General features: G+C 40.9%; 407 protein-coding genes, 2 tRNA genes and 8 pseudogenes (2 of these 417 only partly in view). 332 read left to right on the top strand and 85 right to left on the bottom strand.

The features are described from left to right. From EUBREC_RS18395 to EUBREC_RS13690, 10 genes and pseudogenes are all read left to right on the top strand, one after another. Positions 1-39 (top strand): annotated as a pseudogene (locus tag EUBREC_RS18395) (hypothetical protein) (its annotated part extends 12 nt beyond the left edge of the window); the annotation flags it as partial. Positions 40-91: 52 nt separating this feature from the next. Next, complete coding sequence (locus EUBREC_RS13735; RefSeq protein WP_012743814.1) at positions 92-304, top strand: 6TM ABC transporter family protein; 213 nt, start codon at positions 92-94, stop codon at positions 302-304. A gap of 77 nt (positions 305-381) precedes the next feature. Next, entirely contained in the window at positions 382-525 is a 144-nt protein-coding gene (locus tag EUBREC_RS17790) for a hypothetical protein (RefSeq protein ID WP_167527330.1), read from the top strand. Between the two features lie 941 nt (positions 526-1466). Beyond that, entirely contained in the window at positions 1467-1967 is a 501-nt protein-coding gene (locus EUBREC_RS13720) for a hypothetical protein (protein ID WP_012743809.1), read from the top strand. A gap of 91 nt (positions 1968-2058) precedes the next feature. After that, the gene (locus EUBREC_RS13715) at positions 2059-2616 is read left to right on the top strand and encodes a hypothetical protein (RefSeq protein ID WP_148207812.1); all 558 of its coding nucleotides are present in this window, start codon (positions 2059-2061) and stop codon (positions 2614-2616) included. Beyond that, the gene (locus tag EUBREC_RS13710; protein ID WP_012743807.1) at positions 2613-3074 is read left to right on the top strand and encodes a hypothetical protein; all 462 of its coding nucleotides are present in this window, start codon (positions 2613-2615) and stop codon (positions 3072-3074) included. Before EUBREC_RS13715 ends, EUBREC_RS13710 begins: the two co-directional genes overlap by 4 nt. Positions 3075-3184: 110 nt before the next feature. Further along, positions 3185-3496: a nitroreductase family protein gene (locus EUBREC_RS13705; RefSeq protein ID WP_012743806.1), complete on the top strand. Its 312-nt coding sequence runs from the start codon at positions 3185-3187 to the stop codon at positions 3494-3496. Between the two features lie 229 nt (positions 3497-3725). After that, the gene (locus EUBREC_RS13700; protein ID WP_012743804.1) at positions 3726-4544 is read left to right on the top strand and encodes an AAA family ATPase; all 819 of its coding nucleotides are present in this window, start codon (positions 3726-3728) and stop codon (positions 4542-4544) included. A 38-nt stretch (positions 4545-4582) separates the two neighbouring features. After that, the gene (gene bilS, locus EUBREC_RS13695; protein WP_015515974.1) at positions 4583-5083 is read left to right on the top strand and encodes a flavodoxin family protein BilS; all 501 of its coding nucleotides are present in this window, start codon (positions 4583-4585) and stop codon (positions 5081-5083) included. Between the two features lie 15 nt (positions 5084-5098). Continuing rightward, positions 5099-6256 (top strand): iron-containing alcohol dehydrogenase, encoded by a 1158-nt coding sequence (locus EUBREC_RS13690; RefSeq protein WP_012743802.1) that lies wholly within the window; start codon positions 5099-5101, stop codon positions 6254-6256. 134 nt (positions 6257-6390) lie between these two features. On the opposite strand, the gene EUBREC_RS13685 is transcribed toward EUBREC_RS13690, so the two are convergent. Then, positions 6391-6813 carry a type II toxin-antitoxin system HicB family antitoxin gene (locus EUBREC_RS13685; protein ID WP_012743801.1) on the bottom strand — a complete coding sequence of 141 codons (423 nt, stop codon included), beginning with the start codon at positions 6811-6813 and terminating at the stop codon, positions 6391-6393. Between the two features lie 158 nt (positions 6814-6971). Between EUBREC_RS13685 and EUBREC_RS13680 the strand changes: the two genes are divergently transcribed. The 6 genes from EUBREC_RS13680 to EUBREC_RS13655 all read left to right on the top strand — a co-directional run bounded on the left by EUBREC_RS13680 (position 6972) and on the right by EUBREC_RS13655 (position 12056). Beyond that, positions 6972-7598: a TetR/AcrR family transcriptional regulator gene (locus EUBREC_RS13680; protein WP_012743800.1), complete on the top strand. Its 627-nt coding sequence runs from the start codon at positions 6972-6974 to the stop codon at positions 7596-7598. A 73-nt stretch (positions 7599-7671) separates the two neighbouring features. Next, positions 7672-8403, top strand: a complete 732-nt coding sequence (locus EUBREC_RS13675; protein WP_012743799.1) for an ABC transporter ATP-binding protein — start codon at positions 7672-7674, stop codon at positions 8401-8403. A 4-nt stretch (positions 8404-8407) separates the two neighbouring features. Continuing rightward, on the top strand, positions 8408-9121 hold the full coding sequence (locus EUBREC_RS13670; protein ID WP_012743798.1) for an ABC transporter permease: 714 nt from the start codon (positions 8408-8410) through the stop codon (positions 9119-9121). Between the two features lie 254 nt (positions 9122-9375). Then, positions 9376-10302: an ABC transporter ATP-binding protein gene (locus EUBREC_RS13665; protein WP_012743796.1), complete on the top strand. Its 927-nt coding sequence runs from the start codon at positions 9376-9378 to the stop codon at positions 10300-10302. Continuing rightward, a complete protein-coding gene (locus EUBREC_RS13660) occupies positions 10292-11056 on the top strand; it encodes an ABC transporter permease (RefSeq protein WP_012743795.1) in 765 nt (254 codons plus the stop codon). The genes EUBREC_RS13665 and EUBREC_RS13660 overlap by 11 nt, the downstream gene beginning before the upstream one ends. A 109-nt stretch (positions 11057-11165) precedes the next feature. Next, on the top strand, positions 11166-12056 hold the full coding sequence (locus EUBREC_RS13655; protein ID WP_012743794.1) for a CPBP family intramembrane glutamic endopeptidase: 891 nt from the start codon (positions 11166-11168) through the stop codon (positions 12054-12056). A 771-nt stretch (positions 12057-12827) separates the two neighbouring features. On the opposite strand, the gene EUBREC_RS13650 is transcribed toward EUBREC_RS13655, so the two are convergent. Beyond that, complete coding sequence (locus tag EUBREC_RS13650; RefSeq protein WP_012743791.1) at positions 12828-13988, bottom strand: serine/threonine-protein kinase; 1161 nt, start codon at positions 13986-13988, stop codon at positions 12828-12830. Positions 13989-14065: 77 nt separating this feature from the next. On the opposite strand from EUBREC_RS13650, the gene EUBREC_RS13645 reads away from it, so the two are divergent. From EUBREC_RS13645 to rlmD (EUBREC_RS13610), 8 genes are all read left to right on the top strand, one after another. Next, positions 14066-14527: a hypothetical protein gene (locus EUBREC_RS13645; protein WP_012743790.1), complete on the top strand. Its 462-nt coding sequence runs from the start codon at positions 14066-14068 to the stop codon at positions 14525-14527. A 93-nt stretch (positions 14528-14620) separates the two neighbouring features. Next, positions 14621-15547 (top strand): hypothetical protein, encoded by a 927-nt coding sequence (locus EUBREC_RS13640; RefSeq protein ID WP_012743789.1) that lies wholly within the window; start codon positions 14621-14623, stop codon positions 15545-15547. 79 nt (positions 15548-15626) lie between these two features. Beyond that, positions 15627-15983, top strand: a complete 357-nt coding sequence (locus tag EUBREC_RS13635) for a hypothetical protein (protein ID WP_012743788.1) — start codon at positions 15627-15629, stop codon at positions 15981-15983. Between the two features lie 228 nt (positions 15984-16211). Further along, a complete protein-coding gene (locus tag EUBREC_RS13630) occupies positions 16212-16766 on the top strand; it encodes an RNA polymerase sigma factor (protein WP_012743787.1) in 555 nt (184 codons plus the stop codon). Then, complete coding sequence (locus tag EUBREC_RS13625) at positions 16763-18676, top strand: beta-propeller domain-containing protein (RefSeq protein ID WP_012743786.1); 1914 nt, start codon at positions 16763-16765, stop codon at positions 18674-18676. The genes EUBREC_RS13630 and EUBREC_RS13625 overlap by 4 nt, the downstream gene beginning before the upstream one ends. A 185-nt stretch (positions 18677-18861) precedes the next feature. Beyond that, complete coding sequence (locus tag EUBREC_RS13620) at positions 18862-19794, top strand: DMT family transporter (RefSeq protein WP_012743785.1); 933 nt, start codon at positions 18862-18864, stop codon at positions 19792-19794. Between the two features lie 89 nt (positions 19795-19883). Beyond that, a complete protein-coding gene (locus EUBREC_RS13615; RefSeq protein ID WP_012743784.1) occupies positions 19884-20987 on the top strand; it encodes a D-alanyl-D-alanine carboxypeptidase family protein in 1104 nt (367 codons plus the stop codon). A gap of 30 nt (positions 20988-21017) precedes the next feature. Beyond that, positions 21018-22274: a 23S rRNA (uracil(1939)-C(5))-methyltransferase RlmD gene (gene rlmD, locus EUBREC_RS13610; RefSeq protein WP_012743783.1), complete on the top strand. Its 1257-nt coding sequence runs from the start codon at positions 21018-21020 to the stop codon at positions 22272-22274. Between the two features lie 609 nt (positions 22275-22883). On the opposite strand, the gene EUBREC_RS13600 is transcribed toward rlmD (EUBREC_RS13610), so the two are convergent. After that, positions 22884-23174: a hypothetical protein gene (locus tag EUBREC_RS13600; protein ID WP_041254247.1), complete on the bottom strand. Its 291-nt coding sequence runs from the start codon at positions 23172-23174 to the stop codon at positions 22884-22886. A 164-nt stretch (positions 23175-23338) separates the two neighbouring features. On the opposite strand from EUBREC_RS13600, the gene EUBREC_RS13595 reads away from it, so the two are divergent. From EUBREC_RS13595 to EUBREC_RS13520, 16 genes are all read left to right on the top strand, one after another. Continuing rightward, entirely contained in the window at positions 23339-23623 is a 285-nt protein-coding gene (locus EUBREC_RS13595; RefSeq protein ID WP_012743779.1) for a transposase, read from the top strand. 77 nt (positions 23624-23700) lie between these two features. Continuing rightward, positions 23701-24744, top strand: coding sequence for an ORF6N domain-containing protein (locus EUBREC_RS13590; RefSeq protein ID WP_012743778.1), 1044 nt, complete (start codon positions 23701-23703; stop codon positions 24742-24744). 164 nt (positions 24745-24908) lie between these two features. Next, positions 24909-25121, top strand: coding sequence for a hypothetical protein (locus tag EUBREC_RS13585; RefSeq protein WP_041254244.1), 213 nt, complete (start codon positions 24909-24911; stop codon positions 25119-25121). A gap of 160 nt (positions 25122-25281) precedes the next feature. Continuing rightward, positions 25282-25776 (top strand): NUDIX hydrolase, encoded by a 495-nt coding sequence (locus EUBREC_RS13580; RefSeq protein ID WP_012743776.1) that lies wholly within the window; start codon positions 25282-25284, stop codon positions 25774-25776. Between the two features lie 52 nt (positions 25777-25828). Beyond that, the gene (locus EUBREC_RS13575; RefSeq protein ID WP_012743775.1) at positions 25829-26782 is read left to right on the top strand and encodes an SseB family protein; all 954 of its coding nucleotides are present in this window, start codon (positions 25829-25831) and stop codon (positions 26780-26782) included. A 39-nt stretch (positions 26783-26821) separates the two neighbouring features. Beyond that, positions 26822-27412: an HdeD family acid-resistance protein gene (locus EUBREC_RS13570; protein ID WP_012743774.1), complete on the top strand. Its 591-nt coding sequence runs from the start codon at positions 26822-26824 to the stop codon at positions 27410-27412. Between the two features lie 22 nt (positions 27413-27434). Further along, positions 27435-27665, top strand: coding sequence for a hypothetical protein (locus tag EUBREC_RS13565; RefSeq protein WP_022292855.1), 231 nt, complete (start codon positions 27435-27437; stop codon positions 27663-27665). After that, positions 27665-28234 (top strand): TetR/AcrR family transcriptional regulator C-terminal domain-containing protein, encoded by a 570-nt coding sequence (locus tag EUBREC_RS13560; protein ID WP_012743772.1) that lies wholly within the window; start codon positions 27665-27667, stop codon positions 28232-28234. Before EUBREC_RS13565 ends, EUBREC_RS13560 begins: the two co-directional genes overlap by 1 nt. A 256-nt stretch (positions 28235-28490) precedes the next feature. Further along, entirely contained in the window at positions 28491-30575 is a 2085-nt protein-coding gene (locus EUBREC_RS13555) for an efflux RND transporter permease subunit (protein ID WP_041254243.1), read from the top strand. 93 nt (positions 30576-30668) lie between these two features. After that, entirely contained in the window at positions 30669-33263 is a 2595-nt protein-coding gene (locus EUBREC_RS13550) for a YhgE/Pip domain-containing protein (RefSeq protein WP_012743769.1), read from the top strand. Between the two features lie 37 nt (positions 33264-33300). Further along, a complete protein-coding gene (locus EUBREC_RS13545; RefSeq protein ID WP_012743768.1) occupies positions 33301-33882 on the top strand; it encodes a manganese efflux pump in 582 nt (193 codons plus the stop codon). 135 nt (positions 33883-34017) lie between these two features. Further along, positions 34018-35133 (top strand): CPBP family intramembrane glutamic endopeptidase, encoded by a 1116-nt coding sequence (locus tag EUBREC_RS13540; RefSeq protein ID WP_041254241.1) that lies wholly within the window; start codon positions 34018-34020, stop codon positions 35131-35133. A gap of 71 nt (positions 35134-35204) precedes the next feature. Beyond that, entirely contained in the window at positions 35205-35555 is a 351-nt protein-coding gene (locus EUBREC_RS13535; RefSeq protein ID WP_012743766.1) for a type II toxin-antitoxin system RelE/ParE family toxin, read from the top strand. Next, entirely contained in the window at positions 35545-35847 is a 303-nt protein-coding gene (locus tag EUBREC_RS13530) for a helix-turn-helix domain-containing protein (protein WP_012743765.1), read from the top strand. The genes EUBREC_RS13535 and EUBREC_RS13530 overlap by 11 nt, the downstream gene beginning before the upstream one ends. Positions 35848-35934: 87 nt before the next feature. Beyond that, positions 35935-37830: a B12-binding domain-containing radical SAM protein gene (locus tag EUBREC_RS13525; RefSeq protein ID WP_012743764.1), complete on the top strand. Its 1896-nt coding sequence runs from the start codon at positions 35935-35937 to the stop codon at positions 37828-37830. Positions 37831-37835: 5 nt separating this feature from the next. Further along, complete coding sequence (locus tag EUBREC_RS13520) at positions 37836-38573, top strand: 3'-5' exonuclease (protein ID WP_012743763.1); 738 nt, start codon at positions 37836-37838, stop codon at positions 38571-38573. A gap of 58 nt (positions 38574-38631) precedes the next feature. Here the strand turns inward: EUBREC_RS13520 and EUBREC_RS13515 are convergent, their stop codons facing one another. Continuing rightward, positions 38632-39228 carry a hypothetical protein gene (locus EUBREC_RS13515; RefSeq protein ID WP_012743762.1) on the bottom strand — a complete coding sequence of 199 codons (597 nt, stop codon included), beginning with the start codon at positions 39226-39228 and terminating at the stop codon, positions 38632-38634. Positions 39229-39502: 274 nt separating this feature from the next. On the opposite strand from EUBREC_RS13515, the gene EUBREC_RS13510 reads away from it, so the two are divergent. The 15 genes from EUBREC_RS13510 to trxA all read left to right on the top strand — a co-directional run bounded on the left by EUBREC_RS13510 (position 39503) and on the right by trxA (position 54095). Continuing rightward, complete coding sequence (locus tag EUBREC_RS13510; protein WP_012743761.1) at positions 39503-41140, top strand: VanW family protein; 1638 nt, start codon at positions 39503-39505, stop codon at positions 41138-41140. A 98-nt stretch (positions 41141-41238) separates the two neighbouring features. Then, positions 41239-42240, top strand: a complete 1002-nt coding sequence (locus tag EUBREC_RS13505; protein ID WP_012743760.1) for an AIR synthase related protein — start codon at positions 41239-41241, stop codon at positions 42238-42240. A 27-nt stretch (positions 42241-42267) separates the two neighbouring features. Next, the gene (locus EUBREC_RS13500) at positions 42268-42750 is read left to right on the top strand and encodes an Lrp/AsnC family transcriptional regulator (RefSeq protein WP_012743759.1); all 483 of its coding nucleotides are present in this window, start codon (positions 42268-42270) and stop codon (positions 42748-42750) included. Further along, the gene (locus tag EUBREC_RS13495) at positions 42750-43928 is read left to right on the top strand and encodes an aminotransferase class I/II-fold pyridoxal phosphate-dependent enzyme (RefSeq protein WP_012743758.1); all 1179 of its coding nucleotides are present in this window, start codon (positions 42750-42752) and stop codon (positions 43926-43928) included. The genes EUBREC_RS13500 and EUBREC_RS13495 overlap by 1 nt, the downstream gene beginning before the upstream one ends. A gap of 21 nt (positions 43929-43949) precedes the next feature. Continuing rightward, on the top strand, positions 43950-44453 hold the full coding sequence (locus tag EUBREC_RS13490) for a tRNA (cytidine(34)-2'-O)-methyltransferase (RefSeq protein WP_012743757.1): 504 nt from the start codon (positions 43950-43952) through the stop codon (positions 44451-44453). Positions 44454-44542: 89 nt separating this feature from the next. Then, on the top strand, positions 44543-45400 hold the full coding sequence (locus EUBREC_RS13485; RefSeq protein ID WP_012743756.1) for an energy-coupling factor transporter ATPase: 858 nt from the start codon (positions 44543-44545) through the stop codon (positions 45398-45400). A 12-nt stretch (positions 45401-45412) separates the two neighbouring features. Then, the gene (locus tag EUBREC_RS13480; RefSeq protein ID WP_012743755.1) at positions 45413-46258 is read left to right on the top strand and encodes an energy-coupling factor transporter ATPase; all 846 of its coding nucleotides are present in this window, start codon (positions 45413-45415) and stop codon (positions 46256-46258) included. A 49-nt stretch (positions 46259-46307) separates the two neighbouring features. After that, positions 46308-47141 (top strand): energy-coupling factor transporter transmembrane component T family protein, encoded by an 834-nt coding sequence (locus EUBREC_RS13475; RefSeq protein WP_012743754.1) that lies wholly within the window; start codon positions 46308-46310, stop codon positions 47139-47141. A gap of 35 nt (positions 47142-47176) precedes the next feature. Then, a complete protein-coding gene (truA, locus tag EUBREC_RS13470; RefSeq protein WP_041254239.1) occupies positions 47177-47911 on the top strand; it encodes a tRNA pseudouridine(38-40) synthase TruA in 735 nt (244 codons plus the stop codon). Positions 47912-48038: 127 nt separating this feature from the next. Further along, complete coding sequence (locus EUBREC_RS13465) at positions 48039-49274, top strand: hypothetical protein (RefSeq protein WP_041254675.1); 1236 nt, start codon at positions 48039-48041, stop codon at positions 49272-49274. 93 nt (positions 49275-49367) lie between these two features. Next, a complete protein-coding gene (locus EUBREC_RS13460) occupies positions 49368-50942 on the top strand; it encodes an MBOAT family O-acyltransferase (protein ID WP_041254237.1) in 1575 nt (524 codons plus the stop codon). Positions 50943-51256: 314 nt separating this feature from the next. Continuing rightward, complete coding sequence (gene rplM, locus EUBREC_RS13455; RefSeq protein WP_012743749.1) at positions 51257-51685, top strand: 50S ribosomal protein L13; 429 nt, start codon at positions 51257-51259, stop codon at positions 51683-51685. Between the two features lie 16 nt (positions 51686-51701). Further along, positions 51702-52094 carry a 30S ribosomal protein S9 gene (gene rpsI, locus EUBREC_RS13450; protein ID WP_012743748.1) on the top strand — a complete coding sequence of 131 codons (393 nt, stop codon included), beginning with the start codon at positions 51702-51704 and terminating at the stop codon, positions 52092-52094. A 232-nt stretch (positions 52095-52326) separates the two neighbouring features. After that, the gene (locus tag EUBREC_RS13445) at positions 52327-53580 is read left to right on the top strand and encodes an aminopeptidase P N-terminal domain-containing protein (protein ID WP_012743747.1); all 1254 of its coding nucleotides are present in this window, start codon (positions 52327-52329) and stop codon (positions 53578-53580) included. Positions 53581-53786: 206 nt separating this feature from the next. Next, complete coding sequence (gene trxA, locus EUBREC_RS13440; RefSeq protein WP_041254235.1) at positions 53787-54095, top strand: thioredoxin; 309 nt, start codon at positions 53787-53789, stop codon at positions 54093-54095. Positions 54096-54249: 154 nt separating this feature from the next. On the opposite strand, the gene EUBREC_RS13435 is transcribed toward trxA, so the two are convergent. Next, positions 54250-54714, bottom strand: coding sequence for a DUF2798 domain-containing protein (locus EUBREC_RS13435; protein WP_012743745.1), 465 nt, complete (start codon positions 54712-54714; stop codon positions 54250-54252). A 248-nt stretch (positions 54715-54962) separates the two neighbouring features. On the opposite strand from EUBREC_RS13435, the gene EUBREC_RS13430 reads away from it, so the two are divergent. From EUBREC_RS13430 to glgX, 23 genes are all read left to right on the top strand, one after another. Continuing rightward, complete coding sequence (locus tag EUBREC_RS13430) at positions 54963-55520, top strand: GNAT family N-acetyltransferase (RefSeq protein ID WP_012743744.1); 558 nt, start codon at positions 54963-54965, stop codon at positions 55518-55520. 201 nt (positions 55521-55721) lie between these two features. Further along, positions 55722-56456 (top strand): ABC transporter ATP-binding protein, encoded by a 735-nt coding sequence (locus EUBREC_RS13425; RefSeq protein WP_041254674.1) that lies wholly within the window; start codon positions 55722-55724, stop codon positions 56454-56456. A 1-nt stretch (position 56457) separates the two neighbouring features. Beyond that, positions 56458-57384: a SufB/SufD family protein gene (locus EUBREC_RS13420; RefSeq protein WP_012743742.1), complete on the top strand. Its 927-nt coding sequence runs from the start codon at positions 56458-56460 to the stop codon at positions 57382-57384. Between the two features lie 306 nt (positions 57385-57690). Continuing rightward, on the top strand, positions 57691-58722 hold the full coding sequence (locus EUBREC_RS13415) for an ATP-binding protein (RefSeq protein ID WP_012743740.1): 1032 nt from the start codon (positions 57691-57693) through the stop codon (positions 58720-58722). Between the two features lie 39 nt (positions 58723-58761). Further along, positions 58762-59673: a C2H2-type zinc finger protein gene (locus EUBREC_RS13410; protein ID WP_012743739.1), complete on the top strand. Its 912-nt coding sequence runs from the start codon at positions 58762-58764 to the stop codon at positions 59671-59673. Positions 59674-59721: 48 nt separating this feature from the next. Further along, positions 59722-60195, top strand: a complete 474-nt coding sequence (locus EUBREC_RS13405; protein WP_012743738.1) for a GNAT family N-acetyltransferase — start codon at positions 59722-59724, stop codon at positions 60193-60195. A gap of 591 nt (positions 60196-60786) precedes the next feature. After that, positions 60787-62253: an anthranilate synthase component I gene (trpE, locus tag EUBREC_RS13400; RefSeq protein ID WP_041254233.1), complete on the top strand. Its 1467-nt coding sequence runs from the start codon at positions 60787-60789 to the stop codon at positions 62251-62253. Beyond that, positions 62250-62816, top strand: coding sequence for an anthranilate synthase component II (locus EUBREC_RS13395; protein ID WP_012743734.1), 567 nt, complete (start codon positions 62250-62252; stop codon positions 62814-62816). The genes trpE and EUBREC_RS13395 overlap by 4 nt, the downstream gene beginning before the upstream one ends. Before the next feature lie 120 nt (positions 62817-62936). Further along, the gene (gene trpD, locus EUBREC_RS13390) at positions 62937-63953 is read left to right on the top strand and encodes an anthranilate phosphoribosyltransferase (RefSeq protein ID WP_012743733.1); all 1017 of its coding nucleotides are present in this window, start codon (positions 62937-62939) and stop codon (positions 63951-63953) included. Between the two features lie 26 nt (positions 63954-63979). Then, on the top strand, positions 63980-64768 hold the full coding sequence (gene trpC / locus EUBREC_RS13385) for an indole-3-glycerol phosphate synthase TrpC (RefSeq protein ID WP_012743732.1): 789 nt from the start codon (positions 63980-63982) through the stop codon (positions 64766-64768). A 98-nt stretch (positions 64769-64866) separates the two neighbouring features. Then, the gene (gene trpB / locus EUBREC_RS13380; RefSeq protein WP_012743731.1) at positions 64867-66057 is read left to right on the top strand and encodes a tryptophan synthase subunit beta; all 1191 of its coding nucleotides are present in this window, start codon (positions 64867-64869) and stop codon (positions 66055-66057) included. Further along, entirely contained in the window at positions 66050-66817 is a 768-nt protein-coding gene (trpA, locus tag EUBREC_RS13375; RefSeq protein ID WP_012743730.1) for a tryptophan synthase subunit alpha, read from the top strand. Before trpB ends, trpA begins: the two co-directional genes overlap by 8 nt. A 195-nt stretch (positions 66818-67012) precedes the next feature. Continuing rightward, positions 67013-68221, top strand: coding sequence for an AAA family ATPase (locus EUBREC_RS13370; RefSeq protein ID WP_012743729.1), 1209 nt, complete (start codon positions 67013-67015; stop codon positions 68219-68221). Beyond that, on the top strand, positions 68218-68367 hold the full coding sequence (locus EUBREC_RS17540; RefSeq protein WP_015568449.1) for a hypothetical protein: 150 nt from the start codon (positions 68218-68220) through the stop codon (positions 68365-68367). The genes EUBREC_RS13370 and EUBREC_RS17540 overlap by 4 nt, the downstream gene beginning before the upstream one ends. Positions 68368-68390: 23 nt before the next feature. Next, a complete protein-coding gene (locus tag EUBREC_RS13365) occupies positions 68391-69053 on the top strand; it encodes an HD domain-containing protein (protein ID WP_012743727.1) in 663 nt (220 codons plus the stop codon). A gap of 197 nt (positions 69054-69250) precedes the next feature. Beyond that, complete coding sequence (gene thrH, locus EUBREC_RS13360) at positions 69251-69850, top strand: bifunctional phosphoserine phosphatase/homoserine phosphotransferase ThrH (protein ID WP_012743726.1); 600 nt, start codon at positions 69251-69253, stop codon at positions 69848-69850. A gap of 123 nt (positions 69851-69973) precedes the next feature. Then, entirely contained in the window at positions 69974-70171 is a 198-nt protein-coding gene (locus tag EUBREC_RS13355) for a hypothetical protein (RefSeq protein WP_022292971.1), read from the top strand. A gap of 184 nt (positions 70172-70355) precedes the next feature. Continuing rightward, entirely contained in the window at positions 70356-70574 is a 219-nt protein-coding gene (locus EUBREC_RS13350; RefSeq protein WP_012743724.1) for a cation transporter, read from the top strand. Between the two features lie 96 nt (positions 70575-70670). Next, a complete protein-coding gene (locus EUBREC_RS13345; RefSeq protein WP_172622361.1) occupies positions 70671-72554 on the top strand; it encodes a heavy metal translocating P-type ATPase in 1884 nt (627 codons plus the stop codon). Between the two features lie 566 nt (positions 72555-73120). Next, positions 73121-73489 (top strand): ArsR/SmtB family transcription factor, encoded by a 369-nt coding sequence (locus tag EUBREC_RS13340; protein WP_012743722.1) that lies wholly within the window; start codon positions 73121-73123, stop codon positions 73487-73489. A 17-nt stretch (positions 73490-73506) separates the two neighbouring features. Further along, complete coding sequence (locus EUBREC_RS13335; protein ID WP_012743721.1) at positions 73507-74319, top strand: class I SAM-dependent methyltransferase; 813 nt, start codon at positions 73507-73509, stop codon at positions 74317-74319. A gap of 47 nt (positions 74320-74366) precedes the next feature. Beyond that, complete coding sequence (locus tag EUBREC_RS13330) at positions 74367-75581, top strand: CapA family protein (RefSeq protein ID WP_012743720.1); 1215 nt, start codon at positions 74367-74369, stop codon at positions 75579-75581. A 143-nt stretch (positions 75582-75724) separates the two neighbouring features. Continuing rightward, entirely contained in the window at positions 75725-77857 is a 2133-nt protein-coding gene (gene glgX / locus EUBREC_RS13325) for a glycogen debranching protein GlgX (RefSeq protein ID WP_012743719.1), read from the top strand. Positions 77858-78378: 521 nt separating this feature from the next. Here glgX and ymfI read toward each other — a convergent pair. Continuing rightward, positions 78379-79149: an elongation factor P 5-aminopentanone reductase gene (gene ymfI, locus EUBREC_RS13320; RefSeq protein WP_012743717.1), complete on the bottom strand. Its 771-nt coding sequence runs from the start codon at positions 79147-79149 to the stop codon at positions 78379-78381. Positions 79150-79408: 259 nt separating this feature from the next. Here ymfI and EUBREC_RS13315 point away from each other — a divergent pair. From EUBREC_RS13315 to EUBREC_RS13275, 9 genes are all read left to right on the top strand, one after another. Next, positions 79409-79482: transfer RNA gene (locus tag EUBREC_RS13315), tRNA-Pro, on the top strand. Positions 79483-79691: 209 nt separating this feature from the next. Further along, positions 79692-81581, top strand: a complete 1890-nt coding sequence (locus EUBREC_RS13310) for an EAL domain-containing protein (protein WP_012743716.1) — start codon at positions 79692-79694, stop codon at positions 81579-81581. Between the two features lie 488 nt (positions 81582-82069). Further along, positions 82070-82795, top strand: coding sequence for a PDDEXK family nuclease (locus EUBREC_RS16725; RefSeq protein ID WP_012743715.1), 726 nt, complete (start codon positions 82070-82072; stop codon positions 82793-82795). A 121-nt stretch (positions 82796-82916) separates the two neighbouring features. Next, the gene (locus tag EUBREC_RS13300; protein ID WP_012743714.1) at positions 82917-83153 is read left to right on the top strand and encodes a hypothetical protein; all 237 of its coding nucleotides are present in this window, start codon (positions 82917-82919) and stop codon (positions 83151-83153) included. Positions 83154-83242: 89 nt separating this feature from the next. Next, positions 83243-84124: a phosphate ABC transporter substrate-binding protein gene (locus tag EUBREC_RS13295; RefSeq protein WP_041254229.1), complete on the top strand. Its 882-nt coding sequence runs from the start codon at positions 83243-83245 to the stop codon at positions 84122-84124. Positions 84125-84318: 194 nt separating this feature from the next. Beyond that, positions 84319-85221 (top strand): phosphate ABC transporter permease subunit PstC, encoded by a 903-nt coding sequence (gene pstC, locus EUBREC_RS13290; protein ID WP_012743712.1) that lies wholly within the window; start codon positions 84319-84321, stop codon positions 85219-85221. Next, positions 85214-86077 carry a phosphate ABC transporter permease PstA gene (pstA, locus tag EUBREC_RS13285; RefSeq protein WP_012743711.1) on the top strand — a complete coding sequence of 288 codons (864 nt, stop codon included), beginning with the start codon at positions 85214-85216 and terminating at the stop codon, positions 86075-86077. Before pstC ends, pstA begins: the two co-directional genes overlap by 8 nt. Before the next feature lie 262 nt (positions 86078-86339). Next, positions 86340-87029, top strand: coding sequence for a response regulator transcription factor (locus tag EUBREC_RS13280; protein WP_012743710.1), 690 nt, complete (start codon positions 86340-86342; stop codon positions 87027-87029). Between the two features lie 56 nt (positions 87030-87085). Then, complete coding sequence (locus tag EUBREC_RS13275) at positions 87086-89509, top strand: sensor histidine kinase (RefSeq protein ID WP_012743709.1); 2424 nt, start codon at positions 87086-87088, stop codon at positions 89507-89509. Between the two features lie 243 nt (positions 89510-89752). Here the strand turns inward: EUBREC_RS13275 and pdxT are convergent, their stop codons facing one another. Together pdxT and pdxS are read right to left on the bottom strand one after the other, a co-directional pair. Next, positions 89753-90343, bottom strand: coding sequence for a pyridoxal 5'-phosphate synthase glutaminase subunit PdxT (pdxT, locus tag EUBREC_RS13270; RefSeq protein ID WP_012743708.1), 591 nt, complete (start codon positions 90341-90343; stop codon positions 89753-89755). Between the two features lies 1 nt (position 90344). Further along, a complete protein-coding gene (gene pdxS / locus EUBREC_RS13265; protein ID WP_012743707.1) occupies positions 90345-91229 on the bottom strand; it encodes a pyridoxal 5'-phosphate synthase lyase subunit PdxS in 885 nt (294 codons plus the stop codon). Between the two features lie 488 nt (positions 91230-91717). Here pdxS and pdxR point away from each other — a divergent pair, with 488 nt between their 5' ends. From pdxR to EUBREC_RS13120, 27 genes are all read left to right on the top strand, one after another. Further along, positions 91718-93115: a MocR-like pyridoxine biosynthesis transcription factor PdxR gene (pdxR, locus tag EUBREC_RS13255; protein ID WP_012743705.1), complete on the top strand. Its 1398-nt coding sequence runs from the start codon at positions 91718-91720 to the stop codon at positions 93113-93115. A gap of 197 nt (positions 93116-93312) precedes the next feature. Next, the gene (pstB, locus tag EUBREC_RS13250; protein WP_015516042.1) at positions 93313-94074 is read left to right on the top strand and encodes a phosphate ABC transporter ATP-binding protein PstB; all 762 of its coding nucleotides are present in this window, start codon (positions 93313-93315) and stop codon (positions 94072-94074) included. Further along, on the top strand, positions 94074-94724 hold the full coding sequence (phoU, locus tag EUBREC_RS13245) for a phosphate signaling complex protein PhoU (RefSeq protein WP_012743703.1): 651 nt from the start codon (positions 94074-94076) through the stop codon (positions 94722-94724). Before pstB ends, phoU begins: the two co-directional genes overlap by 1 nt. 176 nt (positions 94725-94900) lie before the next feature. After that, entirely contained in the window at positions 94901-95569 is a 669-nt protein-coding gene (locus EUBREC_RS13240) for a response regulator transcription factor (protein ID WP_041254226.1), read from the top strand. A 45-nt stretch (positions 95570-95614) separates the two neighbouring features. Further along, positions 95615-96937, top strand: coding sequence for an ATP-binding protein (locus EUBREC_RS13235; RefSeq protein ID WP_012743701.1), 1323 nt, complete (start codon positions 95615-95617; stop codon positions 96935-96937). Between the two features lie 118 nt (positions 96938-97055). Further along, the gene (locus EUBREC_RS13230) at positions 97056-98360 is read left to right on the top strand and encodes an ATP-binding protein (RefSeq protein ID WP_012743700.1); all 1305 of its coding nucleotides are present in this window, start codon (positions 97056-97058) and stop codon (positions 98358-98360) included. A gap of 30 nt (positions 98361-98390) precedes the next feature. After that, entirely contained in the window at positions 98391-100439 is a 2049-nt protein-coding gene (locus EUBREC_RS13225) for an ABC-F family ATP-binding cassette domain-containing protein (RefSeq protein ID WP_012743699.1), read from the top strand. 283 nt (positions 100440-100722) lie between these two features. After that, positions 100723-101250, top strand: a complete 528-nt coding sequence (gene hpf / locus EUBREC_RS13220) for a ribosome hibernation-promoting factor, HPF/YfiA family (protein ID WP_012743698.1) — start codon at positions 100723-100725, stop codon at positions 101248-101250. A 760-nt stretch (positions 101251-102010) separates the two neighbouring features. Beyond that, positions 102011-102424, top strand: coding sequence for a transposase (locus tag EUBREC_RS13215; RefSeq protein WP_012743696.1), 414 nt, complete (start codon positions 102011-102013; stop codon positions 102422-102424). Between the two features lie 222 nt (positions 102425-102646). Beyond that, entirely contained in the window at positions 102647-102913 is a 267-nt protein-coding gene (locus EUBREC_RS13210; protein ID WP_012743695.1) for a hypothetical protein, read from the top strand. 172 nt (positions 102914-103085) lie between these two features. Beyond that, the gene (locus EUBREC_RS13205; protein WP_015516048.1) at positions 103086-104141 is read left to right on the top strand and encodes a D-alanine--D-alanine ligase family protein; all 1056 of its coding nucleotides are present in this window, start codon (positions 103086-103088) and stop codon (positions 104139-104141) included. Position 104142: 1 nt separating this feature from the next. Continuing rightward, positions 104143-105537: a UDP-N-acetylmuramoyl-tripeptide--D-alanyl-D-alanine ligase gene (locus EUBREC_RS13200; RefSeq protein ID WP_012743692.1), complete on the top strand. Its 1395-nt coding sequence runs from the start codon at positions 104143-104145 to the stop codon at positions 105535-105537. 105 nt (positions 105538-105642) lie between these two features. After that, the gene (locus tag EUBREC_RS13195; protein ID WP_012743691.1) at positions 105643-106164 is read left to right on the top strand and encodes a peptidylprolyl isomerase; all 522 of its coding nucleotides are present in this window, start codon (positions 105643-105645) and stop codon (positions 106162-106164) included. After that, entirely contained in the window at positions 106164-107114 is a 951-nt protein-coding gene (locus EUBREC_RS16720) for a GNAT family N-acetyltransferase (RefSeq protein ID WP_012743690.1), read from the top strand. The genes EUBREC_RS13195 and EUBREC_RS16720 overlap by 1 nt, the downstream gene beginning before the upstream one ends. Positions 107115-107216: 102 nt before the next feature. Further along, positions 107217-108530, top strand: a complete 1314-nt coding sequence (locus EUBREC_RS13185) for a glycosyltransferase family 2 protein (protein ID WP_012743689.1) — start codon at positions 107217-107219, stop codon at positions 108528-108530. An 80-nt stretch (positions 108531-108610) separates the two neighbouring features. Then, positions 108611-109555, top strand: a complete 945-nt coding sequence (locus EUBREC_RS13180; protein WP_012743688.1) for an ROK family glucokinase — start codon at positions 108611-108613, stop codon at positions 109553-109555. 75 nt (positions 109556-109630) lie between these two features. Continuing rightward, complete coding sequence (locus EUBREC_RS13175; protein ID WP_041254225.1) at positions 109631-111982, top strand: RelA/SpoT family protein; 2352 nt, start codon at positions 109631-109633, stop codon at positions 111980-111982. A 55-nt stretch (positions 111983-112037) separates the two neighbouring features. Beyond that, positions 112038-112667 (top strand): MBL fold metallo-hydrolase, encoded by a 630-nt coding sequence (locus tag EUBREC_RS13170; protein WP_012743686.1) that lies wholly within the window; start codon positions 112038-112040, stop codon positions 112665-112667. Continuing rightward, the gene (gene hemZ / locus EUBREC_RS13165) at positions 112664-114256 is read left to right on the top strand and encodes a coproporphyrinogen dehydrogenase HemZ (protein ID WP_012743685.1); all 1593 of its coding nucleotides are present in this window, start codon (positions 112664-112666) and stop codon (positions 114254-114256) included. Before EUBREC_RS13170 ends, hemZ begins: the two co-directional genes overlap by 4 nt. Positions 114257-114958: 702 nt before the next feature. Beyond that, positions 114959-115684: a glucosamine-6-phosphate deaminase gene (gene nagB / locus EUBREC_RS13155; RefSeq protein WP_041254667.1), complete on the top strand. Its 726-nt coding sequence runs from the start codon at positions 114959-114961 to the stop codon at positions 115682-115684. 29 nt (positions 115685-115713) lie between these two features. After that, entirely contained in the window at positions 115714-116868 is a 1155-nt protein-coding gene (gene nagA / locus EUBREC_RS13150; RefSeq protein WP_041254224.1) for an N-acetylglucosamine-6-phosphate deacetylase, read from the top strand. Next, positions 116862-117341: a PTS sugar transporter subunit IIA gene (locus EUBREC_RS13145; RefSeq protein ID WP_012743681.1), complete on the top strand. Its 480-nt coding sequence runs from the start codon at positions 116862-116864 to the stop codon at positions 117339-117341. Before nagA ends, EUBREC_RS13145 begins: the two co-directional genes overlap by 7 nt. Before the next feature lie 83 nt (positions 117342-117424). After that, on the top strand, positions 117425-118894 hold the full coding sequence (locus EUBREC_RS13140) for a PTS transporter subunit EIIC (protein ID WP_041254222.1): 1470 nt from the start codon (positions 117425-117427) through the stop codon (positions 118892-118894). 953 nt (positions 118895-119847) lie between these two features. Then, the gene (locus EUBREC_RS13135) at positions 119848-120981 is read left to right on the top strand and encodes a DNA/RNA non-specific endonuclease (protein ID WP_012743678.1); all 1134 of its coding nucleotides are present in this window, start codon (positions 119848-119850) and stop codon (positions 120979-120981) included. A 647-nt stretch (positions 120982-121628) separates the two neighbouring features. Continuing rightward, the gene (gene hisS / locus EUBREC_RS13130; RefSeq protein WP_012743677.1) at positions 121629-122888 is read left to right on the top strand and encodes a histidine--tRNA ligase; all 1260 of its coding nucleotides are present in this window, start codon (positions 121629-121631) and stop codon (positions 122886-122888) included. Positions 122889-122976: 88 nt separating this feature from the next. After that, on the top strand, positions 122977-124773 hold the full coding sequence (gene aspS / locus EUBREC_RS13125) for an aspartate--tRNA ligase (protein WP_012743676.1): 1797 nt from the start codon (positions 122977-122979) through the stop codon (positions 124771-124773). A 9-nt stretch (positions 124774-124782) separates the two neighbouring features. Further along, positions 124783-125823 carry a hypothetical protein gene (locus tag EUBREC_RS13120; protein WP_012743675.1) on the top strand — a complete coding sequence of 347 codons (1041 nt, stop codon included), beginning with the start codon at positions 124783-124785 and terminating at the stop codon, positions 125821-125823. A gap of 450 nt (positions 125824-126273) precedes the next feature. Here the strand turns inward: EUBREC_RS13120 and EUBREC_RS13115 are convergent, their stop codons facing one another. Genes EUBREC_RS13115 through EUBREC_RS13105 form a run of 3 tightly spaced genes read right to left on the bottom strand, consistent with a single transcriptional unit; the run spans position 126274 to position 130848 of the window. Next, positions 126274-127713: a HAMP domain-containing sensor histidine kinase gene (locus EUBREC_RS13115; protein ID WP_012743673.1), complete on the bottom strand. Its 1440-nt coding sequence runs from the start codon at positions 127711-127713 to the stop codon at positions 126274-126276. 3 nt (positions 127714-127716) lie between these two features. Continuing rightward, complete coding sequence (locus EUBREC_RS13110) at positions 127717-128418, bottom strand: response regulator transcription factor (protein WP_012743672.1); 702 nt, start codon at positions 128416-128418, stop codon at positions 127717-127719. Between the two features lie 51 nt (positions 128419-128469). Continuing rightward, on the bottom strand, positions 128470-130848 hold the full coding sequence (locus EUBREC_RS13105) for an endonuclease MutS2 (RefSeq protein WP_012743671.1): 2379 nt from the start codon (positions 130846-130848) through the stop codon (positions 128470-128472). 546 nt (positions 130849-131394) lie between these two features. On the opposite strand from EUBREC_RS13105, the gene EUBREC_RS13100 reads away from it, so the two are divergent. From EUBREC_RS13100 to EUBREC_RS13085, 4 genes are all read left to right on the top strand, one after another. Next, positions 131395-132663 (top strand): S1C family serine protease, encoded by a 1269-nt coding sequence (locus EUBREC_RS13100; protein ID WP_012743670.1) that lies wholly within the window; start codon positions 131395-131397, stop codon positions 132661-132663. An 18-nt stretch (positions 132664-132681) separates the two neighbouring features. Beyond that, entirely contained in the window at positions 132682-133626 is a 945-nt protein-coding gene (locus tag EUBREC_RS13095) for a 3'-5' exoribonuclease YhaM family protein (protein WP_012743669.1), read from the top strand. A gap of 112 nt (positions 133627-133738) precedes the next feature. Further along, a complete protein-coding gene (rlmD, locus tag EUBREC_RS13090) occupies positions 133739-135220 on the top strand; it encodes a 23S rRNA (uracil(1939)-C(5))-methyltransferase RlmD (RefSeq protein WP_012743668.1) in 1482 nt (493 codons plus the stop codon). 107 nt (positions 135221-135327) lie between these two features. Further along, the gene (locus tag EUBREC_RS13085; protein WP_012743667.1) at positions 135328-137106 is read left to right on the top strand and encodes a diguanylate cyclase domain-containing protein; all 1779 of its coding nucleotides are present in this window, start codon (positions 135328-135330) and stop codon (positions 137104-137106) included. 61 nt (positions 137107-137167) lie between these two features. On the opposite strand, the gene EUBREC_RS13080 is transcribed toward EUBREC_RS13085, so the two are convergent. Further along, complete coding sequence (locus EUBREC_RS13080) at positions 137168-138451, bottom strand: dihydroorotase (protein WP_012743666.1); 1284 nt, start codon at positions 138449-138451, stop codon at positions 137168-137170. A 568-nt stretch (positions 138452-139019) separates the two neighbouring features. Here EUBREC_RS13080 and EUBREC_RS13075 point away from each other — a divergent pair. The 29 genes from EUBREC_RS13075 (at position 139020) to EUBREC_RS12940 (ending at position 168542) form a co-directional block, all read left to right on the top strand. Continuing rightward, the gene (locus tag EUBREC_RS13075) at positions 139020-139403 is read left to right on the top strand and encodes a VOC family protein (protein WP_012743664.1); all 384 of its coding nucleotides are present in this window, start codon (positions 139020-139022) and stop codon (positions 139401-139403) included. A 36-nt stretch (positions 139404-139439) separates the two neighbouring features. Next, entirely contained in the window at positions 139440-140693 is a 1254-nt protein-coding gene (locus tag EUBREC_RS13070; RefSeq protein ID WP_012743663.1) for a Wadjet anti-phage system protein JetD domain-containing protein, read from the top strand. Positions 140694-140811: 118 nt separating this feature from the next. After that, positions 140812-141456 (top strand): hypothetical protein, encoded by a 645-nt coding sequence (locus EUBREC_RS18215; protein ID WP_012743662.1) that lies wholly within the window; start codon positions 140812-140814, stop codon positions 141454-141456. A gap of 39 nt (positions 141457-141495) precedes the next feature. Further along, the gene (locus tag EUBREC_RS18210; protein ID WP_330367707.1) at positions 141496-142068 is read left to right on the top strand and encodes a hypothetical protein; all 573 of its coding nucleotides are present in this window, start codon (positions 141496-141498) and stop codon (positions 142066-142068) included. A gap of 488 nt (positions 142069-142556) precedes the next feature. Next, positions 142557-143336 carry a ZIP family metal transporter gene (locus EUBREC_RS13060; protein WP_012743660.1) on the top strand — a complete coding sequence of 260 codons (780 nt, stop codon included), beginning with the start codon at positions 142557-142559 and terminating at the stop codon, positions 143334-143336. Between the two features lie 868 nt (positions 143337-144204). After that, the gene (locus tag EUBREC_RS13055; RefSeq protein WP_012743659.1) at positions 144205-144891 is read left to right on the top strand and encodes a F0F1 ATP synthase subunit A; all 687 of its coding nucleotides are present in this window, start codon (positions 144205-144207) and stop codon (positions 144889-144891) included. Positions 144892-145028: 137 nt separating this feature from the next. Continuing rightward, entirely contained in the window at positions 145029-145259 is a 231-nt protein-coding gene (atpE, locus tag EUBREC_RS13050; protein ID WP_012743658.1) for an ATP synthase F0 subunit C, read from the top strand. Positions 145260-145314: 55 nt separating this feature from the next. Continuing rightward, complete coding sequence (atpF, locus tag EUBREC_RS13045; RefSeq protein ID WP_012743657.1) at positions 145315-145767, top strand: F0F1 ATP synthase subunit B; 453 nt, start codon at positions 145315-145317, stop codon at positions 145765-145767. After that, positions 145745-146263: an ATP synthase F1 subunit delta gene (atpH, locus tag EUBREC_RS13040; protein ID WP_012743656.1), complete on the top strand. Its 519-nt coding sequence runs from the start codon at positions 145745-145747 to the stop codon at positions 146261-146263. The genes atpF and atpH overlap by 23 nt, the downstream gene beginning before the upstream one ends. Next, on the top strand, positions 146260-147768 hold the full coding sequence (gene atpA, locus EUBREC_RS13035) for a F0F1 ATP synthase subunit alpha (protein WP_012743655.1): 1509 nt from the start codon (positions 146260-146262) through the stop codon (positions 147766-147768). The genes atpH and atpA overlap by 4 nt, the downstream gene beginning before the upstream one ends. Before the next feature lie 11 nt (positions 147769-147779). Further along, positions 147780-148670, top strand: a complete 891-nt coding sequence (gene atpG, locus EUBREC_RS13030; RefSeq protein ID WP_012743654.1) for an ATP synthase F1 subunit gamma — start codon at positions 147780-147782, stop codon at positions 148668-148670. Positions 148671-148678: 8 nt separating this feature from the next. Continuing rightward, entirely contained in the window at positions 148679-150070 is a 1392-nt protein-coding gene (atpD, locus tag EUBREC_RS13025) for a F0F1 ATP synthase subunit beta (RefSeq protein WP_012743653.1), read from the top strand. A gap of 23 nt (positions 150071-150093) precedes the next feature. Beyond that, on the top strand, positions 150094-150507 hold the full coding sequence (gene atpC, locus EUBREC_RS13020) for an ATP synthase F1 subunit epsilon (protein WP_012743652.1): 414 nt from the start codon (positions 150094-150096) through the stop codon (positions 150505-150507). Positions 150508-150630: 123 nt separating this feature from the next. Continuing rightward, positions 150631-152907 carry a GGDEF and EAL domain-containing protein gene (locus EUBREC_RS13015; RefSeq protein ID WP_012743651.1) on the top strand — a complete coding sequence of 759 codons (2277 nt, stop codon included), beginning with the start codon at positions 150631-150633 and terminating at the stop codon, positions 152905-152907. A gap of 207 nt (positions 152908-153114) precedes the next feature. Beyond that, the gene (locus EUBREC_RS13010) at positions 153115-153786 is read left to right on the top strand and encodes a YoaK family protein (RefSeq protein WP_022293271.1); all 672 of its coding nucleotides are present in this window, start codon (positions 153115-153117) and stop codon (positions 153784-153786) included. 48 nt (positions 153787-153834) lie between these two features. Then, on the top strand, positions 153835-154212 hold the full coding sequence (locus tag EUBREC_RS13005) for a CidA/LrgA family protein (RefSeq protein ID WP_012743649.1): 378 nt from the start codon (positions 153835-153837) through the stop codon (positions 154210-154212). 17 nt (positions 154213-154229) lie between these two features. Further along, entirely contained in the window at positions 154230-154922 is a 693-nt protein-coding gene (locus EUBREC_RS13000) for an LrgB family protein (protein ID WP_012743648.1), read from the top strand. A 55-nt stretch (positions 154923-154977) separates the two neighbouring features. Further along, positions 154978-155565 carry a cytidylate kinase-like family protein gene (locus EUBREC_RS12995; protein ID WP_041254218.1) on the top strand — a complete coding sequence of 196 codons (588 nt, stop codon included), beginning with the start codon at positions 154978-154980 and terminating at the stop codon, positions 155563-155565. Between the two features lie 204 nt (positions 155566-155769). Continuing rightward, the gene (locus EUBREC_RS12990; RefSeq protein WP_012743645.1) at positions 155770-156399 is read left to right on the top strand and encodes a hypothetical protein; all 630 of its coding nucleotides are present in this window, start codon (positions 155770-155772) and stop codon (positions 156397-156399) included. A 12-nt stretch (positions 156400-156411) separates the two neighbouring features. Then, the gene (locus EUBREC_RS12985; protein WP_012743644.1) at positions 156412-157563 is read left to right on the top strand and encodes a sensor histidine kinase; all 1152 of its coding nucleotides are present in this window, start codon (positions 156412-156414) and stop codon (positions 157561-157563) included. Further along, a complete protein-coding gene (locus tag EUBREC_RS12980) occupies positions 157560-158570 on the top strand; it encodes a response regulator transcription factor (protein WP_012743643.1) in 1011 nt (336 codons plus the stop codon). Before EUBREC_RS12985 ends, EUBREC_RS12980 begins: the two co-directional genes overlap by 4 nt. A 111-nt stretch (positions 158571-158681) precedes the next feature. Then, the gene (locus EUBREC_RS12975; RefSeq protein WP_012743642.1) at positions 158682-159572 is read left to right on the top strand and encodes an ABC transporter permease; all 891 of its coding nucleotides are present in this window, start codon (positions 158682-158684) and stop codon (positions 159570-159572) included. A gap of 13 nt (positions 159573-159585) precedes the next feature. Beyond that, positions 159586-160470: a carbohydrate ABC transporter permease gene (locus tag EUBREC_RS12970; protein WP_012743641.1), complete on the top strand. Its 885-nt coding sequence runs from the start codon at positions 159586-159588 to the stop codon at positions 160468-160470. Between the two features lie 14 nt (positions 160471-160484). Continuing rightward, on the top strand, positions 160485-162191 hold the full coding sequence (locus EUBREC_RS12965; RefSeq protein ID WP_012743640.1) for an extracellular solute-binding protein: 1707 nt from the start codon (positions 160485-160487) through the stop codon (positions 162189-162191). A gap of 56 nt (positions 162192-162247) precedes the next feature. Continuing rightward, positions 162248-163312, top strand: a complete 1065-nt coding sequence (locus EUBREC_RS12960; RefSeq protein WP_012743639.1) for a Gfo/Idh/MocA family protein — start codon at positions 162248-162250, stop codon at positions 163310-163312. A 92-nt stretch (positions 163313-163404) separates the two neighbouring features. Next, complete coding sequence (locus tag EUBREC_RS12955; protein ID WP_041254216.1) at positions 163405-164283, top strand: sugar phosphate isomerase/epimerase family protein; 879 nt, start codon at positions 163405-163407, stop codon at positions 164281-164283. 41 nt (positions 164284-164324) lie between these two features. Continuing rightward, positions 164325-165245, top strand: a complete 921-nt coding sequence (locus tag EUBREC_RS12950; protein WP_012743637.1) for a sugar phosphate isomerase/epimerase family protein — start codon at positions 164325-164327, stop codon at positions 165243-165245. 16 nt (positions 165246-165261) lie between these two features. Beyond that, on the top strand, positions 165262-166338 hold the full coding sequence (locus EUBREC_RS12945; RefSeq protein ID WP_012743636.1) for a Gfo/Idh/MocA family protein: 1077 nt from the start codon (positions 165262-165264) through the stop codon (positions 166336-166338). A gap of 50 nt (positions 166339-166388) precedes the next feature. Next, complete coding sequence (locus EUBREC_RS12940; protein ID WP_012743635.1) at positions 166389-168542, top strand: glycoside hydrolase family 3 N-terminal domain-containing protein; 2154 nt, start codon at positions 166389-166391, stop codon at positions 168540-168542. A gap of 90 nt (positions 168543-168632) precedes the next feature. Here the strand turns inward: EUBREC_RS12940 and EUBREC_RS12935 are convergent, their stop codons facing one another. Then, positions 168633-170213 carry an AAA family ATPase gene (locus EUBREC_RS12935; RefSeq protein ID WP_012743634.1) on the bottom strand — a complete coding sequence of 527 codons (1581 nt, stop codon included), beginning with the start codon at positions 170211-170213 and terminating at the stop codon, positions 168633-168635. A 315-nt stretch (positions 170214-170528) separates the two neighbouring features. Here EUBREC_RS12935 and EUBREC_RS12930 point away from each other — a divergent pair, with 315 nt between their 5' ends. The 3 genes from EUBREC_RS12930 to EUBREC_RS12920 are packed head-to-tail and all read left to right on the top strand — an operon-like array spanning position 170529 to position 171942. Next, complete coding sequence (locus EUBREC_RS12930) at positions 170529-170771, top strand: type II toxin-antitoxin system Phd/YefM family antitoxin (protein WP_012743632.1); 243 nt, start codon at positions 170529-170531, stop codon at positions 170769-170771. After that, on the top strand, positions 170755-171162 hold the full coding sequence (locus tag EUBREC_RS12925; RefSeq protein WP_012743631.1) for a PIN domain-containing protein: 408 nt from the start codon (positions 170755-170757) through the stop codon (positions 171160-171162). The genes EUBREC_RS12930 and EUBREC_RS12925 overlap by 17 nt, the downstream gene beginning before the upstream one ends. Before the next feature lie 60 nt (positions 171163-171222). Then, complete coding sequence (locus tag EUBREC_RS12920) at positions 171223-171942, top strand: hypothetical protein (RefSeq protein WP_012743630.1); 720 nt, start codon at positions 171223-171225, stop codon at positions 171940-171942. Positions 171943-171954: 12 nt separating this feature from the next. Here the strand turns inward: EUBREC_RS12920 and EUBREC_RS18050 are convergent, their stop codons facing one another. Both EUBREC_RS18050 and EUBREC_RS12910 read right to left on the bottom strand, forming a co-directional pair. Next, positions 171955-172728, bottom strand: coding sequence for a sensor histidine kinase (locus EUBREC_RS18050; RefSeq protein ID WP_306718522.1), 774 nt, complete (start codon positions 172726-172728; stop codon positions 171955-171957). Positions 172729-173264: 536 nt separating this feature from the next. After that, on the bottom strand, positions 173265-173972 hold the full coding sequence (locus tag EUBREC_RS12910) for a LytR/AlgR family response regulator transcription factor (RefSeq protein WP_012743628.1): 708 nt from the start codon (positions 173970-173972) through the stop codon (positions 173265-173267). 232 nt (positions 173973-174204) lie between these two features. On the opposite strand from EUBREC_RS12910, the gene EUBREC_RS12905 reads away from it, so the two are divergent. The 19 genes from EUBREC_RS12905 (at position 174205) to EUBREC_RS12815 (ending at position 190679) form a co-directional block, all read left to right on the top strand. Next, the gene (locus EUBREC_RS12905; RefSeq protein WP_012743627.1) at positions 174205-174726 is read left to right on the top strand and encodes a hypothetical protein; all 522 of its coding nucleotides are present in this window, start codon (positions 174205-174207) and stop codon (positions 174724-174726) included. A 308-nt stretch (positions 174727-175034) separates the two neighbouring features. Beyond that, complete coding sequence (locus tag EUBREC_RS12900; protein ID WP_012743626.1) at positions 175035-175370, top strand: hypothetical protein; 336 nt, start codon at positions 175035-175037, stop codon at positions 175368-175370. A 29-nt stretch (positions 175371-175399) separates the two neighbouring features. Next, positions 175400-176545, top strand: a complete 1146-nt coding sequence (locus EUBREC_RS12895; RefSeq protein WP_012743625.1) for a hypothetical protein — start codon at positions 175400-175402, stop codon at positions 176543-176545. Continuing rightward, positions 176542-177297: an ABC transporter permease gene (locus EUBREC_RS12890; protein WP_012743624.1), complete on the top strand. Its 756-nt coding sequence runs from the start codon at positions 176542-176544 to the stop codon at positions 177295-177297. The genes EUBREC_RS12895 and EUBREC_RS12890 overlap by 4 nt, the downstream gene beginning before the upstream one ends. Next, the gene (locus tag EUBREC_RS12885; protein WP_012743623.1) at positions 177290-178108 is read left to right on the top strand and encodes a hypothetical protein; all 819 of its coding nucleotides are present in this window, start codon (positions 177290-177292) and stop codon (positions 178106-178108) included. The genes EUBREC_RS12890 and EUBREC_RS12885 overlap by 8 nt, the downstream gene beginning before the upstream one ends. Next, a complete protein-coding gene (locus EUBREC_RS12880) occupies positions 178108-178749 on the top strand; it encodes an ABC transporter ATP-binding protein (protein ID WP_012743622.1) in 642 nt (213 codons plus the stop codon). Before EUBREC_RS12885 ends, EUBREC_RS12880 begins: the two co-directional genes overlap by 1 nt. 208 nt (positions 178750-178957) lie before the next feature. Continuing rightward, complete coding sequence (locus tag EUBREC_RS12875; protein ID WP_022292923.1) at positions 178958-180676, top strand: AAA family ATPase; 1719 nt, start codon at positions 178958-178960, stop codon at positions 180674-180676. A gap of 173 nt (positions 180677-180849) precedes the next feature. Then, positions 180850-181563, top strand: a complete 714-nt coding sequence (locus EUBREC_RS12870; protein ID WP_012743620.1) for a hypothetical protein — start codon at positions 180850-180852, stop codon at positions 181561-181563. A 2-nt stretch (positions 181564-181565) separates the two neighbouring features. After that, positions 181566-182378 (top strand): hypothetical protein, encoded by an 813-nt coding sequence (locus tag EUBREC_RS12865; RefSeq protein WP_012743619.1) that lies wholly within the window; start codon positions 181566-181568, stop codon positions 182376-182378. Continuing rightward, on the top strand, positions 182371-183183 hold the full coding sequence (locus EUBREC_RS12860) for a hypothetical protein (RefSeq protein ID WP_012743618.1): 813 nt from the start codon (positions 182371-182373) through the stop codon (positions 183181-183183). The genes EUBREC_RS12865 and EUBREC_RS12860 overlap by 8 nt, the downstream gene beginning before the upstream one ends. Positions 183184-183191: 8 nt before the next feature. Beyond that, positions 183192-183818, top strand: a complete 627-nt coding sequence (locus tag EUBREC_RS12855) for an ABC transporter ATP-binding protein (protein WP_012743617.1) — start codon at positions 183192-183194, stop codon at positions 183816-183818. Between the two features lie 15 nt (positions 183819-183833). Continuing rightward, positions 183834-184418, top strand: coding sequence for a hypothetical protein (locus tag EUBREC_RS12850; RefSeq protein WP_012743616.1), 585 nt, complete (start codon positions 183834-183836; stop codon positions 184416-184418). A 299-nt stretch (positions 184419-184717) separates the two neighbouring features. Continuing rightward, the gene (locus tag EUBREC_RS18045; RefSeq protein WP_306718521.1) at positions 184718-186007 is read left to right on the top strand and encodes a hypothetical protein; all 1290 of its coding nucleotides are present in this window, start codon (positions 184718-184720) and stop codon (positions 186005-186007) included. Between the two features lies 1 nt (position 186008). Continuing rightward, positions 186009-186827: a hypothetical protein gene (locus EUBREC_RS12840; RefSeq protein WP_012743614.1), complete on the top strand. Its 819-nt coding sequence runs from the start codon at positions 186009-186011 to the stop codon at positions 186825-186827. Beyond that, positions 186820-187674 carry a hypothetical protein gene (locus EUBREC_RS12835; RefSeq protein ID WP_012743613.1) on the top strand — a complete coding sequence of 285 codons (855 nt, stop codon included), beginning with the start codon at positions 186820-186822 and terminating at the stop codon, positions 187672-187674. Before EUBREC_RS12840 ends, EUBREC_RS12835 begins: the two co-directional genes overlap by 8 nt. Before the next feature lie 11 nt (positions 187675-187685). Then, a complete protein-coding gene (locus tag EUBREC_RS12830) occupies positions 187686-188318 on the top strand; it encodes an ABC transporter ATP-binding protein (RefSeq protein ID WP_012743612.1) in 633 nt (210 codons plus the stop codon). A 129-nt stretch (positions 188319-188447) separates the two neighbouring features. Then, complete coding sequence (locus tag EUBREC_RS12825; protein ID WP_012743611.1) at positions 188448-188921, top strand: Hsp20/alpha crystallin family protein; 474 nt, start codon at positions 188448-188450, stop codon at positions 188919-188921. Between the two features lie 121 nt (positions 188922-189042). Then, positions 189043-190113 (top strand): DnaJ C-terminal domain-containing protein, encoded by a 1071-nt coding sequence (locus EUBREC_RS12820; protein WP_012743610.1) that lies wholly within the window; start codon positions 189043-189045, stop codon positions 190111-190113. A 104-nt stretch (positions 190114-190217) separates the two neighbouring features. Next, complete coding sequence (locus EUBREC_RS12815; protein WP_012743609.1) at positions 190218-190679, top strand: NUDIX hydrolase; 462 nt, start codon at positions 190218-190220, stop codon at positions 190677-190679. Between the two features lie 42 nt (positions 190680-190721). On the opposite strand, the gene EUBREC_RS12810 is transcribed toward EUBREC_RS12815, so the two are convergent. Continuing rightward, the gene (locus EUBREC_RS12810; RefSeq protein ID WP_012743608.1) at positions 190722-191027 is read right to left on the bottom strand and encodes a DUF2442 domain-containing protein; all 306 of its coding nucleotides are present in this window, start codon (positions 191025-191027) and stop codon (positions 190722-190724) included. Positions 191028-191038: 11 nt separating this feature from the next. Beyond that, positions 191039-191302, bottom strand: a complete 264-nt coding sequence (locus EUBREC_RS12805) for a DUF4160 domain-containing protein (RefSeq protein ID WP_012743607.1) — start codon at positions 191300-191302, stop codon at positions 191039-191041. Between the two features lie 171 nt (positions 191303-191473). Between EUBREC_RS12805 and aroE the strand changes: the two genes are divergently transcribed. Beyond that, positions 191474-192343 (top strand): shikimate dehydrogenase, encoded by an 870-nt coding sequence (gene aroE / locus EUBREC_RS12800; protein WP_012743606.1) that lies wholly within the window; start codon positions 191474-191476, stop codon positions 192341-192343. A 543-nt stretch (positions 192344-192886) separates the two neighbouring features. Then, complete coding sequence (ltrA, locus tag EUBREC_RS12790) at positions 192887-194281, top strand: group II intron reverse transcriptase/maturase (RefSeq protein ID WP_012743605.1); 1395 nt, start codon at positions 192887-192889, stop codon at positions 194279-194281. 100 nt (positions 194282-194381) lie between these two features. Here ltrA (EUBREC_RS12790) and EUBREC_RS12785 read toward each other — a convergent pair whose 3' ends face one another. Then, positions 194382-196382, bottom strand: a complete 2001-nt coding sequence (locus EUBREC_RS12785) for an NAD(P)/FAD-dependent oxidoreductase (protein ID WP_012743604.1) — start codon at positions 196380-196382, stop codon at positions 194382-194384. A gap of 588 nt (positions 196383-196970) precedes the next feature. Here EUBREC_RS12785 and EUBREC_RS12780 point away from each other — a divergent pair. Continuing rightward, complete coding sequence (locus EUBREC_RS12780; RefSeq protein WP_012743602.1) at positions 196971-197852, top strand: LysR family transcriptional regulator; 882 nt, start codon at positions 196971-196973, stop codon at positions 197850-197852. Here EUBREC_RS12780 and EUBREC_RS12775 read toward each other — a convergent pair. Continuing rightward, entirely contained in the window at positions 197849-198730 is an 882-nt protein-coding gene (locus EUBREC_RS12775) for a LysR family transcriptional regulator (protein WP_012743601.1), read from the bottom strand. The genes EUBREC_RS12780 and EUBREC_RS12775 overlap by 4 nt on opposite strands. A 261-nt stretch (positions 198731-198991) precedes the next feature. On the opposite strand from EUBREC_RS12775, the gene EUBREC_RS12770 reads away from it, so the two are divergent. The 20 genes from EUBREC_RS12770 (at position 198992) to EUBREC_RS12665 (ending at position 223667) form a co-directional block, all read left to right on the top strand. Next, positions 198992-199870 carry a shikimate dehydrogenase gene (locus tag EUBREC_RS12770; RefSeq protein ID WP_012743600.1) on the top strand — a complete coding sequence of 293 codons (879 nt, stop codon included), beginning with the start codon at positions 198992-198994 and terminating at the stop codon, positions 199868-199870. A gap of 58 nt (positions 199871-199928) precedes the next feature. Beyond that, complete coding sequence (locus EUBREC_RS12765; RefSeq protein WP_012743599.1) at positions 199929-201140, top strand: MFS transporter; 1212 nt, start codon at positions 199929-199931, stop codon at positions 201138-201140. Between the two features lie 61 nt (positions 201141-201201). Beyond that, a complete protein-coding gene (gene aroD / locus EUBREC_RS12760) occupies positions 201202-201963 on the top strand; it encodes a type I 3-dehydroquinate dehydratase (protein WP_012743598.1) in 762 nt (253 codons plus the stop codon). Positions 201964-202639: 676 nt separating this feature from the next. After that, the gene (locus EUBREC_RS12750; protein WP_012743596.1) at positions 202640-203257 is read left to right on the top strand and encodes a TRAP transporter small permease; all 618 of its coding nucleotides are present in this window, start codon (positions 202640-202642) and stop codon (positions 203255-203257) included. Further along, the gene (locus EUBREC_RS12745; RefSeq protein WP_012743595.1) at positions 203258-204547 is read left to right on the top strand and encodes a TRAP transporter large permease; all 1290 of its coding nucleotides are present in this window, start codon (positions 203258-203260) and stop codon (positions 204545-204547) included. It begins immediately after the preceding gene. 205 nt (positions 204548-204752) lie between these two features. Next, positions 204753-205754 (top strand): TRAP transporter substrate-binding protein, encoded by a 1002-nt coding sequence (locus EUBREC_RS12740; RefSeq protein ID WP_041254211.1) that lies wholly within the window; start codon positions 204753-204755, stop codon positions 205752-205754. A 188-nt stretch (positions 205755-205942) separates the two neighbouring features. Further along, positions 205943-206746 carry a shikimate kinase gene (locus EUBREC_RS12735; protein WP_012743593.1) on the top strand — a complete coding sequence of 268 codons (804 nt, stop codon included), beginning with the start codon at positions 205943-205945 and terminating at the stop codon, positions 206744-206746. A gap of 175 nt (positions 206747-206921) precedes the next feature. Then, a complete protein-coding gene (gene bsh / locus EUBREC_RS12730; RefSeq protein ID WP_012743592.1) occupies positions 206922-207929 on the top strand; it encodes a choloylglycine hydrolase in 1008 nt (335 codons plus the stop codon). After that, positions 207917-208657, top strand: coding sequence for a DNA alkylation repair protein (locus tag EUBREC_RS12725; RefSeq protein WP_012743591.1), 741 nt, complete (start codon positions 207917-207919; stop codon positions 208655-208657). The genes bsh and EUBREC_RS12725 overlap by 13 nt, the downstream gene beginning before the upstream one ends. Positions 208658-208676: 19 nt before the next feature. After that, on the top strand, positions 208677-209339 hold the full coding sequence (locus EUBREC_RS12720; RefSeq protein ID WP_012743590.1) for an NUDIX hydrolase: 663 nt from the start codon (positions 208677-208679) through the stop codon (positions 209337-209339). A gap of 295 nt (positions 209340-209634) precedes the next feature. Next, entirely contained in the window at positions 209635-211464 is a 1830-nt protein-coding gene (locus EUBREC_RS12715; protein ID WP_041254209.1) for an ABC transporter ATP-binding protein, read from the top strand. 69 nt (positions 211465-211533) lie between these two features. After that, positions 211534-213294: an ABC transporter ATP-binding protein gene (locus EUBREC_RS12710; protein WP_012743588.1), complete on the top strand. Its 1761-nt coding sequence runs from the start codon at positions 211534-211536 to the stop codon at positions 213292-213294. Between the two features lie 103 nt (positions 213295-213397). Then, entirely contained in the window at positions 213398-214027 is a 630-nt protein-coding gene (locus EUBREC_RS12705; RefSeq protein ID WP_012743587.1) for a 4'-phosphopantetheinyl transferase family protein, read from the top strand. A gap of 718 nt (positions 214028-214745) precedes the next feature. Beyond that, positions 214746-215660 (top strand): hypothetical protein, encoded by a 915-nt coding sequence (locus tag EUBREC_RS12695; RefSeq protein WP_041254662.1) that lies wholly within the window; start codon positions 214746-214748, stop codon positions 215658-215660. Next, on the top strand, positions 215661-216140 hold the full coding sequence (locus tag EUBREC_RS12690; protein WP_012743583.1) for a DUF2975 domain-containing protein: 480 nt from the start codon (positions 215661-215663) through the stop codon (positions 216138-216140). A 37-nt stretch (positions 216141-216177) separates the two neighbouring features. Then, on the top strand, positions 216178-216420 hold the full coding sequence (locus EUBREC_RS12685) for a helix-turn-helix domain-containing protein (protein WP_012743582.1): 243 nt from the start codon (positions 216178-216180) through the stop codon (positions 216418-216420). A gap of 62 nt (positions 216421-216482) precedes the next feature. Further along, positions 216483-217916, top strand: coding sequence for an NAD(P)/FAD-dependent oxidoreductase (locus EUBREC_RS12680; RefSeq protein WP_012743581.1), 1434 nt, complete (start codon positions 216483-216485; stop codon positions 217914-217916). A 326-nt stretch (positions 217917-218242) separates the two neighbouring features. After that, on the top strand, positions 218243-219544 hold the full coding sequence (gene eno / locus EUBREC_RS12675; RefSeq protein WP_015568345.1) for a phosphopyruvate hydratase: 1302 nt from the start codon (positions 218243-218245) through the stop codon (positions 219542-219544). Positions 219545-219881: 337 nt separating this feature from the next. Then, the gene (locus tag EUBREC_RS12670; protein WP_012743579.1) at positions 219882-221960 is read left to right on the top strand and encodes a DUF4153 domain-containing protein; all 2079 of its coding nucleotides are present in this window, start codon (positions 219882-219884) and stop codon (positions 221958-221960) included. A 111-nt stretch (positions 221961-222071) separates the two neighbouring features. Further along, on the top strand, positions 222072-223667 hold the full coding sequence (locus EUBREC_RS12665) for an AAA family ATPase (RefSeq protein WP_012743578.1): 1596 nt from the start codon (positions 222072-222074) through the stop codon (positions 223665-223667). Between the two features lie 124 nt (positions 223668-223791). On the opposite strand, the gene EUBREC_RS12660 is transcribed toward EUBREC_RS12665, so the two are convergent. Continuing rightward, positions 223792-226236: a beta-glucosidase gene (locus tag EUBREC_RS12660; protein WP_012743577.1), complete on the bottom strand. Its 2445-nt coding sequence runs from the start codon at positions 226234-226236 to the stop codon at positions 223792-223794. Positions 226237-226549: 313 nt separating this feature from the next. Here EUBREC_RS12660 and EUBREC_RS12655 point away from each other — a divergent pair, with 313 nt between their 5' ends. From EUBREC_RS12655 to EUBREC_RS12640, 4 genes are all read left to right on the top strand, one after another. After that, on the top strand, positions 226550-227380 hold the full coding sequence (locus tag EUBREC_RS12655; RefSeq protein ID WP_012743576.1) for an AraC family transcriptional regulator: 831 nt from the start codon (positions 226550-226552) through the stop codon (positions 227378-227380). Between the two features lie 152 nt (positions 227381-227532). Beyond that, positions 227533-227808 (top strand): glycoside hydrolase family 16 protein, encoded by a 276-nt coding sequence (locus tag EUBREC_RS18040; RefSeq protein WP_012743575.1) that lies wholly within the window; start codon positions 227533-227535, stop codon positions 227806-227808. A gap of 322 nt (positions 227809-228130) precedes the next feature. Beyond that, on the top strand, positions 228131-230542 hold the full coding sequence (locus EUBREC_RS12645) for a glycoside hydrolase family 94 protein (protein ID WP_041254661.1): 2412 nt from the start codon (positions 228131-228133) through the stop codon (positions 230540-230542). 90 nt (positions 230543-230632) lie between these two features. After that, complete coding sequence (locus EUBREC_RS12640) at positions 230633-233335, top strand: GH36-type glycosyl hydrolase domain-containing protein (RefSeq protein ID WP_012743573.1); 2703 nt, start codon at positions 230633-230635, stop codon at positions 233333-233335. Between the two features lie 116 nt (positions 233336-233451). Here the strand turns inward: EUBREC_RS12640 and EUBREC_RS12635 are convergent, their stop codons facing one another. Continuing rightward, the gene (locus EUBREC_RS12635) at positions 233452-234192 is read right to left on the bottom strand and encodes an AraC family transcriptional regulator (RefSeq protein WP_012743572.1); all 741 of its coding nucleotides are present in this window, start codon (positions 234190-234192) and stop codon (positions 233452-233454) included. 70 nt (positions 234193-234262) lie between these two features. Here EUBREC_RS12635 and EUBREC_RS12630 point away from each other — a divergent pair. The 7 genes and pseudogenes from EUBREC_RS12630 to EUBREC_RS12595 all read left to right on the top strand — a co-directional run. After that, positions 234263-234562, top strand: a pseudogene (locus tag EUBREC_RS12630) (carbohydrate ABC transporter permease); the annotation flags it as partial. 571 nt (positions 234563-235133) lie between these two features. Next, the gene (locus tag EUBREC_RS12620) at positions 235134-235367 is read left to right on the top strand and encodes a hypothetical protein (protein ID WP_012743569.1); all 234 of its coding nucleotides are present in this window, start codon (positions 235134-235136) and stop codon (positions 235365-235367) included. Between the two features lie 2 nt (positions 235368-235369). Next, positions 235370-235684: a hypothetical protein gene (locus EUBREC_RS12615; RefSeq protein ID WP_012743568.1), complete on the top strand. Its 315-nt coding sequence runs from the start codon at positions 235370-235372 to the stop codon at positions 235682-235684. Positions 235685-235895: 211 nt separating this feature from the next. Beyond that, positions 235896-236120, top strand: coding sequence for a hypothetical protein (locus tag EUBREC_RS12610; RefSeq protein WP_012743567.1), 225 nt, complete (start codon positions 235896-235898; stop codon positions 236118-236120). A 2-nt stretch (positions 236121-236122) separates the two neighbouring features. Then, positions 236123-238024, top strand: coding sequence for a ribosomal protection-like ABC-F family protein (gene abc-f / locus EUBREC_RS12605; protein WP_012743566.1), 1902 nt, complete (start codon positions 236123-236125; stop codon positions 238022-238024). Between the two features lie 69 nt (positions 238025-238093). Further along, positions 238094-238957 carry a putative ABC transporter permease gene (locus EUBREC_RS12600; protein WP_041254657.1) on the top strand — a complete coding sequence of 288 codons (864 nt, stop codon included), beginning with the start codon at positions 238094-238096 and terminating at the stop codon, positions 238955-238957. Between the two features lie 76 nt (positions 238958-239033). Next, positions 239034-239105, top strand: a tRNA-Glu gene (locus tag EUBREC_RS12595). A gap of 154 nt (positions 239106-239259) precedes the next feature. On the opposite strand, the gene EUBREC_RS12590 is transcribed toward EUBREC_RS12595, so the two are convergent. The 5 genes from EUBREC_RS12590 to trkA form a co-directional block, all read right to left on the bottom strand. Beyond that, entirely contained in the window at positions 239260-240357 is a 1098-nt protein-coding gene (locus EUBREC_RS12590) for an HD-GYP domain-containing protein (RefSeq protein ID WP_012743564.1), read from the bottom strand. 179 nt (positions 240358-240536) lie between these two features. Beyond that, positions 240537-241340 carry a TPM domain-containing protein gene (locus EUBREC_RS12585; protein WP_306718520.1) on the bottom strand — a complete coding sequence of 268 codons (804 nt, stop codon included), beginning with the start codon at positions 241338-241340 and terminating at the stop codon, positions 240537-240539. 52 nt (positions 241341-241392) lie between these two features. Beyond that, the gene (locus EUBREC_RS12580) at positions 241393-243033 is read right to left on the bottom strand and encodes a hypothetical protein (protein ID WP_012743562.1); all 1641 of its coding nucleotides are present in this window, start codon (positions 243031-243033) and stop codon (positions 241393-241395) included. Beyond that, complete coding sequence (locus EUBREC_RS12575; protein WP_012743561.1) at positions 243020-244519, bottom strand: TrkH family potassium uptake protein; 1500 nt, start codon at positions 244517-244519, stop codon at positions 243020-243022. Before EUBREC_RS12575 ends, EUBREC_RS12580 begins: the two co-directional genes overlap by 14 nt. A gap of 12 nt (positions 244520-244531) precedes the next feature. Beyond that, on the bottom strand, positions 244532-245920 hold the full coding sequence (trkA, locus tag EUBREC_RS12570; RefSeq protein WP_015568312.1) for a Trk system potassium transporter TrkA: 1389 nt from the start codon (positions 245918-245920) through the stop codon (positions 244532-244534). A gap of 263 nt (positions 245921-246183) precedes the next feature. Here trkA and EUBREC_RS12565 point away from each other — a divergent pair, with 263 nt between their 5' ends. The 55 genes from EUBREC_RS12565 to EUBREC_RS12300 all read left to right on the top strand — a co-directional run bounded on the left by EUBREC_RS12565 (position 246184) and on the right by EUBREC_RS12300 (position 318468). After that, positions 246184-246954, top strand: coding sequence for a histidinol-phosphatase (locus EUBREC_RS12565; RefSeq protein WP_012743559.1), 771 nt, complete (start codon positions 246184-246186; stop codon positions 246952-246954). A 39-nt stretch (positions 246955-246993) separates the two neighbouring features. Beyond that, positions 246994-247941: an alpha/beta fold hydrolase gene (locus tag EUBREC_RS12560; RefSeq protein WP_012743558.1), complete on the top strand. Its 948-nt coding sequence runs from the start codon at positions 246994-246996 to the stop codon at positions 247939-247941. Positions 247942-248181: 240 nt separating this feature from the next. Then, the gene (locus tag EUBREC_RS17780; RefSeq protein WP_012743557.1) at positions 248182-248358 is read left to right on the top strand and encodes a hypothetical protein; all 177 of its coding nucleotides are present in this window, start codon (positions 248182-248184) and stop codon (positions 248356-248358) included. Positions 248359-248600: 242 nt separating this feature from the next. Further along, a complete protein-coding gene (locus EUBREC_RS12555) occupies positions 248601-249086 on the top strand; it encodes a metallophosphoesterase family protein (RefSeq protein ID WP_041254204.1) in 486 nt (161 codons plus the stop codon). Positions 249087-249160: 74 nt separating this feature from the next. Continuing rightward, positions 249161-250480 (top strand): aspartate kinase, encoded by a 1320-nt coding sequence (locus EUBREC_RS12550; RefSeq protein ID WP_012743554.1) that lies wholly within the window; start codon positions 249161-249163, stop codon positions 250478-250480. A 231-nt stretch (positions 250481-250711) separates the two neighbouring features. Beyond that, positions 250712-251518 carry an NAD(P)-dependent oxidoreductase gene (locus tag EUBREC_RS12545; RefSeq protein ID WP_012743552.1) on the top strand — a complete coding sequence of 269 codons (807 nt, stop codon included), beginning with the start codon at positions 250712-250714 and terminating at the stop codon, positions 251516-251518. Continuing rightward, positions 251494-252072 carry a dipicolinate synthase subunit B gene (locus tag EUBREC_RS12540; protein WP_015568308.1) on the top strand — a complete coding sequence of 193 codons (579 nt, stop codon included), beginning with the start codon at positions 251494-251496 and terminating at the stop codon, positions 252070-252072. The genes EUBREC_RS12545 and EUBREC_RS12540 overlap by 25 nt, the downstream gene beginning before the upstream one ends. Before the next feature lie 500 nt (positions 252073-252572). Further along, complete coding sequence (locus EUBREC_RS12535; protein WP_012743549.1) at positions 252573-252827, top strand: TIGR03905 family TSCPD domain-containing protein; 255 nt, start codon at positions 252573-252575, stop codon at positions 252825-252827. A gap of 510 nt (positions 252828-253337) precedes the next feature. Further along, the gene (gene secA, locus EUBREC_RS12530; RefSeq protein ID WP_012743547.1) at positions 253338-255908 is read left to right on the top strand and encodes a preprotein translocase subunit SecA; all 2571 of its coding nucleotides are present in this window, start codon (positions 253338-253340) and stop codon (positions 255906-255908) included. A 213-nt stretch (positions 255909-256121) separates the two neighbouring features. Beyond that, positions 256122-258104 carry an excinuclease ABC subunit UvrB gene (gene uvrB, locus EUBREC_RS12525; RefSeq protein ID WP_012743546.1) on the top strand — a complete coding sequence of 661 codons (1983 nt, stop codon included), beginning with the start codon at positions 256122-256124 and terminating at the stop codon, positions 258102-258104. Positions 258105-258145: 41 nt separating this feature from the next. Further along, complete coding sequence (gene uvrA, locus EUBREC_RS12520; protein ID WP_012743545.1) at positions 258146-260998, top strand: excinuclease ABC subunit UvrA; 2853 nt, start codon at positions 258146-258148, stop codon at positions 260996-260998. Positions 260999-261113: 115 nt separating this feature from the next. Continuing rightward, a complete protein-coding gene (gene mreB / locus EUBREC_RS12515; RefSeq protein WP_012743544.1) occupies positions 261114-262112 on the top strand; it encodes a rod shape-determining protein in 999 nt (332 codons plus the stop codon). A 119-nt stretch (positions 262113-262231) separates the two neighbouring features. Beyond that, a complete protein-coding gene (locus EUBREC_RS12510; protein WP_022293039.1) occupies positions 262232-262984 on the top strand; it encodes a ComF family protein in 753 nt (250 codons plus the stop codon). 14 nt (positions 262985-262998) lie between these two features. Then, the gene (locus EUBREC_RS12505; RefSeq protein ID WP_015517210.1) at positions 262999-263403 is read left to right on the top strand and encodes a hypothetical protein; all 405 of its coding nucleotides are present in this window, start codon (positions 262999-263001) and stop codon (positions 263401-263403) included. A gap of 18 nt (positions 263404-263421) precedes the next feature. Then, on the top strand, positions 263422-263832 hold the full coding sequence (locus EUBREC_RS12500) for a hypothetical protein (protein WP_012743541.1): 411 nt from the start codon (positions 263422-263424) through the stop codon (positions 263830-263832). A 9-nt stretch (positions 263833-263841) separates the two neighbouring features. Further along, on the top strand, positions 263842-264879 hold the full coding sequence (locus tag EUBREC_RS12495; RefSeq protein ID WP_012743540.1) for a hypothetical protein: 1038 nt from the start codon (positions 263842-263844) through the stop codon (positions 264877-264879). Between the two features lie 29 nt (positions 264880-264908). Beyond that, the gene (gene cdaA / locus EUBREC_RS12490) at positions 264909-265814 is read left to right on the top strand and encodes a diadenylate cyclase CdaA (protein ID WP_012743539.1); all 906 of its coding nucleotides are present in this window, start codon (positions 264909-264911) and stop codon (positions 265812-265814) included. Beyond that, positions 265780-267213, top strand: coding sequence for a CdaR family protein (locus EUBREC_RS12485; RefSeq protein ID WP_012743538.1), 1434 nt, complete (start codon positions 265780-265782; stop codon positions 267211-267213). Before cdaA ends, EUBREC_RS12485 begins: the two co-directional genes overlap by 35 nt. Positions 267214-267243: 30 nt before the next feature. Beyond that, on the top strand, positions 267244-267510 hold the full coding sequence (locus EUBREC_RS12480; RefSeq protein WP_012743537.1) for an HPr family phosphocarrier protein: 267 nt from the start codon (positions 267244-267246) through the stop codon (positions 267508-267510). Between the two features lie 34 nt (positions 267511-267544). After that, the gene (locus tag EUBREC_RS12475) at positions 267545-268540 is read left to right on the top strand and encodes a glycosyltransferase family 2 protein (RefSeq protein WP_012743536.1); all 996 of its coding nucleotides are present in this window, start codon (positions 267545-267547) and stop codon (positions 268538-268540) included. Positions 268541-268612: 72 nt separating this feature from the next. Further along, positions 268613-269785 carry a glycosyltransferase family 2 protein gene (locus EUBREC_RS12470; protein ID WP_012743535.1) on the top strand — a complete coding sequence of 391 codons (1173 nt, stop codon included), beginning with the start codon at positions 268613-268615 and terminating at the stop codon, positions 269783-269785. Between the two features lie 2 nt (positions 269786-269787). Then, positions 269788-270867, top strand: coding sequence for a glycosyltransferase family 2 protein (locus tag EUBREC_RS12465; RefSeq protein ID WP_049757241.1), 1080 nt, complete (start codon positions 269788-269790; stop codon positions 270865-270867). Between the two features lie 56 nt (positions 270868-270923). Next, positions 270924-273056 carry a L,D-transpeptidase gene (locus EUBREC_RS12460; RefSeq protein WP_080515344.1) on the top strand — a complete coding sequence of 711 codons (2133 nt, stop codon included), beginning with the start codon at positions 270924-270926 and terminating at the stop codon, positions 273054-273056. A gap of 5 nt (positions 273057-273061) precedes the next feature. Next, positions 273062-274141: an LCP family protein gene (locus EUBREC_RS12455; RefSeq protein ID WP_041254201.1), complete on the top strand. Its 1080-nt coding sequence runs from the start codon at positions 273062-273064 to the stop codon at positions 274139-274141. A 64-nt stretch (positions 274142-274205) separates the two neighbouring features. Continuing rightward, positions 274206-274754: a VanZ family protein gene (locus tag EUBREC_RS16715; protein ID WP_012743531.1), complete on the top strand. Its 549-nt coding sequence runs from the start codon at positions 274206-274208 to the stop codon at positions 274752-274754. A gap of 32 nt (positions 274755-274786) precedes the next feature. Then, positions 274787-276154 (top strand): phosphoglucosamine mutase, encoded by a 1368-nt coding sequence (gene glmM / locus EUBREC_RS12445; protein WP_012743530.1) that lies wholly within the window; start codon positions 274787-274789, stop codon positions 276152-276154. A 298-nt stretch (positions 276155-276452) separates the two neighbouring features. Continuing rightward, positions 276453-277256, top strand: a complete 804-nt coding sequence (locus EUBREC_RS12440; RefSeq protein WP_012743529.1) for an SH3 domain-containing protein — start codon at positions 276453-276455, stop codon at positions 277254-277256. A gap of 5 nt (positions 277257-277261) precedes the next feature. After that, positions 277262-278362, top strand: coding sequence for a glycosyltransferase family 4 protein (locus EUBREC_RS12435; protein ID WP_012743528.1), 1101 nt, complete (start codon positions 277262-277264; stop codon positions 278360-278362). Further along, positions 278359-279225: a glycosyltransferase family 2 protein gene (locus tag EUBREC_RS12430; protein ID WP_012743527.1), complete on the top strand. Its 867-nt coding sequence runs from the start codon at positions 278359-278361 to the stop codon at positions 279223-279225. Before EUBREC_RS12435 ends, EUBREC_RS12430 begins: the two co-directional genes overlap by 4 nt. Continuing rightward, entirely contained in the window at positions 279180-280493 is a 1314-nt protein-coding gene (locus EUBREC_RS12425) for a hypothetical protein (protein WP_012743526.1), read from the top strand. Before EUBREC_RS12430 ends, EUBREC_RS12425 begins: the two co-directional genes overlap by 46 nt. Continuing rightward, entirely contained in the window at positions 280490-282403 is a 1914-nt protein-coding gene (locus EUBREC_RS18035) for an ABC transporter ATP-binding protein (RefSeq protein ID WP_012743525.1), read from the top strand. Before EUBREC_RS12425 ends, EUBREC_RS18035 begins: the two co-directional genes overlap by 4 nt. Continuing rightward, complete coding sequence (locus tag EUBREC_RS12415; RefSeq protein ID WP_012743524.1) at positions 282396-283178, top strand: ABC transporter permease; 783 nt, start codon at positions 282396-282398, stop codon at positions 283176-283178. The genes EUBREC_RS18035 and EUBREC_RS12415 overlap by 8 nt, the downstream gene beginning before the upstream one ends. A 2-nt stretch (positions 283179-283180) precedes the next feature. Continuing rightward, complete coding sequence (locus EUBREC_RS12410; RefSeq protein ID WP_012743523.1) at positions 283181-283969, top strand: ABC transporter permease; 789 nt, start codon at positions 283181-283183, stop codon at positions 283967-283969. Between the two features lie 24 nt (positions 283970-283993). After that, positions 283994-286639: a glycosyltransferase gene (locus EUBREC_RS16710; RefSeq protein WP_012743522.1), complete on the top strand. Its 2646-nt coding sequence runs from the start codon at positions 283994-283996 to the stop codon at positions 286637-286639. Between the two features lie 413 nt (positions 286640-287052). Next, positions 287053-290208, top strand: coding sequence for a polysaccharide pyruvyl transferase family protein (locus EUBREC_RS12400; protein ID WP_041254199.1), 3156 nt, complete (start codon positions 287053-287055; stop codon positions 290206-290208). A gap of 26 nt (positions 290209-290234) precedes the next feature. Further along, positions 290235-292553: a fibronectin type III domain-containing protein gene (locus tag EUBREC_RS12395; RefSeq protein WP_012743520.1), complete on the top strand. Its 2319-nt coding sequence runs from the start codon at positions 290235-290237 to the stop codon at positions 292551-292553. A gap of 16 nt (positions 292554-292569) precedes the next feature. Next, positions 292570-293685, top strand: coding sequence for a UDP-galactopyranose mutase (gene glf, locus EUBREC_RS12390; RefSeq protein WP_012743519.1), 1116 nt, complete (start codon positions 292570-292572; stop codon positions 293683-293685). 9 nt (positions 293686-293694) lie between these two features. Then, positions 293695-294708, top strand: a complete 1014-nt coding sequence (locus EUBREC_RS12385) for a glycosyltransferase family 2 protein (RefSeq protein WP_012743518.1) — start codon at positions 293695-293697, stop codon at positions 294706-294708. Beyond that, positions 294698-295984 (top strand): sugar transferase, encoded by a 1287-nt coding sequence (locus tag EUBREC_RS16705; RefSeq protein WP_012743517.1) that lies wholly within the window; start codon positions 294698-294700, stop codon positions 295982-295984. The genes EUBREC_RS12385 and EUBREC_RS16705 overlap by 11 nt, the downstream gene beginning before the upstream one ends. Then, on the top strand, positions 295981-298002 hold the full coding sequence (locus tag EUBREC_RS12375; RefSeq protein WP_012743516.1) for an HAD family hydrolase: 2022 nt from the start codon (positions 295981-295983) through the stop codon (positions 298000-298002). The genes EUBREC_RS16705 and EUBREC_RS12375 overlap by 4 nt, the downstream gene beginning before the upstream one ends. A gap of 11 nt (positions 298003-298013) precedes the next feature. Further along, positions 298014-299483: an LCP family protein gene (locus EUBREC_RS12370; RefSeq protein ID WP_012743515.1), complete on the top strand. Its 1470-nt coding sequence runs from the start codon at positions 298014-298016 to the stop codon at positions 299481-299483. Between the two features lie 44 nt (positions 299484-299527). Continuing rightward, positions 299528-301906, top strand: a complete 2379-nt coding sequence (locus tag EUBREC_RS16700; RefSeq protein ID WP_012743514.1) for a fibronectin type III domain-containing protein — start codon at positions 299528-299530, stop codon at positions 301904-301906. Between the two features lie 146 nt (positions 301907-302052). Continuing rightward, a complete protein-coding gene (locus EUBREC_RS16695; protein WP_012743513.1) occupies positions 302053-304437 on the top strand; it encodes a glycoside hydrolase family protein in 2385 nt (794 codons plus the stop codon). Positions 304438-304454: 17 nt separating this feature from the next. Beyond that, a complete protein-coding gene (locus EUBREC_RS12355) occupies positions 304455-306959 on the top strand; it encodes a fibronectin type III domain-containing protein (protein ID WP_041254197.1) in 2505 nt (834 codons plus the stop codon). Positions 306960-307011: 52 nt separating this feature from the next. Beyond that, entirely contained in the window at positions 307012-308250 is a 1239-nt protein-coding gene (locus EUBREC_RS12350) for a fibronectin type III domain-containing protein (protein WP_041254196.1), read from the top strand. Positions 308251-308469: 219 nt separating this feature from the next. Further along, positions 308470-308919, top strand: a complete 450-nt coding sequence (locus EUBREC_RS12345) for a hypothetical protein (RefSeq protein ID WP_012743510.1) — start codon at positions 308470-308472, stop codon at positions 308917-308919. Positions 308920-309181: 262 nt separating this feature from the next. Then, the gene (locus tag EUBREC_RS12340; RefSeq protein ID WP_012743509.1) at positions 309182-311695 is read left to right on the top strand and encodes a C1 family peptidase; all 2514 of its coding nucleotides are present in this window, start codon (positions 309182-309184) and stop codon (positions 311693-311695) included. Between the two features lie 240 nt (positions 311696-311935). Next, on the top strand, positions 311936-312859 hold the full coding sequence (locus tag EUBREC_RS12335; RefSeq protein WP_012743508.1) for an HAD family hydrolase: 924 nt from the start codon (positions 311936-311938) through the stop codon (positions 312857-312859). Between the two features lie 94 nt (positions 312860-312953). Continuing rightward, positions 312954-313844: a radical SAM protein gene (locus EUBREC_RS12330; protein WP_012743507.1), complete on the top strand. Its 891-nt coding sequence runs from the start codon at positions 312954-312956 to the stop codon at positions 313842-313844. Next, positions 313845-314201 (top strand): hypothetical protein, encoded by a 357-nt coding sequence (locus tag EUBREC_RS12325; RefSeq protein ID WP_012743506.1) that lies wholly within the window; start codon positions 313845-313847, stop codon positions 314199-314201. It begins immediately after the preceding gene. A gap of 11 nt (positions 314202-314212) precedes the next feature. Next, complete coding sequence (locus EUBREC_RS12320) at positions 314213-316060, top strand: caspase family protein (protein WP_012743505.1); 1848 nt, start codon at positions 314213-314215, stop codon at positions 316058-316060. A 37-nt stretch (positions 316061-316097) separates the two neighbouring features. Then, positions 316098-316472: a hypothetical protein gene (locus EUBREC_RS12315; RefSeq protein ID WP_012743504.1), complete on the top strand. Its 375-nt coding sequence runs from the start codon at positions 316098-316100 to the stop codon at positions 316470-316472. Positions 316473-316489: 17 nt separating this feature from the next. After that, a complete protein-coding gene (locus EUBREC_RS12310) occupies positions 316490-317011 on the top strand; it encodes a hypothetical protein (RefSeq protein ID WP_012743503.1) in 522 nt (173 codons plus the stop codon). 75 nt (positions 317012-317086) lie between these two features. Beyond that, complete coding sequence (locus tag EUBREC_RS17775; RefSeq protein WP_041254193.1) at positions 317087-317650, top strand: helix-turn-helix domain-containing protein; 564 nt, start codon at positions 317087-317089, stop codon at positions 317648-317650. Beyond that, the gene (locus tag EUBREC_RS12300) at positions 317581-318468 is read left to right on the top strand and encodes an IS3 family transposase (protein ID WP_080515343.1); all 888 of its coding nucleotides are present in this window, start codon (positions 317581-317583) and stop codon (positions 318466-318468) included. The genes EUBREC_RS17775 and EUBREC_RS12300 overlap by 70 nt, the downstream gene beginning before the upstream one ends. A 58-nt stretch (positions 318469-318526) precedes the next feature. On the opposite strand, the gene EUBREC_RS12295 is transcribed toward EUBREC_RS12300, so the two are convergent. Both EUBREC_RS12295 and EUBREC_RS12290 read right to left on the bottom strand, forming a co-directional pair. Further along, positions 318527-319636 carry an acyltransferase gene (locus tag EUBREC_RS12295; protein WP_012743500.1) on the bottom strand — a complete coding sequence of 370 codons (1110 nt, stop codon included), beginning with the start codon at positions 319634-319636 and terminating at the stop codon, positions 318527-318529. Positions 319637-320133: 497 nt separating this feature from the next. Beyond that, positions 320134-321447: an IS30 family transposase gene (locus EUBREC_RS12290; RefSeq protein ID WP_022293574.1), complete on the bottom strand. Its 1314-nt coding sequence runs from the start codon at positions 321445-321447 to the stop codon at positions 320134-320136. Positions 321448-321719: 272 nt separating this feature from the next. Here EUBREC_RS12290 and EUBREC_RS18205 point away from each other — a divergent pair. Further along, positions 321720-322289 (top strand): annotated as a pseudogene (locus EUBREC_RS18205) (P-loop domain-containing protein); the annotation flags it as partial. Between the two features lie 561 nt (positions 322290-322850). On the opposite strand, the gene EUBREC_RS12285 reads toward EUBREC_RS18205, so the two are convergent. From EUBREC_RS12285 to EUBREC_RS12245, 10 genes are all read right to left on the bottom strand, one after another. Then, on the bottom strand, positions 322851-324359 hold the full coding sequence (locus EUBREC_RS12285; protein WP_041253887.1) for a recombinase family protein: 1509 nt from the start codon (positions 324357-324359) through the stop codon (positions 322851-322853). Between the two features lie 89 nt (positions 324360-324448). Continuing rightward, positions 324449-324625, bottom strand: coding sequence for a hypothetical protein (locus EUBREC_RS17770; RefSeq protein WP_165483719.1), 177 nt, complete (start codon positions 324623-324625; stop codon positions 324449-324451). Between the two features lie 133 nt (positions 324626-324758). Further along, positions 324759-324962: a hypothetical protein gene (locus EUBREC_RS12280; RefSeq protein WP_118709570.1), complete on the bottom strand. Its 204-nt coding sequence runs from the start codon at positions 324960-324962 to the stop codon at positions 324759-324761. Positions 324963-325469: 507 nt separating this feature from the next. Continuing rightward, positions 325470-325892: an RNA polymerase sigma factor gene (locus EUBREC_RS12275; protein ID WP_172622356.1), complete on the bottom strand. Its 423-nt coding sequence runs from the start codon at positions 325890-325892 to the stop codon at positions 325470-325472. Positions 325893-326366: 474 nt separating this feature from the next. Further along, the gene (locus EUBREC_RS12270) at positions 326367-327233 is read right to left on the bottom strand and encodes a metallophosphoesterase (RefSeq protein WP_012741662.1); all 867 of its coding nucleotides are present in this window, start codon (positions 327231-327233) and stop codon (positions 326367-326369) included. Positions 327234-327355: 122 nt separating this feature from the next. After that, positions 327356-329716 (bottom strand): ABC transporter permease, encoded by a 2361-nt coding sequence (locus EUBREC_RS12265; protein WP_012741664.1) that lies wholly within the window; start codon positions 329714-329716, stop codon positions 327356-327358. Continuing rightward, complete coding sequence (locus EUBREC_RS12260; protein ID WP_041254460.1) at positions 329700-330395, bottom strand: ABC transporter ATP-binding protein; 696 nt, start codon at positions 330393-330395, stop codon at positions 329700-329702. Before EUBREC_RS12260 ends, EUBREC_RS12265 begins: the two co-directional genes overlap by 17 nt. A 64-nt stretch (positions 330396-330459) precedes the next feature. Continuing rightward, entirely contained in the window at positions 330460-331689 is a 1230-nt protein-coding gene (locus tag EUBREC_RS12255) for a sensor histidine kinase (protein WP_041253889.1), read from the bottom strand. After that, a complete protein-coding gene (locus EUBREC_RS12250; RefSeq protein WP_012741667.1) occupies positions 331686-332384 on the bottom strand; it encodes a response regulator transcription factor in 699 nt (232 codons plus the stop codon). The genes EUBREC_RS12255 and EUBREC_RS12250 overlap by 4 nt, the downstream gene beginning before the upstream one ends. Then, positions 332377-332565, bottom strand: a complete 189-nt coding sequence (locus EUBREC_RS12245; protein WP_012741668.1) for a helix-turn-helix domain-containing protein — start codon at positions 332563-332565, stop codon at positions 332377-332379. The genes EUBREC_RS12250 and EUBREC_RS12245 overlap by 8 nt, the downstream gene beginning before the upstream one ends. 281 nt (positions 332566-332846) lie before the next feature. On the opposite strand from EUBREC_RS12245, the gene EUBREC_RS12240 reads away from it, so the two are divergent. Next, positions 332847-333206, top strand: coding sequence for a helix-turn-helix transcriptional regulator (locus EUBREC_RS12240; protein ID WP_036626676.1), 360 nt, complete (start codon positions 332847-332849; stop codon positions 333204-333206). 169 nt (positions 333207-333375) lie between these two features. On the opposite strand, the gene EUBREC_RS12235 is transcribed toward EUBREC_RS12240, so the two are convergent. The 18 genes and pseudogenes from EUBREC_RS12235 to EUBREC_RS12155 form a co-directional block, all read right to left on the bottom strand. Beyond that, positions 333376-334791, bottom strand: a complete 1416-nt coding sequence (locus EUBREC_RS12235; RefSeq protein ID WP_012741670.1) for a relaxase/mobilization nuclease domain-containing protein — start codon at positions 334789-334791, stop codon at positions 333376-333378. Positions 334792-334870: 79 nt separating this feature from the next. Then, positions 334871-335161 carry a CD1845 family protein gene (locus EUBREC_RS12230; protein ID WP_041253892.1) on the bottom strand — a complete coding sequence of 97 codons (291 nt, stop codon included), beginning with the start codon at positions 335159-335161 and terminating at the stop codon, positions 334871-334873. A 175-nt stretch (positions 335162-335336) separates the two neighbouring features. Then, positions 335337-335678, bottom strand: coding sequence for a plasmid mobilization protein (locus EUBREC_RS12225; protein WP_012741672.1), 342 nt, complete (start codon positions 335676-335678; stop codon positions 335337-335339). Continuing rightward, positions 335678-335860 carry a DUF4316 domain-containing protein gene (locus tag EUBREC_RS12220; RefSeq protein ID WP_003500078.1) on the bottom strand — a complete coding sequence of 61 codons (183 nt, stop codon included), beginning with the start codon at positions 335858-335860 and terminating at the stop codon, positions 335678-335680. Before EUBREC_RS12220 ends, EUBREC_RS12225 begins: the two co-directional genes overlap by 1 nt. Positions 335861-335872: 12 nt before the next feature. Further along, positions 335873-336463 (bottom strand): defense against restriction DarA-related protein, encoded by a 591-nt coding sequence (locus tag EUBREC_RS12215; RefSeq protein ID WP_306718519.1) that lies wholly within the window; start codon positions 336461-336463, stop codon positions 335873-335875. 132 nt (positions 336464-336595) lie between these two features. Next, the gene (locus EUBREC_RS12210) at positions 336596-336997 is read right to left on the bottom strand and encodes a cysteine-rich VLP protein (protein ID WP_012741674.1); all 402 of its coding nucleotides are present in this window, start codon (positions 336995-336997) and stop codon (positions 336596-336598) included. After that, positions 336998-337216, bottom strand: coding sequence for a hypothetical protein (locus EUBREC_RS12205; protein ID WP_330367705.1), 219 nt, complete (start codon positions 337214-337216; stop codon positions 336998-337000). Continuing rightward, entirely contained in the window at positions 337192-337839 is a 648-nt protein-coding gene (locus EUBREC_RS12200; protein WP_012741676.1) for a DUF4366 domain-containing protein, read from the bottom strand. Before EUBREC_RS12200 ends, EUBREC_RS12205 begins: the two co-directional genes overlap by 25 nt. Beyond that, positions 337826-338092 carry a DUF4315 family protein gene (locus tag EUBREC_RS12195; RefSeq protein ID WP_005927622.1) on the bottom strand — a complete coding sequence of 89 codons (267 nt, stop codon included), beginning with the start codon at positions 338090-338092 and terminating at the stop codon, positions 337826-337828. Before EUBREC_RS12195 ends, EUBREC_RS12200 begins: the two co-directional genes overlap by 14 nt. A 22-nt stretch (positions 338093-338114) precedes the next feature. Continuing rightward, entirely contained in the window at positions 338115-339782 is a 1668-nt protein-coding gene (locus EUBREC_RS12190; protein WP_012741677.1) for a C40 family peptidase, read from the bottom strand. Positions 339783-340061: 279 nt separating this feature from the next. Beyond that, positions 340062-342491, bottom strand: coding sequence for a VirB4-like conjugal transfer ATPase, CD1110 family (locus EUBREC_RS12185; protein WP_370866625.1), 2430 nt, complete (start codon positions 342489-342491; stop codon positions 340062-340064). Next, the gene (locus EUBREC_RS12180; protein ID WP_003500106.1) at positions 342409-342795 is read right to left on the bottom strand and encodes a PrgI family protein; all 387 of its coding nucleotides are present in this window, start codon (positions 342793-342795) and stop codon (positions 342409-342411) included. The genes EUBREC_RS12185 and EUBREC_RS12180 overlap by 83 nt, the downstream gene beginning before the upstream one ends. A gap of 44 nt (positions 342796-342839) precedes the next feature. After that, the gene (locus EUBREC_RS12175) at positions 342840-343493 is read right to left on the bottom strand and encodes a DUF7007 domain-containing protein (protein WP_012743496.1); all 654 of its coding nucleotides are present in this window, start codon (positions 343491-343493) and stop codon (positions 342840-342842) included. Positions 343494-343502: 9 nt separating this feature from the next. Continuing rightward, complete coding sequence (locus tag EUBREC_RS12170) at positions 343503-344144, bottom strand: septation protein SpoVG family protein (protein ID WP_012741680.1); 642 nt, start codon at positions 344142-344144, stop codon at positions 343503-343505. A gap of 42 nt (positions 344145-344186) precedes the next feature. Beyond that, positions 344187-345053 (bottom strand): VirB6/TrbL-like conjugal transfer protein, CD1112 family, encoded by an 867-nt coding sequence (locus EUBREC_RS12165; RefSeq protein ID WP_005927637.1) that lies wholly within the window; start codon positions 345051-345053, stop codon positions 344187-344189. Positions 345054-345093: 40 nt separating this feature from the next. After that, positions 345094-345177: pseudogene (locus EUBREC_RS17075) on the bottom strand (Maff2 family mobile element protein); the annotation flags it as partial. Between the two features lie 90 nt (positions 345178-345267). Beyond that, the gene (locus tag EUBREC_RS12160; protein WP_012741681.1) at positions 345268-346938 is read right to left on the bottom strand and encodes a recombinase family protein; all 1671 of its coding nucleotides are present in this window, start codon (positions 346936-346938) and stop codon (positions 345268-345270) included. Beyond that, the gene (locus EUBREC_RS12155) at positions 346939-347136 is read right to left on the bottom strand and encodes a hypothetical protein (protein WP_006873181.1); all 198 of its coding nucleotides are present in this window, start codon (positions 347134-347136) and stop codon (positions 346939-346941) included. Between EUBREC_RS12155 and EUBREC_RS17070 the strand changes: the two genes are divergently transcribed. Continuing rightward, complete coding sequence (locus EUBREC_RS17070) at positions 347110-347349, top strand: hypothetical protein (protein WP_004612762.1); 240 nt, start codon at positions 347110-347112, stop codon at positions 347347-347349. The two genes, EUBREC_RS12155 and EUBREC_RS17070, sit on opposite strands and share 27 nt — an antisense overlap. A 28-nt stretch (positions 347350-347377) precedes the next feature. Here the strand turns inward: EUBREC_RS17070 and EUBREC_RS12150 are convergent, their stop codons facing one another. The 7 genes from EUBREC_RS12150 to EUBREC_RS17065 all read right to left on the bottom strand — a co-directional run bounded on the left by EUBREC_RS12150 (position 347378) and on the right by EUBREC_RS17065 (position 352842). After that, positions 347378-348715: a virulence-associated E family protein gene (locus EUBREC_RS12150; protein WP_041253900.1), complete on the bottom strand. Its 1338-nt coding sequence runs from the start codon at positions 348713-348715 to the stop codon at positions 347378-347380. Then, positions 348684-349328 carry a CHC2 zinc finger domain-containing protein gene (locus EUBREC_RS12145; RefSeq protein WP_012741683.1) on the bottom strand — a complete coding sequence of 215 codons (645 nt, stop codon included), beginning with the start codon at positions 349326-349328 and terminating at the stop codon, positions 348684-348686. Before EUBREC_RS12145 ends, EUBREC_RS12150 begins: the two co-directional genes overlap by 32 nt. A 63-nt stretch (positions 349329-349391) precedes the next feature. Next, positions 349392-350972, bottom strand: a complete 1581-nt coding sequence (mobQ, locus tag EUBREC_RS12140; protein ID WP_012741684.1) for a MobQ family relaxase — start codon at positions 350970-350972, stop codon at positions 349392-349394. Positions 350973-351158: 186 nt separating this feature from the next. Then, positions 351159-351497: a helix-turn-helix domain-containing protein gene (locus EUBREC_RS12135; RefSeq protein ID WP_003509323.1), complete on the bottom strand. Its 339-nt coding sequence runs from the start codon at positions 351495-351497 to the stop codon at positions 351159-351161. 529 nt (positions 351498-352026) lie between these two features. After that, the gene (locus tag EUBREC_RS12130) at positions 352027-352323 is read right to left on the bottom strand and encodes a DUF3847 domain-containing protein (RefSeq protein WP_012741687.1); all 297 of its coding nucleotides are present in this window, start codon (positions 352321-352323) and stop codon (positions 352027-352029) included. Next, positions 352316-352657, bottom strand: a complete 342-nt coding sequence (locus tag EUBREC_RS12125; RefSeq protein WP_012741688.1) for a DeoR family transcriptional regulator — start codon at positions 352655-352657, stop codon at positions 352316-352318. Before EUBREC_RS12125 ends, EUBREC_RS12130 begins: the two co-directional genes overlap by 8 nt. After that, positions 352654-352842: a hypothetical protein gene (locus tag EUBREC_RS17065; protein ID WP_002592123.1), complete on the bottom strand. Its 189-nt coding sequence runs from the start codon at positions 352840-352842 to the stop codon at positions 352654-352656. The genes EUBREC_RS12125 and EUBREC_RS17065 overlap by 4 nt, the downstream gene beginning before the upstream one ends. Positions 352843-353324: 482 nt before the next feature. On the opposite strand from EUBREC_RS17065, the gene EUBREC_RS12120 reads away from it, so the two are divergent. Beyond that, the gene (locus EUBREC_RS12120; protein ID WP_041253903.1) at positions 353325-354131 is read left to right on the top strand and encodes a helix-turn-helix transcriptional regulator; all 807 of its coding nucleotides are present in this window, start codon (positions 353325-353327) and stop codon (positions 354129-354131) included. 97 nt (positions 354132-354228) lie between these two features. On the opposite strand, the gene EUBREC_RS12115 is transcribed toward EUBREC_RS12120, so the two are convergent. The 13 genes and pseudogenes from EUBREC_RS12115 to EUBREC_RS12055 all read right to left on the bottom strand — a co-directional run bounded on the left by EUBREC_RS12115 (position 354229) and on the right by EUBREC_RS12055 (position 365477). Continuing rightward, positions 354229-354753: a hypothetical protein gene (locus tag EUBREC_RS12115; protein ID WP_040647981.1), complete on the bottom strand. Its 525-nt coding sequence runs from the start codon at positions 354751-354753 to the stop codon at positions 354229-354231. A 54-nt stretch (positions 354754-354807) separates the two neighbouring features. After that, positions 354808-355185 carry a TnpV protein gene (locus EUBREC_RS12110; protein ID WP_012741693.1) on the bottom strand — a complete coding sequence of 126 codons (378 nt, stop codon included), beginning with the start codon at positions 355183-355185 and terminating at the stop codon, positions 354808-354810. Next, a complete protein-coding gene (locus tag EUBREC_RS12105) occupies positions 355145-355417 on the bottom strand; it encodes a helix-turn-helix domain-containing protein (protein WP_002592127.1) in 273 nt (90 codons plus the stop codon). Before EUBREC_RS12105 ends, EUBREC_RS12110 begins: the two co-directional genes overlap by 41 nt. Before the next feature lie 154 nt (positions 355418-355571). Continuing rightward, positions 355572-355730, bottom strand: a complete 159-nt coding sequence (locus tag EUBREC_RS17060; RefSeq protein WP_003500126.1) for a Maff2 family mobile element protein — start codon at positions 355728-355730, stop codon at positions 355572-355574. An 89-nt stretch (positions 355731-355819) separates the two neighbouring features. Then, positions 355820-357010 (bottom strand): annotated as a pseudogene (locus EUBREC_RS12095) (VirD4-like conjugal transfer protein, CD1115 family); the annotation flags it as partial. A gap of 113 nt (positions 357011-357123) precedes the next feature. Continuing rightward, a complete protein-coding gene (gene ltrA / locus EUBREC_RS12090; protein ID WP_012741696.1) occupies positions 357124-358788 on the bottom strand; it encodes a group II intron reverse transcriptase/maturase in 1665 nt (554 codons plus the stop codon). A gap of 592 nt (positions 358789-359380) precedes the next feature. Continuing rightward, a pseudogene (locus EUBREC_RS12085) lies at positions 359381-360025 on the bottom strand (type IV secretory system conjugative DNA transfer family protein); the annotation flags it as partial. Next, complete coding sequence (locus EUBREC_RS12080; RefSeq protein ID WP_012741698.1) at positions 360022-360492, bottom strand: PcfB family protein; 471 nt, start codon at positions 360490-360492, stop codon at positions 360022-360024. The gene EUBREC_RS12080 and the pseudogene EUBREC_RS12085, both read right to left, overlap by 4 nt. Before the next feature lie 91 nt (positions 360493-360583). Next, positions 360584-361633 (bottom strand): hypothetical protein, encoded by a 1050-nt coding sequence (locus EUBREC_RS12075; protein ID WP_012741699.1) that lies wholly within the window; start codon positions 361631-361633, stop codon positions 360584-360586. Positions 361634-361647: 14 nt separating this feature from the next. Further along, the gene (locus EUBREC_RS12070; protein ID WP_005927704.1) at positions 361648-362361 is read right to left on the bottom strand and encodes an antirestriction protein ArdA; all 714 of its coding nucleotides are present in this window, start codon (positions 362359-362361) and stop codon (positions 361648-361650) included. A gap of 4 nt (positions 362362-362365) precedes the next feature. Continuing rightward, positions 362366-363451 carry a DNA cytosine methyltransferase gene (locus tag EUBREC_RS12065; protein WP_012741700.1) on the bottom strand — a complete coding sequence of 362 codons (1086 nt, stop codon included), beginning with the start codon at positions 363449-363451 and terminating at the stop codon, positions 362366-362368. Continuing rightward, entirely contained in the window at positions 363438-363794 is a 357-nt protein-coding gene (locus EUBREC_RS12060; protein WP_003500157.1) for a DUF7768 domain-containing protein, read from the bottom strand. Before EUBREC_RS12060 ends, EUBREC_RS12065 begins: the two co-directional genes overlap by 14 nt. A gap of 309 nt (positions 363795-364103) precedes the next feature. Next, positions 364104-365477: a ParB/RepB/Spo0J family partition protein gene (locus EUBREC_RS12055; protein ID WP_306542055.1), complete on the bottom strand. Its 1374-nt coding sequence runs from the start codon at positions 365475-365477 to the stop codon at positions 364104-364106. Positions 365478-365605: 128 nt separating this feature from the next. On the opposite strand from EUBREC_RS12055, the gene EUBREC_RS12050 reads away from it, so the two are divergent. Next, a complete protein-coding gene (locus tag EUBREC_RS12050) occupies positions 365606-367024 on the top strand; it encodes a tetratricopeptide repeat protein (protein WP_148207811.1) in 1419 nt (472 codons plus the stop codon). Between the two features lies 1 nt (position 367025). On the opposite strand, the gene EUBREC_RS12045 is transcribed toward EUBREC_RS12050, so the two are convergent. Both EUBREC_RS12045 and EUBREC_RS12040 read right to left on the bottom strand, forming a co-directional pair. Beyond that, positions 367026-368024, bottom strand: a complete 999-nt coding sequence (locus tag EUBREC_RS12045) for a D-alanine--D-alanine ligase family protein (protein ID WP_012743494.1) — start codon at positions 368022-368024, stop codon at positions 367026-367028. Between the two features lie 114 nt (positions 368025-368138). Next, positions 368139-369059 (bottom strand): tyrosine-type recombinase/integrase, encoded by a 921-nt coding sequence (locus tag EUBREC_RS12040; protein ID WP_012743493.1) that lies wholly within the window; start codon positions 369057-369059, stop codon positions 368139-368141. A 163-nt stretch (positions 369060-369222) separates the two neighbouring features. Here EUBREC_RS12040 and EUBREC_RS12035 point away from each other — a divergent pair, with 163 nt between their 5' ends. Beyond that, positions 369223-372177 carry a nitrilase-related carbon-nitrogen hydrolase gene (locus tag EUBREC_RS12035; protein WP_041254189.1) on the top strand — a complete coding sequence of 985 codons (2955 nt, stop codon included), beginning with the start codon at positions 369223-369225 and terminating at the stop codon, positions 372175-372177. A gap of 17 nt (positions 372178-372194) precedes the next feature. Here the strand turns inward: EUBREC_RS12035 and EUBREC_RS12030 are convergent, their stop codons facing one another. Next, on the bottom strand, positions 372195-373694 hold the full coding sequence (locus EUBREC_RS12030) for an ATP-binding protein (RefSeq protein ID WP_041254187.1): 1500 nt from the start codon (positions 373692-373694) through the stop codon (positions 372195-372197). Between the two features lie 156 nt (positions 373695-373850). Continuing rightward, entirely contained in the window at positions 373851-374639 is a 789-nt protein-coding gene (locus tag EUBREC_RS12025) for a response regulator (RefSeq protein WP_012743490.1), read from the bottom strand. 257 nt (positions 374640-374896) lie between these two features. Between EUBREC_RS12025 and EUBREC_RS12020 the strand changes: the two genes are divergently transcribed. From EUBREC_RS12020 to EUBREC_RS12010, 3 genes are all read left to right on the top strand, one after another. Then, on the top strand, positions 374897-375343 hold the full coding sequence (locus EUBREC_RS12020) for a hypothetical protein (protein ID WP_012743489.1): 447 nt from the start codon (positions 374897-374899) through the stop codon (positions 375341-375343). 21 nt (positions 375344-375364) lie between these two features. Then, positions 375365-376228 (top strand): toll/interleukin-1 receptor domain-containing protein, encoded by an 864-nt coding sequence (locus EUBREC_RS12015; protein WP_012743488.1) that lies wholly within the window; start codon positions 375365-375367, stop codon positions 376226-376228. A gap of 184 nt (positions 376229-376412) precedes the next feature. Beyond that, positions 376413-377081 (top strand): NUDIX hydrolase, encoded by a 669-nt coding sequence (locus tag EUBREC_RS12010; protein WP_012743487.1) that lies wholly within the window; start codon positions 376413-376415, stop codon positions 377079-377081. Here the strand turns inward: EUBREC_RS12010 and EUBREC_RS12005 are convergent. Next, positions 377045-378478 carry a hypothetical protein gene (locus EUBREC_RS12005; protein ID WP_012743486.1) on the bottom strand — a complete coding sequence of 478 codons (1434 nt, stop codon included), beginning with the start codon at positions 378476-378478 and terminating at the stop codon, positions 377045-377047. The two genes, EUBREC_RS12010 and EUBREC_RS12005, sit on opposite strands and share 37 nt — an antisense overlap. Before the next feature lie 149 nt (positions 378479-378627). Here EUBREC_RS12005 and EUBREC_RS12000 point away from each other — a divergent pair, with 149 nt between their 5' ends. From EUBREC_RS12000 to EUBREC_RS11890, 23 genes and pseudogenes are all read left to right on the top strand, one after another. After that, on the top strand, positions 378628-380064 hold the full coding sequence (locus tag EUBREC_RS12000) for a DUF1015 domain-containing protein (protein WP_012743485.1): 1437 nt from the start codon (positions 378628-378630) through the stop codon (positions 380062-380064). A gap of 117 nt (positions 380065-380181) precedes the next feature. After that, positions 380182-381150, top strand: a complete 969-nt coding sequence (locus EUBREC_RS11995; protein WP_012743484.1) for a glycosyltransferase family 2 protein — start codon at positions 380182-380184, stop codon at positions 381148-381150. Positions 381151-381255: 105 nt separating this feature from the next. Beyond that, complete coding sequence (locus tag EUBREC_RS11990) at positions 381256-382902, top strand: AMP-binding protein (protein WP_012743482.1); 1647 nt, start codon at positions 381256-381258, stop codon at positions 382900-382902. A gap of 1 nt (position 382903) precedes the next feature. After that, positions 382904-383134, top strand: a complete 231-nt coding sequence (locus tag EUBREC_RS11985) for an acyl carrier protein (RefSeq protein WP_012743481.1) — start codon at positions 382904-382906, stop codon at positions 383132-383134. Between the two features lie 5 nt (positions 383135-383139). Continuing rightward, positions 383140-384429: a type III PLP-dependent enzyme domain-containing protein gene (locus EUBREC_RS11980; protein WP_012743480.1), complete on the top strand. Its 1290-nt coding sequence runs from the start codon at positions 383140-383142 to the stop codon at positions 384427-384429. Between the two features lie 162 nt (positions 384430-384591). Next, positions 384592-386037, top strand: a complete 1446-nt coding sequence (locus EUBREC_RS11975) for a sugar transferase (RefSeq protein WP_012743479.1) — start codon at positions 384592-384594, stop codon at positions 386035-386037. Positions 386038-386124: 87 nt separating this feature from the next. Further along, on the top strand, positions 386125-387420 hold the full coding sequence (locus EUBREC_RS11970; protein WP_041254185.1) for a hypothetical protein: 1296 nt from the start codon (positions 386125-386127) through the stop codon (positions 387418-387420). After that, a complete protein-coding gene (pssD, locus tag EUBREC_RS11965) occupies positions 387421-387879 on the top strand; it encodes a PssD/Cps14F family polysaccharide biosynthesis glycosyltransferase (RefSeq protein ID WP_012743477.1) in 459 nt (152 codons plus the stop codon). 11 nt (positions 387880-387890) lie between these two features. Further along, positions 387891-388382 carry a glycosyltransferase gene (locus EUBREC_RS11960; protein ID WP_012743476.1) on the top strand — a complete coding sequence of 164 codons (492 nt, stop codon included), beginning with the start codon at positions 387891-387893 and terminating at the stop codon, positions 388380-388382. Beyond that, positions 388382-389461 (top strand): glycosyltransferase family 1 protein, encoded by a 1080-nt coding sequence (locus tag EUBREC_RS11955; protein ID WP_012743475.1) that lies wholly within the window; start codon positions 388382-388384, stop codon positions 389459-389461. The genes EUBREC_RS11960 and EUBREC_RS11955 overlap by 1 nt, the downstream gene beginning before the upstream one ends. 38 nt (positions 389462-389499) lie before the next feature. Further along, positions 389500-390603 carry a glycosyltransferase family 4 protein gene (locus EUBREC_RS11950; RefSeq protein WP_012743474.1) on the top strand — a complete coding sequence of 368 codons (1104 nt, stop codon included), beginning with the start codon at positions 389500-389502 and terminating at the stop codon, positions 390601-390603. A 1-nt stretch (position 390604) separates the two neighbouring features. Further along, positions 390605-391168 carry a serine O-acetyltransferase gene (locus EUBREC_RS11945; RefSeq protein ID WP_012743473.1) on the top strand — a complete coding sequence of 188 codons (564 nt, stop codon included), beginning with the start codon at positions 390605-390607 and terminating at the stop codon, positions 391166-391168. Between the two features lie 92 nt (positions 391169-391260). Next, a complete protein-coding gene (locus tag EUBREC_RS11940; protein WP_148207810.1) occupies positions 391261-392376 on the top strand; it encodes an O-antigen ligase family protein in 1116 nt (371 codons plus the stop codon). Next, positions 392366-393214 carry a LicD family protein gene (locus tag EUBREC_RS11935; RefSeq protein WP_012743471.1) on the top strand — a complete coding sequence of 283 codons (849 nt, stop codon included), beginning with the start codon at positions 392366-392368 and terminating at the stop codon, positions 393212-393214. The genes EUBREC_RS11940 and EUBREC_RS11935 overlap by 11 nt, the downstream gene beginning before the upstream one ends. Further along, on the top strand, positions 393198-393701 hold the full coding sequence (locus EUBREC_RS11930; protein ID WP_012743470.1) for an acyltransferase: 504 nt from the start codon (positions 393198-393200) through the stop codon (positions 393699-393701). Before EUBREC_RS11935 ends, EUBREC_RS11930 begins: the two co-directional genes overlap by 17 nt. Positions 393702-393716: 15 nt before the next feature. Then, positions 393717-395177, top strand: a complete 1461-nt coding sequence (locus EUBREC_RS11925) for a lipopolysaccharide biosynthesis protein (RefSeq protein ID WP_012743469.1) — start codon at positions 393717-393719, stop codon at positions 395175-395177. Between the two features lie 3 nt (positions 395178-395180). After that, on the top strand, positions 395181-396386 hold the full coding sequence (locus EUBREC_RS11920) for a CDP-glycerol glycerophosphotransferase family protein (RefSeq protein WP_012743468.1): 1206 nt from the start codon (positions 395181-395183) through the stop codon (positions 396384-396386). A gap of 15 nt (positions 396387-396401) precedes the next feature. Further along, on the top strand, positions 396402-397475 hold the full coding sequence (locus EUBREC_RS11915; RefSeq protein ID WP_012743467.1) for a pyridoxal-phosphate-dependent aminotransferase family protein: 1074 nt from the start codon (positions 396402-396404) through the stop codon (positions 397473-397475). A gap of 21 nt (positions 397476-397496) precedes the next feature. Continuing rightward, positions 397497-398765, top strand: a complete 1269-nt coding sequence (locus tag EUBREC_RS11910) for an adenylyltransferase/cytidyltransferase family protein (RefSeq protein ID WP_012743466.1) — start codon at positions 397497-397499, stop codon at positions 398763-398765. 5 nt (positions 398766-398770) lie between these two features. Next, complete coding sequence (locus EUBREC_RS11905; protein ID WP_012743465.1) at positions 398771-399631, top strand: LicD family protein; 861 nt, start codon at positions 398771-398773, stop codon at positions 399629-399631. Continuing rightward, the gene (locus tag EUBREC_RS16690; RefSeq protein ID WP_012743464.1) at positions 399628-400047 is read left to right on the top strand and encodes a GNAT family N-acetyltransferase; all 420 of its coding nucleotides are present in this window, start codon (positions 399628-399630) and stop codon (positions 400045-400047) included. Before EUBREC_RS11905 ends, EUBREC_RS16690 begins: the two co-directional genes overlap by 4 nt. 101 nt (positions 400048-400148) lie before the next feature. After that, a pseudogene (locus tag EUBREC_RS17050) lies at positions 400149-400673 on the top strand (IS66 family transposase); the annotation flags it as partial. 151 nt (positions 400674-400824) lie between these two features. Next, on the top strand, positions 400825-401862 hold the full coding sequence (locus EUBREC_RS11890; protein WP_012743460.1) for an acyltransferase: 1038 nt from the start codon (positions 400825-400827) through the stop codon (positions 401860-401862). A 656-nt stretch (positions 401863-402518) separates the two neighbouring features. Here EUBREC_RS11890 and EUBREC_RS11885 read toward each other — a convergent pair. Next, positions 402519-403832: an IS30 family transposase gene (locus tag EUBREC_RS11885; protein WP_041253786.1), complete on the bottom strand. Its 1314-nt coding sequence runs from the start codon at positions 403830-403832 to the stop codon at positions 402519-402521. A gap of 218 nt (positions 403833-404050) precedes the next feature. Here EUBREC_RS11885 and tnpC point away from each other — a divergent pair. From tnpC to EUBREC_RS11845, 7 genes and pseudogenes are all read left to right on the top strand, one after another. Next, positions 404051-405180: pseudogene (gene tnpC, locus EUBREC_RS17045) on the top strand (IS66 family transposase); the annotation flags it as partial. A 316-nt stretch (positions 405181-405496) separates the two neighbouring features. After that, entirely contained in the window at positions 405497-406558 is a 1062-nt protein-coding gene (locus EUBREC_RS11875; protein WP_012743454.1) for an acyltransferase, read from the top strand. A 304-nt stretch (positions 406559-406862) separates the two neighbouring features. Further along, positions 406863-408521: a GH25 family lysozyme gene (locus EUBREC_RS11870; RefSeq protein WP_012743453.1), complete on the top strand. Its 1659-nt coding sequence runs from the start codon at positions 406863-406865 to the stop codon at positions 408519-408521. A 43-nt stretch (positions 408522-408564) separates the two neighbouring features. After that, complete coding sequence (locus EUBREC_RS11865) at positions 408565-409878, top strand: L,D-transpeptidase family protein (RefSeq protein WP_049757239.1); 1314 nt, start codon at positions 408565-408567, stop codon at positions 409876-409878. A 496-nt stretch (positions 409879-410374) separates the two neighbouring features. Next, positions 410375-411769 (top strand): group II intron reverse transcriptase/maturase, encoded by a 1395-nt coding sequence (gene ltrA, locus EUBREC_RS11855; protein ID WP_012743451.1) that lies wholly within the window; start codon positions 410375-410377, stop codon positions 411767-411769. Positions 411770-411875: 106 nt separating this feature from the next. After that, positions 411876-412916 (top strand): acyltransferase, encoded by a 1041-nt coding sequence (locus EUBREC_RS11850; protein WP_012743450.1) that lies wholly within the window; start codon positions 411876-411878, stop codon positions 412914-412916. Positions 412917-412946: 30 nt separating this feature from the next. After that, positions 412947-414098 (top strand): hypothetical protein, encoded by a 1152-nt coding sequence (locus tag EUBREC_RS11845; RefSeq protein ID WP_012743449.1) that lies wholly within the window; start codon positions 412947-412949, stop codon positions 414096-414098. Here the strand turns inward: EUBREC_RS11845 and EUBREC_RS11840 are convergent. Next, positions 414095-415546: a flippase gene (locus EUBREC_RS11840; RefSeq protein WP_041254183.1), complete on the bottom strand. Its 1452-nt coding sequence runs from the start codon at positions 415544-415546 to the stop codon at positions 414095-414097. The genes EUBREC_RS11845 and EUBREC_RS11840 overlap by 4 nt on opposite strands. Before the next feature lie 121 nt (positions 415547-415667). Between EUBREC_RS11840 and EUBREC_RS11835 the strand changes: the two genes are divergently transcribed. The 8 genes from EUBREC_RS11835 to EUBREC_RS11800 all read left to right on the top strand — a co-directional run bounded on the left by EUBREC_RS11835 (position 415668) and on the right by EUBREC_RS11800 (position 424568). Beyond that, positions 415668-416477, top strand: coding sequence for a DUF4422 domain-containing protein (locus EUBREC_RS11835; protein WP_012743447.1), 810 nt, complete (start codon positions 415668-415670; stop codon positions 416475-416477). Further along, a complete protein-coding gene (locus EUBREC_RS11830) occupies positions 416477-417226 on the top strand; it encodes a DUF4422 domain-containing protein (RefSeq protein WP_012743446.1) in 750 nt (249 codons plus the stop codon). Before EUBREC_RS11835 ends, EUBREC_RS11830 begins: the two co-directional genes overlap by 1 nt. Before the next feature lie 8 nt (positions 417227-417234). Continuing rightward, the gene (locus EUBREC_RS11825; protein WP_148207808.1) at positions 417235-418413 is read left to right on the top strand and encodes a hypothetical protein; all 1179 of its coding nucleotides are present in this window, start codon (positions 417235-417237) and stop codon (positions 418411-418413) included. Continuing rightward, complete coding sequence (locus tag EUBREC_RS11820) at positions 418385-419404, top strand: glycosyltransferase family 2 protein (RefSeq protein WP_012743444.1); 1020 nt, start codon at positions 418385-418387, stop codon at positions 419402-419404. The genes EUBREC_RS11825 and EUBREC_RS11820 overlap by 29 nt, the downstream gene beginning before the upstream one ends. Next, entirely contained in the window at positions 419397-420521 is a 1125-nt protein-coding gene (locus EUBREC_RS11815) for a glycosyltransferase family 1 protein (protein ID WP_041254635.1), read from the top strand. Before EUBREC_RS11820 ends, EUBREC_RS11815 begins: the two co-directional genes overlap by 8 nt. Then, positions 420502-421830 carry a hypothetical protein gene (locus tag EUBREC_RS11810; protein ID WP_012743442.1) on the top strand — a complete coding sequence of 443 codons (1329 nt, stop codon included), beginning with the start codon at positions 420502-420504 and terminating at the stop codon, positions 421828-421830. The genes EUBREC_RS11815 and EUBREC_RS11810 overlap by 20 nt, the downstream gene beginning before the upstream one ends. Positions 421831-421948: 118 nt before the next feature. Beyond that, positions 421949-423487, top strand: coding sequence for an MBOAT family O-acyltransferase (locus EUBREC_RS11805; RefSeq protein WP_012743441.1), 1539 nt, complete (start codon positions 421949-421951; stop codon positions 423485-423487). Further along, positions 423474-424568: a hypothetical protein gene (locus EUBREC_RS11800; RefSeq protein ID WP_012743440.1), complete on the top strand. Its 1095-nt coding sequence runs from the start codon at positions 423474-423476 to the stop codon at positions 424566-424568. Before EUBREC_RS11805 ends, EUBREC_RS11800 begins: the two co-directional genes overlap by 14 nt. Here EUBREC_RS11800 and EUBREC_RS11795 read toward each other — a convergent pair. After that, positions 424558-425991: a flippase gene (locus EUBREC_RS11795; protein ID WP_012743439.1), complete on the bottom strand. Its 1434-nt coding sequence runs from the start codon at positions 425989-425991 to the stop codon at positions 424558-424560. The two genes, EUBREC_RS11800 and EUBREC_RS11795, sit on opposite strands and share 11 nt — an antisense overlap. Before the next feature lie 131 nt (positions 425992-426122). Here EUBREC_RS11795 and EUBREC_RS11790 point away from each other — a divergent pair, with 131 nt between their 5' ends. The 12 genes from EUBREC_RS11790 to EUBREC_RS11735 all read left to right on the top strand — a co-directional run bounded on the left by EUBREC_RS11790 (position 426123) and on the right by EUBREC_RS11735 (position 440466). Beyond that, positions 426123-426542, top strand: coding sequence for a GtrA family protein (locus EUBREC_RS11790; protein ID WP_012743438.1), 420 nt, complete (start codon positions 426123-426125; stop codon positions 426540-426542). Between the two features lie 288 nt (positions 426543-426830). Then, positions 426831-428690: a polysaccharide biosynthesis protein gene (locus EUBREC_RS11785; protein WP_041254634.1), complete on the top strand. Its 1860-nt coding sequence runs from the start codon at positions 426831-426833 to the stop codon at positions 428688-428690. A 79-nt stretch (positions 428691-428769) separates the two neighbouring features. Continuing rightward, the gene (locus EUBREC_RS11780; protein WP_041254180.1) at positions 428770-429987 is read left to right on the top strand and encodes a DegT/DnrJ/EryC1/StrS family aminotransferase; all 1218 of its coding nucleotides are present in this window, start codon (positions 428770-428772) and stop codon (positions 429985-429987) included. Then, complete coding sequence (locus tag EUBREC_RS11775; protein WP_012743435.1) at positions 429980-430669, top strand: sugar transferase; 690 nt, start codon at positions 429980-429982, stop codon at positions 430667-430669. The genes EUBREC_RS11780 and EUBREC_RS11775 overlap by 8 nt, the downstream gene beginning before the upstream one ends. Positions 430670-430695: 26 nt before the next feature. Continuing rightward, complete coding sequence (locus EUBREC_RS11770) at positions 430696-431523, top strand: glycosyltransferase (protein ID WP_041254178.1); 828 nt, start codon at positions 430696-430698, stop codon at positions 431521-431523. An 87-nt stretch (positions 431524-431610) separates the two neighbouring features. Beyond that, complete coding sequence (locus tag EUBREC_RS11765; RefSeq protein WP_012743433.1) at positions 431611-433341, top strand: phospho-sugar mutase; 1731 nt, start codon at positions 431611-431613, stop codon at positions 433339-433341. Between the two features lie 5 nt (positions 433342-433346). Further along, a complete protein-coding gene (locus tag EUBREC_RS11760; protein WP_012743432.1) occupies positions 433347-433547 on the top strand; it encodes a hypothetical protein in 201 nt (66 codons plus the stop codon). Position 433548: 1 nt separating this feature from the next. Continuing rightward, the gene (locus tag EUBREC_RS11755; RefSeq protein WP_012743431.1) at positions 433549-434769 is read left to right on the top strand and encodes an LCP family protein; all 1221 of its coding nucleotides are present in this window, start codon (positions 433549-433551) and stop codon (positions 434767-434769) included. Between the two features lie 30 nt (positions 434770-434799). Then, entirely contained in the window at positions 434800-436008 is a 1209-nt protein-coding gene (locus EUBREC_RS11750) for a UTP--glucose-1-phosphate uridylyltransferase (protein ID WP_012743430.1), read from the top strand. Between the two features lie 215 nt (positions 436009-436223). Further along, positions 436224-437819, top strand: a complete 1596-nt coding sequence (locus tag EUBREC_RS11745) for a S1C family serine protease (RefSeq protein WP_012743428.1) — start codon at positions 436224-436226, stop codon at positions 437817-437819. A 140-nt stretch (positions 437820-437959) separates the two neighbouring features. Further along, positions 437960-439729 carry an NTP transferase domain-containing protein gene (locus EUBREC_RS11740; RefSeq protein ID WP_012743427.1) on the top strand — a complete coding sequence of 590 codons (1770 nt, stop codon included), beginning with the start codon at positions 437960-437962 and terminating at the stop codon, positions 439727-439729. A 2-nt stretch (positions 439730-439731) separates the two neighbouring features. Further along, positions 439732-440466, top strand: a complete 735-nt coding sequence (locus EUBREC_RS11735) for an NTP transferase domain-containing protein (RefSeq protein ID WP_012743426.1) — start codon at positions 439732-439734, stop codon at positions 440464-440466. A gap of 79 nt (positions 440467-440545) precedes the next feature. Here the strand turns inward: EUBREC_RS11735 and EUBREC_RS11730 are convergent, their stop codons facing one another. Further along, complete coding sequence (locus EUBREC_RS11730) at positions 440546-441832, bottom strand: IS110 family RNA-guided transposase (protein ID WP_012741003.1); 1287 nt, start codon at positions 441830-441832, stop codon at positions 440546-440548. A 416-nt stretch (positions 441833-442248) separates the two neighbouring features. Between EUBREC_RS11730 and EUBREC_RS11725 the strand changes: the two genes are divergently transcribed. The 15 genes from EUBREC_RS11725 to EUBREC_RS11660 all read left to right on the top strand — a co-directional run. Beyond that, positions 442249-443772 carry a BCCT family transporter gene (locus tag EUBREC_RS11725; RefSeq protein ID WP_012743425.1) on the top strand — a complete coding sequence of 508 codons (1524 nt, stop codon included), beginning with the start codon at positions 442249-442251 and terminating at the stop codon, positions 443770-443772. Between the two features lie 283 nt (positions 443773-444055). Beyond that, positions 444056-444988, top strand: a complete 933-nt coding sequence (gene arcC / locus EUBREC_RS11720; RefSeq protein ID WP_012743424.1) for a carbamate kinase — start codon at positions 444056-444058, stop codon at positions 444986-444988. A 105-nt stretch (positions 444989-445093) separates the two neighbouring features. Continuing rightward, on the top strand, positions 445094-446899 hold the full coding sequence (pepF, locus tag EUBREC_RS11715) for an oligoendopeptidase F (RefSeq protein ID WP_012743423.1): 1806 nt from the start codon (positions 445094-445096) through the stop codon (positions 446897-446899). A 14-nt stretch (positions 446900-446913) separates the two neighbouring features. Continuing rightward, positions 446914-447372: an S-ribosylhomocysteine lyase gene (locus tag EUBREC_RS11710; protein WP_012743422.1), complete on the top strand. Its 459-nt coding sequence runs from the start codon at positions 446914-446916 to the stop codon at positions 447370-447372. Between the two features lie 48 nt (positions 447373-447420). Further along, positions 447421-448116 (top strand): 5'-methylthioadenosine/adenosylhomocysteine nucleosidase, encoded by a 696-nt coding sequence (locus EUBREC_RS11705; protein WP_012743421.1) that lies wholly within the window; start codon positions 447421-447423, stop codon positions 448114-448116. 48 nt (positions 448117-448164) lie between these two features. Continuing rightward, positions 448165-449016 carry a polysaccharide deacetylase family protein gene (locus EUBREC_RS11700; RefSeq protein ID WP_012743420.1) on the top strand — a complete coding sequence of 284 codons (852 nt, stop codon included), beginning with the start codon at positions 448165-448167 and terminating at the stop codon, positions 449014-449016. A gap of 126 nt (positions 449017-449142) precedes the next feature. Further along, positions 449143-449289, top strand: a complete 147-nt coding sequence (locus EUBREC_RS17765) for a hypothetical protein (protein ID WP_015568255.1) — start codon at positions 449143-449145, stop codon at positions 449287-449289. 243 nt (positions 449290-449532) lie between these two features. Next, on the top strand, positions 449533-453300 hold the full coding sequence (locus tag EUBREC_RS11695; protein WP_012743418.1) for an efflux RND transporter permease subunit: 3768 nt from the start codon (positions 449533-449535) through the stop codon (positions 453298-453300). 334 nt (positions 453301-453634) lie between these two features. Further along, positions 453635-454321 (top strand): transaldolase family protein, encoded by a 687-nt coding sequence (locus tag EUBREC_RS11690; RefSeq protein WP_012743416.1) that lies wholly within the window; start codon positions 453635-453637, stop codon positions 454319-454321. A gap of 26 nt (positions 454322-454347) precedes the next feature. Continuing rightward, complete coding sequence (locus EUBREC_RS11685; protein ID WP_012743415.1) at positions 454348-455211, top strand: NAD(P)-dependent oxidoreductase; 864 nt, start codon at positions 454348-454350, stop codon at positions 455209-455211. Between the two features lie 11 nt (positions 455212-455222). After that, the gene (locus EUBREC_RS11680; RefSeq protein ID WP_012743414.1) at positions 455223-455894 is read left to right on the top strand and encodes a DUF4867 family protein; all 672 of its coding nucleotides are present in this window, start codon (positions 455223-455225) and stop codon (positions 455892-455894) included. A 160-nt stretch (positions 455895-456054) separates the two neighbouring features. Next, on the top strand, positions 456055-457800 hold the full coding sequence (locus EUBREC_RS11675) for a solute:sodium symporter family transporter (protein ID WP_041254176.1): 1746 nt from the start codon (positions 456055-456057) through the stop codon (positions 457798-457800). Positions 457801-457812: 12 nt separating this feature from the next. After that, positions 457813-459819, top strand: a complete 2007-nt coding sequence (locus EUBREC_RS11670; RefSeq protein ID WP_012743412.1) for an alpha-glucosidase — start codon at positions 457813-457815, stop codon at positions 459817-459819. After that, positions 459820-460554 carry a sulfite exporter TauE/SafE family protein gene (locus EUBREC_RS11665; RefSeq protein WP_012743411.1) on the top strand — a complete coding sequence of 245 codons (735 nt, stop codon included), beginning with the start codon at positions 459820-459822 and terminating at the stop codon, positions 460552-460554. A gap of 30 nt (positions 460555-460584) precedes the next feature. Then, positions 460585-461373, top strand: partial view of a fucose isomerase gene (locus EUBREC_RS11660; RefSeq protein ID WP_012743410.1) — the 5' portion only. It continues 552 nt past the right edge of the window; 789 of the gene's 1341 nt are visible here — the first part of the coding sequence; the start codon lies at positions 460585-460587; its stop codon lies off the right edge, out of view.

The following is a 461373-nucleotide window of genomic DNA, read 5'->3' as shown; positions in this document are numbered from 1 at the left end:
AAATGTGCAGAGCAGCTTGGATTTAACTGCCAGGCGGTTAAGGTTGACAGGGAAGGCTTCCTTAGCAGATATACACTTCCGGCGATTTTAAATGTTTACAAATATAGCATTATTGCTTATCATGGATATATCAATGGCTCTTATCACAGGTGTGATACTGTTTCAGATGAACCCAAAGCTTTTTGCGGTAATTGTAATGATGACAATCATAAGTATAGTGCTGGTATTTATATTTAAACATCCTTATAAGAAGATAAATGAGGAGCAGATGCAGCAGGGAAATTTGATTAATTTTTGTATGTAAAAGCTTTACATAGAGTCAGGACTGTCTGCAGACGGGAATGGCAAAAATAAAACAAAGAGAAGAGGAGGTACACATATATGGATATGTGTTATGATGGAGCACTGTCAACTGCTTTTGGGTTATCTAGCTGGCTTTTTACTGAAGGTGAAAAACACGGTGGAATGTATATTGGATTTGATTCAAAAAAGAAAAAAATGGTTTGGGGATATGGTAGATATTAGGGGTAAAAATGTATAAAGTATTATATATAGGATTTCTGACTTTTCAGTTAATATCTGTTTTTTGTAATTTGAAAAGTTCAAAAAAAGACATATTGGAAGCTCATAATAGCAGGAAATTTAATATTATAGGAATAGTATGTCAGATCATAGCTGTAATATTTATTATGATCATTCTAAAAATGCAGGGGTGAAGAGTGAAAAAATATATCGTACATTTTATTATATGGGGACTAGGTATAATTAGTTATTATATATTAGACAAGACAACGGCCGGAGATGAGTTTCAGAATATTAGCGTATTATTAATCGGATGTTTGATGTTTTATGCAGTGTATTATATTTCTATGATATCAGAAATCAAGAAAATTGAATGTGAATTGAATGAATCGGGAATATTTGGCGGACGTGGCATGGGGATTTTAATAAACATGTTTAGCTTGCAGTATATATTTGAACTTTATAAGAAACCATTAGTTTGCATTGTTCTTATAGTAGTTTCTGTTATTGTGCTGATACTATCACGTAAATATATAAAATCTTTTTGGACAAAAATATATGGAGTAAACAATTTTTACTTATTTTTATTGCATTTAATGTATTGACGAGTTCTATAGGCAGTGTTCTTGGTTATAAGTGGGATGATATTTTGTTGGTTAATGTAAAAAATGTATCAAACGTAACAAAATTAATTCTTATAATATTTTATATTGTCATTTTTAAAAATACAGAGTTGCCAAACAGTTTTTTTATAAGACTTGCTTCTAAAAATGAGGCTTTGTTAGACAGAAGAAATTAGAAAATAAGCTTTTAATATATAGCATACGAAAGGGAAACAATGCGATACACATTTATAAAGCAGCATGATGCAACAGACTGTGCAGCGGCCATGCATCGATGATACCTTTTGACCATTTAATCATCTTATATAAGAGGTAAGTGATATGGAATACTTGAATTTCGAAAAGTCAGGACTTATTACGATCCTGATTCCCCTTAATTTTTTAATTGGAGAATATACATTGTTTTTTCGCTTGAATGGATGGAGCCGGAAAATAATTCACTTAATCACAGGTGTGATTGATCTATTTTTTGTGGTGGCAACAATTGCTAGTGGAGAGCATCCATATTATCCATTTGTGATTTTCGGTGGAATGTTAATTGGAATCATTCAAAGTGAATGGCGTTATAGAGAATTCAGTGAAGAAACAAATTATTGGGACAAAATAGATATATTGTTTAAAAAGGGGAGAATTTTGTTGGGAGCGATATTAATTATTATTGAAATAGTGGTTAGAATGTTGTATCCGTCAATGTTTATGGGATTGCCATTAATAACACGTATCTTTTCGTATATCATTTTAGCGGTGTTACCTATTGAAATAATAGTTTTTAACAGTTTTCTTGTAAAAAAACATAATGGTATGGCAATTGAATATTTTTAAAAAGCAAGGTAAAAACATGCCGTTCATGACAAGAAAGTGTCGTTCGTGACCTACTTTATTAATTTTAAAGTGCATGAAGGGAGTAATGAATTTGAATAAAGAGATTGTTGAAGGAATGTACATAGCTCTTATTTTTATTGCGGGATACTATTTAGTAAAGACGAAAAGAATTAATATTTTGTGGAAGATATTGGCAGCTGTGAATATACTTTCATGGGCGTGTTTATTAGTAATATTAGCACTAGATATAAATGTAAGTGCTGATTTTATATCCTTAAATTTAGCAGCATGTATGTTGTTGGCTATTTTTACACCAATAATATGGTTTTCTGATAGAAAAAATATGGATATCTACAGTTTATTTGGAAATATAGGATTTGTATTAGTGCTTAACAAGGAAGTAAATCAAATAAAAAATAGTGCCAGACTAAAAGAAAACCTTCAGAAAATTCTAGGTCTTGATTGTTATCATAAGACATGGATCACAATATCGAAATCAAAAGATGAAGAAATTACATTGACTATGTTATTTTTCAGTAAAAAGGAATTTGCCTGCTTTGAACGAAAAATTGATAAGAAGTATATAGTAGAAAAGGAAAATGGATTTGGAACATTGGTTACTATGCAAATACGAGGAGGTATTATATGAAAACGATAAAAATACAGCACTTATTTGGTAGATTTTCTATATTTTTCTTGGTGTTAATTGTGGTAGTATTTGCTGAGGAATATTCAATTAATAGGTTGTTCTTGAATATAAATGGATTTCCATTTATTTTTATGAATGCACTTATGATTGTAGGAATAGCATATATTTATCAAAAAGCAACAAGGAAATTATTCATAAAGGAATTTGAGTATGAGATATATGAAGATTTCTTCTATATTAATGGGAATAAATATGAATATCAAGATGTAATAAAGTGTGAAATTCATTATTTCGATTATTTTTTTATAAATGTATTGTGTTTACATATAGACATGAAAAACACTTCTAAAAGCCCCCTTTTGTTATATTCAGAAGACTTGGATGAAGGAATAGACTATAAAGACATTCCATTGTTTAAGTTTTATGAATCAGTTAGCGAACATTTGAGAATCAGCTAACTATTGACAGATAGGGGTGAAAGAAAATATAGCCTTTCTTTTTTCGGCAATCGTAAGCGGTATCTTTCTTTGCTTGTAATCGTTTCAAAAGAATTATATAATAGGCATATATGATTTTAGGAGAAGAAAGTGGACTAGAAGATACGGTTGAGGCAGCGCTCAGACAAATTGATGAGAAACGAATCGTTGAAATTTGTGATTCACTGTCCATAGGTGCGGCAATTGAAAATATGATTCTCACGGCAACGGGATATGGATTAGGTACCTTATGGATTGCCAATACTTGCTTTGCCTACAATGAGTTGATGGATTTTATCGGAACAGCCAGCCAGTTGACAGGAATTGTTGCTGTTGGCTTTGCCTATGAAGCTCCGGCTAAAAGACCAAGGAAACCATTGGAAGAAATCGTTGAGTATAGATAGGAAAATCGGATTGATCAAAATCTTTAATATAATGTGTTTGTCATTTGAAAATAAGGAAATACTTAAAAATTAGTTATATAAATACTGCACAAGATTTTGGAAAAAGTGTGACAGTGTCTCACCAATTCATAACTAAACCAGATGTATTAGTGAATAATCCTTCATTTTCACATATTCGAGAAATAATGGTGTTGGAGCTCTTTTATCAGGAAAGGGATAATGAAAAGATATGATATATTTAAGTAGTTTTAGATTAAGTAAAAGAAAAGTGAATAATCCTAATATTTATCCCTACAATGTATTCCGGGATAAGTATATTGAACCATTTGTTTTTAGACCTATCACTGTACTTTATGGGAACAATGGCTCAGGTAAATCAACACTTTTAAATATTATAGCCAATTGCTTACAACTAAAAGGGAAAGAATATGCAACGAGCAATTCATTTGGAAGCGTTGATTACTGTGGTTCGTTTTCCAGAGAATGTTTCTATACTTTGGGGGAAGATGATTATGGAAATACAATAAATAAATTACCGGAAAACAGCCGATATATTAAAAGTGAAGATATATTGTATGAGATTAAGAAGATACAACAAAAGCAGATATTATCAGATGGCATGGAGTATGATTACGTTAAGAGAGGTATGTCTTTACTTGAAGCAAAAAAATTTTTAGCATCTAAAGAAGGGTGTAAGCAGGAAGAATATATAAAATTTGCACAGGAAAAATATTCTAACGGAGAGACATCAATGCAATATTTTGAGGAGTATTTACAACCAGATGCATTATATTTGTTGGATGAACCGGAAGTTTCGCTTTCACCTGCGAATCAGGTTATGTTAGCAGAGGAAATTAATAAAATGGCAAGGTTGTTAGAATGCCAGTTTATTATTGCAACGCATTCACCATTTATGCTTGGAACATTAAATGCTAAAATATACAATCTTGATACGAAAGAGTATGATGTTACAAAATGGAGTGATTTGGATAATGTACGATATTTTTATAATTTCTTCAAAAAACATGAAGATGAATTTAAAGTCTAAATACCTAAATATTAGTTCAATTTAAAGGAGGATATTACATGCACAACGAAAATTATTCAATAATATTCAGTAGTATGACCGGCAACACACGTAAGCTGGCTGATAAAATTCATGAAATACTACCAAAGGAGAGCTGTGATTATTTTGGCACGGCTGATGCCAGTGGGATAGAATCCGAATTGCTATACATTGGATTTTGGACGGACAAGGGAAACGCGGATAGCGATACATTAGATTTCTTATCTAAATTGAAAAATAAAAAGATATTTCTGTTCGGAACAGCCGGTTTTGGAGGAAGTGATGCATATTTTCAAAGGATTCTTGGCAATGTTAAAAGCACCATTGATTCAAGCAACACCATTGTAGGAGAGTATATGTGTCAGGGCAAAATGCCACAGTCTGTGCGGGAGCGCTATGTGAAAATGAAAGAAAACCCGGAGCATCCGGATAATATTGATGCGCTGATTGAAAATTTTGACAAGGCTTTATCACATCCTGATTCAGATGATTTGGAGAGATTAAAAAATATTATTATTTAGCAGGAGGTATTATGTATGTACAATTTTACATTCAACATTCCAACAAAGATTCATTTCGGAAAGGATACCATTTCGAGCTTATCAGAGCTCAAGGCATATGGCAGCAAGGTGCTTTTGGTGTACGGAGGCGGCTCTATAAAGAAAAACGGTCTCTACGATACCGCAATGAAAATCCTTAAGGATGCGGGGCTGACCGTGTTTGAGCTTAGCGGAGTGGAGCCAAACCCAAAGATTGAGACAGTCAGAAAGGGTGTTGAAATCTGTAAAAATGAGGGTATCGACATGGTGCTTGCAATAGGTGGCGGCAGTACAATCGATTGCTCAAAGGTTGTTGCAGCAGGTGCAAAGTATGATGGTGATGCATGGGATTTGGTGCTTGATGGCTCGAAGGTCAAGGCGGCACTTCCGATATTTGATGTGCTTACTCTTTCCGCAACCGGAACAGAGATGGATCCTTTTGCTGTTATCTCTGATATGTCTAAAAATGAAAAGTGGGGAACAGGATCGCCGTATATGGTGCCAACTATGTCAATATTAAATCCTGAATATACTTTTTCGGTATCAAAAAAACAGACTGCAGCAGGAACCGCAGATATGATGAGCCATACAATGGAGAATTATTTTTCTATGGAGAATGCTGACTGCCAGAAATTTATGGCAGAGGGATTGTTACGTACAATGATTAAAAATGGACCGGTTGCCCTCGCACAGCCTGACAACTACGAGGCCAGAGCCAACCTGATGTGGGCAGGCACCCATGCAATCAACGGTGTTGTGGGTGACGGCTGTTCACCGGCATGGTGCGTACATCCTATGGAGCATGAGCTGAGCGCTTTCTATGATATTACCCACGGAGAGGGACTTGCAATACTCACACCGGCGTGGATGGAGCACATACTAAATGACGACACACTTCCGATGTTTGTGGAGTTTGCAAAAAATGTCTGGGGACTTTCCGGTGATGATGACTATGCACTTGCACACGCAGGCATTGATGCACTGAAGAAATTCTTCTTTGAGACAATGGGCATTCCGGCAAATCTAAGAGCTGTGGGAATCACAGACGACAGGAACTTTGAGGTGATGGCAAAGAAGGCCTGCGAGGGTTCAAAGGGATCGTTTGTACCGCTTAGCAAGGACGATATTGTGGAGATTTACAGAGCAGCATTCTAATCAATCGTTCATGCAAATACCTTGATTAATAATTTGACTGAAATTCTCTTTGATGTATGAGAACAAAATAAGAGTGTAGGCTATCCAATAAATAACCTGCACTCTTTTTAGTTTGATTTGGCTTTTAAATTTATTTATCTTGATACACCTAGCTTTACCATGAGAGCCTCCTGCAAAACGCGAGATACGTTGATATGGGATTTCTCAGCTTCCTGATTAAGCCAATTAGGGAGAGTGACATTTCTTCGTACCGTTTTATTGTCGGTCTTGCGGCGGTATTCATCAAAATCTATATCCACAAATGAAACATGACTAATACCATCTTTGTCAAAAGTACCATTTTTGATGTCAATATCTGAAATATCACTTGGAACCGGAATTTCCCTGCCTAGATCCTGTAATGTGATTCCATTTGCCCCAATGGCATCGCGAGCCATCTCTATAGCGTCTGACAGACCGAAGCCCTCTGTTAATATACCCATATCAGGAACATTAATAAGCACGGTGTCTTTCTTATCCTTTAATTGTGTAAATATAACTGGATATACCTGTTTCATATATAATATCCCCACTCAATGTATATATAATATATACATTGAGTGGGGATAAGTCAACAGCTTTTATAAATCAAAGAATAAGAAAAGACTTGACATGATTAAGAAAGAATGATATAAATACATACATAACGAATGTATTTATTGCAGGTGAAGATAATATGGCAAGAAATAAGTATCCAGAATTAACAGTGGAGAAGATTTTGGAAGTATCACAAAGACTTTTCTTAGAGAAAGGATACGAGCAAACAACAATTCAAGATATTGTTGATAATTTAGGAGGACTAACCAAAGGAGCAGTGTATCATCATTTTAAATCCAAAGAGGAGATTATAAATGCTTTGGGTGATAAGATGTTTTTGAGTAATAATCCTTTCAATGTGGTCAAAGAACAGAATGAATTAAATGGATTGCAGAAAATTCAGAAAGCTATGATGTTAAATCAGGAAGATTCAGAACGAGCCACATTGTCAAAAAATATGATTCCACTATTGGAGAATCCTCGTATATTGGCTGGAATGATAGAATCACAAAGAAAATACCTGTCACCAAAGTTTTATGAACTGATTGAAGAAGGCATTGAAGATGGTTCTATTAGTACGGAGTATCCGAAAGAATTGGCAGAAATCCTGCCATTGTTGGAATTGTGGCTAATGCCATCTGTATTTCCAGCATCAGAAGAAGAAATGCAACATAAAGTGATGTTTGTAAAAGAGATGTTTGAGCGTATGGGTGTGCCATTATTCAACGACCAAATATTATCGATGATTGATGTAAAAATAAAATAAAATTGTATTATGCAATTTTATTTTATTTTTACATCAATACATACATTCGGAATGTATGAAAAAGGAGGATTAAATGGAACTTAAAGATGTATATATTGTAAAAACAAATAATTTATCGAAGTCTTATAATAAAAAAACGGTTATAAATAGCTGCAATATGAGTGTAAAAAAAGGAAGGATATATTGTTTGGTTGGACAAAATGGTGCGGGAAAGACAACACTATTTAAGATATTGCTGGGATTAACATCAGCCACGCAGGGAACGGCAACAGTTCTGGGAATGGACTGTAAAAATGAAAGCTTGGAAATTCTTGCCAGAACAGGAAGTCTAATAGAAACTCCGGTTTTTTATGAACACATTTCAGCAAGAAAGAATTTAAAAATACATTTAGAGTATATGGACTGCAAAGATGCTGACAAAAAAATTGAAAGTATATTGGAAAAAGTCGGGTTGAAGGATTCGGCAGATCAGCATGTATCTACTTTTTCGCTGGGAATGCGTCAGAGACTTGCTATTGCGAGAGCACTTGTACATGAACCAAGTTTACTAATTCTTGATGAACCAATAAATGGAATGGATCCAGTTGGAATAAGAGATATGAGAGAGTTATTTCGTAATCTTTCAGAACAGGGAGTCACAATTTTGATGTCCAGTCATTTTCTATCTGAGGTAGAATTGGTTGCAGATGATATAGGTTTTTTGGTTAATGGAACAATCGTGCGTGAGGTTCAGTCACAGGATATATCACAACAAAATGCCGGTGGACTGGAAGATTATTTTATGAAAGCGATTCAAGGAGAGTGAGTATATGAAAATAAACAGATTATTTTCTCTGGAATTGGAAAGAAATAGCTTACGACCATATCAAATTGCTGTTGAGGTAGGCACTGTTTTTATACTGGGCTTTATATATTTAATGGCAGCAATACCCAAAATTGATCCAGGGGATAGCGATGCAGAATTATTTAGTTCTTACAATTTTGTAATAGGACTGACATTGGTGGTCATGATGGGAATTTTTTCTGTAATCTCGGCAACGATGTCATCAAAGTTTATTGTGGATGAGTATCGAGGGAAAAAAGCAATTTTACTATTTTCATATCCAATCAGTCGAAAAAAAATAATGGAAACCAAGATACTATTAGTATTTTTATTTACATTTGGTTCGATGTTGATAAGTGGAGCAATAGTACTCGCAGTTTTCATGATAACAGAAAGCTTAGTTCCAATTGGCAATGACATTGCAAGTTTAGGACTTATGTTAACAAGTATTATATATTTAGTATGTTATGCTCTGATTGCTGCATTTTGTGGTATTGCTTCGAGTTGGATTGGGTTCAGAAAGCAGTCTGTTATTGCAACAATAGTTGCATCCTGCATTATTATGGTTACAATGTGTCAGATAGTAGCTATGACATTTTTTTCTGGAGTGGCGATGATATTGCTTTTGGCTGGTATGGGAATTATTACATTTTTAGCCGTTGAGAGCATGTTAAGTCAGGCAAGAAAAATGGAAATTTAATTAAGTGTATCACATTCTTTTGTATACTCTTAAATAGGGACAGAGGAATGTATACATATAAAGAATGTTACCAGTAGTGGGGCATTCAGTATGACTGATTTTACTTATGAAAAGGATGTCTTGATATGGAAAGTGTTTCAGGTAATTGGAGTGCTTGTCGAGATAGCAGTAGTTGTCTTTTGGGGTATCCCGTTTGTATTGAGCATATACACTAACCTGTTCGTTTAATTTTAAGAAGAAAGAAAAGGTAATTTATGAAAGCAAATAATTTAATTATTGATTCAATCAGTAAAACATATAAAAAAGGGAAGATAAGAGCCAATGATAATATTTCATTAGAACTGTATCCTTCTGAAATCACTGCACTTATCGGACATAATGGCGCGGGGAAAACGACTCTGCTGAATCAGATTATAGGTAATGCCAAACCTGACAGTGGAGATATTACTTATAAGGGAATATCATTGGTAAAAAATTCAAAAGTAGCCAGAGAACTGGTATCCATAATGCCCCAGTTTCATGCTCCGCTTGAAGGAGTAACACTAAGGCAGTCCATAGAATCTATTTTGAGAATCAAAGGAGTATCTGAAAAGCAGGTGCATTTATGCACAAAACAAGTGTTAAAGGATTTGGATATTGAGCAGTGGGCTGACCAGGCAGGAAATAAATTATCCGGTGGTTTACAGAGACTGACCTCTTTTGCAATGGCAGTGGCATACCCATCAGACATAATTCTGCTTGACGAGCCCACAAATGATGTTGATCCAATAAGACGTAAGTTGACATGGCAGTATATGAGAAAACTAGCAAAAGAGGGGCATATGATTTTTGTTGTCACCCATAATCTACTTGAAGTTGAACAGTATACAGACAGATATATTTTACTGAATAAAGGTCGTATAATTCGTGACGATTCTACGGCTGTTATTAGTAATGACTACGTTTCAAATGTAATGATAGTATCCCTGCATGATACGGACGAGTTGCACGATCTACCGGAAGCCGAAACCAGTGAATATAAAGAAGATGAAATGCAGTTGGTTCTTACCTTGTCTGAAAATCAGGTTTCAAATGCTGTTAATTGGCTGATGGAGCTTATAAGACAGGGAAAAGTTTTGAATTATAAGTTTACATCTGCAACATTGGATATGCAATATGGAGGTATGATAGATGGAGAATAAAGAAACATTATCAAACCCGCAGGCATCTTATTTGACAAAACTTAAAGGAGTGATATTTTGGAGCTTGATAAGACACAAATATCTGGTGCCGGTATTCAGTGTGGCACAGGCTGCATTTGCGATTGCAATAATATGTGGAATGGCACTATTTCTTCCACAGCTTGATGATACATCGGTTGTTTATTTATCGTCCGGGGCATTGACTTTAGGCATGATTGCGGTCGGATGTGTTTTAGCACCACAGATTGTAAGTGAGGCAAAACAAAATGGGATATTTGAATATCAAAGAACGCTTCCAGTTTCAAGAAGCATTATTTTGTTAGCAGATATTATCATATGGGGAATTGCATCAGTTCCGGGCGTGATTATGGGTTGTATTGCTTCGGTACTGCGTTTTGATATAAATCTAAATATAACGGGACAAAGTTGCCTGATTATATTGCTTACACAGTTTACATTGATTTGTATCGGATTTTGTATTGCCTACTGGCTTCCACCTAGTGCAATGGCATTGGCAACACAGGTAATTATGATAGGTGGACTGCTTTTTTCACCGATAACATATCCAGCGGAAAGACTCCCGGAGTGGTCTATGTATATTTATAATGTGCTGCCATTTGTTCCTATAAGTAATTTAATAAGGTCTGCGTTATTTTTGGCGAAGTCTATAAGTCTGTCAGATTTGATAGTAGTTGTTTTTTGGGCTGTCGTTGCATTTATTCTTTCTCTTTGTGCATTGTCAAAAAAAGAATGATAAAGTATTTCGGCGGAAATAATATAACGAATATGCGAATGTCGGGATATGAAAATGATATATTACTGGGTTCTGTGACTTTTTTATATCAGAATAAAAGGAAAAAGTTATGTTATATAAACAGGAAAATATTACATTGGTTGATGAGGTAAGAAAAACAGGAAGAGGAAATAGGGTTTGGATTGAAATATTGAAATTCTTGGCTGTTCTTACACCTATAAATTTGATAATGGTATTTGCGGGGGAGGCAATAAAAGCTGCATTATTTCAGAAGTCGGTGATTAACGAAGAGATATCCATGATTATTCAATTATATGAATGTGCTTTGGGAATTGGTTTGGTTGTATTGTATTGTTGCTGCATTGAAAAAAGAACTTTTATGAGTATGGGTTTTATGAAAAGACATGTATGCAAGCAGTATATAAAAGGTGCGTGTGTAGGTGCCATGCTGATATCAGCCTTAGTATGGATGGGAGTTCTTTTCAATACTTTTATTTTTAATGGATTCAATGTGAATTTGGATAAAAAAAGTATATTCTTATTTCTTGGCGGATTTTTGTTGCAGGGATTTTACGAAGAGTTAGTATTTCGTGGATTTTTCATGATATCTATAATCAGAAAAAATACCATATTTGTAGCGGTGATGGTTAATTCTATTTTATTTGGATTAACACATGGTTTCAATAATGGATTTCAAGTACTTGCTTTATTAAATTTGATATTATTTGGAATATTCGAGTCAATCTATTTATTGAAAACTGGAAATATTTGGGGCATTAGTGCAATACATAGCATGTGGAATTTTATACAAGGAAATATTTATGGTTTTAATGTATCGGGAATGGCACAATCACAAAGCATATTTATATTTAAAATCAGCAATTGTGAAATATTTAGTGGAGGAACATTCGGACTGGAAGGAAGTTTACTTACAACTATAGTATTATTAAGTGCAATCAATATGGTTATATTATATAACACAGCTTTACAGCTTCAATAATAATCTCTTACCAAAAAACTGCTTGTTTTATAGAATTTATGATAGATGCCGATTTTATTGAGATGTTGGCATTTTGCACGAAAGCGGTAAAAATACATGACTGTGAATTTCTTAAATGAACGTAAAATGGAATTTATGAATGCCTTTATTTTGGCAGGCTATATTTTTTTATCCATGTATGGAAGAGGTTTCATTGCTGAATAGCTGATATTAATAAGGATGAATAACATTTCAATACTCTTAAATATATGTTACATCTAGCTTCACAATGACCATAAGGTATTTTGTTTATAGTAGCTCATTTCAACATTTTATCTGAATGAATATATAAAAAGATATATACTGAAACCAATCAATGCTAGTCCTATTTAATGGTGATTTTTTGCCATGAGCTTTTTACTTCTAAGCAAATTTGTAAAGAAATTGCGCACGCTTATATAATAATCACCGATTTTTATCGTAAAGAGTAAAGTCATTATTTATTGATAGTAGTTTTGGAGATTTCATAGTTGTATACACAGCATAAGGCTTACAAAACAGTGGCCATTAAAATAATAGTAGTTGATGTGGAAAATTATGAAATTGGTGATATAGTGGACGCTGGAATTATTCAGATAAAACTAAGTAATTAATGAGACTTATGATTATGAGTGGACAGATGAACAAAAAGAAAAGATATTAACAAAATCAACTGAAAAAATAATATATAAGCCATGTTACCACCACAGCGGTGAGAACATGGCTTATTTTTATGTGCTATGATATAAAAAATCATTTTATAGGGAATGCAACAGACTCTATAATGAACATAATCACAAATAGAGCAAAAATCACTGCCACATCAAGCAGTATTATGCCGACATAGTGCATGAAGCGGTTTTTGCTCTTGCAAAGCGGCAGTATATTCTGTACATTGAGATAGTTAAAGCCACAGAAAATCGCAAATATGAACATACCGAGGCAGAAAATTCTTTCAAGCCACAGCTTTGCTCCGTAAGTATTTTCTAATTCCAATGACAGGCAAAGCCATATTATGAACAGATATGCGACTGAGGATAGCAGCATTTTCCATGGAGTTCTCGTGCGAAATCCGGGTGGGAGAAAACGGGAAGCACTGTCGTGGATAGCTCGTTTAGCAGTATCGGCATTGGCATTGGTTGCATTGTTTGCATTATCATGGTTATGGTGTGCATATTGACTTGAATTACCGGCAGCAGAAGTGCTGTGCTGCGCAGGATAATATGACTGCGATACGGCATTTTTTAACTCTGCCACAGACTGGTATCTTGCGGCTGGTGTCATCTGAGTACATCTTTCTGCAATCAGGTTAAGCTGGTGCAAAATTGGAGCAATGTCGGGAACCGGAGTGATGCTGCCAAGCATTTCGCGCAGTACTATACCGAGAGAATATATGTCTGTTTTCGGAGATGAAGAGCCAAAGCCATACTGCTCGGGAGCTGCATATCCGGGAGTGCCGATAAGCACGGTATCAGACTCGTTTTGTCCGGAAAATTGTTTTGCGGCATTGAAATCTAAAAGCATTGCATAGTTATAACTGGTGATTATGATATTTGACGGCTTTATATCGCGGTGGATTATAGGCGGAGTCATCGAGTGCAGAGCTTCAAGTATATTGCAGAGCATAATCATGTAGCTTCTGATATCGGAAACACTAAGGTCAGAGTTGTCTATTTTTTCCTGCAGGGAGGTTCCGCTTATATACTCCTCGATTACGATAAGCTGGTTGCCATCTTCATAGTAATTGATAAGGCGCGGAATACCGGCCACAGGATTGCGATAAAGGTATTCGTACACGCGCATATTGTATACATCAAGGATTTTCTGGACATAAAGATTGCCGGAAAGCACAGATTGAACCAGATAAACCTTGTGTTCTTCATTTAAGGCTGAGATTATTTTGTAATCGCTCATGGTGCATGTATCCTTTCAGGTATCGCTAATGAGGTAGGAATAGTTACAAGTACAAGTATAACAGATAGGAGAAATTTATGAAGCAAAAAAATACAAAAGAATTGGATGATATCCTTGGAAAAACTCATATATCTGATTTTGATAAATTTTGTGTTGAGCAGAAAGGCAGCATGGATCCAGAGCAAAATGCGTTTTCAGAGTACATAAAGGATTTGCTTAAGGAAAAGAAAATAACACAGCAGATGGTGTTTTTGAAGGCTGATATTCCGGAAAAATACGGCTACAAGCTTCTGTCAGGCGAAAAACATACCAGGCAGAGGGATATTATCCTGAGGATATGTTATGCTGCAGAGCTTACATTAGAGCAGACCCAGAGAGCCTTGAGAAAATACGAGATGCCACAGCTCTATGCAAAAATCCCGAGAGATGCTCTTCTTATGCTTATTTTTAAGGACCGTCCGGGCGGAATCATAGAGGTGAACGAATTACTCAGCAAAAAAGGCATGGAAATGCTCAGGACAAGTGGAGTGCAGGAGTAAGTTTAGGATATAATTTTACCACCGCTGCGGGGAGAACGGTATTCATACTGTGATGGTATAATAGTCCTACAATTTACAGAGGAGGACTTAACCATGAAAAAAAGAACTAATTTACTGGCTCTTGTACTGAGCATCACAGCAATCACTTTTACATTATTTGGATGCAGTTCGGACACAGGGCAAAAAAAGAGCATAGCTGCACCGGGAAGCGCAACAGAGACCGGTGGAGGCGCAGAGAGCAGCGGAACTAATGGAGGCGGTGCAGATCAGGCATCAGCAGATGAGAGCATCAATGAGCAGGTGCTTGTAGACCAGGATGGCATCAAAATAACTGCGACTGAATACGTGACGGACAGCATATGGGGAGATGGAATTAAGCTTCTGGTTGAAAATAATTCGGCCAAGGACTATACAATAGGCTGTGATGCATTAATCGTGAACGATTATATGATCACAGATCTGTTCAGCGCGGATGTTGCGGCAGGAAAAAAGTCGAATGAGGTTATGTATTTATCGTCAACAGAGCTTAAAGCAGCCGGAATAGATACAGTAGGACAAATTGAGATGTATTTCCACGCATACGATTCAAACTGGGATAATCTTTTCAAGAATGTATATTCAAAGCTTGAGACTTCTGAATTTGCAAACATGGATACGACACCAAACGATGAGGGACAGGAGCTTTACAATGCAAATGGGGTAAGGATTGTTGGAAAAACAGTTGATGAAAATTCCTTCTGGGGAACAGCAATTTTACTTTACATCGAAAACACCTCAGGTCAGAATGTAGGAATAAACGTGGACAACATGTCTATCAATGGATATATGATGACACCGCTGTTTTCAACCACAGTCTATGACGGAAAGAAGTCGATAGATGATATAACCATTATGTCAAGTGATCTTGAGGCAAACGGAATCACGTCGGTTGATCAGGTGGAGCTTAAATTCCATATATACAATGCTGAGAGCTATGATACAATAGCGGATTCAGATGCGATAACATTTACGGCACAGTAAATAATTTAAACATCATATGAAAGTATGATTATTAAACAGTAGAGCTACGCAATATTTAAATAGATAGGAGAAATTCATCATGAAGGTTTGGAAATTAGTTTCAGGTATTTTATCAATAATTTTATTTGTTTTTGTATCATTTCAGTCATGCGCTGCAGGAGTATCTAATGCATTGGAGGCCAATGGTGAGGCATCAGGAAGTGCAGGAATAATTGTGGCAATTCTTATGCTTGCAGGTGGAATTGTTTCAATCGCTACGAGAAAATCGTTAGGCAAGGGTGGGAATATCGCACTCATAGTACTCTTTGGATTGGCAGCAATTATCGGATTTGCGGGTTATGGAAGTTTTTCAGATCTGGCTATATGGGCAGGCTGGTGTCTGATAAATGCAGTTCTTGCGGTAGTTGCACTGGTTATGGCAAAGAAGAACAATTAAATATTACTATTTGAATTCATATGAGGAAGATTCTAAGGAGAATCTTCCTTTTTTGATATTTAAACTAAGACTAAATATGATACAATTCAATTATTCAGCACTATAAGCTTTATTTCCTAGAGGCTAGGCTTAAAGTTTACATAAGGGAAATTTTAAAGAATTTATGATGAGATGTAACCCCCACCAAACAAAATCCTACATAATAGATAGAAGGGAGGTTTGTGGAAAATGTACACACAGGAACAGATACTTGATATGTATTTTGATCGCAACCAGCAGGCTGTCAGTGCGACCTCGCAGATGTACGGAGCGAAGCTTACCCGGTTTGCAGACACGATGATAGCACATGAGGATGCACTGGAATGCGTAAATGACACATACATAGCAGCATGGAACAAGATACCGCCGGAGCGCCCTATGCGTTTCCTTTCCTGGCTTTACAGGGTATGCCGCAATATCGTCTGCGACAGGATTGACTGGAATAATGCTTCAAAGAGAAATTCCAACATGAACTGTATGCTTGATGAGCTTGAGGAGTGCCTTGCAGACAGCAATGCAAAATACGAGGGCGAGCTGTCGGACATTGGAAGGTGTTTATCGGATTTTCTGAACGGACTGGAGACGGAAAAGAGAGTGCTTTTCGTGAGACGCTACTGGTATGGCATGACGATTGATGAGCTGGCAGATATGAGCGGCAGGAGCAAGAGCAGCGTAAAGACCACATTGTTCAGGATAAGGGCAGAGCTTAAAAAATATCTGGATGAGGAGGGCGTATATCTATGACGAAAAAGGATTTATTTGATGGTTTAAATTACATCGATGACCAAATAATTGAAGAAGCGCAGCCGACCGGAGAATCGGCCGGGTACAGTGATGAAATTTATGTAAAAAATCATGAAACCCATCACGGCGGAAAAGAAGACAAAAACAGGAAAAAGCACAAAAAATTTGCACGGGCAGCAAAAGCGCTTGCCACAGTGGCGGCAGTCCTTGTTGTTGCAGTCTTAGGCACGGAGGTTGTGTGGCTTAATAACCGTATAGATGAGCTGGAAACAAAAACTGCAAATGTGATTTCACAGAATAATGCACAGAATAATGTCTATGCGGGGATAAAGAGCGGCGCAAAGCTTGGGGATTATGAAGCGGCCTCTGATTACGGGAAATTGTATGATGTGGTAAAAAAAGCAGAGGCTTCCATAAGGGATACCGCATTTGGAGAGCTGTTGGAGGGTGCGGATGTAACAGGCATTATGTCTGATGCATCGTCTACAAATAAACAGGAGTCGGCAGCCAATACAGAGTATTCAACAACCAACGTGATGACAGAGGGCGTTGATGAGAGTGATGTGGTAAAGACGGACGGAAAATACATTTACATGGTCGAGGATGGTCAGATATCCATTACGGATATTTCAAAGGGAAAGCCTGGGGAAGAGACGCTGTTTCGTCCTGATTTTGAGGTACCGTCAGATACTGTAGAGGAGCTTTATATCAGTGACGGAAAAATGCTTATTATATCAAACCACACAGGCGATAAGGATGAGACTATATGCTATAGCTATGATATAGCTGACCCGACGAAACCGGTGCTTATAGGTAAAGCGCGTCAGGATGGATTTTACAATACATCGCGCAAAATCGGCAATACGGTATATGTTTTTTCAGACACATATATAAAGACCTCCGATATGAATAAAAATGTGGCACTGCAGGAGGATAATCTGGAGAAATGGGTGCCTCAGGTAAATGGCAAAGTGATAAGCTATGACTGCTTCTATATAGGAGAGGATACATACTCAGGCACAGTTATTTCGAGCTTTGATGTGGATAAACCTGATAAGACGATAGATGCAAAATGCATTATGAATAATAGCGGAGAGGTGTACGTTTCTGGCAATGCTATGTATCTGTATCATTCCGATTGGGGTGCAAGCCGTGAGCTTACCAAAATCAGCAAACTTTCGTTTGAGGATGGAGTGATGAAGACCGGGGAGACGACTTCAGTGAATGGTTATCTTAACGATAAATTTGCAATAAATGAGCAGGGAGGTTATCTGTATGTGCTTCCAACCTCAAATACCGGCAGCCAGCCTGTCAATTCGCTTCATGTGCTGGATAAGGATATGAATGAGGTCGGTGTGATAAATGAGATTGCGCGTGGGGAGAGCATCTATGCAGCCCGTTTCGTCGGAAAATATGTATATTTCATCACATACAGGCAGACAGATCCTCTTTTTGTGGCAGATATATCCGACCCGACAGCGCCAAAGCTTTTGGGAGAGCTTGAGGTGAGTGGATTTTCTGAATATCTGCATATGTGGGATGATACGCACGTACTTGGAATAGGCTATGGTGATTCGCAGCAGAGTAAGATAAAGCTTACTATGTTTGATGTGAGCGATCCGACAAAGCCGGTTGAGGTGAACCAGAAGCTTATCGACAGTTCTGAGAGCTGGAGTAATGAGTTTGTATACAACTACAAGGCTATTCTTGCTGACCCGGAGAAAAATATGATAGGATTTACTGCGAATGACTACTATCTGTATTCGTATGACAGTGAAAACGGCTTTAGTCTTTTGGAGCAGCAGGCACTGACCTATAAAAATACAGAAGGCTACAGAGGCATTTACAAGGATAATGATTTCTATGTGGCAGGAAACGGAGAGATAAAGCATTTTAAGCTGGCAGAATAGCGTAAATAATAGTGTTACGCAATAAGATATAAAGACAGGCGGCGAATACCCAAAGAGGGTGTTTGCCGCCTGTTTTTTGTATAATTTCATATACAAACGATATGTAACAGCATATTTAAGTATGCAATTTAAGGCAGTCGGTGATATAATATCTCTGATTTTAATAACACGGAGGAACTATTATAATGAATACAGCCTCAAAGACAAGACATGTCTTTATTTTGTTTTTGGCAGATATAGTCTGGGGAATAGCCTTTGTAGCGCAGTCAAAGGGAGGGGATGCAGTTGGAGCATTTTCATTCAACGGCATCCGCTTCCTTATTGGTGCGCTCTGCCTTCTGCCGGTCATAAAAATACTGGATAAGAAAGAGCTGACGGTAAACAGACCTGAAAGCAAAAAGCAAAAGAAAGAGCTTTGGATAGCCGGAAGCTGTTGTGGAATAGCACTTTTCTTTGCGAGCAACCTGCAGCAGCTTGGAATCAGCATGGGCGCAGAATCCGGCAAGGCAGGATTTCTTACAGCTACATATATACTTATGGTGCCTATACTAGGGATTTTCCTTAAAAGAAAATGCGGAGTCAAAATATGGATAGGTGTATTTATTGCACTGATAGGCATGTATTTTCTGTGTATGAATGGGACATTTTCACTTAGTGGCTCGGATTTGCTCCTGTTGGCAGGGGCATTGTGCTTTGCGATACAGATACTTGTGATTGACCATTTCGTGTCACATGTAGATGCGGTCAGACTCTCATGTATTGAGTTTTTTGTCACCGGACTTGGCTCATGTATAGTGATGATTTTTACAGATATGGGACCGTCTGCCGGCGGCTTAGCACAGTGGGCACAGTCGCTTTGCACATGGGATGCATGGATTCCGATTCTCTATGCCGGTATTTTCTCAAGCGGAGTGGGCTATACGCTGCAGATTGTCGGACAAAAGGGCTTAAACCCGGCGGTGGCATCGGTGGCGATGAGTCTTGAGTCGGTGGTTTCTGTGATTGCAGGATGGATTCTGCTGGGCCAGATGCTAGGTGGCAGAGAAATTTTTGGATGTGTGCTCATGTTTATTGCGATAATTATTGCACAGCTTCCGGATAGGGAGTATACTAAATAGGTTACAGTATAAAAATGAAATGTGATTATTCAAGTGTGGTTTTGCGAATGTGCGTGGGATGAATAGTTACAACGAGACAGGGATTGGATATGAGAAATAATAGCAGAAAAAATTACAGACGCCGCAGACAAAATACAAGAGCTTCACAGATTAAGCTTGTAGGAATAGTGGCTGTGATAGTCGTTATAGCGATTATAATAGTTATATCGTGCTTTAATAAAACAAAAAAAGACAGTAATAAGGCAAAAGACACAGGAACGGCCACAGAAAATGTGACCGGTGTGACTGAGCAGGTAAGTGAGACAGAGGAAGCAAAGGAGCTCTTTGCACCAAAGGAGTCTGATGCTACAGCAGCAATCGGAGATGAGCTTGAGAGCTCTTATGCCGTAGTGATTGATGAGCAGGACGGCACAGTTGTTGCGGGAAAAAATGCTCATGAGAAAATGTATCCGGCTTCCATGACAAAGGTTATGACAGTGCTTGTAGCAGCAGAGCAGGCTGAGAAAAATGCAATTGCTGCAGCGGAGAATGAAAACACCGAAATAGACAGGCAGGCTGTGATAGAAAACAAGCTCAACGAGGTTGTTACAATTACAAGAGAAGCCACAGATTATTCATATGTGCATGATTGCAGTACAACAGGCTTTTTAGACGGTGAGCAGGTGCCTCTTCGCGATGTGTTTAACGGAACCATCCTGCCATCAGGTGGAGAATCGGCATATCAGCTTGCGGTTTATACAGCAGGCTCCATGGAAGCATTTGTCGATATGATGAACCAGAAGGCAGCAGAGCTTGGTATAGGCCAGACCACACATTTTGCAAACCCTGTCGGCATATATGATGAGAACAATTACAGCACAGCCTATGATATGGCGGTCATCATGCAGGCAGCGATGCAGGACGACATTTGTAAAACAGTACTTTCAAATCATACATATAGCACGGCTGCAACACCGCAGCATCCGGAGAACCTGAACATATCAAATCTGTTCCTGCGCCGAATAGAGGACAGGATGACAAGTGGCGAGGTAATCGGTGCAAAGACAGGCTTTGTAAATCAGTCCGGCAACTGTGCGGTCAGCTATGAGAAGGCAGCAAGCGGAAAGACATATATATGTGTGACAGCAGGCGCTTCAAGCGGATGGCACTGTATAGATAATCATGTGTATTTATATAATACATACGGCAAGTAATCAGCACAGCTGATTTTAAGGAGCGCAGATATGGCGGGAAATCAAGGCAATTACAGGGAAAACCCCACGCGTAATGAGAAGAAATACAAAAAAGCCAACGGACAGCCGAGACTAAAGGAGAAAAGCAGCCGGGCAAAGAGCGATAACGTATGTCCGTATGCGAAGAAATGTGGCGGATGCGACTATCAGGGCGTAGAATATAAGGAACAGTTAAAAACCAAGCAGGCATACATGAAAAAGCTGCTAAAGCCTTTTTGCTTTGTGGAGCCGATTGTCGGCATGAAAAATCCGCTCTATTATCGTCACAAGGTTCATGCAGCCTTTGACTGTACGAGGCGCGGTCAGATTGTGGCGGGAGCCTACAGGAAAAACACACATGATGTGGTGGATATAGAAAGCTGCATGATAGAGGAGCAGGAGTCAGATGAGATAATAAGGGACATAAAGGATATGCTCCGCTCATTCAGGATAAAGACCTATGATGAGGACACCGGCTATGGGCTTCTCAGACATGTGCTTGTAAGAAAGGGTTATGCAACAGGGCAGATAATGGTAGTGCTTGTCCTGGCATCGCCGATACTTCCATCGAAGAATAATTTCGTAAAAGCACTCAGGAAAAAGCATCCCAATATCACGACAGTGGTGCTCAACGTGAATGATAAAAAGACAAGCATGGTGCTCGGAGACAGAAACATCACGCTTTATGGCAAGGGCTTCATAGAGGATAAGCTGTGCGGCTGCACCTTTCGCATCTCACCAGGCTCGTTTTATCAGGTGAATCCGGTACAGACGGAGCTTTTATACGAAAAAGCCATTCATGAGGCACACCTCACCGGCAAGGAGCGCATAATCGATGCATACTGCGGCACCGGAACAATAGGCATCATAGCAGCGAAAAATGCAGGTGAAGTCATCGGGGTCGAGCTAAACCGTGATGCAATCCGCGATGCAGTCATCAATGCAAAGCGAAACGACATCAGAAATATCCGCTTCTACAATGACGATGCCGGAAAATTCATGGTTGAGATGGCACAAAAGGGTGAGAAAGCGGATGTTGTCATAATGGATCCTCCAAGAACCGGCAGCGACGAGGCATTTTTATCATCGGTTGTCAAGCTGTCACCGGAGAGAGTGGTGTATGTGTCATGTGGTCCGGAAACACTGGCGAGGGATTTAAAGTATCTCACAAAGCATGGATATACAGTGAAGCGTGCAACACCATATGACTGTTTTCCATTTACAAGCCACATTGAAACGGTTTGTTGTCTTACTTTCCAAGGGCGCTAAAGGTCCGGTGGACCTTTGCTCAGCGCGGACCGAAGTGGAACGGAGACTGGTCGACAGTAGAAAAGTGAACGTTGACTTCTCTTAAGAGAATATAGATTTATCAGAGTTCAAAGGAAAGGCAACGTATAATCAGATAAAGGCTTATGTGTTGGAACAGACTGGACTTAAGGTTTCTTCGCGGTATATTGCACAGATTAAAAAGAAATGCGGACTGGATGTTGGAGAGAATTTTAATTTACCTAAATCAAAAAATGCGAGACAGCCACAATGCACACCGGAGAAGAAAGAAGCGTAAAAAGGACATTCCTGAACCGTAATTATTACGGGTCAAGGGATGTCCTTTTTGGTCGCCTTGGAGTGTTCAAAGGACAAGGTAATGAAGTATTTAGACTGATAAGAATAATATCTATCTTATCTAATCTAGAGATAAGGATGGAGAAATCAAAACAGCCGGAACGGACATAGATAAACTTATGCCACCGATTTCACGTTTTGGTGGTGACAATAGGGCTAAGAAGAAACAGGGAGTAATTTGATTTTACAATTTTGGATTCCTCCGTCTCAACTTCCGATGCTCCTTTGCCGGTTTGGAACGGGAAAATATTTCTTTTAATCAATGATATTTTTGACCATGCTTTGATAGTCAATGTCGCTGGCGGTATTGCTATCTTTCATATGAATATTTCGCAGGTCAGAGACAATCGGTTTCAAATCTTCTGACAGAATATTCATATAATATTGTTCTGCTTCAATGTGTGAATTATCAAATATGCTTGCAAATGCATCAGTAGAATCGGCACCAAGCTCTGTTAATTTGCATCTCATTACATCAAGAAAAGCATTTGCTATCTGAATTCCCTTATCGTTAAATTCATCAATATAGATTTCTAGATAATTCAAATTGGCTGCCAAAACAAATTATGTACGGAAAGTGGAGCAGAAATGAGAAAGAAGTATTATGAATATGAAAAGTGTTCCTGTATGACAAAATCAAATTGACTAATACTGATTAGCAATATATAATATAGACAAAACGAAAATGACATGAACGGAGGGACAAAGAAGTGGAGAAGGTAATAACACTTGAGAAAGCATTAAAAAGAATTGAAGAATTAGAAAATGAAAACGCCGAGCTGCGCGAAGAACTGGAATATTATAAAAATCGTAAATTAAGCGGAAGGCAGAAGCATAATGCAAAATGGATGGCAATCTACAATGATTTTGTTGCCGGTTATGAAAGTGGAATGACTATGATAGAGATTGCAAGAAGGAATAATGTCAGTGAGAGAACGATTTACAGGTATAAAGCGTATTATGACAAGATGAGGAAAGTGGAAGTTGATGAGTAGATCATTTTTATTGCGTAAAATGGTTGTATGGATTTTGTGGTCACAAATTGTGACCGCAAGACAAGGAAGGAAATCTTATGGCAGAAGAGAAGAAAGAAGAGATTGCAGTAATTGAAATTACAGAAGAGTATATGAAAGAAAGAATTTATGAAATCAGAGGTCAAAGAGTAATCTTAGACTCAGATCTTTCTGAAATATATGGTTATACCACAAAAGCATTCAACCAACAGGTAAAAAATAATATTGAGAAATTTGATGAAGATTTTATGTTTGAATTAACGGATGATGAGGTAGAAGATTTGCGGTCAAATTTTTTGACCGCAAATCTTAACAGTAAGAGTAGATATAATCCTCATGTATTTACAGAGCAAGGACTATATATGCTGATGACTGTTTTAAAAGGGCCATTGGCTGTTAAACAGAGTAAGGCATTAATAAGAACCTTCAAAAGAATGAAAGATTACATATTAGAAAATCGTGATTTAATCGGTCAGAGAGAATTACTTCAGTTAAGTATGGAGACTGCAAATAACAGAATTGAAATCAGCAAAATCAATTCTGATATGATATCTCTTGAAAAACAGATTTCTGATGTTGCAGAAGGATTGAAGGATGTAGTGACGAAATCTGAACTTGCGGATATGATGAACAGTTTTATTTCAGATGATGATGAAAAATGGCTTATGTTTAATGCAAAATTTAGTAGTGCGGATGAGGTTTACGAGTCTATTTACAGGCAGGCAAAGTCATCAATATATGTGGTTGATAATTACATTGGTTTAAGAACGCTGGTACATCTTAAGAATTCTCCAACAGGAGTAAATATTATTTTATTTAGCGATAATGTTGGGAATAATAAACTTCACAACATAGAATATACGGATTTCCGTAAGGAATATCCAACTGTAAAACTGTCAATGAAGAAGACTGGTGGCATATTCCATGATCGGTTTATCGTGCTGGATTATGGAACGGCGGATGAGAGAGTCTTTCTGTGTGGTGCTTCTTCCAAGGATGCCGGGGCTAGAATAACAAGCATTGTTGAGGATTACGGAATAGCCAAATACAACTCTGTTATTGCAGGATTATTGAAAAATTCGGCATTAGTATTACCGAAATAGGAGTGTGAGATTATTGAAGAAGAAAACAAGATGTTACATATATACTCGTGTATGGATAATCTGGATGCTACAGATATTCATTACGATAAAAAATTTCAGATTTACAGAGACGATTAGATACCCAATATGATAAAATAGATGAAGTGGAAGAGGCAATCGCAGATTTGAAGTCTCGGGTATATGAACTTAAGAAAAATCAGATTGATGCTGAAAAGAAACAGTTTATGCAGGCATTTATTGAGCGTATTGATATATTTCCAGAAAGACGAGAAGATGGTAATTGGATTAGGAATATCAAGTTTCAATTTACGATACCGGTTCTTAGAGATGGCAAGGAAGTAGTTCGAATTGATGGTATTTCTTTGGATAAAGAGTAGTCTGATGAGCATACTGTTACCTTGGAAAAGTTTCCGACACTTGAAACGGTTTGTTTGTTGTCGCGAGTGTAAGCGTAAAATCAACGGTATTAATGAAGAAAAACATATTCCATCTTACGTGCAAATGGTGTAGAATAATACCAATACACGGAGGACAAACATGAGAACGCTATATACATTTGACAAACACAATTATTCCGATGATATGGAGGTATTTGAGCGCTTCGCGGTGCGCGCGGTTATTATCAGAGACGGAAAGCTTGCCATGCAGCAGGCCGGTGAGGGCTACTACAAGATACTGGGCGGCGGCATCGATGCAGGCGAGAGCAACGAGGTGGCGCTGGCACGGGAGGTGCGCGAGGAGGCAGGGCTTCTTGTCGTGCCGGAAAGCATCAGGGAGTGCGGAAAGGTCATAGAAAAGAGGCGCGATATATTTGAGGCTGACAAGATATATTACTGTCACACCTACGTGTATTTCTGTGATGTGAAGGACGAGCATGTGGCAGCACAGATGACAGACAGCGAGATAAGGCTTGAGTATCATCTGTCATGGGCTACGCCGGATGAGATAATAAAGGCCAACAGCGCTTTTCTTGATAAAGAATGGATAGCAAGAGACACTAAGATTGTTGAGTTGATAAAAGAAATGTGTTAAAATAATGCCTGGATGTAAATCCGGGCATTTAATATAAGGAGAAGCAGTATAAATGGATAAAAATAAAATCAAAAATAAATTAAAGGATGATCCGGCCTTCACTCTTGAGGTGCAAAACCCGGAGGTTGAGGCGCTGATGACACAGTATTCAAGCGACAAAAAGGCGGAGACGCTCAATAAGCTCATTGAAAAATGCACTAAGAGCAGATTCCTGGTACCTGCAAATGTCGGAGAGAACAACAAGCCGATTCCGCTATTTATTAAAAACGGTGAGGGAGAGGCTTTCATGCCGATTTATACCTCAAAGGCACAGCTTTCTAAGGATCATCCGTCACCATGCATTGTAAATATGCCGTTTCTTGCAGTCAACAATATGGTGGCAAATAAAGAGTCAAAGATTAATGGTATCGCATTCAACCCGTTCACTCACAATCTGATTTTCAAAAAGCCTCTTGTAGAAAAGATTGAGGCAGTGGAAAAGGCCAGAAGAGAGGGACATCCTACATCACCGACAAAGGGCAAGACTGTACAGATGACAGCAGAGCAGTATGTCATCTTTGAGCGTATGCAGTATGAGCATATTTTCCTGCCGGCAAAGATGTTTGAGGGCGGCAAAGAGTTCATGGACCGACTTGCCGATGAGAAGGAAAAGCTAATAGATGAGCTGTACGAGGAGGCATATCAGCAGAAGCGTATGTATCCATATATGGAGGAGGATTTCTCTGTTATGTCTATGCAGATTTCTGATACGCTTAATGTCACCAGAGTCGATTTCCCGACAAGAGATATGGCTCCAAACTGCGCAATCCGTGCTTATCTCGTGTGGGATGATGCTGCGTCACAGGGCAGATATTTTGTAATTGATGCGAAGGGCGATAAAACTACTGAGCTGGCTGAGATTACAGAGGATTACAAGCGTCTTGGATATGGAGCTGCACCGGTTGAGGGTGCTGAGCTTCAGACTGTTCTTGACCTGGTTAAGAAAAGTGCAGAGGAACAGAATTAGAAAAGTAATGTAGGGCAGGATATATAAAGGAGGTCGTGTATGAAGGAGTTTTTAGGCAGAATAAAGGCTGATTTTCTACTGTCATCAGTGCTTTGCATAGCGCTGGGACTGGTGTTTATCATATGGAGAGCTTCGGTGCTCACGATTGTGGCCAATGTGCTTGCGGTAGTGCTTATCATCATCGGAGTGGTCTATATGTGCAGCTATTTTTTGAATATAGTTACGAATGGTTTTTCAGCGATGCTGGGGCTTGTGGTTTTGGCAGTGGGTATATGGTTTCTGGTACAGCCAAAGGTTGTGGTGAGCCTGATACCTATAGTCATCGGTCTGGTGCTCATTTTTCACAGCATCAGGAGCATTATTGAGGCAGTGGATGCCAGAAAATACGGTTACGGAGGCTGGAGTGTCGGCCTGATTTTTTCAATAATCAGTCTGATTTTTGGAATAATCTGTGTGACAAATGCATTTGATGTAATGAAGACAGCCACTGTTGTTGTCGGTATCATACTGATTTTCAACGGAGTATCCAATATCTGGATTACAAGCCGTGCCACAAAGGCTGAGAGCGCCTACAACAAGCAAAAGGAGTTTGAGGCAACGTTTGTTGAGGACAGAAAAGAGGACAATTAAGCAGTAACAGAAAGGCGGCAGAATGCGTCGGATGGAGTTTAAGATGGAGAGACCCGGACTTACCAAGGTCGGTGACCATCTGAAGGTAACAGAGAGCAAGCTTCCTACTTCATATTATTATACGATAGAGCATGCGATTGCCATGTCGGGAAACTACGTGGTCAGCGAGAGGCTCAAAAGCCGTGAGGGCGATGTCGTGGATGTGAGGGAGACTGAGAAGGGCTACTTTGTCACGATGGAGTTTGATGAGTAATGACACAGCAAGGTAAGAATGCAATAGATCTGGTGCTCGCTGAGAGCCTTATAGAGCTTTCGGCGAAAAAGCCAATCGATAAGATTACAATTAAAGAGATAACGGACAAGGCCGGAGTTATCCGCCCTACGTTTTACAATCATTTTCAGGACAAGTACGAGCTGATAGAGTGGATTATCAAAAGCGAGCTGCTTGAGCCCATCAAGCCACTGCTCAATGCCGGAATGATTTTTGAAGCGATTGTGCTGATGCTCAATAATATCTCGGCAAACAGTGTTTTTTACAAGAAAGCACTAAAGCTGGAGGGTGCAGTGACGTTTAATCAGATTGCCATGAAGTGCGTCTACGAGATGTTTATGAATATCATAAACGAAAAGAGTACAGGAAAGAAATCCAAATACCGCTGGCTCACACCGGAGGTGATTTCTACATATTATGCGCAGTCGTTGTGCTTTATCACGGAGGGCTGGATAGCCCAGGGCATGGATGATATTGAGCCGAAGGAGATGGCTGAGGCGTACATGTATCTGATTACGCGCTCAATGGATGATATACTAAGTGAGCTGTAGAGGACAATTGCCATGGAAAATGACGGCTTAAGCAAGCTCATAAAGCAGAATCATAAAGAGGCATGTGTTCATATAAATATGAAAATGCTGTGAAAAAGTGTCAGAAATCAAATACAATATCATATATGTGTCATATCGGATATACAAATTGATGGATTTGTATATCTCACATGACAAATCGAAGAGATTGAATATTTATTTATTCGGTCTTTTTTTTTATACTTCAATACGAATAAAAGAAAGAGTGGTGAATCTAATGATTAAATTTGGAAAAGGAGTCGTAAAACATCGTGTGCTGATACTGATAGTTGCATTTGCACTGCTTATACCGTCGGGCATCAGCTTTATCAACACGAGAATCAACTTTGATATCCTTTCTTATCTGCCAAGCCAGATAGAGACTATGAAGGGTCAGGATATCATGGTAGATGAGTTTGGAACCGGAGCGTTGTCATTTGTGATCTTAGAGGATATGAAGGATCAGGACATAGAGACTCTGGCAGATGACATAGAGGACCTTAAGGGTGTAAATGATGTCATCTGGTACGGAACAATCGCTGATTCCACATTGCCAAGAGAGGCAATTCCGGATGAGGTGTATGATGCATTCAACAACAAGGATGCAAACAGCCAGCTCATGCTCGTCACCTACAGTGACACAATGGGTTCGGATGAGACAATGGAAGCCGTCAACAAGATGGATAAGATGGTGAAAAACCACTGCTTCGTAGCAGGAATGGCAGCGGTCAACGCAGATACAAAGACACTTGTTATGCAGCAGGCTCCTATATATGTCATCATAGCAGCATTGCTTTCAATGCTTGTCATGGGAATTACAATGGATTCAATAATTGTTCCGATGTTATTCCTCCTAAGCATAGGAATGGCTATTATCTATAACCTGGGAACAAACTTTATACAGGGACAGATTTCATACCTGACACTGGCACTGACAGCAGTATTGCAGCTCGCCGTAACAATGGATTATTCGATTTTCCTGTGGCACAGCTATCAGGAGCAGATAGACAGATATGACGGAGACAAGAAGCGAGCCATGGCACATGCCATTTCCCACACAATTGTCTCAGTAACAGGAAGCTCAATCACAACAATCGCAGGCTTCGTAGCTCTCTGCTTCATGAGCTTTACACTTGGACTTGACCTGGGAATCGTAATGGCAAAGGGTGTTGTATTCGGAGTTATCGGATGTGTAACAATTCTCCCTGCACTGATTCTTGCATGTGATAAGGTAATCGAGAAGACAAAGCACAAGATTCTCATGCCTGATGTTTCCAGGATTGCAAGCTGGGTAACAAATCATTATAAGATACTTGCAGTGATTTTCATCGTAGTGCTCATCCCGGCAATATACGGATACACTCATGATCAGGTCTACTATGACCTTGCAGGAACCATGCCTGACAGTGCATACAGTAAGCAGGCCAATGAAAGACTCGACAAGGAGTATGCTATGGGTGCCACACATATCATCATCGCGCCGAGCGATATGTCAAAGGCAGACAGCATAAGCATGATAGATGATATAAAGAAGGTCGATGGAGTAAAGCTTGCGGTATCGCTTGACTCAATACTCGGACCTACCATACCGGATGATATGGTGCCGGATGAGGCAAAGGAGATATTCAAAAACGGTGATTACCAGATGATGCTTGTTTCATCAAAATATGAGACAGCATCTGATGAGGTAAACAACCAGATTACAGAGATTAAAAAGATAGTAAAGAATTACAGCAAGGACGCAATGCTTATCGGTGAGGCACCTTGTACCAAGGATCTTATCACTATCACAGATACAGACTTTAAGCGTGTAAGTGCAGTATCAATCGTATTGATATTCCTTATCATCCTGATTGTATTCAAATCGGTATCGCTTCCAATCATACTTGTAGCGGTCATCGAGTTTGCAATCTTTGTAAACATGGGAATTCCGGGATTTACAGGAACAAAGCTTCCGTTTATCGCGAGCATCGTAATCGGAACCATACAGCTTGGTGCAACGGTTGACTATGCGATACTTATGACCACAAAGTACAGAAAGAACAGATACACCGGAATGGACAAAAAGCCGGCAATCACAAAGGCACTTGCAGATTCGACAAACTCAGTTATAGTCAGTGCACTCTGTTTCTTCGCCGCAACCTTTGGTGTAGGACTTTATTCAAACATTGATATGATCAGTTCTATCTGTATACTGCTTGCACGAGGCGCAATCATCAGTATGTTTGTAGTAGTATTTATACTTCCGTCAATGTTTATGATTTTTGACAAAGTAATATGTGCCACAAGCGCAGGCTTTAAAAATAAGAACCTGACAGCTTAGTAATCTGATTAATCATAAATGAGGGATAAAATACTTTTTGACCCTCATAACATAAAAATATGACCTCAAAAATAAAATCAGGAGGAATAAGACATGAAATTACCAGAATTGAAAGAAAAGTTAAAAAGTAAATATATTGTCCGTGTTGTAGCCGGAGTCCTCACAATAGCACTTGTAGGTACAGGAATCGGAGCAACAGCGGTTTTTGCAGAGAAGAACAGCACCGCAGTCACAGCCGAGGCAGACAGCACAACAGGAAGCAGCAAGGATGCTGATGACATAGCAGATAAGCTCATGGACAGCGTATCATTGAAGGATAACGATGCAGACAAGGACGAGAGCGTATATCTCATCTCAGATGCAAACGGCAACGTAAACAAAACAATCGTAGTAGATCACCTTAAAAATAAAGACAAAAAGGATACCTTGGAGGATGCTTCAAACCTTTCAGATATCGAGAACGTAAAGGGCAAGGAAAAATTCACACAAAGCGGTGACAAGCTCACCTGGCAGGCCGGTGGCAAGGACATTTACTATCAGGGCACAGCAACAGAGGAGCCACCTGTAACACAGAAGGTTACATATTACCTCGATGGAAAAGAAATCTCACCTGAGGATCTTGCAGGAAAATCAGGAAAGGTCAAAATCCGTTTTGACTACACAAATACCACATCATATACAGAGACAGTAAACGGCGAGAAGCAGACAGTTTCCGTACCATTTGCAGCAGTAACAGGACTTGTACTCGGTGATGGCTTCGAGAATATCGAAGTGACAAACGGCAAGGCTGAGGTAAGTGATTCATCAAGCGTAGTGCTCGGCTATGCACTTCCGGGCTTAAAGGACAGCCTCGGAATCAAGGACAAAGACCTCGATGGCGATGTAAATATCCCTGAATACATGGAAATGACAGCAGATGTAGAGAATTTCTCAATGCCTGCAGCCATGACCTTCGTGGTAAACGCATCTGATTATGTAAGCACAGACGGAATTGACACATCAGACATCGATGACATGATAAATGACTTAAAGGATGCCTCAACACAGCTTCAGGATGGTTCAAAGACACTGGCAGAGGGTACGGACACACTTTCTGACGGACTTTCAACACTGCAGAGCAAGCTCGGCACATTCGCATCAGGAGTTGGCACACTGAAGAGTGGACTTAAGACATATACTGATGGTGTTAGTACATTAAGTGGTGGATTGAATAAACTGAATTCAAATGTGCCTACTTTATCTAATGGCATAACAACATTAAACTCTAGTGCAAAATCACTGAATGATGGAGTGGCTTTGCTTAATGCAACTGTTTCAGCAAAATTTACTGATTCAGAAAAGAAGACTCTTTTAGATCAGGTACACAGCACATTGGAGTCTCAAAAATCTGAAATAGAAAAACAGGCACAGACAACAGTTGCGTCACAGAAAACAGCCATTCAAAAGCAGGCACAGAGTGCTGTTGACTTACAAAAAACAGATATACAGAAACAGGCACAGAGTACAGTAGCTGATCAGAAAGAAGATATTGAGAAAAAGGCTCAGGCCGCAGTAGACGATCAGAAGGAGCAGATTAAGTCAGTAGCAGCTGAGACAGTAAAACAACAGGAAACTGAAATAAAGAATCAGGCAGCAAGTGCTGTTGAACAGGAATTTACATCCGGAAAAACTGACTATATAACAAATGAAGCAAAGAAACAATTAGAAAGTATTAAGCCGGTAATTGAGAGTGGTGTGAAAGCACAGTTTGTACAGAAGATGGCTGAAAAAAATCCTGCAATCACAGATTATGATTCAGCAAAGACTTTTTTTGACCAGAATGTTGGAATGAAAGACGGAGCGGCTGAAGCATGTGTCAATGAACAGATTGATACAATAATAAATAACTTAGCTGGAAGTGTAGCATCAACAGCCAAGGATGCTTCTAAGATTGCAGCGGGAGAAGCAGCATATACAGCAGCAAGTCAGACAGCAGGAGAAGCAGCTTATACAGGAGCAAGCTTAGCAGCAGGAACAGCAGCATATACAGCAGCAAGACAGACGGCAGGAGAAGCAGCATATGCGGGAGCAAGTTTAGCAGCAACAACAGCAGCCTATACAGGAGCAAGTCAGGCAGCAACAACAGCAGCCTATACAGGAGCAGTTTCAGGAGCTGAGCAGGCTACTATAACGTCTGCAGAGCAGACAAAAGCGACTGTAGCAGCCTCTATTAATCAAAAGCAGGCAAATGGATACAGTCTTGTAACAGGAATGAAGGCACTTGCAGATGGAACACAGACATTGTATAACTCAGTACCAACTCTCACAAGCGGTATCAAGCAGCTTGTAGACGGTTCAAACACACTTGTAGCAAACAATGCACAGCTCAACAGCGGAGCATCACAGCTTGCAGATGGAACAAATCAGATAGTCTCAGGTGTAGACCAGCTCACAACAGGCTCTAAGACACTTTCAGAGGGTGCACACACACTTGCAGATGGTATGGTACAGTTTAATGAGGAAGGAATCAACAAGATTCTCGACGCATACAACGGTGACTTAAAGCCATTCACCGACAAGCTTCAGGCAGTAATTGATGCAGGTGAGGAATATCAGACATACTCAGCAATCGCTGATGGACAGACGGGCAGCGTTAAGTTCATATATAAATTAGCTTCAATAGATGCTAAAGCAGATAGCGACAAATAATTAATTAAAGGATGTTTAAAGATTATGGGAGGCAAAAATGGGCTGGATAGAATATCTGTTAATCGTGGCGGGAAGCTCACTGGAGATTTTCGTTGCGATGGAATGTCAGGGATCCCTGATCCAGAAAGTAAATAAGAAACAGCTTACAGCCATTTGCTTCATAGTTGCAGTTTGCCAGTTGTTAGCAATGTATATCGGGTATTTTCTGTCAAGCTTTCTTAATGGGAAATACTCGGTGAAGGATGAAGCACTTTTAGGAGAGATAATTTCTATCGGAATACTGATAGGACTGGGGATCAGGCTTATAGGAAAGGCTATAAGAAACGAAAGGATTGAGGAGCATTGTCAGGCGCAGCTTGACATGAAAAGAGTGCTAAGAATAGCAGGAATCACCGCATTTTATACGGTTCTTGCAGGAATAGCATTCGGCTTCCTCGGTACCGGACTTTTCACCATTATGATAATGGTGGCGCTGCTCACTGTCATCTGCATAGTGGCAGGCATTTACACAGGATATCATTTCGGTTTTGAGCAGAAGACAAAGGTATATATCGTGGGGGCGATACTCTTTTGGGCGGCTGGAATTGATGTGATAGTAAGGCTTGTAAGTGCAAAATAATGCATAGGGCTCTGTTCGTAGGAACAGGGCTTTTTTGCTGTCCATTGAAGTATGAAATCCTTTGCTTGCAATGTCAAAGTAAATGCTATAGAATATTTTCATATCAATTAAAAGCAAATGAGGAGATTTAAAGTTATGAAACAGAAATTGAGAAACCTTTCGGCACCGGCCAATATAATATTTGCCATTCTTGCAGTTTTTATTTTCATTGCACCCTTGCAGTGGAGCGGAAAAGTTCTGGGACTGATTCCGGGCATGGAAAAGGCGGATGATTATCTGCTGCAGGCTATTGTGGAGACAGTTGTTTTAGTTATTTTTCTTGGCATCACATATATATTTGGGCTGTGGGATATTTTTAAGGAAAATGCAGCAGGATGGACAAGAAGCTTATACACAGGCGGTTTTTTCATAGTGTACTGTTTGTATGCTGTTGTTTCAGGCATTTATTTGTGCTTTTTGGGTGAGCATGGTGATGTGAAGGCATTTTACAACATCATCTTTTTCTTTATTGCGGTCTGCCTTGTAGGGCTCGTTGAGGAGCTGGTGTTCAGAGGAGTGGTGTTTAATCTGCTGCTGAGAGCTTTTCCAAAGACGAAAGGTGGAATCACAGGAGCCGTAGTTTTGGGAGGCGTACTGTTTGGATTGATGCATTTTTCCAATATGGGCGCAGGGGTTAAGTTCAGCAGTTGTCTGATACAGGTTATTTCAGCAGGACTCATGGGCGTGTTGTTTTGTATGATATACGCTTCTACACGCAATTTCTGGATGCTTGCCATTTTCCATACTGTTGTAGATATGGGCGGACTTTTATCATCAGGAATATTTGAGGGAGGCGGAGCTGCTGACAGGATTAATGAGTTTTCAGCAGTGAACTGTGTCGCATTTGTCGTGCTCGGTATTCCTATGTTTGTTATGCTGCGTAAATCAAGGCGTATCCGTCTTGAGATGCTCTACAACAATGAGACCATCATAGATGACGAGAGGGAGGGCGCTAAGCTTGCAGTGGTTTCACTGGTGCTTGGCATTTGCAGTATTATTTTCTCGTTTTTTGGCTATCTGATGGGGCTTGGAATTGTCGGCATGCTTGCTTCCAAAATGTCAAAAAGGGCAAAGCAGTATAACAATGCAATAGCAACTGCCGGTATGATTACATCGATAATAGGATTTGTACTGTCGGTAATCTGCACGATTGGCATGATGGTGCTGTTTGCAAGTGGCATTTATGACAGACTTGTTAATATGACTATGTAAATTAAAGTAACTGATTTGACAATATGGTAAAAATACCATATAATATTTTGTGAAGATAGTGGGGAAGAGTTATGGGTGGATTTATTGCTGAATTTTATGAGAATGGGGACGAAATTCCGGTAAAAGATTTTTTAGATAGTTTAAATGTTAAGATGCGAGCTAAGCTATTGATGGAAATTAAACTATTGGAAGAAAAAGGTACGTTGCTGAGAGAACCATACAGCAAGCCGCTCGGTGATGGGATTTTTGAATTGAGAGCTAAGGTAGGAACAGATATTTCGAGAGTATTATATTTTTTCTATTATGAAGGAAGAATAGTATTGACACATGGATTCATTAAAAAAACTCAGAGGACACCGGCTGGTGAAATTGAAAAGGCTAAGAAATATAGAAGAGATTATATAGAAAGGCATGGTAAATAATATGAGATATGACGATTATTTACAGGAGCAGCTTAAAAATCCTGACGTAAAAAAAGAGTGGGACGATCTCCAGCCTGAGATGGATGTCATAAGGGCTATGATAGATGCGCGCATTAAAAATAATTTGACTCAAAAGGAGCTTGCAGCACGTACAGGCATTGATCAGGCGGATATTAGTAAGCTTGAAAATGGAACGAGAAATCCATCTTTGAAACTTTTAAAGAGGCTTGCGCATGGAATGGGGATGCAGTTGAAAATTGAATTTGTACCAATGCAGCCGTTAAAAAAATAAAATTGAACGGATGCTGCAATAATACGAAGCAGACCTTTGAATGTGGTATAAAGTCTACATTCAAGGGTCATTTTTTAAGGAGAAACCATGAACATTTTACTGACAGCAATAAATGCAAAATACATACATTCAAACCTTGCAGTTTACTCACTGCGCGCCTGTGCCGGGGAGTACAGGGATGCTGTGGAGCTTGCGGAATACACGATAAACAATCAGAAGGATTACATTCTTGAGGAGCTTTATAAGAGGAAGCCCGACGTACTTTGTTTTTCGTGCTATATATGGAATATTGATTATGTGACTGATATTGCACGCGAGTATAAAAAGCTTTGTCCGTCAGTGCCGATATGGGTTGGAGGCCCTGAGGTGTCTTACGAGGTGGAGGCATTTCTGCGGGAAAATCCATACATAGACGGTGTGATGATAGGCGAGGGTGAGGATACCTTTAGAGAGCTGTGTGGTTACTATGCGCATAAAAGAAAGCTGAGTGATATTGCAGGCATTGCTTTCAGAAAAAACAGCACAGGTAATAGTACAAGTAATAGAACAAGTGTGAACAACGCAGGCTGCAAAGCGGATGAAATAGTATTTACAAGTCCACGCCCAATCAAAAACATGAGTGAAATCCCATTCTGCTATGATACGCTTGATGATTTTTCAAACCGCATCATCTACTACGAGAGCAGCAGGGGATGCCCGTTTTCGTGCAGCTATTGCCTGTCATCGGTGGATAAGACACTGCGTTTCAGGGATACTGAGATTGTCAAAAGGGAGCTTAAGTTTTTCATAGACCAGAAGGTGCCTCAGATTAAGTTTGTGGACAGAACCTTCAACTGCAATCATGCTCATGCCATGGAGCTGTGGCGCTTTATAAAGGCGAATGACAATGGTGTGACAAACTTTCACTTTGAGATATCGGCGGATCTGCTGAATCAGGAGGAGATTGAGCTGATTTCTGATATGAGGCCGGGGCTGATACAGCTTGAAATCGGTGTGCAGTCCACTAATGAGGTCACGATTAAGGAGATTCACAGGACTATGAAGCTTGAGAGGCTTAAGGAGGTTGTGAGGCTCATTCAAAGCGGCAACAATATCCACGAGCATCTGGATCTGATTGCAGGGCTGCCATACGAGGACTATGATAGCTTTGGGCGTTCTTTTGATGAGATTTATGAGCTTAAGCCAAACCAGCTGCAGCTGGGATTTTTAAAGGTGCTCAAGGGCTCGTATATGTTTGAGCATGCCGCGGAATATGGTATTGTCTACCATGACAAGCCACCGTATGAGGTTATGTCCACAAAATGGCTTTCGTTTGATGATGTGATAAAGATTAAGCGCGTCGAGGATATGCTTGAGGTGTATTACAACAGCGGACAGTTTGAGATTACGATGAAGCTCATGGAGTGTATCTTTGACAGTGCGTTTGAGTTTTTTCAGGAGCTTGGAGATTTTTATGAGGCAAACGGCTATTTTGGAATGAGCCATTCGCGCATCAGAAGGTGTGAGATACTGCTTGAGTTTCTGGCTTTATACCTGCATGGCTGTGACCGCGATGCTATAACTTCTGTGGTATTATCAGAAAATGCCGGAGATAGAGATAATACTGATTTTGACGAAAATGCCATAGATAGAGATAGTACTGATTTTGATGAAAATGCGCAGATTTACAACATGATTCAGGAGTCACTCATCTTTGATTTGTACTATCGTGAAAACTGCAAGAGCCGCCCGAGGTGGGCCACAGATATAGGCAAATTCAAGCATATGACACATGCATACTGTAAGAATGGAAAGCTATCGCATGTGGAGCCGTTCCACTATATTTTTCCTGACAAGCACATGCGCAAGCTGGATGAACTGCCAAAGTATCATAAGGAGCCGGTGTGGGCGCTTTTCCACTACGACATGAGAGACCCGCTTGACCACCAGGCGCTGGTGGAGTATGTAGATAACAGTAAAAAGCCGGGAAGGTTTACGGACTAAGAAAAATGAGCAACATAGACAATATAAAAAATTACACGGTGATTGACCTTGAAATGACAGGTCTTTCAGCTAAAAACGACAAGATAATAGAGATAGGTGCGGCACGTGTGAGGGGCGGCGAGATAGTGGATACGATATCCACACTGGTAAATCCGAAGCAGCATATTCCACAGCGTGTGCAGGAATTAACGGGAATTACCGACAGTGATGTGGAAAACGCGGCAGATATGGACGAGGCTGTGGATAACCTGCTTAATTTTATCGGTGATGATATCATACTCGGGCAGAATGTGACCTTTGATTACAGCTTTTTAAAGCAGTGGGCGGTAAATCACAAGAGAACCCTCTCGCTGAATGCATATGATACTCTGAAAATAGCCAGAAAATGTCTGCCTGCTGAGCAGTCAAAGAAGCTGGAGGATTTGTGCGAGTATTTTGGTGTAAGTAGGAAAAATGCCCACAGGGCGCTCGATGATGCGATAGAGACAAAGCAGATATTTGAAAAGCTGCTTGCACTGATGGATGAAAAGGGTGAGCCGGTGGAGTCAAAGCCGCTTGTATACAAGGCAAAAAAACAGACACCAGCCACGGCACATCAGGTCAGACAGCTAAGGGAGCTGATGGCTGAGTATGGGATAGCAGATATCATATCGTGGGACAACCTGACCAGAAGTCAGGCCTCAAGGCTGTACGATGAATATCGCAGTAAGTACATTAATAGGTGTGTGGATGGCTCGGAATAACTTTCAATACAATAAGTTATAATACAATAAGCTATAATACAATAAGCTATAACGTAATTTAATTACCGGCCGAGGCGGTATCAGCCTGTAGGCTCTCAAGCATAGAAACGATTCCATCCCTTGAAAGAGAATTGAGCTGCTTTGCTTTCTCAATAAGCGCTGCAAGCCGGTCGGTTTTTGACATGCTGATGTAGGCGTTGGCTAACAGACTGTATACGTTCTTTGAATCGGCACCCTGCTCCACTGCAAAATCAAGCAGTTCATTGCCCAGCGATTCATAGCCTGCTTCCTTAAGCCTATTGTAATAGTCCGGCAGCATTGAAACAAATTTCGTGAAGTTATCATCATATTCAGACAGCTTTTTAAAATTGAGAATGCCATATTTAAGCTTTAAATCAGTGTTTGTCATTCCGGTGAGATTGACAAGGGTTTTATCCCTTAAATCATTTATTTTATCATTATTTAATGGAAAAAACTTTTCCGGTATGGTAATATAACACAGGTCAGTGGTATCTCCGCGGAGGGTTGAGTTGGCCTTACGCTCCTTTTCCCAGAACTCCTCGGTGACCTTTGCCTGGGCAGAATCAGCTCTCTTTATGGCAAAAGTAATCACTGCAATAAATAAAATGAATAAAATTAGACAAATTGGAATCATATGTTGGAAAATCCTTTCTCATATATGAAAATAGTATAACTCATTTTTGAACAGAGGTGAATAGTATGTACGATTTTAATAAAAAAAGAAATCAGAAGGTGGTTGCTATAGTGATAATAGTGGTTATAGCAGCGATGCTTGTGACAACATTTGTGTCAAGTCTTGTATAGCTTTTCTTGAAATATGGAAAAAATATGATAATATGATATAAAATGCAGTTCAGTTAAGCGGATGACAGGGGCGCTTTTAACAGCCTCAGGAAAAGGAATCGGAAATGAAGATTAATAAAAAAGCATTATTACTGGGTACAATGGCATTTGTGCTTGTGGCAGCATCAGGCATGGTAAGTGCATATGCAAGCGGTTCGTCAGGCACAAAGAAGGCAAAGGTACAGACAATTACAGAGGGTGTGTGCATTGGCAGTGTGGATGTAGGCGGTATGACAAAGGAAGAAGCAAAAAAAGCAGTTGATGCCTATGTTGACAGCATAAAGGATACATCCTTTTCATTAAAGGGCGCCAATGGTTCCTTTGATGCAACAGCACAGGAAATGTCTGTTTCGGCGGACAGTGATGCAGCGGTGGATGAGGCTCTTTCAGTGTGCCATGAGGGCAGCCTGATTGACAGATTTGTGGAGTCAGAGGAGCTCAAAAAGGGCAATGTTGCCGTCAAGATGTATCTGTCGGTTGATAAACAAAAGACTGCAAATATGATTTATGATAAGAGCGACGAGCTCAATATAAAGGCAGTTGACAATTCGCTGCAGAGAAACGGCGACAGCTTCGATTTTGTTCCGGGACAGGAAGGCAAAGAGGTCGATGTGGTAAAATCAGTCTATGCTATAAATGACTTTTTGCAGAATAGCTGGGATGGCTCGGCGAATGAGATAGAGCTGGTCACAAATACGGTTCAGCCGAGGGGTTCAAAGGAAGAGCTCTCAAAGATTAAGGATAATCTGGGAGGCTTTTCTACCGATTTCAGCAGCTCGGCAGCAGGGCGTGCAACCAATGTAAAGAACGCATGCAGCCTGATAAACGGCAGTGTCATATATCCGGGGGAGCAGTTCTCGGTTTACGAGGCTATCAGCCCTATCACAACTGACAACGGCTATCAGATAGCAGGCGCATACGAGAACGGTCAGGTAGTTGACTCGGTAGGTGGAGGTGTGTGTCAGGTTGCGACCACTCTCTACAATGCGGTTATAAGGGCTGAGCTTGAGATAGTGCAGCGCTACAACCATTCCATGATAGTAAGCTACGTAAAGCCATCTGACGATGCGGCAATCGCAGGTACCTACAAGGATCTTAAGTTTAAAAATAATCTGGACAATCCGGTGTATATAGAGGGCTATTGCAGTGGAGGAATTATTACCTTCAATGTGTACGGAGTGGAGACGAGACCCGCAAACAGGGAAATTTCCTTCAGGAGTGAGACACTTTCCGAGGAGGATCCGGTCACGCAGTTTAATTTTGATGCAGGTCAGCCGGTCGGTTATTTCAACACCGAGCAGTCTGCACACAAGGGAGTGACCGCAAGGCTATGGAAGACGGTCACAGTTGATGGAACAGTGCAGAGCGATGAGGTATTCAACAACAGCAAGTACAAGTCATCACCGAAAATCGTGACGGTTGGTACAGCAGGAGCATCAGCGGAGGTTGTTGCGCAGCTTCAGGCGGCGGCAGCGGCTAATGATGAGGGCTCGGTTAAATCCATTGCTGCGTCTGCGGCAGCAGCGGCTCAGGCAGCACAGGCTCAGGCAACCCAGACACAGGATCCAAACGCGGCAGCTCAGACACAGAGCGCGCAGACACAGACTACAGATCCGAATGCAGCAGGGCAGACACAAGGTGCTCAGACACAGCTGACAGACCAGAATGCGGCAGGACAGGCACAGGGAGCACAGACGCAGTAAATGCCCGCAGGTAGTTGTTTCTGATGTAGTTATTTGCAATCAATGCACCGGGCTGCAACAGTATACAAAACATATTATTATTAGGAACAGGAAAACACATGAAAAACGGTAAAATATCAGAGTCGGTTTTAAAGCGCTCTGTCTTAAAACAACTTCATACCAAAAGCGACAGAATACTTTTTAAACCGGCAGTAGGTGAGGACTGTGCGGTGATTTCCATGCAGGCAGGCGGCAAAACCAAGTTAGTTACTGCTACTCAGACGTTCACACTTGATGTATCGGATAAGCATGTGCGTGCTAACTGCGCAGTTTATGATGCATTGAACAATATTTATGCCATGGGGGCAGACCCTGTTGGGATAGAGCTGGCACTGCTTGTACCTACCACAGAAAACGAAGCCGTGCTTCGCGAGACGGTGAGAGCGATTGATGCTGTATGTGAGAAAGCAGGCATTGTGGTGCTTGGCGGACATACACAGGTGAGCCGTGCGGTGAAGAATATCGTGGTGACAGTTACAGCAATAGGTGAGGCCTATGAGCAGGCGCTTACACCATCATCGGCAGCAGCACCGGGCATGGACGTAATAGTGACAGGCTATGTGGGGCTTGAGGGCACCGCAATTCTTGCAAATGAGAAAAGAACCGAGCTTGAAACGAGATTTTCCAAGGCATTTATAGATAAATCAGCAGCATATATAGACCATATTTCCACAGCAATGGAGGCTGCATCCGCGATTGGCGCCGGTGTGGCGGCAATCCATGACGCTTCGCAGGGAGGCATCTTTGGAGCACTCTGGGATATGGCAGAGGCTTCGGGAATTGGTCTTGACATCGATTTAAAGAAGCTCCCTATCAGGCAGGATACGATTGAAATAAGTGAATTTTTTGACATAAACCCGTATAAGCTTTTGTCAGGAGGAAGTCTGATAATCATAGCTGCAGATGGTACACGCGTGGTCAGAGAGCTTGAGAAAACAGGACAAAATGCTGTTATAGTCGGTGCTACAACCGATTCAAACGACAGAGTGCTGATTTCCGGCGAGGAGAGACGATTTTTGGAGACTGCCCAGACTGACGAGATATACAAGGTTTTCAACTAATATATTTGAATCAGGAGAATATATATCATGAGAGAAAAGATATTAACATTTATAGAGAAAAACAGCAGGATAAACCTGAAGGAGCTTGCAATCATGCTTGGTGTGGATGAGGCAAGTGTGGCAAACGAGATTGCTGCTATGGAGCAGGAGAATGTCATCTGCGGATATCACACACTGATTGACTGGGACAAGGCAGGCCTTGAGAAGGTCACAGCCATGATAGAGGTCAGAGTGACACCACAGCGCGGCATGGGCTTCGACAAGATTGCCGAGCGTATATACAACTATCCTGAGGTGAAGTCTGTATACCTTATCTCAGGCGGCTTCGACCTCATGGTCACACTCGAGGGCAAGACTCTGCGCGAGGTATCACAGTTTGTGACAGATAAGCTTTCTACACTGGATCAGGTGCTTTCGACAAAGACAAACTTTATTCTGAAGAAATACAAGGATCATGGAACTATCATGGCGGCACCTGTCAAATCCGATGAAAGGGGAATTATGTCATAATGAGAGACCCTTTATCCAGTACCATAAAGACTATCCAGCCATCGGGCATCCGTAAGTTTTTTGATATAGTGAGCGAGATGAAGGATGCGATATCGCTCGGAGTAGGTGAGCCTGATTTTGACACACCGTGGCATATCAGGGATGAGGGCATATATTCCCTTGAAAAGGGACGCACCTTCTACACCTCAAATGCCGGACTCAAGGAGTTAAAGATTGAGATTGCAAAATATCTCGACAGAAGATACGGCATGACATATGATTACAACAAAGAGATCATGGTAACTGTCGGCGGCAGCGAGGCTATAGATATCGCACTGCGCGCCATGCTCGATGCGGGAGATGAGGTGATTATCCCGCAGCCAAGCTATGTTTCATATGTGCCATGTACTGTGCTGGCAGGTGGCACACCTGTGATTGTGGAGCTCAAGGAGGAAAATGATTTCAGGCTGACAGCCGAGGAGCTTGAGGCTGTTATCACTCCAAAGACAAAGATACTTATCATGCCTTTCCCTAATAACCCTACAGGCGCTATCATGGAAAAAGCAGACCTTGAAGCAATTGTTCAGGTGGTTAAGGAGCATGATCTGTTTGTGATAAGTGACGAGATTTATTCGGAGCTTACATATGTGGATAAGCATGTGTCTATAGCATCGTTTCCGGGAATGAAGGAGCGCACAGTGCTCATAAACGGTTTTTCCAAGGCATATGCCATGACAGGTTGGAGGCTTGGATATGCATGTGCACCTGAGACCATTTTAAAGCAGATGCTAAAGATTCATCAGTTTGCAATCATGTGTGCGCCGACCACGAGCCAGTATGCGGCTGTCGAGGCTATGAAAAACGGTGATGAGGATGTTGCACAGATGAGGGAGGAATACAACGGCCGCAGACGCTATGTGCTTCACCGCTTTAAGGAGATGGGGCTTAAGTGCTTTGAGCCTTTCGGAGCTTTTTATGCGTTCCCAAGCATCAAGGAGTTTGGCATGAACTCCGATGAGTTTGCCACAAAGCTTCTAAATAGCAAGAAGATTGCCGTGGTTCCGGGAACTGCATTCGGAGAGTGCGGTGAGGGCTTTTTACGTATATCATATGCATATTCGCTTGATGATTTAAAGGAGGCGCTCGGCCGCATTGAGGAGTTTGTCACAGAGCTTCGCGCCGGGATGGATAATAAATAGTTTAAATTGACAGGAGACAAAATGGCAAAGCTGAACATAGTGTTACATGAGCCGGAAATTCCGGCAAATACGGGAAATATCGGAAGAACCTGCGTCGCGACAGGCACGAGGCTTCATCTTATAGAGCCGCTTGGATTCTCACTTTCAGAGAAGGCACTAAAGAGAGCCGGAATGGATTACTGGAAGGACCTCGACGTCACCACATATGTGGACTGGGAGGATTTCCTTGAGAGAAATCCGGGCGCAAAGATATATTATGCGACAACAAAGGGCAGACATGTGTACTCTGATGCTCATTTTGAGCCAGACTGCTATATTATGTTTGGCAAGGAAAGCGCAGGCATTCCGGAGGAGATACTAAAGGAGCATCCGGATGAGTGCATCAGGATACCGATGATAGGTGAGACAAGGTCACTTAATTTGTCAAATTCAGTAGCTATCGTGCTCTACGAGGCATTGAGACAGAATAATTTTGATCATATGAGGCTTGAGGGAGAGCTTCATCACCTGAGCTGGGATGACTAAATCAAGCGGCAAAGTGCATATTTTTGGCAGCTATTTTGGCTTTAACAGCTATGATAATTGTAAATACGGTAGATTTTTAGGAAAAAGAAATGGGCATAATTAAAACAAGCAAATTAGTACATGAATTTATACGAAGAGACGAGGAAGGCAATGTAGAGTCAATCACTACAGCACTCGACAACGTAAACCTCGACATAAAAGAGGGACAGTTTATTGCAATCCTCGGTCACAATGGTTCAGGAAAATCAACTCTTGCAAAGCATATCAATGCACTTCTTGCGCCGAGCGACGGCACCATATGGGTGGATGGCATGGATGTGTCAAAGGAAGAGAATGTCATACCTGTCAGGAAAAGTGCAGGTATGGTTTTCCAGAATCCCGACAATCAGATTATCGCCAATGTCGTGGAGGAGGATGTGGGCTTTGGACCTGAGAATATCGGTGTGCCGACAGATGAAATCTGGCAGCGCGTGGACTATGCACTAAGGGCTGTCGGTATGACAAAGTACCGCACACATTCACCGAACAAGCTCTCCGGAGGACAGAAGCAGCGTGTGGCAATCGCGGGAGTTGTGGCAATGGAGCCAAAATGCATAGTATTTGACGAGCCTACAGCCATGCTTGACCCAAACGGCCGCAAGGAGGTCATAGCCACAGCACATGAGCTCAATAAGAAAAAGGGCGTGACCATCATTCTCATCACCCATTACATGGAGGAGGTGGTCGGCGCAGACCATGTCTATGTCATGGAAAAGGGTAAGGTGGTCATGGACGGCACACCGCGTGAGATTTTTTCAAGGGTGGACGAGCTGAAGGAACACAGGCTTGATGTGCCGCAGGTGACACTGGTAGCTGATGAGCTCAAAAAGGCAGGGCTTGATATCCCTGATGGAATCCTGACGAGAGAAGAACTTGTAAATGCGCTTGTTGCGCTGAAAAACAGATAGGCGGGAGAAAATATGTCAATAATTCTAGATCACATAAACTATTGCTACAGTGCCGACTCAGCCTACAAGGTGCAGGCACTTAAGGATGTAAGCCTTGAGATAAATGATGGAGAGTTTATTGGAATAATCGGTCACACCGGTTCGGGAAAATCCACACTTATCCAGCATATGAACGGCCTTTTGAAGGCGACAAGCGGTCATATATACTACAATGGACAGGATATATATGATAATGATTATGATTTAAGCAAGCTGCGTCACAAGGTGGGGATGGTGTTCCAGTATCCGGAGCATCAGCTTTTTGAGACAACCAACTTTGAGGATGTATGCTTTGGACCGAAAAATCAGGGGCTCGATAGAAAAACAGTGGAGCTAAGAGCCTATGAGGCACTGCAGAATGTACATTTTCCGGAGGATCTCTACTATCAGCCGCCATTTGATTTGTCCGGAGGACAAAAAAGGCGTGTAGCCATAGCAGGAGTACTTGCAATGCACCCTGACGTACTCATACTCGATGAGCCGACAGCGGGACTGGATCCTGCGGGCAGAGATGAGATACTGGGACTGCTTTTACAGATGAAAAAGGATCTAGGTATTACAATCATACTCGTATCACACAGCATGGAGGATGTTGCGGAGTATGTGGATCGCATCATTGTTATGAATTCAGGAGAGGTGATGTTTGACGGAGTGCCGAAGGAGGTATTCTCACACTACAAGGAGCTCGAGGCAGTCGGACTTGCAGCACCGCAGGTCACATATCTGATGCATGATCTGGCGGAAAAGGGTATACCGGTTGACCTTTCGGCAACGACAGTTGCGGAGGCGAGGGACTCAATACTAAAAGCCTTTAAATAGCTCACCAATGCTGACATTTTGATACAAATTATGAGGAAGGAATACAAAAATGATTCGTGATATTACCATAGGCCAGTATTATCCGGCTCAGTCGCCAATACATAAACTGGACCCAAGAGTAAAGCTTTTCGCAACACTTATATATATTATTGCGCTGTTTTCCTACAAGGGAATAGCCGGTGTGCTGTTTATAGTTGCCGCGCTTGCCGCAGTTATAAAGATTTCGAAGGTGCCCTTTAAGTTCATGGTAAAGGGACTCAAATCCATTATAATACTGCTGCTTTTTACAGCATGCTTCAGCGTGTTTTTCACACAGGGAGAGTACACAATCTGGGAGTACGGTATACTGCACATTTCTGACACCGGACTGATAAATGCAGCAACCATGATGATACGACTTGTGCTGCTCATTATAGGAACCTCGCTCATGACACTCACCACCACACCAAACCAGCTCACGGACGGTCTTGAGAAATCACTGGGCTTTTTAAACAAAATACATGTTCCGGTGCATGCGATAGCCATGATGATGTCGATAGCGCTTCGTTTTATTCCAATCCTTATTGAGGAGACGGACAAAATAATGAAAGCACAGATGGCAAGAGGAGCTGATTTTGAGCATGGAAATATCATAAAAAGAGCAAAGAGCATGGTGCCTCTTTTAGTGCCTCTTTTCGTATCGGCATTCAGGCGTGCGGATGACCTCGCAATGGCCATGGAGGCCAGATGCTACAATGGTGGAGAGGGCAGGACAAAGATGAAGCCGCTCGTATATGAAAAGGACGATAAAATAGCATATCTTTTCATATTTGCTTTTTTAGCGGTTGTGATAGTGCTTAGAATCCTTCTGCCGGTGAATCTGGGCAATCTTATTTTCAGATAGTGAAATAGATAGTGCAGGCAAAACAGGAGAGATATATGCGTGTAAAAATGATTGTAGCCTACGATGGCACAAATTACTGCGGCTGGCAGATACAGCCAAACGGCATAACAATTGAGCAGGTATTAAACGAGCACCTGAGCCGCCTGTTAAAGGAGGATATAAAGGTGACAGGAGCAAGCCGCACCGATGCGGGAGTGCATTCACTTGGAAATGTGTGTATGTTTGACACCAATACCCGCATGCCGGCGGAAAAGATATCGTATGCACTGAATCAGAAGCTGCCGGAGGATATAGTGGTGGTCGATTCCTGTGAGGTAAGCGATGATTTTCATCCACGCTTCTCAAAGAGCCGTAAAACCTATGAATACCGCATATTAAATGCGAGGTTCAGAAATCCGACACGCAGGCTTGACACATATTTCTATCATTATCCGCTTGACACAGAAAAGATGAGTGAGGCTGCAAAATATCTTATAGGAGAGCATGATTTTGCAAGCTTCTGCTCGGCAAACTCGCAGGCACAGACCACAGTCCGCACGATATATGACTGTACGGTGTCAAAGGCCGGTGACATCATCACAATACGTGTGACAGGAAACGGCTTTTTATACAATATGGTGCGCATAATCGCAGGAACACTTGTGAAGATAGGTGGAAGCGATATGCCGGCCGATGCGATGAAGGACATAATAGCCACAACAGACAGGGCAGCAGCAGGTCCTACAGCCCCGGCACATGGGCTTACAATGATAGGACTCAAGTACGAGTAACAGCTTTAGATTTTTAATATTATATTAAGATTTTTGGAATATCAGTTTTTAGCTTCAATAATAGGCTATAATGTTGTTACTGTTAATACACGGTACGGTAAAAAGAAGCTTGGAGATGAAGACGGTTATGAGAATTACAAAAGCAAAAGAGAAAATTATAAAAAACAAAGCCATAAACAGCACAGACGAAGGAAAAGGCAGACACCGTAAGGTAATCCGTACAGGAGCGTTTGCTTTGGTATTTGTCGTGCTGTTTTCGTTTGTCTCGACATTTTTTAAGATGACGGATGCTGTCAATATTGCGACTATAGAGGGCTTTTATAAGGAGCCGAAGAACACAATTGATGTGATGATGATAGGAGCCAGCGAGGTATACGCTGATTACAGTGCAACCGAGGCTTGGAAGAATTATGGATACACATCATACTCGCTTGGGGTATCAGGAGTGCCCGGCAGCCTGTACAAATCAATGCTCAGAGAAGCTCTCACCAGACAGCATCCGAAGGTTGTGGTTTTTGAAGTGAATGGCTTTTTACAAAATGACAGCTATTACGACAGGACGGTAAAGCTGCATAGCTGGATAGACAATATCCACAATAAGGAAAACAGGCTTGATACAATAAAAGAGATTGTGCCAAAGGATGAGCAGGATAACTTTAGAAACCCTTTAAAGCTATATCACAGCAATTGGAAGGATATTGACAAATGTGCACACACCTTTGCCACAAGAGTTGGAATGTATTTTGCAAAAACATCATGCATGAAGGGATTTTCATCTATTGCAAAATATTCCGATTGTCCATCAGGCAAGCAGAAAAAGCTCTACTTTACCGACAAGAGCAGAGCGTATATGACTGATCTGCTTGAGTATTGTAAAGCACAGGGGGTGGAAAAGGTGCTTTTTGCGAGGTTCCCTCATGAGAAGGAGATAAAGAATCCGCAGGTGCTTTGTGACGTGAAGGAGCTGGTGGAGTCTTATGGCTATGACTTTGCGAGCTTTGAAGGCGATAAGGAATTTATCGGAATCAATGAGAGGGATGATTTCTACAATTCAGAGCACCTGAATATAAATGGAAGCCGCAAATTCACTGCATTTATGGGAAAATATCTGTCTGATAATTACAGGCTTAATGCAGACCACTCACCGGAGCTTCAGAGTGCATGGGGCGAGTGCGCAAGGCGCGCTGACAAGGTGATAAGTGCCTGCGCAAAGGATACGGATCTGAGTCTGGGCAATCATTATTTTGAGATGTCCGTTTATCTGCCTTATAATTTTTCATCAAGCCTTGCGACAAATAAGGTGGCAGATACGAACAACGATGCAAAGCCTGTAAATGAGTTAAATACCCCGGTTAAAAAATAGCATGATAGTGTATGGACTTTAAAATAAATACTGCCTGTTAATTAAAGTATGTCTGGCAGTATTACTTTAGAAAATAGATTTGGAGTAAATAAAATGGAACTCATTTCATTAAAATATGCGATATTTGTAATAGCATTGCTTGTACTATATTATTGCTTTCCGAAGAAATACCGCTGGTATGTGCTTCTGGCGGGAAGCATGGCATACTATGTGATTATATGTAAGTGGTATGTGCTTTTTATCATTTTCACAATATGCACCACCTATGGCTCAACAATATGGATTGACAAGCTGTTAAAGAAGCAGAATGCCATCGTAAAAAGCCACAAGGAGGACTGGGACAGGCAGACCAGAAAGGAATACAAGGAAAAGGGCAGAAAAAAGAGAGTGGCAGTCATGCTTTTTGCGCTGCTTTGCAATTTCGGCATTCTGGCATTCCTTAAATATATACCATATGCGGGGGAGCTTGGACTTTTGCTTCCACTTGGCATATCCTTCTACACCTTCCAGTCCATGGGCTATGTGATGGATGTATACAGGGAAATTGTCGAGCCTGAAAAGAATTTCCTTAAGGTAGCGCTGTTTGTATCATTTTTCCCTCAGATAATACAGGGACCGATTGCGATATATGATAAACTTGCGGGACAGCTTTACGAGGGACATTCCCTGAGACTTGAAAATCTGCAAAAGGGTGCGCTTCTGGTGCTCTGGGGAGTAATGAAAAAGCTTGTGATAGCAGACCGCGCGGTAAATATCATCAATTTTGTGATGGATAAGCCGATGGATTTTTCGGGCACCTATGTATTTTTTGCGGCAGTAGTGTATGCGCTGCAGCTATATGCGGATTTCTCGGGAGGAATCGATATAGTGCGCGGTATTGCGGAGATGTTTGGCATAACAATGTCAACAAACTTCAATCATCCGTATTTTTCGCGCTCACTCACAGAGTACTGGCACCGCTGGCATATGACTCTTGGAGACTGGTGCAGAAACTATATCTTCTACCCACTTTCAATCTCAAAGCGTTTCCTGAACTTTGGCAAATGGCTAAAGCCGAGATTTGGTGCGCATATCAGTAAGGTGCTTCCGGGCTGCATCGCGAGTGTCATCACATTTATCGTCATCGGAGTATGGCACGGTGCCAATATGAAATACCTGTATTTCGGACTTTGGAACGGCATTGTAATCATGCTTGCAGAGCTTTTTGCTCCGGTAAACAAAAAGGTGGCAGGCGGCTTTTTTAAGCTGACCGGCCTCAGGGAAAAGGGTATATTTGCAACGATTGTATCAGTGCTTTGGACCTTTATGCTCATACTGGTAGGCTACTATTTTGATATAGCTGCAAATGCGTCGACTGCATTTCACATGCTTTTTAAATCAGTCACGGATTTCCATATCAGCGAGCTTGGAATAAACAACATCATTTTAAATCTCGGAGCATGCGGACTGGACGAGTACGATATACTTTTACTTATAATATGTACTCTGCTGTGGTTCTTTATCAGCTTCGTTGAGGAAAATAAAAAGCTCGATATGCGCGATTTCATACTTTCAAGAAAGCTGCCGCTTCGCTGGGCGATAATATATCTTGGCATCTTTATAGTAATAATATTCGGTTACTACGGACCGGGAGTGAATCCGGCTGATTTTGTATATATGCAGTTTTAAAAAAAGTATAAACATAAAGAAAAACTTAAAGGAAAAGTTTCAAGAAATAGCTTAAAGAAAAAGCTTAAAGAAAAAGCCGAAAATAAGGGTAAAAAACACTTGACAACAGCCGGTTACGCAAGTATAATATCTAGGTCTGTGAAAGTAGATAAATGGAAGCCAAAGCCCCGGCAACCATTTAGTATAGATAATGATAGTCATCTGAGATGGAACAGAGGACTATAAGATGTCAAAAAGGAAGTGGCGTCCGGACATACGCGATTTCAAGAGGCATCGGCATTAAAAGTAATCGAATCATTTAAGGAGGAAAACCGATGAAAACATTTATGGCTAGTCCTGCTACAATCGACAGAAAATGGTACGTAGTAGACGCTGAAGGTAAGACATTAGGACGTTTAGCATCAGAAGTTGCTAAAGTATTAAGAGGAAAGAATAAAGCAATCTTTACACCACACATTGACACAGGTGATTATGTAATCGTTGTCAATGCTGACAAGGTTAAGGTTACTGGTAAGAAATTAGACCAGAAGATTTACTATCATCACTCAGATTATATCGGTGGTATGAAAGAGACAACATTAAGAGAGATGATGAACAAGCACCCAGAGCGCGTTATCGAGTACGCTGTAAAGGGAATGCTTCCAAAGGGACCTCTTGGACGTCAGATGTATACAAAGTTATTCGTATACGCTGGACCAGATCACAAACATGCAGCTCAGAAGCCTGAGACATTAGAGTTTTAATAGGAGGTAAAGTAAATTGGCTACTACAAAGTATTACGGAACAGGAAGAAGAAAATCATCTGTTGCTAGAGTATATTTAGTACCTGGAACAGGAAAGATTACAATCAATAAAAGAGATATCGATGAGTACCTTGGTCTTGAGACATTAAAGGTAGTTGTTCGCCAGCCATTAGTTGCAACTGAGACAGTTGACAAGTTCGACGTTTTAGTTAACGTTCGTGGTGGTGGATACACAGGACAGGCCGGAGCAATCCGTCATGGAATCGCTCGTGCACTCCTTCAGGTAGATTCAGAGTACAGACCGGTTCTTAAGTCTGCTGGATTCTTAACACGTGATCCACGTATGAAAGAGCGTAAGAAATACGGTCTCAAAGCAGCTCGTAGAGCTCCACAGTTCTCTAAGAGATAATTCAACCGAATATCAAAAGAACATCAAAACCCTTGGAAATCCAGTATTTTCAAGGGTTTCTTTATGTCTGAATTTGGAGAAAGAAAATATATAAATATAGAAAACCTTTGATTCCTGCATTAGCGGGTACAAATGGCTTGTAAAAATACATATATTGTGATAACGTAAGGGCGTATGAATGTCAGCGATTTTTGAAGACAGGCATTACAAATAATGAATAAGAGGCAGCAAAATGGATTTTGAAAGCAGAAGACAAAGAATTTTAGACAAGATGGAGGACAATTCTATAGCAATATTGTACTCAGGCATCGAGCACCATGTGAGTGCAGATGAGTATGATTTATTTACAGCACAGGCTAACCGTAATTTCTTCTATCTGACCGGACTTAGACGTGACAACATGGTCCTTGTCCTGGATAAATGTGTAGAGCCTGCTAAGACGATGCTCTTCATAGAGGAGGCAGACCCTACGATGGAGCGCTGGTACGGCAGAAAGGTGACTATGGAGGAAGCCGAGGAAATATCAGGAATTGATGAGATAGAATATATTTATGAGCTTGAGAGCACACTGGACAGGATAATGACGCGTGAGGATGTATACACAGCATATTTCGACACGTATCGTCATCAGAAAGTGGATTTGCCGGATTACAATGTGGTAAAAGCCAATGAATTTCGGACAGATTATCCGGGAGTTGCTGTGAAGAATCTTTTCCCGCTTGTGGCAGAGGAGCGTATGCAGAAGGATGAGGATGAGATTGAGCTGACCAAAAAGGCAATCGCTCTCACAAAGGACGGACTCTGCAATGTGATGGCTAATTTAAAGCCGGGCATGAAGGAATATCAGGCACAGGCAGATTTTGAATATATCATAAGACGCGGTGGGGCAGAGTGGACAGCTTTTCCTACAATTGCCGGAAGCGGAATGAATGGAACGATGCTTCACTATGACACAAATCGTGAGACGATGGAGGATGGAACACTGGTGCTTCTTGACCTTGGAGCCAGAATAGATGGCTACAATTCGGATATTACGAGAACATATCCGGTAAATGGCAGGTTCACCGAGCGCCAGAAACAGGTATATGATATTGTGCTTGCCGCAAACCGAAAGATTGTCGAGGTTGCAAAGCCGGGAATGACTACAAAGGAATTAAATGAAGTATGTAAGGATGTGCTTGCAGACGGGCTTATGAAGCTTGGACTGATAAAGAATTCGGTAGAGATTTCTAAGTATTACATGCATGGCGTGTCACACCATCTGGGAATTGATGTGCATGACGTGACAGTTGACTCAAACAGCAGGCTTCGTCCGGGGGCAATCATCAGTGATGAGCCGGGGCTGTATATAGATGAATGGGAAATTGGTATCAGGATTGAGGATGATGTACTTATCACCGAGGATGGTGCAGTGTGTCTGTCGGAGGATATCATCAGAACCACAGAGGATATAGAGGCCTACATGGCAGAGCACAAAAAGAATTAATCGTGATAAATGATAAATTTTGCGGTTTATAATATTTTTATGTGACATAATCTGATTTATGTATTATAGTAGTGCTAGTACATCGAATAATAAGTTTCTGATGCATTGTTATTTCTTATTTGGTGTACTATAGTATAGCAGTTATTTTTTATTGCTGTATGGGTGCAACGAAAATAATTCGTTCGACAGATGGAAGGAGAACAACTATGGTAAAGAAGATTAATAGCAGTGAATTTGAACAGGTTAAAAATAATAAGGCTATCATTGTTGATTTTTCGGCAGAGTGGTGCGGTCCATGCAAGATGCTTGCGCCGGTAATGGAGCAGCTTTCTGATGAAATCACAGATGTGGAGTTTTACAATATTGATGTGGACGAGAATCCTGATCTGGCAAGAGAGTATCGTATAATGAATATTCCGGCAGTTATTGCAATCAAGGGCGGTCAGGTTGCCGGTCAGCAGATTGGTCTTGTGTCTAAGGATGATATGAAAGGCTTTATAGAGGGAGTATTCTAAGAAGGAGTATTCAAAGAAGGAAATTCTTAAGAAGCGAGAATACACCTGCAGTGAGCTTTTGGGTGAATATGCATGGTGTGATTCTTAACAGTTACGATGAACAGTGAAAACCGGGCAGGATATCGTGCCCGGTTTTACATTTTTTACATTTAAATTAGTTCTCTCGGAAGATTTTTCCAAAGATGAATCTAACAAGTGGTCCGGCAACAAAGAGCTGCCAGAAGAAGGCCATTGGAAAGTTTCTTACGACGAGCTCACAGAATGTTGCAAATATCTGTGAACTAAAACCACCATTGAAAAGGATGGTAGCGATAAAGCTCATCATAGGACACATAAACCAGATTGAGAAGACTGAAATTGCAAGGATTATAGCAATAGGTCTGTCCTTTCCCGGTGTGACTATTTTGAAAGTGCATTTTTTGGCAAGTGGTCCGGTAATGAATGTATCGAGAATAAAACCGGCAACAATCATGATAGGAAATTCGCCTAATGCGGCCTTAAAAACAAAGTTCTTCATACCACCTGTTTCAAGGGCAATATTGTAGCATATCATGGCATAAACCATGACAAGCACCATCATGATGGTAAAAACTGTTTCCTGTAATCTGTTCTTTGGCATTTTTCTTAAATCCTCCTGTTATGTAAAATAAATATAGCTGTAACGAGTAGTTACAATAGGCTCTTGATAGCTGCGATAATTGAAAAAGACTTGAAGTGCATACAAGTTTTCATGCACGTAAAAGCGCAAAAAAATAGACAGAGGGAAACTTTCGTCTCGCTCTGTCTAAGCTGCAACTACCATTAATTGTCGATAGTTTATCACAGATAGAATACAAAAATCAATAGGAAGTTGGTACTATAGAAAATATGATAATAAAAGATATCGAATTTAAATTAAAAGACGGCAGAACTGCCATTTTGCGAAGTGCAAATGAAAAGGATGCCAAAGCTCTTATAGAGTACATGAAAAAGTCAACCGGTGAAACGGATTTCTTACTGAGGACACCGGAAGAATGTGAGACCCGGACCATCGAGCAGGAGATTGATTTCATAAATAGCTGCAATTTGTCGGATACACATACGCTGCTGGTTTGTGAAGCAGATGGAAAAATTGCCGGAAATTGCATGGTCTGGTGGAATAAACGCGCGAAAACCGGACACAGGGCAAATGTGGCAATCGGTTTGCTGAGCGAATTCTGGAATCAGGGGATCGGAACGAGAATGTTCCGGGAAATGATAAAAATAGCAGAAAGCAATCCGAATATATTGCAGATGGAATTGGATTTTATTGAGGGCAATAGCAGGGCGAGAGCACTTTATGAGAAGATGGGCTTCAGGATAACTGGCATCAAATTTAATTCTATCAGACAAAATGACGGAACCTTGTGCAATGAGTATTCAATGATAAGGGAAATTAGTAGATAAACAAACTTTTTATAAAAAGCCACAATATGTATTTTAGCGAGTACCAGAGAGTTTATACCTTGTAAACGTTTACTATTATGTTATACTGTAATCATTGCCGGGCATACTAATGTGTGAATGTGAACGGTAAACGGAAAAAGTAATAAGAACAGCAGGAGAAGGATTTTATGCTGTATCATAAATAAAAATGAGGTGAAAATCGTGCTTAAAGCAGAAAATTTAACTTTAAACGTAGATGATGAGGGCGGAAAGAAATGCCTTCTGAACAATATATCATTTCAGGTAGAGGACGGAGAAATGCTTGTCATCACCGGACCAAACGGAGGTGGAAAATCCACTCTGGCAAAGACCCTGATAGGTATTCAGACACCGGACAGCGGAAAGATTATACTTGACGGACAGGATATCACAGAGCTTGACATCAATCACAGGGCAAATGCGGGAATAGGCTTTGCATTCCAGCAGCCACCGAGATTTAAGGGAATGACAGTCATGAAGCTGCTCAAGCTCGCAGCAAAGGATGAGCTTTCAGACAAGGAGTGCTGCGACCTTCTCACCGCGGTAGGACTCTGTGCAAAGGATTACATTTACCGCCAGATTGACGGCACACTCTCAGGTGGAGAGATGAAGAGAATTGAGATTGCATCAGTGCTTGCCAAGGAGCATTCGCTTTGCATATTTGACGAGCCGGAGGCGGGAATCGATCTGTGGAGCTTTTCAATGCTCATACAGAAATTTGAGGAAATCCATACTGAGAAAAAGCAGAGCCTCATAGTGATTTCACATCAGGAGAAAATCATAAATATGGCAGACCGCATCATGATAATTGATGGCGGAGAAATCAAGAAAATCGGCACAAAGGACGAGGTGCTGCCTTATCTCAATGGTGTACAGAAATGTCACAAATGCGTAGAGAGACTGGAGGGAAGAGCATAATATGGTAAAGCTTGACAACGTAACAGAGGGCGTATTGGACGTCATAAATGATAATAAATTCAGTCAGACCGGTGCCTTTAATCTGCGTGAAAACGGCACATCAATCTGCCACGGAGACAGCGAGCACATCAAGATAAAGAAAAAGACGGACAAGCCCGGCATTGATATTTATATTGATGGAAAGACGGACGGAGAGGCTGTCTATATCCCTGTAGTACTCAGCAAATCAGGTATGACAGACCTTGTATACAATGATTTCTATGTGGAGGATGGCGCAGATGTAAGGATTGTGGCAGGCTGCGGAATCCACAACAGCGGCTGCAACGAGAGCAGACACGACGGCATCCATACCTTCCATGTAGGCAAAAATGCGAATGTACGATATGAGGAAAAGCACTACGGCGAGGGAAACGGAACAGGTGCGAGAGTGCTCAACCCTGTAACAAATATATTTGTGGGTGAGAATTCTGTTTTCACTCTCGATACAGCACAGATAAAGGGTGTTGATTCTACAGTCCGTGAGACCAATGTGGAGCTTGGAAAGGACGCAAAGCTCTATGTCACAGAGCGTCTCATGACAGATGGAGAGCAGAAGGCGGAGTCAAATATCGAGGTGCAGTTAAACGGAGAGGACAGCTCTGCACAGATTGTTTCCAGATCCGTAGGAAAAGGTAACTCAGTCCAGACCTTCCATCCGAATGCCATCGGCAACAGCAAATGCCAGGCTCATATCCAGTGTGATTCTATCATCATGGATCATGCAGAGGTCGGTTCAATCCCTGAAATCAGGGCAAAAAATATCGATGCGGCTATCATACATGAGGCAGCAATCGGCAGGATAAATGACGAGCAGCTTCTCAAGCTCCGTACACTCGGACTTACAGAGGAAGAGGCAGAGGAAGTTATCATACAGAATTTCTTAAACTAAATCAGGCGTAAATAGAAACCCCGGAGCGAGATATTGATATGCTATCAAAGCATACAATACGCTCCGGGGTTTATTTTATGTTACTGTTCATGCCTGACAGTGTGACCAGTAACTATTTTACAACGGCAACCGGTTACTACAAAAATGCAAATCAGCATAAATGGTTTATATGATACGAATTATTATTAACTGTAATCTTGACATAAACAGTAAACAACAGTAAAATGAAACCAAAACAGTAAACAACAGTAAAAGACAGTAAAACAAATTCAAAACAGTAAACAACAGTAAAAATGGGAGGCTGATATGCAAAATCCATTCACGCTTACATTTGGAAGAAGTCCACTAGAGTCGGTAGACCGTCCGGTACAGATTAATGAGATAATTGAGAATTTTACAGCGGATACAATAAATCAGCAGATGTTTATAATTACCGGTGTGCGAGGTTCAGGAAAAACAGTAATGATGACAGAAATTTCGCATAGGCTAAGAGAAAATGATGACTGGGTGGTTATAGAACTCAATCCGGCAACAGAGCTGCTGCCTGCAATGCTTTCAAAATTGAATAGTGATAATATATGTGCGGGACTTATAAAATCGGCAAAGCTCGATCTATCATTTTTCGGTTTTGGAGTATCTATAGAGGGGACACAGCCGATTACAGATGCAGAGACAGCTATTATAAAGATTTTGGAAAGGCTTAAAAAGAGTGGTAAGAGACTGCTTATTACGATAGATGAGATGACAAATAGTGAGTACATGAAGGTTTTTGCCGGAGCCTTTCAGATATTTGTAAGACAGGAGCTGCCTGTATTTCTATTAGGAACAGGATTGTATGAAAATATTGAGGAGCTTCAGAATGAGAAGAGTCTTACATTTTTGTACAGAGCACCTAAAATCCAGCTCAAACCATTAAATAACGCAGCAATAATCAATAAGTATAAAACTATTTTTAACATATCTCCAGAGAAAGCAGCACAGATGGCGGGGCTGACCAAAGGATATCCTTTTGCATTTCAGGTTTTAGGATATCTGACGTGGAACAATGGTGGCGATTACAATGGCATTTTGGGCGAGTATGAACAGTATCTGAGCGAATTTGTATATGACAAAATCTGGTCGGAGCTTTCTCAGAAGGATCGCATGGTTGCAAAGGGGATTGCAGATGTACAAAGCGGAAAAATAAAAGAAATCAGGGATGCAATTGGGATGGAGACAAACGAATTCAATCCGTATCGTAAGCGCCTTATAAAAAAGGGAATTGTATCGGGAGAGATACGGGGATATGTGTATTTTACGCTGCCGCTTTTTGAGGAATATGTGATTGAAAATTATTAAAATGAGCACAGGTTCAGCAGATTAAAATAAGGAGTCAAAATGAAAGCGTATTATCATCTACCGGGATTGTTTGAATTTTATGAATTATACAAAGAATTTCTCCCACTGTACCGCAAGCACCGGGAATATTTCTATGACTGGTGCGACATAGGCTCAATATACGGTGCACCGGCAGACTGCATATGGGGCGGAGGCCGCGTCGGTTTTGGTGAGCACGATTTGAAGGAAGTGCTTAAGCTGATGCAGGAATATGGGATATCCGCGAGACTTACCTTTAGCAATTCATTGCTTACTAAGGAGCATCTTCCTGACAAAAAATGTAACGAACTGTGCAGGATATTTGATATAGGCAGAGATAATGAGCGAAGCAGGGGCTTTGGAAACGGCATAATCATCTACTCAGATATTCTGCTTGATTACATAAAAGAAAACTACCCTGACTTTTATTTTGTGTCTTCAACCACAAAGGTTCTGACGGATTTCAGTGAATTTAAAAATGAGCTAAACAGAGAGGAATTTCGCTATGTAGTACCGGATTTCAGGTTGAACAAATCATTTGACAATCTGAAAGCACTATCACAGCATCAAAAGGAAAAAGTAGAATTTTTGTGCAATGAGTGCTGCTGGTTTGGCTGCACGGACAGGAAGAAATGCTACGAGACGGTTAGCCGCAAAAATCTGGGAGTGGATTGCCCGGAGCATTATTGCGTGGCGCCTGATTCGGGGCAGGGATATCTTTTTTCGAAGGCGATGGAAAATCCGGGATTTATAGGAGTATATGATATAAAGAACACTTATCTGCCGATGGGCTTTAGCAATTTTAAAATAGAGGGCAGAGGGCTTGGAAGTGCCATGATACTTGAATTTCTGCTTTATTATATGACGAAGCCACAGTATCAGATACATGTCAGAGAGCACATTTATCTCGATAATATGCTGGATTTATTTTGAAATATAAAAACTATACATTAACGACAACAGGAAGGATGATTCTCAAAAATGAATATTAGAAGAGCACACGAAAAAGACATACCAAGACTTATAGAATTGTTAGAGCAGGTGCTTCAGATCCATGCCGATATCAGACCGGATATTTTTATCCCGGGAACGACAAAATATACAAATGAAGAGCTTGCAGAAATGATAAAGGACGATACAAAGCCGATATATGTTGCGGCAGATGATGATGATATCTGCATGGGATATGCATTCTGCCAGATAAGACAGCAGCCGTTTTCCAACAATATGGTACCGTTTACATCGCTTTTCATAGATGATCTGTGTGTAGATGCAAAGACCAGAGGACAGCATATCGGAGAGCAGCTTTTTGAATATGTCAAGAATGAGGCAAAGCATCTCGGCTGCTACGAGGTCACGCTCAATGTATGGAGCGGAAACACATCTGCTGAGAAATTTTATGAGAAGATGGGGCTTAAGACAAAGGAACGCCAGATGGAGTATATTTTAATGTAAAATGTATGTTGACAAACACAAAAAGGAGTGATAAACTCTAAACAAATTTAGCGAGATAAAGTATTAAATCGTTAAAGAAGTGAAAACAGTTTAAACTGTTTCGACAATTAAATAAATTGTAAACCGTTGAAGCGGAGATAACGGCAATGATGCCTTTACAGAGAGCCTGTGGTGCTGAGAATCAGGTGTGAAACAAGTTGTCAAATGGACCGCTGAGGGCGCAGTCAAATGGATTTATCATTCATCCAGAGTATTCTGCGACGTGTGGGCATACGTCATTTGCCCGGGATATGTTGGTATCCTGCCAAGCGCACGAGCTTTATCGTGAATTCAAGGTGGCACCGCGGATAGTTAAGATTATTCGTCCTTGACAGAACTAAAATTCTGTCAAGGGCGTTTTTTAGTGAACAAAGAGGGACAATGGAGTTTGCAAGTCTGCATGCTCGCATGCAAGCTTGCGAACGAACATTGGACTGCACAACATAAAGCGAGAATTGTAGCAGCGCAAGCTGCGGAGAAGCCTTGAAAAGGCGAATTCGAGCTGTATGTTGGGCATTTGTTCACACAAACACAAAATTTGGAGGTAAGCATATGAAAATTTCACCTACACTGACCGAAGTTAAAGAAATAGCAAAAACCGGGAAGTATGACATTCTCCCTGTAAGCTGTGAGATATTATCAGATTTTATCACACCTATAGAGGCTATGAGGATTCTGCAGAATGTTTCAACACATTGTTATCTGCTTGAATCAGCACAAGCCAATGAAGCCTGGGGAAGATATACATTTTTGGGATATGATCCAAAGCTTGAGATTAACTGTATAGATGGTCACATGAAGCTTGGAAAGCTTTCGGTGGAGACGGAAAATCCTTCAGAGTACATCAGACAGATTCTTTCAGAGTACAAGAGTCCGAAATTTGATTATCTGCCTTCTTTTACAGGTGGCCTTGTGGGTTATTTTTCGTATGATTATCTGGGCTACAAGGAGAAAAGCATCAGAGGAAAAGCAAGGGACACGGAGGATTTCAAGGATGTTGATCTGATGCTTTTTGATAAGGTAATAGCATTTGACAATCTGTGCCAAAAGATAATACTAATCGCAAATATGTCACTTGATGCTCCGGAAACAGGCTACAACAAAGCGATTGTTGAGCTAAAGCAGCTTAGGGAGCTTCTGATGCACGGAGAGAAAAAACAGAATATGGGTGGCAAGCTGCTGGGTGAGGTCACACCGCTTTTTGATAAGGAGCAGTATTGTGAGATGGTCGAGAAGGCAAAGCACCATATCAAAGAGGGGGATATTTTCCAGATAGTTTTATCCAACAGATTGAGCGCACCGTTTGAGGGAAGCCTTTTTGATACCTACCGCGTGCTTCGAACGATAAATCCTTCGCCGTACATGTTTTATTTTTCGGGAACCGATGTGGAGGTTGCGGGAGCATCTCCGGAGACACTTGTGAAGCTTGAAAATGGAGTGCTTCACACATTCCCGCTGGCAGGCACGAGGCCGAGAGGTGCCACAGCAGAGGAGGACAAAAAGCTTGAGGAAGGGCTGCTTAAGGACGAAAAAGAGCTCGCAGAGCACAATATGCTCGTGGACCTAGGAAGAAATGACCTCGGAAAGGTAAGTAAATTCGGAACTGTAAAAGTAGAAAAGCTTCATTCCATAGAGAGATATTCACATGTGATGCATATAGGCTCGACAGTGCGTGGAGAGATAAGAGAAGAGTACGACGCACTCGATGCAATAGAGGCAGTGCTCCCGGCAGGAACACTTTCAGGAGCACCAAAGATCAGAGCGTGCCAGCTTATCGGAGAGCTTGAGGACAACAAGCGAGGCATTTACGGAGGGGCGATCGGATATATAGATTTTACAGGAAACATGGACACATGTATTGCAATCCGCATTGCCTACAAGAAAAACGGCAAGGTTTTCGTGAGAAGCGGAGCGGGAATAGTTGCGGATTCAGATCCTGAGAAGGAATTTCAGGAGTGCATAAACAAGGCAAAGGCTTCTCTTAAGGCACTGGAAGTCTCACAGGAGGTGGAAGAATGATTTTACTGATTGATAACTACGACAGCTTTTCCTACAATCTGTATCAGCTAATCGGCGAGATAGAGCCTGATATCAGAGTAATCAGAAATGATGAGATGACAGTTGAAGAGATTAGGGCTTTAAAGCCTGATCGCATCATATTATCACCGGGACCGGGAAGGCCTGAGGATGCGGGCGTGATAATAGCTGTGGCAAAGGAGCTTGGAAAGGAAATCCCAATCCTTGGTGTGTGCCTCGGACATCAGGCGATATGCGCAGCATATGGTGCGACAGTCACATATGCAAAGGAGCTCATGCACGGAAAGCAATCGGATGTATCGTTTGACACAGAAAGCCTTTTATTCAAGGGTTGCCCGAAAAAAGCAAAGGTAGCACGTTACCATTCACTTGCTGCAGATGCGGACACGATGCCTGATTGCCTAAAGATTACAGCCACTACAGATGATGGTGAGATCATGGCTGTTGAGCACAAGGAATATCCGATATACGGAGTGCAGTTTCACCCGGAGTCAATCATGACACCGGACGGAAAGCAGATGCTTAGTAATTTTATCAAAGCTTAATTGAAAATTGCAGCGTTTAATGAATTTATATATTAGTTGTTGAATTGAAAACAAATAGCAGAACAAAATCATAAACAAAATTATAAACGAAATATCATCGGAATACAGGAGGACATAATCATGATCAAAGAAGCCATAGTAAAAATCGTAAACAAAGAAGACCTCACATATGATGAGGCATATGCAGTGATGAATGAGATCATGGGCGGTGAGACAACATCAACCCAGAATGCAGCGTTTCTTGCAGCTCTTTCAACAAAGAGTGCAAAGGCTGAGACAACAGACGAAATCGCAGGCTGTGCAGCGGCCATGAGAGAGCATGCGGTACAGGTGAAAACAGGTATGGATGTGTTCGAAATCGTAGGAACAGGCGGAGACAATGCACAGAGCTTCAACATTTCAACAACCTCAGCACTTGTTGCAGCAGCAGGCGGCATGAAGGTGGCAAAGCACGGAAACAGGGCAGCCTCTTCATTATGCGGCACAGCAGACTGCCTTGAGGCGCTCGGTGTCAACATAGACCAGAGCCCTGAGAAATGTGTAGAGCTTTTAAATAAAGTCGGCATGTGCTTCTTCTTTGCACAGAAATATCACACATCAATGAAATATGTCGGACCTATCAGAAAAGAGCTTGGTTTTAGAACCGTATTCAATATTTTAGGACCGCTCACAAATCCGGGTTCACCGGCCATGCAGCTTCTCGGAGTGTATGATGAGTACCTTGTAGAGCCGCTTGCACAGGTGCTTGTAAGCCTCGGAGTAAAGCGTGGAATGGTAGTATATGGCATGGATAAGCTCGATGAGATTTCCATGAGCGCATCGACCAAGATATGCGAGATAAAGGACGGATGGTTCAGAACCACAGTAATTTCACCGGAGGATTTCGGCTTTGAGCGCTGTACAAAGGAGGATTTAAAAGGCGGTACACCTGAGGAAAATGCGAAAATTGTACGTGATATCTTAGGCGGACAGAAGGGACATAAGAGAAATGCAGTACTCATGAACGCAGGCGCATCACTTTATATAGGAGGAAAGGCCGACAGCATGAAAGAGGGTATCGAGCTAGCAGCTGAAATCATTGATTCAGGAAAAGCACTTGAAACACTCGATAAGCTCATTGATGTAAGCAACAGCTAAGCACACAAAACAGGAAAGGAAAAGCGATGAATATTTTAGATCAGCTAGCAGAATATTCAAGGCTTCGCGTGGCAGAGGACAAGAAAAAAATAAGCCTTGAGGAAATGAAAAATATCGCGATTCAGATGAAAAACGAAAAGCTTTGTGATTTTGCATTTGAAAAAACACTCAAAAAGGATGGCTTGAGCTTCATATGCGAGTGCAAGAAGGCTTCACCGTCAAAGGGGCTTATAGAGCCGGATTTCAGATATCTTGAAATTGCAAGGGAATACGAGGCGGCAGGTGCGGATTGCATCTCGGTACTGACAGAGCCGAAGTGGTTTTTAGGCTCGGATGAGTATCTTAAGGAGATTGCAAAAACGGTTTCGATTCCGTGCATCCGAAAAGATTTTACGGTTAATGAATATCAGATATATCAGGCAAAGACACTCGGTGCCGCTGCGGTGCTTTTAATCTGCTCCATACTGTCAGAGGAACAGCTTGGTGAATATATAAAAATCTGTGACAGTCTTGGCATAAGCGCCCTTGTGGAGATACACGATGAAAAAGAGGCAGGGATGGCGGTAAGAGCCGGTGCCAGAATAATAGGTGTCAACAACCGCAATCTGAAGGATTTTACAGTTGATACAGCTAACAGCAGAAAGCTTCGTGACCTGATTCCCGATGACATCATATTTGTATCGGAAAGCGGTGTAAAGAGCACAGACGATATCAGGGCAATACGTGAAATCGGAGCTGACGCAGTGCTTATCGGAGAGACGCTGATGAGAGCGGACGACAAAAAGGCTAAGCTTGATGAATTGCGATTAAGCTAATAGAGATATATAAGTATCTTCATGGTTTTAAGAATATCTGTAACTATTCAGTACAGAAAACAAAATATTTACAAATATACATCAGAAGGGAAAACATCATGACAAATCCAAACGGAAGATTTGGTATTCACGGAGGACAGTACATTCCTGAAACCCTCATGAATGCCGTTAAAGAATTAGAAGAAGCATACAATTATTACAAAAACGATCCTGAATTTAACAGAGAGCTCACAGAGCTTCTCAACGATTATGCAGGAAGACCATCGAGACTGTACTACGCAGAAAAGATGACAAAGGATCTCGGTGGAGCAAAAATATACCTTAAAAGAGAGGATTTAAACCATACAGGAGCCCACAAGATCAACAACGTATTAGGTCAGGCACTTCTTGCAAAGAAAATGGGCAAAACCCGCCTGATAGCTGAGACCGGAGCCGGTCAGCACGGTGTGGCAACAGCAACGGCCGCAGCCCTTATGGGTATGGAATGCGTTGTATTCATGGGCGAGGAGGACACAAAGCGTCAGGCGCTCAATGTATACCGCATGCGTCTGCTCGGAGCAGAGGTTATCCCGGTTACATCAGGTACAGCCACATTAAAGGATGCCGTATCGGAGGCAATGAGAGAGTGGACCAAGAGAATTTCGGACACACATTACTGCCTGGGCTCAGTTATGGGACCACATCCGTTCCCTACCATCGTAAGAGATTTCCAGGCGGTCATCTCAAAGGAAATCAAGGAGCAGATGCTTGAAAAGGAGCACAGACTGCCTGATGCGGTTATCGCATGTGTGGGCGGCGGCTCAAATGCCATTGGAAGCTTTTACAACTTCATAGAGGATGAGGGAGTTGAGCTCATCGGCTGCGAGGCAGCAGGAAGGGGAATAGATACATTTGAGACTGCAGCCACAGTAAATACAGGCCGTCTTGGTATCTTCCACGGCATGAAGTCATATTTCTGTCAGGATAAATATGGACAGATTGCTCCGGTTTATTCAATTTCTGCAGGACTTGACTATCCGGGAGTCGGACCGGAGCACGCATATCTGCACGATATCGGAAGAGCAAAATATGTACCGGTAACAGATGATGAAGCGGTAAATGCTTTTGAATACCTCGCAAAGACAGAGGGAATCATCCCTGCAATCGAGTCCTCACATGCAGTGGCATATGCCATGAAGCTGGCGCCTACAATGGACAAGGACAAGATAATCGTTGTTACTGTTTCAGGCAGAGGCGACAAGGACTGCGCGGCAATAGCAAGATACAGAGGGGAGAATATTTATGAATAAGATAAGAAGTGCGTTTGAAAACGGCAAGGCGTTTATACCATTTATCACCTGTGGTGATCCAAATTTAGAGACAACTGAAAAAATCGTAAGAGAAGCAGTTGCAAACGGAGCAGACCTTATAGAGCTGGGAATTCCATTCTCTGATCCTACAGCAGAGGGACCTGTAATCCAGGGCGCCAACATAAAGGCACTTGCAGCCGGAGTTACAACAGACAAGGTTTTTGACCTTGTGAGAGATCTGAGAAAAGATGTCACAATTCCTATGGTTTTCATGACATATGCAAACGTGGTTTACTCTTACGGCGCAGAAAAGTTTATCAGTACATGTAAGGAAATAGGCATTGACGGACTCATTCTGCCGGATATCCCATATGAGGAAAAGGAAGAGTTTTTACCACTCTGCGAGAAATATGATGTGGACCTTATTTCATTTATCGCACCTACATCAAAGGATCGCATTGCGATGATAGCAAAGGAGGCAACCGGCTTCATCTATGTGATTTCAAGCCTCGGAGTCACCGGTACAAGAAGCGAGATTAAGACAGATCTGGCTTCAATAGTCAAGGTAATCAGAGAAAACACAGATGTGCCATGTGCTATCGGTTTTGGCATTTCAACACCCAAGCAGGCAAAGAAGATGGCAGATATCTCGGATGGTGCCATTGTGGGCTCTGCCATCATCAAGATAATCGATGAGTATGGTGAGGCTTCACCAAAGTATGTCGGTGAGTATGTTAAAGCAATGAAGGATGCACTGTAGAGGCATTGTATTTTTATGTATGTAAAGGAGATTTTCTAAGGAAATTTAAAATAATATTATAAAATCAGAAAAAATGACTTTTATACCCATATTTCAAAAATAAAATTTATGAAATATGGGTATAAAACTTGAAAAACGAATATATTAATTATATAATAAGTGCAAATAAGACAGTTCAGAGGGAGGAATATCAGGATGCTGTGTCAATTTTCTTTTAAAAACTTTAAATCATATAAAGAAACAACAACATTCGATTTTCAGGCAACATCTATTCCGGAATTTTCAGAATCGTTGTTAAAAAGCGAGAAAGCAGATGCACTTCTTCCCGTAGGGGTTATATATGGTCCGAATGGTGGGGGAAAAACCAATCTGTTACTAGCTCTTTCATGTTTGATTTCTACAGTGGTTAAGCCGATATATGAATTGGAGAAGGCAAGAGAAAAGATTATTATTCAGCAGAAGATAAGTGCGGCACCATTCTATTTTAATGAAATATCTAGGAAAATGCCGACAGAATTTGAAGTGTATTTCCGACAGGGAAAAAATGAATACAGGTACAACTTATCAATATGCGGGGATGACATTGTTGAAGAATCTCTGTATTGGAAAGCCATTGGTGGAAAGAGAACGGGTATGGTTTTTGATAGGGAAGGTGCTGAAATTACATTGGGTGCAAGCATCAATAAAGCGAGTATTAACCGCTCGGTAAACCCCAAGATGCCATATTTATCTTTTCTGGCAATCAACTATGATATACCGGTAATTGTGGAAGTTCAGAAGTGGTTTGAATCATGCATTGTCAAAAACTATGCAAATCCGATTGCAGACAGACAAATAATGTTTTCTGATGATGAATCATATCGAAAGAGAATTGTTCGTGCACTAAATGATGTTGATATTGATGTATCAGGTTATCGGTATGATGAAGAAAATCATGAACTGTATACGCAGCGTATGATAGAGGGAAAGATTTATGAATTAAGTTTTAATGATGAGTCAGATGGAACAAAGAAAATGATCGCGGCATTACCTGTGATTTTGTTAGCACTGCAAGAAGGTCGGCTGGTGATTATTGATGAATTGGATGCAAAATTGCATCCTAAACTGCTTCGTTATGTAATTTCATTGTTTAAGAATAAGAATGTAAACAAAAAGGGAGCGCAGTTACTCTTTACTTCCCATGATATGACAACAATGAAAAATACAGTTTTCAGACGGGATGAAATATGGTTTGCGGCAGAAAATGAAAGGCACGAAAGTGAAATATATTCCCTATATGAAATCAGAAGAGAAAACAATGAACGAGTAAATAGTACTGCAGCCTATGATAAACAATATCTGGAAGGGCGTTATGGTGCAGATCCATATCTGACAAATATGCTGGCAGGAGGAGAATGGCTATGAGTTTAAAACCTTTCATGGATTTTGCAATAACAAATGCTGAACGCTTGGATGCAATGAATGAAGGAAAAACTCCTGCAAGTTCAGCTCCAGGCACAAAAGTACATGAATTGATTAAACACTTGAGACCATATTTAAAAATCGGATAGGATAGGAAGAAGGAACCAGTAAAATGATGCAGGAAAACGAAAGATTAGAAAAACAGCTTGATTTCATCAGAGAAATCGACAAGGAAAAGGAGATATTCCGCCAGACTTATTTAGCTGATGCCAGCCGCAAGGAAAATGATGCGGAGCATGCCTGGCATATGGCTATCATGACCATGCTCTTGAGTGAGTATGCCAATGAGAAGATAGACGTGCTAAAGACAGTAGGAATGCTTTTGATACACGACATAGTAGAGATTGACGCAGGAGACACATATGCCTATGATGAGGCAGGCAAGGCCACACAGCATGAGCGTGAGCAGAAGGCGGCGGAGCGTATATACGGACTCTTGCCAAAGGAACAGGGCGAGCCGCTTTTAGAGCTGTGGGAGGAATTTGAGGCGCAGCAGACACCGGAAGCCAGATTTGCCCGCACCATGGACAATATTCAGCCAATGCTCCTAAACGATGCATCGGACGGGCTTTCATGGCGTGAGCACAGTGTAAAGCTGTCGCAGATACTCGGCAGAAATAAGCGCACAGCACTTGGCTCAGAGAAAATATGGGATTATGCGTTTAACAATATACTGAAAAAGCATGTTGAGAGCGGAAATATCATAGACGATGAGGGCGTCTTCTCTGCGGAAGCCGGTGCGTGTGTAAAAGCCAGCGAGCGTAATGGACGGTAATAATGATTTACTGAAAAATCCTTTGAAAAATCACGTATAATTCTATTGTAGACAGTCGTCTTGTATGATATACTTTACTGGATTAAATCGGTGAACTATAAATGAAATGTAATTATTCAAGGCTGCTTAAATAGTTACCTGACAAGTATATTGAGCTTCATCGAAATCCACAGAATAAAACACACGGAGGAATCAAAATGAATATTGTATGCTTAGACCTTGAGGGAGTATTGGTACCTGAAATCTGGATTGCATTTGCAAAGGAGACAGGCATTCCTGAGCTTGAGAAGACAACAAGAGATGAGCCGGATTATGATAAGCTCATGAACTATAGAATAAATATTTTAAAGGAGCACGGACTCGGATTAAAAGAAATCCAGGAGACAATCGCAAAGATAGATCCAATGCCTGGCGCAAAGGAATTCTTGGATGAGCTTCGTTCAATCACACAGGTAATCATCATCAGTGATACATTTTCACAGTTTGCAGGCCCGCTCATGAAGAAGCTCGGCTGGCCGACAATCTTTTGTAACGAGCTTGAGGTTGCTGAAGATGGCGAGATTACAGGCTTTAGAATGAGATGTGAGCAGTCAAAGCTTACAACTGTAAAGGCATTGCAGTCTATCGGATACGATACCATCGCAAGCGGTGACAGCCACAATGATTTAGGCATGATACAGGCCAGCAAGGCAGGTTTCCTTTTCAGAAGCACAGATGCCATCAAGAAGGACTACCCTGAGCTTCCTGCATATGAGACATATGATGAGCTGCTTGCGGCGATTAAAGCAGCATTATAATCATAAATATAGTTGAAAAAAGCTTCCCACATGATATTTTAGAGTGGACACATCCACCTGTACATGTGGGAAGTTTCTATATATTTATGTCATGCAAAATCATATGAAAGAAGGTAGATGCAGATGTATACGGTAACACACATATATGAGGCTGATTTTGGCTGTGAGGAAAGAGCAGACGGCGCAAAAGCAAAATGCGTGGTTTATCTCGAGGATGAAAACGGCAGACAGCGTCATGTAGAGGTTGAGGATGAATGGCTTACGGCAAATGGGATAAAAGAGGGAAGCAGCTGGAAAGAAAATATCACAGATGAAGCCTGAATCATAAACTATGAGATTAATTATGTGATTAGAGTATGTGAATAAATTTTGTGTAGATGCACATTGTGTATTGACAACAGTACAAAAGGTGCTATAATAAAATCAACATATGAACAATCATTCATATGTTCAATAAAAACGTACAGTAAAACAAATAATTCATGAAAATAAGGAGAACACCACTATGAAGAAGACTTACAAAATCGATGTAGACTGCGCTAACTGCGCCAACAAGATGGAGGATGCCGCAAAGAATACAGCAGGTGTAAAGGATGCTACAGTCAATTTCATGACACTCAAGATGAGCGTTGAGTTTGAAGAGGGACAGGATGCAAAGGCGGTTATGCAGGAGGTTCTTAAGAACTGTAAAAAGGTAGAGGACGACTGCGAGATTTTCTTATAAATTGCCGGGCGCAGGAATGACAAACGATATTATTTCAATGCCTGCGCTATAGTAAGGGTGATTATCAAGAGATTATAATGAATGGAGCTATGGCGTATGAATAAAAAGCAGAAAAAAGTACTTGCGCGTATCATAATCGCAGCGGTACTCATGATTATATTACATTTCATACCGGTTAAGGGAATTATCAGGTTCCTGCTTTACATGGTGCCTTATCTGGTTATAGGATACGATATCCTGAAAAAAGCATTTAAGGGAATCAAAAACAAGCAGGTATTTGATGAAAACTTCCTGATGGCGGTTGCCACTGTAGGTGCGATAGCGGTTGCACTTTATGAGAATGGTGACTATACAGAGGCTATAGCCGTTATGCTCTTCTACCAGATAGGAGAGCTGTTTCAGAGCTATGCAGTCGGAAAGAGCCGTAAGAATATCAGCGAGCTCATGGACATCAAACCCGACTATGCCAATATCGAGGTGGACGGAAAGCTCACCCAGGTTGATCCTGATGAGGTTGCTATCGGCTCAGTAATCGTGGTACAGCCCGGTGAAAAGGTCCCTATCGACGGTGTGATAGTTGAGGGCTCATCTACATTAAACACCAGCGCACTTACAGGTGAGAGCGTGCCGAGGAATGCAAAATGCGGTGATGAGATAATCAGCGGATGCATCAATATGTCAGGTGTTTTAAAGATTAAAACGACCAAAGAGTTTGGCGAATCAACGGTTTCAAAGATACTTGACCTCGTTGAAAATTCAAGCTCAAAGAAATCAAAATCAGAAAACTTCATATCAAAATTTGCCAAGTATTACACTCCGGCAGTCTGCTACAGTGCACTTGCACTTGCGATACTGCCACCGATTGTCAGAATACTTTTCATGTCAGCCGCACCACAGTGGGGCATATGGATATACAGGGCACTTACCTTCCTTGTAATAAGCTGTCCGTGCGCGCTGGTCATCAGTATTCCGCTCAGCTTTTTTGCAGGAATCGGAGGCGCCAGCCGCGAGGGTGTTCTTGTAAAGGGCTCAAACTATCTTGAGACCTTATCACAGACCAGATACGTTGTATTTGACAAGACCGGCACCATGACAGAGGGCGTTTTCGAGGTGGCAGGAGTCTACGACAATACGCTCGATAGAGAAAAGGTGCTCGAGTACGCAGCACTTGCAGAGAGCAGCTCATCGCATCCAATCAGCAGAAGTTTACAGAAGGCGTATGGAAAGGAAATCGACAGAAACCGCGTGACAGACATTGAGGAAATCAGCGGCCATGGAATCACCGCAAAGGTAGATGGCATATCTGTAGCGGCAGGAAACTATAAGCTTATGAAAAAGCTGGGCTTAAGCTACAGTGAAACTGACAAGGTCGGCACCATAGTTCATATCGCAATAGACGGCAGATATGAGGGCTATATCCTTATCTCAGATAAGATAAAGCCAACCTCAGCGGCAGCAATAAAGGCATTGAAAAAAGCCGGAATAAAATGTACAATAATGCTTACAGGCGATTCGAGGACAGTAGCCGACTCAGTAGCGGCCGAGCTGGGAATTGATGAAGTATACAGTGAGCTTTTACCGGGTGATAAAGTAGCAAAGGTAGAAGAACTGCTCGCAAGAAAGGGCAGTAAAGAAAAGCTAGCCTTCGTCGGAGACGGAATCAACGATGCACCGGTGCTCTCAAGAGCCGATATAGGAATTGCAATGGGCGCCATGGGCTCAGATGCAGCAATCGAAGCCGCAGATATCGTCCTCATGGATGATGACCCGCTAAAGATAGCAAAAGCAATAAAAATATCGCGCAAATGCCTGCGAATAGTATATGAAAACACATACTTCGCAATAGGTATCAAGCTGATCTGCCTCGTGCTCGGAGCAGTCGGAATAGCCAATATGTGGCTCGCAATATTTGCAGACGTAGGAGTAATGGTGATAGCAGTGCTAAATGCAATCCGCGCATTATTCGTACACAAGCTCTAAATGCATAGAGCCCAAAAAGCAGATATCAAAGCATGATGAAACTACTATATAAAAAATACCAGACAGAATGCACCCAAGAGGTGCACTCTGTCTTTCGCGTATAAAGAAGTTACTGTTCACACGAAAGTGTGACAGTAACAAAAGACAATTAAACGGCAATAGCTAATAAACAAAAGCTAAGTAAATTCCTGCAGTGCCCTTACACGCATCCGGACCAGCCCCGTAACTGCGAAGGCACTGAGCAGTTACGCTCCCGCCAATACGACGCGTCAATACCTTAAATGAGCCAAAAACTAAGGGTGCTTGTAGAAATTGCATGAGACATCGCGAATATGGAGATATTTAGAGTCTGTTGGAATTATGTCACAACACAGCAATGTCCGTGCATGGACGCACGGACGGCGCTAAAAGCCGGTTGCGTCCTATAGCCAAAACCTAAATCATAATTCCTACAGAGTCTTAATATCGAAATACTGAGCGAAGGCACATGCAATTTATGCGGAGCACCCGCCCCATAGCCAAAAAGTAAATATAACGCAAAAATAGCGCAGAAAGGACACCACACCATGAGCGAAAACATAAATGAACAGATAGAATGCTGCGACTGCAACGAAATCCACGAAGATCTTCTGAAAATAGTAAATGATACAATGCCGGAGGAAACCGAGCTCTACGACCTTGCAGAGCTTTTTAAGGTATTTGGCGACTCCACCAGAATCAGAATCCTCTTTGTGTTGTTTGAAGCGGAGGTATGCGTCTGCGACCTTGCAAAGGTGCTCAACATGACACAGTCCGCCATATCACACCAGCTTAGAATATTAAAGGCAAACAAGCTCGTAAACAGCAGACGTGAGGGAAAATCAGTGTTTTATTCACTTGCCGACGGACATGTGCGCACAATCATTGCGCAGGGACGTGAGCATATCGAAGAATAATACAGGGAGGAATATACGTGACAGAATTAGAAGAATACTATAACAAATTTAACGAGGAAAAGCGCCTGAACAGCCGCCACGGCAGGGTAGAGTTTATCACCTCCATGAAGTATATACACGATTGTCTTGGCAGCTTGATGAATGAGAAGCAGCTTGATCTTCGCTCACAGATTAAAATCCTGGATGTCGGTGCGGGAACAGGCAGATATTCAGTGCCTCTTGCCGAGGAGGGCTATGATGTGACAGCACTCGAGTTAGTTAAGCATAACCTCGGCAGACTGAAGCAAAAGAGCGATAAAGTAAAGGCATACCAGGGCAATGCCACAAAGCTTAAAAAGTTTGGAAACGATGAATTTGACCTCACACTCGTATTCGGACCTATGTATCATCTGAAGTCGGCAGAGGAAAAGCTTGCCGCATTAAATGAGGCAAAAAGGGTGACAAAACCGGGTGGTTACATACTTGTAGCATACATTATGAATGAGTACAGCGTGATAACCTATGCCATAAAGGAGAAGCATATAAAAGAGGGAATAGATGGCGGAATGCTCGATGAGAGCTTCCATTGTACAGAAAAAGCTAATGATTTGTACAGTTTTGTCCGATTAGAAGATATAGAGGCATTAAACGCACAGGCAGCCCTTACACGCGAAAAGATAATAGCAGCCGATGGCGCGGCAAATTATATCAGGCCATATTTGAATGCTCTTGACGAGGAAGAGTTTGATATGTTTGTACAGTATCATCTTTCAACATGTGAGAGAGCAGACCTGATGGGAGCAAGTGCGCACACGGTTGATATTTTAAGGGTGTGTGGTGATTCTGAATAAAGCCTTTTCAAATATAACACAGTATAAGATTACATATGAGGAGAACTATGAAAAACAAGGGATTAAAAATTCTATTATGTGTGCTTTTGGTTTTATGCATCATTATGGCGGGAGCACTCATAGGAAAAGAATATATTGGAGATAATATAAAGGAAGCCGCTAACCGGAATGGTGTGGATGTAGTTAAAGACACATCGGATACCGAAAAAGAAGACGATAACGCAGTTGACAGTACAGCACAAGGCACAGGGAGTACACAGTCTGATGCAACCAAAGCTGATGCAACAGAAGCGGATACACAGCAGCCACAGATGTCAACCATAGTGATTACGGCTACAGGAGACTGTACACTCGGCAACAATCAGGAGCAAAGCTATGACGGAAGCTTTAATTCTTATTATGACTCAAAGGGACAGGACTACTTTTTCGGCGGTGTGAGAGATATTTTTGAGGCTGACGATATGACACTCATCAATCTGGAGTGTGTGCTATCGGATGCGACGGATCGCGTAGAAAAGCGCTGGAACCTTAAAGGAAAGCCTGGCTTCATCGGAATTATGACGGGCAGCTCCATCGAGGCCTGCAGTCTTGGAAATAATCACACATACGACTATGGACAGCAGGGACTTGACGATACGAGAAATGTGCTCGACAATGCCGGGATAGTGTATGGCTTCAATGATCATACCGGTATTTACGAGACGGCTGATGGGACAAGGATTGGAATAGTGTCGGTCAGCCTTTTGTCACAAAACGGTGACCGAGAGGCATATATCCAAAACGGTATAGCGCAGCTTCGTGAACAGGGAGCGGCGATAGTTATCGCATGCTGCCACTGGGGCATAGAGGGTGACCATTACCCTAATGACTATCAGCAGGCGGCAGCACATCGTATCATCGACTGGGGAGCAGACCTGGTAGTCGGAAACCACCCTCATGTACTGCAGGGGATGGAGGTCTATAACGGCAAAATGATATGCTACAGTCTTGGAAATTTCTGCTTCGGAGGCAATAAAAATCCGGCAGACAAGAACACGGCGATTTATCAGCAGGCATTTACTCTGATAAATGGTGAATTGCAGCCGGGCATAGATGCTCAGATTATTCCATGCACCTTAAGCAGCGTAAGCTCATACAATGATTTCAGGCCGACAGTGGCTTCGGGCGAAAAAGCTCAGGAGATATGCAATTTAATGAACACATATTCACAAAATTATAGTAAAATAGAAATTGATGGGCTTGGAAAGCTGCATGTAAATTAACAGTAGGTAACTATTCAGAACCACTGAGAAAAAGAAGGGCTGAATAGTTACAATATCATTTTTTTACGAATTAAGATAAAAAGCAGTCATGCAACAAAAGGCATGTACCATCATACAAATATAGTAAGGGAGCAAAGAGCAATATGTATATGTGGAGAGAGCGCAGTAAAGAAGAAAAGCATGAGGATGTAGTAAATACAGGCCTGCTGCCGCTTGATGTGGTAGAGGGATTTAAGATACGTCCGGGCTTTTTCAGAATGTACGGAGCGTGCGTGGCATCGAACGGAGTGAGCTTTACCATCAATTCCCATGGAGCAACAAGGTGTACTCTTTTATTGTTCAAGCCACAGGCACCAAAACCGTATGCGAGGATTCCGTTTCCTGATTCATATAGGATAGGAGATACCTACTCCATGCTTGTTTTTGATATAAAGCCGGATGAATTTGAGTATGCATTTTCGTTTGACGGACCATATGAGCCGGCAAAGGGACTTTTGTTTAACGAGGAAAATGTCCTTTTAGACCCATATTCCAGAGCGGTCACTGGACAGCGAAAATGGGGAGAAAAGCCGGAGGGTGGCAAGGATTTTGAGTACAGAGCCAGAGTTGTAAAAAGCAGCTTTGACTGGGGCAACATAAAGCAGCTTGAGCAACCCTTTGAGGACCTTGTGATTTATGAGACACATGTGAGGGGCTATACAAAGGATAAGTCATCTGGAGTCAGCGCACCGGGTACATTTGCCGGTTTGAAGGATAAGATTCCGTATCTTAAGGACCTTGGAATAAATGCAGTGGAGCTCATGCCGATTTTTGAGTTCGATGAGATGGAGAGCGCGAGAGTGGTCGATGGTGTGCAGCTTTACAATTACTGGGGCTACAACACAGTATCATTTTTTGCACCGAATACCAGCTATGCCTTCAACGAGGAGCACAACCACGAGGGAGACGAGCTGAAATCGCTGATAAAGGCTTTAAAGGAAAATGGCATAGAGGTCATTCTTGATGTGGTGTTCAACCATACCGCTGAGGGAAATGAGATGGGACCGTGCTTCTCCTTCAAGGGAATAGACAATAACGTGTACTATATGCTTACACCGGATGCACACTACTACAATTTCAGTGGCTGTGGAAACGTTATGAACTGTAATCATCCTGTTGTGCGCAGCTTTATCATAGACTGTCTGAGACACTGGGCCATTGAGTACAGAGTGGATGGCTTCAGATTTGACCTGGCTTCCATTCTCGGAAGAGACCAAAACGGTGCACCTATGGCCAATCCGCCGATTCTTGAGTCGCTGGCATTCGACCCGGTACTTGGCAAGATGAAGCTCATCGCAGAGGCCTGGGATGCAGGCGGACTGTATCAGGTGGGAAGCTTCCCGTCATGGAACAGATGGGCTGAGTGGAACGGCAGATACAGGGATGACATGAGAAGCTTTTTAAAGGGCGATGACGGTATGGCGGGAAATGCCATCACACGTATCACCGGCTCACGCGACCTTTACAGCCCGGAGAGCAGAGGACACAAGGCATCAGTCAATTTCCTGACCTGTCATGATGGCTTTACACTGTATGACCTTTACTCATACAATGAAAAGCACAATGAGAAAAACGGCTGGAATAACACAGACGGAGACAACAACGGACATAGCTGGAACTGTGGCGCAGAGGGCGAGACAGACGATCCAAATGTAAACGGACTTAGAAGGCGCCTTATAAAGAATGCATTTGCAGCGCTTTTGTGCAGCCGTGGCCCGGCGATGTTTTTTGCGGGCGATGAGTTCTGTAACACCCAGTTTGGAAACAACAACGCGTATTGTCAGGACAATATCATCTCATGGCTCGACTGGAGCAGGCTTGAGGAATTCAAGGAAATCCATGATTTCGTGCGTCATATGATTCAGTTCAGGAAAGAGCATCCTATACTCAGAAAGATGACAAAGCCTTCATCCTGCCAGTTCCCGGAAATCAGTGTGCACAACGGTACACCGTTCAATGCCTCAACGGATTACAAGACAAAGCTTATCGGCATCATGTATGCCGGAAGAAATGAGGAGGACACGGAGGATGATATTGTATTCTATTGCATGAATGCATATTGGGAGCCGCTTGTAATGCAGCTTCCGGTGCTTCCGAACGGAAAACACTGGCATGTGGACACCAACACCAATGCAGAGTATTTTGACGGAGAGGACTTCACGGCAAAGACAGAGCTTTTGGGTGTCAACACCATAAGAGTTCCTGCAAGGACCACGATAATACTTGTGGCAGAATAACAAAAAAACAGCCCGGAACACATTGTGATATGTGCACCGGGCTGTTTTTTGTTACGGTTTTGGCTTAGACTGTAACATTTCCCCCTTTCATTTTTCAATATATTTTATGTGACATTTGCATCAGTAGCCTGTGATGGTTATGAAGTGATACCGGAAGGCATTGTATATATCACATAATCAGTTGTGAGTTGGACAAATTTCGTCTGTGAATCCAAGAAAATAATTGGGTGTGACACCAAAAATTGTACTTAAATGGCAAATGACAAAAATGTCAGGCACTCTACGGCCTGTCCTGTAGCCTGAAATAGTTGATTCTGCACAGCACATGATTTCAGAAAGAGCAATGTTGGTCAAGTTGTGGAGCCTCATCAGATAATCAAGCCTGTCAGGCACAGTTGTACTAATGGTTGATAGTTGCTTTTCTAATAGAAAGTTATTTATACTATTCATAAGTGAATTGTAACACAATAATTACAAAAATCAACAAATATCTAAAAAATACGAAAATTAAAATTACAATTTTAAATCCAGCCACCATCAAAAGTGATTATCTGTCCTGTGAGGTAATCAGGTGCAGTGATGACGGAGTAAGCCATATCTGCGACCTCACAGGCTGTGGCAAAGCGTCCGGCAGGGATTTCATCGGCCAGCTCAGCGCGTTCTGTCTCATCAAAGCAGCGGTTCATATCGGTATCTATGACACCGCAGGCTATGGCATTTACCGGAATATGCGATGGCGCAAGCTCCTTGCCGAGTGCCTTGGTAAATGCATTTATACCGCCCTTGCAGGCTGAGTATGCCACCTCACAGGAGGCTCCGACATTGCCCCAGACAGATGAAATCTGTAGTATGCGGCCACATTTATCGGCAACCATATAAGGGGTGACGAGCTTTGTAAAGTTGAAAACACCGGTCAGATTTATCGCCACGATATTGTTCCATTCCTCCGGTGTCATGTCGCTCAGTAGCCCGATATGCGATATGCCGGCATTGTTAATGAGCACATCTATATGGCCAAAATGGGAAATGGTATTCGTAACCATATCCTTGGCAAAGAAAAAGTCTCCTACATTTCCGGTGTAGCATAGCACCTCAATTCCGTATGCACAGTGAAGCTCATCAGCCAGTGCCTTTAGCCTGTCAGATGAATTGCGGCAGCAAAGTGAGAGGTTATAGCCACAGGAAGCCAGCTTTTTGGCAATGGCGGCACCGATACCGCGTGAAGCTCCGGTTATTATAGCTGTTTTATTTATGTGATTTATGTGATTGGTGTGATTTGTCTGATTTGTCATGATATTCTCCTTATAATTTATATACCGTGGTGCTAAGCCGATCGCTGCGCTGTCGGGCCGGCTTCATAGTATAAAGAAAATAATTACGTGATTAAATTACAGTTCTGCCATGGGTATGATACCTCGCTGTGAGGCTGGGCACAATAGTGTAAATTTTTATCATCTTATACAGCATAAATCATACCATAAATATATATTATGGGGTAGACAAAATTTATACATTGTGATATTATTTAATAGTTGCAAAACGAATTGCAGACGGCGTGTGGCTCAGTTTGGTAGAGCGCTACGTTCGGGACGTAGAGGTCGCAAGTTCGAATCTTGTCACGCCGATTTATTTATGTATGTATCTGAATAGTTATCGACTGTATTATTTTGGAGCACGCGCATAGCGTGTTTTTTTGTTACTGTTCAGTGTGAATAGTAACTTTTTTATTTAGTTCTTTGTAAATCAAAACAATATATTGCTTTATTGGTAAAATAACGGTAAAATAGTACTAGGGTATTGGTTTGGTTTAGGAAAGGTTCAGGAAATAGGGGATATGAATATTGTTTCACAAATGTGTGCCATTGCGGTGATGTTCGTAATAATGTATTTTTATATTTCGCAGAAAAAGATTATATTACATACATCGAAGGCTTTTGTTGAGGTATGGATTGCAGGCTTGCTGTCACTTTTCTCTGATATTTTCGCACTTGTTGCAATTGAAAAAAGAAGCGGATATCCTCATACTGCTACCAATATTATCTGCAAATTATATCTCTGGACGGTTACATGGGTTGCCATGGTGGCCTTCTGGTATATATGCGTGGATATTTTCAGGAAAAAAGAGCTTGAGCGCAAGTGGAGAAAGCGGCTGTGGATATTTGGAATCTTAACTGATATTCTGATAATGGTCGTACCGATTAAAATTTATGATTCGGATAATATAGTTTATACATATGGTCCGGCTGTTATTATAACATATGCAGTAACTGTAATTCTGCTGGCGCTTATTCTAATGCTGACAAAAAAATACAGTCAGGCTATAAATCCGAGAAGAAGAAAGAGCATGCAGGTCTGGGTGGCTCTTATGTTTATATCGGCGGTTATTCAGTTTATAGATAAAAAAATATTGATTGTCAGCTTTGCGAGTGTGATAGGTGTGCTTATCCTTTTTATTATGCTTGAAAATCCAATGGCAAATATTGACAGGGATACAGGATTTTTCAACCTCAATGCCCTTTTTGAATACATGAAGGAGGCATATGGACAGGGGAATGATGTATCGATAGTGTGTATTCGCTATGGAAGCAATGAAAATGATTTTTTCACCCGCGAGATGGAAAAAAGTATTTTTTATGAGGTGGTTTCTTTTATAAATAAGCTGCCTGATAATTATGTTTTTAGAAGCTCGGCAAACGAGTATCTGCTGGTTTTTGAGAATACTGATTGTGCAGAAAAAACAATCGGAATATTGGAACGCAGGTTCGACAAGCCATGGGGCGGTGACAATATGACGATGCTGTTTGGGGAAATATATTATCTAAGGTCTACTGAGCTTGTGCGGAGACCATCGGATATACTGGGGCTTTTTCAATATGCCAAGCGTAACAGAGCTGAGTTTACGGGGCGCGGCGTGATGCTCATAAATAATGAAGTCATTGAGCACATATATGATGAAAATTCGGTTGAGAATGAGATAATAGAGGCATTGCGCGATAACCGTGTTGAGGTATTTTACCAGCCTATTTATAACACTAAAACGCATAAATTCACCTCTGCGGAGGCGCTTGTCAGAATAAGGTCGCGCGAGGGAAATATCATACCTCCGGGCAGGTTTATTGCTGTAGCTGAGAAGCGGGGACTCATTTTAAGGCTTGGAGAGCGCGTGTTTGAGATAGTGTGCAGATTTATTGTACAGCATGATATACATGCGATGGGAATTGAGTATATTGAATGCAACCTGTCAGTGGTGCAGTGTGCTTATGACCATTTAGCGCAGGATTTTATTGCAATTATGGAGAAATATCATGTGGATGCAAATGATATTGTGCTTGAGATTACAGAGTCTGCATCTATCACTGAAAAAAAGATACTGCTTGATAATATGAATGCCCTGCGTAAGGTGGGAGTGAGGTTTGCGCTGGATGATTTTGGCACAGGTCAGTCAAATTTAAGCTATATTGTTGATATGCCGATTGACATTGTGAAATTTGACAGAGGCATGACAAATGCATATTTTGACAACGGAAAGGGCAAGCCGGTTATGGATGCCGCAATGGGCATGATTCAAAAGCTTAAGCTTGAGATTGTTTCTGAGGGAATTGAGGAGAAGGAGCAGTTGGCAAAGCTGGATGAGCTTGGAATAGATTACATTCAGGGCTACTATTTCTCAAAACCGAGAAATGCTGCTGAGTTTATTTCATTCATAGAAAGCAATAATACATAGTTTATTTCATTCATAGAAAGCAATAATGCATAGTTTATTTCATTCATAGAAAGCAATAATGCATAGTTTATTTTATTCATACAAGATAATAATGATATGAGGGGCAAAAGGTATTTTGCCCCTCATTTATGATTAATCAGATTGCTACATGCTACGCATTCCCGTAATCTGACTACACCTCGAAATCCGCTAATTTTCTGCGTCCCCGCAGCAAATTGCTACTTTCTCGGTGTAGTGCGGGTCACTAAGGTATACATCGAATTGCATGCAAGCGTGCATCGATGATACCTTTTGAACCTTTAATCATAATATTTGGGTAGAAATGTTTCCATATGGCAGGGGCACCTATGAATCTTGAGCAATAATTATTTTTATTTTTTCTGAAAATTCACTTTTTTTGTCTTTTTATTTAGAAAATACTGGCATCACATGATGCAAAGAGTTAGGAGGAAAATAAAATAAGTTCAATAGATAATAGAATCCAATGGTTGGAAGGTGAGATATCAGGGATTCAACAAAGACTGGAGACCATCACTGAGGAAGGAACAATCTATCCAACACAAAAGGATGGAAATGTTAAATGGTATGTTTGGAAAAATGGCAGAAGAGAGTATTTATCAAAGAAAAATGATAAAGAAATCAGAAATCTTGTCAATAAAAAATATCTGGAGCTTTATTTGAAGGATACAATAAATGAGCTCAGACTACTCGAGACAAACAGGAAGGCCCGGAAAAAATATAAAACCGATTATGCCCAGAAAATGTTGAAGCAAAAACATTATAGAAGTATACTTTTAGCAGTTGATAAGAAGGACAATGAAGAGACAAATGAAAAGACACAGGTTCCTAACCCTGAAGCACTCAAGTTTTATACTAAAATGGGAATTATAGTGCGGTCAAAATCAGAAGTAATTATTGCGACAGCCTTGTATGATAATAATATAAAGTTTGAGTACGAGAAGGCGATTAAAATCTCAGATGGTATTTATTATCCCGATTTTACGGTTGAGAAGAAAAATGGCGATATAATTCTGTGGGAGCATCTTGGCTTGATAGACAATCCTGATTATCGAAATAAAGCTTATCGAAAGATATTGAAATATAACGAAAATGGATATTATCAGGGGAAAAATCTTATATTGACATATGAAACAGCGGAAAGTCCATTGGACCCAATGGATGTAGAACATGAAATAGAAAAAATGTGCAGGTGATAAAATGCTCAAAAAATTACGAAGAAAATTTATAGCCATAGCAATGTTATGAGTTTCAATTGTTCTTATTGCAATTGTAGGCACGATAAACATCGCAAACTATATAAGTATAAACGAGGCATTGGATGCGCGCCTTAAGCTGATTGACGGAAACGGAGGAACATTCCCGGATCTTTTAGATACAGAAAACGCAAACACAGATACATTCGGCAATACAGCAGATGAAAGTACAAATAAAGAGACTCCCACGCTCAAAGAGCCACCATCCGGCAGGACAGATGTACAGCCACCGGAGGATATGAATTTACAATCGTACAGTAAATTAAAAATATTTTTTTACATGCATTTTACACACTAATGATTTTGCATTTTACATTTCCCTATTACTATATCAGTTGTAACGAACAAAGAAACAAATTCAAGAAAGAAATGAAAGAGGAAATTAAAATGAAAAATCGTATGAAAAAACTTTTAGTTTTAGCAACTGCTGCAACAATGATGACAGCAGCATTTACAGGATGTGGCTCAGGCTCAGACGGAGCAGACAACAATGCAGATACAAGCGCAGATGAAGGTACATCAAATGAGAACTTAAGCGGTTCACTTTCACTTGCGGGAAGTACTTCAATGGAGAAGCTTTGTGAGGCGCTCAAGGAGTCATTCATGGAGAAAAACCCTGGAGTAACAGTAACAGTAGAGTATACAGGCTCTGGTTCAGGAATCGAGTCAGTGACAGCAGGAAGCGTAGATATCGGAGATTCATCAAGAGCACTTACAGATGATGAGAAAGCAAACGGCGTTGAGGAAAACATCGTAGCAATTGACGGAATCGCAGTAATCACAGACAAGGACAACTCAGTAACAGAGCTTACATCAGATGACTTAAAGAAAATCTACACAGGTGAGATTTCAAACTGGAAAGACCTTGGTGGAAAAGATGAGGCAATCGTAGCAATCGGCCGTGAGGCAGCTTCTGGTACAAGAGGAGCCTTCGAGGAGCTTCTTGATGTAAAGGATCAGTGCAAATATGCACAGGAGCTTGACTCAACAGGAGCAGTTCTTGCAAAGGTAGGCTCAACACCGGGAGCAATCGGATATGTTTCACTTGACGTGCTTGATGATACAGTAACAGCAATGAAAATTGACGGAGTAGAGGCAACAGAGGAAAACATTGTAGCAGGCAAATATCTCCTTTCTCGTCCATTCGTAATGGCTACAAAGGGCAAGATTGACGAGCAGAACGATATTGTTAAAGCTTGGTTTGACTATGTAAACTCTGATGAGGGACAGGCAGTTATCAAGAAGGTGGGCCTTATCCTCCCTCAGTAGAAATTATCGGGCATATTAATGATACGAAATACAGACATCGATGCGAGACATCACTAGTAAGTATAAGTATAAAAAATAATGCAAAATACAGACATCGATATTAGACATCAGTATTAATACATATCGATAAGATACAGGGTTTCCTCAGGAAATGGCAGGTTTCCTGGGGAACTTTTTGAAACAAGGAGTATCAAATGAAACATAAATCCATAGTAGAGAATGTTGCCAAAATAATATTCACGGTATGTGCGGTTGTGGCAATATTCGCAGTATTATCAATAACAATTTATATGTTCCTTAAAGGCGCACCGGCATTTTTCAAGGTCGGAGTGTTAAACCTCTTATTCGGAACAAAATGGGCGCCGACAGCGGCAGACCCAAGCTACGGAATATTGTACATAATCCTCACATCCATCATAGGAACAGCAGTATCTATACTCATAGGAGTACCGATTGCTCTTCTTACGGCAGTATTTCTCACGGAGGTGTCAAACAAAAAGCTCTCAGCGGTAGTGCAGCCGGCAGTAGAGCTGCTTGCAGCCATTCCATCAGTAATCTATGGACTTTTAGGACTTATGATACTTAATCCGGTATTATACAAGCTGGAGAAACATATTTTTGCAAACTCAGCAACACATCAGTTTACCGGCGGATCAAATCTGCTTGCAGCAATCATAGTGCTTGCAATCATGATTCTTCCTACGGTAATAAACATGAGCGTATCATCAATACAGGCAGTACCACAGCAGATGAGAGCGGCATCCCTTGCTCTTGGAGCAACAAAGATACAGACAATATTTAAAGTGACGGTTCCTGCAGCAAAGTCAGGAATCATGACAGGAATTGTGCTCGGAATAGGTCGTGCGCTCGGAGAAGCGATGGCTATCAACATGGTAGCCGGTGGAACGGTAAGCTTTCCACTTCCGTTCAACTCAGTGCGTTTCCTTACCACACAGCTCGTCAGCGAGATGGGATACGCCAGCGGACTTCACAGACAGGTGCTTTTCTCAGTAGGTCTTGTGCTTTTTGTGTTTATTATGATAATCAACCTCACCCTTATGAAACTCAAAAAGAAAGGAGCTGTGGAAAATGACTAGTATAAATGGAAAACGTCGCAGAATAGGCGATGATGTAGTATATTTTTTCATATATCTGTGCGCAGCATTATCGGTAGTGCTGCTTGCGGGAATCATCATATATGTATTTGTCAGGGGAATCGGCCAGGTCAACTGGCAGTTTATGACCAGCGAGACATCTGTATTAAGAGGCACCGTAGGAATAGCGGGCAACCTGCTCAATACACTTTACATCATAATTATCACCATGCTCATAGCAACTCCCGTAGGAGTGGGAGCAGCCGTGTACTTGAATGAGTATGCAAAGCCGGGTAAGCTCGTATCCACAATAGAGTTTGCCACAGAGACACTTGCAGGAATACCGTCAATCATCTTTGGCCTCTTCGGAATGATGTTTTTCGGACAGACAATAGGCTTTGGCTACAGTATCCTGACAGGCTCACTGACACTGACACTCATGGTGCTGCCTCTCATCACAAGAAATACACAGGAGGCGCTTAAAACTGTACCGGACAGCTACAGACACGGAGCAGTCGGACTTGGAGCCGGAAAATGGCACACCATCCGCACCATCCTGTTGCCATCAGCCATGCCGGGAATCATCACAGGTGTTATCCTTGCAATCGGCCGAATAGTAGGTGAGTCAGCAGCACTTCTCTTTACGGCAGGAAGTGCAGGAATGCTTCCAAAGGTTGCCAGCGGTTATTTCTCAAAGATAATGCAGTCAGGTGGAACACTTACCATCAAGCTCTACCTTGCAGCGACAAGTGAAGGAAAATTCGACCAGGCATTTGGAATTGCGGTTGTGCTTCTCGTAATCGTATTCTTAATCAACATCCTGACAAAGGTGCTGGCAAAGAAATTCCAGGCGAAGTAAGCAAATCAACCGGTTATTATAATGATATGAGGGTCAAAAGGTATTTTACCCCTTTAATCATAATAATAAATTAACGAATATAGTAAATAACAAATATAATAAACTGACTAAGAAAAGAAGCTTCGATTTGATATCAGTAAATCGGAGCTTCTTTTGAGTTTCATTAAGATTATTTCTTAAACAAATCTTAATGTGTTACATAATTGGATTTTAATGTTACAATTGATACAATAAGACCAACATAAAACTTCCGGAGGCAATTATGTATAAAGTATTAGTATGTGATGATGAAAAAGACATTGTATCGGCAATCAGCATTTATTTGACAAGCGATGGCTACGAGGTAATCCCGGCGCGAAACGGGCTGGAGGCGCTCGATATAGTAAAACACAATGATGTGCATCTTGTCCTGATGGATATCATGATGCCTGTCATGGACGGAATAGAGGCGATGGTGGAAATCAGAAAAATCTCTAATGTGCCGGTCATACTGCTCACTGCCAAAAGTGAGGACACTGACAAGGTACTCGGGCTCACGGTCGGAGCAGACGACTATGTGACGAAACCGTTTAACCCGGTAGAGCTGCAGGCGAGGGTGAAGTCGCAGATCAGGAGGTACATGCTTCTTGGCGCAGGCAATACAAGCGCAGGAAAGCTGGTAATCGGCGGCATTGAGCTGGATGACAAATCAAAGACAGTGACAGTTGATGGCGAGGCAGCAAATCTTACACGTACAGAGTACGATATTTTGAAGCTTCTCATGGAGCATCCGGGCGAGGTGTATTCGCCAAATCAGATATATGCAAAGGTCTGGAAGGATGAGCCGTATGGGACAGAAAACACGGTGGCGGTACATATCCGCCATCTCAGAGAAAAGGTTGAGATAAATCCGGCTGAGCCAAGATACTTAAAGGTCATCTGGGGTCGCGGATACAAAATTGACGCTGAATAGGTGCATGCTTGATAAAGTTTGTCAAGTGAAGCACTATAAAATGGAAGGTGAATGATATGAAAAAAATATCAAGGAATCTGTGGCTTAAGCTTGCGGCATTTATAGTGTGCTCGGTCATGGCGGCAGGGCTTGTTGTAACAACGATAGTTGCAGTGTATACAAACAATTATGAAAGTACAGCACAGCTAAGGGATGAAATTCATGCGAATATTGCAGGAGCCTATAGCAGACAGATGGTGTACAATTATGAATCCGGTGATGACAATGCATTTTCGCAGATGATGGACGATACCAATCTGCAGGCCGCAGTGGTAAAGAGTAATGAAACATCAGAGGACAAGGTAGATGTAAAATCTGATGCAGCAAAGGTGTATTCAAGTGTGGATGAAATATCAAATCCGGATTATATTTTTAGCTACAAGGCAAAGAACTTAAAGTGGAACAGGCTATCATATCTGTGGGATGCAATGAGCGGCCGCTATGAAGAGTCAGACGATGCATCAAACAATATGAACAGTGAGAGAATCAGCTCAATCATGTATTCCAAGACAAATGGGCTCTTTTATCTGTGCCTGAATGATGGTACCGCTTATGTCATTCCAAAGGTGAGGGTGATGACAGGCTCTAACGATAACAGCTCGCTTGGCTTATATAAGGCAGTTGAGAAAACCGATGAGAATGGAAATAATTACTTTGCCTACGAGGAGATGTTTACAGGCCAGTCACTCGATATTACAGGCTTTGCCGAGTGGAAAAATGTAAAGTGCTATGATGAAAAAGGAAATCATATAAAGTGTGGCATGAATCTGAGTGATGACGGCGATTCGCGCTTTGATAGTGACGGCTCTTACTACGATTATGATGAGGATATTTATTATGACAGCTACGAAATCATAAAAGTGGTGGAGCAGGTGAATGAGAGCTATGAGCTTTTACCGGATACCTTTAATATATCGGATACCGGAATTGTGTACTATCCATACACCCAAACGGAAGATAAGCCTGAGTACTATTATGTGTATGCAAAGCTTCCCCAGCAGCTTCAGGAAAAGGGCGATTACTTCAATCAGGCAGACAGCTTACTTGACGTCATGGAATTTACAGAGGCTCATTTGAGTGTATTGTTTGTCATATTTATACTTGGTTTTGTGATTACAGCGGGGTATCTGCTGACAGTTGCCGGAAAACGTGAGGATTCGGAAGAAATTAAATTACGATTATATGACAGGCTGTCGTATGAGGTGATGCTTGGAGTGACAATGTTTGCAGACTTTATGGTATTTCCGGCAGGCTTTTTACTTACAAAGCAGCTTCCGGTGGTGGCACTCATTTGTCTGGCGGCAACCATGGTTTCGCTTGAAGCAATCCTGTCAACATACGTAAGAATCAGGGCACATGAGTTCTGGAAGCATACACTGTGCTACTATGTTGTGAGATTTTTCTTAAAGCCTGTCAAAAAGCTATGCAGGATGGTATTTGCTCCAATCAGATACGGCTTTTCATGGATAGAAAGAAATGTACCGCTGTTTTTGATCAGTATGCTGGCATTCGGCCTTTTATGTCTGCTTGAGCTTATAGGCTTTGGCATGGAGCTTATTGGCTTTGTATTTATTATAAAGCTTATAGAGCTTGCGCTGCTTATCACATTCATCATGCAGTATGACAGGATAAGATGCGCCGCAAAGGCAATAGCAAACGGTGATTTTTCACAGCCGGTTGATACATCAAGACTCATGCTGTTTTTCAGAAAGCATGGCGAGGATTTGAATAATGTGAGCAATGGAATAGAGGCGGCGGTCTCTGAAAAAATGAAGAGCGAGCGCTTCAGGACGGAGCTCATCACAAATGTGTCGCATGATATCAAGACACCGCTCACCTCGATTATCAATTATGTGGACCTGTTGCAGAAGGAGGACATAGATAACGAGAAGGTACGCGAATATCTTGACGTTCTCGACAGACAGTCATCACGTTTGAAAAAATTAATTCAGGATTTACTCGAAGCGTCAAAGGCATCTACCGGCAGCATAAATGTAGAACTTGAGGAACTGGATGCGGCTGTTATGCTGTCACAGGTAGCCGGAGAATACAAAGAAAAATTCGAGAAAAATAATCTTGATTTAATTATCAAAAATGACGTTACACCTGTCATGATTCAGGCAGACGGACGACATCTGTGGAGAGTGTTTGATAACCTGATGAACAATATCAACAAATACGCCCAGCCGGGTACGAGAGTGTATATTGACATCATTCCAAAGGACAGCGGAGCCATCATAACCTTCAAGAATGTATCAGCTACACCGCTTAATATCTCAAGCGATGAGCTCAAGGAGCGTTTTGTCAGAGGAGACAGCTCGCGAAATACCGAGGGCAGCGGACTTGGACTGTCTATTGCAGAAAGTCTCATGAAGCTCATGAATGGTACTTTGGAGCTGACTGTGGACGGTGATCTGTTTAAGGTGACTCTGGAGTTTTGAGCTTTTTAAAACTATATTATATATTGAACTTATACGACATAAGAAACAACAAAAGCCGGGGCAGATGCCCCGGTCTTTACACGCAAACATTTCAATTGTGTAAGCGTAATATTATTATGCTTTCCATCTATGCTCTATATCACATGTTTCAGATTAGATGTGTAATATCACATATAGCCATTCAATAATATGATATGAGGGTCAAAAGATATTTTGACCCTTTAATCATAATATAGACGTGATTTAATTTGCAGATATCATCTCCAAAAACCTCTCATGAATCCGTGTATCATCATCAAGCTCCGGATGGAAAGCCAGCCCAATCTGGTTCTTATACTGCACGCCGACAATTTTGCCGTCATACTCGGCGAGCACATGTACATCATTTTTGGCGGAGTCGTCAATAGCTTCCACGTAAGGCGCCCTGATAAATGTCATGGTAAAGTCAAAGCTATTGTCAAACCTTGCTGTAGCCTCAAAGCTTCCAAGCTGTCTGCCGTAGGCATTTCTTTTAACAGTGACAGGCAAAGTGCCGAAATATACGTTGTCATCGTTGCTGATATGAGAAGCTAAAAGGATAAGACCGGCGCAGGTTGCAAGCACCGGAAGTCCGTTTGCGATTCTTTCCTTAAGCTCATCAAACATATCAAGCTCACGGAGCAGCTTGCCTTGCACAGTGCTCTCACCTCCAGGCAGCACGAGTCCGTCTAAGTCACAGATATCTGATTTCCGGCGCAGCTCTACACATTCGCACCCAAGAGACTCAAGCATGCGCTTGTGCTCAATAAACGCTCCCTGAACGGCTAAAACACCAATCTTAAGTCCTGATTTCATTTTATTTGCCTCTTTCTTCCATGATGATTTTAATCTCGCTCTCGTTGATTCCGACCATAGCCTCACCGAGATCCTCAGAAAGCTCTGCGATGAGCTTTGCATCAGTAAAGTTTGTCACAGCTTTTACGATAGCGGCAGCTCTCTTGGCAGGATCGCCTGATTTGAAGATACCTGAACCGACGAACACACCCTCAGCACCGAGCTGCATCATAAGAGCCGCGTCAGCCGGAGTAGCCACACCACCGGCCGCAAAGTTTACAACCGGGAGCTTGCCGTTATCGTGAACGAATTTGACCAGCTCGAAAGGCACCTGAAGATTTTTAGCTGCCTCGAAAAGCTCATCTTCACGCATGGAAGTTAGTTTTGCAATCTCAGAATTCATCTTTCTCATATGTCTGACCGCCTGCACGATATCACCGGTACCGGGCTCACCCTTTGTACGGATCATGGAAGCTCCCTCGTTGATACGGCGGAGAGCCTCACCGAGATCTCTTGCACCACATACGAAAGGCACCTTGAAATCTCTCTTATTGATATGGTACACATCATCAGCAGGTGAAAGCACCTCAGATTCATCAATGTAGTCAATCTCGATAGCCTCAAGTATCTGAGCCTCCACGAAGTGACCGATACGGCACTTTGCCATGACGGGGATGCTGACAGCCTCCTGAATGCCCTTAATCATCTTAGGATCGCTCATTCTTGAAACACCGCCTGCGGCTCTGATATCAGCAGGGATTCTTTCAAGCGCCATGACAGCACATGCACCGGCAGCCTCGGCAATCCTGGCCTGCTCCGGAGTCGTGACATCCATGATGACACCGCCCTTTAGCATCTGCGCGAGTCCTTTGTTGAGTTCGTATTGAGTATTCTTATTATTTTTCATTTGTTAAATCTCCTTTTGGTTTTTGCATTTGTATTTTTGCATCAATTTATATGATATGAGGGTCAAAAGGTATTTTGCCCCTTTAATCATTTATATGACGAAAGTAGTTAGGCGTGAGCAAATATGTTTAGGTGGCGCAGGCGGCGAGTACACTCTCGTGGGAGCGCATAGCGGAGCTGCTTAGATACTGTTGAATTATGCCCAAGAGAACCAGAAATGCACCGGCATGGAAGCCGGGGCAAGGAGCTATCGAGCCATGGAAGGCGAGTAGCGACGGTTTCGTCTGGCATAGAAAACCTATAAGGCATAATTCTTACAGTATCTTGGCTGCAAAGCGTAGCGAACACGAGAGTGTACTCGTCGCCTGCGCCGCTGGGCTGTATTTGCTCACACCAGCCGCATATCATGGTTGCAATAATACGCCACATCTGGTAATATTAAAATATTCAAAATAAGGAAAATAAAAATGCCAGAAAGCGGTGAATCAAATGCTGACCTACGACCTCACAAAAACAGACGGACCACTCTACAAATGCCTTTATGAGTGCATCAAAAACGATATATCACAGGGAAAATTAAGCTCCGGGGAGAAAATGCCATCAAAACGTACCCTCGCCAAGAATCTGGGAGTTAGTACCATTACGGTTGAAAATGCATATGACCAGTTGATAGGCGAGGGCTATATGTTTGCAAGGCCCAAGAAGGGCTATTTCATAGCCGATGTGTCAGATATCAGAGTAATCAAGGCACCGGTGCAGAAGGAGCTTAGCATAAAGCTGCCGCCTGAGCAGGATGAAAGTATATTTGACTTCTCATCAAACAGGACAGACTCGGGTAACTTTCCGTTTTCTATATGGGCAAAGCTCATGCGAGAGACGATTTCCCTTAGGGAGCAGGAGCTTTTGTCGGTGTCGCCGTGTGGCGGAGTGAGAGAGCTTCGGGAAGCGATAGCAAGCCATCTGTCATCGTTTCGCGGTATGAATGTGGACCCGGACCAGATAATAGTCGGAGCGGGAACAGAGTATCTGTACGGACTGCTTGTGAAGCTTTTGGGTACGGACAAGGTATACTGCGTGGAGGATCCGGGCTATAAGAAAATCAGCCAGATATATGAGTGCAACAATGCAAAATGTCTGCCGGTGCAGATGGATGAGCAGGGCATCAGCGTGGAGCTTATAAAGAAAGCGAACGCGCAGATAGCACATATCAGCCCGACACACCATTTTCCGACAGGAATCACCATGCCTGTGAACCGCCGCTATGAGCTTTTGGCATGGGCCAACGAGAGCAGCGACAGATACATCATAGAGGATGATTATGACAGTGAGTTTCGCATGAACGGACACCCGATACCGCCCATCCTCTCGATAGATGCGTGTGAAAAGGTCATCTATATAAATACATTTTCAAAGTCTCTCACATCCACCATCCGAATCAGCTACATGGTGCTGCCGGAGCATCTGGCAAATGAGTTTTACAGGAGGCTTTCATTTTACTCATGTACGGTATCCACCTTCGAGCAGTACACGCTGGCACGATTTATCAGCGAGGGCTATTTTGAAAAGCACATAAACAGGATGAGACTGCACTACGGCAGAAAGCGCCAGAGCGTGCTTTCGTCCATAAAAGGCTGCTTCACTGAAAAGGAATGCAGGGTGATAGAAAATGACTCCGGACTGCATTTTATCATACAGTTTGACACGAACCTTCCGGACAAAACAGTTGAAGAAAGGCTTTTGAAAAAAGGTATAAAGCTTCAGGCGATTACCCATTTCAACCTGATCAAGCCAAAGGAGGACAGGCATCAGTTTATTATCAATTACTCAAATATTGATGCAGACAGGATAATGGATGAGCTTTTAATTATTAAAGATACAATACTTTAACCAGACAGTACTTTAATAAAGCCGACTATAAAGCATATAAATAGTGTATACAAATAATAAATTCAAACAGTGCGAATAATTTATGTGTGTAAAAATTTGACATAGATTTTACATACATCTGATAGAGCATTTTACAAAGCATCCATATAATGTATTCTCGAAGACAAGAAATTTATTACATGTTGCAGGAGATACAAATGGAGAAAAAAATCAAAATTCAGGTTCGCGACCTGAATCTGTATTATGGCCAGAATCATGCACTGCATGGTGTCAATATGGACATAAAAGAAAACAGCGTGACAGCGCTGATCGGACCGTCAGGATGTGGTAAGTCTACATTTTTAAAGTGTATCAACAGAATGAATGATCTGGTTGACAACGTCAGAATCGAGGGAAGCATAGAGATAGATGGTGAGAATATATATGCACCATCAGTCGATACAACCGTACTTCGCAAAAAGGTCGGCATGGTTTTCCAGCAGCCAAATCCGTTCCCGATGAGCATATATGACAATATCGCATATGGCCCGAGAGTGCATGGCATCAAGGATAAAAAGATACTCGACCAGATAGTTGAGGAAAGTCTTCAAGGTGCTGCGATATTCAATGAAGTTAAAGATAGATTAAAGAAATCTGCTATGGGACTTTCGGGTGGACAGCAGCAGAGACTGTGTATTGCGAGAGCGCTTGCCGTACAGCCGGAGGTGCTTTTGATGGATGAGCCAACATCAGCGCTTGACCCTATCTCTACTTCAAAGATAGAGGAGCTCATGGAGGATTTAAAGAAAAAGTACACAGTTGTGGTTGTAACACATAACATGCAGCAGGCAGTGCGTGTGTCAGACGATACAGCCTTCTTCCTTGTGGGAGATATGGTTGAGTTTGGTGACACAAAGACAATTTTCTCATATCCACAGGACAAGAGAACAGAGGATTACATCACAGGGAGGTTTGGTTAATGAGATCGAAATTCGACGAGCAGCTTAAGAAGCTGAATGAAGAAATGATGCACATGGGAAGCATGATTGAGGAGTCAATCCAGAAAGCAATCGAGGCATTTATACATCAGGATGCCGATAGCGCCAAAGCCATCATGGAGGGCGATTCAGAGATAGACAGAGAGCAGAAAAAGATAGAGAGCCTGTGCTTTGATCTGCTCATGCAGCAGCAGCCTGTAGCAAGAGACCTTAGAACAATTTCTGCAGCGATGAAGATGGTTACTGATATGGAGCGTATAGGAGACCACGCAGCCGATATCAGCGAGATGACCATTTTGATGAGCAGTGATAAGCCATACAGGGTCAATATAGAGCATGTCAAGAGCATGGCTTCAGAGACAATGCTTATGCTTATCAGGGCAATCGAGGCATATGTTGAGAAGAACAATGACAAGGCTCACATAGTGATGAAGCAGGATGATGTGGTTGATGATCTTTTTGATAAGGTAAAGGCTGAGCTTATTGATTTCATCAGGGAACATCCGGAGGATGGTGAGCAGGCAGAGGATCTTCTCATGGTTGCAAAATACTTTGAGCGTATTGGAGACCATGCGACAAATATTGCTGAGTGGGTTGAGTTTGCGCTTGATGATAAGGTTCGCAAATCATGATTTAATCTTTATGCTGAAAAATTAAATCATAGTTATATACAAACAAAATTGATACAGACGATGGATTTTACATAAATTTTACATAAAACCATCGTCTGTTTTACATTAGTAATGTATAATCGAAAGTAAAAAGCAGGTAAAAATTTTACATAAGATTTTTTGAAATGGAGAAAGCTATGGCACTTATTTATATTGTAGAGGACGACGAGAGCATACGTGAGATAGAGAGTATTGCTTTAAAAAACAGTAATTACATAGTCAGTGCATTTGAAAATGCAAAGGAATTTTACAAGAAGCTGGATGAACTCGTACCGGACCTTATACTGCTTGATGTGATGCTTCCGGATGAGAGCGGCTACGATATCGTGAGAAAGCTCAGAAAACGTCCGGCCACACAGGATATTCCTATTATAATGGTCACAGCCAAGACAACAGAGATGGATATGATAAAAGGGTTTGACGGAGGCGCAGATGATTACATCAAAAAGCCTTTCTCAATCATGGAGCTTATCACAAGAGTAAAGGCACTGCTCAGGAGAACAGCGAAGGAGGAGCCGAAGCTTTTAAAGCTGGATGATCTGGTGATTGACCATGAGCGCCATGTGGTTACAGTGAACAATGAGCCGGTTGACCTTACATACAAGGAGTACGAGCTTTTAAGGCTTCTGATGGGCAGTCAGGGAATAGTCATGACCAGGGAGGTCATCATGAGAAGCGTCTGGGATACTGACTTTGAGGGCGAGACACGTACAGTGGACATGCACATAAAGACACTCCGCCATAAGCTGGGTGACTATGGCAGCAGGATAAAGACAGTCAGAAATGTGGGCTATGTTATAGAATAATAGCTGTTATAATGATTTCTAATATACATAAGCGGAGCGTACAGCATGAAAAAGAAGATTAATTACTATCTGGTAGCAACAGCACTTTTTGTAGCAATTGCCACTATGGTTTCCATGACAGTAATCAACTATTACCTCTTTCAGAAGCAGGTAAAGGAAGACCTGCAGGTCATGGCAGAGACAATAGAAAGCACCGGAATACTAAAACAGGATATAAATGAAATCCCGCAGATTGACGTGGAGGGTATTCGTGTCACCTGGGTTGACAAGGACGGCACAGTGCTGTATGACAATCAAAATGATGTGAAAAAACTTGAAAATCATGGCGATAGACCGGAAGTTGAATCAGCATTTGATAAAGGTACGGGAGACAGCGTGAGAACATCAGCCACCATGAACAGCAATACCTTCTATCATGCCATAAAGCTCAATGATGGAACTGTACTGCGTGTCTCCATTGCAGCAAGAAGTATCTGGAACATGTTTGCAAGCAGTATACCTGCCATGCTTATAGTGACGGTTATCATAGTTGGAATATGTGTGGTTCTCGCCAAGAGTCTGACCAGAAAGCTCATGAAGCCAATCGAGACACTCGCAGGCAACCTGGAGCAGGCCTCTGTCATCCAGAAAAAGACAGAGTACAAGGAGCTCGTGCCGTTCATGAATGCGATAAGGATACAGCATGAGGGCGTTCTTGCCGCGGCAAAGAGCAGACAGGACTTCACAGCCAATGTGTCACACGAGCTAAAGACTCCGCTCACAGCCATCTCCGGCTATGCAGAGCTCATAGAAAACGGCATGGTCGAAAAGGAGCAGCAGATTCATTTTGCCACTGAAATCAGAAGAAATGCACAGCGCCTGCTTTCCTTAATCAATGATATCATAAAGCTCTCGGAGCTTGATTCCAGCGAGGCGCAGCAGGGCTTTGAGCAGCTTGATCTGTACGGTCTGGTCAAGGACTGCATAGAAAATCTACAGGTGAATGCCGAGCAGAGAAAAGTAGCACTCAATTTTGACGGCACTGACTGCATGGTACGAGGCAACAGGCAGCTTCTCACGGAGCTCGTTGAGAATCTCTGCCAGAATGCTATCCGCTACAACAATGAGGGCGGCACCGTAAATGTGACGGTACACAAGCTCGGTGGCAAGACAGTTCTTACGGTCGAGGACAACGGCATAGGCATCCCAAAGGACCAGCAGGAGCGCGTTTTTGAGCGCTTCTACAGAGTAGACAAGAGCCGCTCGAAGGAGACTGGCGGCACGGGCCTTGGGCTTGCGATAGTAAAGCATATAGTGGAGCTGCATGATGCAGGGCTTACACTCGACAGCGAGGTGGGACGTGGCACAACAATAAAGGTGGAGTTTTAGCTCCGCCTTTTTGCGTCTCCTGCGCCATACCGGGCACACAAGCTCTTGCAAAATCGAGGCGCAGTGTTTATAATCATATGTTAGCAGCGGAAACAAGGCAAAACCAGGAGGAACAGCCATGTATCAGGAAATATCAAAATTACTTATGTACGGAGATTTACCTCAGGACGAGATACTTTATAAATTGGGACAGCTCTTTGAGCAGTTTGAGGTGGGCGAGTACAACAAGACAGAGCTTGTGCGTGACATCAATACACAGGTCAAGAGAATCTTAAAGGTAGCGACAGACTATGGTTTTGATGACAATTTGTGGCACAACTATCTCACTTTCTTCCTTATGATGAGTGAGAATCCGTTTTCCATCACCTGTGAGAAGGTCGGAGCCAGCGATGGCAGCGTAAATGGGCTTGTGGCAAACGATTTCAGGATTTTTAAGAAGCTTTTCGATTATGATTTCAAGCCAATCGAGTCAGCACTCGGAATCGACTGCTTCACACAGATCAGCAATTATAAGGCCATTGTGAAAAAGGACCTTATGTACAATCACAATGTCAGCGAGAAGGTAAGGGCGCTTAGCAAGAAGCTTGAGGCAGCTAAGGATGAGCAGGAGTTCTTTGATGTGGTAACAGGCTTTTACAAGGCATACGGAGTCGGCATGTTTGGTCTAAACAAGGCATTCAGGATTGAGGAGCATCTGGACGGTGGCTTTTCCTTCATGCCAATCAACAATATGGATGCGGTCATGCTCGATGACCTGATCGGCTATGAAATCCAGAAGAAAAAGCTCACAGACAATACAGAAGCGTTTGTGCAGGGCAAAAAGGCCAACAATGTGCTGCTTTTCGGAGACAGCGGAACCGGAAAATCAACAAGTATCAAGGCCATTGTCAATCAGTATTATGATGACGGACTGCGCATGATTGAGATATACAAGCATCAGTTTAAATATCTGTCAAAGATTATCGCAGCAATCAAAAACAGAAACTACAGATTTATCATATATATGGATGATCTCTCATTCGAGGAGCATGAGATTGAGTACAAGTTCCTAAAGGCAGTTATCGAGGGCGGTGTGGAGACAAAGCCTGACAACATACTGATTTATGCAACCTCTAACCGCCGTCACCTGATCAAGGAGACATGGAATGACCGCAATGACCAGGACAACAGCAATGACAAGCATCACTCAGATACAGTTGAGGAGAAGCTGTCACTTGTAAACCGTTTTGGTGTGACGATCAGCTACTCAAAGCCATCGCAGAAGGAGTTCTTCAATATCGTAACAGAGCTTGCGAGAAAGAGCGGCTGCACACTTTCAGACGAGGAGCTGTGCAGGGAGGCAAACAAGTGGGAGCTCAGCCATGGTGGTATTTCGGGACGTACTGCAACACAGTTTGTCAACTACATTATGGCTAACAATTAAGCAGCAGGCATAAGCATGAAAGGATAGTATATGCTCTACCAGATAAGTAATGGCGCTGTCGCATTTGGCGACGACGTCATTTTGCATAGTATAGATTTTGAAATCAGAAACACAGAAAAGATAGCGATAGTCGGCAGAAACGGCTGTGGCAAGACAACACTTTTAAAGCTCATTTCAGGCGAGGTTGAGATGGAAAAGCTCGACAGCGATGAGAGCGCCTTTATTGCAAAGGCAGGAAACCCCGAGATAGGGTATCTGAAGCAGATTGCGTTTGATGATCCTGATGTGACACTCGAGCAGGAGGTGCGCAAATGCTTCGTGAAAATGGACGAGCGAAAGGCAGAGCTTGCGCGCGCGGCGGCAGAGCTCGAGCATGATTATTCCGATGAAAAGGTAGCCAGATATACCGCGATGGAGGAGGCCTTCAAGGATGATGGTGGCTACTATTATGAGAAGGAATATGAGGTCATGATCCGCAAGTTCGGCTTCTCAGATGATGAGCGCAAAAAGCCAATCCGTGACTTTTCCGGAGGTCAGCAGACCAAGATAGCATTCATAAAGCTGCTTTTGTCAAAGCCTGACATACTGCTTCTCGACGAGCCGACCAACCACCTCGATGTCACGACGATTGAGTGGCTTGAGGGCTATCTGAAGTCGTACCCGAAGGCAGTGGTTGTCGTATCCCATGACCGTATGTTTCTCGACAATGTGGTAGATGTGGTATACGAGATAGAGTACGGCACAGCAAGGCGCTATCCGGGTAATTATACCAATTTTATCGCCCGCAAAAAGGAAAACTACGACAAGCAGATGAAGGATCACATCGCCCAGCAGAAGGAGATAGAGCGTTTACAGCGTATGGTTACGCGATTCAAGGGCAAGCCGACCAAGACAGCCATGGCACAGTCAAAGCAGAAGGCTATCGACCGCATGGTGATTATCGAGGCACCGGACAAGTACGACAACAAGACCTTCCATGCCAATTTCCAGCCCGAAAAGGAGACCGGAAACGATGTGCTTTATACATCAGAGCTTGCAATCGGCTATGACCATCCGCTCTCCGTAGTGTCGCTTGATTTGAAAAGAGGCGAAAAGCTTGGCATACTCGGCGGAAACGGACTTGGAAAATCGACATTTTTAAAGACTATCGTGGGTAAGATCCCTGCACTTTCAGGCGAGTACCGCTTCGGAACCAACGTGCAGATAGGATATTTCGACCAGCAGATGGCCATGTATACAAGCAGCAAGACTGTGCTCGATGATTTTTGGGATGAGTATCCGAATCTCACGGAAACCGAGGCCAGAAATGCACTCGGAGCCTTCCTTTTTTCAGGGGAGGACGTGTTCAAGAACGTAAATATGCTATCTGGAGGAGAAAAGGTCAGACTGGCGCTTTGCAAGATTTTAAAGACCAGACCGAACGTGCTCGTGCTCGATGAGCCAACTAACCATATGGATATCGTAGGCAAGGAAACGCTGGAGAGCATGCTTAAGGACTACAAGGGCACACTGATTTTTGTATCACACGACAGATATTTTGTGAAAAAGGTAGCCACACAGCTGCTTGTGTTCGAGGATGGCACGACCAATCTCTATCAGTTTGGCTATGAGCAGTATCAGGAAAAGCTCGATCGTGAGGCTGAGGAAAGCAAAAATGTATACAGAGGCAATGCAATATTTGGCGGCGCGATAAGCCAGAACGTCAGCAGTCAGACAGGCAGTGATGCAAACCGGAGCACGTCACAAACCGTTGCAGCAGGTAATGTGGGCGAAAGCACCAATGCAAATAGCGCAGCCCAGGCTGGCGGCATGGCTGTCTCATCAACCGGCAAGGCATACTACAACCCGGGCAAGGAGCGCTCAAAGATACAAAAAAAGGTCAAAAAGGCCGAGGAGGACCTGGCGGTCAAGGAAGCAAAGCTGGATGAGCTCAAGGCCGAGCTCATGAAGCCGGAGTATCAGTCAAGCTACTCAAAGCTCACGGAAATCCAGAACGAAATAGACTCTCTCGAGGAAGAAATCCTTATTGATATGGAGGCGTGGGAGGAGCTTTCCTCTCAGCTTGAGGCACTGGGATAGGTTAGATGCGCTGTGGTAGCTTAGAAACGTTGTGATAGCTTAGATGTGCTGTTGTAGTTGAGAAATGTTGCGATAGTGTATAAAAAATCACTCGACTTGATGTTTTTTATTCTGATGAAATCCCTAATCATAGCGAAATCAAGCGATTTCGCGAAAAACCGTAAATAAACCCTTGATTATTTATATAAATTGCATAAAAATGATTGATGAAAACGAAATTTATGGTATAATATTTACATGATACAGACAACGTATCAAATAAACGATAAAGGGGTTGGACATCATGAGAATAACAATTTCAGGAAAAAACATCGAATTAACAGAGGGGCTTAAGCAGGCAGTAGAGGAGAAGCTGTCAAAGCTGGAGAAGTTTTTTAAACCGGACACAGACGTATACGTTACACTCAGCGTAGAAAAGGATAGACAGAAAATCGAGGTTACTATCCCGGCAAAGGGACATGTTATCCGTTCAGAGCAGGTCAGCAATGATATGTACGTATCAATTGACCTCGTAGAGGAAGTAATCGAGAGACAGCTTCGCAAATACAGAACCAAGATTTCCGCAAAGAAGTATGCACCGGCGATATTCCAGGATGATTTCGTGGAGGCAGACGATGCAGAGGACGAGGAAATCAAGATTGTCCGTACAAAGAGATTTGGTATGAAGCCTATGTATCCTGAGGATGCATGCATCCAGATGGAGCTCTCAGGCCACGATTTCTTCGTATTCAGAAATGCAGAGAATGACGAAGTAAATGTAGTCTACAAGAGAAAAGGACATACATACGGACTTATCGAACCGGAATGTTAGACTCTTGTTTTTCATCATAATTTAACCTTTCTTTCATCGAAAACCGGCAGCCGTTGGCTGCCGGTTTTTATGTCTGTTTAACCTCATTTGGTCTTGGATATGCGATTGGTTCCAATGGCAGTAAGACCACAAAAAAATAACCGCCCCAGCCTGGAAACTGAACGGTTATTTTAACTAAGTAAATGATCAGGCGAACCGTTGTTATAGGTAGCACCTTTTTGTTAACTATATTTTAACATTCATTTCTAATCATGTCAAAATTATTTCAAAAAATGAAATAATTGAGAGAATTACATAATTCATAGTCATTGATTTTACTGATGTTTAAGGACATATAAAAAACAATATATTTTTTAGTTTTTAGTTTTCAAAAGAAGCTTGCACAGAAATGTGGAGGCTCTTTTTATGTGAAATAATTAGAGGCTTCCACTATTATGCCAGAAGCCTCTAATTTTTAAGCTGTTTTGGAGATTTTTGCGGTTTCAGCTACTTTTTTTTGGAATTTTTTCGGCTTATGGACTGGTTTTGGGAGCTGTTTTGGGAATTTTTGCGGTTTCAGCTACTTTTTCACGCGATTTTTTCCGGCTTATGGGCTGAGTTTGAGAGCTGTTTTGGAGATTTTTGCGGTTTCAGCTACTTTTCTCGTATTTTTTCCGCCTTATGGGCTGAATTTTGGGAGCTGTTTTAAAAGTTTTATGGATTATAGCTCCTCAAGACCTGCCCACTATGCTATCAACCTAGGGCTATTGTACATTATGCTATGCAAATAGAGCAATTATCAGATATAAAGGCATTGGTTATGCGTCTCAAATCTGACCCGGTTACCGGTTCTAAGACGCAGTCTTGGTTACGATTATGTCGAAAAATCAAAGATAATTCAAGGTTTATTACAGCACCATTCAGAGAAACAAAAGCATTTGAAAAACTATATAATCAACGAACCAGCGTAGAGCGTACGTTCGGAGATTTAAAAGATAATTACAACCTTGATAACATCCGGGTTGCAAAAATGGCAAGGGCAAAAGTCTTTATGGATTTATCTTGTATTGCCCTTATTGCATCAAGACTACCAGATGCAGCCAGCAAGGAAAAAACCACAAAAATAGTACAAATTTATCATTACAAAAATTCTGATATAAAAAGAGCAATATTAAACAAAAACCAACTAAATTAAACCTAAAACCATGTCGTATTTTGTCGAAAACTGCTAATCACATATCAATATTGAAGCTTCTAATAGAAATCTTCAAAATACAAGCGCGTAACGCGCCTAGAATATTGATATATTATATGGAAAAATGAATCCACCAACAAAGAGTGAAATTTCGCAAAAGCGACAAAATTTCAAAAGAAAGACAAAAAAAGAAGTTCTACGAAAAATACAATCGATGGAGGGATGAAATATTTGGGAAGAATTTATTATGAACAGAAAGGACTTATTAACCTCGATGATATCGTAGATATATTTATTGAGGTGGGAAATATACACAATTACCTGGAAAATGCAGCCTTGCGGATTTTGCTTTTTGGCAATCCTGAGCTGAATTTTTATCAGTGCCGATTATTAGTATTGAAGTACGGAGAATCACTTTCACAGGATGATTTGCACGGGCGGATGGTATTTATGAGAATGATACAGCTGCTGGAAGCCAACATAGTTTAAAATAAAATGAGAATTTCTTTTTTGACCGGGCAACCGGTCTTTCTTTTTTGCACAAATGGTGTTATAATTTTGGAAAAATTATGTTGATTACTCATAGCTTTAAAAAAGAAGTATTGCATTGTGTTTAATTAAACCAAAGCATGATAATTCAATCAAAGAAAAGAGGACAAAAATGAACATCGTAGTACTTGCCGGAGGGCTCAGCACAGAGAGAGATGTTTCCTTCAAGACAGGAAGCATGGTAGCTAAGGCGCTCAAAGAGAACGGCCACAAAGTTATATTATTGGATGTATTTATGGGATATAGTGACAGGGAGGAGGACCTGACAGGTATATTTGACCGCGCGGACGAGATAAGCGTGCAGGTCAGCGATATTCCGACAGAGGCACCTGACCTCGCAAAGGTAAAGGCTTCCAGAAAGGACCAGTCACCTTGCTTCTTCGGACCAAATGTCATCAAGATGTGTCAGATGGCAGACATTGTTTTCATGGCACTCCACGGAGAAAACGGAGAGAACGGAAAGATACAGGCAGCATTTGACCTCTTCGGTGTCAAATATACAGGCAGCGATTATTTAAGCTCAGCCATCGCCATGAACAAGGAGACATCAAAGCAGTTCTTCCTTGCAAACGGTATCCCTACTCCAAAGGGCATTTCCATGACCAGAGCGACCAGACAGGACGATATCACAAAGCTTGACCTGACACTTCCATGCGTGGTAAAGCCATGCTGCGGCGGTTCAAGCATCGGTGTCACTATCGTTAGGGATGCGGCAGAGTTCAAGGCGGCACTTGACGATGCCTTCAAGTGGGAAAATGAGCTGGTTATCGAGGAATTTGTACAGGGCAGGGAGTTCTCTGTCGGCGTTATCGAGGGAAAGGCTCTTCCTATTATAGAGATTGCACCGAAGGAGGGCTTCTACGATTATAAGAATAAATACAAGGCGGGCAGTACAGTAGAGACATGTCCGGCCGAGCTTCCTGAGCAGGTGACAAAGGATATGCAGCACTATGCAGAGGAGGTTGCGCGTGTTATCGGGCTTGACACATATTCACGCTCAGACTTTTTGCTCAACGACAAAAATGAGATGTTCTGCCTCGAGGCAAACACACTGCCGGGCATGACTCCGACCAGTCTTCTGCCACAGGAGGCAGCGGTTATCGGTATGAGCTTTAATCAGCTCTGTGAGCATCTGATTGACATATCTTTGAAAAAATATGAGGTGTAGCATGTCGGATAAGTACATGAAGAATCTTACATTTGCAAATATTGCAAAGGCCTGTGAGGGCACATACATAGGCGATGAGACACTGCTTGATACGACAATCACCGGCGCCGTCATAGACAGCAGACAGGTGAAGGAGGGCTATCTTTTTATCCCGATAAAGGGAGAAAGGGTGGACGGACACAAATTCATTCCGACTGTGTTTGAGCAGGGGGCGGCAATTGTGCTCTCTGAGCATGAGCTGACGGATCCGGCAGGCCCATATGTGCTTGTTGAATCAACCACCGATGCCATGAAAAAGCTCGCGGCATTTTACAGAAAAAGCCTAGATATCAAGGTGGTGGGCATCACCGGAAGTGTCGGCAAGACCAGCACCAAGGAGATGATATCATCAGTTCTTGAGCAGAAATACAGCGTCCACAAGACCGCAGGCAATTTCAACAACGAGATAGGCCTGCCACTCACTATTTTCGGAATCAGGGAAAGTCATCAGGTAGCGGTGCTTGAGATGGGCATATCTGATTTTGGCGAGATGCACAGACTTTCTACTATGTCGTGCCCGGATGTTATGGTCATCACCAATATCGGCTACTGCCATCTGGAGTTTTTGGGCGACAGGGACGGTGTGCTTAAAGCCAAGACAGAGTGCTTTGAGCATATGATGCCGGATGCGGTCGCAGTGCTGAATGCAGATGACGACAAGCTCGCCACAGTGCAGACGGTAAATGGAAAGCCTGCCATATACTATGGCAAGGAATCGGCTTCAGGCGTTCATAAATCAGTATATACCACAAATATTGAAAACCTGGGATTTGACGGCATGAAGGCTCATTTTGTCACTCCGGAGGGTGAGTTCGATGCACACATCCACATCCCGGGTGAGCACAATGTATACAATGCCATGGCGGCAGCGGCTGTCGGATTGCAGCTTGGCCTCACAATAGCTGAGATAAAATCAGGAATTGAGAAAGCAGAGACAATCGCAGGCCGTACCAATTTTATCAAAACACACGGCATGACAGTGATAGATGACTGCTACAATGCAAACCCTGTATCCATGAAATCCTCTATCGAGGTGCTTTCACATGCAAAGGGCAGGACAATAGCAGTGCTTGGCGACATGGGCGAGCTGGGAAGCGATGAGAAAAAGTTGCACCATGAGGTAGGCGAAGCAGTTGGAGAGAATCATATCCACACTCTTTTTGCCGCAGGAGAGCTTGCAAAGGAATATGCAGCCGGGGCAGCGGAGAAATCATCCGATGTAGACATCCACTATTTCGAGGATAGGGAGACCATGACACAGGAGCTTCTTTCATATGTGAAGGAGGGCGACACCATACTGGTGAAGGCATCACACTTCATGGAGTTTCCGAAGGTGGTAGAGGCTCTGAGTAAGTAAAATTAGGTAAAATCAATCGGGTAGAAATTAATTCGATATTTAATTATTGCGAGGAATGGATATTCTCCAAGCCTCATAATATTATAAAAGAAAGAGAGAAAAATAATGGCACAGAATCCAATCGTAACAATCACAATGGAAAACGGCGATGTAATCAAGGCGGAGCTTTATCCGGAAATCGCACCAAACACAGTAAACAACTTTATCAGCTTAATCAATCACAACTTCTATGACGGAGTATGCTTCCACCGTGTAATCAAGGGCTTCATGCTCCAGGGCGGAGATCCGGACGGAAACGGCACAGGCGGTCCTGGCTATGAAATCAAGGGCGAGTTCACACACAACGGCTTCAAAAATGACTTAAAGCACACAGCCGGTGTACTTTCAATGGCACGTACCATGATACCTGACTCAGCAGGCAGCCAGTTCTTCATCATGCATCAGGATGCACCACATCTCGACGGTGAGTATGCGGCATTCGGCAAAGTAATCGAGGGCATGGATGTGGTAAACAAGATCGCAGAGGTGCGCACAGACTACATGGACAAACCACTTGAGGCTCAGGTCATGAAGACAGTTACAGTTGAGACCTTCGGAGTGGACTATCCGGAGCCGGAGACAGTTTAATGATAATAATTATTGATGAGGCAAGCGCAAAACTTGCCTCTTTTTACTATCATGACGAGATATTCAAGCCACAGTGGAAGTGCGCAGCCGATATGTCATCTGCGTCAGACGAGTTGCATGATGAATTTCAGGAAAAACTGCAAGAAAAACTGCCTGATGAGCTGCGGGAAAAACTGTATGTTGTGCTACCGGCAGATGAATCAATTAATGACTTCCAAAAAACAACGATACAAGAATCTGCAGATAACACAGCGAAAGCTAATACGGGAAATCTAAGAATACCGAAAGCTCCCACCGACTGCATCTGGATAGTATCCGACAGGCAGCAGAAGCAAATAGCTGACTCACTCGGCATAGCATCGGTAGGAGAACCGCAGTGTGGCACGCGCTATGCAGTGGAAAGCCTTGCAGAGCTTGATATTGAGTATCTTGAGCGGGTGCGCAGGCGGTATAATCATATCCCATGGGATATTGGCGAGACAGACAGATGCCTGATACGTGAGCTTTCACTGGCAGACCTTCCGGCGCTCTATGAGCTTTATGACAAGCCCGGCATGACAGACTTTGTGGAACCGCTTTACGACTACGAGACAGAGCTTGAATACCAGAAAGCATACATAGAGAACATGTATGACTTTTACGAGTATGGTATGTGGCTTGTGTTTTCAAAGGAAACAGGGAAGCTGATAGGACGGGCGGGACTTGAGCACAATGAAATGGGTTATATGATAGCACCGGAATTTCAGAACCTGGGCTATGCCACGGAGGTGTGCCGCTTTATCGTAGACTATGCGCGGAAAAACACAGACTTTGAGGAGCTCTACTGCCGGATAGATGAGAAAAATGTGGCATCGGTGCGTCTTGCAAAAAGACTTGGATTTGTCAGAAACGGACAAATCGGGAATGAGAGAAATACCGGTGGATTAGATAGGTATGTTCTTTCAATCTGACAGTTCATTATATATTTTATATGTTCAGCAGGAACAGCTCGGCAGGATTCATTCAGATATAAGAACTGAATAATTGCCTGATAGAAAGGAATGTGCATAAATATGGCGAAAATAGGAATTGTTATATGTAACTATAATAAACAAAATGATGTTATTGACTGTATACAGTCAGTTCTTGAATCAAAATATGAGGATTATCACATCTATGTTGTGGATAACGCATCGACAGACGAGTCGGTGAGGTTGATAAGAGAGTGTTACGGAAGCTGCGACAGGCTCACACTTATCGAAAACAGTGAAAATCTTGGAGGCTCTGGTGGCTTTAATACAGGGCTTCGCGTGGCGATGGCTGAGGGACACATGTATCTGATGTGCGTAGACAATGACGCACTGCTTGACGAAAACTGTATAGGAACACTTTCGGATTTCCTTGATTCACATGAGAAGGCAGGCATAGCGGCTGCAAAGATTTATCATACCGGGCAGGAAAATTATGTGCAGCAGTATGGCTCGTTCATAGATTATGATAATTACAGCGTGGACTCGACGTATCTAAATCATATAGAGGATGGTTCAATGCCTGATGTGGTATATTCTGATGCAGTCCCGGCATGCGCGCTCATGATAAGACGTACAGTTGTAGAACAGATTGGCGTCATGCCTGAGGAGAATTTCCTCTATTGGGATGACACCGAGTGGTGTGTCAGGTGCAGGGAGGCAGGCTACGAGGTTGCATCTGTAGGTGCAGCAGCGGCAAGTCATGCGATGGGGGCAAAAAAGGAGGATATTAATACATTTCCAACCTACTATGCATGGCGGAACTGGATCAAGTTCTTTTTAGACCATATTGATGAGGAAAGACTTTCAGATATGGCAGAGACATTTCTTGGCTCGATATTTGAGATAAACTACACAGATCTATATCGCGGGGAAGAAAACCGCTCAAAAACAGTTATGGCGGCATTAGATGATGCACTTCACAAAGTTATGGGAAAAGCGAAGGAGGACAGGATATTTAATCTGGAATTGACTTATGACGGGCTTGAGAGGGCGATAGGCGATAAGTCGGATATAGCTATAATGGCAGGTGAATTTCCGTTATATGCAGATGCACTTAAAGAAAAAATAAAAGTCATGTGGCCTGATAAAAGGGTTTACATTGTTGGTTTGCAGGATATTGACGAAGCATATGGTACAGCACATTTTCAACCGGATGCCACAATCACCATCTGTGAGAGTATTTTCAGGCAGGATGACCTCAGCCTTTCCACATATGTGATGGACCTGGATGGAAATGTACTGGTCGATGAGGATGACGTGCTCATGGTCATAAACTATAACTTCAGCCGCAGAAGTTTTATCTTTTCTATGAAGCCACTTTTTATGAGGCTTTCAAGGCAAAATTACGGATTTTAAAAAAATAGTAAAAAACATTGAAAAATATACAATTAGGCAATAAAATATAAACATAGTTTAACGATTTGGAGGACGAAAAAATGAAGAAATATGCATACGGAGTAGATATAGGTGGAACAACTGTAAAGATAGGCTTTTTCGAGACCACAGGAAAGCTTGTCGATACATGGGAGATTCCTACACGCACAGAGAATTCAGGCGAGCTCATCCTGCCTGATATCGCAGCATCCATCAAGGAGAATAACGAGAAGCATGGCATAGAGATGGGTGACATCGAGGGCGTAGGCATGGGAGTGCCGGGACCTATAAAGGATGACGGAACAGTATTGAAGTGTGTCAACCTCGGCTGGGGCGTGTTCAACGTGGCACAGTCACTCTCAGTACTGTGCGGCGGCATCAAGGTAAAGGCCGGAAACGATGCCAACGTAGCTGCACTCGGTGAGATGTGGCAGGGTGGCGGAAAGGGTCATCAGGATGTAGTCATGATCACACTCGGCACAGGCGTAGGCGGAGGAATCATCCGCGAGGGCAGAATCGTAGCCGGAGTAAACGGAGCAGGCGGAGAGATAGGACATATGCCTATGGTAGATGATGAGTCAGAGTGCTGTGGCTGCGGCAAGAAGGGCTGCTTAGAGCAGTATGCATCAGCAAACGGTCTTGTAAGAGTGGCAGAGAGATACATTGCAGCACACAGGGATGTGGCAACAAAGCTTGATTTAAATGCAGGCTTCACAGCCAAGGATGTATGCGATGCGGCAAAGGCAGGAGATGCAGCGGGCATTGCAGCAGTAGAGCAGTCTATGAAGCTTCTCGGCAAGGCAATGGCAGCAGTAGCATGCGTCATGGACCCTGAGGTATTTGTTGTAGGCGGAGGCCTCTCAAAGGCAGGAAGCATCATCATCGATACAGCAGCAAAGTACTATAAAGAGTATGCTTTCCATGCAAGCCGTGAGACAGAGATCAAGCTCGCCACACTCGGCAACTCAGCCGGCATGTATGGCGGAGTAAAGATGGTTATCGGCTAACAACATAAGATTGCAATTTTTAAAGAAATAAAATATAATGGCTACTAAAGATACACTACAATCGAGGTGAGACTATTGGCAGATTACTCAACAGAAGAATTAGAAAAAATAGCGGACAAATTTCGCTCAGATACCAGCGGTATAAGGGGAACAAAGGATTTTACGAGCCCGGAGGAGCTTTACGATGAGCTGAAAAAGGAAATCAAAAAGTACCATCCGTCGGATGATACGAGCCTTGTGGACAAAGCCTACAGGGTAGCTTATGATGCTCATAAGGGTCAGGCACGTAAGTCAGGAGAGCCTTATATCATACATCCGCTTTGTGTTGCCATAATACTCGCCGAGCTCGAGCTGGATAAGGAAACAATTGCAGCAGGTCTGCTCCATGATGTGCTGGAGGACACTATCATGACCATGGATGAGATGCGTGCAGAATTTGGAGACGATGTCGCACATCTGGTGGATGGTGTCACGAAGTTAAAGCACCTGCATCTGACAGACAGCACCAAGGATCCGAAGGATAAGAATGCGGACAGGCTTGAGATGCAGGCTGAGAATCTGCGCAAGATGTTTCTCGCCATGGCAAAGGATATCAGGGTCATCCTCATAAAGCTGGCAGACAGACTGCACAATATGCGTACACTCAAGTACCAGTCCAAGGAGGCACAGCAGCGTATCGCCAGAGAGACACAGGATATCTACTGCCCTATCGCACAGCGACTTGGTATCAGCAAGATAAAGATAGAGCTCGAGGACCTTTGTATGAAGTACCTCTATCCGGATGCCTACTACGATCTGGTAGAGAAAGTAGCCCTCAGAAAGACAGAACGTGACACCTACATCCAGGGCCTGGTAAACGATGTCAAGAAGTATGTTTCGGATGCCGGCATCAAGGCTGAGATATACGGCAGGGCAAAGCATTTCTTCAGTATATATAAGAAGATGGTCAATCAGGACAAGACTATAGACCAGATATATGATCTATTTGCCATCAGGATTCTGGTGGATACAATACCGGACTGCTACGCAGTGCTTGGTATCATACATGAGAAGTATAAGCCTATACCGGGTCGTTTCAAGGACTATATCGCCATGCCGAAGCAGAACATGTACCAGTCGCTTCACACGACACTCATAGGCCCGAGCGGACAGCCGTTTGAGATACAGATTCGTACCTACGAGATGCATCGTACTGCTGAGTACGGTATCGCAGCGCACTGGAAGTACAAGGAAACAAACAACGGCAATGCCACTACCACCACTGTCACAGAGGAGGAGAAGCTCAGCTGGCTGCGCCAGATACTCGAGTGGCAGCAGGATATGTCGGATAATAAGGAGTTTATGACTTTATTAAAGAGTGATTTAAATTTATTCTCCGACAATGTATTTGCATTCACTCCATCCGGCGATGTAAAGAACCTGCCAAAGGGCTCCACACCTATAGACTTTGCCTACAGCATACATTCTGCGGTCGGCAACAAGATGGTCGGTGCCAAGGTAAACGGCAAGCTGGTGCCGATAGACTATGTCATCAAAAACGGTGACCAGATAGAGATAATCACCTCACAGAACTCCAAGGGACCAAGCCGTGACTGGCTCAAGGTCGTAAAGAGCACACAGGCTAAGAACAAGATCAACCAGTGGTTCAGAAGTGAGCTCAAGGAGGAGAATATACAGCACGGCAAGGATCTGATAGCAGCCTATGCCAAGGCAAAGGGCATCAACTTTGCTGAGATAAACAAGCCTGAGTATCAGGAGAAAATACGCCGCAAATACGGTTTCCACGACTGGAACTCATGCCTTGCAACCGTCGGCCACGGCGGACTCAAGGAGAGCCAGATAGTCAACAGGATGTACGATGAGTACAAGAAGGATCATGTGGTGCCGGTGACAGATGCAGATGTGCTTGGCAGCATCGCAGAAAAGCAGCAGGCGGCAGCAGGCACACAGCCCGAGCACAAGTCAAAGAGCGGTATTGTGGTACACGGACTCTATGACGTGGCTGTGCACTTCTCGAAGTGCTGCAATCCTGTTCCGGGAGATGAAATCGTGGGCTTTGTCACAAGAGGCCGAGGCATCTCCATCCACAGGACAGACTGCGTGAATATCATCAATCTGTCCAAGATAGAAAAGGACAGGCTCATAGAAGCAGAGTGGCAGGATACAGCCCTCATGGACAACGGTGCCGAGTATCAGGCAGACTTAAAGATATTCTGTCATGACAGGCCGGGACTGCTCGTAGATATCACAAAGATATTTACCGAGAAGGAAATCAATATCAGTGGTATACAGTCCAAGACCAGCAAGCAGGGTATCGCTACAATCGAGGTATTTTTTAATATCAAAGGCAGGGACCAGATAAAGGTTCTCGTGGAGAAGCTCAGACAGATAGAAAGTGTAATAGACGTAGAGAGGACCACCGGCTAAATCCCGGTGGTTCTTGCGTGAAGCATAACATATAACAGACAAGGAGTACACTCATATGGTAAATATGAAGATAGACCACTTCGTAGTGGGACCGGTGCAGACCAACTGCTATTTTGTCACCAATATAAAGACAAAGGAAATGATAATAATAGACCCGGGCGCGTGTGCTAATCAGCTCGCCAAAAAGGTGGACGAGTCAGGCGCAAAGCCTGTAGCAATACTGCTCACACACGGACACTTTGACCATGCCACTGATGCAAAGCCGCTCGCAGACCGCTACGGCATCAAGATATATATCCATGAGGCAGACAAAGCCACACTCGATGACCCGCAGCTCAATGTCAGCTACATGATGGGCCAGTCAAAGACCTTTTATGCAGATGTATTTTTGAAGGATAAGCAGGAGCTTGACATCGCAGGCTTTCACATAGTAGTGCTTCACACACCGGGGCATACACCGGGTGGCTGCTGCTATTATTTCCCGTATGAGGACGTAATCTTTACAGGCGATTCGCTGTTTTGCGGCTCAATCGGACGTACGGATTTCAAGGGAGGCAGCATGTCAGACCTTGTGCGCACGGTGAAGGAAAAAATCATGACACTGCCTGAGCATACAGAGGTGTACCCGGGCCACAACGACACAACAACCATAGAAAACGAGAGGATGTATAACCCTTACTTATGATAGTAGTAGTATTTAATAAACCGGATTTTGAATATGATGTGCACTCACTGCTCAAGGAGTTCTTCCCTCAGGAGGATGTGCAGATGTACTATAGCTGCCCACCGGATGAGGTGGAGGGGAAAAACTTAGCCTGCACACACCACGAGATGACAGATGATGGCGTAAAGGAATTTGCGGATGCCTCACAGGTATTTAAGATAGACTATGTGGGCGATGAAATTGCAGTGGAGTGGACGCTGAATAGAGCCGGCGGAAATAATTCCATGACAGGTGAGATGCAGCAAACCGACGAAAGTGACATTAAAACAGCCGGAGAAAGTATCTGCACAAAAATATCCGTAGACAGCGCAGAACGCAAGGAGACCAAAAACCGCCTCAAGCTCGCCCTGTATTCCATGATAGAAAAGGGCACAGGAAAGAGCCTTCCGTGGGGCACACTCTCAGGCATCAGACCGACCAAGATAGCCATGAAGTGCATAGAGGACGGCATGAGCGATAAGGAAACCTACGACTATCTGAAGGAAACCTACCTCGCAAGCGATGAGAAAATCGACCTCTCAATAGGCATAGCAAAGCGTGAGAAGGCACTGCTCGACAAGGTGGACTATGACAACGGCTACAGCCTGTACATAGGCATACCATTCTGCCCGAGCACCTGTGCATACTGCTCGTTTACCTCATACCCGCTGGGTGTGTGGAAAAACCGCGTAGACGATTACCTCGATGCACTCGAGAAGGAGATAGACTACACAGCACAGAAGTTCTACCACAAAAAGCTAAACTCCATCTACATAGGAGGCGGTACACCGACCACACTAAGCCCTGCACAGCTTGACAGGCTTATCAGAAAAATCAAATGCAGCTTTGATTTAAAGGACTGCCTGGAATTTACCGTGGAGGCAGGCAGACCGGACTCCATCACGAGAGAAAAACTCCTGGCACTAAAGAAAAACGGCATCAGCCGTATATCAGTCAATCCGCAGACCATGAAGCAGCAGACGCTTGATATAATAGGAAGACACCACACAGTAGACGATACGATACAAAGCTTCAAGCTCGCGCGTGAGCTGGGCTTTGACAACATAAATATGGACCTCATCATAGGCCTTCCCGAGGAAACACTCGATGATGTAAGGCACACAATGGAGCTGGTGAAGGATATGGCACCTGACAACGTCACTATCCACTCACTCGCAGTAAAGCGAGCTGCACGACTCACCATCTTCAAGGACCGCTACAGCGATATGCAGATGGTCAACACTCAGGAGCATATGGATCTCTGCGCAGCCTACTGTAAGCAGATGGGGCTTGAGCCATACTACCTCTACAGGCAGAAGGGCATGGCAGGCAATATGGAAAACGTGGGCTATGCGGCAAAGGGCAAGGCCGGCGTATACAACATACTGATCATGGAGGAAAAACAGACTATTGTAGCCTGCGGAGCTGGAGCAAGCACCAAGCGTGTCTGGCCCGTACCGAATCCGGATGGCACACACCGCATCGACAGATGCGAGAATGTCAAGGATGTAGGGCAGTATATCACAAGGATTGATGAGATGATAGAGAGAAAGCAGAGGCTGTTTGACTAAAAGTTGATGGTAAAAATTAATGGAAAATCAAAAATTAGATACAATTATATTCCGGAAAACGGCATTATCAAAGGATGAGTTGAATCGTATATATAAATATAGAAACAATAAGATTATACAATGGGTTTTCCTATTAGCGGTAGTCTTATTGCTGTTAGTAATAATGATATTTTATTTGACAAAAGAGTTTATGAATAGTCTTTCTATAGATATAATTTGGGATATGTTATTTGTAGTATTATTTATATATATAGCCATACTTTGTATGAAAAATATCAGAAAATTGAGAAATATTAAAATTGATTCGCTTAGTGTACGAAGAGCCGTAATTACAGAAAAGCAGTCGGTGAAAAGCAAGGATTTAATCAATAGGTCAAGAAATAGATTTGTGGCTGCAAAAATTGATGATACTATAAGGGTTATTGTTCTGTAATGTGATTAATCTTAACTTTGAACTATAACTAAGAAAAGCAAGCAATATTCATACACGGTGAAAGAGCTCTCTTGAAGCGAATTTTTATGCAATTTTACCACTTCACCGCATTAAAATTTAATGTTTTTTTTATAAAATATGCAAAATATGACAAAAAGTACTGGACAAAATGTCCTATACGAGGTAAAATGCATATATGCAATCAAGCAGCACATTTGAAGGTTGTGCAGATAGTATTGGGTATATTTTACGAATTGGGGGGATTTTTCATGAGAATATATCAGGCTAAGGATTATGCAGATATGAGCAGAAAGGCTGCAAATATCGTATCGGCACAGGTGATTATGAAGCCTAATTGTGTATTGGGACTGGCTACAGGCTCTACACCTATCGGCTTGTATAAGCAGCTCGTTGAGTGGTTCAAGAAGGGGGATTTGGACTTCTCAGAGGTTATGACGGTGAACCTTGATGAGTACAAGGGATTAAGCCGTGAGAATGACCAGAGCTACTATTATTTTATGCATCAGAATTTGTTTGATCATGTGAATATTCCAGTTGAGAATACTCACCTGCCAAACGGCATGGAGCCGGATTCACAGAAGGAGTGCAAGCGCTACACAGAGCTGATTCAGTCTCTTGGCGGTGTTGATTTACAGCTTCTTGGTATCGGGCACAATGGTCATATCGGTTTTAATGAGCCGGGCGAGTCTTTTGACAAGCAGGTACACTGTGTGAATCTTACAGAGTCTACTATTGAAGCTAATAAGCGCTTCTTTGCATCGGCTGATGATGTTCCGAAGCAGGCTTATACAATGGGCATCAAGACCATCATGCAGGCTAAGAAGATTCTTATTGTTGCAAGTGGTGAGGATAAGGCAGAGATTGTGCACAAGGCTTTCTTTGGACCGATTACACCACAGGTGCCGGCTTCTGTATTGCAGCTGCACAATGATGTTACGCTTGTAGCGGATGAGGCTGCACTGAGTTATTTGTAGATGTTTTTTAGTTGAGAAGGTACATGTATATGATAATAAAAAATGCAAGGGTATTTACAGAGGATGGCAGCTTTATGCAAGGCGATGTTGTCGTTAAGGATGGCCGTTTTGACAGTGTTTTGGAGAGAACAGCTGACACGGACGCGGCTAATGACAGCGAATCGCAGGAGATTATAGATGCATCAGGTCTTATCATGATACCGGGTCTTGTGGATATTCATTTTCATGGATGCAAGGGAGCTGATATGTGTGACGGTACCACAGAGGCACTTGATGTGATTACAGCATACGAGGCTTCTGTCGGAGTGACGAGCGTGTGTCCAGCTACTATGACCATTCAAAGGGATGAGCTTTTGAGTGTCATGAAAAATGCCGGTGATTATAATTATCATGGTGGTGCACATCTTGTAGGTATCAATATGGAGGGACCTTTTATCAGTCCTTCTAAAAAGGGCGCACAGGCGGCAGAGAATATCATGCGATGTGATTATGATTATTTCTGTGAGCTTCAGGATGCGGCCCATGGCTTGATAAAGCTTGTAGATATCGCTCCGGAGGAGCCGGGCGCGATTGATTTTATAGACAGGGTAAGAGGAAGTGTTGTGGTTTCAATAGCACACACAGCGGCTGATTATGACACCGCAGTAGAGGCTATTGAGCATGGTGCAAGCCATGCTACACATTTGTATAATGCGATGCCACCGCTTCATCACAGGAATCCGGGAGTTATCGGGGCTGTGAGAGATTCAAAAAAGTGTCATGCAGAGCTCATTTGTGACGGTGTGCATATTCATCCGTCGGTTATCAGGGCGACATTTGCCATGTTTGGGGCTGAGCGCATGATTTTAATAAGTGACAGCATGAGAGCCACAGGGCTTGAGGATGGCGAGTATACACTCGGTGGACAGGCAGTGACAGTCAGAGGTCCGCTTGCCACACTCCATGATGGGACAATTGCCGGTTCGGCAACCAATCTGATGGATTGTATGCGTTTCACAGTAAGGCAGGCAGGTATTCCGCTTGAGGAGGCAATTATGTGTGCTACAGCCAATCCGGCTAAGGAGATTGGCATCTATGATGAAGCAGGCAGCATTTCTGCAGGAAAGAGAGCAGATTTTGTGCTTCTCAATGATGATTTGGATATTGTGAGTGTGTATATCGACGGAAAGGAGATATCATGTTAGGTTTTTTCAAGAATAAGTCAAAGGGAAAGGTGATCTGTTCTCCGTGCAACGGTAGAGTGGTTCCTATTACAGAGGTTCCGGATCCTACTTTTTCTGAGAAGATATTGGGAGACGGCGTGGCCGTGATTCCTTCTGAGGGCAGGTTTTACGCTCCGGCGGATGGTGAGGTGACAGCTGTATTTGATACGCTGCATGCTTTTACCATGACGACCACTCAGGGAGTCGAGCTGCTTTTGCACATTGGTCTGGATACAGTGATACTAAAGGGTGCTCCTTTTACATCGCATATTTCTGTTGGTGATCAGGTGAAGAAGGGCGACCTTTTGATGGAGGCTGACCTGGAGCAGATTAAGGCAGCAGATCTTAATGTCATTACTCCGGTCTTAATTGGCAACACTGCTGATTATAGTGAGATAAAGATGCTCAAAGAGGGGGATGTATCCGCCGGTGAAGAGATTTTAAGTCTCGCGTAGATTTGAATATAATTATATAATAATAACGAACTTTATTGGAGTATCTCCAGTTTAGTATACATAATGTAAAGGAGGGGAAATTTATGAAATTTCTTCAAAAACTGGGTAAAGCTTTAATGCTTCCCGTAGCAGTACTTCCTATCTGTGGTATCCTCATGGGTATTGGATATTTTTTATGTCCTGCAACCATGCAGGGTGGTGACATCGAGGGAGTGCGTAATTTAATAGGTCTGTTTTTAGTTAAAGCAGGGGGCGCTTTGATTGACAACATGGCCATCCTTTTTGTAATCGGCGTTGGTGTCGGTATGTCGGAAAAGAACGACGGTACCGGCGGTATTGCAGCTTTAGCTTCATGGCTGATGATGACAACACTCCTGTCTACAGGCTTTGTTACCACAATCATGCCATCTATCGCTGACAGCGCTACAAAGACACTTGCATTCGACAAGATTGAAAACCCATTTATCGGTATCTTAGCCGGTATTATTGGTGCTTTGTGTTACAACAGATTTAAGGATACAAAGCTTCCTGACTGGCTGTCATTCTTCAGTGGCAAGCGTTGCGTAGCAATTATCGCAGGTGTTGTTTCAATCCTTGCATCTGTAGTATTACTGTTTGTATGGCCATTACTTTTCGGTGCTCTTGTATCTATCGGTAAAGCAATCGTTGGTCTTGATGTAGTCGGCGCAGGTATCTATGCATTCCTGAACCGTCTGTTAATCCCTACAGGATTACACCACGCATTAAACAATGTATTCTGGTTCGATACTATCGGACTTGGAGACCTCAAACATTTCTGGGCAGGCGAGACATCAAAGGATGTTTCATGGAGCCTCGGAATGTACATGTCAGGTTTCTTCCCATGTATGATGTTTGGTATTCCTGGTGCTGCACTTGCCATGGTTAAGTGTGCAAAGACTGCTAAGAAAAAGGCTGCCATCGGTATCCTTGCTTCTGCAGCTATCTGTGCATTCATCTGTGGTGTTACAGAGCCTTTCGAGTTTGCATTTATGTTCCTTGCTCCTGTTCTCTATGTGATTTATGCTTTACTTTATGGTATTTTCACAATGATTACAGTAGCTCTTGGATTTAGAGCAGGCTTCTCATTCTCAGCCGGTGCGATGGATTTATTATTCTCATCTTCACTTCCGGCTGCAGCAAAGACATGGCTCATCATTCCTCTTGGAATCGCAGCTTTTATCGTATTCTACATTGTATTCTATTTCGCTATCAAGAAATGGGATCTTAAGACCCCTGGTAGAGAGGACGATGATGTCGAGGCAGAGAAGAAGGCAGTGCTTTCTAACAATGACTACACAGCAGTAGCAAAGACTATTCTTGAGGGATGCGGTGGCAAAGAAAATATTGCAAGCATTGACAACTGCATCACAAGACTCAGACTTGAGGTTAAGGATATCACTCAGGTTGATGACAAGAAGATTAAATCTGCAGGTGTTGCAGGCGTTATGAAGCCTGGCAAGAATTCTGTTCAGGTTATTATCGGAACCAAGGTTCAGTTTGTTGCGGATGAGTTTTCTAAGCTTTGCGAGTAGATTTGGTCTGCAATATAGCAGTGTTGATTCACATTAGGTGATTCACATAATTTCATAATACATGATTAAAAGCCACACCGGGTGTTATGCCTGGGGTGGCTTTTTTGAGTTCGGGCCGTAAGCCCCGCCCGGTCGTGGTGCACACGGACTCTCGTTTTCGCTACGCTGCGCTGTTAAGATACTGTACGGATTATGCTTTTGGGTTTTCAATGCTCGACGAAACCGGCTTTTATGCGCCGTCCGTGGCGCATAACGCCTTCCCCAGCCGTCCATGGCTGCGGATTTCTGTGCTTCATGGGCATAATCCTACAGTATCTAAACAGCTTCGCTATGCGCTCTCACGAGAGTCCGTGTGCACCACGCCGGGCGGGGCTTACGGCCCTTACGCTGTGGTGGAATCCACCTAAGAGCGTCGCTGGTCATACTGTTAGGTGTGAACAGTAACTTCAAAAATATTTGTGGAAACTTTAAAAGTGCTATTGCATAAAAGTTTTCATTATGGCATAATATTACAGAATTGCGGCGGACGTCTGCGGACTATGCCTAAGAGAGTTGGATGCGTCTGGCTTCTTTTTTATTTTTTAGAAAATATACATATAGGTTTTGATTGTGTGTATATTTTCTAAAAAGAAGTTCAAGAGTTGTTAGTATCATCGAGCAATCTTAAATGATAGTTTAATAAGCTGGTATTTATAAGGATTCGAGTATTTGCTCGAAACCTTTTTTTAGTTTACGCGACATAGGCGCGTACTATCGGGGAAAGTCGCTAACATACCCCAATAGTGTGAAATGCATAGCTTTACAGCAAGGGTTGAAAAACAAACAAATGTTTGCTATAATAAATAAAGTGAGGAAATAAAAGTATATTAGGTTTAGTAATTTAAGTATTTATTTAATTTATTGTAATTAGGGAAAATCCAATATCAATCGATTGATAGAAAGAGTGATTTTATATGAACATATGGCTAAAGTTAAGGAAAACAGCTGCAATTACACTATGTGAATTACTTGCAATTGCTACAATTTTTACAGGCTGTGCCTCCGCTGATTTATCCGGCACTGAAGGTGCCGGGCATGCCGCAGGAGCTGTAGTGGCAGGTGAGGATTCTTCCGGTGCTTTAGGCAGCAAGGATAACGCGGATGGGCCACAGGAGGATCTTGTAAACAACAATTCCTACGTTTCCATCGATGCTATTCCGGCATATGATGGCAAGGCATATGTGGCTGTCAACAATAATGAGCCTTTTTTTACGGACAGCGATATGACTACCACTGCTTTTGAAAATTACAGTGATTTGGATTCACTTGGCAGATGCGGTGTGGCTTATGCCAATATCTGCAGAGATATCATGCCGACTGAGGAGCGTGGCAAGATAGGCATGATAAAGCCATCAGGCTGGCATACGGTGAAGTATGATGTGATAAAGGACAGGTATTTATATAATCGCTGTCATCTTATTGGCTATCAGCTTGCCGGCGAGAATGCCAATCCGAAGAATCTTATTACCGGTACGAGATACCTGAATGTGGAGGGCATGCTGCCGTTTGAGAATCTGGTAGCGGATTATGTAAACAATACAGGAAATCATGTGCTTTACAGAGTGACTCCGATGTTCTCGGGCAGCAATCTAGTTGCAAACGGCGTTCTCATAGAGGCAAAGTCGGTTGAGGATAACGGTGGCGGCATACTTTTTAATGTATATTGCTATAATGTGCAGCCCGGAGTCGGAATAAACTATGAGAATGGTGACAGCTGGCTGGATGGCACCACTCCGCAGAAGCAGAGCGCTCAGACGGATACACCGCAGAATGAAGGTTCGCAGAGCAGCGCTGGAAGCGGGGCAGGAGAATCCGGCTCTTCAGGCAGTACAACAGGAAGTGCATCATCAGGTTCAGACAGCTCAGCAGCAGAAAATAGCGCTGCAGATTCCTCAAACAGCGAGACTATGGTTCATATCACAGCAACCGGCAAGAAATATCACCGTGCGGGCTGTCGGACCTTGAAAAAGAGTGACACAGAGGTAACGCTTGATGAAGCAAAATCCATGGGCTTGTCACCGTGCGGCATCTGCAATCCGCCACAGTAGATGTGCATTAGCATTTGCAATCCGCCACAGTAGATGTGCATTAGCATTTGTAATTCACCGCAGTAGATGTGCATTAGCATTTGCAATCCACCTCAGTAGAAGCACATTAACATCTGAAATTTTCCACAGTAGACGAACATTAGCATTTGTAACCTTTCACAGCAGATGTACGTTATTTCAGCAGTGCACAAGGTTTATTGAAGTAACTTGAAAGTAACCCGGTATATGAAAATACTGTCACAGAGTAAGGGCTGCAAGTCACGGCACCGTTAGGGCATACGCATATGCATTTGATTGAGCGAATAGCGAAGCCGCTTAGATACTGTAGGATTATGCACATGAAGCACAGAAATGACTTGCCATGGAGGGCAAGTCAAGGAGAACCGCGCCACGGAGGGCGCGTTTCGACGGTTTCGTCAAGCATAGAAGCGCAAAAAGCATAATCCGTACAGTATCTTAGCGGCAAAGCGTAGCGAAAGCAAAGCATATGCGTGTGCCCTAGCGGTGCCGTGGCTTACAGTCCGTCCTGTAGTACATCCTATAGCACATACAGCAAAATCCCCTGTAACCCTTGACGATTGCAAAACCGAAAAGTATAATAGAATAGCTAATGAATTCAATATTTTAATATAGATGGAGGAAACCAAATGGCACTGAGCAAAAAGCCGGTCAACGGCATGAAGGATATACTACCTGCAGAGATGGAAATCCGTGATTATGTGACAAGCGTGATCAAGGATACATATAGAAGCTTCGGATTTACACCGATAGAGACACCATGCATGGAGAATATAGCAAATCTCACAAGCAAGCAGGGCGGAGAAAATGAGAAGCTGATCTTCAAGGTAATGAAGAGAGGCGAGAAGCTGAATCTGGAGACAGCAAAGGAAGAGTCGGATGTAGTAGACTTTGGAATGCGCTATGACCTTACAGTGCCACTTTCAAGATATTATTCAAACAATGCCAACAACCTGCCATCGCCGTTTAAGGCACTTCAGATGGGCAGTGTGTGGAGAGCAGACAGACCTCAGAGAGGCCGCTACAGACAGTTTACACAGTGTGATATAGATATACTCGGAGAGCCAAGCAATCTGGCAGAGATAGAGCTGATTACAGCAACCACTACCACAATCGGAAGACTCGGTTTCGAGAACTTTGAGATAAGAATCAACGAGAGAAGAATCCTAAAGGCAATGGCTGCTTACAGTGGTTTCGCTGAGGAGGACTACGACAGCGTATTTATCACACTCGATAAGATGGACAAGATAGGAGTGGAAGGTGTTGCAAGTGAGCTTGCACAGGATGGCTACCCACAGGAAAATATAGACAAATATCTTGATCTGTTCAAGCTTTTGGAGCAGACAAGGGATGTCACTGAGGGTGTAAATATACTTTCAGAAAAGCTCGGTGAATATTTAGACGAAGAAGTGGTTACAAATATGACAGAGATAGCTACTGCTGTTAATGCCACAAAGGGAGCAAAGTTTGAGCTCGTATTTGACCCTACACTTGTTCGTGGAATGAGCTACTACACAGGAACTATTTTTGAGATATCAATGCCTGAGCTTGGCGCAGCCTGTGGCGGTGGCGGACGATATGACAAGATGATTGGAAAGTTCACCGGAAATGATGTACCGGCCTGTGGTTTTTCAATCGGTTTTGAGAGAATTATCCTGCTTCTCATGGAGAGTGGCTTCAAGATTCCTGAGAGTCCAAAGAAGGTGGCTTATCTGGTTGAGAAGAAATATCCGGCAGACAAGCTTGTTGATGTCATGAACCAGGCAAAAGACGCAAGAGCAAACGGACAGCAGGTGCTTGTTGTGCGCATGAACAAGAACAAGAAATTCCAGAAGGAGCAGCTTATGAAAGAGGGCTACGAGGAGTTTGTTGAGTTCTTTAACAGATAGGAATCTGATAAGCAGCAGTTTAGCTGTGTAGCAGTGGTACCAAACAGTTATTAGAATAAATATATAGTAGAAATATAAGGAGTATAAAATGGCAGAATCAATGCAGGGCTTACATAGAAGCCATAGATGTACAGAGGTATCAAATGCCAATATCGGTGAGAAGGTCACCGTCATGGGCTGGGTACAGAAGAGAAGAAATTTAGGAAGTCTCATTTTCGTAGATTTAAGAGACAGAAGCGGAATACTTCAGATAGTATTCGGTGAGGAAAATGTAGGTGCAGAGGGCTTTGAAAAGGCAGGCACCTTAAGAAGTGAGTTCGTCATCGCAGTTGAGGGAACTGTTCAGAAGAGAACAGCTGCTGTCAATGAGAGCTTAAAGACAGGTGATATCGAGGTTATCGCTACATCAATCAGAGTGCTTTCAGAGGCACAGACACCTCCATTCCATATTGAGGAGAATTCAAAGACCAGCGAGGACATCAGACTTAAATACCGTTATCTGGATCTTCGCCGTCCTGATATCCAGAGAAATCTCATGCTCAGAAGCAATGTGCTTCGCGTGATGCGTGACTTTATGGCAAACGAGGGATTTTTGGAGATAGAGACACCAATCCTTTGCAAGTCTACACCGGAGGGCGCCAGAGACTATCTCGTGCCAAGCCGTATACACCACGGACATTTTTATGCACTTCCTCAGTCACCACAGCTCTTTAAGCAGCTTCTGATGGCTTCAGGTTATGACAGATATTTCCAGATTGCACGATGCTTCCGTGACGAGGATCTGCGTGCAGACAGACAGCCTGAGTTTACACAGGCCGATATGGAGCTTTCATTTGTAGATATCGATGATGTAATCGAGGTAAATGAGAGACTGTTAAAGCACCTTTTTAAAGAGGTCATAAATGTGGATGTTGAGATTCCGTTTAAGCGTATGCCTTGGCAGGAGGCTATGGACAGATTTGGTTCTGACAAGCCTGATACACGCTTTGGTATGGAGCTTTGCGATGTTTCGGAAGTGGTAAAGGACTGTGGCTTTGGAGTATTCACAGGAGCTCTTGAAAACGGTGGCTCTGTCCGTGGTATCAATGTAGAGGGACAGGCAAAGATGCCTCGTAAGAAGATTGACAAGCTTGTAGAGCATGCAAAGGGCTGTGGAGCAAAGGGACTTGCTTATCTGTGCATCAATGAGGATGGCACATACAAGTCATCATTTGCCAAGTTTATGACAGAAGCTGAGCTTGATGCACTTGTTGCAAAGATGAACGGAAAGCCGGGAGATTTACTCCTTTTCGCAGCAGACAAGAATAAAATCGTATGGAATGTACTTGGAGCGCTTCGTCTCATGCTCGGAGCTGAGCTTGGACTGATTGATGAGAACAAGTACAATTTCCTCTGGGTAACTGAGTTCCCACTCCTTGAGTGGTCTGATGAGGAAAACAGATTTATGGCAATGCATCATCCATTCACCATGCCTATGGAGGAGGATTGGGACAAGATAGACTCAGATCCGGGCGCAGTTCGTGCAAAGGCATATGATATCGTACTCAATGGTACAGAGCTCGGTGGAGGCTCAGTGCGTATCCATCAGGATGACATCCAGGAGAAGATGTTTGAGGTGCTTGGTTTCACAAAGGAGCGTGCACATGAGCAGTTTGGATTCCTGCTTGATGCATTCTCATATGGTGTACCGCCACATGCAGGACTTGCCTTCGGTGTTGACCGTATCTGCATGCATATGCTGCATACAGACAATATCAAGGAGGTTATTGCATTCCCTAAGGTAAAGGACGCTTCGGACCTCATGTCAGAGGCACCCGGAACTGTAGATCCAAAGCAGCTTGAGGAGCTTGGAATAGCTGTAGCTGCAGAGGAAGATGAGGAATAACACTATAATATGAATTTGAAAAAAAATATTTTCAATGCGATTACCATAATACTGCTCGCCGCACTTATTGCGGGGGCAGTATTGCTTAATAACAGGATAAAAAAGCTCGAGACACAGATGTCATACACCTCAGACAACACATCGGTGATACTTTCTGATGTGCAGACCATGCAGGATGATATCAAGTCCACTCTTGAGGAGGAGGCCAGCCTCATAACAGACTGGGATATTTCCTTAAAAAGTGCAGATTTTACCGATATGACATACACAGTCTCTGTCTCGGTGGTGCCAAAGGAGTACACAGAGGATACAAAAACCAGTGTATTTTTCGGTACAAACGAGATACCGCTCGAGCTAAACGGCATCAAGTATACGGGTGAGGCCACACTTCCGCTGTCTGAGGACTATGCGGGCAATGTGACATTTCTGTTTGTTGACGGAAATAAGAGAAGCACAGAGGTGCTCGATGAGTTTGAAGGTGTGACATCAGTGTTCAAAAATGTAGCATCAGGCATACTTGCCGATAAACCAACCTTTGACAATGGCAGCATAAAGCTTGGCACAGATGTAGATGTAGCGGTCATGGGAAATGATTACTTTGACTTTAACAGTGTGCAGCTCGTGGTTGCAAGCTCAGATACAGAGCTAAAGACATACGATATCCGACAGCTGTTGGCAGAAAACGGCACAGACAGTGCAGACTCTGCAGACATAGACTCCATCACATCCGCCTTAAGTCGGAAGGATGATGCCAAAAAAGATGGCTCAAAGAATGACACGGAAAATGATACCTCTGATGCCTCAAAAGAGGACGACGGTAAGCTCCATAGCCTCGAAGGCACAGTCAAAATCGAAGACTTAATCCCTGTCACAGCTGCAAGCAATATCAAAATATATGTCAAAGCAGTATCGGCACAGGGCTACACCTTCACATATGACCTGTTCGATGGTACCGTAAATCAGGACATCACGGACTTTGAAACCATAGCCGACATATCCGGCGGCGACTACACAGTAGCCGACCCGGCTGGCAGCAAATACGAGCCATAAAAATGTGATATAAGTGTAATTATTTAAAATCGGTTTTTCTTGTGTTTTCAAGGCGGCTCAGAATATTTATAAACAGTCTATAACTATTTAATAAAGCTCATTTCGCATAAGTGAAATGAGCTTTAAATTTAAAAAGCAAAAAGTGCCGGACAAAATTTCACGCCAGTGAAATAAGTCCGGCACTGCCAAAATGCAAGGCAGCAAAGCGCCTCGCTCGTAAACCTGAATTAGCCGGAGAGCATACAGTGTGTTCCGAAGAAAAATGTGAACTGCCGCGGAGTTCCATAAAGTAAAAAAGAAAGAAAACATAAATAAAATCGTAACCTGTCCGGATAAAGAACCGCGGCTGACTTCACATTTTTCTGAGGAATATACTGTGTGCTATGCCGGCAACCTCACAACCTAAAAAGCGAGGCGCCCACCACCACCAATCATTTGATGAGCTGCGCCTCACCCTTCTTTTTTGCTGAGCGGCAGCGTAAATATAAACTCAGTTCCCACACCCTCAGTACTTATCACATTTATATTCTCACCATGCGCCTGCACGATTTCTTTAACTATAGACAGGCCAAGTCCCGTACCGCGCTTATCCTTTCCGCGGGATAAATCACTCTTGTAGAAGCGCTCCCAGATCTTTGAAAGGCTGTCCTTTGGTATACCGATACCGTGATCCTTTACTGATATAAACACCTTTTCATTTCTGATACTCGTCTCAATCTTGATACTCGAATCATTATTTGAAAACTTCACAGCGTTGTCTATCAGGTTGTAAAGAATCTGCTGGATTTTGACCATATCACCGCGCACGAAAAGCTCTTTTCCGGTGAGCAGCAGGTCAAAGCTTAAGCCCTTTTCACTGCATTTACCCTCGAAGGTGAGGATTGTCGTGCGGATCATTGTATTGATGTCAAAATCAGCAATATCCAGGTGTATGCCGTGATGACCGAACTGGTTCAGATCAATAAGACTCTTGGTGAGCTTATTAAGCCTCTCGGTTTCAAAAAGTATGATATTTAAATACTTATCCTGCATCTCAACAGGGATGGTTCCGTCCAGCATGGCCTCCACGTAGCCCTTTATCGAGGTAAGAGGGGAGCGGAAGTCGTGTGACACGTTGGAAACAAACTTGCGCTGATCCTCCTCAAGCGTATCAAGCTCAGTTGCCATGTAGTTTAGTGTGTTTGCCAGATAGCCGATTTCGTCATTGGAATGTACATCAATCTGGGCAGTGAAATCACCCTTTGCATACTTCTTTGCGGTCTTTGTGATTTTGGAGATAGGACGGTAAATGGAGCGGCTCATCATGAAAAGCAGAACAAATGCAAAGGCAAAAATGAGCGCTACAGTGTAAAAGGAGATATTCATAAAACCGTTTACACCTGCCGTGATATGGCTCATTGTCTTGTGAATGACTATGTAGCCGATATTCTGGTACGAGACATTTACCGGGGAAAATACGGACAGCATCTTATGCTTGAAGGAGCCATAAAAATCTCCAATCATATAGTTGTTGCTGCCAAAATCGGTGACATCAAAGCCATTTATCACTACAGGCTTAGAACTGTCATTTTGGATATCAATGCCTATTGACGGATCATCTGAGTCCATGAGCAGCTCACCGTCAGGGCTGACCACCCATACCTTGGCATCCATATAGTCGGCTACGATTTTCATGTGATTCTGGAAATCGCTAAGCGACATGGATGAGTCAAAGTATTCGGCGGCGTAATCACCTGCAATGATGGAGGCTTCCCTGTAGAGATTGGATGCCTCCTGCTTTTCAATATAGTCTGTGGTGAGATGCTGTGTAAATGTGCATATAATGAAAAAAGCGATGACACCGTAAATCAGGTAGCTGATTAACAGCTTAGTGTAGATGGTATGTTTCATTATTTATTTTACCTCAAACTTGTATCCGATGCCCCAGACAGTTGCGATGCGCCAGGTTGGCTTGTCCTTGATTTTCTCGCGGAGACGCTTTACATGCACATCGACAGTGCGGGTGTCGCCGACATATTCATAGCCCCATATGTTGTCCAGAAGCTGCTCCCTTGTAAACACCTGATTTGGAGATGAGGCAAGAAAATATAAAAGCTCAAGCTCCTTTGGCGGCATATCAATCTGCTGTCCGTCATAAGTGACAGAGTAGTTGGACAGATTTACAATAAGCCCCGGGTACTCCACACACTTGATATCTACGGAAGCATAGGCCTCCGGCTTTGCAGGCTGGAAGCGTCTGAGCACGGCCTTGACTCTTGCCACAAGCTCCTTTGAGTCAAAGGGCTTGAGTATATAGTCGTCGGCGCCAAGCTCCAGGCCTAAAACCTTGTCAAATACCTCGCCCTTTGCGGAGAGCATGATAATCGGCACATCGGACTTTGCACGTATCTCACGGCATACCTGATAGCCGTCTATGCCCGGAAGCATGAGGTCCAAAAGAAGCATGTTTGGCTTGTAGTGCTCAAATGCGATAAGCGCCTGCTCACCGTCATTTACGATTTTGGTGTCATAGCATTCCTTGGTCAGATATAGAGATATAAGCTCTGCTATATTGTTGTCGTCGTCTACTATCAGTATTTTCTGTTTAACAGCCATTTCTAATCTCCTTCTTAAAAATTATTTATATTCCGTAAAAGTAAATTGTCGTTATTTAAAGGTTGCGATGGTTACTCCGGCATCGCCCTCACCAAACTCACCGAGATGGTATTCCGCAATAGTTTTTGTCCTCTTAAGGAGTCCATGCACAGCCTTTCGCAGAGCACCGGTGCCTTTTCCGTGGACAATGCGCACTGATGAAAGATGAGCGATATATGCGTCGTCTAAGTATTTATCTAAGAGAGCAAGCGCCTCATCCGTAGTCTTTCCTATCAGGTTGATTTCGGATGAAACTGACAGCGATTTGCTCATCTTTATCTTGCTTCCGCTGCCGCCGTACTTCTTGGCAGGAGAGACATCGTCGTTTAAGAGCACGAGGTCATTAATATTAACCAGCGAGCGCAGTATACCCATCTGCACATACAAATCGCCCTTGGCGTTTGGCAGAGTGTGGACAGTTCCCTTCAGATTGAGGGAGAGCACAAGCACAGAATCACCGATGCGCAGCTTCTTAGGCGCCTTGTGATTTGCCTTGGCAGTGTTTTTCTTGATGTCTGACAGCTTCTTTTCCTTGTCATTCATCTTGTCACGAAGGGCAGAGCGCTCCTTTTCCATCTGGCTCATAGGAGCCTGTCCCTGTCCGTATTTGTTGAAATTGCGGATGGTTTTGTCGGCAAGTTCCTTTGCATCCTGCAGTATCTTGTAGGCTTCCTCATTTGCCTCGCGTAAAATCTTGTCTTTGCTCTTGTCTATACGCTCGTTTTTCTCTTCGAGCTGTTTCTTGAGCTTTTCAATCTCGGCCTTGTAGCTGTTGATTTCAAGCTGTTCCTTTTCGATGGTTTGTCGCTGTGACTCGAGGCTTGCAATCAGATCTTCAAAATCAAGGTCGTTATCATTAATTCTGCTTTTTGCATCCTCGATGATGTTTTCGTCCAGACCAAGCTTTGATGAGATTGCAAATGCGTTACTCTTTCCAGGAATACCGATTAACAGGCGGTAGGTAGGGCTTAAAGTCTCCACATTGAACTCACAGCAGGCATTTTCCACACCGTCTGTGGAAAGCGCATATACCTTCAGCTCACTGTAGTGTGTGGTGGCCATGGTGATGGCACCATACTGGTGCAGTCTGTTTAAAATTGAGATGGCAAGTGCCGCACCCTCTGTCGGGTCGGTTCCCGAGCAGAGCTCATCGAACAGGCAAAGGCTTCTGTCATCGGCTTTTTCAAGAATTTTTACGATATTGGTCATGTGAGACGAGAAGGTACTGAGACTTTGTTCAATACTCTGCTCATCGCCTATATCCGCAAAGACATCTTCAAAGATGGCGAGCTTTGACCTGTCAGCCGCAGGAATGTGAAGACCTGCCTGACCCATGAGAGTCAAAAGTCCGACAGTCTTTAGTGAAACCGTCTTACCACCGGTATTTGGTCCGGTGATGATGAGCTGCTTATAGTCCTCGCCGAGCCGTACATCTATAGGGACCACCTTTTTAGCATCCAAAAGCGGATGACGGCCCTTTCTGATATTGATATGCCCATCGGTGTTGAAATCCGGTGCCACACCGTTATATGATTTAGCCAGATTTGCCTTTGCAAAAATGAAGTCAAGCTCTGAAAGAATCTCATAGTCCTGCTCCAAGGCAGCCGCATTCATGGCAACCTTGTCGCTGAGCGCTGCAAGGATTTTTTCAATCTCCTCCTGCTCCTTTATGAAAAGCTCCTTGAGCTCATTATTCAAATTGACGACAGCCATCGGCTCGATAAAAAGGGTAGAGCCGGTAGATGACTGGTCGTGCATCATGCCGGGTACATTGCCCTTTGCCTCAGCCTTTACAGGCAGACAATATCTGCCGTCACGCATGGTCACAACCGCATCCTGCAGATATGTCCTCGTTGTGCTGTTGTTCATGAGCTTGGTGAGCTGCGCATGGATTCTGTCGTTCATGCCGCGTATGCTCTTTCTTATCTTAAAAAGCTCAGGACTCGCATCATCGGCAATCTCTTCCTCAGATAAAATGCACCTCTTAATCTCATCGCAGAGCGCAGAAACCGGTTCAATCCCTGCAAACAGACCGGAGAGAGAATCCTGCTTCTCATTGTCCATGGCGCTTCTGCCATAAGCCTTCACGCGCTTTGCAACCTCCAAAAGACTGCAGATGCGAAGAAGCTCGGTCGTATTCAGTGCACCACCGATATCAAGCCTCTTTAGAGAAGCATGTACATTGTGTATGCCAACGAAGGACACTCCGCTGTCCTTGTACAGGCGGCTTAGTGCATCGGCAGTGGTGGTCTGCAGATGTCTGATTTCGTATAAATCGGTGATAGGCTCAAGCGAAAGACACCGCTTCTTTGTCTCATCACATGCTGCGTAGCTGCTTAGCATGGTGAGGATTTTGTTATATTCCAATGTTTTGTAAACTTTTTTATTCATTTCTATATCCTTATATTTCGGTAGTTGAATATTAAATTCATATTTACTGTATAGCTTATCATATTATAGCTGAAAATCTTCAAAAAAACCATAATAAATATGTATTAAATGATAATTACAAGATGATAACATAAAGTTTAATACATAACAAACCAGTTTGTTAAACGAGCCAAAAAGTAAGGGCTTGCGACATGTACCCGCCGGACTGCTGCACTGCTCCCAACGGCGCGAATAGCGCAGTGGCTTAGATACTGTAGGATTATGCTCATAACACAGAAATGCCACGGCATGGATGCCGTGGCAAGGAGCTATCGAGCCATGGAAGGCGAGTAGCGACGGTTTCGTCATGTATAGAAAAAGTAAATGCATAATCCATACAGAATCTTAGTCACGCAGCGTAGCACCGTTGGGAGCAGTGCAGCAGTCCGGCGGGTACATGCCACAAGAGCGTACTCAAAGGCGTACTCAAAAAATATGGTTGCAACGCAATATAATTCAGAATATAATGTAAGATAGTAACTAAAGACATCTAATCAGGGTGACAATATGGAGCAATTTATCAGAGAAAAGATAAAGGATAAACCGCTGAATAAAAAAAGACTTGCAAAAAAAGCTGGCACAGCAGCACTCTGCGGAGTGGCATTTGCAGTGGCTGCAAGCATTGTTTTTGCTATATTTCTGCCGGTTATCAACAGACAATCAAAAAAAGCTTCAGATGGAAAAAATAATAATGATGTGCAGACAGCCACACAGCAGCCGGGCATAGATGACAGCAGTGATGCATATAGTGAAAATGGTACACAAAGCACAGAGTCCGGCACTTCTTCGGAGTCGTCTTCGCAGACCTATCAGCCTACACTCGCAGATTATCAGGCAGTGCAGAACCAGCTCTACAGAGTGGGCACTTCGGCCACGAAATTTGTAGTAGGAGTCACGGGTGTGACAGATGCCACTGATATTTTCAATAATTCCTATGAGACCGAGGGTCAGGGAGTGGGAGTGATACTGAGGGACAATGGAAAGCAGCTAATCATTCTGACAGAGAAAAATGTAGTGGATAAGGCGGATAAGCTTAGTGTAACCTTTGTAAACGACATGATGGCTGATGCTGCGCTGGTCAAGTATGACAGCAATACAGGTATAGCAATCATTTCCGTGGATAAGTCGCTTCTGGACGACGCCACAATAAGGGCTATAGCGGTTGCGGAGCTTGGTAATTCAAATATTGTTTCAAGAGGAGCATCTGTCATTGCACTTGAGGCAAACTATGCCATTCTCACAGGTCTTGTAACGTCAACAACCAACGAGCTGTCGGCGCAGGACAACAATTACTCGGTGCTCACCACAGATATCGCAAGCAACAAGTTACAGAGCGGTATACTGATTAATACAGATGGTCAGGTCATAGGGCTTTCGCTGCAGGATTTCAATCCGGCGGAGGAAAACAATACGCTCACGGCTGTCAGCATAAGCGACCTGTCACCTGTCATTGAAAAGATCGAGAGCGGCGCGGATGTGCCGTACATAGGCATCACCTGTACTACAGTTACAGAAAAAATAGCAAACAGATATAACATCCCAAAGGGTGTTTATATAAAGCAGGTTACCATGGATTCACCGGCATTTGTTTCTGGGCTTCAAAGCGGAGATGTGATAGTTGCGGTAAACAATACAGAGGTGTCGAATGTGTCCGCGTACAACACACAGCTTATGAAGCAAAAGCCTGAGGATACCTGCAATCTGAAAGTAAAGAGAAAAGGAAGCAACGGCTACACGGAGATTACCTGTCAGGTGAAAATCGGAGTGATGAATTAGCCGAAATTAGGAGGATATATGAAGTATATTTCAACTCTCCGCGAGGGAGAGAGAATCAATGAGATTTTTTTATGCAAGAGCAAGCAGACAGCCATGACCAAAAGCGGAAAGCCTTATGACAATGTTATCCTGCAGGATAAGACAGGTACGCTGGATGCCAAGATATGGGATGTGGGCTCAGTAGGCATTGAGGAATTTGATGCAATGGATTACATAGCCATAACCGGTGATATCACAAGCTTTCAGGGCAATTTGCAGTGTTCCATAAAGCGTGCGAGAAAGGTAAACGAGGGAGAATATGACCCTGCGGATTATCTGCCGGTCAGCGATAAGGATGTCGAGGTCATGTATAAGGAACTCATGGGCTTTATCGGTTCTGTAAAGAATCAGTACCTGTCACAGCTCTTACATAGCTTTTTTGACAATAAGGAGTTTGAGCGCCGTTTCAAGTTCCATTCAGCAGCAAAGAGCGTGCACCACGGCTTTGTAGGAGGTCTTTTGGAGCATACACTCGGTGTGACGAAGAACTGTGATTATTTTGCAAAAATGTATCCGGTTTTAAACCGTGACCTGCTTCTTACAGCAGCTATTTTCCATGATATCGGAAAATTAAAGGAGCTTTCTACTTTCCCGGAAAATGACTATACAGACGCTGGTCAGCTCCTCGGACATATCATGATCGGTGCAGAGTGGGTAGGCGATGCGATTAAGAGCATCGACGGCTTCCCGGTAGTGCTCGCAAACGAGCTGAAGCACTGTATACTTGCCCACCACGGCGAGCTTGAGTTTGGCTCTCCGAAAAAGCCGGCACTTGTCGAGGCACTTGCACTTAGCTTTGCAGACAACATAGATGCCAAGATGGAGACCTTCAGGGAGCTGCTTGTAAATGTGCCTGAAAACGATACAAAGTGGCAGGGCTACAACAGATTTATGGAGACAAATTTCCGCAGAACAAGTGTGTAAAAAGGCGGACGATATTAAATATAGCTATGGTGTGATTTTTGGTGTGAAAGCTTGCGCCGGATACAAACATTATAAAGAGTAATTATATATATAAAATAAAGAAGAGAAAAGCATGAAAAAAAATGACATATTTGAACTTGAAATAACAGATATGGGAACAGATGGCGAGGGTATCGGACATTATGATGGCATGACCTTTTTCGTAAAGGATGCACTGATTGGTGACGTCATAACAGCCCGCGCAACAAAATTAAAGAAAAACTATGGCTACGCAAGAGTGGAAGAGATTAAGACCCCTTCCACTTTTCGCGTTGAGCCGCAATGTGAGCTGCACAAGAGGTGTGGCGGCTGCCAGATACAGGCGCTCTCTTATGAAAAGCAGCTTGAATTTAAAAATAATAAGGTGCGCAACAATCTCATGCGTATAGGTGGATTTTCCGAGGCAAAGCTGGACAGTAAAATGCAGCCGCCTGTTGGCACAGACAATCCATATCGCTACCGCAACAAGGCACAGTTTCCGGTGGGATATGACAGGGATGGCAATATAGTGACAGGCTTTTATGCATCGCGAAGCCACAATATCATCCCAGTTGAGGACTGCAGGCTTGGGGTGCCGCAAAACAAAGAGATACTGGATATCATAAAGGAATGGATGAATGAGTGTGGCATCACGCCGTATGACGAGAACACACACAAAGGGCTCGTGCGCCATGTGCTTATCAGATATGGATTTACATCAAAGCAGATTATGGTGTGTCTTGTGATAAATGGGGACAGTCTTGAAGCAAAACGCCGAGCCGGGAATGCAGCAGATATACTGTGCGAAAGACTCTCAAAAATCGATGGAATGACTTCGATTTCTTACAATATCAACAAGGAAAACACAAATGTCATCCTCGGCAAAAAGACAGTCTGCATATGGGGCAGACCATATATTGAGGACACCATCCATCTGCTTTCTTACCCTGATTTCACACCACAGGGGACAGGCATCACATATCAGATTTCGCCACAGTCGTTCTATCAGGTAAACCCGAAGCAGACAGAAAAGCTTTACAGCACGGCACTTGCATTTGCAGGGCTCACAGGAAATGAAAATGTCTGGGATCTCTACTGTGGTATCGGTACCATATCGCTCTTTTTGTCACAGAAGGCAAAGCAGGTGTACGGAGTGGAAATAGTGCCTCAGGCAATCGAGGATGCCAAAAACAATGCGAAGCTCAATGGCATCACAAATGCACAGTTTTTCGTAGGAAAGGCTGAGGATGTGCTGCCACAGTTTTATGAGAATGCAAAGAAAAAAGAGAATATCACTGATGATACAGCATCCACCGGACATACAGATATGCTTCGCCCGGATGTGATAGTCGTTGACCCGCCAAGAAAGGGCTGTGATGAGAAGTGCCTGGACACAATGCTTGCGATGTCACCGGAGAGGATTGTATATGTGAGCTGCGATTCGGCAACATTGGCAAGGGATTTGAAGATACTCTGTGAAGAGAAGTATGAACTCATGAAGTGGCAGGCATTTGATCAGTTTTCTCATACGACGCATGTAGAAAGTATTTGCCTCCTCGAGCGGGTGAGCAACTGAAAAATATTGATATGAACTAAGTAAATTTATAGACATTTTCTTATCGTAAAGCTATAATATTAAAATCATATAGAACAGATAGACATTGATTTTAGAAAGTGATACAAATGAAAAAGCTAAAAAAGAGATTCATTATTCCGGCAGTGGTATTTATATTGGGCATGTGTGCGTTAATCGGCGCTATATATGTAGTCGGCAAGAGTCAGGAACAGCAGAACAGGACAAATGCAAAGCTCAATGCGATGACATATACGGAGCGTATATATGGCGAGCTTATGGAGGGAATAGGAGTTACCGATAGCTTAAAGCAGGTTGTCATAAGTGGTGATGGAAATATAAATAGGTTTTATGATATTGCAGCAAATATGATGGACGATTCGATTCAGAGTATACAGATAGCACCGAATGGAGTTGTGACTGAAATATATCCGGAGGAGAGTAATGAATCCAGTAAGATTGATCTGATAAATGATAGTGACAGGGGAGAGATTTCGCGCTATGCGAGGGATAATGACACTGTAATTATGCAGGGACCATTGGAGCTGAAGCAGGGCGGATATGGTATAGCAGTGCGCAATCCGGTTTATTTGGAGAATGAAAATGGTCAGAAGAGCTTTTGGGGCTTCACAATTGTTATACTGAAAGTTCCGGAAATTTTTTCTGAATCTGTAGAGGCTCTTTCCAGTTTTGGATATAAGTACAGTCTGCAGAAGTTTGCTTCGCCGTGGGATGATACGTATGAGTGGGTTTACGGTTCAAAGGAAGAGTTGAACAATCCGGTGATATATGACTTTAACGTGTATGGATACAAGTGGAGGCTTGAGATTTTACCCAAGAGTGGGTTTTACAATAACAGATATCTGCTATATCTGTTCATCGGAGGTGGAGTTATTGTCCTGCTTTTGGCAGGGCTTACAGCAGCGTTGATTTCAATCAATGAGAACAGGAAGAATTTCAAGAGACTGGCTGTGACCGATGCACTGACCGGTATCTACAACAGGCACGGTTTTGATGAGCAGGTTGAGCAATATATGAGACAGAATCCGCAAAAGCATTGTGTTGTGGCAATGCTTGATATTGACGATTTCAAGCTGGTCAACGATGTGTATGGACATGCGGCAGGTGATGGTGCACTGCAGAAGCTTGCAGAGAGCATGAAGCAATATTTTTCAAAGGATGTTATACTAGGCAGAAACGGAGGCGATGAGTTTAGCATTTTTATGCCGGATTGCACGGTAGAGGAGGTTAAGCCTTTTCTTAAGAAGTTTACAGGAGAAACCAAGAAATTTTATTGTAAAGGTGAAGAACATACATTTACCATTTCACTGGGCTTTGCGGAGTATCCTGTTTTGGCTGATGACCGTTCACAGCTCATGCGGTGTGCGGATATGGCACTTTATGAGGTGAAAATGCGTGGGAAGAACGGCTGCATGGCATACCGTGAGGGGGAGCGTATAAAGAGCCGTGCGAAGCTTGGATTTGCCGTGAAAGATATTATTGACAATATGCCGGGTGCTTTCATTGTTTACAGGGCAGATAAAGAAAATGATGAGATTCTGCTTGCAAACAGCGAGCTGCTTCGGCTTACAGGCTGTAAAAACATGGATGAGCTGCTTGCATATACAGGTAAGAGCTTCTGCAATCTGATACGCCCGGATGAACAGGAAAGCTGTCAAAAAAGCATATGGTCGCAGATTAACGGAGGACACTCAAATGATTATATTTTCTTTCATATGCGAAAAGCAGACGGCACATATATTTCAGTGCTCAATCACGGCAGGATAGTGGATTCAGTGCATAATGGCAGAGTATTTTATGTGATGATTATGGACTTAAAGTCACTGCAGAGGCACTATGGAGACTGCCTGGAGCTGGTGGAGAAGTAGAAATAAGCAGATTGTGGACATATGAGTTCACAATCTGCTTTTTTAATAGTGCATACACAATTTATTTATCCGAATAAATCACATTTCCACCGCATACGGTGTATTTAACCTTTCCGGTCAGTTCCATGCCGGTGAAAGGTGTGTTTGATGATTTTGATGCATATTCGCATGGTACCCATTTTTCGTCAGGATCAAAGATGACAAAATCTGCAGCAGCACCCTCTGAGATAGTACCGTAAGGCATGTGGTACAGCCTGGCAGGATTGATAGTCATCTTTTCCAAAAGCTCAAGCATGCTCAGATGGCCCGGTTTGACAAGGCTTGTGATACCAAGAGCAAGAGATGTCTCAAGACCGATGATACCGCTTGGAGCTTCGGTTACAGGCTTTGATTTTTCCTCAGTGCTGTGAGGCGCATGATCTGTTGCGATAAGGTCTATTGTGCCATCGATAAGTCCCTCTATAATCTTTTGACGGTCTGCTTCAGTGCGCAGAGGCGGATTCATCTTGGCAAGGGTGCCGTGCTCTAAGACAGCATCCTCAGTCAGCGTGAAGTGATGTGGAGTGGCCTCGGCATGGAGCCTTGCACCAAGCTTTTTGTAGGTGCGGACTATATCAACAGATACACCGGAGCTGATGTGCTGTATTACAACATCAGCACCACTGCGCAGCGCAAGCAGACAGTCTCTTGCGACAAGGGCTTCCTCAGCGATGGATGGTGAGCCGTAGATACCGAGAGCGTCAGATATTTTTCCATGGTTGATGCCGTTGTTTTTGATAAATGCAGGGTCCTCCTCATGGAGACTTATCGGCATATCCAGCTTTGCAGCATTTTGCATGGCTCTGTAGCAGAAAGCGGCATTTGTAAGCGGGATGCCGTCATCGGTAAAGCCACATGCTCCGGCTTCCTTTAAAGCTGCCATGTCAACCTCATCCTGTCCTTTGAGGGAGTGCGATATTGCAGCGGCCTGATACATACGGATTTTTTCCTGCTTTCCACGTGTGAGGTTGTCCTTTAGAGTATCCACATTGTCCACTGTAGGCTTTGTGTTTGCCATGCATACAACAGTTGTGAAGCCACCCTTTGCGGCAGCCAGGGAACCGGTGTGGATATCCTCCTTGTATGTGAAGCCCGGATCACGGAAATGCACATGTGTGTCGATAAGTCCCGGTCCGACAATCATTCCGGATGCATCTATTATTTCTTCTTTTTCAGTTGCAGCAGCGTCTGACGCACATGAGATGTCAGGTGATATTTTTACTATTTTCCCATCTTTTACAAGTATATCCATATGTTCGTAGAGACCTGAAGCAGGGTCTGCTATAATGCCGTTTTTTATTATCATGATAATCCTCCTGTAGATTGTACTTATTTTCTGATACTATGAGTATATAGTATAATGAAGCGTACGAATTTGCAAATAAATTTCGTAATTGTTCAGTGCCTTCATAGCTGCGTGGCCGCAATCATAATCGTCTGTATATATGGACAATAGAAAATTTTATAGATATAATATGATTTAAGGGATCCTGAATTGGATACCTTTTGACTCTCACATCATTTTACTAAGTAGGACTAAATTGACATAATGTACAATAGCCATAGGTTGATAGCATAGTAGGCAGGCACTGGGGAGCTGTAATTCCTAAAACTTTTAAAACAGCATCCAAAATTCAGCCCAAAGGCCGGAAAAATTGCGAGAAAAGTAGCTGAAACTGCAGAAATCTCCAAAACAGCTCCTAAAATTCAGCCCAAAAGCCGGAAAAATAGCGAGAAAAGTAGCTGAAACCGCAGAAATCTCCAAAACAGCTCCTAAAATTCAGCCCAAAAGCCGGAAAAATAGCGGGAAAAAGTAGCTGAAATCACTATAAATCACAAAACAGCTCCAAATAATTGATAAAGGGAGAAAAACAATGAGCTTAATAAAAGGTATACATCACGTATCAATGAAGTGCAGCAGCACAGAGGAATATGAAAAGACAATAGATTTCTACAAAAACATTCTGGGAATCCCGGTCGCAAGGGAATGGCAGGCAGGAATCATGCTTGATACCGGAAACGGAATTGTTGAGATTTTTAACGATGGAGATGATGCACCGGGCAAAGGTGTGATTCGTCATTTCGCATTCGCAACAGATGATGTGGATGCGTGTGTAGAGGCTGTAAAAGCAGCAGGATACGAGGTATTTATTGAGCCGAAGGATATAGAAATCGCATCAACACCGGTATTTCCGGCGCGCATAGCATTCTGCAAAGGACCACTTGGCGAGGAAATCGAGCTGTTTGAGGAAAAGTGATAGGACGTATTAATTGTTTTACAGGGGTATTATGCTATGGGAAAAACTCCAATTAAGCACACGCTTGCAGGCTATATTATAAAAAAAACAGACACCGAAGGATACCGGTCAGGAAAACTAACCGGAGAAAAACATTTTAACAAAATAACAGAAATGATGGAATTTGTTGGTGGACGCCGGAAACTAATCGATCAGGCAAGGTTCATAGAGAATAATACACAAGCAGGCCACGATGGGAAGATAAGAATTAGTTGGATTCAGGTCAACAGCGATATTAAAAAAATTGATTGTGATGTCAGCAGCATACCGGAGCTGTGTCGGATTGAGGGTGTTGAGGATTCAAGAGCAAAACAGCTAAGATTGATAGAGTCTGTAAAGCAGTGGAAATCAGAGGTTGGTGACTGCGATTGGATATGCAGATATTATGATGATATTTTGGGGCGTCTGGAAGCCGGAAAGAGTGTCACAGAGGCTGAGGAGGATATGCGTTTTAAGTGTATCAATGCTATAACAAGAATAAAGGAACCTGTGTGGGAGCGTGTTTTTAGTGCAAATGTTTTTAAAGATTCAAAGAAATTTGAAAAATGCTATCGACAAAAGATGGTATCAATTCTGACTAAATATTCTCCATATTATGAGAAGGATATGGAGGATTATGATACAGAGGGAGAGGAAGATGATGCCAAAGAGGATAAAAAGAAGTCGGGGCTTGAAATTTTGAAGATGCATGGCATTATGTCATATGCACAGACAATGGAATGGAAGGGACCATTGTCATATAGAATTGATGATACATGTGTTATTGATACGTCAAAGCAGATTTATGGAACCATTATTAATACGCAGACACTTGAGCATGCAAGTCCGGTTTCGCTTGCAGGATGCAAAAGAATTATGACCATAGAAAATAAGGCTAACTATGAAAGTATGCAATATGATGAGAATACCTTGTATGTTTTTTGTCATGGTTATTTTACTCCTAAGGAAGTGTATTTTCTAAAGAAATTAAGCCTTATTGTATCTAAGGAATGTGAGTTCCTCCATTGGGGAGATATGGATTTTGGCGGGATAAGCATATTCTTGTTTATTAAGGATAGAATTTTTGAAAAACTAATGCCTTATAGAATGGGGGTAGCGGATTTTGAGGAAGCATTAAAAAAAGACGCTGGAATACCACTTAAGGCTTCAACTAGGGAAAAACTGCAAAAAAAGGATGCAGGATTGCTTGCTGAATTAAAAGAAGCAATTCTTGAATCGGATAAAACAATAGAGCAGGAAAGGCTCTTATGAGGCTGATTCGGAAAACTCTAAATACACATATATATTTGACAAATTATTAGAATGTGATTCATTCGCACAGCATACCTCCTTCGTGCATACAATAGCATGAAGGAGGTATGTTTGTATTATGAATCCATTTAAAATGAGGCCGGAGAGAACCGGCGATTTATTTGTTGACTGGGAGAAATTCTGGGTAAAACCATATAACAAAAATGAGGTAAATCCGTATACAAGGACGAGAATCATATTGATGAATGGTACAGAATTTGAAAACGTGTGGTTTTCACATCAGTTTTCAAGAAGCGTAGGTGATGATGAGCTTAGACGAAAGCTTGCATACATCAGGAAAAGTGAGCAACAGCAGCAGAAAATACTAACACATCTAAAGCCAGCAGATGAGTCGGCATTGGAGCACACCATAGGCTACGAGCAGCTTGCGGTTGATCTGACTGCGCATCTTGCAAAACGAGTAAATGACAAAAATATTAAGTCGGCGCTCGATTTTGCGTTACTTGAGGACTTTGATCATTTGTACCGCTATGCAGATTATCTTGATTTTACAACAGGTGAGCACGCAGAGAAGCTTGTCGGAGGCTATACGGAAATCACACCGGGCAGACCGACTATTTCACACCACAGGCATCCATATGATTCAATACGATATCCGATGACGGATAAATGCCCTGCGACAATGGATGTGCTGGCTGCAAACGTAATCACAGCAGCAGAACAGCAGACTATGAACTACTATATGAACACAGCGGCACTTTGACCGGATGAGATGGGACGCAGGCTATATCAGGAAATCGGAATGGTCGAGGAACAGCATGTCACACAGTATGGCAGCCTGTTGAAGCCATGCATGAGCCGCCTTGAAAATCTCCTTGTGCATCAGTATGTCGAGTGCTGGCTGTATTGGAGCTGTTATGAAACGGAGACGGATACAAGAATACGTGGCATATGGCAGTTTATGTTTGAACAGGAGCTTAAGCATCTGCATATTGCACTTGAGCTGCTAAGACAGTACGAGAAAAAGGATTGGCAGGAGGTTATCCCTGACGCTGAGTTCCCGGCTCCTCTTGTGCTGGAGAGCAATATTGAGTATGTCAGGTGTGTGCTTGGCAGTACGGTAAACGACACAGCATGTCGTGAAAGGTATGTGGATGTAAGAAACAATGCTCCTGAAACATTTATCAGATATCAGCGCATGGTCAATGACCCGGTAAGAAATGTAATGAGCCATACCTTTATTGAGGATTATATCCGCAAAAACGGGGAGGATTATCGCTTTGAGGTGGCGCCAAATCCGGTGCCGGAGCTTCGTGACCGTACAAAGGATAATATATGTGTGGGAAGACAGCCTCTTTGCAGGAATCGGTATTAGAAGCCATTTTATATGCCATCTGTGGCATGTGATACCCGGCCCTGACGTTTTGTCAGGGCATTGCTGTGCAAAGAAGTATAACTCGACTGTATCTAAGCTATGGAGCAGCTTGTAATCGTTGCCGGTCACACTGTTAGGTGTGAACAGTAACGAGTAAGGCTCACAGAAGCCGGTTGACGAAATTATATAGGTGTATTAAACTGTAATCGAGTTAGAGAAGACTAATTACTTGCAGCTGTTTTACATTAAGTGGTTTTGAATATTCAGTTACTGCAAAAGGATATACGAAACGATATAAGAAATAATATGTTGAATAATAAAATATTCAAACTTCCCATATTTTATTTTGTGATACCGGCCTAGCATACAGTGTATTCCTCATATTTTTTTCTTCGGAACAACTGTATACTCTCCGGTAAATATAGTTTTATATATGGGAAGTTTGTGTAAAATAGAAAAACCGCAGAACAGCAGAATAGGAGGCAACCATGATTACATCAACCATATTAGGTTTATTAATACCATTTATAGGCACGTCGCTCGGTGCGGCATGTGTACTTTTTATGAAAAATGAGCTTTCCGTAAAGACCACAAAAATGCTCAGTGGCTTTGCAGCAGGCGTAATGATTGCGGCATCAGTCTGGAGTCTTCTGATTCCGGCACTTGAGCAGTCACAGAGCCTTGGAAAAATGCAGTTCGTCCCGGCAGTAGCAGGCTTTATGCTTGGAATGTTTTTCCTATTGATACTGGATACAATCACACCACATATGCATCTCGATAATTCAGTTGAGGGTCCAAAGAGCAATTTAAGCAGACAGACAATGATGGTGCTTGCAGTTACATTACATAATATACCGGAGGGCATGGCAGTCGGAGTGCTCTACGCAAGCTGGATATCAGGAAACACCACCATCACGAGGGCAGCAGCTCTTTCACTGGCAATCGGAATAGCTATACAGAATTTCCCGGAGGGCGCAATCATATCCATGCCATTACATAGCACAGGAAGCTCAAAGCTAAGAGCCTTTGTATACGGAGTACTGTCGGGAATAGTCGAGCCGATAGCGGGAATACTTACGATACTTGCCATCGGAATAATAGAGCCGGTGATGCCGTACCTGCTAAGCTTCGCCGCCGGAGCCATGATATATGTAGTCATAGAAGAACTCGTGCCGGAAATGTCAGAAGGAGGTCACTCAAACCGCGCCACCATAGCATTTATGGTGGGCTTTTGCCTCATGATGACGCTCGATGTGATGCTGGGCTAGGCCAGAGCAAACCCTCGCAAAGAGCAAGAAAATCCAAGCGATCCCGCGGCAACAGCCGAGGGGAAAGCGTAAAAGAATAACAAACACGCACAGAGCGAGCCCGCGGCAGCAGCCGAGGGGAAGCGTAAAAGAATAACAAACATGCACAGAGCGAGCCCGCGGCAATAGCCGTGGGCAAAGCGACAAAAAGGTAAATAGAGCCATAGCGTGAGGAACCCGGGCGGCAGGCACACACAGGCTCGGGAGGGCGAATAGCGAAGCTGCCTAGATACTGTAGAAATTATGCCCACGAAGCACAGAAATGCCCAGCCAAGGACGGCTGGGCAAGGCGTTATGCGCCATGGACGGCGCATAAAAGCCGGTTTCGTCAAGCAAAGAAACCCTGCAAGCATAATTTCGTACAGAATCTTGGCAGCGTAGCGTAGCCCACCCGAGCCTGTGTGTGCCTGCCGCCCGGGTTCCGTCCCATAGCCACAACCCCGCAAGTCAAATGAATTGTGAAAAACTGTGAAAAAAAGGGAAATTCTTCCCAAATTATTTGGAAATTTTTAATAAAACGCAAATAAAAATAAAATAAATCTAAACGTCCCCAAAACGCAATAGAAAAACTGCACAAAAATAAAAACATAAATTGTTGAAAATGTATAAAAAGCTAACTAAAAAATGTGAAACTTTGCCAGCCAAACAATATAAAAACGAAACGTTGACTTTATAAAACGATGTGACTAAAATCAAGTACAACGATAGTTGCTTCTTATTAAATCAAGATCAAACAAACATCAAAGGTCAGACAAAACACATCTTGAGTTATTAAGAAACAATTTGCGTATCAAATTTCATATAGCAAAAAAGAAAGGAGGTAACGCAGATGGATGCTCTGGTAGATGGACTGTTAGAGGAACTCAATTGTGACGTGGTATTCAAGATACCGATATTCGGAGGCATACCCATATACGAGTCGGTAGTAGTCACATGGATAATAATGGCAGCGGTATTTTTACTGTGCTTTTTTCTCGGCAGAAATCTTTCAGTTGAAAATCCCGGACGCAGACAGGTAGCCGTAGAGGCAGGAGTCAAATTCCTTAATGATTTCTTCAGTGAGACACTCGGAGAAAAAGGAAAGGATTACATACCATATCTGGCAACAGTAATCATCTATATAGGAATAGCAAACCTGATAGGATTACTTGGCTTCAAACCGCCGACAAAGGATATGAACGTCACCGCAGCACTCGCTGTAATGAGCATAGTTCTTATCGAGGTGGCAGGAATCAGGGCAAAGGGCACCAAAAGGTGGCTTAAAAGCTTTGCAGAGCCAATGCCGGTAATACTACCTATCAATATCCTTGAGATCTTTATCAAACCATTATCGCTGTGTATGCGATTATTTGGAAACGTCCTTGGTTCATTCGTAATCATGGAGCTTTTAAAGATGGTCGTACCGGCAATCGTCCCGGCAGTATTCAGTTGTTATTTTGATATCTTTGATGGACTTATACAGGCATATGTATTTGTATTCCTGACAGGACTTTTCATCAAGGAGGCAACCGAGTAAGAAGACCTGATGAGGCATGAAACACCACATCATTTAATTTCACATCGTAAGCATGGAAAATGTAACCTCGCTTACAAAAGAAACAAAATAATTGCTAACCAAAAGAAAGCATATAAGCAAGAAAAGGAGAACACATTATGTCATCAACATTATTAGTAGCAATCGGAGCTGGAATCGCAGTATTAACAGGAATCGGAGCCGGACTTGGAATCGGTAAGGCAACAAGCAGCGCAGTAGACGCAATCGCAAGACAGCCGGAGGCTGAGAGCAAAATCTCTAAATCACTTCTTTTAGGATGTGCCCTTGCAGAGGCAACAGCTATTTACGGTTTCGTTATCGCATTACTTATCATCCTCTTCCTTAAATAATCAGGCAGCGTAACTGACAGTTACAACCAGGTGAAACAGAAAGGAAGGTAGAGCAATGTTAAAAATTGATCCATGGAACATAATATGGACAGTAGTCAATCTGCTTTTCCTGTACTGGATATTTAAGAAATTCCTCTTTGACCGCGTGATGGGTGTGATCAATCAGAGAGACGAAATGATTCAGAAGCAGTTCTCGGAAGCAAAGAAGAGTCAGGACGATGCAGAAAGCTTAAAGAGCGACTATAAAAAGAAGCTCGAGAGTGCAAAGACTCAGGCAGACCAGATAATCCTCGATGCCAGGGCAAGAGCCGAGGCAGAGCAGGAGAAGGCTCTTGAGAGAACCAGACAGGAAGCAGACAGTATGCTTGAAAAAGCAAAAGCGGACATTGCTAGCGAGCAGGATAAGGCAACAAAGGCCGCTGAGGCTGAAATTGCAAAACTTGCCATCTTAGCAGCGAGAAAGATTGTAAAGACAGGTGAAGCTAATGACACAGGCAGCAGTAAATAATGCAATAGTTTTGTACAGGCTGGCTGTAGAGCGTCGTGATGTGGAGGAAGCACAGAGAGTATACTTTGTGACAGAAAAGCTTGCACAGACGCTCGCAAATCCACTTATACCGCTGACCAAAAAGTATGACATCATAGAAAAGGTATACGGATTTGAGAGTGAGCCAAAGCTTATCACAAGCTTCATAAAGGAAATGGTAAAGCTTGGATATGCCGCTGAAATGAATGAAATCTTTGAGGCATATTACAGATACTGGGATGAGAAAAACCATATCATAAGAGCTGAGCTTATCAGTGCAGAGGCCGCAACCGACGAGGAAGCAAATGACGCCAAGGCGCTGCTACAAAGCAAATATCCGGAATATGAAATATCCCTTACACAGAAAGTGGACGAAACACTTTTAGGTGGATATGTGATTAAGACTCTTAATACAGAGTATGACAGAAGCTACGAAGGAAAGCTTCGTGAGCTTGAAAGAAAATTGACCAGGAGGTGACCCCTGTGGGCGCAATCAGTGCAACAGACATAATCTCCATTATCCAGAGCGAGATAGAGAATTTCGACTTCGATACCGAGAGCCGTGAGACCGGCGAGGTAATCTACGTCGGCGACGGAATCGCCACAATATACGGCATCGACCATGCCATGTACGGTGAGATCGTAGTATTCGATAATGGAGTAAAAGGAATGGTTCAGGATATCCGTCAGAATGAAATCGGAGTAATCCTTTTCGGAAGAGACCACGGAATTCATGAAGGAACCAAAGTAGTAAGAACAAAGAAAAAAGCCGGAATCCCTGTAGGCGAAGGCTTTATCGGCCGAATCATCAATGCTTTAGGTGAGCCTATTGATGGAAAGGGCGATATCAAAGAGGAAGATTACAGACCAATCGAGAATGAGGCACCGGGTATCGTGGACAGAAAGTCAGTAGATACTCCACTTGAGACAGGAATCCTCTCAATCGATTCAATGTTCCCAATCGGACGTGGACAGCGAGAGCTTATCATCGGTGACCGTCAGACAGGAAAGACATCAATTGCCACAGATACCATCATCAACCAGAAGGGCAAGGATGTTATCTGTATATATGTAGCAATTGGCCAGAAAGCATCAACAGTAGCAAAAATTGTGTCAACTCTGACAAAACACGGCGCAATGGATTACTCAATCGTGCTTTCATCAACAGCCAGCGATCCTGCATCACTGCAGTATATCGCACCATACGCAGGAACAGCCATGGCAGAGCATTTCATGCATCAGGGCAAGGATGTACTTATCGTATATGATGACCTTTCAAAGCATGCGGTAGCATACAGAGCACTTTCACTGCTGCTCGAGAGATCACCGGGACGTGAGGCATATCCTGGAGACGTATTCTATCTCCACTCAAGACTGCTCGAGAGATCAAGCCGTCTGAGCGATGAGCTTGGCGGAGGTTCAATCACAGCACTCCCAATCATCGAGACACAGGCAGGAGACGTATCAGCATATATCCCTACCAACGTAATATCTATCACAGATGGACAGATATTCCTAGAGAGCAACCTCTTCAACGCAGGTATGAGACCGGCCGTAAACGTAGGTCTTTCAGTATCCCGAGTTGGTGGAGCTGCCCAGACAAAGGCCATGAAGAAGGCATCAGGAAGCATCCGTATCGACCTGGCACAGTACAGGGAGATGGAGGTCTTCACACAGTTTGCATCAGACCTTGACGATGCCACAAAAGCACAGCTTGCACATGGAAAAGCACTTATGGAGCTTTTAAAACAGCCGCTTTGTCATCCGCTGTCACTGCATGAGCAGGTAATGACACTTATAATGGCAAACAATGGTGTGTTTGACACAATTGAGACAAAAGAGGTCAAGAAATATCAGGGCGATATCCTCTCATACATGGATCTTTCTTATCCGGAAATCGGACAGAAAATCGAAGAGAACAGAGCCATTGATGAAGAGCTCGTAAATAAAATCATGGATGCAGTAAAAGAGTATAAAGGGTAACAGGTAGTATTATGGCAAACACGAAGGAAATACAGGATCGAATAAAAAGTATCAATGATACGCTTAAAATCACAAATGCCATGTATATGATTTCTTCTTCGAAGCTGAAAAAGTCCAAAAAGATGCTGGCAGATACAGAGCCGTATTTCTTCACACTGCAATCAGAGATGAGCCGAATACTCAGGCATCTGCCTGATATGGAGGACATCTATTTCAAGACCAACGAGGATAAGCTGCCTGAGGACAGAAAGGTCGGATATATCGTAATCACAGCCGATAAAGGACTTGCGGGCTCATACAACCACAATATCCTGAAAATGGCTGAGGAGCACTTAAAGAATCATCCGAACCATTCACTTTTCGTACTCGGAGAGCTGGGACGTCATTATTTTGAACAGCGTGGAATTGAGATTGAAAAACAGTTCCACTACACAGTTCAGAATCCGACACTCAACCGTGCCAGAAATATTGCAGAAGAAATTTTGGAGCTATATCTACATAACGAGCTGGACGAAGTTTATATTATCTATACCAGCATGATAAATGCGATTCAGGAGGAAACACAGATGTCACAGCTTCTGCCACTGAAAAAGGCAGACTTCACTGTGCAGATTCCTATAGACATACCGAGGGAGGAGCTGGCACTCAAGCCATCGCCTGAGGCAGTCATGGATCGTATCGTACCAAACTACGTTGTTGGATTTGTCTACGGTGCTCTTGTAGAGTCATTTTCATGTGAGCAGAACGCCAGAATGATGGCGATGCAGTCCGCATCAAACAGTGCGAGGGACATGCTTGCAGAGCTTGACATTCTTTACAACCGTGCCAGACAGGCAGCGATTACACAGGAGATTACAGAGGTAATAGCCGGTGCTAAATCGCAGAAGAAAAAGAGAAAGTAGGCTTTTTGATGAAAACAGGAAAAATTATCCAGGTTATGGGTCCTGTTGTCGATGTAGAGTTCGAGGATGAGAACCTGCCGGCAATCAGAGACGCACTAGAAGTTTTAAATGGTGACAAAAAAAGTGTGATGGAAGTCGCACAGCATATTGGAAATAATACAGTACGCTGTATCATGCTTGCTTCCAGTGAGGGACTTCACAGAGATATGGAAGTAACAGCCACAGGCGCCGGCATCAAGACACCTGTCGGAGAGCAGACTCTCGGCAGACTGTTCAACGTGCTCGGTGAAGCTATCGATGGCGGAGCACAGCCTGATACAGAAGAAAAATGGGAAATCCACAGAGAACCACCAACATTTGAGGAGCAGAACCCTGCAGAGGAAATCCTCGAGACAGGTATCAAGGTTATCGACCTCCTTGCCCCATATGCAAAGGGTGGAAAAATCGGACTCTTCGGAGGAGCCGGAGTAGGAAAAACAGTCCTCATCCAGGAGCTCATCAGCAATATCGCAACAGAGCACGGCGGCTACTCAATCTTTACAGGAGTCGGAGAGCGTTCCAGAGAGGGAAATGATCTCTGGACAGAAATGAAGGAATCAGGAGTTCTGGAAAAAACAGCCTTAGTGTTCGGACAGATGAACGAGCCACCAGGAGCACGTATGCGTGTAGCTGAGACAGGACTTACAATGGCAGAGTATTTCAGGGATGAGAAGCACCAGAACGTGCTGCTTTTCATCGACAATATATTCCGTTTCACACAGGCAGGTTCAGAGGTTTCAGCACTTTTAGGACGTATGCCTTCAGCCGTAGGTTATCAGCCTACACTGGCTACTGAGATGGGTGAGCTGCAGGAGAGAATCGCATCTACAAAGAACGGTTCGGTAACATCGGTACAGGCCGTATACGTACCAGCCGATGACCTCACAGACCCGGCTCCGGCTACAACTTTCGCACATCTGGATGCCACAACAGTTCTTTCAAGAAAGATTGTTGAACAGGGTATTTACCCGGCAGTAGACCCGCTTGAGTCTACATCACGTATCCTCGAGCCTGATATCGTAGGCGAGGAGCATTACCAGGTAGCACGAAAGGTACAGGAGATTCTCCAGAAGTACAAGGAGCTGCAGGATATCATCGCAATCCTCGGTATGGAGGAGCTGGCAGATGAGGACAAGGTACTTGTATACAGAGCAAGAAAAATCCAGAAGTTCCTCTCACAGCCATTCCACGTAGCTGAGAACTTCACAGGTATCCAGGGTGTCTATGTGCCTGTAGAGGAGACTATCAAGGGCTTCAAGGCCATCATAGATGGTGAGATGGACGAGTATCCTGAGAACGCATTTTTCAATGTCGGAACAATCGAGGACGTCAAGGAAAAAGCAAAGACTATGCAGCAGTAAAAGCATAAGGAAGGACAAATCGTATGGCAACAAATACATTTTATCTAAAGGTAATAGCTGCTAACAGAGTGTTTTACTCAGGAAGATGTCGTTCCATAATAGTCCCTGAGTTCGATGGCCAGAAGGAAATCCTCGCCCACCACGAGGATATGGTCATAGCCGTCGATGAGGGTGAGATGAGATTCCAGCCGGAGGGCAGTGACAACTGGGAGTACGCGGTAGTGGGAATGGGCTTCGTAGAGATAGTCAACAACCGTGTGACACTGCTTGTCGAGACAGCCGAGCATCCGGAGGAAATCGATATAGCAAGGGCAAGAGAGGCAAAGGAGAGAGCCGAGGAGCAGCTTCGACAGAAGCAGAGTATCCAGGAGTACTATCACTCAAGAGCTTCGCTGGCCCGTGCCATGACACGACTGAAAGCAACTTCAGGAAAATAATAAATGTTAATAAATTACAAAAAAGAGGTTGTGACAACCTCTTTTTTGTTTACATTACACATGAAATGAGTTACAATGGCTATATATAGGTTAGTAATATGGTAATAGAAGACAGGTGGGAATATGAGGATAGTATATGGACTGGGAGTATTGCTGGAAGCAATACTGATTGCACATTGCGCAATCGGTTCCTTTAAAAAACATGACAGACTCGGTAAAAGTGTGTGTATATATGAGACGTTGACATTTGCCTGCGCTATAGTCTTTTTTGTTTTTACATTTGTGCCGGGGCACACTGTTACAGTACTTGCGAAAGGGCTTACTATGGCTCTGTTTGACTGGATGCTCATCGCTCTTATGTTTTATACACAGTATTATACAGGTGCTGTAAAGACCTTCAAGGGAGTGCAGGCTGCTTCCATGATATTTGCGGTGCTGGACACATATATGCTTATAGAGAACACCTGGACTAATAAGATTTTTGATATAGAATCCATAAAAGCTGAGAATATTAAGGTGGTATTCAATAATGACAGCCTATGGTACAGGCTGCATTTTATATTCACATATGCGTTTGTGATTCTGATTATTTTTACATATCTGTATATGATTATCAAATCATCGCGCATGTACAGGGAGGCATATGGGGCTATAGCGGTAGTTATCTTTATCGGCTTTTCGTTTGACATTGCTACTATAGGTTCGGACTCCATATATGACCTCACCATGATTATATATGGTGCTATAGCTATTATCATATATTACCTGACATACAGATATGTGCCGAATGAGCTTATAGAAAATATGCTCTCTCTTGTGGTCCGCGATATGAACAATGGTATCATCTGCTATGACAGAAAGGGCAGGTGCATATATTACAATGACCTGATGGAGGCTATTTACAGGCATGGCGGCAATATGTCTGTTTATGAAAGTAAATATAGTCAGTGGATTGAAAAGCTGGGAGATGACAGAAGGGACAGTATGACCTTCCAGACAACAGATATTGAAATAAACGGTGAAAAGCACTACTTTGAGATTGCCTACAAGCGCATATATGATGAGAGCAATCGCGTTATATGTGATTATTTTGTATACAATGACCGTACACAGATGTATGAGTCGTGGGAGCAGGAAAAGTACAAGGCATCGCATGACAGTCTGACCGGACTTTTGAACCGTGACCAGTTCTATGAGGATGTGCACGATATGGTGAACAAGTATCATGACACAACCTTCTACCTGATTTGCAGCAATATAAAGGATTTCAAATTCATCAATGAGATATTTGGAATGGAGAAGGGCAATCAGGTGCTCTTAAAGCAGGCGAAGCTCATGTCATCAAATCCATCAGAGAGAACTATTTGTGCAAGGCTTATGAATGACCGCTTTGCGCTGTGTCTGCCAAGAGAAGAGTTTGATGAAAAAAGAGTGGCAGATTCAATAAAAGAGCTGCAGCGTGAGTTTTCGGGCAATTCTTTCCATCTGCATACATACATGGGTGTGTATGAGATAAGAGACAGGGATGAGGCTGTCAGCATTATGGTAGACAAGGCTAATATAGCGGCAGACACCATAAAGAATAATTACGACTGCTGTGTGGCATACTATGATGAGCATCTGCTTGAGATATCAATAGAGCAGAGACGTCTGCTCGGTGAATTTGAGCCGGCATTGCAAAATGATGAGTTTGTCATGTACTTACAGCCACAGGTGAAACGTGATGGTGCTGCAAAGGGCGCAGAAGCGCTGGTGCGCTGGGTTCATCCATCAAGAGGCATCCTGACACCGTATGCTTTTATTGATATTTTAGAGAACGCAGGTCTCATTTACAAGCTTGACCTCTATATATGGGAGAAGGCGGCACAAAAGCTTGCAGAGTGGAAGGAAAAAGGCTATGGAAGCTATCATATATCTGTAAATATATCTACAAAGGACTTTTACATCATAGATATATATGAGACCTTTACAGGGCTGATTAATAAATATGGCATAGCAGCGTCCAATCTGCATCTGGAGATTACAGAGACAACGCTGATGACCGATTTTGAGAAGAATATGAATATTATCCACAAGCTTCAGGACGTAGGCTTCAGGGTGGAGATTGATGATTTCGGAAGCGGTTACTCATCACTCAACATGCTAAAGGACATCAGTGCCGATGTGCTGAAAATCGATATGGGCTTCCTTCGCAAATCTGAGAACGAGGTCAAGGGACAGGATATATTAGAGAGTATCATCACGCTTGCAGGCAAGATAGGCATGGACGTCATCACAGAGGGTGTGGAGACGAAAAAGCAGCTGGATATGCTTACAATGATGGGATGTCATGAGTTCCAGGGATATTATTTCTCAAAACCGGTACCGGTATCTGAGTTTGAAGAAAAGTATCTGGTATAGCTATCATGTATATCTATTATGTATATCCAATATATATTTTAGGTATTGTGCAAAATTTAATACACTGTATATTTGGGGCGGGTATTGAAATATCCGCCCTTTTTTTCTATAATAATAAACCGTGTGGATTGCTGTAAATATGTAATTGCTGTGGGGCACACGAGGGTGTGGCAGCTAACAGCGAATATGAGAAAAAGAGGCGAAAAAATGACTGAAAAAGAAAAAATAAGGATTCAGACATCAGAGACCTTTTTGCTGAGTGCGATTCTGGCACTTTCCGGAGGCTTTCAGGATGCCTACACCTACAATGTGAGAAATGAGGTGTTCTCGAATGCGCAGACAGGAAACGTAGTGCTGATGAGCCAGCATCTGATGATGGGTGAATGGATGAAGGGACTATCGTATCTTTTCCCAATCCTTTCATTTGCACTCGGTGTGCTTGTGGCAGAGAGAATCGGGCATAGATATAAGAAGGCAAAGCGCATCCACTGGCGTCAGATAGTAGTGGCGATAGAGATAATCATACTGTTTGTGGTCGGCTTCATACCACACAGGTACGATATGATAGCGACCATGCTTGTATCATTCAGCTGTTCTATGCAGGTGCAGTCCTTCAGAAAGGTAAACGGCTACGGCTATGCCAGCACCATGTGCATCGGCAACTTAAGAAGCGGCACAGAGAGTCTGTCAATATATCTGCGTGACAGAAATATCGGGGCACTGAAAAAGACCGCGCACTACTATGGAATTATTCTGATATTTGCAATAGGAGCAGGTATAGGCGGAGTGTGCTCACTGCACATAGGAATACGCGCTATATGGGCTTCAAGCGTGCTGCTTGCCATTGTATGTACAATGATGGTCAGGGAACACAGATAAACGGTTACAAATAGTCACGAAATATATATAACGGAGATACAATATAAAATGAAATTATTAAAGCAATTTCTCATCATACTTGCGATTTCGTTTGTAGGTGAGATACTCAAATATTTACTGCCATTGCCTGTTCCGGCGAGCATATATGGCATGGTTATACTTTTCATAGGTCTGCTGACAGGCCTGATACCGCTTAACTCTGTAAGGAGTGCAGGCAAATTCATGATAGAGATAATGCCTGTCATGTTTATCCCTGCGGGAGTGGGACTTATGTCATCCTGGGGCAATCTTAAGCCGGTGCTCGTACCGGTGATTGTAATCACGGTTGTGGCACTTCTTACTGTAATGATTGCTACAGGACATGTTTCACAGCTCGTAATCCGTATGCAGAAGCGCAAGAGGGCTGATGCTGGAGAAAATAAATAAGATAGAGGATAATCATAATGGATAATTTGTTTCAGACATCGCTTTTTGCCGGTGTCACAGTAAGTCTGGTTGCATATCTGCTAGGTATGCTTTTAAAGAAAAAGTTTAAGCTTGCAATACTCAATCCGCTTCTCATTTCAATAGTACTGACCATCATAGTGCTTGTTGTGGCAGATGTGGATTATGACACATACAATAAGGGGGCATCGTACCTTAGCTGGTTTCTGACACCGGCCACGGTATGCCTTGCGATACCGCTCTATGAGCAGTGGACACTGCTCAAGAAAAATATAGCAGCAGTCGCGCTCGGACTCACGGCAGGAGTCATAACAAGCCTTGTGACAGTGCTTGTGCTGTCAGTGCTTATGGGGCTTTCACACGAGGACTATGTCACACTGCTTCCAAAGTCCATCACGACAGCTATCGGTATGGGTGTATCAGAGGAGCTCGGAGGATATGTGACCATCACTGTCGCAGTTATCGTCGTGACAGGTGTGCTTGGAAATATACTCGGAGAGTTTGTTTGCAAAATATTCAGAATCACTGAGCCTATATCGAAGGGACTGGCGCTTGGTGCGTCATCACATGCCATCGGAACAGCGAAGGCTATCGAGATTGGCGAGATAGAGGGCGCCATGAGCTCTCTTGCTATCGCGGTGGCAGGAATACTTACGGTGGTGTTTGCATCGGTGTTTGCAAACTTTTATTGATTTGTCTGAGCGCTTCATGCGCGTTGGCTTTTTTACAGAAAGGAGCTATATTTATATGATAATTACAATTGCTAGAAAGTGCGGTTGCGATGCAGATACTATCGGTAGAGCAGTCGCTGAGAAATATCATTTACATTTCATGGACAGAGAGGCTATTGCGGCCGGTGCCAAAGAGGCAGGCTGCTACGATGAGTATGAGGAGTTTTACAGTGAGAGACCGGTTAATTCCCTGCTTTACTCTATTGTGATGGAGACGGAGGAGGATAATGTGCTGCATGATACTCCGGCGAGGGCTCTTACATTTATAGACAGGCTGCCGCTTGAGGACGGCTGTGAGGGATATGTGATTCAGGGACGATGTGCAAACTTTGCCTTTCAGGGAAGAGATGATGTTGTCTCAGTTTTCCTGACAGCGAATGATGCTTTCTGCGTTGATACTGTGGCTGATACACATGGAGTCTCAGCGAGAAAGGCAAAGACTGTTGTGCGTGAGACAAATGACAACAGAAAGACCTATCACAAATACTATACCGGACAGGAGTGGGGGCAGGCAGAAAACTATGACCTGTGCCTGAATGTGGCAAAGCTCGGTGTAGATGGTGTGATTGCGATGATTGACAGCTTCATACAAAATAGAAAATAGAAGTGCATATACAAAAGCCGAATCCGTGGGAGTGTGGATTCGGCTTTTTGAAAATAAAAATTCATCGTTGGAAAAATCATATTTTATCATTGGTTGACTTTCAGAAAAAATTTATCTATTATTAAAATAAGATAAAATTGTTAACTGTTCAGTATAACTTTACAGTGGCGTGGAAAGAGGTAAAACAGGAGTAGGGAAACTGGTATGAGAAGGAAAAACAGAGGGAAACAAACGCTTAAAAAGAAGATGCTGAGTATTCTTCTGCTCAGTGCAATGTCAAGTATTCTTGCAGTAGTAATCGTGTCGTATATGACGATCCGAATGATACAGAATGACGGTATCAAGGAGAGTATGCAGATATATCTGGAGCAGATTACACGAGAGATGGACAGTGATTACTATGACATGATCGGTATTGTCAATCAGATGAGTCCCGATGGACTTATTGGAAGTGCGACAGAAAGATATTTGAGTTCAAATGATAACTATGATCGATATTTGGAGCAGAAATTTCTCAGAGAAGAACTGATAAAGCTTGGATATGTGAATACAAAGCTTCTTGGCATCACTTATTACGATCCGAAAGAGCAAAAAGAATTGATCGGAAATTTTAACGTCAGGGTGCTGGACCCGACATATCAGACAATCTCTAAAGTGGTAGTAGGTGCCGATAATACCATTCAGGCCATGCATGATTCCTATCTGGGAATTAAGGAGACACCGGTAGTATCCGTGATGCGAAGAGTTTCTTTTGGTAACCAAAAGATGCTGGATATTTATGCAGAAATTGAGCCTGATATGAGTGTTTCAGATCAGCTTAATAAAGAAAAATGACCATATACCTATATGGAGATGGATGAAAATGGCATTGTGCAGTACAGCAATAATCCGGTGATTGTCCGGGGCCAAAAGATTTTGTCGGAATTACCGAAAAAAGAAGGATATGCTGTAACAAATCAGGAAGGATATAAAATCATGGTGTATCGCAGTACCATTGGATATGCCAATGCCATTGCACTGCCGGAAAATATCTATCAGAAAGAAATGAATATGTGGAGATTGAAGCTGGTGGTTATCATTCTGTCAGCATTCGGTATTTTTTCCTGTTCTGTTATTTACCTGTACAGGTTGATATGCAAACCACTTAATCAGTTACAAAAACAGATTATCCAGGTAGGAAATGGGGCATTACATGGAGAAAGGCAGGAATATGAGATCAAGGAATTTGATGACTTGATGCACGAAGTGGAGCAGATGAAGGAACAAATCAGAAATCTGATTGATGATGTTGTGGAAAAAGAAAAAAATATTCAGCGGACGGAATATGAGAAGCTTCTGTATCAGATCAATCCTCATTTTCTGCTCAATACACTAAATTCTGTTCAGTGGATGGCCAGAATGAGCAAACAGAATAATATTATGGAATTTGTGCAGCGATTAAAAAGACTGTTGTCCTACAATCTGGGAAAAGAGGGAATGCAGACGACACTTCGAACAGAAATCGATATTGTGAAAGATTATATAGCATTGGAACAGATGCGTTACGATTTTGTGATTGAGATGAATGTGGAAGAGGGGCGTTATCTGGAACAGCCGACGGTAAGGATGCTGCTGCAGCCACTGGTAGAAAATGCCATACGATATGGACTTGGAAATGATGAAAAGATCACAATTCAGGTCTTTGAGGATAATATCAGGGGACTGGCGGGCATCACCATATTAGACAGCGGTAATGGTCTGACCCAGGAGGAAATTTATCAGATCAATGAACCATTTGACTACGATGTAAAAAAAATGCAACATGGAAACAGAGGAATCGGTCTGCGATATGTAAAAGCAATGTTGGACTCTTTTTATGAAGGAGAAACGACTCTGTTTGTAAATTGCAAAAAAGGATATGGAACCAAAATTACAATTTTGATTCCGATTCAGGAAGAACTTCGGAACAAAATAAAAATTACAGGAGTTGAGACAGAAAAAGAAGGTAAGGAGAAATGAAAGTATTAGTTGTTGACGATGATAAACTGGCAAGAAAAGGTTTGATCTCCATAATGGATTGGAAGAAATACGGATTTGAAGTTGTGGGGGATGTTCAGAACGGTCGTAAAGCGCTGGAATTTCTGAAGGATAATGAAGTGGATATTGTATTCACGGATATAGACATGCCGGAGATCGATGGAATTGAATTGATGAAAATGTGTAAAAAGGAATATCCGGAGGTGAAATTTGTAGTCTTTTCCATGTATGAAGATTTCCGTTATGCGCAGAGTGCTCTGAGACTGGGAGCTTTGGACTATATATCCAAGATAAGTTTTGAAGGGGATGAGTGTGACCGGATACTGGAACTTGTGGAAAGAAAATATAAGGAAAATCATTCCCAAAAAGAAACCAGGAATGAGGATTCCGAACTCATAAAAAGGTTGGAAAAAGCGTGGATGAACACCAGATGGATCTTCAATGACAGCGAGTTCAACAGACTGTATGAGTTAACCAGGGGAGTGGAGTTACGGACTGCTGAAAGGGTTTTCATAAAAAGCTTCCACAGCCTCCAGAAACTCACAGGAGAAGAACTGGAATTTCCATCCTTATCTTCCGTGGATTCCATGCTGGAATGGGTGAAACAATGGAAAGAAAACCTGTATCAGACATGTCTGCAGACAGATAAAACAAAGGATATCTATATGTTTGCAAGAGTGATCCTGTATACAGATGAACATATAGAAGAAAATCTGAAGTCGGAAGAGGCAGCAGCACAGATCGGAATGAGCAGAAGTTATTTCAGTACGAGATTTAAGGAGATGACCGGTGATACCTTTCATAATTATGTGATCAGCAGAAAAATGTATGCAGCTGCCCAAAAGATGGCAAAAGGAACAGAAAATATAACACAGATTGCCTCGAATCTGGGCTATGACAATTTTTATTATTTTACAAAGGTATTTTCGAAGGAATACGGATGCATGCCAACAGAATATGTAGGAAGAATAAAAAAATGTTCGATTTAATTCGGACATTTTTTTTGAATTAAAAAAAAAGCTGTGAAATCAGGAACAATATCGTCTAGTGAAAAATATGGTTACAGGATAAACTATCTATAAAAGAAGGGAGGTTTACTCATGTACATAAAAAGATTTGTGAAACACTATTACATCATGCTAATCCCCGCATTGCTGTGGCTGTTCTTTTTCAGCATTGTTCCAATGTTTGGAATTGTTATGGCTTTTCAGGATTACAATCCGGGACAGGGCATTCTCCACTCAAAGTTTGTTGGTCTGGCTAATTTTGAGTACATGTTTCAGATGAGTGACATTAAACAGGTTCTACGGAACACAGTTGTTATTGCCGTTGGCAAGATCATTGGAAATATTATTATTCCACTGGTGTTTGCTTTGTTGTTAAATGAACTGGCACTGAAGAAACTGAAGCGTCCAATCCAGACAATCGTATATTTACCGTATTTTCTGTCATGGGTTATTCTTGCGAAGATTGTGCTGAATATTTTCGGTTATACGGGACCGGTGAACCAAATCATAGAATTTTTTGGAGGCGAAGCGGTCAACTTTTTTGGAGAAGCAAAGATATTCCAGCCTCTGGTGATTGGTACGGATATCTGGAAAGGATTCGGCTACAATACAGTCGTTTATCTTGCAGCAATCCTGGGAGTGGATGGATCATTGTATGAAGCTGCAGCAGTAGACGGTTGCGGACGATTCAAAAGAATCTGGCATGTGACTTTACCGGGCATCAAGACAACAGTAGCACTTCTTGCTATCCTGTCGCTTGGAAACATCCTGAATGCAGGATTTGACCAGGTTTACAACCTGTATAACCCATTGGTTTACTCAACAGGTGATATTATTGACACTTGGGTATACAGAGCCGGTTTGCAAAATCTCCAGTATTCTCTGGCAACGGCCGTTGGTTTATTCAAATCTGTAATCAGTCTTGTATTGATTACGGTTGGCTACTGGCTGGCAGATAAATTTACCGGTTATAAACTGTTTTAGGAGGTGACAAACTATGATTGAGAATAAAAGCCTGAGATCAAAGATTTTTGATATTTTAAATATTGTGATTCTCATTGCGATTACTTTAATCTGTATTGTGCCGGTATGGTACGTTCTCTGCGTGTCATTGAGCAGCAGGGAAGCAGTCAATGCGGGAAAAGTTGCACTTTGGCCGGTTGGCTTCAACCTGCTCTCCTATAAAAAAATCATGGGAGAGACCGCATTTTTCGGTTCGTTTTTGGTATCTATTAAGAGAGTTTTGCTGGGAACCGGAATCAGTATGGTATGTATCCTTATGGCAGCATATCCATTATCCAGAACAAAAAAACAGTTCCCGAAAAGAGATATCTTTATGTGGATATTCGTGTTCTGCATGTTATTTAACGGAGGAACGGTTCCGTGGTATATCACCATGAAAAATTATCATCTGATGGATAACATTTTTGGACTGGTACTGGGAACAGGCCTTCAGGTATTTAATGTGATACTTGCAGTGAATTTCTTTAAAAATCTTCCAACAGAACTGGAAGAGGCGTGTTTTGTCGATGGCGGCGGACCTTGGAGAACTCTGATATCTATCTACATACCATTGGCAAAACCTATGGTCGCAACAGTTGCACTGTTCACCATGGTTATGTACTGGAATGAATTCTTCCAGGGAATGGTTTTAAGTACAAGACAGAGCAGTTATCCACTGCAGACCTACATCCAGCAGATGGTAGTAACCCTGGATTATTCTACAATGAATGTGGATCAGATTGCGCAGGCGATGAAATTAAACAATCTTTCATTAGATTCTGCGAAAATATTTATAGCTATGATACCGATACTGATTGTTTACCCATTCCTGCAAAGATTTTTTGTAGAAGGTATTACACTGGGATCAGTAAAAGGATAAAGGAGGAAGAAAATATGAAGAAAAAACAGTGGATTGCATTTGCATGTGCGATGGCATTAGGTGTGACATCACTGGCAGGATGCGGAAAATCAGAAGAGAACACACAGAAAAAGGCAGTAGGGGAGGCAGAAGGAACAGCAAAAGAAGATCTCCCGCTGTCAAAATATCCGGAAACCGTAACGGTTCATCTGGGCGGTTCAATGAATTCAAATGCCAAGATTCCTGACGGAATGAGCTATGATGACAATTCCTATACACGACTTTTGAAAGAAGACCTTAATATTGAGGTTGCATACGACTGGGTCGCATCATCTACAGACTATGATGAAAAAATGAATTTGTGTATCGGAAGTAACACAATTCCGGAATTGATGAACGTAAATGCAACACAGTACAGGGCACTTCTGAAATATGATATGATCCAGCCGCTTGATCAGTATTTTGATGACTATGCTTCTGATGCACTGAAAGCATATGTGGAATCAGGTGGAGAAGAGCTGAAAAAATGTATCTCAAATGATAAGGGAGAGATAATGGCAATCCCGGCTCCAAGTATGATGGGAGGAGAAGTGAACGAAATGTGGATCCGTCAGGACTGGCTGGATAATCTTGGACTGGAGGTTCCAAGAACCTGGGATGAAATGGCAGCAGTAGCAGAGGCATTCGTAACCCAGGATCCGGATGGTAACGGAGAAGCTGATACCATTGGAATTCTTGGACCGAGCAATTCAGATCACATGAATGCAATTGGAGCAAACCAGTTTGGACTGGATCCATTGTTTAGCAGCTTCCAGTCTTATCCACAGTACTGGCTGCAGGATGAGGATGGAACTGTAGAATATGGTTCTATTCAGCCGGAAACCAGAGAGGCACTTGAAAAAATCTCAAAACTGTATACAAATAAGCTGATCGATCCGGAAATGCTTGTAAGAAGCGACAGCAAGGAACCTCTTTTGTCCGGAAAAGTTGGTATCTTCTTTGGACCATGGTGGTCTGGTTATACGGTGTCAGATACTACACTTGCAGGCGAAGCGGATTGGAGAGCATATTTTACACCACTGTCTGAGGACGGGAATTACTACGCTCATATGCCAAATCCTACAAGTAAATATGTAGTAGCAAGCAAAAGCTGCAAGAACCCGGAGGCTGCATTTAAGATTGTTAACTATCTGATCAAAAATGAGCAGCAGTGGGTAGTAGATGGTATTACCTCCACAGAAATGGGTACTGCGGATTTTTATCCTTTGTATAATGGCTACGATAATGCAGATGAGATTGAAGTATCCACTGAGACTCTGGAAAAATATCTTGCAGGTGAGATTACAATGGATGATGTTGATTTCTCAAAACATAAACTGTTAAAGAATGATATGGAAGCAGTTAAGGAACTGAAAAAAGAACCTTATGATGATTTCAGCCTGGACAAATGGAATCTGGACAGTGACATTGCCAAAACTAATCTTCCAAGACTTGTGTCACTTTTGGTTGGTGGATCTCCGTTAGTAAATGATAAATATGTACCGGTTTACAATGCATATAACGGTCAGACAAAAACCATGGAGGCCAAATGGGCAAACCTTAAAAAAATGGAAGAAGAAACATTCTCAAAGATCATTATGGGAAAAGCAGATATCAGCGAATTCGATACTTTCGTTGAAAACTGGAAGAATCAGGGTGGCGACCAGATTCTCAAAGAAATCAACGATGAATTAAGTAAGTAAAAAAGACAGCGGCTGATGGTGTTCTTCAGCCGCTGTTTTTACGATGGAGGTATAAAATGAGAGAAAACAAAGTAGTTTACGGACTAATCGGATATGGCGGTATGGGCAGATGGCATACCGAGATTCTTTCAAATGTTCCAGAAGCTGTAATTGGTGGTATCTATGACATCAAGGAAGAAAAGAGAGAAGAAGCGAAAGCGAAGGGGTTTTCTGTATATGAAACAGAAGAAGCCATGCTGGCAGATTCGGACATCGATGTGGTTCTGATTGCCACTCCAAATGACTGCCACAAGCCTATCGCTATCCGTGCAATGCATGCAGGAAAAAACGTGATATCGGAAAAACCGGTGACATTATCTTCCGCTGACCTGCTGGAAATGGAAAAGGTAGCCAAAGAGACAGGAAAACTTTTCACCGTGCACCAGAATAGACGTTGGGATGATGATTTCCTGATCATCAAAAAACTGGTAGAGGAGCAGAAACTGGGGCATGTTTTCCGGATCGAGAGCCGTGTCCATGGTTCAAGAGGAATCCCTGGGGACTGGAGAAAAGAAAAGGTACATGGGGGCGGAATGGTCCTGGACTGGGGTGTACACCTGCTGGATCAGATTTTATATATGTACGGAGATAGAAAGATCGAGACGGTATACGCGTCACTTACCAATATCACAAACCAGGAAGTGGACGATGGGTTCACTGCTATTCTGACCTTTGAAGGCGGAACAGAAGTCCTGGTGGAAGTCGGCACCAACAATTATATATCACTGCCAAGATGGTATGTACTGGGTAAAGACGGTACCGCAGTAATCAGGGACTGGCAGTTAACCGGTGAGATTATACGTAAGACCGGTAAGACAGAAGAGACGGTAATACCGGTTAAGACAGCAGCTGGCCTGACAAAGACCATGGCACCGAGACGGGAAGATACTATTGTAAAAGAGGATTTACCAAAGGTGTCCGGAGATATCGCTGATTTCCACAGAAATGTGGTTGCAGTAATCCGAGATGGAGCAGAGCCGGAGATCAAGCTGTTCCAGGTGATGCGTGTCATGAAGTTGATGGAGGCAATCTTCCAGGCGGCAGAGACAAAACAGGTAATCGAATTTCAGGACCAGGTGTAACAGGAAAGGCATTGAGTAGTTATAACATAAAAATAAAAGACAGTTGTACATGTTCTTTGAGAGTGCATGTAACAGAACAGGAGGAAATAAGTATGAAACAGATCAAAATCGGAACCTGCGTACCAGGCCCCGTAGCAGAAGAATGGTTGAAAGGATTTGTTGGAAAAGGTTTCGAAACATTTTCCCTCAATTTCCATATGTCACTGGAAGGAACAGATCTTGATAAACTGGCCCTGAGCACAGAACAGATTCTTGCCGGTACAGATTCAAAGATCACTACACTCGGATACTACTGTAATCCAATCCAGTATCCAGAGCACAGAAAGACATTGGAAAAGGTAATTTGCACTGCTGAAAAATTCGGAGCTACCCATGTAAGCACCTTTGCAGGAGCCTGGGAAGGAAAACCGGTAGAATCCGCATACGAAGAGTTCGGAAAAGTGTTCCGTGAACTGGCAGAACTTGCAGAAGAAAAGGGCGTAAAGCTGGGTATCGAAAACTGTCTTATGGATGGAACCTGGGAACATGCCACCTGCAACATCGGTTTCAACCCGAAAGCCTGGGAAGTCATGTTTGAGGAAGTAAAGAATGATAACTTCGGACTTGAATGGGAGCCGACCCACCAGATGGTACAGTTGATCGATCCTGTGACAGAGCTGAGAAAATGGTGCAAAAAGATAGTCCATGTACATGGAAAAGATGCGACCATTGACTGGGATGCAGTAAGGCACGGCGGTATCTCCGGAGCAGTTCCTTTTGTATGGCATCGTATGCCGGGATTTGGTGACACAAACTGGAGAGATATCATTTCTATCTTAAGAAGCAACGGATATGAGGACGATATCTGTATCGAAGGATATCACGATCCGGTATACCGGGGAGAACTGGAGATGACAGGACAGCTTCACGCACTGAACTATCTGAAATGGTGCAGAGGCGGAGAGTTCACACCAACTCCATGGGAGAAATAACAAAGATATAACAGAGACAGAAGAAACAGGAGGGTATTTCTATGAAACTTGGGTTTATCACATCCATCCTTGACAGCTGGACCTATGAAGAAATGATGGACTTTGCATCCGGACAGGGATTTGAATGTGTGGAAGTGGCATGCTGGCCACAGGAAAAAGCAGAAAGAAGATATGCAGGGGTAAGCCATATTGATGCAGAACGGGTTAACCAGGATGACGCATATGCAGAGCATATTGTAGAATATGCTAAAAAATCAGGAGTGGAGATATCGGCACTGGCCTATTATCCAAACGTGATGGTGGCAGATAAAGAGAAAAGCGCAACCGCTGTGGAACACCTGAAACAGGTGATTCTTGCAAGTAAAAAATTAGGTGTGGGCATGGTCACGACATTTATCGGAAGGGACCAGACCAAAAATATACAGGAAAATCTGGAACTGGTAAAAGAGATATGGCCACCTATCATAAAACTGGCAGAGGAATGTGACGTGAAGATCGCCATCGAGAACTGTCCGATGCTTTTTGGCAAGGAACAGTGGCCGGGAGGACAGAACCTGATGACAACACCGCCAATCTGGAGAGAAGTATTCCGGATCCTGGACAGTGACCATCTGGGCATCAACTATGATCCATCCCACTTTATCTGGCAGATGATCGATTATATCCGCCCGCTTTACGAATTCAAGGATAAGATCTTCCATGTCCATTACAAGGATATAAAGATATATAAAGACAAGCTGGAATCCTGCGGCATCATGGCATATCCTCTGGAATATATGTCACCGAAAATCCCTGGACTTGGAGATGTGGACTGGGGAAAATATGTGTCAGCGCTTACAGACATCGGATATGATGGCTATACCTGTATCGAGATCGAGGATAAGGCTTTTGAGGATTTCAAGGAGAAGGTTGAGAATTCCTTGATCATCAGCAAGAGATATCTGGAACAGTACGTGATTTAGTAAAGGAGATAATACCATGAGAAAATTAAAAGCAGGAATCGTAGGATGCGGAGGAATCGCCAACGGAAAACACCTTCCAGCTATGAAAAAAAGTGGTCTTTATGAGATTGTAGCTTTCTGTGACATCGTCAGGGAACGTGCAGAGAAAGCAAAGGAAGAATATGGCACAGAAGATGCAAAAGTATTCGAAGACTATAAGGTGCTTATCAAAGAGGACCTGGATGTTGTATATGTAACTACACCGAACCGCTCCCATGCAGAAATCTCTATCGCAGCCATGGAAGCAGGAAAAGATGTTATGTGTGAAAAGCCAATGGCAAAGAATTATGCTGAGGCACAGAAAATGGTGGAGACTGCAGAGAAAACAGGTAGAGTCCTGAACATCGGATATCAGAACCGTTATCGTTCAGATTCCCTGTACCTGAAAGAAATGTGCAAGGCGGATGAACTGGGAGAAATCTATTTTGCGAAAGCTCACGCACTCAGAAGAAGAGCAGTTCCTACCTGGGGTGTATTCTTAAATGAGGAAGAACAGGGAGGCGGTCCACTGATCGATATCGGAACCCATGCATTGGATCTGACATTATGGATGATGGACAATTATGAAGTAGAGTCTGTAACAGGACAAACATTCCGCAAACTGGCTGATCAGACCAACCAGGGAAATGCTTTTGGCAACTGGGATCCTGAGGAGTTTTGCGTAGAAGATTCCGCTTTCGGATTCATCCGTATGAAAAACGGTGCAGTGATTGAACTCGAAGCTGCCTGGGCACTGAACACACTGGAGGTTGATGAGGCCAAGACAAGTCTGTGCGGAACAAAAGCCGGAGCAGATATGAAAGATGGCCTGCGAATCAACTACATCCATCACAATAAACAGGTAGTAGAGAAGCCAGCATTATCCGGTGAAGGAGTAGCATTCTTCTCAGGAGAAGAAAAACCAGCAGGGGATTATGAACAGGAACTGTTCTACCATATCGTTGCTGACGGAGCTGAGCAGATAGTAAAACCTGCACAGGCTGCAGTTGTTACCCGTGTACTGGAAGCAATCTATGAGTCTGCAAAAAGTGGTAAGACAATTTATTTTGATTAAAAGGCGATTTGACCTATACAGTTACAACAGTTCAAACATAAGGAGTAATCATGGAAATAAATAAATTACAGCAATTGCTGTCAGAAATGTCTTTGCAGGAAAAAATAGGACAGATGGTACAGCTTACCGGTGTATATTTTGACAAAGAGGCAGTGCTTACAGGTGTTGTTGACGAACAATTACCGCCGGAATGGATCATTCAGTATTCAGGTTCCGTGCTGGGAGTGATTGGTAAAGAAAAAATATGTGATATTCAGAGTAAATATATGGAACAGCATCCTCATCATATCCCACTACTCTTTATGGCAGATGTGATCCATGGATGTAGGACAATTTTTCCAATTCCACTGGGACAGGCTTGTTCATTTAATCCGGAACTGGTGTCTGAGGCAGCGTCAATAGCTGCCTCAGAGGCCTCATCCGAAGGACTTAAGGCAACATTTTCTCCTATGATTGATGTTTCAAGGGATCCCCGGTGGGGCAGGATAATGGAGTCTTTTGGCGAAGACCCATATGTGAATGGAGTCATGGGGGAGGCCATGGTAGATGGCTATCAGCAGAAAAACGATGAAGGAATCGCAGCATGTCTGAAACATTTTGCAGGTTACGGGGCGGTCAATGCAGGCAGGGAATACAACGATGTTGAAATATCTCAACGGACATTTCTGGAACAGTATGTAAAACCTTTCCGCATGGCGTTGAAGGCAAAGCCTGCTATGGTTATGACCGCATTTAATGCAATAGACCGAAAACCAATCAGCGGAAATAAAGAACTTCTCAGAGATCTATTGCGGGATAAAGAAGGCTTTGATGGTACAGTGATCTCAGATTGGGGCTCTATTGGGCAGCTGAAGGAACAGGGTGTGGCAGCCAATATGGATGAAGCGGCGTCTCAGGCGATAGAAGCGGGAGTGGACATAGATATGATGAGTCCTGCTTATATGTTTCGTTTAGAAGAACTGGTGAAAAACGGGCAGATTCCGGAGTCTTTTATCGATGAAAGTGCATTCAGGGTTTTGATGATGAAGAATCAGCTGGGGCTTTTTGAAAATCCTTTTGCAGGAATTGGAAAGAGTGGAAACCTCACTCAGTATAACCGGACAAAGGCATATCAGATGGCCAGCGAAAGCTACGTCCTTTTGAAAAATGAAAAAATTCTGCCTTTGAGCCAGAAACAGAAAGTTATCTGGGCAGGACCTTATGTGACATCAAAGGAATTCCTGAGCCGTTGGGCAATCTTTGGTGGGCATGAGCCTGTTGAGACAATCGAAGATATTCTTCAAGATAAGAAGATTAATGGGGTATGTATTCCTGGATGCAGAATGCTTTCTGAGGAAGAATGCAGGATCTGGCAAGTGAAACCGGTTGATTCGGATGAAGAAATAGATGAGCAGTGGCTGGAAACGATAAACCGGGAAGATACGGTTGTATGTGTACTTGGAGAACATGAATCTCAGTCCGGAGAGGCTGCCAGCAGAGCATTTCTGACTTTACCGGAAGAGCAGCAGAGGCTTTTTGAAAAAATAGTAAAACGCACGGATAATATCGTGACAGTGATAATCTCAGGAAGACCACTGGATCTGCGAAGAATCTCAGAAAAATCCAAAGCCGTCATCATGGCATGGAGACCCGGAACCATGGGGGCAGAGGGAATAGTAGATCTTGTATATGGCATGATCAATCCTTCCGGAAAGCTGGCTGTAAGTATTCCATGGTGCGTTGGACAGGTGCCGATAAGTTACTGGGATATAAAAACCGGACATGTGCTTACAGAGGATAATCTAGAGAACCGTTTCACAAGCAGATATATGGATATTCCTAATTCACCATTATATCCTTTTGGTTTTGGATTGTCCTATACAGAATTTGATATTTCGGATGTTGAAGTCAAGATAGGACAGGACAAAAGAGTGCATGTCCATTGTAATGTAAGTAACACAGGTAAAGTTACAGGGGCAGAGGTTGTTCAGTGCTATTATGAAACATTACAAACATCTGTGGTACGACCGAAGAAGGAACTTGTCCGTTTTCAGAAGGTTTTTCTGGATCCGGGAGAAGCTAAGAGTGTGGATTTCTCTATTGATTCAGAAGAGTTTTCTTACTTTGATAAAAATATGGAAATCGTTAGTAGCGGAATGCAACTTCGAATCAGTGTAGGAAACAGTAGTGACCATGAATGCGGAAGTAGTGAGATATATATTTAGGCATAAGTAGAAATAGATTTCTATTGAAGGATAATTATTACACTAAAGCAAGCGGGCTGCTTCGTCAGTCCGCTTGTGTTATTCTTTATGTTAATCGAGGTTATTAATACTTTCAATTATACATGTATGCTTTTTATTATCAGATGTGTTGCTGTAGTTAATTCCGACAAGTAAGATCTGATTGCTGTATCCTGATAAGGCTCCGTGATATCTGCGGTTTTTAATCTGTGATATGGCAGAATCAGCGGAAGCATTGTACTTAAGTTCAATTACTATTGCAGGTCTGCCACAGGCATTCGCTCTTGGAATAAAAACAAGATCAGCAAAACCTTTGCCGGCTGGAAATTCTCTGACAATATTGTAATATGCATTTGCAGTAAAATATGCCATTGTGAGAGCACAGCTTAAAGAATTTTCGTCGTTGTATTTAAGAACGGATGTATATGTTTCATGTGCAATTTCTACCAATTCAGCGACTTTATCAGCATCTTCATTTAGGGTAGCATCTAATAATTCATCACATTTTGAAATGGAGTTGGCTACTTCACTCCATGAACCGGTCTGTAATGCAAGATCATATGCAGCAGCAACTTCATAATTAGGTATATATGCCATTTTCCTATTGGCATCATAAGCCAGATAACCTAAATGAATTAAAGCTGTAAGTGCATCATCCTTTGAAGCAACTGTAGTAAGGTCATTTTGGAAGGTATTTACATTAACTCTGATTTTATCGCCGGAAAGCATGGCGAGCACATCATCCTTTAAACCGGCGTAGTTCATGGTGATAAATGTGTTGATTGATTCAAACGAGGATGTATTTTTCCAGTAAAAATCATAGTCATGATCTAGCATAGCCTGAACAACGGAATTAGGGTTATACATATGAAGCCCGTCTATCAGATATCCGTTATACCATGCTTTTATTGATTCAAAATCCATATCATATGTGATGCACAGCTTTTTAACTTCATCCTCTGTAAAACCAAAATATCTGGTCAATTGTTTCGATTTCAACATTGTAAACTCACGGAAGTTGTTCAGAGCTGATTCATCTTTAATTTTTTTGATTGGCAGAATACCGGTGATATATGCCAAAGCTAAAAAGGTTTTTGACTCTTCGCTCTTAAATAACAAATGAAGAAACTGAAGATAGCTGTGAACCAGTGTTTTATTTCCACCATTTCGGATTACACAATCCCATTCATCAATTATTATAACAAATGGAATATCGGAAATGTTGTAGACGGACATGAGTACAGCACTGATCATCTTGGTATAATCTATCTGATCGCCATATACCTGTTTAAGCTCGTCATAAATATATTCCTGAATTTTTTCTATCACATTATCTTTGTAAGCATCCCAAAATGATGATACATCAATGTGTATGACATTGTATTTATTCAAATGTGCTGAATAGCTGTCCTTGGCTGCAATTTCAGAATCTGCAAAAAGCTCTGATGAATCGCAGCCTCTGCTGTAGTATGCATCGATCATTCCAGCAGCATGGGATTTACCGAACCTTCTGGCATGGCTGACACTTATGCAGTTGGCATTTGTACAGATAACTCTATTCAAATATTCAATCAGACCGGTTTTGTCAATATATAGCTGACTGTTTTTGTCTTTTGTAAAGCTGCCATTTCCCGGATTAAAATAAATACCCATTGTCCCATCTCCAATTCATTTTTATATAATCAGTATAACAGATTTGGAAGAGTGATGGAAGTGGGCAACATGAGATTATGTGCACTGTCTACGGACAGTGTTTTTGTAATATTTTTGGATTTTTGAAAATAAAAATTCATCGTTGGAAAAATGTACGGAATTATGTTACAAACACAGCAAAAAACATCAAGAATAATGTTACAAATACATAGAAAACATCAAGAATAATGTTACAACGGGGATATATCTTGAAAAAATAGCTAATTAACGTTATAATATAATTAGCTAAAAAAGAAATGGATAGGAGGAAGGCATATGAATACAGCAACAGCAACTGCAACAGAAATGCAGAACAATTTTGGGAGATATTTGAATCTTGTTATGTCAGGACATGAAATCATTGTTACAAAGAATGGTCATGAAGTGGGAAGATTTATTCCTAAGGATGCCGCAGTATCATATTTGACGGATTCTCTAACAGGAATACTTCAGGATAATGGTAATTTAGATGAGATAAAAACCGAAAGTATGAGGGAAAAATATGGTTTTGTTGATTGATACTAACATTATACTTGATGTTTTACTAAGTCGCTCAGATTTTGTGAAGGAATCATCTATAATTTGGAAACTTTGTGAAACTGAACAGGCAAAGGGATATATATCTACATTAACTTATGCAAATATGATGTATATCATGAGAAAACAAATGACTCCAGAGCAGATAGAAGATGTATTCCGCAAGTTAAAACTTATTTTTGAGTTTGCTGATTTTAGTTCAGTTGTGCTTGAGATGGCTGTAAATATGAAGTGGAAAGATTTTGAAGATGCCATACAAAGTGCAACTGCTGAATATGTTCATGCAGACTATATTATTACGCGCAACATCAAAGACTTCACGCAAAGTAAGGTTATGGCACTTACACCTGCGGAACTTTTGGCAAGAATTTAATTGCAATGAATCAAATAATTAAAAGTGTAATATTATTGGTAAAACAGATAGGAGGAATATATGTTAAACGGTGTGGGAACAAATATTTCAATGGCATATACTTCAAATTATAATAAGAAGTCAACAGGCGATAAAATGGATATAGAGTTCGAAATAGGAAATAGTGAGCAAAACTCCATAAATAAATGTGGGGAGAGGCAGAGTGAACTTACTGAAATATACATGAATATGTTGTCGGAAAATAACAGTTCTCTTTACAATAAATTGGTAAATAATAAAAATGAAGTTGAACAGGTGGCACCGGATAAGGAAATTCCAAATGATAAGCTGAAAAATATCGGAATGACAAGTTTTGGACTGTCTGATACAGAAAGCCAGATAGTTTTAGCTTCATATGTGAAAACATCAAAGGAGGATGATCCTGTTGTTCAAGTGGCATATGGACATGGTGATAACAGAAAAGTATATCATGTGCATGTAAATGATGTTGATACATCGAATGCATCGGATCTGGAAATGTTCGCGTTTATGTCATATGAGGGTTATAAAGGAAGAACTGCGCCTGATTCGATAAATAATTATTCTGCCTATAAAACAATGAAAGCAGATGCCGGTTATGGAATGGCTTCTACTGATGAAAATAGCTTTGTAAACAAAAAAGTGAATGCTGATTATTTATTGGAGCAAATATATGATTCATTAAAGAAGCGGGAAACAGAACAAGAAGCAAAGAGCTTTGATGTCTGTGAATATTTGCTCCAGATGATAAAAAATCGTTAAAAGAAACAGCTTTCAGTGCCGAAGCATAATAATCGTATGGAATGTCTTGGTAGGATCATCAAAGTAAAAAGTCATTTCACCATTATACTTCTTAACAATATTTTCTATACTACGCATACCGAATCCATGAAACTGTGGATTCGGTTTTTTAGTTGGTAAAAGGTTGCCATTTTTATCAATAGGATTTACGCGGCAGGAATCAATGAGCGTGATAATGGTCATGTTATTGTTCTCTTTATGAAAAACATTGAGTTCTATAAAAGGATTAACTGTTTTTTCGGCTGATTCTACAGCATTATCCATGAGATTACCGAAAAGTACACTGAGATCATCATATGTCACGAAATCAATACACTTACTTCTTATATCAATATGCAGCGCAATCTTTTTCGTAAGACATATTTTCTGGTAACGGCAGAGCAGTGCGTTTAAAAGGTCATTATCGCATACCCGCACGGAGTGCTTTAACTCAGAAGAACCGAGTACGTGGGTAAGGTATGCTGCGATTTTTTCAGAATCGTGCTGTTCGTTCAGCGAGGCTATGGCATTGAGATGCTTTTTGATGTCATGAATGAGAACTTTTTGTTTCTCATCCTGTGACACGAGGGCTTTGTAGTATTCTACAGAGTCGGCATCACGCTGGTTCTGAAGTGTGAGCTCTGCTATTTCGGAATTTTTTTGCTTAATATGTTCAAACAGACCAAAGATGAGTATGTTTATAAGCAGCATGAAAAAGCTGCTAAGGATGAGCAGATAGTTGAGTGGAGATTTTATTTCATAATTCATAAGAAAATATATCATTGTGTAGATTACAAATACGGAAATAACAGGTATTATAGCCAATGTAGTGATTTCATAGATGGAAAATCGTATATTGGATCTGGTGCTGGATAGCTTATGTGATATGAAATATATGATTACAAAGTAAAGTAATTTGCTTAAAAAACTAACTGAATAAAGCAAAACGGTATCATTCATGTTAGAATAAAAATGATATGAAAACTTTGAGAAAACTCCCATAGAAGCAAGCTCACACAAAGTCATAATTACAATCATAACGGCAGAATGGAAAAAGAGAGTTGCACTATTTTCCATGGTTGAAATTTTTAAAAAAACATAAGTAGCAACAAAAAATAAAGCAGTATTTAATAAACCGATATGAGCGAATGAAATAAAATATATTGGGATAAATAGTACTGTAAGTAATATATATCGTTTTATCGAAGAAATTTTGTATTCAAAAACATTAGATGAATATTGCAACAGTATTAACGCCTCAGCAAAATATACTAAAAAATAACAAACAGCAGCACTCATAAGTATTACCTCTTACTTTCCATAAACATCAAATATGCTCTCTTAAATTCGGTGAATTTTCTTCTTGTTAAATATGCGGTGAACTGACCATCACAAAGGTATATCAGCTCGTGATCAAAGCTTGTTACCATAGCCATATTTACGATATAGCTACGGTGTGACTGAAAAAAGGTAGCCTGCGGCAGATGCTCTATCCAAAATTGAAGTGTCTGAGTGGAGTCCAAATCAGCCGTGGCAGTATGTACTATAACCTTTCTCCCCTTTGCCTCCACATATACGATATCGCAAGTCAAAACAGACGTAACACCATATTTTGTTTCAACTGCGATTTTTTGATTGATAGAATAGTATAGCTCAAGTGCATCATCTAAATTTTGGAATAACCGTTGTTTATCTATTGGCTTAGATAAGTATCTGAATACATGGAATCTCATGGCGGCATCCAGATATTCGAGGTAAGATGTCACTATAAAAATAATAACGGAGTCATTCTGCTTTTTTAGTTCATTTCCCACATAGATGCCGTCAAAACCGGGCATTTCTATATCCAAAAAGATGATATCTTTTTGGGATTTATCAGAAAGAAGGCTGTCCCCATCATTAAAGGTTACAATATCGAGATTATTTACTTTCTTTTTGTTGAAATATGTTTTGATTATCAGGGATAGTGACTGCGTGATAGATGAATCATCGTCACAAATAAGTATTTTCATTGAAGATCTCCTATAAAATCTAATTAAAATTATTATAGAGAAGTACGCAGAGTAAGGCAAGAAAAAGACGTGAAAAGACAAAAAACGGGTGGTTTTGGATATCATAAATTGACCAAAAGTGCCCGAAAAATGTTGTTCTATTCCAAATCGTGGATTTGCAATATATTAGGATGTATTCTTATTACAAGAAAAGTATGGCAGATAAAAGTGGCTGAAAGATAAGGATATTATTATGAAAATGAGACATTGTGGAAGTAGAAATATAATATTAATTTGGAATATTTATTTAACGATACTTATTCCGTTTGTAGTTCTTTTATCGGGAATATGGCATTTGGAATCAGGTGTCAGACATGGAAAGGCGGCAGGATTACCGATAGCTGTAATCTTAGCTTTTTTACCTTTGGTACTGTTTGGTTTGAAGTGGAAAATGGATAGTACATTTACAATTATTGCATCTTGTGTATGGTTTATATTTATGTGGAAAATGGCATATTACTTCTTTTATGATAAGACAAACTCACCGATTGTTTATTATAGTTCAGTGGTAGTCAATATTACTGCGTTGATGTGGAGCATAATAGTAAAAGAATACAAACCTTTGGAGGAACATATTTTGAAATATCGGCAAGATCAATGGCTGGTTCCATGTTCGGAGAATTATAAAGAAAACAAAGTACTAAGAAGTATATGGTTGGTTTGTTTTATAGGAACAGTAGTATTTTCATTCGTTTGTCAGTGGGGGGTAAAATAACGACAAAAATCTGTTGCAATAATTAAAATTGTAAAGAGGTTATTTTGGGCAGTGAAATCGACCAAAAAGGACATAAAAATGTTGCTTCGTGTAAATAGTATTGAAAAAATAACGAAAATGATGATAATAGAAATTGTCATTGACTTCAAGCAACAATAATTATTGTTATGTAACTTGTAAACTTGAAACACTTAAATTTCTAATTACAAAAAATCTATTTAGATATGGGAATTTTGAGTAATTAATATCAAAAGGAGAAAATCAATGAGAAAATTAAAAACTTTTTTTCAACACTAGCAATAGGTACTATGTTTTCTGTTACAGTTGTTATGGCTCAATCTTACAATTTTTCGCTTATGACGGAAAATGTAAAAAACACTAGTTATGTACGAAAAAATGGAGATAGTGCATATGCTGGGGTAAATGTAACATCTTTATCTTATCCTTCGGCAACAATAAAATTTAAAGCCTATAAGCAGGGAAAAGGCTTTGTTTCTAATTATAATTCAGTGAGAGGAATTGGGGGTACACAGGTTATATATACATCTACTGTATATAAGGATGATAGGATTAAGCTATATGGATATAATCCATCTTCTAATGGTGGCGTGACCGTTACAGTCTCAGGTTACTGGAATCCGTAAAATGTATTAACATTCAATGGGGTGATTTAATGAAGAAAATCTGCTATATAATACTTATACTATGTTTTTCACTTGTTAGTTGTGCACCAACTGAAAACGTAATAGATGATGGTACACAAGCTAATACCACAGACTTAAATGATTATGAAAATGTGCTAAATTCTTTGGACGAAGAACAGATAGGAAAACTTCCACAAAATATAAAATGCGTTGTAAATGATAAGCTGAACATTGATTCAGAAATTAATATCTGGGATGCAACAAGTTATTACGTTAAAAGTGGAAAAGTTAAGGCTATTAATTTTTCGGAAAATAAGGATAAATGCTATGATCTGATGGAAAAATTAGCAAAAGCGATTAATCTAAATAAGGATGTATGTGTACAAAGCCACAGATCGGAGAATGGTAATGAGATTTATTTATGGGATAACAATTATACTCAGGATAGCATAGCAATCAGAAATGATTCAGCTTTAGCCGAGACGCATGACGGAAAGCTTGCTGTTAGTGCGTCTAAATTTGGCACATATTACTCACCGTTTAATGATAAAGATAAGTTTAGAACTGACAAACAACTAATGTTTATGTCTGCCGAAGAGGCGGAAGAATTAGCGGTTAAAACAGCGAAAGAACTTGAAATTAATGTTTGTGAAAAAAATGAATTATACGTTCTTGATGACAAAAATACATTAATATTTCCAGAGGATGATACAGATAAACAAAATGATACATATGTATTTTTTATGTTTCCGGACGTGTATGGTATTCCATATAGCAGATGCCCTGAAAATGAAGCGTTAACGGGTTATGCAAATCAAGAAAATCATTTGGTAATAGCTATGGATGAAAAGGGAATTTCGTTTTTAGATATTCCACCATTGTATGATTGGGTCGAGACAACTGAGACTGGTGAGATATTACATCCATCGTCTATACTTTCAAAAGAGGTTGATAAACTAAAAAAATACGTAACATCCGGGGATATTGAGGTAAGCGAAATATCATTAGAATATATGTTGTTTGCAGATAAAAATGAAACTTATGATATTAAGCCTGTTTGGGTGGTTTACTACTATCAAAACCAATTGGTGACAGGAGAAAACAGTTATACGCAAAAAATGGCTCTTTATGATGTATATGACGCATATACAGGGGAGGAATATAGAATACAATGATAATAGATTTGAAAATGTGCATGTCTAGAAGTTTTCACAGCAAAAAATCATATTTATGCATTATTGGAATGATTGCAGCTTTATATATAAATGGGCTGGGAGCAATCATACAACAGAAAGAGAGCGCATCATTTAATGATATAGTAGCTGTTAGCATCTCATCAGGCTTTATTATTTTGTATTATATTTTAAGTGTATTTGGCGGAGGACTAAACCTGTGCCAGGATTTGCAAAGCGGATATATAAAATTCATAATTGCAAAGACGAAAAAAAAAGACTATATAAAAGCAGAGTTGATTTCGGCATTTATTTGGGGAAGTATTAGTGCTTTGCTATCAATTATAGTTTTTGGAGTGTTAATTATATTTTCACTTATTATACTTGGTTATATGCCACGAAATGGTATTATTGGAGATTGGGCATATTTTACAGAAAATGTTTGGACAGGATTAATCTTTTCATTGTTATGTGGAACTTTATCCTGTCTTGCGGTTACAGTTACAATTTTTATTCCTAATATATTTGTCGGGACGGCAGCTCCGATTTTGATTTTGTATATGGTTATGACTCTGTTGAATAAATGGTGTAGTAATATATATTTATTACCATCCTGTGTGTATTTCGCATTTACACATATATTTGATAATATGTTATATCATTGGCTTTACGCGATATGCTATTCTGGTTGCATTGTTTTTATTATGTATAAATTGTGTTATTGGAAGATGAAAAGGAGAATACAAAATGTTTAGAAGTATGTGGTGTAATATTAGAAAATGGCGCAATAATTACAGGGTATATATTGCGTTTTTGGCTGTAGCAGTTTTTACGTACATAAGAAGTGATAGTATAAAAAACTATGCAGCGTTAAAAGGACTCTCAGTTACACCATTTTTTTTTACATTTCAAATGGATGATTCAATAACACGAATGTTATTTTATTTTGGGATAATCCTTTTGTTATGTAATGCACCATTTATTGATGAACACCAATTATTTACACTTTCCAGATTAGGCAGAAAAAAATGGTTTTGTGGTCAAATATTATATATTTTGTTAGCAAATGTCATATATTTTGCATGGATGTTTTTTGTAAGCATTATTGTATTTATTCCATGGGTTGCGCCCTCGGCAAAATGGGGAGATATTTGGATTAATCTATCTCATAATCCTGCACTTGCAGGTGTTGTATTGCATGAAGAAGCGGTTATATATTTTTCACCAATAATAGCATGTTTAATAACATTTTTATTAAATGTATCAGCCGGTTTTATTGTTGGGCTAATAATTTTTGCTGCAAATTTGGGAAATAATAGAATATTTGGGGCTTCTATAGCGGCAGCGATGATTGTATTTTCGAATCTTATAGACGTGTTCTGGCTTTATAAGTTTCAGTATATGTCTGTAATTCATTGGACAAATATATTCATATTTATGAGGAAAAGTAATCCGATATCAATTATATATATTGTTACGGTTGAAATACTTGTAATTATTATATTAATTACATATATTTTGAAAAAAGGTAAAAAGTGTACATTGAATGTATTGGAGATGATTTGATGAATGAATTGGTAATATCTATAAAAAATGCTTATAAAAAATTTGGTGAGCAGGTTGTACTGAATGATGTTTCACTTGAAATATATAAAGGAAGAATATATGGAATAATAGGTAGAAATGGCAGTGGAAAAACAGTCTTATTTAAAAGCATATGTGGATTCATATTATTAGATTCGGGAGAAATAACAGTTTTAGATAAAGTAATTGGCAAAGATGTGGACATGCCTAAAAATGTAGGATTGATAATTGAAACACCTGGATTCCTAAAAGACTATTCGGCATATTGGAATTTGAAATTTCTTGCTGATTTAAATAAAAAAATCACAAATGATGATATAAAGAATGCTATAAGACGAGTAGGGTTAAATCCAGAGGACAAAAAAGCTGTCGGAAAGTATTCACTTGGAATGAGACAACGACTTGGGATTGCGCAGGCAATAATGGAAAATCCTGATATTTTAGTTTTAGATGAACCTTTTAATGGGTTGGACAAAAAAGGTGTTACTGAAATGCGCAGTTTATTATTACAGATGAAAGATGAAGGTAAAACCATTATTATGGCATCTCATTCTTCTGAGGATATAGATATTTTATGCGATGAGGTATATGAGATGGAGGCTGGAAAGATAGTGAGAGAATGAATAAAATACTAGAAGGAAAACTTATTCTTCTTGCAAGTCATAATCCATTAGATATAGATTTATTATGTGATTGCGTCTATGAATTAGATGCAGAGACAATTGTTAGCCAAAGAAGTAAATTATCCCAATAACACAATTATTGTATTTTATAAAATAATCCGCTATACTATGATTAACAGTTATAGCGGATTTTTTTATGGAGGCTTTGATGGATAGAACATTAAAATTACCGGTTGGAATAGATAATTTTGAAAAAATACGAAAATCGGGCTTTTATTATATAGATAAAACGAGGCTTATAGAGCAGCTCCTGCAAAATTGGGGAGAAGTAAATCTTTTTACCCGTCCGCGTCGTTTCGGTAAGACTCTTAATATGAGTATGTTTAAGAGTTTTTTTGAAATAGGTACGGATAAATCTATATTTGATGGCTTGTATATTTCACAAAATACAGCTTTATGCAATGAATACATGGGGAAATATCCGGTTGTGTTTATATCATTTAAAGATGTTAACGGGTTAACGTTTGACAGGGCATATGATGCACTTGTCCAGATAATAGGTGAAATAGCAAATGGATTTTCGTTCCTAATGAATAGTGATAAGCTCAGTAAAAATGAAAAAGAGCAGTATCAGGGAATTATACAGATTAAAGATGGAAAATATCATATGAGTGATGGTGTGGTTATTTCATCATTAAAAGTGTTATCTCAGCTTTTGACTAAACACTATGGCAAGAATACTATTTTTATAATAGACGAATATGATGTACCGCTGGATAAAGCATTCCAGCACGGTTACTACGATGAAATGGTCGAGCTTATCAGAGGTATTTTGGGAAAAGTTTTAAAAACAAATGATTATTTACAATTTGCAATTCTTACAGGGTGTCTTCGTATCTCGAAAGAAAGCATTTTTACCGGAATAAATAATTTTAAAGTTTTATCGATTCTTGATGCCAGATTTGACGAGCAGTTTGGATTTTCGGATGATGAGGTGAAAAATCTTCTTGCAGACTATGGACTGGCATCACATTTTGAAGAGGCAAAGGAGTGGTATGATGGTTATCATTTTGGTAATGTGGATGTATACTGTCCTTGGGATGTTATAAATTATGTGGACAATCTTGTTGCCAATCCAACTGCCAGACCACAGACTTACTGGATAAACAGTAGCGGAAACAGCCTTGTAAGACGCCTTATAAATATAGCTGATTCGACAACCAAGGATGAGGTTGAGCGCTTAATTGCCGGAGAGTCTATTGAAAAAGTGGTTCATCTTGAACTTACGTACAATGAAATAGACAAAAATATAGATAATATATGGAGTGTACTTTTTACTACAGGATACCTGACAAAAGTAGGTGAAGTGAAATTGCCGGATAGTGAGAATTATGCACTTAAACTTGTTATCCCAAACAAAGAGGTCAGAGAAGTTTTTATTCTGCAGATACAGGAATGGTTCAAGGAAGTTGTAGCAAAGGACAATGATGAGATCAGAGTGCTGTCAAAGGCTATTCTTGAGGCTGACACTGAAAAGATTCAGAGACAGCTCAATATAATCATGGATCGTATGATAAGTATTCTGGACACTAAGGCTCGCGATAGACAGAAAGAAAATTTCTACCATGGTCTTTTGCTTGGCCTTTTGAGAGGAAGCAATCCGAACTGGCTGATCAAATCGAACAGGGAATCAGGGGATGGATTCAGTGACATTATCATAAAACCGGAGGATCCTGATTCGGGAATTATCATAGAGGTCAAATATGCAACGTCTTTTCAAGGATTGGATAAATCTTGTGAAGATGCAATGAATCAGATAAATACACGCAGATATGATGCTGTACTTCGTGAAGAGGGCAGATGCAATATCATAAAATACGGAATTGCATTTCATAAGAAGCGCTGTAAGGTGGTATCGGATAAGTAAATAGACTTAATAAAAAGATATTCTGATAAATAGGTTGATAGTAAAGTCGTGACAAAAATCCATTGCAATAATTAAAATTGCAATGGATTTTTTTATTTTACAACTATGACACATCACAGGTTTATAATTATCATAACAATTAAACATCAGCAATCAATCAAGGAGAAGAAACTATGAAGAAAAAGAAAATTACAGCAATAATGGCAGTGATTATGATGGCAGCGGGGCTTTCAGCCTGCTCACAATCAAATGCCAAGCTAGAGGGAAAATCCGGTATTGTAAAGGATGAGGCTTCAAAGACAGAAGGTGACACCGGTGTAGTAGACCAGGCTCCGGCTACGTATGTGCAGGATGCGGAGTATGTTAACAAAGACGATATCGTGTCAGTTGATGATACAATTGAGATAAATGGAATTACTTATAAAATTGAAAAGTACGAGCATACAACGGAGTTTGGAAACAGAAATAAGGATACTGTTGCAGATTTTTTGAAAGATAGCTGTGAAGGAAATATAGATGAAAATTATAACCTGAGCAATGGCTATAGTTATCTTTTTATAACGTTGACAATCACTTATAAGGATGGAGATGATAAGCAGATTGAAGGTAATAGAAATGTGGGTGTTCTGTATGCCATCAAGGATGATATGGAGAGAATACAGGAAAACTCAGATTGTGTATATATAGACAACTATTGGCTTGGAGGAGATGAAAGTGATGTATATCATTATGTTTTAGGCAAAGGCGAGTGTATTACATCAGAGCTTGGATATATTATTCAGGATGAATGGATGTCAGAAGACTCTAAGTATATTTATTATTGTATAGAGGGTATAGATTCAAAAACCAATGATAAGGTACAAAAATATTTTAAACTGGAGCTGTAGTTATGAATAGAATATTTAAACTCGAAATAAAACGTGCTTTTAGAAATAGATTATTTGCTGCCACATTGTGTGTTGCGTTTGCAATATGTGTATGGCATTTTATGGAAAATGTGTGGATATGGAGGATGTATGTTTACTACGACACGTATCCATTGTCTGCATATGAGAAATGGATAGGTGCGGATAATGCAAGTGTGCAGCCGTTGCTGCTTTATCTGATAATGCCTGCTTTGTGTGCCATACCGTATGGCAGAAGCTTTTATTTTGATGTTAAATCAGGGTATGCTGCCCAGATCATATCAAGAGGAAAGAAGAGCGATTATATAAGAGCAAAATATGGAGCTGCATTTGTAAGCGGTGCGCTTATTGGAATGATACCACTGGTGTTTGACTTTATGCTTACTGCAATGGTATTTCCGATGGTAATACCACAGGTAGGAACAGGCACATTCCCGGTAGCGGCAATGGATATCATGTCAGGGGTATTTTATACACATCCACTTGTATACAATCTGATTTTTGTGCTGATTGATGGCTGCTTCTGGGGACTTTTAAACTGTGCGGTGTTGTGGGCTGTTAATTTTGTAAGAAGCCGGTTCTGGATCCTGCTGACACCGTTTATCATATACATATTTGTGTTCTGCATGGTTCATTTTGTAAACAGGGTGAGTTTATCACCGGTAATGTTTCTTAGACCAAGTGCACCGTTTAGAAATGATATCCGGGTTGTGATCTGTGCGTTTATTATCCTTATAGTGGTAAATATTATATTTTACATACATGCGGTAAAGAAAGAGCTTGTTGCTTATGAATAGGAGAATTTTTGCAAATCTGATCTTATATGATATCAGAAAAGGATTTAGGGAAAACAAGATAAAATGGATAGTCGGAGTATTCATATTTGTATTTTTTTCATTTATCACCGTCAGTGATTTTAGTGTAAATTCACCGGAGCTTGGATTTTTGGCATACTTTACAAATATACTTCAGGGTATGCCGCCATACATAAAGACAGATGACAGCGTATTTACCATTCCGGTGTCGTGGTTTTTGTTTTATGCGTTTTTATTTTTTATGGTAGGATTTTATCCATTGTCAGATCTGTATGGTGCAGGCAAAAAGACACTGATATTGTCTGGCAGCAGGTTTAAGTGGTTATGGAGTAAGTACATATGGACGCTCATAAATGTGATTATGTATTATGCTGCAATGATACTTGTTCTTGCGGCTGTGACATGTGCAATCGGGAAGTGGAGCACAAAGCCTGATGATATGCTCATGGAAATGGGAATAGATATGCAGCGGTTTTCGACCGGAAATGAAGTGATTGTATGGCTGATACTGCCAATGTTATGCGCCTGTACAATTGCGGTGGTGCAGCTTACTATCAGTATTTTTGCCGGTGCGATCGCTGGATATATTGTTTCAATAGTTTATCTTGTGGTGTCTGTTTACTGGGTGAGTCCGTTTCTTATGGGCAATTATCTTATGATCATCAGAAACAACAGGCTCTGTGCGGGCGGAATGGATGCGGCTGCCGGAATAATAAGCTGCATTATTGTGATGGTGGTTTCTATTGTGTCCGGAAGTGTGTATTTTAACAGAAAGAATATTTTGTGAGGTATTTTATGAAGATAGAGATAGAACATGTTTCTAAAAAGATAAAGGATGCTCTGGTACTCGATGATGTATGCATGACACTGGAAAGTGGTAATATATATGGATTTAAGGGCGTAAACGGCTCCGGCAAGACAATGCTGATGAGAGCGGTAAGCGGACTTATGTATCCTACAAGCGGTACCATCAGTATCGACGGCAAGGTGCTTGGAAAAAATATGGCTTTTCCGGAAAGGATAGGAATGCTTATTGAGAATCCTGCCTTTATAGATAGTTATACAGGCTATGACAATCTAAAAATGCTTGCATCAATAAATAAAGGTGAAGTTGATATAAGCAGGGCACTTGAAACGGTTGGACTGAACCCACACGATAAGAGAAAGTATAGAAAATATTCTCTTGGAATGAAGCAGAGACTGGGTATTGCCTGTGCCATTATGGAGGAACCAAAGCTTCTTTTGCTGGATGAACCTTTTAACGCCCTGGACAAGGAGGGGCAGGAAAAACTGTCAGAAATCATAAGGGATATGCGTGATAAAGGAAGTCTTATACTGCTTAGCTCTCACGATAAGGATGAGCTTGAAAATCTATCAGATGTAATCTATCTGGTGGACAGCGGAAGGTTTAAATTGAAGTGACGAGGAGAATTTATTATGAAGCAAAGAAAATCAAAACAAGTAAGGCTTTTTTCGGGAATGCTCATAGGAATTGTGATGATTGCTGTTTTGGCAAGGATTGTTTATCTGAATCATTGCTATCCATCCCCAAAGGTCATCACATATACAGACAATGACACTATAAAGCTTGGAAATTATGAGATAAAGCAGACCGGATGGGAGTGGGGCGATGGCAGTCTCCTAAAAGAAAAATGTCCTGATTATGCATATGATCAGACGGATGATGGTTCAGAATATCCTTTCGACAGTGTGCGTGTGGGTTTTATAACCTTGTCAGTTACCAAAGTAAAGGACGATACAACATCACTTGATCTTACAAGCCTTGCATTTGAAATGGGAACCAATGGTGATCAGTATGACATGGAACTGTTTTTTGCATTAAATCCTACTTTGGAAGCTTTGGAGATAAAGCTTAATGCCGGTGAGGATGTATCTTTTGTGATACCGTATATAATGGATGAGCAGCAGGTATCAAAGAAAGACTGGAGCAGGGTAGATAAGATGAAGCTGTATATGGTGCTGCAGTATTATCCGCAGAAGATAAGGTTGTGTTGTAACTGATTTTTAATTTTTAATTGATCTATATAAAATGTACCAAAAGTGAATAAAAAATGTCATCTCATGTAAATTGTATTGAAAAAAATGGGAAAATGAATATAATTGAAATTGTAATCGATTTCTAATAACAATAATTATTGTTATTAAGTAACTTAAAACATAGTATAGTAAAGGAGAAGTCTATGGGGAAAAGATGCAATGCAAAAGGTACGATTTATAAAGTAGTATAAAAAAGATAAAAATATGTTAGCCGGTATGTTTCCCATACCGGCTAATTGTGTTACAAAATGGGGGAATTATATATGAACAAACATCACAAAACAGTACTAATACCAGCCCTTTGCATTGCAGCATTTTTTACCATGTCTGCATGTGCAGACAGCAAAACGGCAGATACGCAGCAGAAGAATACAGCGGATAAATCATACACGCAGCAGGGGATTGATATAGCTGCGTATGAGAAAAAGCTTGCCGATAACAGGGAGAATTATAAGCTAGGCTGTGAACAGTATAGCACAGATACCGATGCGGTAAAAAACAAGGATTACAGGAATTTATCGTTTACAAATTGTACTTTTAAAGATATGCCGGAAACGAATGAGTTGTATGTCATGGAGGGGGGAGTACACGGCATTACTACACAGGAGAGCTGGGATACAATAAAGGACTGGCTTGAATCAATCGGTAAGCTCGATACAACTGATATGGATTCGGAGGTAAGGATCATAAACAGTGACCTTGGAATGGATGATACAAAGGAAACACCATACAGTTATCCGGCTCTTAAGGATCATATGGATCTTGCATCAGGAGTAGGAGCACTTGTAAATACGAATGAGTGTCATATACAGATAGCGGATAATGGCATATATTCAATGAGTGATGGAAAGATAGGAGCATATCTGAATACGGATGCGCATGCGAGCAGTGACGCTCTTGGAACATACACAGATGATGTTGTAAAATCGGGGACAATAGACGAGCTTGGAAAAGAAAGCTATCAGCTTATAAATGGTGAATTGACCATTGAACAGGGGGCAGAGCTTACAGGGGAATATTTTGAAAACGGTACTCCGTTTGTACCCACAGATGGCATTACATTGTCAGTTCCGGAGGTTCGCGTGTTCAAGCTCGGACAGGTGTACGGATATGATTATATGGTTCAAAGGCAGTACCATGGTGTTCCAATAGCATATCATGATTATGGAAATTATCAGATATATGGAAATGAGTATAATTTTGAAGAGGATATCAAACATGCATATGTAGTGGATTCTGATGGAGTCAGTGCTTATGCGGGAGTTAACGATTCGGAACCGCTGGAAAATTTGTATTCGTCGGATGGGATATTGGGAATAAAGGATGCCGCAGATATTTTAAGCGGGAAGATGGCAAAGTTTTTAAATGTTGATGTACAAAGTGTATGTCTTACATATGTACCGCTTAATTTTGGAGATGGTTCTGAGTGCAAAATATATCTTCCGGCATGGCAGTTTGACGGAATAAACAGGACTAAGGACGAAAATATCAGGATGTATCTTGATGCATTTACAGGAGAGGTCTATTACTATACCTATGGGGAGGCGGCTTAGTATGATAAGGGCGGAAATGAAAAAATATCTGTATTTTCCGTATCTGCTTCTTGCGGTCATAGGATGTGTTGTACTTGCTTTTAGCGCAAATGCGGATTATGATCCGTCAGGCAGTGCCGTATCGGTATTTAGGCTTGCCATAACCGGCATTGCACATAAAAGTGAGCAGCCGATAGAATACAGCGCACTTTTTATGTGGATAAAAGGGATGAACGGTTGGCTTCCGCTTATACTGCCGCTTTTAATGTCATTTGGATATATCGCAGTGCTTTCCGCGGAACGGCACAACGGCATGACAGGTTTTTTGCTCATAAGGTCGCAAAATGCAAAGTATTGTGCCACAAAGGTGACAGCAGGAGTGCTTACAGGTGGAATTCTTTTCATCACAGCGAACATTGTTTTCGGACTTATGATGCTTATTGCATTTCCGGCATATATATCATTTTCCGTGAATGAGCAGATGATGTATGCAGACTGGTACGGAACAGGCAGTATGGTGCTCATATATGTGGTAAAACGGCTTATAGGTTCTTTCTTATATGGTATGGCGGCAAGTATGTTTGGAATAGGAGCAGCAATATTTTTTAGGGATCGGTATATGCTGCTGTGCCTTCCGTTTCTACTTAATTACATATACACGCAGATTCTGCAGAGACTTACACTTGAAAACCCGGCAGTGGAGAGGTTTAACTCATCAAATCTGATGAATGTGTCGGGTGAGAGCGGCTGGGTATGGACGGTAGGACTTACTATAGTTTGTTATGTGATACTTGTTCTGCTGTATTATGCACAGGTGAAAAGGAGGCATTGCGATGGATAGATTTTCGTTTCGGGCAGCAGTGCACATTGCGCAAGCTGAATTCAGGCAGTGGCTGCGCAGCAGCAGGATAATCATACTGTTTGTCATGCTCGTATTTGTGAATGTGCAGGTGATCGGGCCGCTTCGACAGTGCAAAATGCTTATGGGAGAAATGCTTTCTATACCTGAGGCTTTTGTGGCTTTGGGAAATTCGGGAGTTATCCTTCTTATAATACCTATACTTTTTCTTGTGCTGATGGCTGATTTTCCACAGAGGACGGGAATTGACAGGTTTTATCAGATGCGCTGTACAAAGAGGACATGGATATTTGGACAGGCAGTTTTTGCGGCAGCGGCATCCTGTTTTGTGCTTTTATTCCTTTTGGTGTCATCGTGCGTTCTTATGATAGGGACAGGCAGATGGAGTCTTTCATTTTCTGATGCGGTCACACATTTTACATCAGTTTATCCGGATAGGACGGGAGATTATGTGGTGCAGCTTCTTCCTGGAAATCTGTATCAGCAGATGACACTTGAACAGGCACTTATACACACATTCTGTCTGCTGCTTTTATATTTTCTGCTCATATCATATGTGCTGCTTTTTTCGGCTGTCAGCAATCACAGATATGTGGGGATACTCGTAAATGGCTTTGCAATCATACTCGGAGCAGTCACCTGTGAGGTCAGAATGAAGCAGATGTGGATACTTCCGATGGCGCATACGATACCGTGGCTGCACTATGATGAATATCTTGACAGGATGAATTTTCCGATGTGGGGATCATATCTTTATCTGGGAGCCATAAGTGCGCTGCTTCTTGTGCTTTGCTTTGCAAGGGCAGGACATTATCAGGTAAAGGAATAGGGGGACCGAGCATGATAGAAATAAGAAATGTATCACTAAGACTGGATGGCAAATCAATTTTAAATAATATTTCGCTGACACTTGAACCGGGGAAAATCTATGGACTTGTTGGCAGCAACGGAAGCGGCAAAACAATGCTGATGAAATGCATCTGCGGATTTGTGCATCCGACAGAGGGAGAGATAAAAACAGACGGTAGGCGTGTGGGAAAAGATGTGGATTATTTGCCAAATGCAGGAATAATCATTGAAACACCGGGATTTATACCATATTACAGCGGGCTGCAAAATCTACGGCTGCTTGCCGGAATACGCAGAAAGGTTACGGATGATCAGATACGTAAGGCTCTTAAGATAACAGGACTTGATCCGGACAGCAGACTTTGGGTGCGCAAGTACAGTCTTGGAATGAGGCAGCGCCTTGGGATTGCACAGGCAATCATGGAGCAGCCGGACATACTGATACTGGATGAGCCGATGAACGGACTCGATAAACACGGTGTGGCTGATATACGTGAGCTTTTGATGGAGCTTAAAAAGCAGGGAAAGCTCATACTTCTGGCAAGCCACAATCCCGCAGATATCGAGCTGCTTTGTGATGAAGTATATGAAATGGAGCTGGGAAACATAAGAAATTTCAGTTAATAAAAAATTTATAATTTTTATTAGCACTCGCTATTGACGAGTGCTAATAATGGTGCTATAACATACTTGTAAACAAAAGAAAGCAAATTTCCAAAAGGAAAGTTACAGGTATATAAGGAGGTATGACCTATGTTATTAACAACTACAAACAACAACTTATTTGATACATTTTTCAGTGATCCATGGTTCAATGATCCTTGGTTTGATGACAGGGACGTACAGAAGGCACAGAAGAAATTATACGGACACAACGGAAAGAGAATGATGCTCACCGATATCAAGGAAAGCGATAAAGGCTATGAGCTTGAGATGGATCTTCCGGGATTCAAAAAGGATGAGATTAAGGCTTCTTTAGAGAATGGTTATCTGACCATTACAGCAGAGAAAGGCTTAGAGAAAGATCAGAAAGAGGAAGAGGGCAAGAAGTATATCTGCAGAGAGCGCTACTCAGGAAGCTGTCAGAGAACCTTCTATGTGGGTGACGAGATTGAGCAGGATGACATAAAGGCATCCTTCAAGCATGGAATCCTTCGCCTGGATATTCCAAAGAAGCAGCCTAAACCACAGGTTGAGGAAAAGAAATGTATCTCCATCGAGGGATAATCAGATATTGCAAATGATAAGCGGGCTGCCTGTGCAGTCCGCTTATACTATATGGTGTAATGTATATTGTTTAATTATGATGATAAATTGTTACAGGTAAATAGAAAGGCAGGTGAGTATAATGGCAGCAAAGAGAGATTATTATGAGACTCTCGGAGTGAACAAGAGTGCGGATAAAGAGGCAATAAAGAGGGCGTATCGTAAGCTGGCAAAGAAGTATCATCCTGATACAAATGCAGGCAATCCGCACGCTGAGGAGATGTTTAAGGATGTCACGGAGGCATACAATGTATTAAGTGATGAGAAAAAACGTAAGCTTTATGATGAGTTTGGCTTTGCTGGTCTGCAGGAGGGCTTTTCCGAGGAGGCTGCAAGGCAGGCTGCGCAGGGCGGCTTCGGTGGATTTGGTGGCTTTGGCGGCAATGGCTCTTTCAGTGGCTCATACAGCTCAAATGGCGGACCATTTACACATCAGGAATTTCATTTTGAGAACGGCTCCGGGGATATGGATGATATTTTCTCAATGTTCGGAGATATGTTTTCACATGGTGGCAGCTCCGGAAGTCGTGGCTCGTACAGCACAGGTGGTGCAGGGGGCTTCGGTGGAAACAGTGCAGATTGGAGCAACTTCACAGGTGGTTCAGCGCGGGGACGTTCATCGAGCCACAAGGGTTCTGATGTTATGGCTGACCTTACGATTTCATTTGACGAGGCTGTTTTCGGATGCGAGAAATCTATTTCGTTACAGGATCCGACCACAGGCAAGGTTTCCAATCTGTCCATCCATATTCCGGCAGGAATCGAGTCTGGCAAGACAGTCAGACTTAAAGGACAGGGAAATCCGGGCAGAAACGGTGGTGCAGCCGGAGATGTGCTTCTCAACGTAAATGTGACACCGAGCAGGGAGTTTGAGCGTAAGGGACAGAATGTATACAGTACAATCCGTGTTCCGTTTACGACAGCGGCTCTCGGTGGTAAGGCGAGGGTGCATACTCTTTATGGAGATGTGGAGTGCAGCATCAAGGCAGGTACACAGGGCGGCAGCAAGATACGTCTCAAGGGCAAGGGTATTTCGAGCATGAAGAATCCTTCAGTAAAGGGAGACCAGTATGTGACTGTTGAGATTTCGGTTCCACGCAGGCTTACGCCAAGGGCTAAGGAAGCGCTTGAGGAATACAGGGCTGTGAGCTGATGAATTTTATGTAGTTTATATATGGAAAACAAATTTGAAATCCGCTATACTATAGGTATTATAGTACAGCGGATTTTTTGTGGCAAAATAAGAAAGGACACAACATGAGCAATTATATAATGGATCTTAGAAAGGTGGTCGGACATGCCCCTTTACTGCAGGCGGGAGCGAGCATCATCGTTGAAAATGAAAACGGACAGGTGCTTCTCGAAAAGCGCACAGACAATCACCAGTGGGGATATGCAGGCGGTTCTATAGAGCTTGGAGAGACTGTCGAGGAGGCTGCAAAAAGAGAACTCTTTGAGGAGATGGGGCTTGTTGCAGACGAGATGGAGCTGTTTTATATCAATTCAGGCGAGGAAACACACTACATCTATCCGAACGGCGATGAAGTCTATAATGTGGAGATCATATACATATGCCGCAAATATCACGGCACTATAAAGCGCCAGGAGGAGGAAGTCGAGGAGCTTAAGTTTTTTGATGTGGATGATATTCCGGAGGATATTTCTGATCCAATCAGACCGGTTTTCAGAGAATATATAAAGATGAGGAAAAGAGAGTAGCGATACTCTATTTTCCTCATATGACATGTGAAATATCGAAGCTTACATGGCAATAGGAGAAGTATTATCCTCATATTCGAAGCTATGCTCATAGATATATTCTGGAGCACAATCTATTTCATCATTCATCCATGTAATGACGCCATGCATAATTTTAAAATTTGAAAATATAGCATCATCTTCAAGTGGTTTAAATGCACTACCTGTTAAAACGGATGCATCAAACACTCTTTTTTCACCGCCTGAAAATGTCACAATCATCATTAAATGATCTGTAACTTTTGCATCTGTTATAGAAATCTTATTTGATTTTTCACTTGCGTAAGCTATACCATTGACTTCAAACATTGTAATTCTCCTTATAATGGATTAATCTTATCGAAGTGTTCTCCTCGTACGGCATTATTCCAGGCTTTGTATACTTCCTCTTCATGAATTGCCAACCAGCCGATTATTATTTTTAATTGTTTTGCTGGAATTGAGCCTGCGAGAAGGTCTCCGTCAACTGCCACAACTGCTTCGTAGTCACCATAAAATGCATGAATATGTGGCTTGTGATGCTGTTGTGTATCATTAAAATACATTTTAATAATAATACCATAAAATCTGCTTAATTCTGGCATAAATCCCCCTTTTATAAATACATTTTGATAATTCAATCATATCAAAATTTTATAAAAATTACAATTAGAAATAAACTTTAACACTTTAAACCTTTAAATGAAAAAAGTGCTTGCGCATGTCTTATAAAAGAGTTATCATAATACAAAACGAAACACTTAGGAGGATTTACAATGGAAAAGCGTATTTCAGGTCACACAGGCTTATTAGCACTCATAGGATCACCTGTCGGTCATTCGGGTTCACCGGCTATGTACAATTACAGTTTTGAAAAACTCGGTCTGGACTATGCATACGTTGCATTTGATATAAAAGAAGACAAGGTTAAGGATGCTATTGCAGCAATGAAGACCTTCAACATGCGTGGATGTAATGTGACCATGCCTGATAAGGTAGAGGCTGCAAAGTACATGGACGAGCTTTCACCGGCAGCCCAGATTATCGGAGCCATAAACACTATAGTAAATGACAACGGCAAGCTTACAGGACACATCACAGATGGTGAGGGATTCGTACACAACTTAAAGGATCACGGAATTGACATCAAAGGAAAGAAAATCACAGTTGCCGGAGGCGGCGGAGCCGCTACAGCTATCCAGGTGCAGTGCGCATTGGACGGAGCTCGTGAGATTACTATTTTCAACAAAAATGATGCTTTCTTTGAGCGTACACTACAGACTGCAGAGAAGATCAAAAAAGCAGTTCCTGAATGTGTTGTAAATGTATACGATATTGATGATACAGCCAAGATGACAGAGGAAATCCAGTCAAGCGATATCTTTGCAAATGCAACAATCGTTGGCATGAAGCCTCTGGATGATCAGAGCGTGGTAAAAGATCTTTCAGCTTTCAGACCGGGGCTTGTAGTTGCAGATGCAGTTTACAATCCGGAGGAGACAAAGCTTCTTCGCGAAGCAAAAGAGGCAGGCTGCACATGCGTAGGCGGAAAGGGAATGCTCTTATGGCAGGGCGTCGCCGCATTCAAGCTTTACACAGGACAGGATATGCCGGTTGATGATGTGAAGAAACTGTTCTTCAGTTAGATTTAAGTTCTTATTACAATATCATTAGATAGCTTCCTGTTATACAGGAATATGATAAAACAACAGCTCGCGGTTTCCCGCGAGCTGTTGTTTTTTAGGAGTTGTGCGCCTAGCGGCGCACGTTTCTAACGGGTTAAAGTCCCGAATCCGCCAGGTAGTGGGAAGGATATAGCCGAAGGCAAGGGTGTCCATCGTGAGATGGAATCTGAAGGAAGCTGGATGTGAGGAATATACCAACTCACGGGCAAATCTCTGGTCTGACGAACAGAAATCTCATATGAGGTCATGCATGTGGGTAAGACAGCAACCCATGTTAAAGCCCAATAACTACACGGAATCATGCATGATAAATGAGGCAGATGGATGGAGAGGAAGAAACGTGTGGTACCTAGGGAGGTCTGTGCGGTATGCCTTGAAAGAGGTAACCATTGCATAAAGCAATGCTGAACGCATAGAAGTCAGCAGAGGTCATAGTAGCCGAGAGGTGAAGGACCGAATCAGTAGGAGTCTTGAGTATGACCGAGAAAGGAGGAATGACCGTCTATGGCAGAAAACATTGAAAACAATGGCTGTTCGCAAAGAGATAATGCGGAACATGAAGGGTATGTGAAAGCGTCTAGGTCATTCAATCGGATATGGAAAGAAAGAGACAGTGCACAGCCGAGACTTTTGGAAACGATACTGTATAAAGACAACTTTAACAGAGCGTATAAGAGAGTTAAGGCAAACAAGGGAGCGCCGGGAATTGATGGCATGACCATTGAAGAGGCTCTTCCATATCTAAAGGAACATCAACAAGAGATAACTGACCGCATTTATCGTGGAAAGTATACTCCGTCTCCAGTAAGACGAGTTGAAATTCCCAAACCAGATGGTGGTGTGCGAAAGCTTGGCATACCAACAGTGATAGACCGTACACTTCAACAGGCAATAACCCAACAGTTAGTGCCAATCTATGAACCGCTGTTTGCAGATGGTAGCTATGGCTATCGTCCGAACAGAAGTGCAAAAGATGCAATACTTAAGGTTAAGGAGTATGCAGAACAAGGCTATACATTCGCTGTAGTCCTTGACTTGTCAAAGTACTTCGATACTCTTAATCACGAAATTCTCATCAATCTTCTACGAAAGAATGTAAAAGATGAACGTGTAGTACAGTTGATAAAGCGCTATCTGAAAAGCGGTGTAATGGAAAACGGAGTGGTCATTGACACAGAGGAAGGCTCACCACAAGGTGGAAATCTATCACCATTGCTGGCAAACATCTACCTCAATGAGTTCGACCAGGAATACCTGAAAAGAGGTGTTCCATGCATAAGATATGCAGATGACATCGTGCTTCTTGCAAAGAGCAAGCGGGCATCAGAGAGACTCTTGGAAAGCAGTACAAAATATCTTGAGGAGAGGCTGAAACTTACAGTCAACCGGGAAAAGAGCCGTACAGTCAGCGTGTTTGCAATCCGAAATTTTAAATTCCTTGGCTTTGCATTGGGAAGGAACGGAAAAGGCATATATGTCCGAGTTCATCCGAAGTCATGGAAGAAGTTTAAGTCCAGACTGAAGGAGTTATCTTCCCGTAAGCGATGTCAGTCAATCAAGCCAAGCCTTGAGAAAATCAAAGTATATGCAAGAGGATGGCTTAACTACTACGGAATTGCAAGCATGAAGAACAACATAGATGATATCAACGGATGGCTCTATCACAGAATACGCATGTGCATATGGAAACAGTGGAAGAAACCTAGAACGAAATATAAAAATCTAGTCAAGCTGGGAATCCCAGAACACTATGCGGCAACAATAGCAAACAGTCGCAGAAAGTATTGGTATATCAGCAATAACAAAGCTGTGATTTGGGCGCTGAATAAAGAAAGACTGATAAACAGTGGCTTTTACGATTTAGCCACAGCCTATCAGTCTGTGCACGTCAACTATTGAAAGCGCCGTATACCGAACGGTACGTACGGTGCTGTGAGAGGACGGCGGTTAGTCACCGCCTCCTACTCGATTTTATAGGTTTATTATTTTAAAGGAGAATTTATAAATAATCGTGACGGGCAAGCACGTTTAAGATATTTCTACCTTCCTCTGTACCCTCAATGATTCTGCGGGCACGCTTGCTGTCTCCGATATTTACGATTTCAACATTGGTATTACTGAAGGCCTCATCAATCTCTGAAAGAACAGGTGTGTTGGCTCTCATACCAAGGCAGATGAATCCGTAATCAAATGGGATTTCCTCAATCTCACCCTCTGGATTCTTTACGATGAAACGGTCATTCTTAACCTCCTGCAGGGCAGTGTTGGTCATCTGTTTTACACCGTATTTTGCCATTTTTGCGTTTGTGTCACACTTTGTGACAGGGTCAAGTCCGTTTCCAATCATTGGAAGCATCTCAACCATTGTTACCTCTGCGCCTCTTTCTGTGAAGAATTCCATCACGTCAAGACCTACGGCACCACCGCCGATGATGGCGATTTTCTGTCCCTTCATATCCTCAGGATACTCATTGATGCGCTCAATCATCTTAAGGACTGTTGCAACATTTGTGCCATCCTTGTCAACGAGATCGTGAAGACCTGTGATAGGTGGGAGAGTAGGTACAGAGCCTGTTGCGTTTACTATGATATCAGGGTTTAAGGCCTTTACCATATCAACTGTTGCTGATGTATTTTTGAAAACAAACAGGTTGTGAAGCTTGCTTGCACGGTGAATCATGTAGTTAGGGAAGTCTGCAAGACGCTTCTTGTCAGGAATCTTGGAGATAACTGATGCAAGTCCGCCAAGCTCTGCCTTCTTCTCAATGAGGAAGGTTGTACATCCAACCTCTGCTGCTGTGCAGGCTGCCTCAAGACCGGCAGTACCACCACCGATTACAACCACGTTGCAAGGCTTATTTACCTTTGTCTTCATGTAATCCTCACCGCTGTTTACGGCAGGGTTTACTGTACAGCGGATTGGCTGGTTGAGACCGATTCTGTGTCCGGCGCATCCGATGTTACATGAGATACATTTTCTGATATCGCACACATTTCCGAACTCTACCTTATTAACCCACTCAGGGTCAGCGATAAGTCCACGGCCCATACCGATGAAATCAGCATCGCCTCCTGCAAGGATATCTTCGGCTACCTGTGGGTCACGGATATTTCCTACTGTGATACATGGCTTGTTGTATTTCTCTTTTACAGCCTTTGCCATGAATGAGCGCCATCCGTCAGGTAAGTAGTTTGCATCAATCTGGTACTGGATAGATCCGTTGAGACCACATGATACGTCGAATACATCTACTTCCTTCTCAAAATACTTTAAGTACTCAAGTGTATCCTCAAGTGTGTTTCCACCCTCCATGAGCTCGTCTGCACTGATACGGACGAAAATAGGGAAGAAAGGTCCAACCTGCTTACGAACCTCCTCGATAACCAGCTTTGCAAATCTTGCACGGTTCTCTGCAGAGCCACCGAACTCGTCAGTTCTCTTGTTTGTGATAGGTGAAAGGAACTGACTGATAAGATAAGAGTGTCCTGCGTGGATTTCAACAGCGTCGAAGCCACAGATCTGGGCACGCTTGGCTGCCTCACCGTATTTCTTTACGATATGCATGATTTCATCCTTCTCGAGAGGTCTTGGGATTTCTCCGCCTGCCTTTGAAGGTACGTCTGATGCTGATACAGGCTGCATTCCGATACGTGAGCTCATTGCAGAAGCACCGGCATGATTTAACTGTATCGCGATACATGCACCATGCTTGTGAACACTCTCGCAGAGCTTGAAAAGTCTTGGGATGTAATTGTCCAAATCAATACGAAGCTGTGTTGTTCCGTTTGAACCCTGCGGAGAGTCAACACTAGCATTCTCAACGATGATGAGACCAGTGCCGCCCTTTGCTCTCTGCTCATAGTAGTTGATGTGGAGAAAGCTCATTTCTCCGTTCTGCTCACCGTAGTTAGTTCCCATTGGAGTCATGACGATACGGTTCTTTACTGTCATTCTTCGTACTGTAATTGGCTCAAAAATATGTGGATATTTGTTTTTCATAGTATTTTTCTCCTTAAACTGCTAACCGGGTGGGCACACGGTAGTGTAAATTGCTCTCATTACATTATAGTTTTGTTTCATTAAACTGATTGTCAATATTTATTATCAAAGGCTGTGATATACAAAGTATGTGATTTTTTTAACAATCAAAAAGTGCAATGCACTCTTGTTACATTCAAGGTACAGCAAAAATGTATAAATGTCCAATGCATCTTTTATACGAAATCTATAGTTTTTGTCTATCAAATGGTGTATATTATTTCTAGACTTTGTTGTGAGCATTCGCCGGAGGTCCGCTTGCCCTGCGCTGCACACCGGTGGTATATGCTCTCATAATTCCTTAGTCTAGTGGGAGTAAATGCCGCCTCAAACAGAGTTTATTAGGCGCGAAAAATCAAACGCGCTTTTTACTTTATTGGTATACTAAAGGCTGTGTTGCTTGAACGAGTATTTTCCGCGCCACTTTTGCTTGAGGCGGCATATAACTCCCACACGACACGTCATAAATCGAGCATATACCACCGGTGTGCAGCGCAGGGCAAGCGGACCTCCGGCGAATAAATATATTAAATACATAGGGGGTGTACTATGAATCTGAGTCAATTGCAGTACTTCAAGGTACTGGCGCAGGAAGAACATTATACGAGGGCGGCACAGATGCTGTCGATTACGCAGCCGTCTTTAAGCCATGCAATCTCACAGCTGGAGCAGGAGCTTGGCACGCGTTTGTTTGAGAAAAAGGGAAGAAATGTCGTGCTGACCAGATATGGGAAGATGTTTCTGCCGTATGTTGAGGAATCATTAAAGGTGCTTAATGAGGGTGTGCAGCGCATTCAGGAGGTCAATGGCAGCAGGCATGGAATTATACATCTGGCATATATATATACGATGGGAAGTGAGTTCGCGCCAAAGCTGGTGCGTAAATTTCTCGATGCATACCCGGATTATGATATAGAATTTCATTTTACGGTTGGAACAACCGGAGAGATTATAGATGGACTAAAGGATGACAAATATGACATAGTTTTCTCTTCTTATAAGGATGGGGAACAGGATATAGATTTTAAGAAGATCGCGAATCAGAAGCTTGTGCTTGCAGTGCCCATGGACCATCCGCTTTCCATAAAGGACAGTGTGGATTTGCGCGATACAATAGAGTATCCGCAGATTTATTTTGAGAAGGGCAGCGGTCTGCGTCCGGTCATTGATCAGATGTTTGAGGAGATAGGACAGTTTCCGAAGGTAGCCTTCGAGATGGAGGAGGATTCGAGTATGGCGGGTCTCGTGGCGCAGGGCTTTGGAATAGCTGTGATGCCTGATATTCCAATACTTCGGTCACTTTCTGTAAAGACGCTTGATATATACAATCCTCCTTATGAGAGAGCGGTGTATCTGGCAACGCTTAAGCAGAGATATTTATCACCGGTTGCGAAGGCATTTATCAGGTTTGTGATCGAGGAGACTGCCTAGCTGCAGCTTTCCCGCACAAACTCTATGAAGCGCTTGATAGCCGGAAGCTGGTATTTGCCTGTCATGTAGCCCATGTATACAGTGTGTGAGAATGACTCATGCGAAACGAGGTGGCGTATGCAGATGTCATCGCGGTGAATTGCATCGACATCTGCGACAAGCGCAATGCCAAAGCCCTGCGCCACGAGGGAGGCGATGCCGTTCTCATCGGGTGACTCACATATGAAGTTTGGCGATACATCATGCTTCTTGAAAAAGCTTCTGGTGTACTTGCCAAGGCCTGAGTGTCTGGCATAGCCGAGCACAGGATAGTCAGCGAAATCAGTGGCTTCCATGGTATCCTTAAGTGTCAGTGGGTGGCCGGGAGGCAGTATGGCAACTATTTCCTGCCTTATAATAGGAACAAAATCAATACCATTTTCATCTGGCGAGTATGAACCGAAAATTATGTCATACCTGCCTTTTTTTAATCCCTCAATATTCACAGAGGTGATGTCCTGAAAGAAATTGAACGTGATATTTTTATTTTCCTTTTCGGTGAGGAAAGAGCGCACGATAGTTGGGATAAACACCTTTGCAAGAGGTGATACGTAGGCGATATCGATGTGACCGCCGTCGGTTGCAATCTGGTGCATTTTGCTCTCGGCTCTCTTTACATCGTCCAGAATAGTAGACACGTGTTCTAAAAAAATCTCCCCGGCCTTGGTCAGTATTACATTCCTGCCTCTCTTTTCAAATAAAGTGACGCCAAGCTCGTCCTCTAAAGCAGCTATCGAACGGCTGAGGCTTGGCTCTGTGATATTCATTTTTTCGGCAGCCTGATTGAAGTGTTCCAGAACTGCCGCTTGGTAAAAATAACTTAATTGATTGAGTGTCATGTATAAATCTCCGTAAAATAATAGATACAGTCTATGAATTACAAATATTATAGCCTAAATTTGTGCATATTATAACATGATTAGTACAGTAATGCTATTAAAAAATAACAAAATAAGCATTGGAAGTACCAAAAATAATGCGTTATAATATCATTATCAAAGGTTGTTAAGTTTTTAACGAAGTGGGCATCGTTGAAAACATAGCTAAGTAAAATACGAATAATCAATATTATCACATTTAAAAATGAAGGAGATTTAATCATGGCAGAGAGAATCACAGGACACACAGAACTCATCGGACTTATGGCTTACCCAATCAGACATTCAAGCTCACCGGCAATGCACAATGAGGCATTTGCATATCTTGGACTTGACTACGCTTATCTGGCATTTGAGGTTGATAACAACACTCTCGAGGATGCGGTTAAGGGAATCAGAGCATTAAAGCTTGTAGGCTCTAATGTATCAATGCCAAACAAGACAGTTGTAGGACAGTACTTAGACAAGCTTTCACCTGCAGCAGAGCTTTGCGGAGCTGTAAATACAATAGTAAACGAGAACGGAGTACTCACAGGACACATCACAGACGGTATCGGCTTCATGCAGGCGCTCAAGGATAACGACATCGATGTTATCGGAAAGAAGATGACAATCGCAGGAGCAGGCGGAGCTGCTACAGCTATCGAGATTCAGGCAGCACTTGACGGTGTCAAGGAAATCTCAATCTTCAATATCCATGACAAGTTCTGGGCAAACGCTGAAGAGACAGTTAGAAAGATCAACGAGAAGACAGACTGCAAGGCTACTCTTTACGACCTTGATGACAAGGAGAAGTTAAGAGAAGAGATGGCTGATTCCTACATCTTCGTAAACGGAACAGGTGTTGGCATGAAGCCACTCGAGGGAATGTCTGTAGTACCTGACAAATCATTCTTCCGTCCTGAGCTTATCGTAATTGACGTACCTTACTCTCCACTTGAGACAAAGATGCGTTCTATGGCAAAAGAGGTGGGCTGCAAGACAATGAACGGTCTTGGAATGATGCTTTTCCAGGGAGCAGCAGCCTTCAAGCTCTGGACAGGAAAAGATATGCCAATCGAGCATATGAAGGAAGTATTAAACATCAGATATGATGATTAATCAGACACAGAAATTAAATCACATTGAATTATTTTGACAGAAATTAAGGAGAACACTGATGAATAAAAAATATTTACCTAGCGCATTAATCCTTTACTTAAACTACTTTATACACGGAGTGGGCTGCTCTATCCTCGGACAGGCAGTCATCAAGGAGGCTCTCGCGGCTTCATGGGGAGTGCAGGTTATGGCTATTACAGCTATTTCAGCAGCCCTGGGACTTGGACGTCTTATCGCACTTCCGTTTGCAGGACCTTTATCAGATAAGCTCGGACGCCGTATCTCAACAGCAATCGGAAGCGGCTCTTATGCTATCTACCTGATCGGACTTGCCCTTGCATTCAATGCAGGAACACATGGTGGATACCAGATTGCTTATATCTGTGCTATCATTGGCGGTATTGCGAACTCATTCCTTGATACAGGAATTTACCCTGCAGTATCAGAAATCATCTACAAAGCACCGGGTGTTGCGACAATGGGAATCAAATTCTTCATCGCTATCGCACAGATGCTTTTACCATTCGTACTTGGTATGACAGTTGCTACAACAGCAGCAGGACTTACATCATACAACACACTGTTCTTCGGATGTGGAATCATCTACATTGTACTTTTAGTATTAGTAATGATCTTCCCGCTTCCTGATAGCGATGCAAAGGCAGAGGGAAAGAAAGAAGGACTTATCGCAAGCTTAAAGCACACACATTTTTCTGTTGAGTCAATCGCAATGATTATCATTGGATTTACATGTACAGGAACCTTCCAGTTATGGCTCAACTGTGCACAGAACTTTGCAAAAGAGAACGTAGGCTGGGCTGATCCGTCAGTTATGCAGTCATACTACTCAGCAGGAACCATGATAGCTCTTATCGTAACTGCACTTTTAACAAGAAAAATCAAGGACGTCAGATTTATCCTTGTTTACCCTGTAATCTGCCTTGCAACAATGGTAGTAGTGTTAGTCGGACAGACAAAGCCACTCATGATCGCAGGTGCATTCATCATCGGATGGGCAGGAGCAGGCGGACTTTTACAGATCGTAACATCTGTATGCAACATGCTCTTCCCTAAGATCAAGGGAACAGTAACAGCGCTTGTAATGATCGCTTCATCACTTTGTAACTACACAATCCTTACAGCAGCATCAAAGATGCAGCCATCACAGGTTATGGTAATGAACATCGTGCTCACAGCAATCGGCGTGGTACTTGGATTATTCGTAAACCTGCGCTATACTAAGATGGTAGAGCTGTCTAAAGAGGATTAATACGTTACATTATACTGGGGAGTATAATTATCATACAGTTAAAGTAAGAAAGGAAAAAATCATGAACACCATTAAGGTTAGAGATATTGAAATCGGTGCAGGCGCACCTAAAATCATCGTTCCTATCGTAGGCGTTACAAAAGACGACATCATCGCAGAGGCAAAGACATTTGACTCTATCCCTGTTGATATGGTTGAGTGGCGTGTTGACTGGTTCGAGAATGTATTCGAGTTTGACAAGGTTGAGGAGGTATTAAAGGAGCTTCGTGATGCTCTCGGAAATATTCCAATCCTTATGACATTCCGTACTTCAAAAGAGGGCGGAGAGAAAGCAATCGAGCCTGAGGCTTATGCCAGGCTTAATGTCAAGGCTGCACAGACAGGATACGTTGATTTTGTAGATGTAGAGATTTTTACAGGCGATGAGATTGTAAAGAAAATCATCGACGGCGTACATGCTGCAGGTGCAAGAGTTATCGCTTCAAACCATGATTTCTTCAAGACTCCTGCACAGTCTGATATTGTTTACAGACTTCGCAAGATGCAGGATATGGGAGCTGATATCCCTAAGATTGCAGTTATGCCACAGAATAAGCGAGACGTACTCACACTTCTTTCAGCTACAGAGGAAATGGTTACAGATTACGCTGACAGACCAATCATCACAATGTCAATGGCAGGCACAGGTGTTATAAGCCGTCTCTGCGGTGAGGTATTCGGATCTTCAATGACATTCGGTGCCGCAAAGAAAGCATCTGCACCCGGACAGATGGGAGTAGAGGATCTGTCTACGGTACTTGGATTACTTCATAAGAGCATGTAATTGATTGTGCATTAAGTAAAAGCCTGTTGCATGTAAAAAGTGCAATAGGCTTTTTATTAAAATATCTAAAATTTACATATTCTTGTAGGAAAATTAATTTGAGTTTTACACCATTATATTATACTTAGCATGTATTATAATCTGAAAACGTATATGGAAGATTAGATATGCACAGATAGCAGAGATGGGAAGTAGATAGTAATGATTGTTATAACTCTTCAGCAGTTTTTTGTATTATTATGGATTTTTTGCATAACTAAAGTTATATTACATGGTTTTAGAATCAATATTATAGGAATATCCATAAATAGATATTTTTATGAGTATAACTTAGATGATAAAAATGTGATTAAAGAATATCATAGAGGAAGGTGTGTCAGATCCCTTATTATTTTAATTCTTGATACAATAACATTGGTAATATCACATAAGTATAGTATAGAGCTGGCTACTGGATTTATGATAATATCAATTATAACATCTATAATAATTAAATATATTAAAGATAAAGAATAGTATTTCTAAGATTATAATACAGATATTTGTACACCTTAATAGATAGTATGGTTAAGGTGTTTTATATAGGAAAGATTAAAGAATTTTGGTATATAATAAGTAGAAAAACGTAAATAGTTTGCTAAAATAAAAACATATTTCCGAAGGAAGGGTATATTACATGAAGAAGATTTTACATTATCTGGATGAATATCTTGAAGAATTTTTAATGGTCATTTTCCTGATTGCGATGACTCTTATCATGGGTATTCAGGTGTTTTCAAGATATATTCTTGGCATGTCGCTTTCATGGTCTGAGGAAATCACAAGATACCTGTTTATCTGGTCGGCATTTTTGAGTGTCAGCCTTTGTACACGTAAATGCATATCCATAAAGATAGACCAGTTTATACAGCTTTTTCCACGAAGAGGAAAATCAATCTGGAAGGTATTAAATCTGACAGTTGAGTTTGTGTTTTTCGTATATCTGATACCGTATTCATTCATATATCTGAAAAATACAATAGAAAGCGGTCAGGTAAGTCCTGCCTGCGGTATCCCTATGTACTATGTGCAGGCTGCACCGTTTGTATGTTTTATAATCACGGCTTTCCGCATCGCGCAGAGATGGTTTGGCGAGTGGAAAATTGTCCTGAAAAAAGATGAAAAGCCTCTTGAGGAGGGCAGTATTGCCTCGGTTATAGAGGAAGCCGTTGTCGAAGATACTTACCGCGAGAAAGAGCTTGTGGAGGATATTGAAGCAATTCATAGTAAAGCTGAAAAGAGAAAGGAGAAATAGATGTCAGCAGCAGTAGTTTTTATATTATTTGTGATATGTCTGGTCATTGCTATTCCGGTATCTATTTCCCTGGGAATAGTGGCAGTGCTGCCGGGCGCGTTTGACTCATCTTTTACAGCCAGTGCCAGCTATGTTATCCGCTCTATGCTCGGTGGTATAGACAGCTTCCCGCTTTTAGCGGTGCCTATGTTTGTGCTTGCGGGAATCGTCATGGCACACGGCAAAATCTCACAAAAATTGTTTGATGTTTTTGTGTATTTTATAGGAAAAAGAACCGCAGGAATCCCATGTGCGGTTATCATCACCTGCTTGTTCTATGGAGCGATTTCCGGCTCTGCGCCTGCAACTGTTGCGGCTGTCGGAAGTATGACCATTCCGCTTCTTATGGAGCTGGGCTACAAAAAGGATTTTTCAACGGCAATTGTTGCGGTTGCGGGAGGACTCGGAGTCATCATACCGCCAAGCATACCTTTTATCATGTATGCGATGGCAACCGGTGAGTCGGTCAGTGATCTCTTTCTTGCAGGAATCATTCCGGGACTTTTGATAGGGGCGCTTCTTATGTTTTATGCATATTATCACTGTAAGCGCTATGGAGAGGACAAGGAAAAGATAAATGCAAAGGTCTCTGAGCTTAGAAGTAAGGGGCTTTTTAGCATATTGAAGGACAGTATATGGGCACTTTTAAGTCCGGTTATAGTACTTGGATGCATTTACGCCGGTATAGCTTCGCCTACAGAGGCTGCGGTGATTTCAGTATTTTATGCGCTTTTTGTAAGTCTTTTTATTTACAAATCCATAAAGGTAAAAGAGATATGGGGCATCATGGTGGAGGCGATGAAGACATACGCACCTATATTGTTTATACTTGCCGCATCGACCGCGTTTTCACGCGTGCTCACACTCATGCAGGTGCCACAGACAGTCAGCGCATGGATACTAGCACATTTTGCAAATGAGATAGTGCTTCTTATTGTGATAAATGTGTTCCTGCTCATTGTTGGAATGGTTATGGATACCACACCGGCTATACTTATTTTAAGCCCAATTCTGCTTCCTATCGTGCAGAGCATCGGAATGAACCCGATCCACTTTGGTGTGGTCATGATCGTAAACCTTGCAATCGGATTTGTTACACCGCCTATAGGAGTAAATCTGTTTGTGGCAAGCTCACTGACGGATGTTCCGGTCATGCGGATAGCAAAGAAGGCGGCGCCTATGATAGGATATTTCCTGCTGGCACTTCTGCTGCTTACATTTATTCCGGTAATCAGTCTGTGCTTATTATAGAGAAATATTAACTATTCGGTACAGAAATATGTAATAACAGGTATAAGCAGATTTAATGATGATTGTAGGATATTTAGGCACACAGTTGTAATTGGAGAAAAATATGAGTAGATTTGGCTTGTTTTTATGTAAAAAAGCTGGTAAATATAATAAACCGCGTAAATCGTATAGCAAATATAGATTGTGGCGAAGAGCAGCCGCCGTCATGATGATACTTTCGCTTACAGCAGGACTTGCCGCGTGCGGTGGCTCTGCTGGTGAAGGCTCGCAGGCTGCAGCTAAGGCTGCCGGGGTACAGCGTTACGCATGGCCTCTCGGCAGTTCAAGTCCTGAGGACACCGTGACACAGATATATGCAGAGAAATTTGCCGATGAAGTGGACAGATTAAGCGATGGCAAGATGAAAATCAGTGTGTATCCAAACAGTGTACTGGGCGGAGACAGAGAGCTTCTCGAGTCATGCAAGGATGGAGATATACCTTTTGTAGTGCAGAACACTGCGCCCCAGGTAACTTTCATGAAGGATACTGCAGTATTTGATATGCCGGCACTCTTTGACAGCATTGATGAGGTGCGTGAGCATGTGGACAATCCAAGGTTTATGAAGCTCATGCAGCAGGTCTACAATGACGGCGGCTACGAGCTTTTGGGATATGCAGACCAGGGATTCCGTGTTATGACAACAAACAAAAAGATAGAAAGCCTTGCTGATTTTAAGGGTCAGAAAATCCGTACAATGGAAAACTCTTATCATATGGCATACTGGAAGGCGCTCGGAGCAAGCCCGACACCTATGACTTTCTCGGAGGTGTATATCGGCTTACAGCAGGGCACCATAGATGCGCAGGAAAACCCATACGAGGTAATCGTATCCAATAAGCTCTATGAGCAGCAGGATTATGTAGTGGAGACAAATCATCTGCCACATCTGATATCGCTCATAGTAAGCGAGGAGTTCATGAAAGGACTGACAGATGAGCAGCAGCAGATTATCCGTGAGGCAGCCGAGACAGCGAAACAGTACGCCAGAGAGCAGTCTGACGAGCGTATTGCCTCAAAGATAAAGACTATCGAGGACAGTGGCACACAAATCATCACTTTAAGCGATGAAGTGCATGAGCAGATTCGCAAGGAGTGTCAGCCGATATATGAATCGATTGAGAAAAATGTGTCGTCTGATATTGTGGATGCATATCTGACACAATAACACTTTAAAGCATTAAAATATTTTGCTTGATAAATTGGTAAAGTCTTGTTATACTATGACTAAGAAATTTGTGGTTATCAAAAATGCGAAATACTATAACGTGAAGTTATAATAATTATAATTTGACGATATTTAGATTAAATATCAAAATCCAATATGAAAACCACACATAAGTAAGGAGACACACCATGGACAAAATCGAGGAAATCCGCGCAAAGATTGGAGAATGTGACGATATAATAATTAAGCAGCTTGCGGTCAGAATGTCACACATTCAGGAGATTATATCATATAAGAAGGCAACAGGAATCCCAATCTTACAGCCGGAGCAGGAGAAAAAGCAGACAGATGCACTTGCGGCAAAGCTTGGCGACAATGAATTTGAGGAAGAGATACTTGATATTTTCAAGTATATCATGAAGAACAGCCGTCGTATCCAGGCAAAGAGCCTTTTCGATTACAATATCTTCCTGATCGGTTTCATGGGGGCAGGAAAAAGCACTGTAGCAGGAGAATTAAAGGATAAGCTCGAGATGGACCGTGTCGAGATGGATCAGATGATTGTTGAGAATCGTGGCATGTCAATCTCAGAAATATTTGATGAGTTCGGTGAGGCATATTTCAGAAACTTAGAGAGCAACACACTTATAGAGCTTCAGAAGAGAAAGCAGACCATCGTTTCCTGTGGTGGTGGTGTTGTCATGAGAGAGGAAAACGCAGATCATATGAAGAAAAACGGCCGTGTAGTTCTTCTTACAGCAAAGCCTGAGACTATCTACGAGCGAGTAAAGGATAGTGACGAGCGCCCTATACTAAACGGCAACATGAATGTTGAGTATATCAGTGGCCTTATGGAAAAGCGAAAGGAGCGCTATGAGGCAGTGGCAGATGTAACAGTTGCTACAGATGGCAAGAATGTTACACAGATATGCGAGGAAATCATTGCAAAGCTTATCGCACTTGATAATGAGCAGGACAATAAACAGGCATAATACAGGAATAGCACAGCACTTATTAAGGCAGCAGCCGGATATCAGACCGGCTGTTGCTTTTTGTTCAAATACTTCAGGGGCGTGTGGCTTGAAATAATTGCAAATATGATGTATAGTACTCTACAATTTAAGGGATACTGATTAAGTATGGCAGCATAACAAGGAGGTCATAATTATGTGTACAGCAGCAGTTTATAAAACAAAGGATTTCTATTTTGGAAGAACACTCGACTACGAATTTTCATATGGAGATGAGATTGCGGTAACACCGCGAAACTATGTGTTTAATTTCAGGCATTCGGGAAAGCTTGAAAACCATTATGCAATCATTGGAATGGCACATGTGGCAGGTGACTATCCTCTTTACTATGATGCTATAAATGAAAAGGGGCTCGGTATGGCAGGACTGAATTTCGTGGGAAATGCAGCGTATGCGGCAGCAGACGAAAACAGCTCATGCGAGAATGGCACATGCGGCATTGCAAAGACAAAGGTGGCACAGTTTGAGTTTATACCGTGGATACTGTCACTATGCGCTACGGTAGCGGATGCAAAGGAAAAATTAAATCGTATTTTACTGGTAGATACACCATTTAGCAGTCAGCTTCCGGTTGCACAGCTTCACTGGATTATAGCCGACAAAAATGAGTGCATTGTGGTGGAGTCGATGGCAGACGGTATGCATGTTTACGACAATCCGGTAGGTGTGCTCACAAACAATCCGCCATTCCCATATCAGATGGCTGCACTCAATAATTACAGAGGCTTATCTACAAAGCAGCCTGAAAATACATTTGCACCGGGAGTGGAGCTTAGTGCATACAGCCGCGGAATGGGAGGACTGGGACTGCCGGGTGATTTATCATCGCAGTCACGCTTTGTACGTGTGGCATTCACAAAGCAAAACTCCAAATCGGATGACAGTGAGAATGCAAGTGTGAGCCAGTTCTTCCACATATTAGGCTCTGTGGACCAGCAGAGAGGTCTGTGCGAGGTGACAGAGGGCAAATATGAGATTACGCTCTACACCTCATGCTGCAACTGCGACAAGGGAATCTACTATTACACCACATATGACAATAGCCAGATCACAGCGGTAGACATGAACAGGGAGAATCTTGATGAGAAGCTGCTTATCAGATATCCTGTTATTACGGAGGGAAAGATTTGTTGGCAGAATTAGAGAATCTGTTTGCGTTGCAGGATAAAAATTACAGGGAATTTCATGCGAGGCTTATGCCCAATATTGAAAAAGAACGCATAATAGGAATAAGAGTCCCGGTGCTTAGAAAGTACGCAAAGGAGCTTGCTCATGGCAGCAGGCTCTTTTTGTCGGTTCAAAAAGAAAAACGGGTCTGTAATACAGTGAAGGAAAATGACTGTGACAATGTGGAAAAGTTTCTAAACACTCTGCCACATTACTACTATGAGGAAAATAACCTGCATATGTTTCTGATTATGCAGATGAGGGATTATGATACAGCATTGGCTTATCTGGAAGCATTTCTGCCATACATAGACAACTGGGCGACCTGCGACAGTGGTGTGCCGGCTGTGTTCAAAAAGCACAAAAATGAGCTTCTTTTGCATGTATATGAGTGGCTGGATTCGGATAAGCCCTACACCGTCAGGTATGGCATTGGCACTTTGATGCGCCTATATCTCGATGAGGATTTTGATATAAAATATGCTTTAGATGTGGCAAAAATCCGTTCCAAGGAGTATTATGTAAACATGATGAAGGCGTGGTATATCGCTACGGCACTTGCAAAGCAGTATGATGCAGTGCTGCCGATACTGAAGGAAAGGCTTATGGATAGCTGGAGTCACAACAAGGCGATACAAAAGGCGCGTGAGAGCTATCGCATCACGCCACAGCAGAAGGAGTATCTGAGCACATTAAAGGTTTAATGAAAAGAGACAAAAATTTATGAAAATAAAAAGCTTATTTGAATCGAAATTTATAAAGGTGTTTGACCTTCAGTACCAAGAGGGCAGGCATTATTATAATGCCACAAGGAGAGATGAAGAAGACCTTGTAGCCGCCAAATCCACAGAGGAGTTCAAGAAAATGCTTCCGGATGCGGTGAGCTGCGTGGTGATATGGAATCCGTCAGGTGATGACGAGAAATCAGGTCATGAGCCATGTCTGTTAATGAATCGCGAGTTCCGATATCCGACAGGCCAGTACCTGCTAAGCGTACCTGCAGGACTTATTGATCCGGAGGATTGCACCGGGGATAATGATAATACAGCGTCACTTATAAAAACCGCCATGCGTGAGCTTCATGAGGAAACAGGACTTAAAGTGACAGAAGAAGATGAGGTTTCGATAATCAATCCATGTCTTTTCAGTACACCGGGCATGACAGATGAAAGTAACGCCCTTGTAAAGATTGTACTTAACCGCGATAGCCTTAATGGAATGTCGCAGGATGGCGCAGTGGGTGGCGAGCTCTTTGACGGATTCGACCTTCTGACTAAGGCGCAGGCGAAGAAGATACTTGAGGATGGAGTGGACGAGCACGGCATATACTATTCTGTGTATACATGGGCGGCACTCACGTATTTCGTAGCAGACTTGTGGAGGTAGATAGAGAATGTAGCGTGGTTAGCCAGGAAGGCGGCCATATGCTCTCGTAGAGCGACTAGCGAAGCTGTTTAGAGTCTGTAGAATTATGCCCTGGTAACCAGAAATGCACCGGCATGGACGCCGGGGCAAGGCGTTATGTGCCATGGACGGCACATAAAAGCCGGTTTAGTCGAGCATAGAAAAACTATGAGCATAATTCGTACAGCCTCTTAACAGCGTAGCGTTAGCTCCTAGAGAGCATATGGCCGCATGCCGGGTTAACCACGCAGTGGCATTTAAAATACGGAGGAATAACATGAACGATAAAAAATACTCGCTGCGCCCATATCTGCTTGCATACAAATGGCACTATGCGATAGGCATTTTTGTGCTTCTTGCAGTAGACCTTGCAAATCTGTACATTCCGCAGTTTATTGGGGAGATAATCGACGGAATCACTGCAGGAAAGCTTGATATGGCGGGCGTGGGCGGCATTATATTTAAGATACTGATAACAGGCCTGATAATCATGGCGGGGCGCTTTGGATGGAGATATTTCATCATAGGAGCATCAAGAGGAATAGAATACAGACTGCGCGATGATATGTTTTCGCATATGGAGACACTCTCGGCGCGCTATTACAACAGCCACAAGACAGGAGATCTTATGGCATATTTCACTAACGATTTACAGGCTGTCAGGATGGGAACCGGGATGGCTGTCATCACCGTGTTTGACGCGGTAATCATGACGGTGATGGTGCTTGTCAAAATGGTTGTATACGTGGATTTTAAGCTGACATTATTTGCTTTTATTCCACTTATTTTCATTGCAATCGGCTGCTATTTTTATGGAATAGAGTCAAAGAAACGTCAGGTGAAAAGGCAGGATGCTTTCTCCTATCTTTCTGACAAGGTGCAGGAGAGCATTGCCGGTATCCGCGTGGTCAAGGCATTTGCGCAGGAGGAAGAGGACTTTAAGCAGTTTGAAAAGGCTTGCGAGAACAGCAGGGAGAAAAATCTTGCTGTGGTAAAGCTTCGCGCTGTCTTTGGCCCGACGCTGGATGCCGTAATCGGAATAAGCGTGATAGTGACACTCCTTGCAGGTGGCAGGATGGTGCTTGACGGACAGGTTTCGATAGGCCAGTTCGTGGCATTCAATTCATACATCGATATGCTTGTGTGGCCTATGATTGCGGCAGGCGACTGTATCAACACATTTTCCCAGGCGGCTGCGGCATGGGGCAGAATCCAGACTATTTTCGAGGAAAAGCCTGATATTGTCGATATGGTGCCACCGGAAAATGTAATAGAAAATGATGGCATGGCAGGCAGAAATGCAGATAATTTAGCTGAGGGTATTTATGATAAAATACAAATACATGGTGATATACAGCTTAGCCACCTCACTTTCGCATACCCTGACGGCACCAAGCCGGTGCTTTCAGACGTGAGTATACATGTGAAGCAGGGCGAGATGCTTGGTATCTTAGGACGTACCGGAAGCGGAAAATCATCACTTGCCGACCTTTTGCTTAGAGTCTATGATTGTGAAAACGGCATGATACTTTTGGATGGCCGCCCGATAACGGACTATCCGCTGGCGGTTTTACACCGTGATATCTCATATGTGCCACAGGAGAATTTCCTGTTTTCCGACACACTCGAGGAGAATATAGCATTTGGTCTTGAGGACAGGATTGCCGACAACCCGGCAATTCTTGATGCGGTAAAACAGGCTGCAAAGGATGCGTGTATACACGATAATATCATGGGCTTTCCGGATGAGTACAAGACCATGGTTGGAGAGCGCGGAGTGACACTTTCGGGAGGCCAGAAGCAGCGAAGCTCGATAGCCAGAGCACTTTTAAAGGATTCTGCAATCCTTATACTGGATGATTCACTTTCTGCTGTCGATACCGATACAGAGGAGCAGATACTTGAAAACCTCATGGAAACCAGACAGGGCAAGACAACCATAGTGATTGCCCACAGGATTTCCACACTGCAGAAGGCTGACCATGTGGCAGTGCTTTCTGACGGAAAACTGACAGAGTATGGCACTCCTGAAGAGCTGCTTGAGCTTGGCGGTTTTTACGCTGATATCAGCCATAAGCAGCAACTTGAGAGTGAGCTTGGCAGTTAAAGTGCTTGAAAAGAGTTGCTATGCAGATTTGACGATGAATAGTTACGAAATAACAGAGAAGATTATAGTATGAATTCGAGTGAAAATATAAATAAAAACGAAATGAATAAAAAAAGCTCCACAATGCGCCTCATAGCCTACATGAAGCCGTATGCCCACTGGGTGATTTTTGCCCTTCTGCTGGTGCTGGGACTGACAGCCTTTGACCTTTACAGGCCGATGCTGGTGGGAGATGCAATTGATACTTTTGGAGCAAATGGGGATTATGATGTAATAATTGCCACAGCTATCAAATATGCGGTTGTACTTGCCTTAAGCTTTGCATTCAACATCGCTCAGACCTGGATACTGCAGAAAACAGGCCAGAATATCATTCTTCAGATGAGAAAAGACCTCTACAGACATATCCAGTCTCTTGGCAGCAGGTATTTTGATATCACGCCGGTTGGAAAGCTTGTAACCCGTGTGACAAATGATGTTGAGGCTCTCAATGAGATGTATTCGGGCATTCTCGTACAGCTTTTCAGAAATATTGTAAAAATAGTGGGACTTGCAGGCGTTATGCTCGTGCTTGATGTTAGGCTTGCTGCAATATCATTTGTGCTGATGCCGCTTGTAATTGGGCTTACGGTGCTGTGCCAGAAAATTGCCAGAAATATTTACAGGCTTTACCGTACGCGCCTGACGGACATCAATACATTTTTGTCCGAGCATCTTTCGGGGATGAAAATTATACAGATATTTGGCAGGCAGGAGCGCAAGTTTGAGGAATTTCATGATAAAAATACAAAGCTCTACAAGGCTTTTTACAGGGAGATGCTCATGTATGCGGTATTCCGTCCGCTTATCTATATTCTGAGCATTTTGTCACTGATGATAGTGCTGTGGTTCGGAAGCAGAAATGTGTTTGATGAGATTATTTCGGTTGGCACTTTGTATATTTTCTCGAATTACATCAGGTCATTTTTTGACCCGATACAGGAGCTTGCAGAGCAGTTTTCAACACTGCAGTCATCAATTGCATCAGCAGAGAAGATATTTACGGTTATGGATGAGGATGAATTTATTCCTGAGGTCGAAAATCCAAAGCAGCCGGATAAAATCACCGGAAAAATTGAATTTGACCATGTCTGGTTTGCCTACGACGGCGAAAACTATGTGCTTAAGGATGTCTCATTTGTCATAAATCCGGGCGAGAAGGTGGCCTTTGTCGGTGCAACCGGAGCCGGAAAATCATCTATTTTAAATCTTATAGGCAGGTATTATGATATACAAAAGGGACATATCTACATTGATGGCATCGATATCAGACAGCTTAGCAAAAAGCAGCTTCGCAGTGCAATCGGTCAGATGCAGCAGGATGTGTTTATATTCGAGGGGGATGTGGCGTACAATATCCGCCTGAATGATGACGATATCACGGATGCGCAGGTGAAGGCGGCAGCAGAATATGTAAATGCCTCACACTTTATCGAAAAGCTCCCACAGGGCTATCACGAGCCGGTTACGGAGCGTGGTGCAACCTTCTCGGCAGGAGAGCGTCAGCTATTGTCCTTTGCAAGGACACTCGCCCACAATCCGAGCATACTGGTCATGGACGAGGCAACCGCCAACATAGATACAGAGACAGAAATTCTCATACAGGAGGCGCTTGAAAAGCTCATGGACGGCAGGACAACAATCATGGTTGCGCACCGTCTCTCCACTATCCAACATGCCGACTGCATCATGGTCATGCACAAGGGACGTATATGTGAGCGCGGTACGCACAGGGAGCTTCTGGAACAGGATGGCATATACAGGAAGCTGTATGAGCTGCAGATATCGTAGGGATAATTAGCATAAGCTGCAGATATTATATGGGTAATTTATAATACTGGTTGTATTTTGATGAAGGCAGGGGAAGGTTGGAGTTATAGAAAGGTGACTTGGGATGGTATGGAAAATAAACAATAACTGTCAGATTTTTATAGAAAAAACGGATTCCATCGCAGGCCGGCAGAAGGAGATAATTCCACATGTGTCTGCCTATTATGTGGATAAATACACAACTATTTCAGAAAAAGGTGTAAAAACAGGCAGCAACAGGTTGTGTGGCACAGCAAATCAGGAGCTTTTGGCGGGATACATGATCTTCAAATATCTGGGGATATCATCGGATGAACAGCTTGTCAGAAATGAGCATGGTAAGCCGGAAATAGCAGCAGGATATAAGAATGAGAGCGCAGCTTTTTTTAATCTGGCACACAGCGGTCCATATGTGGTGCTTGTAATATCAGACAGACCTGTTGGCGTGGACATAGAGCATACAAAGCGCATGAGCTACAAAGTGGCAAAGCGTATAATGCGAAAGGCGCAGCTTGACAGACTCGAAGGCTTTGAGAATGAATCTGATGCATTTCAGATTGAGCTTGCAAAATACTGGACACAGTATGAGGCTATAATGAAGCTTGTCGGTACAGGCTTTTCGGGGGAGCTGGATGATAGGACGATGGAGGCTTATGAAAAAAGGGTAGTGTTTCGTGAGCTAGAGGATTATGTTATTGCAGTGGTGACAAAGTAGGGATTGAAAAAATTCTTGGTTTTTGTTAGTATATAAGCATGGATTGCGTCTATATAAGTGAAGGAAACTATTTATGGAAGCACAATGATGCAGTTATATATTTTAAGGGGGATTTGCCATGAAGAAGATTCAATTATTTTTAAAGTACTTAGTTTTAATGCTATTTTTAATAGTATGGATTATTATAATGTTTTTCACTGATTGTATGAATTCGCAGTCGTTTAAGCTATATTGCATGTTTGTAGTGGGGTGTGGATGTGCATACTCAATCTGGCAGAAAACCTATGTACCGGATGCAAGGTCATATATTGCAGAAAAAGCATTAGCATTAATACTTATAGTAGTTGCTTTCATCAGATTATTATGTTTTTAATAAAAAAAGTCAAAATACGTAACAGACTTTTCTGTTGCGTATTTTTTTGTTGTTTTTTTATCCACATATGTTAGAATATAATCAAAGCAGTTTTTCTATAGCAACCTGTGCGGTCGTTGGCACATTTATTACAGATATGACTATATGTTCTGTAGATATGTGAGGCATAATAAGATGTCGTCCGGCGATAAGGGCGTGCAGGGTCTTCAATACCTTAATTATTTTTCATATTCCCTGAAATTCTTGCTTTTAAATGTTTCATTATTTTATTTAAAGCAGGATAAGAGGGCTTTTACCACACAGATATTTCCTGCTTTAGTGTTTTCAAATGAAGGAGGATTTTATATGAGTGGTAACAGAGAGTACAAAAGTGATGTTTTCAGTATGCTGATGCAGGATAAGGAAAGAGCCTTACAGCTGTATAACGCAATGAATGGGTCTAGCTATGACAATCCGGAGGATGTTGAGATGGTGATTCACGATGGCGGCATTTCACTTTCGGTCAGAAATGATGCATCGTTTATTGTGGATGCGAGATTGAGCATATATGAGCATCAGTCCACAGTTTGTCCGAATATGCCGGTGAGAAGTCTTATTTATTTCAGTGTGATATTGTCAGATATGCTCAGCGACAAGAAAAAAGGAACAAAAAAGGGCAAGAACATCTATGGCAGAAGACTGGTAAAGATACCGACACCACATTTTGTGGTATTTTACAATGGTGAGGAGGAACAGCCGGAGGTTCAGGAGCTTAAGCTGTCCGATGCGTTTGAGAAGCCGACCGATGAGCCGAATCTTGAGCTTAAATGTAAGGTGTACAATATAAACGACGGAAAGAACAAGGCTATTATGGAGTCCTGTGGCTGGCTGAATGATTATATGACATTTGTAAATAAGGTCAGAGAGTATCATGCAGACGGGGCATTTGATGATCTTGCTATAGATATTGAGAAGGCTATAGACTATTGTATTGACAATGATATTCTGAAGGAGTTTCTAAAGACTTACAGAAGTGAGGTGACGAAGAGTATGCAGTTAAATTACGAATTTGACAGGCAGCTTGAGCTTGAAAGAGCTGATGCTATCGAGGAAGGATTAGAACAAGGATTAGAACAAGGAATAGAATTGATTAACCAGCTAAATCAGATTTTATTGTCCGAAGGCAAATATGATGAATTGCAGAAAGCTTCAAAGGATAAGGAGTATCAAAAAAAGCTTCTTGCAGAGTATGGACTTCTCAATGAGAAGCAAGGTGAATAAATGAGACAAAAAGAACTCGAAAAATGGTTAAAGATAGTAATAATAGCAGTAGCACTTTGCGGATTAGTGGTTTGTGCGGTCGCCATACCATGGATAGGGCATGTGCTTATTGCGTCTGATCCACAGCTTTCTGATATGTATATACCATGGCTTGTGCTGTTTATCATCAGTGCAATTCCGTGTTATGTTATATTGTATCTGGGCTGGAGGGTAGCTGTAAATATCGGAAAAGACAGGTCGTTTTCATTAGAGAATGCAAGACATATAAAGCTGGCATCGAAAATAATTCTGTTTGATGCATTGTATTTTTTTGTTGTGAATGTCTGCATGTGGAGGATATATGTGAATCATCCGGGGGTGATACTGGCTCTTGTGTTCATAGTGTTTGCCTGTGTTGTGGCATCGGTCGTGGCGGCGGTTTTGTCACATCTTGTGGTAAAGGCCGCAGATCTGCAGGAGCAGAGTGATTTGACAATATAGCGTGTGCGCTACAGTTTTATTTGAGCGGGAGAGATACATGGAAGGCGAGATTATTTTTAACATAGACGTAATGCTTGCAAAGAGAAAGATGAGTGTTACGGAGCTGTCGCAGCGTGTGGGAATCACCATGGCAAATATATCAATTTTAAAAAACGGCAAGGCAAAGGCAATCAAGGTATCCACGCTTGCAAAGCTATGTGAAGCACTTGACTGTCAGCCGGGAGATTTGCTGGAATATAGAGATTGCTCTTGCGATAATGGAGAAAATATAGTATCATAAGTGATTGGCGTGCGCCACATTGGGCGTACAAACAGCAACGTATTATGGGAGGCGATTGATAGATGAATAATTATGATGTGATAATCATTGGAGCGGGACCGGGAGGTATCTTCGGAGCATATGAGCTTATCGAGAAGAATCCTGACTGCAAAATAGCGGTTTTTGAGGCAGGACATGAGCTTGCTAAGAGAAAATGTCCTATCGACGGAAAGAAAATAAAGAGCTGTATTTCCTGCAAGAGCTGTTCTATTATGAGCGGTTTTGGCGGAGCAGGTGCTTTTTCAGACGGAAAATATAATATCACAAATGATTTTGGCGGTACATTGTACGAGCATATCGGCAAGCAGCCGGCCATTGATCTGATGGAATATGTTGACGAGATTAATATGAAGTACGGCGGCGAGGGCACAAAGCTTTATTCTACAGCCGGCACAAAGCTCAAAAAGGTCTGCATGCAGAACAAGCTCAAGCTTTTGGATGCATCGGTCAGACATCTCGGAACTGACATAAACTATGTTGTTCTGGAAAATATGTATGCACATCTGAAGGATAAGGTGGATTTTTATTTTGATACACCTGTTGAGTCGGTAGAGGTGCTGTATGATGAGAATAAGGCAGGTGCTGATGCTTGCAGTTTACAAGAGACTCACACAGACAATGTATCCGGATATGCAGTAAAAACAGCGGATAGCACATATGAGAGCAGATACTGTATCATCTCAGTTGGAAGAAGCGGAAGCAAGTGGATGGAGAAGGTCTGCAATGACCTTGATATCCCAACCAAGTCAAACCGTGTGGATATCGGTGTGCGTGTTGAGCTTCCGGCCCTGATTTTCTCACATCTGACAGATGAGCTGTATGAGAGCAAGATTGTATACAGAACGCAGCTTTTTGAGGATAATGTGCGTACCTTCTGCATGAATCCGCATGGCATCGTGGTAAATGAAAATACAAACGGCATAGTAACAGTAAACGGACACAGCTACGAGGGAGCAGACAAGCAGACTGAAAACACGAACTTTGCTCTCCTTGTCGCGAAGCATTTTTCAGAGCCATTCAAGGATAGCAACGGATATGGTGAGAGCATCGCGCGCCTTTCAAATATGCTTGGTGGCGGTGTAATTGTACAGCGTTTTGGTGATCTTGTGAGAGGGCGTCGAAGCAATGAGAAGCGTATTGAGGAAGGACTCGTTACTCCTACACTTTCAGCTACACCGGGAGACTTAAGCCTGGTGCTTCCAAAGAGAATCCTGGACGGAATCATTGAGATGATTTACGCGCTCGACAAGATAGCACCGGGAACTGCAAATGACGATACCTTGCTTTACGGCGTAGAGGTCAAGTTCTACAACATGGAGGTAGAGCTTAACGATAAGCTTGAGAGCAAATATAAGGGACTTTACATCATCGGAGACGGAAGCGGTGTGACACATTCACTTTCACATGCGTCGGCAAGCGGCGTGTATGTTGCGCGTGAGATTGAGGCAGAGAGATAGTTGCTGTTAAAGAGGTAATATATATAAGCAATGATTGAGAATGTATAGATTTAAAATGATATGTTAGAACATAATATTTCTATAATTGGGAAATATTATCATTATGAACTATTGAAATGCTACATTAGTTAGATTAAACTAACTGTGTAGCATTTTTCTTTATTTATAAATATATGCATATGCGGCAGGCTTTCACATATGTATTTTTATGATTAAAGGGTCAAAAGGTATCATCGATGCATGCTTGCATTCAATCCTACAATCATGACATAGAGAAACTGTATTGTAGGATAAAATTGAATCAGAAAAACATAAGGAGGTTCATAATGAATTATTTAGAAATCGAAAAGGTAGTGGGTAGAGAAATACTTGATTCCAGAGGAAATCCTACAGTTGAGGCAGAGGTTTATCTGGTTGACGGAACTGTTGCAAGAGGCACAGCACCATCAGGAGCTTCAACAGGAGAGTTCGAGGCGCTTGAGCTTCGTGACGGAGACAAGAGCAGATATCTGGGCAAGGGTGTTACCGGGGCAGTAGAAAATATAAATACTGTAATCAACGACACATTGACAGGTATGGACGCAAGTGATATCTATGCAATAGATGCGGCTATGATAGAGGCAGATGGCACAAAGGACAAGTCTAAGCTTGGAGCTAATGCCATTCTTGCTGTATCAATTGCGTGTGCGAGGGCGGCAGCTGTATCACTTGATATTCCTCTCTATAGATTTTTAGGTGGTATCTCGGGAAACAGACTTCCTGTACCTATGATGAACATTGTAAACGGTGGCTGTCATGCACTCTCATCAGGACTTGACGTGCAGGAGTTTATGATTATGCCGGTAGGTGCGCCTTCCTTCAAGGAGTGTCTCAGATGGTGTGCGGAGGTATTTCATGCACTTGCAGCCATATTAAAGGAGCGCGGTCTTGCCACGTCAGTAGGTGACGAGGGTGGATTTGCACCGGCACTCAAATCTGACGAGGAGGCTATCGAGACAATTCTTGAAGCTGTAAAGAAGGCAGGCTATGAGCCGGGCAAGGATTTCAAGATTGCCATGGATGCCGCATCATCAGAGTGGAAGAGTGAAAAGGGCAAGGGCTTTTACAAGCTGCCAAAGGCCGGCACAGAGTACACCTCAGAGGAGCTTATAGAGCACTGGGCAAAGCTTTGTGACAAATATCCTATTATATCAATCGAGGATGGTCTTGATGAGGAGGACTGGGAAGGCTGGCAGAAGCTTACTGCGCGTCTTGGCGATAGGGTACAGCTTGTGGGAGATGACCTGTTCGTAACAAACACTGAGAGACTTGCAAAGGGAATAAGCCTTGGAGCAGGAAATGCAATCCTGATTAAATTAAACCAGATCGGTTCAGTATCAGAGACTCTTGAGGCTATCAAGATGGCACACAAGGCAGGCTATACAGCAATCAGCTCACACCGCTCAGGGGAGACTGCCGACACAACAATTGCAGACCTTGCGGTGGCACTCAACACATGCCAGATAAAGACAGGTGCACCTTCGCGCTCAGAGCGTGTTGCAAAGTATAACCAGCTTTTAAGAATTGAAGAGGAACTGGGAAAGAGCGCAGTTTATCCGGGAATTAAAGCGTTTAATGTGCAGCAGTAGTTTAAAATAAAACTCTATGACTGTATTCAGTCATTATCCATTGGAGTGTCTTTAGGAGAAAATAAGATAAGTAAAGTCGCAGATATCATAATATGGTATCTGCGATTTTTTGTTTTATCAGTAAGCCTTAACATTTTCAAACAACTTTTTTTACACGTCTCAGGTTACTATTTCCTCATTTTTAATGTGACATTTACCCCTTAATTGTAGCAATTAAAAGCGATTTATCGCAACACGATAAAAAAATATTGCAAAACTAAAAACTGTGTAGTACAATTAGCTTGCCGGTAAGTAAAAAATATGAGAAAATAACTACATAGATAGTAAGGAGGTAGCTATGGACAATAATAATATCGGGGGCATGAATCCCCAACAGTTTTCACAGAACACGCCACAGACTTCACAGCCACATATGGGGGTGTCGGGTATTGAACTGCAGAAGATGCAGCAGGAGGCGGAGCAAAGACGGCGTGAACAAAGCAGGAGAAACGCGGATTTCTTTGGCAGGCTATGTATACCTACGATAATATATGCGCTGCTGTACACCATTTTCCTGTATGAGAATACAGGTGGAATACTTGTTACGTTGTTTGCAATCGTCACAGGAGTATACAGCCTGTATTGTATGAAGATACTTCATATAGAGGCAAAGCCACTCACTATATGGTACAGTGTGATGATGATACTCACAGGCCTATCATCAGGCTTGACCGGTAATAAAATTATACAAGGATTTAATTTTTGTTGGATACTTGTGTTTCTTGTTTTTATGCTACTTCACAATTTCTGCAATGACAGACAGTGGGGGCTCATAAAGTATATCGCTGCGGCATTTCAGGCAGTGTTTGGAGCGATTGGATGTATAGCTGAGCCGTTTATGGATATTGCTGACTATATGAGAAATGAGCGCATGGATAGTGACAATATGGGCAGTGACAGTATGGTCGGTGACAGTGCAAATGCAACTGCCGGAGAGCGGCATGTGAAAAAACACAGAATGCTTTATGTGTTTATCGGAATAGCAATTGCATTTCCTCTGGTTGTGCTGATAGTGGTGCTGCTGTGCTCTGCTGATGCGGTTTTTGCCTCAGTAATAAAGAAAATATTTGCTGATATCAATTTCTTTACAGTGAGCAAGGTTGTATTTCTTTTTGTATTTGCGCTTTTCTCATCGTACTGTGGTATAAAGTATCTGAGCAAGAAGCGTATATCGGATGCACCGGTTGAGACTCCGGCATTTCCGGCTGCAATCGGTATCACTGTAGCTGCAACTATATCAGTGGTATATGTATTTTTCTGTTTTATACAGATTGTGTATCTGTTCGGGGGACTTATGCAGCTTCCAAGTGGCTATACCTACGCCAGGTATGCGAGAGAAGGCTTTTTCCAGCTGCTTTTCGTGTGTATACTTAATGTAATTATCGTATTGCTTGGAAGTGAATTGTTCAGAAAGAATAAAATATTAAATGCGTTTTTAATTTTAATAACTTTATGCACATATATCATGATTGCATCAAGTACATACCGTATGGGACTGTATGTGTCAGAGTACGGGCTGACAGCCACCAGGCTTTGTGTGTTCTGGGCACTTGGAGTGATAGCACTATTTATGCTCGGAGTGATTTTATCTATATGTAGGCCTGCTTTTTCGCTATTTCGGTACGGAATAATAGTAATCGGGGTATGTTATCTTGTGCTTGCATTTGCAAGGCCTGATTATCTGGTTGCAAGGTACAATACAGTATGTATGGAGGATACAGACTACAAATATCTGATGTCACTTTCCACGGATGCATCTCCGGCGCTTGCGGCAGATGCGGACTTTATGGAAAATAAGGGTATGGTCACCATGTATGCAAGACAGCTGGCAGGTGAGACAAATGACAGCTTAAGACAGCTCAATGTGTCTCATATAAAGGCTGCACATTTATTCAGAGATAGCATAGATGAGGTAAAGAGCTCACAGCTTATCCTTTTATATGTATATTCGCCTTACGATTCGGGCAGCTATAACAACAATGATACCGGTCTTGATGGCGTGGACAGCATACAGATGGGCTATCATGTGTTAAATGATACAGAAGATAATGACACAGCCTACTATGATTACGACAGTTATAGCATGGATGATACAAGAGTGGCAGCACCAGTATTTTTCAAATGGGTGGATGCAGTCGAGGTGAAGAAGATTTCCGACAGTGAGCGTATCTTCCTTGCAAAGATTCCAAGAAAGGCATTAAAAGGCAAAGATGGAGTGAATATTGAATACAGATTTAATAAAAATGGAGATGTTATATATTCATCCCAGTACAATGTGATTCTTGACAAGAAAAAAGGACTCAACGAGGTGGAGCTGTCATACTATGCCGGAACAGATGGCGTGGATGAGCCTGAGTACAATATTTATGGAAAGTAATAGTTTAAATTGTATATAATTCAAAGTTGATATGGTGAAGTTGATTAAAAACTGCTATACTTAATATGTAGTATAGGTTGTTAAATTATTTCATTTAAGGTAGGAAAATTCATGGGAAGATTTTTAAATCCGGGAAATAAAGCTTTTCAAAAGGCATTGAAATCGGAAATATATGTGGATAAAACCATGCTTTTGGCATACACCAATAAGGTTATAGGTTCTGATATGGCATGCATATGCAATAGCAGACCGAGGCGCTTTGGAAAGTCCATCACGGCGAATATGCTTGCTGCTTATTATAGCAGAGGATGTGATTCCTTTGATATGTTTTCCGCTCTAAAGGTAGGCAGGCTTGATTCCTTTGAGACAAACCTTAATAAATATGATGTTATTCATATTGATGTCCAGTGGTGCATGATGGATGCGGGCGAAGTGCAAAACACCGTGAAATACATCAATAACGGTATTCTTGATGAGCTTATAATAGCATATGGTGATGTGATACCGGACACTGTTAAAACAGCCTATGGAGCCATGTCTTATATAAACGCAGCCACAGGAAATACGTTTGTTATAATAATAGATGAGTGGGATGTGTTGATAAGAGATGAGGCTGATAATAAGGAACTGCAGGAGGAATATATTAATTTCCTTAGGGGAATGTTTAAAGGGACAGAGCCGACAAAGTATATTGCGTTAGCTTATCTTACCGGCATACTTCCTATTAAAAAGCTAAAAACTCAGTCAGCACTTAACAATTTTGAAGAGTTCACAATGCTTGATGCAGGAGCGCTTGCATCATATATTGGCTTTACAGATGATGAGGTTAAGCAGTTATGCAAAAAGTATGACAGGGATTATGAAGCAGTAAAAAACTGGTATGATGGCTATATGCTTTCGGGTAAACATGTGTATAATCCAAAAGCGGTAGTGAGCGTGATGATGAGAGGCAGCTTCCAAAGCTATTGGTCACAGACCGGCACATATGAATCTCTGATTCCGCTTATTGACATGGATTTTGATGGATTAAGAGCCGCTATTATTTCAATGATTTCAGGAAATGAGATAAAAGTTAGAACAACCACGTTTCAGAATGATATGGTATCATTTAAAAACAAAGATGATGTGCTGACATTGCTTATACATCTTGGATATCTGGCTTTTAACCAGAAAAATCAGATGGCATATATTCCGAATGAAGAGCTTCGCAATGAGCTTATGGATGCGGTTGAGGAAAACAAATGGGATGAAATCATGCAGTTTGAGAGACAGTCAATAGATTTGTTTAATGCAACAATAAACAAAGATGTAAATACTGTGGCAGCAAAAATTGAGCAGATTCATATGGAGTATACCTCGGTGATTCAATATAATGACGAGAATTCCCTTAGCAGTGTTTTGGCCATTGCTTATCTTGGAACAATGAACTATTATTTTAAGCCGGTCAGGGAATTACCGACAGGGCGTGACTTTGCTGATTTTGTTTATATTCCGAAGCCTGAGTATATAAATGATTATCCGGCGCTTGTTGTGGAGCTGAAATGGAATAAGAATGCGGATACAGCCATGCAGCAGATTCGTGAGAGACAGTATCCGAATTCATTATTGCAATATACGGGAAACATCCTGCTTGTTGCAATCAACTATGATGAAAAAACAAAAGAGCATGTATGTAAAATTGAGGAATATGCTAAAATACAGAATTAATGATTGAGATATACAAAAACAAATACAAAAACGGACATGGCAGTTTTGCATGTCCGTTTTTGTTTTTGTATAATAAGTATCGGGTATTATGAACTGGGTAGGTTTACAAAAAGCAGAGTAAAATTTAATCAAGCTTTAATATTAATCCTAATATACGCTTTACAGAGGTCTCCATTTCACTATGAGAGATGGCACCCTTATCATAAGCCTTCTTTACACGATCAGGATATCCACTTCCCATCTTAAGATCATTTCCGGCTTTTGTCTCTTTGTAATGCTCGCCACAGGTCCACCAGTCGGTTGTGACCATTCCTTCATAGCCCCATTCATCACGCAGTATTCCTGTCAAAAGATCCTCGCTTTCAGAGGCTCTGTAGCCGTTTATCATATTGTAAGAGGACATAATAGCCCATGGATTTTCATCCTTTACAATCATCTCAAATGCCTTCAGATAGATTTCTCTGGCAGCTCTTTCTGAAACGCGTGAATCGCTGTTTTTGCGGTTGGTTTCCTTGTTGTTCAAGGCAAAGTGCTTGAGTGTGGCACCGACATTGTTGGACTGGATTCCGCGTACCATGGCACCTGCGAGCTTTCCTGTGACGAATGGATCCTCTGAGTAGTACTCGAAGTTACGTCCGCAGAGAGGACTTCTGTGAATACAGATGGCAGGGGTGAGCCACAGTGCAAGGTTGTTTTCCTTTAATTCTTCACCGCCGGCGCGTCCTACAGCCTCTAAAACATCCGGGTTCCATGTGCATGCGAGCAGTGTGGAGCATGGAAACGCAGTGGTGCATATACCGACCTCAGGTGCTATGCGCACTCCTGCAGGACCATCTGCTGTCATGACAGAAGGAATACCGTATTCAGGCATATTTCCGATACCGAAGGTATTTGCAACACCGGTATTTGGCTGTCCGCCGAGCAGATGAATGAGATCATCGATGGAAAGCTCTGATACAAATTCATCAAGCGTGATACGTCCTTCCACAACATCCATGATGTCGTGACTGCCGTTTTTAGCCATGCCATCGGCAAAGCGGAAGTATGGGATGGCTCTCTGACCGGGAGCAACACCCTCTGTCAGGGAAGGGTCAATGTTGCCAATAGCTGAGTAGTCGGTGTCCACAGGCTCACTTTGAGGCAGAGCTTCATAGCTTCCGTCAGCTAGCATTCTCTTTGGCAGACTTGTAGGAACCAGCTTTGCTGAAAGCTGCTCAGTAATTACATCACGATTTAATATATATGAGTAATCAGCTTTCGTCACGTCACGGACGCTCGTTCCAACGTATATATCATATGAACCGGCTTCAAGTACATATGCAGATTTTTTAACCTTTCCAAGGTCATCATATGATGCCATATCGTTTATTTCCCATGTGAGGATCATAAGCTGTGATTCACCCGGCTGCAGTTCTCTTGTCTTTTCAAAGGCTGCGAGCTCCTTTGCAGGCTTGCCAAGCTTTCCTTGTGGTTTAGCAATGTATACCTGAACAACCTCTTTTCCGGAGAATTTACCTGTATTTGTCACACGGACTTTTGCATAAAGCTTATTGGCCTCAGACGTACAGTTGGAATTCACAACGCCGGCAGAAACAGTCTCCACATCAAATGTGGTGTATGAGAGTCCATAGCCAAATGGGTATACAACCTTCTCGGCAGCTCCCGGAATTGTCTCAAAATAGCGGTATCCGACATATATATCATCGGTATAGTTCACATAGTCTCTTGACTCGTGGAAATTGTAAGTAGACGGATAGTCGTCGAGTGATTTGGCAAATGTATCGACAGTTTTTCCGGAAGGATTGCCATCTCCTACGAGAAGCTCAGCGGCAGCAAGCCCGCCTTCAATACCACCCTGTAAGGCAAGCAGTGCTGATTGAATCTGATCATCATAAGCAAACCAAGATGTATCAACCATTCCGCCGACATTTAAAATCACGATTACATTTTTGAAACTGGCTTTTACAGTGTCAATCATCTCCTTTTCTTTTACGGAGAGACAGAAATCACCATCCTTAAAAAGCTCTGCCGACTTTTCGGTCATCTCGCGTTCGTAGTCCCAGAGAGCCTTGTTGTTTGGGTCAATAACACTCTTTCTGTCCCAGCCTTCTCCGGAGTAGCGGCAGATTGAGATGATAGCAGTGTCGGTATATGCCTGAGCCTTGCTTAAAAGCTCAGCCGGTACATCCGGCTCTATAGTCATGCCGGGTACAGCACCGGCTGCATACTGCTTTTTAATGTCGTTGCGGTAGTAATCACACAGCTCCTCAAATATGCTTATTTTCTCTTTTTGAAGCTTAAGTCCTTCGTAGAGATTGCGGATATATGCAACGGTTACATCACCGCTTCCGCCACCGCCCTTTACATAGTCGAAAGTACCCTTTCCAAACAGGGCTACCTTAGAACCCGCTGCAAGAGGGAGTACGTTGTTTTCGTTTTTGAGAAGTACCATGCCTTCCTTGGCAGCTTCCTTTGAAAGCTCTATGTGAGCCTTGCTTCCTGTAACTCTTTCACCATTTGCCCCAAGTGGAAGATTAGGAGTGAATTTGAATCGTGACCATTTGTTCATAGCAGATTACCTTTCTTATATTTTTATTATTTAATGAGCTTCCCATACATTAATATGTCGGGAGCTTGTTCTTTTCGTACAAGATGATTGTAAATTATAAAAGCGATATATACAATTGTGATACTGACATTATTTTAGGTCGATATTGACTTTTTGCGTGAGAGGAGTATATTTTGAAGGTAGAATTTCAAACTATGAATATTTTTTTTTCGGAACAATTGGATATGCTCAGGCTAATATAGCATGATTAAAGGGTCAAAAGGTATCATAGCATTAAATACGAAGTTTGATTTAGTAAGTCAGGGAGAAAATTATGCAGCAATACACACACGAAAACGTCAGATCAATACCACATCTTCCAATCTACTGCGACAGATACGAGGACTACAGGCAGTTTTCACCGAGGCACTGGCATGACCATATAGAGATAATCTATGTAGTTTCCGGCTCACTGCAGGTTGTCTGTGGTGAAAATGAATATACATTGAAAGAAAATGAATTTTTTGTCATAAATTCAAATAAGATACATGGCACGCAAAGCTATGAAAGAGTCAGGGTGCTTCTGGTGCAGATACCGTATGCATATCTGGACAGCTACATAGACGATTACGGACAAATAAGGTTTAGAGAGTGCTATGAGACCGAGAATGGCAGCAGAAAATATGAGCAGATGAAGTCTCTTCTTAAGTCGATAGCGCATATATACCGGAAAAAGGGCAAGGGCTATGAGCTTCGGCTTATGGCAAAAGTGAACGAATTCCTATATATTTTGTTTACAAATTATTCGTACAAAGAGATGAATGCGGGAAAAGAATCCAGACAGATAGCGCGCCTTAAGGATGTCCTTAGATATGTGGCGAAAAACTATCAGGAGCCAATAGCATTAAAGGAGGCGGCAGACATAGCTTCGCTCAATCAGGATTATTTCTGCCGTATGTTCAAAAAATGCATGGGAGTTACATTTCTTGAGTATGTCAATCAGGTAAGAATCAATCACATACATGAGGAGCTTCTGGCAACTGAGGATTCCATCACGGACATACTGGAGCACAATGGATTTACGAATTATAAGGTGTTCAGCCGGATGTTTAAGGCGCAGTTTGGCATGACACCGAGGGAATTGCGGAAATTACAGGAAAATTAAAATGCAATGAATTTGATGTTTTTGTGCTTTTTTTTGTATATTTTAAGGGTACTTAATCGTTATAGTAATGCTGTGGTTACGTGTTACACTGAAAGGTGTGGACAGTAACATGATGCGAGATAGCAAATAACTATAAATGAAAGGGGTACTTTATGAAAAAAAGAGTATTATCAGCCATGCCGTCACAGACGTTTGAAGAGGGAGCGTTGGATGAGGCGCAGCAGACAGGCAAACTAAGCTATGATGGCTACAAAAAGGTGTGGAGCGATGAGTTTAATGGTGATACCGGCTCAACAAAAGAAGCAGCTTCCTATACATCAGGAAGAGTTTCAACACAGAATAAGCAGACCTTCACATATGGACGATTTGAATGCCGTGCAAAGGTTCCAAAGGGACATGGATACCTTCCTGCATTTACATTATCTTAAATCTTGCTGTTGGTGGAAGCTGGGTTGGAAATCCAAACGATGAGACAAGCTTTGAGAATAATCCATATGTGATCGATTATGTCCGTGTATACCGGAAGGATAGCTACGATGAAGATGTTAAACGTCCCGGTAAAGGAAGTTACATTTATATTGTGAGATAAGTTTAGTTATGTCATGAATCTGATATTTTAAGAAATAATTTTGTATAATACACTGCTGCAAAAATGTATATTATATTACGAAAATGGATCACTGCTGAATATACGTTGGAGGCAGTTATAACCGTAGATCACATAATTAAGTAGAGAATGGAGTAATGAATATGAAATACGGATATTTTGATGAATCAAAAAAAGAATATGTTATTACAAGACCTGACACACCGGCACCATGGGTAAACTATCTTGGATCGCCGGAGTATGGAGCAATTGTTTCCAATAATGCAGGTGGATACAGCTTTGCAAAGTCAGGTGCAAACGGAAGACTTTTGAGATATGTGTTTAATCAGTTCGATGAGCCTGGCAGATATATTTATATCAGAGACAACGACAGCAAGGATTACTGGTCAGCTTCGTGGCAGCCTGTAGGAAAGGATTTGAATGAATACAAGAGTGAGTGTCATCATGGAACAGCATACACAAAGATGATGGCTGATTACAGCGGTATTCATTCAGAAGTAAGATACTACGTTCCGCTGAACAAGACATACGAAGTGTGGAATTTGAGCGTGACGAATAATTCTGATAAGGCAAGAAGCCTTAATATTACAGGCTACGCTGAGTTTACAAACAACAGCAACTATGAGCAGGATCAGGTGAATCTGCAGTATTCACAGTATATTACAAAGACAGTATTTGTGGAGAACAGAGTGCGTCAGATGATCCATGCCAATCTTGACCGCATCGAGGATGGCAAGGAAATTGACAACAAGGATGTGGTAAACAGATTTATCGGACTTGCAGGAGCACCTGTTGACAGCTGGTGCGGTGACAGGGGAGAATTTCTCGGAGAATATCACAGATATGGCAATCCTGTCGGAGTAGAGAGCGGAAAGCTTAACAACCACGGCAACTACAACGAGAATAGCTGTGGAGCAATCACAACAGTATTGGAGCTGGCACCGGGCGAGACAAAGACAATAGCATTCTTAGTTGGAATGATAGATAATGAGACAGCAGGAAAGATTGTTGCTTCTTACACGGATACAAAAGCTGTCTGCGACAAAGAACTTGAGGAGCTTATCGCATACTGGCATGGACAGTTATCACATTTCCAGATTAATACACCAAGTGATGAGTTCAACACAATGATCAATACATGGAACGCATATAACTGTTTCATGACATTTATTTGGTCAAGGGCTGCATCATTTACATACTGTGGACTCAGAAACGGATACGGATACCGTGATACAGTCCAGGATATTCAGGGTGTTATACACCTTGCACCAGAGATGGCTGTTGAAAAGATCAGATTCATGCTCTCAGCACAGGTTGATAACGGTGGAGGACTTCCGCTTGTCAAGTTTACACACAATCCGGGACATGAGGATACTCCTGACGACGCTTCCTATGTACAGGAGACAGGACATCCGGCTTACAGAGCTGATGATGCATTATGGCTTTTCCCAACTGTATACAAATATGTATCAGAGACAGGAAATGTAGCATTTATAGATGAGGTCATTCCATTCGCCAACAAGGATGAGGGAACGGTTTACGAGCATTTAAAGAGAGCAATTGATTTTTCGATGAACCACCTCGGAAAACATGGAATGCCTGCAGGACTTTACGCAGACTGGAATGACTGCCTGAGGCTTGGTGCAGATGGAGAGTCAACCTTCGTAGCACTTCAGTTCTACTATGCAATGACTATATTAAAAGAGTTTGCAGCCTATAAGAAAGATGATGAATATATCACATATCTTGATGAGAGCCAGGAAAAACTCGGAAAGGTCATTCAGGAGCTTTGCTGGAACGAGGACAGATTTATCCGTGGATTTACAGGGGATGGACAGGTTATCGGAAAGCGTGATGATCCTGAGGCAAATATGTGGCTCAACCCACAGAGCTGGGCTGTTATAAGTGGATTTGCAAGTGATGAGCAGGCTGATAAGGCTCTTGAAATGGTATATGAAAGACTCAATACCGAGTATGGCGCCATTCTTATGGATCCTCCATATCATGCACACGCATTCGACGGAGCACTCGCAGTGATATACAATGCGGGAACTAAAGAGAATGCAGGAATATTCTCACAGTCACAGGGCTGGATAATTCTTGCTGAGGCACTTAAAGGACATGGAGACAGAGCTTTTAAGTATTTTATTGAAAATGCTCCTGCCGCACAGAATGACAGAGCAGAGATAAGAAGACTTGAGCCGTACTGCTATGGACAGTTTACTGAAGGAAAAGCAAGTCCAAACTTTGGACGTTCACATGTACACTGGCTCACAGGAACTGCTTCAACAGTCATGGTTGGATGTGTAGAGGGAATACTTGGTATGCGTCCTGATTTCTATGGACTTCATATTGCTCCGTCTATTCCAAAAGCCTGGGATGGATTTGAGATAGAGAAGGATTTCAGGGGATGCCATCTTCATATAGTTGTAAAAAATCCTGATCATGTTGAGAGCGGATGCAAGAGCCTTCTTGTAAACGGACAGGCGGTTGAGGGAGACTATATTCCAAAAGAGCTTCTTAGCGAGCAGACAGAGATTGAGCTTACCATGTAAATCTTCCGTAGGTGGGATAATGACTGCTATAGGATTGTATATGGTGTGTGAAAATTTGATTTGTAATTGTATAGAGGATTGATTGAAAATATGAAAAATATAGATTTTATAGACAAATACGGAACCTTCAGGATCAAAAATCCCGAAAACTACAGTGGACTGTATCTGCCGCTTGCAGGGGAAAAAGGGCTTAAATCAAGCATTACACCAACTCTCGGCGGAGACAGTAAAACAAGCCAGAATACCTTTCTTCTGGAACCTGTTAGTATAGAAAATCTCCACAACAATAAAGGCACCAGAAATTTCTGGTGTCGGATTGTGGGGAAGGGCTTCTGGTCAGTATGCGGATCATCTGCACAGCAGGAGGCCGACAGATTTACAGGTAATCAGGATGAAAGTGAGCTTGAGGCAGGTTTAATGTGGCAGAAGCTGCACCGTGCTTCAAAGATATATGGGTTAGAGGCCGACACGACATCATTTGTCACACTTGATGGAAGCATGGAAGTAATGCTTGTGGAGATCACTAACAAGACAGATGAGGCTATGGAGATAGTCCCAATCGGGGCAATCCCAATCTATGGCAGAAGTGCTGACAATATCAGGGATCACAGACATGTGACATCACTTTTGCACAGAATAGAAACCACACAATACGGCATTGAGGTTACACCTGTCCTCTCATTTGATGAGCGTGGACACCGGAAAAATGATATAAGCTACTTCGTATATGGATCATCCGGAAACGGAGAAAGTCCTGAGAGTTTCTATCCTACCGTTGAGCAGTTTATAGGAGAGGGAGGCTCTTTCCTTATTCCTGAGGCAGTCAGAACTGAAAAAGCAGGTGCAAAGGCCGGAGAAAAATTTCAGGGAAAAGAAGCAGTCGGAGCAATAAAATTTGCAAACCGTATTATAAAACCGCTGGAGACGGTAAGCTATATCATGCTTGCGGGTCTTACGGAAAAAGAAAATGACGTAAATGCCATTACCGGACGGTACCGCAGTGTACTTGAAGTAAAAGAAGAACTAAACACCGTCAAGAAACACTGGATAGACAAGGTAAATATTGATTTTGAGACAGGAAATGCCGAGGAGGACAATTATCTTAAATGGATATGTTTTCAACCTATCTTACGAAGAATATACGGCTGTTCATTCCTTCCACATCATGATTATGGAAAAGGTGGAAGAGGCTGGAGAGATCTATGGCAGGACTGTCTTGCACTTTTACTGATGGAACCTTCGGATGTCCGCAGGATGATTGTAAACAATTATGGCGGTGTGAGAATTGATGGAACCAATGCGACCATTATAGGAAACGAGCCTGGCGAGTTTATTGCTGACAGAAATAACATCACACGTGTATGGATGGATCACGCATTCTGGCCATTTGTAACCACAAAGCTTTATATTGACCAGACCGGTGATACAGATGTACTGTTTGAGCATACGACGTACTTTAAGGATTACCAGTCCATGAGAGGCACAAGCCATGATGAAGCATGGAATACTACATATGGTAACAAACAAAGGACGGCAGGCGGTCAGATATATTTTGGAACGGTTTTAGAGCATATTCTGATTCAAAATCTGTGTGCTTTCTATGATGTTGGGGAGCACAACGAGATGAAGCTGCACGGTGCAGACTGGAACGATGCGCTCGATATGGCATGGGACAAAGGCGAAAGTGTTGCATTTACATGTGCATATGCCGGAAATCTGCTTGATATAGCAAAGTGTTTAAGAAATGTGGAAAAAATAAGTGGAATAAACAGGATTGAGGTGTTAGATGAGCTTAAGCTGCTGCTTGCTGATGACGAAATACTTTACAACTGCCATGACAAAAAGCAGGATCTTCTCATGAGCTATGCAAAGGCATGTGAGAACTGCACAAGCGGAGGCACTGCTCTTATCCCAATAGCTGCGATTTGCGAAAACCTGGAGCATAAGGCTGAGTGGATGATGAAAAACATCCGCGAAAACGAATGGATATCAGATGGCACGGATGGAGGCTGGTTCAACGGATATTATGACAATAACGGCAGACCGGTGGAAAGATGTGAGAGTGGAGATGTACGCATGATGCTTACAGGACAGGTATTTGCCATCATGAGTGGAACCGCAAAAAAAGAACAGATCAAGGCAATCTGTAATAGTGCAGACAAATATCTGTTTGATCAAAAAGCCGGTGGCTACAGACTAAACACTGATTTTAAGGAAGAAAAGTTTGATCTTGGAAGAATGTTTGGATTTGCATATGGTGAAAAAGAAAATGGTGCTGTATTCTCACATATGGCTGTAATGTATGCCAATGCGCTCTATAAACAGGGCTTTATAAAAGAGGGCTACAAGGTATTAAAGACGCTTCTTGATACTGCGATGGACTTTGACAGAAGCAGGATGTATCCGGGAGTACCGGAGTATTTTGATAATGATGGAAGAGGTCTGTATTCATACCTTACAGGTGCCGCAAGCTGGTATATGCTTACTATGATAACATCTGTATACGGAGTCCATGGAGAGCTTGGAGATTTTGTTATTGAGCCTGCACTCATGCCACAGCAGTATAACGAAAAAGGTGATGCAAAAGTTTCGTTAGAATTTGCAGGTCATGGATTTGATATTTTAGTTCACAATCCTGATAAGCTCGAACCTGGGGAGGCGCACGTCAAAAGAGCACTCTGTGATGATGTAAAAGTGGAAAATGTTACAGGAAACAGCGTGCGTATTCCAAAGCAAGCTATTGAAATGCTTTCTACAGACAAATGTCATACGGTTGAGATATACATAGAGTGATAGTTTATAAAATTAATAGCGTTTGATATTGTATCATTGTGTATCAGCTAAATAAAATTCCCACGCATATTTGCGTGGGAATTTTTTGTGCGTAGTACAAGGCTTTTGGCATCAGGCTACCACATGGATTTGTAGTACCTGTCACGATATTTCTTTGGTGTAAGCCCCGTAAAACCCTCGAATATCTGGATAAAGTGGCTCTGTGATGAAAATGACAGGTAGTTGGCTATATCTATAATCGGCTTATCTGAGTATTTGAGCAGGTGAGTCGCTTTTTCTATTTTCTTTTCCCTTATATAATCACTTATCGAAACACCGAGATTCTGCTTGAATACCCTTGAAAGATAGCTCTCGGAAAGCCCTGTGTATGCAGCCAGATCAGCTATTGTGATACGCTCTTTTATGTTGCTGTATATATAGTCAACACACTGGGTAACAGGCTTTGAGAGGATAGACGATTTCTTCTGCAGCACCATCTTACCTGTGAAATCCTTTGCCATCTCGTGATGCAGGTCAGCAACCTGGCGTACGGTGGAGCAGCTGTCCATCTTAAGTATATAGAAGTCACTCAGACGGTATGCCTGCTCAGGCTCGAGTCCTCCATCAATACAGTATCTTGTGATCATGGCGGTTGTGACAACAAAGTGATATTTGATATTCTGTAAAGTATTTCTGGACAATACACCTGTTCCGTCAAGGTGTATAAATGCATCTTCTTTGCAGTTTTTTATTACATATTCCATATCCCCGGTTTTGACTGCGTTATAAAAACTATATTCAATACTTGGAGCACGATGCAGTGATTCGCTCTCGCTGTCAACAAATTCTGCGTCATACCATTCTTTTGAAAGTGCCATAAAGGTTCTCCTTTGTAATAAAATATTAGATTTATGTCATCTTTCTATTATTATGACATGAATCTGATATTTTTACAATTTCAACCATATAGTATTGCCGATCATGAAACCTGCAATTGCAGTACAGGCAATTTTCACATTTGTAGGTTCATGGAACAACTACTTCACACCGGCCCTGATCATCCAGTCAAAGAACAAGATGACAGTACCAATTTTGATTGCCACACTTCGAGGAGCGGACTATATGAATTTCGATATGGGAAAAATATATATGATGATAACAGTAGCTATCGTGCCTATTATTGTTGTATATCTCCTCTTATCAAAATATATTATTGCCGGTGTCACACTTGGAGGCGTGAAGGAGTAAACAATTTAATTAGTTTTAGCATCAGAGCAGATGGCTTACATATATGTTATGTGGGTCATCTGTTTTTTAGTATATTGAAATATGAGGTACAGCATATTTTTTATTTAGGAAATATTGTGGCACCTATGCAGTATATCAGCAAAAGAATGCAGCAGAACTTGCAGAATATATCCAGTCAAATATCCTGCCGGATTATGATAATTTTGTCAAAGCAGGAGAACAGTACAATAACGATGCAGTGCATATAAATGATATTGTAGGTAATTTCAATAAGATGTCGTTTGAGCGCAGGCAGAGCATTATAATAATTAAAGGCTGTTGAATGGCAGAGCGGTGTATGATTGATGATTAAATCGACTTAGACATTAATCGTGACAGATACACAGAAAATATCTATAATTTACATATTCTTGTAGGGAAATTAATTTAGGTTTTACACAATTATATTATACTTAGTATGTATTATAATCTGAAAGCGCATGTGAAAGGAAGGATGGACTTATGAGAAAATATTTATTATCGATTTGTAAAAGCCTTTGGAACTGTAATTGTAGAAGGGGCTATTGTAGATATGATAACTGGGGAAGTATGTTTTTCTACACAAAAGGTTAGATATGCGCCGGTAATTAACGGTAAAAATATATTTACCGATGCATATATTACTAAAAGATATACTATTACTTATGACAAAATTACTGGTAGAATGTCATATAGTATAAATAATGCATCTTATAAATCTAATAGAGGAGATAGTCCGAGCATGATTGTATTGAATGCACAGGTAGCAGAGATGGGAAGTAGATAGTAATGATAGTTATAACACTTCAGCAGTTTTTTGTATTATTATGGATTTTTTGCATAACTAAAGTGATATTACATGGTTTTAGAATCAATATTATAGGAATATCCATAAATAGATATTTTTATGAGTATAACGTAGATGATAAAAATGCGATTAAAGAATATCATAGAGGAAGGGCTGTTAGATCCATTATTATTTTAATTCTTGATTCAATAACATTAGTAATATCATATAAGTATAGTATAGAGATGGCTACTGGATTTATGATAATATCAACTATAGCATCTATAATAATTAAATACATTAAAGATAAAGAATAGTGGTTGTGAGATTATAATACATAACGTAAGTGATTAAATAATAGAGCGTATGCTATATGATATAGTGTACGCTTTAATTATTGTGAGGAATCGTAAGAAATTAAATAATTCTAAAATGATAGATTATAGAATTGGCTCATGGTATAATATAACGAACGTAAAGATATGTGCGTCAAAAGAGATATCATATAGATAAGATTGGAGAAAATACATGAACCCAGCAAGCATAATGAAAATGATGAAAGCAAAAAATACATTTACAGCAAACCACCCAAAGTTTGTATCCTTTTTACAGTATGCATTCGGCAGCGGCATTCCGGCAGACTCTGTTATTGAAATCACAGTTACAAAGCCGGGTCAGGAGCCGGTTACGTCCAATATCAGGGTTTTACAGTCGGATCTCGAACTTTTGGACAGCTTGAAGGATATTAATTAGATATGTTATACCAGATTAAGGATGGGACAGTTTCGGTAGGTGGTCAGACGATTCTGTCCCATGTTGATTTTTATATAAAGGAAAAAGAAAAAATAGCTGTTGTCGGCAAAAACGGAGCAGGAAAGACCACATTGCTTCGGCTTCTTGCGGGGGAGCTGCAGCTTGACCGCGATGACCGTCGCGGTATGTCGTCAGGAGCACATGGCAAAGAGACTGCCTGCAAAAATAGTCTTGGAATCGTAACCTCGCGAAATATCACAATCGGAATGCTCCGTCAGGTTGATTCCTCCAATCAGGACAAGACAATCGAGGAAATACTTCTTGAGAGCTGTCCGGACAGGGATACATATTCCAAAGAGCGGTTTGACTACGAGATGGAGTACGACAGGCTGTTTACAGGCTTTGGCTTTGAAAAAGAAGAAAAAAGCCGTACACTCGGCAGTTTTTCTGGAGGTGAACAGACCAAGATTTCACTTATAAAGCTGCTGCTTGAAAAGCCGGATTTGCTGCTTCTTGATGAGCCGACGAATCATCTTGATATGAAAACTGTCGAGTGGCTGGAGGATTATCTGATAAACTATCCAAAGGCTGTTGTCATTGTGTCCCATGACAGGGCGTTTCTTGATGCAGTTGCGACTGGTGTTTATGAGCTTGAAAATGGCAGTCTGCACAGATATGCCGGCAACTACACTCAGTACAGGCAGCAGAAGCTTAAAAATCTGCAGATACAGCGCAAAGCCTACGAGCGCCAGCAGGCGGAGATTGCGCACAATAATGAGCTTATCGACAAATTCAAGCATAAGCCGAAAAAAGCTGCGTTTGCACGCTCTAGAAAGACCATGCTGGCACGCATGAAGCTGATAGAAAAGCCGGTTGAAGACGAAGCTCATATTTTTACAGGCAATATCGAGCCACAGTTTCCGGGCGGTAAATGGGTTTACGAGGCGAAGAAATTAAAAATTGGCTACGACGGCAGGGCACTGCTTGAGCTGTCGCTTCGTATAAGGCGTGGTCAGAAGATTGCCGTAATCGGTGACAACGGCATAGGAAAATCAACATTTCTAAAGACTGTGGCAGGGCTTATTCCACCAATAAAGGGCACAAGCCAGCTTGGCAGCAATCTGCTGGTGGGCTATTTTGACCAGCAGTCGGCACTTATCGACAGCGAAAAGACTGTGCGAGACCATTTTCACGAGCTTTTTCCGGCACTTGTGGAGAAGGAATTAAGAAAGACGCTTGGCATGTATCTGTTTGGAGGGGCAAATGCCTCAAAGCGTATCAGCTCGCTCTCAGGCGGTGAGAAGTCCAGGCTTGTGCTCGCAGAGCTTCTGACAGGCCGTCCGAACTTAATGATACTCGATGAGCCGACCAATCACATGGATATTCCGGCGAAGGAGACACTAGAATCGGCATTTAAGGCATATACCGGCACCATGCTCTTTGTATCGCATGACAGGTATTTCATAAAGCAGGTGGCCGATGCCATATTGGTCTTTGAAAATGACAAGGTGATGTACTATCCGTTTGGCTATGACCATTATATTTCAAGGCTTAAGGCATCAAAGGATGGCAATCTGCCGGCACTCATGCAGGCAAAGGATGCTGCGATGGTCGAGGCACTTGCGGCTGTCCCAAAGAGGGAGCGACATGAGACCAGACAGCTTTCAACAGAAGAGGCGTACTTAGAGTGGAAGCTTGCACTTGCAGCGGAGCCGGTGGCGAAGGCGGCTGAAGAAGCAGAAAAGGTTTATGAAGAGCTATGTGAAGCAGAAAGCGAGCTTAACGAAGAAAATGTCGATAAGCTGCGACTGCAATATGAAAAAGTTGCTGACTCATGGACAAATGAGTGTACAAAATGGTATGATATATACTTAGATGAGATGTATCCGGAGAGTGATTTTTAATTTGCAGACATAAGGGAATCAATGACAATTGCTGTATATCATAAATTATCCGGGGAGAAAGGATTATATATGTGGTTATCAAGATATTTTGTGTATTTTATTATATTTAGCTGTATGGGCTGGATATATGAGAGCATCTACTGTACCATCAGAGCAAAAAAATGGGAAAACAGAGGCTTTCTCTATGGTCCGCTTTGTCCTATTTACGGAGCCGGAGGTGTCGCGATCACTGCGATAGCAGATTTCATTTCGGCTCACACGGATGCGACATTTACATGGTGGCAGATATTTCTTGTGGCATTTTTGGGAAGCATTGTCTTAGAATATGGCACATCGTGGGCGCTTGAGAAGCTGTTTCACGCATACTGGTGGGATTACAGCAGCATGCCGCTTAATATAAACGGCAGGGTGTGTTTTCCATATTCTGTAGGCTTTGGGGTGGCAGGACTTATAGTGGTATATTTCATTGCACCATTTACGAAGTTCATCACAGGCTGGATGTCACCTATATGGTATGAGTTTTTCTCACTGCTTCTTATGGGCTTTTTAGCTGTAGACACTGCAATCACCGTGTCAGCGCTTACAGATTTCAGTAGGACAATAGTCAATCTGCAGAACAATTTCAACACCTATATGGATGAGGTTGTGGAAGAGGTTAAAGAGCGTAAGAAGGCGGCAGATGAAAGGTCGCAGGAGAGGTCACAGGAGCTTGCGGAGGCAGTCGAGGAGCGCAGAAAGAGAAAACGTATCAGAGCCAGTGCAGACCGCGTCATCGATTCAATGGGTGCTTTAAAGAAATCTGCGCTTAACCGAGCACAGGGCTTCAGAAATCCAAAGGTGGAGAACAGGTATCTCGAGACATTTACAGAGAGTCTGAAGGAACGCTTTAAAAGAGAACGTATAAAGAAAGTAAAGAAGGAAAAAGGCAGATAAATAACAAATAAAAATTTTTTAAAAAAATTTCAAAAAAAGCTTGCATTATCCGATTGACCATGGTATTATAATATACGGTTCGTTGGTCAAGCGGTTAAGACGCCGCCCTCTCACGGCGGAAACACGGGTTCGATTCCCGTACGGACTGCTAAAACAAAAAGCTCTCAGTACACAGTGCTGAGGGCTTTTTATTTTTGCAAGCAATTAATAACTATAAAACCACTTAGAACAAAAAGCTGATGCCTGCATGTAAGCATGACGCATCAGCTTTTTTATTCTTAAGGTGGCTCAAATCATTATGTCTAAAGTATAATAATACTTGCGCACTTCAAATCATTGCCCAGATTGTATACTCTGCCGGAATCGACACCGACAACAGTTGGTCGGAGAATGTAGTACTCACTGTTTTTTACAACTCTTGCCTTTTCACCATTGCTAAGCTGTACAATTGAATCAACAGGATATAGAATCATACTGCTCATGAAAGCACGCATGACACCTATATCAAGCTGGTTTGTCATGGACATAAGCATCTCAACTGCATCACGCTGTGATAAGGCATCCTTGTACGGACGCTTTGTGACAAGCGCATCATAGACATCTGCGACAGACAAAATCTTTGCAAACTGACAGATTTTTGGTGCATCAAAGCCGAGTGGATATCCGGTTCCGTCAATGCGTTCGTGGTGCTGCAGCACTCCCATCAGTATAGAGTTGTTTAAATCCTTTCGGTCTTTTAGCATATTGTAGCCGTACACGGAATGTTTTTTCATGATATTAAACTCATCATCCGTGAGCCTGCCAGGCTTGTTTAGAATTTCATTGGGGATCATTGTCTTGCCTATATCGTGCAGCAGGCCGGATACACCTATGTCGTGGATTTCGTTGTCAGGCAGCTTCATCTGCTTGGCAAGAATCATTGAAATAGTAGCCACATCCACACTGTGCTTGAAGGTGTACTCATCGCTTGTTTTGAGGGAACTGATATCGACAGCTATGGCATCGTTTTCATTGATGGCCTCCATGAGCGAGTCTGCAATCTGGTTTGTTGCCTGTGTTAGCTCCTCGGAGTTAGTGTTGTTGAAGATGTACTGGACACCGGTTGATACACGTTGCCTGACACTGTCGCTTAAGGTGACTTTGGAACGGTCGTCCGTACGCAGCTGTTTGACCATGGCGGCAGCCTTTGGAGACAGTATGGCATCCGGATCGTCAGGATCAGCATTTCCCTCGCGGATGTATACTGACATTATACCGAGCTTAAGCAGCGAAGAGATGATATAATCATCGATAGCTGAGCCCTGTACCACCAGGTTACGGCCGGTAGGATCCTTGATGACCTGATCAATAATCATGCCGGGTTTCAATTGTCGTGTTCTCATATATCTGCGTTTAATCATTTTTGCACCAAAACTAAATAAGTCTACTCTAAAAACAATTCAAAATACTACGAATATTATATAGTATATTTGTACTAAAAACAATCACAAATTGAGATTTTTTTAGTGTTTTTTTGTAATAAAACAACCCCGGCATTTGCCGGGGCTGATGATGGTATTGTATTTATCAAAATCAGAGGTTAGATGTGGTGACCGCCACCACTGTGACCGCCACCACTGTGACTGCCGCCACTATGACCTCCACCACCGCTGTGACCGCCACTTGAGCCTGAGCTTTGTGGACTGTAGTGTCTTGTCTGGTTCATAAAGCGTGCGCGTGCATTTTGAATCTCTACCTTTGTAAATGCTGCACCCATGAGCTCGTTGCTCTTAGCCTTGCGGCCCTTTGACAGGGATAATGCATATACAAAGCAAAAAATCATGCCGGCAGCGAGAGCGATAAAGATACTGGAAATGTATCTGAGAGGCTGTGATATATGTCCGCCTGCAAGGACTGTGTTGACCTGGTCTATTGTTTCCATACAGCAGGTGAAATAGTCGTAATCATGACTTGAGGTGGCATATATATAAGTGTTGTCACAGATGGAGTTACATTTTGAGTTTGGAATGGTTCTCTGCGCGCTTCCCTCACAAGCCAGATAAATCTCGTTTAAATCTCTGTCTATTACAAAAATGACACCGTTTGCACCGGTTCCGAAATAGCCTTCAAAGGTATTGACTGCATAGCTTTCAGTGCTTCCGTAAGGATGTGAGGTAGTGGTGACAACAGCTATGTTGCAGTATTCGGTTGCCTTTTTCATCTGTGAGATGAGCTTGCCTTTTACGGCATCGTCAATGAAATTGGCAGAGTCCTCAAGGATGTACTCGTAGCCGGTAGACTTGTTTGTGCCGCTTAGATTGTAATTTGTGGCTGTCTCAGTGGCATATACATTTGATGAGCTGCTCAAAACAAGGATTGTAACAAGCAAAAATAATGTAAACAAAGCTGAACACCTGCATTTTATACAATGCAAAAAAGGACTTTTATAATTATTTCTATGCACGGTCATCACCTCCCTTATGTGTGGCAAACTGTGGCAGCTTGCGCGTTGTAAGCACATTGAATGCGCGGATGACATTAATCAGTGTGATAAGCACTGAGGCGATGATGATAAAAGCTGCGCCATAGTACCATGCATCGAGCACCGGCTGGAACAAAAGAACAGCATCGCCAATAAGCATGGATACCATGCCAAAGATGAGTCCGGCAACTCCCTTGTGTCCGGGCATCCTGTCAAAGCTTGAGAAGGCTCTGATTGAAAAAATAAATGATATGATGGTCAAAATAACAAATAAAATCAGGCTGCCGTCTGCATTGCCAAAGCTGCCTCCGATACCTGCAATGATTGCAAACAGAGCAGGAACAAATTGAATGACAAATATAAAAAGTATAAAGTAAGCTATAAACGATGTGTTTGTCTTTTTCTTTATGGTTTTCGTGGCCTTTTTTGCAGCCTTAAGGCGTCTGCGGTTGTTGATTGCACCAAGTGCCTCCGGCTGTTCCTTTGCGATACGGCCCTTATCCTCGGTACCGGCTTCCTTTACAGCAATCATGGTCAGCTCCTGTGAGTAACAGATATTTGCGATAATCGCAAGCACACCGACTATGGTGAGAGTCATTCCGGGAGTTAGAACCGTCAGCAGACATAATAAAATGTATACCGGAATTGCCGCAATGAGTGAGCCGAGCAGGAATTTACCGACAGATATAGGCAGATCTGCAACAACCTTGCCGGTCTGGCCGTTTACTGTGGCATATGCCACACGATCCTTATTGCGGTATGACAAAAACCATACCGGAAACATCGAGTAATCGGTTTCTTTTACAGTAGTGCCAAGACTTAAAGGCGAAAGAGCAGCGGAGTCACTGTCGACTGACAAGCCGGTAAAGGCAGGCTCTTTACTTATTTCGCTTACTGTGTTTGTGCAGGCAGCATCCATTGCGTCACTTGCGTAAATAGTTGATGGTAAATCAGCTGTATCAGCGTAAAAACCACTTAAGAATGCCGGTGTAAAGCGCTTCATATTCTTCACATCATATGGCGCAAGTTTTTCGCTGATGCTGTCATCAAATGATGAAGATGCATCGTAGGACAGTCCCTTGTAGTAGGCGTCGAGATCTCCCTCGAGCCTGTAATGGTCTGTAATGATGTAATCTCCTGAACGGTGGGATCTTTTCGCCGGAAGTGAAATAGGAGCCTTCTGGGTTACATAATATGTCCAGTAAGGCATGTAGATACCTCTGAATCCGTCGATAAACTTAGGATCCTTAAGCTCCTTTGGCGCGAAAATAGCCTTTTTCATGAGGCTCATGTAGGCCTGCTTACAGTCATCCTTGCTCTTTGCAAATGGTATGATATAAGCCGGCTTGTGCTCCTTTTGCATGCGGCTGTAGAGCACAGTTGATGCACCGCAGAAGCTGCAGAAGCCTGCTGCGGTATCGTCTGTGCTCAGGATTTCTCCTCCGCACTGAGGGCATGTGAAAATGGTTGCGTCGAAGTCCTTCTGGACCTCGGCGTCAGAGGTTTTGTCCTCGTACGCGTAAGGGTCGAAAAGTGAATGACAGTATTCACAGGCTAACTGGCCTGATTTGATGTCAAACTTCACATTTCCACCGCAATTTTTACATGCGAACATTTTGTTTCTCCTTTCTATTCCCTTTTACTTTTTTATCTGCTTGAATAAATAATTCCTTCCAGATTGACGGATGGAAGAGGATGAGCAGTGGAAACAGCTCGAGTCTTCCGGCAAGCATGTCAAACATCAGTATATATTTGGAGAAATTATTAAAAAAGCCGAAATTGCATGTCGGACCGACCAGAGAAAGACCCGGTCCGATATTGTTAAATGTAGCTGCGACAGCCGTGAAATTGGTAGTGAAATCATAGTTTTCAACGGAAACAAGCAGCATTGAAACAACAAAAATGACGGCATACGTCATGAAATAAACATTTATTGACCTGATAACATCATGGTCTACAGGCTTGTGCTCAAATGTGAGCTTTTTCACACTCTTTGGGTGAATGTAGCCATTTAACTCCTTAAGTATTGTCTTTACAGCGATGACAATACGAGATACCTTGATACCGCCGCCGGTGCTTCCGGCACATGCACCAATGAACATCAAAAGCACAAGCAGTGTCTTTGAAAGCTCAGGCCATCTGTCGAAATCGGTGCTGGAAAATCCGGTTGTCGTGATGATTGAGCCAACCTGAAACGCTGCCTTTGTGACTGCGTCAAACACACCGGTACACATATGCGCGATATTCACGCTTATGACTACAACGGAGGCTATTATGATGCCGAAATAGTATCTGACCTCTTCCACCTTAAGTGCGTCACGGATGTGACCGAAGAAAAGCAGGTAGTAAGCGTTGAAATTGACACCGAAAAGTATCATAAATATGGTAACAACCCACTGCAGATAAACATTGTAGCCGCAAAAGCTGTCGTTTTTGATACCAAAGCCTCCTGTTCCGGCTGTGCCAAGAGAGGTACAGATGGCATCGTACAGAGGCATTTTCCCGAAAAGCAGGAAAATAATCTCCATAGTCGTAAGACCAAAGTATATTATGTATAAAAGCCTGGCGGTATGCTTCATCTTTGGAACGAGCTTTCCAACTGAAGGCCCGGGGCTTTCTGCGCGCATCAGGTTGATATTGCTGCCGCCTGAAAGCGGGATGATTGCCAGAAGAAAAACAAGCACACCCATACCGCCAATCCAGTGAGTAAAGCAGCGCCAGAAATTCATGCAATATGAGAGTGATTCTACCTCAGGCAGGATGCTCGCTCCTGTCGTGGTGAAGCCGGAGATGGTCTCAAAAAGAGCATCTGTGAAGCTTGGAATCTCTCCTGATATGTAAAACGGCAGACAGCCGAATATACTCAGTACGACCCAGCCCAGTGCGGTTGTTGCACAGCCCTCCTTCAGGTAAAAGGTAAAATCCCTCGGTTTTTTAGCCGAAAAAATAAAACCGATAGCTATGCTTATGAGTGCAACAATCAAAAAGTAGATGCCGCTTTTTTCATAATAAATACCGGCAACAATACATGGCAGAAGCAGCAAAAAGCCTTCAAGCTTTAAAATATATCCCAAAAGATATCGAATTACTGAAGTGTTCATATCATTCCCCCACTATTCCATAATATCCTGAAGATTCGTAAAGCCGGTATTGGTTGTTATAATCATGACAGTATCATTTTTTTGTATGCAGTCATTACCTGTAGGAATAATAATTTTGCCGTTTCGGTTGATGAAGCAGATGAGCAGATGCTTTTTGAGCTTTAGGTCTCGAAGCGGTATGTCTGTCACATTTGAGTTTTCTGATACAAAGAACTCAATTGCTTCAACTCTTGAGTCGTACATGTGGTAGAGAGTCTCTATATTGCAGTTCATAGAGTTTTTCTTTGCACGGACATAGGCAATTATGGCTTCTGAGGTGATGTATTTTGGTGAGATTACACTGCCAAGGTCTAGGCTGTTTATGACATTGGTAAAAGTTATACGATTAAGCTTTGTTATGACCTTTGCATTGGAAACCTGCTTCGCATAGAGCGTAAGCATGATGTTTTCCTCGTCTATACCGGTAAGAGGTACAAATGACTGGCAGGTCTCTATGCCCTCTTCCTTTAAGAGTGCCTGTTCTGTTCCGTCACCGTTTATGATGACAGCATCCGGAAGCAGTATGGAAAGTTCTTCACAGCGCTCGAAGCTATTTTCGATTATTTTGACCTTTATGCCACGTGATATGAGCTGCTTTGCCAGGTAATATGCGGCTTTGCCGCCTCCGATAATCAGTGTATTTTTTACGCTGTGTGTATTGACTCCGATGTGGCTGAAAAATTCCTTTGTATGTCTGCGTTCGCCGACAAATGACAGTTTGTCTCCCTTGCGGAGCACAAAATCACCTGATGGGATAGTGACCTCATCATCTCTCTCGACTGCACCGATAAGTATGTTGGCATGGTGTCTGGTGCCCAGATCCATGAGCTTTGTTCCGTCGAGGATGCTGCCCTCGGGAATCTCATACTTGATGAGCTGTGCCTGACCGTGAGCAAAGTTTGTCACCTCAAGGCTGGACGGCAGATGAAGAATATGAGCCATCTCAATAGCTGCCTCAAGCTCAGGATTGATAATGAGTGCAAGACCAAGCTTGTCGCGCAGATATTTGGCCTCCTGGCTGTATTCAGGCGTTCTGACTCTGGCTATAGCAGCACAGTTGCCGACCTGTGTGGCAATGGTACAGCATAGCAGATTCAGCTCATCAGAGCCTGTGACTGCGATGATTAAGTCGGCATCATCAATACCCGCTTCCTGCAGTATCTTGTAGCTGGCACCGTTTCCTGCAATACCCATTACATCATAGATATTGGATACCTGGGAAATCCTCTCCCTGTTTTTGTCGATAATTGTTATGTCGTGCCCCTCCTTGCCAAGCTGCTCAACGAGAGTACGGCCTACCTTGCCGCATCCGACGATGATAATTCTCAGTCCCTGGGAGGGAACCACTCCTTTTTTGAACATTATTTCCTCCGTATATAAAAATATAATGATATGAGGGTCAAAAGGTATTTTGCCCCTCATTTATGATTGTGTGGTGGATAGAATTATTATGACTATCATATATCAATGGATTATAACATAACGCATATATATTTCATAGAGAAAAAAGTCCCAAAAAATATGAGATTGTAATAAAGTACAAAAAGTGATAAAATTGATTTAATTGTAGTATTTGAATAGCTGTTTGAACAGCAATAAGAGATAGATTTTTGGAGCTTTAAGTAATGACGGGATTTTTAAAGGCAAACTACCATACGCACACCTATAGGTGCCAGCATGCATATGGCAGCGAGCGCGAATATATAGAGGCGGCTATCAGAATGGGTATCGCAGAGCTTGGTTTTTCAGACCATGTGCCGTGCCCCTTTAAGGATGGCTATGTGTCGGGCATCCGGATGACGATGGAGCAGGCACCGGAGTATGTGTATGCCATCAGGGAGCTTGGGAAGGAGTATGCATCCGACATAAAGCTCTATGTCGGCTTTGAGGCGGAGTACATACCGGAGTTTTTCAAGGAGCAGAAGGCTATGTTTGACAGGCTTGGCTGTGATTACATGATAATGGGCCAGCATTTTATGAAATCAGAGCAGACAGGCCCGTATACAGGCACACCGACAGATGATGAGAGCCGTATACGCGAGTATGTGGATACTGTTATAGAGGGAATGAAAACAGGCATGTACAGCTATTTAGCACATCCTGATTTAATAAATTATCAGGGACTTGATTCCGTCTACGAATGGGAGATGACGAGGATGTGCAAGGCACTTAAGGAGCTTGACATACCGCTTGAGATAAACATGCTTGGTATCAGTGCAGGAAAGCACTATCCGACAGAGCGCTTCTGGTGTATACCGCATGACATCGGCAACAAAGTGATACTTGGGCTTGATGCACATACAGTGGACAATATATGTGATGTGGAAAGCTATGAAAAGGCACTTGATATAGTCAGAAAATATGACCTGAATCTTATTGACCGGATTGAGATATAGTTACTTACAAAATATCAAATACCAAAAGTGAGGAATGCTATGATTATTACAGAAGAAAAATATAATGAGGAATTAACAAGATATGTTTTGCCTTTTATCAGGCTTAATTTTGAAGATGGCTATATGAAGAGTGCAGATGGCACACGCATACATTACGGCTATGTGACGACACCTGTAGCAAAGGCTGCCATAGTCATATCACATGGATTTACAGAGTGTATGCCTAAATATTATGAGATGATTTACTATTTCGCAAAGGCCGGATACTCAGTATATATGGTGGAGCATCGAGGACACGGCTTTTCGGACAGAAGTGTATCCGATATAAGCATGGTCACTGTAAACAGCTTTGACGATTATGTGAGTGACCTTGATATGTTTATCCGCGAGATTGTGATGAAGCGTGAGGGGCGCAGACCGCTTTACTTGTACGGTCACTCTATGGGAGGCGCGATAGCTGCCCTGTATCTTGAGAAGCATCCTGAGGTATTTACAAAGGCAGTACTTTCAAGCCCTATGATAGAGATGCTTTATGGCAATTTTTCACATTTTGCCGTGGAGGCGATACTGTTTGTCGCAAGTGTGCTTAACTGGAACGATAAATATCTGCCGAGCCAGACACCGTATACGGATGAGTATGATTTTGAATCGAGCTGTTGTCTGTCAAAGGCGCGCTATGACTACATATACAAGTGCAAGGTGGAGGAGGAACGCTATCGTACAAATGGCGCCACCTACAGATGGTGCAGGGCCGGGCGCAAGGCATCCAAATATATAAAGAAGCATGCACAGGAAATTAAAATACCGGTGCTGTTATGCCAGGCGGGAAAGGATTATCTGGTTTCAAATGCCGCTGAGGATGAATTTATTGCGAAACTGCCTCAGGGCATTAAGAAGGTCTATCCTGATTCAAAGCACGAGATATTTAATGCGGATGATGATACCTTGGAGAAGTTTTACTCAGATATCCTTGATTTTTGGGCTTGAACATGAAAATGAAATTCGTCAAGTGAAAAATGTGACATAAAAAATCATTTGTTTTGTTAGAAATGACATATGGATTTAAAATACAATATATAGTATAATCACAACTGTTGCGGACAAGATGTTAGTATTTAAGCCGATGGTAAGAGTACGTAAAGCATAGCCCGTACAGAGAAAAATAATAAAATATATCAATATTGTAACAGGTAAATATACTATCAAACAAATGTGAGGAGAAAGAGAATGTCAGACGAAGTTTTAGACGATGTAATGATTAAGGGTTCATGTAAGGGAAAAGCAGATGCTATTGTAAATTGCCAGTGCAATATCGAGAGTGCACCGGTCAGATGCGAGCAGGCAGAAAGATGTATGTTCTATTCTTATTATAAGTGCAGCAAGCAGTGGAAGAGGCTTGCATAGTTAAAATTAAAGATTAAAAGCTCCGGGCTGACAATGAAGTCGGCATGGAGCTTTTTTGCGTATATAAAGAAAAAAATATTTTACACGCGGAAAACTTATGATAATATATAAAAAAGGTAACTATTCAGAACCATTGAGAACAAAAAAAGCTGATGCGTCATGCTCGCATGTAAGCGGCAGATTTTCTTGTTCTCAAGGTGGCTCTGGATGGATACGTAAAACAAGATATAGGAGAGACGCGCATGAAGAGAGTTTTGGTACTGAGTGATTCACATGGTAATGTGGGAAATATGATTCGGGCAGTCAAAAGAGAGGAGCCTGATATGATACTTCATCTGGGAGACTGCGTTGTGGATGCGGATGCCCTTAGGAGAGAGTTTCCTCATATAACCATGGTCAATGTGCCGGGAAACTGTGATTTTTCACGGGGAGATACAGAGAGACTTATTGATATCGACGGCTATAAGGTACTCATGTGCCATGGACATACATATGGAGTAAAGATGTCATATATGCATCTGGAGCTTCATGCGAAGGAAGTCGGGGCAGACCTGGCGCTCTTTGGACATACACACAAGCTGTTTTATGATAAGCACAATGGTCTTGCGATGATGAATCCGGGAAGCATCGGTGCACCGCTGTGGGGCTGCATGCCATCATACGGTATCATCACATTTGACAAAGAACACGATGTTATGAAGCTTGATGTTGATTATATTGAGTATTGACGAATGATTTATCAAAGCGGTATAATATTGGCTAATACAGTTATTTATATAGGAAGCAGAGGAAAAACAGACAAATGGTAAAGGTAGTAAAGTTTGGCGGCAGCTCGCTCGCCAGTGCAGAGCAGTTCACAAAGGTTGGCGACATCATAAGAAGCGATGAGTCAAGAAAATATGTTGTGCCGAGTGCACCGGGAAAGAGAAATTCCAAAGACACAAAGGTAACAGATATGCTTTATGCATGCTATGATCTGGCTGAGAATGATCAGGATTTCAAGGTTATGCTCAGAAAAATCAAGGACAGATATGATTCAATCATAAATGGCCTTCATTTAAAGCTGGCACTTGATGAGGAGTTCAAGATTATCGCTGAGAATTTCAAGGCAAAGGCAGGTGCAGATTATGCAGCCTCTCGTGGTGAGTACTTAAACGGAATCATCATGGCAAACTATCTCGGATATGAGTTTATAGATTCGGCAACAGTCATCTTTTTTGATGAGAATGGCAATTTTGACGCGGAAAAGACAGACAAGGTGCTCTCAAAGAAGCTTGAGCAGACAGAAAAGGCTGTTATTCCGGGCTTTTACGGAGCAGGACCTGATGGAAAGGTAGTCACCTTCTCAAGAGGTGGTTCGGATATCACTGGTTCCATCGTGTCAAAGGCATGTCATGCCAGCATGTACGAGAACTGGACAGATGTTTCAGGCTGTCTCGTAGCTGATCCTAGAATTATCGACAATCCACAGCCAATCAAGGTTGTTACTTATAGAGAGCTCAGAGAGCTTTCATATATGGGAGCATCAGTGCTCCACGAGGATGCTGTTTTCCCTGTAAGAAAGGCAGGCATCCCAATCAATATCAGAAATACAAACGACCCGGAAGCACCTGGTACTCTCATCGTTGAGAGCACATGCCAAAAGCCTGATTATACCATCACAGGTATCGCCGGAAAGAAGGGCTTTGTTGCGGTAAATATCGACAAGGACAAGATGAACTCAGAGGTGGGCTTCTGTAGAAAGGCTCTCCAGGCGTTTGAGGAGAACGGTATCTCTATAGAGCATATGCCATCAGGTATCGATACTATGACAGTATTCGTACATCAGGCAGAGTTTGAGGGCAAGGAGCAGCAGGTTATCAGCTCAATCAGAAGACTTGCTCATCCTGATATCATTGACCTCGAGTCAGACCTCGCGCTTATCGCTGTTGTTGGACGTGGCATGAAGTCAAACCGTGGTACAGCCGGCAGGATTTTCTCTGCACTTGCACATGCCAATATCAATGTGCGCATGATTGATCAGGGTTCATCAGAGCTCAATATCATCATCGGTGTAAGCAATGATGACTTTGACAAGGCAATAAAAGCCATCTACGATATTTTTGTTGTCACACAGCTGTAATAAGCTACAGAGAGATTATCCGTTGCAACCGGAATTGAATAGGATAATTTGAAAATTAAATGTAGAATTTATAAAATATACAGGGCTTGGCGGAATATATGCCAGGCTCTGTATTTTTTTGAATAGGTAAAGCTTTGAAAAAGCTTTATGAGGAAGCTTTAAGCGAGAAAACAAAATACCCTCACATAAGCTGGAAATGCGCATATATTATAGCGAAAGGAAGAAGTTATTATGCAAAAAGACACTATAATATATGTTACGGATCAGAGGCAAAAGTACCTCGCTGATATGCTGGGAGGAGAACAGACAGATTGCAGAAATAGCGGCGGGATTGATTATGAGCGTGTTGGGAATATTGTGTTTCCTACACCGTTTTCAAAGCTTAAGCTTATAAATAGTGATATAGAAAAATTAAAACATAATATAATAATTAACAATATTGCAGTGTGGGGCGGAATGATGCCGGAGTGCTTTCCCGGCATTGACAGGGGCTGTGACTTTATGAGAGATGAAACTGTCATAGAGCAGAATGCCATTGTTACGGCCGAGGCCACTGCGTCCATAGCAATACAAAAAAGCATACATGGTATATACGGCTCAAAGGTACTTGTGAGCGGGTTTGGAAAATGCGGAAAGGCAATTGCCCGCGTTTTTTCTGCTATGGGAGCCCATGTCATGGTGATGGCAAGGAGAAAACAGGCAAGGCATGAGGCCACTGAACTGGGATATGAAACGGTGGATTTTAATGATCCTGCCAAGGCCTGTTTTGAAACACTGTTTCTCATAAACACAGTACCGGATAGGGTTATAGATGAAAGTTTAATCATGATTTTGCAAAAAGATGCGATAATTATAGACATTGCATCTAAGCCCGGCGGCTGTGATTTTGAGGCCTGTAAGAGGTATCAGATAAACTGTACGCATGCGCTCGGTCTTCCGGGCATATACTGTCCGAAAACCGGTGCAAAAATACTTTATGACTGTATGAAAAGAAAAGGTATGACGGAGGGCTTATGGTTATTTCGGATTGCACCGTAGGAATGGGAATTACAGGCTCCTTCTGTAGTTTTGAAAAGACTAAGGATGTTGCAAAGCGGCTTGTGGATAGCTTCACACATGTGACACCTGTATATTCCTATAATGCACAGATGATGAACACGCGCTTTGGAAAGGCGGGAGACTTTATGCATACTATCTCCGAAATCACAGGGGATGAGGGCATCAGGACGCTGCAGGAGGCAGAGCGTGTCGGTCCGGGAAAGCTGTTTGACGTGATGGTGATTTACCCATGCACCGGCAACACAGCGGCAAAGCTTGCAAACGGCATAGTGGACACACCGGTCCTTCTCGCGGCAAAGGCTCATCTGAGAAACGGCAGACCGCTTGTTATCGGGATTTCCACAAATGATGCGCTCGGCATCAACTTTAAGAATATCGGAAAGCTGATGAATATGAAAAATATTTATTTTGTGCCGTTTGGGCAGGATGACTGTGTGAAGAAACCGAATTCACTCGTGTGTGATGGAAAACAGGTTGTCGACACAATAAATGAAGTGATGGCAGGACGACAGATCCAGCCGGTAATCCTCTAGAGAGGGAATATTACTTTATTGAGATTATAGTACGGGACGATTCACGCGGGCACCGCGGCGGGCTGCATACACTCTGGTGTCCGCTACGCTGCGCAGCCAAGATACTGTGCAAATTATGCTTTGTAGGTTTTCATAGGATGACGAAAACGTCGAAACTCGCCATCCATGGCTCGATTTCTCCTTGCCTCGGCGTCCATGCCTCGGCATTTCTGTGTAGCATGTGCATAATTCGACAGTATCTAAGCAGCTTCGCTATTCGCGGACTCCGGAGTGTATGCAGCCCACCGCGGTGCTCGCGCGAATCGTCCCTTACGTTATGGCGTAAATAGTAAATAAATAAGATTTATGAATCTGAATCGTTGCCGGTCACACTGTTAGTTGTGAACAGTAACTTCTGAATTGAAAAACTGAGTTGGAAAATGTAAAAAAATAGAGGAAAGATGTAAAAATATATGTTATAATCATGTATACAAAAAATTGAAAACACAGGAGGATAAAATATGTCATATATTTACAAAACAAAAGGAACCTGTTCAACACAGATTGAGCTTGACCTCGATGGCGATGTAGTACATAACGTAAAGTTTACAGGAGGCTGCAACGGAAATCTTAAGGCTATCCCAAAGCTCGTTGAAGGACTCACAGTAGCCCAGGTAGAGGAAAAAATCGGTGGAATTAAATGTGGATTTAAGAATACATCCTGCGGTGACCAGCTTGCAAAAGCATGCCGCGAAGCATATGAAGCCCAGAAATAATAAAATAGGAAATTCCATATGTAAACCTTATATAGTGATATATGTATTTAAAAGCTATATAACATTAAAAACATAATAAATACATGCAAACATGTAGCGCCAAAAGCTCTCCCATAGGGAGAGCTTTTGAATTAAAAAAATAATTCTGTCATGCTTCGCGCACAACAAAGTGGATCCGGGAAGTACACAGTGTGTTCAGAATAAAAAATATGAACTGCCACGGCGTTCCATAAACTCAAATAGCATGAAGCACTATCACTAAAACACAGCCTGTCCAGGCAAAAAGCCGTGGCTGACTTCATATTTTTTATGAGGAATATAATGTGTGCTCCCCCGGACCGCACAGCCTTCCCGCGCGAAGCCCCCATTAAAGCTCAACACTCCCGCAAATATTTTTATAAAATGTTTACAAAACATTCATCCCTTTAGGTTGTGCAATCATCCTCAAAGTGTTACAATAACACTATTGTGAGCCTGTACAAGGGCAATTTGAAGTTATAGGAGAAAAATATGAGCGCATTTTCAAAAATCTTTGGTTCTCACAGCGAGAGAGAGCTTAAGAGAATTTACCCGATTGCTGACAAGGTTGAGTCATATAAGGAAGCAATGGGAAAGCTTTCCGATGAAGAATTAAAGGATAAGACAAGGGAGTTTAAAAAGCGTCTGGAGGACGGAGCAACACTTGATGATATTCTTCCGGAGGCATTTGCTACAGTAAGAGAGGCTGCTAAGCGTGTGCTTGGCATGGAACATTATAGAGTACAGATAATCGGTGGTATTATTTTGCATCAGGGACGTATTGCAGAGATGCGAACCGGTGAAGGTAAGACACTTGTTTCTACACTTCCTGCATACCTTAATGCACTTGAGGGCAAGGGTGTGTGTATTGTCACAGTCAATGATTACCTTGCAAAGCGTGATGCTGAGTGGATGGGACAGGTTCATGAGTTCTTAGGGCTTAAGGTCGGCGTGGTACTTGGCGGCATGGACAATGACGAGCGCAGGGAGGCTTACGGCTGTGATATTACATATATCACAAACAATGAGCTTGGATTTGATTACCTGCGTGACAATATGGTTATCTACAAGGAACAGCTTGTTCAGAGAGGTCTCCACTATGCTATCATCGATGAGGTCGATTCAGTGCTTATCGATGAGGCACGTACACCTCTTATCATTTCAGGACAGAGTGGCAAGTCGACAAGACTTTACGAGGCATGCGATATCCTGGCTACACAGATGAAGCGTGGTGAGGATGTTCCTGAGTATTCAAAGATGGATGCCATCATGGGCATTGTCCAGGACGAGACAGGTGATTTCATCGTAAATGAGAAGGACAAGGTCGTAAACCTTACACAGGATGGTGTGAAAAAGGTAGAACAGTTCTTCCATATCGAGAACCTTGCAGATCCGGAGAATCTTGAAATCCAGCACAATATCATACTTGCGCTTCGTGCGCACAACCTCATGTTCAAAGATCAGGACTATGTGGTAAAGGATGATGAGGTGCTTATCGTAGATGAGTTTACCGGACGTATCATGCCTGGACGCCGTTATTCGGACGGACTGCATCAGGCTATCGAGGCAAAGGAGCATGTAAAGGTTAAGAGAGAGAGCAAGACCCTTGCCACAATCACATTCCAGAACTTCTTCAACAAGTTTGACAAGAAGGCCGGTATGACAGGTACAGCTCTCACAGAGGAAAAAGAGTTCCGTGATATCTATGGCATGGATGTTGTCGAGATACCTACAAATAAGCCGGTAGCGCGTATTGATTTACAGGATGCTGTATACGCTACCAAAAAGGAAAAGTTCAAGGCAGTTGTGGATGCGGTTAAAGAGGCACATGAAAAGGGACAGCCTGTTCTTGTAGGTACAATTACCATCGAGACATCAGAGCTTTTGAGCGGCATGCTCAAGAGAGAGGGAATCCCTCACACAGTATTAAATGCCAAGTTCCATGAGAAAGAGGCAGAGATTGTTGCACTTGCAGGACAGCACGGTGCAGTTACAATAGCAACCAACATGGCAGGCCGTGGTACCGATATTAAGCTTGACGATGAGGCAAAGGCTGCCGGAGGTCTTAAGATTATCGGTACAGAACGCCATGAGTCAAGACGTATAGACAATCAGCTCCGTGGACGTGCAGGACGTCAGGGAGATCCGGGTGAGTCACAGTTCTTCATCTCACTCGAGGATGACCTCATGAGACTTTTCGGTTCGGAGCGTCTGATGGGCGTTTTCAATGCTCTCGGAGTACCGGAGGGCGAGCAGATCCAGCATAAGATGCTCACATCTGCTATCGAGAAGGCTCAGGAGAAAATCGAGGCCAACAACTTTGGTATTCGTAAAAATCTTCTCGAGTATGACCAGGTGGACAATGACCAGAGAGAGATTATCTACAGCGAGCGTATGAAGGTGCTTAACGGTGACAACATGCGTGATGCTATCCTTAAGATGGTTCAGGAGCAGGTTGAGAAGTCTGTCGACAGATGTATTTCCGAGGAAATTGACAGAGCTGACTGGGATCTTGTAGAGCTCAACGAGCTTGTGCTTCCGGTCATTCCTCTTGATCCGATTACAAAAGAGGATATTGAGTCAATCAAGAATGCAAAGCAGCTTAAGCAGTACTTAAAGGAAAAGGCCGTCATGCTTTATGAGCAGAAGGAGACAGAATTCCCTGAGCCTGAGCAGTTCAGAGAGATTGAGCGTGTCGTGCTTCTTCGTGTAATCGACAGAAAGTGGATGGATCACATCGATGATATGGCACAGCTTCGTCAGGGAATCGGCTTACAGGCTTATGGACAGAAAGATCCAATCGTAGAGTACAAGATGGCAGGCTTTGATATGTTTGACGACATGATTTCAGCTATCCAGGAGGATACTGTCAGACTGCTGTATCATGTACAGGTTGAGCAGAAGGTTGAGCGAGAGCAGGTTGCAAAGATTTCGGGCACAAACAAGGATGAGTCAGCACAGAATGCACCAAAGCGCCGTGCAGCAGCCAAGGTATATCCGAATGACCCATGTCCATGCGGCAGTGGCAAGAAATATAAGCAGTGCTGTGGACGTGTGAAGTAAATTTTAAATGGCTGTAATCGTTGCTGGTCACACTGTTAGGTGTGAACAGTAACATAAAATAAATAAACAAGAACGAATGTTCTGAAAATTGTGGACAGAGTCGATTTTTTGTAGTAAAATAAAGCACGTAAGTGCATACTATAAATGATTGACTTTGTCTTTTTATAATTTTACAAAAGCAGTATTTAAGATTTTTTGGAGGAAGCGTGCGTTATGGAATTTAAACTGCATTCAAAATACAAGCCGACCGGCGACCAGCCACAGGCGATAGAGCAGCTTGTGAAGGGCTTTAAGGAGGGCAACCAGTTTGAAACCTTACTTGGAGTTACAGGCTCCGGCAAGACCTTTACCATGGCCAATGTCATTGCAGCACTCAATAAGCCTACACTTATCATATCGCACAATAAGACACTGGCGGGGCAGCTCTATGGTGAGATGAAGGAGTTTTTCCCTGAGAATGCAGTAGAGTATTTTGTTTCCTACTACGACTATTACCAGCCTGAGGCATATGTGCCGCAGTCTGATACGTACATAGCCAAGGATTCCTCTGTAAATGATGAGATAGATAAGCTCAGGCTTTCAGCCACGGCAGCACTCACAGAGCGAAAGGATGTCATTGTCGTGGCATCGGTTTCCTGCATATACGGACTTGGAAGTCCTGATGAGTGGACAGGCATGAGTATTTCGCTGCGCCCGGGGCAAGAGAGGGACAGGGATGATCTCGCGAGGGCTCTCATAGATTTACAGTACACCAGGAATGATATGGATTTTCACCGAGGCACCTTCAGAGTGCATGGTGATGTGCTTGATATATTTCCGGCAAATGCCGATGATACAGCAATCAGGGTTGAGTTTTTCGGTGATGAGATAGATCGGATAGTAGAGGTTGATGTGCTGACCGGCGAGGTAAAGTGCTCGCTTGAGCACACGATGATTTTCCCTGCATCCCACTATGTAGTTTCGCAGGAGAAGATAAATGAGGCCTGCCTCAATATAGAGAAAGAGCTTGATGAGCGTGTGAAGTATTTTAAAGGCGAGGACAAGCTCATAGAGGCTCAGCGAATAGCAGAGAGGACTAATTTTGACATAGAGATGATGAGGGAGACAGGCTTCTGCTCAGGAATTGAGAACTATACGAGGCATCTGAACTTTGCAAAGCCGGGGGAGCCTCCTATGACACTCATAGATTTCTTCCCGGATGATTTTCTCATAATCGTGGATGAGTCACATATCACGATTCCACAGATAGGCGGTATGTATGCGGGTGACCGCTCTAGAAAGACCACTCTTGTTGATTATGGCTTCAGACTGCCCTCGGCCCTTGACAACAGACCTCTCAATTTTGAGGAGTTCGAGGGTAAAATAGACCAGATGCTCTTTGTCTCAGCCACTCCTAATAAGTATGAGAATGAGCATGAGCTGCTTCGTGCGGAGCAGATTATCAGACCGACGGGACTTTTGGATCCTGAGATATCAGTGCGCCCTGTTGAGGGACAGATTGATGACCTTGTGTCAGAGGTCAATAAGGAGACTGCAAACCATCACAAGGTGCTTATCACCACACTCACAAAGCGTATGGCTGAGGATCTCACGAACTATATGGCAGAGCTTGGCATCAGGGTAAAGTACCTGCATTCAGATATAGATACACTTGAGAGAGCGGAGATAATACGTGACCTGCGTCTTGACGTATTTGACGTGCTCGTCGGCATCAATCTGCTCAGGGAGGGTCTTGATATCCCGGAGATTACACTTGTTGCCATACTCGATGCGGATAAGGAAGGTTTCCTTCGCTCAGAGACCTCACTTATACAGACGATAGGACGTGCCGCACGTAACAGTGAGGGCCATGTTATCATGTACGCTGACAAGATTACAGACTCCATGCGTGTCGCAATTGACGAGACAAAGCGTCGTAGAAAGGTACAGGAAGAGTACAATGAGGCTCACGGCATCACGCCACAGACTATACAGAAATCCGTGCGTGATCTCATAGCTATCTCAAAGAAGGTAGCGGCCGATGAGAATGCTCTTGACAAAGATCCGGAGTCAATGAGCAAAAAAGAGCTTGAGAAGCATATTGCAGATATAGAGAAAAAGATGAAAAAAGCAGCGGCAGAGCTCAATTTCGAGGCTGCTGCAGAGTACAGGGATAAGCTTATTATGCTGAAAAACACACTGAGAGATATACGATAAAAGCTTATGATATTTGGAAGCAATTTGGAGGAACACAAATTATGGCAAAAAAAGAAAGAAAATACATCAAAATACGAGGTGCCAGCGAACACAATCTAAAGTGCGTCAGTCTTGACATCCCGAGAGATGAGTTTGTTGTTTTTACAGGGCTTTCAGGCTCCGGCAAGTCATCACTGGCATTTGATACCATATATGCTGAGGGACAGCGCAGGTACATGGAGTCACTTTCATCGTATGCGCGTCAGTTTTTAGGACAGATGGAGAAGCCGAATGTGGAGTCTATAGAGGGACTTCCGCCTGCCATTTCCATTGACCAGAAATCCACCAATAAGAACCCACGTTCAACTGTCGGAACGGTCACAGAGATATATGATTACTTCAGACTGCTTTATGCAAGAATTGGAATACCACACTGTCCTAAGTGCGGGCGCGCCATTACAAAGCAGACGATAGACCAGATGGTGGATACTGTTATGGCGTTGCCTGAGCGCACCCGTATCCAGCTTCTTGCACCGGTGGTCAGAGGCCGCAAGGGTGAGCACCAGAAGCTGTTCGATAGAGCAAAAAAGAGCGGATATGTGCGTGTGATTGTAGATGGCAGCATGTATGAGCTCTCCGAGGATATCCCGATGGAGAAAAATATAAAGCACAATATTGATATTGTTGTAGACCGTTTGGTTGTAAAGCCGGGCATAGAGAAGAGGCTTACTGATTCACTTGAAAATGTATTTGAACTGACAGAGGGCAATGCCATAGTTGATATTGTGGATGGCGAACAGATGACCTTTTCCCAGAATTTTGCGTGCCCTGACTGTGGCATAAGCATAGATGAGGTTGAGCCGAGAAGCTTCTCCTTCAACAATCCGTTCGGAGCATGTCCGACCTGCTACGGACTCGGCTACAAGATGGAGTTTGACCCGCAGCTTATGGTGCCGGATGCATCGCTTTCCATATCTGAGGGTGCCATACAGGTGATGGGCTGGCAGTCATGTACAGACCCAAAGAGCTATACCTATGCGACACTTCGTGCGCTTCATGAGGGCTATGGGCTTCCTCTCGACACACCGATTGATGATTTATCTGCAGATATGAAAAAACTGCTTTTTTACGGTGGAGATGGCAGAGTGCTCAAGGTCAGATACAAGGGTCAGAGAGGCGAAGGCGTCTATGACCTTGTATGGAACGGCCTTGTGGACAATGTTGAGCGCCGATACAAGGAGACCTTTTCTGATACGGCAAAGGCAGAGTATGAGCAGTTTATGCGCATTACTCCGTGTACGAGCTGTAAGGGGCAGAGGCTTAAGCCGTCGTCACTTGCCGTTACGGTTGCGGACAAGAACATATATGAGATGACCTCCATGTCTGTGAAGGAGCTTGTGAAGTTCCTTGCTGATATAGAGCTTACAGAGCAGCAGCACTATATAGGAGACCAGATACTAAAGGAAATCCGTGCGAGAGTTGGCTTTTTGCAGCAGGTCGGCCTTGATTACCTCACTCTTACCCGTGGCACGGCAAGCCTTTCAGGCGGGGAAGCCCAACGAATCAGGCTTGCCACGCAGATTGGCTCAGGGCTTGTCGGTGTGGCATATATACTTGATGAGCCAAGTATCGGACTGCATCAGAGGGATAATGACAAGCTGCTCGGCGCACTTATGAATCTTAAGAATCTGGGCAATACTCTCATAGTGGTGGAGCATGATGAGGATACCATGCGTGCAGCGGATTATATTGTGGATGTAGGACCGGGAGCCGGTTCACACGGTGGAGAGATAGTGGCGGCAGGCTCGTTAAAGGACATTATAAAGTGCAAAAAATCACTCACAGGAGCATATCTGAGCGGTAAAATAAAGATACCGGTGCCACAGGAGAGGCGCAAGCCAAGCGGATATATCACGATAAGAGGAGCCAGGGAGAATAACCTGAAAAATATTGATGTGCAGATACCTCTTGGTATCATGACCTGTGTTACAGGCGTGTCGGGCTCGGGAAAGAGCTCATTGACCAATGAGATACTATACAAGCATCTGGCCAAATCCTTAAACAGAGCCAGGTGTATCGCAGGTGACCACGACGGTATAGATGGTCTTGAACAGCTTGACAAGGTCATAGACATCGACCAGTCACCGATAGGCCGTACACCCCGCTCTAATCCTGCCACATATACAGGTGTATTTGACATGATAAGAGACCTGTTTGCATCAACACCTGATGCCAAGGCAAAGGGCTATAAAAAGGGCCGTTTCAGTTTTAATGTAAAGGGCGGTCGGTGTGAGGCCTGCGGCGGTGATGGAATCCTTAAGATAGAGATGCATTTCCTGCCTGATGTATATGTGCCGTGTGAGGTCTGTGGAGGCAAACGATATAACAGGGAGACACTCGATGTAAAGTACAAGGGCAAGAGCATATACGATGTTCTTGATATGACAGTGGAGGAGGCACTTGAGTTTTTCAAAAATGTGCCAAAGATCCAGAACAAAATCCAGTCGCTGTATGATGTCGGACTATCCTACGTGAAGCTCGGACAGCCGTCCACAGAGCTTTCGGGTGGTGAGGCACAGCGTATCAAGCTTGCCACAGAGCTTAGCAGAAAGAGCACCGGAAAGACCATATATATACTTGATGAGCCTACCACAGGACTGCACTTTGCAGATGTACACAAGCTTGTGGAGATACTGCGCAGGCTCTCGGACGGAGGCAATACTGTAGTTGTTATCGAGCACAATCTCGACGTGATAAAGACAGCTGACTATATCATAGATATGGGACCTGAGGGCGGAGACGGCGGAGGAACCGTCATAGCGCAGGGCACACCTGAGGAGATATGCGAGGTAAAACAGTCATATACAGGCCGGTTTTTGAAACCATATCTGGAAAAAGACAAGGATAAACTTTAAAATTTTATTAAATATGACCTTTTTCAAAAAAAAAGTTTGAAAAATGGGATTTATTGTATATAATAAGAGAGTGTATGTGTAAATTTAAAGATATGGCAGGAAAGGGGCTATTAAAATGGTCGGATCAGATATCGGAATCGATTTAGGAACAGCAAGTATACTTGTTTATATAAAAGGAAAGGGTGTTGTGTTAAAGGAGCCTTCAGTAGTAGCCTTTGACAGGGACACCAACAAGATTAAGGCAATCGGAGAGGAAGCACGCCTCATGCTCGGAAGGACACCGGGTAATATCGTTGCAGTCAGACCGCTGCGTCAGGGTGTTATCTCAGATTATACAGTTACAGAGAAGATGATCAAGCACTTCATCCAGAAGGCGCTTGGTAAGAAAAGCTTCAGAAAGCCGCTCGTGAGCGTATGTGTGCCAAGTGGTGTTACAGAGGTTGAGAAGAAGGCCGTTGAGGATGCTACATTTGCAGCAGGAGCCAGAGATGTTAAGATTATCGAGGAGCCAATCGCAGCTGCAATCGGTGCAGGTATTGATATTTCAAAGCCATGCGGAAATATGATAGTAGATATCGGAGGCGGTACATCAGATATAGCAGTTATCTCACTCGGTGGTTCGGTAGTCAGCACATCTATCAAGATAGCCGGAGATGATTTTGATGAGGCAATTGTCAGATACATGAGAAAGAAGCATAACCTTCTCATCGGAGAGAGAACAGCTGAGGATATCAAAATCAAGATTGGTACATGCTACCCTCTCCCACAGCCGGAGACAATTGAGGTAAGAGGAAGAAACCTTGTAACAGGACTTCCAAGGACTATTACAGTCAGCTCAGAGGAGACAGAGGAAGCACTTCGTGAGGCAACTCTTCAGATAGTTGAGGCAGTGCACTCAGTGCTTGAAAAGACTCCACCGGAGCTTGCAGCCGATGTCGCAGACAGAGGAATCGTGCTTACAGGAGGCGGTTCGCTGCTCAGAGGTCTTGAGGAGCTTATCGAGGAAAAGACCGGCATCAATACAATGACTGCAGAGCAGCCTATGACATGTGTTGCTATCGGTACAGGAAAGTATGTAGAGTTCCTTGCAGGCAAGAGAGATGAAGAATTCTAGAATATACGTTTTATAACAGGCAGCCGTGAGGGCGATGATATGTCCCTGCATTGCAGGAATGTATTGTCGCTTTTTTGTTAATATTGTTACAAATGGGGATATTACAGTCAGGGGGATTAGTGAACAAAATAAAGGATATTGGGAGAGGCGTAATCAATCTGGTATTTCCACCGCGCTGTCCGGTATGTGATGGTATAATTGGTCCGGTTGAGAGATATATACACAGCAGATGCTGTGAAAAGCTCTTTCCGGTTGAGCAGCCGCAGTGTATGCGCTGCGGGAAGCCGGTTTTGTCTGAGCGAAGAGAGTATTGTGACGACTGTGCACGGGCACTAGAGCATCACAGGCAGATGCGGGAAGATGACAGCTACAGGCAGGGCAAGGCGCTTTTTGCATACAAGGGCAGCATAAAGCAGACCATGTACAGGTTCAAGTATTCAAACAGACGTGAGTATGCGGCTTATTTTGCACAGACAGCAGTGGAAAGATATTCGGACTGGATACTAAGATGTGGGATAGATGTTATTATTCCGGTGCCGATGCACCGTAAAAAAATGCGCCAGAGAGGCTACAATCAGGCAGAGTGTTTTGCAAAGGCATTGTCTGAAAAAACAGGCATAAGGATGGTAAAAGGGCTTGTGCGCAGAGTGAAAAATACCAGTCCACTCAAGACAATGGGGTATGTTGAACGCAGAAATTGTCTCGAGGGGGCTTTTCAAGTGGCGGATAGTATTGTACAATATGACCAAATACTAATAGTAGATGATATATATACTACAGGCAGTACGGCGGAGTCGATTGGGCACGAGATAGCAAAGAAATGTCCTGGCCGTGTATATGTGCTGTGTATTTGCATAGGACAGGGAAGTTAGGAGGGTTTTATCAGATGAGAATATCTAATTGCAAGGGCTGTGGCAGAATATTTAATGTACTGTCAGATGAGCAGTACTGCCCGAACTGCCAGAAAAAAATGGATGAGAAATTTGATATAGTAAAGAGATTTGTTGAGGATAATCCAAATGTGCCGGTTGAGACAGTGGCCAAGGAGACGGATACATCCATGAAGCAGATAAATAGGTGGATACGTGAGGAAAGGCTTTCGTTTTCACCGGATTCATCATATGGTATACCATGCGAGAACTGTGGCAGGATGATACGTACAGGCAGATTTTGTGATGAGTGCAAGACTAAGCTCACAAACACACTACGCAGTGCCCTTGACACACCAAAGAGCCAGGATAGGCAGCTGTGGCAGCAGGATGACAAAAACCGTATGAGATATATCAAGTAACAGGTAAGAGGATGATTTATGATAAACGAAGAAAAAGTAAGGGAACTGTTTAATATTGCTCTATGTGACAGCAAAAGCGATGACAGCCGTGTGCAGAAGCAGTCCGCAAGCTATTACGGATGGGACTATATATGGAAAGAGGGCTTAAAAAGCTTCTTTACAGGTACATTCGCATTTGCAGGGCTTGTTGTGATGTGGGTTGCTGTCAATGCAGCAGAGCTTTTGGATAGAATCAATAAGCTTGATTTTAAGGCAATGGGTGTCACAATAGGCATACTGTATATTGCATTTATGGCGGTTTACATTTTTGTCACAATTGTGGTGTATACTGCAAGATATAAGGCCGGCAGAAGAGAAGTGCGCAAATACGCAAATCACCTGAAGGCAGTGGGCAGAATATATTCCCGTGAGGAAAAGATTAAGCGTTAGGGAGGCTTTATGAACAAGTTACTGGAAATTAAGGATAAGGCAGTCAAATTTTGCGGTGAGTATGAGCACTTTATACTTCCGGTTGTGAGATTTGCCGTTGCATTTATCGCATTTATAACAATAGATTTGAATATCGGATATATGGCGAAAATCAGCTCGATGCTTGTGGCACTGCTTTTAGCGCTTGTGTGTGCACTGCTTCCGGTGAATGCAATACTTTGGATTGCTTCGATTATGATACTTTTAGATATGTATGCGCTGTCTATAGAGGTTTTTGCTATCACATTTGTACTTTTTTTAGTACTGTATTTTGTCTATTTTCGTTTTGCACCGAAGGATGGCATGCTTGTGATACTTACACCTATATGCTTTCAGCTTCACATACCATCTGTTGTGCCGGTTGCAGCAGGTCTTTTAAGAAGAGCTTATTCGGTTGTTGCAATAATATGTGGCACACTGCTGTACTATTTCCTTGACGGAATCAGACAGAATGCATCAGCGCTTGCAGAGGTGGTAGATAAAAAGGGGCAGAGCACTACAAAACTCAATGTGACAATGGGACAGCTTCTTGACAACAAAGAGATGTTTATAGTTATGGCAATCTTTGTTATCACCACACTGGTGGTGTATCAGGTCAGACGATTGAAAATCAACAATTCATGGACTGTTGCTACCATAGCAGGAGGACTCGTACAGTTGGTTGCACTTGTTGTTGCTTATCTGGTGCTCGGACTGCCGGAGAAGATAATCTGGCTTGTGCTCAGCACTGTAGCAGCTATTTTTGCAGGTGTTGTCATACAGTTTATATTTATGAATCTTGACTATGCACGTACAGAAAATGTACAGTTTGAGGATGATGAATATTATTATTACGTCAAGGCAGTTCCAAAGAAGATGATTGCCAAGGAGGAAAAGGTTGTAAAGCACTTTGGCAATACAGGAAGCCTTGGAAAGAAGATTCAGAGACATAATCAGGAAAATATCAGCAAAGAGGCTATTGCAAAAGATCTCGAAATAGACGAAAATATATTTGAGGATGACAAATAGTTACATAGTATAAGAGAAAGGAGGGCGCTATGGATAATGTGAGTGGTGTATTGATACGCTTCAAGGATCAGTTCCTTACATTCACAAATGTGCCGGGCATCAAAATCGGTGTGATAGACATTATAGAGATACTTATTATTTCAGTGCTCTTCTATCATATACTTTTGTGGATAAAGACCACGAGGGCATGGAATCTGTTCAAGGGCCTTATTATCATACTGTTGTTTGTGCTTGTTGCAGCATTGTTCCAGATGGATACAATACTGTGGCTTGCTGAGAAACTCTTTAATATAGGTCTCGTGGCACTTGTTGTTATTTTTCAGCCTGAGCTTCGAAATGCCTTGGAGAATATTGGTGGAAAGACCTTTTTGGGTGATTTCTTCAATACCGGCAGGGGCGAGATTGAGAAATTCTCTGACAAGACAATTGATGAGCTGGTGCGTGCATGCTTTGCGATGGGCAGAGTAAAGACAGGAGCGCTAATAGTCATGGAGGATGAGATAAATCTGGGAGAGTATATCAGAACAGGAATAGATGTGGATGCCATACTTACAAGTCAGCTCCTCATCAATATTTTTGAGAAAAATACACCGCTTCATGACGGAGCGGTTATCGTGCGTGGCAACCGTGTGGTGTCAGCTACATGTTACCTTCCGCTATCAGACAGCCTGTCACTCTCGAAGGATTTGGGAACCAGACACCGTGCAGCGGTCGGAGTCAGCGAGGTAAGTGATTCGCTTACTATCATAGTTTCAGAGGAGACAGGATCAGTTTCTACAGCATACAAGGGGCAGATTGAGCACGATATAGATGCCGATCATCTACGCACACAGCTTAAGCTTCTGCAGAACAGACATAGGGAGCCGGGTAAATTTGAATTAATTAAAAGGAGGTTTAAGAATGGGAAAGAAGCTTCTAAAAACCTTCACAAATAATATAGGCTTTAAAATACTTGCGATAGCATTTGCATTTATACTCTGGCTTGTGGTCTACAATCTCAATGACCCGGTCAAGACAAAGACATTTACCACAACAGTCACCGTCACAGGCCGTGATTCGGTTGTTGACAAGGGGCTATGGCCTACCATCAAGGATTCGGAAAAGACCATCAGCTTTTCGGTATCAGGCAAGAGAAGCTATCTGAACGAGCTTGATGATTCCGATTTTTACGCAAATGTCGACCTTGCAAATATTATAGTAGATAAGGATGATACGAATAAGGCAAGCGTAAAGGTAGATATTGGATGCACCAAGTACAGACATTCGATTACCTTCAACGGTGGAGACCATATGCTCCCGCTTTCGGTTGAAAAATATATGCAGAAGCAGTTTGAGGTAAAGGTATCATTGGATGGAAGTCTCTCAGGTGCGAAAGCACTGGGAAACAAGCCACAGGCAAATCCAAAGGTAGTAAAGATCGGAGGTCCTGAGTCCATTGTTTCAACTATAGCATCGGCCAATGTAAATATAAAGGTCGATGACAATACCATAATATCAGATAATCAGATAACTGATCGCGGTGATCTCACTCTGATTGATGATAATGGCGATGAGATAGATATATCAAAGCTTGATGTGGACAGCCAGTATCAGTCTATAGCAGTGACAGTTGATGTCCTAAGTACCAAGGAGGTGCCTATCAAGTGTACTACGACAGGCTCACCGGCAGGAGGAAAGAGCGTGCTCGGAGTAGAACTATCAGAGGAGTCTGTAATGCTCAAAGGTAATGCAGAAGCATTGAACAATATCACATCTATAGATGTGGGACCAATTGATATATCGGGCGCAACAGACGATATAAGTACATCTGTTGACCTGACAGGATATCTGCCGGATGGAGTTTTTATAGTGAACTCATCCAAGGCAAAGCTCAGTATAGATATAAAGATTGAAACAAATGCGACTTCAACCATGACGCTGAACAGTTCCAATATCACATATGACGGACTGGAAGAGGGATATACGATTACATTTGTAACAGATAAGAGCAGTGTCATAGTAAGCGGCACCAAGTCTGATATAGATACACTTTCGGGAACTACACTGAAGGGTAAAATTGATGTGACAGGCCTTGGTACAGGTACACATACAGTGACGGTAAAGCCAAATCTGGATGAGACCAAGTACACATGGGGCGAGATAAAGGTTCAGATAGTTATCGGAAGGGAAGGTGACGGAGGCGGCACAACGGGAACTGATGGTACAGGAACAGCCTCGGGCTCAACAACAGGCGGTACAACATCAGGCGACACCGGCACAGGCGGTTCATCGTCATCGGGCAGCACATCGTCAGGAAACACCGGAAATAACGGCTCTGACAGTTCATCACATTGATAGATATATAACCGAAAAGAGGTAATAAAAGTGGTAGCACAAAAAATAATAATCAAGAATCCTACCGGATTACATTTACGTCCGGCCGGCAATCTCTGCAAAGAGGCAATGAAATTTAAATCAAAGGTAACATTTATATATGACGAGAAAAATGTAGCTAATGCAAAGAGTGTACTTTCAGTGCTTGGAGCATGCATAAAGTCAGGCGATGAGATAGAGCTTATCTGCAATGGCGAGGATGAGAGTGAGGCACTTGAACACCTTATACAGTACATCAAGGATGGACTCGGAGAGTAGTACACAAGGAAACAGTATACATGGAGAAACATATATGGAGAAGCTTTTAACCATAGTCGTTCCGGCTTACAATGTTGAAAAGTATATAAAGAACTGTCTTGACTCGTTTATAGATTTGTCTGTGCTCAGAAGTCTGGAGATACTCATAGTGGATGATGGTTCCACAGATTCCACAGCCAGCCTGGCACATACCTACGAGCAGAAATATCCATACAGCTTCAAGGTGCTCTCTAAGGAGAACGGAGGCCATGGATCTACCATCAACTATGCGATACCGCGTGCAACAGGAAAGTATTTCAAGGTGGTGGATGGTGATGACTGGCTGGACAAGAGCCTTTTGCCACAATTTGTACAGCTTTTGAAGCACACGCACTCGGATGTCATATCCAATGACTTCAACCTGGTGGATGATAAGACAAAGAAGGTCACAAAGCGCAGAAAGGCAGTGTCCAACTCTTATCACTACAACAGGGAGTGGGGCTTTGCTGAGGCAGTCATGGACCCGCTGATCACTATACATTCCATGACCATCCGTACTGATGTATTGCAGAAGAATGATATTCGTGTGGATGAGCACTGCTTCTACGAGGACCAGGAGTATATACTCTACCCTATACCATACTGTACAAGTATCACGTTTTCACCTCTGCCGCTGTATCAGTACAGACTTGGAAGGAGTGGTCAGAGCGTGGACATAAAGATGATGATCAAGCGTCATGACCAGCACCTTAAGGTGCTTGATGCACTGTTTGAGTACAACAACGTGCATGGCAATCTGCAGACCTACAAGAAGCAGTACCTTGAGCGCGGCATAGCCGAGGCAGTCGATGATGAGTACCAGATATTTCTGGCAAAGGGCAATGATACAAGGAACGTTGAGCAGATGAAGAAGTTTGACGAGATGCTGCGTGAGGAGCACCCGGGAGTGTACCAGGCGTGCAGCAGGAAGAGCGTCTGGATGCTTAGAAAAACAGGTTTTAAGATATTTCCGATGGCAGCATGGGTCTATAGCAGACTGCGTGGTAATTAATTTTATGAATAGGCGTTAATGAGTATGCAATACTCTTTTTAATAATAGTAATCAGGACGGATAGAACAGTTAATGAGTAAAATATTATCAATCATAATACCAACATATAATGCAGAAAAGTTTCTGAATAAGGGGCTGTCGTCATTTCTGGTATGCAGGGATACAGATGCACAGACAGCACAGCACAACTGTAAAATGGCAACGGAGGGCCGCTTTGAGGAAATAGATATTGACAAGGCTATACTCGATAAGCTTGAGGTGATAGTCGTAAATGACGGCACACCTGACAAAAGTGTTGAAGTGGCGCAGAAATTTGTGGACTGGTATCCGGATACCTTTGTCATAGTAAATAAAACAAATGGTGGACACGGTTCTGCAATCAACACAGGCGTGGAGCATGTGAGAGGAAAGTATTTAAAGGTGGTCGATGCAGATGACTGGGTAGATACGCTTGCGCTAAAGAAGTTAATTACCACATTGCAGGTATTAGAGGCAGCACAGGAAAAGCAGGATACGCGTGTCATGGATGCTATGTTGATGAGCTATACTACCTACGATCTGCAGAAAGCAGCCAAAGGAGATATACCTTACGAGGAGCATCTTGTTGTTCCGGGAACAAAGCATGATAAGAGTGTGGATATTCAAAATCTGGGAGGACCATATTCATCACAGGTGATAGCAAAACACTTTGATGATGTATACTGGGGACTTACATTTCACGGCATATTATATAACACTGCATTTTACAGAGGGCTTGCACATAAATTGGCAGAGGGCATTTTCTATGAGGATCAGGAATATGCTGCAGTGCCGATGGCATATGCTGATACCATATATGTATATGATGAGCAGCTATATCAGTATAGGATAGGCGATGTAAGCCAGAGCATATCTATGGAAAGCTCGCTTAAGAGGCTGTCTCACTATGAGACGGTCATCAGAACATTGATTGCTGAAGGGGGTAATTCAGAAGAATTTGCACCGGGAGGTAAGCAAATATGGGGCATAAAGACTGCAAAGTTCATAGATGATTACTATCAGCTGTGTCTTATAAAAAATCCGGACAAAAAGATGCTGAGAGATAGGATGGAGAAATTTACATCTGAGATAAAGTCGGCAGACGGATATATATATGGTCTGATAGAAAAGAACTACAAGGTTTTTAGGATGTTAAATAAGCTTCATATGAATGAAAAAGTCTATCAGAAGGTGTTTATACCAATGGTGCACTTAATCAGAAAATAATCATGAAAGAAACCAGAGAAGAGATGGAAACGAAAGTATTATCAATAATTGTACCCACATACAAAGCAGAACAGTTCCTTGACAAGGGCTTGAGCAGCTTTATACTTGACGATGGGCTTATGGACAAGCTCGAGGTAATTGTGGTGGACGACGGAACACCTGATAATAGTGTTGAAGTGGCTAAAAAGTATATTAGTAGATATCCGGGAACATTTAGGGTACTTAGTAAGAAAAATGGAGGACATGGTTCTGCCATAAATGCCGGTATACAGGTAGCGGAGGGAAAATACTTTCAGGTGGTAGATGCGGATGATTGGGTAGATACGGACATATTGTCAGACACAGTGGAAATGCTTGAAAAAAATGATGCAGATGCGTTTATACATGCACATCGCACATATGATATAAGCACGGAGCAGATAGAACATAAGCATGTGCGGTGTCCGGATGAGTCTAAACAATACAATCTTGAGCAGATGATGAGCTTTTGGGATGATATATACTGGGGCCTTACATTCCATGGAGTATTATACAATACAGAGTTCTACAGACGGCTTGGATACAGCCTTATAGAGGGAGTATACTATGAGGATCAGGAGTATTCGACTATACCGCTTGCATTTGCACAAAAGATTAGGATATATGATGGAGAACTATATGTTTATCGTATAGGAGATGTCAATCAGAGTGTCAGTACCAAAAGCCTTATAAAACGTCTGCCGGATTTGGAACAGGTGATAATCCGTCTGGCACAGGGATGCAGCCTGAAGGAAAAATTCGCAGCGGGCGGTGAGCGATATTGGCTTAAAAAGCTCACAAAGTGTGTCACAGACTACTATCATGTGGCTCTTATAATCAATTCTGATAAGAGAGCAGGCCGGAAAAGAGTGAAAGAACTGAATAGAAAGCTGCGTGGAGAGTATCCATGGCTGTATGATATGTGCCATGCGAAATACATGATATTTGATGTGTGCAGTCATTTGCATATGAGCGAGCATATGTATACAGTGACTATAGGCAGTCTTACTGAGCTTCGCAGCAGGATGAAGCGTGCGAATAAATTGCCACTTGAGTGTGTATAAATAAAGTGGTACAATAATTTGCTGTGAGAAATAATATAGTAGAGAAGAGGATGAATATGAAAGAGATAAAAGTAAAGCTTCTTGTTATATTTACCTTGGTGCTGACAACATTAGGGCTTGCAGGCTGTGGCAAGAAGGATTATAAGACCTTTCCGGATAAGTACACGCTTTCATCAGTGGATGTAGGAGGCATGACAGCGAAAGAAGCAAAGAAAGCTATCAAGAAGGCAATAGATAAATACCAGATTAAAGTAAAGCTTGATGATGCAGAGTTTGAAATGAATGCAGAGGATCTCGGACTTGAGTATAATGAAAAGGCGGATATGCAGACTCTCATCAATGCAGCAAATAGAAATAAAGTGCCGGATAAGCAGGTCAAACTGTTTAACATGAAAAAGGGTGATGAAATGCAAAATGCACTCGTTGATTCATATATCACAGCCATGACAGAGGCACAGACAGATAGTACTTCTAATACAGATAATGATACTGATGATACAAAGCAGGCAGATAAATCAGATGCTGAAATATTTGACATAAAGACAGTAGTGCCTTATCGTGCTACCATCACCTATAATGCTGATGCAGGTCAGTTTGAAGGAGTGGATGGAGTATCAGGAGACGCTCCGATATATGATAAAGCAGCTACCAAACTTTCAAGTGCTGTAAAGGAAATGAAGAAGAAAGCAGAGCTTGAATCATCTACAGGCTACGTAGAAGGCGAAAAGGCAGCGGATAGTGATGCAGTCAAGAAAGCACTCAAGGAAGCTGATGCATACCTTGATGTCACGGTAACATGCAACTTTAATCCGGCTACAGGTGAGCCTGCTACGGAGACTGTAGCTAAAGAACAGATAGCACAGTGGCTTATAGTGGGTAATGATGGTCTTACAGTATCGCTGGATGGTGAAAATATGGCTACATATTGTACACAGCTGGCGCAAAAGCATGATGTTTCAAAGAAGAAAACAGGTAAGTTTAAGACTACAAGTGGAGATACAATAGATGTACCGGTAGCATCATCTGGTCAGACCGTAGATGGAAATAAGCTTTATGAATCAATTTATGAAGCTATAGATGGAAAAAAATCAACAACGGTCGAGGCTGTATATAGTGAGGCAAAGGTTGAAGAGACAGGTGAATTTGTCACATATGGTGGCAACTACTGTGAGGTTGATTTGACAAATCAGATGGTATATGTATACAAGGATGGCAAGCAGGTAGTGTCAAGCCAGTGTGTTACCGGCTGTATAGCAAAAGGACATGGTACACCTACAGGAGTATACTCCATATTCTCAATGGACAAGGATAGATACTTAAGGGGAGATGGATACAAGTCGTGGGTAAATTTCTTTGTTCCGTTTAACGGAGGTATAGGTTTTCATGATGCTTCGTGGAGGAGCACATTTGGAGGTAATATATACCTGTACAGCGGAAGTCATGGATGTATTAATATGCCATATTCTGAGGTGAAAAAGCTGTTTGCTAATGTGTCAATGGGCGAGACCGTTATAGTATATGGTGGAGCAACGTCAGTTGATGGCAAAGAACAGTCATTTACAGGACAGGATGCTTACAGTGTGACAGAGGGGGATGCCAGCTTTAATCTTGGAGTGACAGCACAGGATAATGCCAAGCTCACATATGTCAGTGACAATGAGTGGGTGGCGAAAGTTGATGAGAGTGGAAATGTGACACCTGTTGGAGTAGGAACAGCCACCATTACAGTAAAGTCTGAGGCAACAGCAGGCTATAGGGCAGGAACCAAGACCATTACTGTCACAGTTAATGCTAAAGCTCAGCCACAGGTACAGCCACAAAAGCCGGCGCAGCAACAGCCGCAAAAGCCGGCGCAGCAGCAACAACCACAAAAACCGGCAGCAAAGAAAGATGCTTCTGTCAATGTGAGTGAGTCAGACGTATCATTGGAGATAAATGGTACAAAGAAGATAAACATATCAGTAAGCAGTGATACAGGTGCAACAGTAGAGGTGGAATCAGGAGATGCCTCAGTAGCAACACTTGACAGCAATGGTAACATTGTTGCAAAGAATGAGGGACAGGTGACGTACAAAGTATACACCAAGGCCACAGGAAGCTATAATGCAAGCAATGTATCATATGTTACAATCAAAGTTTCAAAACCGGCAGAACCGGATGATAGCGGAGCAGATGCGGACAGAGAATAGTGCAGATGAAAAGGAAAAGGAACGTAATCACAGCAATAGTATTTATAATGTTCATAGCACTTATAGTGCTCATAGTTGCGATATTGATAAAGATAACTGTGGGTACGGGGGACAAAAAAGGCTTAGGTACTGTGAAAGTTGGCACTGAGAATGTCACAAAACAGGATAATAGTGAGGAACAGAAAGATGATGAGACGTTGACCGGTGGCGCGGAGGACTTCGCGATCTTTGGCGTGGATAGTCGTTCGAATCAGCTTGGAAAAGGGACCAGATCAGATTCTATCATGGTAGTCAGGGTGGATCATGATGCTAAGACGGTCAGGATACTCTCTGTATTCAGAGATACAATGATGAATATAGAGGGACATGGCTATCAGAAAGTTACACATGCACATGCATTTGGCGGTCCGGAGCTTGCTGTAGATACACTAAACAAGAATTTGGATCTTGATATCAAACATTATGTTACTTTGAATTTTAACTCAGTTGGCGATATAGTGGATGAGATTGGCGGAATAAGTCAGGATCTTGATGCATCAGAGGTCAATGTTATCAACGAATATATAGATGAAATCAATGGGGTCAGAGGAACTAAATCGGAACACATAACAGAGCCCGGCACATATACACTTGATGGTACACAAACAGTCGCATTTACGAGAATCCGCTACACAACAGGTGGTGACTATAAGAGAACTGAGAGACAGAGGACAGTATTATTTAAGGTATTTGAGGCGGCAAAGAAACTGGACACTGCTGAAAAGGTCAAATTCATATCAGATATGGTAGGTAGTATTAATACAGACTATGATGCTAACGATGCCCTGACCATATTCAAGAACCTTTCAGAGTACAATATAAGCGATACAACAGCATATCCGCAGGTGTTTTATGGTGGCAAAGTTGACGGGGCCTGGGTAGAGGTGCCTTGCACTCTTGCGGATATGGCAAAGGGAGTACATCAATTCCTATATGGTGAGGCAGACTATACACCCAGTGATGTAGTGGATGAGTACAGCAATGCACTCTCTGAAAAAGTAAGCGAGCCAAACAATGATTTTACAAATACTGATTTTGAGGATTGATTAATTGAGTATCCGAAATTATAAATTAGGTGTAGTATCTCTATATTTATGATATAATATAATTATGGAAAAAATAGAACACTACATTAATATAATCAAAATGCATAATAGACCATGGTCAGATTTTGAGAAAAGTGTTTTTATGATTATTCTTTGTCTGACCGTGGTTTTTTGTATATATGGAATTATTAAGAAAAAATTGAAATTGTATCAGGCTATAGCTATTATATGCTATGTGGTTTGTATATGCTTTTTATATGCTACTACGCTATTTACGCGGGCACCTTTCGGAAGTCACGAGTTCAGGTGCAGGCTGGGACTTGATTTAAGGCTCTTTTTAGCAGGAGTACAAAGTGAGTGGGATCAGGTTATACTGAATATTATATTGTTTATGCCGTTTGGTTTACTTTGGCCGGTCATCAGAAGAAATAAATGCAGCATATGCGAGGTGATTTTTATAGGACTTGTACTTTCACTGTCAGTAGAAATCGCGCAGTACATTACGATGCGTGGAGTGATGGATGTGGAGGATGTTATTACCAACGTGATGGGGGCTTTTTTAGGAGGAGTTATTGCAAAAACCTCTACACAAATTTATTCGAAAAGTGTATAATGAAATAAAAATAAATTCACAAGGGGACGACAATGGGAAAATATTTTGGAACAGACGGCTTCCGTGGAGAGGCTAATGTCAATTTAACAGCAGAGCATGCATATCAGATTGGCAGATTTTTAGGCTGGTATTACGGAGAACTCAAGAAAAAGAAGCAGCTCGACGAACCGGCAAAGATAGTAATAGGTAAGGATACAAGACGTTCAAGCTACATGTTTGAGTACTCCCTTGTATCAGGACTTACAGCATCGGGAGCGGATGCATATCTATTACACGTTACCACAACTCCATCAGTGGCATATGTAGCCAGAACCGATGATTTTGACTGTGGTATCATGATTTCAGCAAGCCACAATCCATACTATGACAATGGAATCAAGCTTATCAACAGCAATGGAGAGAAGATGGATGAGGAGACAATTCTCCTTGTTGAGGACTATATAGATGGTAAACTCCGCCTGTTTGGTCAGGAGTGGAAGGAGTTGCCTTATGCACATAAGGATGCAATCGGATGTACAGTGGATTATGTGGCAGGCCGTAACCGTTACATGGGATACCTCATATCGCTTGGTGTCTACTCATTCAAGGGCATGAAGGTAGGTCTTGACTGCGCTAACGGAAGCTCATGGAATATGGCAAAGTCTATTTTTGAGGCACTAGGAGCAAAGTGCTATGTCATCAACAATGAACCAAACGGTCTAAACATCAACAATAATGCAGGCTCTACACATATCGAGGGCTTACAGAAATACGTGGTGGACAATGGTCTTGATGTAGGCTTTGCATACGATGGAGATGCAGACAGATGTCTCTGCGTAGATGAGCTTGGAAATGTAATCACAGGAGACCATATCCTCTACATCTATGGAAAGTACATGAAAGAGAGAGGAAAGCTCGATAACAATACAGTTGTCACAACAGTTATGTCCAACTTCGGACTCTATAAGGCCCTTGATGAGCTTGGAATCGGCTATGCAAAGACTGCAGTAGGTGATAAATATGTATACGAGTACATGCAGCAGAACGGCTGCCGCATCGGCGGAGAGCAGTCAGGACATATCATCTTCTCTAAGTATGCATCAACAGGTGATGGTATCCTGACCAGCCTTAAGATGATGGAGGTCATGATGGCGAGAAAACAGAAGATGAGCCAGCTTTGTGAGGGGCTTAGCATCTACCCACAGGTACTTCAGAATGTGCGAGTGTCTGACAAGGCTGAGGCACTTGCCAATCCGGAGGTTCAGGCGGCTGTCGATCAGGTTACTGCAGAGCTCGGCGATACAGGACGTATTCTGGTGCGCGAGTCGGGTACAGAGCCTGTTATCCGTGTTATGGTTGAAGCAGAGAGTGAGGAAATCTGTCAGAAATATGTGGATATGGTAGTTGAAAAATTAAAATAGTCAGGTAAAACAAATTATAATCATGATTATGACAATAGGCAGAAGCATGAACACCCACAGATTATGTATTTATTTAGTCTGTGGGTGTATTTAATTGGCATAGTTAATGTAATTATATGCTTGTAGTATTTATTATGCACAAAAAAGTGGCAAAAAATGTTGAAAAATATGAAAAACGTTGAAAAAATCGGGGGGGGGTAGACTTTTTTGTAGATATGATGTATCATTTTTAATATATAAACGTAAAAGAATTTCTATGCAACAATAAGTAATTGGTAAGGTTGATAGAGAGGTGTAAATGAATAAAAAATGTTTTTTTCTGTTACATATGCTTGGAATTGCGCTTATAGCAGGAGCATGTGGAGCCGTAGAGGATACAACTGAGACAGCTACTGAGTATATTTCAAAGGGATATTCTGTTGAATCAGGAGCTGCCGGAACACAGCAGACAGAGGCAGAGGAAGCTTTTAGCTTTTCAAATAAAGTGCTTGGAAATTTGACAGAGAAGTCGGTTAAATTAATAAAAAACACAGTAGTTTACGTTAAGCCGGATAAGAACTCAGCACAGTTGGGAACTTTAGAAAAGGGAACCAAAGTAAAAGCTGTTGGAAAAACTGAAAAAGATGAATGGCTAATGGTTAATTACAACGGAAGGGTTGCATACATAAAATCTAATAGTATTGACGGAGATGAACTCTCTTCTGTAGAAGAAGCAGTTGAAGAAGATAGCGATTCAAGAGGACATGGTAGTACCGCCAATGGCAATAACTCGGATACAAATAGTGGTGGGACAGGCAATACCGTAAAAAAACCTTCAAATACAAATAATGGAAATGCAGGAAATACAGGAGGAACAGGCAGTAGTTCCGGAAATGGGACAATAACACCATCAGAGCCTTCTAATGGTTCAGATGATAGCAATAGTGGAGGAAATACAAGTGAGACTGAAAAACCTTCACAGCCGTCAACGGAGCCGGTTACCCCTATAACACCATCAGAGCCGGATACCTCTGTTACACCAACAGAGCCGGACAATCCGGTTACTCCACCGACAGAGTCTGATAATTCCTCGGAGGGTGAAGAGTCGTTAGATGGAGAATAGCTATAATGAAAAAATCACTTATAATCACAACGATAGGTGGGTTTGTGTCCAGATTTGAGATGGATGATGTTCACATCATGCAGCAGCTTGGTTTTGAAGTACATTACGCATCAAATTTTGAAAATAGGATATATGAGTTTGATAAGAAGGAATACATCGATAATGGGATCAGGCTTCATCAGGTTGAAATAGATAAGAATCCTTATAATATCGTGGCTTTAAACAGAAGCCTTAAGGATATAATAAGAATTATAAAAGAAGAAAAAATAGAGCTTATACATTGTCATACACCGGTAGGCGGAGTCCTTGGCCGATTGGCAGGAAAGAAAACAGGTTGCAAGGTGATTTACACTGCACATGGATTTCATTTTTATACAGGAGCACCTGTTAAGAACTGGCTCATATATTATCCGGTAGAGAAAGTTCTGGCAAAATATACAGATTGTCTGATTACAATAAATCAAGCAGATTTTGAAATGGCAAAGAAAATGCATGTAAAAGACTACGCACGAATCCCGGGAGTGGGAATTGATCTTAGGAAATTTACGCCTCGGGAAGGTTATAAGCGGGATGATAATTGTTTCAGAATAGTTTCAGTAGGTGAGCTTAATCGAAATAAGAATCATAGAGTAGTTATAAAAGCTATTAAGCAATTGAATGATAAACATATTCAATATTACATATATGGAAAGGGCAAAGCAAAAGAGGAACTGGAAAATCTGATTACTGAAAATCAATTAGAGAACCAGGTTCATTTGTGCGGATATGTTAATGACACACGTGAAGTACTTAAAGATGCAGATTGCTTTGTTTTCCCTTCGGTAAGGGAGGGACTTGGAATGGCGGCTCTTGAAGCTATGGCATGTGGAGTACCCCTTATAGTAGGTGACAACAGAGGAACAAGAGAATATGTCAATCACGGCGACAATGCATTTGCATGTGACCCTGATGATACAGATAGCTTTGCATATTATATCAAAAAGATAAAAGATAATCCTGATTTAACTGAAATTATGGTTGAAAAGGGAATAAAAAAGGTACAATGGTTTTCTAAAGAGCGCACTAACCTGATAATGAATCAGGTGTATAGGGAAATTGGTTTATGAGTAAATATGATGTGTCTATATCGGTGATAATGGGTGTGTACAATCAAAATGATGAGAAAGTCCTGAGAGAAGCTGTTGACTCTATACTTAATCAGACCTTTAAGGATTTTGAATTCATAATATATGATGATGGATCACAGCCGGATGCCGCTTTAATCTTAGAAAAAATCAAAAAAATAGATCCAAGAATAGTATTAATCGGGCAGGAAAAGAATCATGGGCTTGCATTTTCACTTAATGCGTGTATAGAGCAGGCAAGAGGCAAGTATATAGCCAGGATGGATGCCGATGATATATCAGATCCAAACAGATTGAAAGTGCAGTACGATTTCCTAGAAAAGAATCCACAGTATAGCTGGTGTGGATGTAATGCAAGACTTCTGGATGAAAATGGAATATGGGGAACAAGAGAAATGCCGGAGGCACCGGCAGAGAAAGATTACCTGAAGTATTCACCATATATACATCCTACCGTTATGTACAGAGCTTCTCTATTTGAAGAAACTGATGGATATAAGGTATCTGAAGAAACATTATTGTGTGAGGACTATGAGATATTTATGAGACTCAGGCAGATGGGAAAAAGAGGATACAATATACAGGAAACACTTTTTACATATCGCGAGGATAGTGATTCATATAGAAGACGTGATTTTAAACGCGGTATAAATGAGGCAAAGGTCAGATTTGAGAACTTTAATAAGCTCCATGTTCTGTTTCCGACCGGATGGGTATATGTGTTCAGACCGATTATAGCATGTCTGGTACCCAGAGAAATGATTTACATATTAAAAAGAATGAAAACACGAAAGAAACCATGGAAGAAAGAATTAGAGAGCGAATTGATTATTACAGGCAAATAATAAATAGCAGGTCTATATACAGAGATGCTTTTCAGAAACAAAAAGAGAATAGCCTGTATAATACAGCAATGATACCTGTAATGATAGAGTTTGTGATATGGGTTATCGGGCAGACTCAACAGCAAGGCATAAAAAGACTGTATTTCCTGTCAAGAGATGGCTATCAGATGTTTTTGGTGGCTAAAGACTTGTGTCGAAAAATGAATATAGATATAGAGATACGATATCTTAATGTGTCGAGGTATTCTATGAGAGTGCCGGAGTATGCCATGCTGGGCGAAAAGTGCCTGGATAGAATCTTTATAGGCGGAATAGATGTGACATTTAGACATATCATGAAGCGTGCAGCGTTGACGGATGAAGAAATCCATGATGTGGCAAAAGAATGTGAGATGGACAATGAGCTTGATAGAATGTTAAACTATCAGGAAATCATGATTTTAAAAAGTAAATTTGCAGATAATCGTAAACTTCTTGCTTACATACAAAGGCACTCAAAGATAGCATATCCTAATGCTATTGGATATTTAAGGCAGGAAGGGTTATTAGATGATATAAAGTATGGTCTGGTTGACAGCGGATGGGTTGGAACTTTACAGCAGACAATCAGGCATCTGACACAAAAGGACAGGATAGACGGATTTTACTTTGGACTATATGAAATACCGAAGGAGGAAGCTTCGGATATGTATCATGGTTTCTACTTTAATCCGAAAACAGGACTGGATAGAAAATCTTATTTTAGCAATTGCTTGTTTGAAGCTGTATTTACATCTCCGGAGGGGATGACTATTGGATACAGTAAAGAAGCTGATAGATATATCCCACAGATGGATATGGAGCAGAATCCAAATAAGGAGATAATACAGGATAACGTAAGACAGTTATTGAATTATTTGAATCAAATAAATATCTATGATAAGCAAAGTGATGTTCGGTTTGTGGAAAAGCTTTTGAAACCGCTTATGGCACATCCGACAAAAACTGAAGTGGAAGAGTTCGGAGATCTGCTGTTTTCGGATGATGTGTTGGAAGGAAATCTGAAAAAGGTAGCAGCAGAGCTGAGTCATGAGGAAATAGTAAATCAGAGGTTTATACCTAAAATGCTTATAATGCTTGGCATATCAAAAAAAGAAATCCATGAAAGTGCGTGGATAGAGGGAAGTATTGTGCGCTTGGGGGAAAGTGTGGATAGAAGCCTGCGTTCAGCAGAGCAATATAAGAAATTTGTATATATAAGAAAAAGAATTCAAATGAGGATGAGATGAGAAAGATAGTATTAAACAAGATAGTATACGCAGTTGCAGTTATGTGCATGGTAATCACAATATTATATTGTCCTACAGATGTTTATGCTGCAACGGGGAGTGTTACATTTGGTTCAGAGAGTTACGAGGCACGGGATAATTCACAATTTCAGGTAGGTGTATATCTGAAAACAAAATCAAAAATGGGATCTTATCATGTTGAAGTGGAATATGATAAATCACGGATGGAGTATACCGGAGGTGCTGAATCGGAATCAAACGGTGTGATAACTCTCGAGGGAATTGGAGTGTCAGATCAGATAAAATATATGCTTTCATTCAAAACGATAAGTGGTGGTGATGCCTACATAAAGGTAAAGAACGCATATATATATACCTCCGATGCCAATAGTACAGAACAGTTTGACATGACTGAACTGGATGAGGCAGGAATCACAATAGAAGGAGAGGATACAGGCACACCACGAACAGAAGAACCGACGGAATATGTTGGACCATTCGAGACCGATATTCCACATCTTGAACCTTCAATTAAACTTAATGATACAGATTATTATGTTGTTGACTCGAATCAGTATGTTCCTGAGAGTGTTAGCTGGAAATATGTGCTTGTTCCTGGAAAGCTTGGGAATATGGATGTGACGTTTTATTCAAATGAAGCACAAGATATATTTTTCCTTTCGTTAGTGGATTCTAACGGTGAGACACATTTATATAGTTACAGTAACTCGCAGAAACAGTTGTATGAGTGCAATTTCTATAATACAGGTAATACTATTTATTATTATACATCTCCATATGCCAGCGATAGCTGGCCGGAAGGCTTGACAGAAGATGTTATCAAAAAGCAGAATATATGCTATGCCCTTAGAAGTGATGGAGAGAGTGGCTTTTATAAGGTTGAAGCAGACAAGCTTACACTGTGGAATGTAGATGAAAATATTGCAGACGCAAAGCCGATGACCGGAAAATTGATATTCATAATGATAATTGCAATTATTACGGGATTGGCACTCATTGTGTTAGTTTATTTTTGGGGGCGTGAAGTTGGCAGAGCAAGACGCAAAAAGAAAAATTCTAAGAAGAAAAGGGTCATTGTAAGTAATGATATAAAGCAGATCAAGAATGATGATGTAGAGAAGACAGAGAATCACTTGAATGAAAAAGGCGAGGAACCTATAATATCAGTTCAGGATGTAACTATGAAGTTTAAAATTTCTAACAGTAGTGCTTCAGGAATGAAGGATTTCCTTATTCAGAAATTAAAGCATCAGATAAATTATCGTGAGCTGTATGCTTTGGATCATGTTAGTTTTGATGTATATAAGGGCGAGGTTGTTGGTATAATCGGAACAAATGGTTCGGGAAAGAGTACGATGCTCAGGATAGTATCAGGTGCTCTTAATCCATCAGGTGGTAAAGTAGTGGTTGATAGAAGAAAAGTTCAGCTTCTTACACTTGGAACCGGATTTGATATGGAGCTTACTGCTAGAGAAAATATATATCTCAATGGTGCAATCATTGGATACAGTAAAAAATTTATAGATGAGCATTTTGATGAAATTATAGATTTTGCAGAATTGCAGGATTTCGTAGATGAGAAAGTGAAGAATTTCTCAAGTGGTATGGTCAGCAGACTTGGATTTGCAATAGCAACAGCAGGAGATGCGGCTGAAATCCTTATACTGGATGAGGTGCTTTCTGTAGGAGATGAATTTTTCAGAAAGAAGAGTCTTGCACGAGTTAAGGAAATGATACATGGAGGCTCAACTGTACTGATGGTAAGTCATGGCATGGGAACAATTCTTGATAACTGTTCAAAGGTTGTATGGATAGAGAAAGGAAAGCTTCAGATGGTAGGAGATCCGAAGACCGTTTGTGCAGCATATAGGAAACAGCAAAATGTATAGAAGATCATTAAAAGAATATATAAGTGAATATAAGTTTGCATTATGGGAGCTTACAAAACGTGAGCTTAAACGTAAATACGCCAGAAGCTATATGGGAATACTATGGAGTATTTTCTATCCTTTGTTAAGAATGATACTTGTAGTGTTTATGTTTTCGCTTGTATTTAATAAAGGAATAGATAAATATCCGGCATATTATTTTGCTGGGTTTTTATTATTTGAATGTTTTAGTACAGCAACTATGACTTCATTAACATGCTTAAAAGATAATAGAGATTTTTTATTTAAGACAAAACTCCCAAGAGAGCTGTTAGTGCTGTCAAGAGTTTTAACAGCGTTTATAAACACTATGCTTGGATTTATTCCTTTTATATTTGTGCTGATATTATATAGAGCAAAAATTACAGTATATATTTTGTTTATTCCAGTAATATTTGTACTTTTTCTTTTATTTATTGCTGGAGCCTCGTACGCATTATCAATAATATACGTAGTGTTTCCGGACATAAGAGATATACATGCTCATGTGGTATTTATACTTCGATTTTTAGTGGCAATGTTTTATTCTATCGATTGGGTGTCCGAAGGCATACAGAATTTTATAAAGCATAATCCAGTATATGCTTTTATTAAGCTTACTCGTGATTGCATAGTTTATGGAACAAAACCAGGAAGTTTTTTTGTCGCAGAAGTTTTTATTTGGAGTTTAGGCATGTATTTATTTGGAAAAATACTATTTAAACTTTGCGTAAACAGGATAATGGAAAGGTTGTAATAATGAGTGAGTGTAAGAAAAATTTAAAAGATATAAGGCATAGTATTTATGTGATAAGATTACTTGCCAAAAGAGATAGGCAAAGAGGTAATTCATCAGCATTTTTAGGTCAATTTTGGCAAATTATTAATCCGTTTATAGATTCGGTTGTAATATCATTAGTATTTACTAAAATGTTTGATAATGGAAATTTTATATATTTTCCAATATATATTTTAATTGGAACAATGATATACGGATTGTTTAATGAAGGCACGACAAGCTGTTTGACGTCTTTGTCTGGAAATAAAAATTTTTTGATTAAATCATCAATATCAAGGAATTTGTATCCTATTGAGAGAGTATATGTTGCGTTAATTAACTTTTGCTTTTCAATATTTATTTTTATCATAGTTGCATGGTATTATGGCCTTAATCCATCTTGGGAATGGGTATTAATAATACCTGATATAATATTATTAGCTATTATGATATTAGGAATAGGTAAAATATTGGCAATAATTAATGTAGTATTTGCTGATATAACTTATTTTTATAGAATATTTACATTGTTTGTATTTTATGCGTCAGGAATTTTTTATAACACAAATAGATTATCGCCTTTGATGCAAGAATTAATTTCATTGAATCCTGTATATTTGTCAATAGCGATAGCTAGATTAAGCGTAATCGATGGAATAATTCCCAAATGGTCATTATGGCTTAAATTATTGATTTATTCCATTCTACTATATAATATTGGAACATATGTGTATAATAAAAATGTTCAAAATATAATTGAAAAAATATAAGATAAACTTGAAGGAGAAAAAGAGATGAAGAATGAATTGAAAAAAGAAATGAGTACTCAAAATGTTAAGGTATCAATAATAGTGCCTATTTATAATGCGGAAAAATATTTAAAACAGTGTTTGGGAAGTATTCAAAGTCAGACTTTGAAAGATATAGAAATTATATGTGTAGATGATGGATCAACAGATAGTTCACCGGAAATTATGGATAGTTTTGCAGAAAAAGACAGCAGATTTAAAGTTGTACATAAACCTAATGGTGGAAATGGACATTCTATGAATGCTGGACTTTCTGTTGCAACAGGAGAATATATAGGGTGTGTTGAAGCGGATGATTATATAGAAAAGAATATGTTTGAAAAACTATATTTATATAGTAATGATGGTAGTATTGATATTGTGAAAAGTAATTTTTGGAATTGCTATGAAGATGAATCAGGAAAAATAACTAAAGTAGTAAATGAAGAAAGAAATAATATGCCAGAACTGGCACTCCCTTTTACAATCAAAGAGTATCCGCAGATTTTATGGGGACATCCATCAATTTGGTCTGCTATATATAAAAGGAGTTTAATTGAAGAAAATCATATAAAATTTAAAGAAGCTAAAGGGGGTGGATGGGTAGATAATCCATTCTTCTTTGAAACAATGTGTTGTGCTAAGAGTATATATTGGACTAAACGTCCGTTTTATAACTATAGAACGGAGGTGGAGGGATCTTCATCTAAAGGTTACGATTTTAATATTCCATTTGATAGAATGCAGGATAATTTAGATGTTTTAAAAAGATATAATTGTCAAGATGAGGAAACGCTTAAATTAGCCTATGCAAGAGCGTTGATGTATTTGTGTGGTGCTATAAATGAATCAGATTATGAGGGAAAAGAACAACTTTTTTATAGTAAAGCACGAGAAATGTTGGAAAAAATAAATCCAATGGTGATTAGAGATGATTTTAATGATAATGATAAGAAAATATTTTTGAAATTCAAGTCACCTATAAAAAATTTATATAAAGATAGAAAAAAAGTACTAATATATAATTGGGTGCCATTTGACAATCCAAATAGAGCAGGTGGCGGAGTTACTGTATATTGTAGAAATTTAATTCAAACAATTATACAGAATAGACCGGATGTTGATGTCTACTTTTTGAGTAGTGGCTGGGCATATGATATTTCAAAAAAAGAATGTTATGTTCGTAAAATAAAAAATATATTTGGTGATAGATGTAAAACTTTTGAAGTTGTTAATTCACCAGTTCCGGCACCACAGGATATGTTATTTGGAAATCCAGAGGTGGCATTTGAGAGTGAAATATTAAAGGATACAATTAGAAAATTTATAACAAAATATGGTCAGTTCGAGGCAATACATTTTAATAATATAGAAGGTTTGTCTTTGGATATTTTGGAATTGAAGAAAGAGTTTAATAATACAAAATTTATATTCTCTATACATAATTATGTTCCTATGTGTATGACTGGATTTTATTTCAACAGAGATAAGCATGTGAATTGTGTTCCGGATTGTACGGCTAATGATTGTGACAAGTGTATAGATCGTTCAAATATGAGAAATTATGCACAGGAAATGATAGACAGAGGATTAGTAAATAATGATGGTAATTTCGATGTTGAAAGACGCTATGAATGGAGTGATTATTTTTCTTTTGATAGGCTTAATATAAAAAAGGATGCCTCAGAATTTATAGAATTTAAAAAGCGTGCCACAAAAACATTGAATGAGAATATGGATAGTATTCTTTGTGTATCTAAAAAAGTTATGAAAATTGCGATAGACAATGGATTTGATAGGAAAAAATTAATACTTAGTTATATTGGAACTAGAGTTGCAGAATTTCAAATGGGTAGATCAAACTGTGATAGAGACAAGTACTTAAAAGTTGCTTATTTGGGATCTAATTTAGATTATGAAGAAAAGGGATATCCATTTTTATTAGATTCTTTGGCAAAAGTAAAAAAAGAGTATGCCATGAATATTGATTTGGTGTTAACAACTACAACACAAGGAAAAGATGAAATGATACGAGAAAAATTAAAATCATTTCATAATATAGAAATTATTCATGGATATAATCATGGTGATTTAAATCGAATTTTAACAGGAGTGAATTTGGGAATTATACCTGTTTTATGGGAGGATAATTTACCACAAGTAGCAATTGAAATGGTATCATTTGGAGTTCCGATTTTGTCGAGTGATGCTGGTGGAGCATCGGAATTAACAGATTCTGATAATTTTAAGTTTAAAGCTGGTAGTATAGACGATTTCTTGAACAAATTTTATGATATTTATGAAGGAAAAACTAATTTAACTGAGTTTTGGGATAATCATAATGGATTATGCACTAATCAGATGCATTATGAGCAAATTGAGCAAATTTATAATTTGGGTAAGATTGAAAATGTTGTACTAACAGGTAAGGATGTTTCAGAATTAGTAGAAGAAAACACGTTTTTATATGATCATTTTGTGATAGATGATGTGAGTACATATAATGATAGAATCGAGAATATGCAAAAAGAAATAGATAGACTCAGAACAGAAAGAGATGATTTTGCATGGAGATTGTCAGAAACAAGAAAATCAAAATCTTATAAATTGGGTATGTTAATGACTTCAATTCCAAGAAAAATGAAAAAATAATATATATACTAGTAAGATAATTAGTAATCATAACAATTGAATATTGTTTAATTTCGCGGGAAAATATGTGCGTGTTCCTATGCGATTTGTAAGAGAACAGTTGTATTTAGCGGTGTTTGTTTTCTTGACATCAGTATGATCCATACGTAAGAGTATTTTGCACATATGAACGCAAATCACATAAATCATTAAATTGACTTTATATGTATATTAACCTGAATGAAAAGGATTCAGGTTAATATAAGGTGCGATATCAATTACTTTGTGTAAATCATAAAGAGAGGCAGTATGAAAGTTACTGTTAATATGTAATAAAAAACACCTTAGGTCAAAAGGTATTTGTATAATTAAGAGGCATGAAATGCAATCTTAAGAATTTGAGAGCTTATAGTAATATAGGGAGGATAAATAACATGCAAAGTATTAGAGAAGATTTGCTGGAGATAAATGAGATTGAAGCATATCTTGATAAACTTAATGAAGTGAAAAATGATTTTGCTATATTGCTTGCCGTTAAAGATACAGCGGGGAGTAATATGTCAGATGCTGTTTTGGGAAAACTGAAACAATTAGGATTTGAAAGTATTTCAAAACAGTTATGGGTAATGTATGCTGGGGCTATTTGTAATGGGGAAAAAATAGTAGATACGGTTTCTAAAAAAACAGAAGAACGAGTAGAAATTAAATTTGAATTTAATAATTATAAATTCGACTTAACAAGTGAAGCTTGGAAAACTGGGAATAGAGCAGCTATTTTAGTAAATGGAATTGATTTTGCGTGTAATAGACGAGGAATTAACATTGTGGTATATGATACAAAAAATGATACACCTGTTGACTCTATCTATTATGATTCCCATCAAGAAAATGATGTTTTTTCTAGAGATTTGGAAATAATCAAGAAAAAAAATTGGATTACAAGTGATATAAAAAGAGATGTTTGTATTGTTGGTTTTTGGTATGGGGCAAATTATGGCTCTTTATTAAATGGATATGCGATTTATAGAATTATTAAAGACATGAATAAGTCTGTATTGCTATTACAAAAGCCAGATAGTGTAGCAGATGATATAGAGCTTCGAAAAAAAATTCATAATACTAATTTCATAGAAGAAGTTTATAATGAAGATGATGTGTCCCCTAGAATGAGCAGAAAGGATTTGCAGTTATTAGACAATCATGTCGATACATTTATAGCAGGCTCTGATCAAATATGGAATTATAGAATTTCGTTTAGTGGGTTAATGTATATACCATTTTCTAAAAAAAGAAAAATTAGTTTTTGTACATCGCTTGGTTCGAAAGATGATCATGTAGCAGAGAGTAATATTCCTTTTGTCAGATCTGAACTCGAGAAGTATAATGCGATATCAGTTAGAGAAGATTTTAGTGCTAAAACACTTAAAAGAAAATATGGAATTAATTCTGAAATCCTTTTAGAACCAGTTTTTGATATTGATAAAAATATATATGATGAATTGATAGAAAAGTCAAATTTTGAAGAATCAGAACCATATATTGTCGCATATATTTTGGATCCAAATGAAGAAAAGTTAAATGCGTTGCTTGAAATATCAGGAAAATTGGATAAGAAAATTATTACAATTGCTGATGGATATTATACAATACTTAAGAGTTCGTGGGAACATTGTACTAGAAAGGAAAATTATCCTAATCTTCAAGTAGATATGGAAGTAAAGGACTTTTTAAAAGCGTTTTCAAATGCGGAGTTTGTTATAACGGATAGTTTTCATGGTACGTGTTTTTCGATAATTTTTGAAAAACGATTTATTTCGTTTTGTAATCCAGGAAGAGGCGCCGAAAGATTTGGAGATATTTTAGGAAGATTTAACTTAATGAATCGATTGGTGGATAATGTTTCAAAATTCTCATGGAAAGATGAATATGAAGAATTTATAGAATACGATCAAATCAATAAAATGATTAAAGAGGATAGAGAAAAATCAGTTGGTTGGCTAAAAAATGAATTAAGGAAAATTGATGAAATTGATAATGCAATAACACAAAATTGTAATATGAATTTATGTGTTGGGTGTGGTGCATGCAGTAGTATTTGTCCAAATGATGCTATTACCATGAAAGGAAATGATTTAGGATACTATAAACCAATTGTGAATATAGATAAATGTTCAAATTGTGGAATATGTTCTAAAATATGTCCTGTGATTAACAATGTTGAAAGAGAAAATAGCGATTCACCTAAGTGCTATGAGATTGTTGCAGCAAATGATGTGCTTTTGAAACAAAGTTCAAGTGGTGGAGCATTTTCTTTATTAGCTCATGAAATATTTAAAAAAGGGGGATGTGTGTTTGGTGCTGCTTGGAAAGATGATTTTACTGTAGAACATATTATGATTGATACAGAAGATGACATGTATAAATTGAGAAAATCCAAGTACTTGCAAAGTTATTTAGGAAATACATTTAGAAAAGTCAAAGAAAAGCTACTAGAGGGTAAACCTGTGCTTTTTAGTGGTTGCCCTTGTCAAGCAGCGGGGTTAAGACAATATTTAGGGAAAAAAGAATATGAAAACTTGGTAATAGTTGATTTACTGTGTGGAAATGCACCATCATCAAAATTCTTTAAAAAATATGTACAAGAATCCTATGGAGAGGATCTTGTCAAGTATGAGTTCAGAAATAAGATGTATGGTTGGAATTCTGAAACCGTAAAACTTACTTTTAAAGATGGCTCAACTAAGATAATAAAAAAAGCATGTCAAAGTGATTATCAGAGGGTATATCATAATCATGCAATGTGCTCATATCATTGTGAACATTGTAAATATCAGAATGTTCCCAAAATAGGTGATATTACAATAGGTGATTTTTGGTGGATAAATAATTTCGACAAAGAAGTAGAGTATAAAAATGGGATATCAGCGCTTCTGGTGAATAGTAAAAAGGGACAAGCGCTTTTTGATGCCATTGAAGAAAATAAGTTTAAGGTAAGAAAAGAAGTTCCGTTTCAATGGTTGAAAGGAAATGGCTTTACTGTTAAAGGTACACATAATTTTGTATCTCCTAAAAGAGACTTATTCTATGATGCAATTCAGACTATGCCATTTACTAAAGCAGTAAATTACGCATTAAAGCCTAATCATGGAAATTACGATAATACTCCATTATTTTTTAACTCAAGAAATACAGTATTTTCATATGATAATAAGATTTGGGAAGAACATGTAATTAATGGAACCATTTATTTGTTCACTAAGTTAATAAATCCCCCGACTAGAAAATATGCTATAATGCAAATGAAGGGGGCTTTGTCTAAAGAAACGACATATGAATTGCATATAAAATTTAAAGTGATTTCGGAATCACAATATTTTAATTTACATATTAAAGATTCAGGAAGTATGTTTTATCAAGTGATTTGGACAGAGAAAATTGACAATAATAACAGAGGCAAATGGATTGAAAGAAAAATCACATTTACTCCAGATGCGGATATTTATGATGAATTTATGATTGGTGCAGCACAATTGGTTGGCAATGACGCAAATGTTGCATTTTCACTGATAGATATTCATGAAGTAAATTAAGTTGTGAACAAAGGAGGTAAAGTACTATGAAGAAAAAAATAATAGCAACGCTTTTGAGCCTGGCAATAGTAATGTCAGGGAGCTTTTCAGCATTTGCTGCAGACTTTAGTGAAAATTCAGAATCTACAGGAGTAGATTCTGTGACATCCATGGAAGAAAGTAGTGAATCAAACAAATCCGCAGAAGAATTGATATCAGATGAAACAATTAGTCAGGATGACATAATTGGTGGTTCTGAAATTAAGGACACAGCATCTAATCAGTTAGATGTGGAGAATACTGGTGAAGCTAAAGATGTAGAAGTACAATTAAATGATGGTAATTCAGTAGACATTATGCCATCAAATAGTGTTGAAGATGAAGAAATTAATACAGAATCATCTGTAAAAACATATGCTAGTGATTCTGAATCAGCTAGTCAGAGTATTTTTGTAAATAAAAAAAATTATGGCGAGTTATCTAAAAGTGATGAAGTGGATAATTATAAATTTACATTAAGCAGTGCTGGTTCAGTTCGCATAGATTTTGGAAAAGAATATGAAGATAGTAATCGAGGCTGGACGGTTGAAGTTTATAATAGTAATTGGGAAATTATTAAGAGAGATGAATTTCGTTGTGGAAATTCAAAAACTGATAGCTCAAGTGTATTGGGATTAGCTTCAGGAACATATTATTTAAGGATAAAGGGTATAAGATGGGAGTGGACAGATACTAAGTATAATTTTACACTTGTGTATTCTGCTAGTAATTCTTGGGAAAAGGAAGCAAATAATTCGTTCTCTACAGCTACTAAGGTGAATACAAATAGTGTATGTTATGGTTCTATTTCTAATAGTGATTCAACGGATATTGATTATTACAAGTTTTCAATGGCAAATGCTGGACATATTCGTATAGACTTTGGAAAAGAGTATGATAGTAATGCAGATCATGGTTGGAATGTTATTCTTTATAATTCTGAGCAGGAAAAATATATAGAATGGACTTTTAATTGCGGAAATTCAAAGACTGATTCTACATGTGAATATGGTTTACCTAAAGGTACATATTATATTTTAATAAAGCCGATAGACTATGATGACACTAGTGTAACATATAATTTTAATATTAATTTTTCATCTAGTGCGGTGTGGGAAAAGGAATTGAATGATGATTTGGCTACGCCAAATCTAATGAATGTTAATACAACATATTATGGCACAACAACTAGTTGGAATGAAGATTGTTATAAGTTTACCTTAAAAAAGAATGGAACAGTTAGTATAGACTTTGGTAAAGCGTATGATAAGGACACATCTCATGGATGGGATGTAAGATTATACAATACAGATCGTGAAGAGGTTAGCAAAGGTGATGTGTATTGTGGGGATACTAACATTAAATCAGTTATTTCAACGGATTTAGTGGCTGGATCATATTACTTAAAGGTATCACCTAAAGCTTACGATGTTAGTGAAGTGGTATACAATATAAAGGTAACTGCAAAAAATGAACCGGCTCCAGCCCAATCAACCGTGTCTGCTGTTTCTGGTCTAAAGATAGGTGGACGAGCTGGTGATGCTCTTAGATTAAACTGGAATAAGAATACATCTGCAGATGGATATATTGTTGAGCAATATAAGAGTGGAAGCTGGACTCGAATTGCAAGAATAGGAAGCAACAGTACTGTTACATATAGAGTAGAGAAATTAAGTCCTTCTACCAAGTATAATTTTAGAGTTAAAGCATTTAAGCTGAATGGCAATGCTGCCACATACAGTTCTTATAAGAATATTAGTGGAATTACAAATCCTGCTACGATATCAGGATTGAAAATTGGCGGACATGCAGCAGATGCACTTCGTTTAAATTGGACGAAGAACAGTAAGGCATCAGGATATATTGTAGAGCAGTATAAAGGTGGAAAGTGGACACGTATAGCGAGAATTGGTGAGAATAGCACAACTACATATCGTGTTGAGAAGTTAAGTGCATCCACAACGTACAAGTTTCGAGTACAGGCATTTGGATTTGATGGAAAAACTGCATTATATGGTAATTATGCGTATATTAACGGAAAGACAAGTCCGGCTACAGTAACCGGTATAAGAATTGGCGGTACAGCAAAGGATGCCTTGAGGGTTAATTGGAATAAAGACAGTAAAGCAAGTGGTTATATTGTCCAGCAGTATAAGAATGGTACATGGGTGAGAATTGCCAGAATTGGTAATAACAATACTACAACTTATCGTGTATCTGGCTTAAAATCTGGGTCAACATATATTTTCAGGGTACAGGCATTCGGTTATGATGGAAAAACAGCCATATACGGTGGATTCGCTATGATACCCGGAACAACAAAATAAAAAGGAGAATTATATTATGAAGTACGATTATTTAGTAGTAGGCTCTGGTTTATATGGAGCAGTTTTTGCACACGAGGCAAAGGAAAAAGGAAAGAGTGTGCTTGTTATAGACAAGCGTCCGAATATTGCCGGAAATGTTTATACTGAGAAGGTAGAGGGAATCAATTTCCACAAGTATGGAGCTCATATTTTCCATACAAACAACACAAAGGTATGGAACTACATTACACAGTTTGCAAATTTCAACAGATTCACAAATTCACCGGTTGCAAATTATAAAGGTGAGCTTTATTCAATGCCTTTTAATATGTACACATTTAATAAAATGTGGGGTGTTGTAACTCCTGAGGAAGCCGCTGCAAAGATTGAGGAGCAGAAGGCAGAGATAAAGGGAGAGCCACAGAACCTCGAGGAGCAGGCTATATCACTTGTAGGTAGAGATATCTATGAGAAGCTTGTAAAGGGGTATACTGAGAAACAGTGGGGACGTGATTGTAAGGAGCTTCCTGCATTTATCATTAAGAGACTTCCGGTTCGTCTTACTTTTGACAACAACTATTTCAATGCTCTTTATCAGGGAATTCCGGTAGGTGGATATACCAAGATGGTAGAAAATCTTCTCGAGGGTATTGAGGTACGTCTCAATGAGGATTATCTGGAGAAGAAGGCTGAGTATGATGCTATGGCAGATAAGGTAATATATACAGGTGCAATTGATGCATACTTTAATTATTCTCTTGGAAATCTTGAGTACAGATCAGTAAGATTTGAGAATGAGATTCTTGACAAGCCTAACTTCCAGGGAAATGCTGCTGTTAACTATACAGATAGAGAGACTCCATGGACACGTATTATCGAGCATAAATGGTTTGAGTTCGGAAAAGATGAGAATGGAAATGATCTTCCAAAGACTATAATCAGTAAGGAATACAGCTCAGAGTGGAAACCGGGAGATGAGCCATACTATCCTGTAAATGATGAGAAAAATGGTAAGCTATATGCTGATTACAAGGCTTTGGCTGATAAAGAAGAGAAGGTTATCTTTGGTGGACGTCTCGGAGAGTACAAGTATTACGATATGGATGCGGTTATTGCATCGGCACTTGATATGTGTGAGAAAGAGTTAGCTTAGGAGTATAATTTGAGAGATATAAATATAGCTGTTAATATATGTACATATCATAGAAATGAATTTGTAGAGAAGAATATATCAAAGCTTTTAAAGTCAAAGTTTTTTCAAGAAAATGAGAAAAAGTATTACGGAAGGCTTCAGATTTTTGTTGTTGACAATGGCTGTGAGCTGAAACAGCATAATGATACTTTTTTACATGTATTTCATAACAGAAATACAGGAGGCTCGGGCGGTTTTCAGCGTGGATTGGAAGAAATCAGAAAAAACAGCAGTACATTTTCACATGTTATATTTATGGATGATGATGTGGAATTTGATATTGAAGCGTTTTATATTCTCTTTGATTACCTGAGTAAGGTTTCAGAAAAGTATATTGATAATCCGGTCGCAGGACGTATGTTTTGTATGGACAGGCCGGATATTCAATATACAGCTGCAGAAATATGGAATGGAGGTAATTTGAAACATGTGGAGTACATGAGACAGATTACCTCAGAGAATTATATACCCGGAAGAGTTAATTATGGTTCCGGAGCAGAGTATGGTGGTTGGTGGTTTTGCTGTTTTCCGATGAGTTTTGTGAAGGACAATGATATCATTCCATTTTTTATCCATTGTGATGATGTCGAGTATGGACTTCGATGTGGAAAGCCACCAATCATAATTGAAGGAGTACATGTGTGGCATGAGACATTTGAAAAGCGTATGACTCCAATAATGCATTATTATGACACAAGAAATCCGTTATTTGTTAATTCACTACATTCTTTGAATGATAATCCTAAATCAGTTTTTATTAGATGGAAGGATACTATTACGTTACATCATATTAAAAACGATTATATTACAGAGTATTATGTGATTCGGGCAATGGCGGATTATTTAAAAGGTTTGGATTGGCTAAATAGGATCAACCCTGAAAAATACCATAAACGATTGGGCAAGATGAAGGGCAATAAGCTTAAAAATGCAGTTGCCTGGAGATTAGTAGAAAGAAAATACAAGAGAAGATATGAAATCTAAAATTTCAGCGGGATGTCAGGTTTCAAGCCTGCTTATCCTTATAGTATTAGTAATAGAATATGGATTATTTTTCCTTGCAGTGCCGTTCGACAAAGTAAGTTCTCTTATGATGCTTGGATATATTTTTCTAACTTACATTATTACATGTAATAATCATGGCAGGACTGTACATCTATATTATGAGAGAGAGTTAAGTCTTCTGTTTAAGTGTATTGCAACGGATTTTGTAATGGGAGTTTTTTTGTATACATATTATTTGGATCATGGTAAAACTCGTGGAATTGGAATACTGTTTGCTGATGAAAAATGGTGGATAGGATACATTATTATGTTGGTTATGCACCTGATTTCAATTTTTGCATTATGTATTTTTTGGAATAAGTGTATTTATCCCGGAAATAAGGGAAAGATACTTTATATATATGAAAAGGAAACTCCAAAAGATATGCGCATTATTGATGACTGTATATCTATTGATGAAACAGAAAAGAAATTGATTGCTGAGATAATGAGCAATGAAATTATATATATATATGACGTTACGGCAGAAAAACGTAACGATATTTTAAAGACTTGTTTTGAGGCGGGAAAAGATGTATATTTGTCTACAAAGATTTCGGATATACAGCTTAGAGCATCATATCTGACACAGGATAGCGATCAGCCTTGCTTTTATTGCCAAAGACCTGCTATATCTAAAAAGGCTGTTATAGTAAAACGTTTTTTTGATATAGTAATATCCATTATTGGACTGATTCTTACATCTTGGCTGTTTCTTATTGTTGCTATTGCAATAAAAATAGAGGATGGAGGAAGCGTTTTTTACAGGCAGGACAGATGCACCAAGGATGGAAAGATTTTTTCTATTCTGAAATTCAGGAGTATGATAGAACATATTGAAGATGGAAAAATATACATAACAAAGCACAAGGATAATCGTATAACAAAAGTAGGATATATCATAAGAAAAACAAAGATTGATGAATTACCGCAATTGGTCAATATATTAAAAGGTGATATGAGTCTGGTAGGTCCGAGACCGGAAAGACCGGAACTTATAGCAGATATTTTAAAAGAAATACCTGAGTATAATTTTAGAACTACTGTGAAAGCCGGACTTACAGGATATGCGCAGGTTCATGGTGATTACCATACTGATTTTTTGGAAAAATTGAGATGGGATATGATATATATAGAGAATTATTCAATCATTTTGGATTTGAAGATTTTGATTATGACAATTCCAACTATATTACGTGGGAGCAGTGATGTATGAGATTAGCTGTATATAATTTTCTGGTGAATCGTCATCCGGGAATAAGACAAAAATATCATAATTATCATGACAGAGCGCATGGATATAAAAATATATTGTCATGGATCTATCTTATATTGCTTAATGTAATATGCTTCTTTACTATAGGACATTATCCTAAGCAGGTTAATGCTAGCAATTCGGGCAAACATAAGAAACTTCCGCTTACTGAATCAGAATCAATGGTCAGATTCAGGCAGGGAAAAAGTGTGGATGATGTAGTTAGTGAATTAATGAAGTATGATATTGTTTCATTTGATATATTTGATACCTTGATATTCAGACCTTTTTCGGCACCTACGGATTTATTTTATCTCATGGGAAATGAAATCGGGCTTCTTGATTTTAAGCGTATTAGAGAAGATGCTGAGTATACAGCAAGAATTGAAAAATATACTGAATTCGGCACTTATGAGGTGAATTTTAGGGATATATGGCTTAAGTTAAGTGAAATGATAGATATATCAGTGGATGATGGAATGGCATTAGAGCACAAATATGAGCTGGAGTTTTGTTATGCAAATCCATTTATGAAGAAGGTATTTGATAAACTCATCAAATCAGGAAAGAGAGTTGTGATTACTTCTGATATGTATCTGTCGAAAGCTTTTCTGGAGGAGCTTCTTCACGGTAATGGGTATACCGGATTTGAAAGGCTTTATGTGTCATGCGAATATGATAAGAGTAAATCAGATGGCAGACTTTATGATGTTGTCTTGAGTGAAATGCAGATTGCACCTGAGCAGATGATTCATGTAGGGGATAATGAACACAGCGATGTAAAGATTCCAAAGCGACGTGGTATATCAAGCTGCTATTATCCGAATGTAAATAAGCATTCGATAGACTATAGAGCAAATGAGATAAGCAGTATTATCGGTGGAGCCTATAGAGGAATTGTTAATAACCATATTTATAATGGTATTTCGGGATATTCTCGTGAATATGAATATGGATATATTTATGGTGGGATTTTTGCCATGGGATATTGCTGTTTTATTCATGATTATGTGAGAAAAAATTGTATAGATAAAGTATTGTTTCTTTCTAGAGATGGGGATATACTGAAACAGGTATATGAAAAGCTATTTCCTAATGAGGCTGTGGAGTATGCATATTGGTCAAGGAAAGCAGCTACAAAGCTCATGGCAAATGGAAATAGGTATGATTTCTTTAGAAGATTTCTCTACCATAAGGTGAATCAGAAAATAACTGTTAAAAAGATTTTTGATTCGATGGAACTTGCTGATATGTTGGCAGAATGTCATGAAGTTAATGGTAACGATTACCTTACGAATGATAATGCGGCTGTTATTAAGAGTTTTCTTGTAAGTAATTGGGAAAGAGTATTACATCATTATGAAAATGAGCACAAGGCAGCTAAGTTGTATTATGGTAAGCTCATCGGTGATTCGAAAAAAATTGCGGTCATTGATATTGGCTGGGCAGGAAGCGGTGCAATGTCTTTGAGATATTTATTCGAAAAAGAGTGGGATATAAATTGTGAGGTTATTGGTGTGATAGCCGGAACTAATACTGTACACAATGTGGAGACTGATGCCAGTGATTCATTTTTACAGAGCGGAGAGCTTGTATCATATTTGTATTCATTTGCTCATAACAGGAATCTTATGAAGCAGCATGATCTCAATAAGGATTACAATGTATATTGGGAGCTGCTGTTATCGTCACCAACTCCACAGTTTATGGGCTTTAGCATGGATGATGGTAAATATGGATTCCGGTTTGGCAGGTTAGATGCAAATCAATCCGGAATCATGGAAATTCAAAAAGGAATACTGGATTTTGTTGAACAGTATCAATGTCATTTTGGAAATGCCGAGAATGAAAAATTTTCATATATGTATAATATATCAGGTAGTGACGCGTATGCCCCGATGCTTGTTGCAGCAGAGCATGATGAATGTTATCTTAAGATGATCAATTCGTTATTTGATCTACAGGTTAATGTGAACTAGAAGGAGGCACCATGAGAGAGAATAATATCAGAGAAGTAAAGAAAGAAAAAAGTGATAAGAAGTTTTCATTTAAGTATATAGTGTGGCTGATTGCCATGGCTTTTCTTGTCACATCGGTTGTTGTGTTGACTAAAGTAGTAAAAATGAATATTTTGCCGACAAAGTTTCTTGTAGTTGCAATAGGTGTAGTTGTGCTTATTATTTTATTCGATTTATTAGCAGCAAGAAAACTGTGGTCCGGTATACTTACTAGCATTATTTCAATTGCTTTGATTGCCGCTATGATAATAGGAATTATCGCCATAAATAAAGTGGACAAGACTGTGGATATAGTCACAGACAAGGGCACAGAAGAAAAGACGGAGATGGTTATAGCAGTTCTGGCTGATTCTGATGTGGAAAAAATAACAGATCTTTCAGAGCTTTTGATAGGATATCTTGATGATTATGATGTTAATTCGTCTAAAAAGGTAATGGATGAGATTGATAAAAGCGTGGGTGGATCGGCAAATTATAATGCTTTTGATGATAAATTCGCTATGGTTGATGCCTTATATAATCAGACTATCAAGGCAATGATCTTAAATAAAGCCAATATTGATGTTATCAAAGATGGTGAAGGATACGAGGATTTTGAGGACAAAGTTAAGATTATTTATTCTTCAGAAATAACAAATTATATTGAAATAGTAGATAAAGAACAAAATACAAATCTGAATCAGTTTGTAGTATATATCAGTGGTATAGATACTTTTGGAGATGTATCTGTCAGAAGTAGAAGTGATGTAAATATTCTTGCTGTTGTGAATACAAAGACTAAGCATATTCAGTTGATCAATACTCCTAGAGATTATTATATAGAGCATCCAAAGAGCAATGGTGTGAAGGATAAGCTTACACATGCCGGACTTTATGGAGTAGAAAATTCGATTGGAGCACTTGAAAATCTGTATGGTGTGAAGATTAATTACTATGTCCGCATGAATTTTAGTGGATTTGAAGATATCATAGATGCTATGGGGGGAATTGATGTTTATTCGGACAAAGATTTTACAGTTGAACCGGTTAAACATTATACCGTAGGTGTAAACCACTTATCAGGCATTGAGGCTCTGGCTTTTGCAAGAGAGAGACATGCTTTTGCTGCTGGTGATATACAACGTGGGCAGAACCAGATGAAGGTGATTATTGCTATGATCAATAAGCTTTCATCAAAGGATGTTTTATATAACTATTCAAATGTATTAGATGGAATTGCGGGAACATTCCAGACTGACATGGCTTCAGATGATATATATACCTTAGTAAAGAAACAGTTGGTTGATAATACGAAATATACTATTGACTCATATTCAGTAACAGGTACAGGGGATTCATGTACTACTTACTCTACACCAAAGACAAAGGTTTGGGTTATGCAGCCGAATATGGATGAGGTGGAGCATGCTAAAGGCCTGATTAACAGTGTTTTAAGTGAATAAATGGCGCATTTATAGTTAGAAGAGATGTTTAAGGAGAGGTACTAATGAAGAAAAGATTTATTGCGGTTACTTTATCGGTTATGATGCTTTTTTCTTCCAATATCAGTGTTTTTGCTGAGGGCAATGATGTTTCTGTTAAACACAGTTTGGAAAACACAGATTATGCTAAGGCTTCTGATAGAACCGGTTATCAGAAAATGGAAACTGAGGAGATAAAATTATCTCAAGAGGAGTTTAATGAGCTCTTGGAACAGAAACAAGAGGATTCTATTACAACTTACAGCTCAACAGATTCGGCTTATTGGAAGAAGTTTGGTAGTAATTATTATTATAATAAGCTTACTGCGCAAGAGAAGAGTGCCTGGAATGAGCTGGAGCAGGTTTGTATTTCATATGCAACGAACGATAAAGATATAAGTAATAGTAAAATACAAACCGATAATTTGTATTTTGCTAATTGGAATATTCAAAAAGTATATAATTTTATACATATGTTTAAGCTTTCACATCCACAATTCTATTTTTTATCCAATAGATCCACGGTTTCCTATTGTGATGCATCGCAAGGGTATATGTTAGGCATTGGTGTGTATTCACCATTTGATAGTGGACATCAGAGGGCGGCATATACTACCTATTTTTGTAATAAGATAGACAACTGGGTAGAGCAGATAAAGAAAAAATCGTCATCATTGGTAGAAGAACGTGAAAAATATGCATTTGACTTAATTTGTGCTAATACAACATATGAGGATGGGACATATGATCAGTCGGCGTTTAGCCTGGTATATGAAGGTAAGACAGTTTGTGCTGGCTATGCTGCAACATTTCAGCTGTTAATGAATGCTGTTGGAATAGATACTATAGAAGTAACAAGTTATGATCATGCATGGAATCTTTCTAATGTTCATGGTGTATGGTATGAAGTTGATGCTACCTGGGCTGATAATGATAGTACCGGAAATATAGATTATAGTTATTATAATAAAAGTGAGGCAACTATCTCAGAAAATGGATATGAAACCAGTCATGTAAAAGAAAATCAGTGGGATAATTACCAGCCTGAAGCAAAGTATGATTCAGATTATTCATGGGAATATTATTATAGCCCATATTTTAATAATGGAAATTATACATGGTTTATGGTAAATAGCAATTCATCATTAAGTGGAGGATATTTGGCAACACCGGTTAATGCATTTAATGGAGCGACGTATGGTTCTGCACCTTCTACAGTTATAAATGATGGGATTACATATTCAACCTTGTACTTAAAGAAAGATCCGGCTGGAACTGTGACTGCAAATGATATGAAAGGATTGAAAATAGGTGGTCGTGCAGTGGATGCATTACGCCTTAACTGGGATAAGGATTTAAAGGCATCGGGATATATTGTTGAGCAGTATTCCGGAGGTAGTTGGAAGAGAATTGCAAGGATGGGTAGTAATGCAACAACTACTTTACGTGTTGAAAAATTATTGCCATCTACTACATATAAGTTCAGAGTAAGGACATTTGTATATTCAGGCAATACTCCTGTATATGGTAAGTATGCATATGTTAACGGAAAAACAAATCCGAGTGCTGTTTCCGGATTAAAGATTGGTGGAACAGCAAAGGATGCATTACGTCTCAATTGGAGCAAAAATAATTCCGCAAACGGATATATTATTGAACAGTATAAAGATGGTAGTTGGAAGAGAATCAAAAAGATAGAGTCTAATTCAACAGTAACATATAGAGTAGAAAAGTTGTCTGCAGGAACAACGTATAAGTTCCGAGTTATGGCATATGGCTTTGATGGTAATACTCCTTTGTATAGTGCATATCAGAATGTGTCCGGAACGACAACCGCAGCATCAAAGGCTCCTTCAACTGTTTCTGATTTTAAAATTGGGGGAAGAGCAACAGATGCTTTGAGATTAAATTGGACTAAAAATAATTCTGCATCAGGTTATATTATTGAACAGAATAAGAATGGCTCATGGACACGCATAGCTCGTATTGCATCAAATGCTACGACCACATATCGCGTAGAGGGATTAAAAGATTCTACAACTTATCAGTTTAGAATAAAGGCATTTGGGTATAGTGGAAATACAGCTTTATATAGCGGTTATAAAAACATATCGGGCACAACACTGCCTGCTGCTGTTTCAGGGGTTAAAATAGGTGGAACAGCAAAAGATGCTCTTCGTTTAAACTGGAATAAAAATAGAAAGGTTTCAGGATATATTATTGAACAATACAGTGAGGGTAAATGGGTACGAATAGCTCGAATAGGCTCCAATTCGACAACTACGTATCGTGTAGAAAAATTGAAAAGTAAGACGTCATATGTGTATCGTATAAAAGCATTTGACTTTGATGGTTCAACAGCTATTTATGGAAACTATAGTTATATAAGTGGTGTGACAAATTAATTTTATGGGTGCTGCCTGTATTTATACAGGTAGCATCCAGTTTTATTATATGAAATCTATAACATGTACTTGTAAAATTGGGAAAAAAGTTGCATAATATAAATGAGTATAAAGAACTATATGTAATTTTTGAATAGGGGGAAAATATGAAGAGTGAACTAAAAAGTAAGATTATAATAATATTTTTGATAATTTTTGCGACTATTGGAGGATATAATTCATTGATTTATGCGGATGAACAAAAAAAATCTTATGAGTATGATATGTATGAAAACGGTTCGGGTAAGGATATTACTTCCGACGAAGCTGTAAAAAGCGAGGGAGATAATCTAAAAGAATCTGATGGAACAGATCTGTTTCGTACTTCAAATATGGGAATAAGTCAGAGTGGAGTGGATTTAATAAAACAGTTTGAGGGATGCAGATTGACTGCTTATAAGGTTACAAGCAGTGAAAAGTATTATACTATAGGCTATGGTCATTATGGATCTGATGTGTATGCAGGGATGACTATTACTCAGGCACAGGCTGAAAGTATGCTTAAATCGGATCTTGTAAGATTTGAAGGATATGTAAACACATTTTTAAATAAATATAATATTACAATTAATCAGAATCAATTTGATGCCTTGGTAAGTTTTACATATAATGTTGGAAATGTTTGGGTTAGTTACAATACTTTTCAGTTGAAAACATATTTGATAAATGGGGTATCAAATTATAACAGCGATCAGATAACAACTGCATTTACAAATTGGAACAAGTCGGGTGGCGTAGTGTTGGATGGACTGACTAGAAGAAGAAAAGCAGAGGCAGCACTGTTTCTCAATGGAAATACCAATGATTGTTCGTGTTCAGATTCATATGCAGGAGATTATGTTTGTACTGCGTCTTCAGCTTTAAATATAAGAAGTGGACATGGTGGTACAGTGATTGGAACAATCCCATCAGGAGCGGTTGTATATGTTTCAAAAGGGGATGGAACATGGGCGCATGTATCATATAATGGAATTAATGGATGCTCATCCATGCAGTACTTAAAGAAAAAACAAGATACTCTTAATTATCAGTTACATGTATGGATATCCGATACTGATATGGGAAGTGTACCAGAGCACTTTTATAAAGGAAAATCATACTATTTATGCTATGAAATATTAGATATGGATACAGGAAAAAGAGTAGATATAGATCATGATGGACTTAATTATAGTGTAAGTGAAGTATTTGGATATCCTGATGGAACAAAGTCTGATCCATGTACTTACGGAAATGATTACAATTGGTATAGAAGCTATATGGGGGCAACAGGTCAGTATAAAGGAATTGTAACTGTTACAGGTGATATAAATACTTCCTGTGAAATTGGTTGGAAAGTTGAGTATTCAGGTAATGTAACGTTAAAAGCATCTACATATTCGGTTAATCTTAATATACCGGGAAACATAAGTCAAAGGGTTACATTAACAATGGAGGGAGAGATACCTGATAATTGTGCATTGTCGAAAGATTCATCTGGGAATGGATTTTCTGCAAAATGGGATGGCGATTGGAATGGTTGGTCGCATGATATGGTTATTACCGGAGAGGGGTCTGGCTCCGGAGTGATAATAGTGTCTGTTGTGGATGGAAAAAATGCTTCTGTCAAATATGGAACTATTAAGATATATGTTAATGTGACTAAAGAACAAAAGACTGTTTCCGCGATGAGTGGAGTAAAATTAGCCGGTCGGGCAGATGATGCATTGCGCATTAATTGGAATATAAATAGTAGTGCATCGGGATATATCATAGAGCAATACAAAAATGGTAATTGGAGTCGTATAGCACGAATTGCTGATAAGAATACAAAGACATATAGAATAGAAAAACTTACTAATTCTACAGATTATAGGTTTAGAATTCAAGGATTTAATTTTGACAATGGAACGCCTGTATATGGAAGTTATACATATGTTTCGGGAAAAACGAATCCGTCAAAAATAACAGGAGTGACGATTGGAGGTAGAGCAGTCGATGCGCTCAGACTAAATTGGAATAAAGTAAGCGGTGCCTCCGGGTATATCATTGAGAAATATGAAAATGGGAAGTGGAATAGGATTGCAAGAATTGCAGATGTAAAAACACGGACATATAGAGTGGAAGGGCTTAAGGCATCTACAACTTACAAGTTTAGAATAAAAGCATTTGGCTTTAGTGGAAGTACACCATTATACAGTACTTATACATACATTAACGGAAGAACGACCCCGATGGCTGTAACAGGTGTTTGTATAGGTGGAACTGCAAAAGATGCATTAAGAGTTAACTGGAATAAAGTTAGTGGGGCATCAGGATACATAATAGAAAAGTATGAGAATGGTAATTGGAACAGAGTAGCCAGAATAGCAGATGGAAATACAAAGACTTACAGAGTGGAGAAGCTTAAAAAGAATACAGCATATGTATTTAGAATCAGAGCGTTTGATTTTGATGGAAATACACCGTTATACAGTGATTCGAAATATGTAAATGGTAGTACAAATAGGTGATAGGAGGGATATTTTTTATGAAACAAATGTGTAGAAGAGAAAAAAAGTGGATTAAGATTATTGCATGTATTATGATCTCCATATTGATGGTACAATTGAGCAATGTTCAAAAAGTATATGCAGTAACACAGTCAGAATTTGATGCAAAATTATCACAATTACAATCACAATATCCTAATTATAGTGTTTGGAATGGACAATTTGATAATGGAACACAGTGTTTTGGTTTTGCACATATGATGGGATATAATGTGTTTGGAACAATGCCGTCGACCTGGCAAAGGAGTTATGATATTTACAGTGTAAAGCCCGGTGACCTGATACAGTATGGAAATACAAGTGGACAGGGTCATACGGTTTTTGTAACTGCAGTTTCAGGAAATACAATAACGTTCGTGGATTGTAACGGAAATGGAAATTATAGTGGAAGTACCAAGGTACGAAGGAATGGTGTATTATGGGGAAACACTATACAAAAGGGGGCAAGGATATGGGGCAAATATTCGTTTAGCTATTTGCTTGTATCAAATGGAATTCAGTCGTATGATACATGCAGTACTTCATATGCAGGAAACTACATTTGTACATCAAGAACCACATTAAATATCAGAGATGGGCATGGTGGAGCAGTAATTGGTTCAATACCATCAGGTGCAGTAGTATATGTTTCAAAAGCAGATGGAACATGGGCACATGTTTCTTATAATGGAATTAATGGGTGTGCGTCTATGCAATATTTGCAAAGACAGCAGAATACACTTAATTATCGATTACATGTATGGATATCTGATACTGATATGGGCAGTGTACCGGAGCATTTTTATAAGGGAAAATCATACTATTTATGCTATGAAATATTAGATACAGATACGGGAAAAAGAGTAGATATAGATCATAGTGGACTTAATTATAGTGTAAGTGAAGTTTTTGTATATCCTGATGGATCAAAGTCTGATCCATGCACTTATGGAAATGACTATAATTGGTATCGAAGCTATATGGGATCTACCGGGCAGTATAAAGGGATTGTAAGTGTTACAGGGGATCTTAATGTTTCGTGTGAGGTTAGCTGGAATGCTGAGTATTCCGGAAATGTAACATTAAAAGCGTCTACATATTCAGTTAATCTTAATATACCGGGAAATACAAGTCAAAGGGTTACATTAACAATGGAGGGAGAGATACCTGACAATTGTAAGTTGGCAAAAGAGTCATCGGGAAGCGGTTTTTCTGCAAAATGGGATGGTGACTGGAATGGCTGGTCATGTGATATGGTTATTACCGGAGAGAGTACAGGTTCCGGAGTGATAAAAGTGTCTGTTGTAGATGCAAAAAATGCTTCTGTCAAATATGGAACTATTAAGATATATGTTAATGTGACCAAAGAACAAAAAACTGTTTCTGCTATGAGTGGGGTGAAGCTGGCAGGACGCGCGTCAGATGCACTTAGGATTAATTGGAATACAAACAGTAGCGCATCAGGTTATATAATAGAGCAGTATAAAGATGGTAATTGGAGCAGAATTGCTAAAATATCTGGAGCGAATACATATAGAATTGAAAATTTGGAAAGTTCTAGGCAATATAATTTCAGAGTCTGCGGATACACTACAGATGACGGAGATGAAGTATACGGAAGTTATGCTTATGTTTCCGGGATAACAAATCCGAAATCCGTAACAGGAGTGAAGATTGGAGGAACTGCAAAAGATGCATTAAGAATAAATTGGAGTCAGAATATATGTGCTTCCGGTTATATCATAGAAAAATATGAAAACGGAAAGTGGAATCGTATTGCAAGAATAGCCGATGCAAATACAACTACATACAGAGTGGAAAATTTAAAGTCTGCATCTACTTACAATTTTAGAATAAAGGCATTTGATTTTGATGGATCAGTTCCGATATATAGTGAATATCAGAATATTTCGGGAAAGACAAATTCAGCATCTAATACATCCGCAACGGTATCTAATGTAACAGGGGTAAAAATAGGTGGAAGAGCAGCAGATGCACTTAGGATCAACTGGAATAAAGTAAATGGCACATCAGGATATATTATTGAGAAGTATGAAAACGGAAAGTGGATCCGAATAGCGAGAATAGCAGATGCAAATACACAGACTTATCGCGTTGAAGGGCTAAAGGCATCTACAACATATAAGTTTAGAATAGAAGCATTTAGTTTTAGCGGAAAAACACCATTGTATAGTACTTATGCATATATAAACGGAAGAACCAATCCGGCTGTTGCAACAGGTGTTTGTATAGGTGGAACTGCAAAGGATGCACTGAGAGTAAATTGGAATAAGGTTAATGGTGCATCAGGATACATAATAGAAAAGTATGATAATGGAAATTGGATTAGGGTAGCGAGAATAGCAGATGCAAATACGCAGACATACAGGGTTGAGAAACTTAAAAGTAATACAGCATATGTATTTAGAGTCAGATCATTTGATTTTGATGGAAGTACACCATTATATAGTGGTTCCCAATATGTAACAGGTAGTACATTATAATTGCTTGTTGTAAATAGTAGCTAGGATGATATGTGGAAGGGGTAAGGAAAATATGAGGAAAAAACTGTTTATTTTATTATTTTTGGTATGTATATGTGGGTTTGATTATAATATGGTTTATGCAGCACAACCCACTGAGGAGTGGGAGTTGCCGATAGTGCCGGGAGATGAAGGTGTTATTGATAAGGTTGATTCATTCTTATGCTCAAATGCAACAGAGAGTACTTTTCAGTTACAATGGAATAAGGTGAATAATGCAGATGGATACATTATAGAACAGTTTAAGGATGAAAAGTGGACGCGAATAGCACGAATTGGGAATGGAAAAACAATATCTTATAAGGTTGAAGGACTGACTTCAGGCAAAAAATATCAATTTAGAATAAAAACGTTCATGTTTTTGGGAAAGGTACCGCTATATAGTGATTATGTTCTGGTAAGTGGAACTACTTTGCCTACCAAGAATACTAATGTTGTGATTGGTGGCAGGGCAACTGATGCATTAAGAATTAATTGGAGTAAAAATGAAAGTGCAGCAGGATATATCATAGAGCAGCAAAAAGATGGAAAGTGGGTACGAATAGCAAGGATTGCTGATAAAAATACCACAACATACAGGGTTGAAAAATTATCAGCAGGAACAAGCTACAATTTTCGTATAATGTCATTTAACTTTGATGGTAATACTGCCATATACAGTGGATATGTTACTGTTAAAGGAATGACTCTTCCGATGTATAACAATAATGTAGTGATAGGTGGTCGGGCAACGGATGCACTGAGAATAAACTGGGCTAAGAACAAAAGTGCATCAGGATATATTATTGAACAATACAAAGGTGGAAAATGGATACGAATAGCAAGAATTGCTGATAATAATACAATAACTTACAGAGTTGAGAAGTTATCGGCAGGAACAAAATATCAGTTCCGTATAGAGTCATTTAACTTTGATGGAAATATACCGGTATATAGTAGCTACGTATACATAAACGGAACAACATTGCCAATAAATAACAGAAATGTTGTGATCGGAGGCAGAGCAACCGATGCACTAAGAATTAATTGGACTAAGAATGAAAGTGCAGCAGGATATATTATTGAGCAGTACAAGGATGGAAAATGGATACGAATAGCAAGAATTGCTGATAAAAATACTACAACATATAGAGTAGAAAAGTTATCATCAGGAACAAACTACAAATTCCGTATAAAGTCATTCAATTTTGATGGTAATTCTGCAATATATAGTGGATATGTTAATGTGAGCGGGACAACATTAACAAAATGATATAAATGGTATAGTGCGTTAGTAATATAAGAAAAAAAGGATTGATCAGCTATAAGACGGATTAATCCTATTTTTCTATTATTGTTTATGATTTCTTAACTTGTCCAGATTCAGCTCTCATTTTTGTCCTGGTGAGGATATTAATAAAAACCTTCTGTGATATATTAAGAGAAGGCTGAGCTTTCATAAAAATTGAATTACATAAAAAGGATATAGAAAATGAAATTTAAGTTTAACAAAAAAATGGTTAGCACAATAGTGATATTGATTTTTGGCATAGCAATTACAGTTGCAGCACTGCCTGCAAAGAATATGGAACTTGAAAATAAAACAAGCTCAGAAATAGCCACAGAGACAGTATCAGCTACAGAGATGATATTGGATACAGAAAATACAGAGACTAGTAATGTGGATAAGAATTCATCAGATTTCTCAAAAGACAAAGCAACAGTAGTCGATGATAAGGACAAATCTGGTGATACAAAGAATTCTGACGAAAGTTCAACAACTACAAAAGAAACGGGCAAAAGCTTGAAAGATACAAAGAGCTCATCAAAAACCACCGATAATAATAATGATTCAGATAATGACAATTCAGGAATGAGTAATAATAATGAACAGAAATCTGATAACGGAGTGATAGAGCTTCCAATTATACCGGTTGACTAATGTGACGCGGTATTAACCTATGCATATAATGGTGGTTATAGACCGTAAAATTTTTTGGTAGTTGCTTTCTAGCACCACTTAGAAAGACGGTTAAAAAAGTAACTGAAGCGTATGGGATACCAGATGTGGTTTTACCTACATTTGAAGAAGAAACGTAAGAGGAGTTAATACAATGGAGAACGATACATTGTAATTGTATTTTACATGGTAATCCGATATACTAGATATAAGTGTAGCAGATTATTTTAATGGAGGAAGTCGAATGAAGACAAAAAAGTTTTTATCATTGGTGTTAAGTGCGGCTATGATATTAGGTGTGGCTGTTCCGGTCGCAGCAGAACCGGTGTCAGCAGGGCAAGGCGTTGAAGCAGAACAACAGCCAATTGTAGAAAATAGCATTACAAGTGGATATATTCTGAGTGATTTGGATTATAATACACCGGTGTATGAACCGGATGAGTCGGTGCCGTATTCTGATGATTGGGGATATTCTGCAGATGAAACTATAGAGAGCAAGTATCCGGCAAATGGAGTCAGCGATATCAAGGCGAAATATCCGTCTGTTCGTAATCAAAATCCTCTTGGCACATGCTGGACATTTTCGTCAATAGGTCTTGCAGAGTTTGACTTGATTAATGATGGTGCGTTTGATAAAAATATAGATCTTAGTGAACTGCATCTGGCGTATTATGCATATAATTCGCTGTTAGATCCGCTTGGTGGAACAGTGGGGGACTATGCAAAGTACTATATGAATAATACAAGTGTTCAGTATGGTTATCTCAATCGTGGTGGAAACTATTTGATGGCGGCACGCAGAATGGGACAGTGGTGTGGTCCGGTAAGCGAGAGTGATGTACCATATAGTAAGGTGGCAAGCAACGGATATACAGCAAGCACTATTGATACTTTTCTTAATACAGGTTTATCTGATGAATATGCATATTCAAAGGATAAGGCACATCTGGAAAATACATACATGATTAATATCAAGGAAAATGCATCAGATGTGAAAAAAGCCATAAAAAAATATGGTGCAGTGGGAATTATGTATAGTCATAATGATACCGGATATCATTACATAAATAACAGTTATAATGATAAAACAAATAACAGAGCAGGTCATGCGGTAATGGTTGTTGGATGGGATGATAACTATTCTAAAGATAATTTCAGAGATGGTGTTAAACCTGAAAAAGATGGTGCATGGCTTATTCGTAATAGTTGGGGAGACGGAACCGGTTCATATTATAATCAGAGTTATTTTTGGATGTCATATGAAACTTTTTCTTTATCCGATACGGCTTGGGTGTTTGATTTTTCTGCTAATGATGGATATGATAACAATTATCAGGTTGATGGAGGATTAAATGTAGCCCATCAAAGCAGTTACAGGAAATTGGCCAATGTTTTTACTACTCAGACAAAACAGGGAGTATCTTCTGAGGACTTAAAAGCAGTTTCCCTGTCTATTACATCTAAAACAAATGTTAATTATACAATAGAGATTTATACAGATTTAAAGGATAAGACAAAGCCAACCAGCGGAACAAAGCAGGAGACTGCTACCACTACAGGGCAGACAACCTATGCCGGAGTATACACAATTCCACTTAAATCAGCGGTTAATCTGAAGCCTGGGACAAACTATTCGGTTGTAGTGACTACTGATACACCTGCCGTTGACATTGAGGCAGCGATGACCGGGGATGTAAATTATAATAATGAAATGGTGTGGGAGAATCATGCGTCAAGTGATAATACGGCAAGCTATTATTTCTATGGGACAGGGTTGGCATATTCCAGCAGTTGGAATTATCAGAATGTGTATGGTAATTTCTGTATTAAAGCATTTACCGCCAATAATGTAGAAAAAGATTCTGAGAAGCTTGTTGGCAGAAGCCTTACTTTAAAAGATAATATTGATATGAACTACTATATGGAGCTTCCTGAAAGTATCAAATCAAACAGCAACGCATATATGGAGTTTACGGTGAATAATAGCCAGCCATATAAGGTCAGCGTAAACGATGCAATCCCTGTTGAGAAAAACGGAAAGGTTATATATAAGTTTGCATGTCCACTAAATGCTGCACAGATGTCAGATACTGTTAAAGCCAAAATGGTGGTGGATGGTAATAGTGGAAATGAATACACTTACAGTGTAAAAGAATATGCCACCGAGCTCCTGTCAAAATCAAACGAGTATCCGGAAGAAACCATTAAGCTGGTGAAGGCACTCTTAAACTATGGAACGGCAGCGCAGAGCTTCTTTAAATATAACACAGGCAAGCCGGCAAACGCTATTTTAAGCGATACCGATAAAATTGTCGCAGCAGCTGATTTTGCTGCATATAAGGCTGTCATTAAAACAGATAGTGCAAATAGTCAGAGTAATGGACTGACATATTACGGAAGCTCTCTGATATGTAAGTCTGAGATGACAGTAAGACATTATTTTATGGTGAACGAAGGCTGTGATATAAACAATTACAAGTTCAGCTATGTTAATGCATATGGCAATGAAGTCAGTCTGACACCTAAAAAGGCTTCAGATGGGGTGTATTGTGTAGATATAAACGGAATAATGGCACGCAACCTGAATAGTAATTATGCATGCAAAGTCACCGAAAAGAATAAGGCCTGTATTTTAGAGCTGGACTATGGTCCGTTCAGCTATTCACAGAAGGTCATTAATAGTGGAAATTCATCTGCTGAATTAAAAAATCTGGTGAACGCACTATATTGGTATTGGTATTATGGATATAGAAATTAAAAAGACTGCATAATTAAAACCACTGCAGAATTTAACGCTTTAACTAAGCTGAATTCCTGAGGTAGTGTTTATGATTTCTTACCTTGTCCAACCGCCGGCTAAGCCAGAGGTTTGTTCACATTCTATACTTAGAGAATTGGCTTTTTTATTGATTTGACATTTAAATTGAATACCTGATTATACTTTTGATTAAGAAAAATTTTGTACAATATTATATACCGTTAATATGGGAGGATTTCTATGGCTAATATTATTGCAGTAGTATGGGATTTTGATAAGACCCTTGTAGATGGATACATGCAGGATCCTATTTTTGAGGAATATAAAATTGATTCTAAGGAGTTTTGGAATGAGGTTAACAGTTTACCGCAAAAATATAAAAAAGAGCAGGATGTTTTGGTTAATCCTGATACAATTTATTTAAATCAATTTATAAAATATGCGAAAAATGGAACATTTAAGGGATTAAATAATGAAAAATTGTATAAATTTGGAAGTGAATTAAAATTTTATGATGGAATTCCAGAAATTTTTGAAAAAACGAAGAAACTAATCGAGGAAAATAAAGTATACAAAGAATATGATATTAAAGTGGAACATTATATTGTGAGTACTGGTTTCACTCAAATAATAAAAGGCTCATCCATCATGCCTTTTGTAGAACATGTATGGGGATGTGAACTTATTGAGGGAAAAGATAATGATGGGGATGTATGTATTTCAGAAGTGGGATATACAATTGATAATACAAGTAAAACAAGAGCTTTATTTGAAATAAATAAGGGCGTACATAGTGAAGATGGACGTGAAGGGGTACAGGTTAATACAAAAATTCCGGAGGACTACAGAAGAGTTCATTTTACCAATATGTTGTACGTTGCTGACGGACCAAGTGATATTCCTGCATTTTCACTTGTGAATAAAAATGGTGGAGCGACATTTGCAATTTACCCGAAAGGAAATATGAAGGCGATGAAACAGGTTGAACAAATGCGTGCTGATGGGCGAATTAATATGTATGCGGAAGCTGATTATACGGATGGAACTACTGCTTATATGTGGATATGTAATAAGATTACAGAGTTTGCTGAAAAAATTCGTAAAGAAGAAAGGGATAAAATTGCAAGATATGCAGTAATTGATGCACCTAAGCATTTAGTTTAGGCATCTGTTTGGCTGCTTTACAATTATATGTTTTTCTGTTATATTGTAACATAGATTATGTAAAAAGGATAAATAATCGTTTTGGAAATTACTTATGAAGAAAAAATATAACTCTGATTTCAATGTATTTGAAGACTCAATGGAAGATTCGATTTTGCCACAAATTGTGTGGCATATTACAGATAAATGTTATTTGAATTGTAAAACGTGTTTTGCAGGTATAAAAAAAGAGACTTTAGAAGATATGCCTATTTCTAAAGTTAGGGAATATTTATTATGTATGAAACTTTTAGGGGTACAAAAAATAGATATTTCTGGAGGGGAGCCACTATTATATAAGGACTTGTCAATCTTGGTAAATGAGTGTATTAGACAAGGATTTTATGTCACTATTACGACAAGAGGGATTGGTTTTAGTGAAAATTACAAGTGGTTAGTTAATAATTGGGAAAAATTTAGCAGAATAATTATTTCACTGGATGGAAGTAATAACCATATTTGTGATTTTTATTCGACATATAATAATACAATGAGTAAAGCTCTTGAGTTATGTTCAGATTTAAAAAGAAAAAAGTGTGATATTATACGAATTAATACAGTTATAAATCAGAAAATATTATCTACAGATATTATAGAGGAATTTGTGGCACTAATACATGATATTTTGCCTAGAGAATGGTGTTTAATAGAGCCTCATCCGTTAAATAAAAAGAGTGAATTTGATGATTATGCAGTTAAAAAAGGTGAATTTAACATTTTTGTGGCGAAATGTAAGACTTTTTTAAAAAAGGATATTGAAGTTATAACAAGGGAAAATGAAATGTATTCTACATATTGGGTTTTACAGAATGATGGATATATTTGTCAGTTATCTTCAGGTTTGGATTACAAATATTCTCTATTATTAAGCCTGGATAGTTTAGATACAATTAAAGAATATATAAGCAATAGCTTACAAAAAATACCTATGATAAAGGAGATATAAATGAAGTATATTAAAATAAATTCAGATATACATAATGCAGATTCATCATTATTGATTAATGAAATTGCTAGTACTATTATTGAGCCATATGGTAAAGATGAATTTAAAATAGAGAAATATGAAGAGAGTATTCCTAATACGAAGGGGATAATTACTACAGCAGTTGCTATTGATTTTGCGATTGGTGTAGTTCAAGGTCTTGCTGTGAATGTTATAGCAGCTATTGTGTCAAGGGCAGTTAAAAAGATATTTACGAAAAAGGAAGCAAATTTAATTCAGATTTCTGTAGAGGACAGTAAGATTATAGTGAAATCAAATGGAGATATTAATATTGAAATAGAGGTTACAATAGAGTAAAGGAGAATATCGTGCTTTCAATCGTTTCAATTGGAATAGGTCAATATCCGTGTGCTAAAGAGCTTGATGATATTTCGTGTGCTGGTCATGATGCTGAAGGAGTGTTTGATGCATTTAGAAATATAATGGGTGATGATTTTATAAATCATACAAGTATTTGTTTAAAGGACATTACTGCTACTGAGTTTATTAATATACTGGGGAGCTTAAAATTTTCAATTATTGAAGATCAAGATATAATGGTGTTATATTTCAGTGGTCATGCAGATAATATAAGACAATATGGAAATGATACAGACTTTTCGTTACTTTTTTCTGACTATAATGAAAAGATTATGTGTGGCTATGTTTCTTTAATATATGATGTTGTTCCTTTGCTGGATAGTATACGTTGCAATATTGTTCTGATTTTAGACTGTTGTTATTCCGGGGAGGGACTTAAGTCGGCTACGTCAATAGTTGGTGATCATCAGATATCAGTAATTTCGGCTACATCTAATAGAAACATGGCAACATATAAAGGGGAGAATAGTGAGTTTGCACATGCTATAATCGATGGGATTAAAGATATAAAAACACATAATGAAGACTTTACATTGAGGAGTCTGCAAAAATATATTCAAGAGCGATATAATAAATCACAGATTAATACTGCGGCAGGAAAAACAGGGGAAATTTATCTGAAAAAAGCTGTGAATATTGAATCTAGATATTATAATTTGAAAGAAAAATTTTTATTACAGTTGCAAAACGGGGATGATAAATATAGAGAGGCACTTTGGTATGCAATTAGTGATATTCCTGAACCAATGGAAGTAGATATATTTGAAGAATATTTTCATTGCTCAAATGTACATTCAGTGTTTCCGGTTGAAGTAAATTGGTTGGTAAGGAGGGCTGTTGGCAGTACAATCTCTCTTTTAGAAGATGAAACACATAGACTTAATCTTGTTTATGAGCTGATTGAGTCAGAATTATGGCAGGAACAATGTGTTGGTATAATTGGTGCAAGATATGATATAAAGAGTAATAAAGAAATTTATAAAAAAATAGTAGAATTAGTTTCAAAAAAAGTAATTAAAAAAATAGATGCAGTGTGGTTGGCGAATCTTTATGCATCGGATAATTTAGAGTATGATTATCATGTTTTTTTAGATACTTCATTAATGGAAAATAGTTGGGGGATACAAGAAGTATATAAAACGGCAAGTAATCATGGTTGTTCTTTTGATGGATTTAAAAGAGAATTACGCAAGAAAGAAATCTTGTGCGATAATTGGAGTCAGACTTTTGACAACTTTGAAAAATATACTAATTCCCAATTGTACTGTCAACTTAGCAAAAAGAATGAAAGAGGACGATTGCCCATAAATAGTAAGGCTAAGTTTATTCTTTCATCTTTATATGGAAATTGGAGAGGATACAAATCGGTAAATTGTAAATTGTATTTTGAAAGCAATTTAAAATCGGACATTAGAAGAGAGTTGTTGTTTGCTGAATACTTCCCACAAATAGAATATAGGATGGCTATATTTGATTATTTTATAACAGAATCTGAGCTCTTAAGAGAATACTCAAATGAACTAAAATGGGGATTACAAGATTATCATCCATGGGTTAGGCGCACTGCGATTCAGGCATTTAGAGCAGCAAATATATTATTAAATGAATGTAATGAATCTATTATTCAGTATATTAAAGGAAACGAAAGAAATATTGGAGAATTAGATTTGTATATACAATATAATACTGATATTAGCGAAGAAAGCTTACTGATTGAGGACATGCAAAAATCAGGAAAATATACTGATGCTGATATTAGAGGCGTTAAAGCAAAATTTATAAATAGGATTTTCTAAAAACTATAAAATAGTAATAGTAGCGAAAGGATTAATTATGAATATTTTAGATGTTCGGATGGTAGGAATTAATGAATTGTATCCAACAGAATCATTGGCTTTTATTGATCCGGAAACAATAAAACATATAGAATTTGAAATTAAGGCGGATGGAACTGATACAGAAATAATAACTTTTTTATTTGAAGAGCATTATTATATTTATAGAGGTCATGATCAGCTAATGGCAGCAGCATTTTTACATGCTGATAAGGTTCGTATATTTTTGGTTGATTATAAAGAATTGCCTTTTTTTTGCGATGAAAATAATTTAAAAAATACGTTGTCAAGCATAGGAATGTCAACGATTTATGATTTTGAGGGTATTTGTGGTTTTACGTATCCGGAATATCCAAAGTATTATAGAAAGTAGAGCCAATAGGTTAAATTATGAAATGTATAATTGTTATTAATGGAGCAGGAGGGGTTGGTAAAGATACTTTATGTGATTTTGCATCTAAATATTATAAAACCATGAATGTTTCTTCTGTTGATCCAATAAAGGAAGCAGCATATATATTAGGATGGAAAGGAACAAAGCAACTCAAGGATAGAAAATTTCTATCGGATTTAAAAAAAATGGCTTGTGAATATAGTGATATATCAACAGAATATTTACTTAGAAAGCATAGAGAGTTTTTGGAAAATGATTATGAAATTATGTTCGTACATATAAGAGAAGGGTCCGAGATTGATCATTTTAAAGACAAGATTGACGCGGCAAATATAGTTACACTATTGATAAGACGTAATAAAGATGAAAAGACATATGGTAATTCCTCAGATGATGATGTTGAATTATATCATTACGATTATGTGTATGATAATAATTATTCTCTTAAAGACACTGAGTTTTATTTTGTGGGATTTTTGCGCAAAATATTAAATGAAAGATTTTTAACTTTTAAATAAAAAATACTCAAAAATACCCCACGTTATTATGATATGTACCCTCTTTACTGGACAACCAGTAAGGAGGTTTTTTTTATGCGTTATAGTTATGAGTTTAAACTGATGTGTGTTGAATTGTATCATTCAGGTTCGTATCCAGATATCCCAGAGGGTGCGAATCCAGATACTCTCAAAAGACATATACGAGAATGGTCTGGATTGGTTGATTTACATGGTCCAGAAGTTTTAAAACATAAGGTGTTCAATAAAGTGTGGACACCGGAAGAAAAACTTGAACTGGTTTTAAAAGTTATTGCAGGCATACCAAAGAGGAAAGTTGCCATAGAAGCAGGTATTAACTCAGGAATGCTTTATCAATGGGTATACAAATATAAATCACAAGGATATAATGGATTAGTAGAAAGTAAAAAAGGACGTCCAACAAAGGAATCAAGAATGAAGAAGTCAACAAATCCATTACCTTTAACAGAATCAGAACGAGAAGAACTGATACGCTTGAGAGCTGAAAACGAATATATCAAAGTCGAGAACGAAGTAATAAAAAAACGGATCGCCTTGAGGCAAGAAAAATGGGCTGCGCAACTCAAGGCGAAAAAGCAGCAATCATCAAAAAACTCAGAGAAAACGGATACCAATTAAAATATCTCCTTAAAGCAATGCACATGGCTAGATCTACTTACTATTTTGAGATTAGCAGAAACGATGTTATTGCCGAACGCAATCAAGAAATACTAGAAGAAATAAAAAGTGTTTTTGTTGAGAACAAGCGCAGGTATGGTGTAAGACGGGTTCACCAGGAACTTATTAATCGCGGGTATCAGGTGAACCATAAAAGAGTTCAGCGTCTTATGCATGAAGCAGGTCTAGCCGGAAAAAGGCCAAAGGAGAAATATCATTCTTATAAGGGTGAAGTTGGTAAGATTGCTGACAACATAATAGACAGGGATTTCAGTACAACTTTGCCTTTACAAAAATGGATCACAGATGTATCACAGTTCAATTTTTCATGGGGAAAGTGTTATATTTCTCCAGTGCTAGATATGAATACAAATGAAATCATCTCATATGATTTATCCATGAGTCCTAATCTTGAACAGATAAAAAGAATGCTGAATAAAGCATTTGAAAAATTTCCTTCAGTTGAAGGATTGATATTTCATTCAGATCAAGGCTGGCAGTATCAACATGCTTATTTTAGAAATGCTTTACAGGAACATGGCATTATACAATCCATGTCACGAAAAGGTAATTGTTATGATAATTGTATTATGGAGACATTCTTTGGACGATTAAAAAATGAAATGTATTATGGCTATGAAAAAAACTATTCTTCTTTCGAAGAATTTTCACAAGCGGTTGCAGAATATATAGATTATTATAATAACAAAAGAATTCAGGCAAAAACAAAATGGATGCCGCCTGTACAATACAGGGTGGCATCCATGTGTTCAGCCTAGTTCATAAATATGTGTCCAGGATTATGGGTACATATCATTATTGCACAGGGCTTTAATTTTATCTTAAAGAAATGGTCTTTCTTAAAATGGGTATCTTACCTAATAAAAATACTATTACCAAACTAAGCAGCATGACAAACAACACGTAAATAATATTTCCTATTAAAGTTTGAAAAAATGCATGACAAACAAATTTATCAATTGTGATCCTTATAACAATATTATGTATAAAGAAAATGCCTAATGTATTTATGGAAATATTCTTTATAAGTTTAAATTTATGATTGTAATTTAGTGATAATACAAATATGCAGCATACATTCAGTAAAGTAAAAACAGTGTCATATCCACACCAGACTATATCCCATGGTTCGGCAGTAGCAGTATGATTTGTAAAGAAAACAGCCATTAAATAAAGCATACAACAATTTGCGATAATAAGTAACACAGAAACAAGGTTTCTATATAATGGTTTAATCTTTAAAATAGCGTTTTTACAATGAAATACTATTCCACCTAATGTAAAATATGGGAATGCATAAAACTGTGTCATTCTGAAAATATTATGTTCAGCAAACTGCATAATTTCAGGCATGTTCTGATTATTTGCAATACCAATAGCATATACGGTATATCCAACAGCTTTGATACCAAATCCTATAATAAAAAATATGAACAAAAGAATTTTAAAATTTCTCACACTGGATTTGAATATTTTCACAAGTAGTGGTGCAAATATATATAACAAAACAAGAATACCCATAAACCATAAGTGATTTATCCATCCGAGTGGATTGAGAGTAATCAAATTATATATAAAATCATGCAGATTTAAAGATGTATGTGTATAAACTGAAAAAATAATTAATCCTATAATGCCCCATAGAGCTGTAAGCAAAATGATTTTAATGGTTTTAATAATGTGCTTTTGCAAATCAAAAGGCCTGTTAAATAAAAGATAGCCATTACAGAAAAAGAAAAGAGGAACACAAGTTGACATAATTGCTCTCGTAAAATATCTGATATAATAAATAGTTTTGTTATCTGAAAGAAAATTATAGTTATAAAGAGTGGCATGATACATTATTACGAAGAATAATGCGAAAAACTCCATTAAGTCAATATAATTCCATCTTTCACTATTAAGTGTCATTTCTTTGTTATTCATTTTTTCTCCTAGCCAAACAGACAATTTTAAACATGAATTTTAACAATCTAATATATTATTTTATATTATAGAAAGTAAATATTCAATGGCAAAATATACCTATACTTTAGCTGTATCTTTTTTATTCGTAAAATCGTACTTCAAGAAGAAAGGCTCACTGTTAAAAGTCAAGTGAAGGAATATTGGGTGACTAAAATGTTTGATGAGAAACAACAAAAACCTATAAAAAGTAATAAATTATGCAGCTAACTTGAAAAAGTAAATTCCAGTGCAGAAGTAAATTCCACACTCATTTAAAAGTTCTTGATTTTCTAAGAGTTTTATAAGCTCAAAACGCTTATTTCTGTTATAATAGGAGTAACTTCTTGGAAAAAACTGATTTGATGGTATGACAAACGGACCACTGGAAGGTAGTGTGCGAGACTAAATTCCACCGGTCATGTGAGGAAAATGTGAAAGTTTAATTTCCAGTCCGACAGCAGATTTCTAAGTGGTTGTTAATGGTTGAAGCGAATCAGCTTAGGCGTTAGATTGACCAAATCAGGGTCAATGCGCTTAAGCTGAAATGCGTTTAGGGTTTCTTTTCCGAGTGTCTCTAATGCGGCGTCATAAGGCGTGCTTCCATTAAGACTTTCCCTTGGAGTGGAGTTGATGTGATTCACGATTAGATTCACATCCCATTGTGTCAAAAATTCAAAACTAGTTCCTTTGGGAAGCACCATGCGAAGCATGGTGTGAGCTTGCTCAAGACCTCCTTTTTGTCCGCTACGCATGGGATCACAATAGTAGATGCTGGTACGCTGAATTTCATCCAGTCCTGTTTCAAGAGCGACAGGATCTCCGAATTCTGAACCTCTGTCTGTCAAGATATATTCAAAGACAGATAAGAACTCATAGGTGCCCATACGTTTTTCTAAACGGTCAAAAATAAGCCGGACAGCGCCTTTAGTACAACGATTCAGGAGAAAGGCAAGGAACAGCTTTTCCTTAGTGAAGAAAAAGGTCAGTAACGTCTTGTTGGATTCTCTGGATGAGTGTACCGTATCCATTTCTACAAAAGAGGATAACTGCAGCTCACTAAAATCACTGAATAACCTTTTCTCGAAGACGGTTCTGTTTGTAATCTGTGTTTTATGGCACTTTCGTGGCTTGAAGCCGGGCTTACGTTTTAAATCAATGTTTCTGGCTGTAAACAGACCTTGATCCAGATAGGTGTACAAGGAACGGACTGACATATCCAGTTCTGGATGATTGGTAATGATTTGATATGGAGATTGTCCCTGCTCGATTAAAGGAGAAACAATGCCATCCTTTTTGCGTAATTCATGTTTTGTCATGTTTATACCGGCTCTGGAACCGGAAAGCTTTTCACGGTATTTTCTATCAGCAAAACGTGCATCGTATCTGTATTTCTGGGCGATGGTGCAATGATTTATCTTTTTTGTGCAGCCATTACAGACATAGGGCGCCTTATCCAGTCTTTTGCACTGTTCCTTCACAAAATCCTTGCAAGTTTGATTACAGGTGGGGCAGGAAGTGCATTTTACATCGCAGAGAATGATTTTTCCGCAGACATTGGTTTTCCGGCAATGGAAGCGATGAATACAAAAGTTATGGGCATTATAGAAAGTACCTTTGTGATACCAGTCGGATAGACGGTGAGCCCTTACTTCTTTGGAAATGGTTGTTGGATCCTTGCAAAGAAAGCGGGCAATGTTCTTAAAGGTTTCTCCCTTGTTCAGTTCGTTTTCGATATAGATACGGTCTTCAAGGGAAAGGTGCTTCTGGTTTCCTGGAATATATTTACTCATGGATATCCTTCTTTCTACTGCTGTCAGAAAGAAAGATAACCTTACCATTTTTATATGAAAGAGTAAACCTTTACTGTGCGGGAGTAAATTCCACCACCAAATGTGGTGGTGGAATTTAAAATTTCATTTTTGGAATAAATTATGCAAATGATTAATAAGTTTTTGTTATTATAAAATGTGGTATAATAATACTTGAAATCAATAGAATTGATGGATAATAGATGATTATCTATTAATTAGTATAAAATTTGCTATATTATAAGGAACAAAAGATGAATGCTTCTGGATTATTTGACTTTAGATTTGTAGATAGAAATGAAGAACAAAAATCATTAAATAATTTTTTTCAAAATGTAACAAAGCAAACACTTTGGATTAAAGGTAACAGTGGTTTTGGGAAAACTACTTTTTTTAACTTTGTTTATAATAGTTGGGAAAACTATTGTTTATGTTATATAAATATAAAAAATGATAGTACAGCATCTGATATTTTGAAATCATTTATTCTGGAATTACAAAAATATAGTGATATTGATTTTTTATCTATGGTAAAAAAAGAATATAAAAAATTTTACAATACTTTTTATAAAAATAGCAAAGAAATTACAAATGATTTATTTCCCAATATTAGTAATATGGTATCAACTATTTTAGATGTTACCTATACAGCTATTACATTATCTGATAAACAGGTAAATTCAGAAGATACACTGGTACAATATATTCGTTCTATTCTTAGTAATAAAAAACTATGTATATGCATTGATAACTTTTCCAGATGTGATTTAGAAACTGCAGAACATTTTTTTAATATATTTAAACATTTTTATGATAATGCGAATTTTAAAAGTTGTATTATTACAACTTCTGAAGATATTAGCGAAAACTTACAGCGAGCAATCTTTTCTAATTTGCCATACAAAGAAATAAAAATTAATAATTTCGATAATTATATATATTTTACTGAAATATTAGATCCTATTTTTGACTTGAAAAATTTTGAAGCGTCTGATATAGAGTATCTTTATAAGAAATGCAATGGAAGTCCAAAGATTCTTTCTACTGTAATTTCAAAATTATTGGAAAAAGATGGTATTACAATTAGAAATAATATAAAAGCTAATATAGATAAGAAAATGCTATTTTCAATTTTACAATCTGAATATATTCAATTTGATGCAAGTGATTTTACTACAGCTCAAAAATGGATTATTTTTTCATATTTATGCTTAAATGAAAAAACAGATGTGCAAATGTTGGAGGATTTAGGCTTATTTATAGCATCAAAAATATATTTGCTGAAAACATATAATAAAATTACCTTTTATAAAGAACTACAAGCATCGGTGTACAAGGGGTACAAACGAGATAAAATAGAAATGAGGGGCGATAGAGCGGAAATATCAGATTTTCCACTCTATCTGAACACGGTCGCTGGTGGCCTTGATCGTAGAGATCAAACCATCGGCGGCTTTTCTTTTGTCGTCAAAATCTATGCTCTCCCAGTTGTCGAGATAATAGGACAACTTCTTTATCTGCTGGGGCGATATGGTTTCAACGCTCAATTCGGCGATTGCCTTTGAAATGGTCTGGCGTCGGGTGTCCAGTTCTTCAATTTTTTTGTTGGCATAGGCAAGCAAGGTCGCATTGGCTCCGGTCAGCGTATCCAGCAGCTTTTCAATTTCTGCCTCCACCTGTGCCAGCTCCACTTGATAGGTGGTCAGCTTCGGATTGACTTTTTCCTCCCTGCCGTGGAGTATCTGAAAGTCTTTGAACTTCTCCTGCATGGCCGAGAAAATGAATTGCTCAAATTCTTCTTTGCGGATTTTCCCGCAGCCCGGACAGCCTTTGTTTTCCGTCCGTTTGGTGCAGCGGAAATAGCCTGTACTGTTTGGTACATGGGTGGCTTTCAGCGCATACCCACAATGCCCGCATTTGATTTTTCCGGCCAGCCAAGTATTTTTCGGTTTCCGCCCCTGCTGGAAGGTGGTATTTGCCATGAGCTTTTTCCGGCATTTCAGCCATGTGTCAGAGGAAATGAGTGCTTCGTGGGGAGCGATAACAAGTATCTGGTCTTTTAAGCACCTGTCCTTGTCCTCCTTCACATCCCGTCCCTGATAAAGATAGCAGCCGTTTGTTCCGGCAAAGTCAGAAGCGTCATTGATAATCGCTGCGCCCTGGCTTTTGAAAAATTCGTACAGCTCCAAATCGGCCTGTGCGTAAACGGGGTTTCTTAAAAGCTGGGAAAGAAATGTACGGAACATGGATTTGCCATAAATTTTTATGTCATGTTCCTCGAAGTATCGGGTAATATCTCCGAAGGAGGTTTCCGGTTCAGCGTACATTTCAAACATCAGCCGAACATGGTCGGCGGCTACGGGGTCGGCAACCATTTTCTTTGTGCGGATACCCTCTACCACAGTAGGCTCTAACTGATAACCGTATGGTGCCTGTCCGCTCATGTGAAAGCCTTTCAGGCACCGTGAATAGTAGGCGTCTGTGACACGCTTCTGAATTGTCTCACGTTCAAGCTGGGCGAATACAATGCAGATATTCAGCATGGCCCGGCCCATCGGGGTCGAAGTATCAAACTTTTCTGTGGATGATACAAACTCCACATCATACTCTTGAAACAGCTCCATCATCGTTGCAAAGTCCAGAATAGAGCGGCTTATACGGTCCAGTTTATACACGATGACCCGCCTGACCTTTCCCTTGCGGATCTCGCCCAGCAGCTTTTGAAACTCCGGCCTGTCCGTATTTTTACCGGAATAGCCTTTGTCCTTGAATACCCGGCAGCTACCACCTTTCAATTCATACTTGCAAAAGTCGATCTGACTTTCAATGCTGATACTGTCCTTGCGGTCTACTGACTGTCTTGCGTAAATACAATCTTCTCTGATAAATTCCATATTGGGCTCCTTTCCTTGTTGGAATGGAGCTACCAACCTTACAACTATATTATACCATCAGCAGCCCCGGACAACAATGTTGCGAATAATTAGGGAAATCTGTCCCCATATTTGCGGAACACCTCATAAAGACAACGCTCAATTTCTTTTTTGCGCTGTGCTTTCTCCTTCGGGGGAAGTACCGGCGTGAGGCTTTCCAGCACAATGATCTTCCCTTGAAATGCGACAGACTTTGTTTCTCGTTCATAAGTGACAGCTTGCGTCATTGAAAACCTCCTTTGCGAAAGTGCGTGTATATGCCTGCCTTTCCCACTTGTCCCGTGGGGAAATGTCAAAAGACGGCACCCAGCAGGTGCCGCCCTTTGAGCTTTCTCCACTTCGGGTCGATATGGCCCGAGCTCAGTAAGGACTGGAATGGTACTTTTCTTTGGCGTCCTCCACGCTGTTGAGGTCAAATACTTCATAAAGCTGCCCGACAACACGCCGTATATCCTTCTTTGAAAATCCGCAGTCCTCCATTGCCATAATGACATAACCGCGGCAGGCGTCATTGCTCCATTCGTCCGTTTCCAAGCCGGGGATCATTCCAAACGCATTTCCCATAAAATGCTCCTTGTTTGAAAAGATGGGGAGCCACGCCGGATCGGTTGGCCTATCATCAGACAGCATTACCGGGGGCTCCCCATAGGTTTTCACTTCATTTCAGACACATCGGACGGACATAGGCTTCATGCCCCATAGTATTTCAACTCTCCCCATTCTGATGGCAAGGCGTTCTCATTGCCTGCGACGGCTCACGGCTTGCAAGGCCGCTTCAACGCTCGGACTGTGACTAAACGCAAGTATCCGGGGCCTGCGCCTGTTCCGGTGGAGCCAGCCTTGCCCCACCTATGGCATGGACCTGTTCGCTCGCTCAGTTTTACAAAGACTGTACTCTCTGAAATCCGAGGTCATGGCGGGTCTGTCACACAGCGCGTTCCCCTTCGTATCCGGGTGTCTTTTTATTCAATTTTCAATCTGCATGAGGCTTGTCTGAACCTCGGGTCATTGTGACCCGAAGTGTTTTGCCTCTCATAAACCATTTCATTTTCCGGTCTAAATCGGTACGCCTTACAAAGAATTTTTCAAAATTTTTTCTAAGCGCCGCAGACCTCGCTCGATTGCGACACGAACCACTTTTTCATGGACGCCCTCTGCCCGGGCAATGTCCTGTTTGGTCATGCCGAGAATGAAATGAGCATAAATCCGTTTTGCCTGTTTGTTCGGCAGATTGGCAATCGCTGCGTGAAGTTCCTGCATGGTCACTTTCCGCTCATACAGTTCATGGGGAGATAAGGCAACAAAGACAGCTTCATGCTCCAGCCCGTCATCCCGATCAAGGGAATAGTAGGCTTTGTGGCGGTATGTACGCAGCCGGTAGGCAGCCTCTTTACGATCAAACTCTTTGAACATTTCTGCAACTTCTTCCGATACTTCCATGAAGCAATCCGATGTATAGAATGGGTAATAGTCCCGCAAATTGATAATAGCCATATTGACCTCCGTTTCGGTTGTTGGTTGACGAGTGACCGAAACGAAGGCGGCGGGGAGCGGCACCGGGGAATGGCTTCGGGCCAACATGACCCGAAGCAGCCCCATAAGAACACAAAAGCGCCCGGGCGGCATGAAGCCACACGAACGCATGAAGTTACATATTCATTTATGTACTGCCTGATTTCACATTTATAACCAGACTGTCCCGGAGGGGGAGCTACGCTTTTTTTAGCTGGTGTAGATCATGTGTACTGTGAAAAAAGGCAAAAATAGACACGGCGGCAATCCTCCTATATGCCGCCGTGGATTTACACGGTATTAGGTCGTCGTTGGTTTAAGGTAGACGAAAAGAAACGGCGGCTCTGAAAATCAAAGCCGCCGTTTCAAATGGGCGTGTCAAATTGTCTGCTCTACGACGGCTTTTTTCTTTTGCCGTCGTGCGGCAGATCATTTCAATATTCGGTTGAAGTATCGTTATTCGGTGTTAAGTTCTACTAATACAACCTCTGGACGATTATTAAATCGGAATGGAATAATACTATTTCCAAGGCCGCGGCTAACAACCATATTTGTCTTTTCGTCTGTATAAAGGCCGGAATCATATTTAGGAAACAGTCCTTGATTGGGGGCAACGAGCCCCCCAATAAAAGGTAATCGAAACTGCCCTCCGTGTGCATGACCACATAAAACCAAATCAACACCACAGCATACATAGGTTTCAAATAACTCTGGCCGATGTGATAGCAGTATAGTGTAACTGTTTTCGTCATCAATAAGGCTATTCAATTTTGTGTTGACCATGGCTGGCGCTTCATTAAACATATCGCCCTTAATCGTAAAGTCAGAATCAGAAAGCCCGATAAGGGTAATCATTTCGTTGTTATGCACTAACTGTATTGCTTCATCTTCAAGGACAGTTACGCCAGACGCTTCAAGCCCTGTTTTGAATTGATCATAATGTGAGAAGTTAGCTTCGTGGTTTCCAGTTACAAAGTAGACAGGGGCTATTTGAACAGCTTGTTTTATAAAATCAAACGCAATCTCAATGTCTGTATGTCCAGCATCGATTAAATCTCCAGTTATCACAATAATATCCGGTTCGTGTTCAGACAGCAATTCTATCAATTCTGTATTGCTTTCTCCAAATTCAGCATTATGCAAGTCGGACACTTGTGCAATCCGAAAATTAGAAAAGGCAGATGCTATGCGATCGCTGGAGATATTAACCATACTTACCATCAATGCTGAATTGCCCCATATAGTATAGATTATCAAAACCAGCAGTATAGTTGTTAATACACAAATCTTCACCAATACTCTGGTGGAAAGGATTTTTTTCATTTTTTCCTCTCTTTCATCAACTTAATTATAAAAAAATCAGCTTACAAACAGGTGAATTTCAACTTACGAATTTGTAAGACAAAAGTGGGCGGCTTCTAAAGCCACCCGCTTCAAAAGTAGAATTACTGTGCGCTGATTGTATCAACAATGGACATATTGCGTATTCTCTTGATTGGCCCATGCACAGCCAGAATTACAGAGCTTACGACAATCAACAGAATAACAGCTACCTCTGGTAATGGAGGAGTCCAAGCATCCCCCCATCTATAACTTATCAACATTCCAAACAATAGCTTGTTACAAAACAGTCCCAACACCGTACCAACTACACCGCCGATTATGGTATAGGTGAAGGCTTCTGCAACAATCATTTTACTTAGCTGTCCCATGCTAACGCCGATAGCACGGAAAGCGCCATACTGTTTCAACCGTGCAGACACACTCATGGAAATACTATTGATTATGTTAAAAATTGTAATCATTGCAATTAGGACGAGGAATCCATAGATGAACAGCCAAAAACAATAGTAAGTTCCCATGGTACTGCTGTTACCCATGCGTTCATCAGCGAAAGTAAATGAGGAATCTACCATTTGGCGGATCACATAAACATCTTCGTCTGTTGTGCCTTTCACTAACTGCACATCAATAACCGTATATTTCGACTCGCCAGTAATTTGTTCAAATGTATCCTCTGAACAAATAATTGTTCCAACACCGGCGGCACTGTAAAACGGACAGTCGGACAACATTCCCACGATTTGGATTTCTTTACTTTGTCCGTTTGTATTCAACGATACAGTATCGCCTATTTGTATTGTGTTCTGCGAATTATAAACAATTAAGCCCGTCCCTAAATCAGTTTGCACAGATTCCAGAGAACCCTCTAATAAATAGTCCTTTGCCCAATCAAATTGATACTGCTCATAAGAGATTAAATCCATCTTTTTTTCAATACCGTTTGTGACAGACGGAACCTCGTATGCAAATTTTCTTCCATACGCTAAATCCACAACAGGATTTTCCTTTAGATCATCAAGTAATGCTTTGTCAATAGCACAGGCGTTATCAGGGCTTATGATAGATAAATCTGCTGTCCAAGGTTGGAGCGGTGTTAAGGTATGCTGCATGAACTCAACTGTTACAGAGAATGAAAGGAAAAGGATAATACTGAGAGCAAATGAGCTTGTCATCAAAAACAGATTTTTCCGATTTGCTTTTGCATGATAAATTCCAAGTGCTGTATCAATCTTAAGCAGTTGTGTATTAGCAGCATTTCTTGCAGGCTCCAAGTCGTTTGCATTACCGGAAACCGCTGCCAACGGAGATACTTTTGCTGCTTTCTTTGCCGGAGAATAGGCAGCGAACAAAACCGTTACCAAGCCCACAACGATTCCTGCAAGAATACTTGGTACGCTAAATCCGAATGTAGACATCGCTTTGAAAAATTCCGGACTTAGGAAACGCAAAATCGCACATAAGACCCAAATGACAACTATACCGATGGAAATACCCACAGGGATTGCCAAACGGCACCAACTAAGCGCCTCTTTCCGTATTAAGCGCATAATCTGTTTTGGTGTTGCACCGATACAGCGCATAAGGCCGAAAAATTCGGTACGCTGGGCTACATTGCTGTTCAGGCTGCTTGCAATCATCATAATACCAGCTAACATTACCAGTACAAACAATACAGCCGCAGCCAAGTAAACCTGTAACAAAAAGGGAACGCGGCTTTGTCCAAGCAATCCAAGCAGATTGTTGTTGGAAGATATTTGTTCATTCGATAAATTGCATTGTTCTTTCAAATCTGCAATTTTCCCTTGTATATTTCTTGTGTTTGCAAATTGAGTAAAAAACATAATGCCGTAATCATTCGGCTCCCCGTCTGATACATTCGGATAAATCGCGCAGTAATCCTCTGTGTTCAAAATGATGCCGTAGGAGTCGCCACTCATGATCGAGGCGGTATTATTCATAAATCCTGATATGGTAAAATTCAGTTTATCGCCATCAGGAGTTTCTACGGCAATGGGATCACCAATCGCAACACCCATTATCTGCTTTGCATTTTCAGTCACCAACGCTTCATTACTTGTCTGTGGAAAAACACCTTCTTCAAGTTGGTCAGTCCAGATTTCAGTTATATAGCTTTCATCACAACCGCATATCGCTACATCTTTTCCACCCAAAGTGTAGCCTAAATCTCCACGATAATTGAGTACGCCATACGGTGAAAATACTTCAATATCAGGGCGTGAAGCAATAATTGCTGCTTCTTCATTGCTGATATTCTTAATGGCAATATGCCAATTCCCAGACTCCTGCTGTGCCTGCAAAATCTGGCTGCGGATGAACATATCTGCCATTCCAAAAATAGTTGTAACCAGAAATACCGCCAGCACAATGCAGAAAATAGACATTCTGCTTTGCTTCTTGTGGATTTTTGCGGATATGGGAACAAGGTCAAGATAATGCTTCATTTGTTTTTCCTCCCAAATCCGTCAAAACGCCATCTGATACCCGGAACACCCGATCAACGGATGCAGTCAAATCCTTATTGTGGGTAATCATCAGGATTGTTTGCTGATAGCGACGGGACGCCTGCGTAAGCAGGGCGATAACATCCTGACTATTCTTGCTGTCCAGATTGCCAGTAGGTTCATCTGCCAGAATCAGTTTGGGCTTTGTGATTAACGCCCGGCCAATGGCAACACGCTGCTGCTGTCCGCCGGATAGTTGGCTCGGCAGGTGATGTCGACGCTCGGTAAGTCCCAAGAGTTCCAAAATTTCTTCTACTGCTGCCGGGTCTGGTTTGCGATAGTCCAAAAGAAGCGGAAACATGATATTCTGCTCCACATTCAGCTCGGAAACCAACTGAAAGGATTGGAAGATAAAGCCGATATTACGACGGCGGAAAATCGTGCGCTGTTCCTCTTTCATGGAAAACAGGTCTTGTTCATCAATCCAAATGTGGCCGGAAGTAGGGGTATCCAAAGCTCCAATACAGTTCAGTAATGTGCTTTTGCCAGAACCGGATTCACCCACAACGGCAGCAAATTCGCCTTTATCCAGGGAGAAGGAAACCTTCTTCAACGCTTCGACTTTCGCCTCACCCTTGCCATAAGTTTTACATAAATCTTGTACTTTCAATATTTCCATAGTCATCAGTACCTCCTTTCTCAAAAGGATAGCAAAAACAGCTTACAAGCAGGTGAATTTGACCTTACAGATCCGTAAGGAAAGATAGTGTAAACAGCGTACCTTTTCCGACTTCACTTTGTACGGAGATAACACCGTTTTGACCCTCAATAATGGACTTGGCAAGGGGAAGCCCCAGCCCGATTCCTTGTGTATCAAGGGAATGTTTGCTGCGATAAAAGCGTTTAAAGATATGGTAAATATCTTCCGGGACTATGCCGTTACCATTATCAGAAATAAAAATCCGAAACATAGCAGGAGTGCGCTCCCATGTAATACGGACAATACCGCCAGCTTGCGTGTGATCCAGTGCATTTTTTACAATGTTTCCAATCGCTTCACCTGTCCATTCCATGTCACAAATAAGCTGCTGTTCACCATCGCCATCTATCTGAATCTGCTTGCTTTCGCTTTTAGCCCTGGTGGTTAGGTCATTGACTGAATGAGCTATCAGCTCGGACACACGGCAACTTTTTTTCTCAAAAATGATGTTTCCCGTATCCAGTCGGGTTATCTTCAACATGGATAAGATTAACTGCTCCATACGCTTTAGAGAAATACCCATCTTCGCCGCAAACTGTTTGACCGTTTCTGCATTTTCTGGCTCACTTTCAATGATCTCCTGATACATAGTGAGGGCTGCCAGAGGCGTTTTGAGCTGGTGAGATATATCGGATATGGTGTCTTTCAAAAACTCTTTTGCTTTACGTTCTGTTTCATTTTTGGATTGGAGCATAGTTGCAAGCTGTTCTATCGAAGAAAACACTTGGTAGATAGCCCCCTCATAATTCTGCGGTAAATGACAAGAGTAATCCCCGTTGATGTAATTTAGCAATATTCTGTCGACCTGTTGATACAATCGCTTCCTTTTCCAGAAAAAAATAAATATTCCTATGGCAAGCACAAAGAGAAAAAATAGCACAGTGCATAGCATGGCGCAGAAAGCGGAACGCTGAAATTGATTGAAATAAGGCCGCATACTGCTTTCTGACTGTTTTCCCAAACCCGCAGCCGCTAATAATGACCTACCATCGTCACTGATGTCTGTGTTCGTAAAGGCAACTGCAACCACTTCTTTCGGAACACCCTGTTCCAAAAGTGAGGATGAAACCGCTTCATCATGTTTGAGCCATAGGACTTCCGCATCGTTCACCTGATAAATAGTCAAAACGGTTGCTGTACCTACAAACAGCAGAGCAAACAAAGTCAAAAATAGCAGGAACCCTTTAATCTGTCTATCTTGGTACAAACTCATATAGACACCTCTTTCCATTGGTAGCCGAACCCACGAATGGTTATAAGGTGTTCTGGATGGGACGGATTGGTTTCCACTTTTTCACGAAGCCGCCGTACATAGACGGACAGGGTATTATCATCAACAAAATTTCCTGTATCATCCCACAGCTCATTTAGAATGATGTCCCTTGTCACAACGCGATTTGCGTTTCTTACCAGCAGACAAAGCAAACGATATTCGGCGCTTGTCAAATCCAATGCTTTTCCCTTTAAGGTTGCACGGCTACCCAACAGATCAATGGTAATGTCGCCACATTCCATAGAAGTGTTTTTTTCGCTTTTGGAAACTCCGGCCCGACGCAACAGCGCCCGGATGCGGGAACACAATTCCCCCAGTTTGAAAGGCTTGGTGATATAATCGTCCCCACCGCTATCTAATCCACGAATTATGCTGACTTCTTCATCCGATGCAGTCAGGAATATAATCGGTATCTGCTGATTTTCTTTTCTTACTCTTTCGCATACGTCAAATCCTGTTCCATCTGGCAGAGTAACATCCAAAATCAATAAATCGTATCGGTCGAGTTCGGATAAGTATTGTTTTGCTTCACATACTGTACGGGCAACTTCAACATCAAATTCATTCTTTTTCAAAGAGTAGACCAAGCCATCTATTAGACTGACATCATCCTCCAATAGCAATATTCTATTCATGTTTTAATTCCTTTCCTTGTTTTGTCCTCATATCCACAGGTTTCTCCGCGTCTTTCGGGATCAACCAGATTGTAGCCATCTTCACAGCGCCGGGAATACGGCCACCGGCGCAATAATAGTTTATCCGTCGAGGGGTCACGCCCCACTTTTCGGCAGCCTCTTTCAATGTCATATAGTCCATTTCGCACCTCCACAGGATATATTATTAGGGTTGAGCAAAACGCGCGTTTTGCAAAGCTGAGTCACAATATATAGAGCTCAAATGAGCTGGATAGTACTATTTAATGTATAGCCTTATGAGCAAATCGGAGTTTTGCTCAACCCTATATATTATAGTTCTCTGCCTCGAATAATACAAGTTAGAGCCTACACGGATACGAAATAAAATACTACTTAATGTAAAATTTCATTACATTCTCATAATCCAACCCGAAATGTAGAATGATATAGGGTGATATGAAAATGAACCAAGATGAAAGAAGGTTTGACTTCCACGGCCTCGGGGCGGCTCTCAAACGAGCCAGAGAAGAAAAGGGCTGGACACAAGCCTATGTTGCGGAATTAGTAGACCGTGACTCCCGTACCATTATGAATATTGAGAACAAAGGTCAATATCCCAGCTTCGACCTTTTTGTTAAACTCATTACTATGTTTGACGTTTCAGTTGACCAGTTTATTCATGCGGACGGAGGGGCAAGGTCAAGCTCTTGTAGAAAGCACATTGATGTACTTCTAAACTCCATGAATGAAAAAGAGCTTGTCGTAATAGAAGCCACAGCCGAGGGCATTAAGAAAGCCAGAGAAACGGAGGTTCCAGAATAAGGGCCTCTGTTTTTTTGCGCTATTTTAGGGGCTGTCGCTAAGTGGCAAGCAATGCCTCTGTGGCCACAAGTGGCACAAAGGCGGCTTGTTGGGGCTCGCCCCAAACCCGTATCTTCGGGCCAACATGGCCCGAAGTGTCAGCGTCGCTTTGCTCCTTATTTTCATAACCTTAACGCTCCTTTTCCTGCTTTCTTCCCGGCTCGGTGTAGCCCATCAGAGTGTCAATGTTCGCCTTGATCGTGACGAGCTCCTGCATATCCCGTCGTGCCTTCTGGTATTCTCCATAGAGCTGTTTTTTCTTTGCTGTGAGCTTGCGGCCTTCCTCCTTCAGCACATCCATTTTAGGGAGCTTCGCCCCGCCCAGCAGAGAGCGCATTTCCGCTTGTGCAGCCCGGTACAGTTCAAGGTCGGCCTCATGCTCCGCAAGGAATTTCCGGCTGTACTTCGTCACCTTATACTGCTCAAAGACTGGGCGGGTTTTGGCATACTGAACCGTTGCGGCCTTTAGCCCGGCATTGGTTTTCATGGCCTGTTCCGTCTGCTTGACCTGTTCGGAAATAACATGGAAACGGTCTGCCGCCTCGGTGGCTTTCTTCGCCAACTGCTCATAATCGGTCAGGTTATTGTCCTGTATATAGGCAAGAGCGGCGGCCATCTGCTTAATGTTAAATACCTTCGCCCAGCGTTCATATCCCGGCCCCTTACCGGCAGCCAGCTTTGCTTGAATATCCACCGCCAGACTGATTTTCCGCTCCGAGCGCCCGGGGCGTTTTTCTTTGCCCTCAATGGCGGACAGAACATCTTGCAAGTCGTAGCCGTCCCCCAGCGTGGAGGCACGCAGACGGGTGAAGCGTTCCTGTCCCTGCCCGGTCAGCCGGAAGCTGATACCGCCGCCTCGAACCGTCTTGACCTCATACCCGGCCCGCTTCATCAAATTGAGAAATTCGTCCAGATCAGCGGGGCGTTCCGCCAGCGCAGTATCAATAGCAAGGCGCAGTCGGTCCTGATAGGAAATCGGCCCTTTCCGGTCTTTCTGCCACTCCCCATAGTTCCGATACTTGCTCTTGCTCCGGGGCTTCGGGTTCTCCACGATGGACAGCCCGTTTTCAAGGCACAGCCTGTCAGAGAGCCGCCGAAGGGCGAAGCTGGAGCCCCAAAAATTTCGGAATTTCCGGGTGCAGTCAAGGGTGGTGGAGTTGTAATAAATGTGACAATGGATGTGCTGCTTATCGGTGTGCGTGGTAACGATAAAAGCGTGCCGCCCCTTTGTCCAGCGCATAGCCAGCTCATAGCCGATACGGTTCGCCTCCTTCGGGGTGATCTCGCCCGGATAGAAGGATTGTCGTATCTGATAGCACAGCACATTATTTTCTTTCTTCTGTTCCCGGCCCGTCATAGCGGCATAGCTGGCCTTTGCCAAAAGGAACTCGTCCGCCACGGTGGCCGGATCACATTCATAAGCGGAGATATACTTTCCGCTTTCTGTTTTCTCCGGGTCCTTGCCATAGTCCAGACAATCCCGGATAGCCTCAGCAATCGTTTCGCCTTCGCCCGCATGGCGTTGTAACAAAGTTGTGGTAGCCAAAAATCATTCCTCCTTTCCATGAGAAAGGGGCGGCCCATTCAGACCGCCCCGACTTCGGGCCAGTATGGCCCGAGGCTGCTTAACTTGCCAGAAACCGGTACAGAGCGGATTTGCCTCCGTCCAGCACCCAAAGAAGGGAGCCCGCCGCCGCTTGCAGTCCATACGGCGAAAGAAGGAAGGCAAGAAACAGAAATACAATCCCACCTATGGGCGTCGGCGTGAAAAAGAGAGCGACACCCAGCACCGCCAGGATCACAGAGGCAATCGTCAGCAGGACGGCACAAATATCAAACAGGAACACCAGCAGAGCCGCCAGAAGGGACAACGCCAAAGCAAAGGGAGCAACCAATATTTTCAGCAGTATCTTCATCTTCAAAACCTCCTTTATCTATCCTTCCTACCTCTATTTTATCATGCCTGCCCGGGGACATAAATGTTGCGAAAGATTAGTGAATCCTGTCCCAAACCTTCGGGTCATACTGGCCCGAAGTGGTAAAAAAAGAGCAGGGCGGCAAGCCCCGCAACGGAAGCCTGCCGCCCTCGTCTTACTTTGCCACCAGCTCGGAGAGCTCCCGCAACACCTTTGACACCTCGCCCCACAGCTTTTCATAGTCCCGCTTCAATCCGTCGATTTCCTCCGGGTACACGCCATAGGTATGTGCGTGTATGGCAACCTGATTGAGATTGTTAGAACAGCGCCGTTGCAGAGAGATCAGCTCTTTTACGGGCGCAAGGTCGATGTGCAGGATATACCCATTCAGAGCCATTTTCCGTACATAAGCCCCGGCGTTGGAAATGCCCGCCTCAGCCATCCGTTCATGGATGGCTGCCAGCTCGTCCGGCGTTACCATGACGTGCAGATGGACATTCCGCTTGCGGTTCTCCATCAGCGTTCCAGCTCCCGGCCTTTCCGGCGCTCTTTGGGTTCCTTTACCTTATCAAGCGGTTTTGCGTCCAGCTCCGGGGGCGTGGGTGGGATGGGCGTGTTGTTGGGTACGCCGTCGATCATGTTGCAGTTCTGCTCTGTGGAGAGCTCGGCGGTTTTCAGATAGTTGTCTTTTTCGTGCATGGCGATCCTCCTTTATCGTTCCTCATGGTTTTTATGGTTTCGCTTCTGGCCGGGTTCCTTCGGGGGTTCCTGCCCTCTGGTTCCTTCTTTGAGCCGGGCAGTAATGGATGGGCGCACCCGGTCAGGATTGCCCGGTGCTGGTTTCAGTTCATAATCCTCCATCTGCTTTTCGGTCAGCGGCTTTGCGTAGGTCAGTTCGCCCCATGCCATCAGCCTGCCATCAGCCACAGGACGCCTCCTGTCGTCATCGTAGTTGACGATGGAAAGAGGCTGGTTATCCGGCAGCTTCGGGTAAGTTCCTATGTCCACGGGCCGCTGGGTGGAATAATAGCGGTAAACGCCCTCCGGTCCCAGCTCGGTATGCTTGACCGCCGCATGGTAAAGCTGCTGATAGTCGTCCACCCGGCGGTCAAAGTCCCTCTGCGCCCACGCCTGACTGGTTCCATAGCGGCCCCAGTAGTAATCCCGATGGCCGTTTTCCCCCTCGGTAAACTGCCAGGTCACAAAGGGGCTCGGCGCTCCCGGATTATGCCCCAGCGCAAAGCCGTGTCCGGTTTCAAAGGTGGCAGCTTTCAAAATCACATATCCTTGTACTGTCTCCAAGAGATCCCTCCTTTCTGTGCCTCGGGCCAACATGACCCGAAGTGCTGGATGTTACGAAATAAGAGGGCAGACCGGGGAGGAATGTAATAAGATATTCCCACCCCGGAAACACCCTCAAAAAAGCCCGGAATGTCAAGCCTTTGGAGGCGGCAAATCGTAACAGCCGCCCGGCCTTTTCTCCCGCATTTTCCTCATGCGTTCCCGGCTTTTTCGGCGGTTCCCTTCGGCCTTGCAGGCGTCGGAGCAGTAGGCTTGACGCCCCTCGGGCAAAAACGCCTTTCCGCAGACCGCACAGGCTCGCAGCTCCGGGGAGATGCCTTCCGTTGTCAACGACGCTTGAAGCTCCGGGTTAAGAGGCAGGACAGCCTCACGGAAATAACGGCAGTACGCCCCTGTCCAGCACTTGTGCAGCATATAGCAGGCACAGTCAAGAGGAAGGCACAGGCCGCTTTCCCGGTCATAGTTGGCGCACATCCCCGTGACAAGAGAACGGATTTTCTTCTTCTCGTCACGGGTCAGCTCCCGGGCGTCCATTTAAGACTTCGGGCCACGATGGCCCGAAGGGCGGGACTCCACGATCAGCGCCCGGAACTTCTTCCGGCACTGTTTTTTCTTTCCTTTGCACTCCTTGTGATAACGGCATCCCTTACAAGGGTCGTCATTGTTCCAGCCGGGGTGCGGTACTTCCTTCATCATTCGTTCAAAAGGGCTGCTTGTAAAATTCATTCTCATTCCTCCGTATCTTCCTCCCATGGCGGGGTATCTTCGTCATCGGGTTCCTCTGAGATCTCCTCCAGCTCCCCGTCCTCATATTCGCAGTAATCATCTTCCAAATCCGGGGCTTCATGCTTCGGCTTGTAAATCTTGAAATAGTAACCAATCCCACCGCCGGCCAGCACCACCGCACCGATCAGGAGCAGAGAGAGAAGGGGGCTGTCCTTTTTCTCCGGCTCGGATTCCGGTACTTCCTCCACCGGTTCGGTGGGCTTTGGCTCTGGCTCCGGGGTCACTTCTTTGGGCGGTTCCTTACCCTGTTCGGCAAGAGGCAGAAGGTCGTCTGTGGTAACGGTATTGAGGAAATAGACGTTCTCGCTGGTTTTCTGTTTGTCGATCACCAGATAAAACACGCTCTCGTCTGCTGTGGTAATGGTGTAAAACTCTTTACCGTCCTCGTCGGTGGCGTTGTCCACCACGGTTCCCGTCCCGTCCGGGGTAAAGGGGTTCTGTGTTTCCGGCTCCGCTTCGGTTTCCGCCGGGGCGGGAGCTGTCTCCGGCTGTGGCTCGCTGCTCTGGGCGTAGGCCGGGACCGTAAAGATCAGGCAACACAAAAGGCTGGCAGCCATCGCCGCCAGCCTGCGGTATTTAGTTTTCTTCATGGGCTGTGTCCTCCTTTTCGGGTGCCTCCGGCTTCGGGTCAGTATGGCCCGAAGCGGTAAGGCTGTTTTTGGGGTCATTCAGAAATGCCATCAGCTGGGCGGGCGTCAGTTTAAGGGAGCGCACCGCCTGCACGATCTGGCTGTTTTCTTCCTCCTGTTTCTGCTTTTCCAGCTCCCGGATTTTGGCCTGCCACTCGGCAGCCTTCTCCCGGGCTTTTTCCAGTTCCTTATCGAGCTTGTCGATCTTGTTCATGCAAGGACTCCTTTCCTTTGGCTCACAAACGCCCGAAGGCATAGAAATGTGTCTGCCAGTAGCTTGAATTGATGTTTGCGTATTGGATGGGCGAACCACAATGGAGCATCATCCCGTCGCCCACATAAATCCCCACATGGGACACAGGGCCGGGGCTGTCATAGGTTCCCGTGAAAAAGATAATGTCGCCGGGCTTTGCCTCGGAGGGGAAAATGATAGCGCACTGGTTATAAATGCCCTGCGCCGTGGTACGGGGCAGGTTGTGGACGCCGCTGGCCGTGTACACCCAGCAGACAAAGCCCGAACAGTCAAAGGAGGTGGACGGGCTGGAGCCGCCCCACACATAGGGCCAGCCGATGTACTTTGTGGCTTCTTCCATGAGCGCCGCAAAAGCCGGGTCATCCAGCGCCTCGCCGGGTATCTCATAGCTGGGGCCGGTATCTTCGCCGCCGTTGTAAATCCCTTCCCACAGATAGGGTTTGTTGCCTTTGAGCTGCTGCATAACGGTGTAGATTTCCCGCTGCTGTTCGTTAAGCCTCGGCAGGATCACGGCGGGCAGCGTCTTGTTTGTGAGGGTCACATTGAGAATGTAATACTCATAGGGGACTTCCTCGGTGGTGGTTTCCCCGGTCTCCGGGTCGGTGCTGGTTTCGGTGCGGTAGCGTATCTCGACTTCCTCCGTCAAGGTCAGCTCATACTGTGCCTCGAAAATCTCCCGCAGTTCGTCCTGCACCTGTTCCCGGAAATAGACATGGTACTTTGCAGAGAAATAGGATGCCAGCTCATAGGGGTTATGGCCGATCTCGTCCACGGAATAGCGGTACTCGTCATAGCCGGGATGGGTGCTTTCAATGTTCGCCACCGTCTGCGCCAGCTCGTTTTCCAACGCTGTATAGTCCTCGTCCACCCCCAGCAGGTCCGTATCCTCCGAGGCGTAGGAGGTGCCGGATAACGCATTGGCAAGGCCGCTGCCAAGCGTGGGGAAAATGGAACTTACCGCCGACACAAGAAAACAGAGCAGCAACAGCAGGAGCAGGACCAGCACCGCCACGGGATGACGGGTCACAAACTGCGCTGCCCGCCGGGTCGCAGTTCCCGAAGCGGCAGCGGTTTTCTTTGCGGCCTTTGCGCCCTGTTTTGCAGCCGCTTTTGCCTCTTTGGAATACCGGCGTTTCAGTTTCCATTTCTGCTGCACACGGGAAAGCGGATTGCTGGCAAGTTCCGGGTGCTCGGAGGCCATCTTCTGAAAATCCACATTGGCCCGGGCTTTTATGTCCTTCCGTTCCCACTTTGCCACCTTCCGGGCTGGGTGTTCCCGCCAGCGGCGTTTGGCATAGCGGGTCAGTTTCCGGGCTCCGGCCTCTGCGGCCAGCTCGGATTTATGGGCTCCTTCCACACCCACATTTTCATGCTCAACCTCGTGTATCTTGTTGTGGACATAGAACCACGCTTCTGTACGGGCTCCCCGGACTGCCTTTTTTGCAAGCCCCGGCGGCTTCTTCGCTGCCCGTTTTGCCTCGGTCTTGTCCAGTTTCTCCCGGGCCTTTCCCAGCTTTTCCCCGGTGTGTTCCGCTTTTGCCTGTGCTTTCTGGTACTTGCCCTTTTTGCTCCCGACCTTCTCGGCGGAGCCCTCCGGCTCCTGTGCCTTGCCGGTATCCTGCGGCCCGTCCGCTTCATCCTCCTGCCTCATGCGGTCAGAGGGACGGCTTTTCCGGCTGTCCTCTTGAAACTTACCGCTTTTGGACTTCAGACCATCATGGCCCGAAGGGCTGTCCTGTCCGGTATCCTCGTCCTCAAACCGCAGACGCCGGGATGGTGCGTGGGAAGGTCCTTCCCGTTCAGCCGGTCCGGGGCGATTGCCCCCGGTATCCTCCGTCGGCCCCGGCCTCTGAAAATTCCGTTTGTCCGGTTTCTTTCCGATGACGTATCCCTCCTTTCCAAACCTCGGGCCAACATGGCCCGAAGTGTGTTATGCCCGGTTCATTTCCTGTTTTTTGTCCTCCGGGCGGGTGGTCATAATGGCGTACAGCTCGGTATTCTGCGGGAAGCGGTCAACAAACGGGATGGTGGTATTCCCGAAGAACAGCAACCCTTCGCCGGAATTGGTATGGGTCACATAGGAAAGCTGGTGGGGGCTGATCCCAAGCTGTTTGGCTAAAATCTGCCGGTCCCCCTGTGCCTGCGAGAGCAACACAAGGAAGTCCGAGTTTTCAAAGATGTTCTCAATCTCTGGGCTTGCCAGAAAATCCTTTACGTTCTGCGTTAAAGCACTCGGAACGCACCCTTTTTTTCGCAGCATTTTCCAGATCGCCACACAATAGCTTGCCGTCAGCCGGTCGCGGAGCAGCACATGGAACTCGTCGAAGTAGCACCATGTAGCGATACCACGCAGGAAATTCATGGACACCTGCGAGTTTACCAAGTCCTGCATAATGAGCATGGCAATCGTCCGAAGCCCGGCCCCCAGCTTTTTTAAGTCAAGGCATACCAAACGGCGGTTCAAGTCCACATTGGTTTCATGGTTGAACACGTTAAGAGAACCCGACACATAAATTTCAAGGGCAGTTGCCAGCCGTACCGCCTCGCCCTCCGGCTGGGAACAGAGCAGGTCATACAGGGTTTGGAGGGTCGGCATTTTGCTTGTTTCCGGGTCCTGCAAGTGTTCCCGGTACATCTGGCGTACACAGCGGTCAATGACGGTACGCTCCACCGGCTGCAAGCCGTCCTTGCCGCCAACGATCAGCTCCATCAGCGACAGAATAAAGTCGGCTTTCAGCGCCATCGGGTTTTCCTCGTCGAAGCTCAAATCAATGTCCATCGGGTTGATGTGGTGGGGGCTGTCCGGGGCGATCTCGATGACCTGTCCGCCCAGCCGCTTGATAAGGGGCGAATATTCGCCCATCGGATCAACCACAATGATCCGGTCACGGGTGGCAAGGAACACGTTCACAAGCTCCCGCTTTGCGGCAAAGGATTTGCCGGAGCCCGGCACGCCGAGGAACAGGCCGTTGGGATTTTTGAGCTTCTTCCGGTTTGCCATGATGACGTTATGGGAAAGTGCGTTGAGCCCGTAATAGACGGCTTCGCCATCCATGCGGAGCTCCTGCGTCATAAAGGGAACGAAAATGGCCGTGGAGCTTGTCGTCATGCCGCGCTTGATCTCAATGCCGTTATGGCCCAGCGGAAGGCTGGAAAGAAAACCATCCTCCTGCTGGAAGTCCAGCCGCTTCAAGGTGCAGTTGTATTTCTGGACGATACCGGACACCGTGAACAGGTCATTGTCCAGCTCCCGGCGGGTCGGGGCCATGTTTACCACAAGGAAGGTCAGCAGGAACATTCTTTCATTCCGGCTCTGTAAATCTTCCAGAAGGGTCTTTGCGTCGTTGCTGTATGTTACGAGGTCGGGCGGAAGTATGTCCATGTCGTACCCTGACCGGGCTGCCTTCTTTTGTTCCTCCACCTTCATCTTGTCAATGTCGGAGACTTTGGCCTTGATGGATTTTACGGCGGCGGCCTGATCGACGGTTTGGATATGGAGGGTGATGGTCATTTCCGCATCCATTTCCAAAAGCTCCGCCAGCAGCTTGTCCGAGAGCTCCGAGGCCAAAATCTGCAAGTAGGAGGCGGCGCCCCAAGTCGTCCCCACCCGGAACAGACGGCTGAAACGGAAGTCGAAGCTGTCCGGGGCGATAAAGTCTTTGGTGGAAAGCCCGGTTTTGGGGATCATATCCCATGAAAACCGGAAGGGGGATCCGCTGCCGGGGTGGAGCTGCCCGTGAAGAAGCTCCAGCCGTTCCAGCCCCGAAAGGGAGCGGCACTTGACGCCCAGCTTTTTGAAGTTCCCGCAAATGTCCGCCTCTACACGTTCCAGCCTTGCCCTGGCGGTGGGAAGGTCGTCCACGTTCACGCCGAAGGTCAGGAGCTTTGTGCGGACAATGCCGTTGTTGCTTTTGGCGATCTGGTTTTCCAGCATTTCCACATACTCACACCGGACGCTGTTGTAATCATCGTCCTGCATGGGGATGTTCACGCTGTACCGGCTGCCCGGGCGGCTCCGGTGGTTGAGGAAGGAAAGCTGGAACGGAAGGCTGCTGTCAAAGTAGTTAAGGCAGGCGCTCCACCCGTCAAAGATGGCCGCCTGATCTTCGGACTGTGCGAGCTGGTAGTTGATGTCCTCGTATTCAATGGTTTTGGTGTAATAGCGGTCCGCTACCCGGCACACCCCGTCCCGGTACATTTCCCGGTAAGGGAGGGTCTGCTGGGCGGTGGTGGGAATGTTCTTTCCTTTCGTGAACAGGCCGGTAAGGCCCTGCTTTTCAGGCTTTCTGCCTGCGGGCTTTCCGGCCCTTCTGCTGTTTCGCAATCGGCTGCGCCTCCTTTCTGGCGCTAAGCAGCGCATAGAAGTTTTCGGTTTTGTAAGGCCGCACACGGGGATAGAGGAACCGGGTGCGGATGATGTTTTTCAGCACTTTTTCCAGCGGCAGACCGTCTCGTTCATACATAGCCAGAAAGAAGAACGGGAGCATGAGGCCGATCATCAGGAACATGGCGGCACTGTTCCCGATACTGCCACGGGAAAACAGGTAAGCCGGGAGGCCCACCGCCGCCGCGCTGGAAAAACAAACAAGCTGGCGCTTCGTTAGGTTGAAGGCCAGCTTTGTCTTGATTTTGGAAAGGTCTTTTGGTACTGGCACATAGGCCATTTTGTTACACCTCCTTTATTGCTTCGGGCCAGTATGGCCCGAGGTTATCTTGCGGCCTCTTTGGCCGGGGTTGTACTGCGGGCGGCTTCGGCGGCCTTGCGTCCGCTCTGCCTTGCCCGCCAGTATTCGGGATTATACTGCCGGATGGACTGATTGAGGTTTTCTTCAAACTGCGCTTTGTCCTTAATGCGGTCGGGGATGTTCCACAGCTTTTTGTCCAGCAGCTCCCGAAGCACTACGCTTTCCTGCGCGTCCTCCTCATAGCAGATATAGCCCTTGTCCTTGAAGCCGCATTTTTTGGCCGCCGGGGAGAGGACGGCGGCTACCTCGTTTGCCACCATCGTTCCGCCGTGGCTGGCGGTAGATACCAGAAACACCCCCGGACAGAGAACTTCACAGCTCTGCACCTCGCCCCACGGGGAGCTTTTCGGCGCATGGAACATTCCGCCCGTCCGGTTCCGGTCCGCCTGCATGAGAGCCGCCTTTTCCAAGATGGCCTTCAGCTCCGGGGAAAAGTAGGCGTATTCCCGCAGGACACGGGCGGCGTCCCCGCCGCAGGCGTTCATCAACAGGGTATAGGCATCGCTGTCCGCTTTGGTACAGCGGCCCAGCAGTTTTCCGTCGTAATAGCAGGCTGCGTCATAGCCCGTCCGTTTGCGTGGCATGGTTTCCGCCTCCTTTCTGCTTCGGGCCAGCATGGCCCGAGGTCAACGCTCTGCGCTGCGGCTGGGCTTTTCCTTCGGAGGCCGTTCTGCCTTTGCCTGTTCGGCAGCCGCTTTTCCGGCTTTGAGCTGGTCGCTGATGGACGCACGCCCCACAGAGCCGCGCTCCGCCATCTGTTCCAGCTTTGCCTCATAGGCTTGCAGAACAGCGGTGTTGAGCTGTTCCCGGAACTCCTTTGTGACAGGGTAGGCCATATCCCGGTAGCCGCCTTTGCCGTCCGGCTGGCTGGGCATCCCAAGAAAGAGGCCCTTGCTGCCCTGTACGATTTTCAGATTTTCCACCACAAAGCAGTCATTGAATTTCACGCTGGCAAAGCCCATCAGATTTTTCACAGGTTCGATGACCCGCACGCTTACATCCAGCTTCAACGGTGCGGCCGGGGTGGTGTTTGCAACCTTTTCCTGCATGGTTTCCTCCTTTCCGGCGGGAACAAGGTTCCCGTCCTTGTAGTCATAGCCTTCCGCCCGGAGTGCCGCCAGCGTGTCCGCCGATACGCACCCGGACAGTTTCAGATCGGTTTCCACCATAAAGCGCATGGTGTCTGCTTTAGAAAATTCTTCGGGGAGCTTTCCATAGAAAGCCGGGTTCGGCTGTCCGTCCGCACCCTGTTTGTAACGCCGAGGCATACCGCCTCCTTTCCGCTTCGGGTCAGCATGGCCCGAAGTCTCTTAATGGCAGCCGAAGATGGATTTTGCAAGACTGCCTGTTTTGAATAAGGTAAAACACAGCAGCACCGTATATCCCACGCAGCCCCAGATCGCCCCGATGGGGTCGCCGTCGGTGGCGATACTCTGGATCAGCACCGCATAGATGGCGACACAGACTAAGATCAATAGACCTTGAAAGCCCACCGCAAAGAGGGAGCGGAAATAGTTCTGCCCCATGTGTCCGGTTTCCCTGTTGGGGACGGTGGCAAACGGGATAGGCGCTAAACTTGTGAGTAAATAAATTTCAATCATACGGCCATATACGATAACGAAGATCACGATGTTTAAGGCAATCATGGTAAGCTGGATCAGGAAGGACTGGAGCCAGAGTCCGAACAGAGGACCTAACTCCATCGCTTCAAGCTCTGTCCGCAGACTGTCCAGCACATCCGGCGTGATCTCTGTCCCGTTCTGGATAATGCCCGCTGACTGCTGTATCACATGCTGGCTCACATCAAAGACCGCCAGCACGATATTGAAGGTATTCGTCAGGATCATCACAGCCACAAAGGTTTTGAACACCCACTTAAAAAACATCCATGTGTCAACTTCATGGAGGTTGTTGCGTTCTATGAGCATCTGTATCAGTTCATAGGTCATAACAAAAGTGAGGATGACCCCGGCGATTGGCAGAATGGCAGTTTCGGAGATCTGTCGTATCATGGAAAAGACCCCGGCGTTCCAGTCCGCCGGGGTCGTGCCTACCTGTGTGGCGATCTCGCCAACGCTCTGATTGACGTTATCGAAAAGGCCGTCCAGATTTCCCATGATACCATCGACGAGCAGACCTTTCAGCCATTCAACGATTGCGTCGATGATAAAGTCCATACATCAGCTCCTTTTCTGGAAAAGGGACAACGGGTGACACTTAGCTGAACAGGCCGGACAGCAGAGGGATAAGCTGAAGGCCGATCAGAACGACACCGCCGCCAGCCATGAGCTGTTTTATCCCCAATTAGGTGTAAAACTCTGCTCGATGGCGAGCGGCGGCGTACAAAAAATCTATATGGTGTTTTTAAGAGAACCGTCCCGGCGGGACAGGTCAGGCACTGACCTGTTCCACCTCCGGGATGGGTTTGAGATTAAAATGAATTTCGATAGAAATGTGTCTTGTTTTATCTTCGTCAATGCGCTCATGCACGACGATTTCTTTGATTAAGCGGTTAAGGGTGGCTGCGTCCAGCTCTGTGATGTTGGCATATTCCTGAATGGCTTCCACCCATTGTTTTGCGTCATTGGCAAGCTGGACTTCATCAGACAGCCGCTTTCTGCCCTCGGACACCTTTGCTTTAAGCTCCGTCTGCTCGGTCTGTGTCTTTTCCAGCATGGTGTTGAAATTCTGCTCACTGATACGCCCTGCAATCATATCCTCATAAAGCCGCATGACCATTTTGTCCAGAACCTCAATCCGTTCCTCGTCCCTTGTGAGGGAGCGTTCCATTGCTTCCCGCTGTTCCCGCTGCTCTGCTTCACAGGTATTGGTCAGGCGGTCGGCAACCGCTTCCCCGTCCATCAGGGCAGCTCTGGCACATTCCCTGATTTTCCGCAGCACATGGCTGCAAAGGGTGTCATAGTCAATCCGGTGCTGGGTGCAGTGGTTCTTTCCAAAGGCATTGTAGGTCTTGCAGGAATAAATTTGCTGGGGATGTTTTGCGTTTGTGTAGCGTATCGTCAGCGACTTCCCACACTCGCCGCATTTTATCAGTCCGGCAAACAGGCTGATTTCATTGGTCTGCCCCGGACGCTGGCGAGATTTCAGCTTGTTCTGCACAATGTCAAAGCTCATGCGGTCAATCAGCGGTTCATGCTGTCCCTCCACCACAATCCAGTCCTCCGGCTTCTTTTCCCCAATCGTGCCGATTTTGAAACGGTAGTCTTTTTTCTGGGAAGCAATCGCCCCGGTGTAGACGGGATTCATCAAAAGGTCTTTGATAACGGAGAAGTCCCACATATACCGTCCTTTTTCTGGGTCTTTCTTTTCCCATTTGGTGCGGGTATTGCGAAGCCCCCGTTCCCGGTTCCACCATGTGGGGCAGGGGATTTTTTCTTCCTCCAGCCGTCTGCGGATATAGTTCGGACCATGACCGTTCAGGGCATATCCGAAAATCAGTCGCACAATCGGGGCGGTTTCCTCGTCAATGAGCAGATGGTTTTTGTCCTCCGGGTCTTTCCGATACCCAAACGGGGCAAGACACCCGGTAAACTGTCCTTTCTGCGCTTTCAGAAGATAAGAGGAATGGACTTTCTTGGAAATATCCTTGCTGTACATCTCGTTCAGGATATTCTTGAACGGGGCAATATCGTTGTTATCCCGCAGGGTGTCGATACCGTCATTCATGGCGATATAGCGGACACCGTTTCTTGGGAAAAAGTCCTCAATCAAATGCCCGGTTTGCAGATAGTTCCGCCCCAGTCGGCTGAGGTCTTTCGTGATGACAAGGTTGATTTGCCTGCGCTCAATGGCTCTCAACATTCTCTGTAAATCAGGACGCTCCATATTAAGACCTGTGAAGCCATCGTCCTGATAGACTGCCACAACCTCCCATCCCTGCTTTTCGCAGTATTTTTCCAGCATATCACGCTGGTTTGCGATACTGGCACTTTCGCCTTGCAGGTCATCGTCCTTTGACAGTCTGCAATAGACCGCTGCACGATAGCCCCCGGCAAGTGCCGAACCGATTGTTCTGTATTCCATTTCGTTCATCATAGCCATTTACCCACACAATCCAGACGGTATCTGGCTCTTTTGAACCTCATCTTCATTATACTTCAAATCTTTCTTTTTAGCAAGATATTCTTTTGAATTTGTCTTTCCATATTTCTGGGAAATCAGGCTGACGAACACATCGGTTGCGTCAAGCTCCCCGTCAAATACAGTGGTCACATGAATCTCTGTTTTGTTTTTTGCCATAGGCAGTTATCCTCCATACATGAAAATAGCCAGACAGAGGGTGTCGGCAACGAAGTCCGGCAACGGGCTTCAAAAGACCTTGCAAACAATCTCAATCTGGCGATGATTACTATTTATACTTTTCTTTTATTTTTCTGTTGTTTTGGTTGTTATAAGGGAGAAAAGCCCGGAAATAAGGGGTTTTCCCCGGCAACCGGCTCGGCAACGGGATAGCAACAGGGGGTGCAACGGGCTGTCATTTTCAGAATGGAAGCTCCATCTGTTCTGTGACCTCCACAAAGCCATCCATTGCTTTTTCAGACGGGTTGCATAAGTCCGTTGCCGGGTTTTCACGCTCCCAGCCCTTTTGTCTGCCGTATTCGGAAAACATTCTTGGATTCGGGAAGTACCGCCAGCGGTCAATGCATTGGTTCATAATCTCGTTGATTTCCCGTATTTCCCATTGCTTCGGCTCGTCAAAGGCATGGTTCAAAGCTTCCTTGTAGAGCTGCTTGGAGCAGACCATGCTCCCGGTGTACCTATCAAGATACGCCTGTATCATTCCGGCTTTGGTGTCCTCCGGCATAAAATCCCGCTGGTGTTCTTTGAGATACCGCTGCATGGCGGGGCTGAAAGCCAGCTTGAACCTGCCGCTTCGGTAAATCTCCATCGCTTCCGCCCACATCTGCTCGATATAGGCTCTGGAAGCAGCTTCGTCCTCCAAAATGTGAACCTCGGCTTGCTCCGGGTACACCATGACGGGGATAAAGCGGCGGTTGCCGGAACGGTCAAGGGGAAGAAAATCAAGGGCATTGGAAGTGCCGCCAAACACGCACTGACGGGGGCGGTCTGCCGGGTGGGTTTCATAGGGTATCTTGTAGACCTCTTTCTGCCGGCTTAAAAATGACTTGATTTCCTCAATGCTCTTGGCGTTGGCGGTTGCCATCATTTCCGACATTTCGATAATCCAGTGACCTTGCAGCTTGCGGTACACATTGTCATCGTCCAACTTCCGCAAATCATCGGAGAACCACTCGTCCCGGACTGCCAGCAGACGGAAGAAGGTGGACTTGCCAGCCCCCTGACCGCCTACCAGACAGAGCATGATTTCAAATTTGCATCCCGGCTGAAAGGCTCGTGAAATTGCACCCAGCAGGAACAGCTTCAACGCTTCATAGGTGTAATCGTCTGCGTCAGCCCCCAGAAAGTGCCGCAGGCAGAAACGGATTCGCTCTGTCCCGTCCCACACAAGGGTATTGAGATAGTCCCGGATGGGATGGTACTTGTTTTCATTCGCCACAATCCCGATGGCGTTATCAATCTTCTTCTCATTGGTAAGCCCGTAGGTTTCTTCCAGATAGAGAAGCAGATACTTCATGTCCGTATCGTTCAGGGCGGTGCTTTCCCTGTGGAAGCCGATGGGCTTTATGATGTCCTTGCGGTCGGTCAGGATGTTGTATGCGATAGCCCCGGAAAGCAGCGGGTCACGCTGGAATACGGTCAGGCAGTTCCGTATGCTCTGACGGACACCGCCTTTCTCGGTAGTTTCCAGCCCCGCCTTGATTTCCTCAATGCTCTGGGGCGGCTGCATGGCGTTCATGGTGTTTTTTAGTTCTTGCTGCGTTTGCGGCGGCAAGCTCTGCCATTCGCTTTTCAAGCTGTATCACATCCTTTCCGTAGTCCGTAATCAAAGCTGCTTTTTCCTCTGTCTCCCCAAAGAGCAGCACATCCAGCAGATATTCCACATGGTCTTGCTTCTGTAAGGCTTCCACAAACCGGGGATGAAAGGCTTCCTCCGGGGAGTGCGGGGCATATTCCTTTCTCCATGCCCGAAGCAGATGGAGATAATCGGCAAGGATACGGAAGCAGCGGCTCTTTGCTTCCTGAAACTGTTCCTCCGGGGATTTCTGCCGGGGCTTGGGCTTTTTTGCCTTTCCCGGCGGCTTCCAGTCCTCATAGGAAAGCCCGAAGTCCTGTGCCAGTTGTACGGCGGCTTCTTTCTTTCCCAGCCCATACAGGGCGGCGGCAAAATCAATCACATCCCCATCCGCACCGCAGCCGAAGCAGTGGTAACGCTGATCCAGCTTCATGCTTGGGGTTTTATCGTGATGGAACGGGCAGCAAGCCATCCCGTTCCGCCCTGCATGGATTCCATAATGCTCCGCAGCCTGTCTTGTTGTGACGGACTGCTTCACAGCTTCAAATACATTCAAATCTATCCCTCCTTAAAAAGAAAAAGCACCTGACATTCTCTGATTGAAAATGGCAAGTGTCTGTTAAAGTTCCATATCCTGTTGTCTGTGTTTCGTCTGCGCCGGGGCGGTTCTTTGTGCTTTTTTCTCGTCCGCCTTATCCTGCAAGACTTCTTTGATAGGCTGTTTCTTGGGCGGCTCTTTACTTTCCTCTGTGCCGGGTGTGGCTTTCCGTACCCAGTAGCGGATGTCCCGCAGCTTCTTCAAATCCTCCTGCACCTCGGTCAGTGGTACTTTCAGCTCTGCGATGTCGCTGAGAAGCGTTTCCTGCTCCTCTTGTAGCTCCTTTTGGGTGCTGTCCTTATCGTCCGGGTGCTTGGCAAGGTAGGCGGCGGCTTTCTCATACCGGGCAACCTCCGGGTGTTCCTGTTTGAATTTCTCCTTTGTTTTCTTAAAAAATATCTTCTGGTACTTCTCATAGACAGGCTTACATTCTTTGCAGTCTGTCCGGCTGGCAAGAATCCCGTCAATCACTTTGCTGCGGGCTTCCTTTGGCTTCATCTGATTGCGGTAATCTGCGGCTGATTTCCCGGAAGATTCCAGAAAGGCTTCCAAGTCCTCCACAGTGGAAAGCCCCTTTTGCCGGAGATAGGACAGAGCTTCGCTGACTGCCTTTAAGTCTTTGGAAGTCCCCCGGTTCTGCCCAGCCCTCGTCCAGTCCTTCCGTTCTACCTTTCGTATCTCCATATATTTCATCAGAAGATTGGGAAGAAGCGTCGCTTCTTCCGCCGCTTTTTGTGCAAGCAGTTCCTTCCGCTTTTCGCCCAGCTCGGTAATCCAGCCTTTGAGGTTTTGGATAAGCTGCCGGATGGACTGCATTAAGCTGTTGGCGGCTCTGATTTCCCGGTTCAGGTTGCCGATATTCGTCTGGATACCACGCTTTTCCATCTGCCGGACAGCAGCCCCCTCATGGACAGTGGGGACAATATCAAGCCCCTGTCTGGCATAGGAACGCAAGTCCACACGCTCCGGACGGTCATTGGCTTCCAGATAGCGGTTCTGGATGACCTCCCATTCATGCCGCCAGATTTCACAATACTTCTGGTCGTTCCAGTCAACTGTATCCTCCTTGTGGCTTTTCCACCTGCCGGATGGCAGCTTTATCCGTTCCCCATTCTCGTCAAGGTCATAAACCTTGCGGCTCTTTGGAAGCCATTTCCCATGCTCGTCCATTGCCCTCATAGTCAGCAGGACATGGGCGTGGGGATTGTGTCCCGGCGGGTGGGGGTCATGGATGGCAAAGTCAACAATCATCCCTTTGGAAACAAACTGCTGCTCACAAAACTCCCGGACAAGGACAGCGTACTGGTCGGGCGGTATCTCTCTGGGGATGGTAAGCACCCACCGCCTTGCAAGCTGGGAATTCCATTGCTTCTCCACCGCTTCGGCGGCGTTCCATAAAGTATTGCGGTCTGCATACGACCGTGGGGCATTTGCCGGAAGCAAGATTTCATTGTGGACGATACCACGCTTTTCCGGGTAGTGCTTCACTTCCTGATCGTATCCACAGAACAGCTTTTCGCCGCTCTGGTAGGCAGCGGCGGCAACCGCAGACTGCTGTTGGCTTCGCTGCACAATCGAGATTTCGTTGTGTGGACAGGGCATTTCGTGTCCCTCCTTTCGGTAATTGGTGGATGGGGTGGCGTTTTACCACCTCATTTGGGGCAGAAAAAAAGCAGGAGACCTTTTCAGATTTCCTGCTCGGTGGTGCCGCCGGTGGGCGGCTGGTATTCAGTTTTGAAAGTTCGGGTCAGGGTGGCCCGATGATGAAATAAAATATCTGCATGAAGATTATTCAACTTCTTTTAGTAATTCTTCAACAGAAATACCGTAAAGTTTTGCAAGTGCAAAAAGATTTGATGTGGAAGGGTCGGATGTTCCATTTTCCCATTTTGAAACAGCCTGCCTGCTAACACCAATCGTTTCAGCAACAAATTCCTGCGTCATTTTGCACTGTGTTCTGTGTACTTTGAGTGCTTCACCCAACGATTTCCTCACTACGGATTTTTCCTGCCGTACATCTTTTGAATGGATATATTTGAGTAATGCACGAACAATAAGGGTAAGCAAACCAACAAAGATACATAAGAAAATTATTCCAACGATTATCATAAATACGGTTACTTTCATTTGACCACCTCCTAATGTTGCTGTTGGCTTCATTTCTCTGTACGGATATATTTAAGCAATGCACGAATAACAAGGATAAGCAAGCCGACAAAGATACATGAGAAAACTATTCCGACTACAATCATAATGATGTTTACTAACATTCATTTGGATGACCTCCTTTCTTTGTTGGCTTTATTCTATCTGAATTACCGTGTTGCTACCACCAACTATCAAGCAATTATCAGTTGCATATCGGTTGCACAATGATAGCGTTCTGTTTTTTGACCTTATTATACTAAATTACCGTAGATAAGGATAGCTCGACTGATAAAACTTGCTGGACGGGAACAGCTTGCAGCGCAAGGTGTTTCCGGGCGGCAAGTCCACAAAAGGGTAGCTGGCGACAGCCAGCGCAGGGGAAGCGTAGCGTCCCCTGTATGATTTGGAGCAGACCATGACTGCGGAAAATCACAGCCCTCCGGCGAGGAGCCTTCGGAGAACGCAATGCACCAACCTTTGGGTGGTGTATAATTGCGCCCTTAGTAAACTAAGGGGTTTCCGGCTTCTCTCGTTCCAGCAGTTTTTTCAATAGTTCCTGTGTGTCCTGTCTGTGAAAAATGAGCTTCAACAACAGCATAACATCATCATCGGTCAGGCGTTCCGGCTCTTGCAAAAAACTTTCCAGCATACCGCCACGAGTGCAGAGCCGGTGCGTCCGTTCCTTTCGGGTAAGCTGCTTTAGCTGGTGCTGCAACGCCTTTTCATCATTGATGGCTTTCCGCAGTTTCTTTTCACTTTTTTCCAGCTCCCGGTTGAGCCTTTCCAGCTTTGAGGTATCAGGCAAGGGCAGCGTCCTCCTCTCCCGGTATCAGCACATAAATCCTGTTTGGTTCTCCAACGCCCTGACGCACCCGCATGATAAGCCCGGCGGTTTCCAGTTCATTCAAAGAACGCTTGACCGTCATGGAGCTGCGGGACAGGACTGCGGCAATGGCTGTGACAGGGAAGCAGACAAAGAGGATTCCGTTTTCGTCCTCCTGCCCATTGGAGAGCATAGCGTCCAACATCCGGCAGTACATGACCTTTGCGGTGCTGCTGACTGGAAATCCTGTCAACGCTCTGGGAAATGGCACACAGGGCGGCAAGGGTGTGTCTATCGTCATAAATTCAAAATTCATTCGGTGTGTTCCTCCTTTTTCTTTGCTCGTTTGGATAAATAACGGGGGCAGTCAACCACAACCGCCCGGAAGCTCTGCCTGCACCCATGCTGGCATTTCCGGCATAATTCGTTGTAAGTGACACGCCCCCGGTCGTTGAGGTAAAAAGAAAGCTCATGCTTCCTCTTTTTGCTCATTCTCGGCATATTGCGCTTCCTCCCGTTTTAGTGTATGGTTTCGGGGCGATTTTTGGAAAAATTACGGTCATAGAGCCGCTTAAAATCTCCCGAAGTATCAGCGATAGGGTAGACTGTCCCCCTATCAGATTGTCGTGTTTCGGTATCATTTCGGTGTCAGTTCGCCAGTTCTCCCCGGTGTCGTTCCTCCCCTGAATCTCACAGCGGCGTATCGCTCCCTTTGGTATGCTCGTTTCGGTCAGGGTTCCTCCACATCCCTGCCAAAAGTCATGGCACTACATCGCCGGGGAAGCATATCCCACACAGGCTGGTCATTCGATTGGAATAATCCATCGATGAACTACCTGTATCATAGAACATTTTTGTGCCCTGTGCCGTATGTCCACAAAGCAGGAATTCGGGGTAAAAATCAGAAATTTCCACGATTGCGGAATGATATGGTATAATCAATTCAACGGTTATAAATGTTGTCAGAAGGGGGAACTGCTTCAATGAACGGAGCTACTACAATACAGGAACGGCTAAAAGATTTACGATTAAACAAAGGATTAAAACTGGAAGAACTGGCTGAGCAAACGGGTATTTCAAAATCGGCTCTTGGCAGTTATGAAAAAGACGACTATAAGGAAATCAATCATGGCAACCTTATCCTGCTGGCAGATTTTTATGGGGTGTCCCTCGATTATCTCTTTTGCCGGACAGAGAACCGGGCGGAGATCAACACGCCATTAAGGGAGCTGCATTTGAGTGATGAGATGGTAGCACTTCTGAAAAGCGGTTGGATTAACAACCGTCTGCTGTGCGAACTTGCCACCCATAAGGACTTTATCAAGTTTCTTGCGGACATTGAGATTTATGTGGATGGGATTGCCACCATGCAGATTCAAAACCTCAACGCCCTTGTCGATACCGTCCGGCATGAAATCATTGAACGGTATCGCCCCGGCGAAGATGACCCCCATTTGAAAGTGTTGCAAGCCGCCCATATCAGTGATGATGAATATTTCAGTCACATGGTACGGGATGACCTCAACCTGATTATCCGGGATATTCGGGAAGCCCATAAAAAGGACAGCGAGAGTGCACCTCAGACCACCGTTGCCGATGAACTGAAAGAAAATCTGGAAGCGGTTGAAAATTTCAAGGGCAGCCGTGATGAAAAGCTGGTTGTCCTTTACTGTAAGCAGCTTGGTATCAACTATAAAAATCTGTCAGATGAAGAATTTCGCTGGCTGATTCGGATTCTCAAAAAATCAAAGAAAATGGGAACGCCTATCAGCCAGAGGAAAAAACGATAAAGAAAAACCGCTGTTGCATGGTTTGTTGGCTTCCATGTAGCAGCGGTTTTTGCTGGGATTATTCAGTTGAATTTTTAGCACGACAAACTGGAATTTGTCAAAGAGGATTATTCCAATATTCCACAGTATTTCTATTTACATCATAAAAAGTAATATTACCCGCATTTATAGGCAAGACAATCGCAAAAGGTTTATTGCGGTCAATATCAACCACTTGAATTGTGTTGCCATCATCTATTTCAAGTTGTTGCACCTGCTGTTGATTCATAGAAATAAATGCTCGTTCATTATATCCCTCTACAGTAAACTCCACAATTCCTCTTTGAATCCCCGAAAGAGTTCCACCTCCACGGAAAAAATATCCGAAGGAAAGTCCTGGACGATTGACATAGACGGAAAAAGAATGGTCACTCAAATCCTGAGGGTAAGAAATATATGCAGCCATCGTGCTGGAAACGCTTCCATCGACCGTCCAATCATCCTTAATCTTCTGCGACGAACGAATATCTGCCTCCAGCTTAGATGAAGTCACGCCGATCTCATTGTTCGTATAAAGAAAACAAACAAATAAAATACAAGCAAGAACAACCCCTATCACAATTTTAAGAAATATTTTTTTCACGCTATCAAAACTCCTTGTCAACTTTCGATTTGTCATAATCATTCTACCATACCGTTATGAATAAATCATCTCTTGCAAAATAATTTCTTCTGCCCGGTTGTGAATGTTATTGCAACGCTGCACCCATTCCATTTGATGGGTACGCTTCAATTCCTCGGTCACACCATCGGCAGCCTTCATCTGCTCCATGATGGTGTCTAACCGTTCCTGTGCCTGTTCGTTCAGGCCTGCAAGATATGTCCATAGCTCTCCGGTCAATATCAATGTGTTCAATCTGGCTGGGTGGACTTCTCTTAAATATTCCCGGTGTAGCCGTCCATACTTTCCAATGGGGCGGTGTTCTTCCGGTAGCTTCAAATCCGGGATGTAGTAATCCCCAACAAGGATATAATCAATTCCGTTTTCTGTTATTCTTGGTTTCAATTCGCTCATGTTCCTTACCTCCTGTGGAAGCAGGCTCGTCTGGTACTAACTCAATCACATCGGTAATCTCACAATTCAGCGTTTCGCAGATACGGGCTAATGTGTCCATACTGATGTGCTTTCCTTCTTTGCTCATGTTGGCAATCATATTCGTTGTCATACCGGCGGCAAGCCTTAAATCTTCTTTTCTCATATCACGCTCTAACAGTGTATGCCAGAGTGGTTTATAGCTGATGTGCATATTGTTTTCCTGCCTTTCTATCCATACCACCGGGGTGGCTGCCCCGGCAGGAACTTTTCTCTTATTATAGCACCAATCTTGTGAAATCACAATTTAATCTTGTAGCCTGTCGCTGATACCGTCTGGATTGGTTTTTCCTTTCTTTTTGTTCCCTTTAATTAGCCATGAACTGCTTAATGCCCTGGCTTTTTGCCGCAGGGTTGTCCGACCCGTAACCTTCCAGAAGGTTGATGACGCCCCACACCGCCAGACCGGCGCCAAGAGCCATGACCAGAATTTTGAGAATGTCGATTGCCTGATTGAAAAATTCCATATACGTTCCTCCATTTTGTTTGTTTGATGGTTTTGGGTACAAAAAAAGCCGCCCACATCGGCGGCGCTTCGGGTCATCATGGCCCGAAGTTACACAAACTCGTCGCTGTCCAGATCATCGAAATTCAACAGGTCAGCTTCTTCGTCCGTGTCGGAGCCGTCCACTTTGTACACCGTGTATTCGTCCTCCGGCTTTAGTCTCAATGGCCGGTGGCGGAACAGGCTTTCCAAGCGGAAGGCGTTTTTCTTTTTATCAAATTCGGCTGTGTACTTGTAATTCGGGTGCTTTTTCAAGTCATACTTCGGGGACAGGAAGGGCGGGAGCCCCCGAAGCTGCAAGATACATTTATCCCCGGGCATGGTGGTGATCTCGCTGGTGGTCATCAGTTCCCGGCCAAGCCGCTGCATATTTTGGCTGTAACTTTCAGACTGTCCCCGGCTTCGGCCCTCGGTCTGCATAGAGATGGTGGCCTTGCCCAGCCAGTTTTCCGAAATATCCTTTAGGGTGGAAGCCTCCCGGCCTCCGAGGAACACGATACTGTCCATGTTTCCCATGATGGTTTCGGAATGGTCTTTGTACAATGCCTTGCACTGGCTCATAGCCTGATAAAAGAGCGTCAGGCTGATCTCCCGGGAACGAATGACGGCCACAATCTTTTCCAGCCCCGGCACCTGCCCGGTGTTGGCAGCCTCGTCCCATAGCACCCGCACATGGTAGGGCAGACGCCCGCCATAGGTGTTATCAGCCCGTTCACACAGAAGGTTGAACATCTGCGAGAAAGCAAGGGCAACCAAAAAGTTGTAGGTGGTGTCCGTGTCGCTGATAAGGAAGAACAGCGCCGATTTTTCGTCCCCCAGCTTATCAAGCTCCAGCTCGTCATAAGACATGATCTCCCGAAGCTGGGGAATATCAAAGGGAGCCAGTCTTGCACCGCAGGAAATCAAAATGCTTTTGGCTGTCTTGCCGCTGGCGAGCTTGTATTTCTTATACTGCCTCACGGCGAAGTGCTGGGGGCTGCGGCGTTCCAGCCCGTCAAACATATAGTCCACCGCATTTTTGAAGGTTTCGTCATCCTCCCGGACTTCCATGCTGTTTATCATTTCCACCAGCGTATTCATGTTGCGTTCTTCTTCCGGCCCCTCAAAGACGATGTAGGCCACAAGGGCGCAGTACAAGAGGGTTTCGGCTTTGGTCCAGAACTCGTCGCCCTCCTTGCCGTCGCCTTTGGTGTTGGCAATCAAGGCGGTAACGAATTTCAAAACATCGCTTTCCGTCTTGATGTCGGGTAAGAGACTGGTATTGCTGCCAGCCCCTCCCCTAAGAACCGTACGTGACAGTTTCCCGTCATACGGCTCAAGCCTATCGTAAGGCCTCGTGTAAAACGAAACCCGGCTCAAATCAAGTAGTTTGGCTCATGCAGATTTCGATGACACCAGGGATGTACCATAATAGCGGGCCATTTCCTGTTGTTTTCGGTGTTAAAATGCGTCTTGAATCCTGTTTCGGATGTAATTCTTTCTCCGCATACAGGGCAGCACCGTTTCTGGTTGTTCCAGATTTTAACGAGTTTTTCCCGTCCTTTGGTACTGTTCAGCATTCTTTCTCCGTCACGTTCCTCATAATATCCCGTCCATTTTTCATCGAATGGGTTAGCTTCGGCGGCGATTTTCCTGAATCGGATGATTTTAGTATTTGCCGCGTATTCCAGCTTGAGGTATTTTTCATCGAAATCTTTACTGCGGAAAGCAGGCTCTGTTGCAAACGTCCACGTTCGGTTATCAATATGGTGCCAGTATTTGTTGGCAATCCATTTCCTACCTTTTCGCTTGTGTCTGCGGCAAGCCCACCTCCATAGGCACTCGAAAATCCTGTGGTCAACCAATCCAAAAATATCCGCAGAAACTACATAGCGATGGTAGTTGACCCAACCACGAATGACAGGATTTAACTTGCGAATGAGCAAGTCCTGTGTGGCTGTTTTGTTCTCCCTAACGATAGTCCGCACTTTTTTGAGGAAGGATTTTATCGCATTCTTTGACGGCTTAATGAGCAATTTTCCGTTGTATTTCCGAACGTTCTGCCCAAGAAAATCAAAACCGTCGCTGATATGTGTGATTACCGTTTTTTCCTCGGAGAGTTGCAGGCCGCGTTCCGCCAGAAAGTCCTTGATGAGCGGCATAACCTCGTTACGTAGAGTTTCCGGGCTTTTTCCGGTAACGATAAAGTCGTCGGCATATCGCACGAAGTTAATCTGGTCGTAAACAGTTTTACCTGCCACCGTCCGTCTCATAGGGAATCTTTCTTTTAGAATCCGCTCCAGACCGTCTAAGGTCATGTTCATCAAGACTGGCGATATTGTGCCGCCCTGTGGGGTTCCTTCCTCTGTTGGAAAGAGCTTTTTGGTTTCCACAAAACCGCATTTCAGCCATTTCCCGAGCATTTTCTTATCCATTGGAATGTTTGCCAACAGCCAGTTATGGCTGATGTGGTCGAAGCACCCTTTAATATCTCCTTCCAAAATCCATTGTGGAGAACCGGCTCTGCATAAATCGTTGAAGCATTGCCCGATAGCGTCGTGTGTGCTTCTTCCAATTCTAAAACCGTAGGAGTTCGGGTCTGCTAGAGTTTCTGCCAATGGTTCCAATGCAAACTTATATAATGTCTGCATGGCGCGGTCTGTCATCGTCGGAATACTCAGCGGGCGTAATTTTCCGTTTTTCTTCGGGATGTACACCCGTCTGAGAGGTTGGGGCTTATAGCCCCGGCGTTTGAGTTTTTCAATCGCCTCGAATTTGCCCTTTGGCGTTTTCCATAATTCATGGTCTACACCAGCAGTGTTTTTGCCTTTATTACTTGTCACACGCTTTACCGCCAATGCCTTGGCATAGAAAGAGTGCGTCAACAGCCATTGCAGGGTTTTCACCTTGTTGTAATGACCGTCTTTTTGAGCCTTTACGATACGCATTTGCAGCTTTTTAACATAGGCCTCCGCCTTCTTCCAATCAATGGATTCCCAGCTTTGTGCCCTGTCAGCAGGCGCACACAGTTTCCTGTTCATTTGCAATTCCTCCTCTCAAAAGTTCTGTAAATTCTCTCGTAAAGATAGACCTGCTGGAAGTCAGCCCGCTTTCGCGTGGAATACTGTTTCAATCCCTATCCGTTCTCATTACAAGGTCGGCATTCGCTTTTTCCAGCGTTCCTTACCCGCGTTTCTATCGGCTTTCCTTGCGGTCAGCTTTCCGAATATACGGAGAGAGCGTGGGCTTACCACGTTTCACGTAATCAACCGTGTAGGTTAGGTGCCGCCTATCCGCCGGCAGTCTTGTTTGTCCATGTGTTCCCAGCTTACAGGAGAACATCCGACTGCACACCTTTTTGGTTCAGGCTTATCAGCAACTTTAGCCTGGTTCCCGCTAACGACGTTTAACAGCGATTTACTTACATTCACCATACTACACAAGCCAAGCTCCCCAGCCGGACGTTGCTTCCAGCTTTTCGCCTCTGCCTCGCGGTTTCGGCTTGACCCTTTCGGGAGGGCTACCTTTTCTCGTCATGCTGCCTCACGGCCGTTGCCAGCCGCTTCGGTGACGATAGGCTACTGCTAATGGAATAACAGGTTCGGTCGGCGCCGAACAGTTTAATTACGCGACCTCGTGTCGCGCATAGGCCAGCGGATTGTAGTGCATGGATTTTGAAAAGTCGATACTGTTGAACACCCGCACCCTGTATTTCTCCCGTTGCAGAAACCGCCCGCACTGGTCGAGGGTGCCGCCCTTCGGGTCTACCACCACATACGAGGAATGGGCTTGAAGGAGCTGCGGGGTCAGCCAGAACCTTGTCTTTCCCGAGCCGGACGAGCCGATGACACAGGCGTTTAGGTTCCGGGCATTGGCGGGTATCTTCGGACGGGTGTTCATGGTAAGGAACTCCGTCCCGGTCAGAATGACATTGTTCTGAAATTTTGGGTCAACAAACGGCTTTATATCCTCCTTTGTTCCAAAGCGGGCGGTGCCGTATTCCGCATCCCGCCGGAATTTTTTCGCCTGCCTGATCTTTGACTGTATCAGCAGATACACCCCAGCCGCACCGGCAAGGCCCACCAGCAGGTCAATACCTCCCAGCCCCGGCCAGTAGGTTTCAAAGGCTTTGGGGAAGGTATCGAGCATCCCCATGAGCTTTGTCCCGAAGTCTGTGCCGGGGGCGATCCGGTAGGCCGTCCCGATTTTGGAGAAGAACCAGAACACAAAGAGGTACGGCAGGTTTGGGAGTACATATTTTCTGATTTTGTCACTCAACGTCCGTCCTTCACCGCCTCTCTGGTTCGCTGCTTTTCCTTTGCCTGTGTCCTGATCTGCTCCGTGAATTTCCGAAGCTGGCCGAGGATGGAAGCCTTGTCCTGCTCTTTATTCAGCACCTTTGCGCTGTACTTCTGGAAGGCCGCCGTGATAGCGTCCGCCTGATTGGCTTTGAAAAACAGCAGGTAATGACCGGGGCTCACTTTATGGAAAGCGTAGTCCACATGGAACTCCTTCGCGATCCGGTCAAAATCCTTTGGAGCTCCCACATAGGGCATGGCACTTTTGCCGCCATAGTGGTTCATCAGCTTTTTCACGCTCTGGCGTCCCTGCGGGGTCAGCGCCTTCCGGTGGTGCTTTTGCAGCGCCCGAACCACCTTGCCAAGAGCGGCAGCCAGCACTTTTCCTGTGAGCTTCGTTGTCCTGATCGAAAGGGCAACCGTTTTTTGGTTTACTTCTTCCTGCATAAAACCTCCTTTCCGTCGGGGTTCCCGCTATCCGGGAGGCCCCCGTACAGTCTCGGGGAACAGAAAACCTCGGGCCAATGTGGCCCGAGGCTTACCGCTCGGCATCCCTGCCGGACGGAGCTTTCTTTTCCGGCTCCGTCTGGACTTTTTCGCCCTGTTCCCGCATGGTTTGCAAGATAGAGGGCTTCTTTTGAAGCTGGGAGGGCTTTTCGCCGGACAGCGGCTTGATACATTCCAAGCGGTCAGCCGCCCGGATGGCGTTGTCCGTGAGCTGCCTCTGCCATGCGCCCACGCTGGGAGCCCAGCGGAAACCGTTGCTTTTCAGCTCGGCCCGGGTGTCCGCGTCAGGCTTTCCGTCAAAGAACACCTGCAAGCGGTTGTCCTCCCGGTTCATTTCCACACGGCCCCCATCGAACTCCCAGCCGGAAAATTCCTGCTGTGCCTGTTTGGAAAGCTGTTCGATACGGGCCTTTACCCGGCGGATTTCCGCATTGTTGTTGGTAAGCTGGTAGCTTTCAAAGGGCCTCGGATCGCTCCGCCAGCTTGACGCCATGCTTGCTTTCAGCTTTTCGATCTGATCCGGTGACAGCAGCGCACAGCCGTCCAGCTTGCCATGCTTGCGGTAATAGGCGTTGACCTCCTTCATAATGAGCTGGGAGCGTTCCAGCCCGTCCAGCTTCTTCTGGAGCTTTTCAATCGCTGCCGGGTCATCGGCGCTGATCCCGCCCATGCCGGTACTGCGTATCTTATCCAGCAGCCCTTGAATATACCGCCATTCCTCCATGTTGCTGTCCCGGGCCCGGTTCTGTTTTTCCTTCTTTCCCACCGGGAAATTGGCAGGTCCGGCGATCATCACAGAGGGAACCCTTGCGTCAATGGCAAAGCCCTGGTTCATGTTTTCGGCCAGCTTGCGGGCGTAGGTGTCTAACAGATGGTCAATCTTCTCATGGTACATGGGGGCCACCCGGGATTTCTGCCGTTCCGCTATGGCGGCGGCCTTGTCCACCATTGCCCGGTATTCCGCCGTTGCGCTCCCTTCCTTGTAGTCGGAAAAGCTGTTCATTTCCTTTGCCCGGCGGGCGGCTCCTTCATTGATAGGGTAATAGTTGATGGTATGCACCTCCTTCATGCTTCGGGCCATGCTGGCCCGAAGTCTTACCGTTCTTCATGGGAAGGCCCCGCCTTGTCCTTTTTCGGAGCGGGCGGGGCTTCTTGAAACCGTTTGAGTGCAGCGAGAATGGAGTGGACAGGCTCGGCCTTTTCAGGATAGGCAAATATCCGGTGTTCCGGCGGAATGTCCTGCGGCCCGTGGTAATACTCCTTGAAGCCCTCCGGGACTGCCGACACGTACCCACCGGGAGCGAATACGCCGCCCTCGTTGATACGCACATCCCGCCCGTATGCCTCATAATCGAAGTAGTTCTGAATGTGCTCCGGTATGTCGATGGTCCCAAGCTCGTCGGCGTAAAGACGGCCCAGCCCTTCATCATCAGAAATATCCGGGTAAAAGCGGTACAGGTCAAGGTTCTGGGTCAGGTTTATCAAATCCTTCACGCTCCGTGTGTGGTTTCCCAAGACAAGAGCGGCTTCAAAGGTTTCCAGTCCGCCCTTATCCCGTACTTCCAGCAGGGCGTGGCCCAGCTCGTTCAGCTCGTCGATGTTCTCACATTCGTAGAGATGATCGTAGAGCCCCAGCACATCACTGTCAAAGCTGGTAAAGAACACTTCGCTGTACCGTTTCCCGTCTATCCCGATTTTGGCAAGGGCGGCCTGCAACTCCTGTGTCGTCATGGGGAAATGTACCGTTGTCCCTACCTCGATCCCCATCAAGGGGTACAGGGCTGTATTGGTTATATAGGCTTCAAACATGGGCTCATTCCTCCTTTCCGGCCCGGTCAGCCAGCACCTCATAAATCCCGGCCATAATGTAATCGGCGCAAGGGAGGGCAATCGCGTTTCCCAGCGCCTTGTAGCGTTGCAGAGGCCGGATCTCCACGCCGTCCGCCCCGTACTTTGTCCAGCCCTCCGGCAGCCCCATCAGCCGTTCGCTTTCCGTTTCCGTCAGAAAACGGATACAGCCGCCCTCCGGGTCGCCCTCATACCAGAAGGCAAAGGGCGTTACATCACTGGCTAAAAGAGTGGGAAAAGGGTCAGTTGGTAATCCGAAGCTGTTTCGGAAGGCCGTTTCTTCCTGCCTTTTTGCCGCTCCCCGCATACGGAAGCACTGAAAGGGGTGGATGACTGGTATCTGCCGCCCTGTTTCAAAAGAAGCTGTTCGATCTCCTTCGGCGGCGGCCCGCCCGCCCTCTCCGCAAGGCGGAGGAAGTGGGAGCATTGGACGGGGCTTAAATAGTATGTCTGCGGCACGTCTGCCTCCAAAATCCGCCACGACGAAAATCCGCTGCCTTCGTGCCAGCCTTCGGGAGCCTGCCCAATACTGGGCGTCCATGAGCCGCCAGCACACATCAGGCGTTCCCCCTCGCACCATTCCGGCGTTTCCCCATCTTCCCGAAGGAGGCATTGGAACTTCGGTGTCCGAGAAGGCGGATAGGACGGCTCTAAAGTCCATCCGGTCATTTGTAGAAAACGCTCCCATGACGTTTTCCCAAACAGCGATAGCTGGATATAGGTTATCAGTAGCATCCCTCATTTCCTGTATGATACGAAACGCCTGATAGAACAGGCTTGATTTTGCCCCGGCAAGGCCGGAGCGGTTGCCGATCAGAGAAAGGTTCTGACAGGGGGAACCGAAGGTAATTATATGGACAGGTGGGATTTTCCCGCCGTCCACCTTCGTAATATCCCCCAAATGCACCATGTCGGGAAAGTGCCTTTTGGTTATGGAGATGGGCGCTTTTTCAATCTCACTGGCCCATACCGGACGGATACCGCACCGGGAAGCAGCCAGAGGGAACACGCCGATCCCGTCGAAAAGGCTTCCCAGCTTAATGTCCGGCATGGCCCGGGGTGCCGTGTCCCTTCACGGCAAGCACCCCTTCCAGTGTGGTCGCCGCAATGCCCAGCCGCCCGGCAACCGCAATATCGTTTTTTACATCCTCATCCACAGCGCTGCCGCAGACGATCAGGGTGTGGGAGCGCCGCAGCATATCCCGGCGCATATCAATCCCGGCCTTGTGTTCCTCGGGAACGCTGTCATTCAAAAACAGCGGCAGATACAAGAGCGGGCAGATCGGGGAAAAGCCCGCCTCATAAGCAAGACGGCAGTAGTGGGCCGCCAGCTCCATATCAACATCCGGCTCGCCGCTCCATGCGGCGGTCAGGTACGCTAAAGGTCGTTTCATTGGTTGAGCCTCCATTTCTGTTTAGGTTTAGGGAAAAGCAAGAGTTCGCCCAACCCCTCCGCCCCTTCCCCCGGGAAGGGGAACGGCTCTGGAGAATTTATATCCCCGTCGCTTGACCGGGAAAAAGCATAACCGGGAGAAATCCGTCAAGGGTGCCTCCGGCACCGCCTGCGGCGGCGCTGCCCTTGACTGATTTTCCCGGCTATGCTACGGAATAACTGGCGACGGGGAATCATTTATATCTCCAGAGCTTCGGGGCGCGGGGCAGAACCCCGCAATCCTCGGGCCATGCTGACCCGAAGTTTGGGCTTACTTTTCCTGTTCGTTTTTCTTCTCCGGCTTTTCGTGTTCCTTCTGCTGTCCCTTCCAGTCGTCCAGCAACTTGATGATCTGGTCCTTCATTTCCCTCGGCGTAGTTTCCTTGCCGAAATATTTGCTCAGTTCCGCACCTGTCAAAATCACTTTGTCTACCTCCTTTTTGTCCTCCATCATAATGCCGTCGATCACATCCCCGTTGAGCAGCTTCTTTTCGTCCAGCTCACGCATACGCTTTGCCTGCGCCTGCGAAGGAGAGGACTGCTGGCTGTCAATGGCGACGGCGATATAGTTCTGGTTCTTCTTGCCGATATAGGAAAGCTCCACCGCCGTAGTAAAGCCCAGCTTTTTTTCATCCATCAGCTTCATCAGGTCGGGAACCAGTTCATTGAGCCGGATATACCGCTGCACCTGCTTGACCGCCATCTTATTGCGCTCGGCCACAATCTCGTTGGAGCGTTTGCCTGCGTCCTTCGGGTCAATCTGGCCCGAAGTGCGGGAGCCCTGGTGCTTGATGGCCTCAAGCTGCATTTTCAAGGCTTTGGCCCGCTCACTGGGGAGGATTTCTTCACGCTGGTTGAGATTGTCCTCGACCATCTGCGTGATGGCTTCATCGTCTGTCAGGTTTCGGACGATACAGGGCATATCCGCATACCCGGCAAGCTCGCTGGCTTTCTGGCGGCGGTGGCCGGACACGATCTCATAGCCGCCATCCTCACGGGGACGAACAATAGCGGGCTGGGTCACGCCCTTGTCCTTAACGCTGGACACCATAGCCCGCATTTCTTCATCATCCCGGACTTCAAAGGGATGGTTCTTGAAGGCGTAGAGCTCGTTCAGCTTGATATAGACGATCTGCTCCTTGCCCCGGCGTGGTGCATCCTTCGGCTTTTCGGGTTCCTTCGGAGTGGGAGCAGTCTGCACCGTTGGAGCCGTTTTTTTCTCCGGTTCCTTTTTGACCGCCTTTTCCGGTTTCTGTGCGGGAGCTTTGGGCTTCGGGGCTGCGTCCTTGTCCTTATCTGCCTTCGGGGGACGGCCCCGGCGCTTCGGCTGTTCCGGCTCTTTGGGTTTTTCCTCCGCTTTCTTCGGAGCCTCCGGCTGCTTTTCCGGTTTTTCCGTTTTTGCCGGGACAGGCTTTTCCCCGCTGGGAGCTGCCGCCCGTTCCTCGACTTTCTTTTCCTTCATAATTTCAGCGAAGTTATAGACGGAAACCTGCGGGTTCTTTACCTCCGGTTCCGTCTTTTTTTCCGGCTCCGGAGAAACGGAAACCTTCTCCGGCTCTTTTGGGGGAGCGGGAGGCGTTTCCTTGCCCGGCCCGCTATCCGTTACCGGCTGTTCCGGCGTTTTTGTGGTTTTATCATCTGCCATAAGCATTTACCTCCTGTTTTTTGGCATGAAAAAAGAGGCTCAACTTTTCAGTCAAGCCCCCGTGGGAAGTTCCTCCTTTCTCCGCCATGATACAAAAATACCGCCCGTAGTCTCGTTTGGGCGGTACTTTGTGTAAGATTGGCAGTCCATTATTAAGTTTTTTATTATGTTCCCTTTGTACACCGTTGCAAAACTTAATTGATAATAAAATTTTGTTGTATAACTCTGATAATACTATTTCTCCAATTCATGATATTGATTATAGGGATTTAGAGAACATCTTCGAAAACTCACCTTTTAGACCTATGTTTTCACAATATGCATATGAGTTTTTAAATGGAAAAAAGACTATTTTGGAAAAACAAAAATTACTCTGTAAACTTGCTCGTAATGCAGAAATTGTAGGTTGGGAACATCTCAATTTTCGTTATGGAAAAATGTTAGCACGAAACAAACAATATTATGATGCACAAAAGGTTTTTTCTTGTTTAAGTGCTTCGTTTAATAAATTAAATATTATGAATGTAATTTTTATTGCAATAAACTCTTATCGAACAGGAGAGTATAACCTTGCAATAGAAGAATTTAATACCATAGATTGGAATGAGTTACAATATAATAAAGTTAAATTTTATTATCTTTTTTATATTGGAAAAAGTTATAATAATATAGGAAGAACTAAACAAGCAGCAGAAACATTGGAAGAGGCACTAAAATATGTTGAAACAAATAGTCGTGAATACGTGCAAACTCTGAATGTATTGCATATGTACTATTTTGAGATAAATGATACAGTAGACAAATCAAAAAAATATTTTAATATAATAAAGAATGAGTATCGAGAAATGTTTCCAGATATTTGGGCAAATACTATGAGAGGTTGTCACAATTTTTTGAAATTTGATGATGCCATAAATGTATTGTGTGAAGCAGAAAGACTATTAAATGATGAGTTAGAAATTGCATATATAAAGACAACAAAAGGATTTCTTTATGCAAAAAATGATCAACTGTCTGATGCAAAGGAAATTTTTTATGAATCTTCCAGAACCATAAAAAAGCTTCGGCTTCATGAGTATTCATACGCTGCGAATAATTATGCAATCTGTTGCATGTTAGAGCAGAATTACCAAGAAGCAATAGAAGTACTTCAGGAGGCACTTCTATGGAATCGAACTGAGTATGGCAATATTGTATTACAAAATCATTTAATGGTGTGTACACTCTATTTGCATCAAGAGCAAGAAACAGAAAGATACTATAGTTTTTTAAAAAATTACGTGGAAAAATATTCTCAAATTGATACTATAATGAAAAGAAAATTATATATTAATCTTGCCATTGTAAGCAATGAACTTAATTTAGAAATTGATAAAAATAGTTATTTGAAACAATGTGAATCCTTAGTCAAGGGCACTTCTAGTGAATGGCGTTACTATTACTTATTGAATAATAACTCGAATAATAATCCGATACCACGCCCCAAGGAACAATGTTCAAATACATTGTACTTCGAACCTTGGTTTTTAGTGTACGCGCATGATTAATTCATGTTAATCGATCAAGAACAGTAGTTAAATAATATTGAACCATTTTAGAAAATAGAATATTGTTTTTTTGTGCAATAAATCCAATTTCACTTGTGCTACTGAAACGTGGTGCGGAGTTTATTTCAATAAAATCAAATTCTTGTTTTGAAACATTCACACGATAATCAATACGGCATATATCATGAACACCTAATGTTTGGGCTATTAAAATTGATTGCCTTTTAATAGCCTCAACTAAATTAGTTGGAATATATTCATCATCTATAAACAAAGTTCTAAGTTTATTTTGTTTTTCGTTAATACCATAAATTGCATAAGAAGATTCATCAAATAATTTAGCGGTAACAATGCTATTTATATAATATGAAGCATTATTTCCAATCAAATAATTTGTTACATCAATACCTTCAACATATTCTTCTATGATAATTTCTTGAAAGTCCATGAGCAATTTGTTACATTTTTTGATTACTTCATCAATTGTATGGCAAACACAGTCATTCGAAATACCCAAAGATGAGCCTTCACAATTTGGTTTTACAAATAAAGGATATTTCCATTTTCTTAATTGAGCACAATTAAGTGGAAAATCATGATTTACAATACAAGATTTAGGCATTCTGATTCCTAAGTTTAGTAATGCTTTTTTACAAAAGTGCTTATTATTCATTAATGCAGATGGGAACACACCTGAACCACTATATGGAACATTTAATATCTCTAATAATGCAGGAGCCTGTATACGGCTATAATCCTCATCCATTCCATCTGAAAAATTTAAAAAAATACTATCATCAAAGCTTTGATTTGTATCAATTGCGTGAATCAATTCAGGAATACCTCCGAAATAATCACAATTGTATCCCAAGGATTTGATTGCATCCATTATTTCCGTTATATTTTTTTGGCTCGGATGATCATTATACATTTTATTTGTATTAGCTCGGGAATAATCAACAAAATTTTCGCGATAATCACATATAATCAAAAATTTCATAAAAAACCTTTCGTAATTAGTTTGTTAAAAAAGAAAATAGTACGTAACATGAAAGATAATCATCTATTATCCATCAATTACAATCCACCAACTTAGTGATGGATTGTATAATAATTAAAAATGAAAATCTTTTCTAGGATGTTTGTTTATTAGAATATCTTTTTGCTTTGAGACTGCTACATGAGTATAGATTTGAGTGATATTAATTGAACTATGCCCAAGCATTTCTTGAATATACCGAATATCAACATCAGCTTCTAGAAGGCTTGTGGCGAAAGTGTGTCTGAACATATGAGGTGTTATATGTAAATCAATAGATGAGAGAGAGGCATATTTATTTATCATTCGACGAACAGACTGATCTGATAATGGTTTTCCGGATTGACTGGAAAAAAAGTGATTACACTGTACGATTTCATTGTAGAAGTCGTTTTTATATTCTTTCAAAATATTAAGTACGGAACTATTTCCAATTTGCAGAATTCTTTCTTTGCTTCCTTTTCCGTATATTAAGATGACACCATCAATTAGGTTTACATCACTGATTTTAAGATTACATAGTTCTGAGATTCGTATTCCTGTGGAGAATAGCAGCTCAACAATAGCAGCATCGCGTAAGGCATTTCTTTTTTGATAATTAGTTTTGGCGGCAGAACGTTGTTTATATATAGTAAATAAGAATTTTTCCACTATATAGAGAGGGATTGTTTTGGGGAGGATTACCGGTTCTCGAAAATGAATTTGTATTTTATTAAATGGATTTTGCAGTATTATGTTTTTGTATTCTAAATAATGAAAAAAAGCTTTAATTGATGCAATTTTCCGCCTGACAGATTTCGGCTTGTATTTTAGATGCATTTTTTCTATATATTTTTCTAAATCATAGGATGCAATCTTACAAGGGTCTGATATTGATATTTCATTATAAAATTGAATAAGATCAATTCTGTAGGCTTTTATAGTCTTTTCATCAAGCCTTTTTTGAGCCAGACAGTATTCTAAATAGCTGCTTATGTGTGTTTGTAAGTTATTCATAGTAGAATCTCCTTTTGATAATTTGATATTAGTGATTATTATACTATTATAATTATATTGACATAAAGAATGTTTACTTTTATTAAAAAAGCGGTACTATAGACTTATGATGTATGTGAGTACATTGTATGAGAAAATATTCAAAAAATATGAGGGTACAAATATGGATAAACAATTTATTGAAGAGGCATATAGAAAGCTGAAAGGTAGTGTATATTTAGATAAAACAGTTCCTTTTTTAAGAATGAGGATTGTGGAGTTTGAAAGAGGAGATATAGATAAAAAGATAGAAAACATATATGCAGCTCTTAATGATGAAATAAAATGGAAAGTATTTAAGAAAAATATATTAGAAACAATAAATGTTTTGACATTTCCAAAGGAGATAAAAACTAAGAGTGACAATGTGATAGAGGATGAACCGATTGTAATTTCAAATATAAGCGGAACAGATGTGACAATAGAAAAATATAACAATTTTATAGATATGTGTGTAGAAGGACATATAATAGGAATTCTTTGGATATTAACAATTGGGTATGGAATGGATAAAGCGTTGGATAAAAACTGCTATGGAAATCGTCTGAATGAAAAGCTGATTTTTAATGATCAAACAACTACAGCATCTCCTAATTTGTTTAAACCATATTTTAACCAATATGAGAGTTGGCGAAATCAAGGATTGAAAAAGGCTGATGATGTTGTGAATAATAATAGTAATAATGATGAAGATAATAATAAAAGTGTTATATTAACTATGCTTGATTTATCTAGATATTATTACAATATTGAAATTACAGAAAAGATTTTTGAAAAAATGACAAATACTTTTTATGACAACAAAGATGATAGCTTAAATCGATTAAACTATTGCGTTTATGATATAATGAAAAAATATTCAGAATTATGTGGTTGTGATAAGGAATATATGTTGCCGATAGGTTTTCTTCCTTCTTCTATAATTTCAAATTATTATTTAAAAGATATTGATGAGAAGATGTCAAAATCTAAAGGGGGAGTATATTATGGGCGTTATGTAGATGATATGATACTTGTAACGCAAATAGAAAATTGGGATGATTTAAAAGAAAGAATTTTAAATGAAGGGAATCAATGTGTTTGTAACTATATGATTAAGTTATTGGAAGAATCGAAGATTCTGGAAAATGATAATGATGAGTATTCATTAAGTGGGTTTTCTAAGCTGAAATTTCAGAAGAGTAAATTTCGATTCTTTTATATTGATAAGGATGGGTATAGTACTATAATTGAAAAAATACAAGATGATATCTGCAAGAATTCAAGTGAGTTTAATTATATACCGGAAACTGCAATAGAAGAACTGGATACTGATATTTTAAAGTTTGAAAGAGAAGATACGGTGAATAAAATAAGAGCAATTAACAAAAGTACTATTGATAAGTATACATTATCTAAAACCGTAGGAAAGAACATAATGATGTCAAAATTTGCAGAGGATGATACAGCAGAAAAGTTCGCAAAAAGTCTTGAACAGGTGTTAAATCATAAGGAGATATTAAGTAACTATACATTATGGGAGAGCATTCTTAATTATTATGTTATTAATAATTATGTGGAGGGGATTATTTATCTATCTAGAGCTATAAGTTCAGCTATTAAGCATATGGATGAAGAAAAAAATAAAAGTGGTGAGTATATATATTTAAAAAGTCTGCAAATTGAGAATGTAGGAAACTCTTTAATTTATTACTATCTTGCTTGTTTGACAAGAGCTACAGCAATATCATGGGGAGAAGAGATCAAGAAAGCACTTCAGGAAAGTATTAAGGTAATTAAAAGCCTTGAAAAATACGAAAAGTTTAATAATTTATATAATTGGATGAATATTGAAAATTTACGGAAAGCATATTGTAATTCACGAATGATAAACAAAAGTTTACTGCCGGTCAGCATAGAGGATTGTATGTCAGCATTCCAACGAAATGATATGAAAAATAATGGAGGATTTTTTTCTTTAGACAATTATCTAAACTCTGTCTTAAAGTGCAGATTTAGTAAGCAAAATCAGAAATATGCACCATATATCAAAAGTCCTTTTGAAATATTGTATAGTGATTTGATAAATCAGATTAGAGCTGGTAAAGGAGAATTGCGTTCTGATCAAGAGAGTGTACAAATACTATGTAAAAAGTATGCTGAGAATTTTGGTAAGATGGATGAAGAATATATTAAAGAATATATTGAGGCTGATTTTTACGATGGAGGCAAATATATAGTAAAAATTAAAAGTGATAAAAAATATAAAGATTCAAAAGTGAAAATTGCGGTTGCTAATGTGAGAATGTCAGATGAAGATATTTTAAATATACTTAATGGTAAAAACAGGGATATATCTAAAAGATGTCAGGAAATAGGAAGAATTCTTAACGAAGCTATACGATATAAAGCAGATATATTGGTATTTCCTGAGGCATATATTCCGTTAGAATATTTAAAAATACTTCAATCTAAAGCTGCTAAGCATAATATGGTAATAATAGGTGGCATTGAACATATAACACATAACAAGTTGGTATACAATTTGACTGCTACTATCTTACCGATTAAAAGTAATAGCATGTCGTATGCGGTTCCGTTTTTTCATCAAAAATTATATTTTTCACCACAAGAATTAAAGGAGGTACAAAAACGTGGCTATAAACCGGCAAAGGGACAAAAGCATACACTGTTTAGTTGGGGAGATATGTATTTTGTGACATATTGTTGCTATGAACTGACGTCTATAAGCTTAAGGCATGAATTTCAAGGGCTGGCAGATATAGTTTTTGGGGTAGAATGGAATAAGGATACATATTACTTTGGCAATATTATGGAGGCACTAAGCAGGGATATATATTGTTATTGTGTGCAATCCAATATGTCAGAATATGGTGATAGCAGGATCATACAGCCAACAAAGAAAGATTTAATGAATATTTTAAAAGTAAAAGGTGGAATTAATGCCTCTGTATTAATTGGAGAAATAGACATAGAGGAGTTGCGCAAACATCAAAATAATAATACCCCTAATAATGGTGTGTATAAGCCATTACCTGCGGGATGGGATTTATCGAAAACAAATTTGAAGAATAAATAAGTGGCTGGGTATATGATTTATAAACTTAATATATGATCTACAGATTTGTTGGATTCTGCATTTATTACCAACAAATCTGATCGTGTTTGCTTTGAAACTATTTGCTGGAATCGGTTTGATACAATTAGGTATCGATTTTTTCCATCAAATAGAATAGACAGTCGTTTACTACATATGGTATTGTTCATCTCTTCAATTATGAGAGAAGCATGATACTTTTTCTTGAAGGACCAGATATCCATTAGACCGATGCCGGTGCCTCCTTCATCAGTATGAGTGGATGCCTCAAAAATTCCAAATTTCATATATGTATCGATTTCAAAAGGAATTCCACTATCTGAAACAGAGATAGTCGGAACTCCTTTTAACGTTTGAAGAGATAATTCGATAAATCTACCATGAGCATGTTTCGTGGCTATTATTGCATTTTCCAATAAATCTGAAAAAAGGTGAACAAGATCTAATTCGCTTGATGTGGACTGCTTTGAGTTAAAAAAGGTACTATCAAAATTGAATTTTAATACTATATTATTGCTTGATGCTTCCTTTGTCATAAAAGAAATAATTGCATCAATACCGGAATAGTTTGTCAGTGGAATAGATGTCATATCTGGCATGCATTGGTTTAACAGCTCCTGTCTATAGACCCTGATGGCATTGATTTCATTGGACAGGGATAAGCCTTTTGAGTGTAGCGCTTCAATATCAGAGTTTTCAGATGTGGCAAGGTAAGTGCATACAGAATCAGCCATAGCATTTACAATTCTATTGTCTTTATGGATGATGGCTCCGAGTCTTTTATTTTCAGCTTCAAGTTTAGCTATATAAGCTTTGTCTTCGTCTTTTGATGCGCGCAATGTTTTTATTTCGAGAAGGCGTAGCTTCTCTCTATAGCTTTTGGATATTTGTGATCTGCACCAGGATAAAATTATGATTAAGCAGATTGGAATTACTATAGCTCTGAATCTTCGCATTATATGTTCATCTGATGGAGATACCTGTTCAATGGTCATTGTGGCTAGTGCTATTAAGCATACAGCGGTATTGTAGTTTATCATTCCATTGAATATTAAGGTAGAAATGCTTTTATAAACCGGTTTTATTTTCAGAGTACACATAATTATTAAAGGGTACACTATACAAATTGCAATGGTGATTTCGTTTATATATATAAATGAAATTTGCGAGAAAACAACAAGCAATGTACAAATGACAAGGGAAACTACATGAAACATTAGTAGATTAATTACATAAGATGATAATGAAATACAAAATATGGATAACGACCATGTCCTCTTAATTGCACATGTGAAAATAATAAGGCAAAGGGCCGGCGCATAGTATGCAATATATGGAATATGTATTTTGCAAAAGTATATTATAATAGCAAGGATTAGAGAAAAAAGCATATATTTTATAAATGTATATAAAGAGGGAGTAAATGATTTGGTTAATTTGTCCATTAAATAAAGACTTGTAAATATTATAATCAGGTTTTTCAAAATTGATGTAAGCATATGTACTACTCTTTCTAATAAAAAATAACTACTCTAATAGAATAAGAGAAAATGATTTAGGCTGGTAACCTCCTATATAAAAGGAGGTGCATTGCATATGTTTAAGATAATAGACAGAATATTAGAACTATGGTCACTTACTTCAAAGTTTTAGAACTAAAGTTCATTGCGGAATTTATTAGCATAATGATAAATAAATTCGGTCAATGTAGGAACACCACGCTCATAATTAATTACTGCCGTATAGTTGCGGGCTAAATCTTCAGGATTACCATTAGACCAGGCTTTGTTTATGGCATTTTGCATGGCTCTTTCAATGCTTGCAGGTGTTTTCCCATGATGATTATCTGCTATCAGTTTTGGCAGGTTGGGCACAGCTTCCTTAGTTGCAATGATAATTGCTTCGGTTAAATATTCATAACCGATTGCTTTGGGACTGATACCAACAGCATCAAGTTCTCGATGAATGCGTATGGTAAGCTTACGATTCTGTTCAGCGGGAGTAAGTGTGGGAACTGTTGTGTCGGGTGAGGAGTGTTTTTGGATGGCATTCCTCATCATGCGCAATAATTCTACAGGTTTTTGAGCGGAATAATCTCTTTCATATTTAGTAATTATAAAGTCGGCTCCGAGTTGTCGGGCCGCTTCAAGGGTAACATTACTGGTGTTCTGTGTAGTAATCAGAATATAAGGCAGTTTTTCTAAAGCCAAATCATGTAACTTCGATAAGAAGAATAGTCCATTTCCTCCGCCTTCGTGAAGTTCTAAATCCAAAATAATCGCATCAGGAACACAATATTTAACCATGTCAAGTGCTTTATTTGAGTCATCTGTTATGCCTAAAAGCCGCATATCATCAAGTTGATCTATGTAATTCCTTATTTCTTCGCAGGCAAACTTATCATCTTCAATAAGCAAAACAGTTAATTCACGTTGGTTTTCCATAGACTTTTAATCCTCCATATGTGTCAATTGTACATTAGTATTCGACAAAATACAACACAAACCAACAAAAAATAATAAAAAGTGTAAAGAATATATAAGTTTTTTGAAAAGATAAAAATGATATAATAGTACTAGCAAAACGTAGTACTAATTACGCAAAATCTATTTGGAAAGGAGTTGTATATTAAGGATAATTGGGAGAAAATTAGTAGATAATATAATAAAAAATATATAAGTGAGGAGAAGAGGTTAATAATATGAATGATAAAATATTACACAAGGAAATAGATGTAATTCAATCCTGTATACAAAGAATGGCTGATTGTTCATTTAAACTGAAAGGCTGGTATATTTCACTTATTACGATAGCTTTAACATTATTAATTGGACAAGAGTGTAAATTGTCAATTATTGGTTTGTTTATGTTTAGTATTACTACGGTCTTTTGGGGATTAGATAGTTTTTTTCTGAAAACAGAAACATTATATAGATGGAAATATGATTGGGTAATTGATGCTAGACTGAATGGTAATATGGAAAATTTATATGATTTGAATCCTATGAATCGAAAAATGTGGAAAGAAGCTGATAAGAAGAATCCATGCATTATTAAATATGTTCTATCTAAGACTTTGTTACCTTTTTATGGAATTATTTGGTTAATATCAGTTGCTATAATAATTTATATTGTATTGAAATATTAGGAAAAAGTGGGAGGAACTATAATGGAAAGCTTAGGCAGAGTAAATGTATATCGTAATATTATAGAAAATAATGATTTGAAATTGAATGGCGAAATCATAAAGCTATTTAAGCTAAATGAAAGAATCTTAAAAAATATAGAAACACTTTTTTTAATAAGGGATAATATTGAAAATAGAGATTCTCTTTTTGAAATGTATATTCAAGATATAATTAATCAGGGGCAAAATTTAGCCGAAGCTGTAGATGTACCCAATTATAGAAAGCTATTAAATGATATTATCGAAATAGAAGAAAGCAAGAAAAAAACAGCAAACAAATTTAATGCACTAATAAAAAAATTAAGTGAGTTTAACGATAGGAGATTAGAGAATCTGGAAAAGCAGGGAGTATTTATTTTTTCAGATTATAAACCAAAAGGACTAGAGGATTATAAAGATAATGCATATAATAGTTATCTTGAAGAAAATTACAATAATGAAGAGAATAGTATGGTTTTTCTATCATATGCGTATGAGGATAAACTATATACAATAGCGCTTTTCTTTTACTTTCAAATTAAGAAGATTTTCCTTTATATTGATTGGATGAATAATGGAAAAGAAGATAAGGGAAATGTATTGAAACAAAAATTACGTAAAGCATTGGACAATTCTAAACAGTTGGTGTTTCTAAGGACACCAAACAGCGAATTGAAAATAGAGGGAAATTATTATGTAAGACCTTGGTGTTCTTGGGAACTTGGAAATTTTTATGAGAGACAGGGATCAGGACAAAAATTTTTCATTGATTTATATGATCATGGGAAAATCGATAATTTACAGTTAGATGGAATAAAATTATTGACTGGTGTAGCAAATGGAGAATTGAGTGGAATAATACAGTAAATAGTAGTTTACATATCATATTAAGTTCATGAATATTTATATATTTTATAAACTTAACATACATATAATGTGAATTAATAAATATTTATAAAGACTACCAATTGGTATATTTTCATAGTATAATGTTTCTGAGAAACTAAAAGATTTATATTTTATACTACAATTTTTACGGGGACATATAATTATGAAATACACAGATTCAAAAGAATGGAAATTATATATTGAATTAACAAACAAAAGGCCAGACTTGTTTATTCAATCGGAGGATCTTACCATCATTACTGATCCAGACACTGTAAATGAGTATATTGCTGATTCTGGACGGAAACTTGGGGTGGTTTATAAAAGTCCATGGAATACAATGCTTGTTGATTTGGTTAAAAATAAAAATGGAGATTTGTTTTCTTACGACAGATTGATCGGTACATCAACAGGAGTACCTGTTGTTACCATTCCTGTATATGATGGTAAGTTTATACTTATCAAACAGTATAGACATGCCATACGTAGAATACAGTATGGTTTTCCACGTGGGTTTGGAGAAGATGGGCTGTCAGCCGAAGAGAATGCTGTTAAGGAGCTTTCGGAAGAAGTTGGAGCAACTTTCGCTGATGATGCAAGGATTAAGGTAATAGGAAGCCTCACCGCCGATAGTGGAATTACATCAGGAAAGATTTCTGTAGTATATTGCGAAATTTCATCTTACGAGGAAAAGATAGGATATGAGGAGATTCAAAAGACGATTTTATTGTCTGGGAGAGAATTGGATGATTGGATAAAAAGAGGGCGAATCGATGATGGATTCACCCTTGCTGCTTATTCATTATTTTCATTGTCAGCGGATTTACGATAATATGAAATGCCACGAGGCTGTTTTTGGGTAACACGGATATCTTTAATAGTTGCTTTGAATAGGTTAAGGCTGTCAAGCAGGTCAGCGAGATGTATTTTATTGGAAATGAGTGATCCAATGATACTGAATGCAATTGTTGAAATGAATGCAAAAAGTATTGTTAATATAAGTATATTATGGAAGTCCGGCTCTACAGCACCCTGTATCCAACCCAGTATCGTGTTAACAAAAACAAATAAAAATATACTGGCACCGATTGTACCGATGATTTTGCGGAAACGTTTGTTTAAATAAATCCTTTGTGATTTTATTTGTTCTAAATGATTTTGTTCGTATGTTTCAGCGGATTGTGGAATGGTGTCAATTTTTTCAATTATGCGATCAGCAGTATCCCATGGGGCAAGTTGTACTGCGCTTAAAATCCAGTTATCTAAATCGGGTTTTTCATCCTGGTAATAGTGTACTTTGCAGGATGAATTATTGATATTCTGTGAATCTTTCCAGTACGTTATTAGGCGTGAAGCAAAGTCGTTCCAGAAAGAACCTGAAATTCCTGCTTCGCCATCATAGTGTTTACACACATTTTTTATTCCTGATTCAACAACATAATTGTATAATAGGTCGATAATCAGATCGGCGATATGGCATGTATCTGTATATGAGGTATCCTTTGCGAGATATTCATAAATGTGATTTTTCCAGACAGATCGAGAGTTGCTTTTAGGAGGTAGAGTATCATTAATATTGCCAAGTAGTTCATGGACGCTATTGTTGGAAATAGCGGATATCAGTTTGTCCGTGGAAGCAGCTTGTTTAGGCTGAGATTGTAAAGAAGACAAAAGTCTGTCACGGCTATTTAAAAAGAGAGTTATTAATTCGTGTAAAGAAATGTGTGATTTTATGGGCTCAGCAGTAGAAAATTGGGACTGGCTCATGGCAATTACCATTGTAACGACGTTTATAACATAATTCCAGGTATCATTATGTGCTTTTTGTTGTAGAAGTGGGAGGTCGCAGAAGGTTATGGCCTGATGTATATCGTGAATATCATCATGGGTAAGATTTAAACCTTCGAAAGTAGAAAAATGAAATGAATCAGGCGTAGATAGAGCCTGCTGAAAATACTGTGATGCAGTGCGCACAAGAGTATTATCTTGTTTGTAATACTGTGCAACTTTTAAATGTCCTAATTCAAACATATGAATTATTTGTTCGGATGTGTCTGTGTTTGCTAACGAGCGAAGAAAGCCACGAGAATCAGATAATTGATTAAAAGATAGTACAACAGAGTTACCATTGAGAATAATTTCCTCGAAAAGTGCCTTCTGAGCACGCTCAATTTCTGCTTTGGAATTTCGAACAGAATCCAGTTCGAATAAGTAAACTTGTTTTCTCATTTGTATCCCCTTTCAAATATTGTTATAAAAATTGTATGATATATAAGAAATGATGTCAACAAAATCTATGAAAAGTGTTATAATTTTAGCGTATTAACTATTTAAGAGTTGTAAAATATAGGAATACAAAGTTAAAGGAGAATAAAGTCATGTCAAATTGTTTTAACCCGGCAAATATTTTATTGCCAAAAGACGGCATAGATATGGAAAAATGGTCAGTTATAGCTTGCGATCAGTATACAAGTCAGGCTGATTACTGGAAGACCGTGGAAGAGTTTGTGGGTGATGCACCATCGACACTCAATGTGGTATTTCCGGAGATATATCTGGGGAATAAGAAGAATGACAAGAACTGTGCATGTGAAAATGGCAGTTGTGCGGATGATCATACAACAATGTATGCATCAATGTCAGACTCAGAGCGTATTGCTTGTATTAATTCTACTATGGAGAAATACTTATCAGATGGTATTATACAACAGGTGGTTACAGACGGATATGTACTCGTGGAGCGCACCACAGAGTCAGGAGTCCGTCTAGGAATAGTAGGACTTGTAGATTTGGATGATTATGATTTTGATCCCAAGAATCCTACACTTATAAGGGCAACAGAGGGAACGGTTATTTCACGTATTCCACCAAGAGTAAAGATAAGAGAGCATGCTGCAATCGAGCTTCCACATGTAATGCTTTTGGTGGATGATCCTGTTGACAAGGCAGATGATGCATCTGATGAGGGAAAATTAACTGACATTTACAATATCGGAAACATAGAACATGGAATAATCGAATATGTATATTCTTTAAAGGACAGTTTCCGTAAGCTTTATGATACAGACCTTATGCAGGGAGGCGGACATATCCGCGGCTATGCTATTGAGGGAGAGGCGGCTAAGCAGGTAACAGCTGCATTTGCCAAAAAGCAGGAGCAAAGTGGAGGTTTCCTTTTTGCGGTAGGTGATGGAAACCATTCTCTTGCCACAGCGAAGACATGCTGGGAAAATATCAGGAAATCTCAAAAATTCACAGATGAACAGTTGAAAACTCATCCGGCAAGATACGCTCTTGTGGAAATCTGTAACTTACATAGTAAAGCACTGGAGTTTAAGCCTATTCACAGACTTCTTACAAAGGTAAATGTGGAAGATATGCTGGCATTTTTTAATGAACAGCTTAAAGAACAAGGACTTGAGTGTGCAGAGGGGAATGAAATAATATTTGAATATGTTGAATCAAGCGATAGTATTGATGAGAATGCTTCAGGATATGAAGCACGGGTTTGTACATATGCAATCAATATCATAAACAGGGGTGATCGTCTCCCTGTTGAGATACTTCAGGGAATACTTGATAAGTATATTAAGTCGCATGAGGATACAGAGATTGATTATATCCATGGTGATGATGCGCTTCATAGATTGGTCAAAGAGACAAATGGATGTGGAATTTTCCTTCAGTCAATTGATAAGAGCACACTCTTCCCGGCAATAAATGCAGGTGGTGTGCTTCCAAGAAAGACATTTTCTATTGGTGAGGCTAATGAAAAGAGATATTATATGGAGTGTCATAATATACAGGTGAAATAAAACTTGTTCATATAAAATGTGTAGTTAATATAATGTAACAAAAAGCTTTGTAAAGTGTATAATGTCATGAAATATATAAATAATAATAGGAATAAGTTAAATAAAGTGGATATAAGAATGGATAAAATGAGTATAATAGTTCCCTGTTTTAATGAGAAAGAGGCTCTGCCTCTTTTTTATAATAAAATAACTCAGGTGTTTAATCAGATGAGTCAAGAGAGTGAGACAGCGGGATTGTCCTATGAACTGATTATAGTGGATGATGGCTCTATGGACGGGACGCTCGATGTTGCAAAGGAGCTTGCCGTAAATGATTCCGGTGTGAAATACATATCCTTTTCACGCAATTTTGGCAAGGAGGCAGCCATGTATGCAGGCTTGCAGCATGCGGTGGGGGAATATGTGGCAATAATGGATGCAGATCTTCAGGATCCACCGGAAATGCTTCCGAAGATGTATCAGGTCCTTAATAAAGAGGGTTATGATGCTGTCGGTACAAGGCGAGTGACACGCAAAGGTGAACCAGCGATTAGATCTTTTTTTGCCAGAAAGTTCTATAGGCTGATGAGTAAGATTTCAAAGGCAAATATGGTTGATGGGGCACGTGACTATAGGCTGATGAATAGGAAATATGTGGATGCTCTTTTATCGCTAAAAGAGTACAATAGGTTTTCAAAAGGACTGTTTGGATGGGTAGGCTTTAAGGTGAAGTGGCTTGAGTTTGAGAATGTAAACAGGGTGGCAGGTGAGACAAAGTGGTCATTCTGGCAGCTCTTTTTGTATAGCCTTGACGGAATAGTGGCATTTTCCAACGCGCCGCTATACATCGCATCCATAGCAGGAGTGTTCAGCTTTATTGTCGCAATAATTGCAATGCTCTTTATCATTATCAGGAGACTTGTATTCGGAGATCCGGTAGCCGGCTGGGCTTCGACCGTTGTTATCATACTTTTTATAGGCGGGATACAACTGCTTAGCATAGGCATTTTGGGACTTTATCTGTCGAAGCTTTATCTCGAGGCAAAGGAAAGACCGATATATTTAATAGGAGAATCAAATATAGAAAAACCTACAGAGAAATATTAAGGCTTTCTTAAGAATTCTTAATTCGATAGCACATGACATTTTTTTCGGATGTTATGTGCTATAATTTTTTCGGCAACGTTTATTAATGCATGAAAGAGGACTAAGATGAAAAACGTACTGGAGTGGCTTGAGGCCACAGTAGAAAAATACCCTGGCAAGCCTGCATTTTCGGATACTGAATGCAGCATTACGTTTGCGCAGGTGTATGATATAGCAAGAAATACAGGAGCATATCTGATAGAACAGCTTGGAGTGGACAGAACACCTGTTGCAGTATTTGCCGGAAGGAAAATGGTGACACCGGCATACTTCCTGGGAGTGGTATATGCAGGCAGACCGTATGCGCCGATTGACGCATCGCTTCCTGACAAGAGAATTGAGAAAATTCTTGAAAATCTGTGCCCAAGGGCTATTGTTGCAAACAGGGAAAGTCTTGAGCATGTGGAGAGCATAGTGGATGAGCTAGTAAAGGCAGAAGGCTTCGATAGACCGCAGATATTTATTGCTGAGGATATATCGCGCTTCGAGCAGGTGGCGTGTGCTGATAGTAATTGTAAAATCGGTGAATCAGCAGGAGACGCTGTGACGGATAGTGAGAACGATACAGATGGTGGTGTTGTGGCAGGCTGTGCAGGAAAAACAGATGACAGCTTACTGGAGAAGCTCGCAGCAGTCCGCAGGCAGATGTCCATGACAGACCCGCTGTATATCATCTACACGTCAGGCTCCACCGGCAATCCAAAGGGAGTCATGACATCGCATCTGTCACTTATGACGTACATCAACGCTTACTGTGATGTAATGCATATAGAGGAAAGTGATGTGCTGGGCAATCAGTCGCCGCTTGACTATATTGCGGCAATCAGGGACATTTATCTGCCGCTAAAGACCGGCTGCAGCACAGCTATTATCCCGAAAGAGTACTTTATGGAGCCAAATGCCCTGTTTGATTACATGAATGATAAGAAGGTCAGCAGTGTCGGCTGGAGTGTTTCGGCATTTACCATCCTCACATCGCTTGGAGCATTTGAGGAAGTAGGGCTTAAGAGTCTTAGAAAAATCTGCTTCTCAGGCTCAGTGATGCCGTGCAGGGTGCTCAGAAAATGGCAGGAAAATCTGCCTGAAGCACATTTTGTGAACCAGTATGGACCGACAGAGGCCACAGCATCATGCACATACTATAGCGTGGATCATACAGTGGAAGAGGACGAGGTGCTTCCTATAGGAAAAGCCTATGACAATTACAGGGTTTTCCTGATAGATGAGCATGGAAATGAGCCGGCTGTCGGAGAACAGGGCGAGATATGCGTATGTGGACCAATCCTGGCGCTGGGTTATTATAATGATCCGGAGAGGACAGCTGCGGCATTTACACTCAATCCACTCAACAAGGCTTATCCTGAGCGGATGTACCGCACAGGGGATTACGGAAGGCTCGATGAGGACGACATACTTCATTTCTGTGGACGTATGGACCGCCAGATAAAGCACATGGGACACCGTGTGGAGCTTGATGAGGTGGAGCATGCCGCCAATGTGGTAGAGGGAGTCGCAGAAAGCTGCGTTATATATAATAAAGCAAAAGAGGTGCTGATACTTTTCTACACAGGTGACTGTGACAGGAGAAGCCTCGCGCTGGCGCTGAGGGACGAGCTCCCGGGCTTTATGGTGCCAAGGAAAATCAAGAAGCTGGAGCAGCTTCCTAAGCTTCCAAACGGAAAATATGATATGAAAAAACTGGAGGAAATGTAAAATGAGAGACACAATTTTAGAGATTTTAGAGGAATTAAGACCGGATGTGGATTTTGAGAAGGAGACAAAGCTGATCGATGACAAGATTCTTGAGTCATTTGATATAGTTTCACTCGTATCGGAGCTGACTGATGAGTTTGACATCACAATCAGACCAAAGGATCTGGTTCCTGAGAATTTCAACTCAGTTGATGCAATCGAGAAGCTTGTGAAAGAGCTTGTGGAGGAATAAAGCATATGAGACAGACACCGTACTATGTATTTGATACGGACGAGTTTGCAAAGAGAGCAGCCATGATAAGGGCTGCTCTTGATTGTAAAGGAGGACGTAGGATACCGCTTTGCTTTTCGATAAAGGCAAACCCATTTCTGCTTCACAGGCTGCCGGAGGGCTTAGACCATGTGGAGGTGTGCAGCCCGGGAGAGCTTGAGATATGTATAGCACTGGGCGTGAAGCCGGAGAGCATCATTTATTCAGGTGTGATGAAGGAAAAATGCGATATAGAGCGAGCAGTTTCATATGGCGCCGGCATACTGACCTGTGAAAGCATAAGACATGCGGCGCTGATATCAGAAGTGATGATTGAATGTATACAGGAAGGTGCGCATGAAGCCGAGTTTGCCGAAACGAAAGCACAGGTCATACTTCGCCTGACAAGTGGCAACCAGTTTGGCATGTCGCTTGAGGATATTGAATATATCATTTCGCATCCGGATGAGTTTAAGGGCATCACGGTAATAGGCATTCACTACTATTCCGGCACACAGAAGAGTCTTCGCAAAATAAATAAGGACTTGGAAAAAATAAAGTCTGCACTGACCGGATTAAAAGAAAAATACGGCTTTGAGCCACAGCTTGTAGAGTATGGCCCGGGACTTTGCGTGGAGTATTTCGAGGATGACTGGCAGGAAAAGGAAAAACAATCACTTGATGAGGCAGCAGAGGTGCTTAGAGAATTTGCCGAGGAATATCCGCTTGGCATTGAGATGGGACGTTTCCTTGCAGCCTCATGCGGTAAATATTACACACAGGTAAAGGACATTAAATCGACAGGCGATGCCAACTATGCGATTCTGGATGGAGGAATCCACCATCTGAATTACTTTGGGCAGAGGATGGCAATGCAGGTGCCGCCGATTAAGGTGTTTGATGGTATTGAATGGGAACTTGAAAAATCATCTGATGTATGTAGAGTACTTGGTATGGTCGGATATGAATGTATGAACGATATTATTAATAAAAATATGCAGAAAGCAAATGATTGTGAGGACTATACTTTGTGTGGAAGTTTATGTACAGTTGCAGATGTCATGGTGCGTGAAGTTGTCTTACCAAGACTGGAAATTGATAATATTATAGAATTTGGCCATTGTGGAGCATATTCGGTAACGGAAGCTCCGGTATTGTTCCTGTCAAGAAAATTACCGGCTGTATATGCATATTCAAAGCAAAAAGGTTTTGAATTGCTGAGAGGCTATGTGGCTGCATCGGATATAAACAGAGCACATATGTTTGACTGCATTTAATTTAATAGAAATCTCGTGGATTAATAAGAACCACGAGATTTTTGTTTTAATATATATAATTCAGGATAATTCAGGCAATAATTCAGGCTCATTAATATTATTCTTTTAAAATTAGAAAATGTGTGATAAAATAATAGGGTATATTGAATTTTGGAGGTGCTTATGTATCGAAAAAAAAACTCTGAATGGCTTAAACATTTGGATTTTGAGTTATTAGATATTATATGTATGGAAATTGCATTTATGCTTGCGTATGTACTTAGACATGTAGGGCATGAATATTATTTTCCACGAATGTATATGAGATTATGCATTGTACTTGGAGTTATTGATATAGCGGTATTATTTTTTACTAATAATTATAAAGGCATTATACAGCGTAATAAGTGGCAGGAGATTATTGCTACAGCAAAGCATATTACAATAGTTCAGGTATTACTTCTTATATATGAATATATGACGCAGGAAGCTTATCTGCTTTCAAGAACAGTATTTCTTGTAAGTTGGGGATGCGCTATTGTTTTGTGTTTTTTTAGCAGGTGTGCATGGAAAAAAGTTATTCGTAGAAGAGTTATGGCAGAAAAGAATCAGTCAAGTATGCTCCTGATTACTACAGAAGACAGAATTGTTGAGCTGACAGCAAAATTACGACATAAAGATTATAGAGATTATAAGATAAGTGCAATTTATATAGAACGCGAATTGGCTGATGCAAAGGATAATATTATAGAAACGGATATTCCTATTATCTATGGAAAAAATAGCTTACTGGAATACGTTAGGCAAAATGTTGTGGATGATGTGTTTATCGATGTGTGCAATAGCAAGGAGCAGTTGACAGAACTCTCTGATATATTCTTGCAGATGGGAATTGTTGTACACATAGGCATGGGATATCTTCCAGATAATCTCCCTAACGCTTTTATTGAGAAAATGGGAGAGGCTGATGCGATAACCGCATCAATAAATACGGCAACAGGTTGGCAACTGTCTATAAAGAGAATTACAGATATAATTGGTGCGATAGTAGGACTTATGATTACTGCTATAGCGTTTATTTTTGTTGCGCCAGCTATCAAAATTGCATCTCCAGGCCCTGTGTTTTTTAAACAAAAGCGTGTTGGAAAAAACGGAAGAGTATTTTATATATACAAATTCCGCTCTATGTATATGGATGCAGAAGAACGTAAAAAAGATCTTATGAAAAAAAATGAAATGCAGGGACTCATGTTCAAGATGGAAAATGATCCGAGGATCATAGGATCAGAGAAAGGACCCGGAAAAGGAATTGGCAATTTTATCAGAGAGACAAGCATTGACGAACTGCCACAGTTTTGGAATATACTAAAAGGAGATATGAGTCTTATAGGAACTCGTCCTCCAACAGTAAACGAATATGAACAGTATGACCTGCATCATAAGATACGACTTAGTATGAAACCGGGGCTTACAGGAATGTGGCAGGTCAGTGGACGAAGTGATATAACTGATTTTGAGGAAGTGGTAAGGCTGGATACTGAGTATATAGAGAACTGGTCAATTGGAATGGACATTAGGATACTGTTTAAAACTATTCAGGTGGTGTTATGTAAAAAAGGTTCGAAGTAGCAATTGAAGCATATAATGTTTTATATTGAATATTTGCTGGATATGAGGTATACTGTACTATAATTTGTGCATATGAGAGGATTAAAGATGAATTCGATATTAGAAGAGAGAACCATAGATTTAAGAGATTTATTTGCAGAGATAGTGCAGAAACTTGCAATAATTATTTTAGTTGCTGCATTATGTGCTGTAATCTTTCCGACATATAAATATGTTAGGGATTTAAAGGATACAAATATAGTAACGGAACTTACAGATGAGGAGAAACAGCAGGTTGAGACATATCTTAGCAAGCAAAGTGCTTATGAAAATATGGAAGAGTATGTGGATAAATCAGATTTTATGAAATTGAATCCTTATAATACAGTTCAGGAAATTATAACATATAGGGTAGACGGTATTGATTCTACAACTGATGTAAATGGAATTGTAAAAGTGTTTAAAGACTGGATAAATGGCGGTGGAATTGAAGCTATAGATAATGATTTGATAAGCTGTGATAATTCTATTACCAAAAATTATGTTATTACTGAGAATGGGGTGAATGTATTTACTGTAACTATATGGACCGCAGAGACATCTGAAATTGTTGAAATGAAACAAAATGCTGAGAGTGGGATAGAGGAGTTTGCCGCAAAGCTTCAGGACACATATAATTTTAACCTGACAAAGACAAATGAGGTGAAATCTAATATTTATAGTACAGAAGTGGAAAGTCGTCAGCAATCCGTTATGACAAATTTGAATACAGCGAAGACGGAATTAGACTCATTATATGGCTCATTTACAGATAGTCAGAAAAATGCAATTAAGAGTGATACTGATGAAAAACAACAAGAGGTAAGTGTAAAATTTTCTATTAAATACATTTTAGCAGGCATGATATTGGCTATAATTTGTTCAATTGCAATAATAATTATTATATATGCAATAAAAGGTAAATTAATCTCAAATGATGCAATATGGGAGGAATTAAATATAATAAATTATGGGAAGGTTATAACAAAAACAAAAGGTGGAATATTTAGAAATCTGGCTGATAATATTCGGAAAATTAATAAAACGGATAGCATTGAACTTATAGCAGCAAAAATTATGTTAAATGTCGAAGCCGGTAATGTTTTGATTTTTTCGGGAAAAGTTGATGACAAATTAGGAAAACTCTTTATTGATGCTATAAAGAAAGTTGCAGATAAGAATGTTCACGTCAAAATTCTAGATGGTGAAATGAATGATGTTGAATTTATGAAAAATAAAGTCGAAAATTATAAGGTGGTTTTATTGACACATCCGTATAATGATAGTGTTGTAGATATTGTTAAAGATGTTTTAGAAAGAAAAAATTATCATATAGATGTAATTGGGAATGTTGAGGTAATATAAATGAAGAATGTTAAAATATGTTTGGTGGGCTCGTCGGGGGGACACTTATCTCACTTATATATGCTAAAGCCATTTTGGAAAGACAAGAATCGTTTTTGGGTTACGTTCGATAAAGAAGATGCAAGAAGTCTTTTAGAAGGAGAAAAAATGTATCCTTGTTTTTATCCAACTAATCGAAGTATTAAAGCTTTGATTAAGAATACAATAATTGCATGGCGAGTTTTACGCAAGGAAAATCCAGACATTATAATATCATCAGGTGCAGCTGTTGCAGTACCATTCTTTTATTTAGGTAAGTTGCGAGGAGCAAAGCTGATTTATATTGAGGTCTTTGATCGTATTGATAAGCCAACAATGACAGGGAAGATGGTGTATCCAATAGTTGATAAGTTTATAGTGCAGTGGGAAGAACAGAAGAAAGTATATCCCAAAGCAATAAATTTGGGAAGTATTTTTTAGAAAGGTAAATTATGATATTTGTAACAGTAGGAACACATGAGCAACCATTTAATAGACTGGTTAAAGCTATTGATGATCTGAAAAAAAACGAAATTATAAAAGAAGATGTTTTAATACAGACGGGATTCAGTACTTATGAACCTAAATATTGTCAATGGAGTAAATTGATACCTTATCAACAAATGGTTAATAATATAGAAGAAGCACATATAGTTATAACTCATGGCGGACCAGCTAGCTTCATTATGCCGCTTCAAATGGGAAAGACACCTATAGTGGTACCAAGGCAACATCAGTTTGATGAACATGTTAATGATCATCAGCTTGAGTTTGCAAGAAATGTGGCTGAGAGAATGGGAACAATTATTGTTGTAGAAGATATTCGAAAACTGGAGGAGTATATAACTAATTATGATGAAATAGTTACAAGTATGCAACATGGTATGAATAGTAATAATGCAAAATTTTGTGAAGAATTAGAGAAAATTGTAGAAGAGATGTAATGAAGAAAATAATTATAGTTAGTACTGTTGGACTGATATATGATGGGATTACTAGCGTAATAACATCTTACTTAGAAGCTATGAACAGAGAAGATTTGAAAATCTATGTTGTCTCAACAATTATGTCAGAATCCAAAATTGAAAAAAAAATAGAAGAATTAGGATGTGAAATTGTTCAGCTACCGTCTAGGAGAAAAAGCCCAATTGTTTATTTTTTTTCTTTGGCGCATTTTATAAGAAAAAATAATATAGAAGTTATTCATGCACATGGAAATAGTGCTACTTTGAGCATAGAATTATTAGCAGGATTTTTAGGAGGATGTAAAAGAAGAATTGCTCATTCTCACAATACAAGATGCGATCAGGTTAGGGCAGATAAAATGCTTAGACCATTGTTTAATTTATTATATACTGATGCGTTGGCATGTGGCAATGAAGCTGGGCTGTGGCTGTTTGGTAATCGAAAGTTTAAAGTATTAAAAAATGGTAGAAATGTAAAAAAATATTCATTTTCATTAGAAAAAAGAAATGAAATGAGAAAAAGGCTGGATATATCAGATTGTATAGCAATCGGACATGTTGGTGGATTTTTTGAACAAAAGAATCATAAGTTTTTAATAAAGATATTTAGAGAAGTACTTAATAGAAAACCAAATGCAAAATTATTTTTGATTGGAGATGGACCTTTAAAAGATGAAATCATGAAAAACGTTTCAGATATAAGAAAAAGTGTTATATTTGTGGGAACTGTTGATAATGTAAATGATTATATGCAAGCAATGGATATAATGGTTTTACCATCGCTGTTTGAAGGACTGCCACTTGTGGCAATTGAATGGCAGATAAATGGTCTGCCTTCATTATTATCTAATACTATTACAGAGGATTGTAATATTACGAATATGGTTAGATTTGAATCGCTTGAGGAAGCACCTTATATTTGGACTAATGATATTTTGGAAATGTTAGAAAAAGAAAACAGATTGGAAAATTCTCAAAAAGCAATTAGTTTGGTTAGAAAAAATGGCTTTGATATATACGATAATGCTAAAATTTTAGAGAAAATTTATAAATCCTAGTGACAAATTGGATAAAATAATGATTGATAGGAAGAAAAATGAAAGTTTTAAATTTATTATCTGCAGGTGGAATAGGCGGAATAGAACAGTTATGTAGCAATATTGCTAAGTATGCTAATTATGACAATACATTTTGCTTTATGTTTGAAGACGGACAAATATATAAAGAAATGAAGAAATCAGGGGCTGATGTAATCTCTTTTGCAGAATGTTCTTCAAAAAAAATATCAAAAAAAAGATGGGAAAGCTTATGCGAATTAGCAGAAAAAGCTGATATAATAGTTACGCATCATTGTACCATAGCGTTGCATATTTATTATTGTGCATTAAAAAAAAGATTTAAAAATAAAAAATTTGTTATGACTATACATTCATGCTTTGATCCGGAATTGAATTATAATTATGGATCATGGATTAAGAATAAAATAGCAAAATGGAATATAGAAGAGGCACTGAAGATATCTGATAAGATAATATTTGTTTCTGAAGCTGGACGAAGATCATATTTAGATAATTTCAATATTGATGTAACAAAAACGAAAGTGATCTATAATGGAGTCGAAGTGTCAGCGATATCTATTGATAGCATAAAATTAGAGAATAATTATACCCGTATTACTTATATTGGCAGAGTAGAAAAAATCAAAGGTTTGGATTTATTTGTATGCGCATTAAAAAAATTATTGAATGACGATTCAAACATTAAAGTTTGGATAATTGGAGACGGCTCTTTTAGAAATGAATTGGAAATGCTGGTTCAAAAATTGGATTTAACAGGAGTTATAGAATTTACAGGAGCAAAAAGAAATATTGGTGACTATTTAAGAAAGACTGATTTATTTATATATCCATCTACTTGTCAGGAAGTATTTGGGATTTCTATAGTTGAGGCTATGTCATATGGAGTACCTTGCGTTGCTAATAATGTAGGAGGAATACCTGAGATTATAGAGAATGACTACAATGGTTTCATTACTTCTAAGACAAATGATGATGAATTATATAAATGTATGTATAAATTTATAAAGTTGGATCCAAAGTTAATTACACAAATGAGAAATAATTGTTTATTGACCGCTGAAAAATTTAGTATTAATTGTACTATAGATAATTTGGAAAAAACTTTAAAAGGAATGATGTAAATTGATAAGGAACAAAAAAGATTTAAAGCAATATTTAAAGCAGGACAAACAACAACTTGGGATAACAAGAAAATACCCAAGACCATTTACTGACGAAATTTGGAAATATGAGATTGCACTTAGAAAGTATGAATATTGGTTGAATACTTCAAAGTCTAAAGCTAAGAAGCTTATTCTCCAATTTTATAAATTAAGATGGCATATATTAGGTGTTAAATTAGGAATTTCAATTGGTCCAAATGTTTGCGATAAAGGACTTAGCATAGCTCATTTTAATTGCATTAATATAAATCAGTGTGCTGTTATAGGAGAAAATTGCAGGATACATGAGGGTGTTACGATAGGTGCCTCAGGGGGGAGTGATGCTCCAATAATAGGAAATGATGTTTTTTTAGCATCAGGATGCAAGGTGATGGGAAAAGTAAAAATTGCTGATGGATGTGTAATTGGGGCTAATGCAGTAGTAGTTAAATCAGTAGAAGAAAAGGGAGTAACTGTTGGTGGCGTTCCAGCTAAAATAATAAGTAAGAATAATTCTGACAAATTTATTTATTGGTATAAATAAAGGATGGAGGAGCTAGTGTGATAAATAGGTTGAAATATAAGAATATTATATTGATTTTTCTATTGATTCCATTTCTGTGTCCGAGAGGTTTTTTGGAATATTTTAGTTTTTATAAATTATTTCTCACAGCATGGTTATATTTATCAGTAGGCATAATTTATATAGTTGCAATTGCAAAATTATTAACTTTAAAAAAAATTAAAATTAATAGTTTTGTAGGTAGTATGATTTTATATTTTTCTATAATAATTATAATAACTTTTTTAGTTAGACAAAGTTTTTCCGGGGCATTACAGAAATTGTTTGCAACTCCGGCTTTGTGTATATTTAGTGTATATTATTTAAAAAAAAATCCATTGCAAATAATAAAATATACAAATAATATATTGATTATTATTTTTGTATTGAATAGTACAATTTTTAGTCCATTGTTTTGGCCGACATATTTTAGACCAATATCTAATCACCTACTGTTTATAGGACATGTTCAGACAGCTGTTCAGATCGGAATGTTAGCAATTTTAACGGCATACATAGAATATGAGGTATATAATGGTAATAAAAAAAAATATGTACTTCTTATGATTTTATCATATATTAATATGTTAATGTCTTTTACGAGTGCAGCGTACATATCTATAATTTTATTGCTTCTTTTTAAAATACTTGGTAACTTTAAAATTTATGGTTCAATAGCACTTGAAGGACGAGTTTATTTATCGTTATATTTACTTTTAAATTTTATTTTTTTCCTTATTATATGTGCTGGAAAGTCATCTCTTGAGATTGCAGGATTCTCTTTAAATGGAAGAGGTTTTATATGGGCAAAAGCAATAGAAAGTTTTTTTAAAAGTCCGATATATGGATATGGAGCTAATGGGGTTCTAATTAAGGTTTTTTGGAGCTATTGGGTTGGCGATGGACAAGGCATGAATTATATGCATAATCAGATTTTACAAATTTTAAACGACGGAGGTATTATTCTTTTTGCGGCATTTATTTATATGTTATATATAGCAATGAGTACAATAGATAAATTAAAAGGTAAAAAAATACGCTATCAGATTTCAACATTTATTGCAATTATTCTTATAGTAATGACTTTTGAAAGTGTTATGGAATATTTCTATTTTAGTTATATTTTATGTATTGTGGCATATTTACCTAAATTAGTTCAAAACAGAGGTGCAAGCAGAGATGAGTATTAACGATAAAGAGAAAAAAAAACTTCAAAGAGCAATTTTGATTATAGCATGCGAGGTTGCAAGAATATGTAAAAAAAATGATATTCCATATTTTATTAATGGAGGAACCCAGATTGGTGCAGTACGGCACAATGGATTTATTCCATGGGATGATGATTTTGATATTGGCTTTAAAAGAAAAGATTATGAAAAATTTATTAAGGCATGTGATAAAGATTTAAATAAGGATAAATTTTTTCTACAGACACCGGAAACAGAAGAATATTATGCCTTTGACTTTGCAAAGTTGCAGCTTAAAGGAACTGAAATAATTGAAGATTTTTCTAAAAATGTAAAAATACAACATGGTATATTTGTGGATTTATTTCCTCACGACAATATTCCGGATTGTAAACTAAAAAGAAAGCTTTTTTTGTTTAAAAATCATTTAATGAAAAATATATTATGGGTAAAATGCGGTTATGGTGAGAAAAAACATAAGTCTAAGCTGTCATATAAAATGGTAAAATTCGTTTCAAAATTCTTTTCCATTAAACAGATAAAACAATCCAGAAGTAAGTTATTGGATAAATATAATAATACTAAAACTACCCAGTGTATTATTAGTGATTATCCTAATGATTTAATTATGAATTCATGGTTGGATGATTTGCAATTATTCAGGTTCGAAGAAGTTGAGTTTTATGGAATAAAACAATATGATGCATATTTGAAGTCATTATATGGGGACTATATGAGTTTACCACCTGAATCAGAAAGAATTGTTCATTCGAATTATAAAATAGATTTTGGATTATATGATGGATTGTTGGAGGATATGCTATATGGGAATAATATCTAGAGGAAAAGCTTTATGGGCAAAGATTTATTATCAAAAAAGAATAAAAATGAAAGCTGCTGCTTGTGGTGAAAAATTATATGTAGGCGGAAAATCGTTTGTTAATTCAAATACGTATCTTGGATATGGGGTGTGTTTTAATGGAATGTCGATTTTGGGACAGGGAAAGGTTGAGATTGGAAATTATTTTCATTCAGGGACGGAGTGCCAGATTATAACTTCATTTCATAATTATGAAGGAGAGCAGATACCTTACGACAACTCTTATATAACTAAGAATGTTAAAATTGGTGATTGTGTATGGCTGGGAAATAATGTAATAATCTTGGGAGGCTGTGTAATAGGAGAGGGAGCCATTATACAGGCTGGATCAGTTGTATGCAAGGATATACCTGCATATTCAATAGCAGGAGGGCATCCGGCCATTCCGTTTAAAACTAGAGACAAAGAACATTATTTAAAAATGAAAAAGGAAGAACGTTTTCATTAACTGGTAAGATTGTATATGAATAAATTATTGAATAAATATAATAAAATATCAGAACCGGTAAAAGCATCAATATGGTATACAATATGTAATGTGATAAATAAGGGAATAGCGTTATTATCTACTCCTATTTTCACAAGGGTTATGACTGAAGAACAGTATGGAACATTTACTATTTTTCAATCATGGTATAGTATTATTTTTATTTTTACGTCATTGAATATATTTTTAAGTGGATATCAAAAGGGATTGTTATTATTTGGAAATGATAGAAAAGCCTTTACATCTTCACAATTAGGTTTAACTACAACAATAACATTATTTTTTGGTATAATATATTTAATTAAACCAAATTTGTGGACCACATTATTTGAATTGCCACCAATTTTGATGTTTGCAATGTTTTTAGAATTATTGTTTATGCCAGCTTTAGAGTTTTGGGCTGCTAAAGAAAGATTTGATTTTAAATATAAAAAATATGTTGTAGTATCAATTGCGATGACAATATTAAGTCTCGGCGGTGGTGTTATTGCGGTTATAAATACGGATTATAAGGTTGAAGCACGTGTGTACACCGATGTAATTTCTAAAGTTATTTTTGCCGGAATATTATTTTTTATTTTAATGCTTAATGGAAAAAAAATATATTCAAAAAAATACTGGAAATATGCACTGGCTTTTAATATACCATTGATTCCGCATTATTTGTCTAATTACGTGTTAAGTCAATCTGACAGGGTAATGATAGGAAAAATGGTTGGAAATGATAAAGCAGCATTATATAGTGTTGCGTATACTATTTCGACGATGATGATTTTAATTGTTAGTGCAGTAAATAGTTCCTTGACACCTGTTATTTATAAAAAACTTGACGAATATGAAAATACAAAAATAAATTGTAATATATTGAGAAGACAAATTATAAATGTTACAACACCAATTTGTCTGTTGATCGCTGTTTTATGTTTAGTAACTATGTTGTTTGCTCCAGAAGTAATACTTATATTTGCTGGAAAACGATATATGGAAGCTGTATATGTTGTTCCACCAGTTTCGTTATCTGTTTATTTTATTTTTTTATATAGTATGTTTAGTAATGTGGAATATTACTATCAAAAGACAAAATTAATTTCAATAGCTACTTTTATTAGTGCAGTATTAAATTTGGTATTAAATGCAATTTTTATTAAGTTATTTGGGTTTTGTGCTGCGGGTTATACAACATTGGTTAGTTATATCTGTCTTGCTATTATGCATTTTATTTTTTATTCTGTTATAATAAAAAATAATAAAATGAAATATGTGTTTGATATAAGAATGATTTTGATTATATCGGTATTTTTGGTGTTTATTATGATTTTAATTACTATGACATATAAGGATATGCTGATTAGATATGGATTTATTTTTTTAATAATGTTATTATGTTTTTGTAAAAAAAATCGAATAATTGAAATTATAATTAAAATGAAAGGCTAAAGTATGAATATAGTTAATTATATAAAAGAAAAAGGACTGAAAAGAACTATTTTAGTTATATATCAATATAAAATTGATATTGTTATACAAAAAATGTTATATTTATTTCTAAAAAATAAAGAATTAAAAAATATAATAATAATAGAAAGCCATAATGATTTTGATGCAGAAGGAGGCGCATTTTATGATTATTTAATAAAAAAAGGCTATAATGAAAAATATAAGATAATATGGTTATTAAAACATAAAGTAAATAAAAAATTTAAATTACCATATAATGTTAGGTATTTTTATATATTTAAACCTAGTATAATGAAAGATTACTATATTAATATAGCCAAAATATTTACAGCAGATAATTTTATTACTCCAAAGTTGCGAGATGAGCAAAAATCGTTTTTCTTTAGACATGGTGCGGGAGGTTTAAAAAATACTAAGGGTATAGGTAGAATTCCTAGCACAGTGGATTATATTTTGGGAATGTGTGAAGATTATTCAGATATAGAAAGAGATCAGCTTTCTATGTCTGAAAATGATAAAAGATTAGTATATTTGGGATTCCCTTCACATGATGTATTGTTGTCAGACAACCATGATGAATTGAAAAAGATTACAGATAATAAGTTTCGAAAAGTTGTCTTATGGATGCCAACATTTCGAAAGGGAGGAGGATATAATAGAAATGATTCTGAGAGGGAACAGCCTTTAGGTATTCCATTAATTAATGATATAAAAGAGTATGAGAATTTAAATGAGTTACTTAATAATTCAAATGTTTTATTAATTATTAAAATTCATCCTATGCAGAATTTAGAAGACCTAAAAATATATGATACGTCAAACATCAAAGTTTTAACAGGTGATAAAGTGAAACAAATTAGAGTAGATAATTATAGATTAATGAGTTGCTGTGATGCAATGATAAGTGATTATTCGGGAGCAGCATATGAATTTATTCAGTTAGACAGGCCATTAGCATATGTTTTATCAGATGTAAATGATTATAAATTAGGTTTTGTTGTTGATGATATTGAGCCTTTGATAGCCGGTAAAGAAATATATAATTTTAAAGACCTTCAAGATTTTATTAATGATGTTGTTCTTGAAAAAGATGAATATAAAGAAAAACGAGAAAAATTGAGAAATATATTTTATAAATATCATGATACGAACAACTGTAAACGAATTGTTGAATTTATGGGATTGTAAAAAGGAGAAATAGAAATGTTAAATTTTACAGTAGGACCAGTAATGTCTTCGGAAGAAGTAAGAGCTATAGGGGCAGAGCAGGTTCCCTATTTTAGAACAACGGAATTTTCATCTACAATGTTAGAAAATGAAAAATTTATGTTAGAGTATGCGAAAGCACCGGAGGGATCAAAAGCAGTTTTTATGACATGTTCAAGTACAGGATCTATGGAAGCTGTTGTTATGAATTGTTTTACTAAGAAGGACAAGGTTTTAGTAATTGACGGAGGCAGCTTTGGGCATCGTTTTGTTCAACTTTGCGAAATACATGAAATACCTTATGTGGCTTTAAAATTAGAGCATGGAAAAAAACTTACTAAAGAAAAGCTTTATGAATATGACAATCAGAATTTCACTGGTTTACTTGTAAATGTGGATGAAACATCCACAGCAGTGCTTTATGATACAATGATGATTGGTGAATTCTGTAAGAAAAATAATATGTTTTTTGTTTGTGATTGTGTCTCTGCTTTTTTAGCGGATCCTTTCAATATGAATGAGTGTGGTGCAGATGTTATGATTACAGGTTCTCAGAAGGTTTTGGCATGCCCTCCAGGCATTTCTGTAATTGTATTAGCGCCTCGTGGAGTTGAGAGGGTTGAAAAGTCTAAGGTAAGGACTATGTATTTTGATTTGAAGGATGCCTTGAAGAATCAGGAAAGAGGTCAGACACCTTTTACTCCTGCTGTTGGAATTTTGCTTCAAATTAATGAGAGACTTAAAGAAATTAAAAAGCATGGAGGAGCTGATGCTGAAGTTGCAAGGATTGCATCCCAGGCGGCAGATTTTAGGGCAAAGATTAAAGATTTGCCGTTTGAACTTGTATCAGAAAGTCCAGCCAATGGGGTTACATCTGTACACCCGACGACAGCAAATGCTTATGATATTTTTCTAAAGCTTAAAGATGAATATGGTATATGGATTTGTCCTAATGGTGGGGAAATGAAAGATACTATTTTCAGAGTTGGACATATAGGGGCATTAACACATGAAGATAATACTACACTAGTTAATGCTTTTAAAGATTTACAAAAGAGAAATCTTTTATAATCTCGAAAGGAGATATATTCTATGACCAAAGTGATTACATATGGAACATATGATTTGCTACATTATGGACATATCAGGTTGCTTGAAAGAGCAAAAGAGCTTGGAGATTATCTGATTGTCGGCGTTACTGCAGATGATTTTGATAAGACTAGGGGGAAGATTAATGTTCAACAGTCTTTGATGGAAAGGATTGAAGCTGTCAGGGCAACGGGATTAGCGGATGAGATAATAGTAGAAGAATACGAAGGTCAGAAAATTGATGATATACAAAGATATGGAGTTGACATTTTTACGGTAGGCTCAGACTGGAAGGGAAAGTTTGATTATCTAAATGCATATTGTAAAGTTGTATATCTAGATCGCACAGAGGGGGTTTCAAGTTCTGAAATCAGAGCAGAAAAACGTAAGATTTTTATAGGAACAATTGGAAATAAGGGATTGTGTGATAAATTTATTAAAGAAGTTTCATATGTCAATGGAGTGGAATATAAAGAGTGTGATGAAGAATATTTAGGAGTTGATGCGGTTTATATTGCAACCCTTCCGGAAAAACATTACAGTGACGTTAAAAGAGCGTTAGAGAAGGGAAAGCATGTAATATGTGAGTCGCCGATTGCGATGAACACAATTCAATGCAAGGAGCTTATAGAATATGCAGAGAATAATTCGTTAATACTTGTAGATGGAATTAAAACAGCGTATTCTACGGCCTATTCAAGGCTTTTAGTTTTGGCAAAAAGTGGACACATTGGAGAAATTCTTTCTATTGATTCTGTTTGTACCAGCAATAGAGTAACTGGAATAACAGATTTGAAAAATGAACAGAATAGCATTTGTGCCTGGGGACCAACAGCGTTGTTGCCGATATTTCAGTTGGCTGGAGTAGAGTATAATGATATGCAGATAGTGACAAAGCTGTTTGATAAAAAAGCAAATTTTGATGCTTTTACAAAGATATCGTTTGAGTATGATAAAATGGTGGCAACTGCAAAAGTAGCAAAGGCGGCTAAGTCAGAGGGAGAATTAATTATTACGGGAACAAAAGGATATATTTATGTGCCAGCGCCATGGTGGAAAACTGAATACTTTGAAATAAGGTATGAGAATCAAAATGAGAACAAAAAGTATTTTTATCAACTAGATGGTGAAGGGATTAGGTATGAAATTGTTGCTTTTGCTAGAGCAGTTGAAAATAAGAAGAGAGGATATTATTTAAAAGATGACATCTCTTTGAACATAGCAACTGTCATTGAACGTTTTAGCAAAAGAAAATACAAGGAATTGAGTTAATAGACATGAGTAAAGCAAAAGAGTTAACACCAGAACAATTTAGAAAAATGCAATTAACAGAATTGGATATGTTAGTTGAATTTGATAAGGTGTGTAGAAAACATAATATTAATTATGTGTTATTTGGAGGAAGTCTGCTTGGAGCAGTTCGACATAAGGGATATATTCCATGGGATGATGATGCTGATATAGGTATGCTTAGAGAAGATTATGATACTTTTAAGAAATATGCATCAGAAATGAATTCTGAAATATGTTATTTTCAGGATCATGATACCGATCCGGAGTACAGATGGGGATATGGCAAGCTTAGAAGAACTAATACTATATATGTCAGAGTAGGACAGGAACATTTGAAAAACAAGACAGGAATTTTTGTGGATGTTTTTCCAATGGATGATGTTCCATTGAGTACTTTAGGCCAAATTGTGCAGGATAGAAAAGTGTATTGTCTCAGAAAAATATTATGGTCAGAAGTTGCAAGAGTACAATCGACTGGATTCATGAAGCTGTGGTATAGTGTGTTGGCAAAAATCCCAGTAGAATGGGTATTTAGTCGACTAAATAAATATGCTGTTAAGAGTAAAAATATAACACCAAATAGAGTTAGATGTCTGTCATTTCCTGCTACAGGGACGTTATATAAGAAGAATTCATTGAAGACAAGATATAGTATGCCGAAGAGCTGGTTCACAAATAGAGCAGAATATTTATTTGAGGGTAGGTTATTGTATAGTTCCAAGGAATATGATGAAGTACTAAAGTATATTTATGGTAAATACATGGAATTGCCTCCAAAGGATAAAAGGGAGCAACATTCACCATTTTCCAAGATTAAGTTTCAGGATGAGGAGATGATAGTGTGAATATTATAGAATATTCATCTGATTTGTATGTAGGATTGTATACGTTGCTAAGAGATACATATGATTCAAAGATTAGTAAGGAAGATTTAGAAAATAATTATCTATGTCATGACAAAATGATTTTTCTCACTCTAATAGACAATACGGTTGTTGGCTGTGCGTTTCTTGAGATTAAAAGGGATTATGTTAGAACATATAAATATGGATATATTTCTTATGTTGCAGTGGATGAAAAATACAGACAGCACGGTATAGGGCGAGCTTTGATAGAGAGGTTGATTTCAACTGCAAAGGATATGGGGTGCAGTACAGTTGAATTGACAAGTGCTAATTCTAGAAAAAATGCACATGTATTTTATCAAAATCTTGGATTTTCTAAAAAAAAGACTACAGTTTTTATAAAGGAGCCTTTATAATATGTCGATGAATAGAAACTGGGAAAGATGAAAAACATTGAGTACAAAATTTTTGAAAGAGGCAAAGTGTTCATTGGAATGATAATGGGAATGGGATTAAGCTGATGACAGATGAGACACGAATACAGGTACTGAAGGAGCCCGAATGAAATCTCGAAACTGATTCTTTCATGTGGCAGTTCCGCTCAGGTGAAGATGGACTGTCGCCTATCGTCCTTTACCACTACACGGAAACAAAGGCAAGATACAATGCAGTTGATTTCCTTGATTGTTTTTCGGACGGATACCTGGAAACGGATGGTTATCAGGGTTATAATAATCTCCCTAGTATCAGGCGCTGCTCCTGCTGGGCTCATACAAGAAGATACTTCATTGATGCGGTGTCAAAAGGAAAGCAGTATGATTACAGCAATCTGGCAGTATAGGGAGTCCAGTTCTGTTCAAAGCTTTTTGAGTATGAGCGCAGATCACAGAACAAGAAGCACACATTTGAGCAGAGAAAAGCCTATCGTCTTGAAAAAGAAAAACCGATACTTGATACGTTCTGGAATTGGCTTGACGAGCAGAAGCCACATAAGGGAAGGCGTTTCGAGACAGCGGTGAAGTATGCCCAAAAATGGAAAAATATTAAGAAAATTAGGCGCAAGCATTTTTGATGCAGGAACATCAAGTGTATTTAAGGGAGATGTATCCGATTATACAGATAATATCATTAATTTTAGAAAAAATATTGATATCAGATAATGGATTTTTATTATAGAGGAGATAATTTTCAGAATGGATAAACAAAAGCGAACTATATATTTTGATTATCTGAGAGTTATGGCAACGTTGGCGGTGATAATGTTGCATATGTCCGCTCAAAATTGGTACGTAAGTGATGTTAATGGATATAATTGGCAAGTATTTAATTTATATGACAGTATAGTCAGATGGGGTGTTCCTGTTTTTGTAATGATTAGTGGGGCACTGTTTTTAAAAAAGGAGTTGTCTTTAAAAGTAATATATACAAAATATATTTTCCGAATGGCAGTGTCTTTGGTAGTATGGTCAGCAATTTATGCATTATTTAGGTATGATGAACAGCAAGGACGCTTAATTAATTTTATTTCAGCCCCATATCATTTATGGTTTATCTTTATGATTATTGGATTATACATGATGATTCCAATCCTTAAAAAAGTGGTTGAAAATATGTATACATTGAGATATTTTTTATTTATGTCTTTTATTTTTGTTGGTTGTATCCCTGAATTGATAACTATCATTCGTGATTTTTGCACGAATAGTACAATTTTGAATTGCCTTGAAATTATTGAAAAAAATATAAAGGAGTTGAACATAGCATTCGGATATTCTGCTTATTTTGTGTTGGGATTTTATTTAAGTAAAATTGAATTTAACAAAAAACAGAGAAAAATAATTTATATTTTAGGGTGTTTAGGCTTTATATTTACTATTGTAATGGATTCTTTTGTAGCATTAAAAAATCAACAATATTGTAGCAACTATTATAATAATTTTATGATAAATGTTATGCTGGAAAGTATTGCGATATTTGTGTTTTTTAAATATAGAAAATTTAAAAATGATAACATAAATAAAGGCATCAGTTACATAGCACAAAGATGTTTTGGAATATATTTGGTTCATGTTCTTTTGATAAAAATATTAAAAGAACAGATGGAAATAAATACAATGACATTTAACGCTTTGATTTCAGTACCAGTTATAACAATTTTGGTTTTTTCGATAGGGTTGATTTTATCAATAATATTAAACAAAATACCATATATAAAAAAATATATAATGTAAAATAAATGACAAATTATTTAATTACAAATTCGAGGATAAGCAGATGAATGTAAAGAAAATAATTACTCAATTTATTAAATTTAGTATTGTTGGATATATAAATTTTATAGCTAATATTTTTGGTGTTGGAAGAAATGGTAAACACAGATATAATAATATAGATCATTCTATATTAACGTAAGCATTAACGTAAGCGCAAAATAATTCAACGGATTGCAACAAATTAATTATCAACTCATAATAAGTATCAGGAAATGCTAGCATTTTACTCTAATTATTATGAGGTGACAAACTATGAGAGCACCAAGAGTACCTGTCGAAGAACAATACCGCCTGATCATGGAATGCCGCAAAAACGGACTGTCTGATTATCAGTGGTGTTTAAACAATGATATTAATCCAGGCTAACTTGAAAAAGTAAATTCCAGTGCAGAAGTAAATTCCACACTCATTTAAAAGTTCTTGATTTTCTAAGAGTTTTATAAGCTCAAAACGCTTATTTCTGTTATAATAGGAGTAACTTCTTGGAAAAAACTGATTTGATGGTATGACAAACGGACCACTGGAAGGTAGTGTGCGAGACTAAATTCCACCGGTCATGTGAGGAAAATGTGAAAGTTTAATTTCCAGTCCGACAGCAGATTTCTAAGTGGTTGTTAATGGTTGAAGCGAATCAGCTTAGGCGTTAGATTGACCAAATCAGGGTCAATGCGCTTAAGCTGAAATGCGTTTAGGGTTTCTTTTCCGAGTGTCTCTAATGCGGCGTCATAAGGCGTGCTTCCATTAAGACTTTCCCTTGGAGTGGAGTTGATGTGATTCACGATTAGATTCACATCCCATTGTGTCAAAAATTCAAAACTAGTTCCTTTGGGAAGCACCATGCGAAGCATGGTGTGAGCCTGCTCAAGACCTCCTTTTTGTCCGCTACGCATGGGATCACAATAGTAGATGCTGGTACGCTGAATTTCATCCAGTCCTGTTTCAAGAGCGACAGGATCTCCGAATTCTGAACCTCTGTCTGTCAAGATATATTCAAAGACAGATAAGAACTCATAGGTGCCCATACGTTTTTCTAAACGGTCAAAAATAAGCCGGACAGCGCCTTTAGTACAACGATTCAGGAGAAAGGCAAGGAACAGCTTTTCCTTAGTGAAGAAAAAGGTCAGTAACGTCTTGTTGGATTCTCTGGATGAGTGTACCGTATCCATTTCTACAAAAGAGGATAACCGCAGCTCACTAAAATCACTGAATAACCTTTTCTCGAAGACGGTTCTGTTTGTAATCTGTGTTTTATGGCACTTTCGTGGCTTGAAGCCGGGCTTACGTTTTAAATCAATGTTTCTGGCTGTAAACAGACCTTGATCCAGATAGGTGTACAAGGAACGGACTGACATATCCAGTTCTGGATGATTGGTAATGATTTGATATGGAGATTGTCCCTGCTCGATTAAAGGAGAAACAATGCCATCCTTTTTGCGTAATTCATGTTTTGTCATGTTTATACCGGCTCTGGAACCGGAAAGCTTTTCACGGTATTTTCTATCAGCAAAACGTGCATCGTATCTGTATTTCTGGGCGATGGTGCAATGATTTATCTTTTTTGTGCAGCCATTACAGACATAGGGCGCCTTATCCAGTCTTTTGCACTGTTCCTTCACAAAATCCTTGCAAGTTTGATTACAGGTGGGGCAGGAAGTGCATTTTACATCGCAGAGAATGATTTTTCCGCAGACATTGGTTTTCCGGCAATGGAAGCGATGAATACAAAAGTTATGGGCATTATAGAAAGTACCTTTGTGATACCAGTCGGATAGACGGTGAGCCCTTACTTCTTTGGAAATGGTTGTTGGATCCTTGCAAAGAAAGCGGGCAATGTTCTTAAAGGTTTCTCCCTTGTTCAGTTCGTTTTCGATATAGATACGGTCTTCAAGGGAAAGGTGCTTCTGGTTTCCTGGAATATATTTACTCATGGATATCCTTCTTTCTACTGCTGTCAGAAAGAAAGATAACCTTACCATTTTTATATGAAAGAGTAAACCTTTACTGTGCGGGAGTAAATTCCACCACCAAATGTGGTGGTGGAATTTAAAATTTCATTTTTGGGATATTAATCCAGGCACCTTTTCTGCTTCTTTTTTAATGCTCTTTGTGGTATAATAAGAGTATCGAAAAAGGAGCAGAAAATCACATGGCAGTAAGTGCAAAGGACTCAAAACTTCTTGAGCAGAAGGATCTTATCAGCCAACTGAATACAACCATTGCAGCCTAGACGGAACTGATCCAGTCATTAAAGAAGGATCACGAAGCTGATGTTGATCTTAAGGCACCTGCTATTAAGGTTCCCGAGCATACATGTAAGAAAAAACGTACTCTTGAGGAACTTTTTAAAGGCGTTCCATTTTGTGATGAGATTATTTCACTTCCTGAAAATAAGAGAGTCTGTGATGAGTGTGGTGTTGCCCTTGAACCTATAGGCAAAGAGTTTGTCCTGCATGCTCTACAGCAGATGCAATTGAAGAAAATATAAAGTTTGTAAAGGCTGTTGTCCCGGAGGCACTTATACCAAACAGCTATGCTTCAGGATCAGCTGTTGCATGGGTAATGTATCAGAAGTTCGCAAATGCAATGCCACTGTACCGTCAGGAACAGGACTGGCATCAGCTTGGGGTGGATTTTACCAGGGCAACACTTGCCAACTGGATCATATATTGTGCGGATAATTAGTTCAAACCGATGTGTGATTATCTTCATAGGCAGCTGCTTCACAGGAAATATCTGATGGCAGATGAGACACGGATACAGGTACTGAAGGAGCCGGAAAGAAATCCCGAAACAGATTCTTTCATGTGGCTGTTTCGCTCTGCTGAAGATGGACTGCCACCTATCGTCCTTTACCACTACACGGAAACAAAGGCAAGATACAATGCAGTTGATTTCCTTGATTGTTTTTCGGACGGATACCTGGAAACGGATGGTTATCAGGGCTATAATAATCTCCCTGGTATCAGGCACTGCTCCTGCTGGGCGCATACAGGAAGATACTTCATTGATGCGGTTCCAAAAGGAAAGCTGTATGATTACAGCAATCCGGCAGTACAGGGAGTCCAGTTCTGTTCAAAGCTTTTTGAGTATGAGCGCAGATCACAGAACAAGAAGCACACATTTGAGCAGAGAAAAGCCTATCGTCTTGAAAAAGAAAAACCAATACTTGATGCGTTCTGGAATTGGCTTGACGAGCAGAAGCCACGTAAGGAAAGCCGTTTCGAGACAGCGGTGAAGTATGCCCAAAAATGGAAAGATACGTTGATGACATATCTTTTGGAGCATCGTCCAAGTGAAGACATGTTAAATGAACAGCTTGAGGAGTTGACTCCGTTGGGCGAAGAAGTTCAAAATCTTTGCAAAAACTAAAATGTAGTAAAACGCTTTCATATAGCAAAGATGATGCAAGCGTTAATTAAAATCTAGCGTTGGAATATTGAGCGCTTACTTAAGAAGTGTATCCATTAATCAGCTATTCAGTACAAGATACTACGATATCCATCACTTCTAGCTCTTGTTTTGAGGTAAATAAATATCGTCAAAGTCAGTAAAATCAATAGATTTAGGCTTGACAGAATAGGAAAGATATAGGATGAAAAAAATTATTTATTCTTTAGATTATTTGAGAATCATGGCGTGCATTATGGTAATTGGTATCCATAATATTTATTTAGTATCAGAAAATACACATGGGATAATGTATATAAGTGTAAATCATCTTGTTAGGCTAGGTTTACCATTGTTTTTTCTGTTATCATCAATTGCATTAGAAAATTCAGTGGAATATATAAAGAATTTGAAAAGATACTACTTAAATAAAGTATTATCTTTAGGAATATACTTTTTGATATTTTCTATTTTCTATTATGAATATACGAATGATAAAATATATTCTATAATATCTGTGGTAAAAAATATTCCGTATGGATTTTTAGCTACATTCACTTCTAGTCAATTTTACCACATGTGGTATATGTATTCATTAATTGGTTTGGTCTTGTGGCTCCCGTTTTTAAAAGTGTTATTAAAAAAAATAACATTTAAACAACATTTCTGTTTAGCAACAATTCTGTTTATCTGTTTAGTGTTAAAAATATATATGAAAGTTTTGATTGGAGAATGCCATTGGACTTCATGGGGAATTTATTATATTATAGGAGCTTTAACATTAAGAGCGGAGTATAAGAAATATTATAACCATACAATTATTATGGGCATAATTGCATTTGCTTTTTCGATTATAATAGAAAAACATAACCCAATGTCTGTCTTGATGAATAATATTTTTGATTATGGACCGTTAATGATAATACAAGTTGTGGGGGTGTTTGTTTTATTTATAAAACTTAATGATTTGATGCAAAAGATAAATAAAAAAATTAACAATATGATACATCAAGTTTCAATGTTGACGTATTTAATATATTTGTGCCATCCGGCAGTTATGGATTTTAGCATAAGTTTTTTATGGAAATTTAAGGACACGCTATGTATGAGTAAAGGAATTCTATTTTTTATATTTGTAGTTGTGAATGTATTTGTTATTTCTTCGATGATAGCGGTTATATTTAAAATTAATGAAAAAATATTAACATATTTATTAAACAAAAAATTGGTAAGTAGCTTCTTGGACAAATCAAAGTGTAGAGAGTAAATGATTTTATAAAAATAGATATCTAGGTTAAACAGCCATTGCTGACCGGCCAGTAAGCAAATGAATAGTAAGTAGGTAATGAACAGATGCGGATTATTACCTACTTATATAGTAATTGTGCTTATTACAATAAGTTTCATGAAAGCTGCGAAGAATTATTTGAACGACAATCCAAAATAAAATTTTGAATTAAAGCTGCAAATTTACTAATTATGAGGTGAATTTGTAGCTTTTTGTATTATTATTAGTACTGGTGTGCTATAATACAGATGATATTATATGAAAGGATGAAATAAAATTGAGTATGAAATTTTTTGAAAGAGGCAAAGTGTTCATTGGAATGATAATGGGAATGGGATTATTATTTTGCGGACATAATTCGGTTAAAGCAGTTCAAGAAGAATATACTGCTGGATCTTCTATTAAAACAGAATATGAAGGTGAGGTGAATTATGATGAGGACATTCAGACATATTCCAGTGGTGAAATCTTAGCCCAATCTGCAAGTGGATGGAGAAAAGATAATAATGGCTGGTGGTACCAATATTCTGATGGTTCGTATCCAGCCGGTAAATGGATGCAGAATGGAGGAAAATGGTATTATTTTAATCAGTATGGGTATATGGTAATCGGATCACAATATATTGATGGCAGTTGGTACTATTTTGATGGGAAAGGTGAAATGCTTACAGGGTGGCAACAATATAGCGGTGGTTGGTGGTATCATAATGCGAATGGAGTTTGGATATCATCAGATTATGCTAATAACACCATAAAAGGAATTGATGTATCATATTATCAGGGAAATATTGATTGGAATGCTGTAAAAAATGATGGTATACAATTTGCTATATTAAGAGTATCTGCAAGTTACTATTCGGATTCATATCATCATTTTACTGACAAGAGATTTAAGGAGTATGCTGCAAACGCTAATTCTGTAGGCATGCCTATAGGGGCATATATATATAGTAAAGCAAGGACAACAGAAAATGCAGTATCTGATGCAAAGTATGTGATAAATGAATTGAAGGGATACACAATTTCATATCCGGTAGCTATTGATTTGGAGGATTCATCACAGACCGATTTATCAAGGCAACAGTTGGGGGCAATAGCAAAAACTTTTTGTAATGAAATTAGAAAAGCAGGCTATACTCCTATGGTGTATTGTAATGAAAATTGGTATAAAAATTATATAGATGTAAGCCAGATTTCTAATGAAGAAATGTGGGTTGCGAGATATAATTATCACTATAATACAGATATTCATAGAACTATTTGGCAGAGTGGTTCAACATGCAGAGTCTCAGGAATATCGGGGAATGTTGATATAGACTTTGCAAATAAAGCTTTTAGTAGTTGGAGATATAATAATGGTAGGTGGAGTTATATTGGTACTAGTGGAGAAATGTTTACAGGGTGGCATAGTATAGGCGGAAAGTGGTATCTGTTTAATTCGAATGGAATAATGCTAACTGGATGGCAGAAACAAGGAAAAAAGTGGTATTATTTAGATGAAGACGGTGCTATGAGAACGGGATGGCTTTTGTTAAAATCAAATTGGTATTATTTGAATAGAAGCGGAGAAATGTTTACAGGATGGCATAGTATAGGAGGAAAATGGTATTTATTTAACACTAATGGAATAATGCTTGGAGGTTGGCAGAAACAAGGGGTAAATTGGTACTATTTAAGCAATAATGGTCAAATGCTTACAGGATGGCATAGTATAAGAGGAAATTGGTATCTATTTAATTCTAATGGGGTGATGCTTACTGGGTGGCAAAAAGTAGAAGGAAAATGGTATCTAATGAATAAGAGTGGTGAAATGCTAATAGGTTGGCAGAAGATTGGAAAAAATTGGTATTATATGAATTCTAGTGGAAAAATGCTAACAGGTTGGCAAAAAATTGGAAATAAAATGTATTATATGAATTCTAGCGGAGTTTGGCTATATTAGCGGATTTGAAATGTAATATTAAAACGAATAGGAGATGGAAAATATGAGAAAAATAATCAAATGGGCATTATGTATATGCTTGTGTATATGTTTTGTATGCATAGGGCATAATTGTGTATATGCTGAAAATGAGGTTGAAGCAGGGGAAAAGCAAATTGTATATAAATGGCTTCGCTGGGAGGATAACTATTATTATTATTATGTAGATGAGAATAATAATAATAATTATATTGTAGGATGGAAGTGTATCGATGGGCATTGGTATTATTTTGATACTGATGGTAAGATGATATCTGGTTGGCGGCTAATTAATGGAAAAACATATTATTTTGGAACTGCTTCTGATGGAAAAATGAGACATGGCTGGCAAAAAATAAATGATACATGGTATTTTTTTGGTGGAACAGAAGATGGCAAAATGGCTACAGGATGGAATAATGTAGGAGGAAGCTGGTATTATTTTTCAAAAGACGGATCAATGAAATATGGTTGGCAGAAGATAAATGGGCGATGGTACTTCTTGGGGGATAAAAATGATGGCGTTATGAAAAGTGGTTGGTTAAAGAATAATACTAAATGGTACTATTTGTCATCGTGGAATGATGGTGCTATGAAATGTGGCTGGCAAAGAATCGGGGCGACATGGTATTTGTTTGCAACAGATGGACATATGCTATCTGGCTGGCAGAAAATAAATAATTCTTGGTACTATTTAGGCGGTAATAATGATGGTGCTATGAAATATGGTTGGAAATATATAAATTCAAACTGGTATTATTTCGGTGGTGTCAATGATGGAATTATGAAGTCAGGATGGCAATATATAGGCAATAAGTGGTATTATTTTTATAGGGAGAATGATTCCAAAGGTGGTACACATGGTGCTATGGCATCTAATAGAAATATAGATGGATATTATGTATCAAAAAATGGTGATTGGATTGATCCAAGTTGGCTTAATAGTTGCGCGCAAGGGTATTCAAGTTCCACAAAATACTTGATTTTAGTGGATCGATCTTCTTGTATGGTGGGAATATATCAAGGAAGTAAAAATAATTGGAAATTAAAATATTTCTGGCCTTGTGCTCCTGGAAAGGCATCTACACCTACTATATCAGGAGAGTATAATGTAGCTGGTAAAGGATACTATTTTGATTCAGGAAATTCTAGATGTTTTTATTATACGCAGTTTAAAGGCAACTATTTATTCCATAGCGTTTTATATAATAAAAATGGCACGCTTCAAGATGGACGTGTAGGTATACAATTATCTCATGGATGTGTAAGATTAGAGATTAATAATGCGAAGTGGATATATGATAATATTCCTAGGGGAACACATGTAGTTATTTATTAATTTATAAAGTTATAGTAAAAACAGACAGGTTATGGCTACCTGTCTGTTTGAGTATTGTGCGCCTAGCGGCGCACGTTTCTAACGGGTTAAAGTCCCGAATCCGCCAGGTAGTGGGAAGGATATAGCCGAAGGCAAGGGTGTCCATCGTGAGATGGAATCTGAAGGAAGCTGGATGTGAGGAATATACCAACTCACGGGCAAATCTCTGGTCTGACGAACAGAAATCTCATATGAGGTCATGCATGTGGGTAAGACAGCAACCCATGTTAAAGCCCAATAACTACACGGAATCATGCATGATAAATGAGGCAGATGGATGGAGAGGAAGAAACGTGTGGTACCTAGGGAGGTCTGTGCGGTATGCCTTGAAAGAGGTAACCATTGCATAAAGCAATGCTGAACGCATAGAAGTCAGCAGAGGTCATAGTAGCCGAGAGGTGAAGGACCGAATCAGTAGGAGTCTTGAGTATGACCGAGAAAGGAGGAATGACCGTCTATGGCAGAAAACATTGAAAACAATGGCTGTTCGCAAAGAGATAATGCGGAACATGAAGGGTATGTGAAAGCGTCTAGGTCATTCAATCGGATATGGAAAGAAAGAGACAGTGCACAGCCGAGACTTTTGGAAACGATACTGTATAAAGACAACTTTAACAGAGCGTATAAGAGAGTTAAGGCAAACAAGGGAGCGCCGGGAATTGATGGCATGACCATTGAAGAGGCTCTTCCATATCTAAAGGAACATCAACAAGAGATAACTGACCGCATTTATCGTGGAAAGTATACTCCGTCTCCAGTAAGACGAGTTGAAATTCCCAAACCAGATGGTGGTGTGCGAAAGCTTGGCATACCAACAGTGATAGACCGTACACTTCAACAGGCAATAACCCAACAGTTAGTGCCAATCTATGAACCGCTGTTTGCAGATGGTAGCTATGGCTATCGTCCGAACAGAAGTGCAAAAGATGCAATACTTAAGGTTAAGGAGTATGCAGAACAAGGCTATACATTCGCTGTAGTCCTTGACTTGTCAAAGTACTTCGATACTCTTAATCACGAAATTCTCATCAATCTTCTACGAAAGAATGTAAAAGATGAACGTGTAGTACAGTTGATAAAGCGCTATCTGAAAAGCGGTGTAATGGAAAACGGAGTGGTCATTGACACAGAGGAAGGCTCACCACAAGGTGGAAATCTATCACCATTGCTGGCAAACATCTACCTCAATGAGTTCGACCAGGAATACCTGAAAAGAGGTGTTCCATGCATAAGATATGCAGATGACATCGTGCTTCTTGCAAAGAGCAAGCGAGCATCAGAGAGACTCTTGGAAAGCAGTACAAAATATCTTGAGGAGAGGCTGAAACTTACAGTCAACCGAGAAAAGAGCCGTACAGTCAGCGTGTTTGCAATCCGAAATTTTAAATTCCTTGGCTTTGCATTGGGAAGGAACGGAAAAGGCATATATGTCCGAGTTCATCCGAAGTCATGGAAGAAGTTTAAGTCCAGACTGAAGCAGTTATCTTCCCGTAAGCGATGTCAGTCAATCAAGCCAAGCCTTGAGAAAATCAAAGTATATGCAAGAGGATGGCTTAACTACTACGGAATTGCAAGCATGAAGAACAACATAGATGATATCAACGGATGGCTCTATCACAGAATACGCATGTGCATATGGAAACAGTGGAAGAAACCTAGAACGAAATATAAAAATCTAGTCAAGCTGGGAATCCCAGAACACTATGCGGCAACAATAGCAAACAGTCGCAGAAAGTATTGGTATATCAGCAATAACAAAGCTGTGATTTGGGCGCTGAATAAAGAAAGACTGATAAACAGTGGCTTTTACGATTTAGCCACAGCCTATCAGTCTGTGCACGTCAACTATTGAAAGCGCCGTATACCGAACGGTACGTACGGTGCTGTGAGAGGACGGCGGTTAGTCACCGCCTCCTACTCGATTGTTGATAAATACAAATAGAATAAGGATTTATAAAATGAATAAAAAAAACGATAATGTCATAACATTTCTTCAGGTGGTAAGTGCATTTTCTGTAATTGCATTGCACACTAATTCCTGCTTTTGGAATTTTGATGCCAATGCAGGTTATTGGTTTTCAGCAAACATAATAGAGAGTGTATTCTATTTTGCAGTTCCGGTTTTCTTTATGATAAGTGGTATTACATTGATAGATTATCAGGAAAAATATAGTACAAAAGTATTTTTTCTTAAACGCGCAAAAAAAACACTTTTGCCATATATTATTTGGAGTTGTATAGGTGTTTTTTACAATCTACATGTAGGATATTTCAGTATTGATACATTAGGTATAAGAACAGTTTTAAATGGTATTCTTGGTGGAAGTGAAATAATTAGTGTATATTGGTTTTTCCCATGTCTGTTTTGTGTCTACCTTGCGATACCATTGTTTGCAGCTGTTGATAAGGAAAAAAAGAAGGAGATATATAGATATATCATTCTGATAGGGATTGTTTTAAATATATTAATTCCATTTATTAATAATGTGTTTCAACTGCAAATGGAATGGTCATATACTATTTCGGTGGCATCGGGATATATTTTGTGGGTTGTTATTGGGTATGTCATATATAAATATCCTATGAAAACATTTTATAAAGTTTTTATTGGAGTAGCCGGAATTATAGGGCTTTTTATGCATATATGTGGTACGTATATATTAACTATAAGAGATGGTTCGGTCAATCAGACGTTTAAAGGGTATAATAATTTACCATGTATAATGTATTCCTGTGGCATATTTATTTTATTGTGCTTTATAGGAAAGAAATTTATGAAATATAAGGTAAGTCAAGCGATTGTAGGTGCAATTGGAAAATACACATTTCCGATATATTTAATGCATTGGTTTATATTAGATTATGTTGTCAGACATTTTGATGTTGATACAACATCGCTGCTTTGGAGATTAGGAGCACCTATACCAATTGGGCTAGTTATTGTCGGAATTACATGGATAATTAGAAAGATTCCGATATTAAGGCAAATTGTACCTTAATCGTATGAAGAATATGAAAGAGAGAAGATTATGGAACAGACTAAAAATAATGGAAAAGAGATATTATATGGGATAGCATTGGCTATAATATTAATTACATCACTGATACCACAGACTGCTATCTACACAAGAAATGAGAATGCGTTACTTGGCATTATCACAAACTCAATACAGGCATTGGGCTATTTATTATGTTTAGTGAAAATTGTATTGTCAAGAAAAGAATATTCTATAAATGAAATAATATTCTTTTGTATTTTGTTTGCAGTTTTTTTAATCAGTGGATTTAATATTCAGCATAAATTTTTCTTTTTGACAGCGATATTGTTGATATCAACTGTGGGGGCAGACGCTGTGTCTATATCAAAAATTTCTTTGTGCATACAGAGTGTAATTTTATTTGTGGTTGTATTTTTGTCACAGATTGGTTTATTGGAAGATAAGATTTTTAATCCGGAGACAAGAAGCCGACATATATTGGGATTTAACTGGATAACAGTAGCTCCCATATTATTTTTCTTTATTTGTCTTTTGTATATTTATATTAGATCTGAGAAATTTAAATGGTATGAAGCCATTGTATTAGAACTTATTAATTATTATTTTTATCATATGACAAATACCAGAATGACATTTTTACTGTGTAGTGTTGTTATTATATTTTTCACAGTACAAAGTCTGTGGAAGGGGTTCTTTGGTTATCTGAAAAAGTTGAATTGGGTATATTTTATAATTCCAATCGTACTGGTTATTGTTTCTATTGTTGCTGCTTATTTTTATAATCCGGACAATTCCATATTTTTAAAGGCAAATTCGATTCTCTCAGGGAGATTGCAATTGGGGCATGATGCACTTCATTATTATAAATTTCCATTATTTGGACAGGTTATAATATGGAATGGTTTTGGATTATTAAATGATGGGATAGTCGATAATTATAATTATGTAGATTGTTCCTATCTGCAGATAGGAATGTGGTACGGTGCTTTTGTGCTGATATTGCTTATTGCTATATATATGTATGGTATATATAAGTCGATAAAGGCAAATAATTATTGGGCTGTGTTTGTTTTTTTATTTGTTCTCGTTCATAGTATGACAGAGCCACATCTTATAAATGTGGCTGTCAATGCGATAGTATTGCTACCACTATCTGATATAAGAACAATTGAAGATAATTAATGAGTTTTAAATTTGGATAAAAGATTATTTTTTACTTCTGTTATAAATTGTTCTTTTAATAATAAAAGAACAATTCCATATACTGGAAAGAATATAATAGCTGATATTGCAAGGGTAAAGAATACATGTAATGATGTGTTCTTTACCCAGCAAGAACAAAGAAGCCCGGCAATAACAGCGATTACTATTTTGTATACTTGAAAAGTTTTGAACATTTCTCTTATATCACTATCAATAAGTATAAATTGAACAATAAATACTGCAAATTCAGCTACCAGAGTTCCAATGGCGGCACCGGCTGACTGGAATTGAGGAATCAGTATTGCGTTTAATATCAGGTCTACCAATGCCCCGACAATAGTTGAATAAAGAACATAACGTTCCTTACCTAATGGAATAAGAATCTGTATTCCAAGAATGTTGGTGAGTCCTATAAAGAGTAAAGTAGGCATTATTATCTGCATTGGAATGGTTGATGGTACGAATTTGGTACCTGAAAGGAAAAAAATACATTCTTTTGCAAATACAATAAAGTATACTATCATTGGCAATGAAATAATAAATATGAAGTTAAGTGCTTTAGAGCTTATTTTTTTGAATTCGGATGTAAAACCATTCTCAATGTAATATGAAGCTCTTGGAAGCAATACTGTTCCTAGGGATGTAACAACAGCTACAAGTAAGGCTTTTATCTTTACTGCGGCATTATAATAGCCAACATCGGTATTTGTAGCCATAAATCCAAGCATGACTGTATCCAGATTGGTATAAATAGTTGAGGCACATGTCATGGCAAAGAGTATGAATAGTGGTTTTAGATGTTTTCTGAAATGATAGTGTCCAAGAGGTTTAAAAGTTATATATTTTCGTGCTTCGATAAAATTACAGATATTTGATGCAGATGCAGCAAATACACTTATTCCACCATAGATTATATAATCTGATTGACTTTTTACCAATAAAAACATTCCTATTAAGGCAATAAATTTGAAAATAAGAGATCTTATCGTAATGTACGTGTATTTTTCCAATGCTTTGTATAGCCATTCCATTCCAATCAGATTGAAGAAAAGAGTGGATGAAACGAGTATATATAATGGCTTTTCAGATGCTATCTTAGGAATGGTAATAATTGTTATTCCAAGAATTACATACGTTATTATGGTGGAAATGGTACAGATAATTGACAGTTCCTGTACGGTACGTGATAGTTTTAGCCTGTCATCTCTGTATTTGGCGCATATTTTTACTCCGTATGTAGGCAGACCTAACTGGGCAAAATAACTGAAATAGGTTATAAATGATGTTGCAAGGTTGACTTTACCCCAGGCTTCAGGCTGCAAAACTCTAGATACATAAGGGAAAGTTATGAGTGGAAAGATAATGGATGAGAGCGTAAGTATTATATTCATTAAGAAATTAAGTTTAAGTGATGCCTGTTTTTTCAAATTGATTCTCCTTATAATTCTTAAGATTTGTATAATATAATAACACAGGTTTGCGGATATTGCTATTATTTGTTATAATACTAATAGCTATGTAAAGATTTTAATGAGGTAATACAAGAGCATGAATGCAAAGATTATAATTGCAACTCACAAAAAATATTGGATGCCAAAGGATGAGATGTATCTTCCGCTTCATGTTGGAGCAGAAGGAAAGTTTGATGCATCAGGAAAACCTTTGGACTTAGGATATACAAAAGATAATACAGGTGAAAATATTTCTGAGAAAAATTCATATTTCTGTGAACTGACAGGGTTATATTGGGCATGGAAGAATCTGGATGAAGATTATATTGGTTTGGTGCATTATCGCCGATATTTTTCAATGCATAGAAGGTCTTCATTTGAGAATGTTTTGACATATGAAGAGCTTAGGCCTTATCTGGGAAGGATAAGATTATTTGTGCCTAAGAAGAGGAATTATTTTATTGAGACACTGTATAGCCATTATGAGCATACACATTATATAGAGCAATTGGATTTGACAAGGACAATAATTAAAGAAAAATATCCACAGTATATTAGCGCTTTTGATATAGTTGTGAACAGGAAATCTGCCTATATGTTTAATATGGCAATAATGGATAAGAGACTATTAAATGAGTATTGTACCTGGCTGTTTGATATTTTATTTGAGCTTGAAAACAGAATAGATATGCCTGATCTTAATGCATTTCAGAGTAGATTTTACGGAAGAATTTCAGAAATTATATTTAATGTATGGCTTGAATATAAAATTGAGAACAAGAGTCTTTCAAAGTATAAGATAATGGAACTAAATTGCATTCACCTGGAAAAAATTAACTGGTATAAAAAGGGTAAAGCCTTTTTAAAAGCAAAATTTTGTGGTGAAAAATATCAGGGGAGTTTTTGATGAGTATATATATTGTTACACACAAGATATTTGATATTCCAAAGGAAAACGGATACATTCCGATACAGGTTGGTGCCATTAGAGGGCATGTTTTGCCCAAAGGTGCATATTTTGATGATGATGGAGACAATATTTCCGATAAAAATAAGAATTATTGTGAGCTTACAGGAATATACTGGCTATGGAAACATGTAAAAGATGATTATATAGGAATAGTTCATTATAGAAGATATTTTTCAAGGCATTATAATGGAAGGCTGCTTAGTAAAAGCGACATTGAAAAGCAGTTGAAAAAACATGATATGATACTTCCTTTTATAAGACATTTGGATAAAACTGTTATTGAGCAGTACTGTGAATCCGGATATAAGAAGGATTTATTTATTACGGGAGAAGTGATAAAAGAAAAATACCCGGAGTATTATGACGAGTTTGAAAAGTTTATAAATGGTAAAGATGTTTATTTTGGAAATATGTTTATAACAAGTAAGACTATTTATGATGATATGTGCCGATGGATGTTTGATATATTGTTTGAGGTGGAACGCAGAGTCGATGTATCGGAATATTCAGAATATTTTTCAAGAATATATGGCTTTATATCAGAGAGACTATTATATGTGTATGTGAGTCACAATAAGCTTGATATTTTTGAAACAGGTGTTGTAAATACAGAGGAAAAGTGGAGTTTTAAGAAACGTTTTTTGACAGGGATTAAGCGTGTGATAAATTATTATTTAAAAGGATGACTATGGATTTGTCAGAGAAAATAGAAAAAAAAGAACTTATATGTCTGGCAGGAATATTTATATTTGTTTTCGCTATGCTTATGGATCATACATATGTTGTTGCAATGGATGATGCTGCTACATTGAGAAGTATTGGAACATATAGTAAATATCTGGCATATTTTCTTTTATGTATAAAAATATTATGGGATCAGTATGATAATAGGAATATAATATCTGCTATAGCATATATGGGGATATTTGTGATAGCTGCTTTATTTGCCGGAGAATTTAATTTTTGCTTATTCTTTCTGATATATGTTGCAACAATAGGCTGTGATGGCAAACGTATAATTTCAGTTAGTATATTTGCTCAGGCTATTATCTTAATTGGATCAATTGTAGCTGCTTTAACCGGTTATGTACCTAATTATGATTTTTCGGAACTTACCAGAAAGCGTATGGGCATGGGATTTGCGTGGTGTACAACAGCACCTATAGTCTTTTACTTTATAGCACTTGGGTATATATATATCAGGGGAAGAAAATTTAAATGGTACGAAGCTGTTATGTTGGAGGTAATAAACTATCTGATTTATACTCAGACGAATACACGCATGACTTTTTACGTTTCTACAATTTTTCTCTTGTTTTTTGCAATTCAAAGTTTATGGGATAATCCGTGGAGAATAATGCATGTGTTTAAATGGTTGTGGATTATGATGCCGTTTATATGTGCTTTGATTTCAATAGGCACAACAATAATGTTTGATGAGGATTCTACAATATGGCTTAAAGCGAACGCATTTTTAAGCGGACGATTAAACTTGGGATTTGATGCTATTAAAGAATATGGATTTACATTATTTGGACAGCCTATAGAGTGGGTTGGATCCAGTACATTAAACACATCTTTATATGGATACAATTATGTTGACTGTTCTTATTTACAGATTGCTTTAAGTTATGGAATTATAGCTTTGATAGCAATTTTAACTATATATTCTATAGCTATATATAGGGCATGTATAGCGGATGACTATTGGCTGGTATTTGTTTTGATATTTGTTTTAATACATTCATTGACCGAGCCGAGGTTATATAATTTTGCGTTTAATACATTGTCTTTTGTTGCATTTGCTAAAATTAATTGTGATAGAAATAAGGAACGTGGAAGAAATGATATCATTTATAATTCCGGCGCATAACGCGACGGCATATTTAAAAAGGGCTATTGAAAGCATAGAAAGTGATGCGAATGCGTGCGGGGGACAAAAAAAGATAGAGATAATTATCGTGGAGAATGGATCTACAGATGATACTTATTTATTGGCTGAAGATATGGCTTCTTTATATAGCAATATTACAGCTGTGAGATCACAAAAGGGTGTTTCAGCAGCTAGAAATAAAGGAATTGATATAGCAAAAGGAGAATGGATTTTCTTCCTGGATGCAGATGATTTTATTTTAAAGGGATCTATAGCTAAGCTTTTGCATGATGCCGATAGGATGGCTCCTGACTGGATATTGTATGGTCACGTAAATGGCTCAAGAAAGATACAGCTTGCAGGAACAGAAAAAACATATAATGCAGATGATATAGAAAGGTGCCGTGCGGAATTTATTTCTAATCCAACCAGATATTTGCAAGTATGGGCTAAATTATTCAAGAGAGATATTATAATTGAAAATAATATAAGATTTGATCAGGAATTAAGGCTGGCAGAGGACAGCGATTTTTCTATCAGATACAGTGCATTCTGCAAATGTATATCAGTTAGTGACAATATAGTATATAATTATTCTATTGACAATAATTCTACGGTTAGAAGTGTTAATGATGATAAGATTAATGATTATATATTTTCTATGGAAAGGACTGTGTGTTGGATAGAACACGAAAGCAAAACAGTTAAAGAGGCATTTTCAAAATATATATTAATGCATTTTAATATTGCTATGGTCAGGGGAGTTTATGATAAAAATATTAAAAAGAATGCAAAAGAAAAGATAGGGATACTGAAGGATACCATATCAAGAAAAATCTTTAGTGATTCATTAAGAAATATTAAATTCAAAGAATGCAGCTCGTTGAGGATGATTCCGATATTTTTAATAAAGATTAAGTGTTATAGATTGGCAGGAGTAGTATATTCAATAAGAGCAAAACAAAATGCAAAGGAAAGTAATAATGTATAGAGTTTTAGTGTTTGGAATGACAGAAAATCCGGGTGGAGTGGAGAGTTTTTTGATGAATTATTATAGGAATATAGACAAATCAAAAATCCAGTTTGATTTTCTGTGTAATTCACATGCACCTGTTGCATATGAAGATGAACTTATAGGTATGGGAGCGAGAACATACCATATTACAGCGAGAAGTACAGATTATCGAAAGTATAAAGCAGAATTGGAAGATCTGTTTAGAACTAAAAGTAAAGAATGGGATGCTATATGGGTCAATGTAAGCAGTCTTGCAAACATTGACTATCTGAAAATGGCTAAGAAGTATGGGATTAGGAAAAGAATTATACACAGTCATAATTCAAGAAATATGGATAGCAAACTTAGAGGATTTCTTCATAAAATAAATCGTCTGGTAATTAAAAAGTATGCGACCGATTTTTGGGCATGTGCACCGGATGCAGCTCAATGGTTTTATACAAATAAGTTGATGGAACAGGTAATAATAATCCACAATGCTATAGATGTGGAAAAATTTGCATATGATGAAGAAAAGCGTAAGAAGTATAGAAAACAAATAGGATGTACCGATGAATATCTGATTGGAAATATTGGTAGATTCCATTTTCAGAAAAATCAAATGTTTCTTTTGGATGTGTTTGCTGAGATATTAAAGATTGATTCTAAATGTGCACTTGTTCTTATTGGGCAGGGGGAAGATGAAGAGAAGCTAAAAAAGAAGGCTGTAGATTTAAATATATCAGAAAAGGTTTATTTTGTTGGAATCCAAAAAGATATTCCTGGATGGCTTAGTGCTATGGATTTATTTTTATTTCCATCGGTATTTGAAGGCTTAAGTGTAGTAGCGCTTGAAGCTCAGGCAAACGGAGTTACGGTTTTGGCTTCTAAAGGTGTTATTACAGAAGAGTTGAGAATGAATGATAATTTTATGTTCTTTTCGCTTGATAAATCTCCTTATGATTGGGGAGTTGAGGCTTTGGCTATGAAACAATATGTCAGACCGGGTAACGAATATATAAAGCAGAATTTTAAACTAAAAGGCTATGATATTCAGAATGAAGTGAAAAAAATAGAAGACAGGTGGTTAAAAGATGAAAAAACAATATATTAAGGCTGTTGATGTAATAGCAGAGGTTTTGCGGAAATGGTATATACTTGTTATATGCGTTATTTTGATGGCAGTGGCAGTGCCGAATTTTAAATATAATAATGATAAGAAGCTGGCAGAAAGTAACAAAAAACTGATAGAACAAATGAAAGAGAAAGATGATGCGGCAGATGACCCTGATAATGATATTGATTATCCGGACGAATACTATCAGGTTCAAAATCAGATAGATGAGTGGAAATCTTATCTTGAAAAATCAGCGTTTATGAAACTCGATCCTTATAATATGGTGGCGGTAAGACTGACATATGAGATTGATGACTATAATGTTGCACTTCCTGCTTACATTGCATATATAAATAAAAAATCAATGGCACAAGATATTGGGAATACTCTTGAAAATTATACAACAGTAGATATACAGGATTTAGTGAGTTGTGAGATATTAGGATCTACAGAAGATTCTAAAATTTTATCTGTGAATATATATGCTTCAAATAAAGATGAGGGTGATACTATTTCATCTGCGGTTAAGAAAGCGATATCTGATTATGGAGAAATAAAGGGATTGTCCATGCCTAATTTGATGGATGAGGTCTGTTATGGGGGCATGTTTACAGGAGTGTATGATACACAGGCAGCTAATGAGAGCCGTACATCAGCTCTTGTGACTAAAAGAGATTCTTATGTGCCGAAAAAAACTGATACTACGGAAGCTTCATCCCAGACATCTGATGCTACTGTTGATATTAGCAAATTGGTTACAGAGGCACATTTTAATAAAGCCTATATATTTATAGGAGCTTTCCTTGGAGTGATACTTGCTGTAGTAATCAATATAATAATAATTTGTGTCAGTGATAAGATTAGAAATGATTCAGCAATCAATGAAAGTTTCGGATTGGACTATTTTGGCCGCATTAATAAGGATAAAATATCAAAGTGGAGCAAATTTGTGGATAGACTGTGTTATAGAAGATATTCACAGGAAAATATATTGGTTTCTGCACTTAGGATTGCCAAAATATGTGACAATACAGATGTTAAGAAAATATATTTGACGGGTCATATATCAAATGCGGATGAAAACATTAAAGTACTGGTTGACGAACTAAAAAAACAAGAGATAGAAGCTGTATGGATTGATTCTTTTTCACAGGATACGGATTCTTTGAAATGTATAATAGAAAATGGTAATGTAGTGTTTATAAATGAATTGAGAAAGGCTTATTTTGGAGACGTAGTACAGGATATTACAGTCGCAAATGAACAAAATATCAGTATTTTAGGATATGTGACAGTAGGAGCTTAAATAAATTTGAATTATTTAGCATAATAACCGATTTAATAATAATATTAAGGAAGTCTTAACAGTCTTAAGACAAAGGATATGGTATAATCTCCCTAGCAAATTGTTAGGGAGATTTTTTATGGATTTATATTCATTTGGTTTTTTGTTATTTTTAATTATATTATTTATTTCTTATTATACAATATTTAAGAATATGCAGTGGATATGCCTTCTAATATTCAGTATAGCATTCTATGCTTTTTCGGGCATATATAATCTTATATATATTTTGCTAACAGCGACTACTGTATATTATGGAACTGTTTTGATGCAGCAGATGGCTGGAAACTTCCAAAAAGTTAGCAGTAATAAGAACCTGGATAGAGTTAGTAGAAAGAAAATAAAAGCTTCTATTGAAAAAAAACGCAGAATTGTATTTTGGACGGTTATTATTATTAATTTTGGAATGCTTGCGCTGCTTAAATATTGTAATCCATTTAAAGGCGGTCTATTGATTCCTCTCGGAATTTCTTTTTATATATTTACAGCGATTGGGTATCTCATAGATATTTATTTTGAAAAATATGATACAGAATTCAATTTTTTTAAATTTTTACTATTTATATCATTTTTTCCACAACTGATTCAAGGACCAATAAACAGATATGACAAGATGAAGAATCAGTTATATGCTAATAGAGTTGTTGATTGGAATAGGTGTAAGCGGGCATTGGTTATTATCCTTTTTGGTATGTTGAAAAAGTACGCAGTGGCAAATCTTTTGGTGGATACAATATCTCAGATACTCGATAATCCTACAGAAGATACTCCAGGAGCTGCAATAGTGATAGGAATTTTATTGTACTCTGCACAACAATATGCTGATTTCTCGGGTGGAATTGACATGGTTATGGGAATCGCAGAATTATTTGGAATTAAAATGATGCCAAATTTCCGACAACCGTATTTTTCTGTCTCACTTGGTGATTTTTGGAGGAGGTGGCATATTTCTCTTGGAGCATGGATGAGGGATTATGTATTTTATCCCTTGGCTATCACAAAGCCAATGCAAAAAGTGGGCAAATGGGCAAAAAGACACTTGAATGTTCATTTGGGCAGAGTTCTTCCGGCTTCAATTGCCAATATTGTAGTATTTTTTCTTGTCGGCTTATGGCATGGTGCTCAGTGGCATTTTATATTATGGGGATTATATAACGGAATAGTTATTGCGTTTAGCGATATTTGTTCTCCGATATTTGAAAGGGTAAACCATATATTTAGTATCAAACCTGAAAGTAAGTCTTTGCATTTGTTTAGGATATTAAGGACTTTTTGTGTTGTTAATATAGGATGGTATTTTGATAGGATATACGATATTAAAGATTGTCTTATGTGTATGAAAAATACTGTTTTTAGTTTCCGATTGGAAAAACTTGGAAGCTGTATGAAGCCGATATTGGATATTGTGTCTAGAAAAGCCTTTATTATAGCTGCTATATCATTAATTATAGTGTTTATAGACAGTGTCATCAAAGAAAATGGTCGAGATACTATAGAGTTACTGGACAAGTGTCCGGCTATTATAAGATGGGGTGTGTACTATGTTGTGATTTTTCTTGTGCTATGTTCATTTAGCTTTGCTATAGGTGCTGGAGGATTTATGTATGCAAATTATTAAAAAAATTATACCTGTTATGTTTATTGCAATTTTTTTGGCGTTAAACACTATTTTGAATTATATTTTGGTCAATGCAAATGGGGCCAGTGAGGTCATGTGGAAAGACTTTAGAAATGAAAAAACGATTGACACTGTTTATCTTGGTTCTTCATTTTCTCAGGTTACATTCAATCCATATATTATAGATGAAAAACTGGGGTGGAAATCTTTCAATATGGGGACTCCGGCGCAGCCTCTGGATCAATCATATGTTGCTCTTCAAAATGCAATAAAAGAAAAAAAAATAAAAAGAGCTGTTTTAGCTTATGGTATTCCGACAATGGAAGATACACAGAACGATAATGCGAGAATAACATTTGCACATGCAATGAAATATGGATGTAGTTGGAAACAAAAGGTAAAAATGGATTGGGATTTTATTACGGATAAAGAGAATATTAATACAGAGTCATCTATTAATTACTTATTTCCATGGATTTCAAACAGTATTGAATGGACTAAAACGGCTATTGAAAATAATATTAAATTAAAAAAACATAATAATGATGCAACTGAAAATATGAAGACTACAGAATGGTATGCCTCATATATAGGAAAAGGCTATGCACCTATACTAACAGGTGGATTTGATTATAAAAATGCAATTACAGATAATACAAAAGCTAATTATAATTGCATTATTTCTGAAACTGCTTACTGTAAATTGGAGAAAATATGCAGGTTATGTAAGGATAATGAGGTTGAATTTATTATCGTTAATACACCTAAGGCTCCGTATGATATTTCAATGTATGGGGCAGATGAATATTTTGCTATAAACTCAAGAATTGAGGAGATATGCACCAAGTATGGTTTTTCATATTATGATTTTAATCTTATTAAACCGCAAATATTTCAGATATGTCCTGAGTATTTAAATAATTATGAACATCTTAGTAAAGCGGGGTCAGAAGCTTTTTGTAATGCATTCTCCAATTTTATCAGATTACATGATTCGGGAGAATGCATGACAAATTATTTTTATAATGAAGAAGAGTATTTGGACTCAGTAAAAGATATTGTTCAATGTATTAAGGAATAAGTTCTTTTAACATTTCATCTTTTAATACAATGAGCATAAGTAAATAAACAGCACATCCGGAAATAACCAGGATGACCGTGCCTACAAAGTTTATTGGCAGATAATTATCCTCCAGCAAAAGAAATATTAGCATAGTTAAAGAGGCAATAATATATTTATGTGATGATTTTAATACAGATTTGAGGTCTATTTCATTACGAACAAAATAAAATTGCATTATTGTTATAAGTAATTCTGATAGCACTGAAGCCACTGCAGCACCATATGAATAAAATTTAGGTATTAGAATTAAATTCATAATGAAATTTGCTATAGCGCCTATACAAACAGATCGCGTGAGGAGATATTCACGTTTTGTTGTGATAAGATATTGAACACCGGTTACATTACTTAATCCTACTATGATAAGCAGAACGGATTGTATCATAAGTATATAAGGGACTTTATCGTACCCATGACCGAAGAACCATGGACAGAAGTTTCTTGAAACACCAATTAATCCACAGCACATAGGACATCCTATAAGCCATATAAAACGATAGCTTTTATAAAGCAGTTTTTTTACTTCGTTGGTTTTACCTTCACTGAAGCATTTTCCTATACGTGGCAGCATGACAGTACCGAGGGCGGTTACAACCGATAAGGCAACCTTATATATTTTGAATGCTTGTTCGTAGTAGCCATTTTCGATAGGTGAGCCGGTAATTTCATTGAGCATTGTTTTATCAAGATTGATATAGATGGTAGATGCTATTGTTGGTATAAATAGTGCTATTGTTGGTTTAAGGTGCCTTATAGGATGTAATTGTTTAAAATTTGGTCGATTTATATATTGCGGAACGTAAAACCATATTGAGAGATTGGACGCTAGTTCGAGCAAACATAAGCCACCTACGTAAATTAAAAGGTCATTTGGACTCTTAACGAAAATAAAAATAAACAGTATATTCAGTATCTTAAATACGACATTTCTGCTAACTATTTTACCGAATTCTTCCATTCCCTGAAGCAACCAAGATATGTCTGTTGCAACAGTAATGATAGTAAAAGCCTGTACAAGAAATAAGCTTGTATATTTATGGTTTATAAATAGTATAAAAAATGAGTATGCTGCCAGACAGCATAATACACTTCCGATACTTAAAAACTCTATTTCCCAGAAAACGATTGAGCGATTTTGACGATCATTTTGTAGGTAGGATATTTCCCTGTTGCCATAATTGATGGTGCCAAGGGCTGCAAACATGACAAAATATGTAACGATAGATGCGGTATAGCTGTATATACCTATGCCTTCGACCTTAAGCACTCGCGAAAGATACGGGGCTGTAATCAGAGGCGTGATTAGTGTAAGTATTTGGTAGCTTACATTGTATATGTAGTTTAATTTTATGCTTTTTGTTTTTTTTATTTTCTTTTTCATATAGATATCATATCACATATTGACTTATTTTGGCTATGCAGTTATTATATAAAAATCGCAAATTAACATTACTATCAACTTACACGTATATAATCCGACAGGATAATAAGTACTGTCACATAGGTGGAAATATGGATAATATTATAATACGAAACAGGAAAGAGGAGTTTAAGGAGCTTGTTTTATACACGGTTTTTGGGAATATGACCTTTGTAATAAGCATAGGCTCGTATGCCATTTTTAATGTATTTTTTGGAATCAATGAGCTGATTGCAAATGCACTGGCGTGGGTATTTGCGGTACTTTTCTCATATGTTACCAACAAGAAGTGGGTGTTTAAGGTTGCAACACCGACAAAGACGGCATTTTTTGTACAGATGTTTGCTTTTTTTAGTGGCAGATTTATTACGCTTGTCATGGAAGAGACTATTATCTTTGTTTTTATAACACTTTTAGCGTATCCAAGTATGTGGGTGAAGCTGGCGGCACAGGTAGTGGTTGTTGTACTAAATTATGTGATAAGCAAGCTGTTTGTATTTAAGAATCATTAGAATATGAATATTTAATAAAATAATAAGAACTATAATTAATGTGGTATGATATAATGAATATATATTTTGTTTGAATTATATTTTAATATATTTTATGAGAAGTTGATTTATAAGGGCGATAAAAGCTGTAAATATTTTGCAGTGTGGGGTAAAAGGAGAAAGTCCTATATGAAAAATAAGAATTTTAACATAAATAGTAACACTAATGATGGCAGTAAAGTCAACGATAACAACACTAATCATAAAGGTGTAACAAAATATGACGGCCCTGAAAAACCTGATGCTTATATGGGAAATGACAGACAGTGGGTTGTGAGAGCTTTTTTGCTGGCATTTATAGATGTATGTATTATGGCGGTGTCATTTTTCTTTGCTTTAATGATAAGATTTGAGTTCGCGTATTCACATATTCCGGATTTATATCTTGCAGGTTATATAAAGATAGTGCCTGTTTTTGTGGCAATTGCTTTGGCTGTGTTTTATATTTTCAGGCTGTACCACAGTATATGGCGCTTTGCGAGCATCAACGAGTTTATGCATATTATTGGTGCCTTTCTGGTGCTTGCGGTTGTGAGCGTTACTATTCATGAGGTGTATGAGATTAAGATGCCGTATGCTTTCTGGATTATCGGACTGATGCTCAGCTTTGCACTTTGTACAGCATGCCGTTTTGCGTACAGATTTATCAGGACAGGTCAGAAGATGCTTGAGCAGAGAGGCTCCGCAAACGGTGATGAGAAGGTCATGATTATAGGAGCCGGAAATGCGGGAAGGATGCTTATCAGGGAGCTTATCATGAGCTCACATCTGCACACAAAGGCCTGCTGCATCATAGATGACAATCCGGCGAAGCTGGGGCGCTTTATAGATGGCGTGCCTATTGTCGGCAACAGAAATGACATTCCAGAGATGGTTGAGAAGTATGATATCACGAAAATTGTGTATGCTGTACCTTCTACATCCGGTAAGGACAGGAAGGATATACTCAATATTTGTAAGGATACCGGCTGTGATGTGTCTGTGGTTCCGGGAATCTATCAGATGGTGGACGGAAGAGTGTCGGTTTCCAATCTGCGTCCGGTAAGCATTGAGGATTTGCTGGGCAGAGATCCGGTTGTTGTGGATAATGACGGTATTCATTCATTTTTACAGGGCAAGGTGGTCATGGTTACAGGTGGCGGTGGCTCAATAGGTAGTGAGCTTTGCCGTCAGATAGCCAGGGAGGATCCGAAGCTTCTTATCATTTTTGATATTTACGAGAATAATGCATACGATATACAGCAGGAGCTGAAGCGCAAATATCCTTATGTAAGGGTGGAGACGCTGATTGGCTCGGTGCGCAATACTAACAGGCTGCACTATGTATTCCAGACATATCATCCGGAGATTATTTATCATGCGGCAGCACATAAGCATGTACCGCTGATGGAGGAAAGCCCGAATGAGGCAATAAAGAACAATGTGCTTGGCACATTAAAGCTCTCAAGGATTGCAGCAGAGTACCATGTGAAGAAGTTCGTGCTTATATCTACGGATAAGGCGGTTAATCCAACCAATATCATGGGTGCATCAAAGCGTCTGTGTGAGATGGTTATACAGATGATGAACAGGCAGACTGAGACTGATTTTGTCGCTGTGCGTTTTGGAAACGTGCTTGGCAGCAATGGTAGTGTTATCCCGCTGTTTAAGAAGCAGATAGAGGATGGCGGTCCTGTTACTGTGACGGACAAGCGTATTATCAGGTATTTTATGACAATTCCGGAGGCTGTGGCGCTTGTGCTGCAGGCAGGGCTCTATGCTCACGGAGGCGAGATTTTCGTGCTCGACATGGGCGAGCCGGTCAAGATTGATGATATGGCTAGGAACCTTATCAGGCTTTCAGGACTGGAGCCGGATGTGGATATTCAGATTGTATACACAGGCCTGCGTCCGGGCGAGAAGCTCTACGAGGAGATGCTGATGAGCGAGGAGGGTCTCAAGGAGACTCCGAACAAGCTGATTCATGTGGGTGAGCCTATTGAGATGGATGATGAGCTCTTTGAGAAGCAGCTTGAGATGCTCGAGAAGGCATGCACCTCAGAAGCAAAGGATATCAAGCAGATAGTGGCCTCTGTGGTAAAGACATATCATCCTGACCTGGAAAACTAAATATCTTTTGAAGTGCATAATATAGACTGTAAAAGCCGGATGTTTGGCATATTTTATGCCGGAAGCGAGGAACATAACTATGGAAAAGAGACAGATTTCATTTTCACCACCTGATATAACAGAGGCAGAGGTGTCAGCTGTTGCTGATGCACTGCGAAGCGGTTGGATTACAACAGGTCCAAGAACCAAGGAGTTTGAGAAGAGGATTGCTAAGCTATGCGGCACGGATAAGGCTGTAGCTCTTGGCTCTGCTACTGCGTGTCTTGAGTTGATACTCAGATTCCTGGGAATAGGTGCAGGTGATGAGGTCATCACAAGCGCATACACATATACTGCATCTGCAAGCCCTGCTGTGCATGTAGGTGCAGCACTTAAGTTTATAGACGTAGCACCTGATTCATTTGAGATGGATTACGATGCCCTGGAAGCTGCTATTACAGAAAAGACAAAGGTTATCGTGCCGGTTGATATTGCAGGTGTGCCTTGCGACTATGACAGGATTTTTGATATTGTGGAGAGAAAGAAGGCTCTTTTTCATCCGTCAAATGATGTGCAGAGGGCAATCGGACGTGTGATTGTGGCGGCTGACTCAGCTCATGCTTTTGGTGCTTCTTACATGAGAGCAGGTGAGCGGATTATGTGTGGCAATGTAGCTGATTTTACAAGCTTTTCATTCCATGCGGTCAAGAATCTGACCACAGCAGAGGGAGGAGCACTCACATGGAGACCTATAGAGGGCTTTGATGATGAGTATATCTACAAGCAGTTTATGCTGCTTTCACTCCACGGACAGACAAAGGATGCATTCCATAAGAATGGTCTGGGCAACTGGGAGTATGATATTGTGGCTCCTTCGTATAAGTGCAATATGACTGATATCCAGGCTGCTATTGGTCTGGTACAGCTTGACAGATATGAGGGACTTCTCAAGAGGCGCCGTGATATTATAGAGCGCTATGACGAGGCATTTAAGCCGCTTGGTCTCTTGACTGTGCCTCATTTTACAGACAGGCATACATCGAGCGGACATCTGTATCTGCTTCGCATACCGGGCATCGGCGTGGATAGGCGTAATGCGCTTATAGTGCAGATGGCGGAGCGAGGTATCGCCACAAATGTGCATTACAAGCCGCTTCCGATGATGACAGCATATAAGAATATGGGCTTTGACATAGCTGATTTTCCAAATGCTTATCATCAGTATGAGAATGAAATTACACTTCCTCTCAACACAAAGCTTAGCGATGAGGATGTGGAGTATATAATTAATAATTTATTGGAGATTTTACATGAGTAGATGGAGAACATGGGGAGAGATTCCTACATTCATGAAAAATGATTTTACACTTAAATATTACAGGCATCTGAGCAGAAAGAGGACAAGCATGGTATTCAAACGCATTTTTGATGTGATTATGTCCGCTGTTTTTCTTGTGCTGCTTTCGCCTGTTATACTGGTCCTTGCTGTCTGGATAAAGGTGGATAGCAGAGGACCTGTTTTTTTCAGACAGGAGCGTATCACGCAGTATGGCAGGAAGTTTCGCATATTCAAGTTCAGAACTATGGTGAATGATGCTGACAAAAAGGGTTCACTCGTGACTGTCGGTGGGGATTCAAGAATCACAAGAGTCGGTGCTGTCATCAGAAAGTACAGGCTTGATGAGATTCCGCAGCTTATAAATGTGCTATGTGGTGATATGAGCTTTGTTGGCACAAGACCTGAGGTGGAGAAGTATGTCATGGCATATACACCAGCGATGATGGCGACGCTTCTGATGCCTGCCGGAATCACCAGTGAGGCAAGCATCAGGTACAAGGATGAGGACAGGCTTCTTGAGACTTCTGATGATGTGGATTACACATATATACACAAGGTGCTGCCGGGCAAGATGAGGTACAATCTTAAGTATCTTAAGAGATTTTCACTGATAAATGATATCAGACTGTGCATAGAGACTGTGCTTGCGGTAATACATTAGTTTACTTGTCTGGGAGGATGATACTTATGAATAAAGTCAAATTTTCAGTCTTACTGTCAATTTATTACAAGGAAAAGCCTGAGTATTTCAGTGAGTGTATGGAAAGCATATATTCACAGACTGTTTTACCGGATGAGATAGTGCTGGTGGAGGATGGCCGGCTGACAGATGAGCTTTATGAGGCAATCAGTGAGTATGAATGCAGGCCTTCGGAAATAAGTTTTGTTACGGTAAAGCTTGAAAAAAACAGCGGGCTCGGTCTTGCGCTTGCTGAAGGCATAAAGCATTGCTCTAATGAGCTTGTGGCCAGAATGGATACGGATGATATATGTGTGCCTGACCGGTTTGAGAGACAGCTGAATGCTTTTAATCAAAATAAAAATTTGGATGTTGTGGGAGGCTATATTGCAGAGTTTGATGTTGACAAGGAGCATATCACTGCAGAGAGAAAAGTGCCTCTAAACCATAAAGAAATTGTAAGTTATCAAAGGAAACGTGATGGATTAAATCATGTAAGTGTTATGTTTAAAAGACGGTCAGTATTGGAATCCGGAAACTACAAGAGCTGTCTTTTAATGGAAGATTCATTACTTTGGGCCAATATGATAAAGAATCATTGTCACATGGCAAACTTGGATAAAGTATTGGTTTATGTAAGGACTGGAGAAGATATGCTAAAGAGGCGCGGAGGCTTTGATTATTTCCTTAAGTATAGGGAAGGACGGAAAACAATTCTGAGGACAGGTACTATTAGTAAATCAGATTATTTTATCACGGTTGCGGCACAGTTTGTTGTCTGTATGATGCCACTTTGGATGAGGAGCCTGGTGTTTAAAAAAATATTAAGGAACTAAAACTTTTCAAATGCACGTTAATGTGGTAAAATCGGTATAGTTAACATTAATAGGCTTATTACTAGCTGACACAGGAGGTTAATATAAATGGATTTTAGAGCGGAGTACGAGAAATGGTGTACAGACCCATATTTTGATGAGGCTACAAAGGCAGAGCTTAAGGCTATCGCGGGTGATGATAAGGAGATAGAGGACAGATTCTATCGCACACTTGAGTTTGGTACAGCAGGTCTTCGTGGTGTAATAGGAGCCGGCACCAACAGGATGAATATATACACAGTCCGTCAGGCTACACAGGGATTGGCGAATTACATACTTTCACAGGGAGAGGACGCAGTAAAGAGAGGTGTTGCAATCGCACATGACTCACGTAATATGCATGATGAGTTCACAGATGCCACAGCACTCTGTCTTGCAGCTAACGGAATCAAGACATATGTATTCCCACAGCTCGCACCTGTTCCTGAGCTGTCATACGCAGTAAGGACACTCGGTACAATAGCCGGTGTTGTTATCACAGCAAGCCACAATCCTCGTGAGTACAATGGATACAAGGTATACTGGGAGGATGGTGCACAGGTTACTCCACCTCATGATACAAGCATCATGGCTGAGGTGGCAAAGGTTACATCATTTGACCAGGTAAAGACTATGGACAAAGCTGCTGCTATTGAGGCTGGTCTTTACAATGTCATCTCTGATGAGGTTGAGGAGGGATATTTCGGAGAGCTCCGCAAGCTTTCTATCCATCCAGAGATTATCAAGGCTATGGCAAAGGATATCAAGATCGTTTACACACCACTCCACGGCACAGGTCTTCGCCCTGTACAGAGAGTACTTAAGGATATGGGCTTTGAGAATGTATACATTGAGCCAAGCCAGGCAGTGCCTGATGGCAATTTCCCTACATGTCCTTATCCAAATCCTGAGAATCCTGATGCATGGAAGCTTGCACTTGAGCTGGCAAAGGAAAAGGATGCTGATATCGTTTTAGCAACTGACCCTGATGCCGACAGACTCGGTGTATACTGCAAGGATACAAAGACAGGTGAGTATGTGACATTTACAGGAAATATGTCAGCTATGCTTATCGGTGAGTATATTTTAAGCCAGAAGAGTGCCAATGGTACTCTGCCTGAGAATCCTGCATTTGTTGAGTCAATTGTTTCTACAGATATGGGTAAGGCAATTGCGGCAGCATATGGCGTAAAGCATATCGAGGTTTTAACAGGTTTCAAGTATATCGGAGAGCAGATGCTCAAATTTGAAAAAACCGGCTGCAACAATTATGTATTCGGTATGGAGGAGAGCTACGGATGTCTGCCGGGCACATATGCAAGGGACAAGGATGCTCCTGCAGCAGTTTGTATGCTGTGTGAGGTGGCTGCCTTCTACAAGTCACAGGGCAAGACTCTCTGGGATGGCATGATTGACATGTACGAGAAGTATGGCTACTACAGAGAGGGCATTTCCACAATGACCTTAAAGGGCATTGATGGTGCTGCACAGATAAATGAGATTATGACAAAGGCACGTGCCGCTGAGCCAAAGAAATTTGGTGATTATCAGGTGATTGCTATCCGTGATTACAAGAATGACACAAGAAAAGATATGACAACAGGAAAGGTTGAGCCGACAGGTCTTCCTTCTTCTAATGTACTTTACTACGAACTTAACGATAACGCTTGGTGCTGTGTACGCCCTTCTGGTACAGAGCCTAAGATTAAATTCTATTTCGGAGTTAAAGGAGTGTCTCTTGAAGATTCACAGGCTAAGCTTGATGCTTTGTCAGCTGAGGTTCTCGGACAGTTTGAATAAAGACTATGATGAAAATATACATTTGCCCGGATTGTGGCTGGATACGGATGGTTTCAAGAAGGAAAGAGGTTGAATGCTTCAAGTGTGGCAGGCCGCAGATGCGTCTGACGAATCTGGAGTTTGGAAAGTATACCAATATGTCAGAGAAGGAGCGTCAGGATTACGCAGACGCGTGGCTTTACATTCATAGGAAAAAGGAAAAATAACATGGCAAAGAAGAGAAAGAAAAAAAGAAACGGCAAAAAGAAGATAATACTATTTATATTTGAAATTTTACTGTTGCTGGTCGTGCTTGGTATTGTCTGGTTATATAATAATACACTAGGACAGGTTAAGTATGAAGATGGACTCACAGACAGCCAGGCAGGAATTAATGAAGATATTGATAAGGATGCACTGGAGAATATGCATGGATATTTGAATGTAGCATTGTTTGGTCTTGATAATAGAAGCGATGGCTCTTATAATGAGGGACATTCCGATTGTATCATGATTGCAAGCTTGAATTATGATACAAAGGAGGTTCAGTTGGTATCTGTATATAGAGATACGTATCTTCCGGTTGGCAATGGAAAATATGCGAAGGCGAATGCAGCATATGCTAATGGTGGGGCAAAGAGAGCAGTAGCTATGCTTAATTCAAATTTGGATTTGAATATTACGAAGTATGTTTGTGTTGATTGGAAAGCTCTGGTAGATGCTATTGATGATCTAGGAGGACTAGATCTTGAGATAACACCACAAGAAGTCAAAGAAATTAATAAATGTACAGTTGAAGTAGACCAAATGACAGGTAAGAATACACCAGATGTCACACAATCAGGTAAAGTTCACTTAGATGGAACTCAGGCTACTGGATATGCACGAATAAGAAGTACATCAGGAGATGATTTCCTTAGGGCATCTCGTCAGAGAATTGTGCTTCAGGCTATGCTTGACAAGGCTAAGCAGGCAGATTTAGGATCGCTCACAGAGATGTGCAAGGATATTATGAGTCAGATAAGTACAAACTTTACAGCAACCGAGATAATACAGTATGCTTCTTATGTTACAAAGTTTCATATGAAAGAGACAACAGGCTTCCCATTTGAGCTGACTACAATGAATTTGTCAACTACGGGCGATACCATTATTCCTATAGACCTGGCACAGAATGTTTCTGAGCTTCATCAGTTCCTGTTTAATGAGACTGATTATCAGCCAACAGAGACAGTTCAGAATGTAAGCAACAAGATTGCAAAGAAGACGGGGGTTACTTCAAAAACTTCTGCATTTGATTTGACACAGTATAATAATACAGTTGGATCTGATGGTACAGAGGGAGCAAAAAAGAAGAATAAAGCGAAACAGGAAGAATTAAAGAAGAGCCAGTCAGAGTCTGAAAATAGTTCAGGAAAAAAATCATCATCTGATGATTCAGATGAATAAATGCTTAAATACAGCTATTAGGGAGAATTTATGAAAACAGAAATCAAAGAAAAAATCACGGCAACAAACCAGAAATACTTAAAGAAATTCTTAACAGAGGAAGCTCCGGCTAAGCTTGAGAGCCAGCTTGAGCACATGGACTGGTCATACCTTGATATGATTCACAACAAGGAGCAGCAGAGAGGTACATTTTCACCGCTTGCTGCTATGGAGATTTCAGAGATAGAGGCAAATAAGGACAAATACCTTGCAACAGGTCTTGATGCTGTCAAGAATGGCAAGGTCGGTGCAATTCTTCTTGCCGGTGGACAGGGGACACGTCTTGGCTTTGACAAGGCTAAGGGCATGTTCAATATCGGAAAGACAAAGGAACTCTACATCTTTGAGCAGCTTGTCGCAAACCTCATGAAGGTTACAAATCAGACCGGTACATGGGTGCCTCTGTATGTTATGACAAGCGAGATAAATGATAGCATGACAAGAGAGTTCTTTGAAGAGCACGACTATTTTGGATACAACAAGGATTATGTGAAGTTTTTCGTGCAGGAGATGGTTCCGGCAGTTGATTTTGATGGAAATCTGCTCATGAAATCTGAGGATTCACTTGCCATGTCACCAAACGGAAACGGTGGATGGTTCAAGTCACTCATCAATGCCGGTCTTGACAAGGATTTGAAGGACAAGGGTGTTGAGTGGCTCAATGTATTTGCTGTGGACAATGTGCTTCAGCAGATTGCAGATCCTGTATTTGTCGGCGCTACAATAGAGTCCGGCTGTGTCAGCGGCTCTAAGGTGGTCAGAAAGTGCGATCCATACGAGAGAGTCGGCGCTATGTGTCTTGAGAATGGCAAGCCTTCGATTGTCGAGTATTACGAGCTTACACCTGAGATGGCAGAGGCAAAGAACGAGAATGGTTCATTACAGTATGGCTTTGGTGTTATCTTAAACTATTTATTCCGCGTGGACAAGCTTATGGCTATCGCAGAGAAGAGCCTTCCGCTTCATGTGGTAGAGAAGAAGGTACCTTACATTGATGAGAATGGTACAGAGCATAAGCCTGAGACTCCGAATGCATACAAGTTCGAGACACTCATCCTCGATATGGTATACATGATGGACAATAGCCTGCCATTTGAGGTAGACAGAGAGAAGGAGTTTGCACCTGTAAAGAATGCGACAGGTACAGATTCGGTTGAAACAGCGAGAGCTCTTCTTGAGAAGAACGGAATTGAAATTTAATATATGATTTATGGTAACTGTTCATTGGCAGGGATGTATTGATATTCTGCAATTTCTATTTATCGCAGACTTAGAGGTGCATCTGTCGATGAGCAGTTATTTTTATTCGGAGAATAGCACGGGGATTACAATTTATGAAAAAATAAATAATCCCGTCACAAATTAAACACAGATTGACAGTATACTTCTAATTGTAAACGAAAGGAGAAATTATTATGGATAACAATTATAGAAATATGAATGATACAAATAATACTAACAGTACAAATAACACAAATAACAATACAAATAATGTAAATTTCACAATGTCGGGTAATCCTTACAATCCGGATGAGTCACAGAAGGCTGCACAGACTAATAATACATCAGCTGAAAGCTATTCACAGAGCTACAATCCATATTCGCAGGCTTCTACAGCAGGACAGCCAAATGCAAATCAGTCATATGCAAACCAGCCTTATTCTAATCAGTCGTATAATTCAGGCACAAATAATAATGCATATTGCGGCACATCAGCAGGTTCGACAGACAATTCATATAGCAGGATGAATATGAATGGTCAGGCATACCAGCAGACTGCAAAGCCTAAGAAACAGAGAGCACCTAGAAAGCCTGGTGCATTTGGACCATTTGCAGCAAAGACAGTAGCGGCAGCTCTTATCTTCGGACTCGTCGGAGGCGGCGTTTTCACAGGAGTAAGCTATATTGGCACGAGAGCTATTTCAAATTCTTCTACTGCAAGTGCAAAGCTTACCACTACAACATCTGGTGGGACTAAGCAGACATCCTCAGGGAATGCAAAGGATCTGACAGATGTATCATCAGTTGTCGATGAGGTAATGCCTAGCATCGTTGCTATCACAAATACAGGAACAGTCACCTACAACAGCTTTTTCGGAAAGCAGTCACAGCAGTCTCAGAGCTGTGGCTCAGGTATTATTGTGAGTGAGGATGATGATTATCTCTACATTGCTACAAACAATCATGTTGTGGCAGATTCAGAGGAGCTCACAGTACAGTTTGATGATGATTCAGTGGTAAAGGCAGAAATCAGAGGAACAGATCCGGATGACGATCTAGCAGTTGTACGTGTAAAGAAAGCAGACCTTGGAAAAGATACTTACTCAAATATCAAGATTGCTACAATCGGAGATTCTGAAAGTGTAGCTGTTGGAAGTCCTGCAATTGCTATCGGTAATGCACTTGGATACGGACAGTCTGTCACAACAGGTATAGTAAGTGCGCTTAACAGAACCGTAACTACACAGGATTCACAGACAGGTGAGACTGTTACCAACAACAAGCTTATTCAGACGGATGCAGCCATAAACCCTGGAAACAGTGGTGGAGCACTCTTGAATGAAAATGGCGAGGTTATCGGTATAAACTCTGTAAAATATTCTTCAACTGAAGTTGAGGGTATCGGATATGCAATTCCTATGTCGGTTGCAAAGCCTATTATTGAGAGCCTTATCCAGGATGGAAAATATACTAATGAGAATCAGGCATACCTTGGTATCAAGGGTGGCGATGTTTCATCTGAGATGGTAGCCTATGGCTTCCCACAGGGTGTGTATGTTTCATCTGTTTCAGCTGGTTCAGGTGCCGCAAATGCCGGCTTACAGGAGGGAGATATCATCACTGCTGTTGACAGCACAAAGATTTCTTCTATGACAGAGCTGCAGTCAGCGTTAAAGAGCTACAAGGCCGGAGATAAGGTTACTCTTACTGTTGCCCGTCAGAGTGGCAGACAGTACGAAGAGAACAAGGTTGAAGTAACCTTAAGCTCTGCAAAGGATATTCAGCAGTAAATAATTCATTTATATTTATGAGTACAAAAACGCGCCAGTGTGGCGCGTTTTTTGTTATGAAAAATATAGTTAAGGGTTGATTTTTTAAATAAAAAGGTGTAGTATTATGAATGTTCATAAAAACATAAGGAGAGACGAACATGAACAAGCAGGAGAAAGATATACTGAACACGTTATATCATCAATCAGTTAACAATCAAAGAGAGATATCAGAGTTATCCGGTCATTCTCTGGGAGTTGTAAACAAATCAATAAAAGAATTGATGAATGAAGGTTATATAAATGAAAAATGTGCTGTTACACCTAAGGCTCTTAAAGAATTCAAAGAAAAAGCGCCAAAGAATGCAGTGATTCTTGCAGCAGGTTATGGCATGCGAATGGTGCCAATAAATACTGAGACTCCAAAGGGCCTTTTAGAGGTAAATGGGGAAGTTCTTATAGAGCGGACAATCAGACAGCTTCATGAAGTGGGAATCTATGAGATATATGTAGTAGTCGGCTTCATGAAGGAGAGATATGAGTATCTCATCGATGATTTTGGAGTGGAGCTCGTTGTCAATGAAGAGTATACGACTAAGAATAATCTATATTCAGTAAAGAAGGTTCTGAATCATTTATCAAATACATATATCATACCGTGTGATATATGGTGCGACAAGAATCCGTACCATCACCATGAATTATATTCCTGGTATATGGTCAGTGATTTGATTGATGATGACAGCACGGTGCGTGTTAACAGAAAAATGGAGTTGGTTACCATTCCGAAGGCTGCCGGCGGCAATGCTATGATAGGAATTAGCTATCTGCTTGACGATGATGCACAAATTGTCAAAGGCAGAATTGAAAAATTGTGTAGTAATTCGGCTAATGATGGTGCCTTCTGGGAGACTGCACTGTATGATAAGGACAGAATGTTTATTACCGCCAGGGTAGTACATTCGTGGGATGTGGTTGAAATTAACACATATGAGCAGCTCAGAGAGATGGACAGCGATTCAAATCATCTGAAAACTGATGCAATACAGGTTATCTGCGATGCCTTATCTGTATCAGCAGACGATATTGTAGATATTACGGTATTGAAAAAGGGCATGACAAACCGCTCGTTCCTGTTCTCATGTAAAGGGAAAAAATATATCATGAGAATTCCGGGAGAGGGAACGGATCAGCTGATAAACAGACGTAATGAAGCAATGGTTTATAATACTATTGATGGCAGACATATATGTGATGATATCGCTTATATAAATCCGGATAATGGATATAAAATCACTGCGTTTTTAGAAAATGCGAGAGTATGTGATCCGGAAAATAATGATGATGTTTGTAAATGCATGAAGCGTCTCAGAGAATTTCATGATATGAAGCTTAAAGTAAATCATGAATTTGATATATTCGGTCAGCTTGAGTTTTATGAGAGCCTGTGGGATGGTTCGCCTTCTGCATACAGACATTACAGGCAGACTAAGGAAAATGTCCTTTCACTCAGACCGTATATAGAAGCTCATGTAAATGAAAAGGTTCTTACGCATATTGATGCTGTTCCGGATAATTTCCTTTTTGTTAAGGATGAAAATGGAAATGAGGACATCAGACTTATTGACTGGGAATATGCAGGAATGCAGGATCCGCACGTAGATATAGCCATGTTCTGCATATATTCCATGTATGACAGGGAGCATGTGGATAAGTTAATTGATGCATATTTCACAGAAGGGTGTTCAGCAGAAATCCGAATAAAGATTTATTGTTATATTGCAGTATGCGGACTTTTATGGAGTAACTGGTGTGAGTATAAGAGAAATCTGGGTGTTGATTTTGGTGAATATTCACTCAGACAGTACAGATATGCAAAGGATTATTACAAAGTAGTACAGGATGAAATGCAGAAATTGGAGGATAATTAAAAATGCATGAAGTAAAACGCGCGATTATCATGGCAGCAGGACTTGGTAATCGTATGAGACCGGTAACGCTTACTACTCCGAAGCCATTGGTAAGGGTGAATGGAAAGCGTATGATAGATACAGTTATTGAAGGCTTACACGGTAATGGAATCACGGAGATTTATATTGTTGCCGGATATTTAAAGGAACAGTTTTATGAATTAGAGAATGAATATCCGGGAGTTACTATAATTGAAAATCCTTATTATGAAAGCTGTAATAATATTTCATCACTATATGTTGCAAGAGATCATATTGAGGATGCAATTATTCTTGATGGCGACCAGATTATATATAATCCTGAAATTCTATCAAAAGAATTCGAACGCTCGGGTTATAACAGTGTATGGACTGATGATGAAACAGATGAGTGGCTTCAGACAGTAGAAGATGGAATTGTAACATCCTGCAGCAGGAGTGGCGGAAGTCATGGATGGCAGCTTTATAGCATCTCCAGATGGACTGCGGCAGATGGGCGCAAACTGAAAAAACATCTTGAAATGGAATTTGAGAACAAAAAAAATACTCAGATATACTGGGATGACGTTGCAATGTTCTGCTATCCGGATGAATATCAGCTTGGCATATATGAGATGCAAAAAGGCGATATTATTGAGATTGATAATTTGCAGGAGCTTGCTGAGATAGATAGCAGCTATAAGAAATATATGGAGCAATCTGGTGATATGTCAAGATGATTTTTGAAAAGATTTCGATATGTTTTTCAGAAAAAGGGTAACTTTAATAGACCTATGCAAAAACACAGGCTAAAACCAGTTATTCATTTGATGTATCCAGCGATACGCCGGAGTACAGTTGGTTTCTGGCCAGCAATCCATAAACCAAACGAACGAATTTACGTGAAGTCAGCGCGAGTGCTCTTTTGTGTTGATGCTTCGGAACTTCGTTGTACTTCTTTCGATAGTACGCTCCGTACTCAACATTATGTTTTCTCATACTGTTGGCGGCTTCGCCAAGATAGTATCTGAGATAACGATTTCCGGCTTTACTCATTGGAGTATCTTCTCCATCAAAATCACCTGATTGGTTTGACTTCCACATGAGTCCGGCATATTTAGCAAGAGCATCAGAGGAATGAAAAGCAGAGATGTCGCCTATTTCAGCTACAATGCCACCTGCAAAGACAGGACCAATGCCATCTATGGATTGAAGAATAATAAAAGCATTAGGATTTAATCCTCTGATTTCTCTTTCGATGGCAATATCTATAAGCTTGATTTCTTTCTTGAAAGTTTCAATACAGTTGAAAGAGCTGGCAATAGATACATTTAATGGTTCATAAAGAGCTTTATCTAAGCGATAAGAATCTCTGGCCGCTTTCCTGAGTAATTCTGCGGTCTTGCTAATGTCTTTGATACGATTGCGACTTTTCTGTGCGAGAAAACTTATAAGATCTTCCTCAGATGAATCAATAATCTCCTCAGGAGATAAGTATTCTGTCAATACACTGGAAGAGGTTGCTCCATAAATATCGCAGAAAGGCTGGTCATCACCTTCTAACATCTGTAGTTCACTGAACTTCAGATACAGATTAGAAACCAGGTAGGTTTTCTCTCTGGTCATGCATTCAACAAGATGCAGACGATGCCTTGTGAGGCGTTTAAGAGCCAAGAACTGGCTTCCACGCCATGGCTCAGTTTCGATATTTCCTGCACGTGCATAATCGGCAATAACAAAGGCATCAATAGGATCAGACTTACCTAATCCGATATAAGACTTTTTGTAATTAGCTGTGCATTTGGGATTGAGCACAAAAACATAAGGTTTGAAATGCATCAGTTCCTCGCAGGAAGAGAGAAAATTTGCAATGTGAATGCTGTAAACAGAGGTAGACTCCAGAGCAGCAACAATCGTATTAAGATCAGGGTGTTCTTTCAAACACTCAAGAATCTTCTTGGCTAGTTCTTCAGCACCAGGCTGATTGTTAGCAAAAGAAGAGTTTATGTATTTATTTTTATAAAAATCCAAAGCGCAAACATAGTTGGATTTTGAACTGACGTCAATACCGACGTAAAGTGTAGATAATGGGTTAATCTTTAACATGATATCACCCGCCTTTCCGATTAAGTATTCTTGGAACCTGAAGAAAAAGGTTTATCCTGGGAATCATATGCTGACCGAAACCTCGCGTAATAAGCATGTACCCTGGCAGCTCTTTTGCTGGTGCTGTACGCCAGGGGATGAAACATCTGTGTAAGCGGAATGTGACATATGATTCAGGCTGCAAGCTCCATAAGCAGGCACCGGAGACCGGGCTGAAAGGATTAAAAGCAGTGCCTCTAGACATCAGACTCTGCTGATATCATACCACAGAATAACCTATGAAACTAATAACCAATGTAGATGAGATGGAAAGGGTTTATCCCAGGTGTCTCAGATCATCTATAAATTTATAGAAAGGATAAGTGCATAACCATCATTTCTACTGGCTATACACTTATTATACGAGGATTAGTATTATGAAAGAGAAAAAAATTGATTGGATTATTACACTTGTGCCATTAGCAATAATTGTGGCATTGTGTATTCTATTTTTTGCATTACCTGAGCAGTCAAATGCCATACTCAGTCAGGTAAGATTTTTCTTTGGAGATACGTTTGGCATTTATTACCTGATTATAGGTTTAGGAATATTTTTGATATCTATATTTATAGCTGGTTCGAAGTATGGAGATATTGTTCTTGGAGAGCCGGATGAAAAACCAAAGTACTCATTCTTTTCATGGGGATGTATGATGTTCACATGTGGTCTGGCAGCAGATATTTTATTCTACTCATTTTCTGAGTGGATTATGTATGCAACAAATCCACACATTAAGGAGCTTGGAAGTATACAGGAATGGGCCGGTGTATTTCCTCTGTTTCACTGGAGCTTTATTCCGTGGGCATTTTATCTTGTTTTAGCAGTTGCATTTGGTTTTATGCTTCATGTAAGGAAAAGAAACCGTCAGAAATATTCGGAAGCATGCAGACCTGTTCTTGGAAAACACACAGATGGTTTTGCAGGACGTATTATAGACCTGTTAGCTGTATTTGCACTTTTAGCAGGAACAGCAACCACATTTAGTGTTGCAACACCTCTTATGGCAACAATTATTGGAGATGTGTTCCATATATCGCTTAGCAGAACAGCAATCAATATCATTATCCTTATAATTACATGTATAGTTTATACATATTCATTATTACATGGATTTAAGGGAATAAGCATTTTGGCAAAAGTCTGTATCTATTTCTTCTTTGGACTGCTTGCTATTGTACTGCTGTTTGGCGGTGAAACAAGATATATTCTTGAGACCGGATTGTCATCTCTTGGCACTATGGTGCAGAATTTTATAGGATTATCTACGTATACCGATCCATTACGTAAAACCAACTTCCCACAGGACTGGACTATATATTACTGGGCTTACTGGATGGTATGGTGTGTAGCAGCTCCTTTCTTTATTGGAAATATATCAAGAGGCAGAACTATCAGACAGACAATTCTTGGAGGATATGGATTTGGTGTTGGCTCTACGCTCATCAGCTTTATCATCTTAGGTAACTATTCAATGGGAAAACAGATGTCAGGAGCAGCAGATTTTATTGCGCAGTACAACAAGAGTGGCGATTTATATGAGTTGATAGTTACTATTCTTAAGACATTGCCATGTGCACCTTTGATAATGATAATAGTTTTAGTGACAATGATTGCTTTTTATGCTACATCATTTGATTCTATTGCTTTAACTGTATCATGTTACAGCTATAGGAAATTAGGTGAGGATGAGCAGCCGCACAAACTCATTCAGCTGATGTGGTGCATACTGCTTATACTTTTACCAATTGCTCTGTTATTTGCTGAGAGCTCTATGAGTAACTTGCAGTCTGTAAGTATAGTTGCTGCATTTCCGATAGGCATAGTTATTGTTTTGATAACAATCAGCTTTATGAAGGATGCGAAGAAATATATGGGTGAATTAAAGAATAAACAGAAATAAAATAGTTCAATATATGTGTAAGAATGCTTCGCTACATGGTAGTAGGAGCATTCTTTTTTCGCTTACGTCCCTTACACTGTGGCGGAAATGTTGTTCAAATCAGTTCAAAGTACTAGACAAATTCCCTAAAATATTAGATAATGTATATAAATAATTTTACTTTTGCACCGCATAGGAATTCTTCAAAATTGATGGTTTATATGTAGATTTATCATAGTATACACATCGGTTTATGATTATGAGATATAATACACATTGAGCGGATGCAGCATAGGAGGTCGGCATGAAGAAGAAAAAAATAGTTATTGCACTCGGACATGATGCTCTTGGAACAACTCTTCCGGAGCAGCACGAGGCTACAAAGCATACAGCAAAGGCAGTTGCAGATTTTATTAGAGACGATTATGAGGTTGTTATCACACACAGCAACGGACCGCAGGTGGGCATGATTCACACCGCTATGTCTGAGTTTTGCAGGATTTATCCTGAGTATACAGCTACACCTACAGCAGTCTGCTCTGCAATGAGCCAGGGCTATATAGGATATGATTTACAGAATGCTATCCGTACAGAGCTTCTTGGCAGAGGAATTTACAAGACCGTTTCAACAATACTTACACAGGTGGTTGTTGACCCATATGATGAGGCTTTTTATCATCCGACAAAGATCATTGGCCGTGTTATGACAGAGGCTGAGGCTGAGGAAGAGGAGAAGAAGGGCAACCATGTGACACAGGTTGAGGGAGGCTACAGAAGAGTTGTGGCAGCTCCAAAGCCTGTTGATATAGTGGAAAAGGATGCTATTAAGGCTCTTGTTGATGCGGATCAGGTTGTTATCGCATGTGGTGGCGGCGGAATCCCTGTTTTAGCACAGGACAATAAGCTTCAGGGCGCAAGCGCTGTTATCGAGAAGGATCTTGCAGCCGGAAAGCTTGCAGATACTCTTGATGCTGACAGACTTGTTATACTTACAAGCGTTGACAAGGTCTGCCTGAACTATGGCAAGGAGGATGAGAAGCCGCTTGATACCATGACTGTCGATGAGGCAAAGAAGTACCTTGCAGCAGGCGAGTTTGATGAAGGTACCATGGCTCCAAAGATTGAGGCGGCTATCGACTTTATCGGTGACTCTGCCATCCGTTCAGTGCTTATCACAAAGCTCAATAAAGAGGGCAAGACAGTTTCAGGTGGTATGGGCACTTTAATTACAAAGTAGAGCTTAATTGTTATAATTCACATATATCCCACACGTCTATATGCATTTTGCAGAGCAGATGTGTGGGATTCTAAATAAAAAGAGTAAGATAGAAGGTAACACAAAATGAGTGAGAAAAGGCTTCAAAAGAGAGATGAAATCTCAGATGAGTACAAATGGAAGCTTGAGGATATGTATGAGACAGATGAGCTGTGGGAGGCTGAGTGTGAAAAAGCGTCACAGATTGCAGAAAAGCTATCTGGATTTAAGGGACATCTGGCCGACAGTGCAGCAACGCTGCTTGATTTTTTTAAGAAGCAGGATGAGCTGTCTTATTATTTGGAGCGTATAGTGGTCTATGCGAATGAGCGCTCACATCAGGACACTGCTGTGTCGAAATATCAGGCATATGTGTCAAAGGCAGAGACACTGACTGTTCAGGCATCAGGTGCGCTGGCATTTGCGAGTCCGGAGATTTTGCAGATAGATGATAAAAGGCTTGAGAGCTTTTACAGTGAGAGCAATGAGCTTATGCACTATAAGCGTGCGATTGATGAGATAATGCGTCAGAAAGAGCATACCTTATCGGCTGCAGAGGAGAATATCCTGGCACAGTGCGGTGAGATGGCTGCAGCACCGGAGAATATATTCAGCATGTTCAACAACGCGGATATCAAATTCCCGTATATCACTGATGTCGAGGGAAATAAAATCCGTATCACGCATGGCAATTTCATAGATTTTTTAAGCAGCAAGGACAGAAGCCTGCGCAAGCAGGTGTTCCGTGGAGTGTATGATTCGTACAAGAAGTGGAGCAATACTGTTTCCATGATGTACATCAGCAAGCTGAAAAATGACACTTTTTATGCAAGGGTAAGAAAATATGACAGCGCAAGGACCATGTATTTATCAGGTGGTGATATTCCTGAGAGTGTCTATGACAATCTGATCGAGACGGTTCACGCACATCTACCGGCTCTGCACAGGTACATGGCGCTTAGGAAGAAGCTTTTAGGTGTGGAGCATCTGCATATGTATGATTTGTTTGCACCGATTGTGGACAATGTACAGACCACCTACACCTATGATGAGGCGAAAAAGCTTGTGGCAAAGGCGCTTGAGCCTATGGGCGATGAGTATGTCAGCACACTTAAGGCTGGCATGGAGAGTGGCTGGATAGATGTATATGAGAATGAGAACAAGAGAAGCGGAGCGTATTCATGGGGCGCTTACGGCACTCATCCGTATGTGCTTTTGAACTATGCCGACAATCTGGACAGTGTGTTTACGCTGGCTCATGAGATGGGACATGCGATGCATACATACTATTCAAATGAGCATCAGAGTATCACCTACGCAGGATACCTGATTTTTGTGGCAGAGGTTGCATCCACCTGCAATGAGTCGCTTCTAATGCACTATATGCTTGAGCATTGTGAGGATGAGAATGAGAGAAAATATCTCATGACACATTTTCTGGACGGCTTCAGGACGACACTTTTCAGGCAGGCGCAGTTTGCTGAGTTTGAGCATATAGCTCACCGGAAAATGCAAAAGGGCGAGCCGGTTACCAAGGATGTGCTAAATGAACTGTGGTATGAGCTGAATGTGCAGTACTACGGACCAGATATGCGCGTGGATGATGAGATATCATATGAGTGGATGCGCATACCGCATTTTTACACACCGTACTATGTATATCAGTACTCGACGGGCTATTCGGCAGCAGTTGCTTTTTCAAAAAAGATACTTGAGGAGGGAAAGCCTGCTGTGGATAAGTATATAGGAAATTTCCTGTGCGGTGGATGCTCGAAGAATCCAATCGAGCTGCTAAAGAGTGCCGGTGTCGATATGAGCACACCAAAGCCTGTGGATGATGCACTCAATGTATTTGAGGATTATCTGAAGCAGTTTGAGACAGCAACTAAGTAAGGAGAAACATTTTTATGGAAAGAATTAAAAGCTTTACAATCAATCATAATATTCTTAAACCTGGATTTTATATTTCAAGAAAAGACGGAGAAATCGTTACATACGACCTTCGTACAAGAAAACCTAATGCAGGAGATTATATGTCCAATTCAGCTATGCACTCAGTGGAGCATATGTTTGCGACATGTGTGAGAAACTCTGAGATTGCAGATGATGTGGTATATTTTGGACCGATGGGATGTCAGACAGGCTTCTATCTCGTAGTGAGGGATGTCGAGCCGGGAAAGGTTTTTGAAATCACCAAAGAGGTCTTAAAGCAGATACTTGAGTATGATGGACCGGTGTTTGGTGCATCAGCCATAGAGTGCGGACATTACGAGAATCTGTCACTTGACGAGGCAAAGAAGGAGTGTCGTGCATATCTTAAGGTGCTTGAGAGTCAGACAAATATGGAGTTTACTTATCCACAGTAAACGAGGACTAAAAATATAATAGCAAGATAGCAGGAATGGAGAAATAAAATGACAATAGGTGTAATTGGTGCAATGCAGATGGAGGTCGATGACCTAAAGGCTCAGATGACAGACACACAGACAGAGGTTTACAGCGGTGTGGAGTTTGTTGAGGGTAAAATCGGTGATCAGTATGTAGTTGCGGCAAAATGCGGAATAGGAAAGGTATTTGCGGCAATATGTGCAGAGACCATGATTTTGAAATATGATGTAGATATGATTGTCAATATCGGAGTGGCTGGTACTTTGACAAAGGACTTAAATGTGCTTGACGTGGCAGTAGCCACAAACGTGCTGCAGCACGATATGGATACATCGCCAATCGGAGATCCGAAGGGACTTCTTTCAGGCATCAATATGATTCTGCTTCCGGCAGATACAAAAATGGTGGAGCTCATGTGCTCATGCTTAGCTGACAGGAATATCCACTACAAAAAGGGCAATATCGCAACAGGAGATCAGTTTATTGCCACAAAGGAGCAGAAGGATTATATTTCGAATACCTTTGATGCAATCGCAGCAGAGATGGAGGGAGGCAGCATCGGTCATGTGTGCTATGTGAACAATGTGCCATTTGCTATTCTTCGTTCAATATCAGACGGCGATGGCGGCGAGACAGACTACCAGACCTTTGCGGAGAAGGCTGCGCATCAGTCGATTGAGGTAGTGCTTGAGTTTATCGGAAGGGCAGAAGAACTGAAATAGAGTTATTTCATTATTCATAATTTGTGATAATAAAGAATAGTATATAGCATGAGTGAATACAGAGCATACATGCAAAATACAAAACTACATAATGGGACAAAACGAAAGAAACGCCGACACAGATTCCTTTTTGGAGTGCTGCTGTCGGCGCTTCTTATTACAGGCGCTTTATATGGCAGAGAGTATGACATATCGCAGCTGAAAAATATAGAGGTGATGGAGACACTTAGCAGTGCTGTGAGTCAGTTCGGAGACAGAAAGCTGCCTGTATATTCGGTTCAGACAACGGAAAAAAAGATAGCCCTTTCATTTGACTGTGCCTGGGGAGCAGAGGATTTTGACAGTATGATGGAGACACTTGACAAGCACAACGTAAAGGCTACATTTTTTATGACAGGAGGGTTTGTGAGTGATAATCCTGAATGTGTAAAGACGCTGGTTGAAAAAGGGCATGAGCCCGGAAATCACAGTGAGCACCACTATGATATGGCAACAATCACGGCAGGCGAGATGAAGACGGAGATAATGGATGTGCACAAAAAGGTCAAGGAGCTGACCGGAAAGGATATGAAGGTATTCAGACCGCCATACGGCTCGTACAACAATGAACTGATTGACACAGTTTATGGCTGTGACTATTATCCAATCCAGTGGGATGTGGATTCGCTCGACTGGAAAAACTATGGTGTGCAAAACATCATAGATACAGTGTGCAATCACAAAAGCCTGGATTGTGGCTCGATAATACTCTGCCATCTAGGCGCCAAATACACCTCGCAGGCACTCGATGAAATGCTCACGAAGCTGCAGGACATGGGCTATGAGATAGTTCCGGTATCAAAGCTGATCATGAATGAAGGCTATCATATGGATGCAAACGGTATGCAGATCAAGGACTGATCAATTTCATAAATCAATATTTTAGTCAATATTTTAGCCCCTTACGATATTGTTATTTACAGACAAGTGTGTTAAACTAAAACTATATTTTAAAGAAGCTGTGAGACAGCTATGGGGGTAAATTATATGACAGATACAGGTTTTTTAGTAGCATTCTTTATAGTTATTTTTTTAGTTATCATCTTTGCGCTTGTCGCTGTAATCGGAGCCGTTACAAGTGCTGTTGCAGGTATCAATGATGATGAGGATGAGACAGAGGAAGAGGGCATCTGAAGCTAAAATCAATAAAAGATATTAAAAGATATTTAAAGACATCGAATTATATTGATCGTATAATTGGGTGTCTTTTTATTGTCAAAATCTCTTAAAAAAGTATAAACCAATTGAGTTGCAATCCGACACATTGTATAATAAAAGTATAACAGCGAATTAAATTTATTGTGAAAATCGCAGTAATCACATTGTCTATTAAACTAAGGCAGGACATTATCAAAGAAAAGAAAAAGGAGGGGTCAGATGATATCCAGATATAGTGTAAAAAAACCTTTTACTGTACTTGTAGGAGTACTGCTGGTAATAGTACTCGGTGTTGTATCGCTCGGCAGGATGACGACAGATCTGCTGCCGGATATGAGCTTTCAGTATGCACTTATCGTGACAACAGATATGGGAGCAAGTCCACAGGAGGTGGAGAGCGATGTCACCGCGCCACTTGAAGCAGCTATGGCAACTACGTCCAATATCAAAAACGTAAGCTCAATGTCATATAACAGCTATTCGCTGGTGACATGCGAGTATGAGCAGAATGCCAACATGGATTCTGTAGTGATAGAGATGCAGCAGAAAATAGATCAGGTCAAGGCTGGCTGGAAGGATGGAGTGGGTACTCCGACCATTATGAAGATAAATCCGGACATGCTTCCAATCATGATGACTGCTGTGGATATGGATGGGAAAAGCAAGTCGGAAATCACCGACTTTGTGGAAAACACACTTAAGCCTGCAATTGAGAGTACAGAGGGAGTCGCATCAGTGACTGCAACAGGTGAGCTCACCGAGCAGATACAGGTCACGATGAATCAGGCCAAGATAGATGCGCTCAATGAGAAAATAAATAATGCCGTTTCAAAGAAATTTGACGATGCAAAAAGTCAGATGGATGATGCAAGCGCAAAGATAGAGAGCGGACAAAACGCAATCACATCTGCAGCGGATCAGATGAGCGCGGGAGTGGATACGCTAAAGGAGCAAAAGGCAAAGCTTGCAGAGCAGAAAACTCAGCTGGAGAGTACTCTTGCAAGCTTAAATGAGCAGAAGAGCCAGCTTGAAACAATTCAGTCAGCTCTTTCAGACTTCATGAATAGTGATACATATACAAAGACAATTCCGTCACTCAAAGAGGGCGCAAATGCACCGGGTGAAGCGGGCACAGCACTCAAAGCGCAGCTTGAGCAGGTTAATAAGCAGATTGCAACACAGTTTTCAGGTCTCTCGGCGCTTGGAATCACCGTAAACACAGCAGATGATCTGCCTGCGGCAGCGTCAGCGATAGCACAGACTCTCATTCAGGTGAATACAGGTATAGAGCAGTGCCAAAGCGGGCTTGACCAGATAGCACAAGGAGAGACAGCACTTTTAGATGCCTATGATAATCTAAACAGTCAGGCAGCTATAAGCTCGATAAGCATAGGACAGCAGTCGGCACAGCTTGCAACAGCAGCGGCATCTCTTGACAGCTCAAAGAAGGAGCTTGAAAAGAGTAAGGATGATGCACTTGACAAGTCAAACTTAAATGCAGTTTTAACAATTGACTCACTCTCGCAGCTGCTCGTCGCACAGAACTTTGATATGCCTGCAGGCTATGTAAATGATTCAAATGGCACGCAGTACATAGTACAGGTGGGAGATGAGATAAAATCAATTGATGATTTAACAAATCTAGTGCTTATGGATATGAAGCTTGATGGAATAGCTCCTATTCATGTCGGTGATGTGGCAGATGTTGAGATGACTGACAACTCGGATGAGACATATGCGATAGTCAACGGTAATCCCGGAATAATACTCTCCATGGAGAAGCAGACCGGCTACTCTACAGGAGATGTCACAGACCGTCTTTTGGACAAGCTTGATTCGCTGGAAAAGGAAAATGACGGATTACACGCCACAGTGCTTATGAACCAGGGCGTATACATCGACATGGTTGTAAAAAGTGTGATGCAGAATATGATAGTGGGAGCAATACTTGCCATTTTCGTATTGCTTTTGTTCTTAAAGGATATAAAGCCGACACTTGTTATCGCAGCATCTATACCACTATCGGTTATTGTGGCAGTGGTGCTTATGTATTTTACGGATATCACCTTAAATATCATTTCAATGTCGGGACTTGTGCTTGGAATAGGAATGCTGGTGGATAATTCAATTGTAGTAATAGAGAATATCTACAGATTAAGGGGAGAAGGATATTCGGTAAAGAAGGCGGCTGTTGAGGGTGCAAATCAGGTGGCAGGAGCCATTTTTGCCTCTACACTTACCACGGTAAGTGTGTACGCGCCAATCATTTTTACTGATGGAATCACGAGACAGCTCTTTGTAGATTTGGCACTTACGGTAGCGTTTACTCTTATGGCATCTCTTGTAGTGGCACTCACATTTGTACCGGCAATTGCTTCAGGCATGCTCAAAAAGACGAAGGATATAAAGCATCCATGGTTTGAACGTTTTAAGAACTGGTATGGAAATGTGCTCGGCACATGTCTTAGATTTAAGCCGGTGGTATTTATTGCGGCAGTAGTGCTTTTAGTCGGCAGTGGCGCACTTTGCATGTCAAGGGGAATGACATTTATGGATATGGACATGGAGTCAAATCAGATTTCACTTACCATAGAGGCAAAGGATGACGAAAAGCTTGACTTCAAGCAGCTTACAGAGCTGTCTGATAAGGTCATGGACAAAATATCTGATATAAAGGGCATAGACACAATAGGAGCTACAGCAGGCGGCAGCTCGACCATGAACCTGATGAGCTCAGGAAGCGACAGCGTGAGCATGTATATATTGCTTGATGAGAAGTCGGATGTTTCATCGGATAAGGTAATAGATGAAATTGAAAAACTCACAAAGAATCTGGACTGTAAGGTAACAGCATCTTCGCAGGCTATGGACTCATCAGAGTTTTTCGGAAGTGGTCTCTCTGTCAGGATTAAGGGTAATGATATAGACAAGCTGCAGAAGCTTGCAGGTGATGTGGCAGATATCCTTAAGGACACAAATGGAGTGACAGATATAGATGACGGTCTTGGAGATACAATCAATGAGCTTAAGATAACTGTGGATAAGGAAAAAGCAGCAAAGTATGGCTATACGGTGGCTCAGGTATACCAGCTCGTATCCGGTGAGATATCATCTCAAAAGAGCGCAACAACCATTACGACCGACATAAAGGACTATGAGGTATACTTACAATCTGCAGAGCAGTCTGATGTGACTGTGGACGACATCAAAAACCTTACATTTACCTATAAGGATAATGATGGCAGTGAAAAGGAGATTCCGCTCAGTGATATCTGCACTATTTCGCAGGAACAGACACTGAGTACCATTCATCGAGATGCTCAGACAAGATATATTACAGTATCAGGTGCGGTTGATGAAAACCATAATGTAACATTACTAAGCGATAAAATTAAATCAAAAATTAATAAACTTAGTATTCCTGATGGCTATTCAATAGATATGGAGGGCGAGGATGAGACAATAAATGAGTCAATGAGTCAGCTTGGACTTATGCTTGTGCTTGCAGTGATATTTATCTATCTTATCATGGTGGCGCAGTTCCAGTCATTGCTTTCACCGTTTATTATCATGTTCTGTATACCTCTTGCGTTTACAGGAGGCTTTATAGCTCTTTTCATCACGGGAAATGAGCTCGGAATCATATCAATGCTTGGCTTTATCATGCTGGCAGGTCTCATTGTAAATAATGGAATCGTGCTCATTGATTACATCAATCAGGCTAGGAGAGAGGGCATGAGCAAGCATGAGGCAATCATAGACGCAGGCCGTACAAGGCTTCGTCCAATACTGATGACAGCGATGACCACCATACTTGCAATGTTTACATCAGCGATAGGTATCGGAGATGGCTCAGATATGATAAAGCCGATGGCAATCGCAATAATAGGAGGTCTCGTATACGGAACCATCCTTACGCTTATAGTAATTCCATGTATCTATGATGCGTTCAACAGAGAGAAGAGCATGGTAGAGGAAGAGCTGTAGCAAGTAGATAATAATAGCTGACATATAAGGATAGAGCTGTACAATCACAGGATTAACTAAAAAACCGCTCGGAACGCAAAAAAAGTTCCGGGTGGTTTTTTATAATAAAAAGTAGTTTTATCTGCTTATTTTTTATGGCTATTGCATATTGCACAAAAAATGATTAATAAATTTAAACAAATAGCTGAAAATGCTTTTGCAACGTTATATACTATTGAAAAGTCAATGCTATAGTAATATAATACAAACAGAAGCCAAGAGAAAAACATAACGGCTTATATTTTTTACAACAATTAATTAACAAATTTAACTAACTATCAAGGAGGAAGCAATCATGAAGTATTTTCTGGACAGTGCAAAAATCGAAGAAATCAAGGAGGCCTACCATACATTTGGTATTGATGGAGTGACAACAAATCCACGCCACATAATGGTAAGCGGAAAGCCTTTCCTTACTGTAATCAGTGAGATGGCAGACTGGGTTAAGGCGGAAGGAATCGAGGGATACGAGAAATTCCCTATTTCCGTTGAAATCAACCCACACCTTGATGATGCAGATGAGATGGTAGCAGAGGCAAGAAAGATTTCAGCTATCTGCAGCAACTTTGTTATCAAGATTCCGTGCACAGAGGCCGGTATTCAGGCAGCAAGAAGACTCGAGGCAGAGGGAATCAGAACAAATGTGACACTCGTATTCTCACCAGCACAGGCTATTCTGCCGGCAAAGAATAATTCGCTTTTTGTTTCACCTTTCATCGGCTGGAAAGAGGCAAATGGAGAGGATTGTAAAGCGTACATTCAGGCTATTTCAGATATCTATGACAATTACGGATATAAGGGAAAGACACAGATTATCTGTGCGGCTATCCGTACACCTAAGCAGATTGTAGACTGTGCGGTTGCAGGAGCAGATATCGTTACAACAGGCCTTGCAGTATACAAGGACAGTATCAAACATGCATATACCAGACAGGGACTTGAGACATTCCAGAATGCATGGGATAATACAGTTACAGAATAGATGAAACAGGGAGGTGTTTGTAGGCAATGAAAATTGGATTTGTAGGACTCGGAATCATGGGGGAGTCCATGAGTGAGAATATAGTGAAGAAGCATGATGATGAGGTATATGTATTTGATTTCGTAAAGGAGAAGGTAGAGCTATTGGAGAGCAAGGGTGCAATCGGCTGCAGCAGTTCGCTTAAGCTGGCAGAAAAATCAGACGTAATTATATCAATGGTTCCAAAGTCAGAGCATTCGATGGCTGTTTATAAGGAGGTTTTACCGGCACTTGATGATACAAAGCTCTGTATTGATATGAGCACGATAGATCCATCTGTTTCTGTGGAGATTTCTGAAATGGTAAAGAAGACGGGCGCAGAGTTTGTGGACGCACCGGTTGTGAAATCGAAGCCTGCTGCTATTGCAGGAAAGCTCGGAATATATGTCGGTGGAGATGAAAAAGCATGTGAGAAGGCTATGCCGATTCTTTCCTATATGGGAGAAAATATCATCAGGATGGGTGGAAACGGAAAAGGTCTGGTCATGAAAATCTGCCATAACGCGCTTGTATCACAGATTCAAAATGGTGTAAATGAGACACTGACACTTGCAAGGGCATATGGAATAGATATAGAAAGCTATACTACAGCTATCTCATATGGCGGTGGACAGAACTTTTATCTGGATTCCAAAAATGTGCCAATCAAAAATGAGGATTACACCACTGCCTTTTCGATTGAAAACATGTACAAGGATGTGAATATCTGCATGAATATGGCAAAGGAGAGTGGATTAAAGCTTCAAGGAGAAAACGCTGCAAAGCAGGTATATGACAAGGCAATGGAACTTGGCTTTGGAAAAGAAGATTTCTGCGCTACTATAAAGGCTGTCAAGGCAATGCAAAGATAAGTGGGGGAAATATGTTAAAACATTTGAATGAAAAAAATTCTGTGACTATATACAGTGTCACTGATCCATGTTTTGAAACCTACGGAAGGGTGATTTCAAATATCAATTGCAACGAACTTATCTCATTTATGGAACAAAATACTGTAATTCCTGAGAAAGGAAATATATATGTGGCTTCAGTAGAAGAGCTTGAACGTACACATATAGCAGAGTTTTTTAAAAATCGTATATATGGAGAGATGCCTATACAGATAGGCTACTGTAATGGCAGAAACACCACATACAATGGTTTTGAGTACCATAAGGGCAGCGAAATCAATATAGCGGTAACTGACTTTATGCTGGTGCTGGGACATACCTGGGAGATAAAAGACAATACATACCGTATTGAAGATGCAAAGGTATTTTTTGTGGAAAAGGGTACAGCAATAGAGATGTACCAGACGACACTTCATCTATCACCATGCAGGGTGTCAGATATTGGATTTAAGGATGTTGTGATTCTTCCAAGGGGAACCAATACACCACTCAATAATGGAGGGACAGATGAAACTGCTATAGGAGAAGAGAGACTGCTTTTGCAAAGAAATAAGTGGGTAATAGCACATCCCGATAGAGAACCATTGATAAAACAAGGGGCATATCCTGGATTGCTTGGAGAGAATAAGGAACTTTATTATTAAAAAAACCACGTGACCGAAAGACTGAATACTGGACATATTACTGTACTTTCGGTTGCGTGGGAAATAATTTTCAGAAAAAGTATATCATGTGAGAGATTGAATGTGAATAGTTAGTTTCAACAAATCGATGTATATTTTTTCTATTAAATTGGAGGATTTTATGGAGCATTTAGTATTTACTTTGGTGACATTTGTGCTTTTCACAGCACTGGTTGGAATTATTTCAGGAAAGATAGTGAAGAATAGCGATGACCAGAAAACGGCAAAGGGTTATTTCCTTGCCGGAAATGGACTTGGAGGTTTTTTCATTGCAGGCTCAATGCTGCTTACGAATCTGTCGGCAGAAAATCTGGTAGGTTTGTCGGGACAGTCATATGCAGCTAATATGTCAGGCATGGCATGGGAAGCAACAGCGGTTATAGCCACAATTATTATGGCTTTTGTGTTTTTGCCGATGTATCTTAGAAAAGGATATACAACGCTGCCGGAGTTTATGGAGGAGAGGTATGGCGTTGGTGTACGCCGTATGGTTTCTATCCTATTTCTTATTGGATATTTAGTAATCGGAATTCCTGTATGTCTGTACGCAGGCGCTATAGCATTTGAGCAGATTTTTGATTTTGCTACAGTATTTGGAATCAGCGAGGGTATGGCACTTACAATTCTTATAGTGCTTGTAGGTATTATTGGTGCACTATATGCCGTACTTGGAGGTATGAGAGCAGTAGCTGTATCAGACACAATCAATGGAATTTTACTTGTTTTAGGCTCAGTGCTTGTAGTCGTATTTGGTTTTATAGCTGTTGGAAAATTAAGCGGAGGTGGATTTATTGTCGGTGTGAAGGATGTTATTACATATGAACCGGCAAAGCTCAATGCGATTGGTGGAAAGAATGATCCTGTACCATTTGCATGTATTTTTACAGGTATGCTGCTTGCAAATCTGTTTTACTGGGGTACTAACCAAGTACTTATTCAGAGAGCACTTGGTGCTGAAAACTTAAAGGAAGGACAAAAGGGAGTTTTACTTTCAGGCTTTTTAAAGATGATGGTACCGTTACTTCTTGTTATTCCCGGAGTAATCGCAGCAAGACTTGTACCAGGTCTTACAAGCAAGGATTTTGCATATCCTTCACTTGTAGCTAGGTCATTGCCATGGCCGGTTGTAGGACTGTTTTGTGCAGCATTGTTTGGATCAATTATCTCAACTTATAATTCATTTCTCAATGCAGCTAGTACCGTATTTATGATTGATATTTATAAGCCGATTTTTAACCCAAATCTCTCAGAGGAAGCTACAGTAAAACTTGCAAAGAAAATTGGATGGGGCTTTGCAGCATTTGCCATTATCTTTACACCATTCCTTGATGTGCTTAGCACAGGACTTTATGATTTCGGACGAAGCTTTACAGGTTTTTATAATATTCCTATCATTACAATGGTGCTTGTAGGAATGTTCTCAAAGAAGGGCTCTAAGCTTGGAGCAATATGTGCAACAATATTCCATATTGCATTTTACGCATGCTACAAGTTTATCTTCCCACATATTGATACACCATTCACAAATGCTGTTAGTGGAATTAATTATATGTATATATACGCTATCTCATTTGTTATCATGCTTGTAATCATCTTTGTATGCAGCAAGATTGCACCAAATACAAAGGTATTTGACAAGAGTGCTTCAAGAAATGATGGCTATGATATGACAGCATGGAAGCATAAAAATGCTTTTGCAATCTGGCTTGTTTCATTCCTGGTATATGAGTATTTCATTTTCTCGCCTGCAGGAATTGCAACAGAGAACAAAAATGTAGTAAGAATTGCTATTGTAACAGCAATATTTGTGATTGAGACAATTGTTCTGATTGTGAAAGAGATGAACAAGCGTAAAAAGACAGCTTAGGGAGGTTATTAAATGCAGATTAAAGTAAATGATAATGAATTTCAGCTTTTTGTGGGAGAAAAAAGGATTCTGGAGCATAGCAAAGAAAGACCGATGATTTATGTCGGAGTAGGACAGGAAGATGTTGATATGTACAGAGGTAACTTCAAGATAACAGATTATGTTACCGAGCGTTTTCCACTAAAGCTCACAGATGTGATTCAGACAGCTGATACAGTCAGACTATGCTTTGAAAGCTATATCATTGCGAAAATTAAATGTGACGAAAATCTGTGTACCATTGATTTTGAACAAAAGGATGACAGGATTAACCGATTCTGGTTTAGGGTAGCCGCGGATAAAGAGGAAAAATGCTATGGCTGCGGTGAGCAGATGTCTTACTTTAATCTGCGTGGAAGAAATTTTCCTATCTGGACATCTGAACCAGGTGTCGGACGTGATAAGACAACTTACGTTACATGGCGTTCGGATGTAGAAAATAAAGCTGGAGGAGACTATTACAACACAAATTATCCACAGCCAACCTTTGTTTCCACAAATAAATATTATCTGCATGTGGATTCAACAGCATATGCTGATTTTGATTTCAGAAATGACAGCTTTCATGAGCTGCAGATATGGGAGGTGCCTAAGCAGATCCGCATAGAGTGTGCTGATACATATCTCAAACTGCTTGAGAGAATCACAACATATTTTGGAAGACAGCCAAAGCTCCCGGATTGGGTATACAATGGTCTCATAATCGGTGTTCAGGGTGGAAATGAAAGGTCATTTGGATTGCTTGATAAGACCCTTGATAGGAACATCAAGGTAGCTGGCATATGGTGCCAGGATTGGTGCGGAAAGAGAGTGACATCATTCGGAAAGAGACTCCAATGGGACTGGAAATACCACAAGGAAATGTATCCGGATCTGCCAAAGAAGATTAAAGAGATAAATGCAAAGGGCATAAAATTTTTGGGATATGTTAATCCATATCTGGTAAATGATGGTGAGCTCTATAAGGAAGGCAAGGAAAAAGGCTATTTTGCAACAAAGGCAGATGGCAGTGATTATCTCGTGGATTTTGGTGAATTTTATTGTGGAGTTGTGGATCTCACAAATCCGGAGGCATTCGAGTGGTTTAAGGATATTATTAAAGAATACACACTTGGTATAGGCATTGATGGCTGGATGGCAGACTTTGGAGAGTATCTGCCTACAGATGATATATGCTTATACAGCGGTAAATCACCTATGATTGAGCACAATCACTGGCCGGTGCTATGGGCAAAGTGTAACTATGAGGCAGTAAAAGAGTCAGGAAAGCTTGGAGATGTGGTTTACTTCATGCGTGCCGGAGGTGCAGGAAGCCAGAAATACTGCACATTGCTGTGGGCCGGCGATCAGTCTGTTGACTTTACAATACATGATGGACTCGCATCTGTTATCTGCGGAGCACTTAGTGCAGGAATGATGGGATGTGGGCTCACGCATAGTGATATTGGAGGCTATACATCGCTTTTTGATAATACTCGTACAAAGGAGCTGTTTCTCAGATGGGCTGAGATGGCGATGTTTACACCATTTATGAGGACACATGAGGGAAACAGACCGGATACCAATTTTCAGTATTACGATGATGAGGATACCATGGAGCGGCTGGCGAGACTCGTTGATGTATACACGATGCTTGCACCGTATACAAAGACACTTGTTGAAGAGAATGCAGACAGTGGACATCCGGTGCAAAGACCTTTGTTCATGCATTATGAGTCTGATGCGAAAGCTTATGACATACAGTATGAGTATCTTTTTGGAAGAGATATGCTGATAGCACCTGTTTATGAGCAGGATAAGCATGAATGGGATGTGTATCTGCCACAGGATGAATGGGTACATTTGTGGACAGGCGAAGAGTATCACGGCGGAGAAATAACAGTATCAGCCGAGCTTGGCTATACACCTGCCTTCTACAGAAAAAATAGTGAGTTTGCTGATATATTTGAAGAAATCAGAGAAAAATATGGAGTCAAATAAATGAACACTGTTTTATTTTACATAATAATTTTTCTGACAAATGTGATTCAGGGCATTACAGGCTTTGCGGGGACCATCCTCGCAATGCCTCCTAGCCTAATTCTGGTGGGATATGATGTCGCTAAGCCGATATTAAATGTACTTGGTATTCTTGCCGGAGTGTATGTCTTTGTTACACAATGGAAACATGTAGACTGGAAGCAGTTGAAAAAGGTAGTCATCGTCATGGCTATAGGAATCTTTGGCGGCTTTTTTCTAAAGAACGCACTTGCAGGATATGATGCAGTATTATACAAGTTTCTGGGTATTTTTGTGATATTTCTTGCAATACATGGGTTTTACAGCATATATGGGCAAAGGCAGCGTGATACAAAAGAAAAATCATCATGGAAATCAATGCTGTTACTTATTGGTGCGGGAATAGTTCATGGTATGTTTGTGTCAGGCGGACCGCTTCTGATAGGGTATTTATCCAATGAGATAAAGGAAAAGACAAGCTTTAGAGCAACTATTTCTACTGTTTGGATTATATTAAATTCGATGATACTTGTTCAGGATATATGCGCGGGAATGTGGAATGCAGGGCTTGTTATGACTCAATGCATATCGATTCCGTTTTTGATAGCGGGAATGGCAGCAGGCTCAGTGCTTGTAAAGAGGATGAGCCAGGAAATATTTATGAAGCTCACCTACATATTACTTTTTATATCAGGAATACTGCTTATGGTTAAGTAGTTTTTGAAAATTTTATTGGAGGTAAAATATATGACAAAATTTCAGGTGGCATATGTGCCGGTCGGGGTTCCGACATTTCATTTGGAGAGCGCACAGAAGGAATTTGAAAAATCAATAGACTTATTAAATACAATAACGGATGCTGCAATTGTACCGGATAAAATGCTTTTATCAATTCAGGATTTAACTAATTTTCTTGATACAATAGAGCCATCCCTGATAATTTTACAGAATATAACCTTTGCAAATGCAGCTTATGCGAGTGAGGTTCTTAAAAGATTTTCGTGTCCGGTATTGCTTTGGACACTTCGTGAGCCGGTTATAGATGGAGGCCGGTTGAGATTAAATTCATTGACGGGAGCATATTCGGCAGGAAATGCACTGGCTGCGTTTAGGGATGGTAACTTTGAATATATCTTTGGAGCTCCACAGGAGGAGAGGACAAAGAAAACAATTAGTGCCTGTATTCGTGCAGCATGGCTTAAAAATGAGCTTAAAAATCTAAGGATTGCCTCAGTCGGACATACACCTCAGGGATTTGGATTTGGACGTGCAATGGATGCTGACATGCAAAAGGTATTCGGAGCAACACTTGAGTCAATTGAGGTGAGAGAGCTTATTGATATGGCAAAGGGATATACTGATGATGAGTGCAGTGAATATCTCGATAAAATGACTAAGTGTACTGTTGGTCTTGACAAGACTCCTGACAATAATCGAAAGGATTTTGCGAGACTGTGCAAGGCCTATAAGGAGTATGTAGATGAAAATAATATTGGAGCACTTTCTTCAAGATGTTGGCCTGATTTCTTTACCGCG

Origin of the sequence: Agathobacter rectalis ATCC 33656, from assembly GCF_000020605.1 — a bacterium.
Lineage (GTDB): Bacteria > Bacillota > Clostridia > Lachnospirales > Lachnospiraceae > Roseburia > Roseburia rectalis.
Note: the sequence above shows the minus strand (reverse complement) of the source record. Positions and strands in the feature narration are given on the sequence as shown.

What these genes read in the sequence shown, in the direction of transcription:
- EUBREC_RS13295 (WP_041254229.1), top strand. Translation starts at nt 83,243, where the DNA reads ATGAAAAATCGTATGAAAAAACTTTTAGTTTTAGCAACTGCTGCAACA.
- EUBREC_RS12310 (WP_012743503.1), top strand. Translation starts at nt 316,490, where the DNA reads ATGAAATGTATAATTGTTATTAATGGAGCAGGAGGGGTTGGTAAAGAT.
- pstB (WP_015516042.1), top strand. Translation starts at nt 93,313, where the DNA reads ATGGAGAAAAAAATCAAAATTCAGGTTCGCGACCTGAATCTGTATTAT.
- eno (WP_015568345.1), top strand. Translation starts at nt 218,243, where the DNA reads ATGAATTATTTAGAAATCGAAAAGGTAGTGGGTAGAGAAATACTTGAT.
- EUBREC_RS12185 (WP_370866625.1), bottom strand. Translation starts at nt 342,491, where the DNA reads ATGCGCTGCTTAGCGCCAGAAAGGAGGCGCAGCCGATTGCGAAACAGC.
- trpB (WP_012743731.1), top strand. Translation starts at nt 64,867, where the DNA reads ATGACAAATCCAAACGGAAGATTTGGTATTCACGGAGGACAGTACATT.
- EUBREC_RS12255 (WP_041253889.1), bottom strand. Translation starts at nt 331,689, where the DNA reads ATGAGTTTGTACCAAGATAGACAGATTAAAGGGTTCCTGCTATTTTTG.
- EUBREC_RS12440 (WP_012743529.1), top strand. Translation starts at nt 276,453, where the DNA reads ATGAATAAAAAATGTTTTTTTCTGTTACATATGCTTGGAATTGCGCTT.
- EUBREC_RS12835 (WP_012743613.1), top strand. Translation starts at nt 186,820, where the DNA reads ATGGATAGATTTTCGTTTCGGGCAGCAGTGCACATTGCGCAAGCTGAA.
- EUBREC_RS16705 (WP_012743517.1), top strand. Translation starts at nt 294,698, where the DNA reads ATGAAATCTAAAATTTCAGCGGGATGTCAGGTTTCAAGCCTGCTTATC.
- EUBREC_RS13230 (WP_012743700.1), top strand. Translation starts at nt 97,056, where the DNA reads ATGTATCAGGAAATATCAAAATTACTTATGTACGGAGATTTACCTCAG.
- EUBREC_RS11960 (WP_012743476.1), top strand. Translation starts at nt 387,891, where the DNA reads ATGATATTTGTAACAGTAGGAACACATGAGCAACCATTTAATAGACTG.
- EUBREC_RS11970 (WP_041254185.1), top strand. Translation starts at nt 386,125, where the DNA reads ATGAATTCGATATTAGAAGAGAGAACCATAGATTTAAGAGATTTATTT.
- EUBREC_RS13105 (WP_012743671.1), bottom strand. Translation starts at nt 130,848, where the DNA reads ATGAATAAAAAAGTTTACAAAACATTGGAATATAACAAAATCCTCACC.
- EUBREC_RS12240 (WP_036626676.1), top strand. Translation starts at nt 332,847, where the DNA reads ATGAACCAAGATGAAAGAAGGTTTGACTTCCACGGCCTCGGGGCGGCT.
- EUBREC_RS12960 (WP_012743639.1), top strand. Translation starts at nt 162,248, where the DNA reads ATGAGAGAAAACAAAGTAGTTTACGGACTAATCGGATATGGCGGTATG.
- EUBREC_RS13110 (WP_012743672.1), bottom strand. Translation starts at nt 128,418, where the DNA reads ATGGCTGTTAAACAGAAAATACTGATAGTAGACGACGACAACAATATA.
- trkA (WP_015568312.1), bottom strand. Translation starts at nt 245,920, where the DNA reads ATGTTCAAAAAAGGAGTGGTTCCCTCCCAGGGACTGAGAATTATCATC.
- EUBREC_RS12545 (WP_012743552.1), top strand. Translation starts at nt 250,712, where the DNA reads ATGCAAAAAGACACTATAATATATGTTACGGATCAGAGGCAAAAGTAC.
- EUBREC_RS12690 (WP_012743583.1), top strand. Translation starts at nt 215,661, where the DNA reads ATGAGACAAAAAGAACTCGAAAAATGGTTAAAGATAGTAATAATAGCA.
- EUBREC_RS12860 (WP_012743618.1), top strand. Translation starts at nt 182,371, where the DNA reads ATGAATAGGAGAATTTTTGCAAATCTGATCTTATATGATATCAGAAAA.
- atpF (WP_012743657.1), top strand. Translation starts at nt 145,315, where the DNA reads ATGTTAAAAATTGATCCATGGAACATAATATGGACAGTAGTCAATCTG.
- EUBREC_RS12920 (WP_012743630.1), top strand. Translation starts at nt 171,223, where the DNA reads ATGTTAAACGGTGTGGGAACAAATATTTCAATGGCATATACTTCAAAT.
- EUBREC_RS12175 (WP_012743496.1), bottom strand. Translation starts at nt 343,493, where the DNA reads ATGCTGGCCCGAAGCAGAAAGGAGGCGGAAACCATGCCACGCAAACGG.
- EUBREC_RS12685 (WP_012743582.1), top strand. Translation starts at nt 216,178, where the DNA reads ATGGAAGGCGAGATTATTTTTAACATAGACGTAATGCTTGCAAAGAGA.
- EUBREC_RS13735 (WP_012743814.1), top strand. Translation starts at nt 92, where the DNA reads ATGTTTACAAATATAGCATTATTGCTTATCATGGATATATCAATGGCT.
- EUBREC_RS13185 (WP_012743689.1), top strand. Translation starts at nt 107,217, where the DNA reads ATGGCGAAAATAGGAATTGTTATATGTAACTATAATAAACAAAATGAT.
- EUBREC_RS13005 (WP_012743649.1), top strand. Translation starts at nt 153,835, where the DNA reads ATGAAATTATTAAAGCAATTTCTCATCATACTTGCGATTTCGTTTGTA.
- rlmD (WP_012743668.1), top strand. Translation starts at nt 133,739, where the DNA reads ATGAAAAAAAATGACATATTTGAACTTGAAATAACAGATATGGGAACA.
- EUBREC_RS12885 (WP_012743623.1), top strand. Translation starts at nt 177,290, where the DNA reads ATGTTTAGAAGTATGTGGTGTAATATTAGAAAATGGCGCAATAATTAC.
- EUBREC_RS13680 (WP_012743800.1), top strand. Translation starts at nt 6,972, where the DNA reads ATGGCAAGAAATAAGTATCCAGAATTAACAGTGGAGAAGATTTTGGAA.
- EUBREC_RS13355 (WP_022292971.1), top strand. Translation starts at nt 69,974, where the DNA reads ATGTATACGGTAACACACATATATGAGGCTGATTTTGGCTGTGAGGAA.
- EUBREC_RS12355 (WP_041254197.1), top strand. Translation starts at nt 304,455, where the DNA reads ATGAAACAAATGTGTAGAAGAGAAAAAAAGTGGATTAAGATTATTGCA.
- EUBREC_RS12475 (WP_012743536.1), top strand. Translation starts at nt 267,545, where the DNA reads ATGGAGAAGCTTTTAACCATAGTCGTTCCGGCTTACAATGTTGAAAAG.
- EUBREC_RS12080 (WP_012741698.1), bottom strand. Translation starts at nt 360,492, where the DNA reads ATGCAGGAAGAAGTAAACCAAAAAACGGTTGCCCTTTCGATCAGGACA.
- EUBREC_RS12580 (WP_012743562.1), bottom strand. Translation starts at nt 243,033, where the DNA reads ATGTTCGCATGTAAAAATTGCGGTGGAAATGTGAAGTTTGACATCAAA.
- EUBREC_RS13010 (WP_022293271.1), top strand. Translation starts at nt 153,115, where the DNA reads ATGACTGAAAAAGAAAAAATAAGGATTCAGACATCAGAGACCTTTTTG.
- EUBREC_RS13650 (WP_012743791.1), bottom strand. Translation starts at nt 13,988, where the DNA reads ATGAGCGATTACAAAATAATCTCAGCCTTAAATGAAGAACACAAGGTT.
- EUBREC_RS12035 (WP_041254189.1), top strand. Translation starts at nt 369,223, where the DNA reads ATGGATAAACAATTTATTGAAGAGGCATATAGAAAGCTGAAAGGTAGT.
- EUBREC_RS16700 (WP_012743514.1), top strand. Translation starts at nt 299,528, where the DNA reads ATGAAGAAAAGATTTATTGCGGTTACTTTATCGGTTATGATGCTTTTT.
- EUBREC_RS11675 (WP_041254176.1), top strand. Translation starts at nt 456,055, where the DNA reads ATGGAGCATTTAGTATTTACTTTGGTGACATTTGTGCTTTTCACAGCA.
- EUBREC_RS12330 (WP_012743507.1), top strand. Translation starts at nt 312,954, where the DNA reads ATGAAGAAAAAATATAACTCTGATTTCAATGTATTTGAAGACTCAATG.
- EUBREC_RS12620 (WP_012743569.1), top strand. Translation starts at nt 235,134, where the DNA reads ATGATAACTGGGGAAGTATGTTTTTCTACACAAAAGGTTAGATATGCG.
- EUBREC_RS13635 (WP_012743788.1), top strand. Translation starts at nt 15,627, where the DNA reads ATGAAGGTTTGGAAATTAGTTTCAGGTATTTTATCAATAATTTTATTT.
- EUBREC_RS13705 (WP_012743806.1), top strand. Translation starts at nt 3,185, where the DNA reads ATGATTTTAGGAGAAGAAAGTGGACTAGAAGATACGGTTGAGGCAGCG.
- EUBREC_RS13430 (WP_012743744.1), top strand. Translation starts at nt 54,963, where the DNA reads ATGATAATAAAAGATATCGAATTTAAATTAAAAGACGGCAGAACTGCC.
- EUBREC_RS12435 (WP_012743528.1), top strand. Translation starts at nt 277,262, where the DNA reads ATGAAAAAATCACTTATAATCACAACGATAGGTGGGTTTGTGTCCAGA.
- EUBREC_RS12190 (WP_012741677.1), bottom strand. Translation starts at nt 339,782, where the DNA reads ATGAGGCAGGAGGATGAAGCGGACGGGCCGCAGGATACCGGCAAGGCA.
- EUBREC_RS12745 (WP_012743595.1), top strand. Translation starts at nt 203,258, where the DNA reads ATGTCAGCAGCAGTAGTTTTTATATTATTTGTGATATGTCTGGTCATT.
- EUBREC_RS12260 (WP_041254460.1), bottom strand. Translation starts at nt 330,395, where the DNA reads ATGGAAATATTGAAAGTACAAGATTTATGTAAAACTTATGGCAAGGGT.
- rplM (WP_012743749.1), top strand. Translation starts at nt 51,257, where the DNA reads ATGAAAACATTTATGGCTAGTCCTGCTACAATCGACAGAAAATGGTAC.
- EUBREC_RS12555 (WP_041254204.1), top strand. Translation starts at nt 248,601, where the DNA reads ATGAAGAGAGTTTTGGTACTGAGTGATTCACATGGTAATGTGGGAAAT.
- EUBREC_RS12465 (WP_049757241.1), top strand. Translation starts at nt 269,788, where the DNA reads ATGAAAGAAACCAGAGAAGAGATGGAAACGAAAGTATTATCAATAATT.
- EUBREC_RS12210 (WP_012741674.1), bottom strand. Translation starts at nt 336,997, where the DNA reads ATGGACGCCCGGGAGCTGACCCGTGACGAGAAGAAGAAAATCCGTTCT.
- EUBREC_RS16695 (WP_012743513.1), top strand. Translation starts at nt 302,053, where the DNA reads ATGAAGAGTGAACTAAAAAGTAAGATTATAATAATATTTTTGATAATT.
- trpD (WP_012743733.1), top strand. Translation starts at nt 62,937, where the DNA reads ATGATCAAAGAAGCCATAGTAAAAATCGTAAACAAAGAAGACCTCACA.
- EUBREC_RS12485 (WP_012743538.1), top strand. Translation starts at nt 265,780, where the DNA reads ATGGGAAAGAAGCTTCTAAAAACCTTCACAAATAATATAGGCTTTAAA.
- EUBREC_RS12645 (WP_041254661.1), top strand. Translation starts at nt 228,131, where the DNA reads ATGAAATACGGATATTTTGATGAATCAAAAAAAGAATATGTTATTACA.
- arcC (WP_012743424.1), top strand. Translation starts at nt 444,056, where the DNA reads ATGAAGAAGAAAAAAATAGTTATTGCACTCGGACATGATGCTCTTGGA.
- EUBREC_RS13225 (WP_012743699.1), top strand. Translation starts at nt 98,391, where the DNA reads ATGCTCTACCAGATAAGTAATGGCGCTGTCGCATTTGGCGACGACGTC.
- bilS (WP_015515974.1), top strand. Translation starts at nt 4,583, where the DNA reads ATGCACAACGAAAATTATTCAATAATATTCAGTAGTATGACCGGCAAC.
- EUBREC_RS13545 (WP_012743768.1), top strand. Translation starts at nt 33,301, where the DNA reads ATGGGCTGGATAGAATATCTGTTAATCGTGGCGGGAAGCTCACTGGAG.
- EUBREC_RS13445 (WP_012743747.1), top strand. Translation starts at nt 52,327, where the DNA reads ATGGATTTTGAAAGCAGAAGACAAAGAATTTTAGACAAGATGGAGGAC.
- ltrA (WP_012741696.1), bottom strand. Translation starts at nt 358,788, where the DNA reads ATGAACAGGAAACTGTGTGCGCCTGCTGACAGGGCACAAAGCTGGGAA.
- EUBREC_RS13280 (WP_012743710.1), top strand. Translation starts at nt 86,340, where the DNA reads ATGTATAAAGTATTAGTATGTGATGATGAAAAAGACATTGTATCGGCA.
- EUBREC_RS12900 (WP_012743626.1), top strand. Translation starts at nt 175,035, where the DNA reads ATGTTTTCTGTTACAGTTGTTATGGCTCAATCTTACAATTTTTCGCTT.
- EUBREC_RS11725 (WP_012743425.1), top strand. Translation starts at nt 442,249, where the DNA reads ATGAAAGAGAAAAAAATTGATTGGATTATTACACTTGTGCCATTAGCA.
- EUBREC_RS12710 (WP_012743588.1), top strand. Translation starts at nt 211,534, where the DNA reads ATGAATTCGAGTGAAAATATAAATAAAAACGAAATGAATAAAAAAAGC.
- EUBREC_RS17060 (WP_003500126.1), bottom strand. Translation starts at nt 355,730, where the DNA reads ATGGAATTTTTCAATCAGGCAATCGACATTCTCAAAATTCTGGTCATG.
- EUBREC_RS13275 (WP_012743709.1), top strand. Translation starts at nt 87,086, where the DNA reads ATGAAAAAAATATCAAGGAATCTGTGGCTTAAGCTTGCGGCATTTATA.
- EUBREC_RS12505 (WP_015517210.1), top strand. Translation starts at nt 262,999, where the DNA reads ATGAGAATATCTAATTGCAAGGGCTGTGGCAGAATATTTAATGTACTG.
- mreB (WP_012743544.1), top strand. Translation starts at nt 261,114, where the DNA reads ATGGTCGGATCAGATATCGGAATCGATTTAGGAACAGCAAGTATACTT.
- EUBREC_RS12655 (WP_012743576.1), top strand. Translation starts at nt 226,550, where the DNA reads ATGCAGCAATACACACACGAAAACGTCAGATCAATACCACATCTTCCA.
- EUBREC_RS16715 (WP_012743531.1), top strand. Translation starts at nt 274,206, where the DNA reads ATGGAAAAAATAGAACACTACATTAATATAATCAAAATGCATAATAGA.
- EUBREC_RS11770 (WP_041254178.1), top strand. Translation starts at nt 430,696, where the DNA reads ATGAATAAAGTCAAATTTTCAGTCTTACTGTCAATTTATTACAAGGAA.
- EUBREC_RS12280 (WP_118709570.1), bottom strand. Translation starts at nt 324,962, where the DNA reads ATGGGAAATGCGTTTGGAATGATCCCCGGCTTGGAAACGGACGAATGG.
- EUBREC_RS12265 (WP_012741664.1), bottom strand. Translation starts at nt 329,716, where the DNA reads ATGAAGCATTATCTTGACCTTGTTCCCATATCCGCAAAAATCCACAAG.
- bsh (WP_012743592.1), top strand. Translation starts at nt 206,922, where the DNA reads ATGTGTACAGCAGCAGTTTATAAAACAAAGGATTTCTATTTTGGAAGA.
- EUBREC_RS12695 (WP_041254662.1), top strand. Translation starts at nt 214,746, where the DNA reads ATGAGTGGTAACAGAGAGTACAAAAGTGATGTTTTCAGTATGCTGATG.
- EUBREC_RS11700 (WP_012743420.1), top strand. Translation starts at nt 448,165, where the DNA reads ATGAGTGAATACAGAGCATACATGCAAAATACAAAACTACATAATGGG.
- EUBREC_RS13480 (WP_012743755.1), top strand. Translation starts at nt 45,413, where the DNA reads ATGTCAATAATTCTAGATCACATAAACTATTGCTACAGTGCCGACTCA.
- EUBREC_RS12495 (WP_012743540.1), top strand. Translation starts at nt 263,842, where the DNA reads ATGAACAAGTTACTGGAAATTAAGGATAAGGCAGTCAAATTTTGCGGT.
- EUBREC_RS12850 (WP_012743616.1), top strand. Translation starts at nt 183,834, where the DNA reads ATGAAGCAAAGAAAATCAAAACAAGTAAGGCTTTTTTCGGGAATGCTC.
- EUBREC_RS12040 (WP_012743493.1), bottom strand. Translation starts at nt 369,059, where the DNA reads ATGAATAACTTACAAACACACATAAGCAGCTATTTAGAATACTGTCTG.
- EUBREC_RS12065 (WP_012741700.1), bottom strand. Translation starts at nt 363,451, where the DNA reads ATGCCGGACATTAAGCTGGGAAGCCTTTTCGACGGGATCGGCGTGTTC.
- EUBREC_RS13015 (WP_012743651.1), top strand. Translation starts at nt 150,631, where the DNA reads ATGAGGATAGTATATGGACTGGGAGTATTGCTGGAAGCAATACTGATT.
- EUBREC_RS12005 (WP_012743486.1), bottom strand. Translation starts at nt 378,478, where the DNA reads ATGAGAAAACAAGTTTACTTATTCGAACTGGATTCTGTTCGAAATTCC.
- EUBREC_RS12640 (WP_012743573.1), top strand. Translation starts at nt 230,633, where the DNA reads ATGAAAAATATAGATTTTATAGACAAATACGGAACCTTCAGGATCAAA.
- EUBREC_RS11935 (WP_012743471.1), top strand. Translation starts at nt 392,366, where the DNA reads ATGAGTATTAACGATAAAGAGAAAAAAAAACTTCAAAGAGCAATTTTG.
- EUBREC_RS13435 (WP_012743745.1), bottom strand. Translation starts at nt 54,714, where the DNA reads ATGCCAAAGAACAGATTACAGGAAACAGTTTTTACCATCATGATGGTG.
- ltrA (WP_012743605.1), top strand. Translation starts at nt 192,887, where the DNA reads ATGGCAGAAAACATTGAAAACAATGGCTGTTCGCAAAGAGATAATGCG.
- EUBREC_RS12540 (WP_015568308.1), top strand. Translation starts at nt 251,494, where the DNA reads ATGGTTATTTCGGATTGCACCGTAGGAATGGGAATTACAGGCTCCTTC.
- EUBREC_RS12155 (WP_006873181.1), bottom strand. Translation starts at nt 347,136, where the DNA reads ATGGCAAAAAACAAAACAGAGATTCATGTGACCACTGTATTTGACGGG.
- EUBREC_RS11730 (WP_012741003.1), bottom strand. Translation starts at nt 441,832, where the DNA reads ATGTTAAAGATTAACCCATTATCTACACTTTACGTCGGTATTGACGTC.
- EUBREC_RS11910 (WP_012743466.1), top strand. Translation starts at nt 397,497, where the DNA reads ATGACCAAAGTGATTACATATGGAACATATGATTTGCTACATTATGGA.
- EUBREC_RS12165 (WP_005927637.1), bottom strand. Translation starts at nt 345,053, where the DNA reads ATGGACTTTATCATCGACGCAATCGTTGAATGGCTGAAAGGTCTGCTC.
- EUBREC_RS13560 (WP_012743772.1), top strand. Translation starts at nt 27,665, where the DNA reads ATGACACAGCAAGGTAAGAATGCAATAGATCTGGTGCTCGCTGAGAGC.
- EUBREC_RS13120 (WP_012743675.1), top strand. Translation starts at nt 124,783, where the DNA reads ATGAATTTGAAAAAAAATATTTTCAATGCGATTACCATAATACTGCTC.
- EUBREC_RS18215 (WP_012743662.1), top strand. Translation starts at nt 140,812, where the DNA reads ATGAATCCATTTAAAATGAGGCCGGAGAGAACCGGCGATTTATTTGTT.
- EUBREC_RS13625 (WP_012743786.1), top strand. Translation starts at nt 16,763, where the DNA reads ATGACGAAAAAGGATTTATTTGATGGTTTAAATTACATCGATGACCAA.
- uvrA (WP_012743545.1), top strand. Translation starts at nt 258,146, where the DNA reads ATGGCAAAAAAAGAAAGAAAATACATCAAAATACGAGGTGCCAGCGAA.
- EUBREC_RS16720 (WP_012743690.1), top strand. Translation starts at nt 106,164, where the DNA reads ATGATAATAATTATTGATGAGGCAAGCGCAAAACTTGCCTCTTTTTAC.
- EUBREC_RS12315 (WP_012743504.1), top strand. Translation starts at nt 316,098, where the DNA reads ATGAATATTTTAGATGTTCGGATGGTAGGAATTAATGAATTGTATCCA.
- aspS (WP_012743676.1), top strand. Translation starts at nt 122,977, where the DNA reads ATGGCAGAATCAATGCAGGGCTTACATAGAAGCCATAGATGTACAGAG.
- EUBREC_RS12980 (WP_012743643.1), top strand. Translation starts at nt 157,560, where the DNA reads ATGAAAGTATTAGTTGTTGACGATGATAAACTGGCAAGAAAAGGTTTG.
- EUBREC_RS12200 (WP_012741676.1), bottom strand. Translation starts at nt 337,839, where the DNA reads ATGAAGAAAACTAAATACCGCAGGCTGGCGGCGATGGCTGCCAGCCTT.
- EUBREC_RS11760 (WP_012743432.1), top strand. Translation starts at nt 433,347, where the DNA reads ATGATGAAAATATACATTTGCCCGGATTGTGGCTGGATACGGATGGTT.
- EUBREC_RS12855 (WP_012743617.1), top strand. Translation starts at nt 183,192, where the DNA reads ATGAAGATAGAGATAGAACATGTTTCTAAAAAGATAAAGGATGCTCTG.
- EUBREC_RS11985 (WP_012743481.1), top strand. Translation starts at nt 382,904, where the DNA reads ATGAGAGACACAATTTTAGAGATTTTAGAGGAATTAAGACCGGATGTG.
- EUBREC_RS12635 (WP_012743572.1), bottom strand. Translation starts at nt 234,192, where the DNA reads ATGGCACTTTCAAAAGAATGGTATGACGCAGAATTTGTTGACAGCGAG.
- EUBREC_RS13140 (WP_041254222.1), top strand. Translation starts at nt 117,425, where the DNA reads ATGAAATTTCTTCAAAAACTGGGTAAAGCTTTAATGCTTCCCGTAGCA.
- EUBREC_RS13500 (WP_012743759.1), top strand. Translation starts at nt 42,268, where the DNA reads ATGAGAGAAAAGATATTAACATTTATAGAGAAAAACAGCAGGATAAAC.
- EUBREC_RS13670 (WP_012743798.1), top strand. Translation starts at nt 8,408, where the DNA reads ATGAAAATAAACAGATTATTTTCTCTGGAATTGGAAAGAAATAGCTTA.
- EUBREC_RS11735 (WP_012743426.1), top strand. Translation starts at nt 439,732, where the DNA reads ATGCATGAAGTAAAACGCGCGATTATCATGGCAGCAGGACTTGGTAAT.
- EUBREC_RS18040 (WP_012743575.1), top strand. Translation starts at nt 227,533, where the DNA reads ATGAAAAAAAGAGTATTATCAGCCATGCCGTCACAGACGTTTGAAGAG.
- phoU (WP_012743703.1), top strand. Translation starts at nt 94,074, where the DNA reads ATGAGATCGAAATTCGACGAGCAGCTTAAGAAGCTGAATGAAGAAATG.
- EUBREC_RS11815 (WP_041254635.1), top strand. Translation starts at nt 419,397, where the DNA reads ATGTATAGAGTTTTAGTGTTTGGAATGACAGAAAATCCGGGTGGAGTG.
- EUBREC_RS12075 (WP_012741699.1), bottom strand. Translation starts at nt 361,633, where the DNA reads ATGGCCCGAAGCATGAAGGAGGTGCATACCATCAACTATTACCCTATC.
- pdxS (WP_012743707.1), bottom strand. Translation starts at nt 91,229, where the DNA reads ATGAAAAATAATAAGAATACTCAATACGAACTCAACAAAGGACTCGCG.
- EUBREC_RS13535 (WP_012743766.1), top strand. Translation starts at nt 35,205, where the DNA reads ATGGGTGGATTTATTGCTGAATTTTATGAGAATGGGGACGAAATTCCG.
- EUBREC_RS12875 (WP_022292923.1), top strand. Translation starts at nt 178,958, where the DNA reads ATGGATAGAACATTAAAATTACCGGTTGGAATAGATAATTTTGAAAAA.
- EUBREC_RS11885 (WP_041253786.1), bottom strand. Translation starts at nt 403,832, where the DNA reads ATGAGTAAATATATTCCAGGAAACCAGAAGCACCTTTCCCTTGAAGAC.
- EUBREC_RS12350 (WP_041254196.1), top strand. Translation starts at nt 307,012, where the DNA reads ATGAGGAAAAAACTGTTTATTTTATTATTTTTGGTATGTATATGTGGG.
- ymfI (WP_012743717.1), bottom strand. Translation starts at nt 79,149, where the DNA reads ATGACAAATCAGACAAATCACACCAATCACATAAATCACATAAATAAA.
- EUBREC_RS12375 (WP_012743516.1), top strand. Translation starts at nt 295,981, where the DNA reads ATGAGATTAGCTGTATATAATTTTCTGGTGAATCGTCATCCGGGAATA.
- EUBREC_RS13460 (WP_041254237.1), top strand. Translation starts at nt 49,368, where the DNA reads ATGGAACTCATTTCATTAAAATATGCGATATTTGTAATAGCATTGCTT.
- EUBREC_RS17070 (WP_004612762.1), top strand. Translation starts at nt 347,110, where the DNA reads ATGAATCTCTGTTTTGTTTTTTGCCATAGGCAGTTATCCTCCATACAT.
- EUBREC_RS12895 (WP_012743625.1), top strand. Translation starts at nt 175,400, where the DNA reads ATGAAGAAAATCTGCTATATAATACTTATACTATGTTTTTCACTTGTT.
- uvrB (WP_012743546.1), top strand. Translation starts at nt 256,122, where the DNA reads ATGGAATTTAAACTGCATTCAAAATACAAGCCGACCGGCGACCAGCCA.
- EUBREC_RS13565 (WP_022292855.1), top strand. Translation starts at nt 27,435, where the DNA reads ATGCGTCGGATGGAGTTTAAGATGGAGAGACCCGGACTTACCAAGGTC.
- EUBREC_RS12245 (WP_012741668.1), bottom strand. Translation starts at nt 332,565, where the DNA reads ATGGACTATATGACATTGAAAGAGGCTGCCGAAAAGTGGGGCGTGACC.
- EUBREC_RS12020 (WP_012743489.1), top strand. Translation starts at nt 374,897, where the DNA reads ATGAATGATAAAATATTACACAAGGAAATAGATGTAATTCAATCCTGT.
- EUBREC_RS17780 (WP_012743557.1), top strand. Translation starts at nt 248,182, where the DNA reads ATGTCAGACGAAGTTTTAGACGATGTAATGATTAAGGGTTCATGTAAG.
- EUBREC_RS11845 (WP_012743449.1), top strand. Translation starts at nt 412,947, where the DNA reads ATGGAACAGACTAAAAATAATGGAAAAGAGATATTATATGGGATAGCA.
- EUBREC_RS12500 (WP_012743541.1), top strand. Translation starts at nt 263,422, where the DNA reads ATGATAAACGAAGAAAAAGTAAGGGAACTGTTTAATATTGCTCTATGT.
- EUBREC_RS13570 (WP_012743774.1), top strand. Translation starts at nt 26,822, where the DNA reads ATGAAGGAGTTTTTAGGCAGAATAAAGGCTGATTTTCTACTGTCATCA.
- pstC (WP_012743712.1), top strand. Translation starts at nt 84,319, where the DNA reads ATGAAACATAAATCCATAGTAGAGAATGTTGCCAAAATAATATTCACG.
- EUBREC_RS11695 (WP_012743418.1), top strand. Translation starts at nt 449,533, where the DNA reads ATGATATCCAGATATAGTGTAAAAAAACCTTTTACTGTACTTGTAGGA.
- EUBREC_RS13630 (WP_012743787.1), top strand. Translation starts at nt 16,212, where the DNA reads ATGTACACACAGGAACAGATACTTGATATGTATTTTGATCGCAACCAG.
- EUBREC_RS17540 (WP_015568449.1), top strand. Translation starts at nt 68,218, where the DNA reads ATGAGTTTAAAACCTTTCATGGATTTTGCAATAACAAATGCTGAACGC.
- EUBREC_RS11710 (WP_012743422.1), top strand. Translation starts at nt 446,914, where the DNA reads ATGGAAAGAATTAAAAGCTTTACAATCAATCATAATATTCTTAAACCT.
- EUBREC_RS11950 (WP_012743474.1), top strand. Translation starts at nt 389,500, where the DNA reads ATGAAAGTTTTAAATTTATTATCTGCAGGTGGAATAGGCGGAATAGAA.
- EUBREC_RS12045 (WP_012743494.1), bottom strand. Translation starts at nt 368,024, where the DNA reads ATGAAATTTTTGATTATATGTGATTATCGCGAAAATTTTGTTGATTAT.
- EUBREC_RS13145 (WP_012743681.1), top strand. Translation starts at nt 116,862, where the DNA reads ATGTTAGGTTTTTTCAAGAATAAGTCAAAGGGAAAGGTGATCTGTTCT.
- EUBREC_RS12325 (WP_012743506.1), top strand. Translation starts at nt 313,845, where the DNA reads ATGAAGTATATTAAAATAAATTCAGATATACATAATGCAGATTCATCA.
- EUBREC_RS12105 (WP_002592127.1), bottom strand. Translation starts at nt 355,417, where the DNA reads ATGCACATCAGCTATAAACCACTCTGGCATACACTGTTAGAGCGTGAT.
- EUBREC_RS12880 (WP_012743622.1), top strand. Translation starts at nt 178,108, where the DNA reads ATGAATGAATTGGTAATATCTATAAAAAATGCTTATAAAAAATTTGGT.
- EUBREC_RS12905 (WP_012743627.1), top strand. Translation starts at nt 174,205, where the DNA reads ATGAAAATGAGACATTGTGGAAGTAGAAATATAATATTAATTTGGAAT.
- hpf (WP_012743698.1), top strand. Translation starts at nt 100,723, where the DNA reads ATGAGAATAACAATTTCAGGAAAAAACATCGAATTAACAGAGGGGCTT.
- EUBREC_RS11755 (WP_012743431.1), top strand. Translation starts at nt 433,549, where the DNA reads ATGGCAAAGAAGAGAAAGAAAAAAAGAAACGGCAAAAAGAAGATAATA.
- EUBREC_RS12430 (WP_012743527.1), top strand. Translation starts at nt 278,359, where the DNA reads ATGAGTAAATATGATGTGTCTATATCGGTGATAATGGGTGTGTACAAT.
- EUBREC_RS13055 (WP_012743659.1), top strand. Translation starts at nt 144,205, where the DNA reads ATGGATGCTCTGGTAGATGGACTGTTAGAGGAACTCAATTGTGACGTG.
- EUBREC_RS12565 (WP_012743559.1), top strand. Translation starts at nt 246,184, where the DNA reads ATGACGGGATTTTTAAAGGCAAACTACCATACGCACACCTATAGGTGC.
- trpE (WP_041254233.1), top strand. Translation starts at nt 60,787, where the DNA reads ATGAAAATTTCACCTACACTGACCGAAGTTAAAGAAATAGCAAAAACC.
- EUBREC_RS13515 (WP_012743762.1), bottom strand. Translation starts at nt 39,228, where the DNA reads ATGATTCCAATTTGTCTAATTTTATTCATTTTATTTATTGCAGTGATT.
- EUBREC_RS11890 (WP_012743460.1), top strand. Translation starts at nt 400,825, where the DNA reads ATGGATAAACAAAAGCGAACTATATATTTTGATTATCTGAGAGTTATG.
- EUBREC_RS11875 (WP_012743454.1), top strand. Translation starts at nt 405,497, where the DNA reads ATGAAAAAAATTATTTATTCTTTAGATTATTTGAGAATCATGGCGTGC.
- EUBREC_RS13000 (WP_012743648.1), top strand. Translation starts at nt 154,230, where the DNA reads ATGGATAATTTGTTTCAGACATCGCTTTTTGCCGGTGTCACAGTAAGT.
- EUBREC_RS13580 (WP_012743776.1), top strand. Translation starts at nt 25,282, where the DNA reads ATGAGAACGCTATATACATTTGACAAACACAATTATTCCGATGATATG.
- cdaA (WP_012743539.1), top strand. Translation starts at nt 264,909, where the DNA reads ATGGATAATGTGAGTGGTGTATTGATACGCTTCAAGGATCAGTTCCTT.
- EUBREC_RS13590 (WP_012743778.1), top strand. Translation starts at nt 23,701, where the DNA reads ATGGCAGAAGAGAAGAAAGAAGAGATTGCAGTAATTGAAATTACAGAA.
- EUBREC_RS12830 (WP_012743612.1), top strand. Translation starts at nt 187,686, where the DNA reads ATGATAGAAATAAGAAATGTATCACTAAGACTGGATGGCAAATCAATT.
- atpC (WP_012743652.1), top strand. Translation starts at nt 150,094, where the DNA reads ATGGCAACAAATACATTTTATCTAAAGGTAATAGCTGCTAACAGAGTG.
- EUBREC_RS12300 (WP_080515343.1), top strand. Translation starts at nt 317,581, where the DNA reads ATGGGCTGCGCAACTCAAGGCGAAAAAGCAGCAATCATCAAAAAACTC.
- EUBREC_RS12270 (WP_012741662.1), bottom strand. Translation starts at nt 327,233, where the DNA reads ATGAAAAAAATCCTTTCCACCAGAGTATTGGTGAAGATTTGTGTATTA.
- EUBREC_RS12810 (WP_012743608.1), bottom strand. Translation starts at nt 191,027, where the DNA reads ATGTTTGAAGTCAATGGTATAGCTTACGCAAGTGAAAAATCAAATAAG.
- EUBREC_RS12290 (WP_022293574.1), bottom strand. Translation starts at nt 321,447, where the DNA reads ATGAGTAAATATATTCCAGGAAACCAGAAGCACCTTTCCCTTGAAGAC.
- EUBREC_RS13095 (WP_012743669.1), top strand. Translation starts at nt 132,682, where the DNA reads ATGAAGTATATTTCAACTCTCCGCGAGGGAGAGAGAATCAATGAGATT.
- EUBREC_RS12930 (WP_012743632.1), top strand. Translation starts at nt 170,529, where the DNA reads ATGAATACAGCAACAGCAACTGCAACAGAAATGCAGAACAATTTTGGG.
- EUBREC_RS12870 (WP_012743620.1), top strand. Translation starts at nt 180,850, where the DNA reads ATGAAGAAAAAGAAAATTACAGCAATAATGGCAGTGATTATGATGGCA.
- EUBREC_RS13640 (WP_012743789.1), top strand. Translation starts at nt 14,621, where the DNA reads ATGAAAAAAAGAACTAATTTACTGGCTCTTGTACTGAGCATCACAGCA.
- EUBREC_RS12990 (WP_012743645.1), top strand. Translation starts at nt 155,770, where the DNA reads ATGAGAAGGAAAAACAGAGGGAAACAAACGCTTAAAAAGAAGATGCTG.
- EUBREC_RS13720 (WP_012743809.1), top strand. Translation starts at nt 1,467, where the DNA reads ATGGAATACTTGAATTTCGAAAAGTCAGGACTTATTACGATCCTGATT.
- EUBREC_RS13405 (WP_012743738.1), top strand. Translation starts at nt 59,722, where the DNA reads ATGAATATTAGAAGAGCACACGAAAAAGACATACCAAGACTTATAGAA.
- EUBREC_RS12805 (WP_012743607.1), bottom strand. Translation starts at nt 191,302, where the DNA reads ATGCCAGAATTAAGCAGATTTTATGGTATTATTATTAAAATGTATTTT.
- EUBREC_RS13310 (WP_012743716.1), top strand. Translation starts at nt 79,692, where the DNA reads ATGAATATTGTTTCACAAATGTGTGCCATTGCGGTGATGTTCGTAATA.
- EUBREC_RS12180 (WP_003500106.1), bottom strand. Translation starts at nt 342,795, where the DNA reads ATGGCCTATGTGCCAGTACCAAAAGACCTTTCCAAAATCAAGACAAAG.
- EUBREC_RS13420 (WP_012743742.1), top strand. Translation starts at nt 56,458, where the DNA reads ATGGTAAAGCTTGACAACGTAACAGAGGGCGTATTGGACGTCATAAAT.
- rlmD (WP_012743783.1), top strand. Translation starts at nt 21,018, where the DNA reads ATGGCGGGAAATCAAGGCAATTACAGGGAAAACCCCACGCGTAATGAG.
- EUBREC_RS12865 (WP_012743619.1), top strand. Translation starts at nt 181,566, where the DNA reads ATGAATAGAATATTTAAACTCGAAATAAAACGTGCTTTTAGAAATAGA.
- EUBREC_RS12535 (WP_012743549.1), top strand. Translation starts at nt 252,573, where the DNA reads ATGTCATATATTTACAAAACAAAAGGAACCTGTTCAACACAGATTGAG.
- EUBREC_RS13235 (WP_012743701.1), top strand. Translation starts at nt 95,615, where the DNA reads ATGAAAAAGAAGATTAATTACTATCTGGTAGCAACAGCACTTTTTGTA.
- EUBREC_RS13410 (WP_012743739.1), top strand. Translation starts at nt 58,762, where the DNA reads ATGAAAGCGTATTATCATCTACCGGGATTGTTTGAATTTTATGAATTA.
- EUBREC_RS13495 (WP_012743758.1), top strand. Translation starts at nt 42,750, where the DNA reads ATGAGAGACCCTTTATCCAGTACCATAAAGACTATCCAGCCATCGGGC.
- EUBREC_RS11920 (WP_012743468.1), top strand. Translation starts at nt 395,181, where the DNA reads ATGAATATAGTTAATTATATAAAAGAAAAAGGACTGAAAAGAACTATT.
- glgX (WP_012743719.1), top strand. Translation starts at nt 75,725, where the DNA reads ATGTATATGTGGAGAGAGCGCAGTAAAGAAGAAAAGCATGAGGATGTA.
- EUBREC_RS12910 (WP_012743628.1), bottom strand. Translation starts at nt 173,972, where the DNA reads ATGAAAATACTTATTTGTGACGATGATTCATCTATCACGCAGTCACTA.
- EUBREC_RS13365 (WP_012743727.1), top strand. Translation starts at nt 68,391, where the DNA reads ATGATGCAGGAAAACGAAAGATTAGAAAAACAGCTTGATTTCATCAGA.
- EUBREC_RS12250 (WP_012741667.1), bottom strand. Translation starts at nt 332,384, where the DNA reads ATGAATAGAATATTGCTATTGGAGGATGATGTCAGTCTAATAGATGGC.
- EUBREC_RS12120 (WP_041253903.1), top strand. Translation starts at nt 353,325, where the DNA reads ATGAACGGAGCTACTACAATACAGGAACGGCTAAAAGATTTACGATTA.
- EUBREC_RS13555 (WP_041254243.1), top strand. Translation starts at nt 28,491, where the DNA reads ATGATTAAATTTGGAAAAGGAGTCGTAAAACATCGTGTGCTGATACTG.
- EUBREC_RS11915 (WP_012743467.1), top strand. Translation starts at nt 396,402, where the DNA reads ATGTTAAATTTTACAGTAGGACCAGTAATGTCTTCGGAAGAAGTAAGA.
- EUBREC_RS12995 (WP_041254218.1), top strand. Translation starts at nt 154,978, where the DNA reads ATGATAATTACAATTGCTAGAAAGTGCGGTTGCGATGCAGATACTATC.
- EUBREC_RS13660 (WP_012743795.1), top strand. Translation starts at nt 10,292, where the DNA reads ATGGAGAATAAAGAAACATTATCAAACCCGCAGGCATCTTATTTGACA.
- EUBREC_RS13620 (WP_012743785.1), top strand. Translation starts at nt 18,862, where the DNA reads ATGAATACAGCCTCAAAGACAAGACATGTCTTTATTTTGTTTTTGGCA.
- EUBREC_RS11905 (WP_012743465.1), top strand. Translation starts at nt 398,771, where the DNA reads ATGAGTAAAGCAAAAGAGTTAACACCAGAACAATTTAGAAAAATGCAA.
- EUBREC_RS13170 (WP_012743686.1), top strand. Translation starts at nt 112,038, where the DNA reads ATGGTAAATATGAAGATAGACCACTTCGTAGTGGGACCGGTGCAGACC.
- EUBREC_RS13115 (WP_012743673.1), bottom strand. Translation starts at nt 127,713, where the DNA reads ATGAAACATACCATCTACACTAAGCTGTTAATCAGCTACCTGATTTAC.
- EUBREC_RS12750 (WP_012743596.1), top strand. Translation starts at nt 202,640, where the DNA reads ATGAAGAAGATTTTACATTATCTGGATGAATATCTTGAAGAATTTTTA.
- secA (WP_012743547.1), top strand. Translation starts at nt 253,338, where the DNA reads ATGAGCGCATTTTCAAAAATCTTTGGTTCTCACAGCGAGAGAGAGCTT.
- EUBREC_RS11980 (WP_012743480.1), top strand. Translation starts at nt 383,140, where the DNA reads ATGAGACAGACACCGTACTATGTATTTGATACGGACGAGTTTGCAAAG.
- EUBREC_RS18035 (WP_012743525.1), top strand. Translation starts at nt 280,490, where the DNA reads ATGAGAAAGATAGTATTAAACAAGATAGTATACGCAGTTGCAGTTATG.
- hemZ (WP_012743685.1), top strand. Translation starts at nt 112,664, where the DNA reads ATGATAGTAGTAGTATTTAATAAACCGGATTTTGAATATGATGTGCAC.
- EUBREC_RS12665 (WP_012743578.1), top strand. Translation starts at nt 222,072, where the DNA reads ATGGGAAGATTTTTAAATCCGGGAAATAAAGCTTTTCAAAAGGCATTG.
- EUBREC_RS11750 (WP_012743430.1), top strand. Translation starts at nt 434,800, where the DNA reads ATGAAAACAGAAATCAAAGAAAAAATCACGGCAACAAACCAGAAATAC.
- EUBREC_RS13700 (WP_012743804.1), top strand. Translation starts at nt 3,726, where the DNA reads ATGATATATTTAAGTAGTTTTAGATTAAGTAAAAGAAAAGTGAATAAT.
- EUBREC_RS13415 (WP_012743740.1), top strand. Translation starts at nt 57,691, where the DNA reads ATGCAAAATCCATTCACGCTTACATTTGGAAGAAGTCCACTAGAGTCG.
- EUBREC_RS11790 (WP_012743438.1), top strand. Translation starts at nt 426,123, where the DNA reads ATGGATAATATTATAATACGAAACAGGAAAGAGGAGTTTAAGGAGCTT.
- EUBREC_RS12715 (WP_041254209.1), top strand. Translation starts at nt 209,635, where the DNA reads ATGAACGATAAAAAATACTCGCTGCGCCCATATCTGCTTGCATACAAA.
- EUBREC_RS11975 (WP_012743479.1), top strand. Translation starts at nt 384,592, where the DNA reads ATGTATCGAAAAAAAAACTCTGAATGGCTTAAACATTTGGATTTTGAG.
- EUBREC_RS12000 (WP_012743485.1), top strand. Translation starts at nt 378,628, where the DNA reads ATGTCAAATTGTTTTAACCCGGCAAATATTTTATTGCCAAAAGACGGC.
- trpC (WP_012743732.1), top strand. Translation starts at nt 63,980, where the DNA reads ATGAATATTTTAGATCAGCTAGCAGAATATTCAAGGCTTCGCGTGGCA.
- EUBREC_RS11740 (WP_012743427.1), top strand. Translation starts at nt 437,960, where the DNA reads ATGAACAAGCAGGAGAAAGATATACTGAACACGTTATATCATCAATCA.
- EUBREC_RS12680 (WP_012743581.1), top strand. Translation starts at nt 216,483, where the DNA reads ATGAATAATTATGATGTGATAATCATTGGAGCGGGACCGGGAGGTATC.
- EUBREC_RS11800 (WP_012743440.1), top strand. Translation starts at nt 423,474, where the DNA reads ATGCAAATTATTAAAAAAATTATACCTGTTATGTTTATTGCAATTTTT.
- EUBREC_RS13675 (WP_012743799.1), top strand. Translation starts at nt 7,672, where the DNA reads ATGGAACTTAAAGATGTATATATTGTAAAAACAAATAATTTATCGAAG.
- aroD (WP_012743598.1), top strand. Translation starts at nt 201,202, where the DNA reads ATGAACACCATTAAGGTTAGAGATATTGAAATCGGTGCAGGCGCACCT.
- EUBREC_RS18050 (WP_306718522.1), bottom strand. Translation starts at nt 172,728, where the DNA reads ATGAATTATGAAATAAAATCTCCACTCAACTATCTGCTCATCCTTAGC.
- EUBREC_RS12340 (WP_012743509.1), top strand. Translation starts at nt 309,182, where the DNA reads ATGAAGACAAAAAAGTTTTTATCATTGGTGTTAAGTGCGGCTATGATA.
- EUBREC_RS12195 (WP_005927622.1), bottom strand. Translation starts at nt 338,092, where the DNA reads ATGAACAAGATCGACAAGCTCGATAAGGAACTGGAAAAAGCCCGGGAG.
- EUBREC_RS13465 (WP_041254675.1), top strand. Translation starts at nt 48,039, where the DNA reads ATGAGAATTACAAAAGCAAAAGAGAAAATTATAAAAAACAAAGCCATA.
- EUBREC_RS12345 (WP_012743510.1), top strand. Translation starts at nt 308,470, where the DNA reads ATGAAATTTAAGTTTAACAAAAAAATGGTTAGCACAATAGTGATATTG.
- EUBREC_RS12970 (WP_012743641.1), top strand. Translation starts at nt 159,586, where the DNA reads ATGATTGAGAATAAAAGCCTGAGATCAAAGATTTTTGATATTTTAAAT.
- EUBREC_RS12335 (WP_012743508.1), top strand. Translation starts at nt 311,936, where the DNA reads ATGGCTAATATTATTGCAGTAGTATGGGATTTTGATAAGACCCTTGTA.
- glf (WP_012743519.1), top strand. Translation starts at nt 292,570, where the DNA reads ATGAAGTACGATTATTTAGTAGTAGGCTCTGGTTTATATGGAGCAGTT.
- EUBREC_RS13205 (WP_015516048.1), top strand. Translation starts at nt 103,086, where the DNA reads ATGAACATCGTAGTACTTGCCGGAGGGCTCAGCACAGAGAGAGATGTT.
- EUBREC_RS11795 (WP_012743439.1), bottom strand. Translation starts at nt 425,991, where the DNA reads ATGAAAAAGAAAATAAAAAAAACAAAAAGCATAAAATTAAACTACATA.
- EUBREC_RS12150 (WP_041253900.1), bottom strand. Translation starts at nt 348,715, where the DNA reads ATGAACGCCATGCAGCCGCCCCAGAGCATTGAGGAAATCAAGGCGGGG.
- atpD (WP_012743653.1), top strand. Translation starts at nt 148,679, where the DNA reads ATGAAAACAGGAAAAATTATCCAGGTTATGGGTCCTGTTGTCGATGTA.
- EUBREC_RS12285 (WP_041253887.1), bottom strand. Translation starts at nt 324,359, where the DNA reads ATGGAATTTATCAGAGAAGATTGTATTTACGCAAGACAGTCAGTAGAC.
- EUBREC_RS11810 (WP_012743442.1), top strand. Translation starts at nt 420,502, where the DNA reads ATGAAAAAACAATATATTAAGGCTGTTGATGTAATAGCAGAGGTTTTG.
- atpE (WP_012743658.1), top strand. Translation starts at nt 145,029, where the DNA reads ATGTCATCAACATTATTAGTAGCAATCGGAGCTGGAATCGCAGTATTA.
- EUBREC_RS12575 (WP_012743561.1), bottom strand. Translation starts at nt 244,519, where the DNA reads ATGAACACTTCAGTAATTCGATATCTTTTGGGATATATTTTAAAGCTT.
- EUBREC_RS12720 (WP_012743590.1), top strand. Translation starts at nt 208,677, where the DNA reads ATGAAAATAAAAAGCTTATTTGAATCGAAATTTATAAAGGTGTTTGAC.
- EUBREC_RS12135 (WP_003509323.1), bottom strand. Translation starts at nt 351,497, where the DNA reads ATGAAAGTAACCGTATTTATGATAATCGTTGGAATAATTTTCTTATGT.
- EUBREC_RS13195 (WP_012743691.1), top strand. Translation starts at nt 105,643, where the DNA reads ATGGCACAGAATCCAATCGTAACAATCACAATGGAAAACGGCGATGTA.
- EUBREC_RS12415 (WP_012743524.1), top strand. Translation starts at nt 282,396, where the DNA reads ATGTATAGAAGATCATTAAAAGAATATATAAGTGAATATAAGTTTGCA.
- aroE (WP_012743606.1), top strand. Translation starts at nt 191,474, where the DNA reads ATGGAAAAGCGTATTTCAGGTCACACAGGCTTATTAGCACTCATAGGA.
- EUBREC_RS12160 (WP_012741681.1), bottom strand. Translation starts at nt 346,938, where the DNA reads ATGGCTATGATGAACGAAATGGAATACAGAACAATCGGTTCGGCACTT.
- EUBREC_RS12945 (WP_012743636.1), top strand. Translation starts at nt 165,262, where the DNA reads ATGAGAAAATTAAAAGCAGGAATCGTAGGATGCGGAGGAATCGCCAAC.
- pstA (WP_012743711.1), top strand. Translation starts at nt 85,214, where the DNA reads ATGACTAGTATAAATGGAAAACGTCGCAGAATAGGCGATGATGTAGTA.
- EUBREC_RS13240 (WP_041254226.1), top strand. Translation starts at nt 94,901, where the DNA reads ATGGCACTTATTTATATTGTAGAGGACGACGAGAGCATACGTGAGATA.
- EUBREC_RS12275 (WP_172622356.1), bottom strand. Translation starts at nt 325,892, where the DNA reads ATGGCTATTATCAATTTGCGGGACTATTACCCATTCTATACATCGGAT.
- EUBREC_RS17775 (WP_041254193.1), top strand. Translation starts at nt 317,087, where the DNA reads ATGCGTTATAGTTATGAGTTTAAACTGATGTGTGTTGAATTGTATCAT.
- EUBREC_RS17065 (WP_002592123.1), bottom strand. Translation starts at nt 352,842, where the DNA reads ATGCCGAGAATGAGCAAAAAGAGGAAGCATGAGCTTTCTTTTTACCTC.
- EUBREC_RS11930 (WP_012743470.1), top strand. Translation starts at nt 393,198, where the DNA reads ATGGGAATAATATCTAGAGGAAAAGCTTTATGGGCAAAGATTTATTAT.
- EUBREC_RS12070 (WP_005927704.1), bottom strand. Translation starts at nt 362,361, where the DNA reads ATGTTTGAAGCCTATATAACCAATACAGCCCTGTACCCCTTGATGGGG.
- pssD (WP_012743477.1), top strand. Translation starts at nt 387,421, where the DNA reads ATGAAGAATGTTAAAATATGTTTGGTGGGCTCGTCGGGGGGACACTTA.
- EUBREC_RS12370 (WP_012743515.1), top strand. Translation starts at nt 298,014, where the DNA reads ATGAGAGAGAATAATATCAGAGAAGTAAAGAAAGAAAAAAGTGATAAG.
- EUBREC_RS13540 (WP_041254241.1), top strand. Translation starts at nt 34,018, where the DNA reads ATGAAACAGAAATTGAGAAACCTTTCGGCACCGGCCAATATAATATTT.
- EUBREC_RS13475 (WP_012743754.1), top strand. Translation starts at nt 46,308, where the DNA reads ATGATTCGTGATATTACCATAGGCCAGTATTATCCGGCTCAGTCGCCA.
- EUBREC_RS12055 (WP_306542055.1), bottom strand. Translation starts at nt 365,477, where the DNA reads ATGGCAGATGATAAAACCACAAAAACGCCGGAACAGCCGGTAACGGAT.
- EUBREC_RS13070 (WP_012743663.1), top strand. Translation starts at nt 139,440, where the DNA reads ATGGGAAAAACTCCAATTAAGCACACGCTTGCAGGCTATATTATAAAA.
- pdxR (WP_012743705.1), top strand. Translation starts at nt 91,718, where the DNA reads ATGCTGACCTACGACCTCACAAAAACAGACGGACCACTCTACAAATGC.
- abc-f (WP_012743566.1), top strand. Translation starts at nt 236,123, where the DNA reads ATGTTATACCAGATTAAGGATGGGACAGTTTCGGTAGGTGGTCAGACG.
- trxA (WP_041254235.1), top strand. Translation starts at nt 53,787, where the DNA reads ATGGTAAAGAAGATTAATAGCAGTGAATTTGAACAGGTTAAAAATAAT.
- EUBREC_RS12410 (WP_012743523.1), top strand. Translation starts at nt 283,181, where the DNA reads ATGAGTGAGTGTAAGAAAAATTTAAAAGATATAAGGCATAGTATTTAT.
- EUBREC_RS12740 (WP_041254211.1), top strand. Translation starts at nt 204,753, where the DNA reads ATGATGATACTTTCGCTTACAGCAGGACTTGCCGCGTGCGGTGGCTCT.
- EUBREC_RS13210 (WP_012743695.1), top strand. Translation starts at nt 102,647, where the DNA reads ATGAAATATTTGGGAAGAATTTATTATGAACAGAAAGGACTTATTAAC.
- EUBREC_RS12820 (WP_012743610.1), top strand. Translation starts at nt 189,043, where the DNA reads ATGGCAGCAAAGAGAGATTATTATGAGACTCTCGGAGTGAACAAGAGT.
- EUBREC_RS12670 (WP_012743579.1), top strand. Translation starts at nt 219,882, where the DNA reads ATGGACAATAATAATATCGGGGGCATGAATCCCCAACAGTTTTCACAG.
- EUBREC_RS12470 (WP_012743535.1), top strand. Translation starts at nt 268,613, where the DNA reads ATGAGTAAAATATTATCAATCATAATACCAACATATAATGCAGAAAAG.
- EUBREC_RS11745 (WP_012743428.1), top strand. Translation starts at nt 436,224, where the DNA reads ATGGATAACAATTATAGAAATATGAATGATACAAATAATACTAACAGT.
- EUBREC_RS12785 (WP_012743604.1), bottom strand. Translation starts at nt 196,382, where the DNA reads ATGAAAAACAAATATCCACATATTTTTGAGCCAATTACAGTACGAAGA.
- EUBREC_RS13530 (WP_012743765.1), top strand. Translation starts at nt 35,545, where the DNA reads ATGGTAAATAATATGAGATATGACGATTATTTACAGGAGCAGCTTAAA.
- EUBREC_RS12955 (WP_041254216.1), top strand. Translation starts at nt 163,405, where the DNA reads ATGAAACAGATCAAAATCGGAACCTGCGTACCAGGCCCCGTAGCAGAA.
- EUBREC_RS12815 (WP_012743609.1), top strand. Translation starts at nt 190,218, where the DNA reads ATGAGCAATTATATAATGGATCTTAGAAAGGTGGTCGGACATGCCCCT.
- EUBREC_RS11775 (WP_012743435.1), top strand. Translation starts at nt 429,980, where the DNA reads ATGAGTAGATGGAGAACATGGGGAGAGATTCCTACATTCATGAAAAAT.
- EUBREC_RS17765 (WP_015568255.1), top strand. Translation starts at nt 449,143, where the DNA reads ATGACAGATACAGGTTTTTTAGTAGCATTCTTTATAGTTATTTTTTTA.
- EUBREC_RS12230 (WP_041253892.1), bottom strand. Translation starts at nt 335,161, where the DNA reads ATGAAGATACTGCTGAAAATATTGGTTGCTCCCTTTGCTTTGGCGTTG.
- pepF (WP_012743423.1), top strand. Translation starts at nt 445,094, where the DNA reads ATGAGTGAGAAAAGGCTTCAAAAGAGAGATGAAATCTCAGATGAGTAC.
- EUBREC_RS12425 (WP_012743526.1), top strand. Translation starts at nt 279,180, where the DNA reads ATGGAAGAAAGAATTAGAGAGCGAATTGATTATTACAGGCAAATAATA.
- EUBREC_RS11785 (WP_041254634.1), top strand. Translation starts at nt 426,831, where the DNA reads ATGGGAAATGACAGACAGTGGGTTGTGAGAGCTTTTTTGCTGGCATTT.
- EUBREC_RS12010 (WP_012743487.1), top strand. Translation starts at nt 376,413, where the DNA reads ATGAAATACACAGATTCAAAAGAATGGAAATTATATATTGAATTAACA.
- EUBREC_RS13100 (WP_012743670.1), top strand. Translation starts at nt 131,395, where the DNA reads ATGGAGCAATTTATCAGAGAAAAGATAAAGGATAAACCGCTGAATAAA.
- truA (WP_041254239.1), top strand. Translation starts at nt 47,177, where the DNA reads ATGCGTGTAAAAATGATTGTAGCCTACGATGGCACAAATTACTGCGGC.
- EUBREC_RS11830 (WP_012743446.1), top strand. Translation starts at nt 416,477, where the DNA reads ATGAGTATATATATTGTTACACACAAGATATTTGATATTCCAAAGGAA.
- EUBREC_RS12840 (WP_012743614.1), top strand. Translation starts at nt 186,009, where the DNA reads ATGATAAGGGCGGAAATGAAAAAATATCTGTATTTTCCGTATCTGCTT.
- EUBREC_RS11805 (WP_012743441.1), top strand. Translation starts at nt 421,949, where the DNA reads ATGGATTTATATTCATTTGGTTTTTTGTTATTTTTAATTATATTATTT.
- EUBREC_RS12770 (WP_012743600.1), top strand. Translation starts at nt 198,992, where the DNA reads ATGGCAGAGAGAATCACAGGACACACAGAACTCATCGGACTTATGGCT.
- EUBREC_RS12615 (WP_012743568.1), top strand. Translation starts at nt 235,370, where the DNA reads ATGATAGTTATAACACTTCAGCAGTTTTTTGTATTATTATGGATTTTT.
- EUBREC_RS12735 (WP_012743593.1), top strand. Translation starts at nt 205,943, where the DNA reads ATGGACAAAATCGAGGAAATCCGCGCAAAGATTGGAGAATGTGACGAT.
- EUBREC_RS12965 (WP_012743640.1), top strand. Translation starts at nt 160,485, where the DNA reads ATGAAGAAAAAACAGTGGATTGCATTTGCATGTGCGATGGCATTAGGT.
- EUBREC_RS12890 (WP_012743624.1), top strand. Translation starts at nt 176,542, where the DNA reads ATGATAATAGATTTGAAAATGTGCATGTCTAGAAGTTTTCACAGCAAA.
- EUBREC_RS12985 (WP_012743644.1), top strand. Translation starts at nt 156,412, where the DNA reads ATGGAGATGGATGAAAATGGCATTGTGCAGTACAGCAATAATCCGGTG.
- nagB (WP_041254667.1), top strand. Translation starts at nt 114,959, where the DNA reads ATGAGAATATATCAGGCTAAGGATTATGCAGATATGAGCAGAAAGGCT.
- EUBREC_RS11955 (WP_012743475.1), top strand. Translation starts at nt 388,382, where the DNA reads ATGAAGAAAATAATTATAGTTAGTACTGTTGGACTGATATATGATGGG.
- EUBREC_RS12125 (WP_012741688.1), bottom strand. Translation starts at nt 352,657, where the DNA reads ATGAATTTTGAATTTATGACGATAGACACACCCTTGCCGCCCTGTGTG.
- EUBREC_RS12705 (WP_012743587.1), top strand. Translation starts at nt 213,398, where the DNA reads ATGGTATGGAAAATAAACAATAACTGTCAGATTTTTATAGAAAAAACG.
- EUBREC_RS12550 (WP_012743554.1), top strand. Translation starts at nt 249,161, where the DNA reads ATGGTAAAGGTAGTAAAGTTTGGCGGCAGCTCGCTCGCCAGTGCAGAG.
- EUBREC_RS11995 (WP_012743484.1), top strand. Translation starts at nt 380,182, where the DNA reads ATGGATAAAATGAGTATAATAGTTCCCTGTTTTAATGAGAAAGAGGCT.
- EUBREC_RS11780 (WP_041254180.1), top strand. Translation starts at nt 428,770, where the DNA reads ATGGAAAAGAGACAGATTTCATTTTCACCACCTGATATAACAGAGGCA.
- EUBREC_RS11850 (WP_012743450.1), top strand. Translation starts at nt 411,876, where the DNA reads ATGAATAAAAAAAACGATAATGTCATAACATTTCTTCAGGTGGTAAGT.
- EUBREC_RS12060 (WP_003500157.1), bottom strand. Translation starts at nt 363,794, where the DNA reads ATGAAACGACCTTTAGCGTACCTGACCGCCGCATGGAGCGGCGAGCCG.
- EUBREC_RS12225 (WP_012741672.1), bottom strand. Translation starts at nt 335,678, where the DNA reads ATGGAGAACCGCAAGCGGAATGTCCATCTGCACGTCATGGTAACGCCG.
- trpA (WP_012743730.1), top strand. Translation starts at nt 66,050, where the DNA reads ATGAATAAGATAAGAAGTGCGTTTGAAAACGGCAAGGCGTTTATACCA.
- EUBREC_RS13340 (WP_012743722.1), top strand. Translation starts at nt 73,121, where the DNA reads ATGAGCGAAAACATAAATGAACAGATAGAATGCTGCGACTGCAACGAA.
- EUBREC_RS12610 (WP_012743567.1), top strand. Translation starts at nt 235,896, where the DNA reads ATGAACCCAGCAAGCATAATGAAAATGATGAAAGCAAAAAATACATTT.
- EUBREC_RS13080 (WP_012743666.1), bottom strand. Translation starts at nt 138,451, where the DNA reads ATGATAATAAAAAACGGCATTATAGCAGACCCTGCTTCAGGTCTCTAC.
- EUBREC_RS13330 (WP_012743720.1), top strand. Translation starts at nt 74,367, where the DNA reads ATGAAAAACAAGGGATTAAAAATTCTATTATGTGTGCTTTTGGTTTTA.
- EUBREC_RS13485 (WP_012743756.1), top strand. Translation starts at nt 44,543, where the DNA reads ATGGGCATAATTAAAACAAGCAAATTAGTACATGAATTTATACGAAGA.
- EUBREC_RS13135 (WP_012743678.1), top strand. Translation starts at nt 119,848, where the DNA reads ATGAACATATGGCTAAAGTTAAGGAAAACAGCTGCAATTACACTATGT.
- EUBREC_RS12765 (WP_012743599.1), top strand. Translation starts at nt 199,929, where the DNA reads ATGAATAAAAAATATTTACCTAGCGCATTAATCCTTTACTTAAACTAC.
- EUBREC_RS13615 (WP_012743784.1), top strand. Translation starts at nt 19,884, where the DNA reads ATGAGAAATAATAGCAGAAAAAATTACAGACGCCGCAGACAAAATACA.
- EUBREC_RS13690 (WP_012743802.1), top strand. Translation starts at nt 5,099, where the DNA reads ATGTACAATTTTACATTCAACATTCCAACAAAGATTCATTTCGGAAAG.
- EUBREC_RS13345 (WP_172622361.1), top strand. Translation starts at nt 70,671, where the DNA reads ATGAATAAAAAGCAGAAAAAAGTACTTGCGCGTATCATAATCGCAGCG.
- EUBREC_RS13575 (WP_012743775.1), top strand. Translation starts at nt 25,829, where the DNA reads ATGGATAAAAATAAAATCAAAAATAAATTAAAGGATGATCCGGCCTTC.
- EUBREC_RS16710 (WP_012743522.1), top strand. Translation starts at nt 283,994, where the DNA reads ATGAAGAATGAATTGAAAAAAGAAATGAGTACTCAAAATGTTAAGGTA.
- EUBREC_RS11990 (WP_012743482.1), top strand. Translation starts at nt 381,256, where the DNA reads ATGAAAAACGTACTGGAGTGGCTTGAGGCCACAGTAGAAAAATACCCT.
- EUBREC_RS12590 (WP_012743564.1), bottom strand. Translation starts at nt 240,357, where the DNA reads ATGATTAAACGCAGATATATGAGAACACGACAATTGAAACCCGGCATG.
- EUBREC_RS11865 (WP_049757239.1), top strand. Translation starts at nt 408,565, where the DNA reads ATGAGAAAAATAATCAAATGGGCATTATGTATATGCTTGTGTATATGT.
- EUBREC_RS12935 (WP_012743634.1), bottom strand. Translation starts at nt 170,213, where the DNA reads ATGGGTATTTATTTTAATCCGGGAAATGGCAGCTTTACAAAAGACAAA.
- EUBREC_RS12925 (WP_012743631.1), top strand. Translation starts at nt 170,755, where the DNA reads ATGGTTTTGTTGATTGATACTAACATTATACTTGATGTTTTACTAAGT.
- EUBREC_RS18210 (WP_330367707.1), top strand. Translation starts at nt 141,496, where the DNA reads ATGGTCGAGGAACAGCATGTCACACAGTATGGCAGCCTGTTGAAGCCA.
- EUBREC_RS13490 (WP_012743757.1), top strand. Translation starts at nt 43,950, where the DNA reads ATGGCAAAGCTGAACATAGTGTTACATGAGCCGGAAATTCCGGCAAAT.
- EUBREC_RS11690 (WP_012743416.1), top strand. Translation starts at nt 453,635, where the DNA reads ATGAAGTATTTTCTGGACAGTGCAAAAATCGAAGAAATCAAGGAGGCC.
- EUBREC_RS11925 (WP_012743469.1), top strand. Translation starts at nt 393,717, where the DNA reads ATGAATAAATTATTGAATAAATATAATAAAATATCAGAACCGGTAAAA.
- EUBREC_RS12660 (WP_012743577.1), bottom strand. Translation starts at nt 226,236, where the DNA reads ATGAACAAATGGTCACGATTCAAATTCACTCCTAATCTTCCACTTGGG.
- EUBREC_RS18045 (WP_306718521.1), top strand. Translation starts at nt 184,718, where the DNA reads ATGAACAAACATCACAAAACAGTACTAATACCAGCCCTTTGCATTGCA.
- EUBREC_RS12395 (WP_012743520.1), top strand. Translation starts at nt 290,235, where the DNA reads ATGAAGAAAAAAATAATAGCAACGCTTTTGAGCCTGGCAATAGTAATG.
- EUBREC_RS11680 (WP_012743414.1), top strand. Translation starts at nt 455,223, where the DNA reads ATGTTAAAACATTTGAATGAAAAAAATTCTGTGACTATATACAGTGTC.
- EUBREC_RS13525 (WP_012743764.1), top strand. Translation starts at nt 35,935, where the DNA reads ATGAACATTTTACTGACAGCAATAAATGCAAAATACATACATTCAAAC.
- EUBREC_RS12170 (WP_012741680.1), bottom strand. Translation starts at nt 344,144, where the DNA reads ATGCCTCGGCGTTACAAACAGGGTGCGGACGGACAGCCGAACCCGGCT.
- EUBREC_RS11665 (WP_012743411.1), top strand. Translation starts at nt 459,820, where the DNA reads ATGAACACTGTTTTATTTTACATAATAATTTTTCTGACAAATGTGATT.
- EUBREC_RS11685 (WP_012743415.1), top strand. Translation starts at nt 454,348, where the DNA reads ATGAAAATTGGATTTGTAGGACTCGGAATCATGGGGGAGTCCATGAGT.
- EUBREC_RS13520 (WP_012743763.1), top strand. Translation starts at nt 37,836, where the DNA reads ATGAGCAACATAGACAATATAAAAAATTACACGGTGATTGACCTTGAA.
- atpG (WP_012743654.1), top strand. Translation starts at nt 147,780, where the DNA reads ATGGCAAACACGAAGGAAATACAGGATCGAATAAAAAGTATCAATGAT.
- EUBREC_RS17790 (WP_167527330.1), top strand. Translation starts at nt 382, where the DNA reads ATGGATATGTGTTATGATGGAGCACTGTCAACTGCTTTTGGGTTATCT.
- EUBREC_RS12560 (WP_012743558.1), top strand. Translation starts at nt 246,994, where the DNA reads ATGATTATTACAGAAGAAAAATATAATGAGGAATTAACAAGATATGTT.
- thrH (WP_012743726.1), top strand. Translation starts at nt 69,251, where the DNA reads ATGAATATTGTATGCTTAGACCTTGAGGGAGTATTGGTACCTGAAATC.
- EUBREC_RS13550 (WP_012743769.1), top strand. Translation starts at nt 30,669, where the DNA reads ATGAAATTACCAGAATTGAAAGAAAAGTTAAAAAGTAAATATATTGTC.
- EUBREC_RS13395 (WP_012743734.1), top strand. Translation starts at nt 62,250, where the DNA reads ATGATTTTACTGATTGATAACTACGACAGCTTTTCCTACAATCTGTAT.
- hisS (WP_012743677.1), top strand. Translation starts at nt 121,629, where the DNA reads ATGGCACTGAGCAAAAAGCCGGTCAACGGCATGAAGGATATACTACCT.
- EUBREC_RS13180 (WP_012743688.1), top strand. Translation starts at nt 108,611, where the DNA reads ATGAAGAAATATGCATACGGAGTAGATATAGGTGGAACAACTGTAAAG.
- EUBREC_RS13655 (WP_012743794.1), top strand. Translation starts at nt 11,166, where the DNA reads ATGTTATATAAACAGGAAAATATTACATTGGTTGATGAGGTAAGAAAA.
- EUBREC_RS13710 (WP_012743807.1), top strand. Translation starts at nt 2,613, where the DNA reads ATGAAAACGATAAAAATACAGCACTTATTTGGTAGATTTTCTATATTT.
- EUBREC_RS13085 (WP_012743667.1), top strand. Translation starts at nt 135,328, where the DNA reads ATGAAAAAGCTAAAAAAGAGATTCATTATTCCGGCAGTGGTATTTATA.
- EUBREC_RS12780 (WP_012743602.1), top strand. Translation starts at nt 196,971, where the DNA reads ATGAATCTGAGTCAATTGCAGTACTTCAAGGTACTGGCGCAGGAAGAA.
- EUBREC_RS13370 (WP_012743729.1), top strand. Translation starts at nt 67,013, where the DNA reads ATGCTGTGTCAATTTTCTTTTAAAAACTTTAAATCATATAAAGAAACA.
- EUBREC_RS11820 (WP_012743444.1), top strand. Translation starts at nt 418,385, where the DNA reads ATGATATCATTTATAATTCCGGCGCATAACGCGACGGCATATTTAAAA.
- EUBREC_RS12015 (WP_012743488.1), top strand. Translation starts at nt 375,365, where the DNA reads ATGGAAAGCTTAGGCAGAGTAAATGTATATCGTAATATTATAGAAAAT.
- EUBREC_RS12400 (WP_041254199.1), top strand. Translation starts at nt 287,053, where the DNA reads ATGCAAAGTATTAGAGAAGATTTGCTGGAGATAAATGAGATTGAAGCA.
- mobQ (WP_012741684.1), bottom strand. Translation starts at nt 350,972, where the DNA reads ATGCCCTGTCCACACAACGAAATCTCGATTGTGCAGCGAAGCCAACAG.
- EUBREC_RS13060 (WP_012743660.1), top strand. Translation starts at nt 142,557, where the DNA reads ATGATTACATCAACCATATTAGGTTTATTAATACCATTTATAGGCACG.
- glmM (WP_012743530.1), top strand. Translation starts at nt 274,787, where the DNA reads ATGGGAAAATATTTTGGAACAGACGGCTTCCGTGGAGAGGCTAATGTC.
- EUBREC_RS11765 (WP_012743433.1), top strand. Translation starts at nt 431,611, where the DNA reads ATGGATTTTAGAGCGGAGTACGAGAAATGGTGTACAGACCCATATTTT.
- EUBREC_RS12295 (WP_012743500.1), bottom strand. Translation starts at nt 319,636, where the DNA reads ATGAATAACAAAGAAATGACACTTAATAGTGAAAGATGGAATTATATT.
- EUBREC_RS13200 (WP_012743692.1), top strand. Translation starts at nt 104,143, where the DNA reads ATGTCGGATAAGTACATGAAGAATCTTACATTTGCAAATATTGCAAAG.
- EUBREC_RS13505 (WP_012743760.1), top strand. Translation starts at nt 41,239, where the DNA reads ATGAAAAACGGTAAAATATCAGAGTCGGTTTTAAAGCGCTCTGTCTTA.
- EUBREC_RS13665 (WP_012743796.1), top strand. Translation starts at nt 9,376, where the DNA reads ATGAAAGCAAATAATTTAATTATTGATTCAATCAGTAAAACATATAAA.
- EUBREC_RS11670 (WP_012743412.1), top strand. Translation starts at nt 457,813, where the DNA reads ATGCAGATTAAAGTAAATGATAATGAATTTCAGCTTTTTGTGGGAGAA.
- EUBREC_RS12110 (WP_012741693.1), bottom strand. Translation starts at nt 355,185, where the DNA reads ATGAGCGAATTGAAACCAAGAATAACAGAAAACGGAATTGATTATATC.
- EUBREC_RS13215 (WP_012743696.1), top strand. Translation starts at nt 102,011, where the DNA reads ATGCAAATAGAGCAATTATCAGATATAAAGGCATTGGTTATGCGTCTC.
- EUBREC_RS12975 (WP_012743642.1), top strand. Translation starts at nt 158,682, where the DNA reads ATGTACATAAAAAGATTTGTGAAACACTATTACATCATGCTAATCCCC.
- nagA (WP_041254224.1), top strand. Translation starts at nt 115,714, where the DNA reads ATGATAATAAAAAATGCAAGGGTATTTACAGAGGATGGCAGCTTTATG.
- EUBREC_RS12220 (WP_003500078.1), bottom strand. Translation starts at nt 335,860, where the DNA reads ATGCACGAAAAAGACAACTATCTGAAAACCGCCGAGCTCTCCACAGAG.
- EUBREC_RS13685 (WP_012743801.1), bottom strand. Translation starts at nt 6,813, where the DNA reads ATGAAACAGGTATATCCAGTTATATTTACACAATTAAAGGATAAGAAA.
- pdxT (WP_012743708.1), bottom strand. Translation starts at nt 90,343, where the DNA reads ATGAAATCAGGACTTAAGATTGGTGTTTTAGCCGTTCAGGGAGCGTTT.
- EUBREC_RS12455 (WP_041254201.1), top strand. Translation starts at nt 273,062, where the DNA reads ATGAAAAGGAAAAGGAACGTAATCACAGCAATAGTATTTATAATGTTC.
- EUBREC_RS11705 (WP_012743421.1), top strand. Translation starts at nt 447,421, where the DNA reads ATGACAATAGGTGTAATTGGTGCAATGCAGATGGAGGTCGATGACCTA.
- EUBREC_RS12825 (WP_012743611.1), top strand. Translation starts at nt 188,448, where the DNA reads ATGTTATTAACAACTACAAACAACAACTTATTTGATACATTTTTCAGT.
- EUBREC_RS12775 (WP_012743601.1), bottom strand. Translation starts at nt 198,730, where the DNA reads ATGACACTCAATCAATTAAGTTATTTTTACCAAGCGGCAGTTCTGGAA.
- EUBREC_RS12030 (WP_041254187.1), bottom strand. Translation starts at nt 373,694, where the DNA reads ATGCTTACATCAATTTTGAAAAACCTGATTATAATATTTACAAGTCTT.
- EUBREC_RS13350 (WP_012743724.1), top strand. Translation starts at nt 70,356, where the DNA reads ATGAAGAAGACTTACAAAATCGATGTAGACTGCGCTAACTGCGCCAAC.
- ltrA (WP_012743451.1), top strand. Translation starts at nt 410,375, where the DNA reads ATGGCAGAAAACATTGAAAACAATGGCTGTTCGCAAAGAGATAATGCG.
- EUBREC_RS12205 (WP_330367705.1), bottom strand. Translation starts at nt 337,216, where the DNA reads ATGGGAGGAAGATACGGAGGAATGAGAATGAATTTTACAAGCAGCCCT.
- EUBREC_RS11835 (WP_012743447.1), top strand. Translation starts at nt 415,668, where the DNA reads ATGAATGCAAAGATTATAATTGCAACTCACAAAAAATATTGGATGCCA.
- atpH (WP_012743656.1), top strand. Translation starts at nt 145,745, where the DNA reads ATGACACAGGCAGCAGTAAATAATGCAATAGTTTTGTACAGGCTGGCT.
- EUBREC_RS13645 (WP_012743790.1), top strand. Translation starts at nt 14,066, where the DNA reads ATGAAGCAAAAAAATACAAAAGAATTGGATGATATCCTTGGAAAAACT.
- EUBREC_RS13510 (WP_012743761.1), top strand. Translation starts at nt 39,503, where the DNA reads ATGAAGATTAATAAAAAAGCATTATTACTGGGTACAATGGCATTTGTG.
- EUBREC_RS11870 (WP_012743453.1), top strand. Translation starts at nt 406,863, where the DNA reads ATGAAATTTTTTGAAAGAGGCAAAGTGTTCATTGGAATGATAATGGGA.
- EUBREC_RS12940 (WP_012743635.1), top strand. Translation starts at nt 166,389, where the DNA reads ATGGAAATAAATAAATTACAGCAATTGCTGTCAGAAATGTCTTTGCAG.
- EUBREC_RS12460 (WP_080515344.1), top strand. Translation starts at nt 270,924, where the DNA reads ATGAAAGAGATAAAAGTAAAGCTTCTTGTTATATTTACCTTGGTGCTG.
- EUBREC_RS17770 (WP_165483719.1), bottom strand. Translation starts at nt 324,625, where the DNA reads ATGACGCAAGCTGTCACTTATGAACGAGAAACAAAGTCTGTCGCATTT.
- EUBREC_RS12025 (WP_012743490.1), bottom strand. Translation starts at nt 374,639, where the DNA reads ATGGAAAACCAACGTGAATTAACTGTTTTGCTTATTGAAGATGATAAG.
- EUBREC_RS12600 (WP_041254657.1), top strand. Translation starts at nt 238,094, where the DNA reads ATGTGGTTATCAAGATATTTTGTGTATTTTATTATATTTAGCTGTATG.
- EUBREC_RS12950 (WP_012743637.1), top strand. Translation starts at nt 164,325, where the DNA reads ATGAAACTTGGGTTTATCACATCCATCCTTGACAGCTGGACCTATGAA.
- EUBREC_RS13075 (WP_012743664.1), top strand. Translation starts at nt 139,020, where the DNA reads ATGAGCTTAATAAAAGGTATACATCACGTATCAATGAAGTGCAGCAGC.